This is a genomic window from Bacillus hominis, assembly GCF_030348325.1.
Taxonomy (GTDB): domain Bacteria; phylum Bacillota; class Bacilli; order Bacillales; family Bacillaceae_G; genus Bacillus_A; species Bacillus_A hominis.
On sequence record NZ_JAUCFS010000005.1, the window covers coordinates 2,843,466 to 3,304,838 of the forward strand.

Annotated in this window: 446 protein-coding genes, 41 pseudogenes, 4 riboswitches and 1 other annotated feature (2 of these 492 running past the window's edge); of the genes and pseudogenes, 123 read left to right on the top strand and 364 right to left on the bottom strand. The window is 35.0% G+C overall.

Translation table 11 applies throughout. The features are described 5' to 3' along the window. Positions 1-84: the 3' end of a PCYCGC motif-containing (lipo)protein gene (locus QUF93_RS17210; protein ID WP_289359605.1), read on the top strand. The gene continues 435 nt to the left of window position 1, outside the view; 84 of the gene's 519 nt are visible here — the last part of the coding sequence; its start codon lies beyond the left edge, outside the window; it ends in the stop codon at positions 82-84. A 221-nt stretch (positions 85-305) separates the two neighbouring features. Here QUF93_RS17210 and QUF93_RS17215 read toward each other — a convergent pair whose 3' ends face one another. From QUF93_RS17215 to QUF93_RS17255, 9 genes and pseudogenes are all read right to left on the bottom strand, one after another. Further along, positions 306-881, bottom strand: a complete 576-nt coding sequence (locus QUF93_RS17215; protein WP_002120517.1) for a class I SAM-dependent methyltransferase — start codon at positions 879-881, stop codon at positions 306-308. A 709-nt stretch (positions 882-1,590) separates the two neighbouring features. Continuing rightward, positions 1,591-2,685 (bottom strand): DUF3994 domain-containing protein, encoded by a 1,095-nt coding sequence (locus QUF93_RS17220; protein ID WP_289359606.1) that lies wholly within the window; start codon positions 2,683-2,685, stop codon positions 1,591-1,593. Positions 2,686-2,713: 28 nt separating this feature from the next. After that, positions 2,714-3,361, bottom strand: coding sequence for a DUF7018 domain-containing (lipo)protein (locus tag QUF93_RS17225; RefSeq protein WP_289359607.1), 648 nt, complete (start codon positions 3,359-3,361; stop codon positions 2,714-2,716). A gap of 346 nt (positions 3,362-3,707) precedes the next feature. Continuing rightward, positions 3,708-3,935 (bottom strand): annotated as a pseudogene (locus QUF93_RS17230) (aminoglycoside phosphotransferase family protein); the annotation flags it as partial. A 116-nt stretch (positions 3,936-4,051) separates the two neighbouring features. Further along, positions 4,052-4,456: an arsenate reductase (thioredoxin) gene (gene arsC, locus QUF93_RS17235; protein WP_289359608.1), complete on the bottom strand. Its 405-nt coding sequence runs from the start codon at positions 4,454-4,456 to the stop codon at positions 4,052-4,054. Positions 4,457-4,482: 26 nt separating this feature from the next. Continuing rightward, entirely contained in the window at positions 4,483-5,523 is a 1,041-nt protein-coding gene (gene arsB, locus QUF93_RS17240; protein WP_289359609.1) for an ACR3 family arsenite efflux transporter, read from the bottom strand. Between the two features lie 18 nt (positions 5,524-5,541). Continuing rightward, a complete protein-coding gene (locus QUF93_RS17245) occupies positions 5,542-5,979 on the bottom strand; it encodes an ArsI/CadI family heavy metal resistance metalloenzyme (protein WP_289359610.1) in 438 nt (145 codons plus the stop codon). A 60-nt stretch (positions 5,980-6,039) separates the two neighbouring features. Then, complete coding sequence (arsR, locus tag QUF93_RS17250) at positions 6,040-6,345, bottom strand: arsenical resistance operon transcriptional regulator ArsR (RefSeq protein WP_000046018.1); 306 nt, start codon at positions 6,343-6,345, stop codon at positions 6,040-6,042. A gap of 274 nt (positions 6,346-6,619) precedes the next feature. Beyond that, complete coding sequence (locus tag QUF93_RS17255; protein ID WP_289359612.1) at positions 6,620-7,384, bottom strand: SDR family oxidoreductase; 765 nt, start codon at positions 7,382-7,384, stop codon at positions 6,620-6,622. 318 nt (positions 7,385-7,702) lie between these two features. On the opposite strand from QUF93_RS17255, the gene QUF93_RS17260 reads away from it, so the two are divergent. After that, a complete protein-coding gene (locus QUF93_RS17260; protein WP_002120574.1) occupies positions 7,703-8,143 on the top strand; it encodes an Lrp/AsnC family transcriptional regulator in 441 nt (146 codons plus the stop codon). A gap of 135 nt (positions 8,144-8,278) precedes the next feature. On the opposite strand, the gene QUF93_RS17265 is transcribed toward QUF93_RS17260, so the two are convergent. Next, positions 8,279-9,484 carry a M20 family metallopeptidase gene (locus QUF93_RS17265; protein WP_289359613.1) on the bottom strand — a complete coding sequence of 402 codons (1,206 nt, stop codon included), beginning with the start codon at positions 9,482-9,484 and terminating at the stop codon, positions 8,279-8,281. Between the two features lie 89 nt (positions 9,485-9,573). Then, positions 9,574-9,675, bottom strand: a riboswitch (SAM riboswitch). Positions 9,676-9,751: 76 nt separating this feature from the next. Further along, complete coding sequence (locus QUF93_RS17270; protein ID WP_289359614.1) at positions 9,752-12,061, bottom strand: DEAD/DEAH box helicase family protein; 2,310 nt, start codon at positions 12,059-12,061, stop codon at positions 9,752-9,754. A gap of 111 nt (positions 12,062-12,172) precedes the next feature. Here QUF93_RS17270 and QUF93_RS17275 point away from each other — a divergent pair, with 111 nt between their 5' ends. Continuing rightward, entirely contained in the window at positions 12,173-12,565 is a 393-nt protein-coding gene (locus tag QUF93_RS17275; protein ID WP_289359615.1) for a VOC family protein, read from the top strand. Positions 12,566-13,084: 519 nt separating this feature from the next. Here QUF93_RS17275 and QUF93_RS17280 read toward each other — a convergent pair. After that, on the bottom strand, positions 13,085-13,408 hold the full coding sequence (locus tag QUF93_RS17280) for a PepSY domain-containing protein (protein ID WP_002120590.1): 324 nt from the start codon (positions 13,406-13,408) through the stop codon (positions 13,085-13,087). 20 nt (positions 13,409-13,428) lie between these two features. After that, positions 13,429-13,899 carry a hypothetical protein gene (locus QUF93_RS17285; RefSeq protein ID WP_289359616.1) on the bottom strand — a complete coding sequence of 157 codons (471 nt, stop codon included), beginning with the start codon at positions 13,897-13,899 and terminating at the stop codon, positions 13,429-13,431. A gap of 327 nt (positions 13,900-14,226) precedes the next feature. Here QUF93_RS17285 and QUF93_RS17290 point away from each other — a divergent pair, with 327 nt between their 5' ends. Next, entirely contained in the window at positions 14,227-14,901 is a 675-nt protein-coding gene (locus QUF93_RS17290) for a response regulator transcription factor (RefSeq protein WP_289359617.1), read from the top strand. Beyond that, complete coding sequence (locus QUF93_RS17295; RefSeq protein ID WP_289359618.1) at positions 14,898-16,271, top strand: sensor histidine kinase; 1,374 nt, start codon at positions 14,898-14,900, stop codon at positions 16,269-16,271. The genes QUF93_RS17290 and QUF93_RS17295 overlap by 4 nt, the downstream gene beginning before the upstream one ends. A gap of 235 nt (positions 16,272-16,506) precedes the next feature. On the opposite strand, the gene QUF93_RS17300 is transcribed toward QUF93_RS17295, so the two are convergent. The 14 genes and pseudogenes from QUF93_RS17300 to QUF93_RS17365 form a co-directional block, all read right to left on the bottom strand. Then, entirely contained in the window at positions 16,507-16,893 is a 387-nt protein-coding gene (locus tag QUF93_RS17300; protein ID WP_002120597.1) for a DUF1259 domain-containing protein, read from the bottom strand. A gap of 440 nt (positions 16,894-17,333) precedes the next feature. After that, the gene (locus QUF93_RS17305; RefSeq protein WP_002120600.1) at positions 17,334-17,495 is read right to left on the bottom strand and encodes a hypothetical protein; all 162 of its coding nucleotides are present in this window, start codon (positions 17,493-17,495) and stop codon (positions 17,334-17,336) included. Positions 17,496-17,861: 366 nt separating this feature from the next. Then, the gene (locus QUF93_RS17310) at positions 17,862-18,077 is read right to left on the bottom strand and encodes a hypothetical protein (RefSeq protein WP_002017170.1); all 216 of its coding nucleotides are present in this window, start codon (positions 18,075-18,077) and stop codon (positions 17,862-17,864) included. A 358-nt stretch (positions 18,078-18,435) separates the two neighbouring features. Continuing rightward, entirely contained in the window at positions 18,436-19,881 is a 1,446-nt protein-coding gene (locus QUF93_RS17315) for a L,D-transpeptidase family protein (RefSeq protein WP_289359619.1), read from the bottom strand. A gap of 167 nt (positions 19,882-20,048) precedes the next feature. Continuing rightward, the gene (locus tag QUF93_RS17320; protein ID WP_289375759.1) at positions 20,049-20,636 is read right to left on the bottom strand and encodes a YwbE family protein; all 588 of its coding nucleotides are present in this window, start codon (positions 20,634-20,636) and stop codon (positions 20,049-20,051) included. A 334-nt stretch (positions 20,637-20,970) separates the two neighbouring features. Next, positions 20,971-21,600, bottom strand: a complete 630-nt coding sequence (locus QUF93_RS17325; protein ID WP_289375761.1) for a class I SAM-dependent methyltransferase — start codon at positions 21,598-21,600, stop codon at positions 20,971-20,973. A gap of 173 nt (positions 21,601-21,773) precedes the next feature. After that, positions 21,774-22,769: a D-cysteate sulfo-lyase gene (cuyA, locus tag QUF93_RS17330; protein ID WP_289359622.1), complete on the bottom strand. Its 996-nt coding sequence runs from the start codon at positions 22,767-22,769 to the stop codon at positions 21,774-21,776. A gap of 183 nt (positions 22,770-22,952) precedes the next feature. Next, positions 22,953-24,185, bottom strand: coding sequence for a DUF4073 domain-containing protein (locus QUF93_RS17335; RefSeq protein WP_289375762.1), 1,233 nt, complete (start codon positions 24,183-24,185; stop codon positions 22,953-22,955). 423 nt (positions 24,186-24,608) lie between these two features. Continuing rightward, entirely contained in the window at positions 24,609-25,022 is a 414-nt protein-coding gene (locus tag QUF93_RS17340) for a DUF6892 domain-containing protein (protein WP_002120619.1), read from the bottom strand. Between the two features lie 234 nt (positions 25,023-25,256). Further along, entirely contained in the window at positions 25,257-25,601 is a 345-nt protein-coding gene (locus QUF93_RS17345; RefSeq protein ID WP_289359624.1) for a hypothetical protein, read from the bottom strand. A 63-nt stretch (positions 25,602-25,664) separates the two neighbouring features. Next, a complete protein-coding gene (locus QUF93_RS17350) occupies positions 25,665-26,624 on the bottom strand; it encodes an RtcB family protein (RefSeq protein ID WP_289359625.1) in 960 nt (319 codons plus the stop codon). Between the two features lie 429 nt (positions 26,625-27,053). Then, positions 27,054-27,272: an RtcB family protein gene (locus QUF93_RS17355; RefSeq protein ID WP_002120624.1), complete on the bottom strand. Its 219-nt coding sequence runs from the start codon at positions 27,270-27,272 to the stop codon at positions 27,054-27,056. Positions 27,273-27,495: 223 nt separating this feature from the next. Continuing rightward, complete coding sequence (locus QUF93_RS17360) at positions 27,496-28,416, bottom strand: class I SAM-dependent methyltransferase (protein WP_289360992.1); 921 nt, start codon at positions 28,414-28,416, stop codon at positions 27,496-27,498. 305 nt (positions 28,417-28,721) lie between these two features. Beyond that, positions 28,722-29,195, bottom strand: a pseudogene (locus QUF93_RS17365) (DUF4188 domain-containing protein). A 586-nt stretch (positions 29,196-29,781) separates the two neighbouring features. On the opposite strand from QUF93_RS17365, the gene QUF93_RS17370 reads away from it, so the two are divergent. Then, on the top strand, positions 29,782-30,363 hold the full coding sequence (locus QUF93_RS17370) for an ATP-binding protein (RefSeq protein WP_289359626.1): 582 nt from the start codon (positions 29,782-29,784) through the stop codon (positions 30,361-30,363). A gap of 145 nt (positions 30,364-30,508) precedes the next feature. Beyond that, positions 30,509-31,633 carry an LPXTG cell wall anchor domain-containing protein gene (locus tag QUF93_RS17375; protein ID WP_289359627.1) on the top strand — a complete coding sequence of 375 codons (1,125 nt, stop codon included), beginning with the start codon at positions 30,509-30,511 and terminating at the stop codon, positions 31,631-31,633. A 75-nt stretch (positions 31,634-31,708) separates the two neighbouring features. Here QUF93_RS17375 and QUF93_RS17380 read toward each other — a convergent pair whose 3' ends face one another. Continuing rightward, entirely contained in the window at positions 31,709-32,386 is a 678-nt protein-coding gene (locus tag QUF93_RS17380; RefSeq protein WP_289359628.1) for an ABC transporter ATP-binding protein, read from the bottom strand. Beyond that, on the bottom strand, positions 32,386-33,450 hold the full coding sequence (locus QUF93_RS17385; protein WP_289359629.1) for an ABC transporter permease: 1,065 nt from the start codon (positions 33,448-33,450) through the stop codon (positions 32,386-32,388). Before QUF93_RS17385 ends, QUF93_RS17380 begins: the two co-directional genes overlap by 1 nt. A gap of 184 nt (positions 33,451-33,634) precedes the next feature. Here QUF93_RS17385 and QUF93_RS17390 point away from each other — a divergent pair, with 184 nt between their 5' ends. After that, a complete protein-coding gene (locus tag QUF93_RS17390; RefSeq protein WP_289359630.1) occupies positions 33,635-34,258 on the top strand; it encodes an ArsR/SmtB family transcription factor in 624 nt (207 codons plus the stop codon). 69 nt (positions 34,259-34,327) lie between these two features. After that, entirely contained in the window at positions 34,328-35,587 is a 1,260-nt protein-coding gene (locus QUF93_RS17395; RefSeq protein ID WP_289359631.1) for an MFS transporter, read from the top strand. A gap of 214 nt (positions 35,588-35,801) precedes the next feature. Here QUF93_RS17395 and QUF93_RS17400 read toward each other — a convergent pair whose 3' ends face one another. From QUF93_RS17400 to QUF93_RS17435, 8 genes are all read right to left on the bottom strand, one after another. Then, positions 35,802-36,164 carry a YrdB family protein gene (locus QUF93_RS17400; RefSeq protein WP_289359632.1) on the bottom strand — a complete coding sequence of 121 codons (363 nt, stop codon included), beginning with the start codon at positions 36,162-36,164 and terminating at the stop codon, positions 35,802-35,804. A 430-nt stretch (positions 36,165-36,594) separates the two neighbouring features. After that, positions 36,595-37,971 (bottom strand): sensor histidine kinase, encoded by a 1,377-nt coding sequence (locus QUF93_RS17405; protein ID WP_289359633.1) that lies wholly within the window; start codon positions 37,969-37,971, stop codon positions 36,595-36,597. Between the two features lies 1 nt (position 37,972). Then, positions 37,973-38,650, bottom strand: coding sequence for a response regulator transcription factor (locus QUF93_RS17410; RefSeq protein ID WP_289359634.1), 678 nt, complete (start codon positions 38,648-38,650; stop codon positions 37,973-37,975). Between the two features lie 272 nt (positions 38,651-38,922). Beyond that, on the bottom strand, positions 38,923-39,762 hold the full coding sequence (locus QUF93_RS17415) for a YitT family protein (RefSeq protein WP_002120645.1): 840 nt from the start codon (positions 39,760-39,762) through the stop codon (positions 38,923-38,925). A 650-nt stretch (positions 39,763-40,412) separates the two neighbouring features. Further along, positions 40,413-41,765 carry an MFS transporter gene (locus tag QUF93_RS17420; protein WP_289359635.1) on the bottom strand — a complete coding sequence of 451 codons (1,353 nt, stop codon included), beginning with the start codon at positions 41,763-41,765 and terminating at the stop codon, positions 40,413-40,415. 39 nt (positions 41,766-41,804) lie between these two features. Beyond that, the gene (locus QUF93_RS17425; protein ID WP_289359636.1) at positions 41,805-42,497 is read right to left on the bottom strand and encodes a LutC/YkgG family protein; all 693 of its coding nucleotides are present in this window, start codon (positions 42,495-42,497) and stop codon (positions 41,805-41,807) included. Position 42,498: 1 nt separating this feature from the next. Then, entirely contained in the window at positions 42,499-43,911 is a 1,413-nt protein-coding gene (locus QUF93_RS17430) for a LutB/LldF family L-lactate oxidation iron-sulfur protein (RefSeq protein ID WP_289359637.1), read from the bottom strand. Next, the gene (locus QUF93_RS17435; protein WP_289359638.1) at positions 43,908-44,636 is read right to left on the bottom strand and encodes a (Fe-S)-binding protein; all 729 of its coding nucleotides are present in this window, start codon (positions 44,634-44,636) and stop codon (positions 43,908-43,910) included. The genes QUF93_RS17430 and QUF93_RS17435 overlap by 4 nt, the downstream gene beginning before the upstream one ends. Before the next feature lie 185 nt (positions 44,637-44,821). Between QUF93_RS17435 and QUF93_RS17440 the strand changes: the two genes are divergently transcribed. Together QUF93_RS17440 and QUF93_RS17445 are read left to right on the top strand one after the other, a co-directional pair. Then, the gene (locus QUF93_RS17440; RefSeq protein ID WP_289359639.1) at positions 44,822-45,694 is read left to right on the top strand and encodes a LysR family transcriptional regulator; all 873 of its coding nucleotides are present in this window, start codon (positions 44,822-44,824) and stop codon (positions 45,692-45,694) included. 61 nt (positions 45,695-45,755) lie between these two features. Next, positions 45,756-45,830 (top strand): annotated as a pseudogene (locus QUF93_RS17445) (DUF3784 domain-containing protein); the annotation flags it as partial. Positions 45,831-46,134: 304 nt separating this feature from the next. On the opposite strand, the gene QUF93_RS17450 reads toward QUF93_RS17445, so the two are convergent. Further along, entirely contained in the window at positions 46,135-46,404 is a 270-nt protein-coding gene (locus QUF93_RS17450) for a 2TM domain-containing protein (RefSeq protein WP_002120652.1), read from the bottom strand. A 179-nt stretch (positions 46,405-46,583) separates the two neighbouring features. Beyond that, a pseudogene (locus QUF93_RS17455) lies at positions 46,584-46,907 on the bottom strand (hypothetical protein); the annotation flags it as partial. Positions 46,908-47,146: 239 nt separating this feature from the next. On the opposite strand from QUF93_RS17455, the gene QUF93_RS17460 reads away from it, so the two are divergent. Then, positions 47,147-48,178 (top strand): S66 family peptidase, encoded by a 1,032-nt coding sequence (locus QUF93_RS17460; protein WP_289359640.1) that lies wholly within the window; start codon positions 47,147-47,149, stop codon positions 48,176-48,178. Between the two features lie 68 nt (positions 48,179-48,246). On the opposite strand, the gene QUF93_RS17465 is transcribed toward QUF93_RS17460, so the two are convergent. From QUF93_RS17465 to QUF93_RS17505, 10 genes and pseudogenes are all read right to left on the bottom strand, one after another. After that, positions 48,247-48,624, bottom strand: a complete 378-nt coding sequence (locus QUF93_RS17465) for a hotdog family protein (RefSeq protein ID WP_193647663.1) — start codon at positions 48,622-48,624, stop codon at positions 48,247-48,249. Between the two features lie 85 nt (positions 48,625-48,709). Continuing rightward, positions 48,710-49,957, bottom strand: a complete 1,248-nt coding sequence (locus QUF93_RS17470; protein WP_289359642.1) for a DUF1015 domain-containing protein — start codon at positions 49,955-49,957, stop codon at positions 48,710-48,712. 13 nt (positions 49,958-49,970) lie between these two features. Continuing rightward, entirely contained in the window at positions 49,971-51,143 is a 1,173-nt protein-coding gene (locus QUF93_RS17475; RefSeq protein WP_289359643.1) for a phosphoglycerate dehydrogenase, read from the bottom strand. A gap of 12 nt (positions 51,144-51,155) precedes the next feature. Further along, positions 51,156-52,238 (bottom strand): 3-phosphoserine/phosphohydroxythreonine transaminase, encoded by a 1,083-nt coding sequence (gene serC, locus QUF93_RS17480; RefSeq protein ID WP_289359644.1) that lies wholly within the window; start codon positions 52,236-52,238, stop codon positions 51,156-51,158. Positions 52,239-52,450: 212 nt separating this feature from the next. Beyond that, positions 52,451-52,642 carry a DUF378 domain-containing protein gene (locus tag QUF93_RS17485; RefSeq protein ID WP_002084566.1) on the bottom strand — a complete coding sequence of 64 codons (192 nt, stop codon included), beginning with the start codon at positions 52,640-52,642 and terminating at the stop codon, positions 52,451-52,453. 89 nt (positions 52,643-52,731) lie between these two features. Then, positions 52,732-53,754 (bottom strand): glycoside hydrolase family 113, encoded by a 1,023-nt coding sequence (locus QUF93_RS17490; RefSeq protein ID WP_431179013.1) that lies wholly within the window; start codon positions 53,752-53,754, stop codon positions 52,732-52,734. A 183-nt stretch (positions 53,755-53,937) separates the two neighbouring features. Continuing rightward, entirely contained in the window at positions 53,938-56,328 is a 2,391-nt protein-coding gene (locus QUF93_RS17495) for a penicillin acylase family protein (RefSeq protein ID WP_289359646.1), read from the bottom strand. A gap of 78 nt (positions 56,329-56,406) precedes the next feature. After that, positions 56,407-57,177: a DnaD domain-containing protein gene (locus QUF93_RS17500; RefSeq protein ID WP_289359647.1), complete on the bottom strand. Its 771-nt coding sequence runs from the start codon at positions 57,175-57,177 to the stop codon at positions 56,407-56,409. A gap of 437 nt (positions 57,178-57,614) precedes the next feature. Further along, positions 57,615-57,740, bottom strand: a pseudogene (locus tag QUF93_RS28905) (S-layer homology domain-containing protein); the annotation flags it as partial. Beyond that, positions 57,734-58,045, bottom strand: a complete 312-nt coding sequence (locus QUF93_RS17505) for a DUF3895 domain-containing protein (protein ID WP_289359648.1) — start codon at positions 58,043-58,045, stop codon at positions 57,734-57,736. The pseudogene QUF93_RS28905 and the gene QUF93_RS17505, both read right to left, overlap by 7 nt. A gap of 403 nt (positions 58,046-58,448) precedes the next feature. Here QUF93_RS17505 and QUF93_RS17510 point away from each other — a divergent pair, with 403 nt between their 5' ends. Beyond that, a complete protein-coding gene (locus QUF93_RS17510; protein ID WP_289359649.1) occupies positions 58,449-59,531 on the top strand; it encodes an S-layer homology domain-containing protein in 1,083 nt (360 codons plus the stop codon). A gap of 130 nt (positions 59,532-59,661) precedes the next feature. Here the strand turns inward: QUF93_RS17510 and QUF93_RS17515 are convergent, their stop codons facing one another. The 5 genes from QUF93_RS17515 to phaZ all read right to left on the bottom strand — a co-directional run bounded on the left by QUF93_RS17515 (position 59,662) and on the right by phaZ (position 63,152). Continuing rightward, positions 59,662-60,120: a VOC family protein gene (locus QUF93_RS17515; RefSeq protein WP_289359650.1), complete on the bottom strand. Its 459-nt coding sequence runs from the start codon at positions 60,118-60,120 to the stop codon at positions 59,662-59,664. A gap of 351 nt (positions 60,121-60,471) precedes the next feature. Next, positions 60,472-60,672 (bottom strand): NETI motif-containing protein, encoded by a 201-nt coding sequence (locus QUF93_RS17520; protein ID WP_000166303.1) that lies wholly within the window; start codon positions 60,670-60,672, stop codon positions 60,472-60,474. Then, positions 60,656-61,852, bottom strand: coding sequence for an MFS transporter (locus QUF93_RS17525; RefSeq protein WP_289359651.1), 1,197 nt, complete (start codon positions 61,850-61,852; stop codon positions 60,656-60,658). Before QUF93_RS17525 ends, QUF93_RS17520 begins: the two co-directional genes overlap by 17 nt. Positions 61,853-61,964: 112 nt before the next feature. Further along, positions 61,965-62,189 (bottom strand): hypothetical protein, encoded by a 225-nt coding sequence (locus tag QUF93_RS17530; protein WP_289359652.1) that lies wholly within the window; start codon positions 62,187-62,189, stop codon positions 61,965-61,967. A 60-nt stretch (positions 62,190-62,249) separates the two neighbouring features. Beyond that, on the bottom strand, positions 62,250-63,152 hold the full coding sequence (gene phaZ / locus QUF93_RS17535) for an intracellular short-chain-length polyhydroxyalkanoate depolymerase (protein ID WP_002120695.1): 903 nt from the start codon (positions 63,150-63,152) through the stop codon (positions 62,250-62,252). 188 nt (positions 63,153-63,340) lie between these two features. On the opposite strand from phaZ, the gene QUF93_RS17540 reads away from it, so the two are divergent. From QUF93_RS17540 to QUF93_RS17565, 6 genes are all read left to right on the top strand, one after another. Next, the gene (locus QUF93_RS17540) at positions 63,341-63,760 is read left to right on the top strand and encodes a MarR family winged helix-turn-helix transcriptional regulator (protein ID WP_002120698.1); all 420 of its coding nucleotides are present in this window, start codon (positions 63,341-63,343) and stop codon (positions 63,758-63,760) included. 15 nt (positions 63,761-63,775) lie between these two features. Then, positions 63,776-64,975 (top strand): MFS transporter, encoded by a 1,200-nt coding sequence (locus QUF93_RS17545; protein ID WP_002120701.1) that lies wholly within the window; start codon positions 63,776-63,778, stop codon positions 64,973-64,975. Positions 64,976-65,074: 99 nt separating this feature from the next. After that, complete coding sequence (locus QUF93_RS17550; protein WP_289359653.1) at positions 65,075-66,334, top strand: serine hydrolase domain-containing protein; 1,260 nt, start codon at positions 65,075-65,077, stop codon at positions 66,332-66,334. Positions 66,335-66,642: 308 nt separating this feature from the next. Continuing rightward, positions 66,643-67,014 carry a cupredoxin domain-containing protein gene (locus QUF93_RS17555; RefSeq protein WP_289359654.1) on the top strand — a complete coding sequence of 124 codons (372 nt, stop codon included), beginning with the start codon at positions 66,643-66,645 and terminating at the stop codon, positions 67,012-67,014. Positions 67,015-68,017: 1,003 nt separating this feature from the next. Next, on the top strand, positions 68,018-68,395 hold the full coding sequence (locus QUF93_RS17560; protein WP_289359655.1) for a hypothetical protein: 378 nt from the start codon (positions 68,018-68,020) through the stop codon (positions 68,393-68,395). Positions 68,396-68,681: 286 nt separating this feature from the next. Then, entirely contained in the window at positions 68,682-69,023 is a 342-nt protein-coding gene (locus QUF93_RS17565; RefSeq protein ID WP_002120712.1) for a YolD-like family protein, read from the top strand. Between the two features lie 247 nt (positions 69,024-69,270). On the opposite strand, the pseudogene QUF93_RS17570 reads toward QUF93_RS17565, so the two are convergent. After that, positions 69,271-69,536, bottom strand: a pseudogene (locus tag QUF93_RS17570) (N-acetylmuramoyl-L-alanine amidase C-terminal domain-containing protein); the annotation flags it as partial. Between the two features lie 113 nt (positions 69,537-69,649). Between QUF93_RS17570 and QUF93_RS17575 the strand changes: the two are divergent. After that, entirely contained in the window at positions 69,650-69,853 is a 204-nt protein-coding gene (locus QUF93_RS17575) for a hypothetical protein (protein ID WP_080018446.1), read from the top strand. Between the two features lie 12 nt (positions 69,854-69,865). Beyond that, positions 69,866-70,086 (top strand): annotated as a pseudogene (locus QUF93_RS17580) (hypothetical protein). Between the two features lie 256 nt (positions 70,087-70,342). Here the strand turns inward: QUF93_RS17580 and QUF93_RS17585 are convergent. The 3 genes and pseudogenes from QUF93_RS17585 to QUF93_RS17595 all read right to left on the bottom strand — a co-directional run. Further along, a complete protein-coding gene (locus QUF93_RS17585) occupies positions 70,343-70,741 on the bottom strand; it encodes a CHRD domain-containing protein (protein WP_070170406.1) in 399 nt (132 codons plus the stop codon). Between the two features lie 84 nt (positions 70,742-70,825). Beyond that, a complete protein-coding gene (locus QUF93_RS17590; protein ID WP_289375763.1) occupies positions 70,826-71,122 on the bottom strand; it encodes an HNH endonuclease in 297 nt (98 codons plus the stop codon). Positions 71,123-71,224: 102 nt separating this feature from the next. Beyond that, a pseudogene (locus QUF93_RS17595) lies at positions 71,225-71,332 on the bottom strand (recombinase family protein); the annotation flags it as partial. Between the two features lie 1,602 nt (positions 71,333-72,934). On the opposite strand from QUF93_RS17595, the gene QUF93_RS17600 reads away from it, so the two are divergent. Next, the gene (locus tag QUF93_RS17600) at positions 72,935-73,507 is read left to right on the top strand and encodes a cupin domain-containing protein (protein WP_070170745.1); all 573 of its coding nucleotides are present in this window, start codon (positions 72,935-72,937) and stop codon (positions 73,505-73,507) included. A 412-nt stretch (positions 73,508-73,919) separates the two neighbouring features. Beyond that, entirely contained in the window at positions 73,920-74,117 is a 198-nt protein-coding gene (locus QUF93_RS17605) for a hypothetical protein (RefSeq protein WP_002084593.1), read from the top strand. Between the two features lie 532 nt (positions 74,118-74,649). Here the strand turns inward: QUF93_RS17605 and QUF93_RS17610 are convergent. The 5 genes and pseudogenes from QUF93_RS17610 to QUF93_RS17630 form a co-directional block, all read right to left on the bottom strand. Next, positions 74,650-74,802: pseudogene (locus tag QUF93_RS17610) on the bottom strand (IS6 family transposase); the annotation flags it as partial. A 310-nt stretch (positions 74,803-75,112) separates the two neighbouring features. Further along, entirely contained in the window at positions 75,113-75,949 is an 837-nt protein-coding gene (locus QUF93_RS17615; protein ID WP_289359657.1) for an alpha/beta fold hydrolase, read from the bottom strand. Positions 75,950-76,137: 188 nt separating this feature from the next. Then, positions 76,138-77,079, bottom strand: a complete 942-nt coding sequence (locus QUF93_RS17620; protein ID WP_289359658.1) for a ring-cleaving dioxygenase — start codon at positions 77,077-77,079, stop codon at positions 76,138-76,140. A 586-nt stretch (positions 77,080-77,665) separates the two neighbouring features. Then, positions 77,666-77,809: a winged helix DNA-binding protein gene (locus QUF93_RS17625; RefSeq protein ID WP_289375764.1), complete on the bottom strand. Its 144-nt coding sequence runs from the start codon at positions 77,807-77,809 to the stop codon at positions 77,666-77,668. 137 nt (positions 77,810-77,946) lie between these two features. Next, on the bottom strand, positions 77,947-79,038 hold the full coding sequence (locus QUF93_RS17630; protein ID WP_289359659.1) for a low temperature requirement protein A: 1,092 nt from the start codon (positions 79,036-79,038) through the stop codon (positions 77,947-77,949). Between the two features lie 279 nt (positions 79,039-79,317). On the opposite strand from QUF93_RS17630, the gene QUF93_RS17635 reads away from it, so the two are divergent. From QUF93_RS17635 to QUF93_RS17655, 5 genes and pseudogenes are all read left to right on the top strand, one after another. After that, a complete protein-coding gene (locus tag QUF93_RS17635) occupies positions 79,318-79,875 on the top strand; it encodes an NADPH-dependent FMN reductase (protein WP_098991225.1) in 558 nt (185 codons plus the stop codon). A gap of 208 nt (positions 79,876-80,083) precedes the next feature. Further along, positions 80,084-80,728, top strand: a complete 645-nt coding sequence (gene ycaC, locus QUF93_RS17640; protein WP_289359660.1) for an isochorismate family cysteine hydrolase YcaC — start codon at positions 80,084-80,086, stop codon at positions 80,726-80,728. A gap of 199 nt (positions 80,729-80,927) precedes the next feature. After that, positions 80,928-81,572, top strand: coding sequence for a hydrolase (locus tag QUF93_RS17645; protein WP_090917394.1), 645 nt, complete (start codon positions 80,928-80,930; stop codon positions 81,570-81,572). Next, a pseudogene (locus tag QUF93_RS17650) lies at positions 81,569-81,907 on the top strand (antibiotic biosynthesis monooxygenase); the annotation flags it as partial. The gene QUF93_RS17645 and the pseudogene QUF93_RS17650, both read left to right, overlap by 4 nt. 838 nt (positions 81,908-82,745) lie before the next feature. Beyond that, positions 82,746-84,209: pseudogene (locus QUF93_RS17655) on the top strand (aminotransferase class I/II-fold pyridoxal phosphate-dependent enzyme); the annotation flags it as partial. A 641-nt stretch (positions 84,210-84,850) separates the two neighbouring features. Here the strand turns inward: QUF93_RS17655 and QUF93_RS17660 are convergent. From QUF93_RS17660 to QUF93_RS17690, 7 genes and pseudogenes are all read right to left on the bottom strand, one after another. Further along, a pseudogene (locus QUF93_RS17660) lies at positions 84,851-84,970 on the bottom strand (3D domain-containing protein); the annotation flags it as partial. 35 nt (positions 84,971-85,005) lie between these two features. Beyond that, positions 85,006-85,131: a hypothetical protein gene (locus QUF93_RS17665; RefSeq protein WP_002120753.1), complete on the bottom strand. Its 126-nt coding sequence runs from the start codon at positions 85,129-85,131 to the stop codon at positions 85,006-85,008. Between the two features lie 20 nt (positions 85,132-85,151). Continuing rightward, a complete protein-coding gene (locus QUF93_RS17670) occupies positions 85,152-86,966 on the bottom strand; it encodes an acyltransferase family protein (protein WP_289359661.1) in 1,815 nt (604 codons plus the stop codon). 341 nt (positions 86,967-87,307) lie between these two features. Beyond that, on the bottom strand, positions 87,308-87,469 hold the full coding sequence (locus QUF93_RS17675) for a hypothetical protein (RefSeq protein WP_289359662.1): 162 nt from the start codon (positions 87,467-87,469) through the stop codon (positions 87,308-87,310). Positions 87,470-87,774: 305 nt separating this feature from the next. Continuing rightward, positions 87,775-88,422 (bottom strand): annotated as a pseudogene (locus QUF93_RS17680) (IS6 family transposase). Between the two features lie 215 nt (positions 88,423-88,637). Beyond that, positions 88,638-89,339, bottom strand: a complete 702-nt coding sequence (locus QUF93_RS17685; RefSeq protein WP_002120762.1) for a YrrS family protein — start codon at positions 89,337-89,339, stop codon at positions 88,638-88,640. A gap of 19 nt (positions 89,340-89,358) precedes the next feature. After that, positions 89,359-89,591: pseudogene (locus tag QUF93_RS17690) on the bottom strand (sodium:proton symporter); the annotation flags it as partial. A 942-nt stretch (positions 89,592-90,533) separates the two neighbouring features. Here QUF93_RS17690 and QUF93_RS17695 point away from each other — a divergent pair. Then, positions 90,534-90,641, top strand: coding sequence for a YjcZ family sporulation protein (locus QUF93_RS17695; RefSeq protein ID WP_080018447.1), 108 nt, complete (start codon positions 90,534-90,536; stop codon positions 90,639-90,641). A gap of 510 nt (positions 90,642-91,151) precedes the next feature. Next, positions 91,152-92,123: an NAD(P)H-dependent flavin oxidoreductase gene (locus QUF93_RS17700; protein WP_289359663.1), complete on the top strand. Its 972-nt coding sequence runs from the start codon at positions 91,152-91,154 to the stop codon at positions 92,121-92,123. A gap of 417 nt (positions 92,124-92,540) precedes the next feature. On the opposite strand, the gene QUF93_RS17705 is transcribed toward QUF93_RS17700, so the two are convergent. The 8 genes from QUF93_RS17705 to QUF93_RS17740 all read right to left on the bottom strand — a co-directional run bounded on the left by QUF93_RS17705 (position 92,541) and on the right by QUF93_RS17740 (position 100,158). Next, positions 92,541-93,005, bottom strand: a complete 465-nt coding sequence (locus QUF93_RS17705) for a DinB family protein (protein ID WP_098988315.1) — start codon at positions 93,003-93,005, stop codon at positions 92,541-92,543. A gap of 529 nt (positions 93,006-93,534) precedes the next feature. Continuing rightward, positions 93,535-93,669: a hypothetical protein gene (locus tag QUF93_RS17710; protein WP_289359665.1), complete on the bottom strand. Its 135-nt coding sequence runs from the start codon at positions 93,667-93,669 to the stop codon at positions 93,535-93,537. 440 nt (positions 93,670-94,109) lie between these two features. Continuing rightward, the gene (locus QUF93_RS17715) at positions 94,110-94,301 is read right to left on the bottom strand and encodes a DUF2187 domain-containing protein (RefSeq protein WP_289359666.1); all 192 of its coding nucleotides are present in this window, start codon (positions 94,299-94,301) and stop codon (positions 94,110-94,112) included. Between the two features lie 85 nt (positions 94,302-94,386). Further along, a complete protein-coding gene (hblB, locus tag QUF93_RS17720; RefSeq protein ID WP_289360993.1) occupies positions 94,387-95,787 on the bottom strand; it encodes a hemolysin BL regulatory component HblB in 1,401 nt (466 codons plus the stop codon). A 262-nt stretch (positions 95,788-96,049) separates the two neighbouring features. Next, entirely contained in the window at positions 96,050-97,177 is a 1,128-nt protein-coding gene (gene hblA, locus QUF93_RS17725; protein ID WP_002120793.1) for a hemolysin BL binding component B, read from the bottom strand. 36 nt (positions 97,178-97,213) lie between these two features. Beyond that, a complete protein-coding gene (gene hblD / locus QUF93_RS17730; protein WP_289375765.1) occupies positions 97,214-98,434 on the bottom strand; it encodes a hemolytic enterotoxin HBL lytic component L1 in 1,221 nt (406 codons plus the stop codon). Between the two features lie 65 nt (positions 98,435-98,499). After that, on the bottom strand, positions 98,500-99,819 hold the full coding sequence (gene hblC, locus QUF93_RS17735) for a hemolysin BL lytic component L2 (RefSeq protein ID WP_002120798.1): 1,320 nt from the start codon (positions 99,817-99,819) through the stop codon (positions 98,500-98,502). Positions 99,820-99,996: 177 nt separating this feature from the next. Continuing rightward, on the bottom strand, positions 99,997-100,158 hold the full coding sequence (locus QUF93_RS17740) for a hypothetical protein (protein WP_165766136.1): 162 nt from the start codon (positions 100,156-100,158) through the stop codon (positions 99,997-99,999). 923 nt (positions 100,159-101,081) lie between these two features. On the opposite strand from QUF93_RS17740, the pseudogene QUF93_RS17745 reads away from it, so the two are divergent. From QUF93_RS17745 to QUF93_RS17755, 3 genes and pseudogenes are all read left to right on the top strand, one after another. Then, positions 101,082-101,276, top strand: a pseudogene (locus QUF93_RS17745) (IS6 family transposase); the annotation flags it as partial. A gap of 344 nt (positions 101,277-101,620) precedes the next feature. Further along, positions 101,621-101,924: pseudogene (locus tag QUF93_RS17750) on the top strand (site-specific integrase); the annotation flags it as partial. Between the two features lie 48 nt (positions 101,925-101,972). Beyond that, a complete protein-coding gene (locus QUF93_RS17755; protein ID WP_002120801.1) occupies positions 101,973-102,488 on the top strand; it encodes a TetR/AcrR family transcriptional regulator in 516 nt (171 codons plus the stop codon). A gap of 293 nt (positions 102,489-102,781) precedes the next feature. On the opposite strand, the gene QUF93_RS17760 is transcribed toward QUF93_RS17755, so the two are convergent. The 4 genes and pseudogenes from QUF93_RS17760 to QUF93_RS17775 all read right to left on the bottom strand — a co-directional run bounded on the left by QUF93_RS17760 (position 102,782) and on the right by QUF93_RS17775 (position 106,619). After that, positions 102,782-103,519 carry an esterase family protein gene (locus QUF93_RS17760; protein ID WP_002120809.1) on the bottom strand — a complete coding sequence of 246 codons (738 nt, stop codon included), beginning with the start codon at positions 103,517-103,519 and terminating at the stop codon, positions 102,782-102,784. Positions 103,520-103,536: 17 nt separating this feature from the next. Further along, positions 103,537-104,724: an ATP-grasp domain-containing protein gene (locus tag QUF93_RS17765; RefSeq protein ID WP_002120811.1), complete on the bottom strand. Its 1,188-nt coding sequence runs from the start codon at positions 104,722-104,724 to the stop codon at positions 103,537-103,539. A 156-nt stretch (positions 104,725-104,880) separates the two neighbouring features. Beyond that, a complete protein-coding gene (locus QUF93_RS17770) occupies positions 104,881-105,711 on the bottom strand; it encodes an alpha/beta hydrolase (protein ID WP_002120813.1) in 831 nt (276 codons plus the stop codon). A gap of 522 nt (positions 105,712-106,233) precedes the next feature. Continuing rightward, positions 106,234-106,619: pseudogene (locus tag QUF93_RS17775) on the bottom strand (IS6 family transposase). A 576-nt stretch (positions 106,620-107,195) separates the two neighbouring features. Here QUF93_RS17775 and QUF93_RS17780 point away from each other — a divergent pair. Next, a complete protein-coding gene (locus QUF93_RS17780) occupies positions 107,196-107,759 on the top strand; it encodes a GNAT family N-acetyltransferase (protein ID WP_289359667.1) in 564 nt (187 codons plus the stop codon). Positions 107,760-108,081: 322 nt separating this feature from the next. Here QUF93_RS17780 and QUF93_RS17785 read toward each other — a convergent pair whose 3' ends face one another. Beyond that, positions 108,082-108,741 carry a protein kinase family protein gene (locus QUF93_RS17785; RefSeq protein ID WP_002120829.1) on the bottom strand — a complete coding sequence of 220 codons (660 nt, stop codon included), beginning with the start codon at positions 108,739-108,741 and terminating at the stop codon, positions 108,082-108,084. Between the two features lie 302 nt (positions 108,742-109,043). On the opposite strand from QUF93_RS17785, the gene QUF93_RS17790 reads away from it, so the two are divergent. Further along, complete coding sequence (locus QUF93_RS17790; RefSeq protein WP_289359668.1) at positions 109,044-109,457, top strand: M10 family metallopeptidase domain-containing protein; 414 nt, start codon at positions 109,044-109,046, stop codon at positions 109,455-109,457. Positions 109,458-109,664: 207 nt separating this feature from the next. Here QUF93_RS17790 and QUF93_RS17795 read toward each other — a convergent pair whose 3' ends face one another. Continuing rightward, positions 109,665-111,305: a M20/M25/M40 family metallo-hydrolase gene (locus QUF93_RS17795; protein WP_289359669.1), complete on the bottom strand. Its 1,641-nt coding sequence runs from the start codon at positions 111,303-111,305 to the stop codon at positions 109,665-109,667. A gap of 75 nt (positions 111,306-111,380) precedes the next feature. Continuing rightward, positions 111,381-112,130 (bottom strand): IclR family transcriptional regulator, encoded by a 750-nt coding sequence (locus tag QUF93_RS17800; RefSeq protein WP_289359670.1) that lies wholly within the window; start codon positions 112,128-112,130, stop codon positions 111,381-111,383. A gap of 263 nt (positions 112,131-112,393) precedes the next feature. On the opposite strand from QUF93_RS17800, the gene QUF93_RS17805 reads away from it, so the two are divergent. Beyond that, positions 112,394-113,818, top strand: a complete 1,425-nt coding sequence (locus QUF93_RS17805) for an amino acid permease (protein ID WP_289359671.1) — start codon at positions 112,394-112,396, stop codon at positions 113,816-113,818. A gap of 406 nt (positions 113,819-114,224) precedes the next feature. Then, positions 114,225-114,572: a VOC family protein gene (locus tag QUF93_RS17810; RefSeq protein ID WP_088059384.1), complete on the top strand. Its 348-nt coding sequence runs from the start codon at positions 114,225-114,227 to the stop codon at positions 114,570-114,572. Positions 114,573-114,806: 234 nt separating this feature from the next. Here the strand turns inward: QUF93_RS17810 and QUF93_RS17815 are convergent, their stop codons facing one another. Next, positions 114,807-115,577: a putative protein N(5)-glutamine methyltransferase gene (locus tag QUF93_RS17815; protein WP_289360994.1), complete on the bottom strand. Its 771-nt coding sequence runs from the start codon at positions 115,575-115,577 to the stop codon at positions 114,807-114,809. 187 nt (positions 115,578-115,764) lie between these two features. Between QUF93_RS17815 and QUF93_RS17820 the strand changes: the two are divergent. After that, positions 115,765-115,899: pseudogene (locus QUF93_RS17820) on the top strand (TIGR00366 family protein); the annotation flags it as partial. Between the two features lie 125 nt (positions 115,900-116,024). On the opposite strand, the gene QUF93_RS17825 reads toward QUF93_RS17820, so the two are convergent. The 4 genes and pseudogenes from QUF93_RS17825 to QUF93_RS17840 form a co-directional block, all read right to left on the bottom strand. Further along, positions 116,025-116,387 carry a group-specific protein gene (locus QUF93_RS17825; RefSeq protein WP_289359672.1) on the bottom strand — a complete coding sequence of 121 codons (363 nt, stop codon included), beginning with the start codon at positions 116,385-116,387 and terminating at the stop codon, positions 116,025-116,027. A gap of 17 nt (positions 116,388-116,404) precedes the next feature. Beyond that, a pseudogene (locus QUF93_RS17830) lies at positions 116,405-116,491 on the bottom strand (flavodoxin family protein); the annotation flags it as partial. 23 nt (positions 116,492-116,514) lie between these two features. Continuing rightward, positions 116,515-116,904 carry an SWIM zinc finger family protein gene (locus tag QUF93_RS17835; RefSeq protein WP_002120851.1) on the bottom strand — a complete coding sequence of 130 codons (390 nt, stop codon included), beginning with the start codon at positions 116,902-116,904 and terminating at the stop codon, positions 116,515-116,517. Positions 116,905-117,156: 252 nt separating this feature from the next. Continuing rightward, positions 117,157-117,477, bottom strand: coding sequence for a hypothetical protein (locus tag QUF93_RS17840; RefSeq protein WP_234842437.1), 321 nt, complete (start codon positions 117,475-117,477; stop codon positions 117,157-117,159). 38 nt (positions 117,478-117,515) lie between these two features. Further along, a riboswitch (SAM riboswitch) is annotated at positions 117,516-117,614 on the bottom strand. Between the two features lie 262 nt (positions 117,615-117,876). On the opposite strand from QUF93_RS17840, the gene QUF93_RS17845 reads away from it, so the two are divergent. Then, positions 117,877-118,068 (top strand): hypothetical protein, encoded by a 192-nt coding sequence (locus QUF93_RS17845; protein ID WP_002120856.1) that lies wholly within the window; start codon positions 117,877-117,879, stop codon positions 118,066-118,068. Positions 118,069-118,099: 31 nt separating this feature from the next. On the opposite strand, the gene QUF93_RS17850 is transcribed toward QUF93_RS17845, so the two are convergent. The 11 genes from QUF93_RS17850 to ybaK all read right to left on the bottom strand — a co-directional run bounded on the left by QUF93_RS17850 (position 118,100) and on the right by ybaK (position 130,656). Beyond that, positions 118,100-118,822: a YwiC-like family protein gene (locus QUF93_RS17850; protein WP_289359673.1), complete on the bottom strand. Its 723-nt coding sequence runs from the start codon at positions 118,820-118,822 to the stop codon at positions 118,100-118,102. Between the two features lie 184 nt (positions 118,823-119,006). Beyond that, positions 119,007-119,708 (bottom strand): ECF transporter S component, encoded by a 702-nt coding sequence (locus QUF93_RS17855; RefSeq protein WP_088059388.1) that lies wholly within the window; start codon positions 119,706-119,708, stop codon positions 119,007-119,009. Beyond that, positions 119,681-121,342 (bottom strand): ABC transporter ATP-binding protein, encoded by a 1,662-nt coding sequence (locus QUF93_RS17860; RefSeq protein ID WP_289359674.1) that lies wholly within the window; start codon positions 121,340-121,342, stop codon positions 119,681-119,683. The genes QUF93_RS17855 and QUF93_RS17860 overlap by 28 nt, the downstream gene beginning before the upstream one ends. Continuing rightward, entirely contained in the window at positions 121,315-122,193 is an 879-nt protein-coding gene (locus tag QUF93_RS17865) for an energy-coupling factor transporter transmembrane component T (RefSeq protein ID WP_289359675.1), read from the bottom strand. Before QUF93_RS17865 ends, QUF93_RS17860 begins: the two co-directional genes overlap by 28 nt. Before the next feature lie 28 nt (positions 122,194-122,221). Continuing rightward, on the bottom strand, positions 122,222-123,052 hold the full coding sequence (locus QUF93_RS17870; protein WP_289375766.1) for a DUF4430 domain-containing protein: 831 nt from the start codon (positions 123,050-123,052) through the stop codon (positions 122,222-122,224). 124 nt (positions 123,053-123,176) lie between these two features. Next, positions 123,177-124,946, bottom strand: a complete 1,770-nt coding sequence (locus tag QUF93_RS17875; protein WP_289359677.1) for a DUF4430 domain-containing protein — start codon at positions 124,944-124,946, stop codon at positions 123,177-123,179. Positions 124,947-125,322: 376 nt separating this feature from the next. Next, positions 125,323-125,808: a ribonuclease E activity regulator RraA gene (rraA, locus tag QUF93_RS17880; RefSeq protein WP_289359678.1), complete on the bottom strand. Its 486-nt coding sequence runs from the start codon at positions 125,806-125,808 to the stop codon at positions 125,323-125,325. Between the two features lie 273 nt (positions 125,809-126,081). Then, positions 126,082-126,930, bottom strand: coding sequence for an endonuclease I family protein (locus QUF93_RS17885; protein WP_289359679.1), 849 nt, complete (start codon positions 126,928-126,930; stop codon positions 126,082-126,084). A gap of 114 nt (positions 126,931-127,044) precedes the next feature. Then, on the bottom strand, positions 127,045-128,466 hold the full coding sequence (locus QUF93_RS17890; protein WP_289359680.1) for a zinc dependent phospholipase C family protein: 1,422 nt from the start codon (positions 128,464-128,466) through the stop codon (positions 127,045-127,047). A gap of 330 nt (positions 128,467-128,796) precedes the next feature. Further along, on the bottom strand, positions 128,797-129,675 hold the full coding sequence (locus QUF93_RS17895) for a 5'-methylthioadenosine/S-adenosylhomocysteine nucleosidase (RefSeq protein WP_289359681.1): 879 nt from the start codon (positions 129,673-129,675) through the stop codon (positions 128,797-128,799). 174 nt (positions 129,676-129,849) lie between these two features. Beyond that, positions 129,850-129,953, bottom strand: a riboswitch (purine riboswitch). Between the two features lie 226 nt (positions 129,954-130,179). Then, entirely contained in the window at positions 130,180-130,656 is a 477-nt protein-coding gene (ybaK, locus tag QUF93_RS17900) for a Cys-tRNA(Pro) deacylase (protein WP_289359682.1), read from the bottom strand. Positions 130,657-130,998: 342 nt separating this feature from the next. On the opposite strand from ybaK, the gene QUF93_RS17905 reads away from it, so the two are divergent. Beyond that, positions 130,999-132,306, top strand: a complete 1,308-nt coding sequence (locus QUF93_RS17905) for a histidine--tRNA ligase (protein WP_289359683.1) — start codon at positions 130,999-131,001, stop codon at positions 132,304-132,306. 141 nt (positions 132,307-132,447) lie between these two features. On the opposite strand, the gene QUF93_RS17910 is transcribed toward QUF93_RS17905, so the two are convergent. From QUF93_RS17910 to QUF93_RS17920, 3 genes are all read right to left on the bottom strand, one after another. Beyond that, complete coding sequence (locus QUF93_RS17910) at positions 132,448-134,544, bottom strand: sigma-54 interaction domain-containing protein (RefSeq protein WP_289359685.1); 2,097 nt, start codon at positions 134,542-134,544, stop codon at positions 132,448-132,450. 195 nt (positions 134,545-134,739) lie between these two features. Then, positions 134,740-135,864 carry a M20 family metallopeptidase gene (locus tag QUF93_RS17915; RefSeq protein ID WP_289359686.1) on the bottom strand — a complete coding sequence of 375 codons (1,125 nt, stop codon included), beginning with the start codon at positions 135,862-135,864 and terminating at the stop codon, positions 134,740-134,742. A gap of 32 nt (positions 135,865-135,896) precedes the next feature. Beyond that, the gene (locus tag QUF93_RS17920) at positions 135,897-137,351 is read right to left on the bottom strand and encodes a YfcC family protein (protein WP_002120886.1); all 1,455 of its coding nucleotides are present in this window, start codon (positions 137,349-137,351) and stop codon (positions 135,897-135,899) included. A 912-nt stretch (positions 137,352-138,263) separates the two neighbouring features. On the opposite strand from QUF93_RS17920, the gene QUF93_RS17925 reads away from it, so the two are divergent. Then, positions 138,264-138,572 carry a hypothetical protein gene (locus QUF93_RS17925; protein ID WP_002120891.1) on the top strand — a complete coding sequence of 103 codons (309 nt, stop codon included), beginning with the start codon at positions 138,264-138,266 and terminating at the stop codon, positions 138,570-138,572. Positions 138,573-138,661: 89 nt separating this feature from the next. Here the strand turns inward: QUF93_RS17925 and QUF93_RS17930 are convergent, their stop codons facing one another. After that, positions 138,662-138,937: a DUF1292 domain-containing protein gene (locus QUF93_RS17930; RefSeq protein ID WP_002120893.1), complete on the bottom strand. Its 276-nt coding sequence runs from the start codon at positions 138,935-138,937 to the stop codon at positions 138,662-138,664. A gap of 356 nt (positions 138,938-139,293) precedes the next feature. Continuing rightward, a complete protein-coding gene (locus QUF93_RS17935; RefSeq protein WP_289359690.1) occupies positions 139,294-140,346 on the bottom strand; it encodes a pyruvate kinase in 1,053 nt (350 codons plus the stop codon). Positions 140,347-140,613: 267 nt separating this feature from the next. On the opposite strand from QUF93_RS17935, the gene QUF93_RS17940 reads away from it, so the two are divergent. Together QUF93_RS17940 and QUF93_RS17945 are read left to right on the top strand one after the other, a co-directional pair. Next, entirely contained in the window at positions 140,614-142,287 is a 1,674-nt protein-coding gene (locus tag QUF93_RS17940) for an alkaline phosphatase (RefSeq protein WP_289359691.1), read from the top strand. A gap of 227 nt (positions 142,288-142,514) precedes the next feature. Next, a complete protein-coding gene (locus QUF93_RS17945; protein WP_289359692.1) occupies positions 142,515-143,189 on the top strand; it encodes a CPBP family glutamic-type intramembrane protease in 675 nt (224 codons plus the stop codon). A 193-nt stretch (positions 143,190-143,382) separates the two neighbouring features. On the opposite strand, the gene QUF93_RS17950 is transcribed toward QUF93_RS17945, so the two are convergent. From QUF93_RS17950 to QUF93_RS17970, 5 genes are all read right to left on the bottom strand, one after another. Further along, the gene (locus QUF93_RS17950) at positions 143,383-144,069 is read right to left on the bottom strand and encodes a hypothetical protein (RefSeq protein WP_289359693.1); all 687 of its coding nucleotides are present in this window, start codon (positions 144,067-144,069) and stop codon (positions 143,383-143,385) included. 490 nt (positions 144,070-144,559) lie between these two features. Next, positions 144,560-145,318 carry an SDR family oxidoreductase gene (locus QUF93_RS17955; RefSeq protein ID WP_289359694.1) on the bottom strand — a complete coding sequence of 253 codons (759 nt, stop codon included), beginning with the start codon at positions 145,316-145,318 and terminating at the stop codon, positions 144,560-144,562. A 56-nt stretch (positions 145,319-145,374) separates the two neighbouring features. Beyond that, positions 145,375-147,033 carry a putative ABC transporter permease subunit gene (locus QUF93_RS17960; protein WP_289359695.1) on the bottom strand — a complete coding sequence of 553 codons (1,659 nt, stop codon included), beginning with the start codon at positions 147,031-147,033 and terminating at the stop codon, positions 145,375-145,377. Beyond that, a complete protein-coding gene (locus tag QUF93_RS17965; RefSeq protein WP_002146599.1) occupies positions 147,026-147,751 on the bottom strand; it encodes an ABC transporter ATP-binding protein in 726 nt (241 codons plus the stop codon). Before QUF93_RS17965 ends, QUF93_RS17960 begins: the two co-directional genes overlap by 8 nt. 88 nt (positions 147,752-147,839) lie before the next feature. Beyond that, positions 147,840-148,034 carry a hypothetical protein gene (locus QUF93_RS17970; protein ID WP_289359697.1) on the bottom strand — a complete coding sequence of 65 codons (195 nt, stop codon included), beginning with the start codon at positions 148,032-148,034 and terminating at the stop codon, positions 147,840-147,842. Between the two features lie 179 nt (positions 148,035-148,213). On the opposite strand from QUF93_RS17970, the gene QUF93_RS17975 reads away from it, so the two are divergent. Further along, a complete protein-coding gene (locus QUF93_RS17975; protein ID WP_289359699.1) occupies positions 148,214-148,573 on the top strand; it encodes a DUF2178 domain-containing protein in 360 nt (119 codons plus the stop codon). Beyond that, positions 148,561-148,761: a type II toxin-antitoxin system RelB family anti-toxin gene (locus QUF93_RS17980; protein WP_002120918.1), complete on the top strand. Its 201-nt coding sequence runs from the start codon at positions 148,561-148,563 to the stop codon at positions 148,759-148,761. Before QUF93_RS17975 ends, QUF93_RS17980 begins: the two co-directional genes overlap by 13 nt. 86 nt (positions 148,762-148,847) lie before the next feature. On the opposite strand, the gene QUF93_RS17985 is transcribed toward QUF93_RS17980, so the two are convergent. The 3 genes from QUF93_RS17985 to QUF93_RS17995 all read right to left on the bottom strand — a co-directional run bounded on the left by QUF93_RS17985 (position 148,848) and on the right by QUF93_RS17995 (position 151,682). Further along, positions 148,848-149,558, bottom strand: coding sequence for a YjjG family noncanonical pyrimidine nucleotidase (locus QUF93_RS17985; RefSeq protein ID WP_289359700.1), 711 nt, complete (start codon positions 149,556-149,558; stop codon positions 148,848-148,850). A 189-nt stretch (positions 149,559-149,747) separates the two neighbouring features. Continuing rightward, entirely contained in the window at positions 149,748-150,779 is a 1,032-nt protein-coding gene (locus QUF93_RS17990) for a tyrosine-protein phosphatase (RefSeq protein ID WP_002120923.1), read from the bottom strand. A 180-nt stretch (positions 150,780-150,959) separates the two neighbouring features. Then, positions 150,960-151,682, bottom strand: a complete 723-nt coding sequence (locus QUF93_RS17995) for a GNAT family protein (RefSeq protein WP_289359702.1) — start codon at positions 151,680-151,682, stop codon at positions 150,960-150,962. 123 nt (positions 151,683-151,805) lie between these two features. Here QUF93_RS17995 and QUF93_RS18000 point away from each other — a divergent pair, with 123 nt between their 5' ends. Together QUF93_RS18000 and QUF93_RS18005 are read left to right on the top strand one after the other, a co-directional pair. Beyond that, positions 151,806-152,645: a DUF2785 domain-containing protein gene (locus tag QUF93_RS18000; RefSeq protein ID WP_289359703.1), complete on the top strand. Its 840-nt coding sequence runs from the start codon at positions 151,806-151,808 to the stop codon at positions 152,643-152,645. Positions 152,646-152,662: 17 nt separating this feature from the next. Further along, positions 152,663-153,112, top strand: coding sequence for an NUDIX hydrolase (locus tag QUF93_RS18005; protein WP_128280616.1), 450 nt, complete (start codon positions 152,663-152,665; stop codon positions 153,110-153,112). 132 nt (positions 153,113-153,244) lie between these two features. Here QUF93_RS18005 and QUF93_RS18010 read toward each other — a convergent pair whose 3' ends face one another. The 8 genes from QUF93_RS18010 to QUF93_RS18045 form a co-directional block, all read right to left on the bottom strand. Beyond that, positions 153,245-153,499 (bottom strand): YbeF family protein, encoded by a 255-nt coding sequence (locus QUF93_RS18010; protein WP_289359704.1) that lies wholly within the window; start codon positions 153,497-153,499, stop codon positions 153,245-153,247. Between the two features lie 98 nt (positions 153,500-153,597). Beyond that, positions 153,598-153,978, bottom strand: coding sequence for a VOC family protein (locus tag QUF93_RS18015; RefSeq protein WP_289359705.1), 381 nt, complete (start codon positions 153,976-153,978; stop codon positions 153,598-153,600). Positions 153,979-154,039: 61 nt separating this feature from the next. Next, positions 154,040-155,080, bottom strand: coding sequence for an ROK family transcriptional regulator (locus QUF93_RS18020; RefSeq protein WP_289359706.1), 1,041 nt, complete (start codon positions 155,078-155,080; stop codon positions 154,040-154,042). A 123-nt stretch (positions 155,081-155,203) separates the two neighbouring features. Beyond that, a complete protein-coding gene (locus QUF93_RS18025; protein WP_289359707.1) occupies positions 155,204-156,331 on the bottom strand; it encodes an MFS transporter in 1,128 nt (375 codons plus the stop codon). Positions 156,332-156,399: 68 nt separating this feature from the next. Further along, positions 156,400-156,963 carry a maltose acetyltransferase domain-containing protein gene (locus tag QUF93_RS18030; protein WP_289359708.1) on the bottom strand — a complete coding sequence of 188 codons (564 nt, stop codon included), beginning with the start codon at positions 156,961-156,963 and terminating at the stop codon, positions 156,400-156,402. A gap of 222 nt (positions 156,964-157,185) precedes the next feature. Then, complete coding sequence (locus QUF93_RS18035) at positions 157,186-158,184, bottom strand: tryptophan--tRNA ligase (protein WP_289359709.1); 999 nt, start codon at positions 158,182-158,184, stop codon at positions 157,186-157,188. A 41-nt stretch (positions 158,185-158,225) separates the two neighbouring features. After that, positions 158,226-158,433 (bottom strand) — a binding site (T-box leader). Between the two features lie 137 nt (positions 158,434-158,570). Continuing rightward, positions 158,571-159,692, bottom strand: a complete 1,122-nt coding sequence (locus QUF93_RS18040; RefSeq protein ID WP_002120956.1) for an AI-2E family transporter — start codon at positions 159,690-159,692, stop codon at positions 158,571-158,573. 65 nt (positions 159,693-159,757) lie between these two features. Then, positions 159,758-160,006, bottom strand: coding sequence for a GlsB/YeaQ/YmgE family stress response membrane protein (locus QUF93_RS18045; protein ID WP_000539737.1), 249 nt, complete (start codon positions 160,004-160,006; stop codon positions 159,758-159,760). A gap of 209 nt (positions 160,007-160,215) precedes the next feature. Here QUF93_RS18045 and QUF93_RS18050 point away from each other — a divergent pair, with 209 nt between their 5' ends. After that, complete coding sequence (locus QUF93_RS18050; RefSeq protein WP_289359710.1) at positions 160,216-160,668, top strand: GNAT family N-acetyltransferase; 453 nt, start codon at positions 160,216-160,218, stop codon at positions 160,666-160,668. A gap of 43 nt (positions 160,669-160,711) precedes the next feature. Next, positions 160,712-160,856, top strand: a riboswitch (cyclic di-AMP (ydaO/yuaA leader). Between the two features lie 96 nt (positions 160,857-160,952). Beyond that, positions 160,953-161,096, top strand: coding sequence for a hypothetical protein (locus QUF93_RS18055; protein ID WP_000945246.1), 144 nt, complete (start codon positions 160,953-160,955; stop codon positions 161,094-161,096). A 54-nt stretch (positions 161,097-161,150) separates the two neighbouring features. Here the strand turns inward: QUF93_RS18055 and QUF93_RS18060 are convergent, their stop codons facing one another. The 5 genes from QUF93_RS18060 to QUF93_RS18080 all read right to left on the bottom strand — a co-directional run bounded on the left by QUF93_RS18060 (position 161,151) and on the right by QUF93_RS18080 (position 165,102). Continuing rightward, on the bottom strand, positions 161,151-161,906 hold the full coding sequence (locus QUF93_RS18060) for a class I SAM-dependent methyltransferase (RefSeq protein WP_289359713.1): 756 nt from the start codon (positions 161,904-161,906) through the stop codon (positions 161,151-161,153). Positions 161,907-162,028: 122 nt separating this feature from the next. Further along, positions 162,029-162,577 (bottom strand): DUF2179 domain-containing protein, encoded by a 549-nt coding sequence (locus QUF93_RS18065; protein WP_289359714.1) that lies wholly within the window; start codon positions 162,575-162,577, stop codon positions 162,029-162,031. 202 nt (positions 162,578-162,779) lie between these two features. After that, positions 162,780-163,193, bottom strand: coding sequence for an ATP synthase subunit I (locus QUF93_RS18070; RefSeq protein ID WP_128280627.1), 414 nt, complete (start codon positions 163,191-163,193; stop codon positions 162,780-162,782). A gap of 53 nt (positions 163,194-163,246) precedes the next feature. Continuing rightward, the gene (locus QUF93_RS18075; RefSeq protein WP_016091821.1) at positions 163,247-164,575 is read right to left on the bottom strand and encodes a hemolysin family protein; all 1,329 of its coding nucleotides are present in this window, start codon (positions 164,573-164,575) and stop codon (positions 163,247-163,249) included. Between the two features lie 119 nt (positions 164,576-164,694). Next, positions 164,695-165,102, bottom strand: a complete 408-nt coding sequence (locus QUF93_RS18080) for a MerR family transcriptional regulator (RefSeq protein ID WP_080018452.1) — start codon at positions 165,100-165,102, stop codon at positions 164,695-164,697. A gap of 462 nt (positions 165,103-165,564) precedes the next feature. Between QUF93_RS18080 and QUF93_RS18085 the strand changes: the two genes are divergently transcribed. Continuing rightward, a complete protein-coding gene (locus QUF93_RS18085; protein WP_002120979.1) occupies positions 165,565-166,452 on the top strand; it encodes a DMT family transporter in 888 nt (295 codons plus the stop codon). A gap of 20 nt (positions 166,453-166,472) precedes the next feature. Here the strand turns inward: QUF93_RS18085 and QUF93_RS18090 are convergent, their stop codons facing one another. Further along, positions 166,473-167,009 (bottom strand): hypothetical protein, encoded by a 537-nt coding sequence (locus QUF93_RS18090; protein WP_289375769.1) that lies wholly within the window; start codon positions 167,007-167,009, stop codon positions 166,473-166,475. A 20-nt stretch (positions 167,010-167,029) separates the two neighbouring features. After that, positions 167,030-167,851: a pentapeptide repeat-containing protein gene (locus QUF93_RS18095; RefSeq protein WP_289359716.1), complete on the bottom strand. Its 822-nt coding sequence runs from the start codon at positions 167,849-167,851 to the stop codon at positions 167,030-167,032. A gap of 195 nt (positions 167,852-168,046) precedes the next feature. Between QUF93_RS18095 and QUF93_RS18100 the strand changes: the two genes are divergently transcribed. Further along, positions 168,047-168,223 (top strand): DUF1272 domain-containing protein, encoded by a 177-nt coding sequence (locus QUF93_RS18100; RefSeq protein ID WP_088059429.1) that lies wholly within the window; start codon positions 168,047-168,049, stop codon positions 168,221-168,223. A 102-nt stretch (positions 168,224-168,325) separates the two neighbouring features. Here QUF93_RS18100 and QUF93_RS18105 read toward each other — a convergent pair whose 3' ends face one another. The 12 genes and pseudogenes from QUF93_RS18105 to QUF93_RS18165 form a co-directional block, all read right to left on the bottom strand. Next, on the bottom strand, positions 168,326-169,387 hold the full coding sequence (locus QUF93_RS18105) for a lactonase family protein (RefSeq protein WP_289375979.1): 1,062 nt from the start codon (positions 169,385-169,387) through the stop codon (positions 168,326-168,328). A 186-nt stretch (positions 169,388-169,573) separates the two neighbouring features. Further along, positions 169,574-169,970 (bottom strand): annotated as a pseudogene (locus tag QUF93_RS18110) (gluconate kinase); the annotation flags it as partial. 228 nt (positions 169,971-170,198) lie between these two features. Beyond that, on the bottom strand, positions 170,199-170,867 hold the full coding sequence (fsa, locus tag QUF93_RS18115; RefSeq protein WP_000667690.1) for a fructose-6-phosphate aldolase: 669 nt from the start codon (positions 170,865-170,867) through the stop codon (positions 170,199-170,201). 151 nt (positions 170,868-171,018) lie between these two features. Continuing rightward, a complete protein-coding gene (gene gnd / locus QUF93_RS18120; protein ID WP_289359717.1) occupies positions 171,019-171,912 on the bottom strand; it encodes a phosphogluconate dehydrogenase (NAD(+)-dependent, decarboxylating) in 894 nt (297 codons plus the stop codon). Between the two features lie 193 nt (positions 171,913-172,105). Next, the gene (gene zwf, locus QUF93_RS18125; RefSeq protein WP_289375772.1) at positions 172,106-173,590 is read right to left on the bottom strand and encodes a glucose-6-phosphate dehydrogenase; all 1,485 of its coding nucleotides are present in this window, start codon (positions 173,588-173,590) and stop codon (positions 172,106-172,108) included. A gap of 557 nt (positions 173,591-174,147) precedes the next feature. Then, positions 174,148-174,624 (bottom strand): heme-degrading domain-containing protein, encoded by a 477-nt coding sequence (locus QUF93_RS18135; protein ID WP_289359719.1) that lies wholly within the window; start codon positions 174,622-174,624, stop codon positions 174,148-174,150. A 294-nt stretch (positions 174,625-174,918) separates the two neighbouring features. Continuing rightward, positions 174,919-175,485: an SGNH/GDSL hydrolase family protein gene (locus QUF93_RS18140; protein WP_289359720.1), complete on the bottom strand. Its 567-nt coding sequence runs from the start codon at positions 175,483-175,485 to the stop codon at positions 174,919-174,921. A gap of 16 nt (positions 175,486-175,501) precedes the next feature. Continuing rightward, positions 175,502-176,326, bottom strand: a complete 825-nt coding sequence (locus QUF93_RS18145; protein WP_289359721.1) for an MBL fold metallo-hydrolase — start codon at positions 176,324-176,326, stop codon at positions 175,502-175,504. Positions 176,327-176,354: 28 nt separating this feature from the next. After that, complete coding sequence (locus QUF93_RS18150) at positions 176,355-176,912, bottom strand: DUF7010 family protein (RefSeq protein ID WP_289359723.1); 558 nt, start codon at positions 176,910-176,912, stop codon at positions 176,355-176,357. Between the two features lie 27 nt (positions 176,913-176,939). Next, the gene (locus QUF93_RS18155) at positions 176,940-177,788 is read right to left on the bottom strand and encodes an aminoglycoside phosphotransferase family protein (RefSeq protein WP_289359724.1); all 849 of its coding nucleotides are present in this window, start codon (positions 177,786-177,788) and stop codon (positions 176,940-176,942) included. Positions 177,789-177,897: 109 nt separating this feature from the next. Further along, positions 177,898-178,389 carry an NUDIX hydrolase gene (locus QUF93_RS18160; protein WP_289359725.1) on the bottom strand — a complete coding sequence of 164 codons (492 nt, stop codon included), beginning with the start codon at positions 178,387-178,389 and terminating at the stop codon, positions 177,898-177,900. Positions 178,390-178,394: 5 nt separating this feature from the next. Then, positions 178,395-179,144: a Nif3-like dinuclear metal center hexameric protein gene (locus QUF93_RS18165; protein WP_289359726.1), complete on the bottom strand. Its 750-nt coding sequence runs from the start codon at positions 179,142-179,144 to the stop codon at positions 178,395-178,397. 84 nt (positions 179,145-179,228) lie between these two features. Here QUF93_RS18165 and QUF93_RS18170 point away from each other — a divergent pair, with 84 nt between their 5' ends. Further along, the gene (locus QUF93_RS18170; RefSeq protein ID WP_000801638.1) at positions 179,229-179,438 is read left to right on the top strand and encodes a hypothetical protein; all 210 of its coding nucleotides are present in this window, start codon (positions 179,229-179,231) and stop codon (positions 179,436-179,438) included. Between the two features lie 35 nt (positions 179,439-179,473). On the opposite strand, the gene QUF93_RS18175 is transcribed toward QUF93_RS18170, so the two are convergent. The 4 genes from QUF93_RS18175 to QUF93_RS18190 form a co-directional block, all read right to left on the bottom strand. Further along, positions 179,474-180,373, bottom strand: coding sequence for a PhzF family protein (locus QUF93_RS18175; RefSeq protein WP_289359727.1), 900 nt, complete (start codon positions 180,371-180,373; stop codon positions 179,474-179,476). A gap of 109 nt (positions 180,374-180,482) precedes the next feature. Continuing rightward, positions 180,483-181,187, bottom strand: a complete 705-nt coding sequence (locus QUF93_RS18180; RefSeq protein WP_289359728.1) for an SDR family NAD(P)-dependent oxidoreductase — start codon at positions 181,185-181,187, stop codon at positions 180,483-180,485. After that, positions 181,184-181,747: a GNAT family N-acetyltransferase gene (locus QUF93_RS18185; protein ID WP_289375774.1), complete on the bottom strand. Its 564-nt coding sequence runs from the start codon at positions 181,745-181,747 to the stop codon at positions 181,184-181,186. The genes QUF93_RS18180 and QUF93_RS18185 overlap by 4 nt, the downstream gene beginning before the upstream one ends. A gap of 134 nt (positions 181,748-181,881) precedes the next feature. Continuing rightward, positions 181,882-182,415 (bottom strand): NAD(P)H-dependent oxidoreductase, encoded by a 534-nt coding sequence (locus tag QUF93_RS18190; RefSeq protein WP_289360996.1) that lies wholly within the window; start codon positions 182,413-182,415, stop codon positions 181,882-181,884. A 124-nt stretch (positions 182,416-182,539) separates the two neighbouring features. Here QUF93_RS18190 and QUF93_RS18195 point away from each other — a divergent pair, with 124 nt between their 5' ends. The 4 genes from QUF93_RS18195 (at position 182,540) to QUF93_RS18210 (ending at position 186,457) form a co-directional block, all read left to right on the top strand. After that, positions 182,540-182,863 carry a winged helix-turn-helix transcriptional regulator gene (locus tag QUF93_RS18195; protein ID WP_097903304.1) on the top strand — a complete coding sequence of 108 codons (324 nt, stop codon included), beginning with the start codon at positions 182,540-182,542 and terminating at the stop codon, positions 182,861-182,863. A gap of 511 nt (positions 182,864-183,374) precedes the next feature. Continuing rightward, positions 183,375-184,373 (top strand): ABC transporter substrate-binding protein, encoded by a 999-nt coding sequence (locus QUF93_RS18200; RefSeq protein ID WP_289359730.1) that lies wholly within the window; start codon positions 183,375-183,377, stop codon positions 184,371-184,373. Positions 184,374-184,466: 93 nt separating this feature from the next. Beyond that, positions 184,467-185,459, top strand: coding sequence for a FecCD family ABC transporter permease (locus QUF93_RS18205; protein WP_098769012.1), 993 nt, complete (start codon positions 184,467-184,469; stop codon positions 185,457-185,459). Beyond that, positions 185,456-186,457 carry a FecCD family ABC transporter permease gene (locus QUF93_RS18210; protein ID WP_289359731.1) on the top strand — a complete coding sequence of 334 codons (1,002 nt, stop codon included), beginning with the start codon at positions 185,456-185,458 and terminating at the stop codon, positions 186,455-186,457. Before QUF93_RS18205 ends, QUF93_RS18210 begins: the two co-directional genes overlap by 4 nt. A 51-nt stretch (positions 186,458-186,508) precedes the next feature. On the opposite strand, the pseudogene QUF93_RS18215 reads toward QUF93_RS18210, so the two are convergent. The 10 genes and pseudogenes from QUF93_RS18215 to QUF93_RS18265 form a co-directional block, all read right to left on the bottom strand. Next, positions 186,509-186,708, bottom strand: a pseudogene (locus QUF93_RS18215) (IS3 family transposase); the annotation flags it as partial. 317 nt (positions 186,709-187,025) lie between these two features. Next, positions 187,026-187,184, bottom strand: a pseudogene (locus QUF93_RS18220) (zinc ribbon domain-containing protein); the annotation flags it as partial. 96 nt (positions 187,185-187,280) lie between these two features. Continuing rightward, positions 187,281-187,556 (bottom strand): ArsR/SmtB family transcription factor, encoded by a 276-nt coding sequence (locus tag QUF93_RS18225; protein ID WP_002121043.1) that lies wholly within the window; start codon positions 187,554-187,556, stop codon positions 187,281-187,283. Positions 187,557-187,838: 282 nt separating this feature from the next. Beyond that, a complete protein-coding gene (locus QUF93_RS18230) occupies positions 187,839-191,189 on the bottom strand; it encodes a trifunctional glycoside hydrolase family 18/polysaccharide deacetylase/glycosyltransferase family 2 protein (RefSeq protein WP_289359732.1) in 3,351 nt (1,116 codons plus the stop codon). A gap of 231 nt (positions 191,190-191,420) precedes the next feature. Next, a complete protein-coding gene (locus tag QUF93_RS18235) occupies positions 191,421-192,710 on the bottom strand; it encodes an anti-sigma-I factor RsgI family protein (RefSeq protein ID WP_289359733.1) in 1,290 nt (429 codons plus the stop codon). Continuing rightward, positions 192,703-193,425 (bottom strand): RNA polymerase sigma factor SigI, encoded by a 723-nt coding sequence (gene sigI, locus QUF93_RS18240; protein WP_289359734.1) that lies wholly within the window; start codon positions 193,423-193,425, stop codon positions 192,703-192,705. Before sigI ends, QUF93_RS18235 begins: the two co-directional genes overlap by 8 nt. 173 nt (positions 193,426-193,598) lie before the next feature. After that, positions 193,599-193,874, bottom strand: a complete 276-nt coding sequence (locus tag QUF93_RS18245) for a hypothetical protein (RefSeq protein ID WP_289359735.1) — start codon at positions 193,872-193,874, stop codon at positions 193,599-193,601. Between the two features lie 143 nt (positions 193,875-194,017). Beyond that, complete coding sequence (locus QUF93_RS18255; RefSeq protein WP_289359736.1) at positions 194,018-194,275, bottom strand: DUF3963 domain-containing protein; 258 nt, start codon at positions 194,273-194,275, stop codon at positions 194,018-194,020. 169 nt (positions 194,276-194,444) lie between these two features. After that, the gene (locus QUF93_RS18260) at positions 194,445-194,918 is read right to left on the bottom strand and encodes a DUF8821 family protein (protein WP_491624813.1); all 474 of its coding nucleotides are present in this window, start codon (positions 194,916-194,918) and stop codon (positions 194,445-194,447) included. Between the two features lie 22 nt (positions 194,919-194,940). Then, the gene (locus QUF93_RS18265; RefSeq protein WP_289359738.1) at positions 194,941-195,420 is read right to left on the bottom strand and encodes a GyrI-like domain-containing protein; all 480 of its coding nucleotides are present in this window, start codon (positions 195,418-195,420) and stop codon (positions 194,941-194,943) included. A 110-nt stretch (positions 195,421-195,530) separates the two neighbouring features. Between QUF93_RS18265 and QUF93_RS18270 the strand changes: the two genes are divergently transcribed. Further along, positions 195,531-196,493, top strand: a complete 963-nt coding sequence (locus tag QUF93_RS18270) for a helix-turn-helix transcriptional regulator (protein ID WP_289359739.1) — start codon at positions 195,531-195,533, stop codon at positions 196,491-196,493. Between the two features lie 295 nt (positions 196,494-196,788). Here the strand turns inward: QUF93_RS18270 and QUF93_RS18275 are convergent, their stop codons facing one another. From QUF93_RS18275 to QUF93_RS18310, 8 genes and pseudogenes are all read right to left on the bottom strand, one after another. Continuing rightward, positions 196,789-198,108, bottom strand: coding sequence for an aromatic amino acid transport family protein (locus QUF93_RS18275; RefSeq protein WP_289359740.1), 1,320 nt, complete (start codon positions 198,106-198,108; stop codon positions 196,789-196,791). A 147-nt stretch (positions 198,109-198,255) separates the two neighbouring features. Next, positions 198,256-198,413: pseudogene (locus QUF93_RS18280) on the bottom strand (L-serine ammonia-lyase, iron-sulfur-dependent, subunit alpha); the annotation flags it as partial. Between the two features lie 864 nt (positions 198,414-199,277). Beyond that, positions 199,278-200,027 (bottom strand): ABC transporter permease, encoded by a 750-nt coding sequence (locus tag QUF93_RS18285; protein ID WP_002014105.1) that lies wholly within the window; start codon positions 200,025-200,027, stop codon positions 199,278-199,280. Further along, positions 200,028-200,789, bottom strand: coding sequence for an ABC transporter ATP-binding protein (locus tag QUF93_RS18290; RefSeq protein WP_289359741.1), 762 nt, complete (start codon positions 200,787-200,789; stop codon positions 200,028-200,030). Positions 200,790-200,960: 171 nt separating this feature from the next. After that, the gene (locus QUF93_RS18295; RefSeq protein ID WP_002121077.1) at positions 200,961-201,302 is read right to left on the bottom strand and encodes a DUF1048 domain-containing protein; all 342 of its coding nucleotides are present in this window, start codon (positions 201,300-201,302) and stop codon (positions 200,961-200,963) included. Positions 201,303-201,378: 76 nt separating this feature from the next. Next, a complete protein-coding gene (locus QUF93_RS18300) occupies positions 201,379-201,699 on the bottom strand; it encodes a PadR family transcriptional regulator (protein WP_000429483.1) in 321 nt (106 codons plus the stop codon). A gap of 868 nt (positions 201,700-202,567) precedes the next feature. Next, positions 202,568-203,854, bottom strand: a complete 1,287-nt coding sequence (gene hcp, locus QUF93_RS18305; protein WP_289375776.1) for a hydroxylamine reductase — start codon at positions 203,852-203,854, stop codon at positions 202,568-202,570. Positions 203,855-204,699: 845 nt separating this feature from the next. Beyond that, positions 204,700-204,840, bottom strand: a pseudogene (locus QUF93_RS18310) (subclass B1 metallo-beta-lactamase); the annotation flags it as partial. 218 nt (positions 204,841-205,058) lie between these two features. On the opposite strand from QUF93_RS18310, the gene QUF93_RS18315 reads away from it, so the two are divergent. Further along, positions 205,059-206,096, top strand: a complete 1,038-nt coding sequence (locus tag QUF93_RS18315) for a serine hydrolase domain-containing protein (RefSeq protein ID WP_289359743.1) — start codon at positions 205,059-205,061, stop codon at positions 206,094-206,096. Positions 206,097-206,145: 49 nt separating this feature from the next. Here the strand turns inward: QUF93_RS18315 and QUF93_RS18320 are convergent, their stop codons facing one another. The 4 genes from QUF93_RS18320 to yeiL all read right to left on the bottom strand — a co-directional run bounded on the left by QUF93_RS18320 (position 206,146) and on the right by yeiL (position 208,977). Beyond that, entirely contained in the window at positions 206,146-206,394 is a 249-nt protein-coding gene (locus QUF93_RS18320; protein WP_289359744.1) for a hypothetical protein, read from the bottom strand. Positions 206,395-206,678: 284 nt separating this feature from the next. Further along, positions 206,679-207,713 (bottom strand): flavin-containing monooxygenase, encoded by a 1,035-nt coding sequence (locus QUF93_RS18325; RefSeq protein ID WP_289359745.1) that lies wholly within the window; start codon positions 207,711-207,713, stop codon positions 206,679-206,681. Between the two features lie 204 nt (positions 207,714-207,917). Further along, positions 207,918-208,271 carry a glyoxalase superfamily protein gene (locus tag QUF93_RS18330; protein ID WP_289359746.1) on the bottom strand — a complete coding sequence of 118 codons (354 nt, stop codon included), beginning with the start codon at positions 208,269-208,271 and terminating at the stop codon, positions 207,918-207,920. 13 nt (positions 208,272-208,284) lie between these two features. Continuing rightward, positions 208,285-208,977, bottom strand: coding sequence for a transcriptional regulator YeiL (gene yeiL / locus QUF93_RS18335; protein ID WP_289359747.1), 693 nt, complete (start codon positions 208,975-208,977; stop codon positions 208,285-208,287). A 109-nt stretch (positions 208,978-209,086) separates the two neighbouring features. On the opposite strand from yeiL, the gene QUF93_RS18340 reads away from it, so the two are divergent. The 3 genes from QUF93_RS18340 (at position 209,087) to QUF93_RS18350 (ending at position 210,595) form a co-directional block, all read left to right on the top strand. After that, positions 209,087-209,533, top strand: a complete 447-nt coding sequence (locus tag QUF93_RS18340; protein WP_289359748.1) for a DMT family transporter — start codon at positions 209,087-209,089, stop codon at positions 209,531-209,533. A gap of 13 nt (positions 209,534-209,546) precedes the next feature. Further along, positions 209,547-210,011 (top strand): DMT family transporter, encoded by a 465-nt coding sequence (locus tag QUF93_RS18345; RefSeq protein ID WP_289359749.1) that lies wholly within the window; start codon positions 209,547-209,549, stop codon positions 210,009-210,011. Positions 210,012-210,100: 89 nt separating this feature from the next. Beyond that, entirely contained in the window at positions 210,101-210,595 is a 495-nt protein-coding gene (locus tag QUF93_RS18350; protein WP_289360997.1) for a hypothetical protein, read from the top strand. 79 nt (positions 210,596-210,674) lie between these two features. On the opposite strand, the gene aiiA is transcribed toward QUF93_RS18350, so the two are convergent. After that, on the bottom strand, positions 210,675-211,427 hold the full coding sequence (gene aiiA, locus QUF93_RS18355) for a quorum-quenching N-acyl homoserine lactonase AiiA (RefSeq protein ID WP_289359750.1): 753 nt from the start codon (positions 211,425-211,427) through the stop codon (positions 210,675-210,677). Positions 211,428-211,522: 95 nt separating this feature from the next. Continuing rightward, positions 211,523-211,735, bottom strand: coding sequence for a hypothetical protein (locus QUF93_RS18360; protein ID WP_289359751.1), 213 nt, complete (start codon positions 211,733-211,735; stop codon positions 211,523-211,525). A 165-nt stretch (positions 211,736-211,900) separates the two neighbouring features. Here QUF93_RS18360 and QUF93_RS18365 point away from each other — a divergent pair, with 165 nt between their 5' ends. Next, positions 211,901-212,920, top strand: a complete 1,020-nt coding sequence (locus tag QUF93_RS18365) for a zinc-binding alcohol dehydrogenase family protein (RefSeq protein ID WP_289359752.1) — start codon at positions 211,901-211,903, stop codon at positions 212,918-212,920. 44 nt (positions 212,921-212,964) lie between these two features. Here QUF93_RS18365 and QUF93_RS18370 read toward each other — a convergent pair whose 3' ends face one another. The 17 genes and pseudogenes from QUF93_RS18370 to QUF93_RS18450 form a co-directional block, all read right to left on the bottom strand. Next, positions 212,965-214,356, bottom strand: coding sequence for an amino acid permease (locus QUF93_RS18370; RefSeq protein WP_133059356.1), 1,392 nt, complete (start codon positions 214,354-214,356; stop codon positions 212,965-212,967). A 676-nt stretch (positions 214,357-215,032) separates the two neighbouring features. Further along, positions 215,033-215,386: pseudogene (locus tag QUF93_RS18375) on the bottom strand (GNAT family N-acetyltransferase); the annotation flags it as partial. Positions 215,387-215,471: 85 nt separating this feature from the next. After that, positions 215,472-216,020 (bottom strand): annotated as a pseudogene (locus QUF93_RS18380) (hypothetical protein). Between the two features lie 278 nt (positions 216,021-216,298). Next, positions 216,299-218,608, bottom strand: coding sequence for a binary toxin-like calcium binding domain-containing protein (locus QUF93_RS18385; protein ID WP_289359754.1), 2,310 nt, complete (start codon positions 218,606-218,608; stop codon positions 216,299-216,301). A gap of 330 nt (positions 218,609-218,938) precedes the next feature. Then, entirely contained in the window at positions 218,939-219,151 is a 213-nt protein-coding gene (locus tag QUF93_RS18390; RefSeq protein WP_002110998.1) for a hypothetical protein, read from the bottom strand. Between the two features lie 513 nt (positions 219,152-219,664). Then, entirely contained in the window at positions 219,665-220,723 is a 1,059-nt protein-coding gene (locus QUF93_RS18395) for a sensor histidine kinase (RefSeq protein WP_289359756.1), read from the bottom strand. Then, the gene (locus tag QUF93_RS18400; RefSeq protein ID WP_088059487.1) at positions 220,720-221,433 is read right to left on the bottom strand and encodes a response regulator transcription factor; all 714 of its coding nucleotides are present in this window, start codon (positions 221,431-221,433) and stop codon (positions 220,720-220,722) included. The genes QUF93_RS18395 and QUF93_RS18400 overlap by 4 nt, the downstream gene beginning before the upstream one ends. A 488-nt stretch (positions 221,434-221,921) precedes the next feature. After that, on the bottom strand, positions 221,922-223,712 hold the full coding sequence (locus tag QUF93_RS18405) for an ATP-binding protein (protein ID WP_289359757.1): 1,791 nt from the start codon (positions 223,710-223,712) through the stop codon (positions 221,922-221,924). Positions 223,713-223,812: 100 nt separating this feature from the next. Then, positions 223,813-223,972, bottom strand: a pseudogene (locus tag QUF93_RS29055) (DDE-type integrase/transposase/recombinase); the annotation flags it as partial. Positions 223,973-224,769: 797 nt separating this feature from the next. Further along, a complete protein-coding gene (locus QUF93_RS18415) occupies positions 224,770-225,969 on the bottom strand; it encodes a multidrug effflux MFS transporter (RefSeq protein ID WP_289359758.1) in 1,200 nt (399 codons plus the stop codon). A 479-nt stretch (positions 225,970-226,448) separates the two neighbouring features. Beyond that, positions 226,449-228,068, bottom strand: coding sequence for an amidohydrolase (locus tag QUF93_RS18420; protein ID WP_088059496.1), 1,620 nt, complete (start codon positions 228,066-228,068; stop codon positions 226,449-226,451). Positions 228,069-228,175: 107 nt separating this feature from the next. Beyond that, positions 228,176-229,531: an aspartate aminotransferase family protein gene (locus QUF93_RS18425; protein WP_289359759.1), complete on the bottom strand. Its 1,356-nt coding sequence runs from the start codon at positions 229,529-229,531 to the stop codon at positions 228,176-228,178. A gap of 30 nt (positions 229,532-229,561) precedes the next feature. Further along, positions 229,562-231,022 carry a CoA-acylating methylmalonate-semialdehyde dehydrogenase gene (locus tag QUF93_RS18430; protein WP_289359760.1) on the bottom strand — a complete coding sequence of 487 codons (1,461 nt, stop codon included), beginning with the start codon at positions 231,020-231,022 and terminating at the stop codon, positions 229,562-229,564. Between the two features lie 183 nt (positions 231,023-231,205). Beyond that, positions 231,206-231,487 carry a cupin domain-containing protein gene (locus QUF93_RS18435; RefSeq protein ID WP_002121137.1) on the bottom strand — a complete coding sequence of 94 codons (282 nt, stop codon included), beginning with the start codon at positions 231,485-231,487 and terminating at the stop codon, positions 231,206-231,208. Positions 231,488-231,531: 44 nt separating this feature from the next. After that, positions 231,532-232,950, bottom strand: a complete 1,419-nt coding sequence (locus QUF93_RS18440; RefSeq protein WP_289359761.1) for an MATE family efflux transporter — start codon at positions 232,948-232,950, stop codon at positions 231,532-231,534. A 45-nt stretch (positions 232,951-232,995) separates the two neighbouring features. After that, the gene (locus QUF93_RS18445) at positions 232,996-234,468 is read right to left on the bottom strand and encodes an aldehyde dehydrogenase family protein (RefSeq protein WP_289359762.1); all 1,473 of its coding nucleotides are present in this window, start codon (positions 234,466-234,468) and stop codon (positions 232,996-232,998) included. A gap of 12 nt (positions 234,469-234,480) precedes the next feature. Then, positions 234,481-235,767, bottom strand: a complete 1,287-nt coding sequence (locus QUF93_RS18450; RefSeq protein ID WP_289359763.1) for an NAD(P)/FAD-dependent oxidoreductase — start codon at positions 235,765-235,767, stop codon at positions 234,481-234,483. A 187-nt stretch (positions 235,768-235,954) separates the two neighbouring features. Here QUF93_RS18450 and QUF93_RS18455 point away from each other — a divergent pair, with 187 nt between their 5' ends. Then, positions 235,955-237,187 (top strand): MerR family transcriptional regulator, encoded by a 1,233-nt coding sequence (locus QUF93_RS18455; RefSeq protein ID WP_289359764.1) that lies wholly within the window; start codon positions 235,955-235,957, stop codon positions 237,185-237,187. Between the two features lie 70 nt (positions 237,188-237,257). On the opposite strand, the gene bshB2 is transcribed toward QUF93_RS18455, so the two are convergent. After that, on the bottom strand, positions 237,258-237,920 hold the full coding sequence (gene bshB2, locus QUF93_RS18460) for a bacillithiol biosynthesis deacetylase BshB2 (RefSeq protein WP_201040655.1): 663 nt from the start codon (positions 237,918-237,920) through the stop codon (positions 237,258-237,260). Between the two features lie 15 nt (positions 237,921-237,935). Then, a complete protein-coding gene (locus QUF93_RS18465; protein WP_000407039.1) occupies positions 237,936-238,286 on the bottom strand; it encodes a YojF family protein in 351 nt (116 codons plus the stop codon). A 262-nt stretch (positions 238,287-238,548) separates the two neighbouring features. On the opposite strand from QUF93_RS18465, the gene QUF93_RS18470 reads away from it, so the two are divergent. Beyond that, a complete protein-coding gene (locus QUF93_RS18470; RefSeq protein ID WP_289359766.1) occupies positions 238,549-239,874 on the top strand; it encodes an ArsB/NhaD family transporter in 1,326 nt (441 codons plus the stop codon). Positions 239,875-239,945: 71 nt separating this feature from the next. Here the strand turns inward: QUF93_RS18470 and QUF93_RS18475 are convergent, their stop codons facing one another. Then, a complete protein-coding gene (locus tag QUF93_RS18475) occupies positions 239,946-240,173 on the bottom strand; it encodes a hypothetical protein (RefSeq protein WP_289359767.1) in 228 nt (75 codons plus the stop codon). Between the two features lie 254 nt (positions 240,174-240,427). After that, positions 240,428-240,979: a GNAT family N-acetyltransferase gene (locus QUF93_RS18480; protein ID WP_289359768.1), complete on the bottom strand. Its 552-nt coding sequence runs from the start codon at positions 240,977-240,979 to the stop codon at positions 240,428-240,430. A gap of 257 nt (positions 240,980-241,236) precedes the next feature. On the opposite strand from QUF93_RS18480, the gene QUF93_RS18485 reads away from it, so the two are divergent. Next, positions 241,237-242,001, top strand: coding sequence for a DUF817 domain-containing protein (locus QUF93_RS18485; RefSeq protein WP_088059510.1), 765 nt, complete (start codon positions 241,237-241,239; stop codon positions 241,999-242,001). Between the two features lie 107 nt (positions 242,002-242,108). On the opposite strand, the gene QUF93_RS18490 is transcribed toward QUF93_RS18485, so the two are convergent. Further along, positions 242,109-242,564: a DinB family protein gene (locus QUF93_RS18490; RefSeq protein ID WP_289359770.1), complete on the bottom strand. Its 456-nt coding sequence runs from the start codon at positions 242,562-242,564 to the stop codon at positions 242,109-242,111. A 204-nt stretch (positions 242,565-242,768) separates the two neighbouring features. Between QUF93_RS18490 and QUF93_RS18495 the strand changes: the two genes are divergently transcribed. After that, the gene (locus QUF93_RS18495; protein WP_289359771.1) at positions 242,769-243,257 is read left to right on the top strand and encodes a DinB family protein; all 489 of its coding nucleotides are present in this window, start codon (positions 242,769-242,771) and stop codon (positions 243,255-243,257) included. A gap of 143 nt (positions 243,258-243,400) precedes the next feature. On the opposite strand, the gene QUF93_RS18500 is transcribed toward QUF93_RS18495, so the two are convergent. After that, the gene (locus tag QUF93_RS18500; RefSeq protein WP_289359772.1) at positions 243,401-244,294 is read right to left on the bottom strand and encodes a LysR family transcriptional regulator; all 894 of its coding nucleotides are present in this window, start codon (positions 244,292-244,294) and stop codon (positions 243,401-243,403) included. A gap of 123 nt (positions 244,295-244,417) precedes the next feature. Between QUF93_RS18500 and QUF93_RS18505 the strand changes: the two genes are divergently transcribed. After that, positions 244,418-245,383, top strand: a complete 966-nt coding sequence (locus tag QUF93_RS18505) for a quinone oxidoreductase family protein (protein ID WP_289359774.1) — start codon at positions 244,418-244,420, stop codon at positions 245,381-245,383. Positions 245,384-245,448: 65 nt separating this feature from the next. On the opposite strand, the gene QUF93_RS18510 is transcribed toward QUF93_RS18505, so the two are convergent. The 4 genes from QUF93_RS18510 to QUF93_RS18525 all read right to left on the bottom strand — a co-directional run bounded on the left by QUF93_RS18510 (position 245,449) and on the right by QUF93_RS18525 (position 249,925). Next, entirely contained in the window at positions 245,449-246,159 is a 711-nt protein-coding gene (locus QUF93_RS18510; RefSeq protein WP_289359775.1) for a histidine phosphatase family protein, read from the bottom strand. Positions 246,160-246,319: 160 nt separating this feature from the next. Next, on the bottom strand, positions 246,320-246,844 hold the full coding sequence (locus QUF93_RS18515; RefSeq protein ID WP_289359776.1) for a GNAT family N-acetyltransferase: 525 nt from the start codon (positions 246,842-246,844) through the stop codon (positions 246,320-246,322). Between the two features lie 6 nt (positions 246,845-246,850). Next, positions 246,851-248,752 (bottom strand): endonuclease MutS2, encoded by a 1,902-nt coding sequence (locus QUF93_RS18520; protein ID WP_289359777.1) that lies wholly within the window; start codon positions 248,750-248,752, stop codon positions 246,851-246,853. A 453-nt stretch (positions 248,753-249,205) separates the two neighbouring features. After that, positions 249,206-249,925: a hypothetical protein gene (locus QUF93_RS18525; protein ID WP_289359778.1), complete on the bottom strand. Its 720-nt coding sequence runs from the start codon at positions 249,923-249,925 to the stop codon at positions 249,206-249,208. Positions 249,926-250,304: 379 nt separating this feature from the next. Between QUF93_RS18525 and betA the strand changes: the two genes are divergently transcribed. Next, positions 250,305-250,976: a collagen-like exosporium glycoprotein BetA gene (betA, locus tag QUF93_RS18530; protein WP_289359779.1), complete on the top strand. Its 672-nt coding sequence runs from the start codon at positions 250,305-250,307 to the stop codon at positions 250,974-250,976. A 94-nt stretch (positions 250,977-251,070) separates the two neighbouring features. Here the strand turns inward: betA and amyS are convergent, their stop codons facing one another. Next, the gene (gene amyS, locus QUF93_RS18535; RefSeq protein ID WP_289359780.1) at positions 251,071-252,612 is read right to left on the bottom strand and encodes an alpha-amylase; all 1,542 of its coding nucleotides are present in this window, start codon (positions 252,610-252,612) and stop codon (positions 251,071-251,073) included. 216 nt (positions 252,613-252,828) lie between these two features. On the opposite strand from amyS, the gene QUF93_RS18540 reads away from it, so the two are divergent. After that, positions 252,829-253,620 carry an arylamine N-acetyltransferase family protein gene (locus QUF93_RS18540; RefSeq protein WP_289359781.1) on the top strand — a complete coding sequence of 264 codons (792 nt, stop codon included), beginning with the start codon at positions 252,829-252,831 and terminating at the stop codon, positions 253,618-253,620. 117 nt (positions 253,621-253,737) lie between these two features. Then, positions 253,738-255,525 (top strand): oligoendopeptidase F, encoded by a 1,788-nt coding sequence (pepF, locus tag QUF93_RS18545; protein WP_289359782.1) that lies wholly within the window; start codon positions 253,738-253,740, stop codon positions 255,523-255,525. Positions 255,526-255,574: 49 nt separating this feature from the next. On the opposite strand, the gene QUF93_RS18550 is transcribed toward pepF, so the two are convergent. From QUF93_RS18550 to QUF93_RS18585, 8 genes are all read right to left on the bottom strand, one after another. Next, entirely contained in the window at positions 255,575-256,621 is a 1,047-nt protein-coding gene (locus QUF93_RS18550) for an agmatine deiminase family protein (protein WP_289359783.1), read from the bottom strand. Positions 256,622-256,728: 107 nt separating this feature from the next. After that, the gene (locus tag QUF93_RS18555; RefSeq protein ID WP_289375778.1) at positions 256,729-258,471 is read right to left on the bottom strand and encodes an amidohydrolase; all 1,743 of its coding nucleotides are present in this window, start codon (positions 258,469-258,471) and stop codon (positions 256,729-256,731) included. Between the two features lie 81 nt (positions 258,472-258,552). Further along, positions 258,553-259,374 carry a MerR family transcriptional regulator gene (locus tag QUF93_RS18560; RefSeq protein ID WP_289359785.1) on the bottom strand — a complete coding sequence of 274 codons (822 nt, stop codon included), beginning with the start codon at positions 259,372-259,374 and terminating at the stop codon, positions 258,553-258,555. 40 nt (positions 259,375-259,414) lie between these two features. Beyond that, entirely contained in the window at positions 259,415-260,392 is a 978-nt protein-coding gene (locus tag QUF93_RS18565; protein ID WP_289359786.1) for an agmatine deiminase family protein, read from the bottom strand. A gap of 255 nt (positions 260,393-260,647) precedes the next feature. Further along, positions 260,648-261,580 carry a bestrophin family protein gene (locus QUF93_RS18570; RefSeq protein ID WP_289359787.1) on the bottom strand — a complete coding sequence of 311 codons (933 nt, stop codon included), beginning with the start codon at positions 261,578-261,580 and terminating at the stop codon, positions 260,648-260,650. A 177-nt stretch (positions 261,581-261,757) separates the two neighbouring features. Next, positions 261,758-262,177, bottom strand: coding sequence for a phosphate-starvation-inducible protein PsiE (psiE, locus tag QUF93_RS18575; protein ID WP_289359788.1), 420 nt, complete (start codon positions 262,175-262,177; stop codon positions 261,758-261,760). Positions 262,178-262,353: 176 nt separating this feature from the next. Further along, positions 262,354-263,511, bottom strand: a complete 1,158-nt coding sequence (locus tag QUF93_RS18580; protein WP_289359789.1) for an agmatine deiminase family protein — start codon at positions 263,509-263,511, stop codon at positions 262,354-262,356. 245 nt (positions 263,512-263,756) lie between these two features. Continuing rightward, on the bottom strand, positions 263,757-264,884 hold the full coding sequence (locus tag QUF93_RS18585) for a serine hydrolase domain-containing protein (RefSeq protein WP_289359790.1): 1,128 nt from the start codon (positions 264,882-264,884) through the stop codon (positions 263,757-263,759). Positions 264,885-265,146: 262 nt separating this feature from the next. Here QUF93_RS18585 and QUF93_RS18590 point away from each other — a divergent pair, with 262 nt between their 5' ends. After that, entirely contained in the window at positions 265,147-265,374 is a 228-nt protein-coding gene (locus QUF93_RS18590) for a hypothetical protein (RefSeq protein ID WP_289359791.1), read from the top strand. A gap of 284 nt (positions 265,375-265,658) precedes the next feature. On the opposite strand, the pseudogene QUF93_RS28910 reads toward QUF93_RS18590, so the two are convergent. From QUF93_RS28910 to QUF93_RS18615, 4 genes and pseudogenes are all read right to left on the bottom strand, one after another. Further along, positions 265,659-266,255 (bottom strand): annotated as a pseudogene (locus QUF93_RS28910) (hypothetical protein). Beyond that, positions 266,255-268,576: an RNA polymerase recycling motor HelD gene (helD, locus tag QUF93_RS18605; protein ID WP_289359794.1), complete on the bottom strand. Its 2,322-nt coding sequence runs from the start codon at positions 268,574-268,576 to the stop codon at positions 266,255-266,257. Before helD ends, QUF93_RS28910 begins: the two are co-directional and overlap by 1 nt. A gap of 51 nt (positions 268,577-268,627) precedes the next feature. Further along, positions 268,628-269,212 carry a TetR/AcrR family transcriptional regulator gene (locus tag QUF93_RS18610; protein WP_289359795.1) on the bottom strand — a complete coding sequence of 195 codons (585 nt, stop codon included), beginning with the start codon at positions 269,210-269,212 and terminating at the stop codon, positions 268,628-268,630. Between the two features lie 165 nt (positions 269,213-269,377). Next, positions 269,378-269,680 (bottom strand): annotated as a pseudogene (locus QUF93_RS18615) (FAD-dependent monooxygenase); the annotation flags it as partial. A 292-nt stretch (positions 269,681-269,972) separates the two neighbouring features. Here QUF93_RS18615 and QUF93_RS18620 point away from each other — a divergent pair. The 5 genes from QUF93_RS18620 to QUF93_RS18640 all read left to right on the top strand — a co-directional run bounded on the left by QUF93_RS18620 (position 269,973) and on the right by QUF93_RS18640 (position 274,455). Next, a complete protein-coding gene (locus tag QUF93_RS18620) occupies positions 269,973-270,317 on the top strand; it encodes an ArsR/SmtB family transcription factor (RefSeq protein ID WP_289359796.1) in 345 nt (114 codons plus the stop codon). Between the two features lie 18 nt (positions 270,318-270,335). Beyond that, entirely contained in the window at positions 270,336-271,334 is a 999-nt protein-coding gene (locus tag QUF93_RS18625; protein ID WP_289359797.1) for an NADP-dependent oxidoreductase, read from the top strand. Positions 271,335-271,523: 189 nt separating this feature from the next. Beyond that, positions 271,524-272,990 carry a protein adenylyltransferase SelO gene (locus QUF93_RS18630; RefSeq protein WP_289359798.1) on the top strand — a complete coding sequence of 489 codons (1,467 nt, stop codon included), beginning with the start codon at positions 271,524-271,526 and terminating at the stop codon, positions 272,988-272,990. A gap of 221 nt (positions 272,991-273,211) precedes the next feature. Then, positions 273,212-274,324, top strand: a complete 1,113-nt coding sequence (locus tag QUF93_RS18635) for a response regulator aspartate phosphatase (RefSeq protein WP_289359799.1) — start codon at positions 273,212-273,214, stop codon at positions 274,322-274,324. Further along, the gene (locus tag QUF93_RS18640; protein WP_000735068.1) at positions 274,321-274,455 is read left to right on the top strand and encodes a Phr family secreted Rap phosphatase inhibitor; all 135 of its coding nucleotides are present in this window, start codon (positions 274,321-274,323) and stop codon (positions 274,453-274,455) included. The genes QUF93_RS18635 and QUF93_RS18640 overlap by 4 nt, the downstream gene beginning before the upstream one ends. A 153-nt stretch (positions 274,456-274,608) precedes the next feature. On the opposite strand, the gene QUF93_RS18645 is transcribed toward QUF93_RS18640, so the two are convergent. From QUF93_RS18645 to QUF93_RS18665, 5 genes and pseudogenes are all read right to left on the bottom strand, one after another. Then, positions 274,609-275,217: an FMN-binding negative transcriptional regulator gene (locus QUF93_RS18645; protein WP_289359800.1), complete on the bottom strand. Its 609-nt coding sequence runs from the start codon at positions 275,215-275,217 to the stop codon at positions 274,609-274,611. A gap of 134 nt (positions 275,218-275,351) precedes the next feature. Further along, positions 275,352-275,531, bottom strand: a pseudogene (locus tag QUF93_RS18650) (GrpB family protein); the annotation flags it as partial. 62 nt (positions 275,532-275,593) lie between these two features. Beyond that, positions 275,594-275,941 (bottom strand): DUF4260 domain-containing protein, encoded by a 348-nt coding sequence (locus QUF93_RS18655; RefSeq protein WP_289359802.1) that lies wholly within the window; start codon positions 275,939-275,941, stop codon positions 275,594-275,596. Between the two features lie 6 nt (positions 275,942-275,947). Next, a complete protein-coding gene (locus tag QUF93_RS18660) occupies positions 275,948-277,339 on the bottom strand; it encodes an FAD-binding oxidoreductase (RefSeq protein WP_289359803.1) in 1,392 nt (463 codons plus the stop codon). A gap of 136 nt (positions 277,340-277,475) precedes the next feature. Further along, positions 277,476-277,874 carry a DUF2871 family protein gene (locus QUF93_RS18665; protein WP_002160976.1) on the bottom strand — a complete coding sequence of 133 codons (399 nt, stop codon included), beginning with the start codon at positions 277,872-277,874 and terminating at the stop codon, positions 277,476-277,478. A 255-nt stretch (positions 277,875-278,129) separates the two neighbouring features. Here QUF93_RS18665 and QUF93_RS18670 point away from each other — a divergent pair, with 255 nt between their 5' ends. Both QUF93_RS18670 and QUF93_RS18675 read left to right on the top strand, forming a co-directional pair. Then, positions 278,130-278,633, top strand: coding sequence for a GNAT family N-acetyltransferase (locus QUF93_RS18670; protein WP_289359804.1), 504 nt, complete (start codon positions 278,130-278,132; stop codon positions 278,631-278,633). A 412-nt stretch (positions 278,634-279,045) separates the two neighbouring features. Beyond that, positions 279,046-279,564, top strand: coding sequence for a GNAT family N-acetyltransferase (locus tag QUF93_RS18675; protein WP_289360998.1), 519 nt, complete (start codon positions 279,046-279,048; stop codon positions 279,562-279,564). Between the two features lie 52 nt (positions 279,565-279,616). On the opposite strand, the gene QUF93_RS18680 is transcribed toward QUF93_RS18675, so the two are convergent. Beyond that, the gene (locus QUF93_RS18680; RefSeq protein WP_289359805.1) at positions 279,617-280,525 is read right to left on the bottom strand and encodes a VOC family protein; all 909 of its coding nucleotides are present in this window, start codon (positions 280,523-280,525) and stop codon (positions 279,617-279,619) included. A gap of 224 nt (positions 280,526-280,749) precedes the next feature. Continuing rightward, positions 280,750-281,661, bottom strand: coding sequence for a VanW family protein (locus QUF93_RS18685; protein ID WP_002111070.1), 912 nt, complete (start codon positions 281,659-281,661; stop codon positions 280,750-280,752). A gap of 465 nt (positions 281,662-282,126) precedes the next feature. On the opposite strand from QUF93_RS18685, the gene QUF93_RS18690 reads away from it, so the two are divergent. Continuing rightward, a complete protein-coding gene (locus QUF93_RS18690; protein ID WP_002121259.1) occupies positions 282,127-282,453 on the top strand; it encodes a hypothetical protein in 327 nt (108 codons plus the stop codon). A gap of 115 nt (positions 282,454-282,568) precedes the next feature. Next, positions 282,569-283,648, top strand: coding sequence for a DUF3900 domain-containing protein (locus tag QUF93_RS18695; RefSeq protein ID WP_289359806.1), 1,080 nt, complete (start codon positions 282,569-282,571; stop codon positions 283,646-283,648). A gap of 239 nt (positions 283,649-283,887) precedes the next feature. On the opposite strand, the gene QUF93_RS18700 is transcribed toward QUF93_RS18695, so the two are convergent. The 10 genes from QUF93_RS18700 to QUF93_RS18745 form a co-directional block, all read right to left on the bottom strand. Next, positions 283,888-284,055: a hypothetical protein gene (locus QUF93_RS18700; RefSeq protein WP_289359808.1), complete on the bottom strand. Its 168-nt coding sequence runs from the start codon at positions 284,053-284,055 to the stop codon at positions 283,888-283,890. Further along, entirely contained in the window at positions 284,052-284,237 is a 186-nt protein-coding gene (locus QUF93_RS18705; protein ID WP_289359809.1) for a hypothetical protein, read from the bottom strand. The genes QUF93_RS18700 and QUF93_RS18705 overlap by 4 nt, the downstream gene beginning before the upstream one ends. Positions 284,238-284,711: 474 nt before the next feature. Beyond that, positions 284,712-285,404, bottom strand: coding sequence for a hypothetical protein (locus QUF93_RS18710; protein WP_289359810.1), 693 nt, complete (start codon positions 285,402-285,404; stop codon positions 284,712-284,714). Between the two features lie 503 nt (positions 285,405-285,907). Next, on the bottom strand, positions 285,908-286,762 hold the full coding sequence (locus tag QUF93_RS18715; RefSeq protein WP_289359811.1) for an exonuclease: 855 nt from the start codon (positions 286,760-286,762) through the stop codon (positions 285,908-285,910). 211 nt (positions 286,763-286,973) lie between these two features. Beyond that, entirely contained in the window at positions 286,974-287,174 is a 201-nt protein-coding gene (gene cspB, locus QUF93_RS18720) for a cold shock-like protein CspB (protein ID WP_002121270.1), read from the bottom strand. 218 nt (positions 287,175-287,392) lie between these two features. After that, positions 287,393-288,292 carry a WD40/YVTN/BNR-like repeat-containing protein gene (locus tag QUF93_RS18725; protein WP_002121273.1) on the bottom strand — a complete coding sequence of 300 codons (900 nt, stop codon included), beginning with the start codon at positions 288,290-288,292 and terminating at the stop codon, positions 287,393-287,395. A 16-nt stretch (positions 288,293-288,308) separates the two neighbouring features. Continuing rightward, positions 288,309-288,752 (bottom strand): flavodoxin, encoded by a 444-nt coding sequence (locus tag QUF93_RS18730; protein ID WP_001062757.1) that lies wholly within the window; start codon positions 288,750-288,752, stop codon positions 288,309-288,311. Between the two features lie 142 nt (positions 288,753-288,894). Continuing rightward, entirely contained in the window at positions 288,895-289,515 is a 621-nt protein-coding gene (locus QUF93_RS18735) for an acetate uptake transporter (protein WP_000070943.1), read from the bottom strand. Between the two features lie 86 nt (positions 289,516-289,601). Beyond that, complete coding sequence (locus QUF93_RS18740; RefSeq protein ID WP_289359812.1) at positions 289,602-289,997, bottom strand: NUDIX hydrolase; 396 nt, start codon at positions 289,995-289,997, stop codon at positions 289,602-289,604. Further along, the gene (locus tag QUF93_RS18745) at positions 289,994-290,335 is read right to left on the bottom strand and encodes an ASCH domain-containing protein (protein WP_289359813.1); all 342 of its coding nucleotides are present in this window, start codon (positions 290,333-290,335) and stop codon (positions 289,994-289,996) included. The genes QUF93_RS18740 and QUF93_RS18745 overlap by 4 nt, the downstream gene beginning before the upstream one ends. A 193-nt stretch (positions 290,336-290,528) precedes the next feature. On the opposite strand from QUF93_RS18745, the gene QUF93_RS18750 reads away from it, so the two are divergent. Beyond that, positions 290,529-291,278 (top strand): (S)-benzoin forming benzil reductase, encoded by a 750-nt coding sequence (locus QUF93_RS18750; RefSeq protein WP_289359814.1) that lies wholly within the window; start codon positions 290,529-290,531, stop codon positions 291,276-291,278. A 35-nt stretch (positions 291,279-291,313) separates the two neighbouring features. Here the strand turns inward: QUF93_RS18750 and QUF93_RS18755 are convergent, their stop codons facing one another. The 6 genes from QUF93_RS18755 to QUF93_RS18780 form a co-directional block, all read right to left on the bottom strand. Next, the gene (locus tag QUF93_RS18755; RefSeq protein WP_289359815.1) at positions 291,314-292,144 is read right to left on the bottom strand and encodes a GNAT family N-acetyltransferase; all 831 of its coding nucleotides are present in this window, start codon (positions 292,142-292,144) and stop codon (positions 291,314-291,316) included. Positions 292,145-292,210: 66 nt separating this feature from the next. Beyond that, entirely contained in the window at positions 292,211-293,719 is a 1,509-nt protein-coding gene (gene argH / locus QUF93_RS18760) for an argininosuccinate lyase (RefSeq protein WP_289359816.1), read from the bottom strand. Between the two features lie 246 nt (positions 293,720-293,965). After that, entirely contained in the window at positions 293,966-295,075 is a 1,110-nt protein-coding gene (locus QUF93_RS18765) for a serine hydrolase (RefSeq protein WP_289359817.1), read from the bottom strand. Between the two features lie 117 nt (positions 295,076-295,192). Beyond that, on the bottom strand, positions 295,193-296,125 hold the full coding sequence (locus QUF93_RS18770) for a nucleoside hydrolase (protein WP_002121287.1): 933 nt from the start codon (positions 296,123-296,125) through the stop codon (positions 295,193-295,195). A gap of 120 nt (positions 296,126-296,245) precedes the next feature. Further along, positions 296,246-297,679, bottom strand: a complete 1,434-nt coding sequence (gene panF / locus QUF93_RS18775) for a sodium/pantothenate symporter (protein WP_289359818.1) — start codon at positions 297,677-297,679, stop codon at positions 296,246-296,248. A 3-nt stretch (positions 297,680-297,682) separates the two neighbouring features. Beyond that, positions 297,683-297,961 carry a YhdT family protein gene (locus QUF93_RS18780; protein ID WP_289359819.1) on the bottom strand — a complete coding sequence of 93 codons (279 nt, stop codon included), beginning with the start codon at positions 297,959-297,961 and terminating at the stop codon, positions 297,683-297,685. 273 nt (positions 297,962-298,234) lie between these two features. Between QUF93_RS18780 and dhaS the strand changes: the two genes are divergently transcribed. Then, positions 298,235-299,719 carry an aldehyde dehydrogenase DhaS gene (gene dhaS, locus QUF93_RS18785; protein ID WP_289359820.1) on the top strand — a complete coding sequence of 495 codons (1,485 nt, stop codon included), beginning with the start codon at positions 298,235-298,237 and terminating at the stop codon, positions 299,717-299,719. A gap of 50 nt (positions 299,720-299,769) precedes the next feature. Here dhaS and fabG read toward each other — a convergent pair whose 3' ends face one another. After that, on the bottom strand, positions 299,770-300,510 hold the full coding sequence (gene fabG / locus QUF93_RS18790) for a 3-oxoacyl-ACP reductase FabG (RefSeq protein WP_289359821.1): 741 nt from the start codon (positions 300,508-300,510) through the stop codon (positions 299,770-299,772). A 286-nt stretch (positions 300,511-300,796) separates the two neighbouring features. Between fabG and QUF93_RS18795 the strand changes: the two genes are divergently transcribed. Next, on the top strand, positions 300,797-300,946 hold the full coding sequence (locus QUF93_RS18795) for a YfhD family protein (protein ID WP_002121294.1): 150 nt from the start codon (positions 300,797-300,799) through the stop codon (positions 300,944-300,946). A 73-nt stretch (positions 300,947-301,019) separates the two neighbouring features. On the opposite strand, the gene QUF93_RS18800 is transcribed toward QUF93_RS18795, so the two are convergent. From QUF93_RS18800 to QUF93_RS18840, 9 genes are all read right to left on the bottom strand, one after another. After that, on the bottom strand, positions 301,020-302,873 hold the full coding sequence (locus QUF93_RS18800; protein WP_289359822.1) for a terpene cyclase/mutase family protein: 1,854 nt from the start codon (positions 302,871-302,873) through the stop codon (positions 301,020-301,022). Positions 302,874-302,975: 102 nt separating this feature from the next. Continuing rightward, on the bottom strand, positions 302,976-303,401 hold the full coding sequence (locus QUF93_RS18805) for a divergent PAP2 family protein (protein ID WP_002111092.1): 426 nt from the start codon (positions 303,399-303,401) through the stop codon (positions 302,976-302,978). Positions 303,402-303,481: 80 nt separating this feature from the next. Continuing rightward, the gene (rarD, locus tag QUF93_RS18810; protein WP_289359823.1) at positions 303,482-304,423 is read right to left on the bottom strand and encodes an EamA family transporter RarD; all 942 of its coding nucleotides are present in this window, start codon (positions 304,421-304,423) and stop codon (positions 303,482-303,484) included. Positions 304,424-304,528: 105 nt separating this feature from the next. Next, positions 304,529-304,777: a DUF1294 domain-containing protein gene (locus QUF93_RS18815; protein ID WP_289359824.1), complete on the bottom strand. Its 249-nt coding sequence runs from the start codon at positions 304,775-304,777 to the stop codon at positions 304,529-304,531. Positions 304,778-304,895: 118 nt separating this feature from the next. Next, positions 304,896-306,272 carry a branched-chain amino acid transporter BcaP gene (gene bcaP, locus QUF93_RS18820; protein WP_289359825.1) on the bottom strand — a complete coding sequence of 459 codons (1,377 nt, stop codon included), beginning with the start codon at positions 306,270-306,272 and terminating at the stop codon, positions 304,896-304,898. Between the two features lie 514 nt (positions 306,273-306,786). Beyond that, complete coding sequence (locus QUF93_RS18825) at positions 306,787-306,927, bottom strand: hypothetical protein (RefSeq protein ID WP_002121303.1); 141 nt, start codon at positions 306,925-306,927, stop codon at positions 306,787-306,789. Positions 306,928-306,984: 57 nt separating this feature from the next. Continuing rightward, complete coding sequence (locus QUF93_RS18830) at positions 306,985-310,347, bottom strand: tubulin-like doman-containing protein (protein WP_002121306.1); 3,363 nt, start codon at positions 310,345-310,347, stop codon at positions 306,985-306,987. Between the two features lie 83 nt (positions 310,348-310,430). Continuing rightward, positions 310,431-312,527, bottom strand: coding sequence for a vWA domain-containing protein (locus QUF93_RS18835; RefSeq protein WP_289359826.1), 2,097 nt, complete (start codon positions 312,525-312,527; stop codon positions 310,431-310,433). Positions 312,528-312,802: 275 nt separating this feature from the next. Further along, positions 312,803-313,138, bottom strand: coding sequence for a hypothetical protein (locus tag QUF93_RS18840; RefSeq protein WP_002121310.1), 336 nt, complete (start codon positions 313,136-313,138; stop codon positions 312,803-312,805). A gap of 137 nt (positions 313,139-313,275) precedes the next feature. Here QUF93_RS18840 and QUF93_RS18845 point away from each other — a divergent pair, with 137 nt between their 5' ends. Next, positions 313,276-313,665 carry a hypothetical protein gene (locus QUF93_RS18845; protein ID WP_289359827.1) on the top strand — a complete coding sequence of 130 codons (390 nt, stop codon included), beginning with the start codon at positions 313,276-313,278 and terminating at the stop codon, positions 313,663-313,665. A 39-nt stretch (positions 313,666-313,704) separates the two neighbouring features. Here the strand turns inward: QUF93_RS18845 and QUF93_RS18850 are convergent, their stop codons facing one another. From QUF93_RS18850 to QUF93_RS18890, 9 genes are all read right to left on the bottom strand, one after another. Further along, the gene (locus QUF93_RS18850) at positions 313,705-314,424 is read right to left on the bottom strand and encodes a class I SAM-dependent methyltransferase (RefSeq protein WP_289359828.1); all 720 of its coding nucleotides are present in this window, start codon (positions 314,422-314,424) and stop codon (positions 313,705-313,707) included. An 84-nt stretch (positions 314,425-314,508) separates the two neighbouring features. Continuing rightward, entirely contained in the window at positions 314,509-316,203 is a 1,695-nt protein-coding gene (locus QUF93_RS18855; protein WP_289359829.1) for a peptide ABC transporter substrate-binding protein, read from the bottom strand. Between the two features lie 444 nt (positions 316,204-316,647). Beyond that, positions 316,648-318,363, bottom strand: a complete 1,716-nt coding sequence (locus tag QUF93_RS18860) for a peptide ABC transporter substrate-binding protein (protein ID WP_289359830.1) — start codon at positions 318,361-318,363, stop codon at positions 316,648-316,650. A gap of 305 nt (positions 318,364-318,668) precedes the next feature. Beyond that, positions 318,669-320,372, bottom strand: a complete 1,704-nt coding sequence (locus tag QUF93_RS18865; RefSeq protein WP_289359831.1) for a peptide ABC transporter substrate-binding protein — start codon at positions 320,370-320,372, stop codon at positions 318,669-318,671. A 348-nt stretch (positions 320,373-320,720) separates the two neighbouring features. After that, complete coding sequence (locus QUF93_RS18870) at positions 320,721-321,758, bottom strand: LCP family protein (protein WP_289359832.1); 1,038 nt, start codon at positions 321,756-321,758, stop codon at positions 320,721-320,723. Between the two features lie 17 nt (positions 321,759-321,775). Beyond that, on the bottom strand, positions 321,776-322,774 hold the full coding sequence (locus QUF93_RS18875) for an anti-sigma factor (protein WP_289359833.1): 999 nt from the start codon (positions 322,772-322,774) through the stop codon (positions 321,776-321,778). A 12-nt stretch (positions 322,775-322,786) separates the two neighbouring features. Further along, positions 322,787-323,320 (bottom strand): RNA polymerase sigma factor, encoded by a 534-nt coding sequence (locus QUF93_RS18880; protein ID WP_289359834.1) that lies wholly within the window; start codon positions 323,318-323,320, stop codon positions 322,787-322,789. A gap of 209 nt (positions 323,321-323,529) precedes the next feature. Continuing rightward, a complete protein-coding gene (locus tag QUF93_RS18885) occupies positions 323,530-324,336 on the bottom strand; it encodes an ABC transporter permease subunit (protein WP_289359835.1) in 807 nt (268 codons plus the stop codon). Beyond that, positions 324,329-325,222: an ABC transporter ATP-binding protein gene (locus QUF93_RS18890; RefSeq protein WP_289359836.1), complete on the bottom strand. Its 894-nt coding sequence runs from the start codon at positions 325,220-325,222 to the stop codon at positions 324,329-324,331. The genes QUF93_RS18885 and QUF93_RS18890 overlap by 8 nt, the downstream gene beginning before the upstream one ends. A 164-nt stretch (positions 325,223-325,386) precedes the next feature. Here QUF93_RS18890 and QUF93_RS18895 point away from each other — a divergent pair, with 164 nt between their 5' ends. Beyond that, complete coding sequence (locus QUF93_RS18895) at positions 325,387-325,980, top strand: TetR/AcrR family transcriptional regulator (protein ID WP_289359837.1); 594 nt, start codon at positions 325,387-325,389, stop codon at positions 325,978-325,980. 26 nt (positions 325,981-326,006) lie between these two features. Here QUF93_RS18895 and QUF93_RS18900 read toward each other — a convergent pair whose 3' ends face one another. The 8 genes from QUF93_RS18900 to QUF93_RS18935 all read right to left on the bottom strand — a co-directional run bounded on the left by QUF93_RS18900 (position 326,007) and on the right by QUF93_RS18935 (position 337,164). Further along, positions 326,007-327,038, bottom strand: coding sequence for an oxidoreductase (locus QUF93_RS18900; protein WP_289359838.1), 1,032 nt, complete (start codon positions 327,036-327,038; stop codon positions 326,007-326,009). Between the two features lie 362 nt (positions 327,039-327,400). Then, entirely contained in the window at positions 327,401-329,824 is a 2,424-nt protein-coding gene (gene parC, locus QUF93_RS18905; RefSeq protein WP_289359839.1) for a DNA topoisomerase IV subunit A, read from the bottom strand. Between the two features lies 1 nt (position 329,825). Continuing rightward, a complete protein-coding gene (parE, locus tag QUF93_RS18910; RefSeq protein WP_002121336.1) occupies positions 329,826-331,790 on the bottom strand; it encodes a DNA topoisomerase IV subunit B in 1,965 nt (654 codons plus the stop codon). Positions 331,791-332,168: 378 nt separating this feature from the next. Next, complete coding sequence (locus QUF93_RS18915) at positions 332,169-332,582, bottom strand: CoA-binding protein (RefSeq protein ID WP_289359840.1); 414 nt, start codon at positions 332,580-332,582, stop codon at positions 332,169-332,171. Between the two features lie 135 nt (positions 332,583-332,717). Further along, on the bottom strand, positions 332,718-333,959 hold the full coding sequence (locus QUF93_RS18920) for a S1C family serine protease (RefSeq protein ID WP_289359841.1): 1,242 nt from the start codon (positions 333,957-333,959) through the stop codon (positions 332,718-332,720). A 203-nt stretch (positions 333,960-334,162) separates the two neighbouring features. Beyond that, on the bottom strand, positions 334,163-334,840 hold the full coding sequence (locus QUF93_RS18925) for a response regulator transcription factor (RefSeq protein ID WP_002087776.1): 678 nt from the start codon (positions 334,838-334,840) through the stop codon (positions 334,163-334,165). Between the two features lie 18 nt (positions 334,841-334,858). Continuing rightward, entirely contained in the window at positions 334,859-335,311 is a 453-nt protein-coding gene (gene nrdG, locus QUF93_RS18930; protein WP_002121346.1) for an anaerobic ribonucleoside-triphosphate reductase activating protein, read from the bottom strand. Beyond that, a complete protein-coding gene (locus QUF93_RS18935) occupies positions 335,308-337,164 on the bottom strand; it encodes an anaerobic ribonucleoside triphosphate reductase (RefSeq protein WP_002121349.1) in 1,857 nt (618 codons plus the stop codon). The genes nrdG and QUF93_RS18935 overlap by 4 nt, the downstream gene beginning before the upstream one ends. Before the next feature lie 225 nt (positions 337,165-337,389). Between QUF93_RS18935 and plsY the strand changes: the two genes are divergently transcribed. Together plsY and QUF93_RS18945 are read left to right on the top strand one after the other, a co-directional pair. Then, on the top strand, positions 337,390-337,986 hold the full coding sequence (plsY, locus tag QUF93_RS18940; RefSeq protein WP_289359842.1) for a glycerol-3-phosphate 1-O-acyltransferase PlsY: 597 nt from the start codon (positions 337,390-337,392) through the stop codon (positions 337,984-337,986). A gap of 108 nt (positions 337,987-338,094) precedes the next feature. Further along, positions 338,095-338,385 carry a HesB/YadR/YfhF family protein gene (locus QUF93_RS18945; RefSeq protein ID WP_002121355.1) on the top strand — a complete coding sequence of 97 codons (291 nt, stop codon included), beginning with the start codon at positions 338,095-338,097 and terminating at the stop codon, positions 338,383-338,385. 26 nt (positions 338,386-338,411) lie between these two features. On the opposite strand, the gene QUF93_RS18950 is transcribed toward QUF93_RS18945, so the two are convergent. Continuing rightward, complete coding sequence (locus tag QUF93_RS18950; protein ID WP_000495819.1) at positions 338,412-338,831, bottom strand: acyl-CoA thioesterase; 420 nt, start codon at positions 338,829-338,831, stop codon at positions 338,412-338,414. A 109-nt stretch (positions 338,832-338,940) separates the two neighbouring features. Between QUF93_RS18950 and QUF93_RS18955 the strand changes: the two genes are divergently transcribed. Beyond that, positions 338,941-340,233 carry a glycoside hydrolase family 18 protein gene (locus QUF93_RS18955; protein ID WP_002121359.1) on the top strand — a complete coding sequence of 431 codons (1,293 nt, stop codon included), beginning with the start codon at positions 338,941-338,943 and terminating at the stop codon, positions 340,231-340,233. Positions 340,234-340,260: 27 nt separating this feature from the next. Here QUF93_RS18955 and tlp read toward each other — a convergent pair whose 3' ends face one another. From tlp to QUF93_RS18980, 5 genes are all read right to left on the bottom strand, one after another. Next, on the bottom strand, positions 340,261-340,458 hold the full coding sequence (gene tlp / locus QUF93_RS18960; RefSeq protein ID WP_001133508.1) for a small acid-soluble spore protein Tlp: 198 nt from the start codon (positions 340,456-340,458) through the stop codon (positions 340,261-340,263). Positions 340,459-340,555: 97 nt separating this feature from the next. After that, positions 340,556-340,690 (bottom strand): acid-soluble spore protein SspN, encoded by a 135-nt coding sequence (sspN, locus tag QUF93_RS18965; protein ID WP_000527988.1) that lies wholly within the window; start codon positions 340,688-340,690, stop codon positions 340,556-340,558. A 43-nt stretch (positions 340,691-340,733) separates the two neighbouring features. Next, a complete protein-coding gene (locus tag QUF93_RS18970) occupies positions 340,734-340,877 on the bottom strand; it encodes an FbpB family small basic protein (RefSeq protein WP_001254699.1) in 144 nt (47 codons plus the stop codon). 132 nt (positions 340,878-341,009) lie between these two features. Beyond that, entirely contained in the window at positions 341,010-341,957 is a 948-nt protein-coding gene (locus QUF93_RS18975; RefSeq protein ID WP_289359843.1) for a 3'-5' exonuclease, read from the bottom strand. A 117-nt stretch (positions 341,958-342,074) separates the two neighbouring features. After that, the gene (locus QUF93_RS18980) at positions 342,075-342,650 is read right to left on the bottom strand and encodes a TlpA family protein disulfide reductase (protein WP_289359844.1); all 576 of its coding nucleotides are present in this window, start codon (positions 342,648-342,650) and stop codon (positions 342,075-342,077) included. Positions 342,651-342,845: 195 nt separating this feature from the next. Here QUF93_RS18980 and QUF93_RS18985 point away from each other — a divergent pair, with 195 nt between their 5' ends. Both QUF93_RS18985 and QUF93_RS18990 read left to right on the top strand, forming a co-directional pair. Further along, on the top strand, positions 342,846-343,061 hold the full coding sequence (locus QUF93_RS18985; protein ID WP_289359845.1) for a hypothetical protein: 216 nt from the start codon (positions 342,846-342,848) through the stop codon (positions 343,059-343,061). Between the two features lie 11 nt (positions 343,062-343,072). Next, on the top strand, positions 343,073-343,405 hold the full coding sequence (locus QUF93_RS18990) for a YmzC family protein (protein WP_097902771.1): 333 nt from the start codon (positions 343,073-343,075) through the stop codon (positions 343,403-343,405). A 22-nt stretch (positions 343,406-343,427) separates the two neighbouring features. Here the strand turns inward: QUF93_RS18990 and QUF93_RS18995 are convergent, their stop codons facing one another. The 14 genes and pseudogenes from QUF93_RS18995 to QUF93_RS19060 form a co-directional block, all read right to left on the bottom strand. Continuing rightward, positions 343,428-345,086, bottom strand: coding sequence for an ABC transporter ATP-binding protein (locus QUF93_RS18995; protein ID WP_289359846.1), 1,659 nt, complete (start codon positions 345,084-345,086; stop codon positions 343,428-343,430). 416 nt (positions 345,087-345,502) lie between these two features. Further along, positions 345,503-346,936: an IS4 family transposase gene (locus QUF93_RS19000; protein ID WP_289359847.1), complete on the bottom strand. Its 1,434-nt coding sequence runs from the start codon at positions 346,934-346,936 to the stop codon at positions 345,503-345,505. Positions 346,937-347,081: 145 nt separating this feature from the next. Continuing rightward, positions 347,082-347,603, bottom strand: coding sequence for a GrpB family protein (locus QUF93_RS19005; protein WP_088059590.1), 522 nt, complete (start codon positions 347,601-347,603; stop codon positions 347,082-347,084). Positions 347,604-347,865: 262 nt separating this feature from the next. After that, positions 347,866-349,296, bottom strand: coding sequence for an IS4-like element ISBce2 family transposase (locus QUF93_RS19010; RefSeq protein ID WP_080019313.1), 1,431 nt, complete (start codon positions 349,294-349,296; stop codon positions 347,866-347,868). Between the two features lie 92 nt (positions 349,297-349,388). After that, positions 349,389-349,499: pseudogene (locus QUF93_RS19015) on the bottom strand (site-specific integrase); the annotation flags it as partial. After that, positions 349,496-349,966: an ArpU family phage packaging/lysis transcriptional regulator gene (locus tag QUF93_RS19020; RefSeq protein WP_289360999.1), complete on the bottom strand. Its 471-nt coding sequence runs from the start codon at positions 349,964-349,966 to the stop codon at positions 349,496-349,498. The gene QUF93_RS19020 and the pseudogene QUF93_RS19015, both read right to left, overlap by 4 nt. 1,052 nt (positions 349,967-351,018) lie before the next feature. Then, positions 351,019-351,672: a DUF6944 family repetitive protein gene (locus tag QUF93_RS19025; RefSeq protein WP_070129309.1), complete on the bottom strand. Its 654-nt coding sequence runs from the start codon at positions 351,670-351,672 to the stop codon at positions 351,019-351,021. A 1,760-nt stretch (positions 351,673-353,432) separates the two neighbouring features. Then, positions 353,433-353,663 (bottom strand): annotated as a pseudogene (locus QUF93_RS19030) (hypothetical protein); the annotation flags it as partial. A gap of 261 nt (positions 353,664-353,924) precedes the next feature. Beyond that, positions 353,925-354,119, bottom strand: a pseudogene (locus QUF93_RS19035) (hypothetical protein). Between the two features lie 115 nt (positions 354,120-354,234). Beyond that, the gene (locus QUF93_RS19040; protein ID WP_088059592.1) at positions 354,235-355,104 is read right to left on the bottom strand and encodes a DUF421 domain-containing protein; all 870 of its coding nucleotides are present in this window, start codon (positions 355,102-355,104) and stop codon (positions 354,235-354,237) included. Positions 355,105-355,124: 20 nt separating this feature from the next. Beyond that, positions 355,125-355,316 (bottom strand): annotated as a pseudogene (locus QUF93_RS19045) (DUF1657 domain-containing protein); the annotation flags it as partial. 259 nt (positions 355,317-355,575) lie between these two features. Continuing rightward, complete coding sequence (locus tag QUF93_RS19050) at positions 355,576-355,755, bottom strand: small acid-soluble spore protein H (protein WP_088059594.1); 180 nt, start codon at positions 355,753-355,755, stop codon at positions 355,576-355,578. Between the two features lie 587 nt (positions 355,756-356,342). Continuing rightward, positions 356,343-356,486 carry a hypothetical protein gene (locus QUF93_RS19055; protein WP_000746491.1) on the bottom strand — a complete coding sequence of 48 codons (144 nt, stop codon included), beginning with the start codon at positions 356,484-356,486 and terminating at the stop codon, positions 356,343-356,345. A 188-nt stretch (positions 356,487-356,674) separates the two neighbouring features. Next, complete coding sequence (locus QUF93_RS19060) at positions 356,675-357,238, bottom strand: undecaprenyl-diphosphatase (protein WP_289375783.1); 564 nt, start codon at positions 357,236-357,238, stop codon at positions 356,675-356,677. 520 nt (positions 357,239-357,758) lie between these two features. On the opposite strand from QUF93_RS19060, the gene QUF93_RS19065 reads away from it, so the two are divergent. After that, complete coding sequence (locus tag QUF93_RS19065; protein ID WP_133059360.1) at positions 357,759-358,376, top strand: DUF2238 domain-containing protein; 618 nt, start codon at positions 357,759-357,761, stop codon at positions 358,374-358,376. 451 nt (positions 358,377-358,827) lie between these two features. On the opposite strand, the gene QUF93_RS19070 is transcribed toward QUF93_RS19065, so the two are convergent. Both QUF93_RS19070 and QUF93_RS29060 read right to left on the bottom strand, forming a co-directional pair. Then, positions 358,828-359,640 (bottom strand): alpha/beta fold hydrolase, encoded by an 813-nt coding sequence (locus tag QUF93_RS19070; protein ID WP_289375785.1) that lies wholly within the window; start codon positions 359,638-359,640, stop codon positions 358,828-358,830. 127 nt (positions 359,641-359,767) lie between these two features. Then, positions 359,768-359,983, bottom strand: a pseudogene (locus tag QUF93_RS29060) (YkoP family protein). A gap of 428 nt (positions 359,984-360,411) precedes the next feature. Here QUF93_RS29060 and QUF93_RS19075 point away from each other — a divergent pair. After that, positions 360,412-360,723 (top strand): hypothetical protein, encoded by a 312-nt coding sequence (locus QUF93_RS19075; RefSeq protein ID WP_088059603.1) that lies wholly within the window; start codon positions 360,412-360,414, stop codon positions 360,721-360,723. Positions 360,724-361,073: 350 nt separating this feature from the next. On the opposite strand, the gene QUF93_RS19080 is transcribed toward QUF93_RS19075, so the two are convergent. From QUF93_RS19080 to QUF93_RS19105, 6 genes are all read right to left on the bottom strand, one after another. Then, the gene (locus tag QUF93_RS19080; protein ID WP_088059604.1) at positions 361,074-361,415 is read right to left on the bottom strand and encodes a zinc ribbon domain-containing protein YjdM; all 342 of its coding nucleotides are present in this window, start codon (positions 361,413-361,415) and stop codon (positions 361,074-361,076) included. A gap of 141 nt (positions 361,416-361,556) precedes the next feature. After that, complete coding sequence (dltC, locus tag QUF93_RS19085; protein WP_088059606.1) at positions 361,557-361,796, bottom strand: D-alanine--poly(phosphoribitol) ligase subunit DltC; 240 nt, start codon at positions 361,794-361,796, stop codon at positions 361,557-361,559. Between the two features lie 41 nt (positions 361,797-361,837). Next, complete coding sequence (locus QUF93_RS19090) at positions 361,838-362,362, bottom strand: hypothetical protein (protein ID WP_289375786.1); 525 nt, start codon at positions 362,360-362,362, stop codon at positions 361,838-361,840. Positions 362,363-362,448: 86 nt separating this feature from the next. After that, positions 362,449-364,212 carry a SulP family inorganic anion transporter gene (locus QUF93_RS19095; protein WP_289359852.1) on the bottom strand — a complete coding sequence of 588 codons (1,764 nt, stop codon included), beginning with the start codon at positions 364,210-364,212 and terminating at the stop codon, positions 362,449-362,451. 143 nt (positions 364,213-364,355) lie between these two features. Then, the gene (locus QUF93_RS19100; RefSeq protein ID WP_002203099.1) at positions 364,356-364,790 is read right to left on the bottom strand and encodes a hypothetical protein; all 435 of its coding nucleotides are present in this window, start codon (positions 364,788-364,790) and stop codon (positions 364,356-364,358) included. Position 364,791: 1 nt separating this feature from the next. Then, positions 364,792-365,145 carry an ArsR/SmtB family transcription factor gene (locus QUF93_RS19105; RefSeq protein ID WP_002035151.1) on the bottom strand — a complete coding sequence of 118 codons (354 nt, stop codon included), beginning with the start codon at positions 365,143-365,145 and terminating at the stop codon, positions 364,792-364,794. 304 nt (positions 365,146-365,449) lie between these two features. Between QUF93_RS19105 and QUF93_RS19110 the strand changes: the two genes are divergently transcribed. Next, positions 365,450-366,226, top strand: a complete 777-nt coding sequence (locus tag QUF93_RS19110) for a C39 family peptidase (protein WP_088059615.1) — start codon at positions 365,450-365,452, stop codon at positions 366,224-366,226. A 157-nt stretch (positions 366,227-366,383) separates the two neighbouring features. On the opposite strand, the gene QUF93_RS19115 is transcribed toward QUF93_RS19110, so the two are convergent. Continuing rightward, positions 366,384-367,016 (bottom strand): recombinase family protein, encoded by a 633-nt coding sequence (locus tag QUF93_RS19115; RefSeq protein WP_289375787.1) that lies wholly within the window; start codon positions 367,014-367,016, stop codon positions 366,384-366,386. A gap of 81 nt (positions 367,017-367,097) precedes the next feature. Here QUF93_RS19115 and QUF93_RS19120 point away from each other — a divergent pair. Next, positions 367,098-367,410: pseudogene (locus QUF93_RS19120) on the top strand (heavy metal-binding domain-containing protein). Positions 367,411-367,523: 113 nt separating this feature from the next. Here QUF93_RS19120 and QUF93_RS19125 read toward each other — a convergent pair. The 4 genes and pseudogenes from QUF93_RS19125 to QUF93_RS19140 all read right to left on the bottom strand — a co-directional run. Beyond that, positions 367,524-368,603, bottom strand: coding sequence for a Ger(x)C family spore germination protein (locus tag QUF93_RS19125; RefSeq protein ID WP_088059620.1), 1,080 nt, complete (start codon positions 368,601-368,603; stop codon positions 367,524-367,526). 2 nt (positions 368,604-368,605) lie between these two features. Further along, a complete protein-coding gene (locus QUF93_RS19130) occupies positions 368,606-369,688 on the bottom strand; it encodes a GerAB/ArcD/ProY family transporter (RefSeq protein ID WP_088059622.1) in 1,083 nt (360 codons plus the stop codon). A 20-nt stretch (positions 369,689-369,708) separates the two neighbouring features. After that, on the bottom strand, positions 369,709-371,208 hold the full coding sequence (locus QUF93_RS19135) for a spore germination protein (protein WP_088059625.1): 1,500 nt from the start codon (positions 371,206-371,208) through the stop codon (positions 369,709-369,711). A gap of 486 nt (positions 371,209-371,694) precedes the next feature. Continuing rightward, positions 371,695-372,285: pseudogene (locus tag QUF93_RS19140) on the bottom strand (transposase); the annotation flags it as partial. Positions 372,286-372,349: 64 nt separating this feature from the next. On the opposite strand from QUF93_RS19140, the gene QUF93_RS19145 reads away from it, so the two are divergent. After that, complete coding sequence (locus tag QUF93_RS19145; RefSeq protein WP_088059627.1) at positions 372,350-373,036, top strand: IS6 family transposase; 687 nt, start codon at positions 372,350-372,352, stop codon at positions 373,034-373,036. Between the two features lie 261 nt (positions 373,037-373,297). On the opposite strand, the gene QUF93_RS19150 is transcribed toward QUF93_RS19145, so the two are convergent. From QUF93_RS19150 to QUF93_RS19165, 4 genes and pseudogenes are all read right to left on the bottom strand, one after another. Beyond that, positions 373,298-373,573 (bottom strand): barstar family protein, encoded by a 276-nt coding sequence (locus QUF93_RS19150; RefSeq protein ID WP_088059630.1) that lies wholly within the window; start codon positions 373,571-373,573, stop codon positions 373,298-373,300. Between the two features lie 11 nt (positions 373,574-373,584). Further along, the gene (locus tag QUF93_RS19155; protein WP_289375790.1) at positions 373,585-374,163 is read right to left on the bottom strand and encodes a ribonuclease domain-containing protein; all 579 of its coding nucleotides are present in this window, start codon (positions 374,161-374,163) and stop codon (positions 373,585-373,587) included. Positions 374,164-374,258: 95 nt separating this feature from the next. Further along, positions 374,259-374,804 (bottom strand): annotated as a pseudogene (locus tag QUF93_RS19160) (MMPL family transporter); the annotation flags it as partial. A 175-nt stretch (positions 374,805-374,979) separates the two neighbouring features. Continuing rightward, positions 374,980-375,732: a WecB/TagA/CpsF family glycosyltransferase gene (locus QUF93_RS19165; RefSeq protein WP_289375791.1), complete on the bottom strand. Its 753-nt coding sequence runs from the start codon at positions 375,730-375,732 to the stop codon at positions 374,980-374,982. A 205-nt stretch (positions 375,733-375,937) separates the two neighbouring features. On the opposite strand from QUF93_RS19165, the gene QUF93_RS19170 reads away from it, so the two are divergent. After that, a complete protein-coding gene (locus tag QUF93_RS19170) occupies positions 375,938-377,374 on the top strand; it encodes an IS4 family transposase (RefSeq protein ID WP_289375793.1) in 1,437 nt (478 codons plus the stop codon). Between the two features lie 323 nt (positions 377,375-377,697). Next, positions 377,698-377,973 (top strand): hypothetical protein, encoded by a 276-nt coding sequence (locus tag QUF93_RS19175; RefSeq protein ID WP_002114672.1) that lies wholly within the window; start codon positions 377,698-377,700, stop codon positions 377,971-377,973. A 67-nt stretch (positions 377,974-378,040) separates the two neighbouring features. Here the strand turns inward: QUF93_RS19175 and QUF93_RS19180 are convergent, their stop codons facing one another. The 6 genes from QUF93_RS19180 to QUF93_RS19205 all read right to left on the bottom strand — a co-directional run bounded on the left by QUF93_RS19180 (position 378,041) and on the right by QUF93_RS19205 (position 382,471). Further along, positions 378,041-378,274, bottom strand: a complete 234-nt coding sequence (locus QUF93_RS19180) for a YuzF family protein (RefSeq protein ID WP_002114671.1) — start codon at positions 378,272-378,274, stop codon at positions 378,041-378,043. A gap of 227 nt (positions 378,275-378,501) precedes the next feature. Further along, positions 378,502-378,735 (bottom strand): hypothetical protein, encoded by a 234-nt coding sequence (locus tag QUF93_RS19185; RefSeq protein ID WP_002114669.1) that lies wholly within the window; start codon positions 378,733-378,735, stop codon positions 378,502-378,504. A 298-nt stretch (positions 378,736-379,033) separates the two neighbouring features. Continuing rightward, on the bottom strand, positions 379,034-379,180 hold the full coding sequence (locus QUF93_RS19190; protein ID WP_000738547.1) for a BC1881 family protein: 147 nt from the start codon (positions 379,178-379,180) through the stop codon (positions 379,034-379,036). A gap of 546 nt (positions 379,181-379,726) precedes the next feature. Then, on the bottom strand, positions 379,727-380,188 hold the full coding sequence (locus QUF93_RS19195) for a CarD family transcriptional regulator (protein ID WP_289375794.1): 462 nt from the start codon (positions 380,186-380,188) through the stop codon (positions 379,727-379,729). A 216-nt stretch (positions 380,189-380,404) separates the two neighbouring features. Continuing rightward, positions 380,405-381,313 carry an acyl-ACP desaturase gene (locus QUF93_RS19200; protein ID WP_289359856.1) on the bottom strand — a complete coding sequence of 303 codons (909 nt, stop codon included), beginning with the start codon at positions 381,311-381,313 and terminating at the stop codon, positions 380,405-380,407. 801 nt (positions 381,314-382,114) lie between these two features. Beyond that, positions 382,115-382,471, bottom strand: a complete 357-nt coding sequence (locus QUF93_RS19205; protein WP_002114659.1) for a carboxymuconolactone decarboxylase family protein — start codon at positions 382,469-382,471, stop codon at positions 382,115-382,117. Positions 382,472-382,689: 218 nt separating this feature from the next. Between QUF93_RS19205 and QUF93_RS19210 the strand changes: the two genes are divergently transcribed. The 3 genes from QUF93_RS19210 to QUF93_RS19220 all read left to right on the top strand — a co-directional run bounded on the left by QUF93_RS19210 (position 382,690) and on the right by QUF93_RS19220 (position 384,379). Next, entirely contained in the window at positions 382,690-382,869 is a 180-nt protein-coding gene (locus QUF93_RS19210; protein WP_289375795.1) for a ferritin family protein, read from the top strand. Between the two features lie 154 nt (positions 382,870-383,023). After that, positions 383,024-383,197, top strand: a complete 174-nt coding sequence (locus tag QUF93_RS19215; RefSeq protein ID WP_001025956.1) for a hypothetical protein — start codon at positions 383,024-383,026, stop codon at positions 383,195-383,197. 843 nt (positions 383,198-384,040) lie between these two features. After that, positions 384,041-384,379 carry a DUF378 domain-containing protein gene (locus QUF93_RS19220; RefSeq protein ID WP_002187809.1) on the top strand — a complete coding sequence of 113 codons (339 nt, stop codon included), beginning with the start codon at positions 384,041-384,043 and terminating at the stop codon, positions 384,377-384,379. 120 nt (positions 384,380-384,499) lie between these two features. Here the strand turns inward: QUF93_RS19220 and QUF93_RS19225 are convergent, their stop codons facing one another. Continuing rightward, positions 384,500-385,132 (bottom strand): recombinase family protein, encoded by a 633-nt coding sequence (locus QUF93_RS19225; protein WP_289359860.1) that lies wholly within the window; start codon positions 385,130-385,132, stop codon positions 384,500-384,502. Positions 385,133-385,448: 316 nt separating this feature from the next. On the opposite strand from QUF93_RS19225, the gene QUF93_RS19230 reads away from it, so the two are divergent. From QUF93_RS19230 to QUF93_RS19240, 3 genes are all read left to right on the top strand, one after another. After that, positions 385,449-386,270, top strand: coding sequence for a peptidoglycan-N-acetylglucosamine deacetylase (locus QUF93_RS19230; RefSeq protein WP_088059671.1), 822 nt, complete (start codon positions 385,449-385,451; stop codon positions 386,268-386,270). A 171-nt stretch (positions 386,271-386,441) separates the two neighbouring features. Further along, a complete protein-coding gene (locus QUF93_RS19235; RefSeq protein WP_088059673.1) occupies positions 386,442-386,801 on the top strand; it encodes a hypothetical protein in 360 nt (119 codons plus the stop codon). A gap of 84 nt (positions 386,802-386,885) precedes the next feature. After that, on the top strand, positions 386,886-387,305 hold the full coding sequence (locus QUF93_RS19240) for a CBS domain-containing protein (RefSeq protein ID WP_289359861.1): 420 nt from the start codon (positions 386,886-386,888) through the stop codon (positions 387,303-387,305). Positions 387,306-387,510: 205 nt separating this feature from the next. Here QUF93_RS19240 and QUF93_RS19245 read toward each other — a convergent pair whose 3' ends face one another. The 4 genes from QUF93_RS19245 to QUF93_RS19260 form a co-directional block, all read right to left on the bottom strand. After that, a complete protein-coding gene (locus QUF93_RS19245; protein ID WP_088059677.1) occupies positions 387,511-388,476 on the bottom strand; it encodes a sporulation protein in 966 nt (321 codons plus the stop codon). A 61-nt stretch (positions 388,477-388,537) separates the two neighbouring features. After that, positions 388,538-389,875: a hemolysin family protein gene (locus QUF93_RS19250; RefSeq protein WP_088059678.1), complete on the bottom strand. Its 1,338-nt coding sequence runs from the start codon at positions 389,873-389,875 to the stop codon at positions 388,538-388,540. Between the two features lie 69 nt (positions 389,876-389,944). After that, the gene (locus QUF93_RS19255; protein ID WP_088059679.1) at positions 389,945-390,631 is read right to left on the bottom strand and encodes a zinc metallopeptidase; all 687 of its coding nucleotides are present in this window, start codon (positions 390,629-390,631) and stop codon (positions 389,945-389,947) included. Positions 390,632-390,646: 15 nt separating this feature from the next. Then, complete coding sequence (locus QUF93_RS19260; RefSeq protein ID WP_088059680.1) at positions 390,647-391,066, bottom strand: MerR family transcriptional regulator; 420 nt, start codon at positions 391,064-391,066, stop codon at positions 390,647-390,649. Positions 391,067-391,786: 720 nt separating this feature from the next. On the opposite strand from QUF93_RS19260, the gene QUF93_RS19265 reads away from it, so the two are divergent. Next, positions 391,787-392,473 (top strand): IS6 family transposase, encoded by a 687-nt coding sequence (locus QUF93_RS19265; RefSeq protein ID WP_088059682.1) that lies wholly within the window; start codon positions 391,787-391,789, stop codon positions 392,471-392,473. Here QUF93_RS19265 and QUF93_RS28915 read toward each other — a convergent pair. Further along, positions 392,466-392,759, bottom strand: a complete 294-nt coding sequence (locus QUF93_RS28915; protein ID WP_088059684.1) for a GrpB family protein — start codon at positions 392,757-392,759, stop codon at positions 392,466-392,468. The genes QUF93_RS19265 and QUF93_RS28915 overlap by 8 nt on opposite strands. Positions 392,760-392,907: 148 nt before the next feature. Here QUF93_RS28915 and QUF93_RS19270 point away from each other — a divergent pair, with 148 nt between their 5' ends. After that, a complete protein-coding gene (locus QUF93_RS19270) occupies positions 392,908-393,102 on the top strand; it encodes a hypothetical protein (protein ID WP_000852179.1) in 195 nt (64 codons plus the stop codon). Positions 393,103-393,455: 353 nt separating this feature from the next. Here QUF93_RS19270 and QUF93_RS19275 read toward each other — a convergent pair whose 3' ends face one another. The 5 genes from QUF93_RS19275 to acnA form a co-directional block, all read right to left on the bottom strand. Continuing rightward, positions 393,456-393,929, bottom strand: coding sequence for a hypothetical protein (locus tag QUF93_RS19275; protein WP_289359862.1), 474 nt, complete (start codon positions 393,927-393,929; stop codon positions 393,456-393,458). Next, the gene (locus tag QUF93_RS19280) at positions 393,901-396,033 is read right to left on the bottom strand and encodes a site-specific integrase (protein WP_088059688.1); all 2,133 of its coding nucleotides are present in this window, start codon (positions 396,031-396,033) and stop codon (positions 393,901-393,903) included. The genes QUF93_RS19275 and QUF93_RS19280 overlap by 29 nt, the downstream gene beginning before the upstream one ends. Continuing rightward, positions 396,030-397,391 carry a tyrosine-type recombinase/integrase gene (locus QUF93_RS19285; RefSeq protein ID WP_289375796.1) on the bottom strand — a complete coding sequence of 454 codons (1,362 nt, stop codon included), beginning with the start codon at positions 397,389-397,391 and terminating at the stop codon, positions 396,030-396,032. Before QUF93_RS19285 ends, QUF93_RS19280 begins: the two co-directional genes overlap by 4 nt. 33 nt (positions 397,392-397,424) lie before the next feature. Then, positions 397,425-397,979: a helix-turn-helix domain-containing protein gene (locus tag QUF93_RS19290; protein WP_088059692.1), complete on the bottom strand. Its 555-nt coding sequence runs from the start codon at positions 397,977-397,979 to the stop codon at positions 397,425-397,427. Positions 397,980-398,301: 322 nt separating this feature from the next. After that, positions 398,302-401,025 carry an aconitate hydratase AcnA gene (gene acnA, locus QUF93_RS19295; protein WP_289359863.1) on the bottom strand — a complete coding sequence of 908 codons (2,724 nt, stop codon included), beginning with the start codon at positions 401,023-401,025 and terminating at the stop codon, positions 398,302-398,304. 289 nt (positions 401,026-401,314) lie between these two features. Here acnA and sspO point away from each other — a divergent pair, with 289 nt between their 5' ends. Next, positions 401,315-401,464, top strand: coding sequence for a small acid-soluble spore protein SspO (sspO, locus tag QUF93_RS19300; protein WP_002121377.1), 150 nt, complete (start codon positions 401,315-401,317; stop codon positions 401,462-401,464). Positions 401,465-401,501: 37 nt separating this feature from the next. Here the strand turns inward: sspO and pdaB are convergent, their stop codons facing one another. Together pdaB and QUF93_RS19310 are read right to left on the bottom strand one after the other, a co-directional pair. Next, positions 401,502-402,227, bottom strand: a complete 726-nt coding sequence (pdaB, locus tag QUF93_RS19305; protein WP_080018457.1) for a polysaccharide deacetylase family sporulation protein PdaB — start codon at positions 402,225-402,227, stop codon at positions 401,502-401,504. A gap of 47 nt (positions 402,228-402,274) precedes the next feature. Further along, entirely contained in the window at positions 402,275-402,538 is a 264-nt protein-coding gene (locus QUF93_RS19310) for a hypothetical protein (RefSeq protein ID WP_128282419.1), read from the bottom strand. Positions 402,539-402,659: 121 nt separating this feature from the next. Here QUF93_RS19310 and QUF93_RS19315 point away from each other — a divergent pair, with 121 nt between their 5' ends. Both QUF93_RS19315 and QUF93_RS19320 read left to right on the top strand, forming a co-directional pair. Next, the gene (locus QUF93_RS19315) at positions 402,660-402,782 is read left to right on the top strand and encodes a small acid-soluble spore protein P (protein WP_000517651.1); all 123 of its coding nucleotides are present in this window, start codon (positions 402,660-402,662) and stop codon (positions 402,780-402,782) included. A gap of 124 nt (positions 402,783-402,906) precedes the next feature. Beyond that, the gene (locus QUF93_RS19320) at positions 402,907-403,287 is read left to right on the top strand and encodes an Hsp20/alpha crystallin family protein (protein ID WP_289359864.1); all 381 of its coding nucleotides are present in this window, start codon (positions 402,907-402,909) and stop codon (positions 403,285-403,287) included. Positions 403,288-403,487: 200 nt separating this feature from the next. On the opposite strand, the gene QUF93_RS19325 is transcribed toward QUF93_RS19320, so the two are convergent. Beyond that, a complete protein-coding gene (locus tag QUF93_RS19325; RefSeq protein WP_289359865.1) occupies positions 403,488-404,726 on the bottom strand; it encodes an MDR family MFS transporter in 1,239 nt (412 codons plus the stop codon). 222 nt (positions 404,727-404,948) lie between these two features. Continuing rightward, positions 404,949-405,356: a hypothetical protein gene (locus QUF93_RS19330; RefSeq protein ID WP_289359866.1), complete on the bottom strand. Its 408-nt coding sequence runs from the start codon at positions 405,354-405,356 to the stop codon at positions 404,949-404,951. Positions 405,357-405,493: 137 nt separating this feature from the next. Here QUF93_RS19330 and QUF93_RS19335 point away from each other — a divergent pair, with 137 nt between their 5' ends. Then, on the top strand, positions 405,494-406,696 hold the full coding sequence (locus QUF93_RS19335; protein WP_289359867.1) for an alanyl-tRNA editing protein: 1,203 nt from the start codon (positions 405,494-405,496) through the stop codon (positions 406,694-406,696). Between the two features lie 44 nt (positions 406,697-406,740). Here the strand turns inward: QUF93_RS19335 and QUF93_RS19340 are convergent. Then, positions 406,741-407,183, bottom strand: a pseudogene (locus QUF93_RS19340) (NUDIX domain-containing protein). A 104-nt stretch (positions 407,184-407,287) separates the two neighbouring features. On the opposite strand from QUF93_RS19340, the gene QUF93_RS19345 reads away from it, so the two are divergent. Next, positions 407,288-407,869 (top strand): DUF6434 domain-containing protein, encoded by a 582-nt coding sequence (locus QUF93_RS19345; protein WP_289359868.1) that lies wholly within the window; start codon positions 407,288-407,290, stop codon positions 407,867-407,869. 8 nt (positions 407,870-407,877) lie between these two features. Here QUF93_RS19345 and QUF93_RS19350 read toward each other — a convergent pair whose 3' ends face one another. The 7 genes and pseudogenes from QUF93_RS19350 to QUF93_RS19380 form a co-directional block, all read right to left on the bottom strand. After that, the gene (locus tag QUF93_RS19350) at positions 407,878-408,969 is read right to left on the bottom strand and encodes an acetyl-CoA C-acyltransferase (RefSeq protein ID WP_289359869.1); all 1,092 of its coding nucleotides are present in this window, start codon (positions 408,967-408,969) and stop codon (positions 407,878-407,880) included. Further along, positions 408,962-410,425: an acyl-CoA synthetase gene (locus QUF93_RS19355; RefSeq protein ID WP_289359870.1), complete on the bottom strand. Its 1,464-nt coding sequence runs from the start codon at positions 410,423-410,425 to the stop codon at positions 408,962-408,964. The genes QUF93_RS19350 and QUF93_RS19355 overlap by 8 nt, the downstream gene beginning before the upstream one ends. Positions 410,426-410,488: 63 nt before the next feature. Next, positions 410,489-411,064: a biotin transporter BioY gene (locus tag QUF93_RS19360; RefSeq protein ID WP_088059708.1), complete on the bottom strand. Its 576-nt coding sequence runs from the start codon at positions 411,062-411,064 to the stop codon at positions 410,489-410,491. 123 nt (positions 411,065-411,187) lie between these two features. After that, positions 411,188-412,801: a long-chain fatty acid--CoA ligase gene (locus QUF93_RS19365; RefSeq protein WP_289359871.1), complete on the bottom strand. Its 1,614-nt coding sequence runs from the start codon at positions 412,799-412,801 to the stop codon at positions 411,188-411,190. A 168-nt stretch (positions 412,802-412,969) separates the two neighbouring features. Then, positions 412,970-413,044, bottom strand: a pseudogene (locus QUF93_RS19370) (DNA-binding protein); the annotation flags it as partial. Between the two features lie 274 nt (positions 413,045-413,318). After that, on the bottom strand, positions 413,319-413,462 hold the full coding sequence (locus QUF93_RS29065; protein ID WP_434476083.1) for an alanine acetyltransferase: 144 nt from the start codon (positions 413,460-413,462) through the stop codon (positions 413,319-413,321). Beyond that, complete coding sequence (locus QUF93_RS19380; RefSeq protein WP_002121420.1) at positions 413,459-413,662, bottom strand: hypothetical protein; 204 nt, start codon at positions 413,660-413,662, stop codon at positions 413,459-413,461. Before QUF93_RS19380 ends, QUF93_RS29065 begins: the two co-directional genes overlap by 4 nt. Positions 413,663-413,813: 151 nt before the next feature. Here QUF93_RS19380 and QUF93_RS19385 point away from each other — a divergent pair, with 151 nt between their 5' ends. Then, complete coding sequence (locus tag QUF93_RS19385) at positions 413,814-414,626, top strand: GNAT family N-acetyltransferase (RefSeq protein ID WP_289359872.1); 813 nt, start codon at positions 413,814-413,816, stop codon at positions 414,624-414,626. 220 nt (positions 414,627-414,846) lie between these two features. Further along, positions 414,847-415,059: a CsbD family protein gene (locus QUF93_RS19390; protein WP_289359873.1), complete on the top strand. Its 213-nt coding sequence runs from the start codon at positions 414,847-414,849 to the stop codon at positions 415,057-415,059. A 22-nt stretch (positions 415,060-415,081) separates the two neighbouring features. On the opposite strand, the gene QUF93_RS19395 is transcribed toward QUF93_RS19390, so the two are convergent. From QUF93_RS19395 to QUF93_RS19405, 3 genes are read right to left on the bottom strand one after another with little or no spacing between them, the layout of a single operon-like run. Then, positions 415,082-415,333, bottom strand: coding sequence for a DUF2164 domain-containing protein (locus QUF93_RS19395; protein WP_289359874.1), 252 nt, complete (start codon positions 415,331-415,333; stop codon positions 415,082-415,084). 17 nt (positions 415,334-415,350) lie between these two features. Further along, entirely contained in the window at positions 415,351-415,803 is a 453-nt protein-coding gene (locus tag QUF93_RS19400; protein WP_289359875.1) for a peptidoglycan recognition protein family protein, read from the bottom strand. 15 nt (positions 415,804-415,818) lie between these two features. Continuing rightward, positions 415,819-416,622 (bottom strand): protein phosphatase 2C domain-containing protein, encoded by an 804-nt coding sequence (locus tag QUF93_RS19405; protein ID WP_289359876.1) that lies wholly within the window; start codon positions 416,620-416,622, stop codon positions 415,819-415,821. Between the two features lie 144 nt (positions 416,623-416,766). Here QUF93_RS19405 and QUF93_RS19410 point away from each other — a divergent pair, with 144 nt between their 5' ends. Further along, positions 416,767-417,576, top strand: coding sequence for a YitT family protein (locus QUF93_RS19410; RefSeq protein WP_088059719.1), 810 nt, complete (start codon positions 416,767-416,769; stop codon positions 417,574-417,576). Between the two features lie 20 nt (positions 417,577-417,596). On the opposite strand, the gene QUF93_RS19415 is transcribed toward QUF93_RS19410, so the two are convergent. After that, positions 417,597-417,968 (bottom strand): VOC family protein, encoded by a 372-nt coding sequence (locus QUF93_RS19415; RefSeq protein WP_002121439.1) that lies wholly within the window; start codon positions 417,966-417,968, stop codon positions 417,597-417,599. Between the two features lie 235 nt (positions 417,969-418,203). Here QUF93_RS19415 and QUF93_RS19420 point away from each other — a divergent pair, with 235 nt between their 5' ends. After that, a complete protein-coding gene (locus QUF93_RS19420) occupies positions 418,204-419,736 on the top strand; it encodes a BA3702 family sensor histidine kinase (protein WP_002121441.1) in 1,533 nt (510 codons plus the stop codon). 126 nt (positions 419,737-419,862) lie between these two features. Here QUF93_RS19420 and QUF93_RS19425 read toward each other — a convergent pair whose 3' ends face one another. The 11 genes from QUF93_RS19425 to hutP all read right to left on the bottom strand — a co-directional run bounded on the left by QUF93_RS19425 (position 419,863) and on the right by hutP (position 433,027). After that, positions 419,863-420,657, bottom strand: coding sequence for a phosphotransferase (locus tag QUF93_RS19425; protein WP_212935105.1), 795 nt, complete (start codon positions 420,655-420,657; stop codon positions 419,863-419,865). 177 nt (positions 420,658-420,834) lie between these two features. Then, positions 420,835-421,449: an alpha/beta hydrolase gene (locus QUF93_RS19430; protein ID WP_289361000.1), complete on the bottom strand. Its 615-nt coding sequence runs from the start codon at positions 421,447-421,449 to the stop codon at positions 420,835-420,837. A 32-nt stretch (positions 421,450-421,481) separates the two neighbouring features. Next, on the bottom strand, positions 421,482-422,420 hold the full coding sequence (locus QUF93_RS19435) for a ring-cleaving dioxygenase (RefSeq protein ID WP_289359877.1): 939 nt from the start codon (positions 422,418-422,420) through the stop codon (positions 421,482-421,484). A gap of 492 nt (positions 422,421-422,912) precedes the next feature. Then, complete coding sequence (locus QUF93_RS19440; protein ID WP_289359878.1) at positions 422,913-424,487, bottom strand: FMN-binding glutamate synthase family protein; 1,575 nt, start codon at positions 424,485-424,487, stop codon at positions 422,913-422,915. Between the two features lie 67 nt (positions 424,488-424,554). After that, positions 424,555-425,682 (bottom strand): alkene reductase, encoded by a 1,128-nt coding sequence (locus tag QUF93_RS19445; protein ID WP_289359879.1) that lies wholly within the window; start codon positions 425,680-425,682, stop codon positions 424,555-424,557. 601 nt (positions 425,683-426,283) lie between these two features. Further along, entirely contained in the window at positions 426,284-426,745 is a 462-nt protein-coding gene (locus QUF93_RS19450) for a CarD family transcriptional regulator (protein WP_171903127.1), read from the bottom strand. 305 nt (positions 426,746-427,050) lie between these two features. Further along, positions 427,051-428,022, bottom strand: coding sequence for a formimidoylglutamase (hutG, locus tag QUF93_RS19455; RefSeq protein ID WP_289359880.1), 972 nt, complete (start codon positions 428,020-428,022; stop codon positions 427,051-427,053). Beyond that, positions 428,001-429,272, bottom strand: a complete 1,272-nt coding sequence (gene hutI, locus QUF93_RS19460; protein ID WP_002121461.1) for an imidazolonepropionase — start codon at positions 429,270-429,272, stop codon at positions 428,001-428,003. Before hutI ends, hutG begins: the two co-directional genes overlap by 22 nt. Positions 429,273-429,284: 12 nt before the next feature. Continuing rightward, complete coding sequence (hutU, locus tag QUF93_RS19465) at positions 429,285-430,943, bottom strand: urocanate hydratase (protein WP_289359881.1); 1,659 nt, start codon at positions 430,941-430,943, stop codon at positions 429,285-429,287. Between the two features lie 23 nt (positions 430,944-430,966). Further along, the gene (gene hutH / locus QUF93_RS19470) at positions 430,967-432,484 is read right to left on the bottom strand and encodes a histidine ammonia-lyase (RefSeq protein ID WP_289359882.1); all 1,518 of its coding nucleotides are present in this window, start codon (positions 432,482-432,484) and stop codon (positions 430,967-430,969) included. Positions 432,485-432,586: 102 nt separating this feature from the next. Continuing rightward, complete coding sequence (gene hutP / locus QUF93_RS19475) at positions 432,587-433,027, bottom strand: histidine utilization transcription antiterminator HutP (protein ID WP_000926519.1); 441 nt, start codon at positions 433,025-433,027, stop codon at positions 432,587-432,589. A gap of 197 nt (positions 433,028-433,224) precedes the next feature. On the opposite strand from hutP, the gene QUF93_RS19480 reads away from it, so the two are divergent. After that, entirely contained in the window at positions 433,225-434,172 is a 948-nt protein-coding gene (locus QUF93_RS19480) for a class I SAM-dependent methyltransferase (RefSeq protein WP_289359884.1), read from the top strand. A gap of 13 nt (positions 434,173-434,185) precedes the next feature. Here the strand turns inward: QUF93_RS19480 and QUF93_RS19485 are convergent, their stop codons facing one another. Both QUF93_RS19485 and QUF93_RS19490 read right to left on the bottom strand, forming a co-directional pair. Next, positions 434,186-434,758, bottom strand: a complete 573-nt coding sequence (locus QUF93_RS19485) for a DJ-1/PfpI family protein (RefSeq protein ID WP_289359886.1) — start codon at positions 434,756-434,758, stop codon at positions 434,186-434,188. Next, positions 434,755-435,342 carry an ATP/GTP-binding protein gene (locus QUF93_RS19490; protein ID WP_353050847.1) on the bottom strand — a complete coding sequence of 196 codons (588 nt, stop codon included), beginning with the start codon at positions 435,340-435,342 and terminating at the stop codon, positions 434,755-434,757. Before QUF93_RS19490 ends, QUF93_RS19485 begins: the two co-directional genes overlap by 4 nt. 250 nt (positions 435,343-435,592) lie before the next feature. Between QUF93_RS19490 and QUF93_RS19495 the strand changes: the two genes are divergently transcribed. Together QUF93_RS19495 and QUF93_RS19500 are read left to right on the top strand one after the other, a co-directional pair. Further along, complete coding sequence (locus tag QUF93_RS19495) at positions 435,593-435,889, top strand: hypothetical protein (protein ID WP_289359888.1); 297 nt, start codon at positions 435,593-435,595, stop codon at positions 435,887-435,889. 104 nt (positions 435,890-435,993) lie between these two features. Next, on the top strand, positions 435,994-436,425 hold the full coding sequence (locus QUF93_RS19500) for a DUF2621 domain-containing protein (protein WP_289359889.1): 432 nt from the start codon (positions 435,994-435,996) through the stop codon (positions 436,423-436,425). 66 nt (positions 436,426-436,491) lie between these two features. On the opposite strand, the gene QUF93_RS19505 is transcribed toward QUF93_RS19500, so the two are convergent. Further along, positions 436,492-436,998, bottom strand: coding sequence for a CcdC family protein (locus QUF93_RS19505; RefSeq protein ID WP_289359890.1), 507 nt, complete (start codon positions 436,996-436,998; stop codon positions 436,492-436,494). 91 nt (positions 436,999-437,089) lie between these two features. Continuing rightward, positions 437,090-437,797, bottom strand: a complete 708-nt coding sequence (ccdA, locus tag QUF93_RS19510) for a cytochrome c-type biogenesis protein CcdA (protein WP_002121477.1) — start codon at positions 437,795-437,797, stop codon at positions 437,090-437,092. A 486-nt stretch (positions 437,798-438,283) separates the two neighbouring features. Here ccdA and QUF93_RS19515 point away from each other — a divergent pair, with 486 nt between their 5' ends. Beyond that, the gene (locus tag QUF93_RS19515) at positions 438,284-439,192 is read left to right on the top strand and encodes an EamA family transporter (protein WP_289359891.1); all 909 of its coding nucleotides are present in this window, start codon (positions 438,284-438,286) and stop codon (positions 439,190-439,192) included. A gap of 160 nt (positions 439,193-439,352) precedes the next feature. After that, entirely contained in the window at positions 439,353-440,513 is a 1,161-nt protein-coding gene (locus QUF93_RS19520) for a M20 peptidase aminoacylase family protein (protein WP_289359892.1), read from the top strand. Positions 440,514-440,534: 21 nt separating this feature from the next. Here QUF93_RS19520 and QUF93_RS19525 read toward each other — a convergent pair whose 3' ends face one another. The 4 genes from QUF93_RS19525 to alsR form a co-directional block, all read right to left on the bottom strand. Then, positions 440,535-441,482: an ABC transporter permease gene (locus tag QUF93_RS19525; protein ID WP_289359893.1), complete on the bottom strand. Its 948-nt coding sequence runs from the start codon at positions 441,480-441,482 to the stop codon at positions 440,535-440,537. Further along, positions 441,475-442,386, bottom strand: coding sequence for an ABC transporter ATP-binding protein (locus QUF93_RS19530; RefSeq protein ID WP_289359894.1), 912 nt, complete (start codon positions 442,384-442,386; stop codon positions 441,475-441,477). Before QUF93_RS19530 ends, QUF93_RS19525 begins: the two co-directional genes overlap by 8 nt. Positions 442,387-442,480: 94 nt before the next feature. Beyond that, positions 442,481-443,056, bottom strand: a complete 576-nt coding sequence (locus tag QUF93_RS19535) for an FtsX-like permease family protein (RefSeq protein ID WP_289359895.1) — start codon at positions 443,054-443,056, stop codon at positions 442,481-442,483. Between the two features lie 258 nt (positions 443,057-443,314). After that, the gene (gene alsR / locus QUF93_RS19540; RefSeq protein ID WP_289359896.1) at positions 443,315-444,223 is read right to left on the bottom strand and encodes an acetoin biosynthesis transcriptional regulator AlsR; all 909 of its coding nucleotides are present in this window, start codon (positions 444,221-444,223) and stop codon (positions 443,315-443,317) included. Positions 444,224-444,374: 151 nt separating this feature from the next. Between alsR and QUF93_RS19545 the strand changes: the two genes are divergently transcribed. Together QUF93_RS19545 and QUF93_RS19550 are read left to right on the top strand one after the other, a co-directional pair. Beyond that, positions 444,375-444,740, top strand: coding sequence for a CidA/LrgA family holin-like protein (locus tag QUF93_RS19545; RefSeq protein WP_002121493.1), 366 nt, complete (start codon positions 444,375-444,377; stop codon positions 444,738-444,740). Continuing rightward, positions 444,737-445,414: an LrgB family protein gene (locus QUF93_RS19550; RefSeq protein ID WP_289375797.1), complete on the top strand. Its 678-nt coding sequence runs from the start codon at positions 444,737-444,739 to the stop codon at positions 445,412-445,414. Before QUF93_RS19545 ends, QUF93_RS19550 begins: the two co-directional genes overlap by 4 nt. Positions 445,415-445,427: 13 nt before the next feature. On the opposite strand, the gene QUF93_RS19555 is transcribed toward QUF93_RS19550, so the two are convergent. Further along, entirely contained in the window at positions 445,428-445,835 is a 408-nt protein-coding gene (locus QUF93_RS19555) for an NUDIX hydrolase (protein ID WP_289359898.1), read from the bottom strand. 140 nt (positions 445,836-445,975) lie between these two features. Between QUF93_RS19555 and QUF93_RS19560 the strand changes: the two genes are divergently transcribed. Further along, on the top strand, positions 445,976-446,176 hold the full coding sequence (locus QUF93_RS19560; protein ID WP_070144415.1) for a DUF3903 domain-containing protein: 201 nt from the start codon (positions 445,976-445,978) through the stop codon (positions 446,174-446,176). A 324-nt stretch (positions 446,177-446,500) separates the two neighbouring features. On the opposite strand, the pseudogene QUF93_RS19565 reads toward QUF93_RS19560, so the two are convergent. The 12 genes and pseudogenes from QUF93_RS19565 to QUF93_RS19620 all read right to left on the bottom strand — a co-directional run. Next, positions 446,501-446,686, bottom strand: a pseudogene (locus QUF93_RS19565) (sulfite exporter TauE/SafE family protein); the annotation flags it as partial. 90 nt (positions 446,687-446,776) lie between these two features. Further along, positions 446,777-446,923: a BC1881 family protein gene (locus QUF93_RS19570; RefSeq protein ID WP_000836278.1), complete on the bottom strand. Its 147-nt coding sequence runs from the start codon at positions 446,921-446,923 to the stop codon at positions 446,777-446,779. Between the two features lie 164 nt (positions 446,924-447,087). Continuing rightward, entirely contained in the window at positions 447,088-448,815 is a 1,728-nt protein-coding gene (locus tag QUF93_RS19575; RefSeq protein ID WP_289359899.1) for an S-layer homology domain-containing protein, read from the bottom strand. A 219-nt stretch (positions 448,816-449,034) separates the two neighbouring features. Next, positions 449,035-449,604, bottom strand: a complete 570-nt coding sequence (locus QUF93_RS19580; RefSeq protein WP_289359900.1) for a hypothetical protein — start codon at positions 449,602-449,604, stop codon at positions 449,035-449,037. Positions 449,605-449,727: 123 nt separating this feature from the next. Then, on the bottom strand, positions 449,728-450,762 hold the full coding sequence (locus QUF93_RS19585; protein WP_289359901.1) for a nuclease-related domain-containing protein: 1,035 nt from the start codon (positions 450,760-450,762) through the stop codon (positions 449,728-449,730). 196 nt (positions 450,763-450,958) lie between these two features. After that, positions 450,959-452,722, bottom strand: a complete 1,764-nt coding sequence (locus QUF93_RS19590; protein ID WP_002121517.1) for an ABC transporter ATP-binding protein — start codon at positions 452,720-452,722, stop codon at positions 450,959-450,961. Then, the gene (locus QUF93_RS19595) at positions 452,722-454,473 is read right to left on the bottom strand and encodes an ABC transporter transmembrane domain-containing protein (RefSeq protein ID WP_289359902.1); all 1,752 of its coding nucleotides are present in this window, start codon (positions 454,471-454,473) and stop codon (positions 452,722-452,724) included. The genes QUF93_RS19590 and QUF93_RS19595 overlap by 1 nt, the downstream gene beginning before the upstream one ends. Before the next feature lie 124 nt (positions 454,474-454,597). Continuing rightward, on the bottom strand, positions 454,598-454,819 hold the full coding sequence (locus tag QUF93_RS19600; protein ID WP_001132292.1) for a YneF family protein: 222 nt from the start codon (positions 454,817-454,819) through the stop codon (positions 454,598-454,600). A gap of 78 nt (positions 454,820-454,897) precedes the next feature. Then, a complete protein-coding gene (gene sirA, locus QUF93_RS19605) occupies positions 454,898-455,338 on the bottom strand; it encodes a sporulation inhibitor of replication protein SirA (RefSeq protein WP_289359903.1) in 441 nt (146 codons plus the stop codon). Positions 455,339-455,494: 156 nt separating this feature from the next. Beyond that, positions 455,495-457,495: a transketolase gene (tkt, locus tag QUF93_RS19610; RefSeq protein ID WP_289359904.1), complete on the bottom strand. Its 2,001-nt coding sequence runs from the start codon at positions 457,493-457,495 to the stop codon at positions 455,495-455,497. Between the two features lie 665 nt (positions 457,496-458,160). After that, entirely contained in the window at positions 458,161-458,400 is a 240-nt protein-coding gene (locus QUF93_RS19615; protein WP_002121521.1) for a DUF896 domain-containing protein, read from the bottom strand. Between the two features lie 45 nt (positions 458,401-458,445). Continuing rightward, positions 458,446-459,102: a YneB family resolvase-like protein gene (locus QUF93_RS19620; RefSeq protein WP_002121523.1), complete on the bottom strand. Its 657-nt coding sequence runs from the start codon at positions 459,100-459,102 to the stop codon at positions 458,446-458,448. A 140-nt stretch (positions 459,103-459,242) separates the two neighbouring features. Here QUF93_RS19620 and lexA point away from each other — a divergent pair, with 140 nt between their 5' ends. Further along, positions 459,243-459,863 (top strand): transcriptional repressor LexA, encoded by a 621-nt coding sequence (gene lexA, locus QUF93_RS19625; protein ID WP_002121525.1) that lies wholly within the window; start codon positions 459,243-459,245, stop codon positions 459,861-459,863. A 103-nt stretch (positions 459,864-459,966) separates the two neighbouring features. Here the strand turns inward: lexA and QUF93_RS19630 are convergent, their stop codons facing one another. The 3 genes in view from QUF93_RS19630 to QUF93_RS19640 are tightly spaced (at most 3 nt apart) and all read right to left on the bottom strand, a layout consistent with a single transcriptional unit that may run on beyond the window. Beyond that, complete coding sequence (locus QUF93_RS19630; protein WP_289359905.1) at positions 459,967-460,767, bottom strand: DUF4097 family beta strand repeat-containing protein; 801 nt, start codon at positions 460,765-460,767, stop codon at positions 459,967-459,969. 3 nt (positions 460,768-460,770) lie between these two features. Then, positions 460,771-461,313: a DUF1700 domain-containing protein gene (locus QUF93_RS19635; protein WP_289359906.1), complete on the bottom strand. Its 543-nt coding sequence runs from the start codon at positions 461,311-461,313 to the stop codon at positions 460,771-460,773. Next, a protein-coding gene (locus QUF93_RS19640) for a PadR family transcriptional regulator (RefSeq protein ID WP_289359907.1) crosses the window boundary here: on the bottom strand, positions 461,306-461,373 show its final stretch. It continues 256 nt past the right edge of the window; 68 of the gene's 324 nt are visible here — the last part of the coding sequence; its start codon lies beyond the right edge, outside the window; its stop codon occupies positions 461,306-461,308. The genes QUF93_RS19635 and QUF93_RS19640 overlap by 8 nt, the downstream gene beginning before the upstream one ends.

Genomic DNA, 461,373 nt, shown 5'->3' on the forward strand with positions numbered 1-461,373 from the left:
CCTTTAGAAATTCGAGAACACATCGATAAACAATATAAGAAAGATGGTATAAACGTTACTCCAACGCCGATGCCAAGTGCTTAATATAATAAAAATATCTATTACTAAAAAACAGCCATATTGATGGCTGTCTTTTTAGTAATAGATTGTTGCCGTATAGTTCATATTGAATCAGTAAAGTTATTAAAAACGTCATCTTCTCTAATTTAACTTATTTAGAAAGGATAACGTTTTTTGCTGTATAAATAGCGCAGCGATGTGACAGTACCTCATATTGCCGTTTCATAATCATTTCTGGTTCCTTCTTATTCTCCACTATTTTTTGGGATTGAACAGCTAAAAATATACGCTGGTGGTACATTTCTAAGTTCCCTTTTCACATCTATTCTATTAAAAAACTGATTAAGAAAACTCTTTTTAAATTTAGTATATTGAAAGGTAATAAAATTCCCACCCTCTTTTAAAATTTTGGTGGTAGTTAATAATATTTTTTTTGAAACATTTAGGGGCAAACTAGAAAAAGGAAGACCCGAAACAATATAGTCTGCATAAGGAATGCAATAGCCCTGTAGGTACTCGTCAATATTTTCCGCAGACCCTAATACAATGAAGACATTTTTCTCTTTTTCAAATTTTTCTTTCAATAATAAATAAAATTCTTTATTATTTTCCACTAATAAAAGAGTAGTATTCGAATTTCGTTTTTCAAGTAATTTATTAGTGAATACACCCGTACCTGGCCCATATTCAACAATATATTTAGCTTCCTTAAAATTGATGCTTTCCACCATTTTATCTGCAAGAAACTTTGAACTTGGAAGTACTGCACCGACGTTTCTTGGATTAGTTATATATTGAGATAAAAAAGACAGAGGCTTCATATTTAATCACTCCAATAGTTTGAATTTACTACTATAGTTTAAAATTCAAACCTGAAGAAACTGGAGTGAAATCCTTAAGAATCCTTAAGATTTGAATACGCTCTGTAACAATAGTTTGTCTTAAAGGGCATATCTTATAAACACTCCCTCTCTCCCCTTTACCATGGGTTTTTCAAACGTCAGATACAGAAATCCATATATTTCTCGTTCGAATTTCAAATAAAACCTATAAGATTACCAGTAATTATACACATACTTGCGGTCATATCCATGAAAAATTCTTCGTTGCAACTTTTTGTAAGGCTAAACTTGTTACATAATTGGATTTACAATCATTATGTCCGTACATTTTCATATTTCGTACAACCTAATCATCTTTTCATCCATAGCACTTTTGAAGGTACTTCTCCTACTACAGCCCACTTTATATACCGCGAATCAAGTCTTTTTTTAATATATGAAACAATTACATAAAAGTTACGAAGATCTACACAAATAATAATCACACAAGGTCATCACTCAAAGGGACAAACATAATGACTCCCCTGCTCTATTCTCGTTAATCTGCATAAAAGGAATCCCATGCTCGCGTAAATAATGCGTAAGCCGTAATGTAACAAAAAGCCTTTATTTTGATCAAACTTTCTTTCAAATCTACAATTAGAAAAAAACTCTGTAAAATTTTTCACAGAGTTTTTTTCTAAATTATTTATTGTTTTGCATATCGAATACGAACGTTATCGTCCATGTGATAAATTTGTAATGTATTACCATCGTAGTTTTGTAGTTTATACATTACACTGTCATTTGTTAGCTTCACTTCTTGACCGTCTTTTAATGCTTGTGTTACTTTTAACGATAACTGGAATGAAGGAACGTCTACCTCATATGTTCCTGTTAAGAAGTCTCTCTTCTCAGGATAACTACCATTAGCATAAGACTCAAATGTCTTATCACCTTTTAGAACTAACGTAGTTTTCACTCCACTACCAAAGTCAATGCCCCAATTCCCTATGATTTCTGTACCATCTTTAATGTAATTCTTCATGTTTGTATAGTTAATTCCTAACTCTTCAGATGTACCAACTGTTCCTACGAATACACCAGTTCTAGCTTGGCTTTTATCTGTCTCAGCTTGACTACCAGTAGTAGAACCAATAGTTGGGTTTGCTGATATAGAACCACTAGAACTACTTGTTGTACTAGAAGGTTTATCTGTAGTTGTACCACCTTCTACTTCGGATCTTAACTTATCGAATGTAGGTTTCCAAATACGTTTTGCTTCCTCTAGTTTTGTATTTGCTTTATCTAAGATTTCCTTATCAGTCTCTAAGCTGAAACCTTTATCGTTGAATAACTTCTCTATTTCACCGAATGTTTCTCTTAATTTACCTGTAGCTCTTTCAATCTCTTTTTGTTCTTCTTTATGTTTTGGCGGTGCGGCAATCTTCTCTATCTTATCAAATACTTTATAGACGTCTTTAATGCTATCTAATACCTCAGCTTTTGATTTACTTCCGTTTCTCAAATCTCTTACAGAAGCATCATAGTAATCAAATCGTCTTAACATATCTTGTTCAATGTCTAATAAATATTGTGCATAATCTTCATCTAAAACTCGAACCTTTTGAACATCTTTACTTTCTTCTTTCGAGTTAGTTGATTTTTCTTTTGTTTCAGAAGACTTATGTTCACTTGTTTCTTCTGTCTTTTCTTCTTTACTTGCCGATTCTTTTACTGTAACACAACCACTTAATAATAATGCAAATGGAACTGCAACACCTATTAATTTCTTCACTTTCATACCTCATACCCCTTTGAGTAATATATTCTTAGTTGGTTTTACTAGCGATACTATTTGCTGCTTCTTCAAACAGTTTTGAACCTTCTTGTGCTTTCGATACGGATTGATGCATTTTACTCTCGTCTTCTTGGTCTAATGCATCAAAGAGAAGTTGGAAACAATCCGCATATAGTTCCATTGACTGCTTTATCTTCGCCTGTTCTCCCTGTAACTCAGGAGGTGCTTGTAGATTCTTCAGTTTCGTTGTAGTTGCCTTTGCTCCACCTAAACTCAGTTGTACTTCACTTTTCTTTTGTTTGTATGACTTTACGTCTGAACCTGCTATTCCTTCAATTAATTTCATTGTATCTTCAATTTGAGTAGCACTGTTTATGATATCTGACTTGTACCTTTCAACATCTGAACCAGTTACCTTACCAGTTGAAGAACTGGAAGAACTAGAAGAAGAACTAGAAGAAGAACTTGGTTGACTACTTGATGAACTACTATTTGTACCTTCACCTTTCGCTACAGATAAGCTATCCTCTTTCTTGCTATCAGTTGACTTACTCTCTTTCTCTACCTTTTGCGTTTCTTCTTTCTTTGGTTCAGCTTTCTTACCATCAGTTTCAATTGTAATACAACCACTCAATAACATAACTGGTAACGCTAAACTTACTAATTTCTTTGCTTTCATGTTTCCCCATACCCCTTTATTTGTAAAATTCAGTGCAAACAAGTTAATATACTTAACTAAGAAATTTTCCCCGAATAATTTCTTAGAAACTACTATCCATAGATTACCTGTATATTCACAATTTTTCTATATATATCATTTTACAAAAAATCACAGATATGGTCAAAGGTATTTATGAAAATTCCAGTTAAAATATTCCTTATATAGCAAACTCATTATTTCTCCCCGAAAACTATTTAAGAAAAACTTAAGAATTCTATATGTTTATTCTTATGAAATAATTTCCGAAAGATAATTTCCAGAAAAATAAGAAAACAATTACAAAATCGTATATAAACGAAAGAGCCTACTCACACGAGTTGGCTCTTTCTCTACTTAACAATAAAGATAATCTTTCTCCCCTTATTTTATAAACTTTCAAATGTTCCTCTAATCCCCTCGCATCACCTAATACATGTAACGTTTTCTTCACAAAATTCCAATTCAAACTACCGGATAACCATAGTAATGAAGAAAGTCTCTTATAATCATTTGAGTCTAAAATATTATGAGCCTTATACCCTTCTAAAAATGATTTACTAATAGTTTCCTTTTTCCAACTAAACTATCAGCTCATTCAATTACAGCTTTGACTTCCAATTGACAAAGAGCCAATCCCCTATACAATAGAAGATTAGCTCTTTCCTTTATTTATTCACCTATTTCAGAAAATCGTTTTATACGTTTACCAATTTCATTACGAACACGTTGAAATTCAGACCACTCTTTTCCTGCTGGATCATCAAATCCCCAATGAACACGATTCACGTGCGGAGGTGTCGAAGGACAGACAGAATCTGCGTGACTACAAAGAGTAACGACTAAATCGGCATTATTTAAAATGCTTGAATCAATTATATCTGATGTTTGATTTGTTATATCGATATTTACTTCATTCATTGCTTTAATAGCATTTGGATTCACTCCATGTGCTTCAATGCCTGCAGAATATACATTCCACTTATCTCCTAAGTATTGTTTCCCAAAAGCTTCTGCCATTTGGCTTCGGCATGAATTTCCTGTGCATAAAAAGTAGATTGTCTTTTTGTTTTCCATGTTGTTTTCCACCTTTATTTTTAAATTTAGACTGGTTGATCATTAAAATATTTACGTTTAAACCAAAAAGCGACATTTACAAGGGCAATCATTACAGGTACTTCGACTAAAGGTCCGATAACAGCTGCAAATGCTGCGCCTGAGTTAATGCCAAACACACCAACTGCTACAGCAATCGCTAACTCAAAGTTATTACTACCTGCTGTAAATGCTAACGTTGTTGTTACCGGATAATTTGCACCAATTTTTCTTCCCATAAAGAAAGAAACAAAAAACATCACAATAAAATAGATTAATAATGGAATCGCTATTCTTACTACATCAAATGGTACGCTAATAATCATTTCCCCTTTTAAAGAGAACATAACGATAATCGTAAATAGCAATGCAATTAGCGTAAGTGGACTAATCTTCGGTATAAATACCTTTTCATACCACTGTCTTCCTTTTAGCTTCACTAATACGAATCGTGTTAACATACCTGCTATAAAAGGAATTCCCAAATAGATAAATACTGATTTCGCTACTTCTGCCATTGTAATATGAACGATAGCCCCTTCAATTCCTAACCACTCTGGGATTACCGTTACAAACACGTATGCATAAACCGAGAAAAATAACATTTGGAATACCGAATTAAAAGCTACTAAACCTGCCGCATACTCTTTATCCCCATCAGCAAGATCGTTCCATACAATTACCATTGCAATACAACGTGCTAAACCAATCATAATGAGACCGACCATGTATTCTGGCTTATCAGGAAGAAAAATAATTGCTAAAACAAACATAAGTACCGGACCAATAATCCAGTTTTGTACTAAAGATAAAACCAATACTTTTACATCTTTAAATACCCGGCCCATTTCCTCATAGCGAACTTTTGCTAATGGTGGATACATCATGACAATTAAACCAACAGCGAGCGGGATAGATGTTGTTCCAACTTGTAATGTATTCAGTCCGTCTACTACACTAGGAAATACAAACCCTAAACCAATCCCAACAGCCATAGCTAGAAAAATCCATAGTGTTAAATATCGATCTAGAAAAGATAAACGTTTCATTTTATTTTCCATCTCCTATTAACAACAAGAATTTTTATCTACTATGTTAGAAGTCGTGCAACAAGATGACTCTTCTATTTTGTGAACATCACTATGTGCTTTTGTATAGAAGAATTCCCACTCGTTACCATCCGGATCCGTTACCCAAAATTTATCTTGAACCGCATAGCAACAAGTCGTATCCATCTCATCGCGTGCAAAGAAACCTTCTTTTTCTAATCTTTCTTTATGTAATGTGATTTCTTCAGCTGTCTCTACTTGAAAACCAAAATGATTTACCTGATTTCCTTTCACTTCATCTCGTACGTTCAGCGTAAAATTAAGTCCTGGCGTCTCTAATAAAAATTTAGCATAATCCGTTTTCACCTTCACTGGTGATACACCAAATACCTTTTCGTAAAATTCAATAGACTTCTCTAAATTCGTAACATTTATACCAACATGAACATATCTCATAGCTTATTCCTCCTCTTTACATGTCATTAATCAATTTTTTTTGATTAATAGTACAAAATTTTAACAACAACTACCTTTCCCTGTTTTTCTAAAGATACAGCACAATTCTTCTGATAATAAATTATTCACTTCCGCATCATTTAAATCATAATAACTCCACGTACCTTTTGTTTCTTTTACAATTAAACCTGCATCTAATAAAATCTTTAAATGATAGGACAACTTAGATTGCGTCATTTCAAAAACTTCAGTTAAATCACATACACACGTCTGTCCTCGCTGGCAAAGTTCATACATGATTTCTAAACGTTTTTGATCAGCCAACGCTTTAAATTTTTTCTCATAGAGCTGAAAATCTTGTGCCACTGTAGTTCACTCTCCTTTCATCAAGTTTTTTTGATATTTATAGTATATACGACTATTAATCTTTTATGCAACTTATTAATCAAGTTTTTTTGATTAATATACAAACCCTTTCTCCTATCATATTCTGCAAATAAAAAGAACCATAACCTTCCCGAAATGGAACAATTATGGTTCATATCTTAATTTGATCTATTTTCAAACGGTAGTACTCCATAACCATCAAACTAACAAAATACGAAATCTTAAACTGATGGTTATGAAGCACCCCCCTTTTCTATAGACAAAACCCTCCAGAAACATCTAAAATCTGCCCCGTTACCCAACGACTATCAGAAGAAGCAAGGAATGCAACCGCATCTGCAATATCTTCAACTTGCCCTATTCGTCCAAAAACAGATGAATTCGTAGCAAAATTTCGTATTTCTGGATTATCTAGCAATTTCGCATTAATATCTGTCTTCGTATATCCAGGCATCATTGTATTCACTGTTATACCTCTTTCTCCAAGGTGTTTAGCTAGAGGCAGTGTCATCGTATTTAGTGCACCTTTACTTAAACCGTATGCAATTGAGCCTGTAAAACCAAGCCTTACCTCAGCTGATGAAATGTTAATCACGCGGCCCTCTGCTCGTAGTAATGGTAATGTTTGCTGAATTAAGAAGAACGGCGCCTTAATATTTACGGACATAATTTCATCAAAAACTTCTTCTGTCGTATTTTCAATCGTTCCTTGTGTACCTATCCCTGCATTGTTTACTAAAATATCAATCTCTGATGTACCAACTTTTATTTGCAATTCATTCTTTAACTGTTCTACTAGCTTTTTGACACCATCAATTGAATTGAGTTCAGCTTCAATCAAGAACGCTTTCCCTCCATTAGATTCAATCTCGCTAATCGTTTCATCTGCAGCTGTTTTATTTCGGCCATAGTGAATTGCAACTAATGCTCCATCTTTCGCCAATCTCATCGCAATCGCACGGCCAATTCCGCGACTCGCTCCTGTTACTAATGCTACTTTCCCATCAAGATTCTTCATTTTTTCCATCCTTCCTAAATTTCCGTTTGATAAAGTGAAACTTTAATCAGTGGGGGTTTTCTTCATCCCCCTCTGATTATTAGTTGAACCAATCGGGCATTTACGGACAGTTGATCTCCCACCCCACGTCTTTGCTCCAGCTGAATTTTGAGATGGGAGTTTTACTGCCCGTTAATGCGGGATAAATCCTATACTTATATTTTTATGCAAACACCAATAATTTTAAATATAGATTTATAGGTAATTTAATTCGTTCACTTATGATATTATAGTTATAATTTGTGATTCACTTTAGAAAACAAAAAAGGAGGCTACACGATGCAAAACACAGTAAAACTGGATGAAATCGATCATAAAATTATGAACTTGTTGTATGAAAATGCGAGAATTTCTGTTTCAGAAATAGGACGAATTATATCCATGACGCAACCTGCTGTAAAAGAACGAATTAACAAACTTGAAGATCAAGGAGTTATAGCGGCTTACCGAACTAAATTTGAGCCTTCCAAAATTAATAAAAACATTCAAGCATTCATCATGTTTAAAACGAGCCAATGCTCTGATTTCATCCAATTTTGTAATGCTGCTCCTGAAGTAACAGATTTATATCGAATTAGTGGGGAGTTTAATTATATGATGAAAGTTATGAGCGATTCGATGGATTCTCTCGCTGCATTTTTAGACTCTTTAATGCAATTTGGCTTGTCGTCTCCTTTAATTGTTTTAAAGAGTGAGTTTGAGGAGAAATTGTCGTTCTAATAAGAGGGTACTAAGGTAGAAATATCAAGTGTATGTAAAAAAATCCTTTTATAATATAATAAAACCAGCCATAGGCTGGTTCTTTTTTTATTCAATTTCCTACTAAAAAACCCCGGGTATAATCTTCCTTCTCACCTACCCCTGATTCCTCTGCGCCGCTCTAAACTCCTCCTTCACCTTCTCTAACAAGCTTTCTTCCGTAATTAATCGATACGCTGTATTCGCTAATGCTTTTGCCGATGTAATTAACGCTTTATCTCCAAGTTCTGAGCGTGCTGCTTCTCTAAATTCATTCGTATGCGCAATTAAGTTATCTGGACCGATTTTAATGTACGGGTGAATGGTCGGTATGACTTGGCTTACGTTTCCTGCATCAGTTGAACCGATGCCTACTCTTTCTTTACGATTTACGTCTTCACCTAGTAATTCCAGTTCTTCAGCTACGACATCGTTATATGTTTTTGTTACGAGTAGTTCATCGATTTCATTTTGGAATTGATGAATTTTTACTTTTGCACCTGTTGCTAATGCTGCTCCCTCTGCGATATTTCTTACTTTTTCTGTTACTTCTGCACATCTTTTTCGCGTAGCTGCACGGATGAAGAATCTTGCTGATGCGTAGTCTGGGATAATGTTAGGTGCTTTTCCGCCCTCTGTAATGACGCCATGAATTCTCACATCTGACGGAAGTTGTTGGCGAAGTGCGTTAATACCATTATACAGCTGGATAATCGCATCTAATGCGTTAATCCCTTCTTCAGGTGAAGCTGCGGCGTGAGCTGTTTTTCCGTAAAAATGAAAATCAAGTGGATCTACTGCTAGTGATGGACTCGTTGTCGCTGTTTTTCCGCTCGGATGAATCATAAGCGCCGCATCAATATTTTTAAATAAACCAGCTTTTACATAACTCGATTTCGCGCTACCATTTGGACCACCCTCTTCTGCTGGTGTTCCGAACACAACAACTTCTCCGCCAATTTCTTCAAGCGTTTCTGATAATGCAATTGCTGCTGCAACGCTAATTGTGCCAATTAAATTGTGACCACACGCATGACCGAGTCCCGGTAAAGCATCATACTCAGCTAAAAATGCGATAACTGGCCCTTGTTTTCCTGAACTTTTTCGCGCGATAAAACCTGTTTCATGCCCCGCTATATTGTGCTGCAGTTGAAATCCTGCGCTACCTAGTAATAAACTTAACGTTCTTGATGCGTAAAATTCTTGGTTACCAATCTCCGGATTCGCATGAATATTATGACTTGTTTCTATGTACTTTTCCTTATTTCTTTCTATACTCTCTTCAATTATGTTTCTTTGTGACGTTACTCCTGTCGCTCCCATTTTTCTTCCTCCTTTTATTTTCACGTAAAAAAGCCTCTTTCTAAAAGATAGAAAGAGGCTTTGAAATATACATTCAAAAATGAGCTTCTTTCTTATCTTTCAAGTTACCTTGCTGGAATTGGCACAGTATTCATAAAGAATCTGCTGCCGAGGTATCGTAGGGCCAGTCCCTCCACCTCTCGTGATAAGAATTTTCATAAAATTATATTAAATTATTTTTCATTCTAAATTCATTCCGACTAAAAGTCAAGGAATTCCTATCCGAATTTACCGAATATCTAAAAATCCTTTTAATACACCAATTGTTTCCGGTGCTTGCAGTCTTGCACATATGTACGGAAATTCCGTACTACCTTCAAATATCATTTGAGATGTAAGTGGTGCCCCTGCCCAAAAGATTTCATCATCGATTAATAAGAACGGGAATGCTTTATTTTGTCTTTGTAACTTTACATTCTTTAATGGAACTGGTCCATCACTATAAACTGTTACTTGCGCATTTGTACGCATTAACGCTTGCCATACTCTTTTATCCACTTGTCTTGTACTTGGAAGTGAAATGATAATTTTTCGTTTCGCAGCTAAAATATCTTTGAGTAGCCCTTTCGGCTCTTCAAGATTCATTTCCATAAACCAGCGTAAACGTTTCGAAATTTTCCGCTCCCATACTTGTCTTGATGTCGTGCGATCATACACATCTCCGTGACGTTCTATATGCGCTGTTAATTGTGATAACGCTTGTTTTCTCGAAAGGTTTTTACGCATATAATGGCAATCCGATAATTGAATGAACTTCCCTCTCGCTCTCGTTATTGCTACGTTGACGAGGCGATGGTTTTTATGATCAAAGAATAACACACCAGGACGTTCCTGCGGATAACTATCAACCGTATCAAATATCATCATATCTCTTTCAGAACCTTGAAACTTATGAACTGTTGCCGCTAATACTGGTATGTGTTGATATTTCGTTTTCTGCAACAGTTCTCTAATACACGTTGATAAAAAGCGGGACTGTGCTCGGTACGGTGTAACTACACCAATTGATTGAACACCGTCTAACAGTCCAATTAACATCATTTGCATCGCTACTAAACCAGACATAATATTAAAACGCGAACCGGAAGCAGCGTCTTTTAACGAAAATGCTCCCATTAAGCTCGTATCAAATAAAACACTCGCCTCATTTGCGAACGGTTGTAATTGCGCAAGTTCTTTACGCTCTGAAACAGACGGATGATCGTATACTCTGTTTTTATAAATAAATGAATTCGTAAACTTCGATATATCTGCATGCATACGTCTTTGCTCCTGCAGCATAAAAAGGTTGGGATGTGCTTCTGATTTATTTACAGAATCAACAATTCCTGCATGGTAAAACATATCTTCGCCGAGCCATTTTCGAACGAGTTCATGGTTTGCCATTGCGATCGGAGGTAACTGTAAAAAGTCACCACAAACGACAATACGTTTCCCAAGAGAAGCTGCTAATGCGATTTGCGGAACATACGCCATACTCACTTCATCTACGACAACTAAATCAAATGTACGCTCATAAATAAGTGAATCAATGGCACATTTCGATAAAGTCGCACCGATTACTTTCGCATTTTCAATATATTCTTTTTCTACTTCTTTAATTTTCGCTCTTTGCTTTCGAAGGTCACTTTCAACCTCTTGTATACGCTTCTTATCAGCAGAAGTCGCTTTATATGATAAAATCTTGTCACGAAGCTCTTGTCGTGTCTCTTCTAAATAGAGTCTCTCTTCTCCCCAAGATCCGTTCGTCGTTTCAACTAACTTCGACGCAAGTAACGTTTCATGATTTCGTATATGATCATGTTGACTATAACCGTAACGAACAATTTCACCAGGTGTCCATTTCTTCTTCTTCTCAATTTGCTTCGTTACTTCGCTCATTAATACGTCAACTGCCGCATTACTATGAGCTAACACAAGTACCGATTTTCCTTTTTGATAATGAGCCGAAATAATACGCGATAAATTGTAAGACTTCCCTGTTCCAGGTGGTCCCCACACGTACGTTGTCGGGTTATAAAATGAACGATACGCCAATTCATTTTTCGTATTTTTCATCTTTTCAATATGTTTTGGACTGCTCGTCCCATCTACAAGACGCTTTATACGATTACGTTTCAGCTTATCTTTATGCGCTTCTTTTAGTCGCTCTTGCAGTTGCTCTAACAATTGCCACGGTTCACTATATAAAACAGCTTCTCTTATTTCACCTTGTATATAATCATTTAATTTCAGTTCTATTTCTAATCCGTGTACCGATAATACTTCCCCTGTCGCTTCCTCACCATCGAACTCAATTCGAATTGGAGAACCTTCAGGTATGCTTACTTCCGAAATAAGCTGAAAGACATATACCGTACTTTCATAATCTGTATATAAAAAACGACCGTTAATGATAGAAATTTTACTACCACCTATCGTTTTCCAATGTTTAATTTCATATGCTAATGCATAATGCCACTCTTTCATCGTTTCTGATAATGAAGGAGTCTGAGTAGTTGTATTCATCGTATAATCTCCTTCCTTCTCCCCAAACATACTTTCTCACTATACCATATAAAACTCTAACATTTGTAACAATTATATCTTGCTTATTTTCTTAATTTTCAATATTATTTTATATATCATTTTCAGAAAGAAGGTTCACACATGCCGGTTAGAAGAATTGAACACGTAGGACTTATGGTTGCAGATTTAGAAACATCTATTTCATTTTATGAAAAAGTAGTTGGCTTACAGCTCATTAAACGTATGGGACATCCAAACCCAGACTTAAAACTCGCTTTTTTAGGTGTGGAAGAATCAAAAGAAACGATACTTGAACTAATTGAAGGTTATAACTCTTCCCTCCCAGCAGAAGGAAAAGTGCATCACATTTGCTTTAAAGTAGATTCATTAGAAGATGAAATTGAAAGAATACAAAAACACGGCGTAACCTTTTTACTAGGAGAAGAAATCGAAACATTACCAGATGGAACACGTTACATATTCTTCGCTGGCCCTGACGGGGAGTGGATTGAGTTTTTTGAGACGGAGAGATAAAGTGAAGCTTTGAACATCTTTCTTGGGTTGGAGGGTTAGCAGCATTAATTGCTTCTGGTCTAGCTTTTATTAGTTATCAATTAGATAAAAAAGATACTCATGTCGAAATAAAGAACCCAATATCTCAACGTTTATAATATAGAATATCAAAAACGGTTAGATTATTTCAATCTGGGTTTATTTCGTATACAAATCTTTCAATCACCCACACTCGCCCTTTAGAAAAAGAAACAATCTCGCCTAAAATTGACTTTGCATAATCTTAGCTTGATAGCGATGAGGTATCGCCCCCCATCCAGCTAAGATTTTAAAATATCTCCAAAACGAAAAATGTATACCTCTACAGTTATTGATGAGAATTTAGCTCATTTTTTCGTTTTTCAGATGAGTGTATTTCTTAACTCGATAGCGATGTAACGAGTTCCCTATTAAAATAGTAGAGTATAAACATGAAAAAACTCCTAACAAATTTTGTTAGGAGTTTTTTCAAATACGTGGTATTTTATTTGTCAATATTTTTTAATCTTCATTATTGATTTCTATTGTGCCTGTTCTAGCACTAACCTTTAAAGTATTTAATAGATTCTCAGGTGTCTTGATTTCCACTTCATATTCAAATTTAGATTGTGTTAAGTTGTCATCTTCTAATTCGAATTCTTTTTTCACATTAATAATTTCTCCATTTGTATGAGCTAAAGAAATTTCACGAACTTGTTTCTCTGTGTAGTTTTCATTCTTTTTTGCATAATTGTAACCCATCCCATAATATCCACCAACAATAGCGATACCGATTAATAAAATAGAGATTACACTTATAATTATTTTCTTTTTATGTTTTAACATTTTCATCCACTCCTTAATGATTAATCATTTATTCCAAATCTTGCTTCAAGTGCATTTTCTGCTTGCTCTAATTGATCTTCAAGTATATCTTGTTCTCTTTCTTGCGTTTGATATTGTTCAACAGTTATCGTTCCAGCATGATAATCTGCTTCTAGCTGATCATCAAATAGATCTATCTTGTCATCTAATTGGTCAATGTCTTTTTTTGTTGCTAAGTACATATTTAAGTTATCTTCTTTTGCTCCAACCGGTTTCGTGTTATTTGCCTTTTCTACAATAGATGTGACTTCGTTTTTGAAATCTTGTGTTTGCTTCGTATCATTCGTAGTAGGCCCTGTTTTGTTTGGTTCTTGTTGTAGTTGAGCAACTTCTTTTTGTAATTTATCATTTTCCACTTTCAGTTGTTGTACTTCTGTATCGTTATCAGCTTGAGTAGAACAAGCTGTTAAGAATAAACAAGACATTGCTCCAATCAGCATCCATTTTCCCATTCTGTTTTCCTCCCTTAAATGTGCACCTTATCCTTGCCTTTATATTACTGAACAAACATTAAAGGAAGATTAATGTACAAAAAAATAAAGTGAAACTTTAATCAGTGGAGTTTTGTCCATCCCCAACTGATTATTAGCCCTCACCAATCGGGCTTTTACGGACAGTTGATCCCTATCTAACTCCCTCGCATTCGCCGAATTTTGAGGGAGGAGTCTTACTGCCCGTAAATAGCGGGATAAAATGATATAATTAAATAGTTTCTAATCTTTCTTTAATGTTTTGGAATTATAGTGATACATATTAATAAGAAGAAAAGGAGAATGTTAATGCGAGTTCTTATTGTCGAAGATGAACAAGACTTACAAAATATATTAGTGAAACGATTAAATGCAGAATATTATAGTGTTGATGCATGTGGGAATGGAAAAGATGCCTTGGATTATATAAGCATGGCTACCTACGATTTGATTGTGCTTGACATTATGATTCCCGGAATAGATGGTTTACAAGTATTACAAAGATTACGCGCGGGCAATAATACAACTCCTGTCTTGCTTCTTACAGCTAAAAATGCAATTGATGATCGCGTAACAGGACTCGACTTAGGTGCGGACGATTATTTAGTAAAGCCGTTTGCTTTTGATGAACTGTTAGCAAGAATTCGAGTGTTGATGCGAAGAAAAACTGGGAATACATCTAATGTGTTTGAAATCGCTGACCTCGTGGTGAATTGCAATATGCATACAGTAACAAGGGGAGACCAGGTTATCAATCTTTCCAGTAAAGAATTTGCTATTTTAGAATATATGATTCGTAATAAAGAAGTTGTGTTGACACGAGATAAAATTGAGCAACATGTGTGGAATTACGACTATGAAGGTGGCTCGAATATTATTGATGTTTACGTCCGATACCTTCGTAAAAAAATTGATAGCCAGTTTGAAACGAAGTTAATTCATACAGTACGAGGCACTGGTTATGTATTGCGAGTAGAATCATGAAAAAACTATCAATAAAAATGAGAGTAACCCTGTGGTATACGGGGTTAGTTGTAATTATTATGGCACTCGTGTTAGCTTTTATTTTAACTTCTTCAGATAAAGTTGTGCTTTTTAATATGAAAAATCAATTAAAGAGCACAGTAAAAGAAAGCATTGAAGATATCAAATATAAGCATGGACAGTTAAAGATTGACGATGAGTTTGAAACTTTAGAAGATGGAGTAAATATCCTCATTTATAGTAAACAAGGTGAGCTGCTGGCAGGAAATAGTCCAACAAGCTTTAATAAAAAGGTATCGCTTAAATCCGATGAAATACAAACCATTAAAATTGGTAATAAAGAATGGATAGTATATGATTTTCTCCATAATGCAGGCGGCGATGAGCAAGTCTGGGTTCGTGGAATAATGACGATGAACCAATTATCATCAACGATGAATACGCTTATCGTGGTAACACTCATCTCATTTCCATTACTTATTCTCATTGCGGCCGTGGGAGGATATTTTATTACGCAAAGAGCGTTTCGACCTGTGCAACAAATGAGTGATTCAGCCAGTGAAATTGGTGATGGTAAAGACCTTTCGAAGAGAATTAATTTACAAGGTTCATCGAAAGACGAAATGTATCATTTAGCACAAACCTTTGATAAAATGTTTGAGCGATTGGAGACATCCTTCGAAAGTGAAAAACAATTTACATCTGACGCATCTCATGAATTAAGAACACCAACATCTGTTATTATTTCGCAATGTGAATACGCTTTATCGCAGAGGAATAATCCGAAAGAAATGGAAGAATCGTTAGAAGTAATTTTAAGGCAATCGCGTAAAATGTCGGCGTTAATCTCGCAACTCTTATTATTAGCACGAGTTGACCAAGGAAAGCATAATACTTTTCAATTTGAACGTATCAATATGAGTGAATTAACGGAAATCGTTGTAGAAGAGCTTTCATTAATGGTTCAAGAAGCTTCGATTGATATAACAACAAATATAGAGGAAGACCTGTTTATTAAAGCAGATCAAACATTGATGATGCGTTTATTAATGAATTTACTAACGAATGCAATTGCTTATAGCAAAGCGAACGGCATTGTGAATATGCAACTGTTCCGTGATGAAACCAACATAATAGGTAAAGTCTCCGATAATGGCATAGGCATCAGCGAGCAACATATTGCGAAAATATGGGACCGCTTCTATCGAGTTGACGCAGCACGAACATCTTCAAACATTGGAAACACAGGTTTAGGATTGTCGATGGTAAAATGGATTATCGAACTACATGGAGGAGAAATTACCGTTGAAAGTGAATTAGGAGAAGGCAGTACTTTTACATTTAAACTACCAATTGAAAAACGGGCATAATGTATGCTCGTCTGTAGCTTCAGAATAAAGATTGATTAAAAAGCTCTCTTTAGTCCTTATTTAAAAGTAAATATAAAAACTCCATTTTGAAAAAGAGTGATCAAAATGGAGTTACTCTTTCTAGCTGTATATAAGATTTTATAAACCATTAACTTAAATCTATTTTCCAAATATACCATTCAATTCTCTGTGATATTCTAATTAACATAATCATTCATGTAACTAAAGAAATTGGTTAATTGCATAACGCTCTTCTGACTTTTCTTGCGAAATTTAGTGGATCATCGACGTCTTCTATATTAACGTAAATCAAATTTGGATCATCACATAACCACTCATTGTGTATAGATGAAACTATTATTCCTTGTTTAATAATTGTAGCAACAAATTCAGTAACTTCTTTTTGTAAGAGTGCTACCCGGCCTAGACATAATGCCCGTCCAGTTTTATTATCTCTTGATTCGAATGAGAAGGAAGTTGTTACTCTAAAACGTTTCCCCAAGATTGTTGCTTGTATTTCATCCCGATTTATTGTTGCCACACATTTCCCACCGGCGAATCCTTCTTGGCCACCGATAATTCTTGCAAACTGTTGACAAATTGATTCCTCATTAATCGCCATACTTTCAATCATCCCCCCTTGTACTGTTAGGTTATGAATTCATACATAGGTCTGAAACGGTAATGAATCTATTCTATTACAAAAAAGATGATGGCAATCTAACGAAATCTATTAGCTCAATTATTCTTGATCATATGAATTGTTACCAGATTTTAAATGGTGCAGATTTTTTTGTTATGAGGTGTTTTTCCTTTTATGCTTGATGGGCATCGGGGACTGAAGGCAAAACTCGGCTATTATAATGTTAAGACATTTTTAGAGAGCATAAAAAAACACCCTAAGGTGCCATCCGCTGACTTGAGAATCATATCTATGTATGGAGAAATTTTAGACAAGACAAATAAAAAAGAGAAGCTTCTAACTATAATTTATAGAGCTCTTATGCCACGAATGACTTACATACATATTTCCTTATTTACCCGAAGAAGAATCCCGTTATATTACTTTCTGATCAGTCTTGTTAAAGCCATCCCAAGAAATCCAGCGCCCATTCCTATTAGCCATCCAGCATGAGTATCACCTAATATAGATCCCACTCCTCCGCCAAGAAACATGCAGCCAACGAATACTAATCCTCCAATTCCCCAATTCGATCGTTCCATAATTCAATCACATCCTTTCAATAAAACATATGCTTTTAGCTATCTAAACTTTCTTGCATAGGATGGTTAATTATTTTGCTAGAGATGGTATCGTTATTTGGCTTGGGTTCAGCAACTTTTAGTGAATTCAAAAAAACGGCGATTGACCGATTTGAAAGGATTCAACCTTGTCATTAGAGGATACATAAAAACCTGACAGTTAATTAAAATAGATCACAAACTATGAAATAAAGTGAAACTTTAATCAGCTCGCAACAAACTTCTGTACCCCACCTAAATTTTGAGGTGGGAGTTTTACTTTCCACAAATAGTAAGAAGCTAAATATATAGTAAAACCCCAGAAATCCAAAGATCTCTGGGGCTTCATTATATATTTAGCTCTTTTTGTTTTTTGTTTTGTTTATGTCTATGCAGCAATTTTCGACTTATGAGAGAAATCAGTAATAAGATCAGTATTAGTACGAAAAGTTGCATAAATGATAAATCAAAATATTTAGCACCTGTAACAATTAAAAGTGTAGAAATCGTACCTTTTACAATGAAAAAAATAATAATCCATAATCCGCCTTTTTTCCAGTTCATTTTTATGTTACCCTTTCCTACGTTTAAATTCTTAAATGGGACACCTTAATAGAAATCTATTATATTAATAAAAAAGTAAACTTTTTCACAAAAATCATGTCCAATTACATGTGACGACTTCATAATAAATGAAAATGATATTCAGTGTCAATTTTATTGACTATTTGAATACCTATTTTTCATCTCAATCTCTTTCCACTTTGTTTCTTATAGGCAATGAAATCTGGTCTTCAAACAAAAAACACCTCCATTGAAATTGCACACTTAGTATGCGAATTCAAGAGGTGTTTTTTCATGTACCATCAGGTAAGATTTCCTGCTTTGTTTATTCGTTTAAGTTTTTGATAGTAGCTATTTTCTAGTACACGATAACTGGATCATTAGTGTTCAAACTATCATACACAGTTTTTGCTACATTAGGAAGAAGGTTCACACACCCGCCTGATCCCCCTGTTAAATAAGCATTATTTGCCCAGTCTTTTCGCCAACCTGCATCATGGAATCCTTGACCACTATTTGTGAATGGAACCCAGTAATCTACTTTAACTGCATAATCAGCTTTACCTACTGCGCTACCTTTGAGTGTGTATGGTGTTCGTTTATATAGAACGTACCACACACCTGGTGATGTATCTTCACTCGTGCTATGTTTACCAGTTACTACATTTGTTGTAACTACTAAATTTCCATCTTTGTAAATCCAAATTTGTTGCTCTGCAATTGAAACTTCAGCATACGTGTCTCCGATGCCATTATTCGATGTTGTTTCATAACCGATCCCTTCCTTCTTCCAACCATTTCCGTGAATATTAGAAGCAGAAAGTGATTTTTCGCCTTTCTCAAAGGCTTGTTGAACTTGTTTTGTTTCTTTTTCAACATCTAGTGCCCAGCCATAGCCTTGCCCTTTTACTGATATGACCGAACCAGAATGTGTTTTAAAAGCGAAGTCTTTATTTAATGTAGATTTAGCATTATTAATCTCAGCAATCTTATTCTTAATGTCGCTCGCATCGATTGTAACTTTCATATCCTTTGACATAGAGGCATTTTGAATTAAATCTTTTGCTTTTAAAGGATAAACTTCATTCTGCACTTTATACTCAACGGACTGTTGAAGAAGATTTTGTAGTGCTTCCTCCTCTTTTTTGACAATCGGATCGTCTTCTTTAATAGGCTTTATGTATGTAGACTTCAGATGAATTTCACTTTTATACTTCTGCTTGTCGTAATCTTTCAGTAGACTAGTAACGTCATACTGTTTTCCATCAACGCTCTTCGAAATAACAACTTTTCCTTGTTCAAGCTTCGCCATAGCATCTTGAGGCGCTTTTAATTTTTCATTCATAGAGATGAGCTTTTCTTCTACAAGTTTTTTCATCGTTTCACTACGATACTGATCCGCCTTTTCTGGTAGCACTGAATAATTTTTTTCCTTTGAAGAAGGGAAAAATGTCCACTGGCTTTTTAATAGTTTCTTAACTTGAGGCAAATCTTTTTCCGTAAGTTCCGTTTTTGTATCTTTTTCATCTAAAATTTGTTGTTGATCAACATAGACTTTGTTTGCTAGTCCAGATGTTTTTAATTTCTGTATTGCCTGATCAGCACTCAAACCACCGACTTTTGTGTCATTAATCGTAACATTCGAATTGAAGTGAGTTGCCTGATAATAACTCACTCCCCCAATGAGAAGTACAATTATACCAACACCCGCTGCGATAAATTTCCAATTCGGAAAACGTTTTCTTGATCTTACCCGTTTTTTATCAACTTCTTCAACTGATTCATTTACTGTATTGTTGTTCATCAATCTTTCCCCCATATACATTAACGTCCATCGATTTTAAACCAAAACCATTGACTAGTGTACCTTATTTTTCCTGAAATTTCATTATTTTTGACCAGATTTTTGAGTAACAGTAAATCCTAATTTTAATTAATAAAAAAGATTAGCATTTTGCTAATCTTTTTTCATTAATTAACACTTTGAACACGGCCAATTTGTCCATCTTGTAATCGAACTTTAATTCCGTACGTATGTGTTTCACTATTTGTTAAAATATCTTTCACAACACCACTTACAGTTTTACTATAGTCATTATCCAATTGAATAACTACATGTGAACCAACTGAAATTTGTGATCTTGTTGGTTTCCCACCTGTTGCTTGTGTTGTTTTTTCTTGTTTTTGTGTTTTCGCCTGTTGCATAGACTGCTGTTGTTGAGCCTTCTGCTCTTCTTGCTTACGTTTTTCTACCTCTATTCTTTGCTGCTCTTCTTGTTTACGCTTTTCTTCCTCTGCTCTTTGTTGCTCTTCTTGCTTGCGTTTTTCTTCCTCTGCTCTTTGTTGCTCTTCTTGCTTGCGTTTTTCTTCTTCCACTCTTTGTTGCTCTTCTTGCTTACGTTTTTCTTCCTCTGCTACTTTTTTATCTTCATCCATTTTTTCCGCATCTATTTTTTGCTCACCTGTTGTTGCTTTTAATTTTTCTTCATCACCTTTACAAGCACTTAAAGCAACTACACACAAGCTCATAAGTACAAATAATAACAATTTCTTTAACATTAAAAAATCCTCCTATATATACATTACAAATCAATAACTTTCATAGTATAACAAAAGTATATGTATCCCTTTGTCATAATTTGTCGTATATATTTATTTTGTAGTCGAACTGAGAAAAAGATTTTAGCAATTATCGGTTTAACCTTCACGTTATTTAATACCGCAATTATTTTATTTTTCCTTTGGTTCGGTTACCATTTCACTTAAAATACAAATTAAGCGAAGTAAGGAAAGTTAAAAGACTTCCCTTACTTCGCCTTTAAAGAATAGTTATTGAATAACTTACACATCCTGCTTATCAATTAACAGTTCCCTATTTTTCACACAATTGTAATTAAAGTTTTTTTTGACACTTGATCATTATAAATTTAAATGGAGGCTTATTTTCCGCATTCTTATGTGGCTCAACAATTTCCGTACATTCTATCAGTCCATATTTTCCAAAGTCTTGTTTTACCGATTCAATATCATAAAAATACATTTTTACCCCTTCCATTATTTCAAAATAATCTTTATCCAATTGTTTGCCCTTTCCAAACATTGGGGCTTCTTTTGAAATAGTAGTAACAATCATATATCCGTTTGGTTTTAACTGATTATAGCAATCTTTAATAAACTTCTCTCTCTCATCCTTATTCAATAAGTGAATAAGTGCATAACAAAATATACCATCATAAAGTTTGTTACCAAAAGGCATATCCGTTACTGAACCATGGAAGAAATCAGCATTAAGTTCATTTTGTCTTGCCAATTCAATCGCTGTTTTTGAAATTTCAATACCTGTTACATGTATTCCATTATCAATAAAAACCTTTGCATTTCTACCATATCCAATACCAGGAATCAATATATCCTTCACTTTCTTTTCAAGGAAAAAGTCCTTCGTCAAAATTGCGGAGTCTGAAGGTTCAAATCCCCACATCATTTGATTTTCTATAAAACTCGCTTCCCAGAATTCAGTCATATTTCAATCTCCTTTTTTAATCTGCTGTTGTTTGTGTAACGATAATCTTTATATTCATTCTTCTATTTGGACATAACATAGTCATGCCCTCTTTTGGTGAATGTAGCAACGTTATCACATTTCAACATCAATTCAAAACAAAAAAGCATTGGATACCCAATGCTTTTTCACACTTACGCAAATAAAGACGTATTCGCATATAAAGCTGGTGAGCCACCTGAATGTACGAATAAAATGTTGTCTTCTTTATTAAATTTACCTTTTCGAATTAAGTCGATTAATCCCGCTACTGCTTTACCTGTATACACTGGGTCAAGTAAAATACCTTCTGTTTTCGCAAGTAACTGAACTGCTTCTACCATTTCCGCTGTCGGTAACGCGTAACCTGGCCCTACATATTCATCGAAGCACGTAACAGCGTCGCGCGAAATAAAGTTTGGAATGCCAACGTGAGCTGCAGTTTCGTCTACAAGGTTTGCTACTTTCTCTTCTTGCTCAGCTTTTCCTCTACTTACGTTAATTCCGATTACAGGAATCTGGCTTTGCGTTCCAGAAAAACCAGTAATTAAACCAGCATGCATACCGGCGCTACCGCTTACGCAAACAACTGAACTGAAATCAATTCCTTGCTCGAATGATTGCGCCATAATTTCTTGTGCACAAGCAACGTATCCCATTGCGCCAGTAGGATTTGATCCACCAACTGGTATTACATACGGTGTATTACCTTTTTCACTAACTTCTTTCGCTACTTTATGCATCTCTTCCATAAGATCTGCTCCGTTTGGTACAACAATTACGTTTTCAGCACCTAATAAGTGATATAAGAAATAGTTTCCGTTAAAGTCTCGCTTTTCTTCTGGCTCAAGCCCTTCTTCTAACACAAGGATACATTTCATTTTTTCTTTTACCGCAGCTGCAAGAGTTAAACGGCAATGGTTTGACTGAATACCACCAGCTGTAATTAACGTATCTGCACCCTTTTCCTGTCCATCCGCAACTAGAAATTCTAACTTTCTCGTCTTATTACCACCAGCTGTTAAACCAAGTAAATCATCTCGTTTAAAATAAATAGTTGGGCCACCAAGTGCCTCAGAAAAATTGTTTAACTTTTCAATTGGTGTATATGATTCTGTATATTTTTTTCTCGGGAATTTAGCTAAATTCATTGTAACGCTCCTTTTATACTTCTTTCACAATATATGTAACGATACTATTATTACATGTAAAAATGATGAAGTCATCTTTCTGAATTAAAAATGTATTGAATTTCAATACGGTATATGAAATTTGCATCGACTTATTAACAAAATAAAAAGAGCCCACTCATTAAAAAGTAGGCCCTCTTCCAATCACTTATTTACCGAAAAACGAAGCAGCTGTGTTAATCCCGGCTGTAAATTCATTTCTCCTTTATGACGGACGTAAACGATTTTGTCCCCATCAATTTTCGGAGGAGTTCCTGGATTATACGTATGCCACTCATTCGTTCCTTCTATAGAGTACTCCATATATTCAGTTGCACCGACAATTATATTTTTACTATCATCTGCTGTAACATTTGGTGCCATTTGTGCAATTTTCGAATCGCTAATTAATAGTTTCTTTATGTCTTTATCACGTTTATAATCATAAGCTGTTACGATTACATCGTTACCGTACGCTTTTATTTGTAATCCTTGTTTAAATGAATATCCATCTGGAGCAGTCTTCTCTCCGCCATTCGGTCCAGCTGACATCCAGCCTGTTTCAATTCCGCCTGTATTTACAACTGTAAATCCTTTTTCATCTCCGCCTGCAATTTTCTTTTTACCAGCCCAGTCCGGTAAGTTTAAATCCCAATGCGTATGACTCGTGAAGAAAACAACTTGCGGGTAATCTTTTAATATATCGTACAATTTATCGACGTTTAAATAGTCTTGTAAATATGGTGATTGTCTTGATCCAGATACTGTATCAGGTAAAACGTGATGAGAGAAAATGAAAATCGGCTTATTTTTATCTTTTTGACTATACTCTTCTAAATTTTGTTTGAGCCAACCTAATTGTTGATCACTCATATATACTTCGTCCCACATTTTTGGATCGTGGTATTTCATATATTTTTCTGTCCCTAAAAATAAAAGCGGATAACCGTCTAATTCTTTTTTATGATATACCTTTTCTTGCCCGCTAAATTTCAGATAGCGGTTAAATAGCGTCTCCTCAGTTACACCATTTGGCCATGTGCTTTGAGATAATTTCCCATCAGTCGTCCATTTACCAGCATAAAATTCATGATTTCCAACAGTTGACCATACATTTCCCGGGAGCTTATTTTTGTTTAACACACGCTTAACATCATCATATTGTGACTGCTGTCCAGTTGGCGTTATATCCCCATTCATAATAAGTGCTCTAGAAAGTGGCGTCACTTTGTTCATATCTTTTAACACATGATCAAAATCCCCTAAATCCCCTTGAATATCACTAATAACGTTAAAAGTTGTAGCTGATTTTCGGACTTGCTCTTTCCCTTCTGCATGTGCTGAAAACGTCGGTAATAAAGCCGCCATAATAGCTAATGAAGCAACTGTCTTTTTCATACAAATTCTCCCCCTAATAATAGAATGTATAAACTGACATGTTCTGCTTTCTCTTAGATGCCTGTCCAATTCACATTATAAGGAGGGATTGTAAAGATTGATGGAGTAAAAAATTAATTGTTTTTTAAGAGGTTTTGTCTTTTTTTGCAATCCACAATTAGCGATTCGCGCCAATCCAGCTTTCTAGCCTTTAACATTAAATAAATGTAAATTTATATGATAAATCTTTTAGTTTCCGTTACATAACCACAACAAAATACGCTACTTTTTTAAGTTCTCTTCATTTAATCCGAATAACTCTGGTAAAGTAAAACGTCCACATTTGTTTCTAACTCTTTGAATCTATTACCATAATATCCTCCATTCTGCTCTGTTAGTTGCATAAGAAAAAGCATTTCCATTAGTACATAACTTGCCCCCTCATTAATCCTCAATTTCAATTCCAGCTTGTTTAAATGGTTCTAATACTTTTGGGTAACACATTGAAATATATTCCACTGTTTTTAAATTTTTTAAATTTTGAAATCCTTCAACAGATATTACATCAAATAAACTGTCTTCACCATCCCAATCTGGCTTTAAGATATGATAAATTTCATTCCCGCCATCAAAGCAAATGGATTCAACCTTTTCTAAATCACTTATTTCCAAAGTTAACTCTTCTAAAAAATCTCTGATTTCAACAATTGGTCCAGCTCCTGAATACCATTCGAAATTATTCGTATACTTATCTATTAAGTCTTTTAATTCTTTTAGAAATAGTGGCTCCTTATCTAATAAAGCTTCAATTACCACTAATTTAAAATTAAAATCCTGAAACATCTCACTCTTTCCCATTTTAACTTCCTCCCATATTACCCCTGCTCTAGGTTTTAATCTAACCTGCTCTAATAAAGAGAGCCATCTGTACAATAACCAGTTCAACCGTTAATCTCACTTCAACTGGGGTGAAATCTCAAACAGTATCATTGTATTTATTGATGGTTGACTAGCACATCTGCTAATTGAGATAATTCCCACTTCATTACGCCCCTCATCCTTTCATAACCGTTTCAAAAGATAAAAAGAGAACTACTCTCTCCAAGCACTTCTCTTTTTCATCCAAACGATAGATATAAAATAAATCATTAGAAATATAATGTATAAATTCCATAACGTAGGTATTGCAGCTACACTAAAATACAGAGTCCCAGGAAATAACCAAGCTCCACAAAGGATTATCAAAATAGTTTTCCTAACAAGCACTGCAATAACTGCTAAAAAAGACGGAAGTAACAAAATAAAAAATACAGTGATATATACTTCCTTATCAAGTATTTGATTGCTATAAGGGTTAAAATATAGAAAAATAATTGAAAGGATAAAAATACTTATAGCTGCAACAATCGCTATATAAACGCTTAAATTATTTTTCATAATTCCCCTACTTCCAACAGCAATTTACTCCTATATACCATTACAATAAACGTTACTCCCCTTTTAGTTCGCTTTAAAATTGTAAATCGGCTTAATAATATGTTTGATATCGATTGTGTCCTTTGTATTCTCCACAATTTCATCCATCGGCTTATATACCATTGGAGCTTCATCTAAAGTGCTTTCTGCAACAGATGTAGTCCAAACCGCTGTCATTGTATTTTGAAAATCCTCTAAGTTAAGTACTTCTTTAGCCTTTTTACGGCTCATAATACGCCCTGCCCCATGTGGTCCAGAAAAGTTCCAATCTGGATTCCCTTTACCAAACGCAATAATTGAACCGTCTCTCATATTAATTGGAATAATTACTCGTTCATCCTTCTGAGCTGAAATAGCACCTTTTCGTAAAATCATATTTTCCATATCGATGTAGTTATGGATTGTAGTGAATTGATCTGTTACTGTCCAATCCAGTCTAGTGACGATTTCATCCATCATTGCTTTACGATTTAACTCCGCATATTTTTGAGCAATTTTCATATCATTCATGTAATCTTTAAATCCTTGACCTTCTAAATAAGCTAATTCTTTACGAATTGTCGGCTTCTTAATTCCACGTATAGCTTCATGTATTTCTTGTTTTCTGCCCTCTTTGGTGAAACGCTCAATGATTTCCTCTTTAATAGATTTAACATTTACAAGTTGCTCGTAAGCGAGGTTTTGATAATACTCTGCTACTTGTTTACCTAAATTACGAGAACCACTATGAATAACAATGTATACATTCCCTTTATCATCCTCATTCAATTCAACGAAATGATTTCCTCCACCAAGTGTACCAATACTCTTTTGAGCACGTTGTAATGTAAATGGGGCTCTTACACTATCAAAATCAATTATTTTTGAAAATCTATGTTCCTTATCTCGAATACGAAAACCACTTGGGACAAATTTACGAATTGTTTCGTCTAAGTGATCGAAGTTGATTTCCTCTTTCTTCTTATTAATCACAACAACTTCCATGCCACAACCAATATCGTACTTACCTCCCAGTTTCCTGAAAGAGTGGACTATACCTTCTCTACAGTCATCGAGATATGCAGTCTCTACTGTAGGCTCACCGTATTAATTATTCCTCTTCAACTCAAAATGGATGAGAAATAATTCTGTATCTTAGTCTGCTAACCTGATACAAGTCTCTGAACCATTCGATTATGTCACCATAACCACTGGCTGCTGATTGCCCTCGCCTTTTATCCCGCTATTTACGGGCAGTAAGACCCCGACCTTAAAATTCAGCAAGAACAAAGAAGTTAGGTGGGGGTCGGGCTGCCCGTACAAGCCCGATTGGTTCAACTAATAATCAGTGGGGGATGCCCCCCACTGATTAAAGTTTCACTTTATCGTTAGGGTTCCCAGTCAATTGAGTGAGTAGTTTAAAGTCTGAGCCGATTAGTTAACCCCGACTAAATTAGGAACGATTTTATCTTGAATCGTCATTGTTGTCCCAATCGTGCAACCTGCGCCTGCATGTGTATCTGGCATAATACGAATCTTGCTATCCTTTACGAATTCTTGATTGCAGAGGTCAACAATCTGCCCTGCTGCAGTTTCTTCAACGTTAGTAGTAAACACCTTTGCCTCATTGTATTTTCCTTGTAATTTCAACATCTTCTATTTCCCCTTTCCTTTATCTTCCGCAAAACAGCGCTTAATATATAATTGAATTATTGGAGCTTTAGGGGGTGATGCAAATGACTAATACATGTAGATGAAATATAGATTTAATCCATATAGCAATATACATATCATTATACTTTCCATCGCTAAATTTCAATTCCTTGTTTTTATAAAAAAAGAGACACAAAGATTTCTCCCCATGCCCACAAATCATCTACTTCTTTACCGCATGAACATAATGCACCGTCTCAAAAGCTTCTAAATAATCGTTTCGTCCTTCAAAATATAATTTATGAATATCCTCTGGTGATAAATGCTCATAAATGAGTAAACCCGACTTCTCTAACAATGCTTCCATTTCGCGATAAGAATAACATGACTTCATCGGTTCTCCGCCTACCGTAGACATTTTCACCATGTTTTCAACTCGATTAGATAGCCCTTTTTCCGTAAATAGGTTTTCATCAGGATAATCGAAAACGATAGAACTACCTGCTGGAACCATCTCGAATAAATATTCTATTAAACTAGCAAGTTCCTCTTTCGTTAAATAGTACGTAGCACCTAAAAGGCTAAAGAAAGTCTTTGTATTTTCAAATCCTTCATTTACTAATTCTTGCTTAGAGAAGCCCTCAGTGAAATCCATCGAAACAAAATGAAGATTATTTGGAACTTCAAGTTTTGCTTCTTCTACTCTTTCCTTCTTAAACTGTTGCGTAGAAAGATGATCCACTTCGAATATTTCTATTTTATTTTCTAATTCTCGGTGTCTGAAACTGAACGTGTCTAAGCCTGCACCGAGTATGACGTATTGTTTTGCTCCTAGTGTAATTTCATGCAGTAATACTCGTTCACAATATGCCGCACGTGCCAAAGGTGTTGGTGATAACTGAACTTGTGTAATCCATTTTAATATTTCTTTTGGATTATCTTGAAACAGCTCTGCAATGTCTTTATTGAAAAAATGTATTCCCTGAATCATGTTCGTTTCAATATCATGACGTTCTTTTTGTGAAATGAAATCTTTGGCAATATAGTCATCAAAAATTTTAAGACTATCAAACTCACTATGATATGCCCTTCCGAAAGCTGATACTAGTGATGTTATACTTGCTTCACCTTTTTTCACGCACATACACTCCTTCATTTTCACAACAAAAATAGGGTTCCCCTGGCCAGGAGAACCCTATTATACACCGTATTTTTTTATTGGTAAATTATAGCATAAATAAGTTTTTTTGTCAAGTTTTCAGATCTCTTTAACACTTCAATAAATTGTATGTTTTCAAGAGGAAAATTGAAATTACATACAGAATATCCCTATTTTAATGAACAGGTCCTTTTGAAAATAAAGAAAAAACACTCTAAGATGCCTTTCTCCTACTTCACCTTTCATATCAATAGAGGATTTTTATTAGTTTAAATATTGAATATTCCAAATTATTTATTCATTCTTTTTTGAGCAGTATTAGTATCTTGAGATACTGGTATGTGTTCGGTAGCTCTAGATAAACCTGTTTTTGGCATATTAACATAGATTGCTTCAGAAGCACCTTTTTCTATTTGATAGGTTTCGTGAAAAACACCGACACTCCCATTATCTTTAATCTTATTATTGTATGATTTCCAAGCATATGAATGGTTTTCTCCGTGAGCATAGTTTACTAATTCCTCGAATCCCTTCCAGTATTGAATTAAAATTACTTTTCTCCAACTAAATAAGAATTCTGTATGTAAGAAACCCCATTGTGGGTTTTGATACAATTCTTTAATCATAGGTCCCATAGCATTAAAAACTGGTATCTACTTCCAAAATTTTAATAAGTTGTTAATACGCATACCAATAATAAAAACAACAAATTCTTTATCCTTGCTATTGGCTATATGCCTGCCGTTAAAAATTTTAGCCCCCACTTTAATCCCCCTTTTTTACTGAACATAAATAATGTGCAGCTCCCAAATAAACCATAACACTTTCCCATGGATTTTCCAATTGCTTTAACATAGATTATGAAAGGCTGTACTTAACAATAAAAGGTATATGTTTCCCACCTTTTTTATTAACAGCTATTATTAATATTTGCCCTAGATCTCCTTTTCGCCAGGAACATTTCCATACTTCAGGGCTTTTTTAAAGCTTCAAATAATTGTTCCTTATGCTTCACCTCGAAAGGAATAAACGAAATTAAATTTCCTTCTAGATATATCTATTTCAATAATCATAGTATTACTGCCTCCTTTCTAAACAGAATATTTTTTAGTTCATTTGAGTTAAGATTACATCACAACACACTCCTTCATTTTCACAGCAAAAATAGGGTTCTCCTAGCTAGGAGAACCCTATTCTACACTTTTTTCACATTGGTAAATTATAGAATAAATAAGTTTTTTGTAAAATTTTCAGCCCACTAACACTCCGACACTTTGTATATTCTCTGGCAGGGAAATTGTCGATTCAGACCGAATATTCCAGATTATAACAATACGTATGGAGGCCAATATGAAACGATTAGTCATTATTACAGTAGGAAAAACCCACAGTGGAAAAACAACATTTGCTAGAGAACTAGAAAAAGAGTTACCCCACTCTTTCGTTATGGATCAAGATAACCAAGCTGAATTTATTAACATGCATTATGAAAAATTACAGCCGGCTGAAGGCCCTAATACATTTAAGCACGGTCTTTCGAAATTCATTGTTGATTATGCAAAAGAATATACAAATTTACACCTTATCATTTGCAACTCAAATAGAAGCCGAAACGGCCGGATGTATTTACTAAATGAACTGTTTAAGAAAGAGGAATATGTACGCATACTCGTTCATTTTGACATTCCAGATGATGCACTTTATGAAAGAGTGGCTCGTAGCAAGCGAAGTACCAATATTTTTAGAGGTGGTTTTTCTAGTTTTAAAGAGGTACTCAATCGGCAACAGGCTGAATCACTTCACGAAGATGTGGTAGATCCTATAGAAAACGAGGCTGATTATTTGTTTGTTATTCGTAATAGCAAGGATGTAAACTCTACTATAGAAGAAATTGTTCATCTAGCTAAAGAATTGTCCCCTATCCAAAAATAAAAGACTATAAGAATTACATAATCACAGATTATTATGCAAATACTTCCTCTGGGCATCACACATGGTATATAATGATATAATAATCTGCTTTTATATGCTCAATTTTACACAATAGAGTTTATTCATAGGAAAGAGGTACAAAAATATGAAAACAAAACAAACAATCGCTGCGTCTACACTAGCTTTAGCAATGATTGCGGGATCTACCCCTACTCATGCAGAAGTAAATGATGCTACTGCTGGGCAAAGTACTGGAGATCGATTAGCTGAAATTAAGCAACATAGACAAGAGTTAGATGCGAAATTGCAGCAGCACAAAGAAAATGTGGATCAAACGTTAAATGAACTTAACCAAGTTAAGCAAACTGTCGATGAAAAAGCGAATGAACTACATCAACATAAACAAGTTGCAGATGAAAAAATCGGCGAAATTAAACAACATAAACAAGAGTTAGATGCAAAACTTCAGCAAGACAAACAAATTGCCGATGAGAAAATCGCTGAAATTAAAGAGCATAAAAAACATGTAGATGAAAAAGTTGCTGAAATTAAAGAACATAAGCAAACTATCGATACAAAAGTTAATGAAGTTAAAGAACATAAACAAACTGTCGATGAAAAAGTGAATGAAATTAAGCAGAATAAAGCGAACATCGATCAAAAAGTGAATGAAATTAAGCAGGTTAAAAAACATGTAGATGAAACATTGGCTGAGTTAAAGAAAGCGAAACAAACTGCTGAGGACAAACTTGCTGAAATTAAAGAAAACAAGCCGAATACCGGTAACACGTTAGAGGAACTTAAGAAAATTAAACAAAATTTAGATAGTCTTTCATCTAACTTAGAACTAGCTAAACAAGATGTACAAAACAAACTAGCTGAGTTACAAGAAGCTAGACAGACCTTAGAAAATAAATTGAACGAAATCAAACAAGCGAAACAAACTGTTTCAGATGATTTAACACAGAAAAAGCTAGACTTAGACATTAAAATAAACGATTTTAAACATACTGAGAAAAAAATTGATGACAATTTAGCTGAGTTACATACAACGCAGCAAAATGTAGATAACAAGATTAATGAAGTATCACAACCTAAACAAACGACAGCGAATAATAACAATACTACTGTTCCAGCGAAAAACAATGCTAGAGAACTTCCTAACGCTGGTAGTGAGCAATCAAGTAACGTGCCACTCGGAATGTTATCTGTCTTAGGCGGCGTTTTATTACTTTCTCGCAATAAAATTAAAACGTTATTTTCAAAATAATGCTATTATAACTATCTTAAATTATTAATAAAAAGGACAACAGCGTTTATATGTACTGTTGTCCTTTTTATTTGTTCAATTTTGTATTAACTGTCCATCTCTAAGCGTCAATATACGATCACATACATCAAGCATTCTTTCATCATGTGTAATCATAATTGCTGCTTTTTGGCTTTCTTTCACTTCACGTTTCATCATTTCTACGACTTCACGTGCGCGTTTTGAGTCTAAGCTTGCTGTTGGCTCATCCGCTAATATTAAATCTGGATTGTTCATGAACGCACGAGCGATTGCTACCCTTTGTTTTTCCCCACCAGATAGTTGATTTGGATAATGATTTTTTCTTTCTCCTAATCCAAATGCTGCTAATAAGTGATTCGCACGCTTTTCAGATTCTTGTTTGTTGTCTTTTTTAAGCTTTGCAATATAAAGTAATTGTTCTTTTACATTTAAATATGGAACGAGATTTGCGAATTGGAAAATGAAGCCGATTTTTTTCAAACGAATGTCTGTCATTTCCTTTTCTGATAACTTCGTAATATTTTGTTCACGAATGTAAATATCCCCTTTTGATGGTGATAATAAAGCACCCGCGATTGATAATAACGTACTTTTCCCTGATCCAGAAGGACCGACGATTCCGATAAACTCTCCAGCTTTCACATCAAGCGATATCGGATGAAGGGCTGTTACTTCAGTATTCCCTTCTCCGTACACTTTACTTACATTGTCTAATTTTAATAATGAAGTCATTACATCCCGCCTCCAATTGCTTCTAATGCATCAACTTTTAATACTTGATATAACGAAATAAGTGTTCCTAAAATACTAATTACGATAAAGATTGCTGCATATTGTGCAATCATCGGTGTTGTTAATAAGAACGGCATACCTGCTGGTAAAATTTGTTCTAACCCTTGTACAAGAACAATACTGATTATCATCGCCACAACTGATAAGAATAACGCCTGTACGACTAAACTATTTGCTAAATAAGTGTTCTTTGTACCGATTGCTTTTAATACACCTAATTGCTGTGTTTTTTGCAGTGTAATTACGTAGAAGAATACACCAATTAGTAACGCAGCGATAACAAGTAAGAACGCAATAATCATCGTTAATGTTCCTTGCTCTTCTTTAAACCCTGGAATACTTTGTAATACTTCTTTTTTGTCGATAACATGTGCATTTTTAATTTCTTTATCTGTATTAAGTGCAATTGCACTATAATCTTTTTGGTTTGGTTGTGAAATAGCGCTCCATACGTCTTCATTTACATAAACGACTGGTGTATGGCTAAACATTTGATTTTTCGTAAATCCAACGATTTTAAATTCTTTCTTTGAAACAGGATCAATAATTGTATCCCCAATATCGATTCCTTTTTCTTTAATTGATTCATCAGCAACCATTTCGTTGTTTGCTGTACCTAACTTCTCACCTGCTACAATTTTCGGTTCTAAAAATGAATCGCGTTCACTTGAGAAAATAGCGACATCAACTTTTTTCGAACTACTTTTCTTTTCATAAGTTGAATTTTTTACACGAAACGGAACGGCCTCTTTCTCGCCTACTTGATTTACTACGTTATCTACATCATCTTGCTTAATTTGTGAACGAAGTAATTTATTTTCCGCATCATCTGCTAATACAAATTTATTTGCCTCCATATTTTGAATCGATGAAGCATTATCATATGATAATCCATTTGCTAATCCTGAAATCACAAGGACTAAAAATGATAATAACACCATAATAAGTCCGATTAATCCGTATCTTAATTTTGATTGTTTTAATTCACGCAGAGCTAAAAACATTTCGCTCGCTCCCTTCTCTTACTTTCTATGCACTTATAATAAAAAAGAAATATGAACGGAGTATGAACGGAAGATTACATTGTAAAAATTAAATTTTCTGAAAGTATTGAAAACAATTGGGATCCTTGATACAATTCAGTCAAATAATATTGACCGAGTAATTTAATTCAAGGAGTTGATCATTTTGAAGCCCGTATTAACACTAACTACTTATAGCCAACTAAAAGCATTAAGCGATCCACTACGTGCCGAAATGATGATACGTCTATGCGAACGTCCTTACACTGGACAATTACTATCTGGGAAATTCGGCATTTCAAGGGCGAAAATTCATTATCATTTAAAAGAATTAGAAAAGAATGGTCTTATAGAGATCGTTTATACAGAAGAGAAGAATGGCATCGTTCAAAAGTTTTATCAATCTGTCGCTAAAGGATTTACCCCTGCCGCAGATCTATTACCTCATTTAGAAATATTAAGCGAATCAGGTCGCCAAATCTTTTTACAAATGATAGAAAGAACGAAAAGCCAAATTCTTGCTGCACCAGAAGAAGCTTTTACATTACAAAATGCAAGTGAAGACCCAGCTAAGTGGAATTACGTTTCATCCTGCTGGGAGTTTGATGCCACGCCAGAACAATTTCAAGTGTGGGTAAAAAAGTTTTATGAATTAATGGCTGAATTAAACGAAATCACAAAAGGTGCAGATAAAGATCCGAATAGTAAACCTTATTATATTTCTACTACTGCACTTCAAATCGCTGAGAGAACAATGCAGCAATTTGTTAAAGAAGAAGAAAAATCGTAATACGATTTTTTTTACATCAACGGTCAATTTTATTTTACCGATTAAATTTATTTCAAAGGAGTAGATTAAATGGACATATTAAAAAACCGAAATTTCCTCTTATTATTTTTAGGGAGAATTTTTACAAACATAGGAGACAGCTTGTATTATGTAGCCGCGATGTGGCTCGTATATAAACTAAGTGGCAGTCCTTTTTATTCTGGATTAGCTGGTTTTCTTACGTTATTACCTTCTGCACTTCAATTTCTTACTGGTCCATTTGTTGACAGATGGTCAATAAAAATCACCCTCGTAATCACACAAGTCCTGCAATGCATTCTTATTTTAATCATTCCAATTACACACTACTTCGACCTATTAACAGTCCAACTACTACTCATCATCATGCCCATCGTAGCCTTTATCGAACAATTCGCCTATCCCGCACAATCAAAAGCTTTACCACTTCTACTGCATAAAACACAATTATTAAAAGGAAATTCACTTTTCTCATTTGCATATCAAGGCATTGATTTAATTTGTACGACTCTTTCTGGAATATTAGTAGCACTATTTGGCGCAATTACTTTATATGTGATCGACTCCTTTACATTCGCGATTACTGCCCTTTTGTTCTTTTCATTAAAAATGCCAAAGCAAACCGAAGCAGGCACATCACTGTCAACTAAACAATATTTCTCTGACTTAAAAGAAGGCTTTTCCATCGTCTTTCGTTCATTGATGGGCGTCTTCTTAATCGGTTCCGTTGTCGCTAATTTTTCAATCGGTATGACGATGGCAATACTCCCTTCTTTTACTGACTCTTTAGGCGGTGTGAAATTATATGGTTTCTTTTTAGCCGCTATATCCGCCGGTTGTTTAATTGGAGCACTATTCAGTTCATGGGTTGGTAAACATAATGTTGGCCGTGTCTCCATTATTAGCTTTGCGGCTGGTGCTGTCTTTTGGTTTCTCTCTACGATTGTACCTTTTCAATGGTTATCAATTTTCTTATTCGGCCTAGCTTGGATACCAATTGGTGCGACCAACATATTATTTGCGACAATTGGTCAAATTGTAATTCCAAACCAATATCTTGGGCGCATCAATTCAGTCACACGGAGTATGGGCACAATTGCTATGCCGCTTGGTTCTTTAATTGGCGGATACACTGCGAATGTATATAGTAGCCAACTCATTTTCGCGCTCGCTAGCATCGGGATTTTATTTATTTCTCTCGTATGGCTACTTCATCCGAAATTACGGGCTTTGCCAAAAGCTGATGAAATTACAGCGGATACTTTTGAGCTTCGGTTTAAGGAAGAACGGGTGAAAGGTACTGCTTTATAGTAGAAAGAAAATATTATCTAATCCAATGTGTAGAGATAAAATTATTTAATTTTAAAAGTTCAAACAAGCATAACCCCGTTCTAAATTTAGGACGGAGTTATGCTTGTTTAATTTTGGATGTAAAATACTTCACTACAATAAAGCCGTTTGAAAATCTAAGTTTTATTCAACAATAGCGCCCGGTTATTGAAGTTCGTTTTTAGACTAATCCACTTCACATATTTACTTTATGAAGCTTCAAGATGAAGACTGCTGCCACGATAAGAAGGGACACCGTCAGAAAAGTAACTGCGAACGCGCTTTGCCCACTTGCGTACAAAGCTGCGGAAGCAACAATGAACACAACCAGCTTAAGCGTAGTTCGTATGGGGAAGGAGAAGATGGGGAGCGACGCCTTCGGGGAGAGAAACATACCCCATAGAGTGGCTATGACTAGTGGCGTGGCAACCGCGAGTATAATTTTGCCCGCTGCCCCTGTCTTGATATGATAACCCCAGTAACTGAACGCAGCCATTGCACCAAGCTCCAGTAGAAAGAATCCGGTGAGGACGCTAACACCTATCCATTTTATTTCCATCCGACTCTTCCTCCCAATAAAAAGAATTAAGAAACTAGTTTTAATTTTTTTATATATAATATGTTTCGGTCATATTCTAAAATCCTGCCATTTAACTTAATAACAATCATTTCAAAAATCTTCAAATAAGTTCCGCCTTTTATATTCTTATTCAATATTAGAGCCTTTTTATTCTTTATATCCTTTAAGTGAATTACATAATAGGCACGTACTGGTTGGGATATATATTTGTACCTTATTCAACAACGATGACTTTTTCTAGAATAAATTACAATTTAAAGATAGTTCATATAAATTCCTTCCTTATTCAAGAATATGGCCCAATTGTGGAATAGAATGACTCGCATATTTTCAAACAACTTTTTTCACTTTACACATAGACTAACGAACAAAAAAAAGAGGCCGTTCCAAACAGCCTCTTCCCTTGCATTTATTTAGGAAGCTCAACCCGAACAGTCGTCCCTTCCCCTTTCGTACTATATACTGAAACTGTTCCTTGATGCAGTTCAACGATTTTCTGTACGATCGATAACCCTAATCCGCTACCTTCTACGTTTCTCGCTCTCGCTGTATCTACTTTGTAGAAACGATCAAAAATACGATTCATTTCTTCTTTTTCCATACCGATTCCGTTGTCTGATATAGAAATTACAATACTGGACTCTAACTCTTCCACAACAAATTCAATCGTCCCAGCATCGTTTGAGAACTTAATACTATTCGTAAAAATATTACTCCATACTTGATGAAGTAAGTTTTCATCACCTTGTATTGTAATGTCTGGTACATCAAATTCAACAGCGATATCTTTTTCACGCCATTTCCATTCGAGCATAAAAATGACGTCTTTAATTTGCTTCTGCAAATTGAACTCTTTTATTTGTAGAACTTTTTCTTCTTTATCTAAAGAAGCTAGCGTAAGTAACTGTTTACACAAACTAGACATTCGCTTACTTTCGCCTTCAATAATTCGTAAGTAATGGTTTCTTTCTTCTTCACTCATCTTTTCTGTTTGCAATGTTTTCGAAAAACCTTGTATAGAAGAAAGCGGTGATTGAAATTCATGCGAGACATTCGAAACGAATTCTTGTCTCATTTCATCCAATTCTTTTATACTTTTCGTCATCTTTTGAAAGTTTGTAGATAACGTACCAATTTCATCTTTTCGTTTTACATCTAATTCAATTTCATATTCACCACTCGCAATTTTTTGCGTAGCCTTCGTAAATTTACGAATAGGACGAACGATATAACCTGCTGCAATTGCTATAAAAACGATACTTAATAGCACGATAAACACAAGTAATACCGCTAAGAAAATTCGCATCTCGCCAAATTGGTTCTGAATGTCAGGACGGATAAATAAAGCGTACTGTTTATCCCCATGTTTTACTGGTACACCGACACTATTAATTAATTCATTATCGAAGAAACCTGTAATAAATAGGCGGGTCGGATATGTGGAAACGCCATTAAACGTTTCGCCATTCAATACTTTATGAACGGTTTCATCGCTAATAGACGTCTTACGAAACGCATTGCCGATACGCTTTCCATTCTTTTGGTCATCGACAATATAAATTTCATATCCTAATTTCGCAATAGATTGTAAGTATGCCTCTTTATTCTCTTCACTTTGCTTTTCATATAATGATTTTACTTCCTCAGCATACGTTAAAATCTTTTCACTGTTATACGGTTTTAGCTTTACTTGATAGTACACATTTGTTAATAAAAAGCCGATAATACTACTCAGTAGCATAATCCCAACCGTCATAAAAACAAATCTAGAATATAATGATTTCATCTTATTTCAACTCCAACTTATAACCGAGTCCGCGTACTGTTTTAATTTGAAAATCATCTGTTCGTTTTGAGAAACGATCTCTCAGTCTCTTCACATGAACGTCGACTGTTCGTTCATCCCCTTCAAAATCCATTCCCCATACTAACTCAATTAATTCTTCTCTTGAAAATGTTCTTCCAGGATAACTAGCAAGTTGCGATAATAATTCAAATTCTTTTAATGGAAGCAAAATCGTTTGACCGTTACATTTTACTTCAACACCTTTACGATCAATTGTCGTTCCGTGCAACGTAATAATATCAGCACTCAGCATTTGATAACGGCGCAATAATGCTTTCATACGGAATATCACTTCAGCTGGTTCAAATGGTTTTACAATATAATCGTCCGTACCAGAAATGAATCCTTTTTCTTTATCCACTAACTGATCTTTTGCAGTTAATAAAATAACAGGTATATCATGATACTTACGAATTTCTTCACATAACGTATAGCCATCCACAAACGGCATCATAACGTCTACTATCGCAAGATGAATATTTTCTTTCTCTAATATGTCTTGCGCTACCTTTCCATTTTCAGCCTCAAAAACTTTAAACCCCTCTTTTTGTAAATGGTAATGTAATAACTCTCTAATATGCTTATCATCATCAGCTAATAAAATATGTATCATCTTCATTAAACCCTCTCTCGTTCATCCTTCTACATCCTTACATTAAGAAACAATTGGATTTTTTGCAAGAAAAAGAAAAACAAAATGCTATAAAACAGTTGTTTGGAATAAAGGTTAATAAATAATCCCCTACAAACCAACATTTTACGATAAATAAAAAGAATCTATTTTGAAAAAAAGATTGTTCAAAATAGATTCTCATATTTTAGCATTAAAATTAAGTTTCATAAAAAAGATTGATCGTTTTCTACCTTTTTAAAAACAATTCCTAACTCTTATTAAGCCTTAGTAATATCAACAAATCCTTCTCCGAACACATCACGAACATCGTGTATAGCGATGAAAGCAGCAGGATCCGTAGTTTGAACAATCCGCTTTAGCTTCACTACTTCTTGCTTATTAATAACAATATAAAGAATTTCTTTCGGAGTTTTCGTGTAATAGCCATGACCTGAATACACAGTAACCCCTCTGTCCATTAAGGTAGTCACCTTTTTGGCAATTTCATTCGGGTTATCAGAAATAATCGTAATGGCCTTTTTCGGATTCAAACCTTCAATTACAAATTCCATTACTTTCGTTCCTACATATAACATAATAACTGTTAGCATCAGCTTTTCTGCACCAATGATGAAATAAGATGAAAAAGCAACGATTAAATCGAAGAACAATAGACCATAGCTAATGCTCCAGCCTAAGTACTTATGCGTCATTCTTGCTAAAATGGTAGTACCTGCAGTTGTTCCGCCAACACGAATGATTAGACCGATACCGCACCCTATAAATACTCCGCCAAAAATAGCATTTACCAGCATTTCATCCGAAGGAATGGTCCAGCCCTCTGTCAAATGAAGAAATAGCGAGTTAGTAACTACAGCAATAATCGTATAAATCGTTGTGATTTTATTCAAAAATTTATAGCCGGCTATTAACAAAATCGCATTTAAAATTAAGTTGACTAAACCTGGTGACCACTCAAATAAATAGTAGGTAATAATCGTAATACCTGTTACCCCGCCTTCACCGAACTCGTTCGGGATAACAAACAAATTCACACCTAATGCAAAAAGGAATGCACCAATAATAATAAAAATAATGTCTGTCGTTCTTTTCTTCATACAGTACCCCACTTCTTATGTAAATATTTCTTCAGGTATAAACTCTCACCATTATATCGTGGAATATTCAAATCGAACAGTGGTTTATTTTTATTTTAATATAGGATGATAAATCAACTTCATCCTATATCCACATGTAATTAAAAAGGGTAACAACTGTATTTATTATGTACTACAAATAAAGTTTTGATTTCACATGCTATTCACGCTAAAAAATGAATATGAACACCTACTCGCGCAAACTTCGAATAAAGTGAAACTTTAATCAGTGAGGGTTTTGTTCATCCCCCCACTGATTATCAGCCCTCATCAATCGGGCTTTTACCTCGGTATTGATTACTATTTCAGTTTGCAGATTTCTATTACTATCATCACTAATTCCACCTGAGATCCTCTTAATTAGATTCTACATTCTATCTCCCCACACTAATTAATGTAGATTCGAAATAACGTTTGATTAAAAGCACCTCGCAATCCAAATGCTTTCTTTTTGTTTAGTCTTTATTTCTTCTTGGTAATGAACTCTTGTCTTCAAACAAAAAAACTCCATTGAATTTGCATAATTAGTATGCGAATTCAGGAGTTTTTTCATATACCATTATTCGGATTCATTTCAAATGCATACAACTCATTTTTTTACCTTATTTTACTCATTCAAAATTAGCACGAGGTTCCTCTAACCCCTTCTTATTTCTCCAGTTAAATAAGCTTTCATTCTTCGTTTGCTGCCCTGGTTTCACAAACAACATTGCCAACATTGCAATAGCGGCCAAAATGGCAGCTACGATAAACATAGAAGGATAGCCATAACTTATAACTAAGTATCCAGTTAAAGTCGGGGCTAAGATTGTCGCGATATTAGCGATGAAATGCATAATTCCACTATATGTTCCTGAGTAAGCAGGAGCTGTATCGACAATAATTGCCCAAAATAATGAACTCGGTAAAAAAGCAAACGCATTTCCAAGCGACATAAGCGCTAATACAGCTACATAATTGTCCATCGCGGGAATGAAGCTAAAACAAATTGCTGTAAGTAATAAAGCAATAATTGGTAATCCTGTTCGAGCTAAACGAAGGTTCCCTGTTTTACGTAAAATACGATCAGATAGCTTCGCCCCTAGCGGCAATGTGATACAAGCTCCAAGCCAAGGAATCATCCCAAGATACCAAAGGGAAGATAATTGAAAATGGAATACATCTTGCAAATATTTCGGTGTCCAAGTTAATATTAAAAAATTGATATATTGGAAGCAAAAATATGCTATCGTAACCATAACGAATGTCGGAACTTTAAAAAAGGAGTACCACGGCTCTTTTTGAATTTCCTTCTCTGCTTTTACTGATTGAAGCACACCTTCCGTACTTCGTATTTCAGCTAGTTCTTCTTTTGTCACTCGTGGATGATCCTCAGGCATACTCGTAAAAGTAAAATACCAAATAATCGCCCATACAATCCCAATTATACCAAGGATAAAAAACATGATTTTCCAACTTGTAAAAGATAATAAGAAGACCGCTACAGGTGCAGTTAATACTGCACCTAACGGGACGCCAACAAAACCAAGAGATGTTAGAAAAGCTCTTTCTTTTGGAGCTGCCCAGTTTGCTGCTGTCTTATTCGAAACCGCGAAAGATGGCCCTTCTGTTAATCCAAATAAAACGCGGAAAATAGCAAATCCTATTAAAGCAGACCCTCCAAAAACAGCAATCCCTATTTCTCCAGCAAAAGCGGTCGCAATTTCAAAAATAGACCAAGCGGTTGCTGCTACGATCCATACAAATTTCGGTCCTTTTTTATCTGAAAAAATACCCCCTAATAAAGAACCAATCATGTAACCGTAACCAAAATACCCTAATATAGCTCCCCACTCCTTCGGGTCAAAGCCATATTCTTTTATAATGAAAGATTGCGCATAAGCGATGGCCCCTCGATCAATATAATTCACCATCGTAATAAACGTGAGCATTGTAAAGACATAATAACGAAATTTATTCTTCATCAAAATCCCCACTCCCCCTCGTATTCTTTTGTTTTCTCTCTAATCCTTTAATAGAATGACATGAACCTTTCCAGGGCCATGAACTCCAAAAGCTAATTCCATCTCAATATCACCTGTCCGGCTAGGCCCAGTAATAAAATTAATACAGGGAGGTAATCCATTCGAAACCTGTTCATGAACTCTGGTTACTCCTTCTGTTAAACGTCTATAAATTGTATGTTCTGAGAGAATCGCTACATAAACTGCTGGCAAAACGCTAACTAAACGTCCACGTCCGCCACCATTCCATAAAACAACTGTTCCAGTCTCAGCGAGTCCCATTTCGGCATATGTAATTCCCATATCTACTTGAGCTGCATAATCCCGTAGGCCTCTTTCACCTTCTTTACTTTGCCAAATTCGATGAGAAACGAAATTTTCTGTTAAATGCTTTCCTATTTCAAGTTGATGTAATCTATCATCATCCCAATACACCGCAGATTGAACATTAAATTTGTGTACAACGTAATGAAGTGCACTCTCTATTTCTGAACGGTATATATGACTTACTTCTGTATGTAAAGTATTCAAGTTTGCAATAAACTGCTCTATTAAACTTTCGTGATCTATCTCTTTAGGAAAGTGCCTGAGTGGATCGTTTTTCCATCTGGGAGGAGTGACCCCCGAGCGGCGTTCTCGGTTTAGTTTCCGTGCGATATTGTTTAAAAAAGATTGTTGTACATCCATATTCATATTATGAATCCCTCTTTTCTTTTTTCCACCAATCACGGAATGATTGTTTCGCAGGTTTTGGAAAATCTCTACTTTCTGTCCACCCTTTTAATGGGCCTGGGCCATTCGCAATATAGCCATCTTTTGCAAATATCGATAAACCTGTGTGTGCCATTTTAATAGCTTTCTCATAAACGAATGGGTGACTCGCCATAAACGTGAAACCTTTAAAGGCCAGTTGCTCAAATTTCGTTATAAACCCTTGTTCCACCACATCTTTACGATGTTCAATGAGAAGGTCATGTAATGGAATTTTCACAGGGCAAACATCTGTACAAGCTCCGCACAAACTTGATGCAAAAGGTAATTCTTTTAACTCTTCATATCCTTCTAATAAAGGCGCTAGTACTGCCCCAATTGGTCCGCTATAAACACTTCCATAAGCATGGCCCCCAATATTACGATACACAGGACAAACATTTACACAAGCTCCGCACCTTATACACTTTAATACTTCTTCATAAGCAGTTCCTAAAATATCAGAACGACCATTATCTAGAATAATTAAATGGAATTCTTCAGGTCCATCCATATCTTCAGGTAAACGCGCCCTATTAATTCCAGTTACATAAGATGTAATCTTTTGACCTGTAGCACTTCTTGTTAACATTGAAACGACTACATCAAGATCTTTCCACGTGGGAACAAGGCGTTCCATCCCCATAATAGCAATATGAACTTTTGGCAATGTCGTAGTAAGGCGAGCATTTCCTTCATTACTTATAAGAACAACTGATCCAGATTCCGCTACAGCAAAGTTACAACCAGAAATACCAATATCAGCTTCTAAAAACTCTTTACGCAATTGCTCTCTAGCAAATTGTAGTAATTGATTCGTATCAACTGGGATCTTTCTTCCAGCTTCCTTAGAAAAAAGCTCTGCTACTTGTTCCTTCGTCTTATGAATGGCTGGAGCAATTAAATGGGATGGAGCTTCTCCAGCTAGTTGAATAATATACTCTCCAAGATCGGACTCTACTACTTTTACCCCTATCTCTTCTAAATTTTTATTAAGGTGTATTTCTTCTGAAACCATGGACTTTGACTTAATTACTGATCTCGCTCCTTTTTTTCTTGCGATTTCAGAAACATACGATACGGCATCTTCTGCTTTGAAAGCGAAATGAACATGCCCCCCATTTTTTCGAACATTAGTAGCTAATTGTTCCAAATAACTATCTAAATTTTCAATTGTATGCATCCGAATTTCAGATGCTGCCTCACGCCATTCTTCAATATTTCCTAATTCATGTGTAGCTTGTTCTCGTCCCATCCGAAGTCTATCTTGTGTCAATGGTACCGCACTTCTCATCTGCGGATTGTGCAACGCTTTATCTACTCTTTTCAAAAAACCTAGTTCCCCCGCCACACTCATTTATTCAGCCCCTTCGCCAGTACTTCTGCCACATGTAACACTTGAATATTTTTATTTTTTCTGCGCAATCTTCCTCCAATATTCATAAGACATCCCATATCTGCTCCAATCAAGAGATTTGCTTCTGTCGCCTCAATATGTTTTATTTTTTCATCAACCATCGTTTCAGAAATCGAGCTCATTTTTACTGCAAAAGTACCACCAAACCCGCAGCAATCTTGGCAATATGGTAATTCTTTTACGTCTAGACCTTCTACTTGCGATAATAACTTAAGTGGTTCATCTCTTACCCCAAGTGCACGACTCATATGACAAGATTGGTGGAAAACAGCTTTCTCAACCAACTTAGATTTCAAATCACATTTTCCAAGTACATTCATTAAAAAATCCGTCAACTCATACGTTCTATCCGCTAAATAAACCGCTTTTTCATACCATTCACTATCATCTTTAAACATCTCTTTATAATAATGATGAACCATGCTAGCACAAGAACCTGAAGGAGTCACAATATATTCACTATGTTCAAATGCTTTTATCATTTGCTTTGCTGCTCGTTTTGCTTCTTCTTGATATCCGCTATTGTAAGCTGGTTGCCCACAACAAGTCTGTCCTTCAGGGAAATCTATCTCCACTCCACATTGCTTCATAATTTCTACGACACTCTTACCTACTTGAGGAAAAAACACATCTGATAAACAAGTAATAAACAACGAAACTTTCATAAAAATATCCCCCCTCAAAGCGATACAATCTATTTTCAAGTTATTACTTTGCTAAATTAAATTTTAAATTTTTAGAATTTTCTATTTTTAAAACTTTTTGTTTATGATATCATGTGGAATATTATATGAAAACTATCTATAAGGTTGTTTTTGTATACAAAAATGGTATAGAAAGGGACTTTGACATGGATATAAGAAAACTTCGTTACTTTATTGTAATCGCTGAAGAAAGACAGCTTACCCGTGCTGCCCAGCGGCTTCATATGGCACAGCCACCTCTAAGTAGACAATTATCGCTACTAGAACAAGAATTATCCGTAAACTTATTTGAAAGAAACGGTCGAAATATGCATTTGACTGAAGAAGGTAAAATTTTATATACGAAAGCCAAAAACATTATTCATCAATTAGAAGAAACCATTACGGAAATTAAAGATACTGGTGAAGGGCTAAGGGGTAATCTATCTATTGGAGCATTTCATTCTTGCATTCCTTTTCTCTCTGAAAAAATTCGCTATTTTCAAGATAACTATCCAAATGTGAACTTAAAAATATGGGAAGGTGGTCCTTTATACTTAATAGAGCAATTAGAAAATCGGTATATCGAATTTGCTATTTTGCGCACCCCCTTTAATAAAGATGTTTTTTCTAGTATTTGTTTATCAAAGGAACCATTCGTATTAGTCATGCCTGCTAAATGGGAACTATATCATTCACACCTCCCAATCCCTCTAACCGAATTAAGTCATATTCCCCTTTTACTTTTACATAAAGATAAAGAAAACAGCTATCATCAGCTCGTCATCGATGAATGCAACCACCTTGGTATAAAGTTAAATATAGCATGTGAATGTCCTGACTCAGCATTTATTCTTATGCTTATCATGACTGGAATCGGTGCCTCTATTTTGCCGAAAAGTGCTGTATCTCATATCCCGCAAGAATTTATAAAAATAGTAGATTTAATAGATTTCCCTTATCAATCCGAATCATCTATTATATGGCTGAAAGATCGGAAGCTTTCTAAAAGAGCTCAGCGATTTATAGAATGTACATGAATTCATTTTAAAGGTGTAGCGATAGATCTCTTCGCTTCTCCATCGCTATTACCTCGTTTACAAAATTATTTCTCCTATTATTATCATTGGACATGTTATATTAGCCGCTTATGTGAATACGAGAATGGCTCATTAATCCTGCTAAACAGAAAAAACAAAGATGAGAAGTCATAGAAGAGACTTCTCATCTTTGTTTTTTTAAAGAGATTTATATGAATGGAAATCCTCCGTAAGGTCTTTACCACGAGCGTCACACCTTACTGCTTTGTATCCCATTTTTCTAAACTGAAGCAAAACGATAACCTATGCTCAGCATTATTCTGAAAATAGAATAATCAAATTACATTCCTTATTAGCAGATTCAAGTTGATTTTTTTATAAATATACTATGTTCTAAAAGATACTTATACTATTGTAATTCATAAATTCCAGAAATACATTCACTTATCTTTCTCCATATATTCTTTAATCTTTCGTTCTTCCCACTCTTTTCCGAATATCCCAAATGGAAAAGTTGTCAATCCGTGTATAACGATACCAATCCCCCAACCTGCAAGTGGATATAAAAACCATAATTTACTTGAATCAGAGCTTATATTTATAAAAAAAAGCATTAAGTTCACTAGTATATAAACCGTTAAATGAATGTAAAACGCTTTTAAATTCTCCATTCTTTTTTTAGCTCGTAAATAAACCTCATCTCGCTCCACCCTTAAACACCTCTTTCAATATTGTATTTTTAACCTTCGCTCCAGTGTTAACATCATATTCTAATCGGAAATCCGTTATTCTCAAAAAAACATAAAACAAAAAAGTACCCATCGAATTATCATACATATGATGATTCGATAGGTACTGCATGATACATTTGTTATTTACAGGAGTCTAATTAAGACCAAATCCAAACATCATCATTATTTTCAACGCTGTTCTTTGCCTCATAAACTTTTTCAATATGATCAACTGTGTTCCAGTTAATAGAACTTCCACCCCAGCCCACATACTTCATATCAATTTTTACTTTCTCACCCGAATTAAATACTTGTTCCTTCGTTAAGAAAACATCAATAATAACTTTCTTCCCGTTTAGCGATGGATACTCAACTACAACATATTTAGTAGCACCGTCTCCCTCATCTTCCATCGTTCCTACTTTTGATACTTCTCCGATTACATAATCAGGTGAGCCATCTTCTTTCATGTGCATGCCCAACATGTAACCATCATAGTTACATGTTATAGAAAATAGCAACCATCTTTCTCATACAATGTTGCATACTGTGATTTTTAAATACAAATCGATTATTCCTATATTCAACACCAATTCCAAATTATTGAATCACAACAGGTAAACTGATTGATGATGAAGAAACTAATGTCATGCATCATATTTTTTCAATGCTACAGTTTGTAAAATCGTAGTCTATTAAATTATGTAGGGGCGGAGTTAAAATGTTAATAAAACCAAAAAGATTACAGCCCGGAGATATTGTGGCAACAGTAAGTCCTTCATGGGGAGGAGCAGGTGATTCTGAGATAAGATGGCGTTACGAGCAAGGAGTAAAAAGATTAGAAGAAGTTTTTGGTCTTACGGTTATCCCAATGCCAAATAGCTTAAAAGGTAGCGAATACCTTTATAACAATCCACAGGCTCGTGCGGAAGATTTAATGACAGCATTTAAAGATACGCGCGTTAAAGCAATTATTGCGAATATTGGCGGTGAAGATAGCATCCGTTTACTTCCCCATATAGATTTTAATGTGATACGCGCAAACCCGAAAATTTTTTTGGGGTACTCTGACGTTACTATTTCACATTTATTTTGTCATAAAGCAGGTCTTTCCTCTTTTTACGGTCCTGCAATTTTAACCGATTTTGCCGAAAATGTAGAGATGGATCCATATACAATTGAAATGGTAAATCGAACTCTCTTTTCAAATGAAACTATTGGCGAGATTCAACCAGCTCATGAATGGACGAGTGAGCGTTTAGAATGGATAGAAATAAATAAGGATACAAGACGTACAATGCAGCAAAACAACGGATATGAGGTACTTCAAGGCTCTACTACTGTACAAGGGCGTTTAATGGGTGGTTGTATAGAAGTACTGGAATTTGCAAAAGGAACGGAGCTTTGGCCTGAGAAAAAATATTGGGAGAATAGTATTCTCTTCTTTGAAACTTCTGAAGATCATCCAGAACCAAGTTATATAAAGTATTGGTTACGAAATTATGCAGCGCAAGGCATTCTGCAAAAAGCAAAAGGAATTATTTTTGGTAAACCAAAAGACGAAACATATTATGAAGAATATAAACATGAAATACTGCAGGTTATGAAGGAACATAATTTAGAAGATTTGCCGATTCTTTATAATTTAAATTTTGGGCATACTGAACCAAAGTTTATTTTACCTTACGGCGCGATGGCAGAAATTGATTGTAAAAATAGATCTTTCTATATTTTAGAAAGTGGCGTGGAATAAAGTGAAACTTTAAATAAGTGTGGAGGTTTTCCCCCACACTTATTTCATTTGCTTCCTTCGCCTAACAATTAAAGAATAATCCCAGAAAAACTCCCCTTCAATACTTCCTTTTCAAGTTGATTCATACATGTAAACATCGCAATAATCTTTGTACGATTTTTTTCATCGGGTTCAAATTGTTCAATTGTTACGTCACAACGAATTGTATCACCACTAAAAACAGGACGTAAAAATTCAAAATCCATCTTGCGCGCTAATACATTATAATCACCGCCAACTTTTGTAGGCAGTGTTGATGTTAAAAGTCCTTGTACAACAAATCGTCCTTGTTCATCTGGTGTAACATGATGAACTCCCTCATCCTTAGATACCTCTGTAAATAAAACAACATCTTCTTTTGTAAAAGTTCGTTCAAAGGTGATTTTTTCGCCTACTTGCAATTTCATTGATATCCCTCCTCAAACACACTTTTTAAATAAGAAAAACCGAAACTAAAAATCAGTTCGGTTTTTCAAAACTAACGAAGTCTATTTACTTTAACGAATGAACAAACAACCCACTGCGCAGTTTCGGTTCAAACCACGTTGATTTTGGTGGCATTACTTCTCCGGCATCTGCGATTGCTAATAAATCTTCCATTGACGTTGGATATAATGCGAATGCTGCTGTGTAAGCACCGCTATTCACGAGACGTTCTAGTTCTTCTAGCCCGCGTATTCCACCAACGAAATCAATGCGTGAATCTGAGCGCGGATCATGTATTTCAAGTACTTGACTTAATAAATGATCTTGTAAAATAGATACATCTAAACGTCTAACGAGATCATTCGCATCAAATGTTTCCTCTTTCACAGTGAGCTTATACCATTTCTCGTTTATATACATTCCAAATGATTTTGGCTCATTTGGTTTATACGGTGAAACACCTACTTCTTCCACGTAAAAATATTGCGCAACTTGCTTTAAAAATTGCTCTACTGATAAGCCATTTAAATCTTTCACAACCCGATTATAGTCCCAAATTGATAATTCATCATGAGGGAATAAAACAGATAGGAAGAAATTAAATTCCTCTTCTCCTGTGTAATTCGGATATTGTTCTCTTCGCATAACTCCTACTTTTGCAGCTGATGCAGAGCGATGATGTCCATCCGCAATATAAAGATTAGGAATGTCTTCAAATGCGTTTACTAAAGTCGCAATTACATCTTCATCTGCAATTTTCCACGCGACATGCTCCACCCCATCTTCTGCTGTAAATTTATAGATTGGTGCATGTTCTTCTTTCCAGCTTGCAATTAAACGTTTCACTTCTTCTTTTGTACGGTATGTTAAAAAAATAGGACCCGTATTTGCGTCACACACATCTACGTGGCGAATACGATCTTGTTCTTTTTCATGGCGTGTTCGCTCATGTTTTTTAATTGTATCATCTTCATACTCGTCAATCGATGTACAAACAACAAGGCCTGACTGCGTTCTTCCTTGCATCGTCAGTTCATAAATGTAAAGCGCTGGCTCTTCGTCTTGAACGAACACTTCTTCTTGTATAAATTGCTTTAAATTTTCACCCGCTTTTTCATATACGCGATCATCGTACGGCGAAAGTGCCGGATCTAAATCAATTTCGGCTTTATCAACATGTAAAAAAGAATATGGATTCCCTTTTACAACTTCTCTTGCTTCTTCACTATTTAATACATCGTAAGGTAAAGCTGCAACTTGCACTGCTTTTTCTTCTACTGGACGGATGGCCCGAAACGGTCGGATATTTGCCAAGTTTCTCTCTCCTTTACACAATCATTCGAACGGCTACAACACCTGTAATTTTTCTTATATTTTCCACAATATTCTCTTTAATTATATCATCAATACCATTATCAATATCAATCATTGTGTACGCCCAAGAATGTTTACTACGATTAATCATATCCGCAATATTAATATGATGTTCTGCTAAACATCCTGTAATTTGTCCTACCATGTTTGGTACATTTTGATGCATAATTGTAATTCGTTTTTTTCCAATGTACGGAAGCTCTACGTTTGGATAGTTTACTGAATTACGAATATTACCTGTCTCTAAATATTCACGTAATTGACGTGCAGCCATTACTGCACAATTTTCTTCAGATTCAGACGTAGATGCACCTAGATGAGGCGTCGCTGTTACATTTTTCATCTTTATAACATTTTCATTCGGGAAATCCGTTACGTAATGTGTAATAGTATCTTCTTCTAACGCTTTTTGAAGAGCTGTTTCATCTACAAGTTCTCCTCTTGAGAAATTGAATAGACGCATTCCTTTTTTCATCGTCTCTATAGCGTGTTCACCAATAATTCCCTTCGTTTGATTTGTAAGAGGAATATGCAGTGTAATATAATCACATGTTGCAAAAATTTCATCTAGGCTAAACGCTCTTTGTACTTGCGTAGAAAGACGCCATGCTGTTTCAACAGATATATATGGGTCGTATCCGACAACGTCCATCCCTAAAGATAACGCATCGTTCGCAACTAAAGCACCAATTGCGCCAAGACCGATAACACCTAAACGTTTCCCCGCAATTTCTGATCCAACGAATTGCTTCTTCCCAGCTTCAACAAGCTGTGGTACTTCTTCCCCATCCAACTCTTTCGTCCAGCTCACTCCGTTTATAATATTACGGGAAGACATAATAAGGCTTGCGATAATAAGTTCCTTCACTGCATTCGCATTAGCCCCTGGCGTATTAAATACTACAATCCCTTTTTCCGTACAACGCTCAACAGGAATATTATTTACACCGGCACCAGCTCTTGCAATTGCCTTTAAATCTTCTGAAAGCTCTTCTTGATGTAAAGAATAGCTACGAAGTAAAATACCATCTGGATGACCTACTTTGTCTCCAATTTCATAGCAATTCCCATCAAAAATTTGCAAACCCTTTTCCGCAATTTGATTTAACGTTTGAACACGAAACATATCCCCATCTCCCTATCTATTTTCAAGCTCAAATTCCTTCATATAAGCTACTAATTGCCCAACACCTTCCACTGGCATCGCATTGTAAATACTTGCACGCATACCACCTACTGAACGATGTCCCTTTAGCGTAACGAAACCGCGTTCTTTCGCTTTTTGTAAAAACTGATTGTTAAGCTCTTCTGACGGTGTTGTAAACGGAATATTCATAAGTGATCGATACGTAGGATCAACTGGTGAAGTAAACAATTTAGATTCATCTAAAAAATTGTAAAGAAGTGAAGATTTTATTCTATTTTGGTCTTCAATCGCAGCTACCCCGCCCTGTTCTTTCAACCACTCTAGTACAAGTTTCGTTACGTAAATACTAAAGGATGGCGGTGTATTATATAGGGAGTTATTTTTACTGTAAGTTTCATAGTTTAACATCGTAGGACAAGAGCGGCCCGCACGGCCAATTAAATCTCTTTTTATAATTACAATCGTTAAGCCTGCTGGCCCTAAATTCTTTTGCGCACCCGCATATATAAGGCCAAACTTCGTAACATCATATTGTTCTGATAAAATATTTGAGGACATATCCGCAACAAGCGGCACTCTTTCTAAATGTGGAATATCCACATATTTTGTCCCCTCAATTGTATTATTTGTTGTTATATGTACATAATCTAGTTTTTCATCACTTTGTAAATCATCTATTTTAGGAATCGTAGTAAACTTCTCTTTTTCAGAAGAAGCAATTACTTGTACTTCCCCTACTTTTTCGGCTTCTTGCAATGCTTTCTTTGACCAAGAACCTGTAAGTACATAACCAGCCCTTTTATAAGTACTCATTAGATTTAACGGTATCATAGAAAATTGTAATGAAGCACCGCCTTGTAAAAATAAAACTTCATACTCATCAGGAATGCTCATTAATTCACGAAGTAAGCTACTGGCTTCATCAATAATACTTTGGAAATAAGAAGATCTATGGCTCATTTCCATAACAGACATGCCTGTCCCGTTATAATTTACAAGCTCCTTTTGCACTTTCTCTAAAACTGGCAAAGGGAGTATAGATGGTCCTGCTGAAAAATTATATACTCTCTCCATCACCCAGATAACCTCCTTACTTCTCATTTTTATTATTTTTTAAACTTTCTGAATTATACCCCACAATACAAGACATGGTCAATTTCTTTTCTAGTATTACGGCGCAAGACGCAATGGAATCGCTTGCATATACATTTCATTATTTCATAAACATATAAAAAAGTGTTAAGTACATAATCGTACTTAACACTCTAGTAATAAAAGTATAATAGCTACTTACTCGTAAAGAACCGATCAAAAATTTGATAAATAGCAGATAGACCAAAGAGCCAATAAATAGTGTCCACAAGCGCCGGCATAGAACCAAACCATTTCTCAACTACGTTGTAATCTAACGCTACAAATAACCAATTCAAACCTCCGAGAATCACCAAAATTACTGTAAGGTAAGACAAAAATTTCATTATGATTGCCCCCTAGGTGATAAGATGGTGAAAGGCCTTTCACTAAAAATATATGTAATATACTTCAAAACTTGCCTATTTTAAAAAATTTATTTTCGGTACCACCCGTTAATAACTGCCTCTGCTTCTTTACTATGTATTTGATATGCATGCGTACTATCATTAGAGCCGATAAACCAAATTGAAAAACCTTTAAAATACGGCTTCGGTTCTAATACATCTCGGTAAGCGCGCCATCCGTTTAATTGGACATCTTTTGAAAACACATTTGAAACGTCTGGGTTCCACGGATTTTGCAAGCCAAGTTCACGCGCTGGAACGTTGAATCCACCAAAGTAAACTGGCTTTCCAGTTGCTTTATGTAATTGTTCAAGCTGCTGAACAACATTTTGCCCACGATTATATACTGTCGTCGCAAATAAGTTTTGCTTTACTTCTTCATATGTAGGATTTCTTTTCCCTGAAACTTCAAACCAACTATCGATACTAACAATATCCACCTTTTTCAAATATGGACGATTTATTTTTTCTTTAAACTTCGCTTCATAAGAAGGATCAAAGCTTGCTGTTAACCACCAGTTCATTTGATACAAAACATTCCCTTTATACTGCTGACGAACAAAATCAATCGTATCGCTCCAGTATCCTTCTGCATATTCCATATTCACGAAATTAGAAGCGATTTTTAGTCCATACACATTGTATTTACTTGTAATGGAATTAAAAATATCTTGTAAAACAACCGTTTTCCAATTCCAAAAGAAATCATTAATGTTACTTGGATTCCATTCAGTTTCTCCAACATTTCCTTGCTGTATATATGGGAACGGTTCCACTATAACTTGAATATTACGCTTTAATAATTCTTGAATTAAAATAATAGCTTGTTTCTTTTGCGCCTGATTAATTACCATATTAGTAGAAGTCACATTCGGAATATCCACTTGAATCGGTACATTTACTGTATTTAAATTTAAGCGCTCCACATCCGATAACACTTTCGCTACATTGCCAACTTCCCATACAGTTACGTTTCCTGCTTTTATTTTTCCGGATTGAACAGTATTTACATCTGCCTGTACCTTTCCTTGAAAACAAAAAGAAAACAACATGATACACACTCCTAAAATACGTACTAAACACTTACTTTTCTTCACAAGTTTCCCCCTATAATTTTTTGGCTTTCTTTCTTATTTTATACAACTTTTCACATATATTCCATAAGAAAAACAATTCAAAAAAAGAGCGGTTCTCCCGCTCCTTTACAAAATATCCCCTCTCAAAATATCCACACATTATTTAGGGACTAAATTTAACACTTTTCCTTCTATCCCATCTGTATTCAGTGTAGTCGTATGATACTCACCATTCACCCAATCATCTATTTGATCATGATACCAATCACTTCTAAAATGTCCTGACTGTCCTGGTCCTACTATATGATAACCATTTGACATATCTTTCGTATCAATAACGAATCGCCAAGAAGCCCCATGATTTACAATACCGTTCTCTCCGTAACTTGCTGCTTGAACGGTAACTTGGCTTCCACCAATTGGAACTGGTTTCTCACGATTAAATGCAAGTAGTGCTAATATACTAGATGATCTCGAAATTGGATGTGTAAAAGCAAGTTGATGATAATCTCCCCACTTCCACTCCGCAACACCTGATCCATACTCCTTCTGCAATTTCTTCATTACATTTGCGTACGATGTATGTACAACTTCTGTGAAGCCTCCGTACTTTGTAAACCATGCGCTATTTTCCCCATTTACTTGCTTACGAATTAATTCATCGACAACTTGTTGCTTCCCTTCAAATAACTCCATCACATCTTTCGGTATTTCTTTTGAAAATAACGTATTTGAAATCTCCTTCATTAATAAATGAAAAATTAACGGTGCTGCTTCATCTTTACTATCGTAAAAGTTCCACTTTGTTAATTGTTTTACTCCTTCTTTCTCTACATTAGATAAAGATGTCTTATTTAACTCCATTAAAAATATAGGGGTAAACTCTTTCCCGGATAAATTCTTTTGATCCATCTGTAACTTCTGTAAATCTTTTACCGTATACTTATCCTTCTCTTGCAAAAACTCCTGAATACGCATTTGCCTATATGGCTGCGCCCACGTATTACTAATATGGTACGGATAATTATCATCAACAATTTTATTATTTGCAGTTGAAATAAACCCTTCTTTCGGATTTATTACTTTTGGCAGCTGATCAAACGGAATATAGCCTTCCCATTCATATTCATCTGTCCATCCCGGAACTGGCAAACTACCATCACCTTTTTTACGCACTGGTATATTTCCATTTGCTTTATAAGCAATTGTGCCATCGTTTGATGCAAACACAAAGTTTTGAGTTGGTGTATGAAAATCTTGAAGAGCAGTTTCAAACTCATCCCAATTTTTTGCTTTATTCATATTTAAAACAGCCTTTAATTCAGCTGAAGGCTCCAAAGCAGTCCATTTTAAAGAGAATACTGTTTTCGTTTTTTCTTTCCCCTTATCCGCAAACTCTGAAATGACTGGACCGTGCCTCGTAATCGTAACGTTATAAGGAATTGTTTTTCCGCCTTTTACTTTAATAGATTCATCAACAACAGTCGCTTTTTCCCATTTATCGTTATACAGAAATTCATTTTCATTAGTAGGGTTTCTTTTTTCAATATATAAATCTTGCACATCAGGACCTGTATTCGTAACGCCCCATGCTATTTTGTCGTTATGGCCTAATATAACTCCTGGCACTCCAGCGAAAATAACGCCACTCACATGTAAATCTTTCATTTCTAGTTTTGTTTGATACCAAATTGAAGGTGTCGCAAGAGAAAGATGGGGATCATCCGCTAAAATCGGCTTACCTGACGCACTCTTCTCACCGCTTATAACCCAGTTATTACTACCGTTAAACTCAGGGGGAATGACCGTATTTGAAAAACTTTGCGCTACATTCACATTTGTATTTTGCAGTTCCGCTAGCAATCTAGGTGCATCTTTCGGATAGGCCGGAAATAGTTCATTTGCTTGCTCTTTCGGAAGGTTTTTCAGCGCCCAATATCGAAACGCCTGTCCGTGCCAATGTCCCCCTAAATCAAACGCCATATACTTTCCAATCGTTAAAGAATCCACAATTGACCATTCAGCAGGTTCATAACCTAATATAGTAAACTCAACTGGCAATTTCTTTTCCTCTTTCGCTTCGCGTATAAAAGCGTTCACCCCATCAGAAAATGACTGCAAAGCGTATTTCGCTTCCCCGTCATATTGACTAGCAGACGCTTCTGCTGCTCGCCGTAAACCGAGCGTTCGAAACAACTTATCTCGATCAACAGCTGCTTCCCCAACTACTTCACTTAACATTCCAGAAGCTTGTCTTCTACTTAAATCCATTTGAAACAAACGATCTTGCGCTTGTACATACCCTTGTGAAAAATATAAATCATGTGCATTTTCTGCTTTAATATGAGGTACACCTTTACTATCTCGCTTCACCGTAACAGCATGTTGTAAATCCTCTAGCTTTATCGTTCCATCTATCTTTGGCATAGATCCCAGCGTATATACGTTCAAAAAAATCGCAGTACAAATAACTAACAAAAGAACGATACTACTAGACCAAATAAAAATTCTCTTACCTCTAGTTCGTTTCTTTTTTATGACGACTTCCATATAACCCCTCCTTTCTCAAACTATTCGCTTCTATCGTAAAAGAACCTTTTAGAAAAGAAAAAACCTTACTTTCTCATGTTATGGATCATACAAACTAAATACTTCTCTCTTACGCACTGCTTCCTTTCCTTTACTGAAGTTTACTCGCCCTTTTTTACACCAATTCCTCAAAATCCCCTTCACATAAGCAAATGTTCGCTTATTATTTTTAAACGCAATTTTAAGCGCCTCTAGTACTGAGCTTTCTGAAACTCTTTGCATCCACCCCTTTAATTCCTTCACGATATATGGAGATAAACTACTAATATTTTGTTCGTAAAACTTGTAAATATCACTATGTGTAGTGGCATCCTCTTCTCTTTCTACCTCTTCCGTATCGTCCTTCTCTTGAATAATTTCTTGTTGTGAATTACTACTAATCTCTTCCTCTGGCATACCAAAATACTGAAGTAATAACGGAATCTTGCATTCTTCCTCAAGACATTTACGTAAAAACTTATGTAGGAATTCTTTACTTTTCACCGTTTTCAGCTCACGTAATACACATTTCTCTATGTTCGCATTAAAAATAGGATTATAGTGTAACCAATTTATTATGAATATCTCTTTCGTTTCCGCATCATATAAAATCTTCCCGTATTCTACAAATCGGTTCAATAGCTTCTCAACAGTCTCCATACTGTAACCTGTTTCAAGCTCTGCCAAACGCTTCGGTAATATGTAAATCCCACATTGCTTCGTTTTCGTACCAGTTAACAAATATATGTAAAAATAACGCTCTTCTGGCGTTAAATCTAAAATAAATTCATCTTGCCAAAAATTCACCTGCACATTACGGTACACCGCCATCAGTTTTCCCTCCCGCCCATTACTAGTAAAAAGGAAAATTCCAATCCTTCAATATAAATATAGGAATGGGCAAACGGTTTTGGCATTCGAGTTCCAAATTTTTTTACTACTACGACGGTTTTATTTTTTCGCGCTTGTTTTGTTCTTGTAGTTGTTTTTGTTTTTGTTTTTGTTTTTGTTTTTGTTTTTGTTTTTGTTTTTGTTTTTGTTTAATGATTTATTACTTGGTAGGTGCTTATGAGGGGCTTATATAAGGAATCTATAAAATTAATAAAATGATATTAGCAATTTGTCTACAATACTAAAAAGGAGCTGTTCCAAATTTTCATTTGGAACAGCTCCTTTTCTGACACCTTCTATAAAATTTATCCCGCATTAACGAGGCAGTAAGACTCCCCCCTCAAAGTTCGGCGAACGCAAAGGATTTAGGTGGGAGATCAACCGCCTGTAAAAGCCCGATTGGTGAAGGCTAATAACATCTTCACTAAAAATACAGCTGATTCACCACGAGTTGTTGTACCTTGAGGATTAAACTCATTATCTCCAACACCAGTAACTACCTTTTATATACCCTATCTCTTTTCTCATCACTTTTGACAAAAATAAGCTTTCCTTCTTTAACAAAACCTTCTAATAGTAAGCATACTTGTCCATATGCTTTAGGCTTATTCGTTGTGAATCTTTCATCTGATATTTTGCCAGATCGTATTAATTGTTCGCATAGCTCAAGTGCACTTATTTCTTCAGAATCCACTAATTCCAAAATATCTTTTTGCAATGGTGATAAAGGTACTAGTATATCAGCTACCTCCACCTTTTCTTTTTCGTTTTCTTCTTCAAATAAATCTTCAAATGAAATTTGATTCATTACTTCTTTTCCTTTCTAACGATTGATTTGTATAACATGAACTGAATCCTATAGAGTAGTTATTGTTATGTAGTACTTACCTTATTTCATAAATATCAAACTCATGTACATCGTTTCATATAGTATGTTTTGATTATACCAAATATACGTTCTGTTTTCTATCGTAGATTGGAAAACAGAACGTTTTACTGCATCTAACACTATTAAATAGAGATGAATATTTATCATCTAAAAATTATAATTTCATGTAGATTATTGAAATTTTATCCATATTACGGAAATTAATGAAAAATAATCATTATTTACATGTTACAATTATGATGTATGCATTTAGTTGTATTAGATGTATATGTGTAATACGTATATTTAATAAAGTTAAATTAAACTGGGGAGGCTTTCGCAAATGGTGGAGAAAACAAGTAAAGTTAAAAAAATTTTTGGATTAGTACTCACCGCAGCAATAGCAACTACAACTATGGTAGGCACAGTAAATGCACAAACAACTACGAGTAGCTATAAGGTAGCTGGCAATGAGAGCACTGTATTTACAGATGTACCAAAGGACCACTGGTCAAAAGATGCTATTGATTACTTAGCGTCAGCAGGGATTTATAAGGGATATGGAAATGGGAAATTTGGTTTTGGGGACAATGTTACTAGAGGACAGGTAGCTTCTTTAGTCAATCGACATTTAGGTTTAATAGCAGACGATAAACAGGGAAATATGTTTAGTGATATTACAAATCATATGTTTGAAAAGGATATCCAAGCCATTGCGCAAGCTGGAATTATGACAGGTGATGGAACAGGTACATTTCGTCCAGATGATGTATTAACTCGGTATGAGATGGCGGTAGTATTACAAAAAGCATTTCATTTAGAATTAAAAGGACAAGGGAATTTTAAAGATGTACCAAAAGGGCATTGGGCCTATGAATCTGTAAATACACTGCGTAGTAACCGTATAGCACAAGGTGACGAGGTAGGTAATTTTAATGGAAACACGCTTGTGAAGCGTGAGCAGTATGCACAATTTTTCTATAATGCAATAGCAAAGAACAGATCTTATAATTTCAACATCAATTCAAAAGAAGAACTGAAACAAATGTTAACAACAGCTTTACAGGATGGGACATTTGGCCCATTTACATTAAATACATTGCGTAAAGATATATCTGAGGTAAAAAAAGAATTTGGAGTGCCTGATGTTTTGAAGCAAGCACCATGTACAGAATGTGATGCACCTACTACAGCAGTATACGGAGAGTATAATATTGATATGTACCCTTCGGACGCAAGATATATATGGGTGAAAATGGGTATCCCTATCAGTGAATTAAAAGAATGGTTTGGTGAACCCGATTTAATCGGAGAAGATATGACTAGTGAAGGCTTTATATATAATCGAGGAAGCTATTCTCTTTATTTCAGCTTCTCTGATGGTTATATTCAACGCGCTGAAATATCTAAACGTGAAGATCGTTAATAAGTTACAAACAATATAAATATATAAAGCATAAAAAACCCTTCAAGAATCCCCTTATTCTTGAGGGGGTTTATTTTGTTTCTATCTATTTTACATAATACAAATCTATAAAACTCCCACTGATTAAACTTTATTTTTCTTGGTGCTCCGCATCCCATTCACTTAAATAAGTTGCATATTCTAATTCATCTGGATCATCATATAACATAGATATAAACTCTAATTTATTTCCATCACAATCCAAAAAATATACGCTTGCAGCTGGCATCCATCTTTGGACGATTGGCTCTTGATTTCCTTTCCCCTGACTCCCTACTACCTCTATTCCACGCCCCTCTAACCACAATTTGGAAGTCTTTAAAAACTCTAAATCTACACGAAAAGCGAAGTGTTTCGTCTCAAAATCTTCATTAGTATGTACTTCCCATAATCCAAGCATTTGTTTTTTATTTTCTCCTATCCAAAAGAAAGCGACTCTTCTTTCCGATAGTTTTCTTGCTAATGCTAAACCTAACTTATTTTGATAGAAATCTATCGCTTTTTCTAAATTTCTTACATGCAAATGAGTTTCGTATATGCTTTGTATCATTGTATTTCTCCCTTCCCTACATACGTAATCTTCTGATTTTCCAAAGATGTATTTTGTTTTTATAATACAAATAAATATATTTTAAATCATCCTACTTTTGTATCATGTTTCTTTCCTACAATGGTATAAGTATAAATATTCCGGATTTATACTTCATGTCCCAACGCTGAAATTCTATAAATTAAGCATCGTTCAATTTACTTTTACATTTTTATGTAGTTAATTTTTCTCCCTACTATCTTTACTAACAAAGATCGCTTAGCTTAGTCTTTCATTGGTCAGTAAAAAAACAAGCCATCCAACTCAAATGAATTGGATGGCTCTATACCATAAAGAAAATCTGTTATTAGATTACTTCAATTTTCCCTCAAAAACAATTTTCCTACCACACGGCTCAACTACTGTTTTGCCGTCTTTCTTCACTTCATGAAAGATTGGCTCTTCCATGCGACGAGACGGCGCATATCCTTCTTGTTCCATACGTGCTAAGCAGTCTGTAATCGTTTCGTTTTCTAGTACTTCAAATTTTTTCTTATTAGGTTGTTTTGTCATGCCCTAACCTACTTTCTATTTTTCTTGATGCGAATTGATTTTTCATGTAAATAATATATACCATTGCGAGAATACCCATTATAATCATAACCGCAATAAAAAAGCTTGTATACTGTATTTTTTCTATAAATACGCCTCCTAATACAGGCCCCATAATACTTCCTATACTAAAGGCAATTCCGGATAATATATTACCTGCTGGTAGTAAGTGTCTCGGTAATAAATCTGTCATAAATCCAAGACCTAATGAGAAGCATGATCCAATTACCATACCAGCTAGAAGCATACAGGCAAAGACGATCCAGTAATATTGATCAAATACTGCTGCAAGTAAGAAAATGCCAGTGCTTACACTGAACATCCACGTTAAAATACGATCTCTTCCGTATTTATCACTTAACATACCGAGTGGGATTTGTGTAATAATACCTCCAACTGCAAATGCTGGTAATAAGAATGCAACTTCCGATACAGACCATCCTTTGCGAAGTGCGTATACTGGTAAATTACTATTTAACATCGCTTCAAGTACACCGTATGCGAGCGGACCAATTAGCGCAATCCAAGCTAATCCAACGACTTGTTTATAACGAGAAAAGGATGATTCACTTTCAGTTTTCGCCTCATCTTGTGCTGGAAATGCATTTTTCGTTGGTAGTAGTAAAAGCCATCCTATTAAGCAAAGTATAGTAGATACGATAAATGGTGTTGCAAGGCCATACTGAACGGTGCTCGCTAAATACGGACCAACCGCGAAACCAATTCCGAAGAATACACCGTATATCGATACTTGTCTCCCTATTTTACTAGGATCTGACGTTGTCGTAATCCACGTTTGCGTTCCAACATGAAGCATATGATCTCCGACTCCAACTAGAAATCTAAGAATAAACCATACCCAAAATGAAAATGTTTGTGTAAAAAAGAATAATGAAATAATAACGAGAAACCCACCAATAACGATAATTGGCTTCATTCCAAACTTTTGCATCGGTTTTTCAAGAAACGGTGAAATAAATAATATCCCGATGTATAATGCCGTCGCATGAATACCGTTAATGCTTGAACTAACCCCTTCTTGTTCAAAAATCATTGCGATGGCAGGTAAGAGCATCCCTTGTGACAAACCTGAGATTGCCACAATCCCAACCATAATCCAAAAAGTAAAACGCATCGACATCCTCTTTCCTCCTTCTCACACTTTCCACTTTCCATTATAAATGGTTTCTGTAAATGCGTGTACGAATATTAACAATAAAAAAGAAGCTAAAAAGAATATACTTTTTAGCTTCCTATCCTTCCCAAACTTGTGCTTTCACATGGTAATGAAAATGTTTAAAATATGGATTTTCATAAAATGAAGGGCCATATAAAAACTGATGTGTATGGACCATTGGTTGCTGCTGCACTTGTAAAGGAACTACAGCTGGTGAAACTTGCATATACATCGGATCAATAATAATTTTTATATATTGATGATTATATGGAGAATGATATATTAAAAATGGATTATGCATTGACTCTCTCCCCTTATACATACCAATGCTATAGTATATGCAAGTTTTATATTTCGGGAATTATTTATTGTCTAACCAATCCTCTACATGCTGTATAAATACATCTAAACAATCAATAAACGGTGAATGCCCGCAATCTTCTAACACCTTCAACTCCGCATTTGGCAAATGTTTCGCTAATTCCTCACCAACTACTTGTGGTACGACATAATCGCGGTCACCTTGTATGACGAGTGTCGGGGCTTGAATACGATGAATATGTCCATTTCCTCGTACAACACCATTATGTTCGTCTGAAATATTAAATGTAACTAATGAATAATTAACATCAACAAAATTGCGCTGCGTTAACATATCATCTAAATATTTTTCATAACGATCCGGTTCAGGTTGATTATGTGTATATATTAATAGATTCCATACTGTACGGTAATATGCTTTATTCATATTTTTTATTGCATCTAGTACGGGTGCAATTTGCACTGGGTCTAGCGCAATTTCTTCTTTCGTTTTTAATAAACTCGATCCAATTGGTTGCCCGTTAATATCTTTTTTAAATATCGGGTACCCTTTCATCCCTACCGATTCTACTAATATTAGCTTTTCTACAAAAGTTGGATGGCTCGCTGTAAACTCCATCGCAACACCGCCGCCCATTGACCATCCCATTAATGAAAATTTCTTTAAATTAAATTTATCTATAAAAAGTTTCACATCTTCTGCAAAGTCTTGTAAAGAATCTATCGCCTTATTATACGTTGATTGTCCAAATCCTCTTAAATCAATTGCGTAAATATGATATTGTTTTTGTAGTTTCTCAATAACTAAATCAAAGTGTTGTGACGATGTCATATTCCCATGAATGAGCACGAGCATTTCTTCATTTTGCCTTCCAACTTCTTGATATGCAATCGTTTCTCCGTTCGATAGTGAAACAAACTCCATTGTTGCAGGCTTAATCATTACAAGTTCCCCCATTCTTTTAATAGAAAGAAAATTCTTTACTTAATTAAAGAATACCATGTAGAATGTATGTTCTCAACATAAAATCTATACGAAATTTCCACATAAAGCAACATGTCTATTACTAGACAATTAAAATAAAAAGGTATATAGTTAGCTAGGTAACTAATTTGAAAGGATCCAAATACATGGACGAAAAACAACATTTTTTTCACCTTGTCAGTCAAACTTCTCGTAAGTTTACGAAGAAATTTAATGAACGTGTATCTCCAACAGGATTATTTAGTGCGCAATGGGCTGTTATTTTCCGCATTAATCAAACTGGAGCTTGTACCCAAACCGAATTATGTCAGTATTTAAATGTTGAATCACCAACGATGACTCGTACGTTAACACGTATGGAAACGATGGGCTGGATTATTCGTACAGAAGGAAAAGATCGCCGTGAAAAGTTGATTTCATTATCTGATACTGCACTAAAAATGATTCCAGTATGGCAAGAAGAAGTTGATTCCTTTGAAGAAAAGACGCTAGAAGGTATTAAAGAAGAAGATTTACATGAAGCTTTTCAATTGTTACAACAAATTATCAAAAATTTAGATCATTAATATGGAGGGATGACGATGCAAAGTGAAAAACTTTGGACGAAGGATTTCCTCGGAACTTGTTTTAGTAGTCTGTTTCTCTTTTTAACATTTTACATGCTTATGACTACTCTGCCTGTCTATGTTATAGACGGCCTAAAAGGAAAACCTGAGGAAATTGGTTTAGTTGCAACTGTTTTTCTTATTTCATCTGTTTTATGTAGACCATTCACAGGAAAATGGCTCGATGATTTAGGAAGAAAGAAAATATTATTTATTTCACTTTCACTATTTTTAGCCGCTACTGTTATGTATTTCGGTACGCAAAGTTTGTTTTTATTACTTGCCCTTCGCTTCTTACATGGTATTGGGTTCGGAATGGCAACAACAGCAACTGGAACAATTGTAACTGATGTAGCACCAGCTCATAGACGCGGTGAAGCGCTTGCCTATTACGGTGTATTTATGAGTCTACCGATGGTAATTGGTCCTTTTTTAGGTTTAACAATTATTTCTCATTTTTCATTTACTGTACTATTTATCGTTTGTTCGGTATTTTCATTACTCGCATTTTTATTAGGTTTAGTAGTGAATATTCCACATGAAAAACCAGTAAGTAAACAAAAACGAGAAAAAATGAAATGGAAAGACTTAATTGAACCATCCTCTATTCCGATCGCTCTGACAGGATTTGTTTTAGCCTTTTCGTATAGTGGTATTTTATCCTTTATTCCTATTTATGCAAAAGAGCTCGGTTTAGGTGAGATTGCAAGTTATTTCTTCATTGTATACGCACTTGTTGTTGTAATTTCTCGTCCATTTACAGGAAAAATCTTTGATCGCTTCGGTGAAAACGTACTTATTTATCCAGCTATCATTATTTTCACAATTGGAATGTTCGCTTTAAGTCAAGCGCAAACTCCATTTTGGTTCCTGAGCGCAGGCGTATTAATCGGTTTAGGTTACGGAACACTAATTCCAAGCTTCCAAACGATCGCAATTTCTGCCGCTCCAAACCATCGACGTGGTTCTGCGACAGCTACTTACTACTCGTTCTTTGATAGCGGCATTGGCTTTGGTTCTTTCATTTTAGGTATAGTCGCTGCCAAATCAAGTTATCATAATATGTATTTTATCGCAGCTATTATCGTTGCGTTCACTTTACTTCTTTATTATGGATTACACGGACGAAAACAAAAATTCAAAAAGCAACATACAGACGGACAAATATCCGCTTAACGTTCATAAGGAAAGTAAACTTACCCGTTTACTTTCCTTATTTTGTATTTCTTTTAAGACGAGCGTATACTTATAATAGAAACTAAAGGAGGTACCTACATGAATGTAAAGAAATCTCCCCTGCTATTACTGTTACTAGTATTACTATTCGTAGTTACAGGGCTTGGGTTTACTTTTTTTAAACATAATAAAACGACCCCTACTAAAGAAAATGTCACAAAAGAAAACTGGTTAGACGATCCTTACTTACGTTGGTCGTATACACATATGAAAGAATTCACTTTAATTAATGAAGTAAAAAACAATCCTGACCAAGTTGCTCACTTCCCTACCGCGTTACAAAACTTAGACGATTTTGCTGTGGAGCGTGGATTTGGAAATACGACTCCTCTAAAGAAACTTTTAGCCGAAAATAAAACAGATGCTTTTGTCGTTGTACATAATGGTCAACTTGTCTATGAACGATATTTCAATGGATATAACGAGAGTGATCCTCATGGAATGGCATCATTAGCAAAGGTTTTTACTGGTGCAGTCATACAATCTCTCGCTGAAGAAAATCTTATTGATGTAGAAAAAACAGCTGACACTTACATAAAAGAATTAAAAAATACACCGTTCGGAAAAGCAACACTTCAGCAATTAATGGACATGCAAGTTTCTGCCCAGTACCCTACTCACGGATATATGCAGTTAGGACTAGAAAATCAAGATGCACAACTATATTTAGCTAGTAATATTTTACCCCGAGGCAAAAACTACGATGGTCCTATGAAAATTTATGATATGTTACTAGAAGCAGAAGAGACTGCGGCAACTGGTTCCGCTTTTTCTTACAATAATGGATCAACAGAAACACTCGCTTGGATTATCCGAACAATCACTGGCAAATCGTTAGCTGAAAATGTAAGCGAGCGAATTTGGTCTCAAATTGGTATGGAAGACAACGCTTATTACGTTACAGATGAAACAAAAGTAGAACAAGCAAGCGCTGGTTTAAATGCAACTGCTAGAGATATGGCAAGATTCGGGCAATTACTATTAAATAACGGTCAATATAACGGAAAACAAATCGTCCCTTCTTCTATTACAGAAAGTGTGAAAGGTGTACAAGAAGGTGAACTCGCAATCGGCATTGGCGCTTCAATTTCTTATCATAATCAATGGTGGATTCCGCATAATGAACAAGGTGCTTTCGAAGTGTTAGGCAGTTACGGACAAACCCTTTACATCGATCCAAAAGCAAATATGGTTATCGTCCACTTCTCTTCTAACGCTGCGCCTAGTAATGAAATCCATTCGGTTTATTCCGATATGTATATCGATATTGCACATCATTTGGAAAAGCTTCCACAGTAGTGGAGGCTTTTTTTATTTACCCCGCTATTTGCCGGGCAGTAAAACTCCCACCTCAAAATTCAGGTGGAGCAAAGAAGTTAGGTGGGAGTCGGGCTGCCCGTAAACGTCCGATTGGTGAAGGCTAATAATCAGTGTGGAATGCCCCCCACTGATTAAAGTTTCACTTTACACAAATCCTATTCCAGTTATCACTTGGTTATTAGAAGTTGCCGAAAGAATTACTATGTGAGCCACGCCTAAACCCTATTTATCGTGATAATATTTTATAAATTTGAAAACACTAGTGCTTAGGAAAGGAGGGATTGCGAATGTCTGTGAAAAAGCTATTAACTGGATTAATCATTTCACTTGCGATGATTGTAGTTATGACTACTTTAGGTTCGCTCCGTGTATTTGCCGAATCCGACGTTGTGAGACAGCCTATTGAGGTTGAATTGAATGATGATTACTTTAATCCGAATATCATCACTGTTCCGGCTGGGAAAACGACAACGTTGCTATTGAAAAACAAAGGAAATAGAGAACATACCTTTACGGTGAAAAAGCTCGGAATTGACGCAGAAGTCCCGTCAGGAAAAGAAATAACAATTACCGTAAAAGCTGAAACTCCCGGTACATATGAACTAATATGTCGGTTCCACTACTTGAAAGGAATGGTTGGAAAAGTAATAGTCAAATAACAAGCAGTACCGACCGATCCTTGTTTTTTTTATAAAGTAAAACTTAAATTCGCGGGGGTGCCCATCCCCCCGCAGATTATGAGCTCTCACTAATCAGTTTTTTACGGGCAGCATAAAATCTTTACATTGTCGTAGCGTACGAAATTTGTGTTTTGTTGGTGCTACCTCATCGCTATCAAGCTAAAGAATCAAAATCCCCCATAACGAAAATTCTATTCATTATTGACTACCTATATGGTCAACAGCATCCAATATGGTATGGCAGGGCTGGAAGGGCTGGAAGTGTTGGAAGTACTACGGGAACAGTTGGGCATTATTAATAAGAGCCCAATAAAAAATTCTCTTGGATGCAAGAGGATTTTTTTATTGGGAATAGTAAGGGTGAGAGGAGGTGCATTACATATGGGAAAAGGTAGAAGTAATAATGCTGGTAAAAAGCAACCGAATTTCGATGATTCATCTAATTTCGCTAAACAAAGCCAACCGACAGAAAAAAAGAAGAAATAAGAAAAGGAGCTCTCTTGATAAAGAGAGCTCCTTTTTAAGATATAATGAAGGATTTTCCTTTCCATTTTTGGCAAATATCAACTACCGCGGCGTTGAAAATAAGACATATACCTCAACATCATCAAAAGAACAAAAAATGGATAAATTATTAAGCGAAATGGGTAAATAGATAAAAAGGCTTCATTTGCAGTTATATAGTATGTTCTTCCTTTGCTATTACGAAATATACATTCAAAAAAGCGTACTCCAAAATAAGAGATTATTTAAAATCAGAACGTTTTTCTTCAACAAGTGTTTGTTGATCAATATCATAACCAGTAGTTCTCTCCACTCTCCCTTGAAAATTAGCATAGTTTGTATGAATTCTATATCTAGTAGAAAGCACTCTATCATATAAAAGTATGATGATAGGTTAATGAACAAGCAGTTTTTTTACTAAAACATAGAATAATATGAACCGTAATTGAAGGGAGGTATAAAAGAATGTCCTGGAATAATGATTGCTGGAGTTCTAAGAAAAAGCACCATTGTGATGATGATTGGTGGAAATCTAAAGAAAAGCACCATTGTGATGATGATTGGTGGGAATCTAAAGAAAAACACCATTGTGATGATGATTGGTGGAAATCTAAAGAAAAGCACCATTGTAATGATGATTGGTGGAAATCTAAAGAAAAGCACCATTGTGATGATGATTGGTGGAAATCTAAAGAAAAGCACCATTGTGATGATGATTGGAAGTTTAAGAGAGATAAGTGTCGTTGTAAATGTTTCTTTATTTGTTGTCATTGCAAAAGAAAACATTGGTAAGATTTTCAGTGTCAACTTAAAGGCAAAGAACATGTCTTTGGGACTGATAAATACTAGATTATAGTATCCAAAAAGCTGACTAAGTATAGTCAGCTTTTTGTCAATGAAAACGTAGAGATTTAATCTGGCATAAATACTTACTGGTTGAGTGAGGTATTGAGAAAAAATAAACTGACTCTTATAAATTTTTTCCTATTATATATATAAATCATGATTAGTTAAATTGGGTTGATTTTATAAGGAGCCAAAAACCTCTAAATGTTTATTTTATAATTACATAAATAGTCCTAACATCTCCAAAAATTGATATAATGATACAGTTATTAATAGCAATTAGGGAGATATACAGTATGAACTATACACATATGCCAAAAGAAATAGGAATGGTTAAGCGGACTCCATTCGCTTCGATACCGAAGAAATTCATCGGTATTGGTAAGATTGTTAAAAAACAAATAAAAGTGGAGCGCCCTACATTAACCCAAGACGAACAAGAAATTATTGAAAACAAGTTATTATGTTCATTTCTTTCTGAAGAGAAGATATGGATTACTTATTATAGAGATGGTCATTTGCTTACTAGATATGTGACTGTAACTGACATAAATCCAATAAAGAATTTAATAGCTTGCACTGATGCATCGTATAACAGAATTTTTCTTAAATTTATAGATATAATTGATTTAAGATAAAAAATATACAGTTTTTCAAATATATCCGGGAATAAAAATGAAAGAATTTTGTATTCTAGGTTAAGATAGAGAAAAAGTGTAGGTTCTTGTGAGAGTTAGCAAGATAAAGGCTGTTTGTTTATGTTTTGGATTGTCTGTTATGGTTATCGAATTTACAAATACAAAAGAGGAACAGAACTCAATAGAGAAAGCTAAGGAAGCATTTAGATAATAGTTGAAGACGCCCGATTAAGGACGGCTTCAACTATTATCTCACTTTGATATATTCATACCACCATTTACCACCTGGTCTAGTATCCATCCACCAAGTAATCTTATCTAACTCTGCATTAAGTAGGACATCGATTTGGATATAACATAGTCCAGAAAGTAGATCAACATTAACGCTACCTTTTATTCCTCGTTCTGCCATAGCTTGAATAGCTTCATCTAAGGAGTTAGTACCGAATCCACCTGAGACTTAACGTATTGATATCCACCATTCCCAACAGTTTGTCCCGTTAGAGCGTATACGTTAGGAAGTAACTCGTCATAACTCCTCCTTATGGTAATTCCTTTTGCAAATCTTTTTATTTAAATGTATAATTGTATAAAAAGTTCTAAAAATTTGAATCGAGGTGAAAATCATGAGAAGTTTTGGCTCATTACTGACCTCTACTATCTGCTCAGTAATCCTTATAATTTGGAATGCCTATTCCTTCTATGATGGATTCACAATGGGACATACGTACTACTGGGTTAATGGCATCGCAGCTGTTATCTTCTTTCTATTCTTTATCGTAGACATGCGAGAGATCAACAAGAAAAACTATAGAACCTCAGAACAATAGGAGTTGATACATATGTGGAAAAGAATTAAGGTTATAGATTGAGCTTAAAAGATTTGAAGTTCATGTTATGGCTGTTCGGTATTACATGCTTTATATACAGCTACAATTTCATTGTAGGACTTGCTTTTGTCCACAAATTCCAAGTTTATGATTTAGGTGGTGCTATAGCGACATTCGCCGCATTTATGGATACTAGAAATAGGATTAAAAATAAAAATTATAAAGCAGCTTAATATACAAGGGATCCTTTGCGGTTTCCTTTTTTCTATGCAAAATAAAAAAGTAGCGGATTCGCTACTTCTAATTAATTGTAACTTCATATTGTTTTCTAATTAAATTTGATTACTTTCAAAACAATGAAAATGAATTTTAAAAGTAATTAAGATTATATTGGTTATCTGTATTTTTTTCAGTCATCCTCTTCCAAATAAAAGCCCGCTCAACGGATGATTTATGTCTTACACTAAACTTTTTCACTACTATACTTAATTAGCAATGATACAATTGGCCACGAATTTCGCCATTAGGATGTTGTACTGTATGAACATTAATATAAATGTTTCCAGAGATGATTTCATTTACAAGAGCGTCTAAAGTTTGACCAGCCAACGGCCCAACCAAGTCCTCTTGAGTGATCATTCCTGTAAAAGTTGCACACTCTATTGAAACCGGATTTGTTATAGGCCCAAATAAAAAAGCTACAACAGGACCGTTCGTTCCTTTGGCTCCTAGATGCAGATGGGCAACTACTACATTTTCTATATCGAATAAATCTAACTTGAATTTTAAACTAAGCTCGTCCTGGCTTAATTTAAAGAAAGCTTGTCCTCTAGCATCGGTTTCTACTGGTGGAACTTCATTTCTACCACGTAACTTTGCGAAGAACATATTTATCACTCCTATGCTTTTATTCACTCCTAATATATTCCAGTCCTTCTTAAATGGTGACAAAATAAAAAAGCAGCGGATTCGCTACTTTAATTGTTTTTTGTTTGCTTCTATTTCTTCTTCATTAAATGATTTTTGTACATTTCTTTTTAAATCCAATCCTTTATAAACAAATTCCTTGAACTCTTTCATAGATAATGGATCATTCAATATTTCCCATAATCCTATCAATTCTGTATATTTAGGTGTCTTCATAAAATACTCGTGTGATTTAACTGTTTCGAAGTGTCTATGGAGTTCCCAATGACATTCTTCGCATAAAGGAACAAGGTTTTCATAATCATTCGTTCCGCCTGATTTTAATGGAATTTTATGATGCAAATGAACATCTGTTTTTGAAAAACATTTTGGGTTTTTTAGTCTGTTTCCAGTATTGCTTACTTATATTACGAAATTCCTGTCGAAGCTGTTCGTATTCCTCCATTATAAATCCCCCTCTTTTAATTCTTTCACTTTCGCATAAATAGTAGAACGCGGAACACCTGTCATTTTGGAAATGTCATTTACACTCAAACTATTTTCTGTTCTATGGTTTCCTAGCCCCATTGTTATTCCTCGCTTTCTACTTGTAAATTTCTATTTCAATTGAATATGCAATATTGTATATTTTATTATTGTAATATTTTTTTATTAACTATCATTTTCTAGTTCATCATTAATATCCATTGATAAATCAACGTTTGTAATTTAATCCCTTGTATTAAATCCCGACAAGATACTTTTAAACACTTTATTCGAATAATTATATTGGAATTTCTTGTTCTACACATCTATACGTGTTTTGTGTATTATATAGCAGAAGAGTAAGGTAAGAGTTACTCTTTGCCATTTTAGAAAAGGTTCTGTTGGAGACAACAGGACCTTTTTTGTTCGAATTTCAATAAAACAATTCTTAAATTCCGTCTCATTGGAAATAACTATATAATGAAACTGATTAAATATTAGGAGTGCTATTAATGTCTGATATAATCCGTCTCTTAATTATCATGATGATTGCAACCTTTTTATTTCCTTCCATAATAATGGAGTTTAAAAAACCTCAAAAAAGCATGTTTTGGTTCTCAATTGAAGTCTTGTCTCTCCTCGGAGTTTTACTGCTAATAAAGGAATTTTTTATCAATCATATAACATAGTCCCCTGAATAAAATTCAATATTCCGTCAATACTGCAGACAACCGATTAAGTTACTTTCTCCTTGTTCCCCCTTGGAGAACCGAGCAGTTAGCTTTTGCTAGCTACTATTTTTACAAATACTAATTAATTAACACAAGTACATTTCAGAAAAGCTTCGTATGATATGGTGTATTCCTTTCTTTGAGAAAACGAAACTCGTCACAAGGGCACTTTTATGAAGTGCTCTTTTTGTGTTTCAAATACATACAAAATGAAATTTTTATTAAGTTCACTACCGTATAACTTTTCCAATCTTGTTTACACTATAACTGTAATCTAAAGTTACACATCATTACTTGTAGGGCCTAATTTCTTTTGTACAACAAGTAGTTAGTTAATTGAGCTAGCTGCTTTGTTGTGCCAAATGTAGTTTTTATTAGGTATTTGTACCTCAATGAATAACTCACATATATTATCATGTGTGCCACACTACTCTCTGAGGGCCCAACTTACTGAGAGCACTACTTGAAGGTGCTCTTTTTAGTTTTGTCTGAATAAATCCCCAATTTCTGTCCATACTTTGAATACGCCAATCTGTAACAATTGATTTTCCTCCAAAATGGGGCAGTTAGCTTTTGCTGACTGCTCTTTTGTTTGAAATTAAAATAGCGTTTTTGTTCCAAATGATGCCCTCATTTATTTGGACACATTTACCAGTGTTTTTACCAAAAAATTCATGATATCGTTAATTAGTCGAGTACGTCATTACTTGACGATTACCCTTAGGAGCCCCGCAGACAATCGGGGTTTCTTTTATTTAAATAATGATTTTATTAAGTTTTCTTTTTTACACCAATAGTACATCCTTTATTAACCTGTTATTTCATATTCCATAGAAAAAATAATAAAGTTTGCTTATGATTTTTTATTACTACCCATTTCCTTTTATTCTACATTCCTATAAATAGACAACAGCATAGGATAAAAGGTAAATGATAAAATCATGAGAGGAGCTTGGATATGCAACATAATCCACGTTTTTACTATCAATGTCAAAACTCAATGGATAGCATCTGGAATAACAATAATTGGATTTATGATTGGAAGCCTTATTATTACAGTAACAACAATAACTCCTGGAATCACAACCGGAATCCTTATTGTGAAAACATTAGATTAACAGATTATGGAGCTAGACCATTTGTATTGAATATTAACCAGGCCACTAAACAAAACCATACTTACCGCACCGCTTTATGGACAGGAAAAAACTTACAAGTAACTTTAATGAGTATTAATGTTGGAGATGACATAGGTTTAGAAGTACACCCTACAACTGATCAATTCATACGTATTGAAGAAGGACAGGGACTTGTTCAAATGGGTGATAACAAAGATAAATTATATTTTCAAGAAATGGCCTATGATGACTATGCAATTATGATACCTGCTGGAAAATGGCATAATGTAATCAATACGGGGAATAAACCACTTAAAATTTACTCTATATATGCACCTCCAGAGCATCCATATGGTACAGTTCATGAAACAAAAGCAATTGCCATGTCTACTGAAGCAAGTCGGTATTACTAATAAGAAATTATCTTTGTCTTAAACTAAATTATTGTTCAAATACTCCACAAACCTAAAAAGATCACAATAAACCTTGGTCATAGAGCGCCTTAAAAAGCGCTCTTTTTATTTAAATAACTATTTTGTTCACATTATTCCGAGACATGTATATACTGTGGTATACGATATGCGATAGCATTTACACGGCTCTCTTAAAGGGCTTTTTTTATTTTTATTTGGTATCAATTAACGCTTTTATTAAGAACTAATGATTTTTATATTTTTTAAGTTTATCATCGCAAGTAATTTTTATAATTAGTTAATTTCTCAATATAGTTTGTGTATATAATTCCATTCAAAGATACATAATACCCACGTAACTATTTAAAAATACATCGTTTTTATATCTAAGTTCAAAAAGGAGCTATATAACATGGATAAAAAAAATCTATTAAGTCAACAACTTGATCACGTGTCATTGGATGCGCTGAATACTCCTAGTAAGGCCCAAGAGCAAATGCAAGAAACATCTCAGGAGGCACATGATTCAAACAAGAAGGACAGTACTCAAGCTTTACGTGGCGAAGATTTACCAATTTCAGACGTATATAGAACAACGAACAAACAGTAAATTTCAAAGGGAAAAATCTTAAGAACGAGTGAACTTAATTCTTTTCCCTTTTCCTATTCAAATAACACTTTTATATGAAAGTCGTACACATTTTTGACACATCAACCATCACAATTACTTGAAAACTCGTGATAATATTAATTCGTCGAATACGCCAAATTTCGACACCGTACAACAATAATATCTCTCCTATAAAATCCCTGTCCCCGCAGGGATTTTCTCTTTTATTCATTACTTTTTGTTGCACTGAATTCCCATCCAAATATCACTTTATCATGTTAAGTAATATTTGGGTACCGCCAGCATTTCGGAAAAAAACCATACTAAGCAAAAAATAAAATAAGCCGTTTTGCATTTGTGAAAAATGTGCTCCCAATTATGAATATAACGGAAGAGATATACATTGTTATCCCTGAATATTCATTATCAAATATTGTAGTATTAAGTAAATTGGTTCTGGTGCAAAAATAAAACAAAAGAGAATAAAGCGCATATATTCCTATATGAAATCGTATCTTATGCTGAAAGTCCAAACAATTGATGGATGAGAAATGGATAAACCCCGTTCTTCTAGCATTTCCACCAAATCACGAAAACTGAGATTGTACCGTAGGTACCATCTTACCGTTAACAAAATAATATCAGGCTGATAATGCTTCCATTTGAATACATTTTCCTTTTCCATACCAATCACGCACACTTTCTAAAGTAATAGTAACAGTATGTCCAAGATTTATAGATTCATTGCAATTGTCCTTAAGTTTTTGCACCAGAACCAGCAAGATCCCGTAAGGTATTTGGAGATAAAAAACGCCATCCTTTCCTATGATTCTACAGAAAGAATAGCGTATCTTTTCATTCTAGGGGCATTTCTTTTTATTAGCTTGATAGCGATGTGGAAATACCCCTAAGTAACCTAAAAAACCTCTAATCGATAAATTCGTGTTATTATTCTTGATATTGCTGTTGAACCGCAACTGGTAGTTACTCAAAGATTAGTCTTTTAAAAATGTTAATAATGCTTCATTAAATTCTTTTGCATGAGTTTCGTTTAATCCATGAGGACCACCCTGTATTAGAGCGAGTTTACTACCAGGAATGGAATCGTATGTTCGTTTTCCACTTAACTCAAAAGGTACAGTTGCATCAGAGTCACCGTGAATAATAAGAGTAGGTATATTGAACTTTTCCAAGTCCTTTCTAAAATCTGTCTTACTAAAGGCGGTGATACAATCGAGCGTTCCTTTAGGTGATGCACTAGCTGCAATATCTCGATTATATAAACGGAATGGCTCACTAACTAAATCTGTTCGATTACCAGCAGCGAAAAATCCCTTAGTAAATTCGTCAAGAAATGCAAGGCGGTCATTTATCACGCCACTTTTGAATTCTTCAATTGCTGCATCATCAAATACCCCTTCAGGATGATCCTCTGATTTGTATAAATAAGGCGGAACTGCTCCAGCAAAAACAGCCTTTTCAATACGATCTGTTCCATACGTACTAATGTATCGAGCTACCTCACCTCCACCCATTGAAAAACCAACAAGTGTGACATTTTGAAGATCTAAATGTTCTAATAGTTGATGTAAATCAGAAGTAAAGGTATCATATTCATATCCTTCCCACGGCTGAGATGATTTTCCAAATCCTCGACGATCATATGTTATGACTCTGTAGCCTGCTTCAATAAGAGCTGGTACCTGATATTCCCAAGAGCGCCCACTTAAAGGCCAACCATGTATTAAGACAACCGGTTTCCCTGAACCATGGTCCTCATAATAGAGTTCAATTGGATCTTGATTTTCATTACCTACAGTAACTTTTGCCATATAAATTTCCTCCCCATGAATTTTAATTATTAAACCTATTTCCCAATGAATTTCAGCTTTTGCATTAGCCTTCTCCAATAAAGATTTAAGTTCGATAGATTCCATCGGCGAAAATATGGGATCATAATTAGGTCTCTCTATGGAAAACGTCTCATGTAATTTTGCATAATTTGTACCAGTTAACCAGCTCACAACTTTAATTCTCTTACCTCAAATGGTAATAACCTCTGTTCAATCTGCCCTCTAAACTGTTCAAACTGCCCTGGCAACATTAATTTTTCTCCCATCGTTGCTTCGGATTCATCGCGGGCAAATCCTGGAGGGTCTGTTGCAATCTCAAAGAGAATTTCCCCGTGTTCTCTAAAGTAAATCGCGTTAAAATAGTTTCGATCTCGTACAGGAGTTACCCCATATCCGTTTTCCTCAACATATTTTTGCCATTCCAATTGGTCTTGATTATCCTTTGCCCGCCATGCAATGTGGTGTACGGTTCCAACCCCCATTGTCCCGTGTCCTATTTGCGTTAATTTCAAGTCAATAACATTGCCTAGTTCTGCTGAAGAACGGTAACGTGCAAAGTCGCCTTCCTTGCCGATTAATTCTAGTCCCAATATGTTTTCTAACAATGCAGCCGTTTTGTCAGGATGGGTCGATAATAAAGTAGCACCGCCAAAGCCTTTAATAGCTACCTCAGGTGTTACCCCACCAAAGGTCCATGTATTTACTTCCCCCTCCTCCCTTTCAACAATTTCCAAGTGTAGCCCATGAGGATCATCAAATTCCAAGTATTCCTCGCTAAAGCGTTCCTTTACAGTAAAAGGAATATTGAAGGATTCCAGTCTTTTTTTCCAGAACTTCATAGCTCCTTTTGGAACAACATAAGATGTAACGCCTACTTGACCATCACCAATTTTCCCTTGACTAGCTCCTGACCATGGAAAAAATGTCATGATTGTTCCTGGTTTTCCACCCTCATTACCAAAATAAAGATGGTAGGTACCTGAGTCATCAAAATTTACAGTTCTTTTCACTAAACGTAAACCTAATACACCTGCATAGAAATCAACATTCTCTTGAGGATGACCAACAATTGCAGTAATGTGGTGAATGCCCATCGTTGTTTTACTCATTTTATTTTCACTCCTATTTTTATTTTTGATTAGACATTTAACCTAAAAAAGCATCTTCAATTTGTCGACAATTGTATATACGACTTCCAGGATGCTTTTTCCTTTTTCTCAAGTTTTTTTATTTTCTATAAATATTGGTCTCTAATTTTATTAAAAACATAGTCACGGAAATTATTAACAATATCCATTATTAAGTTTGTTATTAGCCATTCGTAAAATCTTAAGATAATAAAAGGGGATCGCCCAACATTTTGGATATCAAAGTAAGTATTAATAATATATGATTTCCAATTAATCATTTGAAATAGGTCAGAAGGAGAAAAAGCTATATTTGAGGCTGATTATTGTATTGTTTACCAGGGAGCCATATTAAATTAGGTATTGCTATTGAAAATAGTAAATAGATTTACCTTTATCCAATCAGATAAGTAGATAACTTGGCAACAAAACTACATTTTGCCACTTACCTGAAATCGAAAAGTACTTTTAAGTTTACAGGTACTCTTACCATTAGTGCTGATATGTGATTACCTACTATGTTTTTTGAATTTTCCTAAGTAAACCCAGAAGCTGTTTTTTTTTCCTTTTAAGTCAAGTTGGAAAATTGTGATGCTTGAAATTGTTCTTGTTTCGAAGCAGCTTCATTAAAAAACTCTTTTCCTTCCTCAGTCAATGAAAGGTATTTTGTTTTCCAGTCCTGCTCCCGATTAATTAATCCCAACTCTTCCATTTTGGTAACGTATTACAGCATTTATTTTCTGTTCTGAATTAAATTTATTCATAGAAAAATGCACCCCAATTGTTAGACTGTGTCTAACAATTGGGGTGCATTTCAAGTTTTGATACTAGTTTTTTTGATGCTTTTATTTATGTAGTTGTTAATTTAGCATAGATAATAAAAAATAGGGTTAATTGTCCTATTATTACAATATTCGGTACTACTACAATCAGATTAATAACAAAAAAGACTGCTAAAATCCCTAAAAACAAGCATAAATGATAAATTTTTAAACGGTGTTGTTCAAACCTGTATTGATGAAAAACAATTGTAGTTGACAGGAAATAGAGCAATACAGAACCAAAAACAAAATATAAGATAAAAGAATAATAGACCTCATGTAAAAATAATAGTCTGATAGATGCTGCAACCATACTCAAAGACATTAAAATAAACAGATGACCGTAAATAATAATTTGACCGGAAGTTTGTCTAGACTTGTCGAGTTTCTTCTCCATGTTATCGAAATATTGCCACCACATTGAAATAATGAGGATAAATGAAATGATCGCAAAGCTTATTGAATCCCAATTTCCTTGTTTAGGCTGAATGACCACAAGAGTGCTTATAAGAGCTTCCCCAAAGAGAATAATGGAAAATAGACCAAATCTCTCTAACAAGTGGGCTGTATTTGTAGGAACCTTTTCTAAACACTTTCTCCCAATCAGTGGGACAATAATATCGATAAAAATCCCCAAATACAACGCAGCATATCGAATCCAGGAATCAAAAAAGACGGATAATAATGAAATAACGATTCCAATCCAAAAATATCTTCCTAAAAAGAGTGCTGCTCTTTTTCGAGCTCCCTTTTCTATACGCTGGACAATAAGATATTGGATTGCAGTCACGGCCCTTAAGCCAATATAGCCAATTAAAAAAGAAAGATAATAAGGATCAAAATCAGCTGATAAGCTTGATGTCATTATTAGGACAAAAAACATTTGCAGGATCAAAAAGATTCGTTGATGAAATAAATCTTTTCCAAACCGGTTAATAAAGATGGTTTGCCCTACCCAAGCCCACCAGATCGGAATAAAAATTAGGACAAACTTTACTAAATACTCGGCATGGATATGACCATCTTCAACATGAAGTAAAACATGAGTCGCAGCCGTCACCGCTGCCACAAATAACAAATCATAAAAGAGTTCTAACCACGTCACTTTCTTTTCTTCCATTTCTGCACTCCCTCCTTATAGTTAATAGTATGCTAAAAATATATAGTAATTGGAAGAGAAAATAATATAGACATAAACCATTTCTCATAGCTTGAAAAACTCGAGCCAATAATAAGAAAACTAATGAGAAATCCTTACATTTTAGGCCTTTTGTAATAAACACTTCATTAAAATAAAATAAATTAAATTGAATAGTTCGAAAATTATGCATAAAACTACTTCTACTAGTTTGGTGTAACATGGTATAATTGGTTGATTTTATAAAAAAGGAGGGAATATATGACTAAGACTATAGGCCTTATTTGTGGTAGTTTACGAAAAAACTCTTATAATCGAATCATTGCTCAATCATTAACAGGGATGGATGATTCCCATCAATTTCGTTGGATCGAGATAAATGATCTACCTTTGTTCAATGAAGACTTAGAAATAAGTGTTCCAAAAACAGTGACATCATTTAAATCTGCCATCCAGGACGTTGATGGTATCATCATTGTAAGTCCAGAGTACAATTCTGGAATTCCAGGCGTATTAAAGAATGCATTGGACTGGGCATCAAGACCTCGGGAATCCGCTGTTCTTAGCAGAAAACCGGTTGGTTTAATTGGTGCAACTCCTGGGGGATTAGGTACTGCTTATGCTCAAATGCAAATCAGAGAAATACTAGAAGCCATGCAGGCCCATGTTCTTCCATTTCAAAAAGTTCTGATTTCCCAAGTACATGAAAAGATCGATTCCGATCAGAAAGTTCTTACTGACGAACAAACAAAACGTTATCTTCAGCGTTATTTACAACAATTTATAAATTGGATAGATAAAACTCCTACTTTAGATTAATAAAAGGAGATCAAGTCTTTTTAAAAATGATTCTAGCATCCCTTTTTCTGATTTTTAAGAAAATTATTGACGTGTCATAAGTTTATAGATAAATTTATATTTACGATCAGTTTAGTCATAAATTGATTGTAACAAACGAAGAAATTTATGATAATATTCCACTTTTTAAACTTTCTTCGATTACTTAATTTTTTAGGAGGAATACATAATGTCTGATCTCTATTCTCGTATTAACAAAGATGATGCTGTCGTTCTTTTAGTTGATCATCAAACTGGTCTTATGTCTGGACTAGTACGTGACTATGGTGTTGATGAATTCAAGAACAATGTTTTAGCTCTTGCTCAAACTGCTAAGTTTTTTGATTTACCAGTTATTTTAACAACAAGCTTTGAACACGGACCTAACGGACCTTTAATGCAAGAATTGGTTGATCTCTTTCCTCACGCACCAAAAATAGCTCGACCTGGACAAATTAACGCATGGGATAATGATGATTTTGTAAAAGCAATCGAAGAAACTGGAAAAAAACAACTTATCATCGCGGGCGTAGTTACGGATGTTTGCGTTGCTTTCCCGGCACTTTCTGCTATAAAAGCTGGGTATGAAGTATTTGCTGTTACTGATGCTTCAGGAACTTTCAGTAAACAAGTTGCAGATGCTGCCAATACGCGTATGGCACATAGTGGCGTGCAACTTATGAACTGGTTTAGTGTAGCGTGCGAATTACAACGTGATTGGCGCAACGATGTCGAAGGTTTTGGCAATTTGCTTGCTAGTAATCTTCCAGGTTATCAAAATATAATTGGAAGCTATAGAGGAGCTCAGCGAGATCTTAGTAAACAAAATGCATAAATGTATTCCAAAGAAATAGCTATAAATCACTTTTAAAAAAAGTGGATAGTATAAATTTAGCGCTGATTAAATCAGCGCTCTCTTTTAAATTAAGAAGTATAGCAAAGCTTTTATTTTTACGATTACAGCTAAAATTAACAGAAAATATATTTCTTTCGAAAAACTTCATTTAAACAATTAAAAAAAGGAGTGTTTTATTATGAGTAATTTAGAATTGTTAAATCCGGAGAACAGTGCATTAATTTTGATCGATTTTCAGCCTCAAATGACTTTTGGAGTTGCAAGCATTGACAGACAAACATTGATTAATAACGTTATGCTGCTTGCTAAATCAGCAAAAACTTTTAACGTACCTACTATTCTTACTACAGTTGAAACACGCAGCTTTTCTGGTTATTTTTGGCCGCAAATTCTTGACATATTCCCAAACCATGAAATTATAGAACGTAGTTCAATGAACTCTTGGGAAGATTCAAAATTCGTTGAGGCAGTTAAAGCAACAGGTAGAAAGAAATTGATATTTGCAGCACTTTGGACTGAAGTTTGCCTTGCATTCCCTGTGCTTGAAGCAATTAAAGCTGGCTATGAAGTTTATGCAGTTGATGATGCTTCAGGTGGTACTAGTTTGACAGCACATAACGCTGCTATGCGTCGTGTAGAACAAGCTGGAGCAATTCCAGTGACAGCAATTCAAGTTTTACTTGAATACCAACGTGATTGGGCACGCAAAGACACTTATGATGCTGTTATGGAAATTGTAAAAGAGCACACTGGCGCTTATGGTCAAGGAGTAGAATACGCATATACTATGGTACATGGCGCGCTTCCAAGCAGGAAAATATGAAACAAGAAATAGTAACTGTCGGAGATACTCATACCGGGAACACAATGGATGCTAGCGGTCCAGTGACAACGATTGTTACATGGAAAATTCAAGAAGGTAGAGAAAAACAGTTTGAAACATGGAGACATGAAATCGAAGCTGCCGCTACTAAATTCCCAGGGCATTTAGGCGTAAATCTAATAGTCCCCAATAACGGATCCAGAGAGTATACTGTTATTTTTCGCTTTGATACGTATGAGCATCTACGTACTTGGCAAGAATCAGATATTCGTCTAGATTTGTTAAAAAAGGCAGAACAATTTCAAGCTACTAATCCAACTTACAAAACTGAAAGCGGAAGTTACTTTTTAGATTGTAGTTTAAAGGTTTCTGTTTTATCGTTCCAACTCATAGTAATCTTTATTACATCATCTTTATTAGTTATGTTACAACCTCCACAAGTTATTTTAGTTTTAATAGAGTTTTGATCTAGTGAAACATTTCCGTCCCCTTTTCCACTACTATCAGTTTCATATTTATATTTAACATTACCTTTAATTTCTGAAGGATCCCCTTTATAAATTAGAGTAAGTTCACTTGCTTCATTATTTTCATCATATGTATAGCCTTGGTACGTACCCATCCAATTTTCACTCTCACCTTTAAGGGTAAACCACTTATCATTAGAACAAGCTCCTAATATAAGGATTATTAAAACAAACAGGAGTTTTATTTGTCTCATCGAATCCTCCTACGTATCTTATTTACATTCCCTTATATTCCTATTTTACTGTATTAAATTTATAGTGAGTACTAAAAAATTAATGAATATTAAATACATATGTGGTTGACATAACGCATTATTATCGGTAGCAAGGACAAGGAGGAACCCCTACTCTCATAAGGGAACCTCCTTTTTTGTTCGATGGATCTATGCATTTTTTTATACATTCCTATTTTGGTGCGCCTTTTGGCCTCCCCATAGTTCCCTATGTCTCCCGATTTTTCGCATAAAATCTTGCATGCTCTTAGCGTAGTTTTTTCAGAAATGCTGGCGTTACCCCCATAGATACTTCCTTTATATAATTAACATTTTATCATAAGTAAATGTTATTATTAAAATAGTAAATATGTATTTTACTTATTTTTAATTTACCCTTAAAGTAAAGGAAACAATATAGATGGAGTGTCCCTGTTTATATGACTTCAACATTTGTTTTTGATAATGCAGAAGTAGGAGCACAACGCTTCGCAGGAGAAGATCCAGGATTTATGTATTCACGCCTGGGGAATCCAAATGTAAGAGAACTGGAATCTGGAAAAATCCAACTAGATAAAGAAGGTGTAAAAATGCTAAACCCATTGGCTTTAGAATTAAATCATGTCATTGAAGAACGGAATAAACCAGTATATGAAATGTTTTCAATGTTAGGAAAATCCTTGTATTTCCCCAAAGGGATTGTCAGCCAAGCTGGAGAGGCAAGGGGGAAAGCTGACCGATTCAATGCAACAATCGGGATGGCTTCAGAGGGTGGACAACCCATGTATATAGATGTGATTCATAAAAACCTTTCCTCATATAATCCGAAAGACCTGTATCCGTATGCACCACCCGCGGGAAAACAGGAGCTGCGTGAGGTTTGGAGAAAAAAGCTTCTAAAGGATAATCCTTCCCTTGAAGGAAAGGAATTTGGTACCCCAATTGTGACGAATGGGCTGACCCATGGCTTGAGTATCGTATCCGACCTGTTTGTGGAAAAAGGCGATTCGATTATACTGCCAGATAAGTATTGGGATAACTATCATATACTTTTCAACATCCGCCACGACTGTGGGACCGTGACCTATCCTTTATTTACGAAAACAAACAAATTTAATGTAGAAGGTATGCTGAAGGCCCTTTTATCCTGCAAAAATGGTAAAGCGATTCTTGTGCTTAATTTTCCGAATAATCCTACCGGGTATACTCCTACGGTGAAAGAGGCAGAAGGAATTCTTGATGCCATCAAGCAGGCAGCGGATCTTGGGGTTAATATTGTTGCTGTTATGGATGATGCTTATTTTGGATTATATTACGAAGATTCAATCAAGGAATCTATATTTGCTCGTTTAGTAGGATTACACCCGAATGTCCTCCCAATTAAAATTGATGGGGCAACGAAAGAAGAGTATGCTTGGGGTTTTCGTGTTGGGTTTCTCACATTTGGAATTCAGGATCCTCTGGTTTTAGAAGCGTTGGAGAAAAAGACGATGGGTTCCATTCGAAGTACCATCTCATGCAGTCCACACCTTTCCCAAACAATCATTTTGGATGCCTTGTTACATCCTGAATTTGAAATGCAGCGCAAGGAGAGAAATAAAGTAATGGAAGACAGGGCCAGACGAGTCAAAGAGATCTTAGCTGACGGGAAATATGCGGATGAATTTGAACCTTATCCATTCAACTCAGGATATTTCGTATGCCTTCGCATAAAACATTCTGATGCTGAAACACTAAGGATCCACTTGCTCAATCAGTACGGAGTGGGTACCATCTCTCTTGCCAAGACAGACCTTCGGATTGCATTTTCCTGTGTGGAATTAAAGGATCTAGACCGCCTTTTTGAACTTATCTATCAGTCTTGTAAAGAATTGAATCAATGTTATATAAAGCTATGATAATACAAAAAAGTACCTATAAAAGTAGGTGCTTTTTTCTTTGTTATATAGAAATTATACATTAATTTATATTTGGGACACTTTAAAAATAAAAGATGATGACTGATGGGACGGATGGATATCCTAATGATTAATAATTGCGTATAACTATATGTACATATTTAATGCATATATTATTTTTAGATAAAAATATATATCTTTCAGTAAGAATGCTACATTCTTCTCTATTTACCTATACTTATAATTTTCACAATTTATTATGAAATATATATTTATTTAAAGTGTTTTATTCAAAATGTATAATTGGAGTTTTTATGGAGTCAAGGAGGTTGTTTGTTATCCTTTTCTAAATACACATAATTTTCAAATATATAAAGATGATATGTTAATATTTGGTGTATACTATAATCAACCCGTGGTTATAGTGAATTCTATCGATTTCTATTACATAACCTTACAAATTTGTAATAAACATCAACATAACTAATCACTTTCCATCATCAGTAGATAGTAGTACTTATTTTTGCAGAGCATTATGACCATTAAAAATAAAAATAGAAGCCAGTCTCAATAAAGAGAACTGACTTCTATTTGGGTAACCATAATTATCATAGTACTTTTACTTTAACAGTTTGTCTTCCCTAATTCATGGCCTTACTTTTTGAACCTACTAAAACATCAATACGATTACCTTTAATGGCACTACCGGTATCACCAGCGATTGCTTCACCATAATTTTCTACCCATACTTTTGATCCTAACAGTTACGTGCTTTTTGGCTACGCCAAACCGAAATTCATCTCCCACCTATCGTTGGGCTACGCCCTGTGCACGCTTGAGGAAGGAGAATTCTTTCTGGTAATCCGTTAAATTCATTTTCTTTTGTTAGAATTTCGTAAATACGGTTTGTAAATTTTTTCATCAAAATCGTTTCCGTACTCTCTATTGATTCACTGCTTTTGCTACAAGGGCAGCATATGCTTCTGCACCTGTTTTCGTTAAATGTACGCCATCTGGTTCAAAGTATGCCTGATTTCCGGCACTTGCTGCATACCAATCAACTAACACCACATTTTTGTAAGCTGGTGCTGCTTCTTTTAACTTCTCATTCACCAACGATTCCCACGGACGTGGTACTCTCGTATTAATTAATATAATTTTACGTTCATCCCCAATCACTTTTATTAATGATGCTAATTGCTCCTTAGTAAAGGCTCCATTTGTACCTAATCCAATAATGACATGATTTCCTAAATTCCCCTCATTCTTTAGCTGTTCCACGGCAGGGATTGCTTTGGACATTTGCCGCCCTATTTCCGCATCAATCCTAATATTAGGAAAAGTATTTTTTAAATACGGAGCAATATCAATCATGATTGAATCTCCTACAGCTGTAACTGTTAGAGGGTCTTTAGGCTGTGCGGGAATCCCTTCTTTTTGTTCTTCTTTATTTTGAGGTGGTTCATTAGCTGGTTTATCCCAAACTGCAACGGGATGTTTAGCCTGCTCTTCTTGCACTGCTTCCACCTTATCTTTTGGAGGATTCTCCTTTGCTTTACTAGCTGTTGTTAATCCAAAAGTAGCTATCGAAGAAATAAATACTGCACATATTAAAGCTAACTTACCACTTACAGTTAAGTTTCTTATTTTCAAGTTCTTAATCCGAATATTCTTCAATGCGCCTTTTCGTATTGGATTTTCAATAAACTTCCACGAAATTTGTGCAATAACTATAATTAGGAGAAATTGAAGAATTGCTCTTGTAATCGAAAACTCTCCAGCATTTACCTTCGGAGTCGTCAATGTAATAATCGGATAATGCCAAAGATATATTCCATATGATCGCACGCCCATCCAACGCAGTGGTCTAAATCTCAAAAATAGTGCGATTCTGCTAGCCGGATGCGCAAGGTTAGCGACTAACAAGGCTGTAGCAATTGATAAAAGGACCATTCCCCCACGGTATAGAAACGGCTCATATTGATTCGTCTTCCAAAACATAATGAGAATGATACTAAGAGCAACTCCCCCAATAACATCAAGAATAAGACGTGCTTGCGGAATAATTTTATTCGCAAGTCTACTGCTTGGCCAAATTAAAGCAAGTGCCGCTCCAATTAATAAAGAAAAAGCCCGTGTATCAGTACCGTAATAAATTCTACTTGGGTCAGAGCCTGGTTCATATAGAATTGCCATTGCTAAAGCAGATGCAATTGCTCCTAGACAAATAAATAAGATCATGCGTGATTGTTTTTTTATGTAATAAAATCCTAAACTAATGACGAACGGCCAAACCACATAAAATTGTTCCTCAACAGCTAACGACCAAAAATGATTTAGCGGAGAAGGCTGACCAAAGCTATCAAAATAAGATAATTTATGATAAATATACCACCAGTTACTAACATAAAATAACGCCGCTAATGAATCTCCACGCATTTTTTCAAGTAAAGAGCTATGAAAAATCGTAATCCATGCCAACGTTATAACGAGCATAACAAACATTGCTGGAAGCAATCTCCTTGCCCTACTAAGCCAGAATTTCTTCAAATCAATTCTCTTATTTCTCTTCCACTCCATCGCTAGAATATCTGTAATTAAATAACCTGAGAGTACAAAAAATACAGTAACCCCTAAAAATCCTCCAGGCATCCAATTAAAATTAATATGATACAAAATAACACCTAGTATAGCTAGGCCCCTTAGACTGTCTAATCCAACCATATAACGACTATTTTTTTTAAAAGGTTTAGTCACCTACAATCACCTCTATTTCTTGGAAATTAGGTAAATAATAGCGGTATAAAATGCTATTAATTTCCTAAAATCGTATAAGCTAAACTATTAAAAACATCATTTGGGAAGGCTCTTTTTTATAATTACACGCACAGCAACTAATACTTTATCACGTTATCTGTTTCTGGTGTGAAAATTTTAAACTAGTTTTTTTGCTCATCCCCCCGACAAAGGGAAATATGCTTAGTTAATTAAAAAGTTATATGCTGTGTATCAAAAAATACACTTTTTGATACGTTTTTACAGACGTATCAAGGACTGACATTGTGAATATGATCTATAACGCATATGTAAAGGGTTTCCTATAAAGAAACGTTATAAAAAGGTCTACTCATTAAGAGCAGGCTCTCTATTTTCTTCACCCAGCCTACTTTATTTAAAACTTCAGCTGCTTCTGTAAACATTGGTGCATAAGTAGAAAATAATAAAAATAATGATACTATAAGTCCTATGATTTTCTTCATACTCGCATCTCCTTATCAATCCATTTAAAAACCTTTTAATTGTATATTAAGTTTTGATACTATTGAAATAATAAAAAAGGATATGCATAATTACATATTTCGCTTATTGATAGAATGTACCCTATTGAAAAGAAAGCCTTTCCTTGATATTATTAGTCTCTTTGTTAGCTTGATAGCGATATGGGGTTCTGGTGCAAAAAAATGATAAATAAAAACGAATCATGGATTCCTAACGGAATCACCTGTTAAGCAGTTAATCCAAACAGCTGGTTGATAAAAATATTCTGATTTTGGACATACTGGTCCTACAAATCAATTTGTTCTTTTTTGAGCATATGCATGGCTTCAACACCACTCAATATAGAAGCTGATGTTTTGTATGATTTAAATCCCAACATAGATCGTATACGTTTTTTAATAACACGAGGCTCTTGTTCTACTATGTTATTTAAATATTTTATCCTTCGGATTTCGGTGCCTTTTGGTATCCTTTTTTCTTCCTTCAACTGTTCGATAGCAATTGGATAAGCAGGATTCTTATCGAATGTTATAACACGAGGCTTTGAAACATGAAAAGACTGCAAAGCTTTCTTGAAAAAGCGCTTTGCAGCCTTATGATTTCTAGATTTACTCAAATAAAAGTCAATCGTGTTTCCTTCAGAATCAACGGCACGATATAAATACATCCATTGTCCTTTTACTTATATATATGTTTCGTCCACTCTCCATGAGTTATTCGTTTGTTTGAGATGACGCCGAATTCGTTTATCAAACTCTGGCCCATATCGATATACCCATCGCATAATAGTTGTATGAACCAGGAATAACCCTCGTTGCTCCACCATTTCCACCAAATCACGAAAGCTTATGTTGTACCGTAGGTACCAACGTACAGTTAACAAGATGATGTCTGGTTGATAATGTTTCCACTTAAATAAATTCTCCTTTTCCATACTGATCACACATCTTTTATAGAGTAGTACTATTAGTATGTCCAAGATTTAGAGATTACTTGCAATTTTCCTAGAGCTGTTGCACCAGAACCCTTTTTCACGTGTTTTCAAGAAAAAAATGATATGCCACAATTCAAATCTAAAAAGAATAAATTTGTGTTTTCAATGGATTGGTGCCTCACAACAAGAGAGGATACCATTTACATTTCTCTTATTTATTTTACCACTTGAACAGATACTGGTTTCCAACCCTGATTCTCTACCCAATCAATATCAACCTTATATTTTTTATTACTTTGCTTATCTCGTACATTACCGTAGGCTTTATTATTACCATTATTCCCAATAAAATCAAAAATCAATTGACTCTCTGGAACATCAACAGCATATGAAATTGCTTTTTTCATCTCATTCCAATCTACTGTTCCTTCTTTAAATTTCATTGCAGGTTTTGCTCCTTGCTCTGTACCAATTGGCTTCCAAGAAGGATTAGTTTGAGAACCCTTTTCTTGAGATATCGTTTTTTCTCCCTCTTTATTTTCATTTTCGTTCGTTTTTACAGGTTCTTCTACTTTTTGTTTCTCTTCTAAATATGCTGTTTCTTTATCTTCGTTTTTCTTTTCTTCTATCTTTGCCGCTTCTTTATCTTCGTTTTTCTTTTCTTCTATCTTTGCTGCTTCTTTATCTTCGTTTTTCTTTTCTTCTATCTTTGTTGCTTCTTTATCTTCGTTTTTCTTTTCTTCTATCTTTGTTGCTTTCTTTTCTTGAGCAATTGCTTTCTTTGATGTATCAGAAGTGAAAAACAACTGATATGTCACTATGCCAACTGTTACTAATACCACACTAAATGCGATATTAAATATCCCCTTATTACGACGATTTTGTTGTTTTGCTTGAAACCTGCTTCCTTGTCCCATTTTTCAAACCTCCGTGTTTATTTTCGCCACTAGGGAATTCTATTATTCCTAATCTAACCTTTAATTCGCTTTCATGACAAAACGAATCTTTATGAAGTCCCCTTATCTTTTGTATAAAGCGCCTTTATTTTTTTCTATATAGAGCATTATTTCTTTTTTTATAACCTTCTTAAAAGCTTCTTCTCTACTGTAAAAGTCATTTAAACTATACAATCCATAACATTTAATATGTAATGTCTCTATTAATTCCACCTCGTTTTCCAGACAATACTGTTATTTCTGAATATTTTATTTATTACGAATACACATTCCCGCTTACTTGAATTAAAAATTGCGCTTTTCTATAATACATTTTATCGTTAATAACTTCAATAATGAATATGTACATATGTAGCATTGAATGGATGCAAAAAACATAGAAATTTAATCTTTCTACGTTTTTCCTAACTTCAGATTATTTTACTATTTAAAGAGGTGTTGTATTTTAGACTCAATAATCCCTCATGGGGGCACCATATCAAAAAAGAAAATTGTACTTTTAGACACATTTAATCAATTACCTGTATGTTATGTGGTACCACCACATCGCTATCAAGCTAAGGTTGCGCCAGGGAAACTTACCTAAGTGATGAAGCTGTTACCAACTTATATAAAAAAACATTTAGAGTTCTATCTGACCAATTAATTTTCTATGAGGTTGTCGTGGGGAAGATTTATTTCCTCCAACCATCGAGCTATTGTCAACCAGGGGTAGTTTATTAAAATTCCTTGGATGCTTTTTAAAATTAGTCGGAAAGTGTGAAAAAATTCTTTTAAAAAGTTTGTTCTTAAGGAGTCCTATGAGAATTATCTTGAAGGACCTTTCTTTATTAAGTTTTTGTGAAACTTTGAACTTAAATTAACGGGTGCTTTAATTGAGCAAGAAACTCAAAACTTTTAACTCCCGCTTTCGATAATTATGTAAATGAGCTGTCCATATGGGCAGCTTATTGTATTTTTTGCTTAGCGTGGTTTTTTTCCAAAATACTGGCGGTACCTCAAGTCGTTCAAGTAGGAGAAAGAAACTTTAGGGTATCTTTTCTTTATTTTCTAAGGACCTGCTCAATTAATGCGTAAAAACATAAGATAAAATGAATCCGCTAAAATACATGAGTGACCCCTTGTTTTCCCCTCTAACCAAAAGGAGGAACTATTATGGGCTTTGGTGGTAGTTGTGGCGGCCACGGTTTTGCTGGAGGATTTGCTTTACTCGTTGTCCTCTTTATATTATTGATCATAGTTGGAGCTGCTTGCTTCTGCTAAAAAAACTATCAGAAAAGACACTCATTTAAGAGTGTCTTTTCTTTATGAAAAAAATCCCCACACAATGTGCAGGGATTCAAGTGTCACTAATACTTTAAAGGTAAAACCCTCATAGTAATACATTCGTCCCCAAAATAATAAAAAGCGAGCAAAATGCACACATTTTTCGTTCTGAGGGTATTATTAAGAGATCTTAAGTTGATGGATGTGTGGCGGTACCCCTTTATGGATAGTGCAAAATCTTAGCTTGATAGCGATGGGGCCCCGCCAACCAAATGACATAAAACCCACCATAATACATTTTTTGGAAGTTGTAGGAGGTTCAGCCGAGATACGCGTAAACTAGGTCATAATTTTAAAGTTCAAGATTTATAGAATATTATTCGAACATTTTGTGAAAAACAACAAAAAACACCACAAACTACTAGGAGTAGGTATTAATTTCCTGGTGTCCATTCGAAACGCTATGTTACACTAAGGGAGCTTTAACGGTCCATTCTAAAAACAGTAATGAAATGGGGTATTTACTTGAACTTTCCACAGTTAAAAATCGGTCATATGATGCCAAAGGTTCCAATTATGCAGGGAGGTATGGGCGTAGGTATTTCATTAAGCAAACTTGCATCTGCTGTTGCAAATGCTGGAGGAATTGGAATTATATCAGGAACTGGAATTTCCATCGACGAAATGAGACTACATATAAGGACGGCGAAGGAAAAGGTACAGAATGCCGGCTATATTGGAGTAAACGTTCTTTTCGCGATGAATGATTTTGCTGAAAAAATGAAAGCGGCCATTGAAGAAAAAGTTGATTTCATCATATCAGGTGCTGGGATTTCAAGAGATATGTATACTTGGGGCAAAAAGGCCGGTATACCAGTTATTTCAATTGTTTCTTCAGCGAAGCTTGCTAAATTATCTGAACGCCTGGGTGCGGCTGCAGTTGTTGTAGAAGGTCATGAAGCCGGGGGACACCTTGGAACCGAAAGACCTTTATTCGATATATTACCTGAAGTAGTTGCAGCGGTTAAAATTCCCGTAATTGCTGCTGGAGGAATTATGACTGGAAAAGATCTTGCTCGTGCCTTAAGTATGGGGGCCTCTGGAGTACAAATGGGGACGAGATTTGTCGCAAGTGATGAGTGTGACGCACCCTTATCATTTAAAGAAAAATATGTACATGCTCGAACGAAAGATACTATGCTGCTGAAAACAACTGTAGGTCTTCAAGGTCGTGCAATTAAGAATAACTTCACTGAACTGATAGCTGATGATAAAAAGATAAAAATAAAGAAGTGCATTAATTGCCTAAAAAATTGTTCTTATCGTTTTTGTACGCTAGATTCTTTGATAACATCAATGGATGGTGATTGTGAGAATGGTCTTGTTTTTGCTGGAGCAAGAGTGCATGAAATTAAGGAAATACTACCAGTCAAAACAATTATCAATAATATCATGACAGAATATAAAGCCTGTATTTAAGTAAGAATTAACTTCGAACCTCTTATATTCATCTGAAGAAGATATGGATACTGAATGATTCTATGATATTTTGTCTTATCCCCCCCTTTTCGGGGGGATGGGCAAAAACACCTAGTATAAATTTAAATTTAAGCAATCAACTACTTTAGAATCATTACGACCACTCCGAAGGTAAAACATACATGCCGAAATTCCTTAACGTAGGAAAATCAGCTTTTTATTTTCCATAAAATGTATTAGCGTGGGTTTTATTTCATTTGGTTGGCGTGACCCCTTTATAGTTATCCATGGGAATTTAGTTCATTTTTTTCGTTTTGGGGAACAATGCATTTCTTAGCTTGATGGCAATGTGGCGGTACCCCCGGTATAAAAAAACCGGAACGGATCCGGGTTAAATGAAAATGTTGTCCCTTTTTATTATCGATCCCAAAACGCTGGCGGTTCAATCCCAAGTAACCGTAAGTAAATAAAACCTTGGCCTCGATGGTGGATTTCATTTTCCAACGCATAATGTAGACGTTCGAAATGACTCATTTCGCCACCAAAAAAGGGATCTTTTTCTACGGTGTGCAACCGTTCCTCGGTGATTTTTGGCCACCATTTTTGCACAACCTCCTTTGTTTCATGACAACCGTCTAAAAGTTCCTCTTTGGTCGAAACACCAGCAAAAGGTTGGCTATATTCCCATTCACCGAGAGCGATACCGCGTATATATCCGCGTTCAATATCTAGTATCTCTAAAATCATTTTTGAGAATGGCCGCAGCGGTTCGACCGGTGCAAAGGTGAATAACTTGTCTTCAGGAAAAGCCGCAATTGTTCGAATGGTTAAACGACGATTCTCATCCAAAATTTCGCGAAATTGCTCCAATGTCATGACCATCGTTGGTCGCCTCCTTAATTAGTTGTCCCTTTCATTTTAAAACGTCAACCCTGACAAAAGTAGTCAGTTAAAAGAAAGAATCCTAACCTTTTCAATATGATTCCGGTCAAACCCTTTAATGTTGTATAAAAAACGAATATTATTTTCCTGTTTTTGGGCAATTTGCGTTTCGTCATTTAATTGCTGGTTTTACCCTTTTTAGGGTCATTTGGAATGTCCGCTATTACTTGTTACCTCTTTTAGTTCCGTTGCTACACACAGGCCAGTTCTTGTTCATATGACCCTAAACATCTTATCATTCTATCAACCTACCCCCCCCAACAAGGAACTAGCCCCTTCTAATTTCCCTTTCCTTAGACCTAAAACATGAATGTAAACTTTTGAATATTAGTTTACTATCAGTGATAGGAATAGCACCACATGCCCATCAACCTAATATTTTGGAGTACCTCCAAAAAAATTCACCTCTGATACAACAAAAGAGCCTTACCTCTGTAGGCAAGACTCCACTAGTGTAGTTATATAGTATTTACATAGCAAATAAGAAACATAAAACATATAATACCACGTAGCAAAACCCTAACATTCCGCCTATAGCTAGTACCTGTTTAACCCAGCTCTTGAATTTCAGATTACTGTCAATAATCGCTTGCACTCTTTCCATATCCGTTTCCTCCTATTAAGGAGAACCCTTAAAGACTCTCACCTCGCTATGATACCATTAAAGAATGACTAATAGAGGTCTAATTTTGTCTAAATGTATAATATTGCCCTATATGCAATATTGCATATAAGAATGTATTGATAAAAATGTAAGCGCTTACTATAATGAAAGCATAAAGATAAATCACATCTTAGCATCAACAATAGAGGAGGAAATAATATGACAATCGCAATGGCAGTTTTATCATTCTTAGGTGGAGTACTTCCATTAGTAACAGAACTTTTAAAAGCAGTAATGTAAATTCATTATTCCGCAATTATTTATAAAAATTATCATACAAATGATCTGTATATCAAAAGTAAATTGATGTGCAGATCATTTGTGTGAGCAAAGTCCCTTTAGCCTTATTAAGGGACTTTTTTAAATGAATATATTACTATCTAACTGCTGCTATTGATCGTCTCAAAAAATCCAGTAACTTCATCTACTTCTATTCCCATTATCTCTGAAATATCTACAACAATTGTATTCTGTAGAACACTCACTACATATCCCATTAATTGCAAATTAGAATTTTTACGATATGAAAATTGAACGTAATTCCCAATGGTTACCTTTATTTTATACTCCATTTGGTACCCTCTGAATCATCTTTTTCACTTAACTTAGTGTACCATCTCCAATTGCTGCGTAATTTTTCTGTCTAACTTTTCGGGTTCAGTTCATTATATTTTCTACTTTGTCTTTATATACAACATATTCTTTCCCCTCCACTACTGCTACCACTGCAAATTCATCTTTTGGATTGAATGAAAGCCAGTCAGCCCACATGTTTGTATTTGGTCCTCCACTCCACATATTATGAACAGTGTTTTTAGTTAAATTCATAACTTTATAAGACGCATTTGGTGCATTTGTTCCAGTCTTTATTTCAAATGTGTATGCGTTATGAATTTTTTTATAAAAATAGAAAACGTTTGATGGACGAAGCTGATTCATAAAATCCTGTTCTTTTTTCTCTGCAATTTTTATCCCTTCTTGTAATGTGACAACATCTGTTCGTAATGTTTTCCAACTGTCTTTAGCTGCATTCAAGTTAGGGGCTAAGAATTTATATCTATTTTGATCGGCTTTTTGATTAGCTTTATCAATATGTCCCAGTACGCCCGAATATTGAGAGTCTAAATCATCCCATTGCGTGGACATATAAGTAAGAGCAGTAATAGCATTATCAATCGCACTATGCATATCACTAATATTATGAAACGCAACTCCTACTACACGATTTAATGTTATCTTATAATCTACATTCTGACGTAATTTTGCTAATTCCGGCTCTAGCCAGCCTAACTTACCTCTTGCATCACCTATCATTATCCCACCAGCAATCAATGTGGGAAGAAAGGGGATCTTTACCATGTCTAATCCCTTAGATTCTATGTCTTTCTGATAGTTTACTTGCCCTAAAAGGTCCTCTAGACGCTTTTGATCATCCTCTACCGCAGCTCCTTGGTTTTTTAAAATAGACTGCAAGGTCTCTTTATGGCTCCCAAATACTCTAACATCTTCTCCAATAGCATTTTTAAATTTAGTTAATTCTTCTATTAATACTTTTGCAGACTTTTGATTTTGTTGAATTTCCTCCCGTAAATCCGTAATCCCTTTTTTTAAAGTATCTCCATTCCCAGTATTGATCGCCTCTACTAATGTTTCATAATGATTTTCAAATTTTGTATCGTATTCAATAATACCTGTCAATGTATCTAAAAGCTGTTTTTTTACTTTCGTATTCCATGAAACTGCATGTGCTCTTGCATTCTTTTGATCTTGTACAATTTTACTAGGTAAATCCGCATATCCATTAATAGTAATTCCTTCAAAACTCACATCTGGATTATTAATTAACAAATAAGAATATTCATTCATAGATTTTACAAATAACCCAGCATCTTGCACAGTTTTTTTCATCTGTTCTTCATTTGCTGAAAGAGACATATCTCCATTGTTAGTTTGTTCAATTTCACTTACAAAAGCTGCTACTGGTGTAACTGAATAAGTTGTTGTCATAGTTAAAAATGTCGATACAGTGAGTATTTTATAAGGGATTTTTTTCATTATTTTATATTTCTCCTATATAGGTTTTGATTTCTAATTCTATTCCTCTTTAAAAGCGACGTCTTTCAATTTTTTTGAAAATCAGCAATACAGCACGGTTATCTTGGTATCTGGGTAAAAATTTTATAAAAACGAAAGGCGAAGTCATTAATGAGACTCCGCCTTTCTGGGGTATAAGGATTTATTAATTGTTGCATTACTATTTAACAACGTAAACATAGATTCTCTATGTTTTAGGTGACTTTGCAACAGAACTAATATTTCCCTATTTTTGTGGAGTAACAGTTTCGACTTTTAATTCTTTTATCCCTTCTTTTAATGTGACCGCATCTGTTCGTAATGTTTTCCAACTGTCTTTCGCTGCATTCAAGTTAGGTTTTAAGAATTTAAATTTATTTTGATCCGCTTTTTGGGCTGCATTCTCAATATGTCCCAGTACTCCCGAATATTGAGAATCTAAATCATGCCACTGCGTGGACATATAAGTAAGAGCATTAATAGCATCATCAAGCGCCTTATGCATTTCACCAATATTATTGTAAGCAACTCCAACTACACGATTTAATGTTACTTTATAATCTACGGTCTGACGTAATTCTGCTAATGTAGGCTCTAACTTAGATAAATTACCTTGTGCTCCGAGTACAATTAGACCACCAATTAACGGTAGGCCAAAAAGGGCACCCTTCATTACATTAAATCCATCAGATTCTAATTGTTTATAATAATTTACTGATCCTAAAATTTCATCTAGACGTTTTTGATCGGCTTCAACATCAGCTCCTTGGTTTTTTAAAATCGATTGCAAGAGATCTTTATTACTTCCAAATGCTCTAACATCTTGTCCAATAGAGTCTCTTAATTTAGTTAATTCTTGTATTAATTGTTGTGCAGACTTTTGGTTTTGTTGAATCTCACCTCGTAAATCTGTAATGCCTTCTTTTAAAGTTTCTCCATCACCTGTATTAATCGCATCTACTATTGTTTCATAATAATTGTCAAATGTTGTGTCGTATTCAACAATGCCTGTCAATGTATCTAAAAGCTGTTTTTTTACTTGTGTATCCCATGTAAGAGCATGTGCTCTTGCATTCTTTTGATCTTGTACAATTCTACCAGGTAAATCTACATATCCATTGATAGTAATTCCTTCAAAGTTCACATCTGGATTTTTAATTAACATATAAGAATAGGCATTCATAGATTTTGCAAATAACCCAGCCTTTTGCAAAGTTTCTTTCATCTTCGCTTCATTTGCTGAAAGAGACGTATCTCCATTGTTAGTTTGCTCAATTCCACTTGCAAAAGTTGCTACTGGTGAAACAACAGAAGTTGTTGTCAAAGTTAAAAACGTCGATACAGCGAGTAGTTTATAAGGGATTTTCTTCATCATTTCATATTCCTCCTATATAGGTCTTAATTTTCAGTTCTATTCTTGTTTAAAAGCGATGTCTTTCGAAATGAATTCTGCATCTTTATGAATATCATTCCAGCTTTGTTTAGCAGCTTTTAAATCATCAGGTATTAAAGAGAATTTATGTTCTTGCATAGAGTCGATATTATCAAGTAAATCTGTATAGTTAGCCCCCATTGTATTCCATTGCTTTTGAATATTTGTTAGAGACAGTATCGCTTGATCCACTGTCTGATACAGATATGCCAATGTGTCTTTCGCGTTAGTAAGCGAAATAACTGCTTGGCTAGCAAGATCAGCTTTCGTACCTAATTCTCCGATTTTTTTAGAGATTTCGTTATAGGAGTTCATATGATTAGACGCCGTGACACCAGCTGCTGTTCCTAAACCGATACCAGCTGCACCAAGAGCCGACAGGCCACCAATAACAGCCGGTGTTGCTGTACCGCCAGTTACGACAATTACTACCGCTCCTCCAATAGCTGCAATAACTAAAATAGCTGCTCCCAATCCACCACCAATTGACCATGCTAATACATCATCAAAATGTTTTTTCTGAGTAGAACGGAGTTGCTCAATTTCAGCTTGAAGTTGTGGAATTGTTGCCTGCTGACCTGCTAATATTGCCGTTAATCCACCTTTACCATCTGGGCCACCAACATTATTTTTAAAATCTGTAGAATTTTGATATAGTTTCCCTTTGAAGTCTTGTAACATCTTAATTACATCTGTAACTTCTTTTGAATTTGTATTAATTGTAGTGATTAAATCATTTATGCCCTCTTTTAGGCCTGCCTTATCTTTCTTTTGTACAGTATCTACTAATGTGTCGTAATAATTTTGAAATTGCTCATCGTAATTTACAATATTACGTGCTGTTTTTTGAATCTGCGGTTTTGCTGTATCTAGCCAATAATTCGCATTGATTCGAGACAGTTCCTGATTAAGGTGAATATTTTTGATTAATTCTCCCCCTTCTGAACCTAAATCAATATTGGATAAATTTATATTCGGTTGCTTAATCATTGTTTTTGCGTACAAATCCATTACAAGAATATGAGATCCTGTTTCAGCCAATGCTTTCTTCAGTCCTTCAGGCCCTAATGCATAATTCCCTATTTTCTGTTCTTGAGCGGTCTGTTCTTGTGCAAATGCATGAATAGTGTTACCGGTAGTAGAAGTTATAACCGTTGCCAGTGTGGCTAAAGTTAACACTTTAAATGGAAATTTCTTCATATCTATTTTCCTCCCTATTTTTCGATAGATTCTTATAACCTTTATGTTTTTATAAATTCCTAATATTAAAATTTATAAACCTGCTCTTCAAGATAACTTGTCATGTTTTTTAATCTTCTTAATGTATCTTTTTGAGACTCCTGGTTAGTAGTATCAACATTAGTAGATAAAGTTGTAATACTATTTTTTATTAGATTCAAATCTTCTTTATAGCGTTTCATTAGATCAAGTTCTACATCTACTTGATTTGCAAACGTATGCAAATCATTTTGCATAAGAAGAAGCATTGATTTTTGTAAATCTGCTATTGATAGTTTCGTTGTTAAATCATATAATTTTTGGTTTTGTTTCTCTAAATCATCTAAATGTGCTCGCTGTTCTGCTGTTAGTTTATTCATTTCAGCGAAGGCACCAAATGTTTTCTTAATTTTTTCAGTGTCAATAGCTTTCATCAAGTCATACTCTTGCGTTTTTGCGGCTGCAGCTGCAGCTATTTCACCTTGTTTGCTTTTCTCAATTGCTTCACGAGCTGCTTTTTTTGCCGATTCAATCTCTAAAGCAGTTTTACCCTTTTCTTTCGCTTCTTGCTCTGCTTTTGTCTCTGCTTCTAAAATAGTGCTATTAATTTCTTTTCCTTTGTTATACGCTGCCAACCCTGCTTGAGCAACCGGTTCAATGATTTCTTTTGAAAGACTATAGACTTCTTTGAATATAACAAATCCTTGTTCATTTAAAGCTCCTGGTACTAATGCTATTTGTTGTAAATCATTCTGAATTGCTTTTTTTGTATTTATTAATTCATTTTTTAGCTGGTCTATTTTCCCTGTTCCATCTGAACTTAGTACATCCTGTGCTTTTGTCACATCAGTATCGAGATCTTTAAGTTTTTTATCAAGCTGTAATTTAAGATCTGTTAATTCATTAATCTGACGTTGTACAATGTCTTTGTTCGTCATAGCCATTTCTTGAAGAACTTCAAGTCTATCCACAAAACCTTCTTTATCTTCTTTATTGTCTACAAACGCTTTTAATGTTGGATAATAGCTATTAAATTTAGTTACAAACCCTTTATTTTTTGAATTTAATAGAATTAAATGCGGATAAAGTTCTGATGACCATTCCTTCATATCTTGCTTGATTAGGAATTGATTTGTATTTAAAGCTGGGACTTCCTCAAGCTGTACATTAGGACTCATTAAAGCTTGATCAATATATGTTTGGATTAATTTAGATTGTGCACCTAATTTTCGTAAGGATGAGGAAATATCCGTATTCTCTTGTTGCGTTTCTGCCTGAACGATTGGCATTGCGAGAGTATTGATAGGAATAGTCGCCCCAGTTACTATTGATGTTATTAAAAAACCTTTAATTATTTTATTTTTCATTCCGTACACCTCTTCACTATTGTCTGTTTATAATCTTATACATACATCTTGAACGACCTAACGCTAGGCTCTTTTCTTGCACATACTTGAGGAAGGAGAATTCTTTCGGATAGAGAGTGTTAAACCCTCGTTATTATTTACTTTTTATAGAATGTAAGGACCTTACTTCCCCCTCATTTAATTACTATGTTTTTCACAAGTAAACAATAAAAGTTCATCACCTATATTTGAATTAGCTGTCAAATGAATAGTATAATATTGATTTTTCTCTGGAGTTGCTGCTTGACTTACAGGAGCCCAGATAGATAAACTCATTGTTCCTAAAGCTAACCCTGCCATGACCTTTTTGATAATAATTTCATAATATCTCTCCTAGTTTTGTCGGCAAGGCCCTACAAGATTACAAAAGATGAAATTATACTGTACATTGCTTATACTTTTATTACGGAATAAAATCATTTTTGCTATGTAGAAACTTAAAACACTTTTTTTCAAATGTGATACTTTTGAGATTCTAGACCCTTTTGCAAATGAACGAATATTAAGATAATTAATTTCGACATAATGTTACTTGCAACTTTAGTGCACATTTATTATTGCAATCTTCTCCCCCTCGAGTGGTCATACCAATTGCACCTTTATTAAAACATCAATTTTTTAATACGTAAATAGTAGAATTTTGTCGATTATATTCAATAATTCGACTATCGAGTATTAATGTGAATGAAAATGTTATACTTATAAAATGATTTTTTAATATAATTTAAGTAATTATAGCAGTTACAACTTGATATACTTAGTTAAAAAGGGGTTATTTTAACTATATAAAAAATAGCTAATATAATTTGAATTTTGTTTAATATAATTTAATCACACTCTGCATATCGATCCCCGTTATTTAGATATGCATAATTACATATTTATCCATGACGAAAAACAACAAATAAACAACAAACAATAGATAAATAAACAACAAATAAAAGATAAATAAGCAACAAATAACAACATTTCTAAAAAACATGTCGTTATTTGTTATTTTTCGTTATAAGATTTATAACTTAATATAAAGATTTAATAAAATGCGGTTTAATGTCAGCTCTAAAAAACAGTAAAATTGGTACAGAGTTGAATACATTAATGATTACAGCTAGTATCGTATGGGTTCTATTGTAAAGTTTTCTAACTAGGGTACACTCTAGAAAAAGGAACGAGGAGAATCATACATGTAATATTTTAATGGGAAACAGTTCAAGAAAGATTTTATTTTGGTAGCCGCTGGCTACTACTGTCGTTTTTCTTTAAACTATCGGGATGTATCTGAGATTTTGAAAGAACGTGGGATTTCCGTACACCCTACAACTATCATGCGATGGGTTCATGAATATGGTAATCTTATTTATCAGATTTGGAAAAAGAAAAACAAATCTGCGCAACTCTCTTGGCATCTGGATGAAACCTAAATTGGGTGTTTTTGCCCATCCCCCGAAAAGGGTGAATAAGACAAAATACACCAAATGTTAGTTTGAATTAAATTTTGATCAAAGTATTGCTGCAAATATTGATTTTATAAATAGAAGAAACCCACACATTTTGAAAAAGTTTAATCAAAATGTGTGGGTTTTAATTTTGGATTCCTTAAGTTTTTATAAAAAAGATTGATCATTTTATGTGGCCTACTTAAACAAACGCAGCTGTTAGCTTAACTATATTCCTTCATGGTTATCATATAAATTTCATTTTTTAAAAGAAACATTTTGTTCAACTGCTAACAGAACAAGATAAAACGCCTATAGTTCCTGTGATGAAGTATTTAGATAAGGCAGGAAAAAGCCCTAATACTCAAAAAACATACTGTTATTCCTTAAAACATTTTTTTCTACCTAGATGAAGCAAACAAAGGTTAGAAGTATATAAGGTTAGAAGATTTAGTTGCATTTGTTGGATGGTTAAGAAATTCCTATGAGGGGTCAAAAGTTATCCCCCTTCAACAAGAAAAAGCCAAACGAACAGAAAAAACTACCAACCTAACAATTACTGTTATTGCAAACTTCTATGACTACCTCTATCGAAATGAAGAAGTACAAAATGACATGAGGGATGTGTTAGCTTTGAGAAAGTCAAGAGAAGACAGTATACACTCTCAGAGATACATTATGGATGCATTGAGCGCACTGTTGCATGAACATAAACTGCAAGATATAACCGTAACAGCTATTTGTAAAAAGGCTGGAGTTGCCAGAGTCACATTTTACAAATACTATCGCAACGTTTACGACGTCGTGCAAGTATCTGTGGATGAAATTGTTCAACAATTCTTGAATGGGGTTGATAGTTTGGATCCATATGAAAGTATGCAGCTAATTATTGAATATATCATAGAGGGATTTGTGTCTGCACAGAAGCCATCAGGAAAATTGATCGATTCAAATATATCAAGTATGATGCTTGATTATTTGAATTACACAATGGAAAAGATCTTTCAAGCGGATATTACGCGCAATCATGACATTAGTAGAATGCAAATCCTATTTTTAGCGGGCGGTATCTTTAATATTGTTAACGATTGGCTTAAAAGAGGGGCAAAGGAATCTCCCCAAGTACTTGCTGCAAAAATATACGAGATTCTCCCATATGGGACAACAGATACAAGGAATTTGGCAAATTCATGATGTAACTGTACTCTCTTTGATTACATCTAAAAAAATGGGCATCACATAAATAGCTGCGAGTAGTTCATCTAACCAAAAACGATCGTTTTTGGTTAAATGAGCAAAACTTTTTTTCATATAGTCTCGCCACACATTCATCAACTTAAGGATTTAGAGTATTTTTGAAGTTAAAAGCACGTTACTATTTTCTTATGTTAATGAGAACAACATCAATTATTTATTACCTAAAAATCAAAAAATCCCCTGTAAAAAACACCAGCGACTCAACCGTCCTGATGTTTTTTGACATTTTATTAAAGTAATTTTCCTAAATAATACGGCATTTGGCATCGCCACCAAGCCCAATCATGCGAAACATCCTCGCCCCACTCATCAAACCATGCTGGAATTTGTTTTTCTTCAAAGGCTTCTTTTAATGTAAAGTATGAAGGCAGCCCATCCTGTTCCCAATCACCCCGCCCGGTACAAATAATGATATCTGCTGAACGATATCGATCAATAAACCAGCCATCATTTTGATTCCATATGTAATCACTCGGTGAATTTTCGTATACAAGAGGATCATTTCCGTAATCCCCAAAAAAGAAACGTACATCGTAAACACCGCTAAGTGCAACGGTTGTTTGGAAGACATCCGGATGTCTCAAGAAAAAGTTCAACGCATGATATGCCCCCATACTACACCCCGTTGTCATCATTGAATCAAACCAACCTGTTTTATGTTTAATAAATGGAATAACTTCTGAAATCACATAACGGTCATATGCTTCATGAGCTAATGCACGGTCATGCGCCGGTTTTGAGTCGTGCAGCCAACTTTCGCTATCTATACTAGCCAATGTAAAAAACTGAACTTTTCCGGATTCAATAAAGTCATGACACACATCAATTATTCCAAAATCATAGTATTCAAAATGCGTCCCTCCAGATGAAGGAAAAACTAAGATTGGCATGCCGCTGTGTCCATATCTGTTCAACAGCATTTCACGTCCTAATTCGCCACTCCAATGGTTTAAATGTTCTATATGCATAGAAAAATCTCCTATCCCTATACGTTTACAATGCTGCAATTTTTTCGTTCATGTACAAAACTGATAATGTCATCGACTTCTTCCTGCGAATCTGCATTAATCGCATAAAATTGATTTCCTTGGAGTTCCGCAAACGCATCTGGCATGCGCTGTTCAAACTTCACACGGTCTCCAAATCGTTCATAAATAGCATTTGTATCATGTTTATACTTATACGCATCACGCTGTGTTACACCGACACAAAACTGGTTTTCGGCATCGGAATCCTTAAATTCTCCTCCTGTCACAAGAGAAGCATACTGAGCAAATAAATCAATGGAGTACGCGAAATTGTACATATCAATCGTGTAGCCGCCAGCCAAGCGGTTATTATATTCAAGTGCAACATAATCCCCATCTTCTAATTTAAAAAACTCAATATGGAAAAAGCGTTCTTTCATGCCAAAAGCTTTCACAATCGCCTTTCCATAAGTTTCGAGCTTTGGATCAATTTCTTTTTGAATCACATAAGCTAAATCCAACTGACCCTTAACGAGTTCCAGAGTTGGCACATTATATGTAAAGCTTGTTTGGAAAACAATGTTCCCTTTCTGATCCACTAAACCATCAAATGTACAAAGTACGCCTCCTTCGACATATGGTTCTAAGAAGTAAACTTGTGCTTCTCCCCATTCTTCTTCAAAATGACGTACAGCCGCTTCTGAACTTAATTTAAAGGTTGCAGCTGATCCAACTCCATTATCCGGTTTAGCGATAACTGGCAGTCCTAATTCATCAATGGCTTTAGATAACTCCTTTTTAGTTTTAACGATTCTTCCATCTACAACATGTACATCTGCTTTTTTAAACAGCTTCTTCATTTCAGATTTATATTTAACTTTTTTCAAGTCATTCGTTTTATTGCCGTACACGTTAAATTGCTCACGCAACTGCGCATCAAGTTCTAACCAGTATTCGTTATTGGATTCAATGCGCTCAATTGGACCATGTTTATAAAATAAAAATGCAACAGCACGTTTCACTTCATCTACATCTTCTAAATTATTCACACGATAATATTCTGTTAAAGCGTTTTGTAATTCGGAACCTAATTGGTCATATGGCTCTTCGCCAATTCCTAAAACATTGACACCTGCGTCTTTTAAACGATGAGCAAATGACTGAAAATTACCTGGATAATATGGTGATATCAAAATATAATTCATAAAAAAGCTCCTTTCTCAATGTCGTAAAATTCATTACTTTCACAACTGAAGTGCAATTACTTCATTTTAAAAAAGATGTAATATTACAAAAACATTAAAAAAAGTGATAGATTCCTCCCATGATCTAATTCAGTCAAATATAATTATTCAGTTCATTCAAGACCACTTCTCACTTAAGAAACGTAAACATTCTGGCAGGTGTTTTGCCCAAGCTTTTTCATCATGTTCTTCATCCGCAAAAATATTTAAACGCATGCTATCAATTGGAACAGAGCCTTTTATCAGTTGTTTATAATACTTAAGCGAGCAATCGATATATGCCTGCTTCATATTACCATACATCAATTGTTGATCGGCATCATCGCCTTCCTGAGTCCCAACTTGAATGTACACGCGTTGTTCAGGATCCAACTCTTCTCTAGCAATATAACTGTCAAAGGATTTACTTGTAATCCAATTGGCTAAAGAAAAAATGCCTAAACCACCAATTTGCTCTTTATATTCAATACCCATAAAAGCCGAAATATTTCCTCCAAGTGAACTACCAATCATCGCTGTATGATATTTATCCGATTTAGTTCGGTAATGCTTATCGATAAACGGCTTCACTACTGTCATGACAAATTTAGCAAACTCCACGCCTCTTCCGCCTAGTTCATTATCTTCAGGAAGTAGGCTTTCAGTAATTTTCCAAGGCGTATATTCATTAATTCGATCTTGTTCAGCGTTATCTATCCCAACAACAATCATCTGCGGTAAATCGGGGTTTAGAATAATTGCTGGAATAACTTTCCATGAATACCCGCTATAAGCTTCACTACTGTAGAAAACATTTTGTCCATCATGCATATAGACAACTGGATAATTTTTAGCCTCATATTTATCATAATTTTTCGGCAATAAAATACGCACGCGACGTTTTTCATTTTTATAAGACATATGTAATTGATGTGTTTCTAGTTTTAAATAAAAATAGGATTGATTCATTTTATCTTCCTCGCTCCTTTGATATTACATTAAATATTGGAAATTTTACTTTAGAAAAATCCAACTGCTAAAGTTCTTCTAATGAATAAATGTTTGATAAATATAAATCCCACTGGGCAGATATATCTTCAATAACTTTATATATATTGCTGTTATAAAAATTATAATCATCCATATATTTCATATAATATTTATCACAACAATTACAAATTTGTTACTGCTATTTACTACACCCAGCAATAATTCAACTAAATTTCATTATTTAACTCTAAGTCAATCTCAATAAACTTTGATTCTGACCAACTGCCTACATATTTGTTCTTGCACACCAGTTACCACCTCGGTCTGTTAAATGCAATTTGTAATTAATTCAACGTAAATAAATTAGATTCCTTCTTCAACAAACCTGCCCGTTAGTTTAAGTAAAAATCTTCACAACCCCCTCTATATTGATATAAAGGTTCTGGTGCAAAGATAAAATAAAAGAGAATATAGCGCATATATTTCTAGCAGAATTGTATTTTATGCTGTTAGTCCAAACAATTGATGGATGAATTTTTTCTGGTTTTGAACAGACTGATCTCGTAAATCAATCTGTTCTTTTTTAATCATATGCATGGCTTCAACAGCACGATACAGATACATCCACCTTTTACTTTGATATATGTTTCATCGACTCTCCAAGAATCATTTGTTTGTTTGAGGTGACGACGGATTCGTTTGTCCAATTCAGGACCATACTGATGAACCCAACGCATAATCGTTGTATGAGAAATGGATAAACCCCGTTCTTCTAGCATTTCCACCAAATCACGAAAACTGAGATTGTACCGTAGGTACCATCTTACCGTTAACAAAATAATATCAGGCTGATAATGCTTCCATTTGAATACATTTTCCTTTTCCATACCAATCACGCACACTTTCTAAAGTAATAGTAACAGTATGTCCAAGATTTATAGATTCATTGCAATTGTCCTTAAGTTTTTGCACCAGAACCAAAAATAATAATTCCTTATTCAACTAACGCATGCATTAGTTGAACAACCTAAGGCTGCTTCGGTAGCCATTTTTTCGTACCAACTGGCAATTTAGTTTTCAATATGTGAAAAGGGATTTCTAAGTGATTAATTGAATATATATTTATTGTTTACTAATTTTTGGGAGGCTCCTTTATGGGAGATAAGCTTTACTGTATTGCTATCAAGTTCTTAATGAAGAAAGACTAGGAGCTTCGCACGGTTCTATAATAACTTATAGTGATGCTGTGACGGGATCTCCTGTTAGTGAGATAGGGTATTTTTTAATTTATTTATTATGGTAACGTACCCGAAGAGGTTGATATGGTGACATATCAACAAACTGAGGTGGTACCACGAAATTGCAACTCTCGTCCTCAAGAATTATTTCTTTTGGGTGAAAGTTTTTTTTATTATATAAGTTTCATTCTGTCATAATTTAAAGTTTTCGAGAGGAGAAATAATATGCATCCTATTTTATTAGATGTTCCGTTACAAATAGAAACAGACAGACTAATTCTTCGAGCACCACTTCAAGCTGGTGACGGGAATGTAGTATACCAAGCTATTAAGGATTCAATTAATGAGTTAAAACAATGGTTGCTTTTATTCCAGTCAATTCCTACTGTTGAAGAAACGGAAATTATCCTCAGAAATGCCCATATAGATTTTTTGAAAAGAGAAAGCTTTCGCTATCTTATCTATCATAAGGATACTAATGATTTTATTGGAACTGCTAGCCTTCACGGAATTAATTGGAGGATTTCTAAATGTGAAATTGGATACTGGATTAACACGCAATTTAGTGGCAATGGATATATGACAGAAGCAGTAAGTGAGTTAGCAAACCTTGGATTTCAGTTACTCAAATTTAGAAGGATTGAAATACGATGTGAATCTAATAACACTAAAAGTCGTACGATCCCTGAAAAACTAGGTTTTGAGCTTGAAGGGATATTACGTAATGAAGACCTTTCAGCTGACGGTAAAAAACTAACTGATACCTGCATCTATGCAAAGGTAAATTAGATTAAAATTTTAATACTCAATTGAGTCTGTGTACATAGTTTATTCCCCTTCTAATCCGTTATTGTGATTTCTTTAGAACTATAGTACATCAATATGTTTAAAATGAAATGTACTGAAATCGTATATTCTATTAAAACAAGAAGATTTACTTCTCATAGTAATAATGTCAGTATTATATACAAATGTTACAATCATTTTACAAATAAATTATTTTATGAAGTTATAAAATTAGGAGCGTACATATTAGACATATCTAAAATGTACGCTCCTTTTGTTTACTAGTGGCTCACTTATCTAACCTAAAGATAAGTATGTGGTCCTTTTACAATTTGAATTTATTTTTAAGCTTCTTATATTTTCTATACGAACGTCTAACAATGTTTAACATGAAATACGGTATTTTAACAGGGAAAGGCAATTTATAAATGAAAGGCAAGTAAAATGTAAAATATGCCTTTTCTAGGTCTCTCCATTTACTATCTTCTTTTGTTTTTAAGAAATCAGATACATCGACTACATATCCCCTTCCGTTTTCCATCATCACATTTTTCCCGTGAACATCACAAGGAGTTAATCCTTGTTCCCTTGCATACTCTATAGCTTCATTGATATCAAGGATTACCTGCTTAGGAATTTTAATCCCCTTATGAATAGCATCGTATAAGGTAATTTCTTTTAAACGTTTCAATACTATGAAATTTCCCCCTTTATATATAAGCTTCGAATAAGAAGGATGATTTCCGATTCTTCGGTATACTTCTGACTCTTTTTCAATTCCTTCTCCTTCTCGCGCGTAAACTTTCACTACCCAATCTTTGTATTCTTTGTGCATAAATACTGCGGCATAATTACCTGTCCCTAAACACTTCCAAAGTCTAGGAATATCTTTAACTACTACAGGCTCGAATTCATCCTCACTTCTTATGCTTACCTCTTTTAATAATTCGTCCTTTATCAATCCCACAAAACTATTTATACTCATCATTCCCACTCCGGTTTTGCTAAAAGGGGTCCCACCCCATACCCATCAAGTTAAAAAGTACCTTCTTCCCTAATACGAAAAAATGAGCAGACTTCACTAAGTAACTAACTTTAGAGAAATAAATTTTTCATTTAGGGGGGTACTTCAAAACCTTAAAATGGATATTCTACGCAAATATATATACTATTGATAATACAATATGTTATGTTAGCTTCACATGATTATTTTATACAAAAACTCAGCAAATACCATTACAAAAAGTGTACAATCTACATTTATTAATAATATACAACTTATACAAGTTGTTCAATGAAGAGTATTCCGCAGATAAAATTGACTGTTTTAATCCAGATACTTTAAATAATTTAATCCCCTATACTCAAGGAGTTAACGAATGGATTGGATTATTTTTTGTCGGAAGAAATAGATTAGCAGATGGAGAAAGCACTGGGTGCACTTCATATGTACCGATTGTTCAGAATGGTGAAATAACTGATTTTCAAGCTAGTATTGTTGTCACTGATGAAGCAGATTATTTGTTACTTGCACATGAAATCGGACATGCACTATTTACTAGAATAGTAGGGAACAATATAGAAAGCATAGCACCTTGTTGTCCAAATGATCCTACAGGTCATAGTAACGTAAAAGATGATCTAATGCTTCCGATAGTACCAGCCATTCCTAATCCTATTCTCACACAAGAAAAGGTATAAAAAGCTCTGCAAAGTCCTAAAGCTTTTTATGTTCAATAATTAATATAAAAAAGAGGACAAGAAAATTCTTACTTCACAATTTTCTCTACTTATCAAGTAACATTAATAAATGAGGTACCGTCACATTCTCATAAAGCTAAGGTTCCACACTATTCGTTAAACAAAAAAGACCGTATCACTACGGTCCTTTTCTCTCTTATACAAACACTATGACTGTGTAACTTTATTAGAAACAAGTAATTTTTCAATACATATAGGTAACATATCTAATAGCGTTTCAAATGCATAATTTACGTCCAAACGCTCCGTCCATTGATGTGCATCTTTTCCTACCGGCCCCATATTTAATACTGGAACGTCAAACTCTTCTAATTCCTGAAGTGGAATCGAATAACCTTTATCCCATAATGGCATATTGTCTACGAGAGAACTCATTGAATCCAATGGGTTTTGTAAGCCTACATAGCTTAAATCTGAAATTCCTCCAAAATAATTTTGATTTTCAAATGTAATGCTATGATTATAGTGGGCATACTTTTCCATTTCTACAACTACCTCTTTAATTAAAGGATTGTTGCGTGAACTCACAGCTGGATAATACGGCGGCGCAAAGAAAAGTACAATCATCGGAGCCTTTTCTTTACATAAGATAGCTAGTTTATCTACTAAATCAATAGTTACCGCACGATCATCTTTATCTTCTCTATTTTTTATAATATCGGATTGAATTTCATCTATTTTTCCTTGCCCATGTTGTTCAATTGCATACGCGATAAGCTCTTCATACGTTAATACATTTACTTTGAGATTCGGCGGTATGAACGGATTATACTTAGAAAAATGATACGCGCGCTCCTCATACGATTCTTCGATTTTCTCTGCTACTTTCGTTACCTTTTGACGTAACAATGAAACTACATCTGTCATCGTTTTTTCTAGTAAAAACAAGTTAAATAATGTGACTGCACGATGAGGAATTTGTACAGAATAATCCTCCTTTAAGTCTCTTTGAAGCAAGTTAGTTGGTGGAGGACTCGCTTCACCATCTACAATATCACAAAGGTCAGTATTCAACTCTAATTCAGCTGTTAATAATGCAGCCATATAGCTCCCATTTAATCCTGCAAAAGGTTCGCCTACATGTGTCTCTTTACCATAGCAAAGGAAACCAGGTAACACCTTACCAATAGAACCAGTATAAATATACTTATTTTGGTCACCAGGATGCCTTGAAAACATAGGCTCTGAATTTAGGACTGTTTTATACTCTAAGTCATGTTCTCTTGCTAAATCTAATAATCTCGGAACAGCAGCTCTCATCCCTACAGAGTTCACTTCTTCATCTGGAACAGCCAATAAAAGAACATTCCCATCAAATTTCCCTTCACAAGCTTGCTCAACCATCGCCATTTGTAAAGCTAGACCACATTTCATGTCCATCGTTCCTCTACCAAATAGCCAATCTCCTTGCTCTATATCTTCACGTACGTGATCTGGTAGCTCATCTTTATGAGAATAAAACATTGATGTTAATTTTTTAGGGTTAAATGCATCTTCTTTCCACACTCCATAATCTTGTACATCTACAACATCAAAGTGACTAACAAGAATTACGGTATTTTTCGTACTATCACTTTTCTTTACTAGGGCTGTAACAAAATATCGTCCATCCCCTGTCGGATTTTTTTGCAAATGATGCGGATTTTGTTTGAAGTACTGTAAGTCAGATAATTGTTCTACAACAAAGTCTGGCAAAATAACTTCAGCTTCTGAACCTGTAATACTAGGAATTTCAACAAGATTGCTTAATAATTGCACTAATTGTTCTTTTGATTGCCACTTTGACATATAAATCCCCCTATTTTTCCGCATTATGAAAAACAATTCCAATATATGAATAAAAAATGACGACAGCTATCAAAATTATAATTCTGATGTACTGCCGATTTTTATTGATATTTCATGAGCAGCTTGTTTTACCTTACTAATAAGAAAAGATAGTCGATCATCATTAATGCGATGACTAATCAATCCGATACTTAATGCTCCTACTACTTTATGATTAAATCCTATAATAGGTGCAGCTACTGAAGCTGTCCCCTCTGTTTTTTCACCATAACTCACAGCATATCCTTCATTTCTTATTTGCTTTATTTGATCGAAAAGAATTTGCTTTTGTTCTGGTAAAGAAGAAAGTAAATGTTCTACAATGTGTTCCATTTCATTCGTGTTCATATTGGCAAGCATCGTTTTATTTGCGGCGCCAATTGAAAGTGGAATCTGTTCCCCTAAGTTATCGATAACTCGAATTTTTAAAGGGCTATCAATTCTTTCAATGATAATAGAATGTGTTCCATTTGGAATGTTCAAATAAACACTTTCTTCAACTTCAGAGGCCAAACGCTTCATCACTTCTCTTGCAACAGATCTGTAGTCTACCTTCTCCAATTGACGTAATCCTATTTCCATCCACATTGGCCCAATCTTGTACTGTTTTGTTTCTGAAATTTGCGTAACTAACCCATGCTCCATCAAAGAGTTCAGTAACCTATGTACTGTACTAACCGGGAGATGTGTTCTATCAGCTATATCAGAAATAGCCCAATACTCTTTTTCATTTGTAGAATTCAGTAACTTAATAATACTTATCGCTCGATCAATGGACTGTACCATAACTCGCCTCAACTTTACTTGTAGTATGTTTAGCCTAATTAACTATCAATTTAACAAAAATTCAAACTGAAATCAATTAATTTATTTAATTTTCTAAAAATAGAGATATAACACTATCAAAAAAATGAAAACGCAAACAAAAAAATATTGACTTTTCTTTTTAATTATCTGAAAATTAGAACAAGATTTCACATCACGGAATACATTCCATAATACGGAAAACATCAATTTTCATACTACCAATTTTGAAAGTGAGGAAAACAATGACGCAAGTAAACAATTCCAACAATGAATTAAAGCGCACGATGAAAAGTAGACATTTATTCATGATTGCACTCGGTGGTGTGATTGGAACGGGGTTATTTAACGGATCTGGTTATATTATAAGTCAAGCTGGACCTGGTGGATCAGTGCTTGCCTTTATGGCCGGTGGATTATTAATGTATCTCGTTATGCTATGTCTTGGTGAGCTTGCTGTAGCAATGCCTGTTTCAGGTTCTTTCCAGGAATATGCAACCAAGTTTATTAACCCTGCAACTGGGTTTACAATCGGATGGTTATATTGGTTAAGCTGGGCAAACACGACCGGACTTGAATTTACAACTGCTGGCATTACAATGCAACGCTGGTTTCCTGATATTCCCGTCTGGGTTTGGTGTTTAATATTTGGTGTTACGATATTTACTATTAACGCATTATCTGCTCGTAGTTATGCAGAAACAGAATTTTGGTTTTCAAGTATTAAAGTATCTGCCATTATTGCTTTTATTATCCTCGGCGGCGCCGCTATGTTCGGTTTTATTGACTTAAAAGGAGACGAACCAGCTCCGCTATTTTCAAATTTCGTAAATCATGGTGGTTTATTCCCAAATGGACTTGCCGCTATTCTTTTAACAATGGTTACAGTCAATTATTCCTTCCAAGGTACAGAACTTGTTGGAATCGCAGCAGGTGAAAGTGAAGATCCAGCGAAGACTTTACCTCGTTCTATTAGAAATATTATATGGCGCACGATGTTTTTCTTCGTCTTAGCAATCTTTGTTCTCGTGGCTTTAATTCCATGGGAAGAAGCAGGGTTAACAAAGAGTCCGTTTGTTGCTGTTTTTGATAATATGGGTATCCCATATGCAGCTGATATTATGAACTTTGTTATTCTTACTGCTGTTCTTTCTGTCGCAAACTCAGGACTATACGCGGCAACTCGAATGCTTTGGTCGTTATCACAACACGAAATGGCTCCAGCCTTTTTAAAGAAATTATCATCACGAGGAATACCTTTAAACGCTTTAATCTTAACGATCTCTATTTCTGGTTTTTCACTTTTGACAAGCGTTGTAGCTGCTGAAACGGTTTACTTATGGCTTATTTCAATTTCCGGAGTCATTACAATCATCGTTTGGATGTCAATTTGTGTTTCTCAATTCTTTTTCCGTAAACGTTATTTGGCTGAAGGTGGAAAATTAGAAGACTTAAAATTCCGAACTCCACTTTATCCTCTTGTACCAATTCTTGGTTTTGGATTGTACGGCATTATATTAATAAGTCTTATCTTTATCCCAGAACAAAGACTAGGAATCTATTGCACTGTACCATTTATTATCTTTTGCTACACCTACTATCACTTTAAGATTAAGAAAAGGATTGCTAATAACACTCATACAGAAACTAAAATTAGCGAAACTTCGTAATACTATGCTTAAAAGCCCGCACATTACTCTTACTTAATGTACGGGCTTTTATCATTTCTTCATTCATTTTCCCAGAAACAGTTCCCCTATTTTTTCTATACTATTGAAAGAAGTATTTATAGGCGTTTTGGATTGTTCAGGCGAACTTTGAGTTGAAGAATTATCCTCAAACGAGTCAGTATTGTTATACTCCTTTGCTCGGACTTCAATTGTATCTTGCTTTTGTTTCTCAAATTCTGCGAAGGATGATGTCGGTATCGTTAATATAGTAAATGCTACACCAGCAATTATGATTTTTTACTGTTCATAAGTTGCTGATTTTCCTTACTATTCCTTTTTTGTTTTGATATATTAAATACATACTACGTCACATTAAAAATTAAAAGACAGACAGGAGTTAAATACAATGATAAAAGGTTTCGGAGGAATATTTTGGAGAACTAAGAATCTTGATGTTATAAAAAAATGGTACAGTGAAGTGTTGAAGATTGAAATAGAAAATTGGAATGGGACTGTGATTAAACCCGAATTAGGAACTGCGACTATCTTTTCTTTCTTTACCGAGAATGACAGTTATTTTCCAACAGAACAACAAGTGATGTTAAATTTCCAAGTACATAATCTAGACGAGACTATTCAGCATCTTGAACATATTGGTGTACCTCTTGAAAAGAAAGAAGAGATTAGTGAATTTGGAAAGTTTATTTGGATTAAAGATCCTGAAGGGCGATTAATTGAACTTTGGGAGAAATAGCGGATTATAATCATTTGCTATTAAGCTAACAGCTGCTTTAGTTCAACAAATAGCGGGATAAAAAAAGTTGATTCCTTTAAAGTGCACCTCCGATTGTTAGAAACAGTCTAACAATCGGAGGTGCACTTTTTTATAGATTAAAACTTCTTAGTGTTATCCGTATTTTCCTGATTCTCCCCCTTATAGGGATTGATTATCAAAATGATTATATTCATTGGATAATGCTTATTTACTCTAAAAGTTAGAATTAGAACCGATAATGACAGTAGCATCCAGTTCCTTGTTTCTAGCCACTTTCGTGGTAAGCCCAGCGCCAGCAAAGATTTTAAAGGCCTCGGGTGCCTGAACTTCGCTCGTCTCTATCAAAAGATGTCCATCCAAAGCTAACCAGAGTAATGCTTCTTCTGCCACTCTTCGCAGAATATTAAGGCCATCTTTACCTCCGTCAAGCGTCACATTGGGTTCATGTAGGCGTGCCTCCCGGGGGAGAAACTTTATTATTTCGGTAGGAACGTAAGGTACGTTCGCAACTAGGATGTTTACATTGCCCTTAAGTGAGTGGGGTAGAGCTTTATATAAGTCACCTTCAAAAGCATGACCGCCAAAATTCGTTACATTGCGACTAGCGCATTGTACTGCGATGGGGTCAATATCAACAGAATACAATTCAATTCGTCCCAAAGCCGCTGCCAGTGCTGCACCCACAGCACCTGACCCACAACATAAGTCAACAATGATATCGCTAGAACGTGACAACGCCTCTGTTTGATGAACAAGGAACTCGGTACGTTTACGCGGTACAAAAACGCCTCGATCCACTTCTACTCGTAAACCACAGAACTCCGTATATCCAACAACGTATTCCAGAGGTAAACCGTTGACTCGCATTTCTACCATTTTCATAAGGTCCTCTGGAGTTAGTGCCTCTGAAATAAGTAACCGGGTCTCATCTTCTGCGAAAACACAACCGGCGCTCCGAAGCTTGCTAACTATATATTTTTCCATTTTCATATTCAAAAAGAAATTTGTTTTATTCTCTATATTATCTCACCACTTTTGATAAAGTTTGTTTGTAATTCAGAATTCGTTAAAAATAGCTGATATCCTTCTTAAAGGGTATTTAAAATATTGACTCGTAGCAGCGTCCATTCTTACAAATTTTTGCTGTTCTAACATGTACATTAAATACAGTATTTTACTTCAGTTTCCGTTCTACGCAGGAATTATGGGGATGATGATTGGAGTAAATAGTGAAGGGCTTTCGCTTGGAGGAGCTTTTTCTACTTTCTTTATTAGTATTTCCAATGAAACTACTTTCCCGCTATTTGCCAGGCAGTAAGACTCCCATCTCAAAATTCGGCTGGAGAAAAGCAGCTAGGTAGGAGCTCAACTGCCCGTAAATGCCCGATTGGTGAAGGCTAATAATCAGTAGGGGAAGAACCCCCCCACTGATTAAAGTTTCACTTTATTTCCCATGCAATTTATAATCGTTTCCCACTCTATCTCCGTAAGATTTAATGACTCAAATGCAAAAAAATCTTCACATACTTTTTCAATCAGATGTGGATTTTCCCTCAAGAAATTCCATCGTAATACTTTAGGAAGAAAATGTATTTCATATTCTTTGCTTCCTCGTACTACCTCATCAACTTCTCTTTCACAAATCCCTCTTATTAAATAATCATTTCTTAATTGCATCTGAATTTGTTGAAACGTTTCACTACACTTCTTCAATTGGACTAAACACGTAATATACGTACGAAAAAGTTCGTCATCACAGTTGCAACACTTTATAATACGATCAATTTCATTCATAATGTACGAGCCTTTTCTTCTATAAGTCCTTTTTGCACATGCTCTAAAATTGCTGCGTTAAAGCTTGAAAGACTAGGGTGAGCGTATATAATTAGTACGTTCACTACAAAGCAACTCCCCTCTACAGTTAAATCTTCCCTTTCTTTAACATCTTCTCTACGATTTGTACATTTTTCGAACCTTGTAACAAACGATTTAATACTGTTAGTAACTCTTCTTTTTCTAAACCTTTCAGTTGTTCTTTAACTGTACTCTCACCAGCACCTTGAATGTCATAAACAACTGCCGCCATATGCTTACAAAAATTTTCATAAGGACACTCGCAGCTACTTTCTGTAAAATCTTCAAGATCAATAATCACTTCATAGTTTCCTGCATTTCCAGTAACGAAAGCAAATACTTTCTTGTCGTGTATGTCAACATCTTCTACATGTCCCTCTTCATAATATTCATATCCTCTATCTATAATGTACTTTGGAATCCATTTCGTTATATCTTTTAATAAGTAAGCGTACATAACAATACCTCTTCCTTTAATTCCCTTTTGACTTCAAAAAACCTGCATGTTATTCTAATAACTGTCAAGTAGCGAGTCTACGTGACAAAACGACTGACACCTATTCGGCGAAGGTGTCTCTTTTCATTTGCAGCCGATATGAAGTGCCTCTTTCAGGCACATTCAATCTTTGACACTACACACTCAACACCATTCCCTGTATCAGGCTGCTTTAGCAGTCTTTTACACTACATACTTCAAAAAAAAGAGAGCTTAGCTCCCTTTTCCCGCTTTATAAAATACCCCTTTTTCAGCATAGAGATATTCATCATCAGCTAAAGTAATTTTCCCATCCAGTTTGAGTTCATCTAATAGTCTTGATAAATAAAATTGATGTAACATTTTTTTAGTGAATTTTCCTTCATGATGCGAAACGATATGTTCTTGAATATCTAACAATGATATTGGCTTATCTTGCTCTATCATATATTCATAAACTGTACTACGCAGTTTTACGTATTTTTCGAGTGTCACAGTACTTCGCAACCCCTTTCTTCTTATTATATGTTTTCGTAATCGGTTTTTTTGCAACAAAAAAACCTCTCCGATAAGAAGAAGTTACGTATATCTTCGTCTTATCTCCCAGAACAAATATGTTCTGCTGGAATTAGCACCTGCATCGCGGTTGCTGGGTTTCATCGGGCCAGTCCCTCCACCTCTCTGGATAAGAAAATATTCACTTTAAATTTAACTATACGTAATTTTATTATAATTGTCAAATAAAGTGAAATTTTAATCAGTGGGGAGTGGTCCATCCCCTACTGATTATTAGCCTTCACCAATCGGGCATTTATGGACAGTTAATCTCCCACTTCGCTGAATTTTGACATGGACGTTTTACTGTCCGTTAATGCGGGACAAATACAACAAATTATATTTTCCTCCTTGAATGTTCATACTATACATATATGAACATTCAAGGAGGATTATGAAATGCATCAAAACGCCCGCGGATATGTACAAGATTCTTTTCAATCATTACAAGAAGCAAAACATTGTTTAGAAGAAGCACTTCAGACCGTTGAAAAAGATTTTAATCGCGCACGTATAGAGCAATCCCTTTACGCTGTAGAGCAAGCATTACAAAGATGCGATTATACCGTTCATATTTTAGAACAAGAATGAAAACTTCCCATCAAAAGATGGGAAGTTTTTTTCAAATGGCATACTTCATCATTATTACCGTTATTATTAAAAAATATACAGAATTAACAATTTCTAAAATCCCTACTTTTAATATAGAAATCTTTCTACCGTACAATATAATTGCTCGAATGACACTTGGTACGAATATAAGAGAACACCATGGATTGATAGTAAATACGATTACCGTTAATACAATATGATATCCCCAAGATATAAAACGATACTTCGGATTATTTTTTTCACGAATCATCGTTTTCACATAAAACGTACTTCCTAAAAAATATAGAAATGAAATAAGCGCAATGAATACTGCTGTTTTATCGATTTGCTTCATTGAAAAATAATAACTTATTAAACCACCTATACAAAACACTATAATCGCGCAAATGTCATTTAGTAATGCTCGTTCATTTTTTTGACGAGCGTAATACATATTTACAATAAACAATGGAAGCATTAATACTGCGAATAAAACAATTCGCCATTCATATAATAAAGAAATCATCCCAAATACGAACGCAATGATAGAATACACCATTGCAGTGTGTAAAAATTCTATTTTCCGTCTTTGCCTTATGTACATGAGAAATGGATACGTAGCTAGATAGATAAAGAACCAGGCTAAAAACAGTGGGATATGATAAAAAGTAGGGTTCCCAAGTATGACACTTAATAAAAATGGTATGACAAGCATCGCCCATGCTCCATGCTGCTTCGGAATAACTAACTTCATTAACTATACACCTCCCTTTTGAAAGCAATTCTCAACTACTATTATACAAATAATTTCATATAATAACGGATGTATATTGGATCTATTTTTTGACAATAAAAAATGCTTCTTACAATGTGTAAGAAGCATGAAAGAGGCAAACGAATATGTAAGTCGCGACCCTACCTTATATGAGTATGCTTTTCTATGTCACCTTATGCTCATCTAATATACCGTATTTCTTTTTAAATCTTGTGAGGATCGTAATCCATGACGTACTAAATAACAGAAGGAAAATAACATTCGATATCGCATGACTAAGATCGAAAGAAAAACTTGCGACATAGTAAGCAATAACTGTTTCCCACGTTGCTTCCTGTATAAAACCAAGAAGCCCCCAGAAATTCATAATCCATCCAAATAGAAACCCAACAACGAATCCGTACAACAGTCTTCCCCACAGCTTTTTCATTAAAAATGTATTACGTAATAGCCCAGCTATAAACCCGATCATGCCCCACGAGAACATTTGCCACGGAGTCCACGGACCTTGTCCTAAAAAAATATTAGATACAATAGCCGCCGTTGCCCCAATCATAAAGCCAGTTTCACTTCCAAAAACAATTGCAGAAACGATAATAACAAAGGAAGTCGGTTGTACACTCGGTAAAATAGAAAATGGTACCCGGCTAACTGCTGCAATCGCCGCTAACACAGCAACGATAACAATTTCACGTGAAACAAACGCCTTCCTTTCAAAACGGACATAGAAAGGTAACATAATGATAGCTAATAAAAACAAACTACTTACCATGTAATAACCGTCCATAATAAGAGTCGTAAAAAGTAGTGTACATATTACAATAGCAAAAATAAATATTATAAATGCAACATATCGTTTGGACACGCTTCGTACACATCCTCCCACGTTAATGCAAATGGCAACTCTCTACGAATGAATCGATTAATAGATGTTGTATAAAAGAAGTTACCACTAAAGAACTCTTTCGGTGCATCATTCATAATGACTTTCCCGTCAAATAACATCATACATTGATCAACGTATTTCGCTGCAAACTCAATATCATGCGTTGCCATTACAATTGTTGTACCTTCTTTTTGCAACTGTTTAAATAGCTCTCCTACTCTTTCCTTTTTCCATGGATCTAGTCCCTTTGTCGGCTCATCCAGTAATAATAAAGTTGGCTTTGATAATAATGTTGTACATAATGCAAGTAGTTGTTGCTCCCCGCCGCTACAATCATGCGGATGGCGCTCTTTAAGCGAATCTAACCAGAACTTTTCCAACATTTCTTCTGCTATTACTTTTCCCTCTTCACCATATAATTCACGAGCACGCTCATAAACTTCTTCCCATACTGTATCAAATGTAAAATGATAGTACGGATGTTGCGATACGTACCCTATACTTTTAAACCGTTCTTTTGAATCAATTTTATGTATCACTTTTCCATTCCACTTTACTTTACCTCTTCTAACTTTTTGTAATCCTGCTAAAATCGTTAACAGTGTAGACTTCCCCGTTCCGTTTTTCCCAACGAGAGCTGTCCATTTTCCTTTTTCGATGTTCACTGTTAAATCTCGTAAAATAAGCGGACTATTTTTTTCATATTGAAAAGATATATGTTCTGCACTTAAAATTACTTCTTGCTTTTCACATTGTTCTACATGCCTATTCCTATATGATATCGCTGAAAAATCATTCATTTTCATTTGCGCTTCTCGCACTGTAAATGGAATATCTTCTACATTCCACTCTAAAAACAATCTTGGAATTTGCGGAATGAATGGACGGAACTTTTCTACTCCCCACATGTTCGCTATCACACTTTTAGGAATATCATCGTAAACAATTTTCCCCTTATTCATACAAACGACACGAGTCGCTAGCGACATCACTTCATCTAAACGATGTTCACTTAAAATAATCGTAATTCCAAGTTCTTCATTAATACGCTTTAACAATCCTAAAAACTCTTTCGCAGCAATCGGATCTAGCTGCGCTGTCGGTTCATCCAGTAATAATAGCTTCGGCTGCATGACTAATACTGCTGCTAAATTTACTAGTTGTTTTTGACCACCAGATAAAGTATGAACAGATTGATGTAACAAATCTTGAAATCCTAAAAAGCTAATGAGTTCCGCTATTCTTTTTTGAATAATATGTGATGGTAGCCCGATATTTTCTAAAGAGAATGCTAATTCTTGAATAACTGTATCCATAACGAGCTGATTTTCTGGGTTTTGAAATACCATCCCAATTTCTTGTGCAGATAATAAATCAGGTACTTCCTCTAATAAAATTTCATCATAATATGTATGTCCAGAACGCGTGCCAATTGGAAGTAACTCCTTTTTGAAATGCTTTAATAAAGTTGTCTTCCCAGAACCAGAACCACCAGCAAGTACTATAAATTCTCCTTTTTGAACAGAAAGAGAAATATGCTGTAACGCGTATTCATTTTCATCAGCATATATAAATGATAAATTCTTTATTTCTGCATGCGCCACCATATCCATTCCCTTCCTTCCATTACAATCGGTAAACTAATAAACATCATAAATAGGAAAAACATCATTCCATCGTATTGCTGGAACAGTATTGATTCCACTTTCGGATAAATAATCAATTTCCCTCCACCATAATAACTAAATATGAATGAGGTTATAAATAGAATACTTAAATAACTTAGCGTGTACCAATCGCGTCTTTCCATTCTATATCGAATATAAGTCGTACGCTTCGTTACACCAAATCCACGAGCTTGCATAGAATCTGCTGTTTGTAGTGCATCTTCTAACGAACAAACTAATAACACTTGCAGTAATTGCATTCCATTTCTTATACGCTCAATGAGTGAACCTGAATCTAATTGTACACCTTTCGTTTTTTGGACGAGTGTAATTTTCTTTAACCGCCTAATAAACAAAGGAACAAACCTCACTGTAATCATCGTTAACAATGCTACTTTCGGTGAAATTCTTGAAAATAAATATAAAAATTTATGACTCGAAATAATATCGTTATAAGAAGCAAACGTAAACATAATTGCAACTAATAATAACCCCATAACAAGTCCATACATACAGGCCTCAAGCTTAATCCGGCTATCTCCTAAATGAAATAACGTAGTCGCTCCTCTATGTGTTAATAAAGAGTTAAATAAAATAACCATCAAAAAGAACACGATAGTACTAGGTAGCATCTTTCTTATTTTCTCGCCATTCCCTTGTACTATATTTAAAATTACTATTAGTATAATCGCTCCAATTAAAAAAAGAGGATGAAGACACATCATGCATAGTATCATCACCCCAATATAATAGAAAAAATTCACAAAAGGATGTAAAGAAGAAAAGCTTATTTTCATAGTCCTTTACCGAAGATCCTTTCTTAATTTAGTATACATACACCCATTCGATTGTATCTCCTGGTTTAACTGTAACTACACCAGCACTACGGTTTGGAAACGATCCGTTCACTCGATATTTCCAGCCGCTATTATCATTTACATCTTTTTCATATAAGTTTTCAATACCTTTTACATAAACTCCATCTTTAGAGCCCATTGCATCAACATCTAATCCTGTGCTCTTTAACACACTATACACTGTGTCACCTTCTTGTACATTAACCTTTTTCGCACCTAATAAGTATCCTTCATGTCCTTTGACAGAGATTGTTACTTGTTTCGGTTGCGGCTCTGGTTTTGGTTCTGGCTTTGGTTCTGGCTTTGGCTGTGGCTGTGGCTGTGGTGGAGCTGGAACAGTTACCTGTTGCCCTTTATTTGGATCTTCTTTTTGTTCCTGCTTTGGTGTTTCTTTCGGCTGATTCACAACCTTCGCTTCTTCTTTTAATTCTGTTGCTTTCTGCTGCTGAGGTTTCTCCTCTTGTACTTTTTGTTGTTCCGGTTGTTTATTTGCAGCAGGCTGTTCCTTTGGCTTCTCTTCTTTCTTTACTTCAGGTTGTTCCTGCGCTTTTTCTTCTTTTGGTTTCTCTTCTACTTTTTGTTCTTGTTTATCTTTCTGCTCTTCTTGTTGTTTCTGCTCCGGTTCAGCTTGTTTCTCTTCCGGTTTCGGTACATCTTTTTGTTCTTCCTGTTTCGCTACTTCTTTTTGCTCTTCTTGCTTCGGTTCTGCCTTCTTCTCAGGTTTTACAGCCGCTTCTTCACATCCGGCTAATAATCCCAATGAAAGAGCTAAAGAAATGAACCATTTCATCTTACTCATGCTGCCCCTCACCTTTCATAATAAAGTGAAACTTTAATGAGTGGAGATTTTGTTCATCTCCACTCATTATTAGCCCTCACCTTTTATAATAAAATTAGGAGCAAATAATTGCTCCTAATTTTTGTTAAGCTGCTTTACGTCTCCATAATACATATGCAGACGCAATACATAATACACCCATACCTACTTGTGTAGCTGCACTATGAGAAGATGCTCCTGTTTGTGGTAATTGATTCTTATTCTTATTTGTTTCTTTATTAACTCGTTCGTTATCTACAACAACTTTTAGATTTTCATCTTTTGGTTGTTTTTGTAACTCTTCTTGTTGTTTCGGTTGTTCTACAACTTCTTTTTCTTCTACAGTTGGTTCTGGTTCTACAATTGGTTTCGTATCGATTTCATTCTCTACTACATTTGACCAATCATAAATCGATTTTCCAAGCTCTTTAAACTGAAGTAAAGCTAAAAATGCTTGCTCTGTAGCCATTCCGCTACCCTTTTGATCACTTGGTAACCATTTGAACTCACCATTTGGAAGCTGATATGACATTAAATTTTGTACTGCTTTATTAAGATGATTGTGATCTACATCTTTAACTAGCGATAGTCCAATAATTGCTTGTGCAGTACTATTAGAGTTCTCTTGTCCATCAGCGGCAAAACCGCCATTGCCTAGCTGCTGCTTGTATAAATAATCAACAGCTTTTTGGATAGCTGGCTTCACATCTACTTGATCTTGATAAGGAGCTAATGCTGCTAATACCATACTTGTTACATCAACGTTACTAGCACTTTCTTTACTGCTTGAACTATCATACGTCCAGCCACCGTCTGTATGTTGCGCCTGTAAAAGTGCTTGTACTAAAGCAGCTCGATTCCATTTCGCTTCGGCCGGAACCTCATATTTCTTTGTATCTAATGCAAGTAATGTAAATGCGTATCCTGTAACGGAATTCACTTTATCTGATTCAAATAAATGTTGTACTAAATTTTGTCCCTCTACCTTTGTAGGATCTACGTTCATTGCATTCATCATAATAATCGTTCTAGCTAAATCCGTTGCTGAAAAACGATTTAAACGCTTCTTAACCTTTTCTGCTACTGGCTTAACATAGTTTATTTTCGTTTCAAGTGGAACATTTACACCTGAACGAGCAAGTCCAATCGCAACCCAATCACTACCAATTCCATCTTGTAACATCTTTTCTGACGTTTTAGAAATCGCTTCGTTTAATTGTGCTGCTGGAATTTCAACTTTCTCTTGCTTTGGTTGTTCTGTTGTTTTATCTTCTGGTTTTGGCTCTTCTGTTTTACCATCTGGTTTTTCTGGTTTCGGTTCTTCTGGTTTTGGTTCCTCTGTTTTGCCGTCTGGTTTTTCTGGTTTCGGTTCCTCTGTCTTTGGCTCTTCTACAGTTTTACAAGTGCCAAATTTATCTAACGTTTGTTGCAATGTTTCTTGACTCATATTGCTCCAGTCTGCAACGTAACGAAATGCAACAACATCCCCAGACTCTAATTTATAACTATCCGCACCAACTTCTGCAGATTTGTCATTTACATCATACAGCCAACCGCTCGTTGCTCCGGCCATTAATCCATCGATGCCTTTTATATACGTTCCAAATGACATACTTTCAGATGTTACTTTGTCTCCCATGACTTTTTTCAACAAACTAAAAGCTGTTTCTCCATCTTCAATGGAAACTTCTTTTGGACATAACATAATTCCTTTTTGTGATTCACCAATAATTGCAAGTTTCGCTGTCTTTCCTTCAGCAAACGTAATATGTACTGTATTCGCAAAAGAAACAAATACAAGTGCAACTGCCATTAATGATGTAAGCAGCCATTTCTTTAACATTGCCATCCCAAAATTTCCTCCCTTTACTAACATTTACACAAAAAAAGACCCTTTAAGGGCGTGTGATTGACACTCTCTTTTTGTAAGTGTCGAACAAAATGCACAACACCTCCTACCCGCATTATTCGCGGCTATATTTGTATAGGAAAAATAATTCCGTTTATGAACGCACCATTGTGATAACATTCACTTTTCTAGGCAAAATTTACTACCTTTTCAAGTTATCCCGCATTAACGAGCAGTAAGATCCCCACTGATTAAAGTTTCACTTTATCGTAAAACGATAAACCTATACATTCTGTAAATTTTAAATTTCTGTATTATTTTACTATTGACAAAGGATTTTGTCCATGCTTTATCAGATTTATTTTCTAAGAATAATAGCTTAATAAACTTCCATTAATAGAAGTCATCCCTCACTATGCAAGCTTTTATCACTAACAATAATCCCATCTTCATCTACATAAACATATTCATTCGGTTTCCATTCAACCTCACCAAATTGCAATGGAATATTTCTTTCTCCTTTTCCTTCTTTTGCACTTCTATTTGGCATTGTCCCTAACGCTACAATACCAATATTAATATTTTTTAATTCACTAGAATCACGAACATACCCATTTACAATAATTCCAGCTAAGTTTCTTTCTTCCGCAATAGCTGCCAAATTATCACCGAGTAACGCACAATTTTTAGAAGCTCCGCCATCAATAACTAATACTGTACCTTCCGGCAGTGTTTGTAACCCCTCTTTTACTAGTACATTATCATCCTTCACTTTTACCGTTGCGATTTTCCCATAGAATTGTTCTTTCTTTCCATAAGATTGAAAAGACTGGCGACATATTTGTAATTCCTTTTCAAATTCATCACATAGATCGGTAGTTTTCCACATCTCTTTCCCTCTTTTCCTTTTTCTTTTTATATTACATATTCTTGGATTTTTTTCGTTTCCCTGTCTAATGTTGCAATAATTTGTATGTGCGGTGAAAGTCATATACAAATGAAGGAAAATAAAGCTTACCACTTGAAACTATTGCTTTAAGTAAAAAGCTTTATTATACTCCTATGAAAACCATTTTTTCTAGCATAAATATAAGAAGGGATTGATCCTAATGATCAATCCCTTCTGTCAAAGTATAATGTCACTAAAAATCCTTTAAAAATCTTAGTTCCAAATTTTATTTACCCATTCAGGATGATCAATAAAAGGATTGCGATTATGTTGATATTTTGTAAAAATCACTTCATTACGCTTTCGCTCCAAATCATCGACAGGGTCTTGTTCATTCCATTTTAGTAAAACAGATAGTTTCCCCATGTATGGATCTTTGTTGTTATTCACCTTTTCATTTAGTTCTAAGTCTATTTCGCCGTTGTCTCCTTCGTAACGAACAGCCATGTAAAACAGCATTCTAGCGATATCTCCTTTTACACTATCACGAGCTTCCCAAGAATCACTATCATATTTACATTCTGTCGCTTCCGAATGATTCATACCACCATTATCAAAATCCAGATTTCCACGTGAACTATTTACAGATACATCCGTCGCTCTTAAATGATGCAGATCTGTTCCGGGCCCTGCAGCCGTTCCAAAATCACCGTGAGATTTTGCCCAAACATGCTCTCGGTTCCAGTTATCAACTCCTGAACCATTCGTAAATTTCCCTTGCGAACGCCCAGTATATAAGAGCAACACATTATTTTTATTATTTGGATCTTCATCAGTATCTCTTAGCGCTTCCCAAACCGCACTGTATGATATCTTTGTATGATTATCAATAACATTATGAAGTTCCTTCTTTAATTCTAAACCCGTTTTTCCTATAGCGTTATTATAATATGTATCGTCATAGTTTTTTACAGAAATCTCTTGTGCTGAAAACGTATCTACTTGTGAAGATGCAGAAACTACTTCACCATGTATGATATCTGTGAATGATAGAGATGCAGAACCTAAAATAAAAAATGAAGATAGTGTAATCATAGCAAGTTTTGTGTTTCGGAACTTCATATACCCATTTCCCCTTTAAAATACAATTTGAATTGATTAATCAATACATGCTTTCTAAACCCATGAAATCTTTGAAAACTACGTACACGTTCTCTTTCTATATAATAGATAACCCTATTCAGCCTGTATCATTTTCCATGCTTTTGGTTTATCTGCTTTCGCCCCTAAAACAATCCATCTTTTCTCTTTACCATTTTCTTGATAATTTAATGGATAACCGTCTGTATATAGGAAGTATTCATCCGGCTGATTCGGATTTGGATATACTTTAAACTGTGCAGTGTTTGTCTTTCTCTTTGCAAGATGCACCCAATTTGTCATGTTAGAGTAATTTAGGAATACGTATTGCTCATAGTTGGATTGGATCATTTTTAACAATGCACTTTCTCCTTGGTGGAGAATCCCGTTATTATCTTTATCAAATACAAACTGAACTGGTGTGCCATGAACTTTATTATCATCCATTGGATTAGATAATAGTGCATAATCATTAGAAGCATATACTTCAAATGTTAAACCTCTATTTAGAAACTCACTTGGTACGATGTAGTATTTTTTATTTTCTTGTATTGCTTCTCCTTTAGAATCTCTCACTATCGTATTTTCAATTTCTTCAGCTGTCGCATTTCCAACATATGTATTAAACCATAAATGAATAAATCCTGCCGTATTTCTTTGTGCTTTCTCTAAACTCCTCTGCACAGCTGGCATAACTTCTTGTTGCCAAATATCATTGTTTCCTTTATTGTATTGAGATTTAATCTTATCATTGGTAATATTCATGATCTCTGCCTTTGCAAGTTTAGCAGTTTCATGTATCCACTGCTTTGGATCCCCTGAATTCACCAAATTATATTTTCCCTCTCCATCCGATACTTCAAACTGCGTCTGAATTGTCGTCACATAATTTTCAAAAGCACTATGGAATTTTAAAGCACTCATGTCAACAGCTGTAAAATTGGCAGCATGCATCGGTTGAGTCGCATCTGTAAAATAGTGCGTCGCAACACCTAAATAGTAGAAAGCCTGTTTCCAATCATTTTTCTTAAAATAATCACCTGCTAATGTGAAATATTTGTCTCCTTGCGTCAAAGCTGTTGGTTGCTTTTCTCCTTTATAATTCATCTTAGTATCAGGATCGTAAAAGTGGGATTTCCATCCTCCTTTAATTAACCCGTCAATACCTATCGTACCTGTACCCCCATCGTTGAATTCATCCAGATAATCAGCATCATAAAGACCTCTTTCAAATAACTCCTTATATTCAGGGGTATTTAAAAATTGTAGTTCATTTGTTTTAACTGTCTTATCTTGATTACGACTCATAATTTGAATAGCATTTCGTGCAATCCATAAGTGTGTGCTTTCATTAGGATGGTGTGGATGCTCAGCAGACCACCTCTTCACACGTTTGTGCTCTTGATTCTCCTGTTTCATTGCGTCTCCTATTCCACAAGCAGATGCTACTGTTGGAATTGTCACAATGCCAGAAGATATTGCTGTTACAAGAGCCAATGTACATAGTTTCTTTTTCATACTGTTCTCCTAAATTTCAGTTTCTTTAATTACATAAACAATTTTTATTTTCACAAAGAATATTCTTCTCTAGTAAAGACTATTAAAATATTCTCTTACAGTAAAAAGTAGTTTAATGATAACTTATAAACTTCAGTTTTTTTATGCAATTATACATATTTATTGAATAGTTCATAAAAAAAATTACATAAAAAAGCTCATTTCTTATCTTTTTTAAATAAGAAACAAGCTTTTCTTTTCCAACTACTAATCCTAATATAGGTCTATCTGTCTCGAAAAATTTTGTAGTTACTTAATGTTTATGTTGAGAATAGAACTACCTTTATTTACTTATTTATTTGGCATCGAATCGATATACTTTTTAACTACTTCATATACATATTCTTGATTGGCCGCTGCTGTATTTGGATTGTATTTTCCGCCGTTTGTTTTATTGTTAGATAATACTCGAATTCCTAAGAATGGTACGTCATAAGCTTTTGCGATTTGCGCTGCTGCAGCGCCTTCCATTTCTTCAACAGATGTACCGTATTTTGTATGGAACCATTTAATTCTATCCACTTCATTATTCCAAACGTCTGCTGAACCAATCGTACCTTCAACTACTTTACCTTTTGTATATGTGTCTTTTACCGCATTCGCTGCTGCAAGTAAATCCTTATCTCCCTCGTAGTATCGGACCTTCTCAGCATTTGGATCTTCTCCTGCACTTCCTTCAGAAGCCATTAAATCCATAGCAATCCATTTTGTCGGCTCAATTCCTTGATTCTCATCCATATTTGTTGTTTTTAATGACCCGATGTTTGCTACTTGTTTTCCTAAAACGATATCAAATACATTTAAATTTGGATCATGTCCACCTGATGTTCCTTGGTTAATAATCGCCTGAGGCTTATATTTTTCAATAGCTACTGCTGTAGCGGCAGCTGTATTTTCCATTCCTTTACCTGTTTTCGCTACGATTACAGGATAATTATCGACAGTTCCTTTATAAAATACGAAAGTTCCAGACTTTTCTTCTTTCACATTTTTTAACCTTTTTGCAAACTTTTCAGCTTCTATCGGCATTGGCCCTTGAATTAAGATTGGTTTTTGATTGCTTTTTGCCTCAACTTGTTTCGGACTCGCATTACATCCCGCAAGTATCGAGAATGACAATGCAACAGTAGTTACTAGGGCAGCACATTTTTTCAACGTATTCTTCTTCATAAATAATCTCCTCTTTCTCTTGTTGTTTTATATACTCGAGGTTTTGGTCCAAAGAAAAAAGTTCTAGAAATTGTAGAAGAATCTCTACTTTCTAGAACTACGGTAGTCAAAGTGAATTCAGCAAAAGGTAAGGAGAATGCTAAATTATAGATCGGTAGCGCTCATTACACAGAACGACCGAATACTTTAACCCGTAGTCCAGTTCTTTCATTGGGAACTAGGTAGAAACGCTCGGACCATATTACCGAGTATATACGAGTGATGTTATTCAAAATTATTATATGGATAATATAACAAACTATTAGTGTATGCGCAATAAAAATATGAACGTTTTTTGCATAAAATTTTAAAATGTTCGTTTTTTAAATGATAAATCAATAGAAAACCCTATTTTCACAATGTGTTATACCGAAAAAAATATATCCTAAACTAGATTAACCCACAACAACCACCCAAAAATAAAAAGAAGCTCCATAAAACTAGAACTTCTTTTCCTATGTATATTTACTTCGTTACTTCACCAAACTGCGCTCTCGTCACTTTCGCCAAGTCATCAACTTTCAGCTCAATTTGCACGCCAATTTTCCCGCCGCTTACAATAATCGTTTCAAGTGATCGGGCGCTTTCAGCGATACATGTAGAAAATAACTTCTTCATGCCGACTGGTGAACAACCGCCGCGAATATACCCTGAAACTTTCGTAATATCTTTAACAGGAATCATTTCAATCTTCTTTTCACTTACTGCTTTTGCGGCTGCTTTTAAATTTAGTTCCTCATCTACTGGAATGATAAAAACATGATAATTTTTACTATTCCCTTGAGCGATTAACGTTTTATATACTTCTCTCACTTCTCGTCCAATTTTCTCCGCTACTGATACACCATCAATTTTCCCATCATCTGGATTATATGACATCATCGAATATTCGATTTTTTCTTTATCTAATATTCGCATCGCATTTGTTTTATCTTTTTTCATAGTGATCTCCTTAAAAGGTTATTTCATATTATTAAGTTTTCTTTTATTATACACTCTTTTCCATTTCTCCTACATAACTTCACGTATATTTCAAAACTAAAAATATTGATAATTCAAAAATCATCTGATATAATTTTGAAAAACTTATTGTAAGGAGAGATTTCTTATGCGTACTATTAATACTTCTTTCCAACTTCATCATACGTAACGCCGTGTATCCGAAGAAAAATTTTTCTTCGTGGGTACAGGGCTTTTCCTGTTGACCCACGAAGCGTTCATAAAGCTATGTGGGTATTTTTATACCTGCATAGCTTTTTTTAATTTAAAAGAGGAGTGATTACTATGGAAATGAAAAATGTAAAAGGAACGAAAGACTATTTACCAGAGGAACAAGTGCTGCGAAATAAAATTAAAAGGGCTTGTGAAGATACGTTTGAACGTTATGGCTGTAAACCGTTAGAGACACCAACGTTAAATATGTATGAACTTATGTCTTACAAGTACGGCGGTGGTGATGAAATTTTAAAAGAAATATATACACTGCAAGATCAAGGGAAACGCGAGCTTGCCTTACGCTACGATTTAACAATTCCATTCGCAAAAGTTGTGGCGATGAATCCAAATATTCGCCTCCCTTTTAAACGCTATGAAATTGGAAAAGTATTTCGAGATGGTCCAATTAAGCAAGGACGATTCCGTGAATTCATTCAATGCGATGTTGATATAGTTGGTGTAGAATCAGTCATGGCAGAAGCTGAACTCATGAGCATGGCATTTGAACTATTCCGAACGTTAAACTTAGAAGTAACGATTCAATATAACAATCGAAAATTATTAAATGGTATTCTCCAATCTATTAACATCCCTACCGAATTAACGAGTGACGTAATTTTATCATTGGATAAAATCGAAAAGATTGGGATTGATGGTGTACGAAAAGATGTATTGGAGCGCGGGATTACTGTAGAAATGGCCGATACAATATGTAATACTGTTTTATCTTGCCTAAAGCTCCCTATAGCCGACTTTAAAGACACTTTCAATAATACACTTGTCGCCGATGGAGTAGAGGAACTACAACAACTACAGCAATATTTAATCGCCCTCGGAATAAATGAAAATACGATATTCAATCCGTTTTTAGCAAGAGGACTCACAATGTATACAGGTACTGTGTATGAAATTTTTCTAAAAGATGGCACGATTACATCTAGCATCGGTAGCGGTGGTCGATACGATAATATTATTGGAGCATTCCGTGGTGATAATATGAACTATCCAACAGTCGGTATTTCATTCGGTTTAGACGTTATTTATACAGCACTATCACAGAAAGAAACCATATCATCTACAGCGAATTTATTTATCATCCCACTCGGGACAGAATTACAATGCTTACAAATTGCCCAGCAATTGCGTTCTACTACTTCCTTAAAAATCGAACTTGAATTAGCCGGACGTAAATTGAAACGTGCCCTTAATTATGCCAATAAAGAGAATATCCCGTATGTACTTATTATTGGGGAAGAAGAATTAGCTACAGAAACTGCTGTACTGCGGAATATGAAAGAAGGTAATGAAGTAAAGGTCCCCCTTTCTTCTTTGAAAGATAATACGTTAAATAATTATTTTAATGTGCCTACTATATGAAGTGTTCTCAACATGTAAGTTATGTAAGCTAAAAAGTGGCTGTCCGACGTGACAGCCACTTTTTCTTTTTCACTTGGTGAACAGAACCTTAGCACGTGAAATTATAGCTTCCTATATTTTCATAGCTAATAAACTTCCTTTTTACTTAATTAATTTCTCCCTAATAAGTTGTAAGACCTGTATTCCGATAGGAGTGATTGTCGTACCTTGCTTCTTAACGCCTATTGCGACACAGCCACAACGTTTGAGAATCAATAGCTTATTACGAATTTGAGCTTCAGACAATGGACGGGAGACCAATGAACATAAGAGTGTTCGTCCCGCTCGCTCCTGCCGTTTACTAATATTCCATAGGATCGTCAATATTTCCTCATAATCCATTAGAGAACCGTGACGTGACAAGAATTGGAGAATGTCCTCTCTTTCCACTGTTTCCGCTTCGGCTGTTACACCATTAGAACGTGACAAAAAGACGTGGTTATTCAATATACGTTCAGGAATATGTTGTAATTTCACTGTATTTCCTTCTACGATTACTTTCAAGTACTTAACAAAATTTTCTAACTCCCGAATATTCCCCGGCCAACTGTAGTTTAAAAGAACATTTTTCACTTCAGGTGTAAATTGTAGATTTATCCCATTATCACACAGGAAAAAGTCAATGAGAATAAAAAGATCTTCTTGCCGTTCTCTAAGATTTGGGATATTTAATGGTAAAACGTTTAGCCTATAGTACAAATCTTCTCGAAAATCACCCTTCGACACCATACTATTCAAGTTTCGATTTGTGGCAGCAATCACCCTAACATTAATAGGAATTACGCGATTTCCTCCTACCCGCATTACTTGCCGTTCTTGGAGCACACGCAACAAAGCAGCCTGAATACTGAGAGGAGCATCCCCAATCTCATCCAGAAAAATGGTTCCATTATGAGCCAATTCAAATAGACCCATTTTCCCTCCTTTTTTAGCTCCTGTGAAAGAGCCTTCTTCGTATCCAAACAATTCACTTTCTGCCAAACTTTCTGTAAGACCGGCAAAATTGACCGGGACGAATGGGCCATCCCGCCGTGTGGAATACTTATGAATTGCTTGAGCAAATACTTCTTTTCCTGTACCGTTTTCTCCGGTGATTAATACAGTAAAGTCACTTTCTGCTAGTCTGACAGCGACCTGTTTCGTAGATATTATGGAATCGCTTACACCGATGATATTTTCAAAAGAATATTTTGTCGTTAATCCTAGACGGCTACTATTTTTGCGGATTTCCTGTTCATTTCTTTGAACAATTGTGACATCCTGAAACGTAACAACGACGCCCATCAAATGCCCGTCCATGATCATAGGAACCTTAGTAACCAGAAGAACCTTGTTCCGTATCTCTAATAATTGATTGGCCTCCTCCACATGAGACTGAAAAATTTGATTCAGATTAAACTCTGGAACTACATCCCAACACGTCTTTCCAAAGCAATTCTTTGCAGACAAGCCGAGAATTTTCTCCGCTTCTTCATTAAAAACCGTAATGTCTCCACATTCATCCATACTGATAATCCCTTCGTGAACAGCATTCAATACGGATTCCAGTTTTTGATTTAACCGCTTCTCATTATTTACGGAGTTAGCTAAATTTCTTCCGAGGCGGACAAAATCACTAAAAAACTCCGCTGTATAGAAATGCGCATTTTCTATAGGCAAATTCAATTGTTGAGCAATATCATAAATCGTTGTCAAATCAATTGGGCGTATGCCTAAATCAATTATTTTGCCAATTGTCGCCGGGACAAGTTCTTTTAATCCATGAGTAACCGCCACATCGATCCCCTCAAGTGCAGGCTGGATTTCAGTTGGCTGCGAAACATATGGAATAAAATGCAAATGATCAAACCCCAGGCGATTCAAAAGCTCAATGGCATCTAAAATCGTATCCATACTGTTTGAAACAAATAAACATCGGGTTCCCGGAGCTAAATCCATCAGTTTTTCGAGATTTGGCAAATGAACGGTTCTTCTGGCAAACAGTGCCCGCTCATGGAATGATTTTGGTAAACGCTCCAACATACTTTCCGCAGAAACTAGAATCAGTTCACACTCATCCACTAATTTGCTATCTAGCTCCCCATGTTCATGAACGGTATAAACTTGAATATTGGTACCGAAAAACATTCTCAAATTAGTTTCAAAGGTTTGTGCTAGTTTTTCCCCTCTTGTTAGCAGTAAAATACTTGGTCTCTCCATTTTTCTCTCCTCTTAAAACCCTTTTTAAAAATAATAATAACTTAAACACAAACCTAAAACTATACCTCATAAAACTTCTGTTGGAGTATTCCAAGGAAACCAAACAACCATTAGAGGAAGTTGTTCATTTTTCACACTTTCCTATGCTAAAAAATGTAAGTACCAAACCTGAAGTTCCATTTTTATGTATGAAAATTATAATTTACGAAGTAGGTGGGCTATTAGAGCAGCCCTAACTGGAAGCTGTTCGATTTCAATATGTTCATTTTCAGCATGGATACCTTCTCCAACTGGCCCTAACCCATCTAGCGTTGGAATGCCTAACGCAGAAGTAAAACTCCCATCACTTCCCCCACCCACTGATTCCTCAGTCAAGTGAAAACCTAATTTAGATGAGCATATTTTTGCCAGGTTAAACAACTTTGCATTCTCAGCTGTTCTTTCCATGGGCGGGCGGGTAACTCCACCTGAAACCAGTAAGGATACCCCTTCCAAATGTGGCTTTAACCCATAAATAATTTTTGAAATACGCTCCCCCTCATCGAACTGGCTGATCCGCAGATCCACAGCCAATTCCGCTCGTTCTGCTACCACATTCCCGGCACTCCCTCCTCTTACTGCGCCGACATTTAAAGTTGTATCCAACTCATAATCAGTAAGTGAGTGCAAGAATAAAATCTGATGAGCCATTTCCTGTACCGCGCTGATTCCATTTTGATGATTATGCCCTGCATGTGCTGCTTTTCCTTTAATCTGGATTGAAAACTTACCAATTCCTTTTCGAGCCGTTTTAAGTGCACCTGTATGTGCCGCTGCTGGCTCCGGAACGAGAACAGCTTGACTCTTTAAAGCTTCCTGTTCAATCAATGCCCTAGATGTATTGCTTCCAATCTCTTCATCGCTAGTGCAAAAGAAAATAATTTTCTTATTTAAGGTAATTCCCAACTCACGGCAGGCTTTCAAGGCCCAAAGAGCTTGGATAATTCCTCCTTTCATATCTAGGATGCCTGGCCCATACGCCTTGTTTCCTTCTACTCGGTAGGAAAGTCTTCCCACCTCCCAGACAGTATCAAAATGACAGATAATTAAGATTTGGTCATCGCCTTTCCCATAACTAAACCGCAGATGATTCCCCACATGTTCCTGAGAAATCACTTCTGCCTCAATGTCAAGATACTCCTTAAACAGCTGTTGAATCACTTCTCCACATTGATCTACCTGCATTTTCGAGCGCGAAGGCGACTCAGCTAGCACAATTTTTTTTAGATCCTTCAAGATTTCTTCTTGGTGTTGCTTTAAATATTCTAATACGTTATCCATATTTGAAGTCTCCTTTATTAATGGTCAATTTCTTAAAAAGGCCCCCAGTTGATCATCATGCCGAGAATAATGAAAAAACATGAGAGAACAAACCAAACTGCCGTTAATGGAATCATGAATTTCAACCATTTTCCATAAGAGATGCCACTCATTACTAATATCCCCATCAATACACCGGATGTCGGATTGATGGTATTTACTAATCCTTCCCCAAAAATAACTGCCTGGACAGCTACTTGACGTGTAATATGTAGCAAATCTGCCAAAGGAACAAGAATCGGCATCAACACCGTCGCTTCCCCAGAACCTGAAGAAATTAAAAAGTGTAGTGCTGCACTTCCAATAAACATTCCAATCGAAGCAGCAGTTGGTGACAACGGTTCAAGGAATTGAGCCAACGTATTGACGATGGTATCTAATATCATTGCATCCTCAAGGATTAAGCCCACTGCTCTGGCCATCCCTACAATAAGAGCTCCATAGACCATTTGTTTACAACCTTGAATAAATGTCAATGCAATATCATTTGCACTCATTCGAGCAATCAAACCAGCGCCGATGGCAATAAAAATGAAAAGACCAGCCATTTCATTTTCTGTCCATTTATATATCTGAGAGAAAATTATAAAACCTAACAGAGACAATCCCGCAAACGATAAAATTAATTTTTGCTGCAAGGAAACCGTTACCGTCGTCTCCACTTCAGCACTTTTCACTACACTCTCAGAATTGAACGATTCTGGACCAAGGATACTCTTTGTTGGGTCTTTTCGAATTTTGCGTGCATATAAATATATATAAATAAGAGTAACAGCCAAAAATGTTAGGTAGATAATAATCCGGTAGCCCATTCCCGAAAAAAGCGGAAGTTCAGCAATACGCTGAGATAGTCCAAGCGTTTGAGGAGCGAAAACCGGTACGTTCCAACCAGCATAGGTTCCTAGATAAATAAGAGAAACACCGAAAATAGGATCCAATTTCAATTCACGTGCAATAAGTAATCCTAACGGTATGAAAGCGATTACCGAATTAACCACAATCCCAGTCGTTCCCAAAACAGAAAATAGCAATCCTACAGGAATAATTAAAAACAGCAAGCGATTTCTGAATCGAGTAAGAGTTGCCTTAAGAAACGCATCAATTGCACCTGATTTTTCAATGACTGCTAAGGCTCCGCTTGTAAATAGAATAAGGAAAATAAGTGGTGCACCTTTTACCATTCCGTGTTGAATTGTAGTAAAGAAGTCTACAAAACCTGTTGGATTTGAATCAATATAATGAAAACTTCCAGGCACAGTTAGAGTGATATCCCCTTTTTTTATCTTTTCAAATCCACCTGCCGGTAAAATATATGTAGCAATAGCACAAATCAATGCAACAAAAAATAATAAAACATAAGCGTCAGGCTGTACGAACCTTTTTTTCTTCTCTACTCTCACCTGATTAGCTGTTTTTTCAACAGCTTCCTCTTTCCTAATAGATTGCATAAAGTGTCCTCCAATTCAAAAGTTCTATTTTCACCTTGCTCCTCCTCTATCTTTTGAAACATTCCCCCCATTATTTTGATTAGCTCCTCAATAGGCTACCCACCCCAATCCATCGTATTATAAAATTCGGAACTCACAATTTCTTATCTAGCAAGAATCATGCCAATTTAAAATACCACAAATATTCTGTTAAATGATAACATACGGGCAGTTTTTAGGTGTTTTTTTAGTTATTGGATAACCTATAATACAACCATTATTGTAAGTTGAAAAGATTCATAAAATAAAAAGAAGCTCCATAAAAATAGAACTTCTTTTCCTATGTATATTTACTTCGTTACCTCACCAAACTACACTCTCGTCACGTTCATCAAATCTTCAACTTTAAGCCCAATTTGCACATCAATATCATAACTCTCCATAAACCAGCTCAAAATAAGAGATAGTTAGTTTGGATTATTCAAGAAACAAAATAGAAGAGACTTTTTCCTTATTATCTTTCATATTAAAATAAACAGGAACCACTACCACTGTACTAATTGTAACTAAAATTAAAAACAGAGAATCTAAAATAGACGCCAAAACTAAACAACCAAAGAAGCACCCTAAAAATACAAAAAATCTTCTTAAAAACCTCGGAAGAAACGGATTACTCAATAAAAACACTTTCCTTTTTTTGCCAATGATTTTATTCTAAACATCACTAAAATACAATAAAATAATGTACTTTTAAAATTTTTTTATTTTTAATTTCTATTCACACAAACTTTGGACTATAACCAGTCCTGTAACAGACCTAACTTTACATAATATAATTATCGATCACTATAAATGTGAACAAAAAACATGTCCATTCACCCACTATATTTGGTACCATATTCATAAGTACATATTATTTAGGAGGAATTAACTTTGAAGGCAGTCGTAAAAGCACTAAAGTGGACTACAGGTATCTCTCATCTTTTATTAATTCCTTATTATTTACTTCAAGGACTAGTTGACTTATATGGGATACCGCTACTTACAGTAATTACTTTACACATCATTACAATTTTATTAGCTAAAAAGGAAGGCATGAAAACCTATGCTAATTATATAGGAATCCTCACTATTCTAGTTGCTTTCTTTCCCTATATACAAATCGCTATACATATTATAGCGTCGATTTTCCTTCTATTAGATGCAGCTTCCACGAACACAAAAGAAGTTTATGATTCATAGTGGATTGAAAACAGAAATTAGAGGAAGGTTTTTCAACCATATACAAAAAAGAGGGCAGATATGCATCTCCCTCTTTTGTCTAACTATTTTTATTCTTGTTCTTGCTCGTCCAAAATCTTCTCAAACGCAGCAGATACTTTTTCAAATACCTCATCACTCTCTATGTATGAGAATTCATTATCTTCTTCTACTTTTAAAAAGAAGATATCAATGTCTTCCTCTGTTTCTGTTTGAATGTCTTCTACAAAGGCAACCGCAATGTATTCTGCTCCTTCGACATCCATCGCTCCAAGCACTTCAACTTCCTGCTCTTCATTATTCTCATCGCTAAGACTAAAAATTTCGCCTACTTCAATTGCTTCCATATTCATTCTCCTCCTATCATACTCTAAAAAATAAAACGTTCACATTGCACACTTACTAACATATCTTTCCATAAAAAAGTTGAATTCATACAGAAAGAACAACAAATTCTTGCTGGTTCAGCAAAAGTATTCAACTATAAGGATATCATTTATGAATAGGAATGAACATATTTTAAATTAGATAATGGGATTAACTAATTTAAAATCCTCCTTTAGATTTTCGAAAGACCTCCATGTTCCATAATGATTCTTTCATATAGGCAGCAGGCATGCCACCTTTCAATCTGTAATAGTACCTCATACCCTGATTCGTTTCCGTACGTTTTTAGGATGAGAGATGAATCCTTCTATATAAACTAAAGAGATTTATGCAGTAATTCCAGTACATCTTTCATCGCAAAAGGACCGTCTTTTTTTACATGTTCAGCGAATTCAGAAACGAGACGTAATGTTTTCACACTTTCGATTGGATGATCCCCTGACGCACTTTCAGCAGAAAGCATAACAGCATTCGTTCCGTCCAATACAGCTTGAAATACATCAGTCACCTCAGCTCTTGTAGGAATAGAATGATCTACCATAGATTGAAGCATCTGTGTCGCTGTAATTACATATGTATTCGATTGATTGCACTCACGAATCATCATTTTTTGTAACAGTGGAATAAATTGATACGGCAATTCCACACCTAAATCTCCCCTTGCGATCATAATGCCATCTGCTTCTTTGCATATGTCTTGAAAATTCTCGATTGCTTCCATCGTTTCTATTTTTGCAATTAAATGGGGCGAAGTTTCTTTATGCTCTTGTATAAAATCTCGTATTTCCTTTATATGACTAGGTTTTCGCACAAAGGAACACGCAATAAAATCAACATTCTCTTCTAAAAGAAACTGAATGTCTTTTTTATCTTTCTCTGTAATAGCTGGTAAACTAACAATTGCACCTGGTAAGTTTACCCCTTTATGAGAGGCAATATTTCCACCTGTTTTTATCCTCGTTTCTATTTTGTCCTTACTCACCTTTTCAACAATTAACTCAACTTCTCCATCATTAATAAGAATCCTACTTCCAACTTTCACGTCATTCGCAATCCCTACATAATCAACACTTGCTTCTTCTTTATTCCCTTGAACTGGATTTGTATGTAAAATAAATAACTCCCCTGCTTCAAGTGTAATTTGTTCCTCTTTCATTTCACCCAATCTTATTTTAGGACCTTGTACATCCCCTAGAATTTTAATAGAATCGTCTAACGATTTTACTAAACGAATGATTGTTTTATGACTTTCATGCGTGCCATGTGATAAATTTAGCCGAACAATTTTCATACCATTGTTTATTAACTGAGTTAATGTTTCTTCATTATTACTTGCTGGCCCAATTGTACAAACTCGATCAATTGTCATTTTTCCACCATCCTTTTTCAAATGTTTCCCTAAAAACAAAGAGAAGATTCTTTTTATAGGAAAGACCGTAACTTAAAGGTGCACAGAGGTTTTATATGCGGAGAAGAGATTGCTGAAAAAGTAGCTTGAATTTAACTTTTTGTGTCCAATATTTTGACTCAATCGTTATTGTTAGTTTCGTTGCAATAGGGTACTACTAATAATAAATCTTGTTTTACATACGAACGTTAGATTGTTATATCGAAAACAACCTATGGAGGAACCACAATGACTAATCTTCGTAAAAAAATAATGGGACTAACATTAGCAGGAACAGTAGCACTAGGTTCATTAGCTACAGGAAGCATGATGAAAGATAACGTGGTACAAGCTGAGGTGAAAAAAGCAGGAAAGCAACCTAAAAATGTAATTTTCATGGTTATAGATGGAACAAGCTCTTCTGCTACAACATTAGCCCGGTGGTACAAAGGTTCACCTCTTGCACTAGATCAAATTGTATCCGGAGGTGTTCGTACTTATTCAGCAGAATCGGCTATTACGGACTCTGCACCGGCAGCCACAGCTTTAGCGACAGGAAATAAATCCAATTCAGGCTACGTGGGCGTATTACCTTCTGTTGTGAATTCACCTGGCTTAGAACCCATTAAAGACGAATGCAAGTTTCGTCCAGTTGCCAACGTCTTAGAAGGTGCAAAACATTCAGGCCGCGCAACAGGAATCGTTGCTACATCAGAAATTCAGCATGCTACTCCGGCTAGTTTCTCTGCCCACCATGCTAACCGTAAGAATTTTGAAGTAATTGGTGAACAGCAAGTTTATCAAAATATAGAAGTTGTATTAGGTGGTGGAAAGGCAGCACTTCAACCTAAGGCAAGCAATGGGATTCGTAAAGACAACGAAGATTTAGTAAAAGCGATTCAAGGCAAAGGGTACGACTTTGTCGAAACAAAAGATGCGTTATTAAACTCCAAATCAAATAAAATCTGGGGTTCTTTCTCTAATACTGCCCTTGCGTTCGATATGGATCGTGAAGCAAATCATCCCGAGCAGCCAACTCTTTCTCAGATGACGAGAAAAGCAATTCAAACATTATCAAAAGATAAAGATGGTTTCTTTTTATTCGTAGAAGGCAGTAAGGCAGATTGGGCAGCACATGCAAATGACCCAATCGGTATGATTAGCGATGTATTGGCGTTTGATGATGCGGTTACAGAAGCATTAACATTTGCGAAGAAAGATGGTAACACTATGGTCATTGCTTTAGCAGATCACGGTAATAGCGGTATTTCCATCGGTAACAGCAATACAACGAAAGGATATGATACCACACCAGTATCAGCTTACATTGACCCACTGAAAAAGGCAAAACTGACACTTGAAGGTGCTACCAATAAACTAAGAGATGATTTATCTAATATAAAAGAAGTAGCTGCTCTTTACGGTTTAGACAACCTAACTGCTGATGAAAGAGAAAAGTTAAAAGCCGCACAAAAGAAAATTGATGTAGGTCCAATCCTTACTAAATTATTGGCCAACCGTGCGAACATCGGTTTTACAACTGGTGGTCATACGGGGGAAGATGTATTCTTATATTCTTACGGTCCTCAAAAGCCATACGGTTTAGTCCAAAATACAGACATTGCGAAAATAATGGCCAAAGCAATGAGCTTTCAATTAGGAGAAATAACTAAGAAATTATTTTTAGATGCTGAAACAGCCTTTAAACAAATTGGCGCAACTGTAACGATTGACAAAAAAGATGTACGAAACCCAGTGCTTGTAGTAAAACGCAATAACACAGAGGCCAAATTGTTTGTTAATAAAAATATTATCTATATCAGTGGGAAAGGTCATGAATTAGGAAGCATCGTTGTAGAAAGCAATGGGAAATTCTATGTACCTGAAAAAGCAATTCAACTATTCGCAATGCATTCTCGCTAAAAAAATTGCCTCTTAGTATACAGGCAATTTTTTTTAGTAAAAGGATTGTTTCATTATATTTCGCTATTGTAAACAACTTCACAATATTTACATATTTCTAAAACTAATTGATGTAATTGCAAACATTCTTCTTTTATATTTACTACCCCTAACATACAATACATTTGGAAGCTATTTTTTGTAATTTTATACCATTAAAACGTTTAATAAATTTGGGGGAAGTCAAAATGAACAGTCTCTTTAACCAAAAACCTATTAATGTTTGGCGCGCAATTTTTAGTATTTTATTAATTATCATTGCTTATCTAGGTTTAGTATTTTCAGAAATACTTATTAGCTTCACATTTTTGGCGATAGCAGGTTTGGTTGGATTATATGTAACCTACGGACTAGATGGTATTAAGTTAGCTTTTAGTCCCTTACAAAAGGGAGCAACTAAAATCATTTTGATAAGTTACGTATGGAACATTTTACAAAGTTTTGCTATCGCACTATCACTGAAATATATTTTCCATTATCAATTTGCTACTAATGCAGCTAGTGGTATTTTTGAACACAATACTCCCGTTCAATCTATTCTTAATTTTGTAATTATTGCATTCAGTTTAATTGGTGAAGAATGTTTAGTTCTAGTCCCATCAATACTAGGGATCTACTATTTAAAAAGAAAAGGAATTAATGAAAAATGGGCAATGATTTTAATAACACTTATTGGAGCATTTATTTTCGGTTTAGCACACTATTTTACATACCAAGGAAATTTGATTCAGATTTTTGCTGTCATCGCTTTAGCTAGATTACCTTTCAACTGGGCTGCATTTAAAGCTAATTCAATATGGGCAAGTGCTATCGCGCATATCCTATTTGATGTTTCTACTTTCTTATTAACATTGTTAAGTTAGAATATATTTAATAAAACTATATTAAGGAGCACTTTTACGAAGTGCTCTTTTTCGAGTCTCACATACTTACAAAATAAAATTTCCGTTAAAAATAACAAGTTTTAAAAATTACTAAATTACAAATTTAAATAGAATAAGACAACTACCTCAACAACCGAAAAAAAGACCTACTCACACGAGTAGGCTTTTGAAACTATGAAAGCTTCGTCAATAACTGATTTAAATCTTTTTTCGTTTTCGTCGTTAATGACTTCATTTTATTAACATCTATCTTTTCTTTTTCCGCTCTTATAATTAATGGATACAAACTTTGTTCAATCGTTTTGTATTCAGTTGGATGTGATGCCTCTATATCTTTTTCAATTACATCCCACTTCTCATTAATTTGTTTTCCAAGTTTATTTACTGTTTCTAATTTAGGATTTGCAGCTAATTGCTTGTCTAAGCTTTCAATTAACGCAACAACTTCTTTTACATTTGCTTTCACAGCGACGTTTTTCTTCGGATCTTTCGTTGTTTTTCCGTTATTGTTTGTACTTGTGCTTTGATCTGTTGTTTTCCCGCTAGTAGTTTGATCATTCGTTTTTCCTGTCGTTTCTTTTTCTTTTGTTGTTTTGCCGTTACTTTCTGTTCCTGATGATTCTTTTGTATTTTTTGCATCCTTATCTGTTTTTTCATTTGAAGAAGTATCTGTGTCTTTTTCGGTATCTTTCGTTGTTTTTGACGCTTCATCTGCACTTGTCGTTTTTGATTGCTCTTCATTCTGTGTAGTTGCTTGATCCTTCTTAGCTTCATCTTTATCTGTGAAGGTACTACAAGCTGCCATTGTAAGCATTGTACCAATTGCTACTGATGCGATAGCGACCTTTTTCATTTTCATATAAATCCCCCTATGTTTATATAATTTATCCCGCATTAACGGGCAGTAAGACTCCCACCTCAAAGGTCGGATGGAGCAAAGAAGTTAGGTGGGAGTCGGGCTGCCCGTAAATGCCCGATTGGTTCAACTAATAATCAGTGGGGGACGAACAAAACCCCCACTGACTAAAGTTTCACTTTATCCTCCCCTTTACGATTCTATTTCCCTTAAAAAAATCCCTTTCCACACGAATCACCATCTTTCCGACAGTAATCTTCATAATAATACGTACAAAAAACGATAAATTTATTTTAATATTCGAGTTTCTTCTACCTCATTTTTCTCCTCTGTAGCAAAAGAAAAAGAGTATATTGTCACATGAAGATTTACAATCTACAAATAACAACATACTCTCCTATCAATTTTTTATCTTTCTTGACATTTTATTTATACAAAAAAACAAAATAATTCCTATTTTTTTTGTTTCTCAACACCTGTTAACATAATATTTTTATGAATAACCACCATTCGAATGTATGACTTGCCCAGTAACCCACCTCGCTTCTTCACTTACTAAAAAAGCAATTAAACGTGCAGCATCCATGGATTCTCCAACTCTACCTTGCGGGAATTTCCATACTAAATGATGCTGTAATTCCTCTGTAATCCATCCTGTATTCGTCGGTCCTGGATCAACAGCATTCACTGTAATCCCTTTTTCCATAGCAACTGGTGCAACTGACTTTGTAAATGCTTCTATTGCTCCCTTTGTTGCTACATATGCCAGTTCATCTGGCATTGGTCCCAACGACTGCCCAGAAGTAAGATTTATAATACTGCCATTCGTTTTGAGTGAAAAGTGTTTAATAAATAATGAACTTAATAGCATAAGGGCACGGACATTGACCGTATAGTGTTTATCTAACTGTTCTACATCTAACTCTTCAATTTTCGTATGAGTAGAATACGCCGCATTATTAATAAGAATAGATGGCTCACCTAAACGTTCTGATACCATATACAATACACGATTAGGTGAATAAGACTGCGATAAGTTGATTTCTGCCATTTCACATCGAACGTCGTAACTTTCAATTTCCTTTTTCAACAAAAAGGGTTCTTGATCATTCATTCCCCACGGCATTGCTTTATCATACCGAGGCCAGTACGTGAAAAAGACGTCTATCCCCTTTTGAGCAAGCACCTTGCATACAGCTGCACCAATTCCATTCAGACGAGTTGCCCCTGTTACAATTGCTATTTTCCTCACCTTTTCTCCTCCATCTAAACATAAATCCTCTGCACGAATACAGAGGATCTATCTTCTTAATTAATATTTGACAATATACGCTCTGCACCTAATTTTAAAATTCTAATTAAAATTAAATTGGCAATGGTAAACAGTATAAATAAAATAATAAACATAACCCACAGTCCTACCTGAAGGACGAAGTATAATACACTTACTCCCGCTACAATAATTAAAGCTATTAAAATATTAGCTAAAAAATTCCACAAAGTTGTGTATCGACTTTTAAATAATTTTTGTTCTGTATCCCAATGTATATCTGCAGTTTGTGCATCCCAGCGCGTACCGATTAAATTAATTAACAATAACCCGTTCGCACTTAGCAAGAACCAAAGTATCATAAAGACTGGAGATACTTTTGCTACAACTGCCATTGTAATACCGAATACTGCTAAAATGATTATATTAATTAACCAAGCAGTTATTGCTTTCGCAAAAAAGATATCCGATGCCTTTACTGGTAAGTAACGATTCACAAACCATGAACTTCCATCTCGAGAAAATGACGTCGTTGCAATAACGTTACTCCCCATTAAAAATAAGGATGCACAAAGGCCAACACCAATTGCAAAACCTGCTGATTCTGGATTATCAATATACCCTGTAATCCATTTTAAATTTCCATCTTGTACAAACAAAACAAAGAACAACATAATCGGCATAACGAAAGTTTGTACAATACAATTTAAGAAAAATTGCGGTGTACGGAATAACGTTTTAAATTCTTTTTTCACATACGCTTTTAAATGTGAACTTTGTACCGTTGATTTCTGTAAGCCTTCTGCTGAAATTACCTCTTTCTTTGCTGTACTCGTTGAAAGTCCAATAACCCCTTTTAAATATGTACGCTCTGCAATGTAATAAAACAACACAAAGAAGACAAATGAAATAACTGCAAAGATTATTACATATAAAGGTCCCTTCCAATTTGCACTTTCTACTAATGCCACTGCTCCAAAATATGTAGTTGGAAAATAATTTGTCATTTGTACTATAAGAGAAGATTGATTATTTACAAGGTATTCCGCAGCCCCGTCTCCAGAAAACGCACTTTTATTTCTCCACTGCAAAAATACGTTAATTCCTACAATAAATAGTATACTTACGATTCCAATAAATATATTTCCTCGATCTTTATTTTTCGCTATATTTGTATACCTCATAATAATTGTCATCAGTAACGAAGCTAATACTAACGGCACGATTGGGAAGAGTAAGTAAATGAAAATCATATATATGTAATATGTAATAAACGCGCCACTTTTTAAACCGTACGTAATGAAGATTGGTAATAAGATGAATGAACTCATTACGTATTGTGTAATTAATACCGTTAAAAATTTTGCCGAAATAATTTGCGCTGGTTTTAATGGTAACGGCAGTAACATTTCAATATCATTGCTGTAGTAAAATACAGTTAAAATGTTCGTAATACTCATTAAAAATACCCATATACTCGCAATCGCCAGTCCCATTGCAATAATCATTCCCGGCTCTTGCCCTAATTGTTTCATACCTTCATACATTCCGTGCGTCATCGAACCAAATATTAAAAAGCCAACAAATAAAATCGCTGCAAAGGAAAATAAATATGCCCACCGTTTCTTTTTATCAGTTATAAAATCTGCATAATTTAATTTCAATAATACCTTCGTTAACATCCATATTTTACTCATTACCCGTCATCTCCAAGAACATTTTTTCAAGTGATTCATTGGATTTAAAATGATCTCTCATTTCATTTAAATTTCCTTTAAACTGCAAATTGCCCTTATTAATAATAGCGACGCGGTCACATATTTTTTCCGCCACTTCTAATACGTGTGTAGAGAAAAATACAATCTTCCCTTTATCTGCGTGTTCTCTCATCATTTCTTTTAAAATATATGCAGATTTCGGATCAAGCCCTGTTAACGGTTCATCTAAAATCCATACATCTGGCTCATGTATAAGCACACCAATAATAACGATCTTTTGTCTCATACCGTGTGAATAACTTTGAATTTGATCAGATAAAGCATTATAAAGGTCAAATTTCTTCGCTAAAGACTCTATTCGTTCTTGTCTTACTTCTTTCGGCACTTCATACATATCAGCCATAAAGTTTAAATATTCAATCCCTTTTAATCGTAAAAACATATCCGGACTATCTGGAACATAACCAAATGTTTTCTTCGCTTCCATCGGATTTTTCATAATATCTTTACCATTGATTGTAATGGTCCCTTTGTCCACCCCATGAATACCAGTAATCATCTTAATTGTCGTTGATTTACCTGCACCATTCGGTCCTAAAAACCCAAAGATTTCTCCGCTAGGTACAGATAAACTTAAATCTTTTACTGCGTAGTTAGATCCATTATAACTTTTTGACACATTCACAATTTCAATCATTACATCCAATCCTTTCCTTAATTACCAATTAACTATATTAATATTATAGCATACTTATATTTTCAGATTTTTATATTTTTCAGTTTTTTCAACCTTTAAAATAAATATAAACACCTAATCCAACGATTAAAACAATAGCTAGTATTATATAAATCATCGTAAGTCGTTTAATATTTCCTTTTGTCGCTTTACTATAATTCGCATCGCCATTTCGCCCAATTAACACCGTTCCAATTACAGTAATCACTACAAGTAATATAACGATCATTATCCACGTTAACATTTCTTCCTCCCCCTCCTTACAACCATTTTACAATATTATCCTCTTTATTTTGCAGCATATTTCCTCTTTTTACTATTATTATGAAGAGAACTGGAAAACTATTATTACCATGAATTTCTATATATGATATATTTATAACATAATGTGAATTATTTCTAACATTACAAGGAGGACCTATCATGAAAACAACTTGGATTAAATATTTAGGATTTCTCGGTTTCTTTGGGTTTCTCGGATTTTTTTACGAAAAAGGATTGTTTACTATGTTCTGTTTCTTCTCCTTTTTCACGACGTATAGAAAAGTTCATCACGATGAGCTTTTTGAACAAATTGTCAATAAATCATGCCGAAATGCCTTTATCCTTACATTACTAACAACAACTATCATTATCTTTATTGAAATGCTATTTCCTAATCCAGTTTTACAAGAACTTGATATTGCCATTATTTTCGGCACACTCATTCTTACATTCGGATTCTCAATCTTCTTTTACGATAAACCAGTTGATGAAATGGAAGATGCACCATGGCGTTCGTGACGAAAATAAAAGAATTCCGAGCCAAATTAAACATGACACAAGAAGATTTAGCAAAACAAGTTGGTGTACGTCGTGAAACAATTAGCCACCTTGAAAAAGGAAAATACAATCCTTCCTTACAACTCGCCCATGATATCGCGAAGGCGCTTCATAGTTCTATTGATGAGATTTTTATTTTTGAAGACTAATAAAGGGCACCAAGTCCTATTTCGACTTAGTGCCCTCTTATTTAGCAAATGAAATTATATCGGCGATTCGACAAATCTCAACGCTATTAAAATGAAGCTACCTTTTCTCCCGCCACTTCCACAATTTCTAAAATACGAAGCAAACTCTCCACTTCATAAGTCGGCTTAACACTTGTCGTGTTTTCTTTCAAACTCGGATTATACCAACACGTATCAATGCCGTAATCTTCTCCGCCTTTCATATCAGAAGTTAAGGAATCTCCCACCATTAGTACACTTGATTTATCAGTAATCCCAAGCTTTTCAAATGCATAATCGAAAATCTCACGCGCTGGTTTTTGATGGCCAACTTCTTCAGAAATAATAATATGATCAAAGAAATTACATAAAGGCGAATTTCCAATTCTTGATTGTTGTACTTTTGTATATCCATTCGTAATAATACCTAACTTGCAATCTTGAAGATTCTCACATAATTGCACTGCACCTTCTATAAGATGTACTTCTTTCCCTAAGTTTTCAAGGTATACGTTACTAAATTGCTGTGCATCTACTTCTAAATTATGAATGGCAAATAATTGTTTAAATCGATCTACCGCTAATTCACCTAGCGTAATCATTTTATTTTCTAAATCTCTCCATAATCCATTACTAATCTCTTTATAACTTGCAAGATAATCATTATACCCTGTAGGCATGCCGAACTGTACAAACGCGTTATGTAATGCGTTTCTTTCCGTTTCAGGGAAATCTAATAATGTATCGTCTACGTCGAATAATATAACTTTATATTTCATTATGCTCTCCTCAATTAGTACGTTATTTACAACTTGTAGTTTCTCATTAATTGTCTCTTAAGTCGAACTTTTTGTTTTTTACGAACAGCATAGCAACAATAAGAAAAGGAGGCTAATCCAAATCAGCCTCCCTTCTTCTTATTTATCCCGCTATTTGCGAGCAGTGGGGATGAACAAAACCTCCACTAATCAAAGTTTCACTTTATCTTCTAGCAATAATTCTTTCATTTCCTCTAACGATTCTTTCGTAAAGCCAAGAGCTTTTTCAGCGTATGCTTCAACTGATCCATACTGCTTTTTAATTTCATCAATCGCAGCTTGTAAATACTCAGCACGAGCTTCAAACATCGCCCCTAATATTGCTCTACTTTCATCATTTTGTAATTTTGCACCTAAAAATGCCATCATTTTTTCATTTAATTTCTCACGGAAGCCGTTACTTAATAAATAATCTTGCATTACCGTTTCTTCTGATACACCTAATAGAAGTAATAATAATGCGGAACCAAATCCAGTACGGTCTTTTCCAGCTGTACAGTGGTTTACTAATGGTAAGTTTTCTGGATTTTGAGCTAACTGTAAGAAGCTCACGAATGCCTCATTACCACTTACGAAATCTTGATTCATTTTCACAAGATATTCACCAGGTTTTCCTAATATTGATAGGTCACCAACTTGGAAAAACTCATTTATATTTAAATCTTTCGCTAAGTCTTGCATAACTGGTAAGCATACTTGGCGAGCACCTGTAATGCCTGGGTTCGGCTTATGCTTTACTTCAAAATCTGTACGGTAATCACAAATTAATTTTAAGCCCGACTTCTGTAAATACTCGATATCCCATTCTGTTAATCCTGCTAACTCTTCAGAACGATACAATTTGCCCCACTTTACTTTACGGCCTTCAGTCGTTTCATATCCTCCCATATCACGGAAGTTAAACGCACCTTGTAATGGTAATCTGCGCTCAGCTACTGTCACTGCTTGTCCATTACTTCCTACTAACCTAAAATAGGGACGCTCATTCTCACTCGGATTTGTAATTGTAGTAAATGACTCTCCATTTACCGTTACAAGTAATTCGCCATTTCCTTCAATATAATCTGGTGAAGTACTCCAATAAATTTTAACTTCTTCTATGTTATTTTCCCACTCTATATGTAACGTGTTATCTTCATTTCGTTCTACAGTTGCTTGTAACCAATTTATTTGTTGCTTCATACTTTCACCAACGCTTTCTTCGTATAGTCTAATCCTTCTCTATTGTATTATAGGAAAGCTTACTTTGTCGTTTCGATTTTTCTTTTTATCTTACAAACATGCAAAAAGTTCTTTTACTTGTTCAAAATTTGTACACGGATTCCCGCTAAATGCGTTCCAAAGTATACACCGTTCATCCTTCTAAAACTTTCTCACATATCGCTCAGTAGAACTTAATAGCTGACATCCGTTCTTCCCAAAAACATCCTTCATCCACTCATTTTGTACATTTGTCTCGCCAATATAATACGATGCGCCTATTTCTTTTAAGACAAACATCGCCCCTGTAAAGAATGCTGCTTCATACCCTTTATTTCGCATATTTGGAGCGACTGCGAAATACATCAGTTTCCCTTCTTCTAACGTACCTCTTTCAATATGCGGGATTACAATTCCTATTGGCTCTTCACCTACACTCGCTGTTAAACAATGCTCTTTCCATTGCTCACCAATTTCTTGTTCCATCATATGTACAAATTGATTATAGTCGACTTGTTCTCCCGTCACTTCATTCCACAGTGAATAAAAAACGTCTTCTCCTACTTCTTCAATTAATTTAAAATCAATATCACTTTCTATATCTTCTACTTCGTATATATCTTTAAATACAATCATGTTTTCAGTAACATATTCAAATGAATACGTTTCGAAACATTTCTTATACATATCATAATTTGGACTTTTTGAAGAGATCTCAAATTGTAATTTTTCAACCTCTTCTTTTTCAGCCTCAGCAACACAATATTGCATTATCTTTTCTAATTTCTCTTCTGTAAAAACCTCTGCATTATTTTCTTTTATCATGATAGAAGAAGCACTTCTTCTTATTTTAAAATGTTTTTCTAACTGTTCTATTGTCGTCATATTCTTCCCTCATCTATGTCATATTCGAATTTCTATTGGTTCTCCTTGCATGAGCAGGATTGTCCTTGAATATATAGAATACTAGAAAAGATCGCACCTTTAAAGTGCGGAGGAGGTCCTCCATTGGATATTACGGCGCTGCAACAACAGTTAGAGCTTATACAACAAAATGACTATACGCAACTGCAACATATAGATATAAATGAGTTAACTTTGAATATGCTACAGTTTATCGGAACGACTGATAGTTACGTTCGTTACCAACTTGTATATAAATGTTTTGCGCATTTCATTCATCATGAATTTCTTATGGACGATCAACTGAAATTACTTCTACAAACTTGTTTAAGTGATGAATATTTATATTGTGACATTTACTCCCCACATACAGATGGGGTTTTCACACGTTCTTACACTGTTTCTTTAATTGCGTTAATACTCCAATTCGCAAACTCTCACTATTTTTTTACAGAAGAGGATATCGAGGAGATAAAAAATAAACTCATTACATATACAAACTTAGAAATGGACTTTCGAGGATATATCGAAAATAAAGGATGGGCTCATTCTATCGCCCACGTATCTGATGCTTTTACTGAAATTGTTCATAATTCACATACGACTTTTGAATGGTATGAAGAGCTCATTCATTGTTTATTAAATAAAATCTTCATTCCATCTGATATTTTTCATAATAACGAAGATGAGCGTATTGTTACGCCATTAATATCCATGCTGTATCATGACTTCCCGCAAGATGAGTTAATTTCAATTATTTTTAAAAAAATAAAAAGGCTTCCTCAAATTAGAAAACGCCTTTCGCTTAATGAGTATTGTATTTTATGTGCCAACATTAAAACCTTTTTACGTACATTATTTTTTAGAACAAAAGATGATCATAACTTAGCCTATACAGCACGTAAAACAGAACAAATGTTAAAAGAACTTCCAAACTATTATTAAATACAAGGAGAAAAATTATGGGTTATATTGAAGACGTAAGAAATCTAGTAGGAAATCATCCACTTATATTAATAGGCTCACACGCCATTATATTAAATGAGAAAAATGAAGTATTACTGCAGCTCCGGACAGACTTTAACCGCTGGGGTATTATTGGTGGCGCCTTAGAATATAACGAGACGTTAGAAGATGCTTTAAAACGAGAAGTATTTGAAGAAACTGGGCTTATCATTAAAAATCCAGAACTGTTCCGTACATACTCAGGACCAGATTTTTTTCAAATCTATCCAAACGGCGATCAAGTACACGGTGTACTCGTTGTTTATATTTGCCGAGAATTCCACGGTGAACTTATATGTGATCAAGCTGAGTCAAAAGAATTACGCTTCTTTCCGCTTAATAGGTTGCCTATTACTCTTCATCCAGTCATTGAGCGGATTATTAGAGAGTTTCAGCACTCCAATTAAAAAACATTACATAATAGGTTCCTTATATTTTATATAGAAATACAACAACCTCATTTCTCGTCATTACAACGTGAAATGAGGTTGTTATCGTTCACCGTAAATCCCTATTTCCCCCAAAAATAATTAGATGATTTAACGGTCTCTTTCTACAGCTTTATATCCCTTTACAAATAAGATAGTTATATAAGAAACAAGAAATGAAAAAATAGTATACATGCCAACCCAAAAGAAAAATGATGGGTTATACAATGTAACATTTAACATAAGAAAAATAATAAATGTTACAATTGGCATCACGTAAAATGTACCCACTTTATATGTACCAGCTATTGAAAAAATACAAATAAACAATGGATATATACAGAAAACAAAAATGATTTCACTCACTGTTATGTCCCCCTTTCTGAAGAAATAATAGATTTCTCGTAAACATTTGGGGGAACAACAAAGTTTTATATTTTTATCAATTATTAGTAAATATAATGTTAGATTGTTATCTCAATTTGATTTCCTTCAGGATCACTTACTACACTTTCATAGTAACCATCCCCTGTAGTGCGCGGGCCGTTTAACACAGAGTATCCTGCTTCTCTTAACATATCAGTTAATTGGTTAACTTTTTCTTTACTACCTACAGAAAAAGCAATATGCGCATATCCTATTGTTTGTGTTTTTATTTTATCGTCTATCCCTACCTGTCTCATAAGTTCTAGACGCGCACCACCTTCAAAAGTTATAAAATAAGATTCAAACTGCTTTTTCGGATTGTGATATAAGTTATTTTCTTCACCACCAAAGTACTGTTTATAGAAATCACGCATTACTTCTAAATCATTAACCCACATCGCAACATGTTCAATTTTCATAATCGACACCTTTTCTTTTATGTTATTCAACCGACAATTTGTTGTTAAATTGCCAGTACATTTAATTTTCTTTGTTTGTTCTAGTAATCATGAGATCGAGTCCAAGACTTTTTAATCCATATAAATAATCTTCTTTCCAATCGCTCACTGTTATTTGAGGAATATGTTCCGCTGGAATGTACTGCGGACAAGCTTTTACAATTTGATCTATTACAAATTGGCTCACTTCATCATCACAGAAAATAAAGGCATGAGGGTTAATAATAGCTATAAATGTAGATATTAAACGGGTAATAGCGTCTATATTATATTCCTCTGGATTATTTGAATCTCTCACTTCATCTCCACTTCTCAAAGCTTGCAAGAAATTTTTATTATCGTACTGCGGAACAAAAGATATCTCCCCTGAGAAAAAGGTACTTCCTCGTACTACATCTCCATTTATCATAATCCCTGCACCTGGGCCATTTTGACCTGAATACAAATATACAAGAGATGAATTGTCATTATTTCCAGTATTTTTATAATAACCAAGCACTGCGGCATTCATATCGTTTTCTATTACTACAGGTATAGAAAACAGGTCCTCCAAATGACTTTTCAAATTAAAATTCTGGAACTTTTCATATCCAGGAATGTAGAAAATACGACCATTATCAACCGCACCAGGCACTCCAATTGATATAGCGCTTATTTTCGGAAACGTAGCTACAAGACTTTTTATATGTTCTGTTAATAAGTTTAGGCCAGTATCAATTAACACACTTGAAGTACTTCCTTGTTCTTTTACTTCCCCTAAACAGTTAAAAATTGTATAGTTCGTCTCATTTCTCTCTAAAAATATCGCTAAACCTAACATATATTCCGGATTATATGCATATCGTTTTGCTCTTCTTCCACCACTTGAATCATCTAGACCGACTAAAACGACTTCACCGTCTTTTTTCATATTTTCTATAAATTTACTTATCGTTGGAAAACTGATTTCTAATGTATTACTAAGCTCAACTTTCGTTGCACTACCTTGCTCTAGAAGAGCGGTACGAATGCCGCGAAGGATTGTCTCTTTAATCGATTTTTGAGTAACAAATTGTTCACTCAAATCGCTCACCACCTTAATCAACATACTTATTAAACACTTTTAATAAGTTGCGTTGACAATATATCATACATCATTTTCTAAAGCAATAGAGATGATATATTTCAGCTAGCATGCACTCCTTATTTAGCTCGATTTATTCTCTCTCGTAACAGACGATACAATTCCAGACAAGAGAACAAATAATAAAACAGCTAGCAAGGCATTGCGTATTCCGAGCGCTTCCCCCAGTATACCTAAAAATGGTGGTCCGACTAAAAACGCTGTATAACCGATTATAGAAACTGCAGCAACATTAGAAGTCGCATTTTCACGGTCATCTCCAGCGGCAGAAAGACCAATTGGGAAACCTAGCGCTGCACCAATCCCCCACAGTACTACACCGCATGCTAGAAAATACGAATTACGCCCGAATCGATCAAGGAAATAACTACTACACATACGAGCTAATGTCATTGCCAATACAAAAATTGTGTACATAATAGAACCTGTCACTACACTCTGTTGATGTCCGTCTACCATTACGATCGGTAGCCAATCATTTGCACTTCCTTCTGCAAATGCCATCCCAAGTACAAAAACACCAATTAAAAGCACCTTTTTTTCCATACGTAAGGAAGTACGCTTCGCTCGCTTTTTGTTCCGCCTTCTCTCCTTCTTTCCTGTTCCATACGGAAGAAAACGATACAACATACATACAAGTAATAAAAACACAACCGAAATCGCAAGAAACTGGTACAAAATTGGGATATGCAGCGAGGCCGCGACAGAACCACTGAGCGCACCTACTAAAGTTCCTACACTAAAAAAACCGTGGAATTTCGGAAGAAGTGTCGTTCCTAATTTCTGCTCAATTGAAGAACCTTCTACATTCAATGAAACCTCCGCCAATCCATATCCTATTCCAAATACTATCAAACTACCAAACGCCCCAATGCTAGAAACAAAATAAATATTAATACCTAAACAAAGCAATCCTACAATCATAAAAAACATACTGCCTATAATAACGTCTCTAGCTCCCTTACAGTCAATGAAATGACTTGCACTTAGTAGACCAATTATTGAACCGACAGATAAACCGAACAAAATCCATCCCATTTCTGCATTTGACACTGCTAAAATATCTCGCACTGCTGCTGTTCTTGAAATCCATGTAGCAAAAGCGACACCTGGCAAAGCAAATAAGAGGAAAAGAGCGTTTCGAGAGGCAAGTAATGTCTTTGTATGATTCTCCGCACAATATTTCTCCATATGAAACACCTTTCACATTGTCTATACGATATGACACCAGTTTATTTATGCACTGGTGCAAAAGAACTCTATTCATCTATTTTTTTAATAAATTTGGCTGGGTTTCCGCCAATAACTACATTGTCAGGCACATCCTTTGTCACAACTGCTCCTGAAGCAATTACAACATTATCTCCAATTGAAATACCAGGGTTAATAATGGCTCCCCCGCCAACCCAAACATTGTCACCTATCTTTACAGGCTTTCCATATTCTTTGCCAGAGTTCCGTTCCGCCGCGTATAACGGATGAGTAGCAGTATAAATGTGGACACCAGGTGCAAACATACAATTATCACCGATTCGAACTTCACAAACGTCCAAAATAACACAATTAAAATTTGCGAAAAAATTCTTTCCAATGTGGATATTGTAGCCGTAATCACAACGAAAATCAGGGTTAATGTGTGTTTTCCCGTCAGCTGAAGAGCCTAAAAGCTGCTCTAACAAGGTAAAGCGGCGTTCATCATCAGTCTCCATAGCCTCGTTATAAAGACGTGTTAACCGCTTTGCTTCTATCCTATCAGCTACTAATTCTTCATCATCTGGCATATACATTTCTCCTGCCAACATCTTTTCTTTCTCAGTTTTCATACAATCATCTCCTTTGTTATAGAATGAATCACACTTATTAAACCACTTTAATAAGTAGCTTTAACTACACTTATTAAACATGTTTAATAAGTATCCCTATATTAGCATACTTTTTAATATATGCAACTAATAAGTTTCGAAAAAAAATGTAAATCCCTTACTTTACGTAACGATATTACGAATAAATTATTAAAATTCATATAGAAAAAAGCAAGGGAACGCTTAACGTTCCCTCTCAAATCCAATCCGTTTTTTAATTTCCGCTAAATTTGCCTTCGCAATAGCACGTGCCCTCTCAGCACCTTTTTCTAACGCTTCATATAATAAATGCGGCTCATTCATATACATTGCATATTTCTCCCGAGGTCCAGCTAACTCACGATCTACAACACGGAATAACTCTTTTTTCACATCTCCCCATCCGATTCCAGTCTCATATTTTTCACGTAACGACTGCATTTCCTCCTCTGTCGCAAATTCTTTATATATTGTAAATAACGTTTCTAGTTCTTTCGGTTCATTTGGAAGTGAAGAATCTGTTTTTATTTTAAATATCAATTTTCGTAGTTTTTCTTGCTCTGCAAATAACGGGATAACATTCCCGTAACTTTTACTCATCTTTCTTCCGTCAAGTCCTGGTAATATTGCCCCATCTTCTTGTATCACATACTCCGGAAGTGTAAATGTCATGCCGAATGTATGATTAAAGTACGTCGCAATATCACGCGCAATTTCAATATGCTGAATTTGGTCTTTTCCAACTGGTACATGAGTAGCTTGGAATAGTAATATATCAGCCGCCATTAAAATCGGATACGTATATAATCCCATATTCACTCCAGCATCGACCTCTAATCCTGCTTCTTTATTTTGCTCTACTTTCGCTTTATACGCATGAGCACGGTTCATAAGACCTTTCGGAGTTAGACAAGCTAATATCCAAGCTAGCTCTAAAATCTCCGACACTTCTGTTTGTCGGTAAAAAATAACATCTTCTCCAAGTCCGAGTGATAACCAAGTAGCTGCTACCTCTTTCGTATAACTACTGAACTTTTCTGGATCATGCACAGCATTTAATGCATGATAATCCGCTATAAAATACAATGCTTTTCCTTCATTCTTCTTTGACATGTGTAATGCAGGTTTAATCGCACCGATATAATTTCCTAAATGCGGATAACCAGTTGGCTTAATTCCTGTTAACATTATTTTTTCACTCACACTAACTCCTCCTTTCTCAAAATAAAAAAGCCCCTCATCCTAAAAAGGACGAGAGACTCCCGCGGTACCACCTAAATTAGCTATCATTATAGCTCACTTCAACTTCTTAACGTGAAGTAACCGTCTTCGCCTACTCATTTCAGCGAGAAGCTCCAGAGCCCATTCCATATTCATCCCTTACTGATTTCCACCACACATCAGCTCTCTGAAAAGTTTCGAATATGTACTCTTCTCTTTCATTGCTTTTTAGTTATTTTTTACAGTTTATCACATTTCGCCTCCTTATAAAACTGAATTTTCTGTTTTATAAACACAAAAACAACGTGATTGCAAACCTATTGTTTATGAAAAAGAGCTAAAACAGTATAATCTGTTTTAGCTCTTTTTTACGTATTCAACTTAACAAATCTATAACTATGCGTAACTAACACTTTTAATATCGCATATCCTGGAATTGCTAAAATAATCCCCATAATTCCAAATAAATTTCCGGCAGTTAAAATAATAAAAATGATAGTAATTGGATGAATATCTAACTTTTTTCCCATTACTTGTGGTGAAATAAATTTCCCCTCTGCTAATTGTACAACCATCATGACAATAATTACTTTTAAAATCATTGCTGGTGAGTCAATAAATGCAATAATTAACGCTGGTGTTATCGCAATAATAGGCCCTACATATGGAACAATGTTTACAATCATCGCCAAAATAGCAAGTAATACAGCGTATTTAATGCCGATTATTAGATAACCAATGAATAGCATAATCCCGATAAATAAACTAACGATAATTTGCCCTCTAATATACGAACTAATCGCATAATGCATATCATCTAGTATTCTCTTCGCAGCTGGTTGTCTTTGCTCAGATATAAACTTTAAAAAATGATTCGGTAATTGCTCACCATCTTTTAAAAGATAGAACAATATAAATGGAACCATTACAAATGTTAAAACAACTTCAGTAAGTGTACTTAAAAATCCAGTTACATTTCCTGTTACTGATGATAATGATTTTGTAAAGTTCATTGTAGAATCTTTTACGATATTAGCAACATCAATATTTAAACTTTCCTGCATTCTACCAATTACATTACTTTCTCCAAATTTACGTGCTGCCCTTTCGATTTCATGCCCGAAGTATGGCAAGTTATCTATTAAAGCATTTACTTGATCTTTAATAATCGGAATAACCGTCACCGCAAGAAAAACAAATAATCCAAGAACAAGTATATATATCGAGGCAATTGACACAATTCTCGACACACCTTTTCTCTCTAAAAGAGAAACGAATGGATGCAATATATAAAATAGTACCCCCGCTAATAAAACTGGGAAAAAGATTGTTTTTAAAAATACGACGAACGGTGTAAAGACGAATGATATTTTTGTAAGTAATAATATATTTACAAATAGCAACGCGAATCCAAGTAGTACAGCTAAATAATTTTGTTCTTTAAAAAACTTTTTTAACTTATCTCTTTTTCTTATATTTACTTTCTCCAAGTGTACCACCTCTCTAATTAGGAAAAGCCCTAAAAAGGGCTTTATGAAATAATTAGTAATAGCCTTTATTTTCTTGCAGCTTTTACTACAAATGATACAATAAGAATTAACACAATTGCCCCTAATAATGCTGGTACGACATGAATCCCGCCAAATGATGGCCCGAAAGATCCAAATAATCTACTACCTAACGAAGCACCTAATAAACCCGCGATAATATTTCCGAACATGCCACCTGGAAAGTTTTTACCCGTTATAGAACTAGCAATTGCACCTATAATAGCACCCACTATTAATGTGATAATCCATCCCATTTTTAGTCCTCCATTTCTATTATGGTTTGTATGATTCAATACAAAAATATGTACTTATCAACTCTAACCATATTTCACTATAGAAATATACCTACTACTAATATATGTATGGAGATACATATATTATATGCAAAATAGAAAAACATTGTCAAACTTACCCACTAATAAATTATATTGATATAGCACATTTAAAGGAGGATTCATTATTTATGATTCACAAATTACTTTCCCATTCTTATGAAGTAGCAACATCTATTTTACAAGTCCAAATACCCGCTTATACAATTGAAGCCGACTATATAAACAGTACCGCAATCCCCCGTTTATATGATACTGTAAACGATATTCAAAATTGCGGTGAAACATTCTATGGATATTTTTCTGAAAATAAACTTGTCGGCTTTATTTCTTTTATAGAAGAAGAAGTAATTGACATTCACCGACTAGTTGTATCGCCTAATTTTTTCAAACAAGGAATCGCAACGAAACTGTTACTTTATATATTTAACATGTTCCCTTCTTCCATGACATACATTGTACAAACAGGGAAAGCAAATACGCCTGCTATCACATTATATAAAAAACACGGCTTCATTGAAGTAACAAATACAGCACTCCCTGAGGGTATAGTTCTTACACAGCTAAAAAGACAGAAAATATAAAATAGTTTGACCGAAATGTTTTTTTATGTTATTTTTTACTTTATAAAACCTTTTGCTGAGTCCAAATTTTGGAGCGGGGGAACCATTTATGTAGCTTTTTGCTACTTGGGGCGAATCTTTTTTAAGTAGGGAAACTCTCACTTCCCGAGTCCGACAGCTAACCTCGTAAGCGTAATGGGAGAGGAAGGTGCTTTTTGCCTATGTTACACAGTATGCCTCCTTAATTATAAATATGGGAACGATACCAATTGAAACCTATATTTATAGAAAAGGAGAGATGTATAATGTTACGTTTATCAGATCACGCAATAAAAATGATGGAGCAAAGACTTCGACTAGAACAACATCGCACATATCAAGCAAATAAAGTTGTAGATAACTTACATCACAAATACTTTTTTCAACATATTTTCCAGCCAAAAAGATAAGTACTGACCTTTAACAAAATACAGCGTACACTTTTTCGGTGTACGCTGTATTTTTCATTTTCTCGCCTTAATAATAAAAGTCGTCGGCAACATTCTAGCTTTATATAAAGAATAATATTTCGTAGAAGGTTCAGCTATTTCTTCATCAAATACACGAGATGGTTCAGGTTCTTCTATTCTTTCAACTGTAAATCCGATTCTATTTAATTCATTTATGTATGTACTCATTTTTCTCTTATATAATGTCGCTTGTACTTCCTCCCCTTTGAATGTTTCAAACGTAATAGGAGTTTCTTCATGATAAGAGGACTGTAAAACAATTTTTTCTGTACCATACTGCAAATTTGAATACACTGGATGTTCCCAACTAAAAATAAAGCTCCCTCCTGGCTTTAAATATGAATATATAAGTTCCAATGTTTTTCTTAAATTAGACGTCCATCCTAATGCGTAGATGGAATATACAATATCAAAGTGTTCTTCTGGAATATTTAACTCTTCTTCCATCGCACCACATATTAATTTTGGCTTCCAATCTTTTAACGTTTCATTTGCCGTTTCAATTTGTGTCTCCGAAAGATCTAGCCCCCACAACTCTTTCGCACCACACTCCGCCATATATTCCAAAGAATGTCCACTGCCACATCCGATATCTAGAACAGTTGTATTCTCAATTAAATCAAATAAATGAATTTCATCTTCTGATGCTGTATACGGTCCATATTTAGGTAGACAATCTACTTGAAAAAAATGAGGTGCTACTAGGTCCCAACACCTTTTATTCACTTGTAACATTTTTGTTTGTTCCATACTTTGTATTCCCCCTTCTTTCTCTTCCACCAGTACTTTTTATACGTGAAGGCCTCATTTCCCTTTCTGATTAATGATATTCGCTAACAAAAAAGAGTAGCTTCTCAGCTACTCCCTTTTCCTTACGATACATGATGATCTTTCTTTTTCAACAACGCTCTCTTTTTCATCGCCTTCGTTAAATATCCACCTTTAAACGATCGAATTTCATACGAAGACATAAACGCTTTCGGTGCAATTTCATTAATAATTTCTAACAGTTCTTTCTCTCTAGAGCGCTTTGCGACGATATCTAAACGATAACGAATAGAATTAATCCCTTCTCCTTCAAATACTGTAACACCAAATCCAGAGTGACGTAATTCATCTACTAATTCATTACAACGGTCTAGTAAACTAACTTGATACGTAATATATCCAATTGCTAATTTATTCTCTATATAACCGCCTAATAATAGTCCCGCACTAAAGCCAATGACGTAGGCGACAATGTTCATCCAATTTGATAAATCTTGAAACACAATACCTAAACTAACAATGTAAATAGCCCCTTCTAACAATCCAACGCCCGCAGCGGACCTTGTTTGATTCTTTACAAGCAAAATCGTACGAATTGTTAATATTGGAACGTAAATAATTTGAAGCACAAAAATGAGTAGCGCTTGTAACATTGGTATCCACCTCTTTCAAAAAGTCTTTTGTCATGATAACATACATAAGCTTTAGAAATCGATGGGTTTTTAAATTTTTTAAAATTATTTTTCGTACTATTGAAAAACCGAAAAAAGAAGCGTATTATATTTGTCATTAATTTGTGATTATTTTCATTTACTCGCTTAAACTCAAAAAAGGAACCTCATTAGGCCCCTTTTATCATAGCTCTATGTTTTTAGAAGCCTGTTCTCTTTGCTTCTCTTCTTCTTTTACTAACTGAATATTTGCATAAGCTAAATTTGCAATCATTAAAAAGTGACCACCTAAAATCCCAGTACCAAATGCCCACATTTCCATTTCATGCTCAATTTCATACATAATGATAGCTCCTAAAATTGCAGCTGCAAATCTGTTTAAAACCCCTAATCCAGGAGCCTTTTCTTTCATTACGATACTTCTTCCTAGTTTCTCCACTCTGCGAGCTAATAACCAAAGACAGTATGCACTTACAGCTAATCCAATACCAAACCCTGTCACTTGTTTTCCAAACGGAGTAATCGTCCACATAAGTAGTAAACCACTAAAGATCGCATACAATTGTAATCGATATACACGTAAGGCTACTTGAATCAAAATATCCGCTCCTAATCTCGTATTTTTTTATACTTTAGAAGAAAAGCAGCAACTTAAACAGTTGCTGCTTTCTCTTGTTCTTGTTCATGATCCATTTTTTGAATTTCAACACGTTTAATTTGATAAGCATCTTTTTCTAACACTTTAAATTCATAGCCTTCTGCTTCAACGTATTGTCCTTCTTCAATTTCATGATTTTGCATCATAATCCATCCACCAATTGTATCCACATCGTCTTCTTCAATGTGTAATCCAAACAAATCTTTTACTTCTGAGATAAGCACTTTTCCATCAACAATTTTATGGTACTCGTTCACATGTTGAATTGGTGGTGCTTCATCTTCATCATATTCATCACGAATTTCGCCGACGATTTCCTCCAATATATCTTCAAGCGTTACAATTCCAGCTGTTCCTCCGTACTCATCATATAAAACAGCCATTGGAATTCGCTTCTTCTGCATTTGCAGTAATAAATCATGAATTGGAGTTGTTTCCATAACTTCAATAATCGGACGCATATACGTGCGAATCGATGATAAATCTTCTTGATCGTTGTTCATATATCGAATAAAGAAATCTTTTACGTTGACCATACCGATAATATCATCTTTATCTTCTCCAAAAATCGGATAACGTGTGTATCGCTCATTTTGGATTACTTTCATGTGTTCTTCTACTGAATCTTCAAGGTAGAAACCAACGATTTCTGTTCGCGGTACCATAATTTCTTTCGCAATACGATTATCAAATTCAAAGATATTATTTACATACTTATACTCAGCTTGATTAATTTCGCCACTTTCATAGCTATCTGAAAGAATAAGACGTAATTCTTCTTCTGTATGAGCTACTTCATGTTCAGAAGCTGGTTTCAAACCGAATAAACCAGTTATAACACGCGCTGAACCGTTCAATACCCAAATAAATGGATACATGATTTTATAGAACATCATTAACGGCGTTGCCAATAACAACGTTACTTTTTCAGCCTTTTGAATTGCCAACGTTTTTGGAGCTAATTCTCCAACTACAACGTGTAAATATGTCATTAGCATAAAAGCAAGACCAAAAGTTAATACTGATGAAATAGAAGGATTTATGTTCCATTTCTCAAATAACGGGTGTAATAACTTTTCGATTGTCGGTTCACCTAACCAACCTAATCCCATAGCTGTAACTGTAATACCTAATTGACAAGCAGATAAATATTCATCTAAATTTGTTGTTACTTTTTTCGCTGCTAAAGCACCGCGTTTTCCTTCCGCAACAAGCTGATCAATACGACTTGAACGTACTTTTACAATCGCAAACTCTGCTGCTACGAAAAATCCAGTAAATGCGATTAAAATCGCAACCATGACTAAATTAAATATTTCCAATGAATCCCCTTAGTTAAAAAACTAAGGTGTCCACCTCCTGTATACTATAATGTTTTCTTATTTGTTCGTTAGAAAACATAGCCCGATACAAAAATTAAAGAGGTCGGATTTCACTTATTCTATAATAATAGAGCAAGTGTCTGTATTAAAGCTGTCGTTTGACCTGATAAAGATTTCGATATTTTTTCACGTTGTGAATCAGTCAATTCATCTAAAAGAGGCTTTAACTCCGTTAGCTCTACTTCTAATCTATGAATATGGTCTGTCACTTCATTCACTTGTTTCGAAACGTGTTCATTGATACCGAGCAGCTTTTTCTTCTCCTCGATTCTCTCTTTAATCTCACAAAGCGGCATATGCATTTCTTTGCACTTCTCAATAAATTGTAATGTCTCAAATGCTGTTTCGTCGTAATAGCGATAATTAGATTGAGATCGCTCCGCTTTTAAGATACCTAGATTCGTATAATAATCAATCGTTCGTTTCGACACGTGAGCCATGAGAGCCAACTGTCCGATTCGATACACCTTCCCAACGATCTTCCCCCCTTGTTTATATTACTATTATCATACAATACATAAACTGTACAGTCAAACGTGACGGTTTATTATTCACATTTTATACACAACTCCGCATATTTTCTTAAAATTATAGAATATGATTCCAATTATATAATCAAATTATTAAATTTCATTAGTTACGTGCTAACCAAATATATTCATGAAATCGCCTGTTCTTTTCAACTTTTCTTATTTTAGAACATACCGTTCTATTTCTAAAAAATCAATTCAGTACAATAAACTGAAAATTAAGTTATAATATCATTATAAAAATAGAAAGGAGCATACATGCATGTACTACAACACTTCATTCGAAAACGATCAACCTGTAGGCCGTCTATAAACTAAGACGGGCATTCATTTAGCACATACACTTTGCCTCGTCTTAGGGAACTCATAATACCCTAAAAATAGACGGAGATACTTTACATGAAACAATCAATTTTAGGAGCTATATGCTTATCATTAGCAGCAAGTATATGGGGCGGTATGTATGTTGTTAGCAAATATGTACTCGATTTTATCCCGCCACTTACACTCGTTTGGCTACGCTTTATTATCGCTTTCGTTGTTTTATATGTGATTTTGAAAACAACTGAAAAAAAACAAAAGAAAAAAGTAACCATCCACAAAAAAGATTGGCTATTATTCGCTTGGATTGGATTCATCGGTTATTTCATTTCGATTACATGTCAATTTATCGGAACAAAATTATCCGATGCTCATACAGGCTCCTTGGTGACCTCAGCTACACCTGCATTTATGGTTATATTTGCAGCACTCATTTTAAAAGAGAAACTAACTGCTCGTAGACTTTTATCAACTATCATAGCGACAATCGGTGTCATTATCGTTATCGGATGGGATATTGAAATTGGTTCCTATTTTATCGGTACAATCATTTTAGTTGGAGCCGCTATTACGTGGGCTTTACTGTCCATTTATGTAAAAATCGCTTCAACTCGATTTTCATCTTTAATTATTACAACGTACGCAATATTCTTTTCACTCTTTTTCATTACACCGTGCATGGTATGGGAATTCCAATCAAGTCCTATTGAACATATAAACATGTACGTATTATTAGGCGTACTCTATTTAGGAATCGTCTCAACAGCAGGTGCATTTTTCCTTTGGAATAAAGGATTAGAATTAGTGGATGCTAGCATCGGTTCATTATTTTTCTTCTTCCAACCTATCGTTGGTTCTCTACTCGGCTGGCTTTTATTAAATGAGACATTAAGCAGTAACTTTTTCATTGGTGGTATCCTTATTATATGCAGTGTTCTAATTACTACTTTTGAAAAGAGAACGTAGTATAAAAAACAGGCAGAGACTTAGTCTCTGCCTGTTCGCATAATTGGATCTTGGTCGTGAAACCCAATGCAAATTGGTAGATTACTTTGTATTCCACTACATGCACTTATAAAACTACACACTGTTCTTGCAATTAAATATAAAGTAATACTTACAGACTTTCTATCTGAATCAAAGCCATTTTCACCATAAATAGCAGCTAACTCTCCTAAAGACGGTCCTTCTATTTTATCCGTCCAATCACTTGCCCAATCCTCATCCTCTTCTTCAAGAAACATGTAATCGTCACAAATATAGAACTGACTATCCCACTCATTATCAAGATCATATTCAAAATAAATCGCCTTTGTTTCTTCACTTGCAGTAATTTCTAACGCTTCTTTCAAACCTATTCTCATACCTTCCTTGTATGAATCTAATGGAATCGATTTAATTCGCTCGGCGTGCGCACTTGATGCTAACGTGCTACAAATATCATAATACTTCACTTCTATTTGCTCTACTGATAACGAAAAGATATCCTCTTGCATCTCTTCTAAATACTGAAATATATCCAAACTAACTCACTCCATCATCTTTACGCACTCCAATGCGATGGACGGGACAACAGTTCTGGTAATTTCGTATGTTTATCCCCTTTCGCCGCATTAATTTGAACTTGCGTAAGAAAAATACTATTTGTAAAATCCGCTCCGCGAATATCTGCATCTCGCAAATCTGCTCCGATTAGATCTGCTCCTCGTAAGTCTGCACCATTTAAGTTAGCCGCAATTAAATAAGCTCCTCTTAAATTTGCGCCTTGTAAATTTTTCTTTTTCAGATTCGCTCCCATAAGGTCCGCTCCCCTGTGACTAATTCGTTTCTTACGGACAGTATTCATTTCCTTCCATACTAATTCGCTCGTTTCTAAAAGAAGAATGTTCACTTCTGCTCTGTGCAATGGAACATTTATTTTCATTAACTCCTCGGGATTTAAATTCGAAAGGCGCTCCGTCTCTTCAATCGCTTTACTTAGTTCTTTATGAATTGACTGCGTCGCCTTTAAAAGAATCGCCTCATTCAAATACCAAAGCATTTCATGTAGCTGATGCATAATTGGAAAAGCATCGTACATTTTCCTCGCATGCTTAGCATCTTTCCGCCAATCAATCCCTTTAAACGTAACTTGAGAGATCTTCTGCCCAGCGCCGAAACATTCAAATACTGTACAACCCTTATACCCTTTTCCTCTTAGCTCTTTATGTATACTACATTTAAAATCTGATTGTAAGTTGGAACACGGTTTACCACCATCTTTATTCACCGCAAAATCTACCGATGCTGCGAACGGTAACGCCACACAACATAGACCGAAGCATTTTTCGCAATTTGCTTTTAAGTGATCGTTATGAATAGTCAAAATCTATACCCCCTGTTGTCTTTTGACTATTTCATAATATTCTAACTGTATTAAATAATCAATTTAAAAATAAACCAGCATCTTTCATTTCAATTCATAACTTTATTATTCGATTTCCTTTCAATTGAAAAGGACTATTTCTATCCAATGAATTATAATTAAATTATAAATTTTCAAACTAAAAGGAGAATTACTATGGCACTAGCAATGAAAACAAACTGTCAAATTTGCGATCAATCTCTCGAGCAAGATTCTGAAGCATACATTTGCGTGTATGAATGTACATTTTGCGCACCATGCACAGAAGAAAGACAAAACGTTTGTCCAAACTGCGGCGGCGAGTTAGTACGTAGACCGAAAAAGAAACAGTAAAAAGCAAAGCGTTATCGCTTTGCTTTTTCTATCCCCTATTTTAGGGTATATGAAATTATAACGTCATTTCTACATGAATTGAGTTTCAATCCCTCTCACAAGCTAAACATTTAAAAATTTAACACAAACAGGCTCTGGTACAACAACATCAGATTGTAACAACGTTAGCTTCCCTGTAGATTCATCTCTTGAAAATAGTACAAGATTATGCGACTTTTCATTTGTAGCAACAAGAAACTTTTCAGTAGGATCTAATACAAAGTCCCTCGGCCAATTTCCTTCTGTATATGTATGTTCAACAAATGTAAGCTGACCTGAATTTTGATCTACACTGAATACAGCAATACTATTATGGCCACGATTCGCCGCATACACAAAGTGGCCGTCAGAAGAAATATGAATAGCACTCCCTTGACTATTTTCATCAAATTCTTCTGGGACGGTAGAAATATACTGTAATTCTGTAAAAGCCCCTTCTTCCGAATTATATGTTAACACAATGACTTCTGAACTAAGTTCCGTCATCACATAAGCGTACTTTCCATTCGGATGAAAAGTAATATGTCTCGGGCCACTTCCTGGTTTCACAGACACGCCACTCACTTCTTTTAATGCACTATCTTTTATTTCATACGTAATTAATTTATCAATTCCTAAATCAACACCTACTACATATTTTTCGTCAGGAGTATATCCCGCGTAATGTGCATGTGGTTTTTCTTGTCTTTCTTTATTCGGCCCCGAACCTTCATGTGTAATAATAGAGGAAGCAGAATTTACCGTTCCATTTTCTTCATTTACTACAAAAGACTCAATCGTTCCTTTATGGTAATTTGCTGTAACTACTATACGATTTTTACTATCAACACTAATATGACAAGGGGACGCACCTTCTACTACTTGTCTATTTTTCTCCTTAAGCTCTCCAGTATGACTGTCAATCGAATAAGCAGCTACACCACCAGCTTCTCCTTCTTTTACAACAGAATAGAGATATTGATTATTTCGGTTAATCGTTACATATGTAGGGTTATCCAGCTTGGCCGCAAGTGTTACATTACTAATTTTTTTCGCTTCTGTGTCTAAAGTAAAAGTATATATTCCTTCACTATTTTCTTTCGTGTAAGTTCCAACATATCCAATAAACTTTTTGTTATCCGTCATTTTCATAATCCTCTCCCTATAATTTTTGTTCATCATACTTCTTACTAAGCAGCTTTAAACTATTTTATATTGAAAGAATATCCTAAAAAATCGGAGTACCTCTTTATACGTTACCATATTTTTTCTGCCAAATAGCCTATAAACCCACTTTTTCTGAAAAGCTGCTATTTCAGTAAGCACTTCCTATGGGTCTTTTCCTAAACGCTTCGCATGTTCAACCTCTAACGTACAATTGGTCACGAGCCTACCGAAAACTCATACCACCGTTATTAACTCGCCCACCAATTACCCAATATTTCTCCGTTAGCGCATAACAAAAAACCCTCTCCTTAGGATCATTTGTTACAGCACGTATCGCACCGCTTATACGAATTGTAACGGCCGCAACTCCAGACTCTATTGCATTTACAACTAAATTGGATAGTATTCCATCACTAGCTCCTACTATAAAGAGAGTAGAAACAAGTACATTCATCTCTCTTGCAAGTTCTTCATCTAATCCTATTAAGCTGTGCGTCGTTGAAACGAGTGTAGAAATCTTTTCATCTGAAACCTCTGCAACATGTAGAGCTTCTTCATCCCAGATCTATACGAAAAAAGACTCTCCCTTATGAGAGCTACGTTTTAACAAACTTTACTCTCATAAGAGGGTCCTTTTCATAACTACTGTGCTATTTTGAAAATGAATAGTTCCTTTTATATTGCTGTTTTCACGTAATAAGAGGCCAAATTCGAGATTCGGTTTACAGAATGACGTTACATAGAGAGTAGTCCTCTTGTGAAAAAGCAATTGATGGAAGGCCTCAGTTCATTATAACTTAGGCGCTTTTGCCCAATCCGCAGCAAACTTTTCAATACCTTGGTCCGTTAATGGGTGCATAGCAAGTTGTTCAATTACTTTATAAGGGATCGTTGCAATGTGAGCACCTGCCAACGCTACACGAGTTACATGATCTGGGTGTCTGACAGAAGCCGCAATAATTTGTGTATCTAATTGATGAACATCGAATAATTCAGCAATTTTAGCAACTAATAATACGCCATCTTCAGAAATATCATCTAAGCGTCCTAAAAATGGAGAAACATACGTTGCACCTGCTCGAGCAGCTAAAAGAGCTTGGTTCACAGTGAAAATAAGGGTAACGTTCGTTTTAACACCTTTTTCAGTAAGGTAACGACAAGCTTCTAATCCTGCTAGCGTCATCGGAAGTTTTATCGTGACGTTTTTATCGCCACCATTAATTTTAATTAATTCTTCTGCTTGAGCTATCATCTCTTCAGCTGTAACAGCATCTGGCGTTACTTCTGCCGAAACAGATTCAACTTTAGGTACTGCCTGACAAATTTCTGCGATACGGTCTTCAAACTTAACGCCCTCTTTTGCTACTAAAGAAGGATTCGTTGTAACACCAGCTAAAACTCCAAGTTTATATGCTTTTTTTATGTCCTCAAGATTTGCAGTATCAATAAAAAACTTCATGATCAATTCCCTCCAGTTTTTAAACTTTAACGAGTTATAATTTTAAAACGTTTATCCCGCATTAACGGGCAGTAAGACCCCCATCTCAAAATTCAGCGAAGCAAAGAAGTTAGGTGGGGGATAAAGAAGCCTCACTGATTAAAGTTTCACTTTATTTCTTTTCTACTGCATGTCCGCCAAATTCATTTCGCAAAGCTGCTACAACTTTTCCTGTAAACGTATCGTTGTCTAATGAGCGGTAGCGCATTAATAAAGACATTGCGATAACAGGAGTTGCTGTTTGAAGGTCTAATGCTGTTTCTACTGTCCATTTCCCTTCACCAGAAGAATGCATAATCCCCTTAATTTCATCCAGTTTTGCATCTTTAGAAAATGCATTTTCAGTCAATTCCATTAACCATGAACGAATTACGGAACCGTTGTTCCATACTCTTGATACTTTTTCATAATCGTAGTCAAATTCACTTTTCTCTAGAATTTCAAACCCTTCACCAATAGCAGCCATCATACCGTATTCAATTCCGTTGTGAACCATTTTTAAAAAGTGACCACTACCAGCTTTTCCAGCATATAAGTATCCATTTTCTACAGCTGTATCTCGGAAGATAGGTTCAACGATTTCCCAAGCTTCTTGATCTCCTCCAATCATGTAACAAGCACCATTACGAGCGCCTTCCATTCCTCCTGAAGTTCCTGCATCCATAAAGTGAATGCCATCTTTCTTTAATTGCTCATACCTGCGGATAGACTCTTTATAATGTGAATTACCAGCTTCAATTAAAATATCTCCTTTTGATAACAGCGGTGTAACCTCACTAATAACAGAATCAACAACAGCGTGCGGAACCATAACCCAAAGAATTCTTGGTGATTCTAATGACTGAACCAGTTCATTTAAACTAGATACACCTGTAGCCCCGTACTCTTTCATTTCTTTCACTGCACTCGTGTTTAAATCAAATGCTGCTACTTCATGTTTATGATCAATTAAATTTTTCCCTAAATTCAATCCCATTTTACCTAAGCCAATTAATCCTACTTTCATAATATAATTCCTCCTTAAATTACCCTTTATCATAAATACATATCACTAAAATCATGAATACCTTTTTCTCATATAACTTTTACGTATTAGACAACATTTTCTGTCGTAAATGCATGACCTTAGCTCCAGCTCCTGAAGCTACACATATTTCAATAGTAAACGTCACTTTAAACACCTTCATTTAAGAACGTACTTATTTTTTCAACTCCTCATCTAACCACCACTTAAATTCACTTTCTTGTAATAGAACATTCGCCGCATCTGGACCAAATGATCCCGATTCGTATTCATGAAGAGGCAATACGTTTTCCTCGAATGCTTCAAGTATTGGCTGCACCCATTCCCATGACAATTCGACTTCTTTCCAGTGTGCAAAGAATGTAGAATCTCCACATACAGCATCATAGATGAGTCTTTCATATGCTTCCGGTATTCCCACTCCTGTTTGCTCACAAGTAAAATGAATACGCATCGGTTCAAGTTCTCCATTTTTCAATGGATTTTTACTATTTAATTGTAGTGAAACATTTTCACTTGGACTGATTTCAATTATTAACAAATTAGGCTCTACATTTGGATTATTATCTTGATATTGCTGTTTTAACGTATTTTTAAATTCGATCACAATACGAGTAGACTTTTCTTTCATTCGTTTGCCTGTTCGTATATAAAATGGAACGCCAGTCCAAAATGGATTATCGATCCATAAGCGAGCAGCAACAAATGTGTCTATGTTAGAAGAAGGATTTACTCCTGGCTCCTCTTTATATGCTACAACTTGTTGACCATTTATCTCTCCTGAAGCGTATTGTCCGCGAATGATATGCTTCTGAACGTCTTCTTTTTTCACTTTACGAAGCGTCTCCATTACCTTTCGCTTTTCCTCTCGAATTTCACATGCGTTAATTTTTTCCGGCAGATTCATAGCAGTCATCATTAATATTTGTAACATGTGATTTTGAACCATATCTCGAATGGCTCCTGCCTGATCATAATATCCGGCCCTTTCTTCAACCCCAACCGTTTCACTAGCTGTTATTTGTACATTCGCTATATGTTCTTTGTTCCAAATCGATTGGAGAACAGGATTTGCAAATTCTAGTGCTTCAATGTTTTGAATCATCGGCTTCCCTAAATAATGATCAATACGGTATATCTCGTCTTCTTCAAACGTTCGACCAAGCTTATCATTAAGCTCACGAGCAGATTTAAGGTCGTGCCCAAACGGTTTCTCAATCATTAGACGTTTCCATCCATCTGTTTTATCGAGTCCGCTTTCCTTGATATTTAAAGCAATTGTCTCGAAAAATTCAGGAGCAACTGAAAGATAGAACATTCTATTACCTTTTATATGTAGTTCTTCTTCCCTTTCACGAACGACTTGTAATAATCTCTCATAGTCTTCCGGCTTACTCACATCTAATGGACAATAGCGAAAATTATCTAAAAAACCTTCGAGTTCTGGAGTACCTTCTTCCCTATGACGGGAAAACGTCTCTATTGATTCTTTTATTCTTTTTTGAAAATCCTCATGAGATACTTGACGTCTTCCAAGCCCGATAACAGATATTTGCTTTGGAAGCTTTTGATCTCTATATAAGTTATATAGTGCGGGGTAAATTTTTCGTTTAGCTAAGTCCCCTGTTGCTCCAAATAAAACAAAGGTCATTGATTCCAATTTTAGTCCCCCTTGTGATGTGAAATCATTGTCAACATAGTAAAAATGAATTATATAGAAGCTAATACTTTTGTTAATTCAGTCTTGTTTCTTACCTTCTAAATTCATGGTTTTGTAAAAAAGAAAAGAGTTATTTGATTCCATTTTTTATATTTGCCGCTCTCTAATTGTCCCCAATATTAATAGTGGCAATTCAAAGTATCCCTACTAGAACTTACTTATCTAACTTAACGAAATATTATATATCTAATTACTTTTAGTAATTAGATAACCTTATGTCTAGTATATTAACTACATAAATTATTATCGTCAAGAAAAATATCTCGAATTGAAGATTTTTTAGAATAAGACGGTGTAATCCAAAAAAGAGCGTACCACCGAAAATAGAATATTTTTTACCTGATTACAGTTGGCCTTTATGGTTCATACTAGATTCTCTTTGTACTTTTTTTGGGAATGTCATCTCGAAAAGAATGGAAATGCGTCCATGCTCATTACCGTAGACGAATAATAAAAAGGCAAAAACGAACAAGAATATGTTCATTTTTGCCTTTTTATTATTGCTTTAAATGATTTTTAACTGCTCTTATAACCAATTCATGATCTACTTCTGGTGGTAATCCTGAGACTGTTATCATTCCAATAACCCCTACGTTTTTTATTTGGATGGGAAAGGACCCACCAAACGCAGCATATTCCGAGCCATCTAAACGGTATTTTTCATGATATGGGATTCCATTTATTTCACTTTCTATCTGCATATAATACGAGCTATGATTATGCAGAGAAACGACCCTTTTTTTACGTTCAATCCATTTCGTATTTTCCTCAGTTGTCCCTGTCATCTTGAAGTGAAATAGTTGCACACCATTTTTTGTTATATCAACAGCAATCAATTTCCCCTCACGCTTTGCTGTTTCAACGATATATAAACCTAATTGCAATGCATCTTCATTTGTAAAAGAGGAAAATTGAAGTGTTTCCTCCTCTTTTAAAATTTGTTTACTTATTTCACTCAGATTTGAAGTACTCATATCTTTAACCTCCCTAATTGTTTTATACCACATTGGCGTTTTTCGGAATTACCACCCTCTATAGTACCGCCTTCTGAATCTAGATAAACTGCTGTAGCTTCGTTAGTAACTAGTACCATAAAGCTTGTTTTCTTCTCACTGGTGCTATTATGAATTATATTTAACACTTTAAAAATGTATGTTCTTTAAAGTGCTATAGGTACTAAACATTTAGTACAGGAATTGTCTACTTCTGTGATTCAATTAATTCATTATAAGAAATACAAAAAAAGCAAAGCGCCCACACTTTGCCTCTTACAGAACCTCTCTTAACTTTTCACTAATTAACTTCGCTAAATACTCATAGCCTTCTATACCAAAATGTAATCCATCTTTTTCATCATCTTCTACAAATCTCTTATAATCTTGTTCTTGAATCATTTCAGCATACAAATTTAAAAAATGACTTCCTGTTTCTTTCGCCACTTCCTTAACCACGTCTGCATATTGGCCGAGTATTTCATTTGTTCTATTACGTTGTCTTTCTTCATCAACTGGCGCCGGACTAATAAGTAATACTTTTTCTGGTGAAATCGTGCTTACAATTTTCTCTAAGTTTTCTTTATATGCTTGTAATGGGACTTGAGCAAAAGAAACTGCATCATTCGTACCAAGAAAAACTGTTACAAAGTCTGGTTCATGTGATAATACATCCTCTTCAATCCTTTGTAGTGCATCGAACGTATTATCACCCGGAACACCTGCATTAACCACTTTCCAATTTGGAAACACCTCTTGCAAACGTGGTGTTAACCTTGGCGTTCCACCAAAAAATGTTTCATCAGCTGTAATACTATCTCCGAAACATACTAAAGTTTTCATAAAGCTAACTCTCCTTTTACGTATGAAACAACTTTCCTTCTATCGCTTTCATATATCTTTCAGCAGAACGTTCAACTGCCTCATTTGCATTTTCTTTTACTACTCGGTGAAAAGCATTATATAAACGATTAAACTGTAACGGTTTCACTCGATTCGCCATTTCCTCAACTTTTCTCGCCGGTAATGGAATTAAGTTTGGATAGCTATACATGAAGCTTACCCACTGCTGATCCGCTACAACTTGAATGATATCACCTGTTAATAAAATACCTTTTCCATCATTTCCTTCTTCCCAATGTAAGACAGATCCTCCTTTAAAATGGCCTCCTAAACGATGAATGACCAATCCATCAGCTAATTGTAAAGACTCCCCAGACCAATATATAATACGACTACTCGGACGCATTACCCACTCTTTATCGTCTTCGTGTATATAAATTGGTACATCAAATGTCTCTGCCCATTCTACTTGCGTTGAGTAATAATGCGGGTGAGATAATGCAATTGCATCTAATCCGCCAAGCTCTTTTATTTTCGCAATTGTCGTTTCATCTAAATAAGTAATACAGTCCCATAGTAAACGATATGACTCTGTTTTCACTACAAATGCCGTTTGACCGATCGCAAACCCTGGTTTTGTCGTAATACTATAAAGCCCATTTTCCTCTTCGATTATTTCATTTTTATATGTATCACCCATTTGTAAGCTTTCTAGTGTCGTCCAAGACTGGCCTTTCGGATTAACATATTGCCTCTCTTCATCACAAATATGACAACTTACCGGTTCTTCCACACTCGCTGCATACTGCACGCCACACGTTGTACAAACGAAATTGTTCATCGTTTTTCTCCTATCCTTTTGTTTTTTATTAAGCCGATATTTGTTGATTATTTTCTGCTTTTTTATTTTCAAGTAATACGCTTATAAGAGTAATAAAGTAGACAACTGTAACCGCCATAGGAATTACGATAAATCCTTTTTCCGCAAAAAGAATCCCACATACTGACGTTACTAATACAGTTCCTACTGATAAAAACCCATAACTTTTACTTTCATAAATCCATACGTACGGTACAAAATGAACACCTATTAACACTGCTACTACAAAAGGTAACCATTCTGGAAATTGAAAATATGCAAGTAATACAAGCGGAATATTCAATACATTTATCCCACCAATTACTCCCGCTAAAATCCCTAATGGGTTTCCTTTCGCAAACATATCAATTTTTAATATAGCAGCTAACATCAAGCCTAAAGGAAACACACAGCCCATACCAATTAAATACACCCACACAACTTGCTTTTCTGAAAGAAGAACACCCGTTATACTCGCTACAATCCAAAATAAAAGACCAGCTATTATGACAGGAAATCCCCTCTTCGTTTTTTGTGCTAAATCTCTTTTTGCTTCTGAAATGTTCATTTCACTACCTCCCCAAAAATATTCATGCTATAAAGCCGGATCAATTTCGTCCATCCAATAACGCCACGCTACTAAGTAATCTTCTAAATCTTTTGGGTGGTGTCTTAAACATCTATCTATCCGTAAATATAAGCCTATAATTATTTCTTCATATAAATCCTTATCTCTTTTATGAAATACACATTGTTTCATTACATATTGAATCGTTTCTTTCGTTACATCTTCTGGTGTTGAACAGAAGGCGTAAATTAAATCATATGTAGGATCTCCTAACACTGGTAAAGGGTCTATCACACCCTTTAACTTATTCTCTTGAAATATAAAGTTATGAAATCCAAGATCACCGTGCAATAAAAATGGTCGATGTATTCCAGTTCCTCTATTTGGACTACTCGCTAACTTAAGAACCAGTTTATACTCTTCATTACTTATATACGGACTTACGTTTTCGTGAGCCTCCATCACATTTGTTGCTAAAAATTCGGTCCAAGAATGAGACGGACTTTCTTTCCAGCCAAAGCTATTCGCATTTGGAACTATTTCATACTTATTGATAACCTCTTTTACAAGTTTGCAAAGTATACTCCGTTTATGACCAGGTTTGCACGAAGTAGTTCCTTCAAGAAAAGAATACACAAAATATCGATTCAAAGGATCCTTATACACAAGCTCTGGAAACATATTGGTACTTTTATAAAACTGCAGAAAATACGCTTCTTCACGTATTACTTCCGATTCATTCAACTTTACAACGTATTTTCCGTCCAACAAATATACAGTACTTGTCGTTCCCCCGTTCAACACTTTTACGCTATTTGGATAATGTGAAATAACTTTCTCATTAACTAATTGTTCAGCGATTAATGAAATGTTCATTCACTCACCCACATATCTGAAGATTCCTTCAATTCAAAAGACAACTTTACTATCATTTTACAAATTAATGGAAAATCCCTCCCAACACCTTAATATAACAAAAATAATTTTATTTTACTGCAACGGCTTCCTTCAAGATTTCATCATATAATTCATTCCATTTATAATGATACGCTGCACTCTCTTCTACTCTAATAAACGTCCTTTTATCGGATTCATACTCACCGTCAAACTTATGCACTTCATTAATCTTCATCCGGTAGAACGGCTGATACCCTACTTTTGGATACGGACTATTTTCATTCCAATTTGGATTGTCACTATGATCAACGATGATATATCCAAGTAAAGTGCATTCTCCTTTTACGTAACCCTCCTCCCACGCCTCTCTTTTAAAACACTCTTCTGGTAGTTCTCCTTTTTCTATATGTCCACCTGGAAAGTCCCAACCGCGATTTTGATGATCAATGAGCAACACTTTATCTTCATAAAAACAAAAGCCATGCACACTCGTAATATTCTCGTACTCTGGTAATGTACAATCTCTTTTCCATGTTAACTTCACTTTTTCTTCTCCATAAGTTGCGTATATCGTGACCATTTTCATCACTCCAAATGCTCTTCATTTAATCTAGTAATTTCTATTGCACAATCTCTTTCTTTTAATTTACGAGCTAAACTTTCTACACCAAACACTTCTGTAAATGTGTGACTACCTACAATTAAATTTATCCTTTTAAATTTTGCATGTTGCACCGTATATAATGTTTTTTCTCCTGTTATGTACGTATCACAACCTTTTTCTAGCGCACGCTCAATAAGGTTTGTATTGTTCCCTGCACCTGTTAAAATCGCAATCCGTTTTACTGGTTTATCGTGATTTTTCCAGCTCTTCACTTTCTCTTCCATTCTCTCTTCAAGTTTTCCAACTAAGTTTGACAAAGAAGTCGCTTCTTTATATTCTCCTATTCCCGGTAGCTCTTCTTCCTCATACGTGGAATATTCCAGTATTGTATCTATCCCAATTTCATTAAACAACGACGTACACGTGCCAAACTTTACAAAATCTAACGGCAAATGAATCCAAAAATGAGTCATTTCATATTCTTTTAATTTCTCAATACAAGCCTCTTCCATACCAAATAAAAAACTCCACGGTGCATGATGTGTAAGTATCATATCTACCCCATTTTGATATGCTTCTTCAATTGTCTCTAGCGTCAAATTTGTCGTGTAACCTATTTTGTGAAATTCCTCTTTACTAATGTGAGTGAAACCATACTCGTCATCACCGTATTTATGAAGATGTTCTTCAAAAAGTGATGTAATATGTTCTTTAAACTGCGTTATATTCATTTTCATTTCTCCTTTCATTTACTTTTATATTTCAAAAATAAGGAAATACTATTTAACGACGTTACATACATATAGGAGGACAATATGAAACCTGAATTTTTAAAAGCTATACATGAAGCGATTGGAAATGTTGAACATATTCATATAGAAGAAAGTGGTGCAGATAGTTTACTCATTCATCACGATGATGCACAGCAATTAAAACAAGTTGCTGAAACTTTAGAACATAATAATTTCCGCTCTACTATTAGAACAACTGGAGATGCTTCGTATATTGAAGTATTGAACAGATAAAGAGAAGTCCCAGCTATGTGCTGGGCTTTATTCTTTTATATTGAAATTTCAAACTCCTTCACATACACCGCTGTTCCAGCAATATCAATTTGTAACTTCCCATCTTCTACATCTTTCGTTACATAAACCGTTACACGACCATCTTTATTCATTTCCTGTCCTTGCTCAATGATTAACTCCAGTTCATGATCAAAATCTTTCTCCAAATACGTCGCATAATATGCTCCCATTACACCTGAAGCTGTTCCTGTAACAGGATCTTCAATCGTTCCAGAATAAGGTGATGAAAAATGACGACCGTGCATTTGCACCTGTTCATCATAAGTTTCTAGGCAAACTGGATGAATAGAAGCCTTTTGTATTTCTTTTAATATCGATGGAAATTTATCATTATTAGGTTTCATTCTTTCACATGCATCAAGTTTTTTTATAGGTACAATTACAGTCCAATTACCGGTACTTCCATATACAATTGGTAAACTCGCATCTAAATCATTTACTTCCAAACCGATACTATGAGCTAATTCTTCTTTTGAACCTGCAAAACCTTTAAACTGAGGTGCTGCCTGCCTCATTTTAATAAAGGTTTCTCCATTTTCATTTACACCTATTTGTATTGGTAAAATCCCTGCCTTCGTTTCAATCGTAAGATTTGTTTCCTCTTCTAATAAACCTCTTTCACGCAAAGCATATATAGTCCCAACTGTCCCATGACCACATAAATCCATTTCAAACCCTGGTGTAAAATAGCGCATTCTTATATCTGCTACTTCTGAAGAAAGAACGAAAGACGTTTCGTTAAATCCAACTTTTTCAGCAATACGCTGCATTTCCTCTTCCGTTAATCCATCCGCCTCTAATACAACACCTGCTGGATTTCCCATATTTGGTTTATTCGTAAATGCGTCGTAATGAAATACGTTTATTGCTTTCATTTTCCTATCCCCTAATCTTCTAATCTTCTAATTGTTATTACATACAGCAAACCATTTCATGCTTTTCACTAAAATCCAAATATATTTTGAATACTTGAAAGTTCGTACTTTACCACTTCAACTCCCCTACACCCGGTTCAATAAACTTCCCTGAAACATCCTCATTCGAACCTATAGCCCACTCATATATATTTCGAGCTCCTTGAGCCGGAGTCATATCCGCATCAAAAGCACCAATGTCAGTCTTTAATTTTCCAGGGTGAATGGCGGTTACACGAATCCCTTTATCCGCAAACTCTTGTTGTAAACAGAGCGTTAACATATTTTGTGCAGCTTTTGCGATCCGGTATGAATATGAGAAATGCCCTTGTGGAAATTCTTTTTCGGCCATTTTATGTAAGGATCCTAAACGAGAGGATACGTTTATAATTCTCGGATGGTTTGATTTAGTTAAAGTCGAATACGTACCTTTTATTGCTCGAATGACACCTAAACAATGAACGTTAAATAGTCCCATTAATTCCTCTGAATTTGTATGTAAAACCTCAGTCTCCTTTCCAGTAATTCCAGCGTTATTTATAACTAAATCAATATGCTCCGTATATTTCTCAAGCTGCTCCTTAATACGTTCAGTACTATCATCAGCTGATAAATCCGCTAATATAGGAAAACATCCAGAAGAAAATATCTGTTTTAATTGTTCTATAGCTCCCTCACTTCTAACTAACGGATAAACGATATGTCCATTTTCATGAAATACCTTTACTAACTGTAACCCTAGTCCTCGATTTCCACCTGTAATAAGTACCCTCATATATCCAGCTCCTTATTTTTATAATAAATAAGAAAATCTGCCCACTTACCATTCTCCTGAGAAAATGCTTCTCTCTTACATTCAAATGAAAAACCTGCTCTTTCTGCAAGACGAACGGATGGCTCATTATCGATATGTATATGTAATTCAATTCTATGAAATTGAAGGCTATAAAAAAATAACGGCAGCGCAGCTATTACACTTTCTACCCCATATCCATTTTTCCAATATTGATTATGAATCGAGTAGCCCATCATCGCCCATTGATAGTCCATTCGTAAAATTTTTATAAGTTCTAGCTTTCCAATATTGGTGCCATCCTCTTTCTGAAAAATACCTAAAACGTACATTTCATCCCGTCGTGCCGCCTCATCAAATCCTCTTATCCATTCCGTGAACCATTCTTTTGTTGAAGACGACATGTCATGATAGCCATCATCGTATTTATATTGAGATGGTAACCTCTTATTGAATCCATCTAACCAACTTTCATAATCCTCTTTTTGAAATGGACGGATAATAAGTCTCTCTGTCTCTACTTGTAATAGTGGCAGCTTCATTTATATCTCTTCCCTTAATTATTAATTGAATATTCTTTATCATCTTACACAAAATACAAAATCTAGTAAATTATTATGTTTTTTATAAACAAAAATCCAGTTATGCTTTGCACATAACTGGATTTTACTTTTCCTTATATATTAGAATACTTCTTATTCATAACATATTGCACATACTCTGGTGCACTTATGTCAATCTCTTCATCACTGATTTCATATTCTGCTCCGTATAAATAAAATGAAGGTATAAATTCCATTCCTGTATATAGGCATGTAGCGTGAAATGGTTTCGTTAACTCATCCATTGTTATTCCGCTATTGTCATAGTCTTTTTCTAATCCACCTATAGAAATAGCTACACCAAATTCTTTCCCCTTCACTTTATCCCCTTTTGATCCGTACGCAAATCCATATGTTAATACATCATCGAACCATTTTTTTAATAATGGTGGTGAGCTATACCAGTAAAGCGGAAATTGAAATATATAGCGGTCGTGCTCTACTAACAGCTTTTGTTCTTCTTCAATATTAAACTCCCAATTTGGTGCCACTTTATATAATTCATGTACCGTTATTTCATCCGAATATTTCTCAAGTTCTTCTATCCATCTTTTATTAATTCGTGATTTTTCAATATCAGGGTGTGCTACAATTACAAGTGTTCTCATCATTTTCCATCCCCTTTATAAATTAATCAATCCTTTACGTATTAGTATGTATGAGTTACATATAATTGAAAAGTACGTACTTTCAAGTGCTATAGGGACCTTGAAGTACCTGTGGAGGTGTTATATGAATCAAAATGATGACTGCCCAATCACAACGACTCTCGACGTAATCGGCGGAAAATGGAAAGTTCATATTTTATGTATTTTGATGGATGGAAAAATGCGAACAAATGAAATTAAACGCGAAATTCCAAGTATCACCCAGAAGGTTCTCACACAACAACTTCGGCAACTTGAAGCTGACGGGATTATCCATCGTACTGTATATCAAGAAGTACCACCAAAGGTTGAATACACAATAAGCGAATACGGAAAATCTTTAATGCAAATTATGGATGAACTATGTGAATGGGGAAAAGATCATCAGATAAAAAGATTAAATGATTAAAAGAAACGTCCCCTATGAACTTTGTTATATCTACTACATTCATATTAGCAGCTTCAACCATGAGATATGGTAAACCTCTTTATCATGAATGGTTTGTATGTCTCCTAAAAGGAGTTTATATCTATGAACAAGTATACTTTTGGTGATTCAATGCATGTCCATTTATTTTATTACAAAAATATATAAACAGAAAACACTTTATCGTATTTTTCGTTCTGGGAGTTCCTGTTTCTATTAGCTTGATAGCGATGTGGCGGGACCTCTTTGTCACAGTACCTTCACTTTATACGAACAAGATCTTCACAATCTCCTCTTTGTACCTTACGAATTGAACTATCTCCCCTATCTCTAAACAAGCCTAAAGTAGGAATCTTCTAAATTAAAATTATATAAGAAAAATAAAAAAATACACCTAGTGAAAGAAATATATTGATTTTACATAAAATTAACAGTATAATTGAAAACGATTTTCAATATCTATTTATACATAGTAATGAGGAGATGTTTTAGGATGAGGGGAAAAAAATGGGCCTTTTCTATTTTAGCCGCTATTCTACTTTTTGCTTTAACAGCATGTGGTAGCGACAAAGAAAATGTAAGGGCTAACAACAAGGACGACAGCAATGCAGAAACAATTACTGTAAAACATGATTTAGGTACTACAGAAATAAAAGGAAAACCGAAAAAAATCGTTGTGCTAGAGTTTTCTTTCTTAGACGCTTTAGCTAACTTAAATATTTCTCCTGTAGGAATCGCTGATGATAGTAAGCCCGAACGCATTATTCCAGAAATAAAAGATAAAGTAAAGGATTATACATCTGTTGGTTCACGTAAACAACCAAACGTTGAAGTGATTAGTTCATTGCAACCAGATTTAATTATTATCGACTCTAGTCGTCAAAGTCATAAAGATATTTATAAGCAACTAAGTACTATCGCACCAACAATTGGCTTCCAAAGTTCAAATCAAACTTATGACCAAACACTCGAACAGTTTAAACAAATTGCGCATGCGGTTGGAGAAGACCAAAAAGGTGACGAAGTATTAAAAAAACATAATGAAAAAGTAGCGAATTTCCAAAAAGAACTAGATGAAAGTAAATTTAAAGATTTAGTCATTGCTCCAGCTCACGCAACAGTAGATAAAATGTTTTTACACTCAGACATTTCATATGTAGGAACAATCTTTAAAAAGCTTGGCCTTCCAACTGCACTACAAGATAAAGATGCACAAGCATTTAAAGAAACAGCTGGTGGCCCATACTATAACGTTAACTTAGAGCAATTCTTAAAAATAAATCCAGATGTACTATTCCTAATGACAGATGGCGAAAAAACAGTTGAAAAAGATTGGGAAACAGAAGCGCTCTGGAAAGAAACAAAAGTCGCAAACAACAAACAAATCTACTATTTTGACCGTATGACATGGGCTCGTTTCCGTGGATTGATTCCAGCTGAAATCATTATGGATCAAACAATCGATACACTGAAGAAGGTAGAAAAGAAATAATAGTAAACAAAGTAAGGTGTATGCGGAGTAGAAACTTCCATCTACGCATATACCTTACTTTTTTATTGATGATAAAAGGAGCGATTAAAGAACATGAGGAGCACTAATCAAAAACGTGCCATCATATTTTATATTTTACTTTTTCTTTTACTTATTATCGGGGCATTGGGCAGCTTTTTAATCGGCGCTACAAATATACAAATGCAAGATTTATGGGCACCAAAAGATCATAAAACATATTTAATAATCCGAGATATTCGTTTACCTCGCCTTATTGTTACCTTTCTCGTTGGTAGCGCCCTAGCCGTATCTGGTGCGATTATGCAAGCAATCACTCGTAACGCCCTTGCTTCACCACAAGTTTTTGGAGTAAATGCAGGTGCTTCCCTTGCTGTCGTTACAATTATGGTATTATTCCCTTCTGTTGCAAGCACTGGAATGGTTATAGCTGCGTTTATCGGTGCGGCATTTGGCGGTTGTATCGTCTATATGTTAGCCAATATAAAAGAAATGTCACCCGTACGCCTCGCACTAGCCGGAATGGTCATTCATTTAATCTTATCTTCATTTACACAAACACTGATTCTAATAGATGAAAATTCTACAGATAGTATCATTTATTGGATGGCTGGTGGTGTAGATGGAGCTCGCTGGATTAAAGTACAAATGGCCTGGCCTTGGTATATCCTTGGTTTAATCCTTGCTATTTGGTTATCTAAATCTTTAACTCTATTAAATATGGGACAAGAAGTAGCAAAAGGACTTGGAACGAATGTAAAAAGAACACAAATTCTAGCTGCAATTAGCGTTGTACTACTATCAGGCTCTTCTGTAGCAATTGCTGGCCCTATTGGATTTATTGGATTAATGGGACCCCATATTGCGCGTTCACTTATCGGATCGTCTTACCAAAGACTCATTCCATTTACCGCTCTACTAGGCGGTGTGCTATTAGTATATGCCGATATTTTATCACGCTTTATTTCGTATCCTTACGATACACCAGTTGGAATTGTAACAGCGATTATCGGCTCTCCATTCTTCTTATTTTTAGCGAAGAAAGGAGCGAGACTTGAGACGAAATGAAAACAACAAACGTAAATCATAGAAAAAAACTATTCATTACTTTTACAACTTTACTAGCTCTTTTAATTATTGCGAGCTTACTTAGTTTAGGGGCTGGAGCCATTTGGATTTCCCCTCTCGACATCATTCAGTGTCTATTTACTGGAGAGCCTACTTCAGTTAAAAACATTCTTATTACATTTCGCTTACCAAGATACTTTATTGCTATTCTAGCAGGAATTGGTCTTTCTATTTCTGGAGCAGTTTTGCAAGGAATTTTAAAAAACCCACTGGCATCTCCTGATGTTATTGGTGTATCTAAAGGTGCTGGGCTAAGTGCTGCAATTGTTATTTTGCTTTTCCCAAGCGCACCTGCTTATACCCTGCCTATCTTTGCATTTATTGGTGCCATGTTTGTTACAGTATGCTTATACTTTTTTGCACGAGGTAACAAATTAAATACTTCGACTTTAGCTCTTGCCGGAGTTGCCCTTTCAGCACTTTGTCAGGCAGGATTACAACTACTGATGGTGAAATTCCCAGTAGAAATTAATACTGCACTCGCATGGTTAGCTGGGAGCCTTTGGGGACGACAATGGGATCATGTCTATCAATTACTACCATGGATCGTCGTTCTCGTACCACTTGTCATGTATTTCTCAATTCGCATTGAAGTACTCTCATTAGGAGATGAACTCGCGACAGGTTTAGGAGCAAACGTGGATCGTACAAGGATGCTTCTATTATTCTTATCCGCATTACTTGTCGCTTCTACCGTTGCAATTGTCGGAACAATTGGTTTTGTTGGGTTAATCGCACCGCATATTGCAAGAAGGCTTGTGGGAGGAAAATATTATGTACTCCTTCCGGCCTCTGCTTTAATAGGGATTATTGTTTTACTGCTTGCTGATACTTTAGGAAAAGGGCTCGTACCTCCTTTAGAAATTCCTGCTGGGGTCTTTACAGCACTTATTGGTGGACCATACTTTGTTTGGTTACTTGCCCGTTCAAAAAAATAATAGGAAAAGCCGCAATTCTTGGTTAGACAGATTATTTCATTAGGAAACCTTTTAGGCATGGGTCCGGCATTGTACGAGGGCTCATGCCTTTTAGTTTTGCCTTAATTTTTTTATGATGATAGTTCTTTCTTAAAATGTTCTATACTCTTACATTCTTTTCGATACAGAAATTCTGACTTCATGATGCCAAAGAAGATTTCAATCACTGCGTTATCGTAACAGTTTCCTTTACGAGACATGCTTTGTGTAATACTGCCCATAAGCAGTAGTTTGACTAAATGCCAGTTACCTCTATTTAAATATCTAGTAAAAACATTTTATTCGCTACCGCTACTTTAAACGCTCTTCTAGGAATAACACCAACGCAAAAAGACATGAACTAATCTTTGTTCATGTCTTTTTATATTAGAGTTTACTATACACTCAGTGAACTACCCGCCACTTAGTATTTCTTACGAACTTACCCCGAAGTGGGGGCTTCTCGGTTCATCGTTATTTTTGATAGCTAACGAATTTGTCTTAGGACAGCCGAGCTAACTCCCTTGTTCCAAAGGTTATTTCTTACGATTTATATCAATGCTAATAACCATATGGCTTCCTTTTTGATATTGATAGCTGCGTTATAGTCACGACTTATTGTTAGTCCACATGAACACTCATACATGCATTCAAATAGAGACATTTCTTTTCTGTTTCCACAACGACTACACATCTTTGTAGAAAAAAAATCACTTTGACCACTAAAAAAATTCTTATAAGCAGTTTGCAAGTTTAATTGAGCGTTGGCCAGTGCTAATGAATCGACTTCTTTCGGATAATAGGTTTAAAACAAACTTAATAATATCGCTTTTGTACGATTGTCCGTTACTTCATAATAAATTTCTAATCCTTTCCGAGTACCTGTAATGATTTTAGCAGCTCTTAGTTTGGATAAATGTTGACTAATTGTACTTTGAGGCATTTGTAATTTTTCATACATTGTTGTTACATTAGTAGGGCCTTTTGTACGCATTATTTCTACTAAGGATAAACGGACAGGATGCGCCAATACCTTTAATACTTCCGTGATCTCTTCATACATTTCTTTTTTTTCTTTCATATTTCTTTCTCCCCTTTTATATAAATATTAATGATATCCATATATATAATTCGAAATGATATATGATTTTGTGTCCGTCATTTTTAAAAAAATATTTAAAAACCCCTTCAGTCCGAAACTAAAGGGGTTTCTTCATATAACGCCTCACTATTAGTAGTCAATAATGAATAGAAATTTCGTTATAGGAGATTTTGATTTTTCAGGTTAACGGCAGGTTTTTCGTCTTCTCTAGACTCAACTAACTAAAGTCAATAACAAAAAGAGAGCAGATTATCCGCTCTCTTATGATGCCTCCTTATGTTCAGGGGAATGCTCAACACTTCCCATTCTCTTTAGTTTATTCCATCCTACCGCTACCCCTCGAATGGATGAAAATATAGATTTAATTACAACATAAGTCATAAATTGACGATAAATAAAGCGTTGTAAAATTAACCATACTAGTGGTTTAGGATTCTCCTTCTCTAATTTAAATGCAAACAGAGAAGCGAGAAGATCCATTAAAAAGAATACAAAATAAAATCCTAAAACTTTTAGCGGATCGCTGCCAAATAGCCCCATAATCATTAATATATCTGCTAAAGGAGCAATGAATTGCAGAACATATTGGAATAACCACATGTTAGGCAATGCAATAAATCCTAATGTTTTATGCTTTGCATTAAACAATGCTTTTCGATGTTTCCAAAGACATTGGAGTGTACCATATGACCAACGATATCGCTGTTTAATAAGACTTTTCACATCTTCAGGTGACTCCGTATAAGCATACGCTTTTTCTTCATATACGATTCTATGCCCTTCACGTAAAAATGTAATAGTAAGATCCGTATCTTCTGCCAATGTATCTTCGCTTAAATATCCAGATTCGACTACATTCTTTTTACGCCATGCTCCAATAGCTCCTGGAACTACCGTAATACAATTTAACTCATCAAAAGCTCTGCGTTCTAAATTAAATCCTGTAATATATTCAACATGTTGCCAAGTAGTTAACAAGTTCCGTCTATTTCCCACTTTGACATTACCTGAAACTGCTGCTACATTATGATCTTCAAAGTGTCTGATCATTAGAGAAATAGCGTCTTGCGCAATAATTGTATCCGCATCTAAAGTGACAATGATTTCTCCTGTTGATTTTTGAAATCCTAAGTTCATTGCGGATGATTTCCCACCATTTTCTTTCTGAATTAAACGAACTTTAGGATGTTTATAGAATGTTTCTTGAATTACTTTTGACGTATCATCTTTCGATCCGTCATCAACAACAATAACTTCAAACTCTCTATAATTACTATCCAAAATTGAGCGAATCGTCTTAGCTATAACCTTCTCTTCATTATATGCTGCTATCACAACACTAACAAAAGGTTGATAAGACGAATTAGCAAATAAACGAGAGTTTGTTTTCTTTTTTTGCTTGAATGAAAAATAAATTAAAAATAGGAATCGGAAAATACCTAATCCAATAGCAATATAAAAAATAGTTGTTAATATATGCTTAGAATATCCTGCTCCTGAAAAAACAGCTTTATTGTAAAGTAAATATTGCTTATCCTCTGAAGAAACGGGAGGCATAACTTCATCTCGTTCTTTATTCATTAAATCTGAAATTGTTACAAAACTATATCCATTCTTTTTAAGATCTTTAATAATCATCGGCAGCGCCTCTACCGTATGGGTACGATTCCCTCCTGCATCATGGAGAAGAATAATATTTCCCTCCCCCTTATAAATGGGATTAAGAGTACGCTTTACTAATTCATTTGTTGATGGAGTCGCCCAATCCTCAGGATCAACTTCTTCTGCCACCATTGTATAGTTCATATTTTGTGCACGCAAAATAGGCAGTATTTCATTTGATGAATCCGGGTTAGCATCTGCTTCATACGGTGGCCTAAATAAAACCGTAGAATGCCCAGTTATTTCCTGGATTAGGCGCTGAGTTGTATTAAGTTCTACTTTTGTACGTAGCAAAGACGTATCAGCGACGTTAGGATGCTTGAAAGTATGATTGCCAATTTCATGCCCTTCATCGTATATTCTTTTAACAATACTAGGATTTAGTTGCGCATTTTCACCAAGTACAAAAAAGGCAGCTTTTATTTTATACTCTTTTAATATATCTAGAATTTCCGGCGTATATTTAGGATCTGGTCCATCATCAAATGTTAATACTACTTGTTTGCCTTTTGGTTTTCCATATCGTTGCACTTCATATGCAGATGGTAGTGATTGATACACTTCATCTGTAAGATAACCATTTTTGTCTACCTTAAAATCTCTCAATCCATTTTGTCTTTCATTCTCAATCTGTAAAATTTCGCCTTGTCCAGAATAATTCACTTCATCTAAACTAGCGATTTTATGTAGTGCATCAGGATTATTTTGTACCTCAATAGGATCTTTTAAAGCTTTCCATATAGTAGGATCTTCTGCTCCTAGTCTCCATAACGCAAATCCCTTCGCATTGTTGTTCATTGCGATTTTTACTTGATTATAAAGAGTAACACCATCTAAGAACCAAGCGGTATGTTCTTTCTCTCCTATTTTATATCGAAAATAAGGATTTCCACTAATGTTATCCCATTGAATTTTTATATTTGAATCCTGAGCCATTGTCATAACTTCTGAGAAAGTTACAGACTTCGCAGGTTCTTTACTATTTACTTCCCAATCATATCCATAGTTACCGAAAGCAACTATAAGTTTCTCAGACGGAATGTCTAGTTCATTGAGCGTATGTTCAAACCATTTATTTGAAGCAACTGGTCCTGGTACCCCTGCTCCATAGTGCTCGTCATACATCATTACAATCATACGATCTATTACTTTGGCTAATGCACCATAATCAAAGGCCTTATCATTAGCAGGGACATCTTGCGTAACGAGCAAATGATGTTTATGAAAGACCGTAGTAAGTTCTTTCATGAAATTGGTTAAGTTTTCTCTATCGCTTTCAGGTATTGCCTCAAAGTCAATGTTAATACCTGAAAATTGATTCTTTTCAACTTGCTTTACTAAATCGTTAATAAACGTTGTCTTTACATGATCTGGAGAACTCAATAACTTATGAATAAGTTCACTATCAGGACCAGAAGCTTCCTCTGTATAGTTAGTAAGTAAAGGCATAATTTTCACATGATTTTTTTCTGCTAACTTTACAATCTCAGATTTTATCTCACTACTAACTGTTAAGTCTGCTTTTAAGTGATACCATTCTGGTACTAACGTGGTTAAAGAATCGATATTTTCTTTTAAAGAAGCAGTACTATTTTCATCCCAGTTTACATAAAAACCATACACTTCTTTAGATTGTTTGCTACCGTTCGTTGAATTCACCGAATTTTCATCGTTTTCCATTTCTGTATTAGCTTTAAATTCTTCTTTCTTTAACTGCTCGTCGCTGAGTTCTTGATTAATAGGTACAAGTTTAGTATCTTGTTTTACAGCAGGATTCATATTTGGAATTTCTGGTGTCGAAAAAATACTTTGGAAGAAAAAATAAAATACAATACTTATACTAACTATTGAGATACATAGAAACCAACTAAAAGCTTTTTTTCTTCTTCCTTTAGGATCATAAAAAACAGGTTTTGATTTATCTTTCTCTTGTTGAATTTTTTTCTCCATTATATTTTTCACATACTCCTTTTCTTCTTATTCTAAGTACAAATGCAAACTCTAACCTTCTAGGGTTTTGATACAAAATAGCTTAATAGGAATATAGAATAATAAGTTCCTTTTAGCTTTGAAATCAAATAACTAACCCAAATAACTTACAAATGAATTTCACCATTTGGTGAGGTTGCTGTACAAAATGATATCAGTCCTAATATGAAACGAATCTCCATCTTCAATATTCTATGGATTCTTCTTTTCATTCCCTTGATGTTGTGTGGCAGGAATGTTTTTGTCCTCATTTTTAGGTCCGTTATTTTCGTTTATATTTCCTTGCTGAGATCCTCTACCGTTGTTCTCTTGCTGGTGTCCATTATTTCCTTGAGACTCTCTACCATTGTTCTCTTGCTGGTGTCCGTTATTTCCTTGAGACTCTCTACCATTGTTCTCTTGCTGGTGTCCATTATTTCCTTGAGACTCTCTACCATTACTCTCTTGCTGGTGTCCATTATTTCCTTGCTGAGATCCTCTACCGTTGTTCTCTTGCTGGTGTCCGTTATTTCCTTGAGATCCTCTACCATTGTTCTCTTGCTGGTGTCCGTTATTTCCTTGAGACTCTCTACCATTATTCTCTTGCTGATGTCCATTATTTCCTTGCTGAGATCCTCTACCATTATTCTCTTGCTGATGTCCATTATTTTCTTTTATTTGCTTCGGTTGCTGTTCCTTGTATTGCTTTTGTTCTATATACTCCTGCTTATCATGTATTTCTTCTTTTACAGGAGACGAATCCGATGATATATCAGAAGATGACTTTTGTTGCGAATGTATCTCCTCATCGCGCTCCTCTTGATTAGACGGCGGTGCAGGAGGAGTAAGTGATTTCTGCTTATCATTCTCTCGCTTTATATAAACACCTGTGCCAACTCCTGCTTTCATGGCATTCTCCCGCATTTGCATCGTACTGCTTTGATATACGACTGAAACATGTTTTGTCTCATACTCTTTCTTTAATTCTTTCATTGCCTTTTCCAACTGTGGTTCTAGCGTCTTGTCCTTTGTAACAGCTGTTAGCATAACTTGCTTATCATTCGTTAAATACTCATCCTCTTGACTTTGCTTTATAATAGTACGTATTACGTCGTGCACATGTTTATTTTCCCATTGCTTTATTTCTTTTAAGATACGCCTTCCATCATCATTACAAGCTCGCAAATCTATAACACGAAGATCCTTCGTTACGCTCGCCTCTAAACTTGGATTTATATCAACTGAAACATAAGCAAAAACTTTTTCTTCCGGTTGGTTGTAGAAAAACAAGAACACACATAGAAAACAAGCAACCAGTATTGATGCAGGCTTTAAGAAAGGAGGCATTGCAAAACGCGGCGACCTTTGTTCTTCTTCATTAAACGAGATTTCCTCCCCAACCATGTAAGAATTCCCTTTTCTTTTACACGTAATAAACTCTCCATTTGGTGTTAAAACAACTACGTTATGTTTTTTTATATCCATCACAATTCCTTTATTCATCATTCTTCCCCCCTCTTATGTAATCAAGAATATATGTATAGTTATTTGCAAAAATAATACACATCGCAATAATGTATTTTCTATGTCGCTCCAACGTTTTACGGCTTACCCTAACACGCGGTTCAATATGTTTAAGCGGTAACTTTTTCTTTCGGAACAACTTCTCCATCATTTCCTCGTCTTTTATAATAATCTTTACAATTCCTACTAAGTGTTCACGCGTATCACGATGCTTAGGAGATTCCTTAGCAAGCTCTGAAAATGTGATTTTAAACTCAGCTAGCACACTTTGAAAATGAAGTATTTCTTCCTTACGGTTACTATTTTCCATCTCTTTCATATACTCCGTAAGCGATACTTGCATTTCTAACATTTCCTCTTGCTTATCTTCTTTTAAAAAGACAAGATTATGCTTAGACTCTTTGCGTATATAGTCAATTACATCTCTTTTTATAAGAAGATCAGCAAACGCTAGAAAAGATTTTCCTTTTTTATATGAATACTGTTCAATTGCTTCGTTAAACGCAAACAATCCAATGCTATATTCATCATCCTGTTCTGTAATATATCGACGACAGACAGACGAGATTGATTTTCTAATAAACGGCTGATACTGTACGATAAAAGCTTCCTTATCTCCACCGTTGTTTTGTATGTTAAATACGATATCTTCTATTTTCGTTTTTTTTAAGATTTTCATTACTAAACTCAACACTAGTAATCTCCCTGCCTCCTTCTGCTTCAAATAGCAAAATGGTCACTAAACAAGTGACCATTTAACCACATTTTCTTAGTACTTTTTTTGGGGCTTGTCTTCTTGTTGTTGTTCATATTTTTCACGAGCGACTTTTCAAATACCTATTTCTTCTACTCGCGCTAGAGTGAAGTCTATATTTTGTACCGCTTTATTGTTTTCTTTTGCAATATCACTTGTTCTTCTTGCTCTTTTTCTATTTTATCTGCAATCTTTGAATAACTCTTCTCTATATTTTTGGTAATTTTAGCTTTTTCTTTCATTTGCTTTCTTTCACTATACATATTCGAAGAAATAAACAATTTTATGGGGGTCAAAAAAATAAAAACCATCAATTTGAAAAAAGATTCTTCAAATTGATGGTTTTCTTTTAATATTTTTATTAATCTTTTATAACTAAGTTGAATCATGTCAGCCCTTAATTGTTGTTATCCTTTTTTTTGTTGCTTCTACTACAAGCATGATACAAGATTTTATCGGCCACCCATCCACTAAAAACGTACAGTAGACCAGCTTTACTTTTGACATAATTCCCGTTCTCGGAAGTAAGGATTTAAAAGTAACCTATCCATAGTGATATTAAAGCTACTACTAACAGGGCAAGAAGAAATATGATATTTCGAATCCACTTTTGTATATCATCAAAATACCGTTCTACAAATGCAACGTTGATATAAAACATGAGAAATACAACAAAGAAGGTAAAGTTACCAAATTTATCGTTCAATTTTTCATTGGTAAATGTGCTTACCTGAAGGAATAGTAAAGCAAAAGTTACTAAGAATAACTCAAGTAGCCTTTTTTTTCTCACCTCACCACACCCCCTTACAGTAATTTCCCTTTTTTTCATTTTATAAGAACGTAGTGTGTAGCAGACTGTAAATATTATTTACTTATGTAAAAAAGGCTACCCATCCAAGATTGTTAGCCTTAATAGCGCCTTTTAAAAAAATAACTCAATATAACAAATGAATGATTCTTCAACTTACACTATATTCTCCTTTTATTACAAAAAACGAGCCTCGAATTGTTCCAGCTAATTTAGACTTCTGCCTAGCAAACTTAAACTTCTCTTCTAACTCCTTTGGTATCTCCATTCCCTCTGAAAGCTTAAATCCAACAGCCCGCTTCTTCGGGTTATCCAATGTATACATGACGTTGACTGCAAGACCATCCTCATAAAAGACATAGGCAAATTTAATATTTTCCACTTGAAAACACGATGTTTCTAAAGGTTTGGCCGCAAACTCAATATCACGTTCTTCTTTCAAAATGCGGTTCACATAATCAAGAGTATCCTCGCTTTCACTAACTGGTACAACCGTAAATTCATGCTTGTATTTGTTCATAAAGTAACGGGCTTCATGGGCACGTAAACCAGCAAGCGCTTCTGCTACAAGTGAAGACTCCAAGCCAGATGTAGTTACATTTTTAAAATCAACGATATAGGACAACTCCATCCCTCCTGTAATCTCTTTACTTCCTAACAACCGGAATCCACATTTCACCAAAAACTAAGCCGTTTCGCTGCCCCATCTCAACCGTTGTATTTGGCCCACCAACATAGGCAAAATCCTTTGCTTCTGGTAAAACTTGACCAAAGGCAATGCCAGTAAGCTTATTACTCATCTCCTCAGCCGTCTTACCTTCCCCTTTAACTACCAAGTATTCCCCCGTAGGAAACTGGATAACTCTGGATTCTTCTTGTATTTGTGCCTCTGTCATAACACCAGCATAATACATCATCTTGTTATTCACTGCTTCGCTCACGGAAAAAATGTAATCATTTGTGGCTAAATCCTTTAAAGTGTCAAGCCTTCCATCTTGTTTAACGGCCTCCCAAAAGTCTTCTTTTTCTTTATTTATTCCAGCAAAATCTGTGTATTCGCTCTTAAGTTCAGTTCCAATACCTAACACGATAAAGCTATCTTTTTCTTCTAAAGTATAATTTTTCATATTCAAAACCTTCCTCTTTTTTAAATTAATCAAATGATTTATCTTTTCATCTGATGAGTTTATAATATCTTTAAATCATGTCAAAAAATGATACTGTTTAGGAGACCAAAATGAAAAAAGTTGAACGGATTAATACCATCATGCGGTATATTAACAACCGCTCCCACTTTACAATTTCTGAAATCATACGAGAATTTAACATCTCACGATCGACAGCTATTAGAGACATTAGAGAAATTGAAGCAATGGGGATGCCACTTGTCGCTGAAGTTGGAAGAGATGGGGGCTATTTTGTCATGCATAACTCTATCCTGCCCGTTGTGCGCTTTACTGATAATGAGGTCAAAGCTCTTTTTATTGCCTTTATGGCCACAAGAAATCAACAACTTCCCTATCTAAAAAGTCGTCAGTCTTTAGCCGAAAAACTACTAGGACTCATCTCAGAAATCCAACAAGATGACCTTGTTCTTTTAAATCAAATCTTGCTTTTTGAAGGGACTAATCCTCATAATCCTGACCTACTTGAGCTTTCTGACCTCCCCCATCCTATGTTAGAAAAACTCATCCAAATCCTTCTTTTGGATAGCCATTTATTGATTACCGTAAAAGAAGAAGAGGAAATCAAGTCTTATCCAATTTATCTACTACACCTTTATCAAGAGAAAAGCCATTGGATAATTGAAGGCTTTGACATAAAAGAAGAAAAAAAGAAGATGTTTCTTGTCGATCATCTCATCAATGTCGAACCCTATACGACGAAAAAGAGATTAAGTAAGAAAAAGATTTTAGAAAAACTAAGTAAGAAGGACACAGCAATCAACCTTGTACTTGAACTTGGTCCAAAAGCGATTGCCCAGTTCAAAAAATACCATCCTTTAAAAATTTCTATTTCCTATACAAATCCTTACCAATCCACAGCCATTCTAAAGACTTTTATCAATGTTAACAATCTCGATGAATTAACAGAAATAACAAATTGGCTACTTTTCCTAGGTAAGGATATCAAAATTAGGGAAGTGCCTGAAGAATTGTTAGAAGGTTTAAAAGAGAGATTATGTTTATACTGCCCATAAGCAATGACCAGTTAAACCCAAAATAACATTGAGTTTGACTAGGTGCCAGTTACCCCTATTTTCAAGCAAATAGAGAAAACATTTTATTTACTACCGCTGCCCTAAACGCTCTTCTAGGAATAACGCCAACACAAAAAAAGACATGAACTAATCTTTGTTCATGTCTTTTTATATTAGATTTTAACACTCATAAAATTGCTTGTTTAAAATTCAAATGTGGATTTATCTTATCCATAATCTCTTTCGTTCTTTTTTCATATCCCACTATTTTTGAAATAAAACCAACAATAGTGAATTAAAATAATGACTTAATACTTGCTAAAACAGTAAGTATACCTATAATAATGACAAAAACATTGCTCATTTTCCCTCTGTATTTAGCTAGTACTGGTATTTTACGAATCGCATACATTGGTAATAGACATAAGATAGCAGCAACTAACGGACCGCTAAGGGCATCAATGATTCCAAGAATACTTGGATTTGCATAAGCAACATACCAACATGTTAATACGACAAAAGTAAGAACCATTGTCTTAACTGTTTTTTCTTCGATATCTTTTCCGCGTGTTTTACCGAACTTAATAATCACGTCACGCATTACCTCATATGCTCCTATATAATGGCCAAGGAACGACTTTGTTATAGCCACAAAAGCAATGATAGGAGCTGCAATTGTGATTACAGGCGAATTAAGCTCATTAGCAAGATATGAAAGGATTGATAAGTTCTGTTCTTTCGCCATTTTTAGATCCTCTGGAGTCAAACTTAGCGTGCTACTCCAAACAAAGAACATAACAACAACGAATGTCATAATATAACAAACTTTTTGTATTTGAGCACATTTAGCATCAGTAGCTTCTATTCCATACGTAGCCCTCTGTTTCACAACAAATGATGAAATCATAGGTGAATGATTAAATGAGAATACGATGATTGGTAGTATCATCAATATCGTTCCAAAATATCCTGTTCCTGTTGAAGCAGTTGAAACATTTGAAAAGCTAAGCATTGACGTATTCCACTGTGGAATTAAAGATATTGCGATAAAAAGTAGAGAAGCTATGAAAGGATACACTAGCATACTCATGACCTTTACAGTAATATCTTGACCAAAATTTAGTATAGCTATAAGGCCGAGCACTAATACAAGAGATAAAATGGCCCTTGGAGGCTCCGGCATGTGCAATTGATGCACGATAAAACTACTTGCAGTATTTGTAAGCGCAACCGAATACATTAGTACGATTGTGTAAATTGAGCTGAAATATACTATGTTAAAAATGATACTTGCATTATTCCCAAAATACTCTCTTATTGTACCTGTAATCCCCTCATCAGCAGAATTAGAAGCGTATATCATTTTAGCAAGCGCCCTATGTGAGTAATACATAACAGGAAATGCAAGTATCGTAATTAACAGTAATGATAATAAACCACCTGAACCTGCATTAATAGGTAAAAAGAGTACTCCTGCTCCAATTGCTGTTCCAAAAAGGCTCAATGCCCAGGTAGTATCTTGTTTATGCCACTTTTTAGGATCTAGATATTTCTCATTTTTCACTGCAGTATTTTCAGCTTGAAATTCTATTTTTTTTGCAGTATTCCCATTCATATAATAAATCCCCCTTGTATCCTATTCTTACGTCTCTTTTTAGGCTTAAGAATATAGACCATTCTTAAAAAATGAATCGCTTACTAGATGCGCCATATTGTAAACGATTCCACCTAAAGCTGTCTCTCTTAATGTGCGAGGCATTTATCCTCCAACCCTATACTTCGTCAGCATTGATGATATTGTTTACACCAGCTAATACGATGTCCGCTGCTACTAAACTATTTTGAAGAAATTCCCCTTCTGGTCACACACCTTTCTGCAATTAATCGTTTCAGTCTGTCCAATTTTAAAATGTTTGATATTTTCTCCGTAGGTAATCGGTTACCTCTCGACGCCCTCATTATAACGTTTATATTTACGAGTCTAATATTTTTTTATTTTTAGAAAGACAGAATAAACAGAATTATGAATAGATAATAAATTACAATTGGTATATAGCAATTGTGTCTATTTTTTGAATCTGTATTAGTTAGCAAAAAGGAGGAAATAATACAGATACCCTTTTTGCTAACACGTTGATTATATTGGGAACTCATTATAAAGATAGTTATATCCCCCTTTGCTGAAACATCTTATTTTAGACGTGGAAACTGTTATAATAAATAATCATTGTAGATATAAAGGAATAAATTAAGAAAACATAAAATCATCCGACCGAATAATTATAACCAATACCGAATAGATATTCATTTTTCAGAAAAAAGGAACTTCTCTCACTTAGTACCATCACACCTTCTATTATGTTTGACACGTTACGCCTGTTAAAAGAATAACACCACAAGTTTCCATTTACTATATGTAATATTTATTAAGTGTAATTTTTTCTAAATATGCATAATTGCATATTTAGAAAAAGAGAGTATACTTTCCTATTGTGTAATAAAGATATAGCCCACCTACGGAAATAGGTGGGCTTTTCATGTATAAAAATTGCATTTATTATATGGCAATTAGAATTGAGGGCAAAATATTATCTCTTCCCCTTTAACTCTCTCAGGCTGATTTTTCTCAATGCCTGAGCCTACTTACGTACCAACTGCATAACCAGTAAGAATACTAACAATTATAGCAATAACTAAGATTAATGTGATTTAAATCCACTTTTCCAAACATATATTTTATTTCAGAAGATTTAGTTACCATAGGGCACCGAACCGATGGTGCACTTACCCTAACTGACGTTTAAATGCTTTACCGGCGAAGAAATAAGCGATAACCATAATGCCCACACACCAAGCGAGTGCAATCCAAATATCGTTACCAACAGTCCCTTCATATAAGAGGGCACGAATCGCATTCACAATTGAAGTCACAGGCTGGTTCTCAGCGAACGCTCGAACAATTTTTGGCATAGTTTCGGTAGGAACAAAGGCCGAACTAATAAAGGGCAGAAAAATTAGCGGGTACGAGTAGGCTGTCGCCCCTTCCATAGACTTCGCTGTCAACCCAGGAATGATAGCCAACCATGTCAGCGCCAGCGTAAACATCCCGAGTATTCCAGCTACCGCGAGCCAATCCAGAATATTAGCGCTGGAACGGAAGCCCATTAAAAGCGCCACAAGGATAACCACCACGATAGTAAGCACATTAGCAACAAGTGATGTTAATACGTGAGCCCATAATACCGACGAACGCTTGATGGGCATAGTAATGAAACGTGCCATCAGCCCACTCTTTACATCCGTAAACAACCGCACGGATGTGTAAGCGACACCGGATGCGATAGCCATCAGCAAGATTCCCGGCAATAAATAATTGACGTAGTTATCCGTTCCTGTCTTTATGGCGCCGCCAAATACGTAGACAAACAACAGCATCATCATAATCGGTGTAATCGCTACCGTAATAATCGTATCCGGACTGCGCATGATGTTGCGCATTAAACGCCCTAATAATACCCCTGTTTTGCTTTTCATTTACATCTCCTCCTTTTTGCCGATGATCGCAAGGAAAATTTCTTCCAACGTCGGCTGCTTCTCGATATACTCCACTTTTGCTGGTGGGAACATTTCTTTTAGTTCAGTAAGGGTACCAGTCGTGATAATTTTTCCTCCATGCAAGATAGCGATACGGTCCGCCAGTTGTTCTGCTTCCTCCAAGTACTGAGTTGTCAACAAGATTGTTGTACCACCGCCAGCAAGTTCCTTGACGGTATCCCACACTTCAAGCCGCGCTTCGGGGTCAAGCCCTGTCGTCGGTTCATCGAGAAAAATGACTGCTGGCGTCCCGATCAAGCTCATGGCGATATCTAGCCGGCGCTTCATCCCGCCCGAATACTGATCTGCCCTCTGGTTGGCTGCATCTGTCAGGCTAAATCTTGCAAGCAAATTATCAGCAACTTGAGCGGGATTGGGAACTCCACGCAACTTGGCGATCATTATCAAGTTTTCTCTTCCCGTGAGCATACCGTCTAAAGCTGCGAACTGTCCTGTCAGACTGATGCTTTGACGAACATGATCCGGTTGACGCTGAACATCAAAACCGCAAATACCTACTTCACCACCATCTTGCTTCATCAGCGTCGAAAGGATATTGACCGTAGTCGTCTTGCCAGCTCCATTTGAGCCCAGCAGTGCAAAAATTTCGCCATGATCCACCTCAAAATCCACCCCCTTTAACACTTCCTTATCTTTAAATGATTTTTTTAACCCTTTTACAGAAATCGCTACATTGTTCATACTTTTTTCCTCCTTCTAAAAAATGTTTTGCGAAGATAAATTCCCTACACCTCTCTATTTAGTACCACTGATAATCTGTATTACTTAGTACCGAGTTAAAAATATAACTGAATAGCGATGGTGGCAATTCACATTTGTAACCAGCTAATCAGTCGATATTATCTATTGCGTTTATTTTTTTCTCAATTGCTTCATGATACTTTGATTCAAATCTTCACGATACTTGGAAACATAAGTTTTAGCGTTTGCCACTAGTTCGTCAGCAAAAGATGCCACGTCCTCCCCAGTGATTTCAAGCACTTGTCTGCCTTCCGCCGCACCGGCTTCAAACAAATCAATTAATTCATACTGTATGTGTAGCATATCCATCCCGTTGCCCGCTGAAAAATTCCACATGTAGTTTTGAATTTTCTTAAACACAAATTGGTAGTCCTCTGGCAGAGCCCCAACCCGTGCCATCATCATTTTATACTCTCTTTTATCACCAATTAATTTTTTGAACATTTCCATCATATTATTTTTCCTCCTTTTTTATAAAGCAGAACAAGAAATCCCAAAAACGTTAGACGCAATATCTTATCTTATGAAGCTAGTTTGACTTCAAGACGTTAATTTTTGATGATACAAAATCCCACTTTTTCCAAAACAATTCAAGCTCCTGGCGGCCAGCTTCATTAAGTGAATAAAACTTGCGAGGCGGCCCCATATCTGACGGTTTCTTTTCAATATTCACAAGTTTTTTCTTCTCTAATCGTACGAGGATGGTATATACAGTTCCTTCCACAACTTCGGTAAACCCAAGATCATTCAGGTGACGGGTAATCTCATAGCCATAGGTTTCACGGCGGCTGATGATTTCCAGTACACATCCTTCCAGCGAACCTTTCAGCATTTCAGTTAAATTTTCCATATTCTGATCCTCCTCTACCCCCTATTCTGTCTGACTTATATTCAGTATCACAGAGTACTAAGGCGAATTTTTTACTGAATAGCTTTTGAGAAACCACACTATTCAGTATTACTTATTACAACTACATTGTATGACTAAGTAGTTGTAATGTCAACTCGATTTTTAAATTTTTTCTTAAATCCGCTTTTTCCTATTGTTTACTGAATATATTTTAAGAAACCACGCTATTCAGTATTACTTATTACAACTACATTGTATGACCGAGTAGAGGTGAATGTCAACTCGATTTTTAAATTTTTTCTTAAATCCGCTTTTTCCTATTGTTTACTGAATATATTTTAAGAAACCACGCTATTCAGTATTACTTATTACAACTACATTGTATGACCGAGTAGAGGTGAATGTCAACTGGACTTTTAAATTTTTTAAAAAATCCGCTATTACCTATTGGATACTGCCTATTTTCTTTCAAAAAAATCTCACCACATACCTATCCAGCTAAGAAAAGGAAATACCCCAAAACAAAAATTCTACATTTTTGTTTTGGGGCGCTATAATATTCCGAAGTTAATGAATGTGGCTAGCTCTCCCTATTAAGAAGACGGATCATTTTTTTGTTCTTCTACTAATGCACCTGTGCATCTAATACATAAGTTTGCGAATACATACAAATTCTTTATAAAGTGAAACTTTAATCAGTGGGGGGTTTTGTTCATCCCCCACTGATTATTAGTTGAACCAATCGGGCGTTTACGGGCAGCCCGACTCCCACCTCACTTCTTTGCTCCACCTGAATTTTGAGGTGGGAGTTTTACTTCCCGGCAAATAGCGGGATAAAGCCAACTCTACATATAGGACATCCTTTTTGTTACGATAACATCATATTCATATCTTCTGCTGCAGTTGTAATCAGTTTTAAACCAAATGTTTCTTGTAATACATCAAGCACACCAGGTGAAATAAATTCAGGGGCCTTTGGACCAATGCGAATATCTTGAATCCCAAGACTAAATAGACCAAGTAAAATGGCAACCGCTTTTTGTTCAAACCATGATAGGACAATACTAACCGGCAATTCATTTACTTCACATTGAAAAGCATCTGCTAAAGCGGCCGCTATTTTCACTGTAGAAATTGAATTATTACATTGGCCTAAGTCAATGTAACGCGGAATCTCCGTACCAGGTACAACACCATAATTCACATCATTAAAGCGGAATTTCCCACAAGAGGTTGTTAAAATAACCGTTTCTGGCGGAAGTGACGTTGCTAATTCACGATAGTATTCCCCGCCTTTTCCTGGTGCATCACAACCTGCGATGACGAAGAAACGCTTTATTTTCCCTTCCTTTACTGCCTCAATAATTTCTGGGGCTAATGATAATACTGTATTATGATGAAATCCTGTTACTAATTGTTCATCCGACTCCATATGTACTTCGGGAAGTTCTAGCGCTTTTTGAATCAGTGGTGCAAAATCATCGTTTTCAATTTTCCGTACACCTTCTAGACCGGCAATATCATATGAAAAGAAGCGATCAGAGTATGATCCTTTAATTGGCATAACACAGTTCGTTGTAGCTAATATGGCACCAGTAAATTTTTCAAATAGACGTCGTTGATCATACCATGCCTTACCTATGTTTCCTTTTAAATGTTTATATTTTTTCAGCTTTGGATAACCATGTGCTGGTAGCATTTCAGAGTGCGTGTAAATATTAATTTCTTTTCCTTCTGTTTGCTTTAATAATTCCTCTAATGCAAATAGATTATGACCAGTAACTACAATTGCCTTACCTTCTACATGATTTTGTGTAATTTGAACAGGCTCTGGAACACCAAAGTGATTCGTATGTGCCTCATCCAACAACTCCATCACTCGTAAAGCTGATTTCCCTACCTTCATAGCCATATCAATATGTTCTTGTTCATTAAAGTTAGAATTTGTTAATGTCATATATAACGCTTCTTGCGTTGTAGCATCTACAAATGCATCTGTATACCCTAGCTGAGCGGCATGTGTACGATAAGCAGCAATTCCTTTTAATCCAAATACAATCGTATCTTGTAAACTTGCAATGGTTTCATTCTTACCACAAACACCCATCACTTTACATCCGCCTGTTGGCGTTTGTTCACATTGATAACAAAACATATCATCCCACCCTCTCCCAATCATTCCTTACAAACTAAGCATAATACCCATTGAGAAAAAGGGGTGTGATATCAATCACAATAATATATAAAAGTTTGTGACAGTTCATCTTGTTGACATAATTTTTTTATTGACACCATAAAATTCATACATAAGCATGTACACTTCTGTTGATGCTTCCAAAAAACTAAATAATTACTTTAAAGAATATCTAGCAATATATAAATAAAAATGAATCTTTTACTAGCTCATTGTACAAAACTAAGATTTCTTAATATATTTGGCGATAAAGAGCTTCGAATCTCTTGAGTAAATAATTGCGATTCATTAAATACAGAATTTTACATATAAATACGCTATTCTTTCCTATAATCCAATAGAAAGAATAGCGTATTTTATTAGTTGAGAATGTTTTAAGGTTATTATGGGAAGTCTCTTTATTTACAATACATTTACACTACCTTAACATTGTTTAAATTAATTTATGATATATTAATATGGAAACTACTTAAGATATTTCATGTACATTTTTATCTTTATGATCTCTTATCTAATTGATAAGAGATCATGTTATATTTTTATAACAGGGGTGAATTAGGATGACTGAAACTTTAAAAACACTTATAATGCTTGATGTTACTTACGTTATTATAGGCATTATGACGGTACTGGTATTTGTATACTTAGAATTAAAATCCCAGTGACGTATTCAGGCGTAATCGATAGCTTCAGCATTTCAATATAGTTAGAAGAAAGAGAGGAGGAAATCGTTTTCTCCTCTCTTTTGTATTCCAAAAATTTCTTAAATCTACAATAAGTTTCATCATTATTTTATTTCTTGTTTCTTATTTCAACAAATCCATTGTATGTAAAAGCAATCCTTTGCCTCCTACATCACCGTGACCAGGTACTACTAATTTCATATTTCCATATCGGTTCAACATATTTCCAATCGATGTGGACCATTCATTTACATACGCATCAGCCACATGGTTTATGTACATGTACCGAGATAAATTCTTTCAAATGTTCACTTCGAATTAACTTAAAATAAGAAACACTTCATCGGTAAAAGATGAAGTGTTTTCTTTTTCTCTTCTTCTCTCTATTAAAACCTCTCTTTTTGTTTCAATTATAGCTCCTCTCTCTATTTACTAATGTATAATAAAGTTAATATTCTGTTTTTTAAAAGAAGGGAGTCACTATGAACTTAAAAAGTAACAATATATATGAGAAAATGAACCAATATTCTGTTGCAGGATTAAGCCTTACTGTTATACGTGACGGTAGAATTGATGAAGCTACTGCTTTCGGAACACTTGAATCTGGAACAACTAGAAGTGTTACTACAAATTCTCTCTTTAATTCTTGCTCTATTAGCAAATTCATCACCGCCATACTTGTACTAACATTATCCGATCAAAAAATCGTACACTTAGATGAAGACGTAAATGATAAACTCACATCTTGGAATATCCCTACTAATATATTTACTTCACAGAAAAAAATCACTTTACGAAACTTATTAAGTCACCAATCTGGAATCATTGATCCTCCTAATAGTTTTGAACATTATAAGCTAGAGAAAGGAATACCTAAAATTCCTGAACTCCTTTCTGGTAGAACATTATATTGCCCAGTACCTATAGAAATGAATTGTGAACCAGAAAGTGAATTTCACTACTCAGACGCAAACTTTTGTATAATCGAACAACTACTAGAAGATATTACGGGGAAATCATTCAGTCAGTTACTAGAAGAGCTTATCTTCCAGCCACTACAAATGAAAAATAGTACACTCTTCGCTCCCGAAGACATAGATAAAACCGATGCTTTTGCTTGCGGGCATAATAAAGATGGAACTGTAACAAATGAGAAATATCCATTTTATCCATTCGCAGCTGCTTCAGGAATATGGACAACACCAACTGACTTATCAACTTTAGTTATTGAAATCATTCATTCCTTACAGGGAAATAGCAAACTAAAACTTTCTCCAAAAACAGTACAAGATATGATTTCTCCTCAAGGATGCTCAAAATGGACTGGGTTAGGTGTTTTTCTAGAGTATTCTAATGAAGACTTACAAATTTATTCACTTGGATGGGGTGTTGGATTTCAATGTATGATGGTATGTAATCCATACCGAGGTAATGGCGCTGTTATTATGACGAACTCGGATTTAGGTGTTCATCAAAAGGATGGGATTATTGGTAAGGTTTTAAAAATGTTATCCATATAACGAACGAAACAGATATAAAGAAAGAAGCTGATTCTCCCAGTCTCTTTCTTTATAGAACATTTTTCGCCACAATTTTAATATGTTCTGGTGCGATAATTTCCGTTATACTTTCTTGGAAATCTTCATGCAACAGTTCTTCAATATGTTCTAACTGCACTTCGACATGTGTGCATTCTAAATTATGTATGTTTAATAGTGCATAATGATCTTTCTTCTTAATTACTAAATATTGATTTTCTTCTGTTATGAGTACAGAACCTAATCGTATTCCTAGTAGACGTTGATCATCAAACTTCACAATCTTTTCCCCTTCCCAAACGCGAATGTAATTACTATACAAAAAACCTAATTTAAGGAAATGATTCTTATATAGACTATATCATACTTTACTAAAATATAAATATCATATTTTTTAATAAAAATTCCCATTTTTTATATATTTCGATACAAAAAACTTTCTCAACACAAAAACGTGAATTTTCAGTTTTTTCATTCGTGAAAATCTATTATAATAAAGCTAATAAATGTTTGACCTCTCCTAATTCATGTACATATGGATGATCAGTAGCTGTTGCTACTGATCTATTTTTTGATTTCAGAAAGCAAATAAGCTGCGTCTCTTCCTACACCACAAATAAGCGCAGAACCCCTTTGAGATTGCCACGGCAATCCGATATAATATAATCCTCTTACCGGACTAATCCCCTTTATATGATTAGGAAATCCATTCTCATTTACTGCCTTTTCTATTTCAATCCATTTATAACCTTGGACAAAGCCCGTTGACCATATAACGCTTTCTGCACTATATGTATCACCATTCTGAAACATAATGTTATTTTCTGATGCACTTACCACTTTTTCCTGTAGTTTTATTGCTCCATTACGAATGAGTTCCTTACCTTCAAAACCAAAAATAGGATCCTTTCGCTTCTGAAACCACTTTCCTCTCTTTGTATTTGTCTCGGCATACAATAAACCTATTTTTTCTAGCCAATTAAAAATGCTTTTTCTAAATAGATGTAACGGTAAAAACGTTAAAGAATGACTGATAGACATCGTAACTTCATGAGTTTTTGCAAGCTCTACTGCTATTTGCATTCCTGAATTCCCGCCGCCTACTACTAGTACTGTTCCCTTTGGAACTTGCGATGGTGATTTATATTGTGATGAATGTATTTGAAAAATATGTGAGGAAAGATGTTTTGAAAATGAGGGGATGTATGGTTGCTGAAAACCACCTGTTGCAATAATAACTTTTTTCGATTGTAAAATTTCTTTAGAAGTGTGTATTTCATATATTTCTTTCTTTTTTCTTATCTTTAAAACTTCAGTTTGCACTTGTACTGGTAATTGAAAAAACCTTGTATATTCTTCTAAATATGTTGCAATTTCATCTTTATATGGAAATCCATTCCCTTCTCCTTTTAATATCATACCTGGTAAACTACTAAATTCCCTTGGTGTGAAGAGCTGCAAAGAATCATATCGGTTTCTCCATGAATCACCAATTCGCTTTCCTGCCTCAAGTAGTAAGAAACTATACCCAGCCTGCTTCAAGTAGTATCCCATTGTTAAACCAGCTTGACCAGCTCCAACAATAATTGCATCTAGCATCTTTTGTCCTCCTCCTTAAATATATGAATGTATGCTCATGCGTTCATATATTTAATCATATGATTTATTTCTCAATAATTCAAACTATTTAACAGAATTAAAAAGAGCAGTTCACTACTTTATGAACTACTCTTCATTCCATTCATTTAACACGTAATTACAATACTCAATTTATGAAAACTTGTATATTAAGTCCTTCTATTTCTACAATCTTTCCTCATACAGTGTAATTCTATTTGAAAATGGATCAATCACAGTTAATTCAATTGTATCCCAAGGTGTTTTTTCTATATCAGGCTTCGAATAAGCATATTCTTTCCTTGATAATACAGAATGATAATCCTTTACATTATCTATTTTGATCCGAATCGCACCGCCTGGTGAAGCATCCCCATGATGTTCTGATAAATGTATCACAGCATCGTTTAACGAAATTTGCATATATAATGGCATATTGTCCTCATACCGATGTTCCCAATCCAGTTTAAATCCTAAAAAGTTAAAGTAAAACAACTGCGCTTTTTCAACATCAAAAATTCTAAATATAGGTGTAATCATTTATAATCCTCTCCTATTTATAAACATCCGCCGCCAATTCCCTCAAAACTTCTACATTCACAACTTCAAAACAAACATTATTTTTCTTAATTATCTCTTTATCACAAAAGGTATTCAATGTGCGTAATAAATGCCGATAACTCGTTCCTAACAATTCCGCTGTTTCCGTTAAATTCCCGCTAAACACAATTCTATTTCCGTGCTGAACCGCTCGTTCCCCTGCTGCTAACATGTAACTCGCGAGTCTATTTTCAAGTGGATATAGTAAATTAATTGTACTATTTTTTGAAAGTCGATTTAATTTATGTGCTAACGATCCACAAATACATCTTAAAAATTTCGCATCATGAAATAGTTGATTTCTCACTTTTCCTAAAGGCAAACCAACACAATATGAATCTGCCATCACTTGTACGTTTGAAGTAATTCTCTGAGAATGAATTAATTCCACATCTCCTAACAACTGCAAGCTATCATAAAAGCATAATAATACGGATTTCCCGTTACTTAATGTATTAAACGCTTTCGCCTTTCCTTCAACAAAGAAATATAAATAGTCTATTTCCTCATTCTCTCTGCAAATGAACTCATTCTTTTTAAAAAATATAAGTTCCATATATGGTTTCATATCATTACTAAAAAATGAGTCAATATTATTTTGTTTCATATAATCTGCTAATTTATTTGAATTACATACTTTCTTCATAACTCCTCCACCTTTACAACTCATCCCCATTTTAATCAAAATTTTCTTCTTTCACTATGACATATGTCATAGTAATACACAATTTCAGCGTGATACAGTCATTACAAACATGAAATATAAAGGGGATATTACATTGTATAACTTTCTTTCTGTCTTTATTGGGGTGCTTATTGCCATCATGCTTCCATTGAATGGAATTTTATCTGAGTTAATTGGCAATTATACAGCGAGTGTTGCCATTCATCTTGTAGGTTTAATAGCAGTTGTTTTCGTACTAGCCCTTAACAAAAATAAAATTCACTTTGAAAAAGGTATTCCGCTTTATTTATATAGCGCTGGAGCAATTGGTGTATTCACTGTTCTTTTTAGCAATATAAGCTTCTCTGCTCTTGGTGCCTCTATTACTATCGCATTAGGCTTACTTGGTCAATCTATTGCTTCTATCGTAATTGATCATTTCGGTTTATTAGGTATGAAAGTTGCGAAGTTTGAAAAGAAAAAACTAGTTGGGTTATTATTCATCTCTTCTGGAATTATTATCATGACAATTTATTAATGGGGGCAAGAATATGTTATATATTTGTATCGCTATTTTAGTTGGAGTATCCATCGTTGTTGCTAGAATTATTAACGCGAATTTAGCAAAGAAAATTGGAAATTGGGAAGGTACGTTTTTTAATTATATTACTGGATTATTTTTCTCTATGTTATTTTTAATTTTCAGTTCAGATTCGTTGTATATTTCTAGTCATACACTGCAATCCATACCTATCGCTGTATACTTAGGCGGATTAGTAGGTGTTATCGTCATCTCATTATCAAACTATATTACTCCTAAAATTCCAGCATTTTATTTGACGCTACTTATCTTTATCGGACAATTATTTACGGGGACTATCATTGATTTCTTCTTGTCACACGAACTCTCAATGGGCAAAATTGTCGGTGGAATTTTCGTATTAATAGGGCTTACTTACAATTTACTCGTTGATCGCCCTATTAAAACTGTGAAGAATAGCCACGTACAACTATAATACTTTACGCCTACCTATCATATATTAATAGAAAAGCTCTTCACACGAAGTAATAGAGAGGAGAATATTCTATTAAAAAAATCATTTTACTGCTAGGTAGCGTATTGATTATTTCTGGAATCGTATGGTTTATAAACTCTGGGAAATCTATTCAAGATTTCTATACAGCAAACAAACCGAAAAAGAAAGCTACTATTATTTCAACTTCACGAGATCCAAATGAACCCCCTGTTTTTTTAGGAAAACAGGAAATAAAAGATATACATGTAGAGTCAATTAAAACCAAAAAGGATATCTTTCTCACAAAAACAGATGAATTAAAAACGTTTATTACGAGTATGGATACCGCAAAAAAAGGAAAATTAACATTAGATGAAGAAGGATCAGATTCAATAGATTGTGATATGTGGATTACATTCGAAGATGGTACTTATAAAAAATATTTCATATGGGTAGTCGATCACGACAGTAGCGAAGTAATGATCGCTCAGCAAGACACTCCTGATGATTTAAACCTTACGTATTATCAATTAAATGAAGATAGTTCAAAAAAAGTTTATAACCTATTTAAAAAAATCATTTAATCGAAAAGGTCATGAGCGGAATGTGAAGTGCACCCCAATTGTTAGACACAGTCTAACAATTGGAGGTGCACTTTTTTCACTATATATATTCAGGGAACACTTTACATCCCTTTTCCTGCTCCATATCATGACCAAAGAAAACAATTGGTTTCTCTTTCATCACAATTCCTTTTAAACGTTTAATTGAAGATAAAGCTAATTCGGAATCAAATCCTGCGAACGGCACTTCATCTTCAAAATTTTCTTTCGTATACGATGCATCAATCGTTAATAACACAGGTCCAGAGTTTTCCGTCTTAATGAATAGTGACTGATGCCCTGGTGAATGTCCTGGTGTATATAATAGTTGAACACCCGGTACGACTTCATAATCCCCTTCAATGATTTTGTAGTTTAAATTCGGCAGTATACATTCTTTCAAATATTCTTCTCTATGCTGCGCTGCCTCATATTCCGCTCGTTGTATAATAATAGGTGTATTCGTAAAAGCGCCATTTCCTCCCGCATGATCAAAGTGCAAATGTGAACTAATAATATAAAGAAGATCTTCCGGCTCATATCCTACACGTTTTAAAATATTTACGATTCTATCTTCTTCTGTCATTTTCGGTAAAATTTGTCCTTCAACAAATGTCCCTTTAAAAAGACCTTCATTATTAACCGCGCTTTCTGGCATACCTGTATCCACTAAAATAGGTCCCTCTGCTGTATCCAAAAGATAACACCAAACAGGTAAGTTTAATAGTTTACCAGGTGTGAGTGTACTATTAACAGAGGAATGATCTAACATACAACGACCTGCTGGGACGAAATAAAGCTTTTTCACTGTCATTATGTAGCCACCTTTACATTTAATTTCGTATAAAGTAATACAGTAAAAAATTCTTCTTTTTAGAAATAAAATCCTTCTACTTTTTCATTCCATCTTCACTTACTATTTTTCAATTTACGAATAACAAAAAACAATACAGTAGCTGTGATGTAACATATAGCAATGCCTACAAAACTAAGGATAAATCCATTTTGTTGAATAGCCATAACTTTTAAAACATCTAAATTTAATACGTGAACAATTAACGAATACATAATGATAATTGCCATTACGATTAAATAATCGCTTTTGCTTAGTTTTGCTGTCATTGGTCATTCACCTCGCATTATTTTCTATACCGATTGCGCATTGTTTATCAGAATTTTGAAACTAAATCAACAGCAGCATAAAAAGGAGTGTACTTTTTTACATAACAACACTTCCCATCTATAATGAAAGAGAAAACGACTCTTACTTTAATGGAGGGAATACAAATGAAGGCAATTGGTTTACATGAATACTTACCTATTGAAGAAGAAAACAGTTTAATTGATATTGAAGTTGAAAGACCTGTTGCGACAGGAAGAGATATACTTGTTAAGATTAATGCAATTTCTGTTAACCCAGTTGATACAAAAGTTCGCTCTCCGAAAGATAAACAAGAAGATATCGCGAAAATACTTGGCTGGGATGCTAGTGGTGTTGTCGTACAAACTGGCGAAGGTTGTACATTATTTAAAGAAGGCGATGAAGTGTTTTACGCTGGAAGTATTACGAGACAAGGTACATATAGTGAATACCATTTAGTTGATGAAAGAATCGTTGGTAAAAAACCAAAAACTTTAAGCGATGCTGAATCTGCAGCAATTCCTTTAACAGCCATCACAGCGTGGGAAGGTTTATTTGAACGTTTAGGTATTGATTACTCTAAGAAAAGTGAAAACACATTTAAAAACATTTTAATTATCGGTGGAGCTGGTGGTGTAGGTTCAATCGCAATTCAGCTTGCAAAATGGGCTGGACTAAATGTAATCGCAACTGCTTCACGCGGGGAAACGATAGACTGGGTGAAAAAATTCGGTGCTAACCATACAATTAACCATCACAAACCGCTAAAAGATCAAATAGTAGAACTTGGGCTAAAAGATGTAGATTACATCTTCTGCTTAAATAATACAGATCAACATTGGCAAGCAATCGGTGACATCATTAAACCACAAGGAAAAATTTGCTCTATCGTAGAAAATGAGCACCCTCTTGAGATGGGTATTTTAAAAAGTAAAAGTGCTACATTCGTTTGGGAGTTTATGTTCACAAAAGCAATGTATGAAACTGGCGATATGATTACGCAGCACGAATTATTAAACAAAGTGAGCGAATTATTAGATGAAGGTATCCTTCATACAACTTTAAACGATACGTTAACACCGATAAATGCAGAAAACCTTAAAAAGGCACATGCATTACTTGAGGATGGACGTACAATTGGGAAGATTGTATTAGAAAAGTTTTAATAAAAAAGTCCGATTTCTAAATATGAAATCGGACTTTTTTACCTTTATTTACTTGAAATCTCTTGATCATTTTGAACGTCTAACGGAGCTCGCTTCCCTATTCCGAAAGCATAGAAACTAATTGTAACGATAGCTAAGAAAATAATACCTACAACTAGTGAAATACGAGTATCATCGTTAAACCACATACCGATTAACACCATAATTAAAAAGGCAATCGTTAAATAGTTTGTAACAGGAGCAAATGGCATTTTGAAAGGATGATCTTTCATCTCTGCCCCTTTTTCTTTTCTAAAATTAATTTGACTAATCAAAATGACGAACCATGGTACCATACCAGGAAGTACACTCGCACTATATACATATACGAATAAGTTTTTCGGTGCGATATAACTTAATACAACACCGACCGCTAAACCGATAATTACACCAACTGTTCCGAATAAAGGTACACCATTTCCAGAAAGTTTCGCGAAATATTTCGGCGCTTGTCCATTTACACCTAACGTATACAGCATACGTCCAGCACTATAAATACCACTATTACAACCAGACATTGCCGCTGTAATAACAACGAAGTTAATAAGTCCTGCCGCTGCCGTAATACCAACCTTCGCAAAAGTCGCTACGAACGGACTACCAATTGTACTTAATTGATCCCACGGATATACAGTTACAATAACGAAAATCGCACCGATGTAGAAAATTAAAATACGCCAAATTGTACTTTGAATCGCTCTTGTAAGTGTCTTCTTCGGATCCTTCGCTTCACCAGCAGTAATCCCGATTAATTCCACACCTTGATATGCTCCAACTACAAGTGATAATGCAAAGAAGAATCCTGAAAAACCACCTGTAAAGAAACCGCCATTTGACCAAAGATTTGATATACCAATCGCTTCTCCACCATTACCAATTCCGAAGAAAATAAGACCAAATCCCGCAATAATCATTAATAAAATCGTAACGATTTTAATCATCGCAAACCAAAATTCAAATTCACCAAATGATTTAACAGAAATTAAGTTAGCTGCACCAAGAATAACCATTGCGATAACACCTGGTATCCAAGCTGGTAGATCTGGGAACCAATACTTCATATACGCTCCAACTGCGATAATCTCTGACATCCCAACGATAACCCACTGGAACCAATTACTCCACGCTGTCATATAACCAGCTAACGGGTGAATATACTTATGACCGAACGTCGCAAATGAGCCTGTACTTGGCTCCATATACAACATTTCTCCCATGGCACGCATGATGAAGAAGATAAAAATACCTGCAATTGCATAAGCAAGCATTACTGACGGACCTGTCCATTTAATCGTGCTGGCTGACCCCATAAATAAACCAACACCAATTGTTCCGCCTAAAGCAATCATTTGAATATGACGTGCTTCTAAACCTCTTTTCAATTCTTTGTTTGCCACTTCACTTCCCCCTCTTAGATGATTCATAGCCGCATTTTAAAACAAGATGCTTTACCCTAATTCCTTTCGGCTCGAAAATGATGAAGCAAACGTCATTTTAAGATAGCTTTAAAGCTATCTTAAAATCGTTTATTGCCTCTTATAAAATTTCCAAAACCTCTCATTTTCCGATTTTCTATAAATCTGAAAATTTCTTACTTTATATTAATTTATTTATCTGAAAAATTCAATTATTTTTTCAATAAATTATTATTCATAAATCTAATTAATCTTTAACTAATTTAACAATAAAATACATCTATTCAATATGATTCCTGTATAAATATTATTACAATATAAATAACCGAGGAAAGCATATCTTCCTCGGTTTCATACCGCATGTACTTTAATATTTATAGTTGATAACGTCATTTCCTACCATTTAAATGCATTTTATTTCCCTTGCTACTATCACGTAAAAATTCTATTTTCACATATCACCTGAATATTTAATATATTAGTAAAATTACCTATCTTTACATACCTAATACATCCGTCCAATCTTAATCACTCAATTCTTATTTCTGAGAATTGATCCTTAGTAGTACGAAAACAAAAAAGCCCAGTAATACATCACTGGACTTCTTCTTTATTTTCTAACAATACTTCCTTATCAAAACGAACAAATTTACTCTGCACTTCCATTCGAGCAAGAGGAATTTCCAACAAGCTCCGTAGCACGCTCTTCAAGCTTTGACCATATTACATGTTCAATTTCTTGATTCATATAATTAGGATTAATAAGTACAGCAGATGGAAACTGCCCTTCATTCCCTGTCAAAATTCCATAAGCGATTATTTCATCTTTATCCATAACAACATACGAGCTTTTACTAATATCAATACCTTTCCATGAGTTAGTAATGTCCTCTACTGTTGTATCAATTTCACCATACATAGCTTGATCATAAATTGTACATAGTTTTAAAATTTGTTGTAGATCTTCTTGTGAAGTTGCTTTAACATTTAGATTGGTTACTAAGTTCCGCATACATTTCACCTCATTTAAACGAAATAATAAGATTATAATAATTAAAAATTCGAATCCTCTTGCAAAAAAACATTTCACACTGCTACTATTTCACGAAAAATATTATTACTCCTAAAACAATCAACAATACACCAGAAAGCGGAAAATGCTTCTCTTCAATTTTTATCTTTTTCTCAATAATATCTTTAATTTCCCCCTTCATATCATCTGGACATTTTCTAAATAGAATATCAGTAGTATGAAACGGCCTATTTAAAATTCGAATCTTAGCAGGAGATTCCGATAAATATATATTATTTTTATCCAACGTAAATTCTATATTTGCTTCAGTAAGTCCTTCTTTCACTAATATATTCACTCAGCTAGAAGGTAAATTAAACACTGTATAATCGTTAAAAGCTAGCCCTCTAATATCGAAATGTGAGTATACGAGAACTAAAGTTATAAACAACAAACCTAATACAACTATTGTTTTCACTAATGAAAGTTGATTTAACATATAAGAAGATGTTGTCATATAAGCACAAAAGAATGCTATTAAATTACAAAAATAGTGGTTTACAATGAAAGTTTTTCTTACAACTATAATAAGTCCGGAAATGGTTAGTAGAGCACATGCTAGATTCATTAACATATTTAACCCTCCAAAAAAACTATAACTATACAACTTTGTTATATTTTAACATTAATTACATATTAATACCTCTTTTTATGCATTCATCTTAAATTATAATAATACTTATATTATTTTAGGTATTACCGTCCTAGGTTTCGCTACATATCCATCAGGCAAATAAATTCAAATAAACCGAAACGAGAAGATTGACATCTCCAACAGAAAGATTTGATATCTTTATAACCTTATATATACCCCTATCTATATAGACAGGGGGACATATACCGCATCATTCTTTACTTAATACTTTCTAATTCCCATTGGTGATAATTACCTGGTGAAGTTGTATGCTCAGATTTTAAAACACGCTCACCAGCACCTACAAGCGGGGCAATACCATTATCTGCAACAGAACTAGTCCACTGATTTTCTCTTGATGTTATATAATTAGAATCAGATTTTATATAGAAGTTCTTCTGATTAGTAAGCTTGTCTAATTTAATAGTAGATTTATTGTGATCAGTATCTAACCAACTATAGTCATAACCATTTCCAATGTTTAAATACTGATAATTACTATGACTACTATTCGTAAACTTCATAAACACTTCTTCATCTTTTTTGAATGGTTCTTCCGGTCTAGATTTACCTTTTCTTTCAAGTATTACTGGTGTTGCTTGAACGTCTGGTCCATGTATTGCTTGTTGAATAGGACCGAGTCTCAATCCATCCCAATTATTCCCCTTAAGTGAAAAGTGTACATATCTCCCATTAATTGATTGGCTTAAAGTACCAGCGCTCCAAGATTCGTTTACACCATTAGTGAAGTTAGTAGCTGACTTCAAATAATACTGTTTTCCTTCTACTATAGGTTCTCCAGAATTATCTACTACTATTTTATCTATAGCGTCTAGATAGCTTTTATTTGAAACAAGAGGCGTAAAAACTTCAGTTTTATTGTCTTTTACATCAATTAATTCAAACTTAGCGTGAGATTCTCCAAGAGATGCACGGTTTACTGCTATGTCTACAGGTTCATTTTCTTTAGATTCATATACATTTGAATTCTGATTTCGAACTAATGTTACCTTTTGGCTCTCACCTTTTTTATTACGAACCGTAACAAAGATTTCTTTATTTAAATTAAATATACCTGGTATAACCGAAGCATAAATCTTTTTCTTGCTATAATCATAACTGCTATATGATAGAGTTGGTTGTAGTGCACGATTATCAAAGAAACCAAGGTTCTTACCTCGTTCAAAAAGAGTCCTATCTGGGCCATAACGAACTCGATCTTCGTTTAGGCGACCATTTACTACATAATTCGCTACCCAACCTTTATCAGCTATCCCAGTATGTGCAAAGAGTTCGTCTAGCGAAAGATTATGATTAATATTAGCAGGATTTTCCTTGCCCGTTCTTGGTGTATAGACTCTATATTTTGGTATAGAACCATAGTTTGTTTCTACTAATGTAGTAGAAGCATTTACATTTGATGCAAAATGCGACCAATCTCCTAAATTTACAAATTGTCCATCCTTCATTGTATACACATTCATCGTACTGGTAGGCAAGACTTCAATAGAAAGTGGTGCCCCTTGTTCTACTGCTTTTAATTCATCTAGTGTCAGAGAAATTTTTACATCCGCTTGACTTTCTATACTATCCATTAGAATTTCAGTTTTATTATTTCCACCTTTTGCTGTAGTTAACAAGTTAGCTTTATAACGATCTTGTGTTGCCTTTACAGTATTAATAATTTTATTTCCTAATCGAATGTTAAAGTGAGGTGAAACATCCCCAGCAGATGCTGTACCCGTGTTTTTATATTCTAGATGGAAGCGCACATTTGCTGCTTTAGCTGAATCAACAGTTGTTGCTGTTGACCAATCAAAACTATTAGAGATGCTTTCTGTTTCCGTTTTTGTATTAGAGTAACCATACCCTACATTTAACGATCCTTTTCCTGAAGGTACTGGACCCACTGCCGATCCCTCGGCACCGCCTTCAACCGCTAAACCAACATTAAAGGAATGTTGTACAGATAGACTTTTTTCCCAGCTCTTAGTACGTGATTCACCATTTGAATCTGTAATACTAGCAACCGGAGTAATATCGATACGTTTTACGGCAATTTGTAGATTTGGCACATTCGCGATCATGGGGTTAAAATCTATATCCGAATCACTATCATAATGCTCCACTTCATAGCTATCTGTAAAAGGGTCTCCATCTGAGTTTGCACTCTTCGGATTTGTTATAAATCTCTTTTTTCCAAAGTCTTTCACTAGATCATATAACTGAGCTTCATTTTTTCCTGTCTTTTCATTAAATACAATTTTAAATCCTTTTTCTTCCACGTCATTAGGAATACCATCATCGTCCCAATCATTATTTTCCTGAGGTTCTTCCATAATCATGATTCCTTTTTTTCCAGAATCACCATAGATAATATTTTGTCCTTCCTTTAGATTGGTATCTTCTTGAAAGGTTTCCACTTTTCCGCCTTGTTCAGGCTTTGTTTCAGCTAAAGCAGGGGATGTTATCGTCAATGCCATAGTTAAACTACTTACTGCACCAAGTATTGGCTTTAATTTTTTCATCTTAGTTTTCCTCCATATTTCCTATACATGTTTGAACATCTACTAGTAAGATTGATTTCATAATATCTCACAAGTCTTTCATTTCCCTTTCGCAAATGTTACAAAAGTCTTTCACAAATCTTTTTTTACTTTATTGATATAACGGGTTCCTTTGCAGAATTTCTTAACACATAGAAAGATGAGAAAATTGCAAGAACAAATTTTATAAATTATTTCCTAACCAAACAAAAAGGCAGTTTTACTTTGCTATTTAATAAATTGTAAATCTAATAGGTGACAAAAATAAAAGGAACACAACTTTTTTAAAGTTGTGTTCCTTTTATTTATAAACTATTTAATTATAAAAGATAAAATCCCTATAATTACACATGCAATTCCGCTTAAGAATTGTCCCAGCCCCGCTGTTTCTCCTAAAATAAAGAAATTGAAAATATTTTTTCTTGTTTGTGTTTTCCCTATAAATGCTTCATCCGTTTTCATTCTATATATACCCCATAATACTAAGACTACGCCAAAAAGTATAAATAATAACTTTAAAATCATCGTGTAATTACCTCTGTTCAATATATTTTTTATGTATGTGATCCCTTTATTTTTATTCCATAAAGGCAGTTTAGAAAATAATGTTCCTTTTTCCATACCTCTTTATTTTTCTAGTACATCTGAACGAACTAGTTTTTAATCATCTGTTTTAATTACACCTGTTGAAATTTAACCTTTCTTCTGGCACCTGTCCATTTTTAATATTTAATGACAGGCTTTCTTTTTCAACAGAAGTGATTGAACTAGAAGAGTAAGATACTGTACTTACTTCTACTTTTAAAGAAAAAACTGGACTTACTAGAACAAGCACACGCTAAAGCTGCGGGAGTTATTTTTTCATTTGACCCATTTTATTTCTTCCTCTCTTTCATCATATCTACAAGATTACAAAAGATGAAATTATACTTATACTATTCACTTCAGATTAAAATATAATCACCTTTGATACAGTAATCTTATTATATAAATCTTCCAATTTCCTTTCGTAAATGTTACAAAAGTCTTTCAACCGACTCATTTTTTTTCTGATGTAACAGGAAGAGTAAACCAAAATTCACATCCCTGTTTCCCATCTTGGCGGTCCCGAACACCAATTTGTCCTTTATGCAGTTCAACTAGCGATTTTGCAATAGCTAAACCAAGCCCAGAACCTCCAGATTGTGAACTTCTTGATGGATCCGTTCTAAAAAAACGGTCAAATATACGCAATTGATCATCTGGAGAAATCCCTTCTCCTTCATCACACAAAGTGAATTGAACTTGCTGCTTCTGTTTATTTTCCTCTACAATTAATTCGATTGTTCCACATGTAGGAGAATGCCGAATCGCGTTATGCAACAAATTATTGATAACTCGTGCTATTTTACATGGCATAATCCAAATTCGTGGTAATGTCTCAGAAACATGCAACTGCAAATCAATCTCTTTATCTTGCAATAAGATATCATGTGAATCTATTACTTTTAATAGAATGCTATCTACATGTATTAAACTTGGATGAAAAACTTCTTGTCCAAGTTCTAACTTAGAAAGATCAAATAAATCATTAATTAGTCCACTGAATCGTTGTATATCATTTAGAATTGTCTTTAAATATTGTTGTTTCATATCAGGATCTTCAATTAATCCATCTTGTAACGCTTCTACCATCAATTGTATGCTAGCCATAGGAGTTCGTAAGTCGTGGGAAATATTCGCAATCAGCTCTGTACGTGCTTTTTCTCCTTTTTCTAACTTAGCAAAGCTTTCGTCTAGTTTTTTGGCCATTTCTTGAAAAGCTTCTGCTAATTCTTTAAATTCTTCCGGTTCTTTTCCTATTATGTACATCGTTCCAAATTGTCTATCACTAAATTGTTTGGTTAAGGCAATTAAATTTTGAATAGATCTCATAATAGGGCGTGTCATTAACCAGTAAATAATCGTAGAAATAATCATTGCTACAATTACTATTACTATTAATAACCGTGTCTGTTCTGGTCTAAGTAGCATTTGCCTTTCACTGTACCATATAGAAATCACCATGATACCCGTGCTTAATAGATTCATCAATAACAGTTGATATCGTAACTTCATTTATCGTTTCCTCCATCTGGTTCAAAACAATAACCGATGCCCCAAACCGTATGAACCCAACGATTCTTTGTTGTATGTTTCTCCAATTTCTCACGTAAACGACTCATTAATACAGTTACTGCATTTGTGCAGCCTTCATACTCAAATCCCCAAATTTGTTCAAGAAGTTGAGACCGTGAAAACACCTGTTTAGGATGTTTTGCCATGAGATAAAGCACTTCAAACTCTTTCACTGTTAGCTCTATTTCATATTGACAAACAAATACACTTCTTTTCGTTGGATCAATTTTCAAATCTAGAAACTCTATCATTCCTGATTCAGGCTCTATTCCTTGAAGTGTTACTTGATTTCCTCTTCTGAGTATAATTTGTACCCTTAATACTAATTCACGAGGCGAAAAGGGTTTTGTTACATAATCATCCGCCCCCATTGTTAGTCCTAAAATCCGCTCTCTTTCTTCTCCCCTCGCGGTTAACATGATGATCGGTACATTGGAATGTTGGCGAATTTCCTCACATAGTTCCCAACCATCTTTTTCTGGCATCATCAAATCTAAAATAATTAGATCCGGTTGAAATTGTTGAAATACATTCCATCCTTCTGCTCCGTTCACTGCAGTGTATACCTCATATCCTTCCCTTTCTAAGTACCGTTTACATATCTCCCGTATACTATCTTCATCTTCTATAATTGCAATTCTTGTTTTCATACATTAAATCTCCTCTGTTCCTCCATCAATGGCGAATGATATAAAATCAATATTCGTAAGTTCATATTAATTTATATACATTACATTTTTCTTTCAAAAATATAACAAAACCCTTTCACAAATATCATAAAAAATTATCACTCAAGTAAAAAAATTTCTTTTTCTATAGCTGAGAAAAAGAAACTTTTCACTTTAAAGATATACATGCGACTTAGCCTAAATGGTATTTAGAGCACCCTTCTTTTCCCTATTTTTTATCTCCCGTTACATTATGAATCTAACTTTTTAATTGAATTTTGAAAGGAGCCTCTTACTTCTATGCATAAAATATAACGTCTACTGAAACTAGGAGTTGTACTTAAAATTCAAGTTACATTATCTCTATTAAATCCATTTTTCTTTGCCTAATCAACTCACTTCAGACCACCTATATTTCTACAAGATAATAGTTTGATTTTCATTTCCAGAGATTTATTTGCTAGTTATGATTACATGCTATTTGGACTAACATCACCAACTAAGTCACCGTTATAAATTGGGAAAAACAGAGTAACAGTAGTTCCTTTCCCAACCTGGCTTTTTATACTTATTTTCCCACCATGACTTTCAATAATTCGATAACTCATCATGAGCCCAACACCCGTCCCTTTTTCTTTTGTACTATAAAAAGGTTCACCTAGTCTTTTAATTCTTTCAGAAGGAATACCTACTCCTTTATCTAAAATACAAATCTTAACCTCGGTACTATTATGTTTTTTCACATTAATGATGATTTCTTGACCATTTTGTATAGCCTCAATAGAATTTTGTAAAATACTATAGAAAACTTGTTTTAATTGAATTTCGCAACACTCAATCAATAAGTTTTCAACATCCATATTCAATGCAATACGAATATTCTTCATAATTGCTTGTGTACTTATTAAATCGACTACATTCTCTAATATAGTACAAAGGTTTTTCGGTTCAAATACTGCAGCATTCGGTTTTGCAATAGATAAAAAATCTTGAATAACCTTTTCAATACTACTGATTTCAGAAAGTATTAGGCTTAAACATTCTTTATCCTTCCCTACTTCCTGTTGCAATAATTGCATGAATCCTTTAATTACGGTTAATGGGTTACGAACTTTATGAGCGACCCCAGCTGCCAATTGCCCTACTGCATTAAGTGTGTCTGATTTCTTTAATAATTCCGTCGTTATTGTACGCTCTGTAATATCACGTACAATAATCATAATTTTATCCTCAAAAAGCGGTAAAAGTCTTGCTTCAAAATAATAAATTTCATCATCTAGTTGTAGAGAATAATCTATTAATACAGGAGCGGATGAAGTTTTTATTTGGTTAATGGCCTTCTCAAATTGCTTTATGATAGGAACTGGTAATATCTCTTGGAATTTCTTCCCGATAAATTCTTCAATTGGAACATAAAATTTGGATACAGAATTAACTTTACAATCCTTAATGGTCCCATCAAGTTCTGACAAAAAATACAAATCAGGAATTGCTTTAAAAATTAATTCTAGTTCATTCGAGGTTTGTTTCAGTTTCTCTTCCATCCTCTTACGCTTAGTTATATCAATTCCAATTGCTCCGACACTCCATCCTAATTTTGGAATACTATGTAAAATATTGGACCACATAATAGTTTTTATCTCACCATTTTTACATGTGATATCCATCTCCCAATCTCTAAAATCGGGACCATTTTGCAACAAATCGTTACGATTAGGTCTATGAGGGTATAGCAATTTCATCGCTTTTGGATTGTTAATTATTTCATCTGCATTATATCCAGTTACTAATTCACATTCCCGATTCCACATAATAATATTTCCTTTTTCATCAATAGCATTAATCATAATTGGCATATTTTGTAATATATTCCCTAAACAATTTTCCTCATGATTTGTTATCGTATTCATTTGTGAATCTTTTTCATGAATTTTTTTCAATTGTAATTGTTGTATTGCCATCTCTTCAATTAGATTTGCAATGCATTTAAAATGTGTTATATGAGAATCCGCAATAACCTCTTTATTAATACTTGCTCCTATAACAAAGCTTGCTATATGTTCCTGCTCAATAATGATGGGAATACGCATTTCTTGAGACAATTGAATTTTTTGATTACGAATAAAAGGGTCACCTTTGGAAAATATAACATTTTGATTATTATCAAGGAGACAGAATGGGACTTTAGTTAAATTATAAAATTGCTCTGTTATATTCTTAAACTTGTTTACATTTATAAGATCTTTAAGTGTGTATTTCATTATTTAACCCATCTCCTTTATATTTACCGTATCTTTAAGACTCCCAATATAAATTTTCAAACTAGAAACAATTACCTATTACAATGACAATCTTGTTCTGAATTACCATAGGATTCACCGCGTATTTGTGTAGAGTAATAAAACAAGGGTTTAAAACATAAAAGACCGCAAAGCTTTCTTAAAAAACGCTCTGCGGCCTTATACTTTCTTGTTTCATCTAAATAAAAATCAATTGTATTTCTTTCTGAATCAACGGCACGCTATAAGTAAATCTATTATCCTCTTACTTTTATATAAACTATTTAATTCTAAATCATACTGATAAACCTAGTTTATAATCATTGTACAAATAAAAATCAATCTATATTTCCCTATTATCTTTACTAATTTTAATATTTACAAACTAAGCAATTACTGATAAGGTTGTAATCGAAATAATTACAACGTTTCATCATCCCTATCAAATCTCAAAATCTTATGTTGTATCATATCTGCCATCTTAAAATGAGCATAAATTTTTGATTAATAATGTTTTCATTTAAATGCTATTGGTTTATTCATACTATTTCCCTTCATGTTTAGATTCATAACATGAGTATGTCCAAGTTTGATAATACATTTTTATTCACCAAAATTTTTTGCCCCCTCCTAAAGACATTTTTTCATGCTCTCCTCCGTAATATAAGTCTATTTTGATAACAAAAATAGCTTTTGTAACTTTTGTAACTGATTTTGTAATTAATGAAACCAAACGAAAACGAAACATAAACCAAATATAAACCAAATATAAACCAAGCATAAACCAAATATATACCAAACGTAGAACAAACGTAGAACAAACACAGGCCAATACCAGATTTTAGATAAAATCTTATATCCCCCCACATGGCAACTATATTCAAAATTTATTGTAGATGATAAAAAACAGTTGCTAAAAAAATCTCTTGTTTAATAAATAAAATTTGTAAAACTGTAGTACTAAAAATTATCAGCACGAATGATAATTTTTATAAAAAAGAGAGTCTCATTTTTCAATGAGACTCTCTTTTTTATATACTTAAACAGAATTTTCAGCTCTATCATTCAAAATACATACTCGAGTGAAAACTACCATAATTACTACAATAACTAAAAAATATAAAGGCATGACAACTAAGGAACCTGTATGAAGCTGGCTCATACCCCAAATTGTCACCGTCACTATTATATAGTACCCTAGGCTAAATAATGCACCTGCTGTACCAATGACATCTTGAAAATTTACTAACGCTAAGCTAAGACAATTCGGTAACGCTACCCCAATTCCTAATAGCAATATAAACATCGCTACTAAAAATCCAATCATATATATTACGTTTGGATTTGATCCAACAAACGTAATAACAGATAAAAGGATAGCTCCCCCTGTCATTACAAGACAACCGATATATATAATTTTCTCTGGTTTATAAGTGGCAAGTAATCGTTTTGAAACTTTTGCTCCAATAATAGAAGCGGACGCAACAACGATTCCTAAAAATCCATACATACTAGGTGATAACTGAAAATACTCGATAAAGATAAACGGCGCTTCTGCATAATAGCTAAATAAAACACCATTTGCTCCTCCAATTAATAACCCATATGTTACTACTTTCGGATTTGTAATCAACCGTTTTAAAACAGAAAATACATTTATTTGATTCGTTACTGCGTCCGTTTTTGTTTCTGGAAGAGAAACAAGCGTATACAGTAAAATTCCGACACTCATAACTACTAAACTTAAAAACACCATTTTAAATCCAAACATTTGATCAAGAAATCCCCCGATTAACGGGCCAATCGCTGGTGTAAAGGCAATGACTGCCGAAATTTGAGCAAACATAACATGTCTCTTATGCCCCTCTACACTTTCACGAAGAATCGTTTGTGTAACAACTGATCCTGCACTTGCTCCAAACGCTTGAATAAAACGACTTAACAATAAAAATTCAATGGAATTCGCAATAAAGCATAAGAAACTTCCAGCGCCATATACTACAATTCCAAATAACATTGCTGGGCGACGACCAACTATATCCGATAACCATCCAATAAAAAATACACCTAAAGCAAATCCAGCAAAATAAACACTAAGCGTTAACTGCACCTCATTATTACTTACATGTAGCGCCTTTGAAATGTCTGGTAAAGACGGTGTGTAAATTGTTTCACTAATTTGCGGAAATGCCACAAGAATAATCATTAACAAAAGCGATGGTACTGAGACTTTTTTCATTTTTAATACCCTCCTATAACTTTGAAAATCTCAGAAATGAATAGACTTTCCTTAGCTATGGAACAGGAGGGGCCATTATAGAAATTCGATCATAAAACAACAAAGAAAACACCTCAATTACGCATGTTAATACTTATAGGAGGGTAATATTAACATTAATTTTAAAATACGGTATTTCAATTATATGATAGGTTTTGTTCGTTTTCTAGTGTTCATGATCTGAATCTTTGTTAGTAGACGAATATCCTTTTTATTCTCTCAGAAAATTAATGCGTTTCAAAAAAGATAACAATTTAATACAATTTCCTTAGAAGAAAAGTATGCAGATGGAAAATAATCCTTGCATTCGTACCTTAATGATTATGAATTGACCCAGCCAAAACATAATGCAGTGCCCCTTCTCAATTAAATAGGGTTAAAAAGTTCAACTAAGCAACTAAACTCCCCCCAATCTAACAATTGGGGGGAGTTTTTTATAGTTACATTTTCACTGATTGTTCTTCTTGATAGATAATTTCCCCATCAATAATTGTTGTTTCTACTTTTAAATCTTTAATTTGGTTTGGGTTGACACTTAAGATGCTGTCATTTAATATAACTAAATCCGCCAACTTTCCTACCTCTATGCTCCCTTTTACCTCTTCTTCAAAACTCGCATAAGCGCCATTCCATGTGTATAGTTTAATAGCTTCCATTACGCTTATAGATTGATTAGCACCAACCTCTATTCCAGACTTGGTTTTTCTATTGACAGCAACATGAATTCCTAATAAAGGATTATAGTCAGTAACTGGTGCATCCGAACCACCTGCTGCAATGATGCCACGATCAATAAAATCACGGGCAGCGTACATGTGATTAACACGATCACCATAGTGCCGGGCATATATCTCTCCAAATTCATATGGAAATGGAGGATTTGGAATTGGAATCACCTCGAGTTTTTTCATTCTCCCTTGTAAATCTGGTGAAGAAATTCCCGCGTGTTCGATTCGATGACGGTGGTCTTTTCTTGGTGATTCCTCTAGCGCCTTCTCTACACAATTCAAATACATTTCAATAGCTTTATCACCTTGTGCATGTACAGTGATTTGATAGCCTTTTTTATGTGCTTCACCTAAAACCTGATAGATTTCTTCCTCACTATAATAAAGAATGCCCAAATTGCTAGGGTCACTCGAGTACGGCTCACGGGTTGCAATTGTAGGGCCAGTGCTACTTCCATCTGTAAATAATTTAGCTGGTCCAACTTTGAATCTCTCATCTCCGGTACCAGTTATCACACCAGCTTCGATCATTTTATTAACAAATTCATGGGAGTTATTTATTTGACATATCATTGCATATATTCGGACACGAATATCCCTACTCTTCACAGCTCGTTGTAGTAAACGAAAACTCTCAGGTCCATCTCCACCTGCGTCATGTATACTTGTTATGCCAGCTGCAACGAAATGATCTGATGCAATTTTCACGGCCTTCATCATTTCACTTTCTGTATAACTTGCAACTTCGCTCATACTCATATTTGCTGCTTCAATTAACTTTCCTGTAAGCCTCCCTGCCTGATTTTTTTCAATAACTCCCCCACTCGTGTTCGGTGTGTTCTCGTTAATTTGCGCAATTTCTAATGCTTTGCTGTTCACCACGCTTATGTGGTGACAAGTACGGGTTATAATAATAGGGTGTTCAACTGAAATTTCATCCAGCTCAGTAATTGTTGGATAACGCTTTTCCTTCACAGCGGTTTCATTAAAGCCCCAAGCACGTATCCATTCACCTTTTGGCGTTTCTAAGGCCTTCTTTTTCAGATCATCTAACAAAACATCGATAGAATCAATATGTTCAGCTTTACAACTGACAGCCAACTGATTTAGTCCATGAGAAATGATGTGAAGATGGGAATCAATGAATCCAGGAAGAAGTGTTTTCCCTTGCAGGTCAATTACATCCGTTTTTTCTCCTATAAAACTCTTAACCTCCTGATTTGAGCCAACAACTACGATATGATTATCTTTTATTGCTACAGCTTCGACTACTGCATTCTTTTGATCTACTGTAATAACTTCTCCATTTATCAATACAACATCAGCTTTCATAAACTCAACCCTTTCGGAATTACTCTTTTTGAGTAATTCATTCAGTATTTAAAGTTATATCTCCTAATAGGCTCATCCGCTTTTTCACAAGATTTATCAATAATTAATTAAAGTTGAGCTAAACATTCTTTCATTGTTTTAACGATAAAAGTAAAGTCTTCCTCTGTGATGCTTAATGGAGGTGCAAGCTGCAAAATATTATTGTAACCTGCAACAGTGTCACCATTTTTACCAATAATTAGACCTTTTTCTTTACAAGCATTGATGACTTTGTTCACCTTTTCAATAGCAGCTGGTTCTTTGGTTTGCTTATCTTCCACTAGTTCAATACCTAAAAGAAGTCCTTTTCCACGAACATCTCCTACGTTTGGATGTTCTTTTACATCCTCTAGTTCATATAACAGTCGTTCACCCAATTCTTTGGAACGTTCAATGAGTTTCTCATTCTCCATAATTTCTAAATTTTTCAAAGCTAAGGCGCAAGCAGCAGGATTTCCTCCAAACGTATTCACATGGCGGAAGCGATCATAATCATCACTGCCTACGAATGCCTCATAAACCTCTCGTCTAACCGCTGTTGCTGACAAAGGAAGATACGCACTTGTAATACCTTTTGCCATTGTAATGATATCTGGTTTGACGCCATAATTCATAAATCCAAATGGCTTCCCTGTCCGTCCAAAGCCACATATAACTTCATCACAAATGAGCAACGCACCGTGCTTCTCGCAAATTTCTTTTACTTTTTCCATATATCCATCAGGAGGCATTAAAATTCCGCCCCCGGTAATAATTGGCTCCATAATCACACCGGCTACTGTTTGGCTCAACTCCCATGTCATGACACGATCGATTTCCTCAGCACTGACCAGTGTATGAACATCATCTGGATTGCGATACGTATCAGGCGGTGCTACATGCAGAAATCCTTGCCCCAATGGTTCATATTTATACTTTCGCTGTGCTTGACCTGTTGCTGCAAGAGCCCCCATTGAGTTACCGTGGTAAGCACGATAGCGTGAAATAAACTTATAGCGTCCATGATCACCTTTTTGTTGATGATATTGACGAGCAATTTTAAACGCTGTTTCATTCGCTTCCGATCCACTGTTAGAAAAGAAAATGACGTATTCATCGCCAAGCCATTCATTCAATTTCTCTGCTAATTTAATGGCAGGAACATGACTTTGTGTAAGAGGGAAATATGGCATTTCTTCAAGCTGTTCAAAAGCCGCTCTTGCAAGCTCTTTTCGACCATACCCAACATTCACGCACCAAAGACCGGACATACCGTCTAAATAACGGTTTCCATCAATATCCGTCACCCATGCCCCTTCTGCTTTTGTGATAATTAAATTCGTTGGACTAGGGGCTGCTCCTCTCATTGCATGCCAAAGGTACTTCTCATCTGTTTTTTTCAAACTTTGTGTTTGCTCTGTCGCTTGCACAATCACCAACTCCATTCTATCTTTTTATGATTTCATATCATTCTTTCAATAACGAGCCGTAAGCATTTTCTTGCGAGTATAGAATTCTACGCCATCTTTTCCATTTGCATGGAGATCACCATAGAAAGATTTCTTATAACCAGAGAATGGAAAGAATGCCATTGGAGCGGGAACTCCAAGATTGACCCCAAGCATACCCGCATCAATTTCTTCACGGAATTCACGAATAGCTTTCGCACTATTGGTGTACAGGCATGCACCATTTGCGAATGGCGATGCATTAGCAACACTAATCGCTTCCATTAAGTCTTTTACGCGTACAACAGAAAGAACCGGTGCGAAGATTTCATCCTGCCAGATTTTCATTTCCTGTGTCACATTGTCAAAAATCGTTGGGCCAACAAAATAACCTCGGCTGTTCGCTGCATCATCTTCACGCCCGTCACGAATAAGTGTCGCTCCCTGCTCTACACCGGATTGAATGTATCCGAGTGTACGCTCTTTATGTCCGTCACGAATAACGGGACCAAGGAAAACACCTTCTTCCAGGCCATTACCAATCGTAATTGCATTAGCCTCTTGAAGCAGTCTAGTAACGAGCTCATCTGCAACGTCTTCTTCCACGACAACAACAGCCGCCGCCATGCATCGTTCACCAGCTGAACCGAAAGCAGCATTTGTAATTTCTTTCACTGTAGAACTAATGTCCGCGTCTTTTAATACGATCGAATGATTTTTTGCCCCTGCAAGAGCTTGTACACGTTTGCCATTAGCTGCTGCTGTTTTATATATATACTCCGCCACTGGTTGAGAACCAACGAAAGATACAGCCTTCACATCCTCATTGTCAAGAATGCCGTTGACTACGTCATGTGCACCATGCACAATATTTAGTACTCCATCTGGAAGACCTGCTTCTTTAAACAGTTCAGCTATGCGATTAGCCAATAACGGTGTTCTTTCAGATGGTTTTAATACAAACGTATTTCCGCATGCAATCGCGAGTGGAAACATCCAACATGGCACCATCATCGGAAAGTTAAATGGCGTTATTCCTGCGATTACTCCGATCGGGTAACGATACATCCCTGATTCAACACCAGTAGCAATATCGGGAAGTTGCTCTCCCATCATTAAAGTGGGGGCACCTGTAGCAAATTCAACACATTCAATCCCCCGCTGTACTTCACCGTATGCTTCTTGATAACTTTTTCCGTTTTCCAAGGTTACGAGTTTAGCTAACTCTTCCCAGTTTTCAATTAATAGCTGTTGATAGCGAAATAGAATCCGAGCACGCCGAGGCACAGCGATCTTTCTCCATGTTTTGAATGCTTCTTTCGCAGTTGCTACAGCTCTATCTAAATCTTCTTTAGTCGAAAGTGGCACACGAGCAATAATCTCGCCTGTTGCTGGATTTGGTACATCTTCAACTTGTTTACTTGTGGATTCTATCCATTGTCCGCCAATATAATTTTTCAACATTTGTACATTTTTCGTTACTACCATGGTGAAACCTCCTATTTTAAGATAACCGTCTATGTTATTGCACCCGATAAAGAAAGCGCATTCATTTAACAGGATGTAAACTTATTTACATACATTTCTTCAACATTAATAATCTTAATTTCTTATCTATTGAATACGCAGGAGCAGTCATCTGCTTAGCATTTGTCCACTCCCCGGTTCACATTATTTCAGATGGATCTCATGGTTCATCTTATAATTCTTTTTCAGAAATACTGGGCAATCCCATTCACAAACAAGGTCCTTAGCCAAGGAAACAACCCAGTCCTTTGTAACATGATACTTTTTACCATCAACAGTAATAAATACTTCACCATCTGTCACATAGAAAACTTCCTGCTCTTCTACATGCCACGTTCCTTTATTCGGTTCGCCTACCCATGGTTCCCATGTATAGGCACCTAGTTGCTCTGCTTCTTCTGCTGTAAGTTTTTTCGCAAAAAACATGACAATCCTCTCTCTTTCTTATTGGTAATTTTGAAGGAATAAGTCTATAAATCTACTGTCTTAACATTTGTATTTTTCAAACGTTTGAACTCTTTTTTCATAAAGTATATGGCAATGAGAACACCTGGAATTTCTGCAGCAGGAGCAGCGTACCATACACCTTCTACACCCCAGAATTTCGGGAAAATAAATAGAAACGGTAACATGAACAATAATATTTTGCTTACACTAATAAACGTTGCGGACCAGTTTCTCTCTTGTGATTCAAAATAACCAGAGATAAGCAAACTAACTGCACTAAGCGTAAACAAACAATTGAATATAACTGTCGTCCAAATACCAAGTTTCTGCAATTCAGGATTACCACCGGAAAAAAATGACACAATTGGATCTGCAAAAATGATTAGTATGGCTGTCACGATCACAAAGAAGGAAACTGTAAAAATGAGTCCCATCTTAATTGCTTGTTTCACACGATCAAGATTGCCCGCACCGTAATTATAACTAATAATCGGTTGAAGTCCTGTCATTCCACCGAGCGCTGCTAAGGCGAGGAGATTTGTAATGTAACCGTTTTGAATCGTGAAAGCTGCAACGTGCAGACCACCTCCGTAGCTTTGCAGTAAATTGTTGGTGAAAATAATTGCAATAAACATCATGAACTGACTAGAGAAAGATGCAAAACCCGTCCAAACTACTTCACCAATCTTCTTGAGATTAATCATCACATCTTTCATTTTTGGCTTAAGTTTTGTTTTACCAAACCAGAAATAAAAGATTAAGAGAACAGGAATCGATTGCGAAATCGTATTAGCCCATGAAGAACCCATCATCCCCATGTCATACTTCACTACCATAATCCATTCCATAACTCCAGCAACAACCGCTGCGACTAACCAACTGTTCATTGATAATATAGGTTTTTCATCGATATTAGCTAAAATACTTAATACAACGGCCAATATCGTTAATGGCAACGAAATCCATAGCAGTCGGCTATACTGCACCGCATACGGAAGCGCTTCATCACTTGCTCCGAATAGAATCATAATATCATTTTCAAAGACCAATCCAAGTATAGCTAACAAAGAGGAAAGGAAAAGAGTAAACCATAAAGTCTGTCCCATAATACTTCGAGCTTCTTCTATCTTCCCTTTTCCCAGTCGAAGTGAAATGACCGCTCCGGCTCCCACACCTAAAAGAACACCAATCATACGGGTAATAACCATGACGGTAAATCCAATTCCGATCCCTTCGACTTCCAGCTCCTGAAAGCCACTGACGAAATAGCCATCAACAACCGATACAACTCCTAGAATTACGTTAGCCATAATACCTGCCAAAGCAAACCGTAAATATAGTAACGGAATACTTTTGGTTCCCAGCACTGAATCATCCACCGGCTTATTCATTACTTCTAGTTTCTCTATTTTCGATGACGGACGGTTGTCCACTATTTTCATGCGCATATCCCCTTATAAATAATGTATGTAGCAAGTTAAGCCCAATTAATTTACATACCAACCTACGGGCTTAGCATGCTGGTGGATATTGATTTGCTTCGTTTCCATAAAGTGCTCCAGCCCAACAGTACCTAACGCTCTGCCGATTCCACTTTGCTTATATCCGCCCCAAGGACCTTCAACATAAGCGAGATGATAACTATTAATCCAAGTAATTCCCGCACGCAATTTACTAATGACACGTTTTGCTCGGTCCATATCTTCAGTAAATACAGCACCGGCTAATCCATAAATCGAATCATTCGCTTTTTGGATGGCATCTTCCTCATCTTTAAATTTCTGTACAACAAGGACTGGACCAAAAATCTCTTCCTTAACAATACACATATTCTCATTTACATCAGCAAAGATTGTTGGTGCAATGAAAAATCCTCGATCAAGCCCATTTTCTGTTAAGCGCTTACCACCACAAACTAATTTTGCACCTTCTTCGATTCCTCTGTTGATATAATGTAAAACTTCATTCATATGAGACTCGTTTGTGAGAGCTCCCATTTCGATGTTCTCGCTTTCCCCATTTCCAACTACAATTTTGCTCGCACGCTCAGCCAATCTTTCAACAAACTTATCGTAAATGGTCTCTTGTACAAGCAAACGGGATGCAGCTGAACAAACTTGCCCAGCATTGTGGAAAATACCAAACATCGCATTATCGACTGCAGTTTCAAAATCCACATCGTCGAACACAATAAGTGGAGATTTACCACCTAGTTCAAGTGTGATTTTTTTCATATTGCCCGCAGCTGCGCGCATAATACTTTGACCCGTTTTTGTTCCACCAGTAAAGGCAACTTTGTCAACATCATGGCTCTCTGCAAGCTCATTCCCAACCTTTGAGCCAGGTCCCAATACTAGGTTTGCCACTCCGTCCGGAAGTCCAACCTCTTCGATAATTTCAAATAATTTGAATACGCTTACAGGAGTGACGTCAGCAGGTTTAATTACAATTGTATTCCCTGCAGCAAGTGCAGGAGCAATTTGCCAAACGGCTAACATAAGCGGGAAGTTCCAAGGTACAATAAGTCCACAAACACCAATCGGTTCATGAATAATAATCGTTTCCGAAGAATCCTCACGAGTGTAAGATTCCTTTTTCATACCTTTAATCAAGTCAGCATAATAACGGAAGCATTGAATTGATACAGGAATATCTACATGGGTTGTTGCACGAATAACCTTACCGTTATTTGCCGTTTCCAAACGGGCAATTTCAGCTGTCTTCTCTTCAAGACGGTCTGCAATCTTATATAGATAGTCAGCTCTTTCATCAGCCGATAAATCCGACCAGATGCCGCTGTCAAACGCTTTACGAGCCGCCTTGATTGCTATCTTCGCATCATCTGCTGATCCATGAGCAGACGTTGCGATAACCTCTCCGGTTGCAGGATTGATAATGTTTCGTCTAGCACCCGATGATGCTTCTACCCATTTTCCGTCAATGAACATGTTAATTTTCATAACAACTCTCCTTTACGCAATAATATCTAACATTTTGAAACCAATATGTGCTAGATTGACCAGCATCGTTTTCTGATTATAGAACGGGAATGATTTGAGGCGTTCCTTTTCAAATCGATATCCACCTGCACTCCCCGTAACGATCCATTGTGCCAATAAATTACCAAACAATGTCGAAAGAGACGCGCCGTGGCCCGTATAACCCGTTGCGAAATATGCGCCTTCTTTGGATCTGCCAATAACCGGGAACGTATCAATCGTAACCCCGATAAATCCACCCCACCGGTAATCAATCTTACTTTCTGCTAGTTTTGGCATTATTTTAACCATGGCATCGTAAACACTTTGATAAACAGCATCACCTAAGTTTGGACGAATATCGCCACCGCCAAATACGATCCGATTATCTGGTGTGCGCCTAAAATAGTAAAGGAAACTGCTTGTATCAAAAACCATGCGATCTTTAGGAATGACGGTATTCACCAGCGATTCTGGAAGCTGTTCAGTAGCAATAATACGTGCCGAAATTGGCAGTACGCCTTTATTCAGTTCAGTCATGATTTTTCCAGAGTAACCATCTGTAGCCACAATAATGTCTTTCGCAGTAACAGCACCTTTTTCTGTTACAACTTTCACACTATTTTGACCGTACTCAATAGATAGTGCTTTCGAATGCTCAAAGATTTTTGCACCGATCGATTTAGCTGCTTCTCCCAAACCAATTGCATAGTTCAGTGGTTGGAATGAGTAACTCGAGTTGTCGACTAGGCATCCATAATAATGCGGGGAATCGATTTCTTGATGCAACTGACTTCGATCAAGCACACTAGATTCATATCCAAAATTTTTGTTTAAGTATTCACTTTCATGTTTTAATCCTTCAAAATGCTTGGCTTTGTAAGCCGCCACAATGTGACCTGTCTTTCTAAAGTTACAGTTGATTTGATGCTCGTCGATGATGTTTTTAACTAGTTCAACACTAAGCAGAGAAAGATTGTTAAGCTGTCTCGCCTCTTCGGCACCATACTTCTTGGCAAGCTCCTGCATCGTTGGCTTATAGCCTGGCAATACCATCCCGCCGTTACGACCGCTTGCGCCATATCCGATTGTTTCCTGATCAAGGACAATGACACTCTTCCCTAATTTTTGCAAATGATATGCAGAAGAAAGACCTGTGAAACCTGCGCCAATAATAACAACATCCGCCTCTTCATTTCCTTCAAGAGGTTTTCCTTTATCATAGCTGTTTGCGGTCGCTGTCCACAGTGAGAGAGTGTCCATTCGATCCATCTTATCCATAGCTAATCCTTCTCCTTTCGTGACATGTATGTTACAATACAGTCAAAAAATATTCACAATATTCACACTTCTTAAGTTAATCATATGACTTGGAGTTTCCTCCAAGTCAATAGCCATTTAAGAGTTTTTTGAATTCATTTTGCGAAAAAAATGGAGTAACTCCACTTTTTTCATTGGGGGGACATCTATGAAAATTGGTACATTTGCGAAGCTTTTTCATGTTACGACTGATACCGTTCGTTATTACATTGAACTAGGATTATTAATACCAGACAAAAAAAACACCCAGTATCAAATGAACCAATTGTGTTTCGACGACATGGCTTTTATTACTGAGCTGAAAAAATTTCATTTTTCATTGATAGAAATCCAACGAATTTTATCATATCGACGTGTCACCAACTTCTCAGACCATGATGATATCGACTACTACAACAACTTGCTCATTGATAAGAAGGACGAGCTAACCAAGAAAAAAGAAGACATATCAAAAGCTATCCAATTGATTGAAAAAGCAGTTCAAACTAGCTCGCCTTCATCCAAAGAAGAGAATATTACAGGAATCCCGCTTGACTTTGTAAATCTGCTCTATTGTCCGAAGTGCCACATTCCACTTGAAATGAAAGATGTAACAATTAAAAAAGTCTACATTCACACGGGGCGTTTAACTTGTAGCTGTGGATACGAGGCTGCTATCGAGGAAGGTATTATCATTACCGCGAATTTGTACGAGACGTCTCCTTATCCATCTTATTTTTACGATAAAGAAACGATTAAAGAGATCAATCCCAAAATGATTAACTTATTTGAAAAAATTAATTTTCAGTTTCAAAAAGTTCTACAAAATATAGATTTGAAAAACAAATTAATTGTGGAAACAAACGTTGACGCTTTTGTGTCACTACCCAAATATATCGATGTTCTTGAAACAAGCGCGTCCTATGTATTCAGTGGCTATTCGCTTGCGATGCTCAAGAAGGTTAGAAACAGAATTGAGCGTATGAATCCGAAGCCACGCGTCCTTTATATTTTGAATTCCGATTTAAATCTGCCATTGAAACCGCTTAGCATCGATGTTTTTGTGGATAGTTTTTCAGTAACTGATTTTTCACTGCTCAATCCGCAGTTCCCAATTCATGTTCTAAAAAACTATTTACATAACGGTTCAACGATTGTCGGCGGATACTCGTATTATGATCGATCGGCCAAATCCTTGAAAAATATTTCAGCCTTATATCCAAATTCTCATGAGCATATTTTATATCCAAAATACTTAGAAGAAAATTTATCAGGCCACGAATTTCAAATCACACAAAGTGAAAATATCGGTTACTGTACAGATCCAGGACCTTATTTCGATTATCATGTAAGAGACGAAAAATTTCACATGCTCATGTATTTGGCTAGTACGAAACAATAGCACAAAAAAGCGCCATCACAAGTGACGGCGCTTTTTATATGTAAGAGATACTAGAAGATATCCTTCTAGCTTACTCCCATTTATAAGTCCAAAATTGTTCAAGTTGCAGCCATTTCAATGTTGCTGCATCCTTGTTTTTTATTTTTGCATGTGTTTCTTCAAGCATTGCTTCTGTTTGTGAACGGTGCGCGCCTAGTGCAGCTAATTTATGTTCAAATACTTCACTAATATTATTTACAACATCAGCCTCACCGAGTACTGCTTCGCGATTTTTCGTAATTGCAACCGCATGAATGACTGGACGTTCTTCTTTTGACATACGTGATACAGCGCGAACTACAGCGCGGCCGAATGCATCATGATCTGGATGTACACCGTGCTCAGGATAAAATGTAATAATTCGAGATGGATTTACTTCTTGAATTATTGTCTCAATTTTATCTGCAACAAAATCAACATCTTCAAATTCTAACGTTTTATCATGGAAACCGAGCATTCTTAAATCTTGAATCCCCATCGCTTCACATGCATCTTTTAATTCTTTTTCACGGATATTTGGAATCGTTTCACGGTTAGCGAATACATTTTTCCCCATGTTACGTCCCATTTGTCCAAGAGTACCACACGCATACGTTACAGGTACTCCTTGATCTGTTAATAAGCGAATTGTTCCTCCCGCAGCAAATGCTTCATCATCTGGATGCGGAAATACAACAAGTACATGTCTCTCCATAAGTTTCCCTCCTTCTTACTTAAATGGCGTTAAGCTTAACTCAAGCGCTACCGCTAAGCGACCTTGGTTATCATGCCCTGCTAATAATAAACGCTCTTTATCGTCTACTTCCCAGTGCGTAATACCTTCTGCATATACCCAGCCATGATCCATTTTCAAACCAACTCGGTATGGGTTTGTTCCAGTTATTTTCCCACGCTCAAAGCGAATAATTGCATTTCGAATGAATGCTCCTACTGTCATCATCTTTTCATTAAAGTGTGACGCATACGCTCCGTTCGTCGTTTCTAAATGAATATATACATCTTTATTTACAAAACGTTCAATTTCATTTTGAATAAGAGAACTATCTTTTACTATTTCCATCGGAATTCACCTCTTTAAACCATTTTACGCAAAAATAATGTAAATTGCTATCTCTATATTAGAGGACAATGCTCACTTTTCCTAATAATTTGCACTGTGTTTTGTTATTTTTTTATATCCTATGTAGAATTCACATTTTTTCCTTCACTTTGTTAAATAGTTTTCTTTCTTTTTTGAATTTGCTACAATATATTTTATCCCGTATTAATGCAGCGAGATACATTTCGACAATTGAATACATACTTTAAAGAAGGTGACACGATTGGAACAATCAGCACATGAAGTAGCAAATTGGCAATATTATTTTGCAATTGCCGTATTTTTAGCCACGTACGGTTTTATTATTTCTGAAAAATTGAATCGTGCTGTAATCGCACTATTCGGTGCTGCTATTATGATTATTTTTGGAATTGTAGATTTACATACTGCTTTCACATCACATATTCAATGGGAAACGATCACCCTTTTAATTGGGATGATGATTCTCGTACATATTACGAGTCAATCAGGCGTATTTGAATTTGTAGCCATTAAAGCAGCAAAAGCAGCTGGCGGAAAACCAATCCGCATTTTATTATTACTATCCCTATTAACCGCTGTCGGTTCTGCATTTTTGGACAACGTAACAACCGTATTATTAATCGTACCTGTTACACTATCCATTACACGTATTTTAAAAGTAAATCCTGTTCCTTATTTAATTTCAGAAGTACTATTTTCAAATATAGGCGGAACAGCAACACTAATCGGTGATCCGCCTAACATTATGATTGGATCAGCAAATAAGCATTTAGACTTTAATGCTTTTTTACTAAACTTAGCTCCAATCGTAATTATTATTTCTATCGTTACACTTGGCATCATTTACTTCATGTATCGTAACAAACTAAAAACAACGCCTGAGCAAATTAAAAAATTAATGGCATTAAATGAGAAAGATTATATTAAAGATCAAAGTCTCCTTTTAAAATCCATTACGATTTTAGGACTAACTATTTTAGGCTTTGTACTTCATTCTATTATTCATGTAGATGCTGCGGTTATTGCGATGACAGGTGCTACTCTACTGATGTTAATCGGTGTGAAAGAACATGAGATAGAAGATGTATTCGCCCACGTTGAATGGGTAACAATTTTCTTCTTCGCCGGACTATTCGTTCTCGTTGGCGGGTTAATTGATATCGGACTTATTTCTTCTCTTGCACAACAAGTACTTGACGTAACAAATGGCGACATCGGTTTCGCTGCTATACTTATCTTATGGGTATCTGGCATTGCATCTGCGACAATTGACAACATTCCATTTGTTGCAACGATGATTCCGCTTATTCAAGATTTAGCTACAGGTCTCGGACTATCTGTCGATTCTCCGCAAATCGAAGTACTATGGTGGGCGTTATCTCTTGGGGCTTGCTTAGGAGGAAATGGAACGTTAATCGGCGCATCAGCAAACGTAGTAGTTGCTGGTATTGCAAAACGTGAAGGACATGGATTCTCTTATATGGACTTCTTAAAGATTGGTTTACCATTAACAATCATTGCGCTATTATTATCACATGCTTATATATATTTACGTTATTTAATGTAGAAGTTGTATTGCATGAAATTATGTCGTCAAATACAAAAGGTTTGCAGCACCATGCTGCAAACCTTTTTTCATCACCAAAATATACCTATAATTGCTAATCCACCTAAAATCATACCACCAATTTGTCCGACTATTGTTGGTGATAATTGAACACCTTTTCTCACTTCAACGACCGGTCTTTCATGCCTTAGTTGCTGCACTTCACTTTGAAGTTGGTGTACACTTCCGTGCAATTCTTTAATTAGTTCTTTTAATTCAGCGACCTCTTCGATTACTGGCTTACTTTTTTCTAAGTTCATCTCGCATGACTCCTTATAAAGTGAAACTTTAATCAGTGGGGGTTTTGTTCATCCCCCACTGATTATTAGCCCTCACCAATCGGGCGTTTACGGGCAGCCCGACTCCCACCTAACTTCTTTGCTCCACCTGAATTTTGAGGTGGGAATTTTACTTCCCGGCAAATAGCGGGATAAATTCAATCAGTACACTGTAAAATTTCGCCAATTATCATTATATCTCCTGCATACTACATATATAATATTGAATGTGCTTTCTAATCTTGCAGCTCTATCCATTCATCTCGCAATATCCCCATAATAATACGATCAAAACACTTTCCATCTCGCTGAACTGCTTCTCTCATACACCCTTCCATCTGAAAACCCATTTTTTTATACAGTGCAATGGCTGCTTTATTATAAGAAATAACATCGAGGCCAACCCGGTGTAAATTCATTTCATAGAAAGCATACTGTAAAATAAGATGTATTGCTTCTTTCCCATATCCTTTTCCTCTATCATTTACTTCTCCTATACCAATTGCTAATAAACCCGTTCTGTTATTCCACTCTATACCGTGAATTGCAACAAAACCAATTAAACGATCATCTTGAACTGTTCTTAACATGAAAGAAACACTATTTGATCTTCGTCCCTTTAATAGTCCATCACTTGCTATTTCTTGTAACGATTGCGGGAATGCCATATCTGTATCTATATTTCTTAAATATTCACTATCCTCTTGCCACGTAGCCATTACTTTAGCATCTGTTTCTCTAATAGCTGATAATTTAATAGTTTTATTTTGAAAAAGATTCATCGTCATTTCAAACTCCCCCTTTATTAAATAGCGGGGACAATTATTCTAGCCTATTGATCCCCTTGTTCCATAAACTGTTGTATAAACGGGATACTTACAATAAGCGCTGACATTGGCACATCTCCTCTACATTAAATTAACTTCATTTTACATTTTTTTGTTTTTTTAAACAAACCAATTCTAGTTTTCTATTATTTAGAACTATAGTATACTTAACTATTATTCAGATTATTCAATCAAAAGAACTCGCAGAAGGTGAATCAATGTTCTATGTAAAACAACTACTCTATTTTACTTACGAGCAAGCATTATCTTGCTTATTCCCAGTCGTCATTTTTTTAACACTAGCCCTTTCAAAAATCATTTCTATTCCAGGGTTATATCGCTATGATTTCATACTCATCGTATGTCTTCTTATGCAGTGGATTATGTACAAAACTGGTCTTGAAACAAAAGACGAATTAAAAGTAATTACTGTCTTCCACCTCATCGGACTCTTGCTAGAAATATATAAAGTACATTTCGGTTCATGGAGTTATCCTGAAGAGGCGTATTCGAAGATTTTTGGAGTTCCACTTTACAGCGGCTTTATGTACGCAAGCGTCGCAAGTTACATATGCCAAGCGTGGAGAAGATTACATTTACAAATGTTTAATTGGCCAAATGCTATTTTGACAATACCGTTAGGTGCTATGATTTACTTCAACTTTTTCACACACCATTTTCTATATGACTTTAGATGGGTATTAACCTTACTATTATTCATTATTTTCTTTCGGACATTTGTGGAATTTTCATTACAAGGAGTCACATATAAAATGCCGCTCGTACTCTCATTTTTCCTTATCGGATTCTTTATTTGGATCGCCGAGAATATCGCAACATTTTTCGGCGCATGGCAATATCCAAATCAACGGGAAGCATGGAACCTCGTTCACCTTAGCAAAATTAGCTCATGGTTTTTACTTGTCGTCATTAGTATTATGATTGTTACACAACTCAAACATTTGAAGCAGTCGAAAGGATAATGCTGATTACGTTAGAAATATTAGAATTAATTAATTTTCTCTACTTGCTCAATAAAAAAAACGAAATCCATCTGGGATTTCGTTTTTTTAAGCAATTAAATTCAAAACTATAGAGATTTCACAAGACGTTCCATCGCCTTCATTTGACCAATATGATCAGCTTCATGATAAAGCATCATACCGTAAAGCTCCCCTACTGTTTCCAATCCTAAAAATGGCTCTGGAAGTTTATTTTCAAATGCTTCTGCTGGAATTACATGAATACGCTCTGCTTGTTCTTTTAATTGAGACGTTAACACTTCTAATGATGGCCCTTCTGTTTCCCATTTAGATGGTCTTGATCCATATCCAAACATACCTGGATATTCACTTGGCAATTGTTTACACTCTCTTCCAAACATGAAAGTTTCTGCTGCTGTTAACACGTGACCGATATGCCAGCGGATTGTATTATTAAAGCCCTCCGGTTGCGTATCTGCAGTTTTATCGTCCAATGTTTCCATAAATTTAAGTAATGCTCCGCGCGTTATTTCAAATTGCTTTAAACCAACTATTCTATTCATTTTATCGTTCCCCTTTTTATGTACAGTTTATTATGAACTAAAAATGTTCCACTTATTAAAGTTTCACTTTGTTTAATCTATCAGAAACCATTAAGAAATACACCTAATATGCTTACTGAAAACTATAAAAAAGGTCCACTCCTCATAAATATAGAATTACTTACTGCACAAATATTTCAGTAAACAAAAGAGGAGTGTACCCACATGTTAGATGTTTTAAAACAACAATATAATCTTATTCGTTCTACAAGAGAAACTCTATTTACGTTTTTGGAGGAAATCCCACTAGAAAAATTACACAATACAATTCCTAATTTCGGCAACGGCAGTATTATAAAAACCCATATTCATGTAGCAGATTGCTATCGATACTGGCTCGGATCATTCGCATTTAACCAAAAACGAGCAGATTTTTCATTTGCTAGCGATTATGAAATTGAACATGCAGATGTCGAAAAAGTTCGTGCTAGATTTAAGTTAGTAGATGAGGTTGTGCTACGTTTTTTAGATGAATACAATGACCGGTGGCTCGAAAATATAGCAAATGAAGTGAAATGGCAAAAAGAACCTTGGAGCACAACTCCGCTATGGCTTTTAACTCATACAGAGACACATGAATTTCATCATAAAGGACAAATTGTATCTATGGCTCGTCACCTGGGATACACTCCTCCTGACACAGACCTGAGTTGATTCGTTTTTTCAATTATTATGGCCATACTTAAAAGTGATTATAAAAATATACTATAAAGAACCGATACTTGTTTCATCCAAGTATCGGTTCCCTATATACAAAAGTGCTATTCTTCTTACATATAAAACAAATATTTCTCCACTTAATCCCTTGCAAAAGAATTCCTTGTTACCTCAATAAATTGCTGTAATGGCGCTGTCATCCATTTATCTTTATGCCAAGCAATTTGTGTATAGATCGGAGAGATTGTATTCTTTAAAACTAACTCCTTTATCGTTCCCTCTCGTATATCTTTTTCTACTACTATCGCCGGTAAAACGGCTATACCTAAATCTGCAATAACACATTGTTTAATTGCCTCGACACTAACAAACTCAATCTTATTTGCTGGATATACGTCCTCTGTACGAAATAACTCTTCAAATAAAGTCCGATACGAGCAACCGAGTTCTGTTAGTAAAAGTGTTTCACTCTCTAAATCTTTTGTAGAAACGGAAGGTTGTTCAAGTAAACGATGCGTAGGAGCAGCTACTACTTTTAATTCTTCTTTCATAAGCGGCTCCACATGTAAAACATCTTCTGTTTTACATTCGTCCAAAATAAATGCAAGGTCTACTTTCCCCTCCATTAACTGTTCCTTCGCATCTTTATTGGAATGCGCAGGTTTAAATATAAGCTTTATTTTGGGGAATTGTGCTTTAAACCTCTTTAATATAGAAGGAAGCCTGTATGTACATTGACTTTCTTGCGCACCAATTATTAACGTACCTGCTAGTTCCTCATCATCTTTCACAGCCATTTTCGCTTCGTTACTGAGTGCGATCATCTTGTCTGCATATAGTTGAAACTTCCTTCCTGCTTCAGTTAAGAAAAGACGTTTTCCCAATCTTTCAAACAATGGCGTACCGAGCTCCGCCTCTAACGTTTTTATTTGCGCTGTTACGCTCGACTGAGCAAAGTTTAATTTCTTCGCAGTTTGTGTAAAATTTAAGTTTTCTGCAGCTATTTTAAATGTAATTAATTGTTTTATCTCCATTTATCATCCCTCTTTTCAATCGATATTACCGATTGATTTCATCGAAATAATCCTCTTTTTCTATTGATATTTGTATTGTATGATAAAGAGCATCTACAAACAATATAAATGGAGGTATTCCATATGAAAGCACTTTGTTTCGAGCAGTTCGGAAATCCGGATGTACTACAATATAAAGAAATACATGATCCAATCATAAATCCAAATGAAATTCTTATCCGCACGAAAGCAATCGGTTTAAATTTCGCTGATATTTATAGACGCCGCGGCGATTATCATCTCGCTGGAAATCCGCCTTATATATTAGGTTATGAAGGGGCTGGGATTGTTGAAAAAGTAGGAGTTAACGTTACTACTATCAATCCCGGAGACCGCATTGCATTTGCTGACGTTCCATTTGCAAATGCAGAATTAGTTGCCGTTCCATCAGAAAAAGCAATCCCACTTCCAGATTCTATTTCTTTTGAAACAGCCGCTTCGGTATTATTGCAAGGTCTAACAGCACATTATTTAACGAAAGATAGCTATCAACTAAAACAAGGTGACATAGCTTTAGTTCATGCCGCAGCTGGCGGTGTTGGTCAACTTCTTATTCAAATGATTAAACTGCAGGGCGGAAAAGTAATCGGCCTTACGTCATCAAAAGAAAAAGCACAGGTAGCTACGTTAGCTGGTGCGGATCACGTATTTTTATATACCGACGCATGGCATACGAAAGTACTTGAGGTGACTAATGGTGTTGGCGTAAATGTTGTATATGAATCAGTAGGTTCTACATTAGAGGAAAGTTTTAACGCTACTAAAATTGGCGGTACTGTCGTATTTTACGGAATGGCTGGTGGTAATCCTACGCCAGTTGATCCACGTATGCTTATGGATACTTCAAAAACTTTAACTGGCGGAGACCTTTGGAACGTACTTACTACTTTTGAAGAACGCAAGCAGCGCTCTACTCAATTATTCGATTGGATCGCAACTGGAAAATTAAACATTGCAAGTCCTACTACATTCTCTTTACAAGACGGTGCTCTTGCTCATGAATTATTAGAGAGCAGAAAAAGTACAGGGAAGATTTTATTAATCCCATAATTCACAAAATAAAAAGGAAGCTAGATTTCTCTACCTTCCTTTTCTTATTACAATTTGAGATAGTATTATATTTCCACACTTTCTTTCCCTTTTGCAACATAACTCATATCTCCAACCGACTCGACTGTGTATGCTCCATCTCGATATACAATCTTCGTCACACTAGCATTTTCTACTCCAAGTTTTGTTTTGCTACTGTCTAACATTTCGATTAAGGTAGTAATTAAGAGCCCATGAACGACAACTAAAACATTACCGCCACCATTTGCAGCAGATTCTTCACTAATTTTATCAATCTCTTCTTTTATACGAGTAGAAAATAATTCCCAATCTTCCGCCTGTTTCGTAGGATCTGCTGCTCTAATAAGATTAATCACTTCTTGAATAGAAAACTTCATGAGTTCTTCTGGTGATGCAACGCCCGCAGCTTTTCCAACTATATCCCACATATTTTCAAGTTTTTCACCTTCAAAAATACCAAAATTTAATTCTCTTAATTTTTTTCTTTTCTCAAGTTTTAACTTTGATTGCTCACTATATTTTAATACTAAATTAGCAGTTTCAATCGCTCGGCCGCTATCACTACTATATGCATTCGCAAAATGAACATCTTTTAATCCCGTTCCTAAATTAGAGGCAACTTCCACACCTTTTTCTACTAACGGGGAGTCTGCCCAGCCTTGCGCGCGATGATTCGTATTTAATATTGTTTTTCCGTGTCTTGTAACATATAACGTAACTACATTCTCATTGCTATCTGTTTCTCGATTCTTCATCATATTCTCTCCCTTTACATTTCTATATCAATTTTACCACCTTAATTATTCATTGAGCAAAATATACGTAAGTGAATTTGCTTAATAAAAAAAGCTATCTTTCTGTATATCCCTACAAAAAGATAGCATCTTTTATGATTACATTTTTTAACCGATACTCCTACTCAGCAAAAGCATCCGAATATCGCACAACTCCTTCTACACCTTGCAGAGCATTCTCGCTTAGCTCAATCACCATAAACACTTCATCTGGCACTTCAAATGGTGCTTTTATATTCCACTCACTTGCTTTCTTAAATCCAAATTTCGGATAGTATTCTGGATGTCCTAGTACTACAACTGATCCATATCCAAGTTCTTTCGCTTTTTCTAACGCGGCTACAATAAGCTTCCCGCCGATTCCTTTTTTCTGATGGTCCCTAGCAACTGATACCGGTGCAAGTGCTAATGATTCTACAGAAGTTCCATCCTGTTCTATCGTAATTTTCGATAACATAATGTGACCGACTATTTCCTCATCTACTGCAACGATTGATAATTCAGGAATAAACGCGTCACATTTTCTAATACGACTCACAAGTTCATGTTCTGTTTTATCACTGAATTCTTCATTTAAAAATGCTTGTTGTACAACTTCTTCTGTTTTTTTATAATCATTTTGTTGTTCTTGTCTAATCGTTACCATTTTAACTTATCCTCTATTCTTTCTTATTTCTTTTTGGATTTTACGAAGCGCTTTTTTCGATCCACGCTCAATATCATGTTGCATTTTTCTTTCTTTATAATCGACAAACAGTGTATTTAAATCGTATCCCTCTGGATATAATTCTTTTGCTGCTACCTCTAACGTAATACGTTTTACATTCACTTCAACAAATTCACCGTTATAATATACAACGACGTTATAGAAATTATCTATTTCCTTATAGATGATACCAAAATCATCATAATCTAATACATTTACACGATCGCCGATTTTGTACTCGTAATGATTTTCTCTTTTTTCTTGCACAAATTTCGGTTTTCTAATTTTGCTTTCATTCAGTTTTTCAAAACGATATTCTTTATTTTCCATGTACTCTTTCGCTCTTTGCAGTACATGTTCTCTTACGTTCATTTTATTCGCAATCCAAAGCGCATTACTTTCACCTGATTTACCGATCACTAATTTATAAAGCGGTTCTAGTGTCTCACTATTAAATTGCATTGCTGCGTTCATAAAATCCTCATGCATTTCTGAGAAGCGTTTAATTTCACCGTAATGCGTACTCGCAACTGTAATACATCCTGCAAGATAAAACTCCTCTAAAATAGAAATTGCAAGTGCTGCTCCTTCATTCGGTTCAGTCCCGCTTCCTATTTCATCAAATAATAGCAACGTATTATTATTTGACGTCCTCATAATCTCAGATAAATTTTTCATGTGAGATGAAAATGTACTTAGTGCGTTTTCGATACTTTGATTATCACCAATATCTACAAATACATTTTCGAAAATAGCAATTTCTGTTTCTTTATCTCCAGCAATATGCAAGCCTGACATTGTCGCTAATGTTAACAATCCGATTGTTTTTAATACAATTGTTTTCCCGCCTGCATTTGGTCCGGTAATAATTAAACTACGATAGTTTTGACCGATTTCAAAGTGTAGCGGTACTACTTTTCCATTTAAAAGCGGATGCTTACAATTTACTAAATGAATATATCCATGATCATTTAATTTCGGCTCTATTCCATCGATTGATTTACTAAACTTCGCTTTCGCAAATACCATATCATATTGACTAATCAATTCCATATTAATTTTTATATGATAAATGTTTTCTACTACCATTCCTGATAAAGTTGCTAAAATTTGATACTCTTCCACCGCTTCTTCTGCTTTCAAACTTGCGAGTTCCGCATTTAACTTTGTAACCGTATGCGGTTCTACAAATACAGTAGAACCTTTAGTGGACACTTCAACTATACTTCCCGCAACTTGATTTTTATAAGAAGATTTAATTGGAATCGTATACCTATCATCCTTCTTACTAATAAAGAACTCTTGAATATACTTCTTATTTGCACTACTATTTAAAAACTTAGTTAATCGCTCTTTTATTTTTCCGTCTACCGAATCAATGTTATTGCGAATTCGTTTTAATTCTTTACTCGCAGCTGCATCAATACTATTACCTTTAATGGAAAAGTTGATTTCCTCTTCAATACTTTTATATTCAGTCATTGAATTCGCATAAGAAGCTAATACTGGCGCAAAAAATTCTTTATCTAACATAAACTTTTTAATCTTTCTACACCCACGTAAAAAGTCTGAAACACTTACTAATTCTTCTGGATCTAAAATCATCCCTTTTTCTAATTTTTGAATTGTACTAGCAATATTTGAAATGCCGAAGAAAGGAACATGCCCTTCTGCATCTACTATAGCTCGTGCTTCTGTCGTTTCATTCAAGCGATTCCTCACTACTTTTATACTCGTACTCGGCTCTAATTTATTTAATAATTCTTTTCCTAATCCACTTACACAATATGATTTCACTATTTCTTTTAATTCGTTATATTGTAACTTTTCAAAAGTCATCGTATTCATTTTGTTTCTCCTCACTATGATTGATTTTTATCATAAATGAAGATACCTACTCATTAGATTCCAATGAGTTCTACATTATCCAATTACCATTTTTATACATTATAAATATATACAAAAAAGCTGCGGGGATACCGCAGCTTTTACATTTACAAGGCATGTGTAATAACATATGAGGAAATAAGCCATAAAAAACGGATGGCACTTCCCTTATTACACGCTTTATAAAGTATTGTAGGTATCTTCATAGGTATCGAAATAAATCCATGACAAAATTAGGGGTATGCTATACATAAAAATCCCCTGTTCTTATCCGATTTATTTCATTAAATTTTTCCTATTTAGTACCTACCGCACTCACAAAAAGCACCTCTCATTAATTTATATTATAGTCATTGAAATCTAATTTACTGAAATCATCATACTATATGTTTTGTAAGAAGTAAAGGTGTCAGACTATTCCCTTGCAGATTGTAAAGCTTTCATATAATCAACCTTTTTCTCAAGAGTCTTTTTCGCATCTTCAGCCGTTACTATATAATCGACCGCAATATGTAGTAATACATCCTTATTAGCATTTGGCAACTGAATCGTAATATCATCCACACTACTCTTACTATTTTCAATCATTTTATTAAATTCCTGAATACTTCTCGCAAGCTCCGCTAACGTTTCCATATGTGCACGGTTGTTTACGTCCAAAAAGATATTACTTTTGAAAACTGCCGTAACATAATGCTTCGGATGTTTCTTCGCTACTTTTTTCTCTTCATTCTTACCGAAAACAGTATCTCCTGTCTGCATTCGCTCGAAAGTAAGTATAGTATTATTCCTTTTTTCTTCATAATATGTATTGAACCTTTCTCGTAAATCATTCGCTCCTTTTTTTATTTTATAGTTATCATTCTCTACCTTTGGAGAGGTTCGTCCATCGAAAGATATTTGAAATTGCAAGTATGGTTCATCTACTTGCTGTACATAAGCTGTCCGTTTGTTTGGTCCTAAAAAATCCTTACCTTGTTCGGGTATTTCAATTCGATCTAATTTTACAGTAATACCATGCTCCGATTTTGTATAACTTTGTGCTTTTCGTTCAATTTCTTCATCCGATATATCACATGATGTTAATAGTAATAAACTAAACATTATGCTATATTTCATTATTGTTCTTTTCATATTGCCTCTCCTTTTGCTACTACTGCCTATACAGAAATGTCCTTATGGATTTTAAGTTACGATTTATATAAAGAACTTCTTCTAATAACCATAAGTGTAAAAACACCCAATTTATTATCAATTTACACTTATGGTGTAATTTTACACTATAATAATTTTATCGTAAAGCAAATATAATATCTATGAAAATCACGTTAAAAACATACTAATATTTAGTTCTATAGCAATCACAATACAGTTTTTTATTGTATCGAACTTTAAAGTAATAACTTTAATTTCGCTGCAAAAAAATTAAATCAGCGCCTCCGCTATTGCGAATGTCATTTACTTTCCCTAATACATTTAATAATTATGACAAGCAATCATAGGAGGTTACTATATGAGCGAACAATACATCATTTTACATGGGCCTGCTCTTGAACCAAATTTAATTGGTCCCACACTACCACCAATTCCACCATTTACATTCCCTACCGGGCCTACCGGAATCACAGGACCTACCGGTGCGACAGGTTTTACTGGAATTGGAATAACTGGTCCTACTGGAGTTACAGGACCTACTGGAATTGGAATTACTGGTCCCACTGGGGTTACAGGACCTACTGGAATTGGAATTACTGGTCCCACTGGAGCAACCGGTTTCGGGATCCTCCCCGTATTTGGAACAATAACTTCTGAAATAGGTATCGGTTTTTCAGCAGTAGTTAATACAAATGTTAATCTCACCATTCCAGGGCCTGTTAGTGGAACTACTCTAAACCCGGTAGACAACTCCATTACAATTAATACCACTGGTGTATACTCTATATCCTTTTCAATTGTATTTGCGATACAAGCTATTTCGTCTAGTATATTAAATCTTACAATAAACGATTCTATTCAATTCGCAATTGAAACACGAGTTGGTGGTGGTTCCGGGTTAAGAGCTACATCCGCCAGAACTGATCTACTACCTTTAAACCAAGGAGATGTTCTTCGGGTACGAATAAGAGAAGCCACTGGTGACATTATTTATTCCAATGCATCTCTCGTTGTTTTAAAAGTCGACTAGTTCATTTATGAAAATAAAAATTTAGGAATGATAACAATATAAAAAGAAGAGGAAGACTTATATTTCAGTCTTCCTCTTCTTTTTTATCAGCAATTCACTGCTGAACATATATGGAAACTGATCCTCCACTTACATGGAACTGCCCCCATCCGTCCTTATTAATTGTTACAGTATTTGTTTGATTACCCGTCATATCGTACCATACTTCCCCTGCGTTATTCTTTCCAACATCCATCCACTTTGCCCCTCCTGGTCCATCAGAGATTAACGTCGCTAAACCAGAATTGGCATGTACACTATCACCTTCTCTTGTCCATCCAATTACATCTGGATGGTCTAAATAATCACGCTGCGTACCATATGCAAAGTTTTTTCGTGCCGTCAAAATTGGATCAATTTTATTTTTTAACGCTGGAATTTCATAACTACTATTTCCGTTTGTCCCATAGTAATCACCATAGAAAACTGAAGGATACCCCTCTGCACGAGTTAAAATAAATGCATATGCCAACGGTTTAAACCACGGACTTACGACAGATTCCAACGACTGTCCAGGCTGAGAATCATGATTCTCAACGAGAGTAACTGCGAGCGCAGGGTGATTTTGCATTACTGTTCCATTTAAAATATTTCTCATATCATAATTCCCATTTCCTTTTGAAGCATAATGAAAATTGTAATGCAGTGGTGCATCAAATACAGATTGATTATAATTGACTTTCGCTAAATAATTATTTAAAGTCTGGATATCATTTTGCCAATATTCAGCCACTGTAAACATTTCTTTCCCGGTTTGTTGTCTGACATGATTTACCCAATCGCGTAAATATTCATGATCAATATGTTTAACAGCATCTAAACGAAAGCCATCTAAATTTAATTCATTCGCATACCACGTCCCCCAATTTTTTATCTCATTCGCAACATCTGGATGATCAAAATCAAGATCTGCATACATTAAATAATCATAATTTCCATTCTCGCTAGACACTTCCCAGTCCCACGCTTTACCTATACCCCTAAATTTATAAATCCGATTTAATTTCCTTCCTTCATCCCAATCCGTTCCGTCAAAGTGATACCATTTCCATTTGAAATTAGAATAAGTATCTCCGCGCCCAGGAAAGTTAAACCCCGTCCACGCACTAATTTTATAATCACCTGATACTTCAATATTTCGGTTGCTACGATCCACCTCAACAGCCGTTACAGTCTCCGTATAATCTGCTCCACCTTTATGATTCATAACTACATCACCGTATACATCGATGTTTTGCTTATGTAAAGCTTCAATTGCAGATTTCAACTGTGCTTTCGTCCCATATTTTGTCCGCACCGTTCCTTTTTGATTGAATTCACCTAAATCATATAAATCATATGCTCCATATCCTACGTCATTTTGTGTAGTTCCTTTATATGCAGGCGGTATCCAAACAGATGTAATTCCTTTCTGAGCTAAATTTCCAGCATCTGAATGCAAGCGATTCCAATGATTCCCATCATTCGGAGCATACCACTCAAAATACTGCATTAACGTTCCATTGTTAACCGTATCTGCATACACTTTACTTCCCCCATGTATACTAGGTAAAAACAAAACAACCGACAAGCCGACTACTGTTATTTTTTTTAACATATTTACAACATCCCCTTCTAAGAAAACGTTTGCATAGTTTATCGGAATTATTATAATATTCGTTCTAGAATTAGTAAAGTAGCAATCTCTCACTCTCCCACATTATTTTTTAATCTAACATCAAATATTCACCAAATACTGCACCGTAGTTTTTATTTCACATCTTATTCAAGATTGTTTACAATTTATCTATAAACGCATAACGGAGGGATTTCTATGACGGACTTTCAAAAACAATTTTTTTCAAGATTACATATAGAAGAAAAACACAAAGTTTCATTTGAAGATTTACCTAACATTATGTGCGCAATGGCACAAACTGTCCCTTTTGAAAACTTAAATATTCTCGAAAACAGCTTTACAGAAATATCAAAAGAAAATCTAAAAGAAAAAATTTTAGTAAACAACCGTGGCGGTCTTTGTTATGAACTCAATCCTACTATGTATTACTTCCTTAAAGACGCTGGATTTGATGTTCATCTCGTTTCAGGAACAGTGTACAATGCTGCAAATTCTATATGGGCTGTGGATTCTGGCCATATCGCAACTGTTTTAACACATCATAATGAACTTTATTTAATTGAAGTAGGATTCGGATCATACTTACCTCTTGCACCTGTCCCTTTCTCAAGTGAAGTCATTCACTCCGTTACAGGAGATTATCGTATTCGTAAAGAAATGACTGAAAAGGGAAACTACATTTTAGAGATGCGTAAAAATAATGAGTTTTTGGATCAATCTTCTGCTGATGATTGGACGTTAGGCTATGCATTTTATATAGAAGAAGTGAATGAAACGAAAGCAAATGCAGCCCAAAAAATCATCGTTGAACATGAGGGCTCACCATTTAACAAAGTACCTCTTATTGTAAAACTAAATGAAAATGGGCATGCCTCTTTAACGAAAGATAGCCTTACAATAGCGAAAAACGGTAAAAAAACGAAAGAAACCGTTACAGACGTGCAATATACAAATCTTTTACATTCAAAATTCGGAATTACATTATAATTTTTTAAGCCTTGCTATTTTAGCAAGGCTTTTCAATTTTCAGCAGGGATTTTTTGCAATTTGTTGTATTTCATAGTTATATAGAAATATAACTACATGTTTAGAAAGGAAATGATTATGACAGAATTTAAAGATCGATTACAAGTAGCCGATAAAGAAAAATGGGATTTAACGGACATTTACCATACAATTGAAGATTGGGAAAGCGATTTTCATAAAATTGAAGTTTTAACGAACGAATTACACGGGTTTAATGGAAATATTCACGATGGCAACAGTTTATTAGCTTATTTAACGAAAAGTGAAGAAACTTCTAGCATAATATCTTTAATGTTCGCTTATGCACGATTACAATCTGACCTAGATACACGTGACACGAACTCTCAATCCCTTGTTGATAAAGTATCACAATTACATGTGAAAGTAAGTGCAGCGAAATCATTCTTCTCTCCATTCTTACTTAGCATAGATGAAAACACATTACATACTTACATAGAAGAAACAGAAGGCTTACAATATTATAAGGAAGATTTATTTGAGCTATATCGTTATAAAAAACATGTTTTGAATAAGGACCAAGAAGAAATATTATCCCAAATGGGTGAAGCACTTTCCTCCCCGCAGCACACGTTTGGCATGTTAAATAATGCAGATATACTATTTGGTGAAGTGACGACTGATGGTGGAGAAAAAGTAAATTTAACACGTGGAATGTATTCAAAATTAATAGAAGATGAGAATCGCGAGAAACGTAAAGAAGCTTATAAAGCTTATTACAAACCATATGTTCAGTTAAAGAACTCTATCGCTTCTACTTTATCTGCCGCAATTAAAAATAACGTTACTGTGTCAAAGCTAAGAAAATATCCATCTGCTTTAGAGAAATCATTATTTGGTGATATGGTTCCGAAAGAAGTATATGACAATTTAATTGATACGACAAAGAAAAACATTCAATCTTTACATACATATAATGAACTTCGAAAAGAAAAATTAAACGTAGATGAACTACGCCAATACGACTTAAGTGTCGATTTAGTAGCGGGTGTGAAACAAGACATTCCATACGACGAAGCATTTGACACCATGATCGCATCACTAGCTCCTTTAGGAGAAGAATATATTGAAACATTAAAAAGCTTTAAAGACAAACGATATATAGACGTAAGGGAAACACCTGGAAAACGTTCTGGTGCTTATAACTTTGGTGTATACGGCGTCCATCCTTTCATTCTTTTAAATCATCACGATGATTTAAATAGCCTTTTCACTCTTACTCACGAATGTGGTCACGGTATGCATACACATTATTCACACGGATACCAACCAAGAATTTCTGCACACTACTCCATCTTTGTTGCAGAAGTCGCTTCTACAGTCAATGAAGTGTTATTAATTCAATATTTATTAAAAGAAGCGAAAGAAACGAACGTGCGTAATCATTTAATTAACTACTTTATCGATAGCTTTAAAGGTACTTTCTTTACACAAGTCATGTTTGCAGAATTTGAAAAAATCACACATGAAATGGCTGAGCAAGGTAAACCATTAAACGCTCAAGTCTTCAGTGAAATTTATGAAAATCTATTTAGAGAATATAACGGTGATTCAATTGTATTTGATGAAGAAGTAAAATACGGATGGTCTAGAATCCCTCATTTCTATCGTCCATTTTACGTATACAAATACGCAACTGGATTCGCCTCTGCTATCCAAATTGCCGATAAATTATTAAGCGGTGATCCAAATGCACAGAAAAACTATATTGAATTCCTTAAAGGCGGAAGTTCTGACTATCCATTAAACCTACTGAAAAAAGCTGGCGTTGATTTAACTACGCCAGAACCAATTGAAAGTGCATTAAATCGATTTGCTCAACTTGTTGAAGAGTTTTCAGCATTATAGAAAAAAACATGCAGAGTGTATATTCTGCATGTTTTTTATTTGAATCCCTTTATTCTAAATGTTGCTGCGTCACACAGTGAATCATGCCACCATACGCATACAGTTCATTTACATAAATACCAACAATCCTTCTCCCTGGAAATTGTCCTTCAATGATTTGAAGTCCTAACTTGTCATGTTCATCACCGTATATAGGTACCAATACGACTTCATTTCCAATGTAAAAATTCAAATACGAGCCTTTACAGTCTGCTTCTTTTACCGATTTTCTTGTTAATGGTACTGGGATAAGCTGAAATGGCTTTCCATCTATATTTCTCGCTTGTCTCAATTCTTGATAATGCTTTTCGTACGCCTCCAAAAGGTATGATTCGCCTTCCCCGAAAGGATCATATTCATATAGAATCGTATTTTCATTTACAAAACGCGCTGCCCCATCAATATGGTAATCTGTATCTTCATCATAATTATCCTCTCCGCGAATACCAGTTATCCATATAAAATTCGTTACCCCTAAATACTTCGTTAACTCTATTTCAATCTCTTCCTGACTTAGTGTAGGGTTTCGATTCTCATTTATAATAGAAGTTTTCGCTGCCATTAAGGTCCCGTTTCCGTTTATCTCAATTCCTCCACCTTCTAGACAGATACTAGATTCAACTTTGGGAATGCTATGCATTTCACTTATTTTATTTGGAATAACAGCATCGTTTTCATACGGATATTTATCCCCCCAACCATTAAATATCCAATGTGTTAGGAAGAGATTTCCTTCTTTATCTTTTACAAAGATTGGTCCATTATCTCTTATCCAAATATCATCAGTTTCCTGAACTAAGAAATCAATTTTATCCATATTTACTTTCGCTTCAATTAACTTCGATTGGACATGCGTTTTTTCTTCCTCATCAAATACAACTATATGCACAATTTCTCCATAATGAAGCTCCCTTGCCATCGTTACCCAAATATCATCCAACTTAGCTCGGTAACCTTCACCTCTATGAGCTTTATCATGAGGCCATTGGAGCCATGTCCCCTCATGTTTCTCCCATTCTGCAGGCATATAAAACAAACTAGTTTCTATATTTCTCATACATGTTCACCCCTTCTCTGAATGTAAGTTCAGTCTATACTTTGACATCGTGTTAAGGTCAACAGGAATATATTCATTTACTTGTAGTAATTTTATAAAGCGTTTCTTTATTTCTCCTTGTGATACACTATTTCTCCTTGTAAAACTGTCACTAAAACTTTCGCATTCGGAATCTTATCGGCACTCATTTTAGTAATATCTTCATTCAGTAATACCATATCAGCTGATTTCCCTACTTCAATCGAGCCAGTAATGTTATCAAGACCTAATGCTTTCGCTGGCTTAATTGTATAAGCATCAATAGCTGCATGTACATCCGACAAGCCTTTTTCATCAATACTTAATGCGTTCGAAATCGTCACAAGTGGATTCAGTTCGTTTACATCCCAATCACTACTAAGCGATACATTCGCGCCTGTTTTCCAAATCCGCCCTAACGGCATAATTCGTTTCATTTGCTGATTTGTAAAATACGTACTTGCCCAGCTTTGTTTAGGATCTTCTGCAAAATCATGGCCTACTTGAAAATCAGCGCTAATACCTAATTTAGCAAAACGATTTATATCACTATCTTCTACCATTTCAACGTGCGTGAGCGTATACGGCTGGTTTGCCCCTTCTTTTTTCGCAGCTTCAATTGCATTTAAACTCTCTCTTACCCCACCGTCTCCAATCGTGTGAATGAGTGCACCGTAACCAATTTTATTAAGTTCAGTTAACCACCATTTCATTTTTTCTTCTGGAATATAGTTCAAACCATATGGAGTTCCTTTAAACCACTCAAACTTATATTTTTCTAATATTTTAGCTGTACTATTAATGCTAATTCCATCACTATACATTTTCACTTGATTTATAAGCATTCGGGATGACAAATCATCACGTTTAATTTTTTTGAAATACTCCATTTGTTCTGCTTCATTTAAATTCGGATATACCCATGGACGAAGTACTACTCGCGTTGTTAGCTTTTTTTCATCATAAACTTTATTCCAAACATCTAACCAGCCTCGCTTCCAATAGAGACGTCCATCACCGACTGTAGTAATACCATTCTTCGCAACCTCATCTAATCCGTCCAACAAACCTTCATAATTTTTTTCAAACAGATTTGGTTGAGAGTTCCATGCTTTTTCCATCACGATATCTCCTGCTGTATCATAAAGAATCCCAAAGGGTTCTCCTGTCTCTGGATCTCGAATGATTCTTCCGCCTTGCGGATCTTTCGTATCTTTATTTATTCCCGCTAACTCGAGTGCCTTTGAGTTAACCCATACAGAATGAGAGGTTCTTTCCATAATTAATACTGGATTATTAGGAAATAACTCATTTAGAACTTGTAATGGAGTTTGTTGTTCTGATTTTTCGTCCATATCTTTTAACAGTTCTTCTAAACTAAATCCAGTTCCGCTTATCCATTCCCCTGTCTTTACATCTTTTTTACACGCTTTTAAATACGAGCGTTGTTCTTGCAGCGAAGCATCTGGTGAGACACTACAATTCCCTGCTGCCGGTGATTTTGCTTCAAAAATATGATTATGGTTATCCACAAAACCAGGGAGAATAAAACGCCCTTGTAAATCCACCACTTTCGTATCTTCATTTATAAATTCCTCTACACCCTTGTTTGAACCAACAAATGTAATTTTCCCTTCTTTAACAGCTACAGCCTCTACAATGTCTTGCTCTCCATTTGAAGTATAGATTGTACCATTTTTAAACACTACATTTTTAGGCAACTGATTAGGTAGAACAAAGCTACCATTCTCACCTTCTCCTACTCCAGGAGTACATGCCGAAATCCATACCATACTTAGAATCAGACAAATAAGTAAAATTTTTCTTTTCATATTCTTTCCCCTTTTTATTATGATAAATTGCTTTCGTATATAGAATAAGGATTGACATAATGTTAATGTCAATCCTTATTCTCATTCTATTTTCGTAACTAAAAAACAAATTTGTGTCACATACTCTTCTACTAAACAATCACATTCAGGCCCTTTTATATAAACTTCATATGGATGACCATCTATTATATAACCGTTCCTTTCTATCCACTCTTCTAATGCCATATAAGCATAACCTATATAGTCGTAGCTACCATAATGCATAGTAGTAACAATTTGATGCTGATTTAGCTTTTTTATTTCACATTCTTGTAATACACCTTTATTATCCTCATCCATAATCGGAATTCTTAATTCAATATCACTATGATTTGGAATATACTCTTTATCATAAAAAACCGTAGATGGAGAACCGACTATTTGAAAGCTATTTTTTTGTACTTTTTCATATAAGTCATAAAAATAATCATCCATATCCTCTATATCTATTTGTAACCTTTGAGCAATTACTGTTATTTCATTTCTCATTCCAATTAATATATCGTAACTTCTATGACGAGCGATATTTAAACCATTGTTCATACTTACCATTTCATTCATTTCAGAAATAACCTGTAAATTTTGTTTCACCTCATGAGACAACTCTATAATTTGCGCTTGCATATGTTTAATAAATGAATTTTGATCTGATGACTGGAGAATTACTTTAATTTTCGGTAAAGGAAACTTGTACTCCCTCAGCTTTTTAATTTTCAACGCTATTTCTAACTGCCCTTGTTCATAATATCTATACCCATTTTCCGGGTTCACATATGCCGGTTTTAATATCTCCTCTTTGTCATAATGTCTTAGCATCCGTGTACTCATTTTACAAATCCGCGAAAATTCAGTAATTGTATACATATAAATACCCCTTGAATACATTTTCTTATAAGCTTATTTATTAAAACCAATCAAATATTTTTTTGATTGAAGAACCTTCATTCTGATTGTCCAACCTTTTCATTTTTGGAGGTAACAAATGACTCGGACAATACCACGTTAAACAATTCATTGCGCCTCCCATTGTCGATATTTCTCCTACATGAATTTGAATAGCTTGTTTCTCTGTATGTTGTTGAATATATCGTAAAACTTCTCTGTCTTTAGCTAATCCAAACTTAGGAACGTAAAGAGCATCGCATGTTTCTAACATATTTATATACAAACCTTTTGCGGATGCTATTTCTTGATCATATTGCCCTTTCTCTGTATATGAGGAAGGAACAACGATAAATTCAGCTTCTGGCATTTGCTCTTGAATAATCTCTTGAACATGATATCTAAATTCATTATCACCTAGAAAATCACTAATAAACATTGTGTGTTCATTAATAAATTTAACCATTCCGTCTGCATGTGCAAGTACATCTCCTTCTTCAGCAGGAATAATAATGACTCGGCTCACATCTAAATCCCACTCTAATTGCTCAATTATTTCCTCTTCTGTCCAATCATCGTTATCATCAAATATGCGTTCTGTTAATATAACGGTATCTTTTTTATTCCAAATAAGATTACCACCATCTAATATTAACGGGGATTTCACATATTCAAATTCGTTCTTTTTCAACCATTTATTAAATTGTTGATCTAAATATCGCCCTTGATCATCTGGTAAATAATTTGGTCGATATTTAAATTTAACAAGATGATTCGTTACAACTGGCGCAACATCTCTTAACCAAATATCATCATACTCAAAAAAGCTCGTATGGAATTCTTGTTCTTCAACAGATAAAGAAATAAGTTGGTCTGTAACTCCCTTCTTTTCATTTAAATTTTCATTAAAATAAATAAGTTCTTCATAAAACGGTTCATAATATTCATTTGATTCATCTGGTATCGCAGTAAAAATAATGCCATTATGTTTTTGTTCCATATTATTTACCTCGCTTTTTAATAATGATCGAATAACTGTTTTCAATCAGCCAGCTATTCCCCAATTCATTTCTCTTTTCATTACAACTTTTGAAACGTTCACATTTCATGAATGGATTATAGCACGGAGAAATATTATATATTTATATAAAAAATATAAAGCCGTCGTTAAGCCGGAAACTGACTCTTGACAAGATTTTAAAACACTGTATTTCATGACCACATTAAAAATGTAATCGTCATACACAATGAAGGATTAGATGATTTTTTTCTCACGTTTCAAATCCAAGAATCCTAATAGAGCATTTTGATTATACAAATTCACTAAATTCGCCTCTATCCCTATGCAAATTGCTTCAAGCGGAAGATCGTTTGGATCCTGACCAAATGGATCTTCAATTTCAACCCCTATTGCTTCTATCCCTATAAATGCAAAACTTATAAACGTAGTTGCTAGTACTGTAGCCCAACCAAGACTATCAACAAGACCAATCGGTAAAGTCCCGCAAAATATGAGCAGTAAAATTTTAATATGAGCAAAATATGCAAAAGGAATAGGCGTTGTTTTAATACGATCACATCCACCCACAGCCGTAAGCAGATTATTCAAATCAGCTTCCATATTAATTATTGCATTTGGATGAATTTGACCCGTTTTCAAACCTTTTGATAGTATAGTTTTTAACATAAAAACTATACTAATCGGTAAATGAATAGACTCAATCAATATTTCTTTTTCCTTCTCAGAACAAGTATCAAGCAATGATTTGATTTCAGATAAATCTTTTTCGTCTCTCAAATGTCCTTTCGCTATCTTTGGAAAAGCAATTAATAAATGTAAAAATTTCAGCTTTTCCTGATCCGTCTTTTTCCCTTCAGACTCCCAATGACATAAAAAACTAACTGCTAAATTTCTAGTACAGGCACCTATCGTGCCGAATAACTTTCTACCTTCCCAGTACCTATCGTAGGCAGTGTTAGTACGAAAAACTAACAGTAAACCTAAAGCCCCTCCAACAATTACCCAAGGGGTTTGATTAATTTTTATTACTACATAATAATAATTAATCACAGTTACTACCGTTGAAACGCATATATATAATAAAATCTGCGGGAAAATATCTCTTATAACTGTTCCCTTTAATGTAAATATTTGATGTAAACTATTTTGATTATTGTAATGAACCATATTTACAAAAGCCTCTTTCTTTATTAACTTGTTATTCTTTAAATTATGAAAGTATACAATTAAATAGTAGAATCATAAACCCTATTATTAGGAAACTGGTTAAAATTATTTCTTTCAATACCGTTACTCCTTTTTACCAAAAGATACAACATCTTTTTTGATTTAAACAACAAATATTCACTCTTCTAAATCACGACGCATTATTTTAGAATTTGCAATGAATAAAGCACTAATTAACACAAAAATCGCGCAGGCGTATAGCAATGAATCTAGTGGACTATCGTGATCTATAATAATTAGACGAACAATAGCCGTTATACCTATATATATAAAATATCGTAATGGAAAATGAAAGTTCATTTGAAAATACTTTATAATCATTACGATGAATTCAAAATATAAAAAGAATACGACAATGCTATCAATTAAATGATAACTAGATTCCTCACCACTCAATTTCAGTTCTTGTATAAATTGAATGACTTCTTTCATAAGAAACACACTTAAAACAATTCCCAAACAGATCAAAGCTACATTTATAATGTACTGTAGAACGATAGGGAACAACGAAAATACTCTCTTTAAATTCTTTAACACAAACATTTTTCTCCTTTTCCATATAAAACAATAATGACAATATATTTTTATTTAATTATCATTACATTAAAATTATACATTTCATTCTTATTACAGGTGTTAAAACAAGACAAAATAAGTAAAGATAGCATTTCACCTATTTTGTCTATAAAGCAACATAACGAAACTATAATCGATTACTTCAATTGAATCGGTTGTTGCTGTGTCACACAATGGATCATTCCGCCATTTTTATAAAGTTCTCTCACATCAATTCCCACTACTTTACGATCCGGATATAACTTCTGAATCGTATCATTTGCGATTTTGTCATTTGGATCATTATAATTAGGCACCAATACAACTTTATTTCCAATATAATAATTGATATACGACCCTTTATAATCGAGAGTTTTTCCATCTTCTAAAGTAACTTTATCTTTACTAAGCGGTAAGTATTCATACTTATATTTCTTTCCTGAAGCATTTTTTGCATCTAACAATGTATCCATGTCTTTGTTTGACAACCCCCATTCAGCCAAGTCATCTTCTTTCATCGTTACAATGGTAGATTTATCATGGAATTTAGCAAATCCATCAATATGAAAATCAGTAATATCTAAATTAGGCACTCCGTCTAACCAAATAAAGTTTGTCACGCCAAGATCACTTATATATTTTTCAATTTCCTTTTCTGATAAATCAGGATTTCTATTTTTATTCGTTACTGCACTTCGAGTTAATAAAGCAGTCCCATTGCTATCTAATTCAATTGCGCCACCTTCAAGGACAAATTTCCCCCAATCAATTCTTTCAATCCCTAATTGTTTACTAACGTTCTCACGTATACGAGCATCATTTTTGTAAGGTGTTTTATTCCCCCAACCATTAAATGCTGGATCTAATATTTTTAGATTTTTATTATTGTCATAAACAAAAATTGGTCCACTATCTCTTGCCCATACATCATCAGTAGGCGCTATAAAGAAATCAATCTTCTCCATATTTAGCCCTTCATCTGTTAAAAGCTTATTGATTCTCTCTTTTTCTTCCTGATCATATGCAACAATGTGGACTTTTTCACCCTCTGTTAAAGCGCTTGCCATCTTAACCCAAATTGGTTCGACTTCTTGTTTATACTCTTGACCATATGTGTATTCATGTGGCCATTGCAGCCATGTACCTTCATGTTTATCTTTTTCATCCGGCATCGTATATTTCCCAGCATTTTTCTGTACCTCTATTTTTTCCCCCTCTTTCCCTTTAGCATTTTCATTGTTCCCTTCAAAAGAACATCCACTAATAATCGCTGTAGATAATGCACTTATTAAACAAAGCTTCACTACTTTTTTCATTTTTCCAACCTCCTGTTCTTGTCTCCAATAATGTAAGGCTTCACATAGTGTGAAGCTCAAGTTTTTTATTTAATGTAAAAAATACCAATTAGTCTCCGCTATGATTAACATAATTTTAATAACATACATATAATTCATTCATCATATTTTTACCATTTGTATCATTTAAATTCTAAAAAACAATGTAAATCAAAAAATCGGTATGGATAATTATCCATACCGATTTTTCATTACATACTGAACACTTATTTTCCTTCTATTAAATCTTTCGCCATCTTTCTAAACTCTTGATTAAATGCATCGTTCATTCCATTTTGTACGTTAGAGAAAAGAATTACAAAAATTCGTTTATCTCCATTAAAATTATTAAACGTGTTCCATCCAGCTAATACTCCATGATTATGATTATAATCTGCATTAATATAGAAACTAAATCCATACTTTCTAGCGGGTGATACAGTAAACATATCTGATAAACTTTGTTTAGAAAGTAATTTACTATCTATAATTGCCTCATCTAACCTTTTCATATCATCCACTGTAGTGTACATTTCACCACAACCATATAGCCAATTCATTTTTAAACGAGGCGTAGCTATTAACTCATTATCTTTTTTCGTATACCCTTCTGCTAAAAACATATCTCCAGGGAAAGTTGCCCCCATCCCAGATTCATGCATTCCAACAGGAGTAAAAATATTTTCTTTCACATATTCAGCCAGCGGTTTATTCGATAACTTTTCTACAATATACGCAAGCACCATATAATTATAATCGGTATATCTCCATCCCATCCCTGCAGGAAATTCAAGCTTTTGAGATCCAATCCATGTTACTAACTTTAAGCGTGATGCTGCATCAACACCACCTTGTCCCTGCTCTGGTAATCCGGAAGTATGTGTTAACAAATTTCTTAACGTAATATTTTTATCTGCCGGAAACGACGGAATATATTTATTCACATTATCTTCTATATTCAATTTCCCTTTTTCTCTTAGCTGTAATATAGATATTGCAACTACTGTTTTTGTTATGGAACCGATGCGATATTTTGTTCTTGGCGTTGTTAAAACTTTATCTTTTACATTCGCATACCCGTAGCTTTTTCGTAAAACTACATTATTTTTATCTGTTACGAGAACTGTTCCGTTAAATCCTTTATCTTTTAAATATTGATCGAGTTTCGTTGCTGCAATATCATAACGTTTTTTCTGATTTGCATCAACTTCCAGCCTATCATTTCCAACCTTATCCTCAAAGTTTGAAAATGCCTTCAAACTGTATTTCTTTTCTTTATTTGCATGTATGAGTGCAGCGACACTCCCACAAAAAATAGCAAAAACAAAGAAAACGATTAACCATTTCTTAAACATATGGGAACCCTCTTTTATCTAGTTTCACTTTATACTTTTCCATTCTATTCTATATCTTTTTATTTTTTTATATTTTATAATCTATCTACTCTATTATTCCTCATAGTAAACTAGATTCCTTTTTTCTAACGTTCAAATTTTAACTACTCTCTATTGTAGTTCTTTTTTACAAAATTTCCACCTTACAATCGTATAGATCCAACTTTAATTTAAATTTTTTATGTAACATTTGTTACACATTAACAAAAATGGAGGTGGCAACTTGAAAAAGACCGATAAACGCAATCGTTTAGATGATATGATGTTTCATTATCGAGTAACAAAAAATAACATGATTTTAATTGAATATTACGAAAAACAAATTACAACTTTAAAAGGAAATGACGCTGAAAAATTTTTAAACAAAATAAATCGGGCAAATAACGAAAAAGAAAAACAGCTTATTATGGCTAAAATTACAGGTAATTTCAAAAGAGGAAATGAGCGTTAATGAAAACGAATCTCATTTCTAAATTGATTATACAGCATATAAAAAAAGAAATGTCACTCCCACGACATTTCTTTAGATTTTCTTCATAAAAAATTTACATTTTTAATATTCTTTTACTTTTACATAAACTTGCCACTAAAACGCTTAGTAATGCAGCTATACTCACCCATGAATATGTGTAGCCTTTTCTTCTCATGACGCTCAGCCCTTTATATTCATTTCGTTATATAGATAAAACATAACTAGCCGTATATTATCATAGATTTATAGCATTCTTCTGTATTTTATGCTAAAGCAGCTGGCGGTAATAATTGTGGTCCTTTCCCAATACGCGCTAATACCCAATCATCGTAATACCACATTTCCGTTTGACGGCGACTCATCATATAATCCCAACGTACTTCACGCTCAAATTCGATGATTTGTCCGTCACCACCAATTGTTACCCAGTTGAAACTTCCGTTATTATGCATCATCTTTACCCATAGAACAGGAAACTCCACAGTTTGTCCCCCGTCAACATACTGCCTCGTTTGTCTTTCTATACGAAGCAAAGTTAGGCCATTTGCATATTGTCAATCAACCTTTTCCATTATCTCCATCGCTATGTTCTCTACCTCATCCTTATGAGGCAGTTTACTAGAGTATACTGGCATCATGTTCGTATAACTCAACAGGTATTTACCATTTTGAGAAGTAATCGTTGTAATATGAGAACCACCGTAATTTAGTGGTTCTTCTGCTTGATAACGATGTATTTCAACATTTACACTGTCACGTAATTCTTCATGTTCATGCACTAATTTTACATACTTCGGTAATGGTAATAACATTGATACTTCCTTACTACAGTTTTGAAAAGTATTAAATTGATTAGCCATTAAACAGATCCCCCTTTACTCGTTTCGTTTTGAAATAATGCTTTCGGTACTTTCGAAAGAAATGTCGTAATCTCCCCTGCATAATATACATATAATTCATGCATTGCCCTTGTACATGCTACATAAAATAAATTCTGTTCAGACTTTTTATAGTAACTATCACTTGAAGCATCAAATATAATTACAGCGTCAAACTCTATCCCTTTTGCCAAATAAGCCGGAATAATAACAACGCCTTTCTCATAATTTGTATTTTCTTTTTGCACAAGATGGACATTTAATGTATCCCCTATTAGCTCCATAACTTTCATACATTCTTCATTTGTTTTACAAATAACCGCAATTGTTTTATGGCCCTTTTCTTCTAACTCTTTCACCTTAAGAATCATATTTTCTACATGCTCTCGTTCATCACTTACTTTTATATAAACTGGCTTCTTACCATCCCTGTTGAAAGCTTCAATATTTTTTCCATTTGGAATCATATACTTTGTAAATTCAATAATCGGTTTTGCCGATCGATAACTACGATTAAGCTGAACTGTTTCTACTTTACGATTTGCAAATAATATGGAGATAATATCGTTCTCTCTATTATGATCATGAGAGAAAATATTTTGATTCCTATCACCAAGTAATGTCCATTTCGCCTTCGGAAATAGTCGTTGTAGAAATGCTAATTGAAATGATGTGTAATCTTGTACTTCATCAATGAATACAAACTTTACAAGATGATTTGTTTTAAAGCCTTCAATTAACTCTTTTAAAAATAAATATGGTGCTGCATCTTCATATGCTAACCGTTTATTCTTCAAACGCTTCACCGTTTGCTTACATATATCTTCCCAGCAATCTGGTACGAAAATATCTTTCTGCATACTTTCAAATAACTGCTGAAAAATCGCAGAATGATTTACAAAAGCGAATTTTTTCACCTTTCTACGTAACGAACGAAAATGTTTCTTCACTACATATTTCGTTAATAATTCATGCTCCTGCTCATAATAATCAAATTGATTGTCCTTCTCTAATTTTTCATATAAGCGATTATAATCTTCTTTGTTTAAATACTGAATTTCTCTTTCTACCCAGTCTTTTTTCGCTTCTTTCTTTTCAAATTCGTTTAACTTCTTACAAATCCATTCCATTGTAAGTTGCATTCGATTTGGAATGGAAATAGACGTGTTTAGCGTATAAAAATAATCATATATCGTTCTTGCCTCAATAATCATTTCGCCTTTAAATTTGATATCATGAAATTGTAACCCTTTTTCACTTAGACTTCTCGCATATTTCTCAATTAGTCCCATAAATTCAACCGAAGATTTATATTGAACCCCTTTTAATCTAGTTTCATACGTACTTTCATTCTTTTTTGTTAAAACGTATTCTAACTGCGAAAAAGCATCTTCTATAGAAAAAACTCTTCCAATCATATGCTCAACATACGCCTGAAAGGTTGTTTGTTGCATATTCTCTTCTCCAAGCTCTGGCAACACGTTCGCAATATAACTATTGAACAACTCATTCGGAGAAAACAATAAAATTTGATCCGCATTAACCGTACCACGGTAACGATACAATAAATAAGCAACGCGCTGTAGCGCTGCTGAAGTCTTCCCGCTCCCAGCAGTACCTTGCACAATTAACACATCACTTTTATCGTTTCGAATAATTTGATTTTGTTCCCTTTGTATTGTCGCTACAATACTTTTCATTTGTTCACTTGCATTTCGTCCAAGTGCTTCTTGTAATAATTCATCACCTATGGTCACACCTGTATCAAACATACTTTGAATTGTTCCGTTTCGAATCATGTATTGACGTTTTAAAAGCAAATCGCCTGAAATCGTACCTATGGGCGCTTTATACTGCGCCCTCCCTAAAGTGTAATCATAATAAAGACTCGAAATAGGTGCCCGCCAATCGTATACTAAAAACTCATCATTTTCTTTATCATAAAAAGAGCCGATACCGATATACATTTCATCAGTATCCGCTTCATCATCTTCTTTAAAATCAATCCGCCCAAAATACGGCGTTTCTTTTATTTTCGTTAAAAGGTTATATTCATTTTTCGTATGACGATGTGTATGTTCTCTTTCAGCAAGAAGCTCTGCCTCTTGCCTAATACTCGCCGCCGTTTCAACAGCTTCTTTAATGTTATCTATATTTACTTTTACATCTTCCCAAAAGTTTTTTCTAATACTGACAATTTCAGACTTCACCGAACCAACTCGGCCATCCAGTTCTTTCAGTTCCTCATCTACTTTTTTAATGACTACATTTACACGTTGTTGCTCTTCTTTATAATGACTCATATAATCTCCCCTTCTCATACTATTTGAAAGCCTTATATGATACGCAACTTTTTACTTTTGAAAAATGCCACAGGCAACAATATCCCATGACTTTTGGAACTCTTCATTTATCCTCTCTTCTTTCCATCTCTCAGAAAAAGCAGGATGATAAAACGATGAAAGTAACCCAAATAACGTATGCGCTAAAAACAAACTATCTTGTTTTTTAATCTCATTACGCTCTATCCCACGATTTATCACGTTCTCCAGTTGTCCAACTAATCTTTCTTCATGCTTTTGGATCACCTTATTCTTTTGCTGCACTAACGAACTATTCAATGTAAATAACTCTTCGTTTTCAAGTAGCTCTTTCTTTTTAAGCTGAAATAAACGAAAGAACCACTCTTGTAAAATACTTTCCGTCTCTCCCTCTTTTCCAGCAATTTTCTCAAGCTGATCCGAGTACTTTAACAGCCACCTTTCTAAAATAGCATCACGTAGCGTGGCTTTACTCCGAAAATAAGAATATAAAGCCGCATGACTAACATCCAGTGACTTCGCAATACTAACAAGTGTCGTCCTACTCCATCCATATTTCATTAACTCTTTTTCCGCTGCATCTAAAACAACATTTTTCGTTAATGCCTTATCTGTCATTTTTCTCACCGTCCACTTTATTTACATAATAATATCATTTAAATAACAACTTACATTTTTTATTATTTGTAAGTTAGGTACAAAAAAATACTATTTCAATTAGGTTATAAGATTAACACATCCTTTTTCAACTTACAATATTTTTATTTTGTAAGTTGAAAGCAAATAGAAGAATTGTCTTATATGAGACAATTCTTCATTATTCACATCAGCTATTGTATAAACCGCTATTCTTCCTCGGCAATTTTCTAATGCTCTTCCTGCTGATTTAATTCTTTTTTCCAAACCTAATTCTCGAAATAACTCCATCGTACGTAAAGTAAGCCCACCTGCTTTCGGATGAATTGCAGTAGACGAATGCCTTTCAATAAGTAAGTAATCAATATTATGTTTTGCAAGAAATAACGCAGACACTAATCCTGATAATCCTCCTCCAACAATTAAAACTGGTACATAATTCGATTTCATATATTTATCCTCCACATCATTCTTCTGAGCTCAGTGACATAAATATAATCAAAAAAATATAAGCGGTCGTAGCTCTATATGTTATATGGGGTTACACCGCTTATTTTTTTAGAAATACATTCCCCCTTTTCTATTTTCTATAATTAATACTCCATAATTTTTAATACATATAAATTCATTCGTCTCGATTTTCTTTCTCAATATTGCACCTCATACAACTATCATGTAGCATTACCGTATCGATATAATGGTTCATCATCTTAAACCTTTCGACTAATTACCAGGAGGCAAAGTGATTGAAATGAATAAACAAGAACAATTAAATGTTATTAAAGAAGATTTTATAAATTGTCAAAAAATATTATTAGCAATTGGTGATGAAACACGTCAAGCTATTTTGTTAGTTCTAATGAAAACGGAATGTCAAACAGGATTACGTGTAGGAGAAATCACTAAGCAAACACACCTTTCTCGACCAGCAGTATCACATCATCTTAAAATTTTACGAGAAGCTGGTATTATTTTAATGCGTAAAGAAGGTACAAAGAATTTTTATTATATTGATATACGTACAAAATTAAGTTTATTAAAAAACCTTGTATTAGATATTGAGAAGTTACTGCAAAACTTTTATTGAAATTTGGAGGTACAAGAAATGAAAGCAATGATAATTGATCAGTATGGGAAAGTCCCAATGCGTATGACAGAGGTGCCCACTCCTGAAATAAATGAGTATGAGGTGCTCGCGGAAATTCATGCAGCTAGTATTAACCCAATTGATTTTAAAATACGCGATGGAAAAGTGAAGGTGTTGCTTAAATATAAAATGCCACTAATCCTTGGGAATGACTTTTCCGGTGTCATCGTGAAGGTTGGAGCAAAAGTGAATCGTTTTAAAGTTGGTGATGAAATATATGCACGTCCAAGAAAAGATAAGATCGGCACTTTTGCGGAATATATAGCCATTCATGAGGATGATATAGCCTTAAAACCAAAAAATTTAAGTTTTGAGGAAGCAGCGTCGATTCCACTCGTTGGCTTAACATCCTATCAAGCATTACATGACATCATGCAATTACAAAAAGGACAAAAGATTTTGATTCACGCTGGATCCGGTGGTGTCGGGACTTTCGCTATTCAGTTAGCAAAAATAATGGGTGCTACTGTTGCAACGACTGCTAGTGAAGCTGGAGCGAATTTAGTAAAATCTCTTGGTGCAGATGAAATTATTAATTACAAAACAGAGCAATTTGAAGATATACTAACAAATTATGATGCGGTATTTGATACAATCGGCGGGACAACACTTGAAAAATCATTTGATATTATAAAAAGCGGTGGGAACATTGTTTCCGTTTCAGGAATGCCGAATGCTCGATTCGGTAAAGAATTTGGTTCAGGATTTTTTAAAACACTCTTATTTTCATTAGCAAGCAATAAACTTACTTCACTTGAAAAAAAACATAATGCTCAGTACTCATTTTTATTTATGAAACCAAGCGGAGATCAATTACGTATTATTGCAAACTATATTGAAGCTGGAAAAATCAAACCTATAATTGATCGAGTTTTCTCTTTTGAAGATGCTCAAAAAGCAATGGAATATTCGGAGTCTGGAAGAGCAAAAGGAAAGATAATTGTAAAAATCAAATAATAACAAAACTCCATTTTAATCAATCTTTTTGAAAAATGGAGTTTTTGTATTTGCTGTTAAATAGACACAATGCAGTGAAGTCCTTACAATAGATTGCAAGGGGAAATAATACATTATACTTTTAGTTAACTTTACAAAGAATACATACGTACAAATACACAATTAAAAATACAAAAAGGAGGAGATAAAATGACTAAAAATAATGAAACAGGTTGGAATTTAGATACTAGTTATACTACTTTACCACGATCATTTTATACAGAAATCCCCCCTACTCCCGTAAATTCACCGGAGCTAGTTAAACTCAATCATTCACTAGCGATATCTCTTGGCTTTAACCCTGAAGAACTGAAGAAGGAAGCCGAAATCGCGATTTTTGCTGGTAACGCACTCCCAGAAGGTGCTCATCCATTAGCTCAAGCATACGCTGGTCATCAATTCGGACATTTTAATATGTTAGGCGACGGTCGTGCCCTTTTAATAGGTGAACAAATTACTCCTTCAGGTGAACGTTTTGATATTCAACTGAAAGGTTCTGGCCCTACTCCCTATTCACGCCGAGGAGATGGTCGTGCCGCACTCGGTCCGATGCTACGTGAATATATTATAAGCGAAGCAATGTATGCACTTGATATTCCGACTACTCGTAGTTTAGCAGTTGTCACAACTGGTGAGCCTACGTACCGCGAAACAAAGTTACCTGGAGCAATTTTAACTAGAGTAGCAAGCAGCCATATTCGCGTCGGTACATTTCAATATGCTGCAGCTCGCGGCTCAATCGAGGACCTAAAATCACTAGCTGACTATACGATAAAAAGACATTATCCGGAAATTGAAGCTCATGAAAACCGATATACCGCGTTACTACAAGAAGTCATTAAAAGACAAGCAAGTCTTATCGCAAAATGGCAACTTGTTGGATTTATCCACGGTGTAATGAACACTGACAACATAACAATTAGTGGCGAAACAATTGATTACGGTCCTTGTGCATTTATGGACAATTACGACCAAGAAACCGTATTCAGCTCTATTGATACACAAGGTCGCTACGCATATGGAAATCAGCCATATATGGCCGCATGGGACCTCGCTCGATTAGCAGAATCTTTAATACCGATTCTGCATGAAGATGAAGAAGAAGCATTAAAAATCGCCCAAGATGAAATTTCAAAATTTAGCGTACAGTATGAAAACAATTGGTTCCTTGGAATGAAAAAGAAATTAGGACTATTTTGTGAAGACGAACAAGACAAAGTACTTATTGAGAAACTTTTAAAAATGATGGAGAAATATAAAGCGGATTACACAAATACATTCCGTTCATTAACTCTCGATACACTAGAAAGTACACCACTATTTGAAAGTCCAGAATTTAAAGAATGGTACGGACTATGGCAATCTCGAATAGAAAGTCAAGACGAATCAAAAGAAAACGCCTATGAGATGATGAAAAATAATAACCCATCAATTATCCCAAGGAACCACCGCGTAGAAGAAGCACTAGAAGCAGCTGTTACAGATGGAGACTATAGCGTAATGGAGAAGCTTCTTGAAGCTTTATCAAATCCTTATGCGTATTCTACAGACCAAGAAGCATACTGCGTTCCACCTGTGCCGACGAATCGTCCTTATCGTACTTTTTGTGGGACTTGATTGTGTAATATCTTTTAATGTGCTTTCAATTATTGAAGGCACATTTTTTTGTTTAGCACAAGCATATATCGTACTCCCATCAAACCATAAATACATTACTATTCCGATCACATTAATTGACTATCTTCGTGAAAAATGTTGAGAAATATCAGTTTTACTTTTTAATATTACTATTTTTGTTATTATTAGTTATAAGAATATTCTAAAAAGGAGGAGTCTTCATGTTTACACCCACTAAAAGTGAACAAATCACACAACTCTTAAACGAATGGTACATAGAAATCCGTTTAAGACGCATTGATAGTGCAAACCGTTTTAAAGAACAAATAGACAATAAAATTAACATTTTAAAAAACGAATATCCAAAAGGTATACCTGATCAAAACCTATTACTCTATTATTCTCTACTAAATTTCCGATACAATTATTTAATTGATAACTTAGGCGTCTCTAAAGACAGTTTTAATAAAATTGAGTCATTTGAAATTCCAACAAATAATTTCTTATCATATTACTATCACTTCTTTAAAGCTATTCACTCAGATGCAATTGGAAACTATATACTAGCGAGAGAGCATTATGATAAAGCTGAAGCTTTACTTCAATACATTCCCGATGAAATTGAGAAAGCAGAGTTCTACTATAAACTAGGATATTCCTACTATGACAATCAACAAACACTTCAAGCCATCAAAGAAGTAACAAAAGCTAAAGATATGTTTTCTAATCATCTAGGATATGAAGTGAATGTAGCTTTTTGTGATAACATTTTAGGTTTAGCATGTATAAATTTAAAAGAATGGGAACTTGCTGAAGAACATTTTACAGCTGCAATGAATCAATTTCAAAAAACAGGAAAAGAAAAATTCATTTTAATGGTTCGACATAACTTAGGATGGATGTATTCAAATCAAAACCTTAACGCATTAGCTATTCGTTATCTCTCTGAAGTTGTCGAGAAATCCCCAAATCATTATAAAGCTATTTTTGCTAGCGCTTTAGAATACTACAAATTAAAGGAAATTAGCGTAGCAGACGAGCTAATAAAAAGAGGATTAAATATTAGTAACGAACTAAAACAAGAGGAATTCCAACATCGCTTTATGATTTTACAAGAACTAAATAACAGTTCACCTGCTAAAATATTTGAAAAAGTAGCATTAGCAGGAATTAAATATTTCGAGCGAGAAGAATTATATGAAGATGTTCAGGAACATTGTGAAACATTGGCAATTAAATTCTATGATGAAAACGAACATTCTGAAGCAAGTAAATATTTTTATATGGCATTACAAGCAAAGAAAAAAGCAAATGCTAAAGGAGGATTAAAATGAAAAAGTTACTCTTAAGTTTTATGGGAATCGTTACAATTCTAGCATTTAGTACTGGTATAACAAGTCCAACAAAATTGGATCATTCTAATACCAAGATACAAAACCTTTCTGTAGGTGATGGCGGCGGTTGATTTATACATTTTTTCACACAAAAATTTCAAACATGAAGTCATGCATAATTGCATGACTTCATGTTTATTCGTTGAAATATTCACATCTTTGTTCTTAGCTCTCTTATGTCATTTACATTACTAAAATCAATAATATATAGCTTATTTTTTCTATTACAACGAATTCCTCGTCATCATTCTAGCAATCCCCCTACTCCCCTCACTACCAACTTTCTCAAGCTCCTCCACAACTAAATCCCGTCTCTCTACAGAATGATTTTGACTTAACTTCGCTTTTCCTTCTATTTTATTTACCTTTATCTTGAATCCAACTATTCCCCGACTTAATCCTTCCATATAATTCGGATCTACCTCATTCAGCGAGTAGGTACTCTTTGGATTTTCATATTTATGTACTAAATCTTGAAGAGAATCTATTAATTCCTGTTCATCTTCAACAATTTCTAATTCACCATATACATGCACAGCAATGTAATTCCATGTTGGTACTGCTTTGTTTGTTTCATACCATGACGGAGAGATGTAACTATGCGGCCCTTGAAATACAGCTAGTACTTGTTGATTCTCAATATCTTTCCACTGTTCATTCGGACGTGCGAAATGCCCATGTAAAGTAAGAGTCTTCCTATTTAATAGCAACGGTAAATGCGTTGCATATGGTTCTCCATTATGTTGAGAAAATAACGTTGCAAAGCTATTTTGTTCAATTATTTCGTACTTCATCTCTTCATCTTGTATTGCGAAGTATTTTGGTATGTACATAAGCTCCCTCTTTTCTTATCTTCTTATTTCCCATTATATTCAAGTCTCGTAACACTCAACAGGGCCAGTTTGTATTTGTTTTATAATGGCAGCCTTCTATCTAAAAAGAATAGGCCGCATGTACTTCTGCCGCCTTAGTTTATTTCCCCCAATATATTTGTAATAAATGCCGTCTTACCTTCACTATAATCGGCTCGACTTTTCGGCTCTCTTGCTAAACTTTCCTTTAAGCGCCCCTATTCAATAGCAACATCGGTATGTTCACGAAGATAATTACGAAACGCTACATGTCTTCTCAACTCATTTTTATTCCGCTATTTGCGGGTAGTAAGACTAATAATCAGTGAGGACTGTCCCCACTGATTAAATTTACACTTTATAACCTCTGAATATGCGTATCCTTAAAATCAGTTTCATACTTCAATCCATACCCAAGCATTCGATCCATCCCAATATGCGCTGTCCATATTAAACCAACCATTAAGATTGTATCTATCTTTAAATAGACCCCTATTAAAACAAGTATTATTGATATAATATATGTGTGAAATAGATTATAAATTTGCGCACCGACACGATTATTTATCGTGTATGCAACCATCGCTAAATCAGGTGCAAAAAGTAATACGATAAATAATAACCAACTAAATCCACATAATGCATATATATAAATCGCAGCTAATAAGACGACCAATCCTTCAAAGTGTATAATTCGTTTCTCCAAACTTCATCATTCCTTATCTGTTAGCTTGAAAATTTTATTCGGATTCAAAATATTTTGCGGATCAAGAGCTTTCTTTATTTTCTCCATTACGAATAATGCCGCCCCATGTTCTTCTTCTTGATACTTTCGTTTTCCAATCCCAACGCCATGTTCTCCAGTACACGTTCCGCCTCGTTTAAGAGCGTACAGTACGATACTTTCGTTTATTTCGTCACCTTTTCTCACTTCATCTTTATCATTTGGATCAATCATTAAGAGCACATGGAAATTACCGTCCCCAACATGACCAAGAATACCACCAACAAGACCTACTTTATCTAATACCTCTTTCGCATGTTGAATTGCGCCAGCTAATTCCGAAATTGGTACACAAACATCCGTACTCATTAGCTTTTTACCAGGATAACTATGAACGTAAGAGTATGCTAAGTTATGTCTTGCATCCCATAATTTATTTCTCGCCGCTGTTTCCGTCTCAAACGCAATTTCTTTACACTTATGATCAAGAACGATTTCTTTCGTAAATTCAATATCTTGCTTTAGCCCTGCTTCATTGCCATGAAACTCTAAAAACAGTGTAGGTTCTTCTCTGTAACTCGTTTCATTATAATGATTTACTTGTTTCATAGATAGTTCATCAACAAGCTCTATTCTCGCAATTGGAATACCAGCTTGCAATATATGAATAACAGCGTCTACTGCATCATTTATAGTTGGGAACGATGCTCTCGCAGCCATAACATGTTCTGGTATGCCGTATACTTTTAATGTTAGCTCTGTAAAGCATCCAAGCGTACCCTCTGATCCTACGAAAATACCATTTAAATGATAACCTGATGATGACTTCGCCGCTAAATTGCCAGTATGTATCAATTGTCCATCAGCAAGTACCACTTCTAAATCGCGAACTTGATCACGCATTACACCATACTTAACCGCTGTCGTTCCGCTCGCATTCGTAGCAGCCATGCCTCCTAACGTTGCATCTGCACCTGGATCTACACTAAAAAACAGACCGTACTTTTTCAATTCTTTATTGAGCTGAGAACGAGTCACTCCTGGTTGTACTTTCACAAGAAAATCTTTCTCTCTTATTTCAAGTATTTTGTTCATTAATGAAAAATCAACCGTAATCCCCTTTTCATAAGGAATTATATGGCCCTCTAAACTAGAACCTACCCCAAATGGAATGACAGCCTTTCCGTGGTGACTCGCTACTTTCATAATCTTGCTAACTTCCTCAGCCGTTTTCGGATACACAACTACATCCGGCAAACTACTAGTATGATATGATTCATCTTTACTATGTAACTCTCTTACTGTCTTATTAACAACTACTCGATCTTCAGGAAGTACATCCTTTAATTCATTTACTAAACGTTCAATTGTTATTTCCATAACGAGCTCCCCTTTTATATTATTTACTCCACAATAATTATACCATTTTTATACAAAATAATCAGAATAGTGAGATTCCTGGAATTTTATATAAAAAAGAACTTGTAGTATTCCCTACAAGTTCTTTTTTATAAAACTACATTTTAGACGATTTCTTCAATAAAATCATAAACCAAACTAAAGTAAATGCCATCATAGAATGAGAGAAACCTACAATATAAGTTAACCCTTTAAAGTCCGCTCCATTTAGTTGAAGAAGTCCTCTCGCAGCTAGCGATCCTAACATTAAAGTTAATGCGATATTATGTAAAATAAACCAGTTATTAAATCCTTTCACTTCATGAAAAGCGAATACTTTTGCTAATCCTAAAGCAATTAAAAAGAAGAAAAAGCCAAGTACTAACGTATGCGTATGTAAAAGATTTAATAGTGTAGATCCTATAATCCCTTTAAATTTCCCATACTCCCTAGCGAATATTCCTGATAGTAAACCAATAATTAAATAAGTAAACGATGCGTTATATAATTTCTTCATTATGTACCTCCTTAAGTAGAATGTGTAGTGTGTCATATTTAGTAATAATGATAGTTATATAGTAAAAACTCCTAGTTACCTAGGAGTCATTGTATATGCATCTCACTCTTTCCAGTTAATCCTAATTATAAAATATCCTTCTATACAAAACAATCGAACTTTATGTGAACAAGTAACTCTCAATTAAAATAACTTGCACTTTTATTTCGCACAATCCATACTAATTGTTATAACTTTTAAAGGGGGTGCAATAGATTGATAGTTTTAGAAACTGAACGTCTCAATCTTCGTTGGTTTGATATAAAAGATGCTCCGTTTATTCTCGAGTTAGTAAACGATCCTGCATGGATTCAGTTTATTGGTGATAAAGGGGTTAAAAACTTAGAAGACGCAAAAAATTATATTGTAAACGGGCCAATCGATATGTATAACAAAATTGGATTTGGTCTTTACTTAGTAGAAAGAAAAGAAGATCTTATCCCGCTTGGTATGTGCGGTCTTATTAAAAGAGATTCATTAGAAGATATTGATATCGGTTTTGCCTTTTTAGAAAAATTCCGTTCAAAAGGATACGGCTATGAATCAGCTTCTGCTGTAATGAAATATGGTGTACAGAAGCTAGGAATGAAACGAATTGTAGCAATTACTTCTACAGACAATGTTGATTCCGGAAAACTTTTAGAAAAAGTAGGATTGCGATTCGAAAACATAATTTCAGACTCAGGAGAAGATCTAAAATTATTCGGGTATAACGCATAATAAAAAAGGTCGCCATTCACGGCGACCCTTTTACTATTTTACTTCTACCGTATACTTTCCTGTTCCCCCACCGTACTGATATACATGTAAATAATACTTCCCTGGATACGTATAGTAACTACCTACTAATTTATTTCCTTTCATTATAGATAGATAAAACAAAAATTATCACATGTATCTATCCATCGATATAAAAGCATTTTATTAAAATATATTTAATATTCCAGTTTATTTATGTTAATATTTTAAATATTAACATAAATAAACCAACCTACTTTTCATACAAAAATCTTCAAAGTTAAACGTGTAATTTACTTGCAGTTGAAAATGGCATATGAAATGAGGTTGAGAAAGTTATAAATCACTTTCTTTTATACAAAAAATTTTGTTGAAATAAAGGAGATTATAAATGATGAATGTATCTTTAATTACACCTACTACCGATTTACAAGAAGAATATTTAGATTTTTATAACGAATGGAAAGATAGCGGTGAAACGATGATTCCGTGGGTTATTTCAAAAGACCCTTCTAACTTCCCAGCTATGATTCAAGAATTAGTCGATGCACATAACGGAATAAATATTCCTAAAACTTGGGTACCAGATTCTACATATTGGCTTGTTACAGATGAAAATAGAATTGTAGGAGCTGTTAATATTCGCCATAGTTTAACAGAGCATTTGTTTAATGCTGGCGGCCATATCGGTTATGGCATTCGTCCTTCTGAAAGAAGAAAAGGATATGCTACGAAACTACTCGAGCTATCATTGGAGCAAACGAAGCAATTAAACATCACGAAAGCACTTGTTGTTTGCGACGAAGTGAATACCGCTTCAGAGAAAACGATTTTACATAATGGTGGTCTTCGTGATGAGGATTTTACTGAAGAAGATGGGAATGTTGTAAGAAGGTATTGGATTGAGCTATGAATGACTCACAAAAAAAGAAACCAGAAAGTGATTAAACACTTTCTGGTTTCTTTTACACTGCTTCTATTTCAAACTGCACTGTAATACCACTTGGATCTACTACCGTAAATCCATTTGTAGTTTCATGTATTTCATGTTGTTTTTCTATTAATCTTGCTTTTACTTCATCTAACGCTTCTTTATGAGGCAGTACAATCGTATACACTTTTAGTCCCGTTGCATGTGCTGGTGGATGTGGGTTATTTACCCCGTTCCACGTATTTGCACCAATATGATGATGATAGCCTCCTGCCGAAATAAACAAGCAATCATCTTCACGCTGTTGTACTTCAAAACCTACTGTATCTACATAAAACTCATGTGACTTCTCTACATCAGCTATTCGTAAATGTACGTGTCCAACTACCGTTTCGGCTGGTAAACCATCAAACTCATAATCAACGAGTGTTGCTAGTTCTTTTAAATCAAGTGGCGTACTTCCTCCTGGCCCTTCTCCCCATTGATCACGTGGACGGTCTGCATATATTTCGATACCATTACCCTCTAAATCTTGTAAATAAAACGCTTCGCTATACGTATGATCACTTGCGCTATTAAATCTTGAAATTGGTAAAATCTCATTTGAATATGTATAACGTCCTTCTTGCTCAACCGGACTATCAATTACCTTTTTATTACGAATAACACCAAATAGTGCCGAAGCAAAAACTTCACGAGTTGGAACTAAAAAGGCGACATGATATATACCCGTCGTACGTGGTTCTTGAAGCGCTGCATCTTCCACCTGCTCAAGAACGAGTAAAGCATTCTTACCACCTTTTCCAGCTAAATATGCTTTATTCCCCTCTTTCTTTATTACTTCTAAGCCTACTACATTCTCATAAAAAGCAATTTGACGCTCTAAATCTTTCACTTTAAACTCAACATGACCAATGCGTGTTTTCGAATGAATTTGTACCATGGTTAACTTCCTCTCCTAGTCCTTTATACTTTTCAAAATAAATTAACATAGCCGTTACTATGAAGGATACAACTAAAAGCACACTATGTAAATAAGAAAAATCAGAATTAATAGTTTTCATGCTCATTAATGACAAAAAAGCCATCTCCTCTGAAACTCAGAAGAGATGGCTTCTATTATACAAACTATAAATCTATCATTTTATTAGTCTTCAACTATAATGCTTATTTCATTTTATGTACTTCAGCAACTAACTTTCCGCCCTGAATGCCCATATAAAGCTTAACAGGAGCATCATTCGTGTTTTCAAATACTAAGTCTAAATATGGATATGCAATTGTAGCATCTCTTCCTTGTGGAACATAACCTACTGTTTTAGAGTGTGTCGTTCTCTCTACCATTTTTAAACCAGCTTGATCTGCTGCATTGTATAGAGTTGATGATGTTTGACAAACGCCACCACCATAACCATCTACTAATTTACCATCTACAATTTCTTTACCTAATTGATATCCTTTATCTGGCGTTGTATCACCGATTAATGCATTAAAAGAGAAACTATCTCCTTTTGCTAATACAACTCCATTTATGCTCGCTGCTGACAAACGAATATTCTCAATACGGCCACCTGCTGAGCCACCTAAATTCGTTTCATATCTACCAATTACCGTGCCACTTCCTTGCGCATCACTTAATGTTGCGGTAGGCTTTTTCTCAACGATAGGTAACTGATATGAAGAATCCCACATACCTACATTTAATAATTTGTCTACTAATTCTTTTTCCATTAATTCATAAGAAGGCTTTCCTTCTTGCCAACTTCCATCCGGTGCTATACGTGAAGGAACCATCTTTTTGTCAACGCTTTTCCCAACTTCACCAGCAACCTTCGTTACCGATTTTTTGAATTTCGCTTCATCTTCAAAATAGCCTAAACTCGATAAGTCTATTTTTTTCACTTCAGTACCAGTACGCCCATCCACTAAGCTAATTGAATCCTGCACATCAGCCTTAGCCTCTACAACGTTCCCACCAAAATCACTTACTAATGCCACATCACTTACTTTTGTGCCACAACCACTTACTACAGCTACGCATAGCACCCCTACTAATATACCCTTTATTTTTCGGAACAATATACTCTCTCCTTTTCCCCAACATTATTTCTTATGTATTATTTCACTTTTATGTATGTTTTGTTACAATCATTTTACAATATATTTAGAAAATGTTACAAGTTGTTTTTTACTCTATTTAAATTACTCTTTTCTTTTGTAAATGTCTATACATATTTATATAAATTTTTGAGTTTGATAAGATTGTAACTTTTGTGTAACCTATCTCTATCCAGTATATACCATTCAACAGATGAAATACAAATGTAAAACTCTTTCATTTCACCTCTCTATTCACCTGCATGCTTCAGAAACCGTAATGCCGATTTCTCATACATGATCATTATTAAACAACTTAAACCAAGTTTTTATAGACAAACACAATCAATCATTTCAGCGTATTTAGGTATTTGCCGTGCCACTACTCCGCTTTCGCACATACATTATGATGAATTCAACCCACCTTTAAGAAATGGAGGAGTATTTATGTATCCCTACAACCCTTATGATCCATATAACCAATATGGATCTCAACCTCAATATGATTTACAAGCACAATACCAACAATATATAGATCAAACAGAGCAAATTAATCCATACGATCCAAATCGCCAATTTCAACTTCCGATCTCTTTCCCTGGTACTGGAAACCGTCAACTAGAACGACGAGTAAATGAGCTTGAACAAAGAGTACGTCAACTAGAAAACACAGTTGAACGCCATACTCGTAGACTGAACCGTTTAAATCAGCGTCTACGTACAATAGAAAACAGACTTAACATTCCATTTTCAGCATTAGAAGACGGCTTTTAATTTCGAAAATAAAAAATATATAAGGAAGGGACTCTCCCTTCCTTATATAAATTGACGAAAGTTTTTTCCATCTCTATACTGATAAGAGTTAATGAAATGAAACAAGGTGATAAATATGGATTTTGAAATAAATTTTCTTTCCTTTTATGTGGTACAAGTTGAAGGAAAAGGTGAAGCAGTTGATAAACGCTACAAACATTTTCAAACATTAGACGCTGAAGAGTATGAAGATAGCTCTTTAAAAGAATTTTTGAATGGTGAATTATTAAAAATATCAAAACGAAAAGTAGAGCGTCATGCAAAAACTGAACAAGCTCCAACAAAGATCGGTCGCTTTATTGTAGAAGAAGGGCACGAACTCGATTCAAACCCTCATTACAACTTATTTAATCGCATTCGCTTTGCAGAAACAAAGGAAAACTTCAAAGATATGAGTGAACCTCTCGTTTATACATATCTCGATACAAGCGCTGTACGTGGTGGTGTATTTTTGATCGCGCAAGCAAAACTACGCAAATATTTTGATGATCCATTCGTATTCGTGATGAAATGTGACTTCGAACCAAAGGTCGCTTCAATTTCAGACGAATCAACACTTATTCGTAACGTTGAAATGGCCATCACAACAAAGAATATGAAATCTATCCAATATCCATACATGCCTGAAGAAGGTATGGTGGAGCCTGGCGAACTAAAAATACACCAAGCATCACACGCCCGTTACTTTGAAGACTTCTTAAAATTCGTCGAATACGAGCGCTCTATGCCTGAAATTATGAAAACACAAGTAATGGACATGGTATACGATCAAATTGAAGATGTATTTGAAGAAGGTACAGAAGAACGCGAACAATTCGACCAAGCGATGGAAGTATGGGCTGCCAGTCCAAAGCGTGAAATTATGGAACAATTTTCAACTGAAGAAGTAATGGAAGCTACTGCTCAAATTGTCGAACACGCCCCTGAAGTGGAATTAAAGCTAAAAGCAGATCATATCTCTGTGAAGGCTCTACTGGCTGATTTCGGTGATCAAATACATATTGCGAAGGTAAATGACCGATATGTACTTATGATCGAGGCTGATACACTTACGTTTGAGAAAGGGTTCTCTCCTATCGAGTTTCTGAAGCCGGATGAATTGCAAGACGTGATTGAGCGGATTGAGAAGAAGGCTTCCTCTATTCCGCAATACTAAAGGATTTATCGATATTTATTAACGTTATAAAATATCGAAGCGTGACCACAAATGTTGCCACGTTTGTGACCATTTTTTATAAAAATAACAGGTCTAATATTGAATAATAGCTTCAACTTCCATGCTAACGATTTATTGAGCGCTTGTAATTAGCGCTCTTTTTATTTCTCCACTTCCTTGTGTCCATTACGTGATCACTTAAAATATACGGTTACTGAAACATCCTAATTTACGCCCTTTTATATCGCTGACCAATCACTTGTCCGACCACTTCCTTCTATAGTGTGTAAGATATCTTGTTGCGCTAAATCCGTTTGTGACTTACGTTGCTTTGTTTGTTGCATGTCAGACTCTAAAGATTCTAGTTCCAACAGAATACATTGCAATCGTTTTGTTACGTCTCTCATCGCAAGCGCCTCCTATTAAACATCCTTTTAGCTTTTTCATTTGGATAAGATGCTCTTGTATCATTAAGCACTGCGTAGATTAACTTATCTACCGGCTTTGTGATAAAGCGCGTGTCATCAATCACTGCTTTCGTCACCATTACAAATTTATTTTGACGTAAATCAAGAACTCCAACTTTCAACTCTTCTCCTCCATTCATTGAATCTTGAAATCCTTACATTTACTATGACGCGACACTTTGTAACCTCACGCACTTTTTTCCGAAAAAATATAATTAATTTACGTTTTTATCATTCGATACGAAATAGTCTATTATTTTGTTATCATTTTTAACCATAATAAAATCCCCTCCAAGTGAAAGTGTAACATCCATGTTTATTCATGGCCTTTTTACACCGTCTACCTTAAGGGGATAATATCATATTCATATTTTGAATGTTGGAGTCCTTTTTTTGATAGGACGATTTAACACTTTCAAAAATCCGAAGGATTTTCAGTGCCCTCCTTTTCATGTGGGGGTGTGACTGTAAAGTCATAATTGTTTCCTTTAAAATACCCCATGTATCATTCTCCTCATCTCATTTTTTCTACAATTTAGCTTCATTCGAAAAACTTTGCAACAGAACCCTCGATGATATTCACCCTAAAACGTTCATTATTTTCTCCCCTGTAACTGGACCAACACCCATCTCTTTTCTCCAACTGCTTGTCGATGTATTTCTTCATAGTGAAATATTTTATGTAAATCTTCCAAAAACGGATAGTGATCAAAATCATCTATTAATAGTAGTGCATCTGATTTTAAAAAGTTACAAAAAAGAGGATAAGCGAGGGAACGTCCATTTCCATGTGGACCATCTAAAATCATGATGTCAAAGGATTGTTGTTCCAAAGCTAGCTGATCTACCTCAGCGTAAAAAGCGTTGTGAATGCCGAAAAAATTGTATTGGTTTTGAGGAACTGCTTTTCCATAAGATTCCCAAACCAGATGAGCTGATTGAGGATGCGAGAAGATTTTTTCCCATTCCTCATCGGTAACTTGCTTTAGTGTTTGTGAATGCACCGTAATGTTTTCTAGATCTTCTACACGTGTTGATAATTGTGTTGCCCAATCGTTGTCATGTTCTAATGTTGTAACCTTGATCTTTAATAATCCTGAAGAGGAAAGATACTTCCAGAATAAAGTAGATTGGCCCCCACCAAGTTCCAGAATATGATAAACTTTTTCTTGATCTTCCAATCTCAAACATAGATGAATGAGTGAATTTCTGCTTAACGCCATTCCTTCATATCCCCAGCCGTTTTGTTCAGATTTCGTTAGAAGTTCTTCTATATTTTTCCTTAGCATCGTAGTTCCTCCAATTTTAGATTCTATAATGAAAAAAGTATTCAGAATAAACATTATGCATTTTGTTTATAGAAAATAACTTTTTTGATTTGAAAAATAACATTAAAAGTCATGAGTCCACGAAAGAAATACAACAAGCAATCAAAGGCGTACTCGATGAACGGAATTTAATCGGTGAACTACAATTAGAAGAATGTGAAATCTTATGCTATTCAGATGAAACTGATTACCTCACAGATCAAACAATTACTGAAACTTACAAAAGAAAATTGGAAACTCATACAGAGTACTTACATAAAACAAATGAAAATCGATGCTTCATTTCGAAACCTTCCACAGAACCTTTTGCCTTATTCGTTATAGAAGAATCGCGAATGATTAACTCACTTAAAAGACACATACTAAAAAACTTCTATATCTATAAGTGGAATAGGAGTTTTTACATTGCTCACTAATAAATTTTCCTCATAAAAAGAGGACTAGCCTTAGATATCTTAATACGTTTACTTTATCTTTCCCTCTTCCTCCAGCTTCTCCATCTCAGCCAAATACCTAAGTTGCCGCTCCGCTTTTCTCAACGCCGTAGGAAAGTGTTTTTTCAGAAGTTCTACTGCAGATTCACTTATATAATATCTTTCCGTTATACTTTCCCACGTGTCACTACTTTCTAATGCACTCCATACAAAAGGACGCTCTGTATTTTTCTTCATTTCTTTAAATACCCATTTCCGCATCTTTTTTTTCGCTTTTTCTGTTAATTTCCCGTTCTTTACAAGTTCAAGCTCACCATGTCTTTTATATCGTTTGTTAATATCCCTCTCGCCATATACTTTAAGAAATATATTTGCTGTATTCTCAGCATCTGCTAAAGCACGATGTTGCCTGCCTTCCCATGTTAAACCGAGTTGTTCCACTGCAAATTGTAAACTCGGTGTATGTTCAAACAATTCTTCATACGCCTGGAAAACAAATTTTTGCAAATCAAACCTGCTCTCTTTTTCCATACATGGGCATTCTACACCGTGTAATGTACAATCTTGAGATAGAAAACGATAATCTTCTTTTCCCCATGAAATAAATATAGAATCTTCTCCGATAAACTGAATAAATTTCTCTATAATTTGAGGGAATTTCTCTACACCAATTAAATCTTTCTTTGTAATTCCAGTTAATTTTGTTGTATGACGAGTTAATGGAGCACTTGGTTTTACTAACTCTGAAAACTCTCCAATAACCTTCATTGTACTCACATCTATTTTTACAGCTCCAATATCAACTATTTCTGACGGATCTTCTGATTTATATGGCCTAAAATTCCTTTCAATATCAAACACAATGAAATGTGTAGCGTTTTTCAATTTGTATACCTCTTTCTAATTCCTATTAATATGAAAAGCCTAATTAACAGCTTCACTTTATTTTCAGTATCTATTTATACATGCAGTTTATACATTTAATACACTTAAATATAAATCAAAAATTCAGTCTTATTTCCAAATATACATAGGAGGACATTCATTCACCAAAAAAACGCAAAAAAAAGAAGGGCAAGCCCTTCTTTTTTCATAATTACTTCTTGTTTACGTTTGTAGCTTGAGGTCCACGGTTACCTTGTTCTACTTCGAAAGTAACTTCTTGACCTTCTTCTAAAGATTTGAAGCCGTCGCCTTGGATAGCTGAGAAATGAACGAATACGTCTTCTCCGCCTTCAACTTCGATGAAACCGAAACCTTTTTCTGAGTTAAACCATTTTACTTTACCGTTTTGCATGTAAAAAATCCTCCTACAATGTACCTATATGTACATATTCATTTTCAACCACTTTACAATAATACTTCATATATTAAAAAACTGCAACCCCAGAGGAGATTTAACATTGCTATCCTCCTCGGAAGTTACAGCTCATTTAAATCTCTATATTATTAAAAGTAAAATGGTTTAAGGTAACTATATCATATCAATATAATAAAAGTAAAGTTTTTTTTAAGTTATACAACTTTTTTCTTCCACTGCATCGCTTTTGATTCACCTGATCCAGCTACAACATAACCTTCTTTTTGATTAACAATGCGCCAACCGTGCCCTTTAACCGAATCACATACTGTAACAATTCCTTCATCAAGAAGCACACGGCAAACAGTGCTAATTCCCGCCTTATTTTGCGTTGACGTTGCATATAACACATGCCGATCTACACTTAAGTCTAAATAGCTACTAGCTTTTTGTTCACTTTGACATGTATGCCAACATATTTTATCACTTTCGATACTCTCATCTATTCTACAAAAAGAAATATTTCCGCTAATCCCCTTGCATGATCCACTTGCCGCTACTAAATAGGAATTATGTATAGTCAACGCAGAAATCATCTGATTCATCGTTATTTTAATTCTTTTTAATTTACGTGTCTCTAAATCAAAAAGCCAAACACCACCATATTTAGTATGTATTTTCGTACCGATAAATAAGTAATGTTTATATAAAAGTAATGATCGAATAGATGGTGCCTCGCTACCGTAATTAAGAAATGGCTGAATAGTCTCCCATGTGGAACCAAAATTATTAGAATGATACAGTGTTTTATCTCCATGAGCAATTACTGTTCCATTCTCATTACTACATACATTCCAGCTCGTTGCTTTCGTTGGAAAGCGCTGGATTGTCCACGTTTCTCCACCATTCATACTACGAATAAAAACTCCTTCGTCCCCTACTCCGTAAACTACGTTATCTTCACTATGTAAATCTCGAATTCGTTTTTGGAACCCAGTTAAAATCTGTTTCCATTCTCCATCTTTTTCAATGAATAAACCATTATATGTAGTAGCTAACAAAAGCTTTCCATCTCTTAACTTTGTAATAGCAGTTGCACTTAACATTGTTTCCACGTTGACACTCCCATTCTTAGAACTTCTCGGCAAAAGCAATTGCAAAATCACTGCATTTTTCAACGTCTTCTTTATCTTCTGGAGCTAATTCAATTTTCAATCCTTCTTGTACAAGTTCTGCCCCGCATTTTACAAGACGTTCTTCAAATATCGTTACCGCTTCACAAAACAGTTCATACGCCGTATCACCTGATCCAAAAACAGCCACTTTTTTACCCGTTAAATCTATATTTTCTAACTCATCATGGAAATCTTCCGCTTCAAATGGTAATTCACCATCACCCCACGTATAAGATCCTAAAATGATTCCATCATAAGCTAATAATTCTTCAGCATCCATACCTTCCATCTCTTGCAATACTACTTCATGATCAAAGGCATCTAAACTTACTTTAATTAAATCAGCAATACTCTCTGTATTTCCTGACATACTTGCATATGCAATTAAAATTTTCGCCACTTTGGCATCCCCCTCTTACAATAAATGATTCTCATTATCATTATATTAATAATGATAATCAATTTCAATTATATTTTTTGTTATTTTATTTTATTCCATAAAAAAAAGAACAGATGACTATACAATCATCCGTTCTTCTTTATTACTTTTTAAAAATACCAAATGGTTTTCCAACTGGTAATACAACTTTTCCAAAGTGTGTATTTAACACAGCTGCTGCTGAACCATAGAAAGATAATAATGAAATACATAGTTCAGAATACGCTGCTAAATTATGCATTGCATGCGGCATAACACCTAAAGTACTTAATGAAAGACCGATAAATAAGAAATCAATAAGGACGAAAATCATAAATAATACTTTATGTGTTTCCATTGCACCAATTGTCATAAAGATCGTGAAAATCAAGTATCCGATAAAGGCTACACCAAGCTGTTTTGAATCTGCAGTTTGGGCTAATTTTTCGCCAAATACTCCAAGTTGAATTAACCAAGTCATTCCAACACCTAACCAAAATAGGCCGTATGCACCAAATGCTGTTGTACCGAACGTATTATTATGCTTTGCATCGTGAATGCATGCAAAGATTTGTGCAAATCCTCCTAAAAAGATTGCCCATGGTAATACAAGCGAAACGCCATCTGTTAAGCCTAACTTTTGAGATGATGCTACAAGTGTTACCATCGCTAATCCAAATAAACCGATTCCAGATGGATCTGCTGTTGTCATTTTCACATGATGTGTAGTAGTTTGATTGCTCATATAAACCTCCTGATTATAAACATACTCGAATACAATACTTAAATCAGAAGGCTATGTCAATGGTTTTTTTTGTATGTTGTCAGACCTTATATTCTATAATAATCGAATATATTTTTGCCCACATCATAAGGTTTTATATTTAAATTTGACAACTCATTTATCGGCATCCATATAGGAATATAACTCCCTCTACCTTTCAGCTCGAATTCCTCACCTTTACCACTTCCGAAAACTCCATCTGTAATATGGGCATTATAATAATACTCCGTACCTTTATACTCCACCTTTGCAATAAGGTGCTCCACTTGTATATGTACCCCTAATTCTTCATAAACCTCTTGCTTCGTTGCTTCTTCTGGTGTTTCTCCTTCTTCAATTCCCCCGCCCGGAAAAACAAAATACATTTCATCTTCTCGAACACGTTTTATAAGAGCGATTTTACCATCCTGTACAATAATAGCCGCACCACGATTTCTTGTCATACTAGCAGTTCAACTCCAATGGCAACTGTCCCCCACTCTTCTTCTTGTTCTTTCGTATATATCTCGTATGTACTTTCTAACATTTTTTCTATACTAAGTTCTTCACAATCAAATAATTTTTTATCAATTTGTTTGTACATTTCTTTAAAACTCTCATATCGCTTTATCTCTGTTACCTTTACAATAATCATTTCTGCCGTCGTAAGGTTGGTAAATACAATTTCATCACCATGTTTTATTTGTTGACGCTTTTTATCATACAATCTAACTTCAAATACTTTTTTACCTGAATAAATAGATTGAAAAGGCTCATTATATAGTCCCATTTTATGTCTCATATTTCCCACTCCTTTTCATTAGTCTAACATATAGATATTATGAGAACTTGTACATTTCATACAGGAATATTCATCTTCCCTCTCTCAAAAATACTAAACTTAACAATCTTACCGGTTGTTAGAAGTGAAGAATTAATAATAATGATGCTATACTGTATACGTTGTCCAACAAATGAGAGGAGTTTACTATACTATGCGCTACGTTATCGTAACAGGAACTTCACAAGGTTTAGGTGAGGCAATCGCCGCGCAATTGTTAGAAGAAAATACGAGCATCATCTCTATTTCTAGGCGAGAGAATAAAAAACTCACAAAACTCGCAGAGCAAAACAACAGCAAATGTATTTTCCATTCCGTAGATTTTCAAGATGTACATAATTTAGAAACTCGCTTTAGCGAAGTTTTTTCATCTATAAAAGAAGACAAAGCTTCGTCTATTCATTTAATTAATAATGCGGGCACAGTTGTACCAATGATGCCAATTGAAAAAGCAGAAAGTGAACAATTCATTACGAACGTTCATATTAATTTAATCGCACCGATGATCCTTACTTCCACTTTCATGAAACATACGAAAGACTGGAAAGTAGAAAAACGCATTATAAATATTTCATCTGGAGCAGGAAAAAATCCTTATTTCGGATGGGGAGCTTACTGTACAACGAAAGCCGGTGTAAATATGTTTACACAATGCGTTGCTACTGAAGAAGCAGAAAAAGAATATCCTGTAAAAATCGTCGCTTTTGCACCAGGTGTTGTTGATACAAATATGCAAGCACAAATTCGTGAAACAAATAAAGAAGACTTCATAAATTTAGACCGCTTCATCGCACTAAAAGAAGAAGGAAAACTACTATCACCTGAATACGTTGCGAAAGCCATTCGTAGCTTACTAGAAACTGAGAATTTCCCGCAAGGTGAAGTAATTCGAATTGATGAATAACAAAAAGGCACGCTCTAATAGCGTGCCTTTTCATTCTATTTCTCTAAAAATATAAGTACAGACTCCATAATCTTCTCATAACCAATTTCTTGATATATTTTATTAGATGTCGGATTCGCTAGATCGGTATATAATGTCGTTGTTTTGTAACCTTCGTCTAACATACGTTGACTAAGTGCAGCAACACAACTAGATGCGTACCCTTTTTTCCGAGCTTCTTTCGGTGTATATACAAAATTAACTGTTATATTGTTTGTAGTCGGTCTCGTTTTTGCAGCTACAGAAACAAGCTTCCCGTCTACTTCTAAACCAAATAGACGACGGTTAGTAATTAATGTATGGGCGGTTTGTTTCGCTTCTTCTTTCGTAGTAGGAAGCTTCACATCTTCACAAAATTGATATATCCACTGTTCTATTAATGTTAGCTTATCACTACTTACTTCTCTAAAGATTCCATCTCCGTTCCACTTTTTCTTTACTTGTTTTAATTCATATATACCTTGCTCCATTGCAACAGTAGTTTTCTTATTTTCTAACACTGCAATCTCTTCCGCTAATCTCTGTACAATTTTCTTATTACCAATCAATCCAGGAACATTTGAATATACTTCCGCTAATTTTTTTGCAAGTTCCACGATGCCCTCTTCCGCCATTTCAGACGTAGCAACAATGATTTGTTTTTCTACTGTTTGAAGAAATACAGTTGCTATTTCTTCCTCTTGTTTTGCTACCCCCATAAATATCGGTTCTTGGACCATTTGTAATACACCTAATATGAGATTATTTTCCTGCTCATTCTTTTCTAGAAATGGTGTAACCTCTTCTTTAAAATTAAGAACCTCTTCATATACATGCAATTGAATCATCGACAATCTCTTCCCTCGATTTATATTTTAATTAAGTATTGGCGATTAATTCATTAAATCCTTCTTTTACGATTCAATAATATCCGAAACTAATGTGTTCAAATCATTTTCAGCATGCAAAACTTTCTTCTTTTCCTTCTCAAATATCTCTTCTTCTTTTCGAAACGATTCTTTGCGCTTTTGAATCATACGCTCCATCTCTTTTTTACTCGGTCCACCATATACATTTCTTTTTTGAATAAAAGCTTCTGGTGATATAATTTCTTTCCACTCTTCTTCTAATAAATTTACTCTTAACTTTTCTTGTAAGTATACATTTATGTCTTTGAAATTTAATTCATGTAACTCTTTCTTCTGCTGCATAGACATATTCGCAATAACACTTGCTGCATGATGTGCATGCCGAAATGGTATTTCATAGTTTTTTGTTAAAACATCTGCGAAATCTGTAATCGTAATCGCGTGTTTATATGAACGACTTTTTAACGTTTCCTCTTCTACTTTCATCGTTCGAATAACTGCGTTCATAATACAAAAAACACGAATCGCCTTTTCGATTCCTTTATATAAATACGGCTGCAAGTCATCCTCCGTATCAACAATATCGCCAAATGGTGTATTATGAATCATTTGAAATACAGTAAAGGCTTCCCCTAAAGCACTACTCGTAATAGCGCGGGCATGTTCAATTGAAACAGGATTTCGTTTTTGCGGCATAATACTACTTATTTGCACATATGGCTTTGCTACAGTAATCCCATCATATTCTTTCGTCGCTAATAGTAAAAAATCATGAATCCACCTACTCGTGTTCGTCATAATAACCATTAGTAATGAGCTAACTTCTAATAAATAATCCGCTCCAGCAACAGCATCGTATGAGTTCTCAATTACATTTGTAAATCCCAGCAACTGTGCCACTCGTTCTCGCTTAATCGGGAAGCTTGTTGTAGAAAGAGCAGCTGCCCCCATTGGAGAATAATTTACAAGATGATACGCTTTTCTCGTTCGTTCTAAGTCTCTTTGCATCGTATCGTAAATTGCCAAAACATAATGACCAAATGTTGTTGGTTGCGCTGGCTGTGTATGTGTATACGCAGGCATAATTGTGTCTATATGTTCCTCAGCAAGCTCCAGCATACTTTCTTGCAGCAATAAATGATGTTCCATTAACCGTAATACAAATTGCCGTAAACTCATGCGATACATCGTTACACCCATATCATTTCTACTTCTACCGATATGCATATTACTTACAAATTCACACTTTGCTTCTTGAGAAAGCAAATGTTCAACTAAGAAAAAAAGATCTTCATGTTGCTCTGTATATAGCAACTGCTCCTTTGGAATCCCCTCTACTTTTTTAAGTGCCGTTAATATAACTTTCGCTTCTTCTCTTTTCATTAACTTTTCTTCAGTTAACATAGTAATATGTGCCCTATGCACTTGAAACATATCTTTTAATAAATAATTACGCTGAAAATTAAATACATGCTGTAATACACAATCTACATATGTTTTCCCAGGGAAATCAGCGCCTTCATTCTTAATAAACTCTTCTTTACTCTGTTTCATCACCTTTTCCCCTTTCGCCTAAGTGTTACTACCCATCATACCCAGGGATGGTGAAAAAGTGCTTGTACATAAAGTGAAACTTTAATCAGTGGGGGTCCCCCACTGATTATTAGCCCGTACCAATCGGGCGTTTACAGGTAGCAGGGCTCCCACCTAACTTCTTTGCCCCAGCCGAATTTTGAGACGGGAGTCTTACTACCCACAAATAGCGGGATAAAAATAAACTCGGCGCTTAAAGCACCGAGTTTATTTAATAAAAGTCGCATCATACTTATCACTTTGCAACACTTGGAAATGTAAATTTGCTAAGTGTTTACGTATTTCTGCACTGTCATCTTCATTTAAATTATTTGCCAAGAAAACAATTTCCGTGCAGTTTCCACGTTTATCCATTGCATAAACTGCTTTAGTTACCGTCCATGGTGTATAACCATTCTTTTGCCCAGCATGCCTGAATGTTTTACGATATTTCTTTGCACTCATATCTGTTTCGACGATATTCGCCCATACTTTTTCTTCCGCTTCTGTAAGACCGCCTTGATGATTTGCCTTTTGAAGCAGTACCATATAATCGTTAGCGGAAGCAGCCGGCAATCTATCCGACCAAATTTTGTCGTAACGTTCCTCTAAATATAGAGGAATTTCCTTTTGTAATAATGGTCCCTTCTTTTTTAAGCGTTCATGAATGATCATAGCATATTCACGATATTGCTCTTGAGACATTTCTTTTAACTTTTTCTCTATTTTATATTTTGGAACATGTAATTCTTTATGCAAATATCCCGGAATGTATAAAGATGAAACGATCGGAAATAGCGGTTGATGTGCAGGAAGCGCTAAACTTTGTAAATTCCGATTGATATTATCTAATCCTAATACCTCCATTAAATATTCAGTATTTGCATTAGAACTAAACTTAACCATTCCTTTTGCAACTTCTTCTAAAGAAACCGCTCCTTCAGTTATCTTTTCTTTTTTTTGCAAATAATTTTGCCATCTATCTTGTGCACCACCATCTGTACCCGGCACATAATAACGATTCACATCATTAATTGAAACGAAACTAGACGGATCGATTTTCCCCTCTGTAACTTGTTTCGTATATTCAAGCGCCACAATTAACTTCATCGTACTAGCAACTGGCAATACAACATTTGGATTTACAGAATACACAACTTTATCATTTCTCTTTACTAGAAGAGCGCTATTTTTTTCATCTTTATGTTCTTCAATAAAGGATGCTATGTACTGCGCATCATCATTATTTGAACTCCACACTTTTCTCACTAAAAAGTTACCCGATATCAGCAAAACAAAAATACCCACAATCACTGCGCATACTATAGTTTTTTTCAAGTAAAATTCCTCTCCTATTGTGTAACTCTTCTCTATTTATCTCTTAAAAACAAAATAATGGAGATGATTATTTAAATAATCATCTCCATTATTTTAACTTGTATGTTCCTATTATGTCTACGTCATAATTTTCACAAAGTCTTCTAGAAATTTTTTATAATGCAATGACCAACCAATTCGCACCCAATTCTTTAATGCTTTTGAGTCAGGTTGAGGCCGAAAATCAGCAATACTCTCTCCTTTTGCAATACCAACTGTATCTACATCGACACGGCGATACACATAATCTAAAAGGGATGGATTCGCCGCAACCATCATTGTAACGACGTCATGTACCGGACTTCCTGTTATTTTTGGATTCAACTTTTTATAAGCTTTATAATAATAATTAAAAATTGGTTCAATTAATTTATTAAAATTCGTTTTAGAATGTTTCGTAATATATTTCACCATCTCTGGCGTAATAATAGCTTCAGACGTAACGTTAAGTGGCACTAATGTCACATTCTTGGCATTTTGCATAACTAATTGTGACGCAATGGGATCGCCATGAAAATTTGCCTCCGCGACTGGTGTCACATTACCAGGCATTAAAAAAGCACCGCCCATTATATAATATTCTTTCACATACTTCATCATCGGTTTTTCTAAAATAAATGCTGTCGCTAGTGTCGTTGATCTACCAGCATCAACAATGATTAATTCTCCTTTATACTTTTCAAGAATATCGAAAAATGCACAAAAAGGTTTTATATTTGGCGAAAATGCTTTTGGAGGTTTAATAGGTCCTAAGCCATCTGTGCCATGAATTTCCGGATAAAACGTCACAAAATCCCCAGACAAAGGAATTTTCGCACCATTAATAACAGGTATATCTTCTCGTCCTGCAAGTTGCAGTAAATACGCTGCATTACTTGTCGCCTTTTCTTGTGATACATTTCCATATCCCGTTACAACACCAACAATATCAATATCAGGATGCATAATTCCATACATGATAGCTAAAGAGTCATCTATTCCAGGGTCTCCTAAAAATAATACTTTTTTCATCGCCCTCAACTCCATCCCCTCAATTGTTATTACTTTATGAATCACCATAGATATACAGAATAAAAAGAACAAATTTATATAAAAAACGCAGCCCTATACGGACTGCGTTCTCCATTTTATCTAGACGTTTTTCTTCATAGTAATCATACTGCCAATGATGTAAGCAATAAATGCAAAGCAAATCGGGAAGACAACTGTATGTATACCGAACGGATTTGGATAGAAAAGATGAATACACATATATGAGCCTACCCCAACTAAAATGGAAGCGAGTGCTCCAGTTGCATTCCCTTTTTTCCAATATAACCCTAACACAATCGGCCAAATGAACGCTGCTTCTAAACCACCGAAAGAAAATAAATTCAACCAAATTAAAAAGTCTGGCGGCTTAATAGCGGCAGCATATACGAGTAATCCTACGATACCAGTAATCAATAGGCTACCTTTTTTTATCGTACTATCCGCGGCATCTTTATTTATGTAGTTCACATATATATCTTTAATAATTGACGAACTTACAAGTAATAATAATGAGTTCACAGTAGACATTATCGCTGCCATAGGTGCAGCTAAGAAAACTCCAGCTAACCAAGGTGGTAACACTTCCATCGCGAGTAGCGGCATTACTTTATCCGGTACAGTTATACCTGGAAGTACTACTCGTGCAAATACACCCGTTAAATGCATGCCAATCATAATTGTACCTACAACCACTGTTCCAATTATGAGCGCTTGATGCATCGCTTTTGAATTTTTATAAGACATAGCACGCACGCTAATTTGCGGTAAACCAACAACGCCAACCCCAATTAAAATCCAAAATGATGTAACGTATGATTTCGTTAAACTACCATCCGCTCCGAAAGGTGTAATTAAATTCGGATTGATTTGAACAAGTTCCTGCATAATCTTCTCAATTCCACCGCCAGCAATGACAGTTGCAACTAAAATGATTGTCGTTCCAACTAACATAATAATACCTAATATCGTATCTGATAACGCAACTGCACGAAACCCACCAATTAATACGTACACAAGTACAGAAAAAGTAAATAAAAATAATGCCGTTGTATAAGAAAGGCCCGTTAGCGACTCAATTAAGCGTCCACCGCCTACCCACTGGGCTACTGTTGCTGAAAATAAAAAGATAATAATACATAACGCAGAAAGAATAACGACTGCTTTATTATTATATCTTCCCTTTAAATAATCAATAAGAGTAATTGCTTCCATCTTCCTAGCGATAATAGCAAACTTTTTACCGATAACCGTTAAAACGATATATCCTGTTACAACTTGAATCGCTGATAACAGCACCCATCCAAGACCCATATTGTAAGCAATACCAGGCCCGCCGATAAAGCTACTTGCGCTTCCGTACGTAGCAATCATTGTCATCGCTAATAATAAACCGCCAAGCTCACGCCCACCAAGAAAATATTCTTGCAAAAATTTATTATGGGCAGTCGCTTGTACGCGTCTTGAAGCATATACACCAATTAAAAATACAACGATAAACGAAATTATCATTGGAATGATTACATACCAATTCATCTATTATTCCTCACTTTTTTCTTCCTCATCGAGTGTAATATCTTGAAATACAAAACGAACAACTAAACTAAGTAAAATAACCATTACGACAAATCCAACGATACAGCTATAAAAAAACCATGACGGAAAACCTAATACATATGTATATTCACTCGGATCCTTACTTCCAAGTCCATAAGCAAATCCGTACCATATTATAAAGTTAATAATAGCAAGTCCAAGACCAATTAACGCTTCTCTATGGGCGATTCGAAAGCGTGGATCATCATGATAATCCTTCATTTTTCTCCCTCCTCTCACGATGTATTATTGTACCATTGTTCTTCTAGTTTTTCCTACTAGAAAACAAAAACGTGCAGGATTTTTTGTAATAATATAGAATACAATGTTTCATTACATATTTTTTACAATTGTAACATAAATGAAATTTGAATTTTCAGTATTTATTATTTATGATTTTAAGTAGAGGCTTTTCATCTAGTTCCCACATCCTTGATTTCGGAATAAACGCCGTCTCGTACTGCGTTTACATTATATTTTCAAGGGGGTTATACAATGAGTCAACTAGCTGTAAATCTTCATGAAAAGGTAGAGAAATTTCTTCAAGGTACAAAGAAATTATATGTGAACGGAGCATTTATCGAAAGCGCTTCCGGTAAAACGTTTAAAACTCCTAACCCAGCAACTGGTGAAACTCTCGCTATCGTTGCTGAAGCTGGTCGCGAAGATATTCATAAAGCTGTCGTAGCTGCTCGAATGGCTTTCGATGAAGGTCCTTGGTCACGCATGAGCACTGCTGAACGAAGCCGCCTTATGTACAAGCTTGCCGATTTAATGGAAGAACATAAAGAAGAGCTTGCACAGCTCGAAACTTTAGATAACGGAAAACCAATCCGTGAAACAATGGCAGCAGACGTGCCACTTGCAATTGAGCACATGCGCTATTACGCTGGCTGGGCTACGAAAATCGTTGGTCAAACAATTCCTGTTTCTGGTGATTATTTTAACTATACACGCCACGAAGCTGTTGGTGTTGTTGGTCAAATTATCCCATGGAACTTCCCACTTCTTATGGCAATGTGGAAAATGGGAGCAGCACTTGCTACAGGATGTACAATCGTTTTAAAACCTGCAGAACAAACTCCATTATCCGCTCTATACTTAGCTGAATTAATTGAAGAAGCTGGATTCCCGAAAGGCGTTATAAATATCGTACCTGGATTCGGTGAAACAGCTGGACAAGCTCTCGTTAATCACCCACTCGTTGATAAAATTGCATTCACTGGTTCTACTCCAGTCGGTAAACAAATTATGAGACAAGCATCTGAATCATTGAAACGCGTTACTTTAGAGCTTGGTGGTAAATCACCGAACATTATTTTACCAGACGCCGACTTATCTCGTGCGATTCCGGCTGCACTATCTGGTGTTATGTTTAACCAAGGACAAGTGTGCTGTGCTGGATCACGCTTATTTATCCCGAAGAAAATGTATGATAATGTCATGGCCGACCTCGTCCTTTATTCTAAAAAATTAAATCAAGGCGCAGGTCTTAACCCGGAAACGACAATCGGTCCTCTCGTTTCTGAAGAACAACAAAAGCGTGTAATGGGCTATATTGAAAAAGGCATTGCAGAAGGTGCTGAAGTACTTTGCGGAGGAAACAAATCATTCGATCAAGGATATTTCGTTTCTCCAACAGTATTTGCTGATGTAAATGATGAGATGACGATCGCTAAAGAAGAAATTTTCGGTCCAGTTATTTCTGCATTACCGTTTAATGATATTGACGAAGTAATTGAACGTGCGAATAAATCACAATTCGGCTTAGCGGCTGGTGTCTGGACAGAAAATGTTAAGACAGCACATTATGTTGCAAGTAAAGTACGTGCAGGTACAGTATGGGTAAACTGTTATAACGTCTTTGATGCAGCATCTCCATTTGGAGGATTTAAACAATCTGGTCTTGGTCGTGAAATGGGATCTTACGCATTAAATAACTATACAGAAGTGAAGAGCGTTTGGCTTAACTTAAACTAGTGAGAAAGAACCTGACCTATCCGGTCAGGTTCTTTTCCTTATGTATTCCTTTAAACTTGCAGTCCCCCGCTCACATTTAATACTTCCCCTGTAATATAGGATGCATATTCTGATGCTAAAAAGGCCGCTGCGCTTGCAATATCTTCCGGTGTTCCAATTCTTCCAACTGGAATCGCTCCAACCATTTTCTCTTTTACTTTATCCGGTATTGTTTTTGTCATATCAGTATCCATAAATCCTGGACAAATCGCATTACACGTAATACCAAAACTTCCAACCTCTTTCGCTGCTGTTTTTGTTAAGCCTACAACCCCTGCTTTTGTAGCCGCATAATTTGCTTGTCCAATATTTCCTTCCCTACTAATAGAAGAAATATTAATAATCCGTCCATATCCTTGTTGCCTCATGTAAAGAAGTGCTGGCTGCATACAATAAAAAACGCCAGTTAAGTTCACTTGTAATACTTGTTCCCAAGCAGACTTCTCCATCTTATGTAACATTGCATCTTTTGTAATCCCAGCGTTATTCACTAAAATATGTAGTGTACCAAATTTTTGCACCGCGTACTCAATTAACGACTTCGCTTCATTTTGATTGCTCACGTCACATCGATATAAGCTCACTTCATACCCTTCATCCGATAACTCACGTGTCGTTTTTTGTAGCTTCTCTTCATTTACATCACTAATTAATACTTTAGCCCCTAGTTTCGCAAAAACTCGTGCGATTTCTTTTCCAATTCCCTGCGCAGCACCCGTTACAACAGCTGTTTTCCCATTTAACAAGTCCATCCCTATCCCCCATTTCTATTAGCTATACTGTATATTTCGGCTCTATGCTTTCCAAATCCTCTTTGTATAAAAAAGTCTATTTGTGTCAAACTAACTTTGCAACGTCGCATAAAGTGAAACTTTAATCAGTGGGGATTTTGTTCATCCCCCACTGATTATTAGCCCTCACCAATCGGGCATTTACGGGCAGTTAATCTCCCACCTAGCTTCTTTGTTCCATCTGAATTTTGAGGTGGGAATTTTACTAACCGTTTATGCGGGATAAAACACAAGGAGATTGTGTCGAATGAAAAACAAAAATGTAAACCGAAACAAAGCTGCTGATGGCATTGATGTTGAGTTCTCTCGCGAACTCGCTGACCACAATGACTTAGAAGCAAACGCACGTGCAAATGCCGCTGATGCACGTCAAAAACGCCAGTCATCAGAAAAATAAGGCACTACAACGTTCCTTATTCTTTTCAACAGGGACCTACTACCCGAAAAATAAACCGAGAGCTACTCTCGGTTTATTTTTTATATTTTTTTATATACTGTGCCAAAGCGAGCAACGGATATATATGTCCGTAACTATGATACCGAATATAAAAGCCACCCGGTAACCCTGTACCAGTAGGATATTTTTCATTCATAGTAGACTGCGCGAGCAAATATGAAATTCCTTTTCGAATAATCGGTGTTTCTTGATCGTAGTAAGAAATGAGTGCATCAAGTGCCCACGCTGTTTGTGACGGTGTGCTAAAGGGTAACGAAATAAATTTTTTCTCTACACTACTTTGACAGGATTCTCCCCACCCTCCGTCTTCATGCTGCAAATTTTCGAGCCATGAAGCTGCTTTTTTCAACGATGGATGAGTAGAAGGCACTCCTAATGCACGTAAGCCTGTCATCACTGCCCATGTACCATATATATAACATATCCCCCATTTTCCATACCATGATCCATTCTGTTCCTGTACATCCATTAACCATTTGATAGCTTTCTTTTTTTGCTCTTCAGGCAATTCATTCGGTGCATACGTTCCGAATAATTCTAACACCCTACCTGTAATATCTGGTGTGGACGGATCAGTTATCATATCACTCGCATTTTCAATCGGTAAATTCGCTAGTAACTGGCTCGTTACCCCTCGTTCAAAAGCTCCCCAGCCTCCATCATTGTTTTGCAATCCTTTTACCCATTCCACGCCTCTTCCCCACGCCTTATCTACTCTACCATTCCCTCTACTTCGCGCTAACGCTCTAAGGGCAGCTGTAGTATCGTCTATATCAGGGATCGTCGTATTCACATCTGAAAATCCCCAACCGCCAGCTACAAGTGATGATGCATGTACGCTCCAATCTACCTTTTTAGTTTGTTGTTTTTGCAATAAATACTCTGTCGCCCTTTGAATCATCTTATTTTCATTTGTAACTTTAGCTTCTTGCAATGAATAGCTAAGTAAAGCGGTATCCCATACGGTAGAAGGAGAATTTTGCAAATGACTTCCTCTGTCCATTTTCCATATATAAGATTTTAATCCTGTCACAGCTTTCTCAATAATTGGAGACTGAATAGAGTGCCCTAATGCAAGCAAAGCATAAATCATATAAAACGTAGCACTCGCGTAACTATATAATGTTCCATTTTCATCAATACGCTCCTTCATAAAGCGCTCTACTTCTTCATATCCTTTATGATGTAACGATAATGGATATGATATTACCTTTTTCACATCACCTAAAAACGATTGAAACAGTGGAGACCGCTCCTCTCGAAACCATTGCCCACCTCCGCCTGCAATATGATTTAAATTTGGCAATAACTTTTTCTCTACACGGAATCTCTTATTCATACAAATCATCATCGGAATTAAATGTATACGCGCTGAGCTGCTTAGCCCAAATATACTGAGGGGGGAGTCATCTTGTAAAAATAAGATTGGCGTTGGAAAGTGAAAAAGCGTAGGAAATTCATATTCTCCATGAATCGCTAATAAAAATTTCGTCATGAAATGAGCACGAGAAACTCCCCCCTGTTCCTTAATAAACATTTCGGCTCGCCTCATATTCATATCTTCTTTCGAATATTTTTCCGAAGCAAGTAAAGCAGCATATGCTTGAATCGTCGCGGATAAATTCCCTCCCTTTTCATCTTCATATAATTTCCAAGTCCCTTCATTTGTTTGAAGAGATGCTAACCTTTTCACAAACGGTTCTATTTCGTCATTGCGCCCTAATAATTTGAGTAAAAAAATCATATGACAATCCGTTAGCAAAGCTCCTTCAAAACAAAATGACCACGTTCCGTCTTGCCTTTGCATCGTTTGAAGTGCAGTCGTTCTCCGCTCTATCTCCTCACGCACTTTGTCATATAGTAGCACACCGCTCACCCACCCTTTCTAAGTCCGTATACGATATTCGAAAACTTAGCTAAATATGTATGAAAACAAAGAAAAGCAGAACGTGTATTACACACATTCTGCTTACAAACAATACCCTACCCCGACAACAATTCCTAATAGTGCACCAACAACAACTTGATACGGTGTATGTCCAACGAGCTCATTTAACTTTTTATATTCTGTTTGTCTACCATGAAAAAAATCATTCAATATTTTCGCTTGCTTACTTACCGCAAGCCTTACTCCTGAAGCATCGTACATAACAATAATGGCAAAAATAGCGGCAACCGCAAATATTGGACTCTCCACACCTTCCACCACTCCGACACCTGTAGCAAGTGCAGTAACAGTCGAAGCATGCGAACTTGGCATTCCACCTGAAGCAAAAAACTTAGCAAAATCAAACTCGCCTGTTTTTATTAATTTAAAAACGACTTTCGTTAACTGTGCTAAAAACCAAGAAATTACAGCTGCTATAAGTGGATCATTATGTAAAATTGTTTCCATGTTTTTCAGCTCCTCACTGACTATAATGGAATTTCTATATAATATAAGTATAAAGAAAAATGCGTAGAAAATACTACGCATTATGATACTTTTGCTGATTTATTTTTAATAAATTTTGGTTGTTTCTGTAGTAGAAACTTTGTTTTCGCCATTGAAAAGACAAATAAAGCAATCCATATACAGAAAAACGCAATCATATGAGTAGATGTGAAATGTTCACCAAAAACGAACACACCCAAAATTAAACTAATAGTCGGCGCGATGTATTGTAAAAATCCTATCATATAGAGCGGAATAAGTTGTGCTCCTTTAGCAAAATAAAAGAGTGGTAATGCTGTAACAATACCCGCCCCTATTAAAAGAAACGTTGATATTGCCGAAATAGAACCGAACGAACCGAAACCATGCACTCCCGTCATAAACAAATATATAAGTGCAAATGGCGTCACTAACATCGTTTCCATCGTAAGCCCAATTGTTGCGTCGTAATTTAATAATTTTTTCGTTAATCCATATAATCCAAATGAAAAAGCAAGTGAAAGAGAAACCCATGGAATTGATCCGAAACGTATTGTTAAAATAACAACGCCTACTCCAGCTAAACCAACCGCAACATATTGCCAAAAATTAAGCTTCTCTTTTAAAACAACTGTACCAAGTAAAATACTTATAAGTGGATTAATATAATACCCAAGACTTGCTTCGATTACATGGTTATGATTTACGGCCCATATGTATACAAACCAGTTTCCACTAATAAGTACCGAAGCAATTGTTAATGACATTAATAATTTAGGTCGTTTAAAAAGGGCCACTAACTCCCCACCAAACTGACGAAACCTCTTCGTTACTCCTAAAACTAACAACATAAAAACAAATGCCCAAACGATGCGGTGTGCTAATATTTCATCCGCCGGTACTACCTCCACCCATTTCCAATAAATCGGAAGAACTCCCCACATCGTATACGCACCCGCCGCATATATAATCCCCTGCTTTTGTTGTGCTGTTTGACTCCCCATCTTCCCTGTTCTCCTCTTCTCTTTTTTTCTTCATTATAAAGTCTCACATACTTACTTTACCAATATTCAATCTGCATTTCTTTCGACATTCCTCTTGCAAATCCGTTATATGTATAAAAACACTCCTACTGTTATAATAACGAGCACTGGAATACCGAAGATAAATTTACTTTTATGTGTCTTATGATGAAACATATACATACCCATCCAAGCTCCAACCGCTCCTCCAGCTGCAGCTGATAAAAACAACGTACTTTCTGGCGTTCTCCACTGCTTTTTCTTTGCTTTTCGCTTATCAAGCCCCATCATACTAAATGCTATAACGTTGATAATAATAAAATAAATCCATTTCATCTCTTTCTCTCCCTTAAAAAATTCGCTTTATGTTAACACGAAAATAAGGTGCGTACAAATAAAAATGGCTATAGGTAAAAAATAAATCTTTTTAGCCTACAACCATCATTGTAATACCTTATACTTTATTTCTAATCTTACTATGCTTTTTCGCGTATATAAAATAAATAAAAATACCTACAATAACCCAAATTGCAAAACTGATTAAAGTGGTTTTAGAAAGATTTAATGCTAAATATAAACAACTTACTATCGCAAGTATAGGTAAGAATGGAACTAACGGAGCACGGAATGGTCTTTTCAAATTAGGATGTGTCTTCCTTAATACAATTACAGCTATAGATACAAATATGAAAGCTGTTATCGTTCCCACATTCACTAAATTTGCCAACAAATTCAAGTCCAATAAACCTGCTAATACAGCCGCAAGAATACCCGTAATCCATGTATTAAAAAATGGTGTTTGATAACGTTTATGAACACTCGAAAATCTTTTTGGTAACAATCCATCTCGGCTCATCGAGTATGATACTCGAACAAATGCAAACATAGCAACTAACAGAACTGTTGTTAAACCAGCTATTGCTCCAACTGATAATAGACCAGCAATTCTATCCTCTCCTACAATACGCAGTGCATATGCTACTGGATCAGCTACATTCAGATCCGTAAATGGAACCATTCCAGTTAACACGAATGAAACACCAACATAAAGAATTGTACAAATGCATAAAGAGACAAGTAATCCAATTGGAACGTTACGTTGTGGGCGTTTCACTTCCTCTGCTGCTGTTGCAACTGCATCGAAACCTAAAAAGGCAAAAAATACAGTAGCAGCTCCTCCAATAACACCATGGTATCCAAAAGGAAGAAACGGCTGCCAATTCTCTGGCTTTACATAGTTTGCTCCTACAATAATAAATACTAAAATAACAGCCAGTTTAATAATAACCATTATATTATTTATACGTGCGCTTTCTTTCACACCACGACTTAGTAAAAATGTAACAACTAAAATAATAATAACAGCTGGCAAGTCAATAATTCCGCCATTCTCCATCCCTGGTGCAGAAGCAACGATTGCCGGAATATGAATATTAAATCCTAGTAGCAATGACTGAAAATAGGCTGACCAGCCCGCCGCCACCGCAGAAGTAGCTAATAAGTACTCTAACATGACACACCAGCCAACTATAAAAGCAAAAATCTCACCTAATGTCATATACGTATACGAATACACACTTCCTGAGACTGGGACTGTAGATGCAAATTCAGCATAACAAAAGGCTACACAAGCACATACAATTGCAGCTAACATGAAAGATAATACAATTGCTGGACCAGCATGTTTCGCTGCTACAATACCTGTTAATACGAAAATGCCTGTACCAATAATTGCTCCAATTCCTAAAAGCGTTAAATCAATTGCTCCTAAAGTTTGCTGCAACACTTTTTTCTTTTCTTCATTCATTGCTTTCTTTATAAATAAACTCATTCGTAGAAACCTCTTTTTCAAAATTATCCCTTACTCATTACAATCTTTATTACTGTTGCTATTACACATTAATAATATTCATGCTTTACTTTCACTCCCTATATAAATTCCACAAATTACATAATTTAAAATCTGAAAAATCAATCTTCCGAAAACACGCTTGTTAACAGGCATATTTTTAGAAGATTGATTGAATTTATCACACGATTAATTATATTGTCAATAATATAATTAATTCACCCGAATTGAATAATTATAAACAAAATAGCATTCCAAAATATACGATGTCACTCACGAACACTATTAATTCCCATTTTAATACACTTTTTATTATTCCGAAATTCATTTTTATACATTGAATTCAATGTAACCCCCGTATGTAAGTACGATAAAACCAGTCGATTCGTTATATAGAAATAATTATCCATCTTGTTAGACCGATTAGCTTTCCTACAAATTGCAAACAGTATTTTCACTTAAGACAATAAAAAAAGCGCAGATTTTCATCTGCGCTTTATTCTTCCGCTTCAATTTCTGTACTATTATTATTGATATGTTCCTTTTGAGCTTCTTCTTGCAGCTCTGCTGAAATCATCGCATGATAAATTTCTGGATATAATCCAAATATTTGATATACACTTCCTAAAAACGGCATCGGAATCCCTCATTTCTAAAGTTGTATTGCCATTCTTAAGGATTCCCTTTTCACTCATTATACATTCGTTTTTGGCGCTTCTTCTTCATCAGGAACATGTAATACATTTTGCCATTTTTTATAAGGTGCACTATTTGGATCCACATACCCCTTCGCATACGAACGATCCCACAATTGTTTCATAAACATCTCTTTCTCTTTCTTCGCAACCATATCTGCACCTGTTCCGTAATAATTTTGGAAATACAGCTCAATTTCATCAAGGAATAGCCTTAACAATTCGTCGGATGTTTCTTCTAACGTCGGGTCATATTTTGCTTCACGATCATACATTAAAATCATATCTAAAATATTATGGACATGCTCTTTACGAAGCCATCTAATATCTTGAGCACCTAATACAAATGCATGTGTATATAAATGTCCACCTTGTATCATTGCCTTTTCTTGCTCTTCTTCAAACCTGGACAAAATATTTTCATAAATAAAAGGATTATGAAGCAATGCTCTGTGCAATTTATAACTTTCACTTGAAATATTTTTCCCCATCGACTGGATTAAAAAGCTACGGCCAACACCATTATATTGATACACGAATTGTCCATCAACAGCAACTAAGCTAATCCAACGATACATATACGCATATAGAAGAGCACGATTACATTTATCGTAATCTAACTTCGTTTGCGTTGCATTCAAGTCTGGCATAAAGGCTGGTAAATGCCAATATTTATCTAAATGCGGCGTCAAACTAGATTTTTTACTATTTAATTTGTTTACGCGGCGATAATACGATTGAAAGTAGTCACCTTTATCGTTCATAAAACCATTTGCAATATGCCCAGATGAAAGCTTTGGAAAATCTTGTAGCGATAATCCGTAATGAGCACGATAACAAATCACTTCAAATGGTGAAAACGCCTCGTTTACCGTATCTTTTTCTTTAAACATTTCTTGCAATAACTCTTCTTGTAATTCTTGTTTTAAAGATGGATGTACGCCCCAATATTGTAATTCTCTATGATGAGAAACTTTCGGAACGAACGGACTTGCTAAATGGAAAAGATCTTCAATTTTTTCACGAACGTATTCATCACGATCACGTTTCTTGAAATCAGCTTCTTTTCGCAATGCTTCAACGATATTAAGCTCTAGTTTGTCACGATAGCGCACTTGAAGTTCGTCATAACAATAACTCAATATATGTTCACGATAGAAGTCTTCCACCTTTTTTGACTGAATTTCTTCGGCTTTCGCATCACGACAATATTCCCCATACAAGCTCATATAAATTTCGGACGATATATCTTTCGGTAATACACCTAAGTTTAAATGTTGCTGCATATCTTGCCAAATCTTTTCTTGCAATTTCTCTTCAGCTAATACGTATACATTCGTCGGGTTCGTTTTCCCCTCAAATTCCTTGCTTCGCTTTTCAATTTCAAACAATAAATTTTCACGTGTTTCGTGTAAATTATCAAAGAATCTTTCCCAATATTGAATCATTTTATCAACTGCTTGGTATAGCGATTGATACACGAGTTCTAACAACATTTCTTTACGATACTCACTTAATTTGTGGACATATTGCGTTACGATATCTTCAAATTCTTTTTTGAACAAACGTTGCTGATTATAAAACATTTTCCCGAACCACCCTTGTTGCTGGGCAATTTCAACGCGGCGAACAGCCGTTACCGTTCCATCAATATTACTCACATTAAATTTCTTATCGTAATTTTGAATTAAATTACGCTTTTGTTCATTATTTTCATGTAGCCGATTCATCTTCTCCACTAACTGCTTTCGAATTTCATACAGCATAAAACGTGCTGCGACGGGATGAACCGGATCCGTTTTCTTTAAAAACCATGTATTTAATTGATAAGACTGTCCTTCTGAACCACTCGGTGTAAAACGGTCTGATTCGATCATGTCATATAAAAGGGTAGTCACATGCTCATGTACACGGCTAGGAATCGCATAAGCATATAAACGAACCGCATGATCAACTCTCGCTACTTCACCTTTCATTTGTTCCATCATTTTCAGTTTCGCAGCCGATATTTTACACTCATGCTGCAGGCGGTTTAATTCTTCATCTTTTTGCACTGTACGGTGTACATAGCTTTCGACAGCCTCTAAAAACAACTTAGACTTCGCGACACCGACCTTACCGCCCTCTGCCCCTTCTCGCGTCTCATTGAACATTTGTCTATAAAAAATATGGGCCTGCTCTGGACGAGTAGCAAGATGCTCTAAATCTTCTAAATAACTTTTCCCGCGCTCTGGCTTTTCACGCTGCATACCGCGTTTTACATCTTGATCGTATCTTTGCTTCTTCTCTTGAAACAATTGATCTAAATGAAGCCAAGATTCATCTAAACCTTGCACCGCCCATTTTAAAGCACAGTATTTCAAAACGTGCTCATATGGATAAATAAGTTTTGCCGTTCCTGCTCCGCAATATCTCCCTTTCCCACTCGATTCTGCCAATTGCTGAATTTGATTATCTTCTTGCGCAAAATGATTTGCAGACATTGGACTAAATAACTGTAAATAAATCGTATTTGCCATTTGCTCCATATAATCCGATAAATTGTGTAAATGGTGTCCATGTAAATTTTCATAATCATATAAGAAACAATAATTGTACGGTAAATGATGCTGCTTTATCGTATGATTTGTTCTTCCATCTTCATCCACTTGATCAGGACGATATTCTAATTCGATCGTTACGCCGCCTCGTTTTGATAATTCACCAGTCGATCCGAGCGTAATAGCGTGCAACTCTTTTAATGATGCATAACCATTCGCTTGCACAGTTTCAAATTCTTTCGCACTAACCGTTCTCGTCTTAACTAAAACATCTGGCATTAAAAACGCACCGCGAATTAAAATGTTGTGATGCTGCAATTTTTTCCGCAGCATTTCACGCAAATATAATGCGATTTGTAAAAACATCCCTGAGCCTGTTCCGCCAGCTAACGACGTTACAATAATGACACGCACACCATATTCCGTCTGATCACTTGTAACTGGAAAAATCTTCTCGATTTCTTGCCAAAAGGACGTCAATTTATCTTCTTTCATCGCAGCACGTAACGCTAAACGTGAAATGACGCGTAACTGTCCGGCTCCTTCTGTTAACGGTTTATCCAGTATAGTCGGATCCATTGGGAACCACTCTGGAATCGTTGGATCTCCCGCAATATACTCTCTCGGCGTTTTACTCGAACTCGTTTGCGTCTTAAACTTCCGAATATGATCAAATTTACTCAATGTATTCACATCTGTATCAAATACATGCATTGCTACCTTTTTCCGGCGCTCCTCAGGTAATTTTTCATATATTTGATGTGTGACAGTACTACCGATTCCACCTAATCCAATTAATATCGTTGGAACTTGTAATGTCATGTGAACCACCTTCCTATTCGTGCTTGTTTGAAAAGAAGAATAAAAAGAGCCACTCTTCCTCCGTCTCCCTTACACCTTATCTACTATTCACATTCATACCGGTAAATCTCCTTACCATATCCTCTATCAATTAATAAAATTTCATTTGGATACAATGTCTTATGCTCCATTCCCACTTCTTCCTCTGTAATAAACATTCCATCAATAATCATCCCAACTACTTGCGATTCTTTCGCTACAAATATAGATTTCGATCCTTTTTTCGCTATTAATGTTACAGATTGCACCGTCTTTCTTTCTGCTCGGAATGGAATGCCAAAATAGTGCTTCCACCATTTATTTTTAAGTAACTCTGGTTCAGATTGGTAAAGCCAATCTTTCGCTACTTCTTGATCCCATTCGTAATATAGTAATGCTTTCCGATGAAATCTTGGACGAACAATCCATCCTAAAATAAGAATTCCTACTATTAAAAGTAATAAAGTGATAGGAATTACAAATTTAAAAATGAGCGCATACTTCTCAAAAAAAGGCGCATTTTCAATATGAAGCGAAATCTTTTCCTTTACTTCTTGTAATTTTGAATCATTGATCGTGATGGTAGCCTCTACGGTGCCGGTATCTGTAAAATTGAATGTGTCGGAGTAATAAGGACGAGGATAAACATAAATTTGATTACCATGCTGTTTTAATTCATAGTTGATCGATTGATTGGATGTGACACCTGTAGATTTTAATAGTTTCTTTACAGCTTCTTCAGTCATCGGTTTACCATCTAACTGCGGCTGTAAAATAAATGGTTTACTATTCTCTAAATTTGTTACCTTTTCTTCATAATCTTTCGTAACAGCTTGAAGTGATAATTTTGGTTTTTCAGCTGGTTCAATCTTGAATTCTTTCGTCTGTCTATAAAATCCCTTTATATTCATATGGACTTTCCCGCGCACTAACTCTTTACCAACTTTTGCCTCGTAATAAAACACATGTCTTTTATCATCCCACTTCATCGGATACTGCTTTCCATCTATTTCTACTTCTGCTTCGAAATAAGAAGTTTGAATTGGTAATTCAGTAGGTTTCGCTTCAATAACAGCTGTCACACCTTCATACATTTCCTCAACATTTTTTCTATCTTTATCATCTTTGTCATACGTAGAAACAGTATAATTAAGCGCTGGTTCAACAAGTACTTGTAATCCCTCTTTCTCAATGTCCTGATCCACTTCTATCGTATATGTCCCTGGCTTAATCACTTCCTGATTCGCTGTACTTACATGCACTATATTTCCGAATAATTTAGCTTCTCCTGGTGCATGTATGGAAAAAGAAGACTGCAATTGTAACGGTTTGGAAAGTTGCATAACTTTATAATTAGACAAAGAAGGTGATTGTCGTACAAGCGTCATACGCTTTAATGGAAACGGCGTTGTAATCTCTACTTTTTTCCCTACTATTTTCGTTTTGACAATCGATTCAACAGAAGAAAATGGATCACGATTTGCAACTAGTGCTGCCACTTGATTCACACTTTGTACAATACCATCCTCACCGCTAGACGGCATGACAACTCCATTCATTTCTTTTTTCCAAATCTCTTTAAACGTATTTAACTGCAGCTTCTCTTGCTGCCCTAAATCCTCTTCCATCGTGATTAAGACTGGGTGCAAAGAGATCTTTTTAGAATCCATTTCTTTCTTAAACTGTGCTAATTTCTGTGTAATTTGTTCTTTTCCGCCAACCTTATCTTTCTCCAAATCATTAAATGCCCCGTCAGTTAATACAATAAGCCAAAATTCACGTTTTCCATCTATATCTGCTTCCTTTTTTATAGATTGCATCGCCGTTTCTACTGCGCTAAATGGAGTATTTAAATATGTTTTCCACGCGCCGATTCCATCAATTTCTGTTTGCCTTTGATCCTTTGTTAACGAAATGTTTAACGGATTATTCGGCTTACTCATTGGAACGTAAGAAAATTTATCTTTCTCATCTAATAGCGCAACTAAACTTTGCAAGGCGTAATTGGCATACTTCCAGCGATCGTTATTTCTCATGCTGCCCGAATCATCATATACAAGTGAAACGACCCTTTCCTTTGCCTCCTCTCCTTTTGCAAAAACTGAAAAAGGTAAACATATAAATAGAAACAACATGAACGTGGCACAAATTCGAATTTTCATGATGAGGCTTCGCCACCTTTGTAGACAAATTCCTATGTTTAAATTTATGAGAGGAAACAAGATATATGACTTGTATTTTAGGACAACAGTTCACAACAATTACATTATGTAAACAAAAATGAAATACTCTATATTTTATTTTAAGTTTTTTCCTTATTATATATATCCGAAATAACACATAGCTTTCATACTTTTCCCGCTATAAATTCCACCATTAAAGTTTGATTTTCTATTCAATACAAAAAATAAAGAGCACGCTATAATTAGCGCACTCTTTACTTCTTCACATATACTTCAACAATCGGATCTTCCTTTTGATCTGCATGTAAACGTATATTCTCTTCACTTGTATTGTAAATACTAGCTAACAGCATAACAGTTAGTAAGTTAGGTATCTTCGCATCGCTTCCGTATTTTCTTTCAAGCGCCTCCTTATATTCAAAATCCAAATCTCCTTGCACATATGTATACACTTCAAAACCATCTTTCAAATTACATACGACCGTATCAATAATATCTGCCCCTACTTGTTTCTTTATTTCCCCTCGTAATGCTTCAATAAATTCTTCCCAAGGAACTTCGTACGTCTGAAATTGGTCTGTAGATTTCATTTCTCTTCCTCCTCGTTGTGTATCCTGTTCGTATATTTCCCCTTTCGTATAACAATTATGATAGATAGGACATTCGTACAAGCCGCACTTGTCCCCCTTACATATCGTATTACTGTAATGGGGAAGGAGGAAAGAACATGCATAGACAAAAATGTTATGATGCGTGCCAACGTTATTTCGGTAAGGTTGTTCGAATTGAAGATCGTGATGGTCGCATTCACTTAGGAAAAATAATTGATGTGACAAAAAACTCTGTATGGATTGAACCGGTGCAACAGCGCTCGTCTTTTGATACAGGATTCGGATACTATGACGCGTATGCAAACGGCGGTTGTGATCTTTGCGGAGGCCTTAGCAGGTGTGATAACTGTGGATTTGGATGCGGTGGCGGCGGATTTGGTGGCTGTGGATGCGGTGGTCGTGGTTGCAATAGTTGTGGCTGGGGTGGCGGCGGTTGTGGCTGGGGCGTTGAACTCGGATTTGGCTTTATCTTTGGAATTACTTTAGCTGCATTATTTTTCATTTAACATAATAAAGAGTTGGCTGTTTTTAGCCAACCCTTTTCTCTATTTTTCACATATAAAAATACGGTGCCCTAAAATATGTTGATACATAAGTCTTATATTTTCATGCTGTATCCATGCATCATATAACTCATTTGGAATATATGATGATACATTCCATTCTGGCTCTTCTATATAGCCAGAGATCGTTTCTGCAATTGTCCCACCGCCAGCAATTGTAATCTTTTCAAAATTTGCTTTCTGAAATAATTGTACCCACTCATTCTCAGTTAATACTTCTTTCATCCCATATAATTGGGCAATTTTGTCCTCTTCATTCTTCTCAATGTGAGTATCAATAATCATTTCAATCACAACAAGTTTACCATTCTTCTGTAATACACGATAACACTCAGATATAACCCTTTCTTTATCTGTAAAAGCGAGTATCGATTCTCCGAGCACAAACTCAAATGAGTCATTTAAGCAAGGTAATTGTTCTACATTCCCTTCAATCAATTGTATGTCTAATCCTTCAAACAACCATCTATCTTTCGCCTTTTGAATCATAATTTCATTCTTTTCAACCGCTGTTACTTTATAACCAAATTCCTTTGTCATATACGCCGCTGTTTTCCCCGTGCCGCAACCTATCTCAAGAACATTCGCTCCATATCTAAGTGGCAATTGTGTTAATAATTGTTTTGTTAACGTAAAACCACCAGGATGAGCACTACCTATTCCGTAATAAGCTAGAAAATCTATATATACGTTTCGTTTCATGGGATTCTCCCTTTTTTATTTTATATATTCGAGGAAGGAAGAAAAGTGCATAGAAAAAAGGGCGCATCATGCGCCCCCTTCAGCTTATTTTTCCTCACCGATATATGCCCATTTGTAGCTGTAATCTCCACCAACTGGGTGGTGAACAATACCTTTTACTTTCGGTCTTTGAACGATAGCATCACCACGTTGATATAACGGTGCAATTGCTGCATCTTCAAGTAACATTTTCTCAGCTTTTAGTAAGCTATCCCAACGCTCTTTCGTTTTCGTTAATAGCTCGCCTTTACCTTTTTCTACAATTTCATCATATTTCGGATTTGAATATCCAGTTTGGTTATGAGGTCCGTTTGTAACGAACATATCAATGAATGTCATTGGATCTAAGTAGTCAGGTCCCCAACCAGCGTAAGATAAATCATAATCTAGATCTGATTCTAGTTTTAATTTTTGTTTAAACGGCTGGTTTTTCAAGTTCACTGTTAAGCCTGGTAAATTTTTCTCAAGCTCTCCTTTTAAGAACTCCCCTACTTTTTTCGCATTATCGCTATCATAGTTTAATAACTCTACTGTTACTTGCTCTTTTCCAAGTTCTTTTTTCGCTTTTTCCCAATGCTCTTTTGCTTTTTTCACATCTGTTTTTAAAATATCTCCGTTATCTTTACGGAAATCTTTTCCATCTGGACTCTTCGCAAATTCTTTTGGTACTAAGTAATCTGCAGGTGTAGATCCGTCATTTAAAATAACATTCGTTAAGCCTTTTTTATCATACGCCATCGCAATCGCTAAACGTAAATCTTTGTTCTTTAACACCGTATCTTGATTACCACGTTTTTGGTTTAAACGTAAGAAGAACGTTGATGGTGTTTTTTGTGTATAGAAGTCTGGATTTGATTTATATTTGTCAACCATTTCAGACGTAAGTCCAGCACGATCGATTTGTCCACTTTCATATAAGTTAACTCGTGTACCGCTATCTTTTACTACGTTAAAGTTGATTTCTTCTAACTTAACTGTTTTATTATCCCAATATTGTGCATTTTTCTTTAATTTCCAACCTTCTTCATGTTTCCAATCTGTTAATGTAAATGGTCCGTTGTATAACGTTGTATCTGATTCTAAACCGTATTTTTCTCCTTTTTCTTTTACGAATTTTTCATTTAACGGATAGAATGTTCCGAATGAAGTTAATTCTACAAAGTAAGGAACTGGATTTTCTAATTCTACCTCTAATGTGTAGTCATCTACAGCTTTTACACCTAACGTATCCAGTGGTGCTTTCCCATCATTAATTGCTTTTGCGTTCTTTAAATCAAACATAATGTATGCATATTCCGCTGCTGTATTTTTATCTACCGCACGTTTCCAAGCAAATACGAAATCTTTCGCTGTTACAGGTTCTCCATTTGACCATTTCGCATTTTTATTTAATGTGAATGTATATTTTTTACCATCATCACTCTTTTTATATGATTCAGCAACCCCTGGTGTTGCTTTATTATCTTTATCAAGTCGATATAAACCTTCCATTACGTTGTTTAAAGCAAGAAACGATACTTGGTCTGTTGCTTTTGCAGAATCCATAGATGGAATCTCTTGGCTTTCTGTTAAATTAAGTACTTGTTTTGCTGCTAATTTTCCGCCTTCTTTTTCGCCACTTTTCGGCGTTGTGCTTGCCTTATCTTTATCCCCTGATCCAGAGCAAGCTGTTAATGCCATACTCATTACTAGAACTGGTGCTACAACCGCTGTTAATTTTTTCATCTTTTTTCTCTTCATTTTTTTGTACCCTCCCCAATTATATGTACGATATTAACATTTAGAGATTCTCTATTAACTTTCGTTATCAGAAAATTCTTATTAATTAATATTCTACTATTTTTTCGAGTTTTGTAAAGTATTTTTGTAAATTTTCTAAATATTTATTTTTTTATGATAATAACTTGCTATTTTACTATTACTACTATATGAATTATCCCCCACCTACTATATGTAAACATACCCATCCTTATTCTTCTCTATTGCTAATTTCTATCTTTTCCTTATCCATATGAAATCTTTTACTATCATTTATCTTTCCAACCGTTGCATTCTCTTCTAATATCCTACAGTGAAATTTTAAAAGCGACCCCGGCGCTTCTCAAGAATTCAATAATCCTTATTCTCCTTATACTAAAAAAAGCATTTCAAAAGCAGCTTAGCCACTTTTGAAATGCTTTCATGTTATTTCTTTCCACCATCCTCAGTTACATATGCCCACTTAAAGCTATATTCTGGACTGATGTTATGTTTCACAATTCCTTTTACATTCGGTTTCATTACATATGCTCTTCCTGTTTGATATAAAGGAACTAATCCTGCATCTTCTTCAAGGAATAGTTTTTCTGCTTTTCCTAACGTTTCCCAACGCTTCTTCGGATCGGACAATAATTCATTACCTGCTTTTTGAACCATTTCATCGTATTTCGGATTTGAATAACCCATTTGGTTATATGGGCTCTTCGATTCAAACATATCAATAAATGTCATTGGATCCGAATAATCTGGGCTCCAACCCGCAAACGAAACTTCATAATCTTGCGCTGACTCTAATTTTAATTTTTGTTTAAATGGCTGAATTTTCGTGTTAACTGTTACACCTTTTAAATTTTTCTCAATTTGATCTTTAAAGTAATCAGCAATCTTTTTCGCAGTTCCATCATCATAGCTTAGTAATTCAATTGTAACTTGATCTTTTCCAAGTTCCTTTTTCGCTTCTTCCCAAGCTGCTGCACCTTTTTTAGGATCATATTTCAGACCATTTTTAAATGTATCTTGATAATCTTTACCATCCGGTCCTGTCGCAAGCCCTTTTGGAACCAATTGATCCGTTGCTTTTGAACCATTATTTAAAATAACGTTTGCTAAACCTTTTTTATCAATTGATAATGCGATTGCTTCACGAAGTTTTTTGCTCTTTAACGGTGTATCTTGTCCGTTACGCTTTTGATTTAAACGTAAGAAGAATGTACTTGCTTCTGAATATTCACCGTATTCCTCTTTGTTCGATTTATATTTATCTACGAATTCTCCTGATAATAGTGTGAAATCAATCGATCCTGTATCATATAAATTTACTTTTGTAGCCACTTCTTTTACAACGCTGTAATTAATTTCTTCTAATTTCACAGTCTTATTATCCCAATACTTATCATTTTTCTTCAGCTGCCAACCTTGTTCATGTTTCCACGATGCCATTACAAATGGCCCGTTATACAATGTTGTATCTGCTTCTAAACCGAATTTCTCTCCTTTTTCTTTTACGAACTTTTCATTTAAAGGATAATATGACGGGAATGCTAATAAATTTAAGAAGTACGGTACCGGTTTTTCTAATTCTACTTCTAGCGTGTAATCATCTACCGCCTTTGCTCCTAATTCCGTTACAGGTTTTTCTCCTTTATTAATCGCTTCTGCATTTTTAATATAGTAAGCAATAAATGCATATTCTGCAGCTGTGTTTTTATCAAGTAAGCGCTGCCATCCGTATACGAAATCTTTTGCTGTTACAGGCTCTCCATTTGACCATTTCGCATCTTTACGCAGTTTAAACGTATATTTTTTACCATCTTCGCTTTTCGTACTTGATTCTGCAGCAGCAGGAATAGGCTTATTATCTTTATCCAGGCGATATAACCCTTCCATCGTGTTCCCTAAAATTTGTGCCCCTAACGTATCAGTAGATTTAGAAGTGTCCATCGTCGGAATTTCTTGATTTTCCGTACGATTTAATACTTGCTTCGCTGCATATTTAATATCAGATTTTTTTTCTTCCCCACTATTAGATGTAGTAGTCGTTTTCTTCTCCCCACCTGATCCGGAGCATGCTGTCAATGCAACACTCATCGCTAAAACTGGTACTACAACCGCCGTTAACTTTTTCATCTTTTTTCTCTTCATTTTTGTATCCTCCCTAATTATATGTACATTACCAACCCTTGAGAGACCCCTTGCTAAAAATTTATTTTTCAGAAAATTACAACTAATGTTATTCTACTCTTTTTTTCGTATTTGTAAATAGTTTTATTTTAAATATTCTGATTTTTATCTTCGTAATTTAGTATGATTTATCCCCCATCTACTATATGTCTGTACTATACGCCTTATTCTTCTCCATTTAACTGTACTAAAAATTAGTATTTTAAGCTCAATAAAAAAAGCATTTTAAAGTAGCTAAGCTACTTTAAAATGCTTTTTTAACTCTATTATTTTTCAGTCACGTATGCCCACTTAAAGCTAAATTCTGGACTGATATTATGTTTTACTACACCTTTTACATTTGGTTGTAAAACATAAGAATCTCCACGTTGATATAAAGGTACAATCGCTACATCTTCTTCAAGTAATGTTTTTTCAGCTTTCCCTAACTCTTCCCAACGTTTTTTCGCATCACCCATTAATTCAGTTCCAGCTTTTTTCACCATTTCATCATATTTAGGATCTGAGAAGCTCATTTGGTTATGAGAATGCTTAGACTCAAACATATCTAAGAATGTCATTGGATCTGCATAATCTGGATTCCAACCACCGTATGAAATATCATATTGTTGCTCAGATTCTAATTTTAGTTTTTGCTTAAATGGTTGAAGTTTAATGTTAACTGTTACACCTTTTAAGTTTTTCTCGATTTGATCTTTCACATATTCTCCAACTTTTTTCGCATTACCAGTATCATAGTTTAAGAATTCAATTGTAACTTGATCTTTGCCAAGCTCTTTTTTCGCTTCTTCCCAAGCTGCAGCAGCTTTTTTCGCATCTGGTTTCAAACCATTTTTAAACGTTTCTTGGAAGTCCTTACCGTCCGGTCCAGTTGCTAAACCTTTTGGTACTAAGAAGTCAGCTTCTTTTGATCCATCATTTAAAATTACATTTGCTAAATTCTTTTTATCAATTGATAGTGCAATTGCTTCACGCAATTTTTTGCTCTTTAATGGCGTGTCTTGTCCATCACGTTTTTGGTTCATACGAATGAAATACGTACTTACTTGTGAATATGTGCCAAATTCATCTTTCTTACCTCTATATTTGTCAACGAACTCTCCATTTAATAAAGCGAAATCAACTTGACCGCTATCATATAAATTGATAAGAGTTGCTGGCTCTTTAACAACACTGAAGTTAACTTCTTCAAGTTTTACAGTCTTTTTATCCCAATATTGATCATTTTTCTTTAATTGCCATCCTTGTTCATGCTTCCAATCTTTAAGAACGAACGGTCCATTATAAACTGTTGTATCAGACTCTATACCGAACTTCTCCCCTTTTTCTTTTACGAATTTTTCATTTAATGGGTAGTACGATGGGAATGCTACTAAGTTTAAGAAGTACGGTACCGCTTGCTCTAATTCAACTTCAAGCGTAAGATCATCTACCGCTTTCACTCCTAATTCAGCTACAGGTTTTTCCCCTTTATTAACCACTTCTGCATTTTTAATTGGGAATGCGATAAATGCATACTCAGCAGCTGTTTTTGGATCTAATAGACGTTGCCAAGCATATACGAAATCTTTCGCAGTTACTGGATCACCATTTGACCATTTTGCATCTTTACGTAGTTTAAATGTATATTTTTTACCATCTTCACTTTTCGTACTAGATTCTGCCGCAGCTGGAATAGGCTTATTATCTTTATCAAGACGATATAACCCTTCCATCGTATTCCCTAGCATTTGTGAAGATACTGTATCTGTTGATTTAGAAGAATCCATCGTTGGAATCTCTTGGTTTACTGTTCGATTTAGCACTTGTTTCGCTGCTAGTTTTTCTCCTGACTTACTATCTCCACTAGAGCTAGAATCCGTGCTTGTCTTCTTATCTCCACCTGATGTAGAACATGCTGTTAGTGCCATGCTCATTGCTAAAACCGGTACTACAACTGCCGTTAGTTTTTTCATTTTTTTCTTTTTCATTTTTTGTACCCTCCCTAATTCTAAACGATATCTAATCAAGAATTTTCTGATAATTCCGTTTTTCTTTATATATTTATCAGACGATTCTTACTACTTCTTATTCTACTAATTTTTTAAAATTTGTAAAGTATTATTATTAAAAATTTTTAAAAAATTATTTTCTTACAGTAATATTCATAAAAATTCCATATAGTTTTTTAACATCGTTTTTTATCGTTACATATACACTAATTTAATAGTGTTAATTATGTTTTCTAATAAACAGACTGTAGATTATCGTTAATAAATAATGTATATTTTAGAAATCTTTTTCCTACAAAAACAAAAAAAGCAGATATAACATCTGCTTTAGTTTTCCTCAATTTGCTTCTCACTTAATCCAAGATGTGTTCTGAGTGTATTACTCAAATTTTGTAAGTCATCTTTATTAGGATTATAATAATATACACGCTGTCCATTTGGGCCATTTGGTAAATATAAATCATCACCGTTCAGTTGAATCTTCTCAACTGAACAATCTAAACCATATTTATAAAAAGATAAAATATCATCCAATGCTAAATTTGTTTTAAAATCACCATCGACGGCCTCAACCATTTTCTCCAGTTTTGTAATAGACCCTACACTTTTTAATTTACTTAAAATCGCCTCAATAACAAGTTGTTGGCGCTGTCCCCTCATTGCATCACTATCAATATGACGAGTTCTCGCCAAAGCAAGTGCTTCTTCTCCCGTTAATTTTTGAACCCCTTTTTTCAAGTGAATCGTATCAGGTTCATCTTTACTGTTTTGTTCAGTAAATTCAACCGGGACATCTACCTCAACACCATCGAGCCCATCAACAATTTTAATAAATGAACCAAAATTAAATTTCACAAAATAATCTACCGGTACTTGCAGTAACTTTTCTACTGCCTCAACAGAAGCTTGTGGCCCTCCATCTTTTCCGTTTTTAACGAAACCACTTCCATATGCGTGTGTTATTTTATCCTTTTTCTTTTCGATTGGAACATATGTATATGTATCTCGTGGTATACTGGTTAACTTCACTGTCTTATCTTCTTTATTAAACGTAGCTAACAATAATGCATCCGTATGAAATGCACCATTATACCCCTTTTGCCGTTCTGGATTTTCATCAATTCCCATAATTAACATTGAAACGTTGTTTGTAATTGGCTTTACAGCGTTCTCACGTAAATTTGATTTTTCACCACGCGATAAGTTCAAATTAGATTTTTGTACGAGATTAGAAGTTTTCATATATACATAGGCACCATACCCAACTCCGCCAAATAGTAATACTCCTAACAATACACTTATTATCGTTGTCTTTTTATATTTTCGTTGATTTTTCTTTTCTCTTGAAGAAGAGGTATTCTCCATATAGTTCCCTCCGTTTTCTATTCATCTAATATGTTTTTCAATTTTTCATAATTAGTGCTATCCTTTTGAAATACATTCTCTTTCAATCCTTTGTTTATTTGTATCCATTCAGTCGTAATCGAATATTGAATCATACCTTCATGGAAACTAAGGAACTTCAACATAATCCCCGTATTTTTATCTACAACCATTTCAAATTTCCCTCTCAAATCTTCAGATGTACTTACAGGCATTTCTATGTTTATTATCCCTTCTATTTTGTAGCAATCGAGTCCAAGATACTTCGTTTCTTTATAACTCCAATCTTTATATCGAATTAATAGATCAGCAAATTCTGATTGAATACTGTACTTAGCGAATCCCACATATTCGTCATCATACCGGTTCTTCTCACCTGATTTTCTCAACAACCTTTCCGTAGGGCTTAATTTTAATAGTTCATTATTTCTTTCTTTTGGGCTCCATCTCGTCTCTTTATACGTATTATTCTTATCATTAAACTCTTTTTTTCCGTCCTCGCTATAAATCATCGTGCTTTTTTTCGATAGTTTGTCTTCTTTAGATGAAATACCACTTTGTTTCTCCGTATCAATCGCATATTTATATGTTGTAGCAATTCTTGTAGAGCTAGAATATTCTTCGAATTGCCCTGAAACATTTTGGAAATGATCAATTGAATCAAGCATCTTTTGATGAATCTTTTCCTTATCTGGATAATTGACGTTCGACTTTATTTCTTCTTCATTCTCATAATCAGAAAATGCATTCTTCTTTACGTAATTAAACATCCCTCCATTTTGTGCAAAGCTCTGTATAGAAAACTCAGACATAGATACAATTGACAGCGTTAGAACAGCGGCACTAATAAACATCATATGTACTCTATAACTCTTTCTTTTTACAGGAAGATTATGAAGTGTATCATTAATTTTTTCGTTTAGTGCCCGTGGCAATACGGGATTATCCTTTTCTATTCTCTTTTTTAATTTTTCATCAAATGATTTTTCTTTATCCATTTTAACCACCTCCTACTCCATCTTTAATCGCTCTTCTAATTGTTCCCTTGCACGTGACAATCTTGATTTAACCGTGCCTTTTGGAATTTCTAAAAGCGTTGCAATACTTTCTTGATTCATATCTTCATAATAATAAAGTACGGTTACAGCTCTTAGTTCTTCCGTTAAAGACTGAATAGCATTACAAAGATCAATATCTTCATATCGATCGAACGCCACCATATTACTATCATGATCCTCAATTACAATTACTTTTTTATAAGAGCGAATTATATTGTTACACTCATTTATTAAAATTCTAATTAGCCAAGTTTGAAAAAACTCTTCCTTTTTCAGTTTTTTTATATTTTCATAAGCTTTTAAAATTGTTGCCTGCATTGCATCCTCTATATTCGTCTCATCACGTAACATCGCCTTCGCAATGCGATACATCTTTACTTTTTCTGTATGCATAAGTCTCATAAAAGCCTCATGATTACCCTTTTTTGCTAAAGAAACATCCGTTTCTTCTTTTACAATCATCTTATATAAAGGAATTACTTTCACAATTGGTCCTCCTGTTTCAGCCTCTCTATTAATTAAACTTTACACATATTAGACGGAGTATCCTAGAAAAAGGTTCACTTCTTTTTGAATATTTCTACAAGAAAAAATGTAAACACTCCATTTTTACTATCTACTTAAATGTTTCTCTAAAAGATATCCCTTCGAATTTACAAACGAAAAAAGCCCACTAATTAAGTGGACTTTCTACTTTACAACGGCAAATCTCTCTTCCTAAACACTACAATTGCTAATATAAAAATACATAGTGCCCCAACAGTTAAGCCTACGCTTACTGGCCATATATTATATGTTCCTTCAGCAATTTCTTTCGGACGAAACAATGTAAATAAAGATATATTTCTCATCCATTCTAACTTATCACTTAATTTACCTACCATATCTAATACGAAAAATAAGATAGTTAAACTTGCTGAATAACTTAGTGCCTTTCTTTCATCATTACATATACAGGAAAAGAAAAATGAATAGGCACTAACTACTAAAAATATAAGCCCTCCGACTACGTTTATTTTTAAAAATAATTCTTTATTTAAGTTATTATCTTTTAAAAACCATTCTGCACCTAATATACCCGCTACATACGTAACAAATACAATGATTAATAACCCTAATATAAGAACAGCCGCTTGCGTAATGGCAATTCTCACTCTAGATATAGGCGTCGCTAACAAGTATGCCATCGCTCCTTTATCTACATGACGAGCAATTAAATGTGTCGCAACTGTTACGCAAAAAATTGTTAAAATGATAATAAACAATAGGCTATAATACTCACCAGCTAAAAAATCCATTACGTTTTGAATCGGACTTTCCATACCAACAATTTTTTTCACGCTATCAGGCATAGCACTTATTAATTCATTTAAACCTTTCGCCGATACCATTGATGGGAATATCCAAATTAATAACCATAAATAAAGTGCTGCACCAGTAGCATAGCTCAATATACTTTTTTGAGCTTCTTTCAAACTAGCTAAAAATAATTGTTTATTCATGCTTTATCCCTTCTTTCTTCTCGTAATAATGCATAAATAAATGTTCTAAATCCGTCGCTCTCGTTTGAAGTGCCGTTACATTATAGTTTGAAAGTATTTGTAAAACAGTTTGATAATTGCCTTGCACAATAATTGACGCCTCTCTACCTTTCACCCCTTCAAATTGCAAATCACATTGTTTAAGCGATTCGATTTCCTCTTGAGATGATACTGTTACATCTATCACCTGTCGTCTCATCCCCTGTAAATCATGAATGTTTTCAACCGTTACAAGGCGACCATCTTTAATAATCGCTACTCTATCACACGTTCTCTCAATCTCAGTGAAAATATGTGAAGACATAAGAATCGTTTTTCCTCTTTGCTTTTCCTCTAATATTAAATCTATAAATATTTGTTGCATAAGTGGATCGAGTCCTGATGTCGGTTCATCTAGAATTAACACTTCTGGATCATGCATAAATGCCGCAACTATACCTACTTTTTGTTTCATTCCTTTAGACATTTTCCGAATTGGTGTTTTCACATCGAATTGCAAACGTTCTATCAATTCATCTCGTCTTTTTATATCTTTTAACCCACGCATTCCTTGCATCAAATTTAAAAACTCTAATCCATTCATTCCTTCAATAAAAGAAATTTCTCCTGGTAAATAGCCAACTTCTCTTTGAATTTTCGCGGCATCGTCCCAACAATCTAATCCGAAAATTGTCGCTTTACCAGCTGCTTGTTTTATAAATCCCATTAAATTACGAATCGTTGTTGATTTTCCAGCTCCATTTGGTCCTAAGTAGCCAAAAACTTCTCCTTCTTTCACTTCAAATGTAATATCAAACAAGCCTTTTCCATTTGAAAACTGTTTTGTAACATTTTGAACTGAAATCATAAGTCCACCTCATTTTTTGAAATATTTAACATATGATATTTCAAAATTATTGTACTCCTCATCTTTCATATTCGCAACAACTTTTTGAAATATTTATATGTCCATATTTCAAAATTATTGTTTTCAATTATTTTTTCTTGTATATTTTAAATGAGGTGATTGTATTGAACGGCTTTGAAAAAGTGAAAGAAAAGAAAAAGCGTGCCATTAAAGAGGCAGCCTTCGTATTATTTTCAGAACATGGATTTAATGAAGTGAAAATAGAACATATTGCAAAAAAAGCAAACGTTTCTCAAGTTACAATTTATAATCATTTTGGAAGTAAAGATGCGTTATTTAGGGAACTTATACAAGAATTTATAATATCTGAATTTCAATATTATAAAGAGCTGGCGGAAGAAAAATTACCTTTTCATGATATGATGCAAAAAATGATTGTAAGAAAAATGAATACGGGCGGGTTATTTCAGCCTGATATGCTACTACAAATGATGCAAAAAGACGAAGAGCTTCGGACGTTTATTTATAGTTATCAAAACGAAAAAATCCTGCCTTGGTATTTAGAAATATTAGAACAAGCACAGCGCAAAAATGAAATTAATCCCCATCTTTCAAAAGAAATGATGTTACTGTACATTCAAATGTTCACTAAATTAGGTGATGATTTCGGGGCACAACTTCTTGAAGGAGCTCGAGAAAAACATATACAAGATATAGTTACGATGTTCTTTTACGGACTTTCTGTTCCGCAAAAATAAAAAAAGACACAGAATCGTGTCTTTTTTTATTTTACCGAAATGACTCTACCAGTTTCACTACTTTCAATTGCCAATTGAATAAGTCTAATAACTTCCAAACCTTCTTCTGCTGTTACAGGTGGTTTCTCACCATTTACAATACTATCTCTTACACCTTTATAATACATTTCATAACAGCCGACTTCTGTTGGAATACGTACTAACTCTTCTTCTGTTTCTAAAGTAGCAAAATTCTCTTCAGCGTCTGCTCCATAACCATTATCACCTGGCTTCATTCCCTCTTTTAATTGTTCTTCCTGTGAATCCATACCATACTTCACGATAGAACCTTTATCTCCATGCAGTGTAAAATGTGGTCCAGCTTGTTTCACATAACTGCTACTATGTAAAATAACACGCTTTACTCCGTAGTGAAGTATAACATGGAAGTAGTCATCAATTTCTGCACCTGGTCGTTGCTTTATTACATCTGCACTAATTGCATCTGGTTTCCCGAATAATGATAATGCTTGATCAATTAAATGTGATCCTAAATCATACAAAATTCCTGATCCTGGCAAATTATTTTCTCTCCAGCGATCACGTACATGTGGGCGGAAACGATCGAAATGCGCTTCATATGCGTATACATTCCCTACTCTTTTTTCTTCTAATAATTTCTTTATCGTTAAGAAATCATTATCAAAACGGCGATTGTGATACACGCTTAAAACGACATTATGTTGCTTCGCTAATGAAATAAGTTCTTCTCCTTCTTCAATTGAAACAACGAATGGTTTTTCCACAACAACATGCTTACCGTGTACAATCGCTTCTTTTACATATGGAAAATGAGTTGTATTCGGCGAAGTAATGACCACTAAGTCAATATCAGCTCGCTTTACTAATTCATCCATTGTGCCAACAACTTCAGTATTTGGCAATGCTTCTTTCACTACTTCATCTTTTGAAGATAAGATAGCACGAATATCATATTCTTCTATCGTTTGTAATAACGGGATGTGAAATGTTGTACTAGAAAATCCAAATCCTACAATCCCTACACCTATTTTTTTCATGTTGCCCCTCCATTTATCCCGCACTAACGGGCAGTAAAAGTCCGATTGGTGAAGGCTAATAATCAGTGGGGATGAACAAAACCCCCACTGATTAAAGTTTCACTTTATGAGAACGATTTCATTTCATTATTATAACAAGATTATTTTTATATACATAATGATTTGCTTAGAAAAAAGCATCTTGCTATCATTCATAGCAAGATGCTTCCTTTATCCCGCATTAACGGGCAGTAAGACTCCCACCTCAAAATTCGGCGAATGCGAGGGAGTTAGGCGGGAGACCAACTGCCCGTAAAAGCCCGATTGGTTCAACTAATAATCAGTGGGGGATGGACAAAACCCCCACTGATTAAAGTTTCACTTTATTCCGTTCTTTTCTTCGTCCACGTTTCAATTACTTCACCAGTATCATTAACATCTAGTACTAAACTACCATTACTATACCGGTCTTTATTTCGAAACGCTTTCGGATCAATTTCTTCTACAATGTGTTTCTCTGTCTTCATGTAAACTAATTCGTCATCACGAACAATTTCAATACCGACAATGCGGTACGGATTACGTTTTAACTCTTTAAAAATTACAAGGCCTCGCTTCGCCCTCGTTGATTTCTCAATTTCGGATGCCTTTATACGTTTCACAGCACCTCGCTGCGTAACAAGAATAAGTTGATCTTTTTCACCATTTAACGGTTTACCAGAAGCAACATAGTCATCTTCTTTTAAATTAATTGCTTTCACACCAGCTGCTCTTACACCAACTGGACTTACTTCTTCTTCATTGAATACAAGTGCATATGCACCATGTGTTGCAAGAACAATATCACTTGTCCCATCTGTCGCAAATATATCAACAACTTCATCATCTTTTTTCAAGTTTACAGCAACGAACGCCCGTGAATAACGTTGCACCTTATATTGATTTAATTCTGTCTTCTTAATCATACCGTTTCGTGTAACAAATACGATAAATCGTTTTTCTTCTTCGAAATTCGGTACGACTGTTGCCCAAATTAACGCTTCATCTCGCTCGAGTGAAACAAGATTCGCAACGTGTTGACCTAAATCTTTCCAACGAATTTCTGGCATTTCATATACAGGAAGATAAATATAATTTCCTTTGCTCGTAAATAAAAGAACGGTTTCTGTCGTGTTTGTATCGAAACGCTCAAGTAAGATGTCACCCTCTTTCATACCGAAGTCTTTCCCGTTCGATGCATTATGTGAACGCCAACCTGTTCGTTTCACATATCCTTCTTTCGTTACAGTAACGATGACATCTTCTTGCGGAATCATAACTTCCACATCGATTTTAATTTCTTCAATTTCCTCTTCAATTATCGCCCGGCGATTATCACTATATGTTTTCTTTACTCTCTTCAAATCTGTTTTAATAACTTGAAGAAGTCTTTTTTCACTTTGTAGAATCGTCTGTAACTCTATAATTTTCTTACTAAGTTCTGCTGCTTCTTGCTCTAGCGCTGTAATATCTGTATTCGTTAAACGATATAGTTGCAACGAAACAATTGCTTCTGACTGCGCCTCTGTAAATCCAAATTTCGCACTTAAATTATCCTTCGCATTACGCTTATCTTTAGACCCACGGATCGTTTCAATCACTTCATCTAAAATTGATAATGCTTTCTTTAAACCTTCTACAATATGCTGACGATTTTCTGCTTTTCTTAATTCATATTGTGAGCGTCTTGTAACAACTTCTTTCTGATGCCCAATATATGCATCCAAAATCTTAGGTAATGTCATAAGTGTCGGACGACGATTATTTATCGCAACCATATTAAAGTTGTATGGAATTTGTAAATCTGTATTTTTATATAAATAATTTAAAATACCTTCAGCATTCGCTTCTTTTTTTAATTCTACAACGATGCGAAGACCTGTACGATCTGTCTCATCACGCACTTCAGCAATTCCATCTAGCCTTTTATCTAGACGTAATTCATCCATTTTCTTAACTAGGTTCGCTTTATTTACTTCGTACGGAATTTCTGTAATAACGATTTGTTGCTTCCCGCCACGAATCGTTTCAACTTCTGCTTTTCCGCGAATAATAATTTTACCTTTACCTGTTTCGTAAGCTTTTTTAATGCCATCTATCCCTTGTATAATACCGCCTGTAGGGAAATCAGGTCCTTTAATAACTGTTAACAAGTCATCCACAGAACTATTCGGCTGATCGATACGCATCATTGTAGCATCAATTACTTCTCCAAGATGATGCGGTGGAATTTCTGTTGCATAACCAGCGGAAATCCCTGTAGATCCGTTCACTAATAAGTTTGGGAACATTGCTGGTAATACAACAGGTTCTTCACTCGTATCATCAAAGTTTGACACGAATTCTACTGTTTCTTTATCGAGATCACGTAATAACTCAGACGCGATTGGTGATAACCGTGCTTCCGTATAACGCATTGCCGCTGCTGGATCCCCATCAACACTACCGTTATTTCCATGCATTTCAACTAAAACATTACGTACTTTCCAAGTTTGACTTAAACGTACCATCGCCTCATATACAGAGGAATCACCATGTGGATGATAATTACCAATAACATTACCTACTGTTTTAGCCGATTTACGAAATGCTTTATCATGTACATTTCCTTCTACAAACATAGAATATAAAATACGTCTTTGTACCGGTTTTAAACCGTCACGTGCATCTGGAAGCGCACGGTCTTGAATAATATATTTACTATAACGTGCAAAGCGGTCACCTAACACGTCTTCAAGCGGGAGGTCATGAAACTTCTCTGCCTGCATGTTATTCCACCTCCGTCTCCATAATCATTTCATTTTCTAAAATATTTCCTTCTTCTTGCATGCCAAATTGTACATTTCGTTCAATCCATTTACGACGAGGTTCTACTTTATCACCCATCAATGTCGTAACTCGGCGCTCAGCTCTTGATGCATCGTCAATTTTCACACGAATTAATGTACGTGTTTCAGGGTTCATCGTTGTTTCCCATAATTGATCGGCATTCATTTCGCCAAGTCCTTTATAGCGCTGCAACATATAACCTTTACCGACCTTTTTTGTTACACCATCTAATTCTTCATCAGACCATGCATATTCAATTACTTCACTTTTCCCTTTCCCTTTACTTACTTTATATAAAGGTGGAAGTGCGATAAATACTTTACCAGCTTCAATAAGTGGTTTCATATAACGGTAGAAGAACGTCAGTAGTAACACTTGAATATGTGCTCCATCCGTATCTGCATCGGTCATAATAACAACTTTATCGTAGTTAATATCTTCAACAGCGAATTCATTCCCTACGCCGCCACCAATTGCGTAAATAATCGTATTGATCTCTTCATTCTTAAAAATGTCAGCAAGCTTTGCTTTTTCCGTGTTAATTACTTTACCACGTAATGGTAGCACCGCTTGGAAACGACGATCTCGCCCTTGCTTTGCTGAACCACCAGCCGAGTCACCCTCTACTAAATACAATTCGTTTTTCTGAGGATTACGTGATTGTGCAGGTGTTAACTTCCCGCTTAAAGTACCTTCTGATTTTTTCTTCTTCTTACCAGTACGCGCTTCTTCTCTCGCTTTACGAGCAGCCTCACGTGCTTGCGCTGCTTTAACTGCCTTTCTCACAAGAAGTGTAGCTACATCCGGGTTTTCTTCTAAAAAGTAAGCTAAATGCTCTGATACAATTGCATCAATTGAAGAACGTGCTTCACTTGTACCGAGTTTCCCTTTCGTTTGTCCTTCAAACTGAAGTACTTCTTCAGGTACACGTACAGAAACAATCGATGCTAATCCTTCACGAATATCTGTACCCTCTAAATTTTTGTCTTTTTCTTTCAATAAAGAAACTTTACGCGCATATTCATTGAAAACACGTGTCATTGCTGTTTTAAATCCAGCTTCGTGTGTACCACCGTCTTTTGTACGTACGTTATTTACAAACGAAAGAATGTTTTCTGAGTAACCATCATTAAATTGAAACGCTAGCTCTGCTTCAATTCCATTTTGTTCACCAGAGAAATATACAACTGGATGAATCGAATCTTTCTCTTCGTTTAAGTATGAAACGAAAGCTTCAATTCCTGTTTCATAATGAAATACATCTTCTAAATCATTACGTTCATCTTTTATCGAGATTTTCATTCCTTTTAATAAGAATGCAGATTCACGTAATCTCTCACATAATGTCTCATAATTATAATTTGTTGTGCTGAAAATAGTTGTATCTGGTTTAAAGTGCATCGTTGTACCAGATTCTTTCGTTTTCCCGATTTTCTCTAACGTCGTTGCAGGAATACCACCATTTTCAAAGCGTTGTTCATAAATGCTACCATCACGCTTAATCGTTACGACTAGCCATTCTGACAAGGCGTTTACAACTGATGCCCCAACACCGTGTAAACCACCACTCGTTTTATAGCCTCCTTGGCCAAACTTACCACCAGCATGAAGTACAGTTAAAATAACTTCAGGTGTCGGTTTTCCAAGCTTATGCATTCCCGTAGGCATTCCTCGCCCTTTATCAATAACGCTAATACTATTATCTTTATGTATTACGACAGAAATTTCGTCGCCAAATCCCGCTAATGCTTCATCAACGGAGTTATCTACTATTTCATATACTAAATGATGCAATCCACGGCTATCCGTACTCCCGATATACATACCCGGGCGTTTTCGAACGGCTTCAAGTCCTTCTAGCACTTGAATTGCATCTTCATTATATTGGAACTGATGCTTCGCCAAACTCCTTGCCCCTTTCCTAATCAAATCAGAACATATGTTTCTATTATAGAATAACGCCTAGACTATAGTTTTGGCAAGTTATCTTATCTCTTTTATATACCATTTTCAATAGAAAAATCCTTGTTTTTTTTCACAAGGATTCCTCTAGGCTACTATTTCAGAAAAATAATCGTTTGTCAACGAGAAATGGATATGTATTCCAACATTATACATTCCAAACCTTTATCATGATCCAAATGATCAATATCCAAAACGGGATAACAAGTAACAATCCCCAAAAACAGCCTTTAAAAAATCTCATGATGAACACCTCGTTCATCGGCCCTACTTATGTAAAAAGTGAGGGCTGAATCAATCTTTCTATCTTTAAAGTCTATACTATTTTGTCATCGCATGCTCTACTTTAATACAACGATCCATTATTACAGTATAGCCTTTCTCTTGTAAAAGTTTATATGTATCTTCATCTTGTACTCCTAATTGTGCCCAGAAAACATCTGCATCAATCTCTACAAACTCTTTCGCAACATCCTTTAAAAATTCTGAACGGCGAAATACGTTTACGATATCAACGTGTTCTTTAATATCCATTAGTGAAGGAACTGCCTTTTCTCCAAGTACTTCATCAACTATTGGATTTACTGGAATAATGCGGTACCCCGCATCTTGCATTGCTTTTGAAACCATATATGATGTACGTTCTGGCTTATCTGATAATCCAACAACCGCAATCGTTTTACTTTTCTTCAATACTTCACCAATTTCCGTACGAGTTGGGTTTTCAATTGTCATAATTAATCCCTCCTATTCCTTTAGTATATCCGATAAAGAAAGTCTCTTTCAACATGAAAGAGACTTTCTTTTATTCCGATTGATGTAAGCTAGTAATCAGCAGGAAGAGAACTCTCAACTGATTAAAGTTTATATTTATTGATTCTTTGTAGCTGAATTATCTGCTAATGTAGCTGTTTTCGTCATTTTTTGACCATTGCGATAGAATGTAACTTCTACGTTCTCGCCTACTTTTTTCTTTTCATATAAGTATTTACGGAATTGAAGTGAATTCTCTACTTTTTGATCATCTAATGCTACTACAAGATCATATTGCTCTAAGCCAGCTTTTTCTGCCGGTGACACAGGATAAATTTTAGCTAATACAACACCATTTGTTACTTCTTTTGGTACTTTTAATTGGTTTAATGCATAAGCTTGCACATCTTCTAATGAAACAACACCTACACCAAGAGCTGGTCGTTTCACTACTCCATCTTTTTCAAGCGATTCAATAACTGGTTTTGCAACATTAATTGGAATTGCAAAACCAATCCCCTCAACTTCTTGCTGCGCAATTTTACTTGAGTTAATTCCAATTAATTCACCGTTTTGGTTAAATAATGCGCCACCACTATTACCAGGGTTAATCGCTGCATCCGTTTGAATAACTTGTGCTTGCCAGTCTGGACGTTTGTCCCCATCAATATCTACTGGAATTTCACGTTCTTTACTACTGATAATACCTTCTGTTACACTGCCGTCAAATCCAAGTGGGTTACCAATTGCAATTGCTTTTTCACCAGCACGAAGTTTACTAGAATCACCTAAAGTTGCAACTTTATTAACAGTAGATCCATCAATCTCTACAACTGCTAAGTCTAACCAAGGGTCCTTACCAACTAATTTTGCATCAACTTGCTTTCCGTCGCTCAGTTTAACAGCAAGTTTATTTGCACCGTCTACTACGTGGTTATTTGTTACAATATATGCTTTATTTCCTGACTTTTTATAAATAACACCTGATCCTGTACCAGCTGTTTGCTCTTGTTCTGCCGGTTGCATCGCAAACGGATCAATAGTCTTCTGCATATTAATTACACCAACTACAACATCCTTTGCGCCTTCAATCATGCCTGGTAAATCAGTTTCGCCCTTCACTTTATTAACAACAGGAGCTACAGTACCTTCTACTTGTTGATTAGAATTGAATGACGAAACTGCCGCTCCATTATTTTGCATCCATGGCATGTAAGGTGCTGCAAAACTAATCGAAACCGCCCCGACTACAGCCCCAACTAAACCTGTGAAAAAATATCCTTTTTTACTACCTGATTTTTTCATTTCTCTCGTTTCACTATGCTCTTCATTTAAATTCGGTCCGTCGTAATATCCCATGTTTTATTTCCCCTCTCTGGTGAATTCGTACTTTCAGTATAGTCACATTTTGTGTCCTTCTTGTGAACTCATCGTGAAATCCAATTAAAAAAATACTCCTATCTATCATTGTAGACAAGAAAAGTATTTTTTGTACATTCCACCTACAAAGGAGAGTATAAATTTGCTATATCCCAAAGCTAAAGTGCATAGTAACTTAAAGGTTATTCTTCAAATTTGTAACCTACTCGAATAACAGTACCGATATGCTTCGCTTTATCTCCTAGCTTATTTCGCAGTTTTTTAATATGTGTATCAACCGTTCTGTCATCGCCGTAGTAATCATATCCCCATAACTGATCTAATAAATGTTGACGTGACAACACAATTCCTTTGTTCTCCATTAAATAAACGAGAAGCTCAAACTCCTTATGTGTCAATATAATTTCTTCTCCATCTACTAAAACTGTTCTAGATAGTCGATTCACTTCTATTCCGGCTAAAGACATAGTATTTTCTTCTGATACTCCTACCGCTCCATCCGCACGTTTCAATAACGTCTTCGCACGAGCTACTAACACTTTCGGACTAAAAGGTTTTGTTACATACTCATCTGCACCTAGTTCAAAACCTAGTAATGTATCATCCTCATCAGAACGTGCTGTCAGCATAATAATTGGTACCGCTGACTCCTTTCTAATTCGTCTACAAACAGACCAACCATCTATTTCTGGTAACATAATATCTAACATAATTAAATCAATTGTATGTTCAGCAAATAATTCGAGCGCTTTTTTTCCATCTTCCGCTTCGATTACTTCAAAGCCTTCATTACGAAAATAATCGCTAACAATTTCACGTAATCTTCTTTCATCTTCAACAAGTAATACTGTTTTATTCATATAACCTATCCCGCCTTTTTACTCTTTCAATCGAATAATACGTTGATTGGAGCTTCCGCGAAATGGAAGTGTTAAATCTTTTTTATCAAGTTCAAATCTTCCATCGACCAAAACATCCCCATAATGTAACAATTCTATCATATCATTATTTTGAGCACTCTGTATCTCTTCTAACATATAACCTGTATAAATCCATAGATTTTTTTTCAAATCCTTCACTGCTTTTGCTACTTTTTTCACTTCAGCAGCTTGAAAAAATGGATCTCCACCTGAAAATGTTACATCGGTTAATGGATTCTTTTCAATCTCTTTCACAATTTCTTCTACCGTCATTTCAGTTCCATTGCAAACATTCCACGATTTTGGATTATGGCAACCGATACAACGATGCGGACAGCCCGCAAAAAACACGACTGTCCGCAATCCTTCTCCATCTACTACACTATCATGAATGATATTCATAACTTTCATTTATGCTTCACCCGATCCATCTCTTCACTACGTTTCGCGCTATTCCACTTTGACATATCTCCTACAAGATATCCTGTTATGCGGCGAATTCTTTCTATTTCATTCTCATCTTCATTTCCGCAGCTCGGACATTCATTCCCGATAATGCCATGATAACTACAGCACTTACAACGATCAACAGGATGGTTAATTGAACCGTATCCTACTCCGTACTGCGCCATCGCTTGTACAATTTGCTTTAACGCCTTTTGATTATGCACAGCTGCACCATCTAGTTCAATGTACGTAATATGTCCGCCATTACAAAGAGCGTGGAACGGCCCTTCTAATCGAATTTTATTTATCGCTTGAATATTGTAATACACCGGTACGTGGAACGAATTTGTATAATAATTATGATTTGTCACACCGCTAATTACACCAAATTCTTCTCTATCTTTCTTCACAAACTTTCCTGATAACCCTTCTGCTGGCGTTGCAATTACAGAGAAATTGAGTTGATGTTCTTCCGTCGCCTTATCCATCCTCTTCCTCATAAAGGAAATAATTTCATATCCAAGCTTCCACGAGTCTTCATTTTCTCCATGGTGCTTTCCGGTTAACGCTACTAAACATTCTGCAAGACCAATAAAACCAAGACTTAACGTCCCTTGTTTTAAAATCGGCGCCACAGCATCTTCAGGTTGTAACGTTTCTCCACCGCGCCATACACCCTGTGAATATAAGAACTGAAATTCTCTTGCTCTCTTTGTACATTGATAAGCAAATCTCTCTAATAATTGCTTAACGCCTAAATCTAAGTAATGACTTAGCGCTTCAAAAAACGCTTCTTTTGAACCACTAATTAACGCTAATTTCACTAAATTAATAGAAGTAAACGATAAATTCCCTCTTCCAATTGCTGTTTCTTCCCCATGTATATTAGACATAACACGAGTACGACACCCCATATAACATACTTCACTTTCAGGTCGACCATCATAGTGCACTGCATTAAACGGAGCATCTAAAAACGAAAAGTTAGGGAATAATCGCTCAGCCGTCGTTTCTAACGCTAATTCAAATAAATCATAGTTCGGATCACACTCTTCAAAGTTCACGCCTTTTTTCATTTTGAAAATTTGAATAGGAAAAATTGGTGTTTCCCCTTTACCAAGTCCAGCTTGCGTCGCTTTTAAAAGTTGCTTAATTAAAAGTCTTCCCTCTTTCGATGTGTCTGTTCCGTAGTTAATAGAAATAAACGGTACTTGTCCCCCGCCCCTACTATGCATACTATTTGAATTATGAACGAAAGCCTCACACGCCTGATACGTATCATTTTCTGTTTCTTTCCATGCAAATTCCTCTATTTGTTCTTTCGTAAGCGGATATGACTGTAGTCGTTTTTTATGTCTCTCTACTGTTTTTCTCACATATGGAGCTAAATCAATATCAAAGAGTGCAAACGATTGACCACCGTGCTGCATATTTTGATTCGCCTGAAAAATAATTGAAGAAAGCGCCAACGCACTTTTAATGTCTTGCGGTTGTCTCATATGCCCATGTCCAGTATGAAAACCGTTAGCAAGCATTTGCGCTAACGGAATTTGCGAACAAGTCGTCGTTCCTGTTGCATAAAAATCTAAATCATGCGGATATAATATATTTTGATCTATCGCTTTTTTCACTTGATCTGATAATAATTTCTCTACTGCATAATACTTTGCGCTCTCAGATGCGAACGTTCCCATTACTCCCATTGGAGATCGGCCATCTACATTTGCATTTTCCTGCATTAAATCTTGTTCATTACCATGGATAATTGTCTCAAATACTTTCATTAATTCTTCTCCACGTACATTTTGTTTCAACATTCATAACCCTCCACCAACATGTTGTTGTCTTTTGATTAAAATCATACAACATATAGTTCTAGTGTTTTTGTGAAAAATGTAACATTCCTGTGAAAGTTTTTTTAAAAATTAATGACTTTTTCATTTATAAAAAAGAAATGTGCTCTTTACAAATGTATGGTACAATATACGGGAAAAACTCTTTTTACCCTTTATCAACACATTTGTATAAAGGAGACTGAACTCATGGTTATTACATATCTTTTATTTATCGTTGCCTACTTGCTCGGTTCGATTCCATTTGCATTAGTCGTTGGCAAAATCGGTTATGGAATCGACATTCGTGAGCATGGAAGCGGTAATCTAGGCGGAACAAATACATTCCGTACATTAGGGAAAAAAGCAGGTTTTATCGTAACAATTGCTGACATTTTAAAAGGTACATTAGCAACAGGTCTACCGATTATTTTCGGATCAGATATTCACCCACTATGGTTTGGATTAGCCGCTGTTCTTGGACATGTCTATCCGATCTTCGCAAAATTCCGCGGGGGGAAAGCAGTTGCAACTTCTGCTGGCGTGCTATTATGCTACTCACCAGTTGTATTTGCAATATTAGCGGTTGTCTTTTTCACCCTTTTATTTACAACAAGATACGTATCACTTTCTTCTATGGTAACAGCTGTCGTTGCTGTTATTGCATCAATTGTTAGCGGGGATAAAATCTTCATTATTGCGATGTGTTTATTAGCTGGTATGGTTATTTATAAACACCGTGCAAATATCGGACGAATTATAAATAAAACTGAACCAAAAGCAAACTTTTCAAAAAAGCAAAAATAAGATCGTAACCCACATAACGCAAAAAGAAAACGTGAAGCATATTAATAGCGTCTTTTTGCGTTATTTTTTATACTTAAGAAAAAGCAACATAATTTGGAGGAACTACACATGAATCTTTCCGTAACAAAAGAAGCAGCACAATGGTATAAAGACGAATTAAAATTACAATCAGGTGAAACACTACGCTTTTTCGTACAATACGGCGGTTGCAGTACTGTGCAAAAAGGACTTTCTTTAGGAATTCGTAAAGATGATCCTGCGCATCCTGCTGTTCAAACTCAAGAAGAAGGTATTAACTTCTTTATTGAAGGCGATGATGAGTGGTTCTTCGATGGACATAATTTATTAGTTACACTTAACGATGGTGATGATTTCCCTCAATTTAATTATGAAAAATAAAAAAGCGTGGCAGTAGCCACGCTTTTTTATTTCTTTTTAATTTCCTCATATTTCGCATACCACTCAGGATATAATTTTTTAAATGATACAGGGCGGAACCCTTCTTTTTTCGCACAAATATTCGTTGTACTTGCAGTAATACAAAGCTCGCCATCACCGTTATAAATTTCATAACCATATACAACACGAAGCGGGCTCACGGTATCAATCCACGTTTTCACAATTGCTTTTTCTCCGTAACGCATCGCTTTACGATATGAAATTTGTAAGTCTAACACTGGAGAGATAATTCCCTCTTTCTCCATTTCAACATATGAAAATCCTAATTCTTGTATAAGTTTCGTGCGCCCTAGTTCCAGCCACACTAAATAGTTTGAATGGTAAACAACACCCATCTGATCTGTTTCCGCATAGCGGATTTCAACTTCATGTTCTGCTACAAACATATGTATTCGCCTTCTTTCACTTCTGCTACCTTGCATACATTTAATCATAATACAGTGGAATCAAAAATAAAATAAAAACAGTGAATCTTTTACCGAAAGGGGCAAGCACATGATTCAAATTGTAACTGTTCGTAGCGGTGATAGTGTATATAGTTTAGCCTCAAAATATGGCTCTACACCTGAAGAAATTGTAAAAGACAATGGTCTAAATCCAGCCGAAACACTCGTTGTTGGTCAGGCACTTATCGTTAATACGAAAGGCAATAATTATTACGTACAGCCTGGTGACAGCCTGTATCGAATTTCTCAGACATATAACGTTCCTCTCGCTAGTTTAGCTAAAGTTAATAACCTTTCATTAAAATCTATTCTCCATGTCGGACAACAATTATATATACCAAAAGGTACAAAACGAGCAGTAGAATCCATCGCTTATTTACAACCTTCAACAATACCGATAAAAGAAAGTTTAGTAAATGCTACTCGTGCTATTAATCCATTTTTAACATACTTAGCGTACTTCAGCTTTGAAGCAAAAAGAGATGGTACATTAAAAGAACCTACTGAAACAGCTAAAATCGCTACTATTGCAACGCAAGGGAAAACCATCCCTATGCTCGTTATTACAAATATCGAAAACGGGAACTTTAGTCCTGAACTAACATCTGTTTTGTTGCGTGATCCAACCATTCAAAATAAATTTATTACGAACATTTTGCAAACGGCTGAAAAATACGGTATGCGAGACATTCATTTCGATTTCGAAAATGTGGCACCTGAAGATCGCGAAGCATATAATCGCTTTTTACGAAATGTGAAAACACGCTTACCTAGCGGATATACATTAAGTACAACGCTTGTACCGAAAACAAGCTCCACTCAAAAAGGAAAATTCTTTGAAGCGCATGATTATAAAGCACAAGGGCAAATTGTAGATTTCGTCGTCATTATGACATACGACTGGGGTTGGCAAGGCGGGCCACCGATGGCGATTTCTCCTATCGGTCCTGTGAAAGAAGTACTTCAATATGCAAAATCTCAAATGCCACCACAAAAAATTATGATGGGGCAAAATTTATACGGGTTCGATTGGAAACTACCGTTCAAACAAGGAAATCCACCCGCAAAAGCAATTAGCTCTGTTGCAGCTGTTGCACTAGCTCGTAAATACAATGTTCCTATTCGCTATGATTTCACAGCTCAAGCTCCACATTTTAATTACTTTGATGAAAACGGTGTACAGCATGAAGTTTGGTTTGAAGATTCACGGTCCGTGCAAAGTAAATTTAATTTAATGAAAGAACAAGGTATAGGCGGTATTAGTTATTGGAAGATTGGTTTACCATTCCCGCAAAATTGGCGTTTACTCGTCGAAAACTTTACGATTACAAAAAAGGGCTGACTTCCGTCAGCCTTTTTGTACATTCTGTTAAGATTCATCTTTTATTTCACTTTTTAATGAATCAATACTTTCTAAACGTCTTTGATTTTTCGCTTCAATGGCAGCACGATCTTTTTCATTAGAAAGTTCCGCTGTTTCTTTTGCTTCATTAAAATTATCAATCGTATTTTGTACCATTTCTTGTAATTTTTCAGCGTTGTCATTTCGATTATCTGGATTCGGCATGTACTTCCCTCCTAATTCTTTATACATACCATCTTAAATTGCCTATGTTCCTTCAAATTTATACAAAAAAAAGGAGAATGCAATATTCTCCTTTTCTTTAACCGTTATCAACAATCGGTTGTTTACCAGTTTGGTCTTGCATTTGTTTTCCTTTATTGCCACCAGCTTTTTTCGATTGTGTTCCAATTTGATTTGGTGCAAAGTCTTTTGAATTCTTTTTCGGATTACCCATTACTATCGCCTCCTTAACACTAGTATCGTACTAGTGTTAAGAATTATTCAGCCTGCTTAAAAAGTTTCATTTCATAACGTTTTTCAATACGTTCTTCAATTCGATCGATTGCATCACGATCGCTTAATAATTGTTGTTTATTTTCATTTACAAGTTCTTCAAACGATTTACGGCGACTTCTTCTCATGTTGCTCACCCTTTCTCCTTCGCTTTATTACTACATAGTATGAGCAAATGAAAAACTCTTTAATCAGATTTGCAAGAAAATTTTATGTTTTAACAAAAAATCCCATACGCAAATATTACGCACGGGATTTTTTCACATCATTATATTTAAATATTTTTTAATTTCTTCATCAGCACCTTCTTCACTCACTCTATATTCATGCAGTGCTCGCAATACAGAATCGTATTCTTCTAAAATGTAGCTCTCTAACTTCAAAATGTCCTCTACACTGTCAATCATAATTCTCGTGTTGCCAATCTCACTTTTCAATGCTGCCTCACACGTTAAGCTCGTACAAATACCGATTACATCTTCTTCTATTTTTTCCGTTAACACATATTTCTTTCGCCCTTTCACCTTCATCCTAATAATTGGGTAAAAAGCTTTTATATCTAAGTAGCTCCCGACATTCATACAGCGAATCCATTCGATATCACGTTTATTTCGCATAAGAATTTCTTTTACTGCTTCGTATGCTACCGTTTCATCAAGCACTTCTTTCTTCACTTTTCTTTTTCCTTCTTCTTCAATAGATGCACATCTTTGATAAACTGCCGCACACGTAATACAATCGTCAAATGCATTATGAGAACTTAAGCGAATTCCAAGCATTCGTTTTAACGTTTCAAGCTTATGATTAGGTGCATGCTTCATGTATTTCTTTGCTAAAAACACCGTATCAATTACTTTATTTTTAGGCTCAGCTAATCCAAGCATATTTACATTACTTTTCAAAAAACGCATATCAAAAGAAGCGTTATGAGCCACAATAACATTTGTATGTAAAAATGCTAAAAATAAAGGTAACACTTCTTCAATCGTCGGTGCATCCGAAACACGATAATTTGTAATACCTGTTAAACTCGTTATTCGGTCCGGAATTGAACGTTCTGGATTCACATAGGAAACAAATTGATCTACTAGTTCATGATTACGATATTTCACTGCTGCTACTTGAATAATTTTATCATTATAAGGGTTAAATCCTGTTGTTTCAAAATCAATTACAACATAATCTAATGGTAAGGATATATTCCCCACTCCAAATACACTCCTTTATCTCTAAACATTTATATTTCTTTTATCATATCACGAAGCTTTCACTACTTGAAAAAGAAAAGGCAGAAATGGCTATTTTCCACCTCTACCTATTCACCGTTATTTTAATTTAGTAACCCGTTTCTCCATCTCTTTTTGCGTCATCGGCCCAATGAACTTATCCTGAATTACGCCTTTCGTATCTATAAAATACGAAGTTGGGATCGTAATTACTTTATACGCTGTTGTCACATCAATGTTCTTGTCCAATAAAATAGGAAAAGTAATCCCTTTTTCTTTAGCGAAATTTCTTACCTTTTCTTCTCCCCCTCCTTTTTCTGAAGGAGTATAATTTATCGCTAAAATTTCTACGTTTTCTTTATGTTCTTTATAGAAAGCCTCCATATCAGGCATTTCTTGCTGACAAGGCCCACACCACGTTGCCCAAAAATTTAAAATAACCTTCTTTCCTTTTAAATCTGATAACTTTACATTCGTTCCATCTAACTTAGTTAATTCAAAATCTGGTGCACTCTTTCCTATTTCTATACCGTTCTGTGCGATCATCTCTTTCATAGCAGCTTCACTTTTTTCTTGCTTCCCTTGTACCGCCTGATCCTTTTTACCAAACTGTTCATAAGCTGCATATCCCGCTAAACAAAGTAACACTACAATAATCGTAAGCTTCCGCCACATTTTATATCACCCTAACGTGTTTATCTTTTTTAACATATTCATCAAAATACTATATACCTTATTTTAGCTTATACGGACAAGCTTGGAAATATTCACAGTCAAAATAATCAGAATTTTCGTAAATAATATGAAATATTTCCCTTTTTATCATATAATTAGAAATAAATAGAACATTCATTAACGAAAGGAGTTCTTATGAATTTATTTGAAAAAGTACTACTATATATTCTTAGTTTTATATTTTCTCCAATCGGAGTTATTACTTGGATCATCTCGCTCTTCAGTAAAGATCCTGAAAAAAAGCAAGTTGGACGTATTTGTCTCTATATCGCTTTAATCTCATTTATCCTTTTAGCTAGTCTCGGTATGCTTAGTTTCTTCACGATGACTACCACCACTACTATAAAATAGTTACAGAAAGGATGATTGTTTTGGGAGAACACCCTATTAGTAAAGAACTTCGCTATATACGAATATGTTTAGTTATTTTAGTAATCGTTCTTTTATTTTTCAACGGTGGAAGAGTCGTTGAAATTTCTACAAATCATGATTCCATAGAAAATGTTTCCACCAGTAATATGACACAGATTGCTGAAAATACATTTGCTATTCAAGAATATAATCCATCACTAAGTAGCGAACGTACGGTCAAAATTTTCAAATATAATCCGGATACAAATCAACTTACTTTAGTCAAAGAATTTACTACTAGTGATCCTGAGTCTTATACGTATCAACTTAATAAGAGTGAATAAAGATAAGAGTGCTATGTAGCTCTTATCTTTTTATTAGCATCTCTTTAAACAATGACTTACAATTTAATAATTCTCTAGGATCCCCACATTCCACAATAATTCCATTCTTCATGACAACAACCCGATCTGCTATCATCGCCTTCCCGACATCATGTGTCGTCACAATTCTCGTTACATTCTCCCCTAATCCTTCAATCATATTCCAAACCACTTCTTGATTGCTCAAATCTAGCCCCGCAGTCGGTTCATCTAAAATAATAAGATTCGGATTTGATACAATCGCACGCAATAATGCAAGACGTTTCCTTTCCCCTCCGGAAAACTCTTCACCGCTTTTATGTAGTACAGTCTGACTCCCTTCAGATAACCCCCTAATAATCGGCGTTACATTTACCAGTTCAATATTTTTTTCTGATTGGTTTTCTAAATACTCTTCCCCGAAATACATATTCTCTTTTACTGTCGTCCGAAAAAAACGTGGTTCTTGCCATACTGTAGTCATCCGAGCCTCATTACCATAAGAAACAACGCTACCATTAGATGGTTTATATAAACCCGTTATTAATTTTAAAAGCGTCGTTTTCCCTGCACCACTTTCGCCCACAACAATAACGAGTTCCCCAGGATTAATCTCCAAATGAATATTTTTAATTCTACACTTCGCTTCATCATTCTCTTGAAATGAAACATTTGTTATCTTCATTCCCATAGCTTTTTTCACCTCACTGTCTGCCACTTGTTTATCTAAAAAATAAAAAACTCGATTTGCCGAAGCGACTGCAACTTGTGTCATCATTAGTAACTCCCCCACGTAACGGACTGGAAAAAAGAGCATTTCAATTGTAGCTAACACTGCAACAATTGAACCAACTTCCATTTCACCTTTCATTATTTTTTGCGCACCTATAATGAGAGCAACGACATATGCTCCTGTTTCAATCACTGCTCCAACTACTCCCATGTAATGTTGCATCATCGTCTTCTTTACTTCCGATTTATAAGATTGTGCCGTTACCCCTTTAAATAATTGAATTGCCCATTTTTCTTTTTGTAAACTCCGTAAATCTTGCATACCTTTTACAAACTGTGACATCATCTCTACAACACTTGATTGATTCTTTTGAGCAATGCTTGCAATACTTCTTACCTTTTTCCCCATAAACATCGGAACCGCTGCACTTAAAAATAAAAACGGAGTTACCCACAATATGAACTTTATATCTATATGTTGTAGTGCTATGATTGCACCAATAAATTGCGCAATGGCGTGTATATATTCTATTAATATAGATCCATATAATCTGACCCAGTTCGGAATATCAGACACGACTAAAGTTTCTAACTCTCCTTGTTTGATTTTCTCACTCTCTTCAAATGGTAATAGAAAAAAATGACGCAATACATCTATACGTTTCTTTCGTAATATTCGCTGACTCACTTTTGAACTTATATAATCAAATAAAAGATTGTTCATCCACATCATAAAACGGCTACCAGCAAACAGAGCAATGTACAAATAAGCGCCTTTTAACTCCTGTTGAATAAGGTTATCTACAATTAGCCCCATAAAAATTGGACGGGATAAGTTTAAAATAGCAGCTATGATCCCACTACATATGGCTGCTATTACTAATATTTTTTCTTTCCGTAGCGGTAACAATATTCTTTCGTATTCCTTCATAACGTTCCCTCCATTTTACATAGTAAAAAGAAAGGGATGAAACCAATTGTTTTATTTAGATTCAAGAAATTTGAATCAATCTTTGTTTCAACAAGAATAAATATATAATGTTTCACATTATATAAGAACAAAAGAAGAGGATAGATACAAACGGAATAATTCTGTATGTTCAATCCTTTTTTGTACCACAAATGCCCTCATTTACCACAACATTTGTACTGACTTTTCTCAAATAGTGGAAAAAGCTATCTTCATTACGACAATCCTTATACTAGGGGTCACCATACATGCCCATCAAGCTAAGGGTGGGTATTTCATGAACTTCCGTTCTTGTTGCCTATATGCTTGATATTTTGTTTATCTGTTTCTAAAAATACGCATTCCAAATAAACCTTGATAAGGTGTATTTTTAAAGGTTATGCAGTTTTCTGCTTTAGATTGGATACAGTGCACTGATAAACAACACCTAAAATATCAAAGACTGTCTTTTTCTCATATCGATGGGATTTCCGTCCGTTTTTCTGTAAGAGGTCAAACAGACGAAGAAAAATTTTTGATACTTCTTGGGTGTCTTGTTGTATAGCTTCATATACTAAGTACAGATGATCTTGAATCATATAAATTGATTTATATTCACTTAATTCTTTTTGTTTTTTCTGTAGTAACAGCTGTCGCATTTTGAACATAGTGGAAGAACAAAGAAAAATAGCGATTAACTGTCCATAAAGATGACATTCTAGACGCTCCCGCTTAATATTGTGACAATGATTGATACCAAATAGAGATTTCCATGTTTTAAATACAATCTCTATTTGCCAACGTAGAGAGTAAATCTCGTGAACATGTTCCATCGGAACAATTTCCCACGGGATGTTGGTAATATAAACATTGATTTCTGTTAAACGTTTACTTTTTTCAGAGTATGTAACCCCTTTTTTCTTTTCAACATAAGTTTGCTGTTTCCTACGTTTATGAACTTGAGTTGATGAGAGTCTGTATATTACAACTCGTGAGGGTAATTTTTGTTGTCCAACATAGGCATTTCGAATTTCATAAGTATCTCCTGATTTTATCTGATGCATGATATGTTCAAGGTCAAGTAAAGCATATAAAGATTGCTTTTTTACTGTTCCATCCCGAAAGAATTCTGGGGATTCATTTTTCACATATACTCTATTATTTAATTTCAACCGTGAAACATAGGACACCCCTCGTTGATCCATCTGGTCTAAATCTTTTAGAGAAAAGTATCCTAAATCTCGAATACATAAATCTCCTGGTCGTAAGGTATCCAAACATTCTGTACCAAAGGTTTTATCATTATTTTTACCTGGTTCCATTTGAAAATCGAGGAATTTTCCACTATGTAAATCATACTCTAGCTGAATCTTAATACCGGCTGTTTGTGCACATCCTCCTGAACCAGGATAAATAGTAGCCAAATGATTGGGTACTTGAAAAATAGTAGCATCTAAAATACGTATACGTTGAAAATAAGAGGTGTATTGGTTTGAGATTCGAGACGAATCGTTTAGTTTGCTTTTGATTAAAAGGGAGAATACACGCTGTAGAAATAAAACCGCACATCGGTTAAAACGTTGATTAAGTCCTTCTGGATTCATAAGTGTAGCTGTATTTGCATAGAGCTGACTACATAATCGAGTAAGAGAATCGCTTGCTACCTGTTGACTAATCCAGATACATAAAGCAGCCAAATCTCGTGCGCCATACTTACTTTTACGTTTTACAAAACCTGTCTCTTGTGCGAGTTGTTGAAGAATATGTGGAGATAGATATCGCTGTAGTTCTTCAGCGAACAAATGAAACTCATCCTGAATCGATAGATTCATACAAAAACGCCATCCTTTCTGTATATTTCTACAAAAAGAATAACGTCTTTTTTACTTAATGGATAGTGTAAAACTTTAGCTTTATGGCGATGGGACGGTACCTCATATAGTCGTTTGATAACTTTATATATTTACATGATTTTCGTTAGCGAAAGTTAATTTCATTTTTAGCTTTCTGAATAATATCTGTTATAAATGGCGCTTTTTCATTTGTGTATGCGACTCTATCATGATGATGTTTTTCAGCTAATTTTTGTTTTAATTGATAATACTGTTGGAGTGTATCAGGATGGTTTTTCAGATAATCTCTAAATAAGATATTACTGTTCCATTCTTCACTCCCTAGTTCATAAACATGCAAATGATGTGTTCCCGCTCTCCATAATCCCTTTCTAAAAAACCTTCTGTTTGGAAACTCTTTATGAAATACATATTCATATGCAATCTTTTTTAAAGGTTCAATAAACTCATCTACTTCTTTTAAATTATGAACTCCAATCATAATATCTAATATTGGTTTAGCTCCTAATCCTTCAACAGATGTGCTTCCAATATGTTCAATTGTAATAGCTTTATCTCCCATTATACCTTTTAGAAGCCTTTGTTCTTCTTTAAATTGTAGTGCCCAATCCGGTGTAAACTCCTCAATAACAACTGGTCTTTCCATATTCCTAATCCCCCTTATGTATTTTGAGCTTGAACATAATATCAAATTTAGATGAGCAAAGCTACTTCAAATCAATAGAATTTTCGTTATGGGGGGATTTTGATTCCTTAGGTTGATGGGCATGTGTATTTATCCCACATCCATCAACTTAACGTATATTTTTATACAAAATGCGGTCTTTCCACGTAGTTTTTTATTATCTTTTATAGATGTTATAAAAGTAGGCACATCAAATAAACCCTGACGGGTTTCAAATTTTTCGCTATGCTACCTGATGGGCAGAAGTGGTATACTCATACACAACACCTAAAATATCAAAGACTGTTTTTTTCTCATATCTGTGAGATTTTCGTCCGTTTCGCTGTAGGAGGTTAAACAGACGAAGGAGAATCTTTGATAATTCTTGGGTGTTTTTATGTAGTGCTTGATGAAAAAGTAAGAAATAATCTTTAATTATGTACATCGCTTTATATTCACTTAGTTCTTTCTGTTTCTTACGTAACAGGAGTTCTCTCATTTTAAACATAGTAGAAGAACATAATAGGATACTAATGAGTTGTCCATAAAGGTGGCATTCTAATCGCTCTTGTTTAATAGATTTACAACGATGAATTCGAAACCAAGATTTCCATATTTTAAATAACAGCTCAATTTGCCAACGCAGTGAATATAAATCATAGATTTTCTCTTTCGGTACCCATTCCGTAGGAATGTTTGTCATATATACCGTAATTCCTTGTAAAAGTTTCGTACGCTCTGTATATGTAATCCCTTTTTTCTTTTCGCGAATAGCTCGATCATGTAGACGTTTCTGTTTTTGCTCCTCTGTACATCTATAAACCACAATGCGAGTGGGTAGTTTGTCTTTGCTCCCTACATATACATCATGTAATTCATACACTTGGCCAGGTTGTAATTGGTTCATGATGTCTTCCAAATGAATTTGTATATATACCGGTCTCAATTGAGCAGGTTTTGTTTTAAATACCACTGTTTCGAATTCTTTTCTATATATTTTAGTTGGTAATTTAAGACGCGATAAATAATACCCTTCCTTATCTTGGATCGATTTAAAGTCTTGTAAACGAAAATACCCTAAGTCACGAATATATAGTTCATTCTTTTGTGTCATGTCCATTCGAGTCGCCCCATATGCCTGATCACTTCGTTTTCCTGGTTCAATTTTCACATCAGAAAACTCTCCACTCAACAAGTCATACTCTAATTGAATTTTCACACCAGCTGTATGACTACAGCCTCCGGCACCAGGATAAGTAGCTGCGAATCGATCTGGAACTTGAAAGGTTGTAGAATCAAGGATGCGAATCCGCTCAAAGTAAGCAGAAAGAGAATGAGAAATTGTAGATGATCCTCCAATTTTAGCTTGTAGAAGTGTAGTAAATACATTTCGAAAGAAGGCTACAGAAGCCGAGTTAAATCGTCGATTCAGTCCCTCAGGACTTAATAAAATTCCTGTTGAAGTTTCTAATTGACTACAAAGTTGAGTAAGAGAGGTTGTAGCGATTTGTTGATTTAACCATACACACAAAGATAAAAAATGGTGCCCATGGCACTTACGTTTTCGTTTCATTCCACCTGCTTCTATAGCTAATTGATTAAGTGTAGCGGGAGACATATATCGATATAACTCTTCGGCAAATAAAGACAGCTCTTGTTTTTGATGCATATTCATAAAAAGCACGTCACCCTTTCTCATTAACATAAGAGAATAGTAACGTGCTTTTAAGTTTAAGAATAGTCTAAATCCTTAAGTTGATGGATGTGTGTATTTATCCCCATTACAAATAAAATATAATCACGTTCATTCTTTTCTTTTAAATATTCTTTAATGTGTTGTATTTGCTCTGGATCACGTATTGGTTGAACAAAATTCATTGATCATCCCCTCCGTAGTGCTCTTCTATCTCATATACTTCTAATCTAAGAGCAAACGCTAGTTTATAAAAAGCATTAGATTTATTTCGTCTGTATGTACGTTTACTCATACCAATCTCGTTATAAACCATGTAATCAAAGACTTCTTCATCTTCTAAATATCGCTTTACAATGATGTCTCTTTGATTCTTACTAAAGCGACTTAATGCCTTATCAATTTGAAAAGATAAGCGTTGCAATTTCACTTCTCTTTCACTCATTGCAATATTCGTTAAAGCAACATCTTCAGTTTGCTTGCCTATTATGTTTGTTGGACCGTGATATCTTACCTCACTAGAGGCTGTGACCTTCATCTCGTTTCTAATCATCCCCAATTGCCTGTAAATACGAACATTTTCTAAAATCTCTTCTAAACGAACCTGTGTTGCTTTTCGATCAATTTTAGGTAAGAAAGTTAATTGCATTATATATAAACACCCCTTATCTATTTTGTTAATAAAAAACCAAAAAGCGGACACCAAACTACAGAGCAATATCACTAATGCTCTTTATAGTTTGATGTCCGCTGGTTCTTCCAGTAGGACTAAATGTGTAATTGGTATTATTATATCATTTTCTCTTATTTTAGTAACTTTCTTATTAGAGTTGCGATAGGTAAGACTTTGAAGTTATCTCCATCTTTTCCCCCGCTTAGCACTGTACGTGCGACTTTCATCGCATACAGCGCCCCATCTTATCCTTTTATACTAAAGCAACTAGATTACAAACAATGTTGTACTCACCAACGTATTCATTCCCCTTTCTTACGAAAGGTCACATCATCTTACTCGATCCTGTGAATTACATCTAATTGATTTAGCTTTCAAAGAACAAGACTAGGGACTATCCCTCCACATTCGTTACATGCTTCGTTGGTACTGTGTCCCCACCTTCACAAGAATGAAGCAATTTCGGTTCGTTAGAACCTTATATGCATCTGTCCGCTAGTAGGCGTTGGTGACAGTTTCTTGCTTACCACGTTCCAATTGACTTAGCTATACATATATCCTTAGGTGCTTGCTTTAGGCCTGTTATCTTTACATCCTCATCGTTGGATGTTCCGAATTTCATATCCTTTACTCTTACTTTTCGGTAGATAACGTCGTCATTGACGACATACACATTTCTAATGTATTAATAATTTAGTCCCGTACATTCACAAGTTCGCCAGTCCGTTAGGACATTCTCACCTTAGATATTTTGTAGCATCCCGACCTATCCAAAACCATATGATTTCTCACTTAGGTTTTGTTCAGTCGACTTCACCTAGCTTCATACAATTTGTGACTACTATCACGCCTTGCATGTAGGAGTATTAGATAAGTAGTTTCAGCTCAACCTGACGGCTTTCATTTCTACTTTCAGTCAATCAGTTGTTGTTATCAAGATTGATACCCCTCCAATTTCGTGTTTACACACTCATAAGGAAACGCGTCGCACAAAGGATTATTTTATTAAAAAGCTCTATTAAACTAATCTATTAATCGTTTCCTTCCAATTCCTCACTCTCTTCACGTATCTGCCCAATTAATGAAATTACAGAACCTACAGCTTGGATCCAACTTCCTACAACATCTATTCTCTGTCCTTCTTCATTTTCATTAGTTTCGCTGTTTACTTGAGTGTCTGTATCTTTCCCCACACCATTTACTTTACCTTCTTTATTGTACTGTTCCTCATCTCTGTTACTTTTTAATTCGTAAATACCTCCTATTGCCTGTAATGAATTCCCTATAGATTGTAATAAGTTTCCTATAATGTTTAAGGATTCATCGTTATCCGAAGTATCATTAAATTCATCTGCTAAAGCTGTAAGTCCGCCTAAAGCCTGTGTCCAATTCCCAGCAATCACTAATTTAATTTGTGTTTCTTCTTTAAAATCAATAACCAATCCAGATATTACAGTTACATTACCAAGTGATTGGATTTCATTCCCAATCTTTTCAAGAGATATTTCCCCTTGACCATCGGCCTCTAAAGCATTACCAACGGCTTGTAATACGTTTCCATATACATTCAAATCTTTTCTTACATTACCGCTTATAAAATGAAAAGGCGTGCTTCCAATAGCGGAAGTAATTGTGCCTATCGCTGCTACCAATGCACCAAATATCTCTTTAAGTTGGTTCTCCATTTATAACCTATCCCAGCATTAAGTAATTACTATAATCCTATTCAATTATCCCTCTCCCTGTTAATAATTTGAAATGCCACTCAGTCTGACAACGTATAATAGCGAATCATTTTAGGAAGTACACCCATATGATATACATACTAATGGATCTCCATTATAAACCGTATATTCCTTTGAACTTGTTAAAATTACTCACTATTCATCACTACTCTCTTCACATAACGTGAAATGTTCAAAAATCTCATATTGATCAACGAAACATTTTGGACAGATATACATTTGTATCACCACCTTCTTCTTAATTAAAGTGTTTATTAAGTTTTATTCCCGCATAACTCTCCCGATTCCGTTTTTACTACAACTGTAACTATCCGTTACAAATGATTACTTGTAAACTCTAGTTTCTTTTGTACAACAAACAGTTAGCTAATTAATCTAACTGCTTTGTTTTTTAACCATTTTTATTGGAATGCAATTTATATGCATAATTTCTGAAGTGAAATCCATACTATATTTAGGTCTTAGGTATTAACATCTAAAACCCTTATTTCAGCCTTAGACCTATTAAAGCACTCCCCAGTCTTTACTGGGGCAAAGCAGTTAGCTTTTGTTAGCTGCTCTTTTTATTTCACTGTCACCCATTAGATAAACGTTCATATATTATTTTGTGCCACCCTTTCTACTAGGTGATTTCGTCATTTTATTTCCGCATAACCTTCATGAAAGAGCACTGTTCCAAGGTGCTCTTTTTATTCATCCGAATAATCCTCACAATTCTGTACATACTATCCGTAAGCTGCTTTCTTAACAGTGTTTGCAGCCTGGAACCTTTTTTTGATAATTGAGCAGTTAGCTTTTACTAGCTGCTCTTTTGTTTTCACCATTTAAGCAGGGTTTGAATATATTAAATTCTACCTTTCTTTATAACGTGAGCTGGCTACTTACGCTATTTTTACAAAGGGCACTAATTGATAGTGCTCTTTTTACTTTTTTCTACAAAATGAAATTTTTATTAGATTCCTTTTTATCCCCGTATAACATTTCCAATTACGTTTATACTATAGCTGTAACTTCAAGTTACATATCTGTACTTGTAGGGCCTAATTTCTTTTGTACAACAAGTGGTTAGCTAATTAAGCTGACTGCTTTGTTTTATCAAATAAAGGTTTGGTCGAGGAGCACCTTTTAAGTTTTCTCTTTTTAAATCCCACTTTAATCTGTTCACGATTTTCTGAGATGGACATATAATTAACAAGACAAGACATAGTTTATATATAGTGGTGCACAAAAAAAATTGTGCACTATTTTCGTCTCCATAACCTATTGATCAAATAGCGTATTTATTAAAAAACTTTCACATTTAAACTAGACAAGCATATGTTATTGTATGGAGACTCTCCACTCATAAGATTCTTACCTTTCTTATCTAAGAGCACGCTTATTTGTGTGCTCTTTTGTATTTGCTATGAAATAACGATTTTGTTTGAAAGGTGTATATTTTTACACGCGATTCATATACTTTAAATAACCTGTTATGTCTTAAACTAATATTTTTGTGTCATTCCACTTTTTTTGAGACAACAAGCCCTCCGGTTGTTGTCTTTTTTCTTTTCTCTATTCAAATAAGGATTTTTTCTGTTTTTTATTTAAAACATATAAATAAAAATGGTGGTAAGTAATTATCTTGATTATTGAATAATTCTTATTCAGGCACCTATACGAGGTGCTCTTTTTTTGACACTTACAAAATAACTATTTTATTAAGATTTAATTACTTTATACGCTACCCCTAATGCTTCACCCATCGCATAGCATTCTGGAATCTTATAGCGATATTTATCGTGTAAATCTTTATCAGCGAAATAGATAGCCTTCATAATATCGCTCGTCCCACATAAGTGTTGGCCCATTAGTTTGTCGCAGTAATCTTTATGAACTTCTGGGTGACTAAAACCTAATAGCTCCCAAATTTTCATAATGCGGGTTCTATGTCATGCCCATCAACTTAAGAAAAGTAAACACCCCAAAAGCAAAAAAATGAGGGGACTTTTCAAAATAACTAACTGTGGAGAAAGAAAATTTTCATTTAGGGGGCACTTCAAAACCTTAGCTTGATGGCGATGGGGTCACCATATCAAAAAAAGAAAATTGTACGTTTAGACACAAGTTAACCGGTTTCCTGTACGTTAAGGAACCGGCTATCTATTTAACTGTTTTTTAATGGAATTTTTGTATTGTAATGGTAATAGTTATTAGTTTTTGTTACCTTGTTTCTTTTGGTTGTTAGGCGTAATTTCATCGGCAAACTCCATATTTGCCAAGTTTACTTTGGATGGAATAAATGTTCTTGTTGTATTTTAAAAACGTTGGATAGGTCTCGTCATATTTGAATTACGTGTTGCTAATATACCAAAAACGGTTCCTAATCCTAGTAGAGAAGCCCAAATCCATCCTCATTTATTGTTTTCATTTGCTAAAATCTACAAAGATGTCAGAGTGTTGGGAAACCCTAAAGGGTTTTCCGACACTCTGAGAAAAGGACGCTTGTGAGAACGTCCTTTTTTATTCCTTTAGAAGGTAGGTTACCTTGTTTAAAATAGCTTCAATTTGTTGTGCATTTTTACTATACATTTCACTTGCCGTTTTTGATTTCGTTTCTAAAGAAAATAGTTCAAGATCAGCATGGCATTTTTTTAAAGATGCTAATAATAAAGGTTTGTTTTGAGGAGAAGGCATTTGAAGTTTATCATTATAAATGTCGATAGTAAGTTGTCCGTATGAATCAACTTGACCGAGAAAGACATTTTCAATGACAACACCGAGTTTTTCTAGTTCAGAATGTAACCAAGCGCGGTTATGCCCACTAGCTGAAAGAGGTTCATCTAGTATATTTCCATCCATAATAACAGTTTGTGGTTCCTTTTTATTTGGTACTTTCAAGCCAATATCTTTTGCTGTAAGTGGTTGAGATTCTTTCTTTAATAATACATTTAATTCTCCGCTTGGTTCTAAGACGGCAAATTCTACTTCGGATATACTAAAGGCTCCGTTTCCTCTGAGAAGTTCAAGTAATTCATCACTGGTATACTTTTCTTTCTTTAAATTATCCTCAAGTATTTTGCCATCCTTTATTAAAACTGTAGACTTACCTTCAAAGAAATCTCTCGCGGCTTTGTTTTTTAAGGAAAGAATTCCTACGAAAAAAGGTACCGAAGCGAAAATAAGTATGGCCAAGACGCCATGGGAAATTTTTTGGTCTAGCCCTGTAGATACTTGAGCGGCGATACCACCGATTGTCATTCCAGCTACGTACTCGAAAAAGGAAAGTTGAGAGATTTGCCTTTTTCCTAAACATTTTGTGATAGTAAATAAAACAATTAATATGAATACAGAGCGGAGAATGACAAGCGTCCATTCGGGTAGGTGAGACATAGTAATTTCCTCCAGCCTATTTAAAAACCTTTATATTGAGGTTCTTCACGTTCTAATACGGAAACTCTATCCTTTAAATCAGCAATGACGCTGTCCATTTCTAACATACATTCATGAAAAACACGTTTTACTTCTTCATCTTTTGAATTTAATGAAAGGGAACTTAATCTTGCTTGAGCGCCCCTTAAACTAGCGAGGCATGTTTTTACATTTTTACTGGTGCCGTTGGAGGTACATTGTTATCACTAATTTAAATAAGTCATTTATTTAGTAACTGCTACCATAATTTTGGTAGTTTTTTTTGCTGCTTTATTAAAGAGGATTGTAACCACCAATCAAAAATGTTTTTTATCCTTATTAACCCAATTAGCTAGAAGAAAATAGAAAATAAGATTACTCAAACATACAAACACCATTGTAAGTGGTGCTTGTATGTTTGAGTAATTATTTATTGAGGTAACATGTAACCAATTAATGTTCTATTAAGTTGGATAAAGGAATTTCTTGTTCATTATTGGGTTCATTAAGAGGATAAACTCTAGCTGTTTCATTATTTTCAGCCACATTCTGAATATAAATTGGAACTCCATTATACGTTACATTAGCCATGACTGGTGAAGCGGCAATCTCTTGTGCTCTTTGTTTGTTCATTATAATGACCTCCTTTTGATTTGTAACAGTTATAATATTTACTTCAAACTACTTAAGTATTCTTATTACTCAATAATAAGTAAACAGGGAGCTAGTTTTAATTACGGTTACTTGACTAACGAAGACAACGGTTAGATTTTGATTTCCTAGTTGGTTGCGGGAGTAGTTTATGTAGAAAGTAAATGTTTTAATTTTTATAGCTAAGCCTTTTCTATACTTAAATATTTCTACATAGATAAAAAATGAGAATGTGCAAAATAAAGAACCGCTACCGGTTCTTTATTTTGCACATTTTATATATTAAAAACTTTTTGTTTTAAAATCAGGATGCTTAGCATGAGTATTTTGAAAAGGTAAGTAGCATGGTTACAATGACAATTGTTAGGAAATAAGAAGTAACTGTATAAATTTCTGAAATGTACCCATAAACAGAAAACACCTCTTGTACCATATCTAATAAAATAAGGTATAAGAGGTATTTTTTCTTGTTTTATTCTATTGGATTACTCTATATTGTTCTACTTCAATTAGGTTCTTCTATATTTAAGAATCCGCTGTAAGCCAATGATAATCTTTACATTAACCTGTTATTGATTATTCTTTTCTTGAATTTCTTCAGAAGGTTCTTCAGTGGGATCTGGCTCATTCTCATCAACGCCATTGCAACCGCACAAGAAACCTACAGATAAAATAGTAGACATGATAGCAAGTAGATATTTTCTTTTCTTCAAGTGATTATTGCTCCTTTCAGATAAATATTTATGCTATTATCTTCTACTTAAAGAAAAAGAATATTCTATAGTTTTTTTAACGTTTTTTCCTTTATATCAAATTAGAATCAAATTCAATTATTAAGGGATTGCCTAGATATTTGTGAGTTTACCGCAAAATTATGTGCTTTGATTTATCAAAAGTATCGTCAGGAATGTTTCAAATCCACAAAAATTAATTTTCTATATACATTTATAATCCAGGTAACAAAAGAATTAAATAAATATGTAGTATTGCCAATAGCTATACTGGTTAAGATTCCTATGAAGGCACTTCCTATGATATCAAATGGATAATGATGCCCTAGCCAGATACGTGAAAAACCTGTCAAAATTGCTAAGAACCACATGATTGAGCCAATTAAACGCTCACGAAGTAAGACGGAGGTTGCTAAGGCAAATGCTACGGCTGTATGTTTACTAGGAAATGAGGAATTATTCTTTGATGGGATAAGTAAACGCACACGATGTATAACAAACGGACGAGGTTTAAAATAAAAGAACTGGATAAAACGATTTATACATAATGAGAACCCTACTGACACCCCTGCAAATAAAATATTTTTTTTGTAGGAATTGTTTCTAAACCACATTAAGGCTAATAAGAAAATGTACAGGAATCGAGTCTTTTGTGAAATAAATATCATAAATGTATCCAATGTTGAGTTACGACCAGCTAGACGATTGATAGCCCTAAACATTTTATAATTCATGCAGATGCTCTCCTTTATTTTTGAATTGTTATATAAATATCATTCCCTCACGAAAGAGAAATATGTAGTGTGCATGCCCTTTCTTATTATTCTACTCCGTTTAAATAGATAAATAATATATAGTTGCAAATTGAACATGTTTAACGTGATAATGCTCCTCCTACTGGTTATGTACATTTTTAGTTTAGACACAAAAATTTATAGAAAGCACACTCCCCTATATTCTCTTGGTATTCTTAACTTGACATTGATATAGAGCTACACCTTTTAATGCAGTTCACGAAGGCTGTAAATGTTATTCTTACTGAAAAATAATAGTTAAGTTTAGGTTAGCGAATCATGCTGTGAATATAGCTATTTTCTTTGTGAATATCTACTAAGTAAGATCACTTTCCTCATTAAAAAAACTATTCTTAAGTGTAAACTAAGGCAAACAGTTCTAAGTTCTAAGTACTCTGTATACGAAACTGCGATTTTTCAAATACTTTAAGTAGAAAGCCTTTCAATAGGAGTGAAAAAAGTGATAAGAGACAAAAGTAAAATGATTCATCTATTTTTATTATTAATTGTTACCGCAGTTTTTATTTGGTCTGTTATTAAGCCTGCGAGATACTCGACATGGGCAGCGGAAGCTACTCCTGCCGTTCTCGGTCTAATCATTATAATTGCAACATACAATAAGTTCCGTCTCACCACACTCTCTTATACCATTATTTCAATACTAGTCATTATAATGTTCATCGGCGGTCATTACACATACTCAAAGGTTCCACTTTTTAATTGGATAAAAGATGCTTTTGATTTAAAACGAAATCACTACGATCGATTTGGACATTTGATAAAAGGCTTGTTTACAATTGTGATAAGAGAAGTATTATTACGGAAAACTCAATTAACTGAAGGTCCCTGGTTAGTTACGATTATTATAAGTATTTCGCTTGCTATTGCTGCATTATATGAACTCATTGAATGGTTAGCTTTTAAAATAACAAAGGGAGGAACGGCAGCTAAAGACTTTTTGGGTACGCAAGGCGATATGTGGGATGCACAATGGGATATGTCGCTTGCCTTAGTTGGTTCGATTCTGGCGTTACTCACCCTTTCAACACTACATAACCGTCTATTAAAAGATAATTAATAAAAGAGTAAATATAGAGGAATCTGTGTAGCATTGTCATGTATTGATGCAAACAGAAGATAGTGATTTCATGGACGGAATTATAGAAGAAGTAAATGAGAAGTAAAGATGCTAGTACCAGAGGAAATGGAAGTGTAAGAGCAGGACGTAGCACTCCCACAGGAACGTCAATATGGTTTTGGTGGAGTGGATGGCTTTCGTCCAAGATAACGTCGTTATAGATGACGACGTTTCCCACTCCAAACTTTTCTAAGATTATTTTTATATCCTTATTACTATCCTTACTATTATCTTTAAAATCTTTTACCCCGCCCTAACAGGCAGTAGACCCTCACCTAAATGTTCAGAAGAATCAAAGAAGATAGGTGGGGGCATCACTGCTCCTATTTGTGCTGAACGCCAACAGGGGCGAATCCCCACTGTTGGAAGTTTCACTTTATTCTCGAGACATCTACTCTTTTACTGGTAAAGAAAAAGTTTCTTCCCTATTCATCTCGGTATGGATAAATACAAACTGCTTAATCATTTCATTTAACTCCTTCGCTGCTTTTGTAGGAATTTGATGCTTTATGTTATCAATGAAATTTAATTCATTACATGGCAATTTCCCATGCAGTAGTTTCGCGTGACCATAAAATGATTTATCTTTCTTACCATAAACCAACAAAACTGGAAGCTCAATGTTTCTAAGCTGATTGGTACAATTATAGTGCAAACTATAACGATAATACTGCTCGATATTTTGGGCATTTCCTTTTCGAGCTTCTTTAAACATCTTTCTGAACAATTTATGTGTATTTGAATTACCCCATGAAATAGACAATGCTAAAAATGAAACTGCCCCTGTTTTCGCAAGTTTCACGCCTAGTGAAATCTTATTCTTTAGATATCCATCCCTTACTTCTGACATTCCCCCGATTAGAATACCCCCTAAAGCACTTTCGGCGAAAGTCAACAAAAATTCTAATGCGACAGAGCTTCCGGTCGAATATCCACATATGAATGCTTTTTTGACTCCCAAATGATCCAATAAACGTCTAATATCTTCAACAATCAGCGGGTAGCTTATCGGTTGTCTTGAATACTGACTCCTTCCGTGCCCTCTAATATCAAAGGCAATCACTTTAAACTTTTGGGATAATTCCTCTATTTGGTACTCAAAATTCACACAAGTGAGTACAGGAGGATGAATAAAAATAATAGGAGCCCCTTTTCCCTTAACGGTATAATACAGACTACTACCGTCCACATTCAACATTGGCATATATGTAATCACCTCAACAATCTGAAATCATCCCTAACTCTTCTCTAAAGAAAAAAAGCAACTTTCAAAAATGATGCATAATAAAAAAATTGATTATTATTAGATAATAAACATATTGGTATAAATGCTAACCATTTATACCATTTGTAAAAGGATTAGAAATAGAAGCAAATTTAAAACCTAATCGGTCAGCTCCTTTGTTTAACATTGAAATCCCAATTATCCCTTAAATCTCATCTGGCCTAGAAAAATTTTGAATATATGATCCAGGGCTAGGCAAGGCCTTTTTAACATCATGATAAATAAATCGCCCTTTTTTAGCATGATTATTAAAGCACTTCACTTCATTTAATAAATGAACAGTGTGTAAATGGAATTTAACTAAGGTATCATTCTTATTTATCTAAGTTCCATCAGAAAGAGTAACAGTTTCCCCTTTGTAACGGATAAGTCTTACACGTAAAATATTGTCCTTGTGAGTTTCATTTATAAGTTAAGCGCGTGAATTTGTAATATATTGAATCGGTAAAATTTCAAATCGTTAGTACATAGCTTTTCAATTTGCTTTCATTTTCCCTTTTGAATTTTTATTACTATTATTTTGCATATTTTCAATAAAAAATATTTAGGAAATCTTAGGATTTTCAGGAAAAAAATGAAGAGCTATTAGCATAAGTTTGCATCATAAATTTCTATAAAATAATGCAAAATAAAGCATGTGAAATCGAACTCAGCGCTTCTTTTTCCTAACATTTTTACAGGGGGCAAAAAATGAACACTTTTAACTTCTTTATGTCATTATTCAATTCTGGAAGAAGAACTCAGCAAATGTTTAAACTGTTTAGAAATAGACGGAATAATAATAGAGGGTGGATTTGGGTTTCTTTACTAGGGTTAGGAACCGTTTTTGGTGTAGTAGCAACGCGTAATTCAAATATGATGCGACCTATTCAACGTTTGTTCCAAGGTGTTCAAAATACAACAAGAACATTTATTCCATCCAAAGTAAACCTGACAAACATGGAATTTTCCAGAGAAATAGTTCCTATTAATCAAAAGAAACAAAGTAATCAAAACCAATAATTGTCACCCATAATAAAAAAGTTCGTCTCCTAGTGACGAACTTTTTTATTATGGGTGTTTTTGCCCATCCCCCGAAAGGGGGAATAAGACAAGATATACCAATTAGGTGCCGAATAGAGTATTGTAAACTATCTTTATATTCTGTGACGTAAAACACAAGACAGCATTTTCTAAAAATACACGCTATGGTTGGATACGTTCAAAAAAATAGAAAGACCTCATTCAAGAATACTTATCATAAATGAGGTCTTTCTATTATAAAAGTTGTTTCATTTCTACCTTAAAAATGTTGTATGTTCATTGACTTTGAACAATTAAGTCAAACTAGTTCTGTTTCATTAAAATCACAATTATACCTTTTTAACAAATTCAGATTTTAATTTCATAGCTCCAAAACCATCAATTTTACAATCAATATCATGGTCTCCATCTACTAAACGGATACTTTTTACTTTTGTACCTATTTTTACGACTGATGAAGTTCCTTTGACTTTAAGGTCTTTAATTACTGTTACAGAATCACCATCGTTTAAGATATTTCCGTTTGCATCTTTAATAACTTTTGTATCTTCACTATTTTCAGTTTCTGCTTCTAAAGTCCACTCATGAGCACATTCTGGACAGACAAAAAGATTTCCATCTTCGTAAGTGTATTCTGAATTACATTTTGGGCAATTTGGTAAATTAGACATATTTTTATTTCCTCCACTCGTTATCATTCATTCTAATATATAAGCAATTTTTTCAATTTCCTTTTTACAACTTCGTAAGAATAGCAATTACAAACTTTAATTTTGAGAAGTTTTTCTTATCTGTATCTCAAATACCTATTTTCATCTCATATCTTTTAATTTCTTAATAATCATGTTCGGTGTCGCCCATTCATCACGGTCAAAGTCAGAAATAGACACTTCGATGTTTAAACGTTCTTGAAATTCTACTATTAAAGACACTGTACCAAAAGAATCTAGAATTCCTTCTTCAAATAATTGCACATCTGGGTTCTCTTTTACGATATCATTTTCACATACTTCTTCTAAAACATTTAATACTTGATCTTTAAATTCAGACATTATTTATTCTCCTCTATATCCATGATTTATAATGAATTTCTTCATAGTCTTCTATTTTTTAACACATCATTTAAAAGAATCTGCCCCATCATCATTACAAAGTTATCCCTGGTCTTTGTATAATAGTTATTAAGGCTTAACAGATAGTTGTTCCCTGGAACATATGTGATTACAAATCCGTTGTTTGTTTCTTTAGGAAAAGGAATATATATGTTTTTAACATCCGGGTTTATAGCAGGAAAATCTTTTGATAATAAGCAATTTAGATTAGTTAAAAACGCTTTGGCATTAGTGATAGGTTGAATTTTTTTAGCTATGTTAACACCATCTTTATTTTCACTTGATTTTACGCCCCACACAATTACACCACCAGAAAGATGAGAAAAAAACGATACATTTTTTTCATAATTCTTTTTGTCGTCTTTTGAAAGGATACTGTTTGTATAATCCGTTTTTCGTTTAAATGTAAGGAAGATATTCTCTTCTTGTTGTTTGATAATCATTTGTTGGATGTATGAAAAACCTTCTTGTTCACACCTTGTAAAAATCTTCTCCGCATTCTCCAAAGTAAACTTTCTCCTTCTCTATTTTTCAATAAAAGGATTAAAAGAGTAGATCAAATCAAACAAACTTTGTATGTGAAGTGAATTTTTTAAAAATCTAAAGCATTTTCCTTATTATTTATTGTATTTCTTTCCTGTGATTGCTGAGAAAGTTGGGTACATTCATGAAAAGCGAAATGTTTACACCCTATACATTTTTTTGTATTCAATTGTTCTAAAGCACAGTTAATGGCTTCACCGGTATGATCAAAAAAGTTTTCTTCCCCAATCTCAGCGTACAATCCATTCTTATCTAGAGTTACTTTTAGCTCTGATTGAATTCCTGAAATAAGAAGTACGCCACCTTGTTTTTTAAAATGCTGAACAATATTCCTAAAGTAAGACTCTCCTGTTGTATCAATAAAAGGAACTTTTCCCATACGTAAAATTAAAACTTTAGGTTTATAATGAATAGTTGCTAAAATGTTTTGTTCAAATGTTTGAGCAGCACCAAAAAATAGTGGGCCTTCTATTGTATAAATACTAATTTGTGGACAATCATGAGTTTTATTTACCACATGTGGCAACAATTTTTCATGTTTTCTTGTATGATCAGGAAGCACTTTAGATATGACAAGCATGTTGCTCATCCGTTTTGTAAACAAAATAATAGCCAAAATAAGCCCAATTTCCACAGCTGTTGTCAAACTAGTAAATACGGTAAGTAAAAATGTTACAAGTAATACAAGAGAATCCCCCGTTTTCATTTTAAGGATGTGGACAAAATGTTTTTGTTCACTCATATTCCAAGCCACCACCATTAAAATGGGAGCCATGCTAGCAAGCGGAATATGTGAAGCATATGGAGCTAACAGTAGAAGCGTGAATAACACAAATCCCCCATGGATAACACCCGACATCGGAGATACAGCTCCACTCTTAATATTGGTTGCTGTGCGGGCAATTGCTCCAGTTGCCGGAATTCCTCCAAATAACGGTGCAACAATATTGGCAATTCCTTGGCCAATAAGCTCTTTGTTACTGTTGTGTTTACTATTTGTCATACCATCTGCCACGACGGCGGATAAAAGAGATTCAATACCACCCAACATTGCAATAACAAATGCAGGACCAATTAACTGTTTTATACGCTCTACTGTGATTTCTGGTATATCAAACTGAGGAAGTGTGTTTGGAATCGTACCATATGCTGTACCAATAGTAGGTACATGACCTGAGAAAAATACAGTTGCAATTAAAGTTGAAATAACAACACCTACTAATGAACCTGGTACTTTTGGAAAAATTTTTGGTGTTATGAGTATAACAAGAAAGCAAATCAAAGCAATTATGACACTGTAAGAATTGGTAGTACCGATATGAGTAAAAATTTCCTTCAAATTCGCTATAAATTCCTCATGCTTTTTTATACCTGTTAAACCTAAAAAACTAGCAATTTGTCCCGTAAAGATACTGACGGCAATACCTGACGTAAAGCCAATTGTTACAGGACGTGGAATAAATTTAATTAAAGATCCTAGTTTAAAAATTCCCATAAGGCATAAGATAATTCCAGCTAATAAACCAGCAAGTAGTAAATTTTCATATCCATAGGTAATTACAATCCCTAAAAGAATAGGAACAAAAGCACCTGTAGGCCCTCCAATTTGGTACTTTGAACCACCAAATAGCGAAATAAGTATCCCGGCAATACATGTTGTATAAATCCCATACTCTGGCTTAACACCAGAGGCTATAGCAAAAGACATAGCAAGCGGAATCGCAACAACTCCAACAATCATTCCTGAAAGAAGATCCTTTTGAAAATGTCCCAATGAATATCCTTCAAATCTTCCCGTAAATAACCCTTTCATTACAAAACCTTCTTTTCTATTTTTAATAAATCTTACTTCTTCTGAAAGAATATTTTCTTTTGATAAATTTGAGTTACAAATGCATTTCTCATACTCTTATACAGACGCTTTTTATCTCTTTATAAGAGAGCATCAATCTAATATTAGTTATACGTTTTGCTTAAATGACGTTCTAATTTACCTATATCTCCTCCTTCTTGTATGTAGGAATTTAACCTTTCTACTAGAAGTAATCCACCTCGACTATCTAGCTTTTTCATATCTATAAACGATTTAATTCTTACGTTATCTGGGGTACTATCTCTACGAAACATTTGTCCTGGAATTTCACTCCAGAAACTATTCCATTCGTCCAGTAACCCTATTTGATCAAATAAAAAACTTTGAATTCCGCATAACCAAGCTGTACAAGCTGTATTTCTCTTTTGACATCCAACTCCATCCTGTAAATGCTGGCATGAAAAACAACAAGAATTTCCACTTTTAATACAAACATTACAAACGTGATGAGCTCCTATTGAGCGAAATATTTCCATTCCATGTTGAATGATATCTTCTTTCTTAACTTCAATGCTCAACTTAACCCTCCTTAACTATCGTTTCACGTTCTGTTTCATCTAGTTCTTCTAACATTGAAATCGTGTCGATTAAATGGTTGTTAAAAATTTTCCGTGCAACTACCAGTAAATCCACAATCATAGGGTCTCGTAGAGAATATAAAACTCGTTTTCCATCTTTAGTACCAACAACAATGTTTTTTGAACGTAGTACACTTAATTGTTGAGAAACAGCTGAACCTTCCTTGTTAAGGATCGTTTGAATTTCATTTACACTTCTTTCACCCTCTGACAATAATTCTAGAATACCTATTCGCAAAGGATGTGATAAGGCTTTAAAAAAATCGGCTTTAAATTGTTGCATTTCATTTCCCATTAAAACACCTCTAGTACTTATTTTTAATAAAAAAAGTATCATATACATCTTCAAATGTTTGAATATGTATATGATACTTCTAGAACTTACAATTTTCAATAAAAACATTTGAAACGACATGAGTAAGTTGTTAATCATTAAATATTGTATACGCCCCATTTTTACACGCATCTGAGTGGTATCCCAATATCGGTCACATAAATATTGAATATTTTTACAAGGAATTAAAGAACACACTAAATAAAAAACGATATTTAATGAGATATTATGACATATATTGAACTTCCTAAAGAAGGTGAATGATGTGAAAAGATTTCTAACTCTTTATGTCCTATTTTCAATTTTAGCAGGGTGCTCTGCCAAACAATCCCCAGTTGAAAAACATGGGTCTAATGTTGGACATGAAGATACTGGATTAACAAAAAATGTGAAACATCCAACATCTCAAAACGAACCACAACAATCCCCAGCTCCTACGGTCCAAGAAAAGGTCATTTTAGATGTGCCATTAATACTACAAAAACCTGAACTGAAATACGGTTGCGAAGTTACGAGCTTAGCGATGGTATTACAGTACGCTGGTATTAAAGTTAATAAAATGCAGTTAGCTAACGGTATCAAAAAAGATAATGACCCACTGTCTATGAGTAATGGCGGGGATATCATTCGATGGGGAGATCCTAAAGAAGGATTCGTTGGAGATATAACGGGGAAAAATAAGGGTTATGCTGTCTACGTCCAACCGCTACAAGAATTGATGGAACAGTATCTTCCCAATCGTACCATGAACTTAACAGGAAAAAATTTTAATGATGTATTAGCTCAAATTAAAATAGGTAAACCTGTAGTGGTTTGGACGACAGGAGATTACAAAGTTCCGGATAGATGGGAATCTTGGAAACATGGGAACAAACAAATCACAGCTCCTCTGGATTTACACGCTGTTGTACTCATAGGTTTTGAGGATGGGTATATTTATATTAATGATCCTTTAAGTGGAAAAAAAGCGCAGAAGGTGAATCAAGAAACGTTCATTCAATCTTGGGATGCATTAGGGAAACAAGCCTTATCCTATCGCTAACAAATTCAAACTTGTCTAATACCTATAATAGGAGTCTAAAGTAAAAAGCGCCAATTTCCTTTGCTTACAGAAAATTAGCTTTTTGTTTCATTTTATATAGGCTAGTACCAGCGTTCTTACAACTAGGGGAAAAGTAGCATTTATTATAGGAGCGATGCTACTTTCCTTCTTCATATTCCTTCATTATTTTATAAAACGTGTTTTTCCTTAGTTCTAACATTTCCATAAACATAACAGCAGTTATTTCTCCACTTTTCCATTTTGAATGAGTCTCTTCTATTATATTTATTTGTTGTTTGCTTAGGGTCGAAAGGTTCACCTGAGGACGGCCTAAATGCTTTCCTTGTGATTTAGCTACCGCAATCCCTTCCGCTTGTCTCTGATGAATTTTTTTTCGTTCTTGATCAGCAACATAGGAAAGCAAAGATAAAAATTGATCTTCCATTAATCGTCCCATGTCACCCATCTCACGGAATTTACGACTATCAAACAGCGTTTCATTTTCTAAAACAACAATATCTGCTTGTAATTCTCTTGTTATGTATTTCCACTCCGCAATTACTTCATCATAATTATGCCCCATTCGATCTAAGGCATCTATGTAAACAATATCACCTGAACTCAATATTTTTCGTAATAATTGATACTGAGGACGATCGAAATGTCGTCCACTTGCTTTATCGACAAAAATACGTCGAGCTTCCACCCCTCGTTCCATCATTTTATGTAATTGACGTTGTTCATTTTGATCTTTTGTACTTACCCGTATATATCCATAAATATTCGCCACGTTTGGTATTCTTCTTACATTTGTTACCTCAATTATACCATTTTCGTTTATAAGGGGTCACCATATAGGAGAGTGTTAATAATGATTGTAACAACAACTTCTGTTATTCAAGGAAAAGAAATTATTGTTTATGTAAATATTGTAAATAGCGAAGCGATTATGGGTGCCAAACATCGTCCGTGATTTATTTGCCCCTGTTCGAAATGTTGTTGGTGGCCGTTCTAGGTAATCCGAAAGAAAATTGAAGGAAGTACGTGATATTGCGATAGAAGAAATGAAACAGCTTACAAAACAAAAAGGCGCAAATACAATTGTTGGGATTGATGTAGACTATGAAGTGGTTCGTGACGGAATGCTAATGGTTGCTGTAAGTGGTACAGCTGTACATGTATAAAAATTATTAAATATAAAAAGCATCTCAACTTTTCATGAGATGCTTTTTTCCTGTTTTCATCCCATGACACCTTGTTTCATTTATTAAAAGTTTTCATACCTTATGTGACTTTTTTATTCCGTCACACCAGATTGAATAATTTTAACATCCGCAGTTACATGAAAACGTAAATGCTTATAGGAGTTTTCCCACTCTTTATCGTTCCACTTTCTTGTTTGAGTCCTACCAAATTTTCTAAGACCTATAGGATCTGTCCCTTTATTAATAAATCTTTTTATTAATTTAGTTGCCTTTTTCTCTAGTTCATTTTCCATTATCTTTTCTAACTTTCGTATTTCTTTGGCATTGTCCAAGTTTTTTGTTTTTGTCAATTCTTGAATTTCACCCTTCACTTGAATATGGGCATCTATGAATGGATTCCGGCTATTTCCCTTCATTTTGTATTTTGTTCCCGCTCTAATATTTTCTATCGTCGCATAATTATCAGAAAAACCAGGGAGATGGAATTGGTACGTTCCATGTTTAAATTTATCGGTCAACATTTTGAATATAAATAAATCTTTAGATGCGAGCGTATCAACCATCTTATACCTTTTAAATAAAACTACACCATTTAACTCTAATAAATTTCCTTTTTTTGAAATTAGGGGCAAATATGAATCTCTCGCATCATCATAAAGTTGGTTTAAAAATAAATAAAGATTTGTTTCTGGCTGTACTCCATTCTTAATATTCTGCTCAATTAAGGAAGATAAATAGGTGGAAACTCCTTGTTCCTTAGAGTAATTTCCTTTTAAAAGTGATTCTCCTCTTTCATTTGCAATCGCTAAATGGATTGCATTTCCGATACTTGGGAGTCGGTTCATAGTTTCTAAAATTTCTTTCATTCCCTTTTTAGCTAATTTTTTATCAAATATAATCATACGTAATTGCCCTAACTCTAGAGGTCCAGAAGATTTTTCAGATGCTCTTGCCAGAACTTCTTTACTAGTTTTCCCTAATGCTGAATAAATTTTTGTTTGTCCTTCGCCACTACTTTTATATGCTGAAATCGCAAACGTTCCTCTTAGTTTATCTTCAGCCTCTAAATCATATGAAGCAACTTGAATTAAATCAATATCATCAACAATTTTAGTTTTAGCACACCCTATCAAGAGGACACTTAATATGAGAAAAAATACCCATTGTTTCATCTTTATCTCCTTAATTTTATTCGAATGGTTTGGATAATCCACAAAATAGGAAGGAACATATATATGTAAATAAAGCCAGCTTGGCCTACCCAAGTATTCAATAAATTTAGTTTATTACGATTGTTCAAGAAGAATGTTAAAACGAAAATAAATAGAATTAGAAACGGCAAAATATATTTTTGTTTTATCTTCAATGTCTCTTTTATGCCACGGCTTACTCCCCATAATGTTATAGATATATTCGGTAATATAAGAAACGCCCAGACAGAGATTATGATGTACTCAAATCTCTCTATAAAAGGAAGCTGGATGATTTTGGTCATACTTAAATATGCCCATATAGCATGAGAAAGTTGTTTTTCACTAAAAAATGCAAGTGATAAAATCATAAGGTATGTATATATGACAGTCGTTACTAAATTCCCGTAGTGCGCATATCTCTGAGAGGTTTGCGCATTTTTAATAAAGGGATAATACATCAATAACGTTTCAAATCCTAGATAGCTGAACATAGTTCCTTTCATTCCCTTAATAATTTCTTGAAATGAATGCTGCCATATTGGAAATAGGTTTCGAAAATCTGCATATTGCAAAGGATAGAAAAATGTAAAGATCAGTATGCTTGGTATAACAATTCCAAAGAAACCAATGCCTGCAACTACACGAAATCCTCCTGTTACAATGTAGTAACATAAAATCAAAAAAATCCCTGAAAGAATCCACGTGGACATAGAAGGAAACATCCAAACATGTACTACCTCAATATAAGTGTGTAATGTTGTTGCACCCAGCAATAACATATATGCTAGAAAAATGAGATTGAATACTCCACCAACCCATTTTCCAAAGACATTCTGTTGGATTATGATAATGTCCCCATTACCTTGATTTAAAATTTGATATATAATCCAAATCATGAGGTTAACAGACAATCCAAAAAATAGGGTACTAATCCATGCATCGTTTCCTGCTAACTTTGCACTAACTCTTTCAAAACCAAGCATACCGACTCCCATTTGCATAGTACAAATTAAAAAAAATACAACAAATGGGGAAACTTGATACTCAGTTGGAATGTTCTTCATAACGTTCCTCCATGTTAGATTTAATCATCAAAGTCATTTCGTGGTGAATTTTTATTTTTCTTTGCGTTTTCGGGATTAAAACGAATGCGCTGTTTGGTTCTAGAAAACAAAGGTCGCTGAAACATTGATGAGATTGGCATACGAATAATACTGTCTTTCCAATCTGCCAGTCTTGTAGGATAAAAAGGGAATAAATAAGGACGTTTTAACGATTTTGTACGTAATAAATGTGTTAGAAGAAAAGAACTTGCTATAACAATCCCTAGTAACCCCAATAGTTGTGCAGCTACTATAAATGGAAAGCGGATTACTCGAATTGTAATACCAATTTTATAAATTGGAGTTGTAAATGATGTAAGAGCTGAAAGAGCAACAATTATGATAAGCACGTTACTTGTAAGGCTGGCTTCTACCGATGCTTGCCCAATTACAATACCACCTACTATACCTACGGTTAATCCCACTTTAGTTGGTAAGCGCGCGCCTGCTTCTCTCAGTAATTCAATAGTTATTTCCAAAAAAAATGCTTCGATTACCGGAGGGAAAGGTATCTTACCTCTCGAAACCACCAAAGTTTCAAGAAGTTCTTTCGGAATAAGCTCGTAATGATATGTTAATATCGCAACATATAGGGGAGTAGTTAAAACAGAAAATATAAAAGCAAAAAATCTTAACAGTCGAAAGAAAGAAGCTATAATCCAAGGCATTGTATAATCTTCTGTTGTAGAAAAAAATTCAATCAATGTCGTAGGGAGTGTGATAGCAAACGGTGATCCATCTACAAATATTGCAATCTTTCCTTCTGCCAAAACAGCTGCTACACGATCTGGACGCTCTGTATTAAGGAAGTGTGGGAAAATAGAATTTGGATTATCTACAAGCAATCGAGCTAAGTAATTACTATCAAGAATGTGGTCTGTTTTAACTTTACTTACCCGTTTTATGATTTCCTGTACATTTTGATTGTTTACGATTCCTTCAATAAATACTACAGCTACAGAGGTATTAGAAAGGTCTCCTACTTTCAATGCTTCTACTTGGAGAAAAGGCGTTGGAAGCCTTCTACGCAGCAAATTCAAATTTGTATCCAGATCTTCAACAAATGCGATTTGCGGGCCTACAATATTATATTCAATTTCAGGTTTTGTAATATCCCTGCCTTCTTTATTTGATATATTTATTAACAAACCGCTTGATACATCTTTATCTATTTGAATTAATATATACCCGTTTAAAATATCATTCTGAATGTCTTCTATTTGTTTTGTTACTTTTGAAACCCCAAATGGTAAAGCAGCTTGAATATCTTGTAGTGAATCGAAAGGTTTCCCTTTTATGTACGATAAAACATCTTTGTGTAACATATTTACATCAATTAATGTCCGAAAATACGAGACCACTATAGGTGAATCTTCCGAATAAATTTTTAATTCAGTGAAATCTTCAGATTTATTTAACAATTGAATAAGGTCATGCAAAGATTTTATAGGATAACAAGGGATTTTTTCATGCTGTTTCAATTGACAATACCCTTCCCTTCAGAAATAAACTATATAATACATTCAAAAATTTATATTTTAAACTTTAGGAACAGTAACATATAAATATACTCATTGAAATTGTTACATCCCCTCTAGAAATAACTTAACCCAAATCCATTGGGAAAATGTATACAAAGGAAAAAATATAAAGAGTATGATAATTAAAAGTAAAATAGAAATTAATGTAAAGAATCTTACGCATGTCCATCAACTTAACAAATTAATCGTTCCTCAAAATGAAAGAATGAACTGAATTTTCATAGACAACTTTGAAGAGATGAAACTTTCATTTTAAGATGCTCTAAAATATTAGCTTGATAGCAGTTTAACTCTACCCCATGCCCATCAACTTAAGAGCCAAAATAAAATGAAATCTCGTTCATATGAACGAAAAAACTCTTAAAATACTTTGTACCCTTAAAAATAAGTATGTCAAATAAACCTCAATCAACAAAATTTTAAAAATCATGAAATTTTGTTTTGTTTTTTCAATCCACTATGCTCATAAATAACACCCAGGATATCAAAGACTGTTTTCTTCTCATATCGGTGAGATTTCCGTCCATTTTTCAGTAAGATGTTGAATAGACGACACAAGATTTTTGTTATTTCTTGAGTGTTTTGTTGTATAGCTTGATACAAGATGTATAGATGATCTTGTATCATTCCAATGGCTTTATATTCGCTTAATTCTTTTTGTTTCTTTTGTAAAATCAACTGTCGCATCTTAAACATAGTAGAAGAACATAGAAAAATAGCAATTAGTTTTCCATAAATGTGACATTCTAATCGCTCTTGTTTAATATTTTGCCAATGATGGATTTGAAAAAGTGATTTCCAAGTTTTAAAGATAATTTCGATTTACCAGCGAAGAGAGTAAAAATCATGTATTTGTTCCATCGGAACAATCTCCCAAGGTGTATTGGTAACATATATGTTAATACCAGCTAATTTTTTGCTTTTCTCTGAATATGTAATACCCTTTTTACTTTCCGTATACACTTGTTTTTTCATACGCTCACGAAGTTGTTTTTCAGTTAATCGATACATAATAAGGTTCTGTTGCAAAGTGTTTAAAACTAAGCTAAACTTTTGCAAAACAGAGTGAGGGGAATCATAAATGAGATATTTTAAAGGAAAACAATTCAAAAAAGATATTATTTTGGTAGCCGTTGGCTACTATTGTCGTTTTTCTTTAAGTTATCGTGATGTCTCTGAAATTTTGAAAGAACGTGGTGTTTCAGTTCATCCAACAACTATTATGCGCTGGGTTCATGAATATGGGCACCTGATCTATCAAATTTGGAAGAGGAAAAATAAAAGAGTGCAACTATCTTGGAAATTGGATGAGACGTATATAAAAGTCCAAGGAGAATGGTGTTACCTGTATCGTGCAATTGATAAAGAAGGGTACACATTGGATATTCAACTTCGTAAAAAACGAGATCATCAGGCTGCATATGCCTTTATGAAAAGATTAGTGAAAACGTTTGGAGAACCAACGGTTCTAACAACAGATAAAGCACCGGCATTACTTTGTGCACTCAAAAAATTAAAGGAACAAGGCTTTTATAAACATACAACTCATTGTACAATCAAGCATTTGAATAATCTCATAGAACAGGACCATAGACATGTAAAACGCCGCTTTGCCAAATCTGCAGGATTTCAAAGTCTTCGCCATGCTTCGCGCACTTTGAAAGGAATCGAAACGATTCATGCTATATATAAACGAAAACGAAGTTTGCAGCCAAACTTCGTTTTTTCAACGTACAATGAATTACAGCAATTACTCACAATTGTATAGAATTCAGCTATACCCCATCCTAAATTTCTATCTGTAAAAAACTTTGCAACAGAACCGAAATAACAAAATATAAACAATAAAAAGAATTACTTATATTATAGTTTACATAGTAACAATACAATATTGAGAAACTTTTACATAAGTCCAGTATGGGGTACGGAAACGATTCGAGGTATGAGGGGCCACTATGAAAGAAAATCAAATTGATACAATAAAAAGCGTAGAAATTAATTATTTCTACGCTTTTTAAATGCTCTTAAATTATTTTACTTTAATGAAAAATCTTCCTGGCATTTTTTCTTGTGCATCTTGAAATGTTTCTAAAATTATATCTGCCTCTTGACCTAACATATTTTGACTTTCCTTAAAAAACTCCCACTCTATTGTTAACGGAAGAATGACCCATGCCGTTAAGCAATCCCATAATGCATCAGCATTTTCTCCATAATAATCAGGAAGATCTAGCTTTTCCTTTAATATTTTGTGTAAAACTTCTTCACTTGTAAATTGTCGACCATCTAATTTTAAAAATTCCATAATAATTCCTCCTACTTTATCTCAGTAAATGTTTTATAATGATCCGAGGTTTTATAAATTAGTCCATCACTAGAATAGACAATTCTATCATTGCCTCGATAGCCTGACACATAATTAATATCTGCTTCATACCAAGTTCTACCAGGCACGTCTGGTAGTTGCTTCTTTCTGTTTTCAAAAATATCGCCACCCATATTTTTACCAGGTGCTACTTTATGCAGGTTTCCCTCTCTATTCACCCAACCTAGTGCTTCTGCTTGATCTTTTGTGATGTAATTATCTGGTAATTTTTTATGTTCTTTTACATATTTAGCAACCTCATCAAAACCTGTAGGATATTTTGTGAAATTAGTAGTTTTTGCAGCCTTCTCAAGATTTTTCGCTTTCTTTTCAATATCTTCGACAGTACCAATTACTTTACCAATAGTTTTTACAGTTTTGATAGTTCCACCAGAAAATACTGTTACAATACCCATGGCATAATCTGATGGCTTATATCTTTCTTCCTCAGCTATTTCATGCCCTTGTACCATTTGGATTATTTCTTTAGGAATATTAATAATTGGCAAAATATCTAATGTGACATTCATGAATTTAGTTGTATCTCGATTTGCTTGTTCAACCTCTTCCAGCTTCTATTTTATAGGGAAGCGGTTTTTTAACTGAATACAACTATGAATTAAATTTAACTGTTCTGTTTATATATCTTTTCACTTTTGTTTTCCGTGCGATGTATAATGCTTTCTCCTTCAACATCAATGTTAGGCAAAATTTTATCCAGCCATTTTGGCAAGTACCAGGCTGACTTGCCCATGAGAGTCATGACCGCAGGTACGATTGTCATTCTCACGATGAATGCGTCAAAGAAAACACCGAATGTAAGAGCCATGCCTATGGATTTAATGATGGGATCAGGTGCCAACATGAATCCAATAAATACAGACATCATAATTAATCCTGCTGCGACTACGACTCTCCCGCTCTCCCGCATTCCTTCTACAATAGCTCTCTTCGGGTCTCCTGTATGCGTATATACTTCCCGCATCTTGCTCACTAGGAACACCTCATAGTCCATGGCCAGTCCGAACAGGATGCCAATCAGAATAACAGGTAAGAAGGCTAAAATCGGACCGGCAGCCGGGAAACCAAATATATTTTGGAAATGCCCATCCTGCACAAAAAATACCACGGCTCCCAACGTAGCGCCAAGAGAAAGTAGAAACCCTAATAGGGGTCACCATACATGCCCATCAACTTAAGAATTTTTACTACCCCTAAGTACAAAAAAACGTTATTCTTTCTAAACAATCTAAGAAAAAAGCAACCTTTCTTTTTAAGAAAGGTTACTTTTTTCTTATTCCCTCTTTTCGGGAGATAGACATGTATGGTGACCCAATTAAAAGAAATTAATTAGTTGTTTTTTTAAGCCTCTCTGCACTAACTGATAACAAAAAATTTGGAAGTACAAGCTGTCTTTTTATCCTCTTAGGCTGTGTTATCAATCTATATAACCATTCTGTTCCTGTATTCCTCATAACTTTAGGTGCTCTTTTTACCATACCTGACCAGATATCAATCATACCCCCAATCCCGATAGACAAAGGTACGGTTAATTCTTGAAGATTTTCATAAATAAATATTTCTTGCTTTGGAGATCCTAATCCTACTAGTAATAAATTTGGTTGAAACTGTTGTATTTGAGCGCTGACCTCTTCCATCTGTTCTTGATTTACAAAGCCATGATGTCCTTGGAAAATAGCATGAGGAAAGGACGTTTTTAAATTTTTTATTGCTTTCTCATTATTTTCTGGCGCAGCCCCAAAAAGAAACACTCGATATCGATTTTGATTACATTGATTTATTAAATCATGAGTTAAATCTGCACCTGTAGCTCGTTCTTTCAACTGTCCATTTAAAATTTTAGAACCAAGTATAACACCTATTCCATCAGCTGTTATTAAATCTGCAGATAATAGAATATTTTTAAACTGCACTGATTCAAACGAGGTCTGCTGAGCAAACATCACGATTTCAGGATTAGCCGTAACAACAAATCTAGGTTTATCTGTTTTTTCTGGTAGCCAATCTTTTAATAAATTTACTATCTGTTTATACTCCAAACTACAAAATGGTATCCCTTTTATATACTGTTGTTCCATTTCTCTCGTATAACCTCCGCTCATATATTGTTAAAGTTTTGTAAATTAACCAAATATTCATTCCCTTGTTATTTTATCATAAATAAATATGTATATCTTATTGAGGTATGACAATATGCACATCGAGTTAAGATAAATTTGTCTCCCTATAATCAAAAAAACGCTATTATTTTTGTAGAAATATGCAGAAAGGATGGCGTTTTTTATGAATCTTTCGATTCAAGATGAACTACAATTATTTACTGAAGCATTACATCAACATCTTACTCCTTCATTTTTAGAAAAGCTTGCTAGAGAACTAGCTTTTGTACAACGAAAGCGTAAGTTTTCAGGTCACGATTTAGCTACTATTTGTGTCTGGATAAGTCAACGAGTAGCGAGTGATTCTTTAGTGCGGCTATGTAGCCAACTTCATGCTGTTACAGGAACTCTTATGAGTCCAGAAGGACTCAATAAACGTTTCAATAAAAAAGCTGTTTGCTTGTTAAAACATATTTTCTCTGCATTATTAAAAAATAAAATTTATGAAACATCAGTGATTCCAAGCTCTTCAATCACCTATTTTCAACGGATTCGTATTTTAGATGCGACGATTTTTCAAGTGCCAAAACATTTAGCTAGTGTGTATCCTGGATCAGGTGGTTGTGCACAAACAGCGGGTATAAAGATTCAATTAGAATATGATTTACATAGCGGACAGTTTTTAAATTTTCAAGTTGAACCGGGGAAGAATAATGATAAGACCTTTGGAACAGAATGTTTAGCGACATTACGGCCTGGTGATCTATGTATTCGGGATTTAGGCTATTATTCACTGGACGATTTAGATCAAATGGACCAACGAGGCGTGTATTATATATCGCGGCTTAAACTAAATAATATGGTGTATATCAAAAATGAGTTTCCTGAATACTTTCGAAATGGGACAGTAAAAAAACAGTCTCAGTACATCAAAGTTGATTTAGAACACATTATGAATACCTTAGAACCAGGACAGGTCTATGAAATAACAGATGCTTATATTGGAAAGGATAAAAAACTATTTACACGAATTATTATATATCGATTAATTGAAAAACAACTTCGAGAACGTAAGAAAAAACAAGTGTATACGGAAAGTAAAAAGGGTATTACGTACTCAGAGAAAAGCAAACGATTGGCTGGTATGAACATTTATGTTACCAATACACCTTTGGAATGGGTTCCGATGGAACAAATACATGATTTTTATTCCCTCCGCTGGCAAATTGAAATTATCTTTAAAACTTGGAAATCCTTATTTCAAATTCATAATTGGCACAATATCAAACGAGAGCGATTAGAATGCCACATTTATGGAAAACTCATCGCTATTTTTCTATGTTCTTCTACTATGTTTAAGATGAGACAATTAATTTTACAAAAGAAGAAAAGAGAATTAAGCGAATATAAAGCCATTGGAATGATTCAAGACCATTTATACATTCTTTATCAAGCTATACAGCAAAACACCCGAGAAATAACAAAGATTTTAATCCGCCTGTTCCATCTTCTACAGAAGAATGGACGGAAATCTCACAGATATGAGAAGAAGACAGTCTTTGATATTATGGGTGTTGTCTATGAGTATAATGGATTGGGAAAACAAAAGAAAATTGCATAATTAAAAAAGTGAAACCCGTTAGGGTTTATTTGGTATGCGCATTTTTAAGAATATACTTCTATTTTCAGAATGTTTTAACCCGCCTGAACGAAAGTTCAGTTTGTTTACACTCTTAAGTTGATGGGCATGGGGTCACCATATCAAAAAAAGAAAATTGTACGTTTAGACACAATTTAGACACATTTTATCCGGTTCCCTGTACGTTAAGGAATTAGTTTGTATATTTGAGGAGATGTACGAGACAGATGTGAATTTAGGGGAATCCAATATTTTCTATTCAAATATGATAGAATGGAAATATATCCAAAACGGAGGAAAAACAAATGAACTCAAACACAAAACAGTTTATTTATGATATCCAGCAAAGAAAGAACAATTATATGGAAAATGTATTAAAGGCAATACAACACCCTAAAAAAGAGCAATCTGAACAGGTCATTCAAAATATAGTAGAGAAGATGGATATGATGATTAGTTTAGTTACTACTTACATGAGGATTGAATCAGGATCTATGGAAGAATTAAAAGATCTTCAGGAAGAAATTATTCATGCTCAAGCATATATTCAAAAACGAAAATTTGAAGAAACACAGAGATAAAACCCTGTGTTTTTATTTGGTCGTCTATGAAGCCAATCTGTTATAAATTAAATTAGATGTAATTTGATCACTGTTTTGGCATAATCCATACAATTTGTTGAATGCGTACAATATACGGTACCGTATCTTCAATGAGTAGATGATCTGGTTTTACATCCTTTAACTTTCCTCTTACATTACCCCTTACAGTTTCAATAACCACATGTTTACCAATTGCTGATTGTAATGTCTGATATACGTAGGGATTAGGTACACTTACCATATTTTGTTCACTCAAGTCATTTCCCTCCAAATAACTCATTCTATAGGACTCCTTTTTTACTCACATTCTTTCTCCTAATATATGATATAAATCTTATAAATATGCTAGAAGGATAATTCATTATATGATTGAAAATAAGATACGTTTTCTATATCTAAATTACTAAAAAATTATTTATATAAGGTTACTTTTACTAGTTAATAGGCAATGATATAGGGATATTTTGAATGTACATCCAGGTTGTTCCTTTCAAGATATGTATCATTTTAAATACGCCCTGTATTAGAATACTGCTCATACTTTTTTTGAGATTCTTTCGTAATACGTGCGTTAAGTAAAATTGCTAACAACAAAAACACTCCATATTTTCCCCCTGTAGCTCCTATGATAATCACACTACTACAAACAAGTACAATTAATAGGAGAAACGAAACTAAATAAATACGGTTATAGTTCTTTGACATCTTCTCGTATTTTATGCGTTCTTTCCTTGCATCCATCTAAATTCCTCCTTTAAATTATCCATTTCACTATAAAATAAATCCCGCTCTTAAAAAGAAAACAATCTATCGTTTCAAATAATTAGTTTGTTTTTTATCAACTAATGTATATAACATAAAAAGAAATCCTACCAATATTAAGCTTTCCACTATGATAATCCCGACCCTCTCCTTCCTTTTAACCCCCATCACATCAGATAGAATATATGTATATCCTATTATTAGTCGCAGCAAACAAAAAGGATCTTCCCTTCTCGTAAAGGCTGATCCTTTTCTTCGTTCATTCAACTATTTTTAGCTATTCTTGATTAATTAGAATAACAGCTGGTCCATCTACACGAATTCCACCAACTTCGATTTTTTCATAAGGCTCAACCGTAATAGAAATGATCCCTTCCCGCTTCTTTAATTCATTACTTAATTCTTTTGTTAACATTTTTTTCATGTGTGCACTCCTTCTTACTGCTTAATTTACTATTGTTATGTAAATGAAATTTAAAATGGTTTCCTGGTCTGGAAACCATTTTTTGTAGTTGACCATATGGTGTTACCAGTTCGTTTATCAATTTTAAGTAAAGAAGATAAACAATTACTATTCACTGTCTCAATAGATGTAAGAAACTCTTAAAGATAGCGGTGAGATTGATTGTTTTTTCTTCTAGAAATAATGACTTAGATAGTATATTACCTAAAACAATGAAAGCCCTACCTCTCTTTCATCCTTACGGCTCCTTGTCCGTGCCAGTGTGAATCAGGATTGCAAAAATCAAGTGACTATTTAATCGAGTTATTTGATGAAACTTCGAACGTTCGTAAAAGAAATGTAAAAATAAAAATGGATTAGATTGAAGTAATAACAAAAGAGGTTCCTACTCTAAAAGTGAGTTGAAGAAGTTGAATGTTTTTGAAATGATTTATTTTTAATAATAATCATATTCCCGAAAAATTCAGGATATTTTCGGGGGATGTAATACATTATCTATAATGAACCTTAACCGAAACTTTTTATTTGATTTTCAGTGATCCCTTTAATTAATCCTAGTTCACTAATCAAAAATTCATGTGCGTTATCCAACATTTTTTTTTCGCTTGTATTAAGTGCTTTTTCTTTCTTCATACGCATTAAATCACGTACAACTTCAGCACCTTCTTGTATTTCACCCGTTTTTATTTTGTCCGTGTTCACTTTATACCTTTGTTTCCACGGCAGTAATCTATCTGATTCTCCATGCTGAAAAATGTGTATAATGTGTTTTAATGCAAGTATATCAGTAACTGGGCGTATACTCGAACTTAATATTTTACCCATAGGAATCATTACTTGCATATTACTGATTGACATTTTTATGACATAATACTGTTGTTTTTTCCCTGAGAATTCTTTTTCTTCTATGGCTTCAATTATACCTGCTCCGTGCATTGGATAAACAACGTTATCGCCAATTTGAAACATATAATCCACCTCCATATATGGTAACCTTCTTAACCTTAACACATATGTGATTTTTTATCAAATATTTTATAATATCATAAAATTATTTTTGGTGTCAACTACTTTTTCTTTAAAAATCAAATTAAATAAAAACAGCACCAAAACAATAGGGATCGTGTCAGATTTCCAATAAAGGGAAGGGGAATTTCCCCGCGTATATTCTGAAACCTCTACTCATTAACGTAGATCAGTTTCCCCTTGAAAACGACCAAATCGATCCCGTATTTTTTTCAATCTTGTGTGGTACTCCAAAATCTCAATTCTTGCTTTTTCAGCTAGAGGTGCAATTGGTCGTAAGTCTTTTAACCCCCAATAATCAACCACTACATCAAGTACTTGATCAAAATATTGTAGTGGCCCATAATTAGCTTCTTTTGCAATCACAGCCATTCGATTTTCAAAATCAGGCATGACAGCACCTGGCATTTTAAAATTCATAATCACATTGGCAATATGATAGCAATAATTAGGTTCCAATTCCAAATGTGTTCGAATGACGTCTCGATAAAATGCATAATGAAGAGTTTCATCTTTTGCAAGACGGCGTAATAATGTAGCAAGATCTGGATCATGCTTACTTGCAACCTTAGCTACATTATTGTAAAACACCATCGTTGCAAGTTCTTGTAGCGTCGTATACGTCATTGCTTCGATTGGTGTGTGAAAATCGGGCTCAAATCCCCCCTCAACGACTGACTTTCTTAATTCATGTAATCGTTTGGGATTCACACTTCGAGTGAGTAGTAAATATGTCTCCAATAAATTCGAATGTTGATCCTCTTCTGAAGTCCAAGTATGAATAAAGTCTGTAATAACAGAAAGGGACCCTTTAAAAGTCGCAGATAAATACGTTGTAAACCATGGTAAATTCACTTCTGTTAATAAAGCTGTTTCAATGGCCGTAATTACACCAGAAGGAAGAGTAACTTGACTTTCATCCCAAGGAACTCTTTTAAAGTCCCTTCCCTTATCCCATGGTAAAAACTCATGATAACCCCAGTCTATCTTCTGCGCTCTTATTTTATGTTGTTCATACAGTTCTTTTAAACGTGGTTCTAATCGGAAATCTAAATCATTTGTTAGCATATATAAGTGCCCCCTTTTCTTATCATAGATAGTCATTCTATTTTTACATTCATTTTTATCCTTAAAAATTTTCTACAAATAAATATTACTTTCCTTTTTTTAAGTCAAACATAACAAATTTGTAACAAAACTCTTTAAGAGCACTATATTTTTATATGATTTTTTCAAATCAAAAGGGGAACCGTTACATATATTGTCCTTTTTTATAAAAGGGGTTCTGAGGCATACGGTATGTTGCTTAGCCTAGATAAAAAAAACGATCATTAGTAAATAGAGAATAACATTCATGGATGAAGATACTCGTCATGTTGTAAATCTTGGTGATTATAAAAAGGTGCATGCCCATAAAGAATCTCTTGCCTCTTTTCACTTTTTAATTTCGTATTAAATAATTTGATAATAACTCCATAAACTAAAAAACCCACTTTAATTATGTATAAATATTGAATATCTTCTTAAAAGACGATTAAAAAATAGAGCTGAAAAGAGTAAGAATAATTAATCTGTTCAGCTTTATCTAGTACAATCTAATTAATATATATTTTTAAAATTTGCAGCTTACTATTTCTTATATTATTGTAAAGGCTGATTAACAGGCTGAATGGCTTCTAATCCCCTACTTGTTATAGACTATCTTTGCTACATACTTATCTTGGGCAATTTATAGTATGAATTAAGGGTAAAAACAAAGAACTTGAGTATAATTAGTACACGCTCAAGTTTTTTGTTTTTATTTATTGTGTAAGAATAGTAACACATGAACTCGAGAAATATATTCCTCAACCCATGATGATATTCCTATTACTGCTTTAACTCTTGCATACACTCTTGTACAAGAGTTACTGCCTGACTTATAGTAGCACCACCACCAAATGCAGCTGTCACTCCCACCGCCTCAAAGATCTCCTGTTCTGAAGCTCCTTGATCTAGACATCCTTTAATGTGATAAATGATACAATATTCATCCTGAGAATAAAGACTAATACCTAAAGCAATTAACTGTTTTTGCTTTTTTGATAAGGTGCCTTCTTTAAAGCATTCCTCTGTAAAGGAATTAAATTGTTCGGCTAGTTTAGGCATCTTCTCAGTAAATAAACCCAAACCATACTTATAATGAAGAAGTGCAGATTCTGTAGAATTTCTACCTTCAAATTCCATATTTAATCCAACTCCATTTCTCATATTTTTCAAACAAAAGTTAGTATGAACCTAATGGGAATTGATTAAACAAAAATGATATTTATATCAAGGTGAGTGAAAGAGGAGAGAGGATTTAGAGGCATGATATAACAAGAAATTAACTAATAGTATTGCACACACGATATGGATAATCCATCGACTTCTGTAAAAGGATAACGTAAAAAGGAAGTGATGATATGGAAAAACAGAGTGTAGCCAATACATTAAATGTCTTTCTAAAAGGGCAGTACATGGGTGTTCATGCCTATGAGCAATATATAGAGAAGTTAAAATATCCAGAAAGTCATATGTTAATACATGATATTTTAGATAAAGATAGGGACCATGTAAATGTATTAAAACAACTTACGTATTAACATTTTTAGTTACGCTGTATCATAATTAAAAGAAGATATTTAAAATAACTCCACATATTTTCACAAGACAGGAAAATACTAATACTTGTTTTAGTACTTTAATTCCAAAGTATTAAAGCAGGATTACTAACTGCGATACTAGGAGGACGTTACTATGAATATTCGTGAAGGATTAATTCCAACTACATTAGGTACAGCAGTTACAGCTGCGGGTTATGCCTTGAAGCAAACTCGTGGATCTAATAAGATGATTGCAAATACAGTATTTGGATTTGGTTTAGCTCACGTTGTTTTAGGTGTAATTGATCTTGTGGAACATCGTCGTTAGAAGAAAGGGCAAGCACATTTTGATGCTTGCCTTTTTAATATCGTCAGTATGGATTACTTTTGTTTAATTTATGAAAGTAATCCATAAATTAAGAACTATGAAAAGGCGGTTACATGCTCAATATGTATACAAAAAGGATTTTGTTATCCAGGCTAAAGGCATGGGCTCATTCATATCAAAAATTACCGAATGCAAAAGAAATATTATAAGATCCATATATGTAAGGCATTTTGGCAGTTGGAATGAGTCTCTAAGGCAAGCTGTATTCCAAACAAGAAAAAAGGTAAATAAAATGTAAAAAATAAACAAAGCAGTCAGTTCAATAAACTGTCTGCTTTGCCCACTTGCTATGAAATGGTAGCCATTTATATAAGCTTTTTAAAGGCTCAGGTGTAGTATGAACGTACTGTTGTATATTATGCAAAATAAAAGAAGTAAGTTGTTTAAGAAAAGGTTAGTTTATGCAACATCAAGAAGCCTTTGTAGAAATAAAATAATAAATCGAGTATGTATTAGATATTTTGTGTATGAAACCATTGTTAATTTCTAATGATAAGATTGAATCCTAGCAACTAACATGATAGCTAATATGATGCGAAAAGTACAAATAGGGTTAATTATTGCAGTACCGATAACCGCAATACCATCCAGTCTTATGGCAGTATTAAATAATAAAAAAATTAAAATGTTAATCAAAGTTCATATTATGTTTTTTGAATGTATTTATTTTGAATTATGGGCTATCACTTTGATTAAAAATCCAAGCTAACGATTCAAGCAGGAAGAATATATAGTATTCCTGTACATAGTTTAACAGTTGAGACCGAAGGAGGTGTTATATCAATGAGAACTATACAGCGAATTGCCTTAGCTTTAGTTATTATTGGTGCTATTAATTGGGGGCTAATTGGTTTCTTTAAGTTTGATTTAGTAGGGACAATATTCGGTGGACAGAATGCCTTTTTGGCAAGAGTAATCTTTGCTCTTGTTGGACTAAGTGGGTTAATGTGCTTAACGCAGTTGTTTCAACCGATGAAGGATGCTAATCAAGAGATGAATCGTAAAGAATATGGAAAACCTAATTATAGTACTGAATTTGGTGAGGAAACACATATGACAAATATAAATAGATCTTCTACGGACGTTTATAAGAATACCCGCAATACATTAGATGAAGATTAATACAATTTTTTTCAAAGTCATGTATTCCACATGGCTTTGAAATTTTTTATTTTGGATAATTAGTTGGAGTACCAGCTTTTGTACAACTAGGGGCAAAGTAGCATTTCGTATAGGATGATGCTACTTTGCTTCGTCATATTCCTTCATAATTTTATAAAACGTGTTTTTTCTTAGTTTTAGCATTTCCATAAACATAACAGCAGTTATTTCTCCACTCTTCCACTTTGAATAAGTTTCTTCTATTATATTTATTTGTTGTTTGCTTAGCGTCGAAAGGTTTACCTGAGGACGGCCTAAGTGTTTTCCTTGAGATTTTGCTACAGCGATACCTTCCATTTGTCTCTGATGAATTTTTTTACGTTCTTGATCGGCAACATAAGAAAGCAAAGATAAAAATTGATCTTCCATCAACCGACCCATGTCACCCATTTCACGGAACTTACGGCTATCGAATAAAGTTTCATTTTCTAAAACAACAATATCAGCTTGTAATTCTCTTGTTATGTATTTCCACTCTGAAATTACTTCATCATAATTACGTCCCATACGATCTAAAGCATCTATGTAAACAATATCACCTATACTTAATACTTTTCGTAATAATTGATACTGAGGACGATCAAAATGTCGCCCACTTGCTTTATCGACAAAAATTCGCCGAGCTTCCACATCTCGTTCCATCATCTTATGTAACTGACGTTGTTCATTTTGATCTTTTGTACTTACACGAATATATCCATAAATATTTGCCACGTTTTGTATTCTCCTTCCAATTGTTACCGCAATTATACCACATTCGTTTATAAAGGTATTCACTAAAAATAAACGTTTATAAAATAGTTCAAATCACCTTTATAAACTTGATGATTCAATGTTTCATAGATACGTCTAACCCGTTTGTAAAGGTATACCTTTACAAACAACGCACGAAAGAAAAATATATTTCGTATTAATTAGTGAAACAATCAAAAATAAGGTAAATTATACTATTTGTTTGGTACCAGATGTGATTTGGTATAATTGTATTTAAACAAATTATTGCTAATAGGTAGAGGAAGGAATATAGAGAGTGAAAAAAATATTTCAGGCCAAAAAATTCGTACTATCAATTCTAACGGTAGCCCTAGTAGTCATTATTTATTTTGGGATTCAATCAATTGCATCACCCGCAAGAGGGGTAACAAACCAAGAGAATCCAATTCAGCTTGTAAGCAAACAGCCCAACGTTGATATAAACAAACCAGTACCTAATCAATTTAACGGTCAAATACGGAAAGTTGCATATCTTACATTTGATGATGGACCAGGAAAGTATACAGCTGAGCTTTTAGATATACTAAAACAACAGGATGTTAAAGTAACTTTTTTCTTAACTGGTAAGAATGTAAAGGCCTATCCTGATTTAGTAAAACGAGAAAAAGCAGAAGATCATTATGTGGGTATGCATAGCATGACTCATGATTTCAAAAAATTATATACAAATGGTGACTATGTTAATGAAATGACAACAAATCAAAATTTAATAGCGAACATTATTAAAGAAAAACCACAATTAACCCGACCTCCTTATGGTTCTATGCCTGGATTAAATGAAGAACTTCGTAATAAGGTAGTAGATGGTAGATTTAAAGTATGGGATTGGACAATTGACTCCCTAGATTGGAAGTATAATAACGTACCTATAGAGTCGGCTTCCATGAATATCGCTCAAAATGTACTTACTAATGCAACGAAGTCCCAAGAAGTTATATTAATGCATGATATTCACCCTCAAGCAGTTGCAGCCGTACCAGCCATCATAAAAGGGTTAAAGGAAAAAGGGTATGAATTTGAGGCATATCATGAAAGCAATCACTTCCCTTTAAATTTCTGGCAGGATCCACGTATTTGAGCTTTAAGGAGATGTATAAAGTCACACCTCTATTTATAAAAAAAGATTTAGCCCCTTGTAGAACAACAAGGGGCTATTCAATGTTTTTGCTTATCCTTTAGTTTAAAGCAACACTAGCTATTTATTATTAAACTATATATTTAATAAAGTACTTCCATAAAATTCTTTTTTATGCTATATAATATTTCTAAAGCGCTTAGAAAGGGAGAGGTTTATATAAAAATCATACAAGATTTTACAGAACCCTATTTTAAAACTGTTGGAGAACAAAGTAAGGCATATCGAGTAATTGGTTGCAAAGATGGTAAAGAAAAGCATTTTCCTATTACATTTAAAACATTAAAAAGGGCACGTATATTTAATTACAGGTATGCTTGTGAAAATCCTGAGTGGCTGAATAGAAATGGCGACATAAGTGAGTATAATGTTAAGATGGGGAGACCTGAATATAAAAATATTTGGCACGATAATGTTATAGAGAATGTATGTAAAAAGTATACTGATTTTGATAGTTGGGAAATCAATCATTAAAGCAGTAACCAATCGTTCAAATAATCTACAAATAAAATATAAAGAATAATAAGTAAATAAGCTATAAAAAGGAGATTCAATAGCATGAATATTGCATTTTTTCTTACTCCTAAAAGTGAATTGGTTTATATAAATATAAATTCAACAATGCGTCAGGCTTTAGAAAAGTTGGAATACCACCGATATACAGCTATCCCCTTGTTCAATAATGAGGGAGAATATGCAGGTACACTTACTGAAGGAGATTTATTATGGAAACTCAAAAATACGTCATCTTTAAGCTTTAACAACACTCATAAAGTTGTTCTGAGTGAAGTTTCTTTACACCGTACAAATGAACCAGTTTCCATCAATGCGGAAATTGAAGACCTTTTATCAAGAGCTATGGAACAAAATTTTGTTCCTGTGATAGATGACGATGGGATTTTTATAGGTATTGTTAAAAGAAGAGATATTATTCAATATTGCGCACAAGGCTTATTATTTAAGAATGATTCTGTATAAACATATGAACTTTAAATTATGTCAAATCTTCAATTTAAAATTCACATAAAAAGAATATACCTTGGCTTAACCAATCATGCGATTATAGTATTTTGAACTATCAAAAAATACAAGAATATCATTATTCTATACGAAACTAAAATACCCCTGACTTTATACATAAGTCAGGGGTTAATAAAAATATTAATCTTTTATAGAGATAATCTTACTCTTCATCACTATCTCCAAAGAAATCACCTAGAAATGATTCTTCCTCATTCATTCCTAGTTCTTGGGTTGCTTCTTCTACCATTTCATCTACACCTAATCCATCCATTAGTTCATTTAAGACCATGCCACCTAATATGCCGACAGCTAAACCACCAATCATACCCGCAATTGGACTTCCTCCGTTACTACCCTGATGAGCATGATCATAGTTTTGTTGTGTTTGATATGAGAATGGTTGTGCATAAGCATGCGGATCATTTACCATTTCATTTATATAATCTTTTAAAATATTAGCTATTTGTCTACTTTCTTTCAATACATCTTGTTCAATGAAAAACTCACGTCTTGCTTCCATTTCCCCATGTCTGGTTCTGCAATCTACTTCCATCCAAATGCGAATCCCTGACTCTTCATAAGCAAAACGAATCTCTATTTCATCAACTTCGTTTACAAATAATTCTCTTGGGAAAAAGGAAAACTCTTGGCCCCATGTATCTAATTTACCCGATGTAGATTTTTCTTGGAACCCTAATCGATTCAATGCATAAAAAACATTTTGGACTTCTTCCGGTGCTTCAATAACAAGACGATCAAAGTCTTTTCGATCTACGCCACTTTCAATGTCTAAGTGCGTATCGAAATAGTAAGAAACTCCACCTCTAGATACAGGAAGATCTCTTGGGATATCATAAGAAAATGAGATTACCTTGGAATCCTCTGGAAGAATGTTATAGGGTCCGTTCAATGGAATTGTTGCTACCTTACGTGTAACAGATCCTTGTTTTGTTACAACACTCATCATGAAGTGCGCTGTAAGGCTATTCATTTTTTGTTCAACTTGACCGCCTTCAATCCAAGCTTCTCCATGCAGTGTTTCTCCAGCAGAATAAGATGGTTTTTTAAAACGCAAATCTACTGTTGCTGCACCTTTACCGAATTTAGCCAAAATCTTTTTAAACATTTTGTCTCTCCCTTTTTCTTATAATGTATTTATTTTATTCATTAGTGAATACAAGCGGTAACTACTCTGTTACCGTTTGCTTAATTTCATCTTCTTGTTCATGCTCTTTTGCTTTTTGAATTTCCATTCGTTTAATATGATGTGAGTCTTTCGAAATAACTTTAAATTCATATCCTTCGGATTCAACAGACTGTCCTTCTTGAATATCATAATTCTGCATCATAACCCAACCACCGATGGTGTCTACATCTTTATCATCTAGATGTAAATCTAGTAAGTCATTCAATTCATTAACCAGCACTTTTCCATCTACAATTTTATGAGTTGCACTGATATGTTGAATTGGTGCAAGCTCGTCTTCATCATATTCATCTCGGATTTCTCCAACGATTTCTTCAAGGATGTCCTCAATCGTAACAATACCTGCCGTACCACCATACTCATCATATAATACCGCTAATGGAATACGTTTCTTCTGCATTTCTAACAATAAATCATGGATTGGAATTGTCTCAATTACTTGAATAACTGGACGTGTATAAGAACGAATTGTATCAAATGACTCTGTGCTCTTATTGATATATCGGATAAAGAAGTCTTTTACATTAACCATACCAATAATCTCGTCTTTATCCTCTCCAAATACAGGGTAGCGCGTATATTTTTCACTTCGAATCGTTTTAATGTGTTCTTCTAAAGAATCATCTTCATGCAAACCAATGATCTCTGTACGAGGAACCATGATTTCTTTTGCAAGACGATTATCAAATTCAAAAATGTTATTCACGTACTTATACTCTGCTTGGTTAATTTCACCACGCTCATAACTTTCTGAGAGGATGAGGCGCAACTCTTCTTCTGAGTGCGCTACTTCATGTTCAGATGCTGGTTTTAAACCAAATAATCCAGTTAACATTCTTGCTGATCCATTCAATAATCGAATGAATGGATACATAATTTTATAGAACCAAATAAGTGGGGTAGAGAGTAATAATGTCACTTTTTCAGCTTTTTGAATCGCGAATGTTTTGGGTGCCAATTCACCTACTACAACATGTAGGTAAGTCATTAAAGTAAATGCAATTGCTAGAGATAAAATGCCTGCAAGAGAAGAATTGATATCCCATCTTTCAAATAAAGGATGTAACAGCCTCTCAATGGTTGGTTCACCTAACCAACCTAATCCCATCGCCGTGACTGTAATCCCTAATTGACAAGCTGACAAGTATTCATCTAAATTCGATGTTACTTTTTTAGCAGCTAAGGCACCCCTTTTACCCTCTAATACAAATTGATCAACTTTCGAACTTCTAATTTTTACAATCGCAAATTCTATTGCTACGAAAAAGCCTGTAAAACCAATTAAAACTGCTACCATCACTAAATTTAATAACTCCAACTAATACCTTTAGTTTCTAAGAAACTAAAGGATCCACCTCCTATAAAAAGCATTCTTATTTATATACTTTTAGTCTTCTTCATTTCCTTGGAAGAAAATCATTACATATTTTACTAGCTCCAGAACTGAAATTAATGTAGCGGCTACATATGTTAACGCAGCGGCTCCCAGTACTTTATTCACACCTTTTGTATCTTGATCAGAAATCATACCTTCTGCAAGCATTAATTGTTTTGCGCGAGCGCTCGCATTAAATTCTACTGGCAACGTAATTAATTGAAATGCTACCGCTGCGGAGAAGAAAATAATACCAATCCCTATTAATGAGAAAGCCTGAAATAAGAAGCCACCCAGTAATAAAAATGGTGCAATACCGGATGCAATATTTGCAATAGGAAACATTTTATGCCGAAGGCTTAAGAAGCCATACGATTGATCATGCTGGATGGCATGCTCTACTTCATGTGCCGCAACTGATACAGAGGCAATGGAGTTTCCATAGTATACATCCTCTGATAATCGTACTACTCGAACCATAGGGTCATAATGATCTGAAAGCCTTCCTGGAACAACTTCAATCGGCACATGATACAGTCCATTATTATCTAGAATTTTTCGGGCTACCTCAGCACCACTGAGTCCCGAAGAAGCATTTACTTCAGACCACTTATTAAAATTTCCTTTTACTTTAAACTGTGCCCATATGGATAAGCCAAATGCAATTAAAATCAGAAAATCCATCGGGTGAAATAACATCGCTTCATTTCACCTTTAACTTAAAAATAAAACAAGCGTTTGAATCAGTGTCGTTGCTTGACCGGATAATCCCTTCATATAAATTTTCTTTTGCTCTTCTGTCAGATTATCCAATAGAGGCTTCAATTGCATTAATTCATGTTCTAATTGCTGAAGATGTCCCGACACATTATTCACTTGTCCTGCAAGTTTATGGTTTAATACTGTTTGATTTTGTTGATTATCTAATACTTTTCTAATCTCACTGAGTTGCATATTTAATTGTTTACATTTCTCAATGAACTTCAAACGATCCACTGCTGATTCATCGTAGTAACGATAATTTTTATTGGAACGTTTTGCTTCTAATAAGCCTAAATTCGTATAATAATCAATGGTTCTTTTCGAAACCTGAGCCAGCTCTGCCACCTCTCCGATTCGGTATCGGTTCCCAATGATCCGTCACCCCTTCACTTAAATTAGCTAAATAGTAGCATACAGAAAACCATACAGTCAAACGTTACAGTTCTTATTTTTCTAAAAATTTAATTCTGTTCAAAAAGTTGACACACTCTCTCTTTTTAATTACTAAAACAAAAACGAGATAGTATTCACTACCTCTGAAGTTATTATGGAGAGTATACAATTCCTACTTTAGGTGTGGTCTTCGTTACGATCTCTACAATTATTATTTATCGTTCAACGAAAAGAAAATCCAAAATTTTATAGAACTTAGAAGAGGTATTAGTGTAAGAGATTAAAGGTAGGGGTAGACATTTTTAATTTTATAGAAGCTCAATAATAAATAAAACCTTGCATTTTAAATGTATTAAAGAAAAGGAACATGCGGCGTATTAATAATGACCCACGTGTTCCTTTTCTTCTACAACTCTACACTTAATAATTTCACTTGTTTTGCCTGAGTAAAGAGAGTTTATTAAGAACACCATATCTTTCTCCAAAATATAAAGCGCCTGAATGGATGCTTTATCACTCTTTCACACATACTAATTTCTAAAAGGAGTATGTTATGGAATCTCTAAAATATCTACTGATTATTTTCGTTCTAATTATATTTATAACGATTTGGCTCCATTTATAACTACAAAGGGTTCTGTTGCAAAGTTTTTCAAATGAAGCTAAGCTGTAGGGAAAATGTGTTGAGGAGAATGATACATGAGGTACTTTAAAGGAAAACAGTTTAAGAAAGATATTATATTGGTAGCCGTAGGCTACTATTGTCGTTTTTCTTTGAGTTATCGCGATGTATCTGAGCTCCTGAAAGAGCGAGGGATTTCTGTTCACCCTACAACCATCATGCGCTGGGTGCATGAATATGGTAATTTGATTTATCAAATTTGGAAAAAGAAAAATAAATCAGCACATTTCGTATGGCATTTAGATGAAACCTATATCAAAGTCAAGGGAGAGTGGCGTTATCTTTATCGTGCGATTGATCAAGAAGGATATACCTTGGATATCCAACTCCGTAAAACAAGAGATCATCAAGCCGCCTATATGTTTATGAAAAGGTTAGTGAAAGCCTTTGGAGAACCAACGGTTCTTACAACAGATAAGGCTCCTGCACTACTTTGTGCGTTCAAAAAACTGAAACATAACGGTTTTTATGTGTATACGAAACATTGCACCGTTAAGCATTTAAATAACCTCATCGAACAAGATCATAGACATATCAAGCGACGTTTTGTTAAATCCGCAGGGTTTCAAAGTCTTCGCCATCCTTCTCGTACATTGAAAGGAATCGAAACGATTCATGCTATATACAAACAAAAGAGAAGTCACATTCCAGACTTCTCTTTTTCGACGTACAAGGAATTACAGCAATTATTCATAGCTACTTAAACGATAACCGTATTTTGTAAGCGGACGTATACTTTTTTTGAACTTTGCAACAGAACCCTTGAGGAATCCAACCAATATTTTGGCTCCATTTATCCGTTTTTTGTAGAATCTCCCATATCAGAGTATCTTTTGATTCGGTATACATGTGTCGATTATTTGTGTATTTTTCAGCTAACCTATATTTTAATTCTCCATATTGTTTACAGTCTCCTGGATGAGTACGCATATAATCTCTAAATAAGAGAGCGAGTTGTTCAGGCCAGCTCCCTTCATGTCTCACATTTATATGAGTTCTCTTTTTTCTATTTTACTTTTTACTTTTTTACATATTTAAAATAGTTTTAGGGAATTCTTCTTACAAAAGGTTCCTTAAAAAACTTATTTTTCAACCTTGATTTTGTATACAAACGTATGCAATAAACGGAGTGGTATAAATGGCAGAAACATTTAGAAGAGGCAAAATAATCGATCATACTAAACGACTTATTTCCCGTAAAGAGATAATCTCAAGTCAAATGACACAAAACGAATTCTCTTGTATAAGAGAGAGTCTCTTAGGCCAAGCTCAATGTTTAGACTTTATAATAAACGAACTTATTATTGAATTTGACCTTAAAAATGAATTATAAACATTATTCAACTTACATATACCTCAAATTATCAAGGTCTTTTATATGTATACGTTTGTATACCGAATTTACTTGATGATTACTCCATGAAAAATTCCTTCTTAACACCATTAAAAGAAGGGAATACAAATACTACATATACAATCACTGAATATCTAAGTAATTGTGTTACCATAGGGAATGATTAAAACTGGAGCATGTAAATCTAATGTTTTTCCTATCAGGGGAGTTCCCATCCAACTATACTATTAATCACCAATATAAGATTGTGAAATAAGCTCTCTTCGTATGACCTGTATAATTTCTAAAATAAATCCTATGGTATCCCTCTGAATTTGTTTTCATTATATGACTTACTTAAATTGCTCAAATTGCTTTCCTGCCCACGTTTTATTATTTTCTGCAATATATTGTTCTGCCAAAATCAATCGCTGTACAATCTCTTTCTTAGACATATTCATATACTTTCGTTCGGTGTTTTCTAAATTTCGGTCTGAACGTATACGTCGATAATCAACGGGAGTAACTGCAACTGAACGCTTTTGTGCAGATTTATTGGAATTTGATTTTTTCTTGTATGTTTTGCTATGTTGCTTATAATACCCATTCAATTCTTGATTTGTACTAATCGTATTACGATGAATCCCTTTCCCTTCGGGATCAATCTCTTTTGACTTCTCTGATACAGTCTTGAGTGTAACAGGGAGGTTTTGTTTGACCAGAAGGTCAATTGCCTCCTTTCCTAAAAAGAGAGAACGCTGGCTGCGAGATTCATGAACCTCTTTGAGCCACGTTCGGTTATCTTTTGAAGGAAACGTCTGGTTCATATGTCTGTTCCTCCCGATATTTCTCAATCAATTCAATTTCCTTTAACTCGTTTCTCGCAAGTTTCCTCATCTGTTTCGCCTTGCTTACTTCGAATGTCAAACCCAAGGAAGCATACCGCTTTTCCCTATCCCTAGATAACTCAATTGTTTCAATGAGTTCATGTTTCTTCTCAGGTTGCGGAATTTTTGCTACACATCCCAAACATGCCATTTTTACAGGACATACTTTATCTGTGACGCAAGTACCGCCCAACACATTGTTATATACACCTACTTTGGCTTTGTGTTTCTCCCATTCCCGCTGAAGTTCTTCAGGACTGCGAAGAATCGCTTCATCCAAGTCAACATAGTTTGAAATTACACCGTGCAATTCTTCAACCTTTTCAGCTACTTGACTTGGAGTGGGTTCAGAGTAATACCTTGTTACATTCAAATCACGCTGATGGAGAATTTTCGCTACAATATCAACGGGAATTTCCTGACGTTGAACAGCTTCTGTTGCAAACGCATGACGCAGTAAGTGTGTTTTAAGGATTACAGGTTTTCCTTCTTGTGTCTCGAAATGTAATCCATGCAAGAGAAAACGGAGACATGAATGAATGGTTCTTTCCTTAAGTCCTTTCTTATTGTATTGAAAGAAATAAGGCTTTGGCTCTGGAAATAGGTGTTTCCTGTCACCTTCATACTTTACACTTGGCAGTGCTCCTTGATAATGCTCTTTCAGCATTGAATTGACTCTCTTTATTATGTCAAAGGTTTGCTTGCTAATTGTGTAAGACTCAACCGTATCTCGTCCTTTTGGAATAACGTAGAAGGAATACTTTAAATCGCCACCTACATTCATAGCTCGCAAGCAATCCTTTGCACTGTTAATTTGTAGTAGTTCATTGACTCTTGCTCCTGTTGTCGTCAAAATGTCTACCGCTAATAGACCGAAGACTGATGCGGCATAGAATGCCTCTACATCAAATAGAATACCGTCAACTTTATCACTATGAAGAGAAATAAAAGCACTTAGAGATAGAACTCCTTTGTGATAAGAGTGAAAAGGGCTAGGATTGCTGGTTGATCCTTTTTCGCCATATCCCCATGCGTTTAAGAGCTGTCTTTTCCGTTCAATCTCTTTCTCTGTCGCGTTTTGCTCCCACCTTCCTAATAGGCCTTCTTGCAAGATTTCTGCAAACCATAGACCTTCCGCTACATCATCATCTTCCAATCGTTCGGCTTTTACAAACTCTACAAAGTAATGATTGTTGGCCTTCGAATACGTCCTTGTTCGCTGTTCAGCTGATGTTACAATAGATTCTGTAAATTTCTCTTTCTGGTACAGAACAAAGGAAGATTTGTTCCATAAGCGGAAATAAAACCGCTCCCCGATGCGTTTAGGTTCATCATAATGAAATTCTATAGGTAATGTGACCTCTCTCTTTTCCGCTTGCTTACAAGCCATCAAAAAGGCTTCTCGCAATCGTTTCATCTGATTCCATCGAAAGTTTGCTTCAGCCCGAATTTGAGGAAGGTAAGGAACAATGGCATCCGTTTCACTCTTGCGAGTATTTTGAGCTTGTTCTCTTGCTTGTTTAGAAAACGAAAAATCTCGGCTATCAAACGTAGGTGTAGGGAATAAGAATTGTTGAAAATACTCCTGTTGTTCTTGGTTTAATTTTGACGTGAACCATTTTTTAGTCGAGTAAGAAACGGATGTGTACAATCTTAAAAATGCAGTTCTTTGATTATTTGAATGTTCAGGGTAAATAAGACATTTCAAATAATCATACATGTGTTTTTCTGTATCAAAATCAGCAAAAGTTTGTAAATCATAAGCATGGAATATACCCTTGATTCTTGAACATAATAAACGAAGTTGGCTTGCTATGGTATTAGTATCTAAATTTCTGTCTCCGTTAATAAGCATCGTAAATAAAATTTGATTCTGCCAAGGGGTCTTTAGACACTGATTGAGAAAATATTTTATAGGTTTTCCATCCAGTTTATCTAACAAAAACACGCCTCTGTTATCCTGCAAATGAAGAATATGTTCATCCACCTTTCCTTTTAGGCCATTATAAAATGGGGAGGTAGGCAAATCTGTTATTGTTGTCATAATTCATCCTCCAAATCATCCAATAGAGCTTGTATATCCACTTCTAACTCTATGTCTTTTGCTGTGTCTATAACGGTCAGAGCTGGCTTTTTTGTTCGTTTTTGTTTTATCTGCTTCATGTATTCTTTTTCTTTCTCTGCTATATGTTCCAGCATCTTGTCATGAAAACCTCGATGCCTTTCCTCGTCAAAGTGGTGTTCATACACTTCAATCGTGTCTTTTTGTCTCCATTTCATGTATGTAATAAGTTCATTTTTACGTTGGACAATTTCTGCATCAGTTTTGGAGACATTATAAATTCCACGCATACTTGTCGTAACAAACCAATGTCTTGTTTTGTGCGGATTTAACCTTATGTCCATCAACGTCATGACCTTATTCCAGTGCGGATACCAGGTCTGATATGACAACGGTGTTCCTCGTTCCGTCAGGAACATGGGTGCATCGTTAGGTAGGGAATCAAAATCCTGCCCTAAAGGGTCAAATAGTTTTCGCCCCTTGTTGATATATTGAAACAGGAGTTTCGTGGTGTCTTTGCTAAAGCGAAGAAATTTCACTCTGCGACCGTGACTCCCTTTATTAAACGTGCTGACTTCTTGAAAGGACTTACGGGAACGATAGTCCCCAATCGTAAGTTCAATTACTTCAGATGCCCTTGCTCCTGTCTCAAATAACATACGAGCGATGACCTTCTCCCGCAATGACCAATTTGCTTGATTGCCTGCCTGTTTGACTTTATGGTAGAGAAGAGGATCATCAATGATTTCAGGCTGCCATTCCTCGTTAATGAGCTTGAAGTAGGAATCTGTCAAGCGTCTATGCACAAGTGGGTCTTCTGTTCCTGCTTCGGCAGGCATTCGCGGTTTGTTTTCTCTTACACCTTCGGTATTTGTTTTATAATCATCTAATATCGCATGAGAGTCGATAAGAGGATTGGAATAACTATACTGTCTCAGCGTAATCAAGGACTTATAAAACGACTTAAGAGCGGAAAGAAAGCGATGAACCGTACTCGGACTTTTATTGGAACGATTGATAAAACGAAAAGAATCCTTTTCTCGAACTTTACAAGCCATTTCATCCATCAAATAATCTTCTACAGCAATCCGTATGACTTCTGGAGAATCACTCCACTGCACACGTTTCCCTTGATAATTGCTGTGTTTATCCAACCAACTAAAGAATGATAGAAGGCATTGTAGATACGACAAAGCCGAACTCTCTGAGATTTTCCTGCTGACATCATCATAAAAGTCAGTTAGCGGTAAAAAAGGTTCGTTACTAGCGTTAAATACGAGCAATTTGTATCGGCTTTGAACATCTTTTGGACAATATAAGTGGTAATAACTATTTTGCATTTTCACAACCTCTTGTCAGACGAATTAAGTAAATCATTCTTCCAACCAATTGAAGAGAGGCACTTTTGGTTGATATTCATGCTGTTTCTGATTCCCCATTTCCTCGTAATCCTGTTGGGTAAGGTCGTAGATATGTTCACTTTGTTTCTTTGATAATTTGACAGGGACAGTTGTTGGACTCCAATCCTCTCGAATGGCTTTCTTAATAAACCCGTCAGGATTTTTTACTTTTGTAGCGGATTGTTGCATAATCAGTAGGATTTCTAGGGTTCGTTTAATTCCGACAACGGACAGAAGAGTAAGGATTTCCACCGTAGGAGATGTCAATGTGACTGCCTTATATGCTAATTTTACTAACTCCCATTCCTCAACCTCTTGTTGTGCCACTGGCGGACTTTTCTGATGATTTTCTTTTACAAACCCTATTTCTTGCTTAATATGTACAAAGTCGCTTTCAGGAATCTTCCATCCTTGCTTGTCACTATTGCGAAATGCGTTCGGAAACTTGCCAGAGCGTAGCCATCGCTTAATTGTTTCTTCATGTTTCCCTAAAGCGGTCGCCATCTCTTTCACTGTATATACTTTCATCTAAGCACCTCTAATTAGATTGAAAATTCAAAAATATATTCTTATTATAACTAAAGTAATTGTTGCTGTAAATGTACTTTTCATGAGGATGTGTTGTTGTTGTAAATGAGGTCATCTAGAGGTCTGTAAAATTAAAAAAGTATACCACTTTCATTAAGTAATGTACCAATATTTATATAATATGTAACATTATATAAGTTCTTTACTCTTAGTAAGGAAAGAGAACTATTAATCATTCTTTATTTTACAGAGTAGTTTCATCCCTTTCTATAAAATAAGGAAGCTAACATACGTTAGCTTCCTTATTGTTCATTTCAATTATTTAGTTCGACACTTTAGACTCTTCAATTTTCTCACGAAGAACCATTTGCAGGATACCACCGTGACGGTAGTAGTCAATTTCAACTTCACTATCGAAACGAGCTACTACTTCAAATTGTTTTTCATTACCATCTGCATCGGTTGCAACTACTTTTACAAGATCGCGTGGTCTAACTGTTTTGTCAATTTGAATTTCAAATGACTCGTTACCAACAAGACCTAATGTTTCAGCGCTGTCGCCATCTTTAAATTGTAATGGTAATACGCCCATTAATACTAAGTTACTGCGGTGAATACGCTCGAAACTTTCTGCGATTACTGCTTTAATACCTAATAAGTTTGTACCTTTCGCAGCCCAGTCACGAGAACTTCCCATACCGTAATCTTTACCAGCAACAACTAGAAGGCCTGTGCCATCTTCTTTATATTTCATAGCAGCATCATAGATAGATGTTACTTCACCAGTTGGCCAATATGTTGTATATCCACCTTCTGTTCCTGGTGCGATTTGGTTTTTAATACGGATGTTTGCAAATGTACCACGCATCATAACTTCATGGTTACCACGACGAGAACCGTAAGAGTTGAAGTCAACTGGTTGTACGCCGTTTTCTAGTAAGTAACGTCCAGCTGGTGTATGCTTACCGATTGAACCTGCTGGTGAAATGTGGTCTGTCGTTACAGAGTCACCAAATTTACCAACTATGCGTAAACCTGATAATGTTTCAACTTCACCTGGCTCTTTAGATAAACCTTCAAAGAATGGTGGGTTTTGAATATAAGTTGAGTCATTATCCCAAGTATATAAAGCTTCATTTGAAGTTTGAATTTCATTCCAACGCTCATTGCTGTTAAATACTTGTGCATATTCTTTTTTGAATAATTCAGATGTAACAACACTTTGAACTACATCTTCAATTTCTTTAGCTGATGGCCAAATATCATTGAAGTAAACAGCATTACCATTTGCATCTTTACCGATTTCATCATTTTTCAGGTCAATATCAACAGTACCTGCAAGTGCATATGCCACAACAAGTGGTGGTGATGCTAAGTAGTTTGCTTTTACAAGTGGATGAATACGGCCTTCAAAGTTACGGTTACCAGATAAAACAGATGTTACTAGTAAGTCGTTTGCTGCGATTGCTTCTTCTAATTCCTCTGCTAATGGGCCAGAGTTACCGATACAAGTCGTACAGCCGTAACCAACTGTTTGGAAACCTAATTGATCTAAATACGTTGTTAAACCAGACTTATCTAAGTACTCTGTAACAACTTTAGATCCTGGTGCTAATGATGTTTTTACGTAACCAGGTACTTTAAGTCCTTTTTCAATTGCTTTCTTCGCAACTAAACCTGCTCCAATTAATACGTATGGATTTGAAGTATTTGTACAGCTTGTAATCGCAGCGATTGCAATTCCACCTGTTTTCATCGTTACTTCTTGATCTTTTAATGTAACTTTCACTTCTTTATCAAACTCTTGCTCATTGAATCCAAGTCCTTGTGTTCCAACTGGTGCTACAACAGCTTTGTGGAACTCCTCTTTCATATTTGAAAGCGGGATTAAATCTTGCGGACGTTTCGGTCCAGAAAGATTAGATTCAATTGTATTTAAATCAATTTCAACAAGATCAGTGTAGATTGGATCTTTGCTGTCTGCTGTATAGAATAAGCCATTTGCTTTACAGTATTCTTCAACAACACGAATTTGCTCTTCATCTCTACCTGTTAAACGTAAGTATTCTAATGAAATGTCGTCGATTGGGAAGAATCCACAAGTTGCACCGTATTCTGGTGCCATATTTGAAATTGTTGCGCGGTCAGCTAAAGGCATGCTCTGTAGTCCATTACCGAAGAACTCAACAAATTTACCAACTACACCTTTTTGACGTAACACTTGTGTTACTTTTAATGCAACATCAGTTGCTGTTGTACCACTTGGAAGTGTACCAGTTAATTTCACACCGATTACTTCAGGTACTGGGAAATATGAAGGCTGTCCAAGCATTCCTGCTTCTGCTTCAATACCACCAACGCCCCATCCAAGAACACCGATACCATTAATCATTGTTGTATGTGAGTCTGTTCCAACTAATGAATCTGGGTATGCAACTAAGTCACCTTCAGCATTTTTCACCGCATGAACAACCGGTGCTAAATATTCAAGATTTACTTGGTGTACAATACCTGTTGCTGGTGGAACTGCACGGTAGTTATCAAATGATTTCTGTGCCCAGCTTAAAAATTTATAACGTTCTTCATTACGTTTAAACTCTAAGTCCATGTTGAATTCAAGCGAGTCTGCTGTACCCGCTCTATCAACCTGTACAGAGTGGTCAATTACAAGGTCTACAGTAATTTCTGGATTAATTTTATCAGGATCCCCGCCCATATCTGCCATTGCTTTACGAAGCGAAGCCAAATCTACAACAGCTGGAACACCTGTGAAGTCTTGTAAGATTACACGAGATGGTTTAAATGGAACATCGATATCTTGAACATCTTTCGTTCCCCATTTCGCTAAATTTGTAACATGTTCTTCTGTAATTACGCGTCCATCTACTTGACGAAGTACAGATTCAAGTAAAACTTTAACGGAATATGGTAATTGAGATACGTTGCCAACCCCTGCGTTTTCAAGCGCTTTCAATTGATAATAATGATACGTCTTTCCATCTAGTTCAAAAGTTGCACGTGATTGAAATGGATTATGTTTGACCATTATGTTTCCCCCCTGTTAAACGTGACTAAGTTGTCTGAATATAAAATGTAGACAAACTTTTCAATACCTTACGATAATATTTTATTACAACTTTCTAAATAAGTAAATAATAAGAAACTTATGGATTATCATAAGTTTTCTTTATCTTTCTAAATTTGAATAGTGTCCATGCTCTTTATTAATACTATTACCATAAAGTAAAGCACTCTTTCAGCGTTTTACTTTACGTTCATATATGCTATGAACAACTCATGGTTCGTCTATAAAAAACATTATAGAGGTGAGAAAAATGGGTAAACGAAAAGCCAATCATATTATTTCAGGAATGAATGCTGCATCTGCACAAGGACAAGGAGCTGGTTATAATGAAGAGTTCGCAAATGAACCTTTAACACCAGCGCAGCGACAAAATAATAAGAAACGAAAAAAGAATCAGTAATGAAAAATCCCAAAAGGTGCACCTTTTGGGATTTTCTCTAATGTTTATAACGTAACAATTCCGAAACTGTTACAAATCGATACCCCTGCTTTTTCAGCTCAGGTAAAATTTTTGCTAATGCCTCCACTGTTTGACTACGATCACTTCCTCCATCGTGCAACAGTACAATATCTCCACTTTTAGCATTTTTCACAACATGATTTACAATGGATTCTGTACCTGGATTCGCCCAATCACGAGGGTCTTGATGCCATGACCATAGAACAATTTGATACCCAGCTTTTTTTGCCGTAGTAAATACAGCATCATTAATATATCCACCTGGTGGACGGAACAATAAAGGTTCTTTCGCCCATTTTTCAAAATATTTCTTTCCATTTAAAATATCATTTTCTAATTTTTCATCTGATGAATTGCTCGCATACAAATGATTCATCGTATGATTTCCAACTTCATGTCCTTCTTTCAACACTTGCTTTACTAGATATGGATTACGCTGAACTCGAAATCCAATCATAAAAAAAGTCGCTTCTGCCTTATATTGATGTAATAAATCTAGAATTTGCGGTGTGTATGTTGGATCTGGTCCATCATCAAATGTGATTGCAATGACCTTTTCATTATTTGGCACTTCCCACGTTACATAGCCAGTTGGCTCTAACTCTTTTCTTAACAACATTTTAGCTTCCACTTTATCCACTTGAAATATATGTACTGCACAAATTAAAGAAAAAATTAGTAGAATAATTTTTTGTTTCTGCATATTAGCGCCAAAAGTTTTGAGGTTGTTGAATTCACAACAACCTTCTTTCACTTTTCTAATTGATCAACGTTTTGCATTATATTTTGGAGATTACTTTCATATTGCTCAAGTTGTGGACGCTGCGTTTCTGATGCTACTTCAAGTGCATTTTGAATCTGTTCGTACGCCTCCTGAACTTCTTGGCGCAACTCTTTTAAGTCATGACCGTAATTCGGATCATTTTTCACAATATTATTAAATGTATTTTCCGCTTGAACAACTCCTTGCTGTGCTGCTTGAAAAGCTTGTTGCTTATCTTTATGATATGGCATTATACTTTCCCCTTTCTGTAATAGTTAGTCCCATTTATCTTTACCTTTTTTTCTAAAAACATTCTCGTATAAATTCGCAAACTTCTCTCATTCTAAAGAGAAAGAGGAGGTGTCACATACAATGGGAAAAAACAATCGCGAATCTAAAGAAAAAAAAGGACAACCTGAACCATTAAGCGGATCTCATAAAGTAAAAAACCGTAACCATTCACGCCAAAAAAATCATGCGCATCATGATATGTAAAACAGAGCATTCACACTAGCTACCTTTACCACATACAATGTTTATATTTTTCCATTTATTCTTCACCCCTACTTCGTTCATGCATAACATAGTATGAATTGAGATTTTACGGAGGGTGTCTTACATGGGCAAGAAAAAGAAGGATTGTCTTTTTCATGTTGATGGTTTCGAAGAATGGATGGATCAATTTTGTTCCGATTCTTGTAGTAATTTTAGTTTTCCAAATCAAATTCATATTGACCTTTGTGAAACTGAACAAGAATACATTTTGGAAACAGATGTACCAAATGTGACTGAACAAAATGTACTCATTAAAAAGATGGAGACAGGCCTAAACATTTGCATACTTCATAAAAATACTTCTTTACAGCGGATCATTCCTTTACCCACTAATATTATTTATAAGAAGATGCTAGCCTGCTCAGAGAATGGATTTTTAGCCATTCATATTTCCAAAAATGAAGTTGCTAATAAGGATGAAAAGAAAGTTCTTTTTTCAAATTAAGAGTTAAAATAAAGTGAAACTTTAATCAGTGGGTTTTTTCCATCCCCACTGATTATTAGCCTTCACCAATCGGGCTTTTACGGGCCGTTATCTCCCACCTCACTCCCTCGCATTTGCGACTTTTGAGGTGGGAGTCTTACTGCCCGGCAAATAGCGGGATAAATACAAACATAAGCCCCAGTTGGTTACTGGGGCTTATGTTATTTCGCATGCATTTCTATATTAGAATTTCTATCATATCTTTTTTTCAATAACCCTTTTGTAACTAAAAGAACCGGAAATGCTACAATTGAAAATATAGCTAGTGCTGAAAATACTACAAACCCATTTTGATACCCGTAATAATCAAGAAGTACGCCCCCAAACCACGGACCAATTACTCCTCCAATTCCAGAAAAGCCCATCGCTCCAAAATAAGTCCCCTTTAGATGTGAAACAGCTATATCATCAATAAATACATCCGTCATTGAAAACATTAAAACTTCTCCCACTGTAAAAATAAATGTACATACAGCGGCCCCTAACGTAGATTCTACTATTCCAAACCCAAATAATCCCCCACTCACAAATAAAGTCCCAACTATAATTGATACTAACGGTGTATATTTTTTACACGTTTGAATAACAGGATATTGAATTATCACTACAACAATCGCATTTAAAGCTAGCATATATGAGAACAACTTTACTCCATCCTGAAATATATGTGCATTCGCAAAATATTGAGATACTGTCGTCGTTAAATGTGAAAAACCACTATTACTCAAAATAATACCGACTAAAGCAACTAAAAATACGACATCCTTTCGCAATATACGAATTGCATTTAACATTGTAACAGGCTTTTCTGTATTTATTTTCTTTCGTTCCAGTGGATACTTCTTAAATTGGAACGCTAATATAGCTGTATATAAAATGTATACCCCAGCTGCTACTAAAAAAGGAATTGTTGATTTTGCGCTACCAATTTGTAGTCCAACAATTGGTCCGATTGCAACCCCAACATTTATTGCACCGTATCGTAAATTATAGACAAGTAACCGATACTCTGGTTTCGTTAAGTCTGATAATAACGCTCTTGATGTCGGTTCAAAAAATGACTTACATAATCCATTTAAAGCATTTAATAAAAAGAAGCTTAAAACATGATTCGCAAGTGAAAAACCTATAAACACAAAAATCCAAACGATCATGGACCAGATCATAATCGTTTTTCGGCCAAATCGATCCGATAAATTCCCCCCAATAAAACTAGCAAAAACGCCAACAAGTGCACTCGTTCCAATAATAGCCCCTGTCATCCCAGCGGAAACATCTTTTACAGTTGTTAAATAAATCGCTAAAAAAGGGATACTCATTGAAGTAGCAAACCTAGCAAACAATGTCCCTAAAATAATACTCATTCCAAGTGGATGAATATGCTGTAACTTCCCCTTCATCGTTAAACCTACTCTCCCTATTTTCACATAAAGTGAAACTTTAATCAGTGGGGGTTTTCTTCATCTCCCACTGATTATTAGCCTTCACCAATCGGGCGTTTACGGACAGTTGATCCCCCTCCTAACTTCTTTGCTTTCGCTAATTTTTGAGGTGGGGGCTTACTGTCCGGCAAATAGCGGGATAAAAAAAGAAAGCAAAGGATCTGCTTTCTTTTCCTTTTTCTATACTTGAGCTGTTGATACCCGAGCCGTTCTCGTTATGTCCATATCAATTCCATATGTAAACTGTAATTCTTTACAAACATCTTTAATTAAAATTGCAACATTATACTTTTCATTAAATTGTAAAACGATGTTTTCTACTTCTTCGTATGTATACCTATATTCTCCTGTAATGACACTTTTTAAATCAAAGCATTCATTAATGCAAAGTTGTACAAGTAGCTGATCATATTTCTCTATTACATCTTCTTTCTTCCAAAGTAACTCTTTTACATATAACCGATCAAACTTCACACTTTCACGGTTACAATCCGTTAAAATCCGGGTCATTTCATTTAATTCTCGATATAATTCGGAAATATTTCTGCTTAAACTAAGCAATTTATCTACGCCGTTTTCATATAACATGTTCATTCCACCCCCGCATTTTCTTTTTCTTATTATAGCAAGAAAATTCTAAAAATAGTTTCTTTCTTCTGAAATATTAGGAAACTAATTTCGATTGCTTTACAATAAAACTAGTGAACACGAAAGGGGAAAGAAACTTGGAGCACAAATTATATTACACTGACGCTTATAAGACAGACTTTACTACTAAAATTATAAAGCAAGATTATGATGGAGATGGTAACTTATATGTTGTTTTAAATGAAACTGCCTTTTATCCGACGGGTGGTGGGCAGCCGCATGATACTGGAACTTTAAATGGTATTGCTGTATTTGATGTTGAAGAAATCGACGAAGAAATCCGCCACTTCATTGCAGAACAATTACATACAGAAGAAGTAGAAGGTAAAATTAATTGGGAGCGCCGTTTTGATCATATGCAGCAACATGCAGCTCAGCACATTTTATCTGCTGCTTTTTGGGATCATTTTAACATACCCACTATCGGATTCCATCTTGGAAAAGATATAGTAACAATTGATTTAGAAACGGAAAATCTTCCTACAGAAACGGTTGAAAAAGCAGTGCAAATTGCCAACAACATTGTTTTTGAAAACCATCCAATTCGTATAGAGTGGATGAACTTAGAAGAAGCGAAAGCATTACCTCTTCGTAAAGAACCTACTATGACAGAAAATATTCGCGTTGTTATTATCGAAAATTACGACTACAACGGCTGTGGCGGGACGCATCCGAAACGTACAGGTGAAGTAGGGCCTATTCAAGTACTTAGTTGGGAGCGCAATAAAGGTGGTATACGATTAACGTTTATCGCTGGATGGCGCACACTTAAATTAATGGGACAACAGCAACAAATTATGAAAGATGTTTCTAAACAATTAAACAGTAGCGAAACTGATATTCCAGTAAAAGTAGCACAACTTCTTACCTCTCAAAAAGAAAACGAAAAAGCAATACAAACAATGAGTGAAAAATTACTATTTACAGAGGCAAATGAACTATTACAACAGCCTGCAGAAATACATGCTGGAATGCTCATTTCTAAAGTATTTACAAATCGTTCTATGCAAGAAATTGCAAAACTATCAGCTATCATTACAGAACAACAAGAACATGCAATTACGTATTTCGTCATTGAAAATGATGACAAACTACAATGTATTCTCGCTTGCGGAAAAACAGTAACGCTCGATATGAATGCTCTTTTAAAAGATGCTCTTCCTGCAATTGAAGGAAAAGGTGGCGGAAATAAACAGAGTGCTCGCGGCGGTGGGAAAGCGATTATGAGCGGAGATGAGTTTTTAAATCAGCTTGTTTCTTCTTTACAATCAGCGGTGTAAAACATTTTTGTGAAGGATAGCTAATAGCTATCCTTCCTCTATATTTACAGGCCAATATTTCGTTTCAATCCTTGATAACTCCCTGCATTTGCAAACCCTTCATTTACCAGTTTTATAAAAATTTCCGAAAAACCATGATGACTTAATTCTTTGATCGGTATCATTTGCACATCATGAATCGGATTATAATCAAATTCATTAGAAGGAATCATAATTTCACCTGCAACCCTTTCAAGTAAAAATGTAATATGTAATAAAGATGGGCGAGTATCTGGTTTATCACAAACATATAATAGCTTCTGAATCTTAACTTCTAATCCCGTTTCTTCTCTCATTTCTCGAATCATTACTTCTTCTAACGTTCACCGTTCTCTACTCTTCCTCCAGGTAAAGACCAATTTTGGTTAGCAACTTTTTGGTTTACTAGCAACACCTTTTCATCTTCAATTAAAATTTCCGTAACACGAACTTGCATTACATTTTCCATATCCAATCTCCTCTCCCCATTATATTTACAAATTAATCCTTCCATAAAAAGAACATACGTTTTATAATTAAAGAAAATTATGGAAGAAAGAAGTTGTTACATTCATGCGTCCACCTTTAACAAAGTCTATATCACTCGAAGATTTCCAAAATTATTATTGGTTAAAAGCTGAACTACAAACATTTTGTCGTGAGCACGATTTACCAGCTAGTGGCTCGAAAATCGAAATAAGCGGACGTATCTCACATTATTTAACTACGGGTAAAGTATTAAAAAACAGTTCTCATCAAAAAGTTAGTAAAGCTTCCCTCTCTTATAAAGAGCTTTCTCTTCAAACAATTATTACTGAAAATCACCGCTGTAGTGAAGATGTACGTGCTTTTTTTAAAGAAAAAATTGGAGAAAACTTCCGCTTTACAGTAGCTCTTCAAAAGTTCTTTAAAGAGAATATCGGAAAAACATATGAAAACGCTATAACGTTTTGGTATGAGGAAAACGAACGTAAAAAAGACCCCACATATAAAACAACTATCGGTATACAATTTGAATACAATCGTTTTACTCGCGACTTTTTCGAAGATCCAAATAACAAAGGAACATCAAAAGCTGATGCAATCGCTGCTTGGAACGAAATAAAAGCAAAGCCCGGTAGCAACGCCTATATTTCTCAAAAGGTAGAAAACTAGTTACCTTTCTAGTCTTCTACTTTTTCAAATAATAGAGCAAGCCCAATTCCACCACCAATTCCTAATGTCGCAATTCCATATTTCATATACTCTCTTTTCGCCTGATAAAACAAGCGCGTTACAAGCATGGCTCCAGACGCACCGTACGGATGACCTAGTGTTATTGCACCACCATTTACATTTAACTTTTCATACGGAATTTGTAACTCCTTTGCACAAGCCACAATTTTCGAAGCAAATGCTTCATTTATTTCAAAACAATCAATGTCCTCTACTTTTAAATTCATTTCACTTAATAATTTATTCACTGCAAATATCGGACCAGTCCCTGGAAGATTCGGATCCACTCCAACTACAGCACTACGAACGAAACGAAGAACAGGCTTATATCCTAATTTCCGAGCTTGCCCCTCTTCCATTATAAGAACAGCACATGCTCCGTCGTTTACACCACACGAATTCCCTGCTGTTACCGTTCCATTTTGTAAAAATACAGGTTTCGTTCTCTTAATCATTCTTTCATAATTCATTTCTCGCTTAATAGATTCATCTAATAATCCATTAAGTGATAATATTTCATCTTGTATATATCCATTTTCTAACGCTTGTAATGTCCGGCTATAACTAAGACAAGCGTACTCGTCTTGCATTTCCCTCGTTATGTTATAACGCTCCGCGACATATTCAGCCGCTACTCCCATATCAGGATCACCAATTGTTTCAGGTGAAAACCGCGCTCTATTTTGAAAAGGTGACGTACTTGTACTCTCTACTCCCCCAGCGATATAGCAATTACCTGCCTCACCCCTGATAAGATGACATGCAGTGCGAATTGCTTCTAATCCAGCACCGCATTGCCGATCAATCGTTACACCAGGTATATGATAACCGAGCCCTGCTTCTAAAGCAGATAATCTTGCAACGTTACCTCCTGGTCCAACGACATTTCCTAATATGACATCATCTATTTCTCTCTCAATTCCTTTACTTAGAAACGTAAGAAGCGGCGCTACTAATTGCTGAACTTCATAATCTTTTAACATCCCATTCTTCTTACCGATGGGTGTTCTTTTCGCCTCCACAATAACCGCTCTATTCATATATCTTCTCCTGGTTTTCAATCATATTTTTTGCTGCAACACGAGCAATCTTCCCGCTATTTGTATAAGGTATTTCATCAACAAAATGCCATTCTTTCGGTATTTTAAAAGAGGATAATCGTTGTAAGCAAAAACTCTTTAATTGTTGCTTCGTAGCACTTCCTTTTACGATAGCGACAGGCTTTTCACCCCAATAATTATCTTTCACACCAACTACAACAATTTCTTCAACAGCTGGATGCGTATATAACAAACTTTCTATCTCTTCTGGATAAATATTGATTCCTCCAAATAAAATCATGTTCTTCTCTCTACCAACAATATATATAAAGCCTTCTTCATCTTGGTAACCCACATCCTGCACTGTCATCCAACCATCCTTGGACAATTGCGGGATTATAGCTCCATCCGATACATAGCCCATAAAAAACTGATCACTTTTTACATAAACAGTTCCTACCTCGCCTACCTGTACTTCTTCTCCTACTTCATTACATATTCGAACTTGTACATTATGACAAGGTTTCCCTACTGAATTCGGCTTTCTTTCACTCTCTTTATCGACCAATGCCGTTACAAAGCTTAGCTCAGATGCACCATAAAATTCATATCTTTTTGCATAAGGAAACATATTCTTCATCTTTTCTTTCGCTTCAGCTTCCCATTTCGCTCCTGACGAAATAATTTTCATTTCACTTTCAATTACTTTATTTTCTTTATACAAAGACTCAAGCATTGTAGGAACTGTATACATTACAGAAATATTCTCTATCTTTATACTAGATAGTACTTGAACTGGTACAAACTTTCTCATTACGTGTACCGTTTGCCCTAAAAATAATGCACTTATTGCTCCATATAAGAATAAAGAATGAACAAGCGTCCCAGCTATTAAAATAGAATCTGTATTTTTCATATAAAAATCATATACATTACAATCAAAACTATGTACCCATGACTGTTGGGCACGTAAAAACGCTTTTGCTTTTCCAGTCGATCCTGATGTAAATCCCATATAAAAAGGAACGTTTTGTACATTTTCTACAGGATGATATGTAGGAAGATAGTTCTCAATCATTTCTTTCCATTCTTCAATCTCAATAATCCTTCCTTCTTCGCAGGATATATCATTGAGCCTATACTGCTCCGCCACAATAATCTCAGGTTTACTAATCGCTATTTTTTCTTTAAGTTCATCTCGTTTCCATTTTATATCTAGCGGCACACAAACCCATCCAGCCATTGCGGAACCCGCAAATAGTTGTAAAAACTCCATGCGATTTTCTAATACAATTGCTATAGTTTTATTCTTCGATTCTTTTTCATCCAACCAGTTTGCTACTTTACAAACTGACTCGAACCACTCTTTATATGTTAAAACTCTATCATTTTCCTTAATCGCTATTTTATTTGGTTGTAAAGAGGCATGCTTTTTGTATTCTTTTGTAATCCTCATATGAAACGTCCTTTCTTTACAAAATAATAAAAAGAAACACGCAATTAGCGTGTTTCTTTTCTCTTATCCCGCATTTGTATATTTTCTATTCTTCAAAGCAGGCGTAATAATATGTTTCAATGAACGATGTAATCTTGTCACGAGAATTGCTGCTATAATCGCTTTTATGCAATCACCTGGTAAAAATACGACACTTACTTTCATCGTTTCCCATACGGAAATATCCATTACGAAAGCTTGTACAATGATACCAAATACATAAACTACGAAAATACCACCAATTATATTAATGCATAATACTTTTATAATAGAAACTTCACGTAAACGCTCAATTAAATAACCAATTACAAATGCTCCTACAATATAACCAAGTAAATATCCTGCACTTGGCCCAACAAATACACTTGGACCACCACGTCCACCCGCAAGTAATGGTGCACCAACTCCTACAATAAGTAAGAAAATGAGCTGACTTAGTGCTCCAAGACGTGATCCTAACAGTCCACCCGCAAGCATAACTCCAAGTGATTGTAAAGTAATCGGAACTGGTGTAATAGAAAGAGCAATCGGAGGTATTAACCCTAGCACTCCCATAATAGAACTAAATAAAGCGACGAAAACTAAATTTTTTGTATTCATGTTTGCTTCTCCTATTTGTAAACTTAAAGTTAATTTTAGATAACATATTACAAGAATTATATTATCTTTCAATTCACTTTTTGTCAACTTAGTTTTATCGTAAGTTTACAAAAAGGGATTCAATTATTTCTCTTTATGCAAATGCTCAAGTTCTTTCCTAAGCGCCTGTTTTAAAAACTTCCCAACAGATGTTTTCGGAATTTCCTCCATAAATACAATATCGTCCGGTAACCACCACTTCGCAAACTGTGGTTTTAAAAATTCATATAGTTCTTCTTTTGTAACATTACTATTCTTCTTTTGAACAACGCAGGCAACTGGTCGCTCTTGCCACTGCGGATGAGGAATTGCAACGACAGCCGCTTCAAATATAGCGTCATGTGCCATTAGAGCATTTTCAAGGTCAACTGAGGAAATCCATTCTCCACCGCTTTTAATAACATCCTTCGTACGATCAACAATCTTTACGCAGCCTTCCTCATCAACTGTAACGACATCTCCTGTATATAACCAACCGTCACGGAATCCTTCGACAGTACGATCATCGTTATAATAGCTTTCAGCGATCCATGGAGCTCGTAAACATAGTTCTCCCATCTCCGTACCATCCCACTTCACTTCACCATTTGTACCGACTACTTTCATTTCTACACCAGGGACAAGATATCCTTGCTTCGATCTTATCTCAAGTTGTTCTTCATACGCCAAATCTGTTTCATAGCTTTTTAGACGTGCAAGCGTTACGAGTGGACTCGTTTCAGTCATGCCATATGCATGTACGAAAGGAACATTATATTTTTGCTCAAACGCTTTAATAACGCTTTTCGGTGCAGCTGCGCCTCCGCATAGTAATCTCGTTATACTAGATAAATCGTAACTATTATTTTCTAACTCTTGTAAAACACCGAGCCAAATTGTCGGCACACCTGCAGCTATCGTTACTTTTTCAGTTTGAATCATTTCTAATAAAATTTTCGGCGTAAACATCGGCCCCGGAAGAACTTGTTTTGCCCCAAACCAAGTAGCAGCAAAAGGAAGTCCCCAAGCGTTCACATGAAACATTGGCACAATAGCCATTGCTGCATCACTTTCCGATAAAGCTGTCGTATCTGCTAACCCTAGCGCCATACAGTGCAACACTGTACTACGATGTGTATAAACAACACCTTTCGGATTTCCTGTAGTCGCTGACGTATAACACATACCAGCAGGTGTAGTTTCATCAATATCTTTAACAAACTGGAAATTTGGGTCGCCTTCTTCTAAAAGTTTCTCATAATGATATACAGGCTGAAGTGTAGTTTTCGGGAGCTCATCTTTATCAGTCATAATAATATATGCTTGTACAGTCGATAATTCAGACTGGATATTCTCAATGAGTGGTACAAGATCTTCATCAATAAGTAAAATACGATCTTCTGCATGTTGAATAATGTATGAAATATGTTGGGGAGATAAACGAATATTAATTGTGTGTAAAACGGAAGCAATACCTGGAATAGCAAAATATGCTTCTACATGTCGATGATGATTCCACGCTAACGTTCCTATGCGCTCGCCTTCTTTAATTCCAAGCTTTTTTAACGCACTTGAAAGTCTTCTTGTCCTTTCCCCTAGCTGCTTATACGTTAATGTCGTAACTGTATCATGTGTCCGTGAAATGATTTCTTTCTTTGGGAATAGTTTTTCTGCCCTTTCCATCATAGAACTAATTGTTAGAGGTACATTCATCATCATATTGTTTACATCCTCCCTTTAAAGCGTTTTCATTTTTGTTCATTATAACAGACTTCTACAAATAATTACGACATTTTTCTGTATTTTCTGAATTATTTCTTTGGAAATAATTCAAACAATAAAAAACATGTTTTGAATACAACGATTCGAAACATGTTTTTCTCTTATTTATAAACTATCTACCTTTTTTCTTACTTTCTTTTTTAGTTTAAAAATGAATCGATTGCTATATTCTTTATTTTCCGAATCACATCCCGCTCCAATGCTATTAAGATGTAACTCATTAAAACCATAGCTAAAACAACTAACGAAGCCTCCGTAACTAATCCTTTCCCTCAATATTTACGCGAGAAGGCGTAGGCAATTTCCGATTTATGTATAGTTGAATCATAACTTATAAATCCACATGTCCCTATGAGTTTCTGCCTCTCTTTTAATACTATTCCAAGAGGAGCGACTTTTTCTTTCTCATATCGTTCCACGATTTTATAAATAAACTTTTCGTATCATTTAACGATCAATGTTCATCCCATACAGTATAAGTTGTTAATTTATTATCCGAAGCATACTCGAATATATGTAAAATATCACTCATATCAATTTTTCTTAAGATAAGATTTTCTGTATACAATGTTGGATACGACCACTTCTTATCAATCATAACGGCTTTTGTTTAAACTTTTCATAATTCCGTACTTTTAATGAGAGAATATGGCCACAATCCGTACAAATATAAGCATCTACTGGAGATGATGTAAACATCGTTTCCTTTTTCCTTATTTGTGCATATCCGACAAACTCACCTTCTCCTATGTTATGAGAACCGCAATTAGAGCATGCCTGCACGTCTTTCTGTTTCATGAGAGCACCACCTTTAATCTGTTTCTACTCCCTTCGACAGTTCACTTCCATTTCCCTTCCAAAAATCTTCTTATTCTCTTACATTGCAACAGGAATCCTATTAAAAAAATCGTATATATACTACGACTATATTCTTTTATGGAGGAATTTTATGAGTACTATTATGACACTCGATACAGCAAGTGAAATTGAAAACGCAGAAATAGATATGCTAGCTTCTAGATTAAAGGCATTACAAACGATGTCAGAAAATCCAATGCAAGTACAAATGAAAAAGTTCGGGAGTGCTACTGCCTTTTCATCAAAAGTAATTGCTGGTCCTGCTTTTAACACAGTAAAGGGCATTACATTTACAAATACAGATGAGATAGATGAAATCATCGCTTATTATCAATCACTACAAATTCCTTGCCGTTTTGAAATTACACCAGCGCAAGGCACATCTGAATTATTTCAATATTTATCTCAAAAAGGCTTTTACCAGTCTAACTTTCATACCGCTTTATATAGCATACCGAGACAAAATTTTTCGCTTCCCCCTTCTAACATTTCAGTACGCAAACTGAAAGAAAATGAATTTCATACTTTTGCAAATATTTATGTTCAGGGGTTTAATATGCCTTCATTTACAAAAGATGGCGTTCGTCAGAATAATGAAATTCTTTATAATCAGCCAGGGTGGCATTTTTTCATAGCCGAAGTTAACAATACTCCAGCTAGTATAGGGGTACTCTATATAAATAAAGGTGTCGCCTCACTAGCTGCTTCTGCTACTTTGCCAGAATTTCAACGTAAAGGTTGTCATACCGCATTAATTCAGAAACGAATTGAGACAGCTATAGCATCAAATTGCAATTTAATAGTTGGACAAGCTCGATTTGGTAGCGGTAGTCAAAATAATATGGAACGCGCTCATTTGAAAATCGCTTATACGAAATCAATATGGACTGCGAAAGACATGTAATTAACATTCTTTCTCTTCTCATTACAACCTTATACATTTTATCCCGCATTAACAGGCAGTAAGACCCCCACTGATTAAAGTTTCACTTTATGACAATTACTTTTCTATTCTATTAATCATTTGAATATTCAAACTGGATTTGTTACGCTATTACTAGATACATCATTCAACTTGCAATATGAAAAGAGAATTCTAATCAAACTACAAGGAGGATAAATGTATGACAAAGCATGATCATGGTTTAAAAGAAAAAGTAGAAGGTGCCATCGATAAGGTAAAGGGTGAAGTAAAAGAAGTTGTCGGAAAAGTAACTGACAATAATAAATTACAAGCCGAAGGAAAATGGGATAAGGTGAAAGGCACTGCTAAAGATACAGTTGGTAATGTAAAAGAGAAAATACATGAATATAAAAAACATAAAGAAAACAAATAAAAAAGAGCCATCTGGCTCTTTTTTATTTACCCTCATTCTTCTCTAACACATATAAATCTTCTTCAATATTTGATAACTTTTCAGTTACAAGTTTTCTTGCATCTCCAATTGCTTGATTGTATGCAAATGGTCCTACTAATTTAATCATTTCTTCTATTAAACGTTCTGCTTGAAAACGTCCAATCTCATCTAAATCTTCTTCAACGAAAAATTGCTGAATTTGTGCTACAAGCCCTTCTTTTTTATCAGTCGGTATTTTTATGTTCATCATCATGAGTTACTCCTCTATATTTAAGATAATACTTTTCTTAACTCTACCATAGAAAAGCGATTTCCTGGACAAGTTTTTGTAACCCCTTCTAACTCCCTATGGCCGAGTATATTTCCTTTCTCTATGGCAAACTGCTTCATAAACATTTTACATAAAGAATATAATGAATTCATTTGTGCAGTAGTTGGATCATATTTATCAAAATTTCCCATCATACATATTCCAATTGTATCACTATTATTATCTTTCGCATGTGCTCCAATATGTAAACCTCGCCCTTCGACTACAGTTCCATCTTCATCAATAAAATAATTGTAACCAATCCCGCTCCATCCTCTTACCTTTTGATGAAATTCATGAGTTTTATACACATCCCATCCATCTTCTGACGTATGGTGGATAATCAGTTTATTCACTTTTTCTAAAGGAACTAACTCATCTTGAAATGTTAAATTTGCACATTTAATTTCCATATGAACATCCTCCTCTTAAAAATCGATCATAATTACTGTTTTATCATCTGGTCTTATTCTATTTTCTCCTTCTAGCCTTTCAATGATTGCTACATATTCTTTTATACTATTCTTTCTTATATATATCACAATTTGTTCTAACGACCACTCTGGATGGAACAATCCGTCCGAACAAATAAAGATTCCCCTTACGTCAACTACATGTAATTCCCCATGTTGTAAATAATTCATTGCTTCTTTCATCCCATTTGCAACTGAGTAGCCGTTTGGCATATTTGCAAGATAGCGATTGTATTTTAACTGCTTCCGAACATCTTGAAAAACGTGTTCTTCTGGTACAGATAAACCTTTTTTACGATCTTCTTCCCTCTTCTTTTTTGCTCGTTTACTAATTCCATTAACTGTGTCTTTCGTTAATACTTGAATCGTTCCATTTCGAAGGATTACGACGATCATACAGTCCCCTAGCTGCGCATATTCAATTTTCTCACCATCTATTTGAACTGTCGCAATACATGTACACCACAGATGGTCTTTTTTTCTCGTATCAACCTTGTACTCCAGCATCTTGTTTTGCAATAATTCATTCGCCTTTGCAACTTCACCTTGTAAACCATTAATCTCCCGTAACGAAGTAAAATGACTTGCAAATACATGTGAAGCGATGTATGCTCCATTATGTCCTTCTTCATCACAAAACGGAACGAGCGGTGTTGCTCCATCACATACACCGTAAATCATTTTATCTTCATTACAAAAAAATGAATCCTCACATTCTTGTTTTAAAGGACTCTTCTGTTGGTACATTGCTATCTTCATATCTGTATCCCCTCCTTATTTTTTAAAAACTCAAACTATTTAGATTAATCTAATTTTCCAAAATAAACTGTTTTCACCCAAAACTTTCAATATCATATATAATCTTGAAATAATATGAATTTTTTAGTGAAGGACGGGAAAGAGATGCTCAGATTTCTTGGTGTTATTATTGGTTCTTTTATTATTGCGATTGCCTTTAATCTTTTCCTTATCCCCCACAAAATTTTAAGTAGTGGAATTGGCGGAATTGCTATTATTTTAGGGATTGTAACCCCTGTAAACACAGGTATTATTAACTTCGTATTAAACTTACCTATCCTTATTTTAGGATACATAGGTCTTGGAAAAAAAGTAATTTTTAACACTGTTGTCTCTGTAATTGTATTATCTGTTGCATTATACTACGTTCCAGTAAAAATCGTAGCAACAGATCCACTTTTATCATCTGTATTTGGCGGTGTCATCGCCGGAGCTGGTATTGGTCTTGTCTTTAATTGCCATGGTTCAACTGGTGGATTTGATATTATCGGTATGTTGTTATCTCGCAAGCGAGATATTAAACTTGGTGGATTCCTTATTGCATTAAATACAGTTGTTGTTGTCATTGCAGGATTTTTCTTCACTTGGGATGTTGCCCTTACAAGCTTACTTTCAATTTATGTAACTGGTAAAGTAATTGATGCCGTTCATACAAAACATCGCAAAGTTACACTTATGATTGTAACAAATCAAGCGGAAGAAATGAAAAAAAAGCTTCTTTCAACTGTAGTACGCGGAATTACGTTACTTGATGGTGAAGGTGCTTATTCAAACGAGAAAAAACGTGTACTTATGACAGTCGTTTCTCGTGAAGAGTTAGCAAGTATGAAACTAACGATTTCCGAAATTGATCCTCATGCATTCGTTAATATTACGGAGACTGTTGAAGTATTAGGATTGTTTAGAAAAGCGTAAAAAACTGGGTGGACCTTCACCTAGTTTTTATTTTCCATGAATTCAATTCGATTTCCAAACGGATCTGACACGTAAAATCTAATCACATCTGGTCGTGCATTATCATCTATTACTTCAACACCTTGCTTTATCAACTCTTGTTTAAATTCATCAATTTTCAAAACATAAAAAGCTGGATGCGCTTTTTTAGCTGGATTAAAGTTTTGCTCCACACCAATATGGATTTCTTGATTCCCACACTTAAACCAACACCCACCACGCTTCTTTAACTCCTCTGGCTTTGGGATTTCCTCCATACCAATTTTATTACCATAAAATTCTCGCGCTTCTTCTTCACATCCTACGGGCGCAGCTACTTGTACATGATCGATTCCTTGAATATAATTTTTCATATTCCTTCCCCCTCTTCTATTCTAATGTTATAACGAAAACGCATCTCTGTAACTTACAAAAAATCAATAAAACAATATAAGCTTCTCTTATTACTTATTTTATAGCGCTTACCAAAATCAAGAAAATAAATTTTATTCGGTAATTCCCATTTTTTATAGAAATATACATCAAACCTATATTATAGTTATTATTAGATTCATCTTTTTTAGATGCCAGTTGTACGGAGGAAATATTATGAGTCGTAAAAAATATTCATCTACTCAAAAAAAGCGTCACCCAAACGTATCGGGACGCCTGCGAAACCATATACAAAATCGTTCTTTAGCAGAAATGTATGCATCTCTTTTTGAACATAACCCTGATAGTATTATTTCATTGAATTTAGAAGGAGTTATTGTACATATTAACCCCTCTGCTGAAAGAATATTAGGTTATACTTCTAACGAATTGGAGCGAAAAACAATCACTTCTATTTTAGAAGCACATATTTCTGATCAAGTGCTACAATACATAAAAAATACTGCAGCTGACAATCAGAAAGAGTATATCGTCCCTATTTATCATAAAGACGGATATTTACTAGATGCCGTAACAAAATTAGTTCCTATTTTTGTTGAAAACCGTTTAACAGGTGTATATGCCATTATGAAACCCCTTGAAAAATCAGAAAGAATTGAGAAAGTATTACAGGAGAGTGAGAAACGATTACGCACATTAATGAATTCAATGCCTGCGTTTGTTATTTTTAAGGATCATGAAGGACGCTGGCTTGAAGCGAATGACTATGCACTTTCTTGTTTCAATTTCCATAACGTTCCTTATCATGGAAAAAGAGATAATGAACTCATTCAATATAATGAAGCGTACCGAGAAGCTTTTTTACATTGTGAAGAAGTCGATGAACTAACATGGCAAAAAGGACAAATTCTTCACGGAGAGGAATTCATTATACATAGAGATGATTTCGACCTAGTTTTAAGTATTTCAAAAGTCCCACTCTTCCACCCTGATGGCTCACGCAAAGGTCTTATAGTGATGGGAAGGGACGTTACCGAACTAAAAGAAACTGAAAAGTTATTACGAAAATCCGAAAAGCTTGCAGTAGTAGGACAACTGACAGCTGGAATTGCACATGAAATCAGAAACCCGCTCACTTCATTAAAAGGATTTTTAACATTATTACATCCAGAAATAAATGAGGAAAATAAATGGTATGTGGACGTTATGCTGAGTGAAATTTCACAAATGGAATCTATAACAAGCCAGTTTATGGCGATGTCTAAACCACAAGTGTTATCTATTCACACATGCAACGTACAAACATTAATTGAAGAAGTTGTAACTTTTATTTTACCAACAGCAATTATGCATAGCGTTCATATCATTATGGACCATTTCGATTATATTTCTGACATTCAATGTGACAGTAATCAATTAAAACAAGTTTTTATTAACATATTAAAAAATGCGATTGAGGCGATGCCTGATGGTGGTAACATATTCATTCAAACAACTTCGTTAGAAAATGATTTTGTTTCAATACGCATTATCGATGAAGGGTGTGGGATTCCTGAAGAGCGCATGGCTCGTCTTGGCGAACCTTTTTATAGCTTGAAAGAAAAAGGAACTGGTCTCGGCTTAATGATGTGCTATAAAATCATTCAAGAGCATCACGGAAAATTATTCATTTCAAGTGAATTAAACATAGGAACAACTGTCGATATCCAATTACCAATTGCTATATCTCAGCCTGTAACAAACTCGTAACTATAAGTAAAAGGCATCTACAAGATGTTATAAGTAGTTCAGTTATCGTGGAAAACATCTACACTAATACGCTAAAAAGCTCAAAGTCCCTATATGACTCTGAGCTTTTTTATACAACATATTCCATCACATCCACTCTCTTCCATGTTCACGAATGAATTTAATATCGTTTTCATAATGTTCAAGGTGTCCTTCATCTATCATTTTTTGGAAGTTCATATCTCCTTCTTTTGCTTTTCTTTTCATGTATTTACACAATCCTTCTAATCGTAGAAGTACCATCTCCAAATAATTCTCGTTCATACCCTCACTTTTATAGGACTCAAAAAACAATTTAACCCTTTGTTTTATACGGTCCGCATGCTGTAATGAATTATAATAAACTGCCTCACCTGTTTCCGTATAATAAACTCTACTTAATGGGACACAAGTGTAAAGAGTATAGGCTATGTCCCAAAGTCTTGGTCCAGGACCAGCAACATCAAAATCAATAATACCTACTGGTTTTTCGTTATTAAAAATAATGTTATATATTGCAAAATCATTGTGGCATACAACCTCTATTTTATTTGGAGTATTATCCATCGGTTTCCAATCATCTGATAAAGGAAAATCACTCACAGCATCATGATAAAGACGGAGTATCTTCGCTATTTCTTTTAATACATCATTAGACCACATGTACTCTTTTAAAGGATAATTACCAGCTTTCCCTTCAATAAATGATAATATCTCTCTATCTTTATCATCAATACCTAAAAACTTTGGTGCATAACTAAAACCTTTGTTTTCCAAATGATTTAATAGCTTATGAATTTTGGTACTGCCTTGCTTTAATTCTCGTCGAACAGTATCTTCCGAACGATATACGTTTGAGACATTCCCTCCCGTTAGCATTTCTTCATTTTCGTAGTTTGCCATCTAATAGTTTCCCCCATTATTAGAATAATCGACACTCCTGCTCATTAACAAAACAGGAACCTCTTTACTTCCCTTTATATTTTAACATAAATTCCCTATTATCTTTTAACCCCTTAAATTGCAACAAAAAATCGAGTATAAAATCTTTATGATTTTACACTCGATTTAGTCTACTATTTATGCATGTGAAAACATTTTTTCATACCATTCTGTTGCCTTCTCTACTTCATTCATCGTTAATTGATGTCCTCTATTTTCCCAATGTATTGTTACATTAGCATTTGCATTTTCTAATAGCATCTTCAATTCCTCTGACTCAGAAGGTGAACAAATTGGATCATTTGTTCCAGCAGCAATAAACACTGCTTTCTCTACTAAATTAGGAAGTTCTATCCCTCTTCTTGGGACCATTGGATGATGAAGAATTGCACCTTTTAATGCATTTTCATAATGGAATAATAAACTCGCTGCAATATTTGCTCCATTTGAATACCCAACAGCAACGATATTATCTCTATCAAATTCATATGTTTTTGCTGCTTCATTTAAAAATTCATTTAATTCCTTCGTACGGAAAACAAGATCCTCTTCATCAAAAATACCTTCTGCTAATCGACGGAAGAAACGCGGCATCCCATTTTCTAATACATTTCCACGAACACTTAATACAGAAGCTTCCCGATCAATTCTTTCTGCAAGCGGTAATAAATCTAATTCATTTCCTCCCGTACCATGAAGCAATAATAGCGTTGGTTTTGACTCATCTTTTCCTTTTTGAAAAATATGTTTCATCATTTTTTCTCCCCTTTCAATTACTTATATAATTAGTCTAATTCTCTTACTTCAATTGGTAATAGCCCTTGTTCAATCTGGTTTCTATGCTGATCATATCGCTCTGGTAATTTTAATACCTCACCCATCGTCTCTAAAGGTTCATCATGAGTGAAACCAGGAGGATCTGTTGCAATTTCAAATAAGATTTCGCCATGTTCTCTAAAATAAATTGCATTAAAATAATTTCGATCTTGCACAGGAGTTACGCCATATCCAAAGCGAGACACATGCTCTTTCCAGTCTAATTGATCGACATCATCAATAGCTCTCCATGCAATATGGTGAACCGTTCCAACACCCATTTGCCCGCGTCCAATAGAATGTATCTTTAAATCAATTACATTTCCAAGTTCAGCTGAAGAACGGAACCGTACAAACTCCCCCTCTTCTCCAACTTTTTCAAGTCCCATTACATGTTCTAACAATTCGGCAGTTTTTTGAGGTTGTGCCGATAAAAGAACCGCACCACCAAATCCTTTAATAGCTACTTCTGACGTAACTTCTCCAAAACTCCAAGTATTTAATTCGCCTTCTTCTCTTTCAACTAACTCTAAATGCAAACCATGTGGATCATCAAATTCCAAATACTTTTCTCCAAAGCGAGTCATTTTTGTATAAGAAATATTGAACTTCTCCAATCTCTTTTCCCAAAATTCCATAGCACCTTTAGGTACAACGTAAGAAGTTATCCCTACTTGACCATCTCCAATAATACCTTGCTCTGCACCTGCCCATGGAAAAAATGTAATAATAGTTCCTGGTTTTCCTCCTTCATTTCCAAAGTAAAGGTGATACGTACCTGGATCATCAAAATTCACTGTTTGTTTTACTAAACGCAATCCTAATACACCTGCATAAAAATCTACATTTTCTTGTGGATGACCTACGATTGCTGTAATATGGTGAATTCCCGTCGTCTTCTTTTCCATTTTCTCCACGCCCCTTTTTATTTCATTAGAAAAAACGTTTATTTACTAAAATTCATTATTCATTTTGTCCATATGATAAAGTTCAATCCGCAATGCTATTTTATCTCCATTTTCGATGTCTCTCTAAAAAACTAACACATTTCATCCCGCCCGTATTTTATCTCGAATTCGAGATAAAATACAAAAAAACTACATTTCTTATTATTAATTTAACATTATTTAAAATATTGATTTTATGATTTTGATTACCCTTCAAAAATATCTTGAATTCGAGATTTATTATAGTCTAATTAATTTTTATTGTCAATGCGTACACCGTTTCATTTTTTTATCAAAAACAATATTCTGATAACTAATCCCCATCAAATAATTTGTTTGAAAAAGAGAAACCGACAAGCGGGAACATTCATGTAATAAATTTCCGTTTTTCCCATAATCAAAAAAGCCATACAAATGTATGACTTTTTACTCATTTTTTGTTCAGCTACATATTTACTTCCCAATTACGGAAGGAAACAATTCCGAAAGTGGAACTACTCTCCCCACCTCATCTTTAAACACAATATGCTCTCTCGTTAAATGGCGTGGGCTCTTTTCTCCCGCTGCTGCCGCTAATGAAAACAAACTATATCTCATGCTAATAATATAGTTCATTACCCTCCATTTCTTCTCATACGGATCTAACGCTTTTTGGTAATGCGGATTCGTAGTTGCAACGCCTGATGGACATTGTCCTGAATTACATTGAAGCGCCATAATACAACCGCTCGCCATCATAAATCCGCGTGCTGAATTTACAGCGTCCGCCCCAATAGCTAAAGCAATTGCCACTTTATCTGGTGTGATTAATTTTCCGGAGGCAAACACTTTGAATTTATCCCTGACACCGTAATAATTTGCTGTATCAATAAATGTAATTAGTGCCGGTATAAGCGGAAGCCCCATACTATCTGCCATCGATTTATATGTTGCCCCTGATCCACCTTCTGAACCGTCGATTGTAATAAAATCTGGATAGATGTTTAATTCTTTCATTGTTTTCAATAAATCTTCCAAAGGCTCCTGCTGACCAACTACAATTTTCATGCCCACTGGCTTACCACCGTTTTCTTGCAAATCTTGAATGAAATATAAAGCCTCTGCCGCACTACTAATAAATGAAAAACGATTCGGCGAATTAATCGTTTCCCCTTCTCGTACTTTCCGAACGGAAGCGATTTTCTCATTTACTTTCTGTCCTTCTAGATGACCACCACGTATTTTTGCACCTTGCCCAAATTTCAATTCAAACGCTTTAATGTTACTTTCTTTTGCTTTTTTAATAAATTCTTTCATTGAAAAATTACCGTCCTCATCACGGTATCCAAATAACCCCGGACCAATTTGCGCAATAATATTTGCACCTGTATGTAAATGTTCTGGAATTACGCCTCCTTCTCCAGTATTAATCCACGATCCACCTGCCATTTTTGCACCAAACCCAGTTGATAAAATATAATTTTCTCCAATCGCACCGTAAGAAGTCGCAGATGCACCGAACATACCATGTAGTTTCCATGGGTATTTACGATTTTCACCGACTATAATTGCATCGTCTTCTTCATATAACCAAAGACTCGTTTTATCCGCTGTCAATTTCTCGTTTCTTGAAAATAACCCCTCTTTATGAATCACATACTTTTTTCCCTCTCGTTCTCGCGTGAGATTCACACTTAATTCATCTGTTAATATCGGAAACAATGTATTAGCAATATAATAGCCAGATGCATCAAAATCTCGTTTCGACCCAAAACCAAGTATTTCAGAGCGATATTTCGCTAGAAACATAACACTTTGAAAATCGTAACGTGAAAAAGGCTTTCCATCCGTATCATGATCAAACCAATATTGCCGAAATTCTGGTCCTATCTTTTCAAGTAGATAGCGCATCCTCCCTAAGTATGGATGCAGTTTTAATATAGAGTGATGCGTCCGTTTTTTAATAAAAAATGTAATGATAAAAAAGACAATTAAAAGTAACATCAAAAATAGTAATATACTAATAATAACGAGTAGCGTTTCACTCATCCCGCTTCCTCCTATGAAATTCCATAATAAAAGGAGAACACTCGATGTGTTCTCCTTTTATCTTTATTCACACTAATGTAACAAGATGCTCTTTCGCATCATATTCAACTAAACTTTCAGCATTTTTAATTCGCTGAACAAAATCTGGGTTAGCGATTAACGGTCTTCCGAACGCCGCTACATTAATTGTTCCTTCTTGCAATGCTTCTTCTGCCTCTTTCGGATTCAAATTCCCCACCCCAACAATAATACCATCCCAATATTTTCTTACTAATTGATGAAAATTCTTTCCGTCAGCAATAACTTGCGTATAATTCATCGTTGAAGGGTGAATCATCGTTAATCCAATTTCTTTAAACATATTTACAAACGTTTCAATCGCAAGTTCTGGATTTTCCCACATATACGCAGGATTATCACCTTTAAAGGCAGAGAAGCGAAGAAGTGTTTTATCAGCTCCAACCGCTTCTATTACAGCCTCCGTTACTTCTTTCATAAACGTTAACCTTTGCTTTAAGTCACCACCATATTTATCTGTGCGCTTATTTGCAAATTCATAAGTAAATTGATCAATTAAATATCCGTGTGCACCGTGAATTTCTACTCCATCAAATCCAGCTTCGATTGCGTTTTTTGCAGCTTGCGCATATTGACCGATAACTTCTTTTATTTCTTCCATTGTCATTGCTTCTGGTGTATCAAACGGTTTACGAAAACGTGGAACATTTCCTTCTGCCGCAATTGCTGACGGCGCTTGCGGCATTTGACCACCAATTATTTCATGATGACTCATACGTCCGACATGCCATATTTGAGCAATAATAGTCCCGCCTTCTTTATGTACTGCCTCTGTAACAGGTTTCCAAGAATCAACTTGCGCTTGTGTATAAATACCTGGTACTCCTGGATTCCCTTTTGCTCTCGGACTAATAACAATTCCTTCTGTAATAATTAATCCCAATCCATCAGCAGCACGTTTTCTATAGTATTCGACTACATCAGCACCAACTACACCAGTCTCATTATCAGCGAAACATCTCGTCATCGGTGCCATTGCTATACGATTACGAAGAGACCAAGATCCAATTTGAATCGGATCAAACAACTTTGTTTCTTCAATATTTTCAAAAGATCCCCAAGTGTTTATATTTGTTCCTTCATAAATACTTGCCGCTTTATTATTTGAACTTGTCATTTTTCTTCCCCCTAAAAAACTCTAACTATAATCGCATCATACTTACTTTTAGATAGTAACGTCAATTTATACGTCTTTACCATTAAACATTCGAATATTAAACAAACAGAATGATAAAAACAAAAATTAAAAAGGTTTCCTAGTTAGGAAACCTTTTTAAGTTGACCATATAAGGCTAACAATTCGTTTATCTCTTTTACATAAAGAAATTAAACAATTATTATCTCCTCACATATGGAAAATCTCTTAACAATAGAAATGAGAGTGGCTCAGTATTCTTCTAAAAATAAAAACTTATATACCTAAAACAATGAAAGCCCTACCTCTCTTTCATCCTTACGGCTCCTTGTCCGTGCCAGTGTGAATCAGGATTGCAAAAATTAAGTAACTATTTTATCGAAGTATTGAATTAAACTTCGAACATTCGTAAAAGAAATTAAAAAATAAAAATGGATTAAATTGTAGTCATAACAAACGAGGTTAATGCTTTAAAAGTGGTTTGAAAGAGTTGAATGTCTTTGAAATGATTGATTTTCTATAATTATATTCCCAAAAAATTCAAGATCTTTTTTGGGATGTAATATATTATTTGTAATGAACCTTAACAAAAGCTTTTTATTTGATTTTCTGTGATACCTTCAATTAATCCCAGTTCACTAATCAAAAATTCATGTGCGTTATCTAACATTTTCTTTTCGCTTGCATTAAGTGCTTTTTCTTTCTGCATACGTAATAAATCACGTACAACTTCAGCACCTTCTTGTATTTTACCCGTTTTTATTTTATCTGTATTCAATTTATACCTTTGTTTCCACGTCAGTAATCTGTCTGATTCTCCATGTTGAAAAATATCTATTATGTTTGTTAATGCCTTTATATCCGTAACTGGTCGTATATTTGAACTCAATATTTTCCCCATAGGAATCATTACTTCCATATTACTAGCCGACATTTTTATGACATAATACTGTTGTTTTTCTCCTGAGATTTCCTTTTCTTCTATGGCTTTAATTATACCTGCTCCGTGCATTGGATAAACGATGTTATCGCCAATTTGAAACAAATAATCCACCTCCATATATGGTAACCTTCTCAATCTTAACACACATTTATTTTTTTAGCAAAATTTTTATAATATCACAAAATTATTTTCTATGTCAATTTATTTATATAGAAAAATTCAAGCTTTACAAAAACACTAAAAAACCCGCAATTTTGTTACCTTTTCACGCCCATCCCCTCCAAGTTTATATGCCTTATAAAATAAAAAATACATCACTACATATAAGTAATGATGTATCTTTATATAATGCGTAACATGAAAGACAAAAACGTTTACTTCAAAACTTCACACACACGATCCTTCGCTTATATACTAACCTGCTTACTAATCGTTTCTCGTGCTAATAGAAAGCTCATAATAACTTGTGCCGCTACTCTACTCGTCATATCCCTAAAATCAAGAGTTGGATCAATTTCTACTATATCCATTCCTTGAACGAGGGGTTCTCTGCCAAGTAATTCAATCGCATCAAGTAAAGTTGCGCTATCCATTCCTCCAGGGCCAATTGCTGGACAACCTGGCGCAAACGCTTGGTCTAATACATCCATATCAAGAGAAACATATATGGCAGTTACACCTTGTTTACGTAGTATTTCAATACTTTCCGCCATAATATCTTTTATTTCTCTTTCTCTTACATCTTTCATTGTATACACTGTCACGCCATGCTCTTTTGCATATTCATGGTATGCTCGTGCATTTGAAAAATTGCGAATTCCAATTTGAACGAGTTGTTTTCCCGTAATGACATCATTTTCTAGTAGACTACGGAACGGTGTACCATTTGATGGACCACCATCATCTAAATTACGTAAATCATGGTGGGCATCAAATTGAATAATACCGATTTTTCCTTTACTCGTTGCAAAACCACTTATACTTGGAAAACTAATAGAATGGTCACCACCAAGAACAATCGGTGTCATTTTCGGGTTCACTTTCGTCAAATGACCAAGTGTTTTCGCAATTCGATTATGATTTTCTTTTATATCTGTAACATGCATCGTAATATCACCGCAATCATATAAGACACTTTCTTTCATGTCGTGCTCTTCTGTAATCGCGTATGTGCTATATGCATCTAGCATTGCACGAATCGTTTTTGGTGCAAAACATGCACCCGAATGACTAATAGATGGTTTAGAAAGTGGCACTCCAATTAATGCAGATCCGAAGATTTCCTCTCCCTCTTCCCAATCTCTAATCATATCACTCCATTTCGTTACTTCACGATCAATAAACTTTGCATTTTTCTTTAAATAGTGGCCGTGCTCCACGATTTTTCACCTCTTGTATATGCGATATTACCATTTTTCCATACTGTATTTACATGACTTACACCGTAATGGTACGGTACATAAGCATAATTATAAGCATCCCATAAAACTAAATCTGCCTTACGACCAACTCTAATTTTCCCAGCTACATCACCACGATTAATTGCATAAGCTGAGTTAACTGTTACAGCATTCCAAACTTCTTCTGGTGTCATTTTCAGCTTTAACATCGCAATACTCATAATAAGCTGAATGTTTTCAGTTGGACAGCTACCTGGATTAAAGTCTGTAGCTAACGCAACCGCAACACCTTCATCGATCATTTTACGCCCGCGAGCAAAACTTTCTTTATTTAAATAGAAAGTTGTTCCTGGTAATAACGTTGCGACTGTATTCGAGTTTGCAAGCATTTCAATTCCTTTATCAGAAGCGCCAACTAAATGATCCGCTGATGCTGCTCCGATTTCAGCCGCTGCTTCCGCACCACCAAGAGGGTCGATTTCATCCGCATGAATTTTCACATCAAATCCAAGCTCTTTCGCTTTTAATAAAAATTCTTTTGACTCTTCTACAGAGAACACACCTGTTTCACAGAAAATATCAACGAACTCAGCTAATTTCTTCTCTTTCATTTCCGGTAATAAATCTAACATCCATTGTAAAAATTCTTTCGATCTACCTTTATACTCTTTCGGAACTGCATGAGCACCTAAAAATGTTGAAACTAAATCTATTGCATGCTCTTTTTGTAATTGTGCAGTTGCCTCCAATTGTTTCCATTCTGTCTCATCATCTAATCCGTAACCACTCTTCGCTTCTACAGTTGTCACACCGAAAGATAGCATACGATCTAAATGGAATTTCGCTTTTTGAACAAGTTCTTCTTTCGATGCTTGTTTCGTTGCATTTACCGTCGAAAGAATACCTCCACCTTGTTCTAAAATTTCTAAGTATGGAACTCCTTGTAATTTTAACGCGATTTCATTTTCACGAGATCCACCAAATACAAGATGAGTATGCGGATCAACAAGACCAGGAGAAACCATTTTCCCGCCGCAATCGATAACTTCTTTCGCCTGAAGTCCTTTTGCTTCTTCCGCTGTTCCAACGAAAGTAATCACGCCGTTTTCAATTCCAACCGCACCGTTTTCAATAACAGGAAGCGTGTTCATCGCTTCCCGTCTTAACAAGCCATCTTCTTGATCCATTGTTAGTAATTGACCGATATTTATTAGTAAAGTGTCCAGCATGTTTTCTCCTCCTTATTTCATCATTGGAATGTTAACGCCTTTTTCTTTCGCAGTTTCCACAGCTAAGTCATATCCTGCATCAACGTGACGAACAACACCCATACCAGGGTCAGAAGTTAATACACGCTCAATACGTTTTGCTGCCGCTTCTGTTCCATCTGCAACAATAACCATTCCAGCGTGAAGTGAATAACCCATACCAACGCCACCACCGTGGTGAACAGATACCCAGCTCGCACCGTTTACACTATTAATTAATGCATTTAGAATTGGCCAATCCGCTACTGCATCACTACCGTCTTTCATCGATTCAGTTTCACGATTTGGAGATGCTACTGATCCGCAATCTAAATGGTCACGGCCGATAACGATCGGTGCTGATAATTCACCATTCGCCACCATTTCATTAATAATGCGTCCAAACTTCGCACGCTCACCATAACCAAGCCAACAAATACGTGATGGAAGACCTTGGAACTCAACTTGCTGACGTGCCATACGAATCCAATTACATAAATGCTCATTATCAGCAAACTCACGTAAAATCACTTCGTCAGTTTTATAAATATCTTCTGGATCACCAGAAAGAGCTACCCAGCGGAATGGTCCTTTTCCTTCACAGAATAACGGGCGAATAAATGCTGGAACGAATCCTGGGAAATCAAAAGCATTTTTCAAACCTTCATCGAAAGCAACTTGGCGAATGTTATTTCCGTAATCAAATGTAATCGCACCTTTTTCTTGCATTGCAAGCATTGCTTCCACATGTTTTGTCATGCTTTCTTTCGATAATTGTACGTAACGTTCTGGATCTTCTTCACGAAGTTTCGCTGCTTCTTCTAATGTGTAACCTACTGGAATATAACCGTTTAATGGATCATGAGCAGATGTTTGATCCGTAACTAAATCTGGCGTAATATTACGCTTCACTAGTTCTGGTAAAATCTCCGCTGCATTTCCTAACAATCCGATTGAAATCGGTTCTTTCTTCTCTTTATACTCGTTCGCAATAGTTAATGCTTCTTCTAATGATTCTGTATACAGATCACAATATCTCTTTTCAATACGACGATCGATACTACGCTTATCTACATCAATAGCGATCACAACACCGCCATTCATCGTTACAGCAAGAGGTTGTGCACCACCCATACCACCTAAACCAGCAGTAAGTGTTACTGTACCTTTTAATGAACCATCGAAATGTTGACGAGCCGCTTCACCGAATGTTTCATATGTTCCTTGTAAAATCCCTTGTGTTCCAATGTAAATCCAGCTACCTGCTGTCATTTGTCCGTACATCATAAGACCTTTTTTCTCTAGTTCACGGAAGTGATCCCAGTTCGCCCATTTTGGTACTAGATTAGAGTTTGCTAGAAGAACGCGAGGTGCATCTTCATGTGATTTAAAAATTGCAACTGGTTTTCCTGATTGAACAAGTAACGTTTCATCGCTTTCTAACGTTTTTAATGAATCTACAATCGCATTGTAGCTCTCCCAGTTACGAGCTGCGCGGCCAATTCCGCCATATACAACTAATTCTTCTGGTTTTTCAGCAACTTCAGGATCTAAATTGTTCATTAACATACGAAGTGCAGCTTCTTGAACCCACCCTTTCGTTTGTAACTCAGTACCTCTTGGCGCACGAATTGTTTGTTGTACTTTTTCCATTTCAATCTCTCCCTTTTCTCGTTTTATAGTGCTGCATTTACATCCAATCTTTCCTTTATTGAATAGTTCGTTTTTAACCAATGCGTAATATTTTCGATATCCGTTGAGAATATACGGTCATTTGTAATAGAAGGCACTTGTTGACGACCTTGATGATAGAACGATTTCGTCACTGTACTCATGTTTTCAATCCCGCGATATTCTGCTGCTTGCATCGCACAAATCATCTCAATCGCAAGAACGCGTCTTGCATTTTGAATAATTTGATGTGCGTGGCGTGAAGCAATTGTTCCCATACTTACGTGATCTTCTTGGTTAGCTGACGACGGGATTGAATCTACACTCGCCGGATGTGCTAACGTTTTATTCTCAGAAACAAGTGAAGCTGCAGCATATTGCATAATCATTGCACCAGATTGTAGTCCTGGCTCTGGACTTAAAAATGGCGGTAAATCATTTAACTGCGGGTTTACTAATCGTTCAATACGACGCTCTGAAATATTTGCAAGTTCCGCCATCCCTACTTTTAAGAAATCCATCGCAAATGCAATCGGTTGACCGTGGAAGTTACCACCTGAAATTACCTTTTCCCCACCATCAAAAATAAGCGGATTATCTGTCGCTGCATTCATTTCAATTTCTAATTTTTCTTTCACATAATTTAAAACTTGCCAAGAAGCACCGTGCACTTGCGGGATACAACGAAGTGAATATGCATCTTGTACCCGAAGTTCTCCTTGCTTTGTAATAAGTTTACTATCATGAAGAATGTCACGAATTCTGCTTGCTACTTCTACTTGTTCTTTATAACCACGCGCTTTATGAACATTTTCATCAAATGCATCAATAATGCCGCGCAAACCTTCGATTGTCATGGAAGCAATTAATTCAGATTGATAAGCCGTTGCTTCTGCTTCTATATAAGAAAGAACTCCTTGCGCTGTCATCGCCTGCGTACCATTGATTAACGCAAGACCTTCTTTTGCTTCTAATTCAATAGGTTCAAGTCCCTCTTCTGTAAGAGCAACCATCGCATGAACTCGTTTTCCTTTGTAGAACACTTCACCTTCACCTAATAAAACGAGAGCAAGATGAGATAAAGGTGCTAAATCACCACTCGCTCCTAGTGACCCTTGTTGCGGAACGACTGGATGAATTTTGCGATTCACAAACTCAAGAAGCATATTTACAACAAGCGGTCTAACACCAGATACTCCTTTAAGCATCGTATTAGCTCGTAAAATTAACATACCGCGTGATACTTCCTCAGGAAATGGATCGCCTATCCCGCATGCATGTGACTGAATTAAATTATGTTGAAGTGCCTTTACATCTTCTTTTTGAATAAGCACATCACTAAACTTTCCAAATCCAGTTGTAATACCGTAAACGACTTTTCCGTCTTCTACAATTTTCTCAACTACTTCGCGGCATTCAGCCACCTTTTGCATACTATTTGGGCAAGCTGTTACACCTTCACCTTCAAGTAACAACCTTTTCATTTCTTCAACTGTCAATGTATGTCCTGTTAACGTAATCATCATTTTTCCTCCTTAAAAAAGCAAAAGGGGACCTTACCTTTTTAAGACAGACTTCTGTCCTAAAAAGCAAGGCCCCCTTCTAACTAATAGACTATGGGCAAATCATATGTGATTAATTCCTAAACCAATCGCCTCATGCTCAGATCCTTTTACAGGTGCACCAATCGTTCCATAAAGTGCAACAGCAACCCATTCGCCTTCTTTTTTTCCGTCGTATGGTGTACCGCGCACAATTGCAAAACGAAGTCCTACTGTACGAAGAACGTCTGCTAACTGAATTTGTCCTCTCGTCACTCCGTACAAAGCTTCCATAATTGCATGATAAAGTGCATGTGTTTCTCTGTAAACATCTGTTTCAATAACTCGGTTGCTCTTAGCCGCTGTTTCCATTGCTGCTACAACTTTTTGCGAATTCATAGAACCAACTTTCCCCGTACAATATTTCCAACCTTTCGGAATAGATAATACAGGGCTTTCATTCTCATCCGCAAGTGCCAACAGCATGGCCATACGACCAATTCGATGTGTTCCTTGAAGAAGCATGTGACTCTCTCATTTCTTTTGAATTATTTGAATATTACTTAATTTAAGAATATATGAAAACGGTTAAATCGTCAATAGTTTAAAATAACATTCAAACAATTTTTTCATCTCTCCCCAATCTGTGTACACAAATTATTTACACAAATTTTTCAGGCATGCTATAGTCTCACTAACAGATGCAAAGGGGCGAGATTTCATTGGCAAAACGAAAAGATATTCATTTTCGAATTGACGAAAAATTACTAGTAAGATTTGAAGCAGCACTTCATTACGAAGGTTTAAATAAAACAGACGTTTTAACACATGCAATTCAACAATTTTGCACAAAGGTGGAATACGAAAAAATGAATGATGTAAAACGCCAATACAGCGTCAGCAACCATTTACAAATACGCATCGATACACATAAACATTACGAAGAAACACGAGTGGATTTAGATGAAGTTGTCATTGAACATTTACAACTTCAAGGGGAAGAAAACATATTAGAGGTTGGGTGCGCTAACGGAAAATTTCTTTCCCTATTACAAAATAATGGTCATAAAGGCCAATTAACCGGGTTTGATCAATCGGAAACTATGCTTTCTGAAGCTGCTAAAAAAAGTACTAGAATTAGATGGAAACAGGGTGATGCTAGTAAACTTCCTTTCGAAGCTAATTGTTATGACTGGATAATCGCAAAACATATGTTATACCACGTGAAAGATGTTGACAAGACAATTCAAGGTTTTTATAAAGCCCTTCGCCCTGGCGGTGCACTTTTAGCCACAACAAATTCCAAAGTTTCATCACCTCGTATAGTTAAAGTATGTAACAACATGCTAGACGCATTTGATTTACCGAAAACATCACCAGCAGTCGCTCCATTTTGTTTAGAAAATGGTAAAGAGATATTACAATCTGTTTTTCCAATTGTTGAAGAAACAATCATTCATAATGCACTCGTTTTCCATCATGCCACTCCGATCGTAAACTATATTTCTAGCATGTTTCCGTCGCTAAATATACCTGATAATATATATCTTCACACCGAAATGAAGGAATGGCTAAAAGAAGAAATAGAAAGTGAATTATCACTTCACAACGGTATATGGCGCGATCCGAAAACTTTAGCGATTTATCGATGTAAAAAAGAAAAAAGCTAGCAAATGCTAGCTTTTACACGTTTTCAGGTAAAAGCTTCTCCATTACCACATTACCCTTACCACTATAAAAATTTATATTATTTTCGTTCGCTACTCCAAAATAAGAAGCAATCGCTATTCCAAATGGCACAAATGCATGTCCTTGTGCCGTAATAATATGTGATTGCTGTACAACTTCTTCATACACAAAGTTTTCTACTGGAAAACAATCTAATTTTTGATAATCTATAGTCGCTGTATAAGAAATTTCTTTTAATAAACCTGCTCTTGCTAACGCATACGGTCCAGCACAAATCGCAGCTACTAATTTTTCTTGTTCATGAAATTGACGAATGATTGAAAAAAGAGGTTCTGCACCTTTCAACTGTACTTCTTCTCCACCTGGAATAAGTATCCCTTCATACTCTTCTACGCTCACTTCGCTTAAATCTATATGCGGCTGTATTCGTAAGCCTGTTTCACTTATAATCAATTCTGTTGTTAAACCCGCTGTAATGATTTCATATTTATTTTTCAGCAATGCCGTCGCTACCGTGATTTCAAACTCCGCAAATGTTGGGTATACGAATAATAATATTTTTTTCATATTCCTTTCCCCCTTAACCATTCCATAAAATGTATTTCTAATTCGTTCACTGATAATGTATTCGTGTCCACATAAGTTACAGGAAATTTTTTATACCATTCTTTTTCGGTTTCTACTAATTTAAATTGTTCCTCAAATGTACTTCGATTTCTTGCCCTATCATTATTTTTTCTATCATATACATTCTCTTTCGAAACATCTAAATAAAAAATTGCATCTGAACGGTATTCTCTTAATTTACATAAATCATCTTGTAATTCCATTTCTATATCCCACTCTTCTCCTATTAATTTTGAATAAAAAAGCGTATAGAACTGGGTGTCTTCTGGCCCACGATCAAAAATCACGACTGAACCTTTCACATTTTGAAACTCCTTTATTTTTGCTTCAATGAACATTTTTTGATTTGCAATAAACCCCTCTTTTGTGGAAATATCCAAATTTAATTCTTTCCGCTTTTCTACAATTGGATAAGGATTTTCATATATAACCGAATGTCCCCTCTCCTCTAATCTTTTTGCTAATGTCGTCTTCCCACTTGCCATCGGTCCTTGAATTGAAACTATGTAAGTCATACCTCTCATTCCTTTGCACTATAGTAAGTTGCTTTTATAATATACAGAATTTTAAAAACCATCAACAAAATACTTACCATCTTGTTTCCTATTCCTATCTGACTTATAATAAAAAATAGAGATGATTATGAACGCATTTTTTATGTAAGCTTGGGTTTCCAAGCTTACATTATTTTTTGCTTCCACTTTTCTTATAAAAAGAGTATACTGGTTTAGAACGTATGTTCTTAATGATTACATACAGTAAGGGGATAGAACAATGGTATACGACACAAAAGCAATTTCTTGGAATGAATCTTTAAAACAACTTCAACGCCGCTATACAAACAAACAAGTTGACCGAAAAGAATTTGAAGACATTGAACTAATGGAATTCTTCCGCGATAACGACTACATTTCTTTACCTACACATATAAGCGGCCTATCAACAGCACGTTTTACTTCTTACTCTATTTTCACAACTGAAGATAAAGATCGTAAAGTTGGCACACTTATCATTGAATATGTAGAAGATAATAATAATATTTCATGTGTTGAACAACTATACTTTGTTTAAATGATAACGCTTGGTCAAAATGACCAAGCGTTCTTGCTTTCTACGAATCTGACTGTTTATAATATGAATAAAAGAAAACCGCAATCATTTAAGGGGGGATACGCTTGCTCGAAGGATGGTTCAGTTGGTTCATTGTATTATGGACTGTCATTTTATTAGGGCTTATGTCTATCGGTGGATATTTTATGTTCAGAAAATTTTTAAAACGATTACCGAAAGAAGACGGTATGTCTATTTTAGATTGGGAAGCACACTACATAAATAAAACGAGACATTTATGGGCTGACGAACAAAAACAATTGTTAGAAGAGCTCGTAAGTCCTGTTCCAGAACTGTTTCGCGATGTTGCCAAATCAAAAATTGCTGGAAAAATCGGGGAACTTGCATTACAAGAAAATGCCTCTCAAATTACACAAGATTTAATTATTAAAGGATATATCATTGCCACGCCAAAACGAGATCATAAATTTTTAATTAAGAAATTACAAGAAAAAGAAATTGATTATTCTAACTATAAATCTTTACTTGCAAAGTAACTTCACATTATTTTCGATAAAAAAGACAGCGCCTTTGACGCTGTCTTTTTTATACATATACAGTTTTCAAGTTAGCTTCATATCTTTTTCATTATAAAAACCATCTTCTTTTTCCATTTCCCTCTGTAATTTCGTAAAGGAACGGTACATTGCAATTCTCCATGAAACAATCATCGCGAACGCAAGTAAGAAGAACATGCCGCTAAGTTGTCCTAAATCAAGAGATTGACTTAAGTATGTTTTAAATACAATCCTCACTACAAGTAATCCAATTAAAATAAATACAAATGCTTTTGAACGCTTCAAATAAATCTCTTGTCCACGTATTTCAAATTTAGATGTTTTAATAAGAAAAATAGAGAAAAACAATCCGACACCAATCGCTTCTAACATTTCTGCTGGAGTTAATCGAAATTCAGGAAAAACATACATCAACGCTCCCGTACTCATAAAAAATGGTGGAAGTATAATTTTTTTCAATGTTGCAGGTTTCTTAGCTGCTTTTAAACGAATAAACATCGCACCAACGGCCATACAAACAGCAACGATACTTGATAAAACAACTATGTTCATATTTTCTCATCCTTTTTTTGTGGCTATACGCAAAATATAATTTCATTATATGCTTTTCCGTTAGTATTTCCAACATTTTCACGGAATAATACTAGAAACCGGTAAACCCACCAAATAAACTTGAGAAATATACGATAATTTTCGTCATCCAGTTAAAATACAGGAAGACCCCCATGACAATCATAATGTATCCTCCGACTTTCATGAATGTCATACTATTTCTTTTAATCCAAGACATTTTCGTAATAAAGAATGAAAGTAGGAAAAATGGAATAGCAAACCCAAGTATGTAAGCAATCATATAAATCATTGCTGATTCTGGATTTGTTGCAGCTAATCCAATTACAGACACTAAAATAGGCCCAGTACATGGTGTCCATCCTGCAGCAAATGCCAATCCAATTAAAACTGAACCAAAATAACCACTCGGACGGTTTTTAAAAGTAAATTTACGGTCTTGCATTAAAAACTTCGGCTTAAACACACCGACAATAATAAGACCGAACACGATGATAAATATACCACCTAACTGTCTAATTAAATCTTTATAATCCGTAAAAATTCCTCCGATAAAACTTGTACCAAATCCAATTGCGATAAATATAATAGAAAACCCAAGTAAGAAAAACGCTGTATGTATCATACTTCTTTTGCGAAGCATTGCATTTTCTTCTTTCAATTCAGAAACCGACATACCTGTTATGTATGATAAAAATGCCGGATAAAGCGGTAAACAACATGGGGATATAAATGATAAGAACCCAGCTCCAAACGCTAAAAAAATACTAATATCTTGCATTATTCCACTCCTCTCCTCCTCAATATTGTAGCAAAAACAATTGAAAATACTATGGACATTTCATGAATTCACTTTTCCAACGTGACAATAAGAAAAACTACCTTTTCACACATTTCCTAATAAAACGTTTTCATTTCCTTCTATTATATAGAAAAATCTCAATTGAATTATGAAACTCTTTCTCATTATTACTAACATAACAAAGGTTCCACAGTTTCTCAAATCATTTGCACATTACAATTAACTTCACACATATTAACCCTAAAAAATTTTTTTCAAATGCTGTCTTTATACAACGTAAAGGTGATTTTACAATACTTTAATTATTATTAATTTCAAGATTATGCATAAATATCATACTTTTATTATTATTCTATAAAATTTTGCACTTTTCTTTCATTTGACCCTTCATTTTTAATTTTGTATACTTCCCTCTAGATATATTTTCGTTACGGAACAACTTCATATAGATGGGAGGAATTTTTCATGCTTCGTTATTCTCTTTTAGTTTTATTAGGAGCGTGTAGTTATGGGATTTTAGCTATTTTCGTTAAACTTGCATATGCAGAAGGATTTTCACTTGGAGAGGTAATTGGTAGCCAATATTTGTTCGGTTGGATTATTTTGCTTACTATTACATTTCTATTTTCTAGACACCGTGTTCCATTAAAACAAGCGTTAATTTTATTCGTTGCAGGAACATCGGCAAGCTTCACTGGAATTTTTTATTACGCTTCATTAAAAACTGTACCAGCTTCTATTGCAATTATACTTTTATTCCAGTTCGTTTGGGTTGGGATTATCATTGAAGCAGTCGCAACGAAAACATTACCTTCAAGAGAAAAAGTTATTTCGGTTATTTTCTTACTTGTAGGTACATTTTTATCAAGTGGTTTACTAGAAAAATCAGCAGGTGATTTCGATACGACTGGAATCATTTTAGGTTTATTATCTGCCGTTACATTCGCAACATACATTTTCGTGAGCGGAAAAGTTGCTGTTGAAGTGCCTTCATTACCGCGCGGTGTTCTTTTAATGGCTGGTGCTTTAACTTTAGTAATGCTCGTATTCCCGCCAACATTTATTATGAACGGAGCGATTTCTCAAGGCCTTTGGAAATATGGCTTAGGATTAGGAATATTTAGTATCGTTATTCCGTCTATTGCCTTTACAATCGGGATTCCAAAAATCGGATCTGGCTTAGCAACTATTCTTGGTGCAGCAGAACTACCAGTTACAACAATTATGTCTGTATTCGTTTTAAAAGAAGCTGTACTATCTTCACAGTGGTTCGGTGTATCACTTATTTTAATCGGTATTGCAATCCCGCAATTTGCATACGCAATGCGTGGACGTTATAAAAAACAGCATACTCATAAAAAAGTTGCAGCATAAAGTGAAACTTTAATCAGTGGGGGTTTTGTTCATCCCCACTGATTATTAGTTAAGCCAATCGGGGATAAACGAGAGAGGATTTTCATTTGAAAATCCTCTCTTTTATTATTGTGTTATATAATGAATACAAATATTTCACTTAAGAAAGAGGGCATAATAAGTGGCATCCATTCCAAATCAATTAACAGAAAAACTTATTTCTATTCGTCGACATTTACACGAATACCCAGAACTATCGTACGAAGAATTTGAAACGACCAAAGCAATAAAAAATTGGTTAGAAGAAGCTAACATTACTATTATCGATTCCAATTTAGAAACAGGAATTACCGCTGAAATTTCTAGTAATAACAACGGACCGATTGTAGCGCTTCGTGCTGATATCGATGCCCTTCCCATACAGGAAGAAACAGATCTTCCATACACTTCAAAAATACAAGGTAAAATGCATGCTTGTGGGCATGATTTTCATACAGCTGCTATGTTGGGTGCCGCTTACTTATTAAAAGAAAAAGAAGCTTCTCTTAACGGAACTGTTCGCTTTATATTCCAAGCTGCTGAAGAAAGTGGAAACGGAGCATGTAAAGTTGTTGAAGCTGGACATTTAAAGAATGTGCAAGCCGTTTTTGGTATGCATAATAAGCCCGATTTACCAGTAGGTACAATCGGTATTAAAGATGGGCCACTGATGGCCGGAGTTGATCGATTTGAAATTGAAATTCATGGTGTTGGAACACATGCAGCTGTACCTGATGCTGGCGTCGATCCTATCGTTGCATCATCTCAAATTGTTATGGCACTGCAGACAATTGTAAGTCGAAATATAAGTTCATTTCATAATGCAGTTGTTAGTGTTACAAACATCCATTCAGGAAATACGTGGAACGTTATTCCTGAAAAAGCTACGTTAGAAGGAACTGTACGTACATTCCAAGCTGAAACACGCGAAAAGATTCCAGCATTAATGGAGCGTATTATTAAAGGGGTTTCTGATGCACTAGGTGTAAAAACAGAATTTCGATTTTACCCAGGTCCTCCTGCTGTTCATAACGATAAAGCACTCACTAATCTTTCTATTCAAATTGCAGAGAAAATGAATCTAAACGTTATCTCTCCTACACCATCAATGGCAGGAGAAGACTTTTCTTTTTACCAACAAGAAGTACCAGGTTCATTCGTCTTTATGGGAACAAGTGGTGCACATGAATGGCATCATCCAGCTTTTACAGTAGATGAAAAAGCATTGCCTATTAGCGCGGAGTATTTCGCCTTATTAGCCGAAGAAGCTATTCATCAATTATTACAAACAAAAAGCCGTTAAGTTACCCTTAACGGCTTTTGCTTATGCTGTTAAATCTCGTTTTAAAAATACAGTATAGGAAACCCCTAAAAATACAGCTAAGTATAGAAGAAGCATACAAGAAGCAAATGGGAATGTTACTCCATTAATAAAGCTTCCACCCTTTAAAAGCCCATATAAATCTGTATTCGCTGGTAATAAATATTTCGCCCATTCATATCTTGCTGCTGGAATTAGCGCTATTCCCCCTGATAATGCGAGAAATAGAGAAATTCCGATTGCACCTCCACTCGATCTCGTTAAAACGGAAATCATAAAGGCAAATGCAGCATATACAAGAGTTGGTAACCAAGATAAAATATAATATTTACTTGCTTCTACGAAAATATTTTGTTTTATTATATTTCCATTTTGAACGACAAATTCAGTCCAAGCTGGTTGTTGGAATTTATAAATAATCAACCCGCATAATACGGAAAAAATCATATTAAATATAAATAATAATGCCGAAAATATAACGATTGCCAAAAACTTAGATGTTAAAATTTTAAATCGGCTCGCCGGACGAATCGTTAAAAATTTATATGTTCCCCAGCTATATTCATTCGCAAAAATTGTACTCGCATATACGAGAATAAACGGAAGTAAAATAGGAAAAACAATAAAACCAGTATCTCTCATGAAAGAAAGTGGAGAACTACTCGCTGGCGCTGTATTCGTATCTAAATGCTTCATTTTAAGCTGGTATTCCTTTACAAGCTCGTCTCCTGACTTTTCTGTTAAAATATCCTCTTTTTTCATACCGAGCTTTTTCTCGATTTCTACAGTGCGTTCTGTATAATCCGCTTTCCACCCTTTTGTTTCTGGCTCTAAATACTTTACCGTAACCCATCCTAATCCAATAATTAATACCGCAATAACTGCAAAAGGAATAATCGTTCGCTTTCGCTTAAATATTTTATACAGCTCGTTATAAACTAAATTAAACAATATCTTTTCCCCCTGTTAATTCTAAAAACTGCTCTTCTAGCGTTTTTCTATCTTCATATACACGATAAACTTGAATATTTTTCTCCATCAATGTACGAAGAATATTTGGAATTTCTTCATCTTTCACGTTTATAATTAATTCGTTTTCTTTTACTAAAACATCGTATTCTAAAACCTCTGCCGCTTTATTCGCATCATCTACACGTATATGTATTTCTTCTGTTTCTTCCTTTTTATCACTTTGAATATTTTGTGTTGCGACATATTCTCCGTGCTGAATAATAATAACCCTGTCACACATTAATTCAACTTCTGAGAGTAAGTGACTAGAGACAAGAACAGCTTTTCCTTGTTCATGTGCAATTTTCTTTATGTACATCCGCATTTCATGTATACCACTAGGATCTAATCCGTTCGTTGGTTCGTCTAGTATTAATACATCTGGATTATGTATAAGTGCCTGAGCAATTCCTAAACGTTGTCTCATACCGAGTGAATATGCTTTTACTTTACGGTCAATTACTTGTCCCATTCCTAACAATTGCACTACTTCATCGATACGCTCTTCAGTCACATTCCCATTCATTCGTCCGAAATATGTTAAATTTTCATAGCCGCTTAAGAAAGGATAAAATTCTGGCGTCTCAATTACAGCACCAATTTTCGCCGCAGTTTTTTCAAATTGCTGTTTTACAGATTGACCATCAATCCATACTTCTCCTTCTGTCATACGAATCATTCCGACCATCATTCGCATTAATGTCGTTTTTCCAGCACCATTTGGTCCTAATAAGCCAACTACTTCACCTTTTTTCACTTCAAAACTAATATTTTCTACTAACGTCTTTGAACCAATTCGCTTTGTTAATCGATCAACCTTTACGATCGCTTGCTCATTTATCATTCCATACAACCTTTCTTCTTAACTCTTTTTTTCAGTTCTTCCCACTGTATCATGATTAATATCATGTGTAAAATGAAGAAAAAGACATGATTTCTCATGCCTTTCTCCTTGTTTCATATGACTTTTCACTCTTTAATCTTTGTGTAAACCTACAACATTGCCACATTGATATTATAATGACGGTTATCATAACAACTGCTGTTACCATTATCGCATACGTCGTAATCGGTGCATTTGTTACTCCTTGGATTCCTACTGCTTTCATAAAAATAATAATAAATAATTTCAAAAATAACATACCATGAATTAATCCGAAAACGAAAGCTCCTCCGTAAATTAATAATTGCTCCTGACATAATAAACATAACATTTCTTTTCTCGTCATATTCACTACTTCGTACGATTTAAACTCCTCTCTTCTTACCTGTAAAAAAGAGGCTGTCATTTTATAAGTAATGAAAATACATACAAAAACTACAAATAAAAACATAGCATAAAACCACTTTACAAATATAAGTGTATATCCCGCTTTACTTATTACAGCTTCATTGAATCGGAATGATATCATCAAAAAACAAATCATTGTATTCATAGCAATCCACATAAATTGTTTTAACCTTTTGGTAGCAAATGTTTGTATATTTTTTCTCGCTAACCGACATAAAGACATAGATCCCTTCCCCTACCTTACTTCATAACGTACGCATTCTATACTACTAGTGTATAAAAATATGACATTTTTAACATCGCACTTCAATCGGAATCTTTACTAAGCCTTTAGTCCTAGAAACCAAGCATATTTACCTCTTTAGCATTAAATAAAAAACAAAAAAAACGGAAATGCATTTTAGTTACATTTCCGTTCTTTGTTTAACGAGGTGAATCTTTATATAACTTAATTATCATGACTGCCTTGTAACTTCATCAACTATTCAGCCTTCGTATCTTCCACTTCAATCCTTTTTTTCTCTCTTGCAATTTTCAAAAACTCTAACAACTCTGGATTGTTATTCATTTTTTTATAGGCCACTGACATTTCTGCAACAAAATTAGAATCACATAACTCTTTATATACAACTTCTGTTTTATACAATTTATTTGCGGATACAGGTATTACTGTAATTCCAATACCTGCTGCTACAAGCCCCATGACAGTTTGATATTCAGTTGCTTCTTGTACAATATGCGGACTAAAACCTACATCGCGGCAAAGCGATAAAATTGTATCGTATAACGCTGGCCATACTGGTCTCGTAATAAATACGAACGGTTCATCCCTTAAATCTTCGATATGTATTTCGTCCTTTTCAGCAAGCGGATGTGCCTTCGGTAAACATAACGTACACGAAAGTCTTTGAATTGGTTCTAACTCAAGTAATTGCGTTGGAATTGGCGGACGTAAAAATCCAATATCAATTCGATTATCATGAAGTGCATGCACCTGATCCGGTGTTGACAATTCATGTAATGCAACAGACACTCTCGGAAATTTCTTTCTATACTCCCTGACGATTGACGGTAAAATATCATATATCGCCGCACCTACAAAACCAATTGAAAGTGATCCAACTTCTCCCCTTTGAGCACTTTGTGCAACTTCTACTGCTTTCTCAATTTGTTCAAACGCTTTTTTTACTTCTTTTAAAAACATTTCTCCTGCTTCTGTTAATTCAACCTTTCTCTTCGTTCTTGAAAATAACATAACTCCCATTTCTTTTTCTAATTGCTGAATTTGTTGACTAAGCGGTGGTTGTGTCATTTGTAGACGAGCAGCCGCTCGTCCAAAGTGCAATTCCTCTGCCACTACAACAAAATATTGCAAATGCCGTAATTCCATTTTGGACACCCTTTTCATTTTCGATTAATACATCTAATATATTAATAACATATAATTTATATATTAGACAAATATTTCGAATGAACGTATAGTAGAAATTGCGAATTATTTTTTACAATTTTTATGTAAAAAACAAAGAGGTGGTTACTGTATGAAATGGTGGAAGTTAAGCGGACAAATTTTATTATTATTTTGTTTTGCTTGGACAGGTGAATGGATTGCAAAACAGGCACACCTCCCAGTTCCAGGAAGTATAATCGGTATTTTTTTATTATTAATCTCATTAAAATTTAACATAGTGAAAAAAGAATGGATACAAGACGGTGCAGACTTTTTATTAAAAGAACTTATTTTATTTTTCATTCCTTCTGCAGTCGCTGTCATTCGTTACAAAGATACATTATCACAATATGGAATCGATCTCATTTTAACTATCGTGATTAGTACACTTTGTGTCACTCTCGTAACAGGACTTTTAACAGAATTGCTATTAAAGCGGAAAGGATCACCACAATGATCGGCTTTCTTTGTTTACTATTAACACTATTCACATATTGGGTATCTAAACAAATGTATCAACGCTGGAATTGGAGCTTACTTTCTCCCCTTCTTGTATGCCCAATCATTTTAATTGCTTTATTACTTGGATTAGATACACCTTACGAAACCTACGAATCTGGTAGTCATTGGCTAACAGAATTATTAAAACCTGCTACAGTTGCTTTCGCATGGCCAATCTATAAACACTTTAATTTATTAAAAAAACATGGAACGGCCATTTTAATTAATGTCATTGTTGGTTCATTTCTATCGGTTATTACTTCCGCACTATTAGCTGATTTTTTTCAAATTGACTCTACAATAGAACAAAGTTTAGCACCGCACATTGTAACAACACCTATTGCAATGGCTATTTCAGAAATGATTGGCGGCATGTCACAATTAACAGCCGTTTTCGTCGTATTAACTGCCTTAACTGGAGCATTACTCGGTCCTACGCTCATACGCATATGCCGTATTAAAACAGCGCTCGCAAAAGGTATAATGCTAGGTACTAGCGCGAATGGAACCGGAACATCAAAAGCATTTGAAATCGGTCCTGTAGAAGGTACAATTGCAAGTTTATCAATGCTTTTAACAGCTGGAGCTAGTTTAGTTATCGTTCCGCTTTTTTTATCTTGGTTACACTAAAAAAAGCAAGTGTTTAAACACTTGCTTTTTTATTTATATATTTATTTAAAAGCTCTTGATCCTCTGGAAAAGATAATTCTTTTACTTCATCTATTCCTTTCCAAGCTATTTCATGTATTAACTCATCAGGGTCTTGTATTTTCATGTTACCGCCTATTAACTTTACAATATAGTAATGCACATGAACTGGCACCCCATATGTTATCCCTTTCTTTTCACATAGTTTTTCTATAATTTTCACTTCATAACCCGTTTCTTCCCACACTTCACGAGCACAGCAGTCCTCAAGTGTCTCTCCCTCTTCTTGTCCCCCGCTTGGCACAGTCCATCGTTTCTCTTCATCTACTTTTCCTTGTAGTACCATTAAAAATTCATTCTTTTCATTCATACATATAGCTGCCGTACCAATCCATCGTTTCATCCTATCTCCCCCCATACTAAATTTCGATTTTTCTTTATATATATCCTTGAAAAAGAGGAATAAAGGAAAACGATGACGAAAGATTACATCAACTTCATGAGCAGTCCCTTCTTAGAAATTCAAACCGGAAGGATGAAATTATGATTTCTAAATATGTTGTGGAATGTGTTTTTTGTGAAGAAAATCGAAAACCTCGGCAGGCTATCGTCACAGTGCCCGCCACTTCTCAGCTACTAGCAATCCAAAAAGTACGTGCTGAATGCAAACGACGCTTCGGAAAAACTTTATTATTGCAAACAGAAATTAAAGAAGAATTACTTATTGAACAAAAAGAAAGCTGACCATAAATTGGCCAGCTTTCTTATCCGATCATATTTTCACATGAAGATTAGGGGCATCCTCTTTAAGGATCGGGATTTACCCATTATGTGCGTTCCATAATGGTCATCGAACAATATATTTCTATACAATAAACTATTGAATAGAATAGGGCAAAACTTGTTCGCATTTTTTAGAAAAGGGATAGGGATATAATTCAAGTAATACTTCGAATACTCGAACTTTACACTCATTATATTAAAGCAAATTCTTTTATATGGGAAATATGAATTACTTACATAATTCATTCGTAAAAGATATTAATAGTTTTCTATATCTTCTCTTTACTAGACTAACAACATACATCCAGCTAATATCGGTGTCATAATCATTGAAAACCTCAACAACATGCGATGCGCATAATTTGTAAGCTTCGCTTCTATATATGCCCCTAACATTGTCCCGATTAAAACTTGTACTAATAATACATAATCTAAATACCCTTCCGAACTATATCCAAGCACACCTTCAATACCCCAATTATCTATCATATGCGCACTTCTATACAAACAAAAAGCACCCTAAATGGATGCTCTTTCTACTTTTCTATTGATAATATGTACTTACTCTTGATTAATCAAAATAACAGCAGGACCAGAAACAACTACTCCGGCCACTTCTATCTTTTCAAATTCCATCACTGTAATAGATATAACTCCTTCTCTTTCCATCAATTCCTTACTCAGGACTTCAGTCGGTATTGATTTCACCGTCCTACCTCCTTTTCATTTTATACAAAATTACAAAAACTACCCAATGCCTCTAAATATATGCATCACCTCCACTTTCATTCCTTATTCCAGTCAAAATTCACATCCCCTTTCTATAACATATTGAAAAATAAAAAGCACTCGCCAAAGCGAATGCCTTTCCATTATTTACTCTCTATTACTTTTAACATTCTATTAATAAATGCTGCCGATTCCCCACGTGTTGCAGAACCTTTTGGCATAAACTCATTATTCTCATTCCCTTTTACGATACCTAACCCATAAACACGTTGAACCGCCTGTTTATCATACGCTAAATTTTGATCCGTAAATGGTAATGGAACTAAATTACCTTTTATATTTTTGTATTGCAATGCACGATCAATCATAATGACAGCTTCATCACGTTTAATCGTATCATTCGGAGCAAATACATCATTTCCTCGTCCACTTATAATCCCAGCACTAGCTGCACGATTAATACCATCTACTAGCGATGGATGGGCTGTGCTTAAATCTTTGAAATTCGATTTCCCCTCTGGCAATTGCAATGATCTTGAAACTAAATTCGCAAATTCACCACGTGTTACAAGACGTTCTGGCCAATAAGAACCCTTTCCGTCTCCAACCATAATACCTCTTTTATCTAATTCACGAATATCTGCTTCATACCAACCGCCAGTTATATCATCTTTATGATTCGCATCATAATAAGCTTTCGTTCCCTGTAAAAATGGCTCCCACGCATTATTCTTTATCATGATGGCCGGACAATTCTTTCCGCTCCAAAATTGATGTTTTTTCATATTTTCTAAAGGAATATTTAATTCCCCCATTAAATAGGCTGCTAGTTTGCGAGCATTTTCCACAGCTTTATTATAATCGCCATCTTGGTTGACAGCAATTTCAATTGCAATTGATTCTCTATTACCAGTTCCTTCTGCTCCATCTCCAGCATGCCAACCATTTTCATTTAATGGTAGATGTTGATAAATTTCTTTATCATCTACTGTAAAATGCCAAGATGCTGAACGATCAGTCGTTCCTGTTGCTTGGCTGTATAAATATTGTGCATGGTTTCTAGCATTTGCTCCAACACTATAATTATCCGTCTCATGAATTGTAATGTATTTTGGTTTCATCGCATAACCTGGACGAATATTTTCATTTCCTGTTGGTACAATCATTTCCTTTAATGGTACACCATAAATATCCGTTGTTTTCTCTTCTATTGGTGCAGCATACATAACGGCTGCACGTTTTGTACGTGTTGGTGTTGCGTCTTGAATAAGCGAGGCCTTTGTCCCTTCAAATTTTGCTGAAGGTGCATAAATCCATTTCACCTCATTATCTATTTGGACTTGAAACCACTCTCCAACTTGTCCAATTGCAATAATTGTTTGCGGCTGTAATACTTTCTCTTCTTTATATGAATTGAATGGTGCGGAATATGTAGCCGTTTCTTCATTAATTACTAACTGTTCATTTGATAAGTGATAAATTTCCTTAACCTCTACGTTTCCTTCACTATTTTGTATCCACCCAGCTCCAGATGATGTTTCAACATAGTAAGCGTTTCCTTTTCGTTTCTCAGCTTTCACTACTTGATTTGAAATCTGAACACCTGTCGCTTTTTGTAAATCAGCAGAATCATATAAAGCTGTTGAACTTATTATATGTACAAGAAAATCTCCTTGCACTTCATTTGTTATTCCTTTGTCCTCTCCACGCCCATCTTCATCTTTCATATGGGTTTCAATACTTTTTAAAGCTTGCTCGTCAGTTGAAATTGTTACAGTCTTTTCTACTGTGTCAGCATAGGAAGAAGTTGGAATCGTTACCATACTAAATACAATTGATGCAGCTAAAACATTATAAAATCCTTTTTTCATAATAATTATTTAACACGCTTATATCGAAATTCGTGTTAACTTCCCTCCCTAATCTAAAAAATTTAATGCTATCTAGTAAACTTCTAAACTAAATAACCATTTACAATATAACAAACTCTACCCCATTCGTATAGATAGGAATGACTATTATTTGCCTGTTTTTTCTATATTGGAATATAAAAAAGAAGCTATAAAAGGTATAGCTTCTTCCCCTCACTTTCAATCTCGTTGCACCTTATATTCTATAACCCTACCATCTTTATCAAATTGCAAAACAAGACATTCACTATCTATAGAAATGAAACCACGTTCATTCCCAAGATAGTACAAAGTGGTAATTCCCTCTTCCCAACTTCTTTTTTCCGTAGGAGCCCCTAATAATTTTGTAATTTCCTCGTTTGATTTCCCTATTAATTTATGTTCTTGCATTAGGTCATCTACCATATGTACCCGTTTATCTTCAAACTTTAACCATCGCTCCTGATTAAAGTTTGAAGTGTATTTATTTACACTTAATTGTATTGTGCATACTACCAATGGAATGAGACCCACCATCATTACAGTGAACAGTTGTTTCTTATCTTTATTACGTCTTGCAGAAACATGTAAGATAGACTTTTGAATAATAACTAATAAAATAAACGGTATTACTATCACAAAAATACTCATTACACTCCATGACACATGAACCATATCAATAACGAAAATAAACGCAATGTACATTAATATATACAAACAAAAATAAATGTACAACATTCCCCACAATATAGCGCTTTTACCTTTCTCCACCCAAACAACACCTTCTTTATCCCGCTATTTGCGGGTAGTTAGACTCCCACCTCAAAATTCGGCTGCAAAGGGTCGGAGTCGGGTTGCCCATAAAACCCACTGATTAAAGTTTTACTTTATTTTTCACTTCGCAACATAATTCATCTGGCCAATCATATCTCTAATCTTTTGTAGTTCTCGTGCTGTATATATTACTTTACTTGTTAAAACTTCATTTCTGAAAAACGTTACAATTTGCTCTCTATCTTTAAATCTCGGCAATTCTTCATTAGAAAGATCAATAACTTCTTTTCCACTTTCATTTTCAAAATATACAATCGGTTTTACTTTTTCCTTTACAATATCTACTTGTATTTCTTCCAAATAATTATATAAAGTTTGAGATAGTATTTTCGCTTTATACGCTGGATTCCCTTCATTTCTTACTTGCAAAGTTAATGAAGTTCCATCCGTAATAAATTCAAACGTCTCTTCTTTTTCAATTTCATGTTGATACTTACCAATTTCCTCAATCATAAATGAATATATACCAGCATTTCTTCTCGTTAAACCATGAATTAATGTCCCCGTCCATTCTTTCGTCTCAAGTAGATAAATGCCAGTTTTACATAAGATGAGGTGATGGATTCGATTATCATTTATGTTACGTTTATCTCTATATTTATTACTTCTCATAAAAACGTTCGGTATAATATGAAACTCTTCTTCTAGTATTATTCCTTGCTCAACGAAACCTCGCTTCATATAATGTAATGTTTCATGCGCATTTACTTCAGCACCATTTTTGGCATATTCTCGTAAATCCGCAATTAAATTTTGAAACATATGTATTTCATTACTATGCTTATCTTGCATTTCACTACGTTCTTTACTATGTTGAACAGCCAATTGATTTTTCATCATACGCATATTTTCAAGTTCTCTAGCTGTATTCACTTGTAAATCATTATATTTTTTCTGTTCCATATTCTTTAAAGTATCCTGTTGTTCTTTATACTCTGTAATCGTAGCTGCAATCTCATTTTCATACGTTTCAATCGCTTGTTTCTTTTCAAACTCTACTTGCTGACTCTCTGATTCTAACTGTTTATTTTTATAAAACAGCACAAACACTACAGCTAATAATATTAAAATCCCACCTATTAGCACATACTCCATATTATTACTCCTTTATTTCATTTTCGATTATTTTTAAACATATATCAATTACATTATACTATGTTGTCAATATACACTTTGTAAAAATTATATATTTTTCATAAAGAGCACCTTAAGCGAGATACCACTTTATTGTCCACAAGAAATTTCATTGCATACTTTTAATACTTCAATGAATTAAAAACAGACCTTATAATTACAAGGCCTGTTGCAAACTCCCTTTATTTTGTAGTAAGTACATATTGTAGTAAAGTCCTTGTTTACTAAGCAACTCTTGATGTGTTCCTCTTTCTATGATTTCCCCTTCATGCATAACAAATATTTGATCCGCATCTTGGATTGTAGACAACCTGTGTGCAATCGCTATCGTTGTTCTACCTTTTCGCATTTGCTGCAATGCCGTTTGGATAGCCTCCTCTGTTTCTGTATCAATATTTGCCGTCGCTTCATCTAACACTAATACTTTCGGGTTAGTTGCTATCGTTCTAGCAAAAGCAATTAATTGCCTTTGACCACTAGAAAACGCAGCTCCTCTTTCAACCACTTCTGTATCATATTTCTCTGGTAATTTTTCAATAAACGTATTCGCTTGCACAAATCGCGCTGCTTCTTCTATCTCTTCATCCGTTATCTCTTCATTATACATACGAATGTTTTGCTTTACATTTCCAGCAAATAAAAATGCATCCTGCAGCACAAGACCAATTTTCTTTCGAATTTCTTGTTCTTCAAACTTCTCTAAACCCACTCCGTCTATTACAATATTACCTGATTTAATATTGTAAAATCTCATTAATAAATTCATAATTGTACTCTTACCACTACCAGTGTGTCCAACGAAAGCAACCGTTTGCCCTGGCTTTACGTGAAAAGATACATTTTTTAAAACGTCACGCTTTCCATCATATGAAAAAGTAACATCTTTAAACTGAATTTCCCCGTTAACTACTCGTGGATTCTCACTCCCCATTTGAACAGGAGCTAAATCTTTATCGTCCATTAAATGAAATACACGCGATGATGAAACGAGCGCTTGTTGGAAGAAAGATAGTTTCATCATCATCTCATTTACTGGCTGGAAGAAACGATGAATATAGTTAACGAAAGCATATAAAACCCCTACTTCAACAGGACTCTTTAAAGCGTCAATTCCAAATAAACCAAGAACTAACGCAATTGCTACAATATGAACAAGATCTGTTGCTGGACGTAAAAGTAATGCATCTAATTTCAATGTACGACGTCCAGCACTATAATGCTTGTTGTTCACTTCTTCAAACTCTTTTCTCATCCGCTTTTCTTGCCGGAACACTTGAACAATATTCATCCCTTGAATGGACTCATTTAACTTTGCATTTAATACACTCAGTTGATTACGTACCTCTAAATAAAAAGCTGCACTTTTCCGGCGATACAGTACCATAATGGCAAACATAATTGGAATTAATATGAGAGAAAATAGCGCTAATTTTACATCTAGTAAAAACATCGCTACTAAAATCCCCACTAAAAAGACTACATTTTTCACGAATGTTGATAGTACACTAACATAAAAATCCTTAATCGCTTCCGTATCATTCGTTATACGAGATACAAGTGTACCAATCGGCGTACGATCAAAGAAACTTAATGACAATTTTTGAACATGTTCATACACTTCAACTCGCATATCTTGAACAATCTTAAAAGCGATATTTTGAAAGTACAATAAGTCTAAATACGTAAATAATACTTTTAATAAGTGAGCAATAATATACACTACAAATAGAGTAACAAGTGCTGATTGTTCAAAGTTACGTGGTACTAAGTGTTCATCAAGAAATTGTTTAATTAAAAAAGGACCCATCATTTCAGTTACAGTTGCACCAACTAGAAATAAAAATGCTAACGCTAATAACCCTTTATATGGTCTCATATAAGAAAGCAATCTCCTTAAATCACTCCGCTTTTTCTCAGCCATCATATTCCTCCTTTCTCTACCAACGCCTCTAACTGCTGGCTTTCATACATTTCTTTATACCAACCATTCTCGTTCATTAGTTGTTCATGTGTTCCTCGCTGCATAACCTTACCTTCATCAATAACAAGAATAAGATTTGCATGCTGAATCGCACTTAAACGGTGCGCAGTAATAATCGTCGTTTTTTCTGCTCTTTCTCGTTTCAATGCAGTTAATATAGTTTCTTCTGTTTTTGCATCTACAGCTGATAAACAATCATCTAAAATTAAAATTTCAGCATTCGTTAATAACGCACGTGCAATTGAAATTCGCTGTTTTTGGCCTCCTGATAGCGAAACCCCTCTTTCACCTACTACCGTTTCATATCCTTCCGAAAATTGAATAATATCATTATGAATACAAGCAATCTCAGCAGCCCTGCTAATTTCTTTATATGTAGCATCGGCCTTTCCAAAAGCAATGTTCTCCCCAATACTCGCTGAAAATAAAAAATGATCTTGCGGTACGTATGAAATTGCAGAGCGTACACCGTGAAGTGTTAAATCTCGAATATCCCGCTCACCAACTTTTAATTCACCATTAAAGTGGTCATACTCGCGAATTAAACATTTTAATAACGTCGTCTTCCCTGCACCAGTACGCCCTACAATTCCTAATGTTTCACCTTTTCTTAAGTTAAAGTAAATATCTTTTAAGTTTAATAGTTCATTCTTTTTATAAGAAAACGAATCAACAGCAAACGAAACATCACCACTTGCTATAGCATGTATAGCATTTTCCCTATTCACTACATCCGAAGTTTGTGAAAGTATTTTCTCTACACGATCATACGAAGCACGTCCACGCTCCATAATATTAAATAGCCATCCAAAAGCTAACATTGGCCATACAAGAGTCCCTAAGTATGTTGTAAATGTTACCAATTCCCCTACAGTTAATTCACCCCGTACGACTAATAATGATCCGTAACAAATTGCGATTAAAAATGAAAATCCGACAATTAAGGAAATCGTTGGATCGAATAACGAGTCAATACGTGCAACTAGCATATTTTTATGTACGACATCTTCCGATTTTTTCCGAAACTCTTGTAAATCCTCTTTCTCTTGTCCAAGTGAGCGAATTACCTTCATCCCACTCATACTTTCTTGTACTTTATCATTGATTTCAGAAAACGATTGCTGCGCTTTATGAAATCTTCTATGCAATAAAGTTCCATAATAATTTGTAGAAATAGCCACAATTGGCATCGGAATTAAACTTAATAACGTTAACTTCCAGCTAATTGTAAATCCCATCGCTACGAGTACACATCCTCCAACAGCTAATGAATCAACGAGTGTTAAAACACCTGCCCCAGCAGTTTGCTGAATCGCCTGAATATCATTTGTCGCATGTGCCATCAAATCGCCCGTACGACGTGATTGATAAAAGGATGGGCTCATCCTTGTAAAATGTTCATATAAATTCTTTCGCAGTTGACGGGCTAGTTTTAAAGAAGATCCAAAAATCATAATACGCCATAAGTAACGTAATATATACATCGTAATTCCTACACCTACTAATAGAATAACCCAGTTCAACAATTTTTCAGACGTTAATGTTCCATTATTAATTTCATCTACTACAATCCCTAGTACTCTTGGCGCTACAAGTTCAAGAAGCGCGACACCAAATAACATAATAATTCCGATTATGTACGCTCGTTTTTCTTGTTTAAAAAACCAAGCTAAATTAAAAAACACTTTCATATTTATCCTCCTCCCTTAAAATGAGCGATATTTTCAGTTTATCAAAAATGCAGAATTTTTAAAAGTTTTAAATATCTTTTACCCCCAAAAGAAAAGGGCACTCGGTAAGAGTGCCCTTTTGCGCTTATTTTGTTTGTTGCTTGTTCATCGCGCTCATCATTTGATTGATTTTCTTTTGGGAAGGTTTTTGTCCCATTTGCATCATCATCATTTTTAACATTTGTTCGTTAATTGGTGGATTTTTTTGTAAGTAATTCATCATGTATTTGCGGGCAATGAAAAATCCTAACGCCACGCCTGCTACTAGTGCTACTACGCCCACTAGAATACCTAACCACATTGGCATATCTTTTCCTCCTTCATGTTGTCTACCTTACAGTGTACTAAAACCTTTTCAATAAGACAAGATACTATTCGACATTTTTTACACATATGTTCGTACTTGTTTGAGCGGATTTAACCAACCGTACTTTTTATTTTCATAATCCATCGCTAAAAATGTTAACTCACACTTTCTAAGCACCTCAAAGAAAGTTGTTTCCATGGATACACTTCCAGAAGTATTCATTCGAATATATTGTGGTTTCACCATTATTTCGCCGTATTCGGCTCCTGTATAAAGCGTATGAATATGATTTGTTTTTTCATATTTGCCAAGAACACGCAAAGCTTGTTCTAATTTATGATGAATTTTCATTACTTGTAATGGCATCGTAATATACGTCATTTGTTTATATAATACTTTCTTCTCCGAAAGGGACCCAGATTCTGAAAATCGAGCAAATAAATCAAAAAACAAATATTCACGACCAAAGTAAGCTTTCGCAATATCCTCTTGAATTAAATACAATTCATACGTTTTCATTTTTTCCCTCCCGATCTGGACAACCTTTTCCCTACATTATATAAGAGAAAATTTGCAATGATTGTCTGACTACGGAGAGAGAAAAAACTTTTCTTGTCGAAAAAACTCAATTACATAGAAAAATCTCCCCATGCTGGAGAGATTTTTCTAAAATCATTAAAGCATTTCTTTTACTTTACGAACAACGTTCTCTACAGTAAATCCATACTCTTCCATAATCTTCTCACCAGGAGCTGAAGCACCGAATGTGTCAATACCTAGTACATCTCCATCAAGACCTACGTAACGGTGCCATCCAATTGTAGCACCCATTTCAATTGCGAAACGTTTCGTTACTGCTTTTGGTAGTACAGATTCTTTGTACTCAGCAGTTTGAGCTTCAAAGCGATCCATAGATGGCATGCTAACAACAGTTGCATCAACGCCGTCTGCTGCTAGAGCTTTTTGCGCTTCGATTGCTAAGCTTACTTCAGATCCAGTTGCAATTAAGATTACATCAGCAGTTTCTTTCTTGCTTGCAGAAACTACATATGCACCTTTTGCTACTTTTTCATAAGTATCGTCTTTTGCACCTTCTAATGTTGGAAGATCTTGACGAGTTAACACTAATGCAGTTGGTGTTTTTGTAGATTCTAGAGCTAGTCTCCAAGCTGCTACTGATTCGTTACCGTCTGCTGGACGAATAACAGAAACGTTTGGCATTGCACGAAGTGCTGCTAATTGTTCAACCGGCTCATGTGTTGGGCCATCTTCACCAACAGCGATACTATCATGTGTGAATACATACGTTACAGGCAATTGCATTAATGCTGCAAGGCGAATTGCTGGACGTAAGTAGTCAGAGAATACGAAGAACGTACCACCGTAAGTTTTTAAACCGCCATGTAGTGCAATACCGTTCATTGCTGCACCCATCGCAAACTCACGAACACCGTACCAAATGTTTTTACCGCTGTAATCAGCTCTTGTGAAGTCTTTTTCGTTATTCATATATGTTTTGTTAGAACCAGCAAGGTCAGCTGATCCACCAAAGAATGATGGTACAGACTCTGCAATAGCATTAATTACAGCACCTGAAGAATTACGTGTTGCTGCTTTTGATCCTAATTCATAAGTTGGTAAGCTTTGTTCCCAACCTTCTGGAAGAAGACCGTTCATTGCTGCTTGCAGCTCGTTTGCTAATTCTGGATATGCTTGTGCATATTCACCGAGCATCGTGTTCCATGCAGCTTGTGCAGTCTCACCAGCATCTTGTACCGTTTTACGGAAGTTGTCATATACTTCTTCTGCTACATGGAAATCTTGTTCCGCAGTCCAAGCGTATGCTTCTTTCGTTAATTTTGTTTCGTCTACACCAAGTGGAGAACCGTGTGAAGCTGATTTTCCTGATTTGTTTGGAGAACCGAAACCAATTGTCGTTCTTACTTCAATTAGCGTTGGGCGTTTTTCGTCAGCTTTCGCTTCTTCAATTGCTTTTGCAATTGCTTCAATATCGTTTCCATCCTCAACACGAATAACTTGCCAGCCGTATGCTTTGTAACGATCTTCTACACTCTCAGAGAATGAACGATTTAAATCGCCATCTAATGAAATATCGTTTGAATCGTAAAGCACAACAAGACGACCTAATTGTAAATGAGCAGCTAATGAAGATGCTTCAGCAGAAACGCCTTCCATTAAATCTCCATCACCACAAATAGCGTATGTATGATGATCTACTACATTATACGCATCACGGTTATATTTAGCCGCTAAGTGTCTTTCAGCCATTGCCATACCTACAGCAGTTGCAATACCTTGTCCAAGTGGACCAGTTGTTGCGTCTACACCTGCTGTGTGACCATACTCAGGATGTCCTGGAGTTTTGCTTCCCCATTGACGGAAGTTCTTTAAATCATCCATTGTTAAGTCATAACCAGATAGATGAAGTAGGCTGTATAGTAACATTGAACCATGACCTGCAGATAATACGAAACGATCGCGGTTAAACCACGTTGGGTTATTTGGATTGTGTTTCATAAATTGAGTCCATAATGTATAAGCCATTGGTGCTGCACCCATTGGCATTCCTGGGTGACCAGAGTTTGCTTTTTCAATCGCATCAATGGATAATGTGCGAATCGTGTTGATAGAAAGTTGTTCGATTGAATGTGACATGCTATTCTTCCCTTCGCGTATGTTAGTAAACGTTTTATACATTTATATGATATCTTCCCACGCAAGATTATACAACATGTATCGACAAATATGTTGATGTTTTTTTGATTTTTTATAAAAAAATCAACGTTTTCGGTAATGTATGGGCATTCAATATGACATACTTTTTCATTGTTTTTATTTTAGGAAGAAAGGGAATTATCTGTATTTTTATGCAATATCATTAAATCTAAAAATAAAGAAGATTATTCTCCCTTTGAATCGAAATAAAATCAATAATAATTACCATCAAAGTAACACATGCACAAGATCATATTTTAAGCTTAGCGCAAATATGAAAAGCACATTAATTTCAAACACGCACTTCTACTAATCATAAAACAAATGTCACACGCATATTCTCTTCGCATCTATTTTATCCTGCCTAAAGAATTACTATATATACAATCCACTTGCAATCATTGCTTCTAATAAAACTATGTCAACCAATTCGATTTATTCACATATTACCTTCACAACGAGTGCATAATAAAAGACATATCAATAGATATGTCTAAATTAACCGCTCACTATGTATTGAAACGATTGAAGTAGCATTACAACTGGAAAGCTATTACTAACGTATCTTTCTATTAATATCAAAAAAGATGGGTTATGCCCATCTTTTAATTTAATTTTGCATTATCTTGCTTTTTTAAAGCTTTTAATTTCGCCGGTGTAACATCTGTACCTTCTTCGTTAACGACTTTAATTCCTTTTAATTCGTTTAACATATTTTGACGAAATCCTTTTAGATATTGTTCACGTAGCGATTGGCGCTCACGTTGTTCTTCTTCAGTTAAGCCTTCAGCTTTTGCTTTTTTCGCTAAGAAGTTAATGCGTTCAATGAGTTCGTGACTTGGCATCTCGAATCCCCCTTCTACTCAAAACTGATTATTATCATACAATAGTTAGTCCTCTTTATCAAGCAATTGCTTTGTATATTCTACATATCTTCGATGTACAGTTGCTTTTGAAACATCATGACCAAAACCACGAAGTGTTGCTGCAATTTCTTCAAAAGTTAATTCATTTCGGCGTAAACGTACAATTTCCTCAATTGGCACTTCTTTTTTCTCACGTCCTATACTTAAATGACGATTTTTCAAATTATTCTCCGGACGAAATCCTTTCTCTACCGCCCTTTGCATGCCACGTTTAATTTTTAAATTGTGGATCTTTCTTTGATACTCTTCAACGATCCCAATTATATCTAGCACCATCGAATCTGAATCTGAAAGCTGTAATTCACCACTATGCGTGTGCGTATAAACTTTTATCCCCTCTTTATGTAAACAATGCATTAATGCAATCTTTGCATTTCCTCTACCAAGACGCGTTTCATCCTGTATAAGTAGTACATCAACTTGTTCATCTCGAATTGTATCTAGTACTTCTAATATGCCATCACGTTCAATTGTATAACCGCTAGCCTGCTCCTCAATTACCTTTGTAACATCCATTTGATAGCGCTCAGCTAAATGCAATAATTCATCTTTTTGACGCAATAATGATGTTTCCTGTTCTTCTTTTGTTGTGCTCACACGTGCATAAATAATTGCATTCATTTTGAACCCTTCTTTCTCACTATATTTCCTTATAGTGTATCATAAATTCGCCTTTCGTTCGAACTTATGTTTGTAGAATGTTTATTCGCATGTTATACTTAATAATAATAAAAACGAAAGAAAACGAGGTGTTAGAAAACATGGAAAAGTTAACGAAACGCCAGCAAGACATTCTCGACTTTATTAAGCTAAAAGTACAAGAAAAAGGATATCCACCTTCCGTACGTGAAATCGGCCAAGCAGTCGGCCTCGCTTCTAGTTCTACAGTGCACGGACATTTATCACGACTAGAAGAAAAAGGATATATTCGACGCGACCCAACAAAACCACGAGCAATTGAAATTTTAGGTGACAACCGAATAGAAACAGAAACACAATCAGTTATTCAAGTTCCAATCGTCGGAAAAGTTACTGCCGGTTTACCGATTACAGCAGTAGAAAGTGTAGAAGAGCACTTCCCACTTCCAGCTAGTATCGTTTCTGGATCAGATCAAGTGTTTATGTTACGTATTTCTGGAGATAGTATGATTGAGGCTGGTATCTTTGATGGTGATTTAGTCGTAGTCCGTCAACAACAGTCTGCATACAACGGTGAAATTGTAGTTGCTTTAACAGAAGATAACGAAGCAACTGTTAAACGCTTCTATAAAGAAAAAGACCATTTCCGTCTACAACCGGAAAACTCTTCACTAGAACCTATCATTTTAAAACAAGTGTCAGTTATCGGAAAAGTAATTGGCGTATATCGTGATTTACATTAAAAATAATAAAAAGAAGATAATCCCCTTATTTATATAGGGCATTATCTTCTTTTTATATTTTGATAGATTTCCGTTCATCCAAAAGAGTGCATTTCATTAATTATTAACGCGTTTCAATAGTAACATCTCCAGCAGTGGTTTTTCCGCTAATCTTTTTACTACCATTACCAATCGTTATATTTTTATTTTCCTCATTAAAAATTGTTACATCTCCGGCAGCGCTTTGCCCACTAATAACTGCATCTTGCGGTTTTTCCAATAAAGTAATATCTATATCTCCAGCAGTTGAACTTGCCTCTAAATCATATTTAGAATCATGATCAATGATATCTACATCTCCACTAGCCGTTTTCGCTGTCACTTTCCCTATTACTTTTTTAAAATTCACCTCACCAGCTTTTGTAGATCCCTCCACACTCTTTGCTTTTACATGTTTCAAATCTACTTCTCCCGCAAGTGTCTCAACACTTACACGGTCACCTTTCACATCACTTATTTCTATTTGTCCAGCGGATGATTTTACTTTTATCTCTTGGTAAAAACGTTCAGGTACAAGTATAGTCAATGCAGGCGTTTGAAAATCGAAAGTAAAAAATGAGAAATCAAATGAAACACCTTTCTCTATTTCCCCTATGACTTTCAATGTGTCACCATCTTCAGCAATACGAATCTCCTGTTTACTTACGTCTCCTGTTTGCTTTACATAAAAAGAGGAATCAGGAGATTTTTGGACAACAATATCTCCAGCATCTAACTTAACTTCTACATTTTTTAGCGTTTCGTTTTTAATAACTTCTTCCTTATTTCCTTTCTCTGCAGTTTCTACTGCTTTTTTATATGTTTGTGAAATCCCTATTACTCCAATAATGATACAAGCGATAGCTACTAATAATATTTTTTTCATCATCTACTCCCCTTTTATCATTTTGAAGTTCCATATTACATATCGTACGCATAATCTCTTAAACCACTTCGTACTATAATAAGCGATAATACATAACAACAAACCTACTCCGACAAATGTTATACTAACGAAAAGATCCAACCATATAAAAGTGCCCATAAATACTTTGATAATAACAAAAAACGGTGTCACTACACTAGCAATACCACCGACCCAAAAGGAAAATATAAAAGCGATAATTGCAACTAACGGGCCTAACACAATAATAAAATTAAACAAACTAAGTCCAATCGCTGCCATAACAGCTCTTGTCACATTTGAAGTCGATGGATCTTTTTTCATCTCATCAAATCGATACATCGCAAGTAAGTCTTTTGCAATTGCTTTCGGAGAACCTAGCCCTTTTATTATTTCCGATTCAGTTTTCCCCTCTTCTACCCCGAATTGAAAATGCTCTTCATAATCAAATAAAATATCTGTCCTCTCTTCTTCCGATAACTTTCTAAGCTGATTCGATAATTCCTTAAGGAACTGTTCTTTATTCATCCCAATTCACCCCTTCAATAATTTCTTGTACCCCTTTCGCAAAATCACGCCACTCTGTTA

Bases quoted from the DNA above. Each gene is read 5' to 3' on its own strand.
- QUF93_RS17245 (WP_289359610.1), bottom strand. From the start codon at position 5,979: ATGAGATATGTTCATGTTGGTATAAATGTTACGAATTTAGAGAAGTCT.
- rarD (WP_289359823.1), bottom strand. From the start codon at position 304,423: ATGGGGAGTCAAACAGCACAACAAAAGCAGGGGATTATATATGCGGCG.
- QUF93_RS17475 (WP_289359643.1), bottom strand. From the start codon at position 51,143: ATGTTTCGTGTTCAAACGTTAAATCAAATTGCGGAAAAGGGTTTGCAA.
- QUF93_RS18085 (WP_002120979.1), top strand. From the start codon at position 165,565: ATGAAACAATCAATTTTAGGAGCTATATGCTTATCATTAGCAGCAAGT.
- QUF93_RS18055 (WP_000945246.1), top strand. From the start codon at position 160,953: ATGTTACGTTTATCAGATCACGCAATAAAAATGATGGAGCAAAGACTT.
- bcaP (WP_289359825.1), bottom strand. From the start codon at position 306,272: ATGAGTTTATTTATAAAGAAAGCAATGAATGAAGAAAAGAAAAAAGTG.
- QUF93_RS17600 (WP_070170745.1), top strand. From the start codon at position 72,935: ATGCAACATAATCCACGTTTTTACTATCAATGTCAAAACTCAATGGAT.
- QUF93_RS17265 (WP_289359613.1), bottom strand. From the start codon at position 9,484: ATGGGAGCGACAGGAGTAACGTCACAAAGAAACATAATTGAAGAGAGT.
- QUF93_RS17285 (WP_289359616.1), bottom strand. From the start codon at position 13,899: ATGGGAAAATGGATGCTGATTGGAGCAATGTCTTGTTTATTCTTAACA.
- ycaC (WP_289359660.1), top strand. From the start codon at position 80,084: ATGTCTGATCTCTATTCTCGTATTAACAAAGATGATGCTGTCGTTCTT.
- QUF93_RS17515 (WP_289359650.1), bottom strand. From the start codon at position 60,120: ATGATACAAAGCATATACGAAACTCATTTGCATGTAAGAAATTTAGAA.
- tkt (WP_289359904.1), bottom strand. From the start codon at position 457,495: ATGTCACATTCAATCGAACAACTTTCTATCAACACGATTCGCACATTA.
- QUF93_RS18750 (WP_289359814.1), top strand. From the start codon at position 290,529: ATGCGCTACGTTATCGTAACAGGAACTTCACAAGGTTTAGGTGAGGCA.
- QUF93_RS17940 (WP_289359691.1), top strand. From the start codon at position 140,614: ATGACTAATCTTCGTAAAAAAATAATGGGACTAACATTAGCAGGAACA.
- QUF93_RS17225 (WP_289359607.1), bottom strand. From the start codon at position 3,361: ATGAAAGCAAAGAAATTAGTAAGTTTAGCGTTACCAGTTATGTTATTG.
- QUF93_RS18485 (WP_088059510.1), top strand. From the start codon at position 241,237: ATGTTCTATGTAAAACAACTACTCTATTTTACTTACGAGCAAGCATTA.
- QUF93_RS18695 (WP_289359806.1), top strand. From the start codon at position 282,569: ATGGATTTTGAAATAAATTTTCTTTCCTTTTATGTGGTACAAGTTGAA.
- QUF93_RS19490 (WP_353050847.1), bottom strand. From the start codon at position 435,342: ATGAGAGGTATGACTTACATAGTTTCAATTCAAGGACCGATGGCAAGT.
- QUF93_RS17890 (WP_289359680.1), bottom strand. From the start codon at position 128,466: ATGAAAAAGAAACTATGTACATTGGCTCTTGTAACAGCAATATCTTCT.
- QUF93_RS19190 (WP_000738547.1), bottom strand. From the start codon at position 379,180: ATGAAAAAAATGTTAACAAAAGAATTAAGTAATGAATTAAAGAAGCGG.
- QUF93_RS19180 (WP_002114671.1), bottom strand. From the start codon at position 378,274: ATGAGTTATTTGGAGGGAAATGACTTGAGTGAACAAAATATGGTAAGT.
- QUF93_RS18300 (WP_000429483.1), bottom strand. From the start codon at position 201,699: ATGGAAAATTTAACTGAAATGCTGAAAGGTTCGCTGGAAGGATGTGTA.
- QUF93_RS18230 (WP_289359732.1), bottom strand. From the start codon at position 191,189: ATGGAGAAAAAAATTCAACAAGAGAAAGATAAATCAAAACCTGTTTTT.
- QUF93_RS18925 (WP_002087776.1), bottom strand. From the start codon at position 334,840: ATGAATAAAACAGTATTACTTGTTGAAGATGAAAGAAGATTACGTGAA.
- QUF93_RS19255 (WP_088059679.1), bottom strand. From the start codon at position 390,631: ATGTTATTTCACCCGATGGATTTTCTGATTTTAATTGCATTTGGCTTA.
- aiiA (WP_289359750.1), bottom strand. From the start codon at position 211,427: ATGACAGTGAAAAAGCTTTATTTCGTCCCAGCAGGTCGTTGTATGTTA.
- QUF93_RS17340 (WP_002120619.1), bottom strand. From the start codon at position 25,022: ATGGGAAAGAGTGAGATGTTTCAGGATTTTAATTTTAAATTAGTGGTA.
- QUF93_RS17295 (WP_289359618.1), top strand. From the start codon at position 14,898: ATGAAAAAACTATCAATAAAAATGAGAGTAACCCTGTGGTATACGGGG.
- QUF93_RS18580 (WP_289359789.1), bottom strand. From the start codon at position 263,511: ATGAAAAAAGTAGTGAAGCTTTGTTTAATAAGTGCATTATCTACAGCG.
- QUF93_RS18295 (WP_002121077.1), bottom strand. From the start codon at position 201,302: ATGATGGAAATGTTCAAAAAATTAATTGGTGATAAAAGAGAGTATAAA.
- QUF93_RS18515 (WP_289359776.1), bottom strand. From the start codon at position 246,844: ATGGTAACGATTAGACAAGAACAACAAAATGATTATAAAAAAACAGAA.
- QUF93_RS18630 (WP_289359798.1), top strand. From the start codon at position 271,524: ATGACTAAAAATAATGAAACAGGTTGGAATTTAGATACTAGTTATACT.
- QUF93_RS17675 (WP_289359662.1), bottom strand. From the start codon at position 87,469: ATGAAGAAAATCATAGGACTTATAGTATCATTATTTTTATTATTTTCT.
- QUF93_RS19285 (WP_289375796.1), bottom strand. From the start codon at position 397,391: ATGCAAAATAGTTATTACCACTTATATTGTCCAAAAGATGTTCAAAGC.
- QUF93_RS17525 (WP_289359651.1), bottom strand. From the start codon at position 61,852: ATGTCGATGCGTTTTACTTTTTGGATTATGGTTGGGATTGTGGCAATC.
- QUF93_RS18435 (WP_002121137.1), bottom strand. From the start codon at position 231,487: ATGTTTTTTGCGAAAAAACTTACAGCAGAAGAAGCAGAGCAACTAGGT.
- QUF93_RS18235 (WP_289359733.1), bottom strand. From the start codon at position 192,710: ATGAATAAAGGAATTGTGATGGATATAAAAAAACATAACGTAGTTGTT.
- QUF93_RS17935 (WP_289359690.1), bottom strand. From the start codon at position 140,346: ATGACAATTGATCGAGTTTGTACAATTGGGCCAGCAAGTAATAATGAA.
- QUF93_RS18990 (WP_097902771.1), top strand. From the start codon at position 343,073: ATGATTGTTTTGGGAGAACACCCTATTAGTAAAGAACTTCGCTATATA.
- hblC (WP_002120798.1), bottom strand. From the start codon at position 99,819: ATGAAAAATAAAATAATTAAAGGTTTTTTAATAACATCAATAGTAACT.
- QUF93_RS18390 (WP_002110998.1), bottom strand. From the start codon at position 219,151: ATGATTTTAAAGTTATTATTTATACTTTTTGGCGTAGTCTTAGTATTA.
- QUF93_RS19360 (WP_088059708.1), bottom strand. From the start codon at position 411,064: ATGAATACAAAAAATTTAGTTTTCGTCGCTTTATTTAGTTCTATTATG.
- QUF93_RS17700 (WP_289359663.1), top strand. From the start codon at position 91,152: ATGAAATGGGGTATTTACTTGAACTTTCCACAGTTAAAAATCGGTCAT.
- QUF93_RS18480 (WP_289359768.1), bottom strand. From the start codon at position 240,979: ATGACGATGAATCTTTTTCAAAATAAAACTATTAAATTATCAGCTATT.
- QUF93_RS17510 (WP_289359649.1), top strand. From the start codon at position 58,449: ATGGTGGAGAAAACAAGTAAAGTTAAAAAAATTTTTGGATTAGTACTC.
- ybaK (WP_289359682.1), bottom strand. From the start codon at position 130,656: ATGAAAAAAGATAAAACAAATGCGATGCGAATATTAGATAAAGAAAAA.
- hcp (WP_289375776.1), bottom strand. From the start codon at position 203,854: ATGTTTTGTTATCAATGTGAACAAACGCCAACAGGCGGATGTAAAGTG.
- argH (WP_289359816.1), bottom strand. From the start codon at position 293,719: ATGAAACAGAGTAAAGAAGAGTTTATTAAGAATGAAGGCGCTGATTTC.
- QUF93_RS17780 (WP_289359667.1), top strand. From the start codon at position 107,196: ATGCATCCTATTTTATTAGATGTTCCGTTACAAATAGAAACAGACAGA.
- QUF93_RS17605 (WP_002084593.1), top strand. From the start codon at position 73,920: ATGGATAAAAAAAATCTATTAAGTCAACAACTTGATCACGTGTCATTG.
- QUF93_RS18030 (WP_289359708.1), bottom strand. From the start codon at position 156,963: ATGAAAACTGAGAAAGAAAAGATGTTGGCAGGAGAAATGTATATGCCA.
- QUF93_RS18560 (WP_289359785.1), bottom strand. From the start codon at position 259,374: ATGTATACAATTACTGAATTTTCGCGGATTTGTAAAATGAGTACACGG.
- QUF93_RS19445 (WP_289359879.1), bottom strand. From the start codon at position 425,682: ATGACAAGTTCAAATAATAAAGCGGCAAGTATTTATGAAGGAACAAAT.
- QUF93_RS19080 (WP_088059604.1), bottom strand. From the start codon at position 361,415: ATGTCTAATTTACCAAATTGCCCAAAATGTAATTCAGAATACACTTAC.
- QUF93_RS17875 (WP_289359677.1), bottom strand. From the start codon at position 124,946: ATGTTAGTAAAGGGAGGAAATTTTGGGATGGCAATGTTAAAGAAATGG.
- QUF93_RS18565 (WP_289359786.1), bottom strand. From the start codon at position 260,392: ATGGAACAAAAACATAATGGCATTATTTTTACTGCGATACCAGATGAA.
- QUF93_RS18995 (WP_289359846.1), bottom strand. From the start codon at position 345,086: ATGAAGGAATACGAAAGAATATTGTTACCGCTACGGAAAGAAAAAATA.
- QUF93_RS17415 (WP_002120645.1), bottom strand. From the start codon at position 39,762: ATGAAGAAAAGAACGACAGACATTATTTTTATTATTATTGGTGCATTC.
- QUF93_RS19400 (WP_289359875.1), bottom strand. From the start codon at position 415,803: ATGGAAATTAAATGTGCAAATTTAACATTTCAAGATGAGTTAGTTCCT.
- QUF93_RS18735 (WP_000070943.1), bottom strand. From the start codon at position 289,515: ATGAGCAATCAAACTACTACACATCATGTGAAAATGACAACAGCAGAT.
- QUF93_RS17465 (WP_193647663.1), bottom strand. From the start codon at position 48,624: ATGAAATTGCAAGTAGGCGAAAAAATCACCTTTGAACGAACTTTTACA.
- QUF93_RS18245 (WP_289359735.1), bottom strand. From the start codon at position 193,874: ATGATTCAACTTAGTTATAAAAGATTAATAAAAATATTAAAAGAAAAC.
- QUF93_RS17715 (WP_289359666.1), bottom strand. From the start codon at position 94,301: ATGGAGTATAAAATAAAGGTAACCATTGGGAATTACGTTCAATTTTCA.
- QUF93_RS19345 (WP_289359868.1), top strand. From the start codon at position 407,288: ATGCGTCCACCTTTAACAAAGTCTATATCACTCGAAGATTTCCAAAAT.
- QUF93_RS17440 (WP_289359639.1), top strand. From the start codon at position 44,822: ATGGATATAAGAAAACTTCGTTACTTTATTGTAATCGCTGAAGAAAGA.
- QUF93_RS18855 (WP_289359829.1), bottom strand. From the start codon at position 316,203: ATGAAGAGAAAAAAGATGAAAAAATTAACAGCGGTTGTAGCACCAGTT.
- QUF93_RS18285 (WP_002014105.1), bottom strand. From the start codon at position 200,027: ATGAAAAGCAAAACAGGGGTATTATTAGGGCGTTTAATGCGCAACATC.
- cuyA (WP_289359622.1), bottom strand. From the start codon at position 22,769: ATGAATTTAGCTAAATTCCCGAGAAAAAAATATACAGAATCATATACA.
- QUF93_RS18365 (WP_289359752.1), top strand. From the start codon at position 211,901: ATGAAGGCAATTGGTTTACATGAATACTTACCTATTGAAGAAGAAAAC.
- QUF93_RS19620 (WP_002121523.1), bottom strand. From the start codon at position 459,102: ATGAATGCAATTATTTATGCACGTGTGAGCACAACAAAAGAAGAACAG.
- QUF93_RS19595 (WP_289359902.1), bottom strand. From the start codon at position 454,473: ATGAAAGTGTTTTTTAATTTAGCTTGGTTTTTTAAACAAGAAAAACGA.
- QUF93_RS18400 (WP_088059487.1), bottom strand. From the start codon at position 221,433: ATGAAAACAAGAATTGCAATTATAGAAGATGAAGATAGTATACGGGAG.
- QUF93_RS17795 (WP_289359669.1), bottom strand. From the start codon at position 111,305: ATGTCAAAGTGGCAATCAAAAGAACAATTAGTGCAATTATTAAGCAAT.
- QUF93_RS18385 (WP_289359754.1), bottom strand. From the start codon at position 218,608: ATGAAAAAATTAAAGCCAATACTTGGTGCAGTAAGTAGTTTAACTATG.
- tlp (WP_001133508.1), bottom strand. From the start codon at position 340,458: ATGCCGAATCCAGATAATCGAAATGACAACGCTGAAAAATTACAAGAA.
- QUF93_RS17335 (WP_289375762.1), bottom strand. From the start codon at position 24,185: ATGAAAAAGACAGTTGCTTCATTAGCTATTATGGCGGCTTTATTACCG.
- QUF93_RS17965 (WP_002146599.1), bottom strand. From the start codon at position 147,751: ATGATTGAAATTGTGAATGTGTCAAAAAGTTATAATGGATCTAACTAC.
- QUF93_RS18145 (WP_289359721.1), bottom strand. From the start codon at position 176,326: ATGAACAATTTCGTTTGTACAACGTGTGGCGTGCAGTATGCAGCGAGT.
- QUF93_RS18045 (WP_000539737.1), bottom strand. From the start codon at position 160,006: ATGGGATGGATTATCACATTAATAGTGGGTGCTATTATAGGTGCAATT.
- QUF93_RS17395 (WP_289359631.1), top strand. From the start codon at position 34,328: ATGGACATATTAAAAAACCGAAATTTCCTCTTATTATTTTTAGGGAGA.
- hutI (WP_002121461.1), bottom strand. From the start codon at position 429,272: ATGCTGGACACTTTACTAATAAATATCGGTCAATTACTAACAATGGAT.
- QUF93_RS18210 (WP_289359731.1), top strand. From the start codon at position 185,456: ATGAAAACAACAAACGTAAATCATAGAAAAAAACTATTCATTACTTTT.
- QUF93_RS18680 (WP_289359805.1), bottom strand. From the start codon at position 280,525: ATGGTACAAATTCATTCGAAAACACGCATTGGTCATGTTGAGTTTAAA.
- QUF93_RS19170 (WP_289375793.1), top strand. From the start codon at position 375,938: ATGAATCTTTCGATTCAAGATGAACTACAATTATTTACTGAAGCATTA.
- QUF93_RS17760 (WP_002120809.1), bottom strand. From the start codon at position 103,519: ATGCATATAGAACATTTAAACCATTGGAGTGGCGAATTAGGACGTGAA.
- QUF93_RS17280 (WP_002120590.1), bottom strand. From the start codon at position 13,408: ATGTTAAAACATAAAAAGAAAATAATTATAAGTGTAATCTCTATTTTA.
- QUF93_RS19040 (WP_088059592.1), bottom strand. From the start codon at position 355,104: ATGTCTCACCTACCCGAATGGACGCTTGTCATTCTCCGCTCTGTATTC.
- QUF93_RS17975 (WP_289359699.1), top strand. From the start codon at position 148,214: ATGAAAACAACTTGGATTAAATATTTAGGATTTCTCGGTTTCTTTGGG.
- QUF93_RS18425 (WP_289359759.1), bottom strand. From the start codon at position 229,531: ATGGAGTTGGTGATTGTGCAAGCGACAGAGCAAACACAAAGTTTGAAA.
- QUF93_RS18025 (WP_289359707.1), bottom strand. From the start codon at position 156,331: ATGGAGAAATATTGTGCGGAGAATCATACAAAGACATTACTTGCCTCT.
- QUF93_RS18840 (WP_002121310.1), bottom strand. From the start codon at position 313,138: ATGAAATCTACAGACCAATTTCAGACGTACGAAGTTCCTTGGGAAGAA.
- QUF93_RS19425 (WP_212935105.1), bottom strand. From the start codon at position 420,657: ATGGCAAACTACGAAAATGAAGAAATGCTAACGGGAGGGAATGTCTCA.
- QUF93_RS18915 (WP_289359840.1), bottom strand. From the start codon at position 332,582: ATGACAATTGAAAACCCAACTCGTACGGAAATTGGTGAAGTATTGAAG.
- QUF93_RS17960 (WP_289359695.1), bottom strand. From the start codon at position 147,033: ATGAGTAAAATATGGATGTTAACGAAGGTATTATTGAAATTAAATTAT.
- QUF93_RS17460 (WP_289359640.1), top strand. From the start codon at position 47,147: ATGTTAATAAAACCAAAAAGATTACAGCCCGGAGATATTGTGGCAACA.
- QUF93_RS18395 (WP_289359756.1), bottom strand. From the start codon at position 220,723: ATGAAGTTACGATATCAACTGTTATTGATGAATCTATTAAGCACGGGT.
- QUF93_RS18500 (WP_289359772.1), bottom strand. From the start codon at position 244,294: ATGGAGATAAAACAATTAATTACATTTAAAATAGCTGCAGAAAACTTA.
- QUF93_RS17485 (WP_002084566.1), bottom strand. From the start codon at position 52,642: ATGAAATTTTTGTCTTACCTTACAGTAATTTTGGTGATTCTCGGAGGT.
- QUF93_RS19405 (WP_289359876.1), bottom strand. From the start codon at position 416,622: ATGAAGATAGCAATGTACCAACAGAAGAGTCCTTTAAAACAAGAATGT.
- QUF93_RS17845 (WP_002120856.1), top strand. From the start codon at position 117,877: ATGCATCAAAACGCCCGCGGATATGTACAAGATTCTTTTCAATCATTA.
- QUF93_RS17495 (WP_289359646.1), bottom strand. From the start codon at position 56,328: ATGGAAGTCGTCATAAAAAAGAAACGAACTAGAGGTAAGAGAATTTTT.
- QUF93_RS17530 (WP_289359652.1), bottom strand. From the start codon at position 62,189: ATGCATAATCCATTTTTAATATATCATTCTCCATATAATCATCAATAT.
- QUF93_RS19210 (WP_289375795.1), top strand. From the start codon at position 382,690: ATGGAAAAACAGAGTGTAGCCAATACATTAAATGTCTTTCTAAAAGGG.
- QUF93_RS18265 (WP_289359738.1), bottom strand. From the start codon at position 195,420: ATGAAAAATTATACTTTAGAAGAAAAAGATAGCTTTATCGTGTTAGGT.
- QUF93_RS18325 (WP_289359745.1), bottom strand. From the start codon at position 207,713: ATGCTAGATGCAATTATTGTTGGAGCTGGTCAAGCTGGTTTAACAATG.
- QUF93_RS19095 (WP_289359852.1), bottom strand. From the start codon at position 364,212: ATGAAAGGGTTATTTACGGGAAGATTTGAAGGATATTCATTGGGACAT.
- hblD (WP_289375765.1), bottom strand. From the start codon at position 98,434: ATGAAGAAATTTCCATTTAAAGTGTTAACTTTAGCCACACTGGCAACG.
- QUF93_RS18165 (WP_289359726.1), bottom strand. From the start codon at position 179,144: ATGAATATAACGCAGTTTAAAGAACATATTACATCACTTTTTGAAGAA.
- QUF93_RS18585 (WP_289359790.1), bottom strand. From the start codon at position 264,884: ATGTTTAAGAAATGGTTAATCGTTTTCTTTGTTTTTGCTATTTTTTGT.
- QUF93_RS18690 (WP_002121259.1), top strand. From the start codon at position 282,127: ATGTATCCCTACAACCCTTATGATCCATATAACCAATATGGATCTCAA.
- QUF93_RS18180 (WP_289359728.1), bottom strand. From the start codon at position 181,187: ATGAGGGTACTTATTACAGGTGGAAATCGAGGACTAGGGTTACAGTTA.
- QUF93_RS18835 (WP_289359826.1), bottom strand. From the start codon at position 312,527: ATGAAAATTCGAATTTGTGCCACGTTCATGTTGTTTCTATTTATATGT.
- QUF93_RS19205 (WP_002114659.1), bottom strand. From the start codon at position 382,471: ATGGAATTTGAAGGTAGAAATTCTACAGAATCTGCACTTCTTCATTAT.
- sirA (WP_289359903.1), bottom strand. From the start codon at position 455,338: ATGAAAACGTATGAATTGTATTTAATTCAAGAGGATATTGCGAAAGCT.
- serC (WP_289359644.1), bottom strand. From the start codon at position 52,238: ATGGAGAGAGTATATAATTTTTCAGCAGGACCATCTATACTCCCTTTG.
- QUF93_RS19175 (WP_002114672.1), top strand. From the start codon at position 377,698: ATGAACTCAAACACAAAACAGTTTATTTATGATATCCAGCAAAGAAAG.
- QUF93_RS17985 (WP_289359700.1), bottom strand. From the start codon at position 149,558: ATGAAATATAAAGTTATATTATTCGACGTAGACGATACATTATTAGAT.
- QUF93_RS18740 (WP_289359812.1), bottom strand. From the start codon at position 289,997: ATGACAAGAAATCGTGGTGCGGCTATTATTGTACAGGATGGTAAAATC.
- QUF93_RS18160 (WP_289359725.1), bottom strand. From the start codon at position 178,389: ATGGTCACGATATACGCAACTTATGGAGAAGAAAAAGTGAAGTTAACA.
- QUF93_RS19435 (WP_289359877.1), bottom strand. From the start codon at position 422,420: ATGGAAAAGAAGACGACGGGAATTCACCATATTACAGCAATCGTAGGT.
- QUF93_RS18100 (WP_088059429.1), top strand. From the start codon at position 168,047: ATGGCACTAGCAATGAAAACAAACTGTCAAATTTGCGATCAATCTCTC.
- QUF93_RS18270 (WP_289359739.1), top strand. From the start codon at position 195,531: ATGAAAAAAGTTGAACGGATTAATACCATCATGCGGTATATTAACAAC.
- QUF93_RS18625 (WP_289359797.1), top strand. From the start codon at position 270,336: ATGAAAGCAATGATAATTGATCAGTATGGGAAAGTCCCAATGCGTATG.
- QUF93_RS17270 (WP_289359614.1), bottom strand. From the start codon at position 12,061: ATGTTTGGGGAGAAGGAAGGAGATTATACGATGAATACAACTACTCAG.
- fabG (WP_289359821.1), bottom strand. From the start codon at position 300,510: ATGGACTTGTTAAATGGGAAAACAGCTGTTGTAACGGGTGCTGCGCAG.
- QUF93_RS18175 (WP_289359727.1), bottom strand. From the start codon at position 180,373: ATGAAAGCAATAAACGTATTTCATTACGACGCATTTACGAATAAACCA.
- QUF93_RS17560 (WP_289359655.1), top strand. From the start codon at position 68,018: ATGATTGCTGGAGTTCTAAGAAAAAGCACCATTGTGATGATGATTGGT.
- QUF93_RS19155 (WP_289375790.1), bottom strand. From the start codon at position 374,163: ATGAATGTCACATTAGATATTTTGCCAATTATTAATATTCCTAAAGAA.
- QUF93_RS18945 (WP_002121355.1), top strand. From the start codon at position 338,095: ATGAATCTTTCCGTAACAAAAGAAGCAGCACAATGGTATAAAGACGAA.
- QUF93_RS17705 (WP_098988315.1), bottom strand. From the start codon at position 93,005: ATGGTCATGACATTGGAGCAATTTCGCGAAATTTTGGATGAGAATCGT.
- QUF93_RS17885 (WP_289359679.1), bottom strand. From the start codon at position 126,930: ATGAAGTTCCGAAACACAAAACTTGCTATGATTACACTATCTTCATTT.
- QUF93_RS19310 (WP_128282419.1), bottom strand. From the start codon at position 402,538: ATGCCATATCATAAAGATAAGCAACAAGCTTTTCAAGCAGCACAGCAA.
- QUF93_RS17755 (WP_002120801.1), top strand. From the start codon at position 101,973: ATGGATGCATTGAGCGCACTGTTGCATGAACATAAACTGCAAGATATA.
- QUF93_RS17370 (WP_289359626.1), top strand. From the start codon at position 29,782: ATGAAACGATTAGTCATTATTACAGTAGGAAAAACCCACAGTGGAAAA.
- QUF93_RS18675 (WP_289360998.1), top strand. From the start codon at position 279,046: ATGAATGTATCTTTAATTACACCTACTACCGATTTACAAGAAGAATAT.
- QUF93_RS18205 (WP_098769012.1), top strand. From the start codon at position 184,467: ATGAGGAGCACTAATCAAAAACGTGCCATCATATTTTATATTTTACTT.
- QUF93_RS17990 (WP_002120923.1), bottom strand. From the start codon at position 150,779: ATGAAGCAACAAATAAATTGGTTACAAGCAACTGTAGAACGAAATGAA.
- QUF93_RS19325 (WP_289359865.1), bottom strand. From the start codon at position 404,726: ATGAAGGGGAAGTTACAGCATATTCATCCACTTGGAATGAGTATTATT.
- QUF93_RS17770 (WP_002120813.1), bottom strand. From the start codon at position 105,711: ATGAATCAATCCTATTTTTATTTAAAACTAGAAACACATCAATTACAT.
- QUF93_RS19145 (WP_088059627.1), top strand. From the start codon at position 372,350: ATGAGATATTTTAAAGGAAAACAATTCAAAAAAGATATTATTTTGGTA.
- QUF93_RS18845 (WP_289359827.1), top strand. From the start codon at position 313,276: ATGCATAGACAAAAATGTTATGATGCGTGCCAACGTTATTTCGGTAAG.
- QUF93_RS19585 (WP_289359901.1), bottom strand. From the start codon at position 450,762: ATGGAGTATGTGCTAATAGGTGGGATTTTAATATTATTAGCTGTAGTG.
- amyS (WP_289359780.1), bottom strand. From the start codon at position 252,612: ATGTTAAAAAAAATAACAGTAGTCGGCTTGTCGGTTGTTTTGTTTTTA.
- dhaS (WP_289359820.1), top strand. From the start codon at position 298,235: ATGAGTCAACTAGCTGTAAATCTTCATGAAAAGGTAGAGAAATTTCTT.
- QUF93_RS19005 (WP_088059590.1), bottom strand. From the start codon at position 347,603: ATGGAAAGACCAGTTGTTATTGAGGAGTTTACACCGGATTGGGCACTA.
- QUF93_RS18340 (WP_289359748.1), top strand. From the start codon at position 209,087: ATGAAATATAAAGGGGATATTACATTGTATAACTTTCTTTCTGTCTTT.
- helD (WP_289359794.1), bottom strand. From the start codon at position 268,576: ATGAGTCATTATAAAGAAGAGCAACAACGTGTAAATGTAGTCATTAAA.
- QUF93_RS17430 (WP_289359637.1), bottom strand. From the start codon at position 43,911: ATGAGTGTGGCGGGGGAACTAGGTTTTTTGAAAAGAGTAGATAAAGCG.
- panF (WP_289359818.1), bottom strand. From the start codon at position 297,679: ATGAATTGGTATGTAATCATTCCAATGATAATTTCGTTTATCGTTGTA.
- QUF93_RS17585 (WP_070170406.1), bottom strand. From the start codon at position 70,741: ATGTTCTTCGCAAAGTTACGTGGTAGAAATGAAGTTCCACCAGTAGAA.
- QUF93_RS18985 (WP_289359845.1), top strand. From the start codon at position 342,846: ATGAATTTATTTGAAAAAGTACTACTATATATTCTTAGTTTTATATTT.
- QUF93_RS17215 (WP_002120517.1), bottom strand. From the start codon at position 881: ATGAAGCCTCTGTCTTTTTTATCTCAATATATAACTAATCCAAGAAAC.
- bshB2 (WP_201040655.1), bottom strand. From the start codon at position 237,920: ATGGAGAGACATGTACTTGTTGTATTTCCGCATCCAGATGATGAAGCA.
- QUF93_RS19550 (WP_289375797.1), top strand. From the start codon at position 444,737: ATGATCGGCTTTCTTTGTTTACTATTAACACTATTCACATATTGGGTA.
- QUF93_RS18060 (WP_289359713.1), bottom strand. From the start codon at position 161,906: ATGGAACAAACAAAAATGTTACAAGTGAATAAAAGGTGTTGGGACCTA.
- QUF93_RS17635 (WP_098991225.1), top strand. From the start codon at position 79,318: ATGACTAAGACTATAGGCCTTATTTGTGGTAGTTTACGAAAAAACTCT.
- QUF93_RS18005 (WP_128280616.1), top strand. From the start codon at position 152,663: ATGGGTTATATTGAAGACGTAAGAAATCTAGTAGGAAATCATCCACTT.
- dltC (WP_088059606.1), bottom strand. From the start codon at position 361,796: ATGTCTGAATTTAAAGATCAAGTATTAAATGTTTTAGAAGAAGTATGT.
- QUF93_RS18290 (WP_289359741.1), bottom strand. From the start codon at position 200,789: ATGAACAATGTAGCGATTTCTGTAAAAGGGTTAAAAAAATCATTTAAA.
- QUF93_RS18850 (WP_289359828.1), bottom strand. From the start codon at position 314,424: ATGAAACGAAACGTATATATAGATTTTCTAGCTTATTACGGAATAGGT.
- QUF93_RS18420 (WP_088059496.1), bottom strand. From the start codon at position 228,068: ATGAAAGCTGATGTTGTATTGATAAATGGAGAAGTTATTACAGTAGAT.
- alsR (WP_289359896.1), bottom strand. From the start codon at position 444,223: ATGGAATTACGGCATTTGCAATATTTTGTTGTAGTGGCAGAGGAATTG.
- QUF93_RS17850 (WP_289359673.1), bottom strand. From the start codon at position 118,822: ATGAAGTTAGTTATTCCGAAGCAGCATGGAGCATGGGCGATGCTTGTC.
- QUF93_RS18190 (WP_289360996.1), bottom strand. From the start codon at position 182,415: ATGAGAACACTTGTAATTGTAGCACACCCTGATATTGAAAAATCACGA.
- QUF93_RS17575 (WP_080018446.1), top strand. From the start codon at position 69,650: ATGAGAAGTTTTGGCTCATTACTGACCTCTACTATCTGCTCAGTAATC.
- QUF93_RS18455 (WP_289359764.1), top strand. From the start codon at position 235,955: ATGAAAATTGGTACATTTGCGAAGCTTTTTCATGTTACGACTGATACC.
- QUF93_RS17945 (WP_289359692.1), top strand. From the start codon at position 142,515: ATGAACAGTCTCTTTAACCAAAAACCTATTAATGTTTGGCGCGCAATT.
- QUF93_RS18495 (WP_289359771.1), top strand. From the start codon at position 242,769: ATGTTAGATGTTTTAAAACAACAATATAATCTTATTCGTTCTACAAGA.
- QUF93_RS17645 (WP_090917394.1), top strand. From the start codon at position 80,928: ATGAGTAATTTAGAATTGTTAAATCCGGAGAACAGTGCATTAATTTTG.
- QUF93_RS19060 (WP_289375783.1), bottom strand. From the start codon at position 357,238: ATGAATTATAAAATGTTTAGGGCTATCAATCGTCTAGCTGGTCGTAAC.
- QUF93_RS19365 (WP_289359871.1), bottom strand. From the start codon at position 412,801: ATGATGATGAATGTACCTCTAACAATTAGTTCTATGATGGAAAGGGCA.
- QUF93_RS19350 (WP_289359869.1), bottom strand. From the start codon at position 408,969: ATGAATAGAGCGGTTATTGTGGAGGCGAAAAGAACACCCATCGGTAAG.
- QUF93_RS17425 (WP_289359636.1), bottom strand. From the start codon at position 42,497: ATGAATATGGATGTACAACAATCTTTTTTAAACAATATCGCACGGAAA.
- QUF93_RS19075 (WP_088059603.1), top strand. From the start codon at position 360,412: ATGAACACTTTTAACTTCTTTATGTCATTATTCAATTCTGGAAGAAGA.
- QUF93_RS19395 (WP_289359874.1), bottom strand. From the start codon at position 415,333: ATGATGATGAACATAAAAATACCGACTGATAAAAAAGAAGGGCTTGTA.
- QUF93_RS19630 (WP_289359905.1), bottom strand. From the start codon at position 460,767: ATGAAAAAAATATTATTAGTAGCTATCGCTTGTATCATTATTGGAGTA.
- QUF93_RS17255 (WP_289359612.1), bottom strand. From the start codon at position 7,384: ATGAAGAATCTTGATGGGAAAGTAGCATTAGTAACAGGAGCGAGTCGC.
- QUF93_RS17355 (WP_002120624.1), bottom strand. From the start codon at position 27,272: ATGTTGAAATTACAAGGAAAATACAATGAGGCAAAGGTGTTTACTACT.
- QUF93_RS19320 (WP_289359864.1), top strand. From the start codon at position 402,907: ATGGGCAAGAAAAAGAAGGATTGTCTTTTTCATGTTGATGGTTTCGAA.
- QUF93_RS19615 (WP_002121521.1), bottom strand. From the start codon at position 458,400: ATGCCAAGTCACGAACTCATTGAACGCATTAACTTCTTAGCGAAAAAA.
- QUF93_RS18525 (WP_289359778.1), bottom strand. From the start codon at position 249,925: ATGAAAAGAACAATAATGAAATATAGCATAATGTTTAGTTTATTACTA.
- QUF93_RS18865 (WP_289359831.1), bottom strand. From the start codon at position 320,372: ATGAAAAAGAAAAAAATGAAAAAACTAACGGCAGTTGTAGTACCGGTT.
- QUF93_RS17520 (WP_000166303.1), bottom strand. From the start codon at position 60,672: ATGACAAAACAACCTAATAAGAAAAAATTTGAAGTACTAGAAAACGAA.
- QUF93_RS18950 (WP_000495819.1), bottom strand. From the start codon at position 338,831: ATGTTTGTAGCAGAACATGAAGTTGAAATCCGCTATGCGGAAACAGAT.
- QUF93_RS17565 (WP_002120712.1), top strand. From the start codon at position 68,682: ATGAACTATACACATATGCCAAAAGAAATAGGAATGGTTAAGCGGACT.
- hutP (WP_000926519.1), bottom strand. From the start codon at position 433,027: ATGCTTCTTCAAGGAACACATCGAATTGGTCGTATGGCCATGCTGTTG.
- QUF93_RS17870 (WP_289375766.1), bottom strand. From the start codon at position 123,052: ATGAGTAAGATGAAATGGTTCATTTCTTTAGCTCTTTCATTGGGATTA.
- yeiL (WP_289359747.1), bottom strand. From the start codon at position 208,977: ATGAAGAAAGTATGTAATTCAAATAAATTAGCAGATTATATGAAACAA.
- QUF93_RS17825 (WP_289359672.1), bottom strand. From the start codon at position 116,387: ATGAATGAAATTGATCGTATTATAAAGTGTTGCAACTGTGATGACGAA.
- QUF93_RS17915 (WP_289359686.1), bottom strand. From the start codon at position 135,864: ATGGATAACGTATTAGAATATTTAAAGCAACACCAAGAAGAAATCTTG.
- QUF93_RS17860 (WP_289359674.1), bottom strand. From the start codon at position 121,342: ATGGATATGGTGGCGCATGCAGAAATAAAGAATTTATCATTTATATAT.
- QUF93_RS18345 (WP_289359749.1), top strand. From the start codon at position 209,547: ATGTTATATATTTGTATCGCTATTTTAGTTGGAGTATCCATCGTTGTT.
- hutU (WP_289359881.1), bottom strand. From the start codon at position 430,943: ATGGAAAAAGTACAACAAACAATTCGTGCGCCAAGAGGTACTGAGTTA.
- QUF93_RS17325 (WP_289375761.1), bottom strand. From the start codon at position 21,600: ATGACTGAATTCTGGGAAGCGAGTTTTATAGAAAATCAAATGATGTGG.
- QUF93_RS18815 (WP_289359824.1), bottom strand. From the start codon at position 304,777: ATGAAATGGATTTATTTTATTATTATCAACGTTATAGCATTTAGTATG.
- QUF93_RS17550 (WP_289359653.1), top strand. From the start codon at position 65,075: ATGAATGTAAAGAAATCTCCCCTGCTATTACTGTTACTAGTATTACTA.
- QUF93_RS18445 (WP_289359762.1), bottom strand. From the start codon at position 234,468: ATGAAAATTAACATGTTCATTGACGGAAAATGGGTAGAAGCATCATCG.
- QUF93_RS17500 (WP_289359647.1), bottom strand. From the start codon at position 57,177: ATGGCGGTGTACCGTAATGTGCAGGTGAATTTTTGGCAAGATGAATTT.
- QUF93_RS19560 (WP_070144415.1), top strand. From the start codon at position 445,976: ATGATTTCTAAATATGTTGTGGAATGTGTTTTTTGTGAAGAAAATCGA.
- QUF93_RS17410 (WP_289359634.1), bottom strand. From the start codon at position 38,650: ATGAAGATGATACATATTTTATTAGCTGATGATGATAAGCATATTAGA.
- QUF93_RS18970 (WP_001254699.1), bottom strand. From the start codon at position 340,877: ATGAGAAGAAGTCGCCGTAAATCGTTTGAAGAACTTGTAAATGAAAAT.
- QUF93_RS17220 (WP_289359606.1), bottom strand. From the start codon at position 2,685: ATGAAAGTGAAGAAATTAATAGGTGTTGCAGTTCCATTTGCATTATTA.
- QUF93_RS18805 (WP_002111092.1), bottom strand. From the start codon at position 303,401: ATGGAAACAATTTTACATAATGATCCACTTATAGCAGCTGTAATTTCT.
- QUF93_RS18360 (WP_289359751.1), bottom strand. From the start codon at position 211,735: ATGACAGCAAAACTAAGCAAAAGCGATTATTTAATCGTAATGGCAATT.
- QUF93_RS19270 (WP_000852179.1), top strand. From the start codon at position 392,908: ATGGCAGAAACATTTAGAAGAGGCAAAATAATCGATCATACTAAACGA.
- cspB (WP_002121270.1), bottom strand. From the start codon at position 287,174: ATGCAAAACGGTAAAGTAAAATGGTTTAACTCAGAAAAAGGTTTCGGT.
- QUF93_RS18185 (WP_289375774.1), bottom strand. From the start codon at position 181,747: ATGAAGCTGCCACTATTACAAGTAGAGACAGAGAGACTTATTATCCGT.
- QUF93_RS17980 (WP_002120918.1), top strand. From the start codon at position 148,561: ATGGCGTTCGTGACGAAAATAAAAGAATTCCGAGCCAAATTAAACATG.
- QUF93_RS18780 (WP_289359819.1), bottom strand. From the start codon at position 297,961: ATGAAGGATTATCATGATGATCCACGCTTTCGAATCGCCCATAGAGAA.
- QUF93_RS18550 (WP_289359783.1), bottom strand. From the start codon at position 256,621: ATGAGAAATATAGAAACTAGTTTGTTTTATATGCCTGCAGAATGGGAG.
- QUF93_RS17805 (WP_289359671.1), top strand. From the start codon at position 112,394: ATGACGCAAGTAAACAATTCCAACAATGAATTAAAGCGCACGATGAAA.
- QUF93_RS19495 (WP_289359888.1), top strand. From the start codon at position 435,593: ATGGTATACGACACAAAAGCAATTTCTTGGAATGAATCTTTAAAACAA.
- QUF93_RS18755 (WP_289359815.1), bottom strand. From the start codon at position 292,144: ATGATTCAATTGCATGTATATGAAGAGGTTCTTAATTTTAAAGAAGAG.
- QUF93_RS18890 (WP_289359836.1), bottom strand. From the start codon at position 325,222: ATGATTTCAGTTCAAAATGTTACAAAACAGTTTTCAAATGGAAAAGGC.
- rraA (WP_289359678.1), bottom strand. From the start codon at position 125,808: ATGTGGAAAACTACCGATCTATGTGATGAATTTGAAAAGGAATTACAA.
- sspN (WP_000527988.1), bottom strand. From the start codon at position 340,690: ATGGGTAATCCGAAAAAGAATTCAAAAGACTTTGCACCAAATCAAATT.
- QUF93_RS18440 (WP_289359761.1), bottom strand. From the start codon at position 232,950: ATGAAAATAGTGGACAACCGTCCGTCATCGAAAATAGAGAAACTAGAA.
- QUF93_RS18200 (WP_289359730.1), top strand. From the start codon at position 183,375: ATGAGGGGAAAAAAATGGGCCTTTTCTATTTTAGCCGCTATTCTACTT.
- pdaB (WP_080018457.1), bottom strand. From the start codon at position 402,227: ATGCAGAAACAAAAAATTATTCTACTAATTTTTTCTTTAATTTGTGCA.
- QUF93_RS19275 (WP_289359862.1), bottom strand. From the start codon at position 393,929: ATGAACCAGACGTTTCCTTCAAAAGATAACCGAACGTGGCTCAAAGAG.
- QUF93_RS19240 (WP_289359861.1), top strand. From the start codon at position 386,886: ATGAATATTGCATTTTTTCTTACTCCTAAAAGTGAATTGGTTTATATA.
- QUF93_RS18405 (WP_289359757.1), bottom strand. From the start codon at position 223,712: ATGAAATACACACTTAAAGATCTTATAAATGTAAACAAGTTTAAGAAT.
- QUF93_RS19025 (WP_070129309.1), bottom strand. From the start codon at position 351,672: ATGGAGAACCAACTTAAAGAGATATTTGGTGCATTGGTAGCAGCGATA.
- QUF93_RS17970 (WP_289359697.1), bottom strand. From the start codon at position 148,034: ATGTTAACGTGGATAATGATCGTTATATTACTTGTAGTGATTACTGTA.
- arsB (WP_289359609.1), bottom strand. From the start codon at position 5,523: ATGAAACGTTTATCTTTTCTAGATCGATATTTAACACTATGGATTTTT.
- QUF93_RS17930 (WP_002120893.1), bottom strand. From the start codon at position 138,937: ATGGAAGCAATTGAAGTAGGCGAAATTTTTAGTCTTAGCGATGAGAAT.
- QUF93_RS17615 (WP_289359657.1), bottom strand. From the start codon at position 75,949: ATGGCAAAAGTTACTGTAGGTAATGAAAATCAAGATCCAATTGAACTC.
- QUF93_RS17360 (WP_289360992.1), bottom strand. From the start codon at position 28,416: ATGTGCGTGAAAAAAGGTGAAGCAAGTATAACATCACTAGTATCAGCT.
- acnA (WP_289359863.1), bottom strand. From the start codon at position 401,025: ATGGTCAAACATAATCCATTTCAATCACGTGCAACTTTTGAACTAGAT.
- QUF93_RS17920 (WP_002120886.1), bottom strand. From the start codon at position 137,351: ATGCAATCTATTAGGAAAGAGGAAGCTGTTGAAAAAACAGCTAATCAG.
- hutH (WP_289359882.1), bottom strand. From the start codon at position 432,484: ATGATTACGTTAACAGGACATACATTGACAGTTGAAGAAATGAAAAGG.
- QUF93_RS17695 (WP_080018447.1), top strand. From the start codon at position 90,534: ATGGGCTTTGGTGGTAGTTGTGGCGGCCACGGTTTTGCTGGAGGATTT.
- QUF93_RS19050 (WP_088059594.1), bottom strand. From the start codon at position 355,755: ATGAACAAACAAAGAGCACAAGAGATTGCCGCTTCACCAGTCATGGCT.
- QUF93_RS17835 (WP_002120851.1), bottom strand. From the start codon at position 116,904: ATGTACGCTTACTTATTAAAAGATATAACGAAATGGATTCCAAAGTAC.
- QUF93_RS18555 (WP_289375778.1), bottom strand. From the start codon at position 258,471: ATGAAAAGAAAAATTTTACTTATTTGTCTGATTCTAAGTATGGTATGG.
- QUF93_RS19215 (WP_001025956.1), top strand. From the start codon at position 383,024: ATGAATATTCGTGAAGGATTAATTCCAACTACATTAGGTACAGCAGTT.
- QUF93_RS18570 (WP_289359787.1), bottom strand. From the start codon at position 261,580: ATGGTTCATTACAATAATCAAAATAGTTTACATCAAATATTTACATTA.
- QUF93_RS17865 (WP_289359675.1), bottom strand. From the start codon at position 122,193: ATGAAAATAAGCTTTTCTTCTTTACATCCTTTTGTGAATTTTTTCTAT.
- QUF93_RS18640 (WP_000735068.1), top strand. From the start codon at position 274,321: ATGAAAAAGTTACTCTTAAGTTTTATGGGAATCGTTACAATTCTAGCA.
- QUF93_RS17665 (WP_002120753.1), bottom strand. From the start codon at position 85,131: ATGAAAAAATTTACAAACCGTATTTACGAAATTCTAACAAAAGAAAAT.
- QUF93_RS18475 (WP_289359767.1), bottom strand. From the start codon at position 240,173: ATGAACTTAGAAAAAAGTAAGCCAGTAATCGAAGAGGTCGCTGAATTA.
- QUF93_RS18870 (WP_289359832.1), bottom strand. From the start codon at position 321,758: ATGGAGAATACCTCTTCTTCAAGAGAAAAGAAAAATCAACGAAAATAT.
- QUF93_RS19185 (WP_002114669.1), bottom strand. From the start codon at position 378,735: ATGGATGCAAGGAAAGAACGCATAAAATACGAGAAGATGTCAAAGAAC.
- QUF93_RS17505 (WP_289359648.1), bottom strand. From the start codon at position 58,045: ATGAATCAAATTTCATTTGAAGATTTATTTGAAGAAGAAAACGAAAAA.
- QUF93_RS18315 (WP_289359743.1), top strand. From the start codon at position 205,059: ATGAACTTAAAAAGTAACAATATATATGAGAAAATGAACCAATATTCT.
- QUF93_RS29065 (WP_434476083.1), bottom strand. From the start codon at position 413,462: ATGATTGATAAGAAGTGGTCGTATCCAACATTGTATACAGAAAATCTT.
- QUF93_RS17905 (WP_289359683.1), top strand. From the start codon at position 130,999: ATGGAAATGAAAAATGTAAAAGGAACGAAAGACTATTTACCAGAGGAA.
- QUF93_RS17620 (WP_289359658.1), bottom strand. From the start codon at position 77,079: ATGAGTAAAACAACGATGGGCATTCACCACATTACTGCAATTGTTGGT.
- QUF93_RS19070 (WP_289375785.1), bottom strand. From the start codon at position 359,640: ATGCCAATGTTGAATGTGGACGGTAGTAGTCTGTATTATACCGTTAAG.
- QUF93_RS18825 (WP_002121303.1), bottom strand. From the start codon at position 306,927: ATGCCGTTTTTAGGAAGTGTATATCAAATATTTGGATTATATCCAGAA.
- QUF93_RS17995 (WP_289359702.1), bottom strand. From the start codon at position 151,682: ATGACGACAATAGAACAGTTAGAAAAACATTTTAAAATAAGAAGAAGT.
- QUF93_RS17345 (WP_289359624.1), bottom strand. From the start codon at position 25,601: ATGAAAAATAATTTAAGCGTTTATATAGCGATTGTTGCAGCTATAAGT.
- QUF93_RS17380 (WP_289359628.1), bottom strand. From the start codon at position 32,386: ATGACTTCATTATTAAAATTAGACAATGTAAGTAAAGTGTACGGAGAA.
- QUF93_RS19635 (WP_289359906.1), bottom strand. From the start codon at position 461,313: ATGAATAAAGAACAGTTCCTTAAGGAATTATCGAATCAGCTTAGAAAG.
- QUF93_RS19245 (WP_088059677.1), bottom strand. From the start codon at position 388,476: ATGTTTAAAAAGATTTTGGCTAAATTCGGTAAAGGTGCAGCAACAGTA.
- QUF93_RS18155 (WP_289359724.1), bottom strand. From the start codon at position 177,788: ATGAACATTTCATTAATCGCTGAACAATTAGTTAATGAGAAAGTTATT.
- QUF93_RS19150 (WP_088059630.1), bottom strand. From the start codon at position 373,573: ATGGAATTTTTAAAATTAGATGGTCGACAATTTACAAGTGAAGAAGTT.
- QUF93_RS18660 (WP_289359803.1), bottom strand. From the start codon at position 277,339: ATGGAAATAACAATTGAACGTTTAGTAAATGAATTAAAGGATGTACTT.
- QUF93_RS17350 (WP_289359625.1), bottom strand. From the start codon at position 26,624: ATGGAAGTTGTTGTGATTAATAAGAAGAAAGAGGAAATCAACTTCGAT.
- QUF93_RS19575 (WP_289359899.1), bottom strand. From the start codon at position 448,815: ATGAAAAAAGGATTTTATAATGTTTTAGCTGCATCAATTGTATTTAGT.
- QUF93_RS18745 (WP_289359813.1), bottom strand. From the start codon at position 290,335: ATGAGACATAAAATGGGACTATATAATGAGCCTTTTCAATCTATTTAT.
- QUF93_RS19330 (WP_289359866.1), bottom strand. From the start codon at position 405,356: ATGTTATATGAAAACGGCGTAGATAAATTGCTTAGTTTAAGCAGAAAT.
- QUF93_RS19440 (WP_289359878.1), bottom strand. From the start codon at position 424,487: ATGAGTGAAACGCTACTCGTTATTATTAGTATATTACTATTTTTGATG.
- QUF93_RS19515 (WP_289359891.1), top strand. From the start codon at position 438,284: ATGCTTCGTTATTCTCTTTTAGTTTTATTAGGAGCGTGTAGTTATGGG.
- QUF93_RS17740 (WP_165766136.1), bottom strand. From the start codon at position 100,158: ATGGCAGGGTTAGCTTTAGGAACAATGAGTTTATCTATCTGGGCTCCT.
- QUF93_RS18920 (WP_289359841.1), bottom strand. From the start codon at position 333,959: ATGGGATATTACGACGGACCGAATTTAAATGAAGAGCATAGTGAAACG.
- QUF93_RS17685 (WP_002120762.1), bottom strand. From the start codon at position 89,339: ATGGGACAAGGAAGCAGGTTTCAAGCAAAACAACAAAATCGTCGTAAT.
- QUF93_RS17275 (WP_289359615.1), top strand. From the start codon at position 12,173: ATGCCGGTTAGAAGAATTGAACACGTAGGACTTATGGTTGCAGATTTA.
- QUF93_RS18665 (WP_002160976.1), bottom strand. From the start codon at position 277,874: ATGAAGAAATTATATAACGCATCGTTTACTTATTTAATTATTGGTTTA.
- QUF93_RS17260 (WP_002120574.1), top strand. From the start codon at position 7,703: ATGCAAAACACAGTAAAACTGGATGAAATCGATCATAAAATTATGAAC.
- arsC (WP_289359608.1), bottom strand. From the start codon at position 4,456: ATGGAAAACAAAAAGACAATCTACTTTTTATGCACAGGAAATTCATGC.
- QUF93_RS17785 (WP_002120829.1), bottom strand. From the start codon at position 108,741: ATGAGTATAAATAGTTTTGTGGGATTGATAAAGGACGAATTATTAAAA.
- QUF93_RS17315 (WP_289359619.1), bottom strand. From the start codon at position 19,881: ATGAACAACAATACAGTAAATGAATCAGTTGAAGAAGTTGATAAAAAA.
- gnd (WP_289359717.1), bottom strand. From the start codon at position 171,912: ATGAAAGTAGGATTAATTGGCTTAGGTAAAATGGGATTGAATTTAGGG.
- QUF93_RS17815 (WP_289360994.1), bottom strand. From the start codon at position 115,577: ATGGAAAAATATATAGTTAGCAAGCTTCGGAGCGCCGGTTGTGTTTTC.
- QUF93_RS18830 (WP_002121306.1), bottom strand. From the start codon at position 310,347: ATGACATTACAAGTTCCAACGATATTAATTGGATTAGGTGGAATCGGT.
- QUF93_RS19130 (WP_088059622.1), bottom strand. From the start codon at position 369,688: ATGAAGAACATTCCAACTGAGTATCAAGTTTCCCCATTTGTTGTATTT.
- QUF93_RS17545 (WP_002120701.1), top strand. From the start codon at position 63,776: ATGCAAAGTGAAAAACTTTGGACGAAGGATTTCCTCGGAACTTGTTTT.
- QUF93_RS19545 (WP_002121493.1), top strand. From the start codon at position 444,375: ATGAAATGGTGGAAGTTAAGCGGACAAATTTTATTATTATTTTGTTTT.
- QUF93_RS17540 (WP_002120698.1), top strand. From the start codon at position 63,341: ATGGACGAAAAACAACATTTTTTTCACCTTGTCAGTCAAACTTCTCGT.
- parC (WP_289359839.1), bottom strand. From the start codon at position 329,824: ATGCAGGCAGAGAAGTTTCATGACCTCCCGCTTGAAGACGTGTTAGGT.
- phaZ (WP_002120695.1), bottom strand. From the start codon at position 63,152: ATGATTAAGCCTGCAACAATGGAGTTTGTTTCACTATCGAACGGAGAA.
- QUF93_RS18135 (WP_289359719.1), bottom strand. From the start codon at position 174,624: ATGAGTACTTCAAATCTGAGTGAAATAAGTAAACAAATTTTAAAAGAG.
- QUF93_RS19290 (WP_088059692.1), bottom strand. From the start codon at position 397,979: ATGAAAGTATATACAGTGAAAGAGATGGCGACCGCTTTAGGGAAACAT.
- QUF93_RS19385 (WP_289359872.1), top strand. From the start codon at position 413,814: ATGAGTACTATTATGACACTCGATACAGCAAGTGAAATTGAAAACGCA.
- QUF93_RS19485 (WP_289359886.1), bottom strand. From the start codon at position 434,758: ATGAAAAAAATATTATTATTCGTATACCCAACATTTGCGGAGTTTGAA.
- QUF93_RS17950 (WP_289359693.1), bottom strand. From the start codon at position 144,069: ATGAAAATGAAAAAGGTCGCTATCGCATCAGTAGCAATTGGTACAATG.
- lexA (WP_002121525.1), top strand. From the start codon at position 459,243: ATGGAAAAGTTAACGAAACGCCAGCAAGACATTCTCGACTTTATTAAG.
- QUF93_RS17630 (WP_289359659.1), bottom strand. From the start codon at position 79,038: ATGGAAGAAAAGAAAGTGACGTGGTTAGAACTCTTTTATGATTTGTTA.
- QUF93_RS18710 (WP_289359810.1), bottom strand. From the start codon at position 285,404: ATGCTAAGGAAAAATATAGAAGAACTTCTAACGAAATCTGAACAAAAC.
- QUF93_RS17290 (WP_289359617.1), top strand. From the start codon at position 14,227: ATGCGAGTTCTTATTGTCGAAGATGAACAAGACTTACAAAATATATTA.
- QUF93_RS19380 (WP_002121420.1), bottom strand. From the start codon at position 413,662: ATGAAACAGAAAGACGTGCAGGCATGCTCTAATTGCGGTTCTCATAAC.
- QUF93_RS18700 (WP_289359808.1), bottom strand. From the start codon at position 284,055: ATGAGAGACGTAACAAAACGATTGCAATGTATTCTGTTGGAACTAGAA.
- QUF93_RS18225 (WP_002121043.1), bottom strand. From the start codon at position 187,556: ATGAAAGAAAAAAAAGAAATGTATGAAGAGATCACGGAAGTATTAAAG.
- QUF93_RS18140 (WP_289359720.1), bottom strand. From the start codon at position 175,485: ATGAAAACTTTAGTATGTTTCGGAGATAGTATTACAGCTGATGAAACA.
- fsa (WP_000667690.1), bottom strand. From the start codon at position 170,867: ATGAAGTTTTTTATTGATACTGCAAATCTTGAGGACATAAAAAAAGCA.
- QUF93_RS18645 (WP_289359800.1), bottom strand. From the start codon at position 275,217: ATGTACATACCAAAATACTTCGCAATACAAGATGAAGAGATGAAGTAC.
- QUF93_RS19235 (WP_088059673.1), top strand. From the start codon at position 386,442: ATGCTATATAATATTTCTAAAGCGCTTAGAAAGGGAGAGGTTTATATA.
- QUF93_RS18885 (WP_289359835.1), bottom strand. From the start codon at position 324,336: ATGAATAAACAATTATTTTTAGCTAGTTTGAAAGAAGCTCAAAAAAGT.
- QUF93_RS18275 (WP_289359740.1), bottom strand. From the start codon at position 198,108: ATGAATGGGAATACTGCAAAAAAAATAGAATTTCAAGCTGAAAATACT.
- QUF93_RS17765 (WP_002120811.1), bottom strand. From the start codon at position 104,724: ATGAATTATATTTTGATATCACCATATTATCCAGGTAATTTTCAGTCA.
- QUF93_RS18795 (WP_002121294.1), top strand. From the start codon at position 300,797: ATGAAAAACAAAAATGTAAACCGAAACAAAGCTGCTGATGGCATTGAT.
- hblA (WP_002120793.1), bottom strand. From the start codon at position 97,177: ATGATGAAGAAAATCCCTTATAAACTACTCGCTGTATCGACGTTTTTA.
- QUF93_RS18510 (WP_289359775.1), bottom strand. From the start codon at position 246,159: ATGAAGAATCGAGAAACAGATAGCAATGAGAATGTAGTTACGTTATAT.
- QUF93_RS19315 (WP_000517651.1), top strand. From the start codon at position 402,660: ATGGGAAAAAACAATCGCGAATCTAAAGAAAAAAAAGGACAACCTGAA.
- QUF93_RS18465 (WP_000407039.1), bottom strand. From the start codon at position 238,286: ATGGAAATAGTAAAAGATAGTTCTCTTATTCAAAATGAAATTGAACGT.
- QUF93_RS18610 (WP_289359795.1), bottom strand. From the start codon at position 269,212: ATGACAGATAAGGCATTAACGAAAAATGTTGTTTTAGATGCAGCGGAA.
- QUF93_RS18490 (WP_289359770.1), bottom strand. From the start codon at position 242,564: ATGAATAGAATAGTTGGTTTAAAGCAATTTGAAATAACGCGCGGAGCA.
- QUF93_RS19590 (WP_002121517.1), bottom strand. From the start codon at position 452,722: ATGGCTGAGAAAAAGCGGAGTGATTTAAGGAGATTGCTTTCTTATATG.
- QUF93_RS17320 (WP_289375759.1), bottom strand. From the start codon at position 20,636: ATGTTAAAGAAATTGTTATTATTTGTACTTATGAGCTTGTGTGTAGTT.
- QUF93_RS17420 (WP_289359635.1), bottom strand. From the start codon at position 41,765: ATGAAGAATAAATTTCGTTATTATGTCTTTACAATGCTCACGTTTATT.
- QUF93_RS19125 (WP_088059620.1), bottom strand. From the start codon at position 368,603: ATGAAACAATGGGTATTTTTTCTCATATTAAGTGTCCTCTTGATAGGG.
- QUF93_RS17810 (WP_088059384.1), top strand. From the start codon at position 114,225: ATGATAAAAGGTTTCGGAGGAATATTTTGGAGAACTAAGAATCTTGAT.
- QUF93_RS19535 (WP_289359895.1), bottom strand. From the start codon at position 443,056: ATGTCTTTATGTCGGTTAGCGAGAAAAAATATACAAACATTTGCTACC.
- QUF93_RS17375 (WP_289359627.1), top strand. From the start codon at position 30,509: ATGAAAACAAAACAAACAATCGCTGCGTCTACACTAGCTTTAGCAATG.
- QUF93_RS17400 (WP_289359632.1), bottom strand. From the start codon at position 36,164: ATGGAAATAAAATGGATAGGTGTTAGCGTCCTCACCGGATTCTTTCTA.
- QUF93_RS17710 (WP_289359665.1), bottom strand. From the start codon at position 93,669: ATGGAAAGAGTGCAAGCGATTATTGACAGTAATCTGAAATTCAAGAGC.
- QUF93_RS18955 (WP_002121359.1), top strand. From the start codon at position 338,941: ATGATTCAAATTGTAACTGTTCGTAGCGGTGATAGTGTATATAGTTTA.
- QUF93_RS19415 (WP_002121439.1), bottom strand. From the start codon at position 417,968: ATGAAAAATTATATTCAAGGAATCGATCATGTACAAGTAGCTGCGCCC.
- QUF93_RS19105 (WP_002035151.1), bottom strand. From the start codon at position 365,145: ATGGGAAATGAAATGCAACAATTTAAAGCCGATTTTTTTAAAGCCTTA.
- QUF93_RS19195 (WP_289375794.1), bottom strand. From the start codon at position 380,188: ATGTTTCAAATTGGCGATAACGTTGTTTATCCAATGCACGGAGCAGGT.
- QUF93_RS19420 (WP_002121441.1), top strand. From the start codon at position 418,204: ATGAGTCGTAAAAAATATTCATCTACTCAAAAAAAGCGTCACCCAAAC.
- QUF93_RS18015 (WP_289359705.1), bottom strand. From the start codon at position 153,978: ATGAAAATTGAACATGTTGCGATGTGGGTTAATGATTTAGAAGTAATG.
- QUF93_RS19600 (WP_001132292.1), bottom strand. From the start codon at position 454,819: ATGCCAATGTGGTTAGGTATTCTAGTGGGCGTAGTAGCACTAGTAGCA.
- QUF93_RS19010 (WP_080019313.1), bottom strand. From the start codon at position 349,296: ATGAATATGCATCAAAAACAAGAGCTGTCTTTATTTGCCGAAGAGTTA.
- QUF93_RS18330 (WP_289359746.1), bottom strand. From the start codon at position 208,271: ATGATTACACCTATATTTAGAATTTTTGATGTTGAAAAAGCGCAGTTG.
- nrdG (WP_002121346.1), bottom strand. From the start codon at position 335,311: ATGAAAGTTATGAATATCATTCATGATAGTGTAGTAGATGGAGAAGGA.
- QUF93_RS18430 (WP_289359760.1), bottom strand. From the start codon at position 231,022: ATGGTAGTAACGAAAAATGTACAAATGTTGAAAAATTATATTGGCGGA.
- QUF93_RS17310 (WP_002017170.1), bottom strand. From the start codon at position 18,077: ATGAACTGGAAAAAAGGCGGATTATGGATTATTATTTTTTTCATTGTA.
- QUF93_RS19165 (WP_289375791.1), bottom strand. From the start codon at position 375,732: ATGGAACAACAGTATATAAAAGGGATACCATTTTGTAGTTTGGAGTAT.
- QUF93_RS18635 (WP_289359799.1), top strand. From the start codon at position 273,212: ATGTTTACACCCACTAAAAGTGAACAAATCACACAACTCTTAAACGAA.
- QUF93_RS19555 (WP_289359898.1), bottom strand. From the start codon at position 445,835: ATGAAACGATGGATTGGTACGGCAGCTATATGTATGAATGAAAAGAAT.
- QUF93_RS17910 (WP_289359685.1), bottom strand. From the start codon at position 134,544: ATGGAGAGACCAAGTATTTTACTGCTAACAAGAGGGGAAAAACTAGCA.
- QUF93_RS19280 (WP_088059688.1), bottom strand. From the start codon at position 396,033: ATGACAACAATAACAGATTTGCCTACCTCCCCATTTTATAATGGCCTA.
- QUF93_RS18505 (WP_289359774.1), top strand. From the start codon at position 244,418: ATGAAAGCACTTTGTTTCGAGCAGTTCGGAAATCCGGATGTACTACAA.
- QUF93_RS17435 (WP_289359638.1), bottom strand. From the start codon at position 44,636: ATGAAAGTTTCGTTGTTTATTACTTGTTTATCAGATGTGTTTTTTCCT.
- QUF93_RS17385 (WP_289359629.1), bottom strand. From the start codon at position 33,450: ATGTTTTTAGCTCTGCGTGAATTAAAACAATCAAAATTAAGATACGGA.
- QUF93_RS17800 (WP_289359670.1), bottom strand. From the start codon at position 112,130: ATGGTACAGTCCATTGATCGAGCGATAAGTATTATTAAGTTACTGAAT.
- QUF93_RS18050 (WP_289359710.1), top strand. From the start codon at position 160,216: ATGATTCACAAATTACTTTCCCATTCTTATGAAGTAGCAACATCTATT.
- QUF93_RS19390 (WP_289359873.1), top strand. From the start codon at position 414,847: ATGACAAAGCATGATCATGGTTTAAAAGAAAAAGTAGAAGGTGCCATC.
- QUF93_RS18875 (WP_289359833.1), bottom strand. From the start codon at position 322,774: ATGGATAAAGAAAAATCATTTGATGAAAAATTAAAAAAGAGAATAGAA.
- QUF93_RS17490 (WP_431179013.1), bottom strand. From the start codon at position 53,754: ATGTTGTTTTCTTTTTGTTTTCAAGGAAAGGTACAGGCAGATGTAAAT.
- QUF93_RS19505 (WP_289359890.1), bottom strand. From the start codon at position 436,998: ATGAACATAGTTGTTTTATCAAGTATCGTTGCTGTTTGTATGGCCGTT.
- QUF93_RS18195 (WP_097903304.1), top strand. From the start codon at position 182,540: ATGAATCAAAATGATGACTGCCCAATCACAACGACTCTCGACGTAATC.
- QUF93_RS18980 (WP_289359844.1), bottom strand. From the start codon at position 342,650: ATGTGGCGGAAGCTTACGATTATTGTAGTGTTACTTTGTTTAGCGGGA.
- QUF93_RS19200 (WP_289359856.1), bottom strand. From the start codon at position 381,313: ATGCTAACAAATGATTTAGATTTCCGATTAGAACCACGTTTAAAAGAA.
- QUF93_RS19530 (WP_289359894.1), bottom strand. From the start codon at position 442,386: ATGATAAATGAGCAAGCGATCGTAAAGGTTGATCGATTAACAAAGCGA.
- QUF93_RS17305 (WP_002120600.1), bottom strand. From the start codon at position 17,495: ATGGAACGATCGAATTGGGGAATTGGAGGATTAGTATTCGTTGGCTGC.
- QUF93_RS17555 (WP_289359654.1), top strand. From the start codon at position 66,643: ATGTCTGTGAAAAAGCTATTAACTGGATTAATCATTTCACTTGCGATG.
- QUF93_RS18415 (WP_289359758.1), bottom strand. From the start codon at position 225,969: ATGAAAAAAGTCTCAGTACCATCGCTTTTGTTAATGATTATTCTTGTG.
- QUF93_RS19265 (WP_088059682.1), top strand. From the start codon at position 391,787: ATGAGGTACTTTAAAGGAAAACAGTTTAAGAAAGATATTATATTGGTA.
- QUF93_RS18770 (WP_002121287.1), bottom strand. From the start codon at position 296,125: ATGAAAAAAGTATTATTTTTAGGAGACCCTGGAATAGATGACTCTTTA.
- pepF (WP_289359782.1), top strand. From the start codon at position 253,738: ATGACAGAATTTAAAGATCGATTACAAGTAGCCGATAAAGAAAAATGG.
- QUF93_RS18170 (WP_000801638.1), top strand. From the start codon at position 179,229: ATGAAACCTGAATTTTTAAAAGCTATACATGAAGCGATTGGAAATGTT.
- QUF93_RS18065 (WP_289359714.1), bottom strand. From the start codon at position 162,577: ATGTTACAAGCGCTACTCATTTTTGTGCTTCAAATTATTTACGTTCCA.
- QUF93_RS19220 (WP_002187809.1), top strand. From the start codon at position 384,041: ATGAGAACTATACAGCGAATTGCCTTAGCTTTAGTTATTATTGGTGCT.
- QUF93_RS18450 (WP_289359763.1), bottom strand. From the start codon at position 235,767: ATGGATAAGATGGATCGAATGGACACTCTCTCACTGTGGACAGCGACC.
- QUF93_RS18520 (WP_289359777.1), bottom strand. From the start codon at position 248,752: ATGAATACGATGACTTTTGAAAAGTTACAATATAACGAATTAAAAGAA.
- QUF93_RS18150 (WP_289359723.1), bottom strand. From the start codon at position 176,912: ATGAACATTTCAGAAGCAAAAAGAGATTTAGCACAAAAAACGAAGAGG.
- QUF93_RS17625 (WP_289375764.1), bottom strand. From the start codon at position 77,809: ATGGAAGAGTTGGGATTAATTAATCGGGAGCAGGACTGGAAAACAAAA.
- QUF93_RS19430 (WP_289361000.1), bottom strand. From the start codon at position 421,449: ATGAAACATATTTTTCAAAAAGGAAAAGATGAGTCAAAACCAACGCTA.
- QUF93_RS17405 (WP_289359633.1), bottom strand. From the start codon at position 37,971: ATGAAATCATTATATTCTAGATTTGTTTTTATGACGGTTGGGATTATG.
- QUF93_RS19410 (WP_088059719.1), top strand. From the start codon at position 416,767: ATGCTCAGATTTCTTGGTGTTATTATTGGTTCTTTTATTATTGCGATT.
- sspO (WP_002121377.1), top strand. From the start codon at position 401,315: ATGGGTAAACGAAAAGCCAATCATATTATTTCAGGAATGAATGCTGCA.
- plsY (WP_289359842.1), top strand. From the start codon at position 337,390: ATGGTTATTACATATCTTTTATTTATCGTTGCCTACTTGCTCGGTTCG.
- betA (WP_289359779.1), top strand. From the start codon at position 250,305: ATGAGCGAACAATACATCATTTTACATGGGCCTGCTCTTGAACCAAAT.
- QUF93_RS17300 (WP_002120597.1), bottom strand. From the start codon at position 16,893: ATGGCGATTAATGAGGAATCAATTTGTCAACAGTTTGCAAGAATTATC.
- QUF93_RS18540 (WP_289359781.1), top strand. From the start codon at position 252,829: ATGACGGACTTTCAAAAACAATTTTTTTCAAGATTACATATAGAAGAA.
- QUF93_RS18860 (WP_289359830.1), bottom strand. From the start codon at position 318,363: ATGAAGAGAAAAAAGATGAAAAAGTTAACGGCGGTTGTAGTACCAGTT.
- QUF93_RS17895 (WP_289359681.1), bottom strand. From the start codon at position 129,675: ATGAAGAAGAATACGTTGAAAAAATGTGCTGCCCTAGTAACTACTGTT.
- QUF93_RS18935 (WP_002121349.1), bottom strand. From the start codon at position 337,164: ATGTTGAAACAAAATGTACGTGGAGAAGAATTAATGAAAGTATTTGAG.
- QUF93_RS18105 (WP_289375979.1), bottom strand. From the start codon at position 169,387: ATGACGGATAACAAAAAGTTTATTGGATATGTTGGAACTTACACGAAA.
- QUF93_RS18900 (WP_289359838.1), bottom strand. From the start codon at position 327,038: ATGAAAAAAATAGGTGTAGGGATTGTAGGATTTGGATTTTCTAGTACA.
- QUF93_RS19355 (WP_289359870.1), bottom strand. From the start codon at position 410,425: ATGAGGATTACAAAAGAATACAAAAAGCATGCCTCTTTACAACCAAAT.
- QUF93_RS19000 (WP_289359847.1), bottom strand. From the start codon at position 346,936: ATGAATCTATCGATTCAGGATGAGTTTCATTTGTTCGCTGAAGAACTA.
- ccdA (WP_002121477.1), bottom strand. From the start codon at position 437,797: ATGCAAGATATTAGTATTTTTTTAGCGTTTGGAGCTGGGTTCTTATCA.